The sequence below is a fragment of the Luteitalea sp. TBR-22 genome, assembly GCF_016865485.1.
Classification (GTDB): Bacteria; Acidobacteriota; Vicinamibacteria; order Vicinamibacterales; family Vicinamibacteraceae; genus Luteitalea.
Genome location: NZ_AP024452.1, coordinates 4,836,501 through 5,297,873, shown reverse-complemented (window position 1 = coordinate 5,297,873; position 461,373 = coordinate 4,836,501). Strand labels below are relative to the sequence as shown.

Annotated in this window: 341 protein-coding genes, 5 tRNA genes, 2 pseudogenes and 1 riboswitch (2 of these 349 running past the window's edge); of the genes and pseudogenes, 186 read left to right on the top strand and 162 right to left on the bottom strand. The window is 70.6% G+C overall.

The annotated features are described in order from the left end of the window. The 3 genes in view from TBR22_RS21980 to TBR22_RS21970 are tightly spaced (at most 43 nt apart) and all read left to right on the top strand, a layout consistent with a single transcriptional unit that may run on beyond the window. Nucleotides 1–3,073, top strand: the 3' portion of a protein-coding gene (locus TBR22_RS21980; protein ID WP_239489978.1) for a TonB-dependent receptor. Its footprint begins 125 nt before the window's first position; the window shows 3,073 of its 3,198 coding nt (coding positions 126–3,198); its start codon lies beyond the left edge, outside the window; the stop codon is at nt 3,071–3,073. Nucleotides 3,074–3,092: 19 nt separating this feature from the next. Continuing rightward, nucleotides 3,093–3,527, top strand: a complete 435-nt coding sequence (locus TBR22_RS21975; RefSeq protein WP_239489977.1) for an NIPSNAP family protein — start codon at nt 3,093–3,095, stop codon at nt 3,525–3,527. A gap of 43 nt (nt 3,528–3,570) precedes the next feature. Then, entirely contained in the window at nt 3,571–3,939 is a 369-nt protein-coding gene (locus TBR22_RS21970) for an HNH endonuclease (RefSeq protein ID WP_239489976.1), read from the top strand. A gap of 165 nt (nt 3,940–4,104) precedes the next feature. Here the strand turns inward: TBR22_RS21970 and TBR22_RS21965 are convergent, their stop codons facing one another. Beyond that, nucleotides 4,105–5,874: a hypothetical protein gene (locus TBR22_RS21965; RefSeq protein ID WP_239489975.1), complete on the bottom strand. Its 1,770-nt coding sequence runs from the start codon at nt 5,872–5,874 to the stop codon at nt 4,105–4,107. Between the two features lie 48 nt (nt 5,875–5,922). Between TBR22_RS21965 and TBR22_RS21960 the strand changes: the two genes are divergently transcribed. Next, on the top strand, nt 5,923–6,396 hold the full coding sequence (locus TBR22_RS21960) for a hypothetical protein (RefSeq protein ID WP_239489974.1): 474 nt from the start codon (nt 5,923–5,925) through the stop codon (nt 6,394–6,396). On the opposite strand, the gene TBR22_RS21955 is transcribed toward TBR22_RS21960, so the two are convergent. Continuing rightward, nucleotides 6,382–6,999: a type 1 glutamine amidotransferase domain-containing protein gene (locus TBR22_RS21955; RefSeq protein ID WP_239489973.1), complete on the bottom strand. Its 618-nt coding sequence runs from the start codon at nt 6,997–6,999 to the stop codon at nt 6,382–6,384. The two genes, TBR22_RS21960 and TBR22_RS21955, sit on opposite strands and share 15 nt — an antisense overlap. 189 nt (nt 7,000–7,188) lie before the next feature. Here TBR22_RS21955 and fumC point away from each other — a divergent pair, with 189 nt between their 5' ends. The 7 genes from fumC to TBR22_RS21920 all read left to right on the top strand — a co-directional run bounded on the left by fumC (nt 7,189) and on the right by TBR22_RS21920 (nt 13,915). After that, a complete protein-coding gene (gene fumC, locus TBR22_RS21950) occupies nt 7,189–8,592 on the top strand; it encodes a class II fumarate hydratase (protein ID WP_239489972.1) in 1,404 nt (467 codons plus the stop codon). Nucleotides 8,593–8,687: 95 nt separating this feature from the next. Continuing rightward, nucleotides 8,688–9,638, top strand: coding sequence for a hydroxypyruvate isomerase family protein (locus tag TBR22_RS21945; RefSeq protein WP_239489971.1), 951 nt, complete (start codon nt 8,688–8,690; stop codon nt 9,636–9,638). Between the two features lie 65 nt (nt 9,639–9,703). Beyond that, nucleotides 9,704–10,153, top strand: a complete 450-nt coding sequence (locus tag TBR22_RS21940) for a CoA-binding protein (protein WP_239489970.1) — start codon at nt 9,704–9,706, stop codon at nt 10,151–10,153. Nucleotides 10,154–10,462: 309 nt separating this feature from the next. Next, nucleotides 10,463–10,675, top strand: coding sequence for a cold shock domain-containing protein (locus TBR22_RS21935; protein ID WP_110174894.1), 213 nt, complete (start codon nt 10,463–10,465; stop codon nt 10,673–10,675). 165 nt (nt 10,676–10,840) lie between these two features. Continuing rightward, on the top strand, nt 10,841–11,908 hold the full coding sequence (locus TBR22_RS21930; RefSeq protein ID WP_239489969.1) for a DUF3500 domain-containing protein: 1,068 nt from the start codon (nt 10,841–10,843) through the stop codon (nt 11,906–11,908). A 167-nt stretch (nt 11,909–12,075) separates the two neighbouring features. Then, nucleotides 12,076–13,110 (top strand): low specificity L-threonine aldolase, encoded by a 1,035-nt coding sequence (locus tag TBR22_RS21925; RefSeq protein WP_239489968.1) that lies wholly within the window; start codon nt 12,076–12,078, stop codon nt 13,108–13,110. A gap of 16 nt (nt 13,111–13,126) precedes the next feature. Further along, nucleotides 13,127–13,915 carry a hypothetical protein gene (locus TBR22_RS21920; protein WP_239489967.1) on the top strand — a complete coding sequence of 263 codons (789 nt, stop codon included), beginning with the start codon at nt 13,127–13,129 and terminating at the stop codon, nt 13,913–13,915. Nucleotides 13,916–14,019: 104 nt separating this feature from the next. Here the strand turns inward: TBR22_RS21920 and TBR22_RS21915 are convergent, their stop codons facing one another. Beyond that, nucleotides 14,020–14,973, bottom strand: a complete 954-nt coding sequence (locus TBR22_RS21915; RefSeq protein ID WP_239489966.1) for a ring-cleaving dioxygenase — start codon at nt 14,971–14,973, stop codon at nt 14,020–14,022. 169 nt (nt 14,974–15,142) lie between these two features. Between TBR22_RS21915 and TBR22_RS21910 the strand changes: the two genes are divergently transcribed. After that, nucleotides 15,143–15,535, top strand: a complete 393-nt coding sequence (locus TBR22_RS21910) for a helix-turn-helix domain-containing protein (RefSeq protein ID WP_239489965.1) — start codon at nt 15,143–15,145, stop codon at nt 15,533–15,535. Between the two features lie 321 nt (nt 15,536–15,856). Beyond that, nucleotides 15,857–16,699 (top strand): neutral zinc metallopeptidase, encoded by an 843-nt coding sequence (locus tag TBR22_RS21905; protein ID WP_370651368.1) that lies wholly within the window; start codon nt 15,857–15,859, stop codon nt 16,697–16,699. A 40-nt stretch (nt 16,700–16,739) separates the two neighbouring features. Here the strand turns inward: TBR22_RS21905 and TBR22_RS21900 are convergent, their stop codons facing one another. After that, nucleotides 16,740–17,684: a COX15/CtaA family protein gene (locus TBR22_RS21900; protein WP_239489963.1), complete on the bottom strand. Its 945-nt coding sequence runs from the start codon at nt 17,682–17,684 to the stop codon at nt 16,740–16,742. A gap of 120 nt (nt 17,685–17,804) precedes the next feature. On the opposite strand from TBR22_RS21900, the gene TBR22_RS21895 reads away from it, so the two are divergent. Further along, nucleotides 17,805–19,037 carry a c-type cytochrome domain-containing protein gene (locus TBR22_RS21895; protein ID WP_239489962.1) on the top strand — a complete coding sequence of 411 codons (1,233 nt, stop codon included), beginning with the start codon at nt 17,805–17,807 and terminating at the stop codon, nt 19,035–19,037. A gap of 44 nt (nt 19,038–19,081) precedes the next feature. Here the strand turns inward: TBR22_RS21895 and TBR22_RS21890 are convergent, their stop codons facing one another. Then, a complete protein-coding gene (locus TBR22_RS21890) occupies nt 19,082–20,875 on the bottom strand; it encodes a hypothetical protein (RefSeq protein ID WP_239489961.1) in 1,794 nt (597 codons plus the stop codon). Nucleotides 20,876–20,932: 57 nt separating this feature from the next. Between TBR22_RS21890 and TBR22_RS21885 the strand changes: the two genes are divergently transcribed. The 4 genes from TBR22_RS21885 to TBR22_RS21870 all read left to right on the top strand — a co-directional run bounded on the left by TBR22_RS21885 (nt 20,933) and on the right by TBR22_RS21870 (nt 25,066). Further along, nucleotides 20,933–21,748, top strand: a complete 816-nt coding sequence (locus TBR22_RS21885) for an alpha/beta fold hydrolase (protein WP_239489960.1) — start codon at nt 20,933–20,935, stop codon at nt 21,746–21,748. 123 nt (nt 21,749–21,871) lie between these two features. Beyond that, nucleotides 21,872–22,750, top strand: a complete 879-nt coding sequence (locus TBR22_RS21880; protein ID WP_239489959.1) for a DUF547 domain-containing protein — start codon at nt 21,872–21,874, stop codon at nt 22,748–22,750. Continuing rightward, nucleotides 22,750–23,529: an SDR family NAD(P)-dependent oxidoreductase gene (locus tag TBR22_RS21875; RefSeq protein WP_239489958.1), complete on the top strand. Its 780-nt coding sequence runs from the start codon at nt 22,750–22,752 to the stop codon at nt 23,527–23,529. The genes TBR22_RS21880 and TBR22_RS21875 overlap by 1 nt, the downstream gene beginning before the upstream one ends. 178 nt (nt 23,530–23,707) lie before the next feature. Beyond that, complete coding sequence (locus TBR22_RS21870; RefSeq protein WP_239489957.1) at nt 23,708–25,066, top strand: sodium:alanine symporter family protein; 1,359 nt, start codon at nt 23,708–23,710, stop codon at nt 25,064–25,066. Here TBR22_RS21870 and TBR22_RS21865 read toward each other — a convergent pair whose 3' ends face one another. Beyond that, nucleotides 25,067–27,049, bottom strand: a complete 1,983-nt coding sequence (locus TBR22_RS21865; RefSeq protein WP_239489956.1) for a hypothetical protein — start codon at nt 27,047–27,049, stop codon at nt 25,067–25,069. Between the two features lie 162 nt (nt 27,050–27,211). On the opposite strand from TBR22_RS21865, the gene TBR22_RS21860 reads away from it, so the two are divergent. Both TBR22_RS21860 and TBR22_RS21855 read left to right on the top strand, forming a co-directional pair. Then, nucleotides 27,212–29,797, top strand: a complete 2,586-nt coding sequence (locus TBR22_RS21860; protein ID WP_239489955.1) for a DEAD/DEAH box helicase — start codon at nt 27,212–27,214, stop codon at nt 29,795–29,797. 6 nt (nt 29,798–29,803) lie between these two features. Then, on the top strand, nt 29,804–31,123 hold the full coding sequence (locus TBR22_RS21855; protein WP_239489954.1) for a ribonuclease H-like domain-containing protein: 1,320 nt from the start codon (nt 29,804–29,806) through the stop codon (nt 31,121–31,123). A 108-nt stretch (nt 31,124–31,231) separates the two neighbouring features. On the opposite strand, the gene rpmE is transcribed toward TBR22_RS21855, so the two are convergent. Then, complete coding sequence (gene rpmE, locus TBR22_RS21850) at nt 31,232–31,483, bottom strand: 50S ribosomal protein L31 (protein ID WP_239489953.1); 252 nt, start codon at nt 31,481–31,483, stop codon at nt 31,232–31,234. A 337-nt stretch (nt 31,484–31,820) separates the two neighbouring features. Here rpmE and TBR22_RS21845 point away from each other — a divergent pair, with 337 nt between their 5' ends. Further along, nucleotides 31,821–32,306 carry a PEP-CTERM sorting domain-containing protein gene (locus TBR22_RS21845; protein WP_239489952.1) on the top strand — a complete coding sequence of 162 codons (486 nt, stop codon included), beginning with the start codon at nt 31,821–31,823 and terminating at the stop codon, nt 32,304–32,306. Between the two features lie 153 nt (nt 32,307–32,459). Here TBR22_RS21845 and TBR22_RS21840 read toward each other — a convergent pair whose 3' ends face one another. The 8 genes from TBR22_RS21840 to TBR22_RS21805 all read right to left on the bottom strand — a co-directional run bounded on the left by TBR22_RS21840 (nt 32,460) and on the right by TBR22_RS21805 (nt 42,115). After that, the gene (locus TBR22_RS21840; RefSeq protein WP_239489951.1) at nt 32,460–33,425 is read right to left on the bottom strand and encodes an aldo/keto reductase; all 966 of its coding nucleotides are present in this window, start codon (nt 33,423–33,425) and stop codon (nt 32,460–32,462) included. Nucleotides 33,426–33,573: 148 nt separating this feature from the next. Further along, entirely contained in the window at nt 33,574–34,827 is a 1,254-nt protein-coding gene (rho, locus tag TBR22_RS21835; RefSeq protein WP_255665388.1) for a transcription termination factor Rho, read from the bottom strand. Nucleotides 34,828–35,180: 353 nt separating this feature from the next. After that, the gene (gene yihA / locus TBR22_RS21830; RefSeq protein ID WP_239489950.1) at nt 35,181–35,807 is read right to left on the bottom strand and encodes a ribosome biogenesis GTP-binding protein YihA/YsxC; all 627 of its coding nucleotides are present in this window, start codon (nt 35,805–35,807) and stop codon (nt 35,181–35,183) included. A gap of 114 nt (nt 35,808–35,921) precedes the next feature. Beyond that, on the bottom strand, nt 35,922–38,309 hold the full coding sequence (lon, locus tag TBR22_RS21825; RefSeq protein WP_239489949.1) for an endopeptidase La: 2,388 nt from the start codon (nt 38,307–38,309) through the stop codon (nt 35,922–35,924). A 225-nt stretch (nt 38,310–38,534) separates the two neighbouring features. Next, nucleotides 38,535–39,782: an ATP-dependent Clp protease ATP-binding subunit ClpX gene (gene clpX / locus TBR22_RS21820; protein WP_239489948.1), complete on the bottom strand. Its 1,248-nt coding sequence runs from the start codon at nt 39,780–39,782 to the stop codon at nt 38,535–38,537. Nucleotides 39,783–39,847: 65 nt separating this feature from the next. Next, nucleotides 39,848–40,453, bottom strand: a complete 606-nt coding sequence (clpP, locus tag TBR22_RS21815; protein WP_370651549.1) for an ATP-dependent Clp endopeptidase proteolytic subunit ClpP — start codon at nt 40,451–40,453, stop codon at nt 39,848–39,850. A gap of 114 nt (nt 40,454–40,567) precedes the next feature. Further along, nucleotides 40,568–41,869, bottom strand: a complete 1,302-nt coding sequence (gene tig, locus TBR22_RS21810; RefSeq protein ID WP_239489947.1) for a trigger factor — start codon at nt 41,867–41,869, stop codon at nt 40,568–40,570. A 159-nt stretch (nt 41,870–42,028) separates the two neighbouring features. Further along, nucleotides 42,029–42,115: transfer RNA gene (locus tag TBR22_RS21805), tRNA-Leu, on the bottom strand. Nucleotides 42,116–42,343: 228 nt separating this feature from the next. Between TBR22_RS21805 and TBR22_RS21800 the strand changes: the two genes are divergently transcribed. Together TBR22_RS21800 and TBR22_RS21795 are read left to right on the top strand one after the other, a co-directional pair. Beyond that, on the top strand, nt 42,344–42,817 hold the full coding sequence (locus TBR22_RS21800; protein WP_239489946.1) for a hypothetical protein: 474 nt from the start codon (nt 42,344–42,346) through the stop codon (nt 42,815–42,817). A 70-nt stretch (nt 42,818–42,887) separates the two neighbouring features. Next, nucleotides 42,888–44,537: a diguanylate cyclase domain-containing protein gene (locus tag TBR22_RS21795; RefSeq protein ID WP_239489945.1), complete on the top strand. Its 1,650-nt coding sequence runs from the start codon at nt 42,888–42,890 to the stop codon at nt 44,535–44,537. 202 nt (nt 44,538–44,739) lie between these two features. Here TBR22_RS21795 and TBR22_RS21790 read toward each other — a convergent pair whose 3' ends face one another. Further along, nucleotides 44,740–45,654 (bottom strand): SPFH domain-containing protein, encoded by a 915-nt coding sequence (locus tag TBR22_RS21790; RefSeq protein ID WP_239489944.1) that lies wholly within the window; start codon nt 45,652–45,654, stop codon nt 44,740–44,742. Between the two features lie 2 nt (nt 45,655–45,656). Then, entirely contained in the window at nt 45,657–46,100 is a 444-nt protein-coding gene (locus tag TBR22_RS21785) for an NfeD family protein (protein WP_239489943.1), read from the bottom strand. 271 nt (nt 46,101–46,371) lie between these two features. On the opposite strand from TBR22_RS21785, the gene TBR22_RS21780 reads away from it, so the two are divergent. Both TBR22_RS21780 and TBR22_RS21775 read left to right on the top strand, forming a co-directional pair. Further along, nucleotides 46,372–48,846: a sodium-translocating pyrophosphatase gene (locus TBR22_RS21780; protein ID WP_370651367.1), complete on the top strand. Its 2,475-nt coding sequence runs from the start codon at nt 46,372–46,374 to the stop codon at nt 48,844–48,846. Between the two features lie 159 nt (nt 48,847–49,005). Further along, complete coding sequence (locus TBR22_RS21775; RefSeq protein ID WP_239489941.1) at nt 49,006–50,223, top strand: cysteine desulfurase-like protein; 1,218 nt, start codon at nt 49,006–49,008, stop codon at nt 50,221–50,223. A 127-nt stretch (nt 50,224–50,350) separates the two neighbouring features. Here the strand turns inward: TBR22_RS21775 and TBR22_RS21770 are convergent, their stop codons facing one another. The 3 genes from TBR22_RS21770 to TBR22_RS21760 form a co-directional block, all read right to left on the bottom strand. After that, entirely contained in the window at nt 50,351–53,920 is a 3,570-nt protein-coding gene (locus TBR22_RS21770) for a response regulator (RefSeq protein WP_239489940.1), read from the bottom strand. Nucleotides 53,921–54,053: 133 nt separating this feature from the next. Further along, nucleotides 54,054–55,286 (bottom strand): argininosuccinate synthase, encoded by a 1,233-nt coding sequence (locus tag TBR22_RS21765; protein WP_239489939.1) that lies wholly within the window; start codon nt 55,284–55,286, stop codon nt 54,054–54,056. Nucleotides 55,287–55,402: 116 nt separating this feature from the next. After that, nucleotides 55,403–57,562, bottom strand: coding sequence for a TonB-dependent receptor (locus TBR22_RS21760; protein WP_239489938.1), 2,160 nt, complete (start codon nt 57,560–57,562; stop codon nt 55,403–55,405). A gap of 260 nt (nt 57,563–57,822) precedes the next feature. Between TBR22_RS21760 and TBR22_RS21755 the strand changes: the two genes are divergently transcribed. The 3 genes from TBR22_RS21755 to TBR22_RS21745 all read left to right on the top strand — a co-directional run bounded on the left by TBR22_RS21755 (nt 57,823) and on the right by TBR22_RS21745 (nt 61,926). Next, nucleotides 57,823–59,865, top strand: a complete 2,043-nt coding sequence (locus TBR22_RS21755) for a response regulator (RefSeq protein WP_239489937.1) — start codon at nt 57,823–57,825, stop codon at nt 59,863–59,865. Nucleotides 59,866–59,981: 116 nt separating this feature from the next. Then, on the top strand, nt 59,982–60,887 hold the full coding sequence (locus TBR22_RS21750) for a polyphosphate kinase 2 family protein (protein WP_239489936.1): 906 nt from the start codon (nt 59,982–59,984) through the stop codon (nt 60,885–60,887). A 1-nt stretch (nt 60,888) separates the two neighbouring features. Then, a complete protein-coding gene (locus TBR22_RS21745; RefSeq protein WP_239489935.1) occupies nt 60,889–61,926 on the top strand; it encodes a hypothetical protein in 1,038 nt (345 codons plus the stop codon). Nucleotides 61,927–62,017: 91 nt separating this feature from the next. Here TBR22_RS21745 and TBR22_RS21740 read toward each other — a convergent pair whose 3' ends face one another. From TBR22_RS21740 to TBR22_RS21730, 3 genes are all read right to left on the bottom strand, one after another. Beyond that, complete coding sequence (locus TBR22_RS21740; protein WP_239489934.1) at nt 62,018–63,385, bottom strand: NTP/NDP exchange transporter; 1,368 nt, start codon at nt 63,383–63,385, stop codon at nt 62,018–62,020. A gap of 160 nt (nt 63,386–63,545) precedes the next feature. Further along, nucleotides 63,546–65,687 (bottom strand): cation:dicarboxylate symporter family transporter, encoded by a 2,142-nt coding sequence (locus TBR22_RS21735; protein ID WP_239489933.1) that lies wholly within the window; start codon nt 65,685–65,687, stop codon nt 63,546–63,548. Between the two features lie 15 nt (nt 65,688–65,702). Further along, a complete protein-coding gene (locus TBR22_RS21730; RefSeq protein ID WP_239489932.1) occupies nt 65,703–66,554 on the bottom strand; it encodes a phosphatase PAP2 family protein in 852 nt (283 codons plus the stop codon). A gap of 137 nt (nt 66,555–66,691) precedes the next feature. On the opposite strand from TBR22_RS21730, the gene TBR22_RS21725 reads away from it, so the two are divergent. Then, nucleotides 66,692–67,153, top strand: a complete 462-nt coding sequence (locus TBR22_RS21725) for a thioredoxin family protein (protein ID WP_239489931.1) — start codon at nt 66,692–66,694, stop codon at nt 67,151–67,153. Between the two features lie 75 nt (nt 67,154–67,228). Here the strand turns inward: TBR22_RS21725 and TBR22_RS21720 are convergent, their stop codons facing one another. From TBR22_RS21720 to TBR22_RS21710, 3 genes are all read right to left on the bottom strand, one after another. Continuing rightward, on the bottom strand, nt 67,229–69,541 hold the full coding sequence (locus TBR22_RS21720; RefSeq protein WP_239489930.1) for a patatin-like phospholipase family protein: 2,313 nt from the start codon (nt 69,539–69,541) through the stop codon (nt 67,229–67,231). Nucleotides 69,542–69,615: 74 nt separating this feature from the next. Continuing rightward, nucleotides 69,616–70,143, bottom strand: coding sequence for a hypothetical protein (locus TBR22_RS21715; protein ID WP_239489929.1), 528 nt, complete (start codon nt 70,141–70,143; stop codon nt 69,616–69,618). Nucleotides 70,144–70,287: 144 nt separating this feature from the next. Beyond that, complete coding sequence (locus TBR22_RS21710; protein ID WP_239489928.1) at nt 70,288–72,399, bottom strand: S9 family peptidase; 2,112 nt, start codon at nt 72,397–72,399, stop codon at nt 70,288–70,290. Nucleotides 72,400–72,477: 78 nt separating this feature from the next. On the opposite strand from TBR22_RS21710, the gene TBR22_RS21705 reads away from it, so the two are divergent. Further along, nucleotides 72,478–74,763, top strand: a complete 2,286-nt coding sequence (locus TBR22_RS21705) for a CHASE domain-containing protein (RefSeq protein ID WP_239489927.1) — start codon at nt 72,478–72,480, stop codon at nt 74,761–74,763. Between the two features lie 56 nt (nt 74,764–74,819). On the opposite strand, the gene TBR22_RS21700 is transcribed toward TBR22_RS21705, so the two are convergent. Then, entirely contained in the window at nt 74,820–75,548 is a 729-nt protein-coding gene (locus tag TBR22_RS21700) for a hypothetical protein (RefSeq protein WP_239489926.1), read from the bottom strand. Nucleotides 75,549–75,628: 80 nt separating this feature from the next. On the opposite strand from TBR22_RS21700, the gene TBR22_RS21695 reads away from it, so the two are divergent. Beyond that, the gene (locus tag TBR22_RS21695; protein ID WP_239489925.1) at nt 75,629–77,404 is read left to right on the top strand and encodes a c-type cytochrome; all 1,776 of its coding nucleotides are present in this window, start codon (nt 75,629–75,631) and stop codon (nt 77,402–77,404) included. Beyond that, a complete protein-coding gene (locus tag TBR22_RS21690; protein WP_239489924.1) occupies nt 77,383–78,528 on the top strand; it encodes an acetylxylan esterase in 1,146 nt (381 codons plus the stop codon). Before TBR22_RS21695 ends, TBR22_RS21690 begins: the two co-directional genes overlap by 22 nt. Nucleotides 78,529–78,609: 81 nt before the next feature. On the opposite strand, the gene TBR22_RS21685 is transcribed toward TBR22_RS21690, so the two are convergent. The 3 genes from TBR22_RS21685 to TBR22_RS21675 form a co-directional block, all read right to left on the bottom strand. Beyond that, a complete protein-coding gene (locus tag TBR22_RS21685) occupies nt 78,610–79,344 on the bottom strand; it encodes a PEP-CTERM sorting domain-containing protein (protein WP_239489923.1) in 735 nt (244 codons plus the stop codon). Between the two features lie 144 nt (nt 79,345–79,488). Continuing rightward, entirely contained in the window at nt 79,489–80,979 is a 1,491-nt protein-coding gene (locus TBR22_RS21680; RefSeq protein WP_239489922.1) for a M28 family metallopeptidase, read from the bottom strand. 249 nt (nt 80,980–81,228) lie between these two features. After that, on the bottom strand, nt 81,229–81,921 hold the full coding sequence (locus TBR22_RS21675) for an SdpI family protein (protein ID WP_239489921.1): 693 nt from the start codon (nt 81,919–81,921) through the stop codon (nt 81,229–81,231). Between TBR22_RS21675 and TBR22_RS21670 the strand changes: the two genes are divergently transcribed. Beyond that, nucleotides 81,920–83,584: a M48 family metallopeptidase gene (locus TBR22_RS21670; RefSeq protein ID WP_239489920.1), complete on the top strand. Its 1,665-nt coding sequence runs from the start codon at nt 81,920–81,922 to the stop codon at nt 83,582–83,584. The two genes, TBR22_RS21675 and TBR22_RS21670, sit on opposite strands and share 2 nt — an antisense overlap. Nucleotides 83,585–83,785: 201 nt before the next feature. Further along, nucleotides 83,786–84,154 (top strand): DoxX family protein, encoded by a 369-nt coding sequence (locus TBR22_RS21665; protein WP_239489919.1) that lies wholly within the window; start codon nt 83,786–83,788, stop codon nt 84,152–84,154. Here the strand turns inward: TBR22_RS21665 and TBR22_RS21660 are convergent, their stop codons facing one another. Then, nucleotides 84,155–84,508: a DoxX family protein gene (locus TBR22_RS21660; protein WP_239489918.1), complete on the bottom strand. Its 354-nt coding sequence runs from the start codon at nt 84,506–84,508 to the stop codon at nt 84,155–84,157. 187 nt (nt 84,509–84,695) lie between these two features. On the opposite strand from TBR22_RS21660, the gene TBR22_RS21655 reads away from it, so the two are divergent. Genes TBR22_RS21655 through TBR22_RS21640 form a run of 4 tightly spaced genes read left to right on the top strand, consistent with a single transcriptional unit; the run spans nt 84,696 to nt 89,935 of the window. Further along, on the top strand, nt 84,696–86,804 hold the full coding sequence (locus TBR22_RS21655) for an adenylate/guanylate cyclase domain-containing protein (protein ID WP_239489917.1): 2,109 nt from the start codon (nt 84,696–84,698) through the stop codon (nt 86,802–86,804). Beyond that, entirely contained in the window at nt 86,801–88,237 is a 1,437-nt protein-coding gene (locus TBR22_RS21650; protein WP_239489916.1) for a mechanosensitive ion channel domain-containing protein, read from the top strand. The genes TBR22_RS21655 and TBR22_RS21650 overlap by 4 nt, the downstream gene beginning before the upstream one ends. 41 nt (nt 88,238–88,278) lie before the next feature. Next, nucleotides 88,279–88,431: a hypothetical protein gene (locus TBR22_RS21645; RefSeq protein WP_239489915.1), complete on the top strand. Its 153-nt coding sequence runs from the start codon at nt 88,279–88,281 to the stop codon at nt 88,429–88,431. A gap of 28 nt (nt 88,432–88,459) precedes the next feature. Next, complete coding sequence (locus tag TBR22_RS21640) at nt 88,460–89,935, top strand: aminopeptidase P N-terminal domain-containing protein (RefSeq protein ID WP_239489914.1); 1,476 nt, start codon at nt 88,460–88,462, stop codon at nt 89,933–89,935. 6 nt (nt 89,936–89,941) lie between these two features. On the opposite strand, the gene TBR22_RS21635 is transcribed toward TBR22_RS21640, so the two are convergent. Both TBR22_RS21635 and TBR22_RS21630 read right to left on the bottom strand, forming a co-directional pair. Beyond that, the gene (locus TBR22_RS21635) at nt 89,942–91,279 is read right to left on the bottom strand and encodes a Zn-dependent hydrolase (protein ID WP_239489913.1); all 1,338 of its coding nucleotides are present in this window, start codon (nt 91,277–91,279) and stop codon (nt 89,942–89,944) included. A 1-nt stretch (nt 91,280) separates the two neighbouring features. Then, entirely contained in the window at nt 91,281–92,072 is a 792-nt protein-coding gene (locus TBR22_RS21630; protein WP_239489912.1) for a PIG-L deacetylase family protein, read from the bottom strand. Between the two features lie 152 nt (nt 92,073–92,224). Here TBR22_RS21630 and TBR22_RS21625 point away from each other — a divergent pair, with 152 nt between their 5' ends. Genes TBR22_RS21625 through TBR22_RS21610 form a run of 4 tightly spaced genes read left to right on the top strand, consistent with a single transcriptional unit; the run spans nt 92,225 to nt 97,419 of the window. Then, nucleotides 92,225–94,102, top strand: a complete 1,878-nt coding sequence (locus TBR22_RS21625) for a peptidase S8 (RefSeq protein WP_239489911.1) — start codon at nt 92,225–92,227, stop codon at nt 94,100–94,102. Continuing rightward, the gene (locus TBR22_RS21620) at nt 94,092–95,129 is read left to right on the top strand and encodes a phosphotransferase family protein (RefSeq protein ID WP_239489910.1); all 1,038 of its coding nucleotides are present in this window, start codon (nt 94,092–94,094) and stop codon (nt 95,127–95,129) included. Before TBR22_RS21625 ends, TBR22_RS21620 begins: the two co-directional genes overlap by 11 nt. Further along, on the top strand, nt 95,114–96,073 hold the full coding sequence (locus tag TBR22_RS21615; protein ID WP_239489909.1) for a T3SS effector HopA1 family protein: 960 nt from the start codon (nt 95,114–95,116) through the stop codon (nt 96,071–96,073). Before TBR22_RS21620 ends, TBR22_RS21615 begins: the two co-directional genes overlap by 16 nt. Further along, nucleotides 96,052–97,419, top strand: coding sequence for a lanthionine synthetase LanC family protein (locus tag TBR22_RS21610; protein WP_239489908.1), 1,368 nt, complete (start codon nt 96,052–96,054; stop codon nt 97,417–97,419). Before TBR22_RS21615 ends, TBR22_RS21610 begins: the two co-directional genes overlap by 22 nt. Here the strand turns inward: TBR22_RS21610 and TBR22_RS21605 are convergent. The 3 genes from TBR22_RS21605 to TBR22_RS21595 form a co-directional block, all read right to left on the bottom strand. Further along, entirely contained in the window at nt 97,383–97,613 is a 231-nt protein-coding gene (locus TBR22_RS21605) for a hypothetical protein (RefSeq protein ID WP_239489907.1), read from the bottom strand. The genes TBR22_RS21610 and TBR22_RS21605 overlap by 37 nt on opposite strands. 120 nt (nt 97,614–97,733) lie before the next feature. Continuing rightward, on the bottom strand, nt 97,734–98,699 hold the full coding sequence (locus tag TBR22_RS21600) for a hypothetical protein (RefSeq protein WP_239489906.1): 966 nt from the start codon (nt 98,697–98,699) through the stop codon (nt 97,734–97,736). 283 nt (nt 98,700–98,982) lie between these two features. After that, the gene (locus TBR22_RS21595; protein WP_239489905.1) at nt 98,983–99,981 is read right to left on the bottom strand and encodes an aldo/keto reductase; all 999 of its coding nucleotides are present in this window, start codon (nt 99,979–99,981) and stop codon (nt 98,983–98,985) included. Between the two features lie 36 nt (nt 99,982–100,017). Between TBR22_RS21595 and TBR22_RS21590 the strand changes: the two genes are divergently transcribed. Both TBR22_RS21590 and TBR22_RS21585 read left to right on the top strand, forming a co-directional pair. Next, complete coding sequence (locus tag TBR22_RS21590; protein ID WP_239489904.1) at nt 100,018–102,168, top strand: cytochrome P450; 2,151 nt, start codon at nt 100,018–100,020, stop codon at nt 102,166–102,168. After that, nucleotides 102,165–103,196, top strand: coding sequence for an aldehyde reductase (locus TBR22_RS21585; protein ID WP_239489903.1), 1,032 nt, complete (start codon nt 102,165–102,167; stop codon nt 103,194–103,196). Before TBR22_RS21590 ends, TBR22_RS21585 begins: the two co-directional genes overlap by 4 nt. A gap of 126 nt (nt 103,197–103,322) precedes the next feature. Here the strand turns inward: TBR22_RS21585 and TBR22_RS21580 are convergent, their stop codons facing one another. From TBR22_RS21580 to TBR22_RS21540, 9 genes are all read right to left on the bottom strand, one after another. Continuing rightward, entirely contained in the window at nt 103,323–105,380 is a 2,058-nt protein-coding gene (locus tag TBR22_RS21580) for a M13 family metallopeptidase (protein WP_239489902.1), read from the bottom strand. A gap of 139 nt (nt 105,381–105,519) precedes the next feature. After that, nucleotides 105,520–106,539 carry a hypothetical protein gene (locus tag TBR22_RS21575; RefSeq protein ID WP_239489901.1) on the bottom strand — a complete coding sequence of 340 codons (1,020 nt, stop codon included), beginning with the start codon at nt 106,537–106,539 and terminating at the stop codon, nt 105,520–105,522. A gap of 11 nt (nt 106,540–106,550) precedes the next feature. After that, complete coding sequence (locus tag TBR22_RS21570; protein ID WP_239489900.1) at nt 106,551–108,275, bottom strand: hypothetical protein; 1,725 nt, start codon at nt 108,273–108,275, stop codon at nt 106,551–106,553. An 83-nt stretch (nt 108,276–108,358) separates the two neighbouring features. After that, on the bottom strand, nt 108,359–108,841 hold the full coding sequence (locus TBR22_RS21565; RefSeq protein WP_239489899.1) for a chemotaxis protein CheW: 483 nt from the start codon (nt 108,839–108,841) through the stop codon (nt 108,359–108,361). 26 nt (nt 108,842–108,867) lie between these two features. Continuing rightward, a complete protein-coding gene (locus tag TBR22_RS21560; RefSeq protein ID WP_239489898.1) occupies nt 108,868–110,823 on the bottom strand; it encodes a methyl-accepting chemotaxis protein in 1,956 nt (651 codons plus the stop codon). Nucleotides 110,824–111,066: 243 nt separating this feature from the next. After that, nucleotides 111,067–113,142: a chemotaxis protein CheA gene (locus tag TBR22_RS21555; protein ID WP_239489897.1), complete on the bottom strand. Its 2,076-nt coding sequence runs from the start codon at nt 113,140–113,142 to the stop codon at nt 111,067–111,069. A gap of 91 nt (nt 113,143–113,233) precedes the next feature. Further along, nucleotides 113,234–113,560 carry a response regulator gene (locus tag TBR22_RS21550; protein WP_370651547.1) on the bottom strand — a complete coding sequence of 109 codons (327 nt, stop codon included), beginning with the start codon at nt 113,558–113,560 and terminating at the stop codon, nt 113,234–113,236. Nucleotides 113,561–113,603: 43 nt separating this feature from the next. Continuing rightward, on the bottom strand, nt 113,604–113,936 hold the full coding sequence (locus TBR22_RS21545) for a lipid asymmetry maintenance protein MlaB (protein ID WP_239489895.1): 333 nt from the start codon (nt 113,934–113,936) through the stop codon (nt 113,604–113,606). 9 nt (nt 113,937–113,945) lie between these two features. Next, nucleotides 113,946–114,884 (bottom strand): methyl-accepting chemotaxis protein, encoded by a 939-nt coding sequence (locus tag TBR22_RS21540; RefSeq protein WP_239489894.1) that lies wholly within the window; start codon nt 114,882–114,884, stop codon nt 113,946–113,948. Between the two features lie 228 nt (nt 114,885–115,112). Here TBR22_RS21540 and TBR22_RS21535 point away from each other — a divergent pair, with 228 nt between their 5' ends. The 7 genes from TBR22_RS21535 (at nt 115,113) to TBR22_RS21505 (ending at nt 123,737) form a co-directional block, all read left to right on the top strand. Beyond that, on the top strand, nt 115,113–116,546 hold the full coding sequence (locus TBR22_RS21535) for a PAS domain S-box protein (protein ID WP_239489893.1): 1,434 nt from the start codon (nt 115,113–115,115) through the stop codon (nt 116,544–116,546). Further along, a complete protein-coding gene (locus tag TBR22_RS21530) occupies nt 116,543–116,980 on the top strand; it encodes a response regulator (protein ID WP_239489892.1) in 438 nt (145 codons plus the stop codon). Before TBR22_RS21535 ends, TBR22_RS21530 begins: the two co-directional genes overlap by 4 nt. Next, nucleotides 116,977–119,898, top strand: coding sequence for a response regulator (locus tag TBR22_RS21525; protein WP_239489891.1), 2,922 nt, complete (start codon nt 116,977–116,979; stop codon nt 119,896–119,898). The genes TBR22_RS21530 and TBR22_RS21525 overlap by 4 nt, the downstream gene beginning before the upstream one ends. Next, nucleotides 119,895–120,635 (top strand): sensor histidine kinase, encoded by a 741-nt coding sequence (locus TBR22_RS21520; protein ID WP_239489890.1) that lies wholly within the window; start codon nt 119,895–119,897, stop codon nt 120,633–120,635. The genes TBR22_RS21525 and TBR22_RS21520 overlap by 4 nt, the downstream gene beginning before the upstream one ends. After that, a complete protein-coding gene (locus TBR22_RS21515; protein WP_239489889.1) occupies nt 120,632–121,282 on the top strand; it encodes a response regulator transcription factor in 651 nt (216 codons plus the stop codon). Before TBR22_RS21520 ends, TBR22_RS21515 begins: the two co-directional genes overlap by 4 nt. A gap of 63 nt (nt 121,283–121,345) precedes the next feature. Then, nucleotides 121,346–122,491, top strand: a complete 1,146-nt coding sequence (locus TBR22_RS21510) for a VCBS repeat-containing protein (protein WP_239489888.1) — start codon at nt 121,346–121,348, stop codon at nt 122,489–122,491. Between the two features lie 49 nt (nt 122,492–122,540). Further along, the gene (locus TBR22_RS21505; protein ID WP_239489887.1) at nt 122,541–123,737 is read left to right on the top strand and encodes a cytochrome P450; all 1,197 of its coding nucleotides are present in this window, start codon (nt 122,541–122,543) and stop codon (nt 123,735–123,737) included. Between the two features lie 34 nt (nt 123,738–123,771). Here the strand turns inward: TBR22_RS21505 and TBR22_RS21500 are convergent, their stop codons facing one another. Continuing rightward, complete coding sequence (locus TBR22_RS21500) at nt 123,772–125,040, bottom strand: dienelactone hydrolase family protein (RefSeq protein ID WP_239489886.1); 1,269 nt, start codon at nt 125,038–125,040, stop codon at nt 123,772–123,774. Between the two features lie 304 nt (nt 125,041–125,344). After that, nucleotides 125,345–127,312 (bottom strand): PQQ-dependent sugar dehydrogenase, encoded by a 1,968-nt coding sequence (locus tag TBR22_RS21495; RefSeq protein WP_239489885.1) that lies wholly within the window; start codon nt 127,310–127,312, stop codon nt 125,345–125,347. A 155-nt stretch (nt 127,313–127,467) separates the two neighbouring features. Between TBR22_RS21495 and TBR22_RS21490 the strand changes: the two genes are divergently transcribed. Continuing rightward, nucleotides 127,468–127,995 (top strand): Fur family transcriptional regulator, encoded by a 528-nt coding sequence (locus tag TBR22_RS21490; RefSeq protein ID WP_305068748.1) that lies wholly within the window; start codon nt 127,468–127,470, stop codon nt 127,993–127,995. Between the two features lie 43 nt (nt 127,996–128,038). Then, complete coding sequence (gene katG, locus TBR22_RS21485; protein ID WP_370651366.1) at nt 128,039–130,213, top strand: catalase/peroxidase HPI; 2,175 nt, start codon at nt 128,039–128,041, stop codon at nt 130,211–130,213. Between the two features lie 194 nt (nt 130,214–130,407). Here the strand turns inward: katG and TBR22_RS21480 are convergent, their stop codons facing one another. Continuing rightward, the gene (locus TBR22_RS21480) at nt 130,408–131,103 is read right to left on the bottom strand and encodes a hypothetical protein (protein WP_239489884.1); all 696 of its coding nucleotides are present in this window, start codon (nt 131,101–131,103) and stop codon (nt 130,408–130,410) included. Between the two features lie 101 nt (nt 131,104–131,204). Here TBR22_RS21480 and TBR22_RS21475 point away from each other — a divergent pair, with 101 nt between their 5' ends. From TBR22_RS21475 to TBR22_RS21465, 3 genes are all read left to right on the top strand, one after another. Continuing rightward, nucleotides 131,205–131,759 (top strand): GNAT family N-acetyltransferase, encoded by a 555-nt coding sequence (locus TBR22_RS21475; RefSeq protein WP_239489883.1) that lies wholly within the window; start codon nt 131,205–131,207, stop codon nt 131,757–131,759. Between the two features lie 76 nt (nt 131,760–131,835). Further along, nucleotides 131,836–132,822: an aldo/keto reductase gene (locus TBR22_RS21470; RefSeq protein WP_239489882.1), complete on the top strand. Its 987-nt coding sequence runs from the start codon at nt 131,836–131,838 to the stop codon at nt 132,820–132,822. A gap of 176 nt (nt 132,823–132,998) precedes the next feature. Next, complete coding sequence (locus tag TBR22_RS21465; protein WP_239489881.1) at nt 132,999–133,853, top strand: hypothetical protein; 855 nt, start codon at nt 132,999–133,001, stop codon at nt 133,851–133,853. A gap of 284 nt (nt 133,854–134,137) precedes the next feature. On the opposite strand, the gene TBR22_RS21460 is transcribed toward TBR22_RS21465, so the two are convergent. Further along, nucleotides 134,138–135,487 carry a glycoside hydrolase family 55 protein gene (locus TBR22_RS21460; protein WP_239489880.1) on the bottom strand — a complete coding sequence of 450 codons (1,350 nt, stop codon included), beginning with the start codon at nt 135,485–135,487 and terminating at the stop codon, nt 134,138–134,140. 362 nt (nt 135,488–135,849) lie between these two features. Here TBR22_RS21460 and TBR22_RS21455 point away from each other — a divergent pair, with 362 nt between their 5' ends. Beyond that, a complete protein-coding gene (locus TBR22_RS21455; RefSeq protein ID WP_239489879.1) occupies nt 135,850–138,006 on the top strand; it encodes a DUF5916 domain-containing protein in 2,157 nt (718 codons plus the stop codon). 243 nt (nt 138,007–138,249) lie between these two features. Beyond that, entirely contained in the window at nt 138,250–139,119 is an 870-nt protein-coding gene (locus TBR22_RS21450; protein WP_239489878.1) for a hypothetical protein, read from the top strand. An 18-nt stretch (nt 139,120–139,137) separates the two neighbouring features. Here the strand turns inward: TBR22_RS21450 and TBR22_RS21445 are convergent, their stop codons facing one another. Further along, nucleotides 139,138–140,454, bottom strand: coding sequence for an amidohydrolase family protein (locus TBR22_RS21445; RefSeq protein WP_305068747.1), 1,317 nt, complete (start codon nt 140,452–140,454; stop codon nt 139,138–139,140). 197 nt (nt 140,455–140,651) lie between these two features. Further along, nucleotides 140,652–141,467, bottom strand: a complete 816-nt coding sequence (locus tag TBR22_RS21440) for a DUF1080 domain-containing protein (RefSeq protein WP_239489877.1) — start codon at nt 141,465–141,467, stop codon at nt 140,652–140,654. A gap of 157 nt (nt 141,468–141,624) precedes the next feature. On the opposite strand from TBR22_RS21440, the gene TBR22_RS21435 reads away from it, so the two are divergent. After that, nucleotides 141,625–142,527, top strand: a complete 903-nt coding sequence (locus tag TBR22_RS21435) for a S9 family peptidase (protein WP_239489876.1) — start codon at nt 141,625–141,627, stop codon at nt 142,525–142,527. 45 nt (nt 142,528–142,572) lie between these two features. Here TBR22_RS21435 and TBR22_RS21430 read toward each other — a convergent pair whose 3' ends face one another. The 3 genes from TBR22_RS21430 to TBR22_RS21420 are packed head-to-tail and all read right to left on the bottom strand — an operon-like array spanning nt 142,573 to nt 144,253. After that, nucleotides 142,573–142,977: a hypothetical protein gene (locus TBR22_RS21430; protein ID WP_239489875.1), complete on the bottom strand. Its 405-nt coding sequence runs from the start codon at nt 142,975–142,977 to the stop codon at nt 142,573–142,575. Next, the gene (locus TBR22_RS21425; protein ID WP_239489874.1) at nt 142,974–143,618 is read right to left on the bottom strand and encodes a DUF1990 family protein; all 645 of its coding nucleotides are present in this window, start codon (nt 143,616–143,618) and stop codon (nt 142,974–142,976) included. Before TBR22_RS21425 ends, TBR22_RS21430 begins: the two co-directional genes overlap by 4 nt. A gap of 41 nt (nt 143,619–143,659) precedes the next feature. Further along, nucleotides 143,660–144,253, bottom strand: a complete 594-nt coding sequence (locus TBR22_RS21420; protein WP_239489873.1) for a DUF1990 family protein — start codon at nt 144,251–144,253, stop codon at nt 143,660–143,662. 27 nt (nt 144,254–144,280) lie between these two features. Here TBR22_RS21420 and TBR22_RS21415 point away from each other — a divergent pair, with 27 nt between their 5' ends. The 3 genes from TBR22_RS21415 (at nt 144,281) to TBR22_RS21405 (ending at nt 147,317) form a co-directional block, all read left to right on the top strand. Then, nucleotides 144,281–144,586, top strand: coding sequence for a hypothetical protein (locus tag TBR22_RS21415; protein WP_239489872.1), 306 nt, complete (start codon nt 144,281–144,283; stop codon nt 144,584–144,586). A gap of 100 nt (nt 144,587–144,686) precedes the next feature. Then, a complete protein-coding gene (locus tag TBR22_RS21410) occupies nt 144,687–145,901 on the top strand; it encodes a dipeptidase (RefSeq protein WP_239489871.1) in 1,215 nt (404 codons plus the stop codon). Nucleotides 145,902–146,033: 132 nt separating this feature from the next. After that, complete coding sequence (locus tag TBR22_RS21405) at nt 146,034–147,317, top strand: hypothetical protein (protein ID WP_370651546.1); 1,284 nt, start codon at nt 146,034–146,036, stop codon at nt 147,315–147,317. Between the two features lie 55 nt (nt 147,318–147,372). Here TBR22_RS21405 and TBR22_RS21400 read toward each other — a convergent pair whose 3' ends face one another. The 6 genes from TBR22_RS21400 to TBR22_RS21375 form a co-directional block, all read right to left on the bottom strand. Continuing rightward, entirely contained in the window at nt 147,373–148,857 is a 1,485-nt protein-coding gene (locus TBR22_RS21400; RefSeq protein WP_370651545.1) for a tripartite tricarboxylate transporter permease, read from the bottom strand. Nucleotides 148,858–148,862: 5 nt separating this feature from the next. Then, on the bottom strand, nt 148,863–149,105 hold the full coding sequence (locus tag TBR22_RS21395; RefSeq protein WP_239489868.1) for a tripartite tricarboxylate transporter TctB family protein: 243 nt from the start codon (nt 149,103–149,105) through the stop codon (nt 148,863–148,865). Beyond that, the gene (locus TBR22_RS21390; RefSeq protein WP_239489867.1) at nt 149,105–149,866 is read right to left on the bottom strand and encodes a class I SAM-dependent methyltransferase; all 762 of its coding nucleotides are present in this window, start codon (nt 149,864–149,866) and stop codon (nt 149,105–149,107) included. The genes TBR22_RS21395 and TBR22_RS21390 overlap by 1 nt, the downstream gene beginning before the upstream one ends. Continuing rightward, the gene (locus TBR22_RS21385) at nt 149,863–150,852 is read right to left on the bottom strand and encodes a tripartite tricarboxylate transporter substrate binding protein (RefSeq protein ID WP_239489866.1); all 990 of its coding nucleotides are present in this window, start codon (nt 150,850–150,852) and stop codon (nt 149,863–149,865) included. Before TBR22_RS21385 ends, TBR22_RS21390 begins: the two co-directional genes overlap by 4 nt. A 9-nt stretch (nt 150,853–150,861) precedes the next feature. Continuing rightward, nucleotides 150,862–151,419, bottom strand: a complete 558-nt coding sequence (locus TBR22_RS21380) for a MarR family winged helix-turn-helix transcriptional regulator (protein ID WP_239489865.1) — start codon at nt 151,417–151,419, stop codon at nt 150,862–150,864. A 376-nt stretch (nt 151,420–151,795) separates the two neighbouring features. Beyond that, nucleotides 151,796–153,388: a Gfo/Idh/MocA family protein gene (locus TBR22_RS21375; RefSeq protein ID WP_239489864.1), complete on the bottom strand. Its 1,593-nt coding sequence runs from the start codon at nt 153,386–153,388 to the stop codon at nt 151,796–151,798. Nucleotides 153,389–153,511: 123 nt separating this feature from the next. Next, nucleotides 153,512–153,673: riboswitch (cyclic di-AMP (ydaO/yuaA leader) on the top strand. A gap of 1 nt (nt 153,674) precedes the next feature. On the opposite strand from TBR22_RS21375, the gene TBR22_RS21370 reads away from it, so the two are divergent. From TBR22_RS21370 to TBR22_RS21360, 3 genes are all read left to right on the top strand, one after another. Further along, nucleotides 153,675–154,643, top strand: a complete 969-nt coding sequence (locus tag TBR22_RS21370; protein WP_239489863.1) for an SPFH domain-containing protein — start codon at nt 153,675–153,677, stop codon at nt 154,641–154,643. Nucleotides 154,644–154,712: 69 nt separating this feature from the next. Then, nucleotides 154,713–156,485 (top strand): ABC transporter ATP-binding protein, encoded by a 1,773-nt coding sequence (locus TBR22_RS21365; RefSeq protein WP_239489862.1) that lies wholly within the window; start codon nt 154,713–154,715, stop codon nt 156,483–156,485. Then, entirely contained in the window at nt 156,439–158,223 is a 1,785-nt protein-coding gene (locus tag TBR22_RS21360; RefSeq protein ID WP_239489861.1) for an ABC transporter ATP-binding protein, read from the top strand. Before TBR22_RS21365 ends, TBR22_RS21360 begins: the two co-directional genes overlap by 47 nt. A gap of 143 nt (nt 158,224–158,366) precedes the next feature. On the opposite strand, the gene TBR22_RS21355 is transcribed toward TBR22_RS21360, so the two are convergent. The 11 genes from TBR22_RS21355 to TBR22_RS21305 all read right to left on the bottom strand — a co-directional run bounded on the left by TBR22_RS21355 (nt 158,367) and on the right by TBR22_RS21305 (nt 171,095). Next, a complete protein-coding gene (locus TBR22_RS21355) occupies nt 158,367–159,914 on the bottom strand; it encodes a M81 family metallopeptidase (RefSeq protein WP_239489860.1) in 1,548 nt (515 codons plus the stop codon). Nucleotides 159,915–160,135: 221 nt separating this feature from the next. Then, complete coding sequence (locus tag TBR22_RS21350) at nt 160,136–161,215, bottom strand: PP2C family protein-serine/threonine phosphatase (RefSeq protein ID WP_239493514.1); 1,080 nt, start codon at nt 161,213–161,215, stop codon at nt 160,136–160,138. A 2-nt stretch (nt 161,216–161,217) separates the two neighbouring features. Next, on the bottom strand, nt 161,218–163,770 hold the full coding sequence (gene mprF / locus TBR22_RS21345; RefSeq protein ID WP_239489859.1) for a bifunctional lysylphosphatidylglycerol flippase/synthetase MprF: 2,553 nt from the start codon (nt 163,768–163,770) through the stop codon (nt 161,218–161,220). A gap of 4 nt (nt 163,771–163,774) precedes the next feature. Next, the gene (locus tag TBR22_RS21340; RefSeq protein WP_239489858.1) at nt 163,775–164,563 is read right to left on the bottom strand and encodes an alpha/beta hydrolase; all 789 of its coding nucleotides are present in this window, start codon (nt 164,561–164,563) and stop codon (nt 163,775–163,777) included. After that, entirely contained in the window at nt 164,560–165,186 is a 627-nt protein-coding gene (locus TBR22_RS21335; protein WP_239489857.1) for a class D sortase, read from the bottom strand. The genes TBR22_RS21340 and TBR22_RS21335 overlap by 4 nt, the downstream gene beginning before the upstream one ends. A gap of 3 nt (nt 165,187–165,189) precedes the next feature. Next, nucleotides 165,190–165,864 (bottom strand): hypothetical protein, encoded by a 675-nt coding sequence (locus TBR22_RS21330; protein ID WP_239489856.1) that lies wholly within the window; start codon nt 165,862–165,864, stop codon nt 165,190–165,192. A gap of 29 nt (nt 165,865–165,893) precedes the next feature. Then, entirely contained in the window at nt 165,894–166,451 is a 558-nt protein-coding gene (locus TBR22_RS21325; protein ID WP_239489855.1) for a DUF4136 domain-containing protein, read from the bottom strand. Between the two features lie 325 nt (nt 166,452–166,776). Next, nucleotides 166,777–167,112, bottom strand: coding sequence for a DUF1634 domain-containing protein (locus tag TBR22_RS21320; RefSeq protein ID WP_239489854.1), 336 nt, complete (start codon nt 167,110–167,112; stop codon nt 166,777–166,779). A gap of 38 nt (nt 167,113–167,150) precedes the next feature. Then, nucleotides 167,151–167,984 (bottom strand): sulfite exporter TauE/SafE family protein, encoded by an 834-nt coding sequence (locus tag TBR22_RS21315; RefSeq protein ID WP_239489853.1) that lies wholly within the window; start codon nt 167,982–167,984, stop codon nt 167,151–167,153. Beyond that, complete coding sequence (mgtA, locus tag TBR22_RS21310) at nt 167,984–170,518, bottom strand: magnesium-translocating P-type ATPase (protein ID WP_239489852.1); 2,535 nt, start codon at nt 170,516–170,518, stop codon at nt 167,984–167,986. The genes TBR22_RS21315 and mgtA overlap by 1 nt, the downstream gene beginning before the upstream one ends. A 34-nt stretch (nt 170,519–170,552) precedes the next feature. Then, complete coding sequence (locus TBR22_RS21305) at nt 170,553–171,095, bottom strand: general stress protein (RefSeq protein ID WP_239489851.1); 543 nt, start codon at nt 171,093–171,095, stop codon at nt 170,553–170,555. Between the two features lie 416 nt (nt 171,096–171,511). Here TBR22_RS21305 and TBR22_RS21300 point away from each other — a divergent pair, with 416 nt between their 5' ends. Next, on the top strand, nt 171,512–172,900 hold the full coding sequence (locus TBR22_RS21300) for a sigma-54 dependent transcriptional regulator (RefSeq protein WP_239489850.1): 1,389 nt from the start codon (nt 171,512–171,514) through the stop codon (nt 172,898–172,900). A gap of 25 nt (nt 172,901–172,925) precedes the next feature. Here TBR22_RS21300 and TBR22_RS21295 read toward each other — a convergent pair whose 3' ends face one another. Genes TBR22_RS21295 through TBR22_RS21285 form a run of 3 tightly spaced genes read right to left on the bottom strand, consistent with a single transcriptional unit; the run spans nt 172,926 to nt 177,045 of the window. Then, the gene (locus TBR22_RS21295) at nt 172,926–174,470 is read right to left on the bottom strand and encodes a DHA2 family efflux MFS transporter permease subunit (protein ID WP_239489849.1); all 1,545 of its coding nucleotides are present in this window, start codon (nt 174,468–174,470) and stop codon (nt 172,926–172,928) included. After that, nucleotides 174,467–175,687 carry an HlyD family secretion protein gene (locus TBR22_RS21290; protein WP_239489848.1) on the bottom strand — a complete coding sequence of 407 codons (1,221 nt, stop codon included), beginning with the start codon at nt 175,685–175,687 and terminating at the stop codon, nt 174,467–174,469. Before TBR22_RS21290 ends, TBR22_RS21295 begins: the two co-directional genes overlap by 4 nt. A 17-nt stretch (nt 175,688–175,704) precedes the next feature. After that, the gene (locus TBR22_RS21285; protein ID WP_239489847.1) at nt 175,705–177,045 is read right to left on the bottom strand and encodes a TolC family protein; all 1,341 of its coding nucleotides are present in this window, start codon (nt 177,043–177,045) and stop codon (nt 175,705–175,707) included. A gap of 385 nt (nt 177,046–177,430) precedes the next feature. On the opposite strand from TBR22_RS21285, the gene TBR22_RS21280 reads away from it, so the two are divergent. The 8 genes from TBR22_RS21280 to TBR22_RS21245 all read left to right on the top strand — a co-directional run bounded on the left by TBR22_RS21280 (nt 177,431) and on the right by TBR22_RS21245 (nt 194,060). Beyond that, nucleotides 177,431–178,519, top strand: coding sequence for an efflux RND transporter periplasmic adaptor subunit (locus TBR22_RS21280; protein WP_239489846.1), 1,089 nt, complete (start codon nt 177,431–177,433; stop codon nt 178,517–178,519). Next, the gene (locus TBR22_RS21275) at nt 178,516–181,566 is read left to right on the top strand and encodes an efflux RND transporter permease subunit (protein WP_239489845.1); all 3,051 of its coding nucleotides are present in this window, start codon (nt 178,516–178,518) and stop codon (nt 181,564–181,566) included. Before TBR22_RS21280 ends, TBR22_RS21275 begins: the two co-directional genes overlap by 4 nt. A gap of 91 nt (nt 181,567–181,657) precedes the next feature. Further along, the gene (locus tag TBR22_RS21270) at nt 181,658–182,272 is read left to right on the top strand and encodes a response regulator transcription factor (protein WP_239489844.1); all 615 of its coding nucleotides are present in this window, start codon (nt 181,658–181,660) and stop codon (nt 182,270–182,272) included. 15 nt (nt 182,273–182,287) lie between these two features. Continuing rightward, nucleotides 182,288–185,230 (top strand): two-component regulator propeller domain-containing protein, encoded by a 2,943-nt coding sequence (locus TBR22_RS21265; protein WP_239489843.1) that lies wholly within the window; start codon nt 182,288–182,290, stop codon nt 185,228–185,230. 122 nt (nt 185,231–185,352) lie between these two features. Then, a complete protein-coding gene (locus tag TBR22_RS21260; RefSeq protein WP_239489842.1) occupies nt 185,353–185,730 on the top strand; it encodes a response regulator in 378 nt (125 codons plus the stop codon). A 356-nt stretch (nt 185,731–186,086) separates the two neighbouring features. Continuing rightward, nucleotides 186,087–188,633 carry a glucan 1,4-alpha-glucosidase gene (locus tag TBR22_RS21255; protein ID WP_239489841.1) on the top strand — a complete coding sequence of 849 codons (2,547 nt, stop codon included), beginning with the start codon at nt 186,087–186,089 and terminating at the stop codon, nt 188,631–188,633. A gap of 361 nt (nt 188,634–188,994) precedes the next feature. After that, nucleotides 188,995–190,224 (top strand): N-acetylglucosamine-6-phosphate deacetylase, encoded by a 1,230-nt coding sequence (locus TBR22_RS21250; RefSeq protein ID WP_239489840.1) that lies wholly within the window; start codon nt 188,995–188,997, stop codon nt 190,222–190,224. A 494-nt stretch (nt 190,225–190,718) separates the two neighbouring features. Then, on the top strand, nt 190,719–194,060 hold the full coding sequence (locus TBR22_RS21245) for a carboxypeptidase regulatory-like domain-containing protein (protein WP_239489839.1): 3,342 nt from the start codon (nt 190,719–190,721) through the stop codon (nt 194,058–194,060). 39 nt (nt 194,061–194,099) lie between these two features. Here TBR22_RS21245 and TBR22_RS21240 read toward each other — a convergent pair whose 3' ends face one another. Beyond that, nucleotides 194,100–196,694 carry an excinuclease ABC subunit UvrA gene (locus TBR22_RS21240; RefSeq protein WP_239489838.1) on the bottom strand — a complete coding sequence of 865 codons (2,595 nt, stop codon included), beginning with the start codon at nt 196,692–196,694 and terminating at the stop codon, nt 194,100–194,102. A gap of 218 nt (nt 196,695–196,912) precedes the next feature. On the opposite strand from TBR22_RS21240, the gene TBR22_RS21235 reads away from it, so the two are divergent. Beyond that, nucleotides 196,913–197,503 carry a hypothetical protein gene (locus TBR22_RS21235; protein WP_239489837.1) on the top strand — a complete coding sequence of 197 codons (591 nt, stop codon included), beginning with the start codon at nt 196,913–196,915 and terminating at the stop codon, nt 197,501–197,503. 90 nt (nt 197,504–197,593) lie between these two features. Here the strand turns inward: TBR22_RS21235 and TBR22_RS21230 are convergent, their stop codons facing one another. The 3 genes from TBR22_RS21230 to TBR22_RS21220 all read right to left on the bottom strand — a co-directional run bounded on the left by TBR22_RS21230 (nt 197,594) and on the right by TBR22_RS21220 (nt 199,952). After that, a complete protein-coding gene (locus tag TBR22_RS21230) occupies nt 197,594–197,941 on the bottom strand; it encodes a type II toxin-antitoxin system HicB family antitoxin (protein ID WP_239489836.1) in 348 nt (115 codons plus the stop codon). 225 nt (nt 197,942–198,166) lie between these two features. Then, on the bottom strand, nt 198,167–198,391 hold the full coding sequence (locus tag TBR22_RS21225; protein WP_239489835.1) for a DUF433 domain-containing protein: 225 nt from the start codon (nt 198,389–198,391) through the stop codon (nt 198,167–198,169). Between the two features lie 88 nt (nt 198,392–198,479). Then, entirely contained in the window at nt 198,480–199,952 is a 1,473-nt protein-coding gene (locus TBR22_RS21220) for a VWA domain-containing protein (protein ID WP_239489834.1), read from the bottom strand. A gap of 629 nt (nt 199,953–200,581) precedes the next feature. Between TBR22_RS21220 and TBR22_RS21215 the strand changes: the two genes are divergently transcribed. The 6 genes and pseudogenes from TBR22_RS21215 to TBR22_RS26980 all read left to right on the top strand — a co-directional run. Further along, entirely contained in the window at nt 200,582–201,112 is a 531-nt protein-coding gene (locus tag TBR22_RS21215; protein WP_239489833.1) for a hypothetical protein, read from the top strand. 7 nt (nt 201,113–201,119) lie between these two features. After that, nucleotides 201,120–202,220, top strand: coding sequence for a hypothetical protein (locus TBR22_RS21210; RefSeq protein WP_239489832.1), 1,101 nt, complete (start codon nt 201,120–201,122; stop codon nt 202,218–202,220). 402 nt (nt 202,221–202,622) lie between these two features. After that, complete coding sequence (locus tag TBR22_RS21205) at nt 202,623–203,492, top strand: hypothetical protein (RefSeq protein WP_239489831.1); 870 nt, start codon at nt 202,623–202,625, stop codon at nt 203,490–203,492. After that, the gene (locus TBR22_RS21200) at nt 203,489–204,646 is read left to right on the top strand and encodes a hypothetical protein (RefSeq protein WP_239489830.1); all 1,158 of its coding nucleotides are present in this window, start codon (nt 203,489–203,491) and stop codon (nt 204,644–204,646) included. The genes TBR22_RS21205 and TBR22_RS21200 overlap by 4 nt, the downstream gene beginning before the upstream one ends. 943 nt (nt 204,647–205,589) lie before the next feature. Beyond that, complete coding sequence (locus TBR22_RS21195) at nt 205,590–205,772, top strand: hypothetical protein (protein WP_239489829.1); 183 nt, start codon at nt 205,590–205,592, stop codon at nt 205,770–205,772. Nucleotides 205,773–205,777: 5 nt separating this feature from the next. Beyond that, nucleotides 205,778–206,770, top strand: a pseudogene (locus tag TBR22_RS26980) (recombinase family protein); the annotation flags it as partial. A gap of 538 nt (nt 206,771–207,308) precedes the next feature. On the opposite strand, the gene TBR22_RS21185 reads toward TBR22_RS26980, so the two are convergent. Then, a tRNA-Lys gene (locus TBR22_RS21185) sits at nt 207,309–207,384 on the bottom strand. 227 nt (nt 207,385–207,611) lie between these two features. Between TBR22_RS21185 and TBR22_RS21180 the strand changes: the two genes are divergently transcribed. Further along, complete coding sequence (locus TBR22_RS21180) at nt 207,612–208,067, top strand: YtxH domain-containing protein (RefSeq protein WP_239489827.1); 456 nt, start codon at nt 207,612–207,614, stop codon at nt 208,065–208,067. Nucleotides 208,068–208,165: 98 nt separating this feature from the next. Here the strand turns inward: TBR22_RS21180 and TBR22_RS21175 are convergent, their stop codons facing one another. Further along, a complete protein-coding gene (locus TBR22_RS21175; protein WP_239489826.1) occupies nt 208,166–208,405 on the bottom strand; it encodes a hypothetical protein in 240 nt (79 codons plus the stop codon). Between the two features lie 111 nt (nt 208,406–208,516). Here TBR22_RS21175 and TBR22_RS21170 point away from each other — a divergent pair, with 111 nt between their 5' ends. From TBR22_RS21170 to TBR22_RS21135, 8 genes are all read left to right on the top strand, one after another. Then, the gene (locus TBR22_RS21170; protein WP_239489825.1) at nt 208,517–210,316 is read left to right on the top strand and encodes an NAD(P)H-dependent oxidoreductase subunit E; all 1,800 of its coding nucleotides are present in this window, start codon (nt 208,517–208,519) and stop codon (nt 210,314–210,316) included. A 1-nt stretch (nt 210,317) separates the two neighbouring features. Further along, complete coding sequence (locus TBR22_RS21165) at nt 210,318–211,031, top strand: 2Fe-2S iron-sulfur cluster-binding protein (protein WP_239489824.1); 714 nt, start codon at nt 210,318–210,320, stop codon at nt 211,029–211,031. Then, nucleotides 211,028–211,570: a hypothetical protein gene (locus TBR22_RS21160; RefSeq protein WP_239489823.1), complete on the top strand. Its 543-nt coding sequence runs from the start codon at nt 211,028–211,030 to the stop codon at nt 211,568–211,570. The genes TBR22_RS21165 and TBR22_RS21160 overlap by 4 nt, the downstream gene beginning before the upstream one ends. A gap of 11 nt (nt 211,571–211,581) precedes the next feature. Next, nucleotides 211,582–213,051, top strand: a complete 1,470-nt coding sequence (locus tag TBR22_RS21155) for a Ni/Fe hydrogenase subunit alpha (RefSeq protein ID WP_239489822.1) — start codon at nt 211,582–211,584, stop codon at nt 213,049–213,051. Then, nucleotides 213,048–213,572, top strand: coding sequence for a hydrogenase maturation protease (locus TBR22_RS21150; RefSeq protein WP_239489821.1), 525 nt, complete (start codon nt 213,048–213,050; stop codon nt 213,570–213,572). The genes TBR22_RS21155 and TBR22_RS21150 overlap by 4 nt, the downstream gene beginning before the upstream one ends. Nucleotides 213,573–213,595: 23 nt before the next feature. Further along, nucleotides 213,596–214,288, top strand: coding sequence for a DUF429 domain-containing protein (locus TBR22_RS21145; protein WP_239489820.1), 693 nt, complete (start codon nt 213,596–213,598; stop codon nt 214,286–214,288). A 100-nt stretch (nt 214,289–214,388) separates the two neighbouring features. Next, on the top strand, nt 214,389–215,747 hold the full coding sequence (locus TBR22_RS21140) for an HD-GYP domain-containing protein (protein ID WP_239489819.1): 1,359 nt from the start codon (nt 214,389–214,391) through the stop codon (nt 215,745–215,747). Between the two features lie 45 nt (nt 215,748–215,792). Beyond that, on the top strand, nt 215,793–217,682 hold the full coding sequence (locus TBR22_RS21135; protein ID WP_239489818.1) for a pyrroloquinoline quinone-dependent dehydrogenase: 1,890 nt from the start codon (nt 215,793–215,795) through the stop codon (nt 217,680–217,682). 23 nt (nt 217,683–217,705) lie between these two features. Here the strand turns inward: TBR22_RS21135 and TBR22_RS21130 are convergent, their stop codons facing one another. Further along, nucleotides 217,706–218,617, bottom strand: a complete 912-nt coding sequence (locus TBR22_RS21130; protein ID WP_239489817.1) for a hypothetical protein — start codon at nt 218,615–218,617, stop codon at nt 217,706–217,708. A gap of 332 nt (nt 218,618–218,949) precedes the next feature. Between TBR22_RS21130 and TBR22_RS21125 the strand changes: the two genes are divergently transcribed. Together TBR22_RS21125 and TBR22_RS21120 are read left to right on the top strand one after the other, a co-directional pair. Then, a complete protein-coding gene (locus tag TBR22_RS21125) occupies nt 218,950–222,270 on the top strand; it encodes a S41 family peptidase (RefSeq protein ID WP_239489816.1) in 3,321 nt (1,106 codons plus the stop codon). A 42-nt stretch (nt 222,271–222,312) separates the two neighbouring features. After that, complete coding sequence (locus TBR22_RS21120; RefSeq protein WP_239489815.1) at nt 222,313–222,693, top strand: hypothetical protein; 381 nt, start codon at nt 222,313–222,315, stop codon at nt 222,691–222,693. Nucleotides 222,694–222,967: 274 nt separating this feature from the next. Here TBR22_RS21120 and TBR22_RS21115 read toward each other — a convergent pair. The 11 genes from TBR22_RS21115 to TBR22_RS21070 all read right to left on the bottom strand — a co-directional run bounded on the left by TBR22_RS21115 (nt 222,968) and on the right by TBR22_RS21070 (nt 233,333). Further along, nucleotides 222,968–223,044 (bottom strand) — tRNA-Arg (locus tag TBR22_RS21115). A 38-nt stretch (nt 223,045–223,082) separates the two neighbouring features. Continuing rightward, complete coding sequence (locus TBR22_RS21110; RefSeq protein ID WP_239489814.1) at nt 223,083–225,464, bottom strand: arylsulfatase; 2,382 nt, start codon at nt 225,462–225,464, stop codon at nt 223,083–223,085. A 143-nt stretch (nt 225,465–225,607) separates the two neighbouring features. Further along, nucleotides 225,608–226,759, bottom strand: coding sequence for an L-rhamnose/proton symporter RhaT (rhaT, locus tag TBR22_RS21105; RefSeq protein ID WP_239489813.1), 1,152 nt, complete (start codon nt 226,757–226,759; stop codon nt 225,608–225,610). A gap of 187 nt (nt 226,760–226,946) precedes the next feature. Then, the gene (locus tag TBR22_RS21100; RefSeq protein WP_239489812.1) at nt 226,947–227,192 is read right to left on the bottom strand and encodes a GlsB/YeaQ/YmgE family stress response membrane protein; all 246 of its coding nucleotides are present in this window, start codon (nt 227,190–227,192) and stop codon (nt 226,947–226,949) included. Nucleotides 227,193–227,251: 59 nt separating this feature from the next. Next, nucleotides 227,252–228,712 carry an AsmA-like C-terminal region-containing protein gene (locus TBR22_RS21095; RefSeq protein ID WP_239489811.1) on the bottom strand — a complete coding sequence of 487 codons (1,461 nt, stop codon included), beginning with the start codon at nt 228,710–228,712 and terminating at the stop codon, nt 227,252–227,254. Nucleotides 228,713–228,786: 74 nt separating this feature from the next. Continuing rightward, nucleotides 228,787–230,409, bottom strand: a complete 1,623-nt coding sequence (locus TBR22_RS21090) for a phospholipase D family protein (protein WP_239489810.1) — start codon at nt 230,407–230,409, stop codon at nt 228,787–228,789. A 35-nt stretch (nt 230,410–230,444) separates the two neighbouring features. After that, complete coding sequence (locus TBR22_RS21085) at nt 230,445–231,026, bottom strand: hypothetical protein (protein ID WP_239489809.1); 582 nt, start codon at nt 231,024–231,026, stop codon at nt 230,445–230,447. A gap of 153 nt (nt 231,027–231,179) precedes the next feature. Beyond that, nucleotides 231,180–231,557, bottom strand: a complete 378-nt coding sequence (locus TBR22_RS21080; RefSeq protein WP_239489808.1) for a hypothetical protein — start codon at nt 231,555–231,557, stop codon at nt 231,180–231,182. A gap of 11 nt (nt 231,558–231,568) precedes the next feature. Continuing rightward, nucleotides 231,569–231,997: a hypothetical protein gene (locus TBR22_RS21075; RefSeq protein ID WP_239489807.1), complete on the bottom strand. Its 429-nt coding sequence runs from the start codon at nt 231,995–231,997 to the stop codon at nt 231,569–231,571. Next, nucleotides 231,994–232,299: a DUF1214 domain-containing protein gene (locus tag TBR22_RS26975; RefSeq protein WP_370651544.1), complete on the bottom strand. Its 306-nt coding sequence runs from the start codon at nt 232,297–232,299 to the stop codon at nt 231,994–231,996. The genes TBR22_RS21075 and TBR22_RS26975 overlap by 4 nt, the downstream gene beginning before the upstream one ends. A 332-nt stretch (nt 232,300–232,631) precedes the next feature. Then, nucleotides 232,632–233,333 carry a PEP-CTERM sorting domain-containing protein gene (locus tag TBR22_RS21070; RefSeq protein WP_239489806.1) on the bottom strand — a complete coding sequence of 234 codons (702 nt, stop codon included), beginning with the start codon at nt 233,331–233,333 and terminating at the stop codon, nt 232,632–232,634. 399 nt (nt 233,334–233,732) lie between these two features. On the opposite strand from TBR22_RS21070, the gene TBR22_RS21065 reads away from it, so the two are divergent. From TBR22_RS21065 to TBR22_RS21045, 5 genes are all read left to right on the top strand, one after another. Then, nucleotides 233,733–236,234 (top strand): sigma 54-interacting transcriptional regulator, encoded by a 2,502-nt coding sequence (locus TBR22_RS21065; RefSeq protein ID WP_239493513.1) that lies wholly within the window; start codon nt 233,733–233,735, stop codon nt 236,232–236,234. An 88-nt stretch (nt 236,235–236,322) separates the two neighbouring features. Then, entirely contained in the window at nt 236,323–237,444 is a 1,122-nt protein-coding gene (locus tag TBR22_RS21060; RefSeq protein WP_239489805.1) for an ABC transporter permease, read from the top strand. A gap of 1 nt (nt 237,445) precedes the next feature. Further along, nucleotides 237,446–238,210, top strand: coding sequence for an ABC transporter ATP-binding protein (locus tag TBR22_RS21055; RefSeq protein ID WP_239489804.1), 765 nt, complete (start codon nt 237,446–237,448; stop codon nt 238,208–238,210). Between the two features lie 3 nt (nt 238,211–238,213). Then, a complete protein-coding gene (locus tag TBR22_RS21050) occupies nt 238,214–239,176 on the top strand; it encodes an MlaD family protein (RefSeq protein WP_239489803.1) in 963 nt (320 codons plus the stop codon). Beyond that, on the top strand, nt 239,173–239,763 hold the full coding sequence (locus TBR22_RS21045) for a hypothetical protein (RefSeq protein ID WP_239489802.1): 591 nt from the start codon (nt 239,173–239,175) through the stop codon (nt 239,761–239,763). The genes TBR22_RS21050 and TBR22_RS21045 overlap by 4 nt, the downstream gene beginning before the upstream one ends. Nucleotides 239,764–239,881: 118 nt before the next feature. On the opposite strand, the gene TBR22_RS21040 is transcribed toward TBR22_RS21045, so the two are convergent. The 5 genes from TBR22_RS21040 to TBR22_RS21020 form a co-directional block, all read right to left on the bottom strand. After that, the gene (locus TBR22_RS21040) at nt 239,882–241,114 is read right to left on the bottom strand and encodes an esterase (protein ID WP_239489801.1); all 1,233 of its coding nucleotides are present in this window, start codon (nt 241,112–241,114) and stop codon (nt 239,882–239,884) included. Between the two features lie 166 nt (nt 241,115–241,280). Next, nucleotides 241,281–242,723: a hypothetical protein gene (locus TBR22_RS21035; protein ID WP_239489800.1), complete on the bottom strand. Its 1,443-nt coding sequence runs from the start codon at nt 242,721–242,723 to the stop codon at nt 241,281–241,283. An 84-nt stretch (nt 242,724–242,807) separates the two neighbouring features. Further along, on the bottom strand, nt 242,808–244,712 hold the full coding sequence (locus TBR22_RS21030; protein ID WP_239489799.1) for a S9 family peptidase: 1,905 nt from the start codon (nt 244,710–244,712) through the stop codon (nt 242,808–242,810). 174 nt (nt 244,713–244,886) lie between these two features. Continuing rightward, nucleotides 244,887–247,571: a protein kinase gene (locus TBR22_RS21025; protein WP_239489798.1), complete on the bottom strand. Its 2,685-nt coding sequence runs from the start codon at nt 247,569–247,571 to the stop codon at nt 244,887–244,889. Between the two features lie 98 nt (nt 247,572–247,669). Next, nucleotides 247,670–249,076 carry a hypothetical protein gene (locus TBR22_RS21020; RefSeq protein WP_239489797.1) on the bottom strand — a complete coding sequence of 469 codons (1,407 nt, stop codon included), beginning with the start codon at nt 249,074–249,076 and terminating at the stop codon, nt 247,670–247,672. A 107-nt stretch (nt 249,077–249,183) separates the two neighbouring features. On the opposite strand from TBR22_RS21020, the gene TBR22_RS21015 reads away from it, so the two are divergent. After that, on the top strand, nt 249,184–249,786 hold the full coding sequence (locus TBR22_RS21015; RefSeq protein ID WP_239489796.1) for an acyloxyacyl hydrolase: 603 nt from the start codon (nt 249,184–249,186) through the stop codon (nt 249,784–249,786). Nucleotides 249,787–249,800: 14 nt separating this feature from the next. Here TBR22_RS21015 and TBR22_RS21010 read toward each other — a convergent pair whose 3' ends face one another. Beyond that, the gene (locus TBR22_RS21010; protein WP_239489795.1) at nt 249,801–251,333 is read right to left on the bottom strand and encodes a carboxylesterase; all 1,533 of its coding nucleotides are present in this window, start codon (nt 251,331–251,333) and stop codon (nt 249,801–249,803) included. Between the two features lie 95 nt (nt 251,334–251,428). On the opposite strand from TBR22_RS21010, the gene TBR22_RS21005 reads away from it, so the two are divergent. The 4 genes from TBR22_RS21005 (at nt 251,429) to TBR22_RS20990 (ending at nt 254,200) form a co-directional block, all read left to right on the top strand. Then, a complete protein-coding gene (locus TBR22_RS21005; protein ID WP_239489794.1) occupies nt 251,429–252,814 on the top strand; it encodes a sulfatase-like hydrolase/transferase in 1,386 nt (461 codons plus the stop codon). A gap of 87 nt (nt 252,815–252,901) precedes the next feature. Continuing rightward, nucleotides 252,902–252,978, top strand: a tRNA-Arg gene (locus TBR22_RS21000). A 541-nt stretch (nt 252,979–253,519) separates the two neighbouring features. After that, nucleotides 253,520–253,876 carry a type II toxin-antitoxin system RelE/ParE family toxin gene (locus tag TBR22_RS20995; RefSeq protein ID WP_239489793.1) on the top strand — a complete coding sequence of 119 codons (357 nt, stop codon included), beginning with the start codon at nt 253,520–253,522 and terminating at the stop codon, nt 253,874–253,876. A gap of 3 nt (nt 253,877–253,879) precedes the next feature. Beyond that, complete coding sequence (locus TBR22_RS20990; RefSeq protein ID WP_239489792.1) at nt 253,880–254,200, top strand: helix-turn-helix domain-containing protein; 321 nt, start codon at nt 253,880–253,882, stop codon at nt 254,198–254,200. Between the two features lie 81 nt (nt 254,201–254,281). On the opposite strand, the gene TBR22_RS20985 is transcribed toward TBR22_RS20990, so the two are convergent. Next, nucleotides 254,282–254,815, bottom strand: coding sequence for a hypothetical protein (locus tag TBR22_RS20985; RefSeq protein ID WP_239489791.1), 534 nt, complete (start codon nt 254,813–254,815; stop codon nt 254,282–254,284). 616 nt (nt 254,816–255,431) lie between these two features. Between TBR22_RS20985 and TBR22_RS20980 the strand changes: the two genes are divergently transcribed. Further along, on the top strand, nt 255,432–255,917 hold the full coding sequence (locus TBR22_RS20980; protein WP_239489790.1) for a YbaN family protein: 486 nt from the start codon (nt 255,432–255,434) through the stop codon (nt 255,915–255,917). A gap of 134 nt (nt 255,918–256,051) precedes the next feature. Next, entirely contained in the window at nt 256,052–257,269 is a 1,218-nt protein-coding gene (locus TBR22_RS20975; protein ID WP_239489789.1) for an acyltransferase, read from the top strand. Between the two features lie 69 nt (nt 257,270–257,338). Here TBR22_RS20975 and TBR22_RS20970 read toward each other — a convergent pair whose 3' ends face one another. The 4 genes from TBR22_RS20970 to TBR22_RS20955 all read right to left on the bottom strand — a co-directional run bounded on the left by TBR22_RS20970 (nt 257,339) and on the right by TBR22_RS20955 (nt 261,872). Beyond that, nucleotides 257,339–258,394 carry a fatty acid desaturase gene (locus tag TBR22_RS20970; protein WP_239489788.1) on the bottom strand — a complete coding sequence of 352 codons (1,056 nt, stop codon included), beginning with the start codon at nt 258,392–258,394 and terminating at the stop codon, nt 257,339–257,341. Between the two features lie 185 nt (nt 258,395–258,579). Further along, nucleotides 258,580–259,377 carry a cyclopropane-fatty-acyl-phospholipid synthase family protein gene (locus tag TBR22_RS20965; RefSeq protein ID WP_239489787.1) on the bottom strand — a complete coding sequence of 266 codons (798 nt, stop codon included), beginning with the start codon at nt 259,375–259,377 and terminating at the stop codon, nt 258,580–258,582. An 8-nt stretch (nt 259,378–259,385) separates the two neighbouring features. Continuing rightward, nucleotides 259,386–260,921, bottom strand: coding sequence for an amidohydrolase family protein (locus TBR22_RS20960; protein ID WP_239489786.1), 1,536 nt, complete (start codon nt 260,919–260,921; stop codon nt 259,386–259,388). Between the two features lie 54 nt (nt 260,922–260,975). Beyond that, entirely contained in the window at nt 260,976–261,872 is an 897-nt protein-coding gene (locus TBR22_RS20955; protein ID WP_239489785.1) for an SDR family oxidoreductase, read from the bottom strand. Nucleotides 261,873–262,232: 360 nt separating this feature from the next. On the opposite strand from TBR22_RS20955, the pseudogene TBR22_RS26970 reads away from it, so the two are divergent. The 3 genes and pseudogenes from TBR22_RS26970 to TBR22_RS26960 form a co-directional block, all read left to right on the top strand. Beyond that, a pseudogene (locus tag TBR22_RS26970) lies at nt 262,233–262,694 on the top strand (hypothetical protein); the annotation flags it as partial. Nucleotides 262,695–263,787: 1,093 nt separating this feature from the next. Continuing rightward, a complete protein-coding gene (locus tag TBR22_RS26965) occupies nt 263,788–264,030 on the top strand; it encodes a hypothetical protein (RefSeq protein WP_370651365.1) in 243 nt (80 codons plus the stop codon). A 39-nt stretch (nt 264,031–264,069) separates the two neighbouring features. Further along, on the top strand, nt 264,070–264,348 hold the full coding sequence (locus TBR22_RS26960; protein WP_370651364.1) for a hypothetical protein: 279 nt from the start codon (nt 264,070–264,072) through the stop codon (nt 264,346–264,348). A 640-nt stretch (nt 264,349–264,988) separates the two neighbouring features. On the opposite strand, the gene TBR22_RS20940 is transcribed toward TBR22_RS26960, so the two are convergent. Then, nucleotides 264,989–266,155 carry a sodium:proton antiporter gene (locus TBR22_RS20940; RefSeq protein ID WP_239489782.1) on the bottom strand — a complete coding sequence of 389 codons (1,167 nt, stop codon included), beginning with the start codon at nt 266,153–266,155 and terminating at the stop codon, nt 264,989–264,991. Nucleotides 266,156–266,341: 186 nt separating this feature from the next. On the opposite strand from TBR22_RS20940, the gene TBR22_RS20935 reads away from it, so the two are divergent. Continuing rightward, entirely contained in the window at nt 266,342–267,226 is an 885-nt protein-coding gene (locus TBR22_RS20935; RefSeq protein ID WP_239489781.1) for a DUF305 domain-containing protein, read from the top strand. 91 nt (nt 267,227–267,317) lie between these two features. On the opposite strand, the gene TBR22_RS20930 is transcribed toward TBR22_RS20935, so the two are convergent. The 4 genes from TBR22_RS20930 to TBR22_RS20915 all read right to left on the bottom strand — a co-directional run bounded on the left by TBR22_RS20930 (nt 267,318) and on the right by TBR22_RS20915 (nt 271,217). After that, nucleotides 267,318–269,105, bottom strand: a complete 1,788-nt coding sequence (locus tag TBR22_RS20930; RefSeq protein WP_239489780.1) for a glycoside hydrolase family 15 protein — start codon at nt 269,103–269,105, stop codon at nt 267,318–267,320. After that, nucleotides 269,102–270,157: a glucose 1-dehydrogenase gene (locus TBR22_RS20925; protein ID WP_370651543.1), complete on the bottom strand. Its 1,056-nt coding sequence runs from the start codon at nt 270,155–270,157 to the stop codon at nt 269,102–269,104. The genes TBR22_RS20930 and TBR22_RS20925 overlap by 4 nt, the downstream gene beginning before the upstream one ends. Nucleotides 270,158–270,222: 65 nt before the next feature. Next, complete coding sequence (locus TBR22_RS20920; RefSeq protein WP_239489778.1) at nt 270,223–270,873, bottom strand: class I SAM-dependent methyltransferase; 651 nt, start codon at nt 270,871–270,873, stop codon at nt 270,223–270,225. Next, nucleotides 270,846–271,217, bottom strand: a complete 372-nt coding sequence (locus TBR22_RS20915; protein ID WP_239489777.1) for a hypothetical protein — start codon at nt 271,215–271,217, stop codon at nt 270,846–270,848. The genes TBR22_RS20920 and TBR22_RS20915 overlap by 28 nt, the downstream gene beginning before the upstream one ends. A 169-nt stretch (nt 271,218–271,386) precedes the next feature. Here TBR22_RS20915 and TBR22_RS20910 point away from each other — a divergent pair, with 169 nt between their 5' ends. The 5 genes from TBR22_RS20910 to TBR22_RS20890 all read left to right on the top strand — a co-directional run bounded on the left by TBR22_RS20910 (nt 271,387) and on the right by TBR22_RS20890 (nt 277,526). Then, nucleotides 271,387–273,603, top strand: a complete 2,217-nt coding sequence (locus TBR22_RS20910; RefSeq protein ID WP_370651363.1) for a bifunctional alpha,alpha-trehalose-phosphate synthase (UDP-forming)/trehalose-phosphatase — start codon at nt 271,387–271,389, stop codon at nt 273,601–273,603. Between the two features lie 24 nt (nt 273,604–273,627). Further along, on the top strand, nt 273,628–274,086 hold the full coding sequence (locus TBR22_RS20905; protein ID WP_239489775.1) for a MarR family winged helix-turn-helix transcriptional regulator: 459 nt from the start codon (nt 273,628–273,630) through the stop codon (nt 274,084–274,086). A 51-nt stretch (nt 274,087–274,137) separates the two neighbouring features. Continuing rightward, a complete protein-coding gene (locus tag TBR22_RS20900; RefSeq protein WP_239489774.1) occupies nt 274,138–274,527 on the top strand; it encodes a two-component system response regulator in 390 nt (129 codons plus the stop codon). Between the two features lie 219 nt (nt 274,528–274,746). Then, on the top strand, nt 274,747–275,889 hold the full coding sequence (locus TBR22_RS20895) for a tetratricopeptide repeat protein (RefSeq protein ID WP_239489773.1): 1,143 nt from the start codon (nt 274,747–274,749) through the stop codon (nt 275,887–275,889). Then, on the top strand, nt 275,886–277,526 hold the full coding sequence (locus TBR22_RS20890; RefSeq protein ID WP_239489772.1) for a chloride channel protein: 1,641 nt from the start codon (nt 275,886–275,888) through the stop codon (nt 277,524–277,526). The genes TBR22_RS20895 and TBR22_RS20890 overlap by 4 nt, the downstream gene beginning before the upstream one ends. Nucleotides 277,527–277,960: 434 nt before the next feature. Here the strand turns inward: TBR22_RS20890 and TBR22_RS20885 are convergent, their stop codons facing one another. Together TBR22_RS20885 and TBR22_RS20880 are read right to left on the bottom strand one after the other, a co-directional pair. Beyond that, complete coding sequence (locus tag TBR22_RS20885; RefSeq protein ID WP_239489771.1) at nt 277,961–278,341, bottom strand: putative quinol monooxygenase; 381 nt, start codon at nt 278,339–278,341, stop codon at nt 277,961–277,963. Nucleotides 278,342–278,429: 88 nt separating this feature from the next. Further along, a complete protein-coding gene (locus tag TBR22_RS20880) occupies nt 278,430–279,434 on the bottom strand; it encodes a helix-turn-helix transcriptional regulator (RefSeq protein WP_239489770.1) in 1,005 nt (334 codons plus the stop codon). 310 nt (nt 279,435–279,744) lie between these two features. On the opposite strand from TBR22_RS20880, the gene TBR22_RS20875 reads away from it, so the two are divergent. From TBR22_RS20875 to TBR22_RS20860, 4 genes are all read left to right on the top strand, one after another. After that, nucleotides 279,745–280,554 (top strand): SDR family oxidoreductase, encoded by an 810-nt coding sequence (locus TBR22_RS20875; RefSeq protein ID WP_239489769.1) that lies wholly within the window; start codon nt 279,745–279,747, stop codon nt 280,552–280,554. A gap of 348 nt (nt 280,555–280,902) precedes the next feature. Further along, nucleotides 280,903–281,868: a PEP-CTERM sorting domain-containing protein gene (locus TBR22_RS20870; protein WP_239489768.1), complete on the top strand. Its 966-nt coding sequence runs from the start codon at nt 280,903–280,905 to the stop codon at nt 281,866–281,868. A 234-nt stretch (nt 281,869–282,102) separates the two neighbouring features. After that, nucleotides 282,103–282,840, top strand: coding sequence for a PEP-CTERM sorting domain-containing protein (locus tag TBR22_RS20865; protein ID WP_239489767.1), 738 nt, complete (start codon nt 282,103–282,105; stop codon nt 282,838–282,840). A gap of 114 nt (nt 282,841–282,954) precedes the next feature. Next, nucleotides 282,955–283,791 carry a sugar phosphate isomerase/epimerase gene (locus TBR22_RS20860; protein WP_239489766.1) on the top strand — a complete coding sequence of 279 codons (837 nt, stop codon included), beginning with the start codon at nt 282,955–282,957 and terminating at the stop codon, nt 283,789–283,791. Nucleotides 283,792–283,812: 21 nt separating this feature from the next. Here TBR22_RS20860 and TBR22_RS20855 read toward each other — a convergent pair whose 3' ends face one another. Then, nucleotides 283,813–288,159 carry a chemotaxis protein CheB gene (locus TBR22_RS20855; protein WP_239489765.1) on the bottom strand — a complete coding sequence of 1,449 codons (4,347 nt, stop codon included), beginning with the start codon at nt 288,157–288,159 and terminating at the stop codon, nt 283,813–283,815. 260 nt (nt 288,160–288,419) lie between these two features. Here TBR22_RS20855 and TBR22_RS20850 point away from each other — a divergent pair, with 260 nt between their 5' ends. Next, nucleotides 288,420–289,391 carry a hypothetical protein gene (locus tag TBR22_RS20850; protein ID WP_239489764.1) on the top strand — a complete coding sequence of 324 codons (972 nt, stop codon included), beginning with the start codon at nt 288,420–288,422 and terminating at the stop codon, nt 289,389–289,391. Nucleotides 289,392–289,400: 9 nt separating this feature from the next. On the opposite strand, the gene TBR22_RS20845 is transcribed toward TBR22_RS20850, so the two are convergent. The 3 genes from TBR22_RS20845 to TBR22_RS20835 all read right to left on the bottom strand — a co-directional run bounded on the left by TBR22_RS20845 (nt 289,401) and on the right by TBR22_RS20835 (nt 293,218). Next, nucleotides 289,401–291,254 carry a DUF885 family protein gene (locus TBR22_RS20845; RefSeq protein ID WP_239489763.1) on the bottom strand — a complete coding sequence of 618 codons (1,854 nt, stop codon included), beginning with the start codon at nt 291,252–291,254 and terminating at the stop codon, nt 289,401–289,403. Nucleotides 291,255–291,384: 130 nt separating this feature from the next. Further along, nucleotides 291,385–291,678 (bottom strand): hypothetical protein, encoded by a 294-nt coding sequence (locus TBR22_RS20840; protein ID WP_239489762.1) that lies wholly within the window; start codon nt 291,676–291,678, stop codon nt 291,385–291,387. A gap of 91 nt (nt 291,679–291,769) precedes the next feature. Further along, entirely contained in the window at nt 291,770–293,218 is a 1,449-nt protein-coding gene (locus TBR22_RS20835) for a sulfatase (protein WP_239489761.1), read from the bottom strand. A gap of 136 nt (nt 293,219–293,354) precedes the next feature. On the opposite strand from TBR22_RS20835, the gene TBR22_RS20830 reads away from it, so the two are divergent. Continuing rightward, nucleotides 293,355–294,041 (top strand): bifunctional 2-polyprenyl-6-hydroxyphenol methylase/3-demethylubiquinol 3-O-methyltransferase UbiG, encoded by a 687-nt coding sequence (locus TBR22_RS20830; RefSeq protein WP_239489760.1) that lies wholly within the window; start codon nt 293,355–293,357, stop codon nt 294,039–294,041. Between the two features lie 42 nt (nt 294,042–294,083). On the opposite strand, the gene cax is transcribed toward TBR22_RS20830, so the two are convergent. Together cax and TBR22_RS20820 are read right to left on the bottom strand one after the other, a co-directional pair. Continuing rightward, on the bottom strand, nt 294,084–295,199 hold the full coding sequence (gene cax, locus TBR22_RS20825) for a calcium/proton exchanger (RefSeq protein WP_239489759.1): 1,116 nt from the start codon (nt 295,197–295,199) through the stop codon (nt 294,084–294,086). A 54-nt stretch (nt 295,200–295,253) separates the two neighbouring features. Then, nucleotides 295,254–295,838: a DUF4136 domain-containing protein gene (locus tag TBR22_RS20820; protein ID WP_239489758.1), complete on the bottom strand. Its 585-nt coding sequence runs from the start codon at nt 295,836–295,838 to the stop codon at nt 295,254–295,256. 295 nt (nt 295,839–296,133) lie between these two features. On the opposite strand from TBR22_RS20820, the gene TBR22_RS20815 reads away from it, so the two are divergent. The 7 genes from TBR22_RS20815 (at nt 296,134) to TBR22_RS20785 (ending at nt 305,634) form a co-directional block, all read left to right on the top strand. After that, the gene (locus tag TBR22_RS20815; protein ID WP_239489757.1) at nt 296,134–297,342 is read left to right on the top strand and encodes an efflux RND transporter periplasmic adaptor subunit; all 1,209 of its coding nucleotides are present in this window, start codon (nt 296,134–296,136) and stop codon (nt 297,340–297,342) included. 3 nt (nt 297,343–297,345) lie between these two features. After that, nucleotides 297,346–300,519 (top strand): efflux RND transporter permease subunit, encoded by a 3,174-nt coding sequence (locus TBR22_RS20810; RefSeq protein WP_239489756.1) that lies wholly within the window; start codon nt 297,346–297,348, stop codon nt 300,517–300,519. Beyond that, nucleotides 300,516–301,979 (top strand): efflux transporter outer membrane subunit, encoded by a 1,464-nt coding sequence (locus tag TBR22_RS20805; RefSeq protein WP_239489755.1) that lies wholly within the window; start codon nt 300,516–300,518, stop codon nt 301,977–301,979. The genes TBR22_RS20810 and TBR22_RS20805 overlap by 4 nt, the downstream gene beginning before the upstream one ends. Before the next feature lie 26 nt (nt 301,980–302,005). Continuing rightward, nucleotides 302,006–303,193 (top strand): DUF3300 domain-containing protein, encoded by a 1,188-nt coding sequence (locus TBR22_RS20800; protein WP_239489754.1) that lies wholly within the window; start codon nt 302,006–302,008, stop codon nt 303,191–303,193. A gap of 23 nt (nt 303,194–303,216) precedes the next feature. After that, the gene (locus tag TBR22_RS20795) at nt 303,217–304,152 is read left to right on the top strand and encodes a DUF2950 family protein (protein ID WP_239489753.1); all 936 of its coding nucleotides are present in this window, start codon (nt 303,217–303,219) and stop codon (nt 304,150–304,152) included. Nucleotides 304,153–304,318: 166 nt separating this feature from the next. Next, a complete protein-coding gene (locus TBR22_RS20790) occupies nt 304,319–304,987 on the top strand; it encodes an outer membrane beta-barrel protein (RefSeq protein ID WP_239489752.1) in 669 nt (222 codons plus the stop codon). 161 nt (nt 304,988–305,148) lie between these two features. Then, nucleotides 305,149–305,634, top strand: a complete 486-nt coding sequence (locus TBR22_RS20785; RefSeq protein ID WP_239489751.1) for a hypothetical protein — start codon at nt 305,149–305,151, stop codon at nt 305,632–305,634. 37 nt (nt 305,635–305,671) lie between these two features. On the opposite strand, the gene TBR22_RS20780 is transcribed toward TBR22_RS20785, so the two are convergent. From TBR22_RS20780 to TBR22_RS20770, 3 genes are all read right to left on the bottom strand, one after another. Further along, nucleotides 305,672–306,808 carry a ribonuclease D gene (locus tag TBR22_RS20780; RefSeq protein WP_239489750.1) on the bottom strand — a complete coding sequence of 379 codons (1,137 nt, stop codon included), beginning with the start codon at nt 306,806–306,808 and terminating at the stop codon, nt 305,672–305,674. Next, complete coding sequence (locus TBR22_RS20775; RefSeq protein ID WP_239489749.1) at nt 306,805–307,872, bottom strand: beta-propeller fold lactonase family protein; 1,068 nt, start codon at nt 307,870–307,872, stop codon at nt 306,805–306,807. The genes TBR22_RS20780 and TBR22_RS20775 overlap by 4 nt, the downstream gene beginning before the upstream one ends. 267 nt (nt 307,873–308,139) lie before the next feature. Beyond that, nucleotides 308,140–308,955, bottom strand: coding sequence for a ferritin-like domain-containing protein (locus tag TBR22_RS20770; RefSeq protein WP_239489748.1), 816 nt, complete (start codon nt 308,953–308,955; stop codon nt 308,140–308,142). A 162-nt stretch (nt 308,956–309,117) separates the two neighbouring features. Between TBR22_RS20770 and TBR22_RS20765 the strand changes: the two genes are divergently transcribed. Beyond that, a complete protein-coding gene (locus tag TBR22_RS20765) occupies nt 309,118–309,717 on the top strand; it encodes a sigma-70 family RNA polymerase sigma factor (protein ID WP_239489747.1) in 600 nt (199 codons plus the stop codon). Next, nucleotides 309,714–310,532, top strand: a complete 819-nt coding sequence (locus tag TBR22_RS20760; protein WP_239489746.1) for an anti-sigma factor domain-containing protein — start codon at nt 309,714–309,716, stop codon at nt 310,530–310,532. The genes TBR22_RS20765 and TBR22_RS20760 overlap by 4 nt, the downstream gene beginning before the upstream one ends. A 202-nt stretch (nt 310,533–310,734) precedes the next feature. On the opposite strand, the gene TBR22_RS20755 is transcribed toward TBR22_RS20760, so the two are convergent. From TBR22_RS20755 to TBR22_RS20725, 7 genes are all read right to left on the bottom strand, one after another. Continuing rightward, a complete protein-coding gene (locus TBR22_RS20755) occupies nt 310,735–312,090 on the bottom strand; it encodes a tetratricopeptide repeat protein (RefSeq protein WP_239489745.1) in 1,356 nt (451 codons plus the stop codon). A gap of 125 nt (nt 312,091–312,215) precedes the next feature. Continuing rightward, a complete protein-coding gene (locus TBR22_RS20750) occupies nt 312,216–313,292 on the bottom strand; it encodes an alpha/beta hydrolase family protein (protein ID WP_239489744.1) in 1,077 nt (358 codons plus the stop codon). Continuing rightward, the gene (locus TBR22_RS20745; RefSeq protein ID WP_239489743.1) at nt 313,289–314,917 is read right to left on the bottom strand and encodes an alpha-N-arabinofuranosidase; all 1,629 of its coding nucleotides are present in this window, start codon (nt 314,915–314,917) and stop codon (nt 313,289–313,291) included. Before TBR22_RS20745 ends, TBR22_RS20750 begins: the two co-directional genes overlap by 4 nt. Nucleotides 314,918–315,048: 131 nt before the next feature. Then, entirely contained in the window at nt 315,049–316,965 is a 1,917-nt protein-coding gene (locus TBR22_RS20740) for an Ig domain-containing protein (RefSeq protein ID WP_239489742.1), read from the bottom strand. A 4-nt stretch (nt 316,966–316,969) separates the two neighbouring features. Next, on the bottom strand, nt 316,970–318,895 hold the full coding sequence (locus TBR22_RS20735; RefSeq protein ID WP_239489741.1) for a hypothetical protein: 1,926 nt from the start codon (nt 318,893–318,895) through the stop codon (nt 316,970–316,972). A 135-nt stretch (nt 318,896–319,030) separates the two neighbouring features. Further along, the gene (locus tag TBR22_RS20730) at nt 319,031–319,741 is read right to left on the bottom strand and encodes a YqjF family protein (protein WP_239489740.1); all 711 of its coding nucleotides are present in this window, start codon (nt 319,739–319,741) and stop codon (nt 319,031–319,033) included. Continuing rightward, entirely contained in the window at nt 319,729–320,574 is an 846-nt protein-coding gene (locus TBR22_RS20725; RefSeq protein WP_239489739.1) for a helix-turn-helix domain-containing protein, read from the bottom strand. Before TBR22_RS20725 ends, TBR22_RS20730 begins: the two co-directional genes overlap by 13 nt. A gap of 167 nt (nt 320,575–320,741) precedes the next feature. Here TBR22_RS20725 and TBR22_RS20720 point away from each other — a divergent pair, with 167 nt between their 5' ends. The 8 genes from TBR22_RS20720 (at nt 320,742) to TBR22_RS20685 (ending at nt 335,371) form a co-directional block, all read left to right on the top strand. Beyond that, on the top strand, nt 320,742–321,050 hold the full coding sequence (locus TBR22_RS20720; protein WP_239489738.1) for a hypothetical protein: 309 nt from the start codon (nt 320,742–320,744) through the stop codon (nt 321,048–321,050). Between the two features lie 125 nt (nt 321,051–321,175). Then, on the top strand, nt 321,176–324,520 hold the full coding sequence (locus TBR22_RS20715; protein WP_239489737.1) for a S41 family peptidase: 3,345 nt from the start codon (nt 321,176–321,178) through the stop codon (nt 324,518–324,520). 170 nt (nt 324,521–324,690) lie between these two features. Continuing rightward, a complete protein-coding gene (locus TBR22_RS20710; protein WP_239489736.1) occupies nt 324,691–328,653 on the top strand; it encodes a carboxypeptidase-like regulatory domain-containing protein in 3,963 nt (1,320 codons plus the stop codon). Nucleotides 328,654–328,655: 2 nt separating this feature from the next. After that, nucleotides 328,656–331,691, top strand: coding sequence for a sensor histidine kinase (locus TBR22_RS20705; protein ID WP_239489735.1), 3,036 nt, complete (start codon nt 328,656–328,658; stop codon nt 331,689–331,691). Continuing rightward, nucleotides 331,688–332,317 (top strand): response regulator transcription factor, encoded by a 630-nt coding sequence (locus TBR22_RS20700; protein ID WP_239489734.1) that lies wholly within the window; start codon nt 331,688–331,690, stop codon nt 332,315–332,317. Before TBR22_RS20705 ends, TBR22_RS20700 begins: the two co-directional genes overlap by 4 nt. Nucleotides 332,318–332,401: 84 nt before the next feature. Next, the gene (gene ydiK / locus TBR22_RS20695) at nt 332,402–333,448 is read left to right on the top strand and encodes an AI-2E family transporter YdiK (protein WP_239489733.1); all 1,047 of its coding nucleotides are present in this window, start codon (nt 332,402–332,404) and stop codon (nt 333,446–333,448) included. 108 nt (nt 333,449–333,556) lie between these two features. Then, the gene (locus TBR22_RS20690; RefSeq protein ID WP_239489732.1) at nt 333,557–334,462 is read left to right on the top strand and encodes a PP2C family serine/threonine-protein phosphatase; all 906 of its coding nucleotides are present in this window, start codon (nt 333,557–333,559) and stop codon (nt 334,460–334,462) included. 99 nt (nt 334,463–334,561) lie between these two features. Beyond that, complete coding sequence (locus TBR22_RS20685; protein ID WP_239489731.1) at nt 334,562–335,371, top strand: hypothetical protein; 810 nt, start codon at nt 334,562–334,564, stop codon at nt 335,369–335,371. Here the strand turns inward: TBR22_RS20685 and TBR22_RS20680 are convergent. Together TBR22_RS20680 and TBR22_RS20675 are read right to left on the bottom strand one after the other, a co-directional pair. Next, complete coding sequence (locus TBR22_RS20680) at nt 335,368–335,868, bottom strand: DUF6691 family protein (RefSeq protein WP_239489730.1); 501 nt, start codon at nt 335,866–335,868, stop codon at nt 335,368–335,370. The two genes, TBR22_RS20685 and TBR22_RS20680, sit on opposite strands and share 4 nt — an antisense overlap. Next, nucleotides 335,865–336,440, bottom strand: a complete 576-nt coding sequence (locus tag TBR22_RS20675; RefSeq protein WP_239489729.1) for a YeeE/YedE family protein — start codon at nt 336,438–336,440, stop codon at nt 335,865–335,867. Before TBR22_RS20675 ends, TBR22_RS20680 begins: the two co-directional genes overlap by 4 nt. 198 nt (nt 336,441–336,638) lie before the next feature. Here TBR22_RS20675 and TBR22_RS20670 point away from each other — a divergent pair, with 198 nt between their 5' ends. Beyond that, nucleotides 336,639–337,823 carry a rhomboid family intramembrane serine protease gene (locus tag TBR22_RS20670; RefSeq protein ID WP_239489728.1) on the top strand — a complete coding sequence of 395 codons (1,185 nt, stop codon included), beginning with the start codon at nt 336,639–336,641 and terminating at the stop codon, nt 337,821–337,823. A gap of 126 nt (nt 337,824–337,949) precedes the next feature. Here TBR22_RS20670 and TBR22_RS20665 read toward each other — a convergent pair whose 3' ends face one another. From TBR22_RS20665 to TBR22_RS20655, 3 genes are all read right to left on the bottom strand, one after another. Further along, a complete protein-coding gene (locus TBR22_RS20665) occupies nt 337,950–338,147 on the bottom strand; it encodes a hypothetical protein (RefSeq protein ID WP_239489727.1) in 198 nt (65 codons plus the stop codon). Nucleotides 338,148–338,157: 10 nt separating this feature from the next. Next, complete coding sequence (locus TBR22_RS20660; RefSeq protein WP_239493512.1) at nt 338,158–339,867, bottom strand: sodium:solute symporter family protein; 1,710 nt, start codon at nt 339,865–339,867, stop codon at nt 338,158–338,160. Nucleotides 339,868–340,074: 207 nt separating this feature from the next. After that, on the bottom strand, nt 340,075–341,742 hold the full coding sequence (locus TBR22_RS20655; RefSeq protein WP_239489726.1) for a hypothetical protein: 1,668 nt from the start codon (nt 341,740–341,742) through the stop codon (nt 340,075–340,077). A 250-nt stretch (nt 341,743–341,992) separates the two neighbouring features. Between TBR22_RS20655 and TBR22_RS20650 the strand changes: the two genes are divergently transcribed. After that, nucleotides 341,993–345,280, top strand: coding sequence for a carboxypeptidase regulatory-like domain-containing protein (locus TBR22_RS20650; protein WP_239489725.1), 3,288 nt, complete (start codon nt 341,993–341,995; stop codon nt 345,278–345,280). Nucleotides 345,281–345,582: 302 nt separating this feature from the next. Here TBR22_RS20650 and TBR22_RS20645 read toward each other — a convergent pair whose 3' ends face one another. From TBR22_RS20645 to TBR22_RS20630, 4 genes are all read right to left on the bottom strand, one after another. Beyond that, nucleotides 345,583–347,610, bottom strand: a complete 2,028-nt coding sequence (locus tag TBR22_RS20645) for a CehA/McbA family metallohydrolase (protein ID WP_239489724.1) — start codon at nt 347,608–347,610, stop codon at nt 345,583–345,585. Between the two features lie 182 nt (nt 347,611–347,792). Then, on the bottom strand, nt 347,793–351,407 hold the full coding sequence (locus tag TBR22_RS20640; protein ID WP_239489723.1) for a carboxypeptidase regulatory-like domain-containing protein: 3,615 nt from the start codon (nt 351,405–351,407) through the stop codon (nt 347,793–347,795). Nucleotides 351,408–351,537: 130 nt separating this feature from the next. Beyond that, nucleotides 351,538–355,332, bottom strand: coding sequence for an FG-GAP-like repeat-containing protein (locus TBR22_RS20635; RefSeq protein ID WP_239489722.1), 3,795 nt, complete (start codon nt 355,330–355,332; stop codon nt 351,538–351,540). After that, a complete protein-coding gene (locus TBR22_RS20630; RefSeq protein ID WP_239489721.1) occupies nt 355,329–357,533 on the bottom strand; it encodes an FG-GAP-like repeat-containing protein in 2,205 nt (734 codons plus the stop codon). Before TBR22_RS20630 ends, TBR22_RS20635 begins: the two co-directional genes overlap by 4 nt. A gap of 34 nt (nt 357,534–357,567) precedes the next feature. Here TBR22_RS20630 and TBR22_RS20625 point away from each other — a divergent pair, with 34 nt between their 5' ends. Beyond that, on the top strand, nt 357,568–358,785 hold the full coding sequence (locus TBR22_RS20625) for an ROK family transcriptional regulator (protein ID WP_239489720.1): 1,218 nt from the start codon (nt 357,568–357,570) through the stop codon (nt 358,783–358,785). A gap of 225 nt (nt 358,786–359,010) precedes the next feature. After that, a complete protein-coding gene (locus TBR22_RS20620) occupies nt 359,011–359,313 on the top strand; it encodes a helix-turn-helix transcriptional regulator (RefSeq protein WP_239489719.1) in 303 nt (100 codons plus the stop codon). A 15-nt stretch (nt 359,314–359,328) separates the two neighbouring features. Here TBR22_RS20620 and TBR22_RS20615 read toward each other — a convergent pair whose 3' ends face one another. After that, nucleotides 359,329–361,224 (bottom strand): PQQ-binding-like beta-propeller repeat protein, encoded by a 1,896-nt coding sequence (locus tag TBR22_RS20615; RefSeq protein ID WP_239489718.1) that lies wholly within the window; start codon nt 361,222–361,224, stop codon nt 359,329–359,331. A 199-nt stretch (nt 361,225–361,423) separates the two neighbouring features. Here TBR22_RS20615 and TBR22_RS20610 point away from each other — a divergent pair, with 199 nt between their 5' ends. Both TBR22_RS20610 and TBR22_RS20605 read left to right on the top strand, forming a co-directional pair. Then, nucleotides 361,424–365,464 (top strand): S8 family serine peptidase, encoded by a 4,041-nt coding sequence (locus TBR22_RS20610; protein WP_239489717.1) that lies wholly within the window; start codon nt 361,424–361,426, stop codon nt 365,462–365,464. 8 nt (nt 365,465–365,472) lie between these two features. Next, the gene (locus TBR22_RS20605; protein WP_239489716.1) at nt 365,473–367,320 is read left to right on the top strand and encodes a hypothetical protein; all 1,848 of its coding nucleotides are present in this window, start codon (nt 365,473–365,475) and stop codon (nt 367,318–367,320) included. A gap of 20 nt (nt 367,321–367,340) precedes the next feature. Here the strand turns inward: TBR22_RS20605 and TBR22_RS20600 are convergent, their stop codons facing one another. Beyond that, complete coding sequence (locus tag TBR22_RS20600) at nt 367,341–368,537, bottom strand: chromate transporter (protein WP_239489715.1); 1,197 nt, start codon at nt 368,535–368,537, stop codon at nt 367,341–367,343. A gap of 37 nt (nt 368,538–368,574) precedes the next feature. Next, nucleotides 368,575–371,274: a TonB-dependent receptor gene (locus TBR22_RS20595; RefSeq protein ID WP_239489714.1), complete on the bottom strand. Its 2,700-nt coding sequence runs from the start codon at nt 371,272–371,274 to the stop codon at nt 368,575–368,577. A gap of 141 nt (nt 371,275–371,415) precedes the next feature. On the opposite strand from TBR22_RS20595, the gene TBR22_RS20590 reads away from it, so the two are divergent. Continuing rightward, the gene (locus tag TBR22_RS20590; protein WP_239489713.1) at nt 371,416–372,399 is read left to right on the top strand and encodes a sigma-54-dependent Fis family transcriptional regulator; all 984 of its coding nucleotides are present in this window, start codon (nt 371,416–371,418) and stop codon (nt 372,397–372,399) included. Nucleotides 372,400–372,405: 6 nt separating this feature from the next. Here TBR22_RS20590 and TBR22_RS20585 read toward each other — a convergent pair whose 3' ends face one another. Both TBR22_RS20585 and TBR22_RS20580 read right to left on the bottom strand, forming a co-directional pair. Then, entirely contained in the window at nt 372,406–372,801 is a 396-nt protein-coding gene (locus TBR22_RS20585; RefSeq protein WP_239489712.1) for a hypothetical protein, read from the bottom strand. A gap of 186 nt (nt 372,802–372,987) precedes the next feature. Beyond that, the gene (locus TBR22_RS20580) at nt 372,988–373,254 is read right to left on the bottom strand and encodes a GlsB/YeaQ/YmgE family stress response membrane protein (protein WP_239489711.1); all 267 of its coding nucleotides are present in this window, start codon (nt 373,252–373,254) and stop codon (nt 372,988–372,990) included. Nucleotides 373,255–373,360: 106 nt separating this feature from the next. On the opposite strand from TBR22_RS20580, the gene TBR22_RS20575 reads away from it, so the two are divergent. Continuing rightward, the gene (locus TBR22_RS20575; RefSeq protein ID WP_239489710.1) at nt 373,361–374,038 is read left to right on the top strand and encodes a hypothetical protein; all 678 of its coding nucleotides are present in this window, start codon (nt 373,361–373,363) and stop codon (nt 374,036–374,038) included. 66 nt (nt 374,039–374,104) lie between these two features. Here TBR22_RS20575 and ligD read toward each other — a convergent pair whose 3' ends face one another. Continuing rightward, the gene (gene ligD / locus TBR22_RS20570; protein ID WP_239489709.1) at nt 374,105–376,243 is read right to left on the bottom strand and encodes a DNA ligase D; all 2,139 of its coding nucleotides are present in this window, start codon (nt 376,241–376,243) and stop codon (nt 374,105–374,107) included. Nucleotides 376,244–376,433: 190 nt separating this feature from the next. Between ligD and TBR22_RS20565 the strand changes: the two genes are divergently transcribed. From TBR22_RS20565 to TBR22_RS20555, 3 genes are all read left to right on the top strand, one after another. Then, nucleotides 376,434–377,297 carry a Ku protein gene (locus tag TBR22_RS20565; RefSeq protein ID WP_239489708.1) on the top strand — a complete coding sequence of 288 codons (864 nt, stop codon included), beginning with the start codon at nt 376,434–376,436 and terminating at the stop codon, nt 377,295–377,297. Nucleotides 377,298–377,513: 216 nt separating this feature from the next. Beyond that, entirely contained in the window at nt 377,514–378,245 is a 732-nt protein-coding gene (locus TBR22_RS20560) for a TerC family protein (RefSeq protein ID WP_370651542.1), read from the top strand. Next, the gene (locus TBR22_RS20555) at nt 378,242–378,667 is read left to right on the top strand and encodes a DUF6526 family protein (protein WP_239489706.1); all 426 of its coding nucleotides are present in this window, start codon (nt 378,242–378,244) and stop codon (nt 378,665–378,667) included. The genes TBR22_RS20560 and TBR22_RS20555 overlap by 4 nt, the downstream gene beginning before the upstream one ends. 127 nt (nt 378,668–378,794) lie before the next feature. Here TBR22_RS20555 and TBR22_RS20550 read toward each other — a convergent pair whose 3' ends face one another. Beyond that, complete coding sequence (locus TBR22_RS20550) at nt 378,795–379,745, bottom strand: hypothetical protein (RefSeq protein ID WP_239489705.1); 951 nt, start codon at nt 379,743–379,745, stop codon at nt 378,795–378,797. Nucleotides 379,746–379,815: 70 nt separating this feature from the next. Between TBR22_RS20550 and TBR22_RS20545 the strand changes: the two genes are divergently transcribed. Beyond that, nucleotides 379,816–382,551 carry a protein kinase gene (locus tag TBR22_RS20545; RefSeq protein WP_239489704.1) on the top strand — a complete coding sequence of 912 codons (2,736 nt, stop codon included), beginning with the start codon at nt 379,816–379,818 and terminating at the stop codon, nt 382,549–382,551. On the opposite strand, the gene TBR22_RS20540 is transcribed toward TBR22_RS20545, so the two are convergent. Together TBR22_RS20540 and TBR22_RS20535 are read right to left on the bottom strand one after the other, a co-directional pair. Next, nucleotides 382,533–383,840: a class I SAM-dependent methyltransferase gene (locus TBR22_RS20540; protein WP_239489703.1), complete on the bottom strand. Its 1,308-nt coding sequence runs from the start codon at nt 383,838–383,840 to the stop codon at nt 382,533–382,535. The genes TBR22_RS20545 and TBR22_RS20540 overlap by 19 nt on opposite strands. 140 nt (nt 383,841–383,980) lie before the next feature. Then, complete coding sequence (locus tag TBR22_RS20535) at nt 383,981–386,419, bottom strand: helicase HerA domain-containing protein (protein ID WP_239489702.1); 2,439 nt, start codon at nt 386,417–386,419, stop codon at nt 383,981–383,983. A gap of 76 nt (nt 386,420–386,495) precedes the next feature. On the opposite strand from TBR22_RS20535, the gene TBR22_RS20530 reads away from it, so the two are divergent. Continuing rightward, nucleotides 386,496–388,124 carry a hypothetical protein gene (locus TBR22_RS20530; protein ID WP_239489701.1) on the top strand — a complete coding sequence of 543 codons (1,629 nt, stop codon included), beginning with the start codon at nt 386,496–386,498 and terminating at the stop codon, nt 388,122–388,124. Nucleotides 388,125–388,206: 82 nt separating this feature from the next. Here TBR22_RS20530 and TBR22_RS20525 read toward each other — a convergent pair. After that, nucleotides 388,207–388,281 (bottom strand) — tRNA-His (locus TBR22_RS20525). Nucleotides 388,282–388,403: 122 nt separating this feature from the next. Between TBR22_RS20525 and TBR22_RS20520 the strand changes: the two genes are divergently transcribed. Together TBR22_RS20520 and TBR22_RS20515 are read left to right on the top strand one after the other, a co-directional pair. After that, nucleotides 388,404–388,859 (top strand): DUF2177 family protein, encoded by a 456-nt coding sequence (locus tag TBR22_RS20520; protein ID WP_239489700.1) that lies wholly within the window; start codon nt 388,404–388,406, stop codon nt 388,857–388,859. A gap of 96 nt (nt 388,860–388,955) precedes the next feature. After that, nucleotides 388,956–391,898: a response regulator gene (locus TBR22_RS20515; protein ID WP_239489699.1), complete on the top strand. Its 2,943-nt coding sequence runs from the start codon at nt 388,956–388,958 to the stop codon at nt 391,896–391,898. Nucleotides 391,899–392,004: 106 nt separating this feature from the next. Here the strand turns inward: TBR22_RS20515 and TBR22_RS20510 are convergent, their stop codons facing one another. The 4 genes from TBR22_RS20510 to TBR22_RS20495 all read right to left on the bottom strand — a co-directional run bounded on the left by TBR22_RS20510 (nt 392,005) and on the right by TBR22_RS20495 (nt 395,721). Continuing rightward, the gene (locus TBR22_RS20510; protein ID WP_239489698.1) at nt 392,005–393,714 is read right to left on the bottom strand and encodes a glutamine--tRNA ligase/YqeY domain fusion protein; all 1,710 of its coding nucleotides are present in this window, start codon (nt 393,712–393,714) and stop codon (nt 392,005–392,007) included. Between the two features lie 384 nt (nt 393,715–394,098). Beyond that, nucleotides 394,099–394,383 (bottom strand): hypothetical protein, encoded by a 285-nt coding sequence (locus tag TBR22_RS20505; protein ID WP_239489697.1) that lies wholly within the window; start codon nt 394,381–394,383, stop codon nt 394,099–394,101. Between the two features lie 11 nt (nt 394,384–394,394). Next, nucleotides 394,395–394,904 carry a universal stress protein gene (locus tag TBR22_RS20500; protein WP_239489696.1) on the bottom strand — a complete coding sequence of 170 codons (510 nt, stop codon included), beginning with the start codon at nt 394,902–394,904 and terminating at the stop codon, nt 394,395–394,397. 265 nt (nt 394,905–395,169) lie between these two features. Then, complete coding sequence (locus tag TBR22_RS20495) at nt 395,170–395,721, bottom strand: DJ-1/PfpI family protein (protein ID WP_239489695.1); 552 nt, start codon at nt 395,719–395,721, stop codon at nt 395,170–395,172. Between the two features lie 147 nt (nt 395,722–395,868). Here TBR22_RS20495 and TBR22_RS20490 point away from each other — a divergent pair, with 147 nt between their 5' ends. From TBR22_RS20490 to TBR22_RS20465, 6 genes are all read left to right on the top strand, one after another. After that, nucleotides 395,869–397,392, top strand: coding sequence for an ATP-binding protein (locus TBR22_RS20490; RefSeq protein ID WP_239489694.1), 1,524 nt, complete (start codon nt 395,869–395,871; stop codon nt 397,390–397,392). A 116-nt stretch (nt 397,393–397,508) separates the two neighbouring features. Then, nucleotides 397,509–397,712: a CsbD family protein gene (locus tag TBR22_RS20485; RefSeq protein WP_239489693.1), complete on the top strand. Its 204-nt coding sequence runs from the start codon at nt 397,509–397,511 to the stop codon at nt 397,710–397,712. Nucleotides 397,713–397,854: 142 nt separating this feature from the next. Continuing rightward, nucleotides 397,855–398,862 (top strand): ROK family protein, encoded by a 1,008-nt coding sequence (locus tag TBR22_RS20480; RefSeq protein WP_239489692.1) that lies wholly within the window; start codon nt 397,855–397,857, stop codon nt 398,860–398,862. 28 nt (nt 398,863–398,890) lie between these two features. Further along, on the top strand, nt 398,891–400,930 hold the full coding sequence (locus TBR22_RS20475; RefSeq protein WP_239489691.1) for a hypothetical protein: 2,040 nt from the start codon (nt 398,891–398,893) through the stop codon (nt 400,928–400,930). 91 nt (nt 400,931–401,021) lie between these two features. Beyond that, nucleotides 401,022–401,684 (top strand): trans-aconitate 2-methyltransferase, encoded by a 663-nt coding sequence (locus TBR22_RS20470; protein WP_239489690.1) that lies wholly within the window; start codon nt 401,022–401,024, stop codon nt 401,682–401,684. Nucleotides 401,685–401,754: 70 nt separating this feature from the next. Further along, nucleotides 401,755–402,306 carry a hypothetical protein gene (locus tag TBR22_RS20465; protein ID WP_239489689.1) on the top strand — a complete coding sequence of 184 codons (552 nt, stop codon included), beginning with the start codon at nt 401,755–401,757 and terminating at the stop codon, nt 402,304–402,306. 3 nt (nt 402,307–402,309) lie between these two features. Here the strand turns inward: TBR22_RS20465 and TBR22_RS20460 are convergent, their stop codons facing one another. Then, nucleotides 402,310–403,452, bottom strand: a complete 1,143-nt coding sequence (locus tag TBR22_RS20460) for a hypothetical protein (protein ID WP_239489688.1) — start codon at nt 403,450–403,452, stop codon at nt 402,310–402,312. 58 nt (nt 403,453–403,510) lie between these two features. Continuing rightward, the gene (locus TBR22_RS20455) at nt 403,511–404,752 is read right to left on the bottom strand and encodes an acyltransferase family protein (RefSeq protein ID WP_239489687.1); all 1,242 of its coding nucleotides are present in this window, start codon (nt 404,750–404,752) and stop codon (nt 403,511–403,513) included. 235 nt (nt 404,753–404,987) lie between these two features. Here TBR22_RS20455 and TBR22_RS20450 point away from each other — a divergent pair, with 235 nt between their 5' ends. Further along, complete coding sequence (locus TBR22_RS20450; protein WP_239489686.1) at nt 404,988–406,181, top strand: Gfo/Idh/MocA family protein; 1,194 nt, start codon at nt 404,988–404,990, stop codon at nt 406,179–406,181. A gap of 69 nt (nt 406,182–406,250) precedes the next feature. Here the strand turns inward: TBR22_RS20450 and TBR22_RS20445 are convergent, their stop codons facing one another. Together TBR22_RS20445 and TBR22_RS20440 are read right to left on the bottom strand one after the other, a co-directional pair. Beyond that, a complete protein-coding gene (locus TBR22_RS20445) occupies nt 406,251–406,430 on the bottom strand; it encodes a hypothetical protein (RefSeq protein WP_239489685.1) in 180 nt (59 codons plus the stop codon). A gap of 5 nt (nt 406,431–406,435) precedes the next feature. Further along, on the bottom strand, nt 406,436–407,893 hold the full coding sequence (locus TBR22_RS20440; RefSeq protein ID WP_239489684.1) for an NAD(P)/FAD-dependent oxidoreductase: 1,458 nt from the start codon (nt 407,891–407,893) through the stop codon (nt 406,436–406,438). Between the two features lie 224 nt (nt 407,894–408,117). Here TBR22_RS20440 and TBR22_RS20435 point away from each other — a divergent pair, with 224 nt between their 5' ends. From TBR22_RS20435 to TBR22_RS20380, 12 genes are all read left to right on the top strand, one after another. Further along, the gene (locus TBR22_RS20435) at nt 408,118–408,891 is read left to right on the top strand and encodes a nucleoside monophosphate kinase (RefSeq protein WP_239489683.1); all 774 of its coding nucleotides are present in this window, start codon (nt 408,118–408,120) and stop codon (nt 408,889–408,891) included. A 41-nt stretch (nt 408,892–408,932) separates the two neighbouring features. Further along, the gene (locus tag TBR22_RS20430) at nt 408,933–410,438 is read left to right on the top strand and encodes a methylmalonyl-CoA carboxytransferase subunit 5S (RefSeq protein WP_239489682.1); all 1,506 of its coding nucleotides are present in this window, start codon (nt 408,933–408,935) and stop codon (nt 410,436–410,438) included. Between the two features lie 208 nt (nt 410,439–410,646). Beyond that, nucleotides 410,647–412,188, top strand: a complete 1,542-nt coding sequence (locus TBR22_RS20425) for an acyl-CoA carboxylase subunit beta (RefSeq protein ID WP_370651541.1) — start codon at nt 410,647–410,649, stop codon at nt 412,186–412,188. Between the two features lie 156 nt (nt 412,189–412,344). Next, nucleotides 412,345–412,695 carry a hypothetical protein gene (locus TBR22_RS20420; RefSeq protein ID WP_239489680.1) on the top strand — a complete coding sequence of 117 codons (351 nt, stop codon included), beginning with the start codon at nt 412,345–412,347 and terminating at the stop codon, nt 412,693–412,695. 32 nt (nt 412,696–412,727) lie between these two features. Then, nucleotides 412,728–413,111: a biotin/lipoyl-containing protein gene (locus tag TBR22_RS20415; protein WP_239489679.1), complete on the top strand. Its 384-nt coding sequence runs from the start codon at nt 412,728–412,730 to the stop codon at nt 413,109–413,111. After that, complete coding sequence (locus tag TBR22_RS20410) at nt 413,111–413,584, top strand: VOC family protein (protein WP_239489678.1); 474 nt, start codon at nt 413,111–413,113, stop codon at nt 413,582–413,584. The genes TBR22_RS20415 and TBR22_RS20410 overlap by 1 nt, the downstream gene beginning before the upstream one ends. Beyond that, nucleotides 413,577–415,016, top strand: a complete 1,440-nt coding sequence (locus TBR22_RS20405) for a methylmalonyl-CoA mutase family protein (RefSeq protein ID WP_239489677.1) — start codon at nt 413,577–413,579, stop codon at nt 415,014–415,016. The genes TBR22_RS20410 and TBR22_RS20405 overlap by 8 nt, the downstream gene beginning before the upstream one ends. After that, entirely contained in the window at nt 415,013–417,169 is a 2,157-nt protein-coding gene (gene scpA, locus TBR22_RS20400; RefSeq protein WP_239489676.1) for a methylmalonyl-CoA mutase, read from the top strand. Before TBR22_RS20405 ends, scpA begins: the two co-directional genes overlap by 4 nt. Next, complete coding sequence (meaB, locus tag TBR22_RS20395; protein ID WP_239489675.1) at nt 417,166–418,164, top strand: methylmalonyl Co-A mutase-associated GTPase MeaB; 999 nt, start codon at nt 417,166–417,168, stop codon at nt 418,162–418,164. The genes scpA and meaB overlap by 4 nt, the downstream gene beginning before the upstream one ends. Nucleotides 418,165–418,177: 13 nt before the next feature. Continuing rightward, a complete protein-coding gene (locus TBR22_RS20390; protein WP_239489674.1) occupies nt 418,178–419,470 on the top strand; it encodes a serine hydrolase in 1,293 nt (430 codons plus the stop codon). A gap of 54 nt (nt 419,471–419,524) precedes the next feature. After that, a complete protein-coding gene (locus TBR22_RS20385; protein WP_239489673.1) occupies nt 419,525–420,562 on the top strand; it encodes a Gfo/Idh/MocA family protein in 1,038 nt (345 codons plus the stop codon). Between the two features lie 4 nt (nt 420,563–420,566). Next, nucleotides 420,567–421,364: a PIG-L deacetylase family protein gene (locus TBR22_RS20380; RefSeq protein ID WP_239489672.1), complete on the top strand. Its 798-nt coding sequence runs from the start codon at nt 420,567–420,569 to the stop codon at nt 421,362–421,364. Between the two features lie 112 nt (nt 421,365–421,476). Here TBR22_RS20380 and TBR22_RS20375 read toward each other — a convergent pair whose 3' ends face one another. Further along, nucleotides 421,477–422,325: a rhodanese-like domain-containing protein gene (locus TBR22_RS20375; RefSeq protein ID WP_239489671.1), complete on the bottom strand. Its 849-nt coding sequence runs from the start codon at nt 422,323–422,325 to the stop codon at nt 421,477–421,479. A 108-nt stretch (nt 422,326–422,433) separates the two neighbouring features. On the opposite strand from TBR22_RS20375, the gene TBR22_RS20370 reads away from it, so the two are divergent. Continuing rightward, nucleotides 422,434–423,117 carry a histidine phosphatase family protein gene (locus TBR22_RS20370; RefSeq protein WP_239489670.1) on the top strand — a complete coding sequence of 228 codons (684 nt, stop codon included), beginning with the start codon at nt 422,434–422,436 and terminating at the stop codon, nt 423,115–423,117. 108 nt (nt 423,118–423,225) lie between these two features. Here the strand turns inward: TBR22_RS20370 and TBR22_RS20365 are convergent, their stop codons facing one another. The 3 genes from TBR22_RS20365 to TBR22_RS20355 are packed head-to-tail and all read right to left on the bottom strand — an operon-like array spanning nt 423,226 to nt 426,120. Continuing rightward, a complete protein-coding gene (locus tag TBR22_RS20365) occupies nt 423,226–423,822 on the bottom strand; it encodes a response regulator transcription factor (protein WP_239489669.1) in 597 nt (198 codons plus the stop codon). Between the two features lie 10 nt (nt 423,823–423,832). Further along, nucleotides 423,833–424,834, bottom strand: a complete 1,002-nt coding sequence (locus tag TBR22_RS20360) for a sensor histidine kinase (RefSeq protein WP_239489668.1) — start codon at nt 424,832–424,834, stop codon at nt 423,833–423,835. A 23-nt stretch (nt 424,835–424,857) separates the two neighbouring features. After that, nucleotides 424,858–426,120: an alginate export family protein gene (locus tag TBR22_RS20355; RefSeq protein WP_239489667.1), complete on the bottom strand. Its 1,263-nt coding sequence runs from the start codon at nt 426,118–426,120 to the stop codon at nt 424,858–424,860. 115 nt (nt 426,121–426,235) lie between these two features. Between TBR22_RS20355 and TBR22_RS20350 the strand changes: the two genes are divergently transcribed. From TBR22_RS20350 to TBR22_RS20320, 7 genes are all read left to right on the top strand, one after another. Continuing rightward, nucleotides 426,236–427,825, top strand: a complete 1,590-nt coding sequence (locus TBR22_RS20350) for a SulP family inorganic anion transporter (RefSeq protein ID WP_239489666.1) — start codon at nt 426,236–426,238, stop codon at nt 427,823–427,825. Then, the gene (locus tag TBR22_RS20345) at nt 427,822–430,704 is read left to right on the top strand and encodes a DUF2309 domain-containing protein (protein WP_239489665.1); all 2,883 of its coding nucleotides are present in this window, start codon (nt 427,822–427,824) and stop codon (nt 430,702–430,704) included. Before TBR22_RS20350 ends, TBR22_RS20345 begins: the two co-directional genes overlap by 4 nt. Further along, a complete protein-coding gene (locus TBR22_RS20340) occupies nt 430,692–432,098 on the top strand; it encodes a proton-conducting transporter membrane subunit (RefSeq protein WP_239489664.1) in 1,407 nt (468 codons plus the stop codon). The genes TBR22_RS20345 and TBR22_RS20340 overlap by 13 nt, the downstream gene beginning before the upstream one ends. Beyond that, entirely contained in the window at nt 432,091–433,536 is a 1,446-nt protein-coding gene (locus tag TBR22_RS20335) for a proton-conducting transporter membrane subunit (RefSeq protein WP_239489663.1), read from the top strand. Before TBR22_RS20340 ends, TBR22_RS20335 begins: the two co-directional genes overlap by 8 nt. Before the next feature lie 166 nt (nt 433,537–433,702). Further along, the gene (locus TBR22_RS20330) at nt 433,703–436,087 is read left to right on the top strand and encodes an ATP-binding protein (RefSeq protein WP_239489662.1); all 2,385 of its coding nucleotides are present in this window, start codon (nt 433,703–433,705) and stop codon (nt 436,085–436,087) included. A 103-nt stretch (nt 436,088–436,190) separates the two neighbouring features. Beyond that, nucleotides 436,191–439,121, top strand: coding sequence for a serine/threonine-protein kinase (locus TBR22_RS20325; RefSeq protein ID WP_239489661.1), 2,931 nt, complete (start codon nt 436,191–436,193; stop codon nt 439,119–439,121). A gap of 19 nt (nt 439,122–439,140) precedes the next feature. Then, a complete protein-coding gene (locus TBR22_RS20320) occupies nt 439,141–441,981 on the top strand; it encodes a serine/threonine-protein kinase (protein WP_239489660.1) in 2,841 nt (946 codons plus the stop codon). A 27-nt stretch (nt 441,982–442,008) separates the two neighbouring features. On the opposite strand, the gene TBR22_RS20315 is transcribed toward TBR22_RS20320, so the two are convergent. Genes TBR22_RS20315 through TBR22_RS20305 form a run of 3 tightly spaced genes read right to left on the bottom strand, consistent with a single transcriptional unit; the run spans nt 442,009 to nt 448,976 of the window. Then, a complete protein-coding gene (locus TBR22_RS20315; RefSeq protein WP_239489659.1) occupies nt 442,009–443,475 on the bottom strand; it encodes a hypothetical protein in 1,467 nt (488 codons plus the stop codon). Next, nucleotides 443,472–447,026 carry a HEAT repeat domain-containing protein gene (locus TBR22_RS20310; RefSeq protein ID WP_239489658.1) on the bottom strand — a complete coding sequence of 1,185 codons (3,555 nt, stop codon included), beginning with the start codon at nt 447,024–447,026 and terminating at the stop codon, nt 443,472–443,474. The genes TBR22_RS20315 and TBR22_RS20310 overlap by 4 nt, the downstream gene beginning before the upstream one ends. Before the next feature lie 42 nt (nt 447,027–447,068). Beyond that, nucleotides 447,069–448,976, bottom strand: coding sequence for a PAS domain-containing sensor histidine kinase (locus tag TBR22_RS20305; RefSeq protein WP_239489657.1), 1,908 nt, complete (start codon nt 448,974–448,976; stop codon nt 447,069–447,071). Nucleotides 448,977–449,027: 51 nt separating this feature from the next. On the opposite strand from TBR22_RS20305, the gene TBR22_RS20300 reads away from it, so the two are divergent. The 6 genes from TBR22_RS20300 (at nt 449,028) to TBR22_RS20275 (ending at nt 456,318) form a co-directional block, all read left to right on the top strand. Next, nucleotides 449,028–449,975 carry a ThuA domain-containing protein gene (locus TBR22_RS20300; protein WP_239489656.1) on the top strand — a complete coding sequence of 316 codons (948 nt, stop codon included), beginning with the start codon at nt 449,028–449,030 and terminating at the stop codon, nt 449,973–449,975. Between the two features lie 278 nt (nt 449,976–450,253). Further along, entirely contained in the window at nt 450,254–450,964 is a 711-nt protein-coding gene (locus TBR22_RS20295; protein WP_239489655.1) for a hypothetical protein, read from the top strand. A 62-nt stretch (nt 450,965–451,026) separates the two neighbouring features. Then, nucleotides 451,027–451,989 carry a metallophosphoesterase gene (locus TBR22_RS20290; RefSeq protein WP_239489654.1) on the top strand — a complete coding sequence of 321 codons (963 nt, stop codon included), beginning with the start codon at nt 451,027–451,029 and terminating at the stop codon, nt 451,987–451,989. Nucleotides 451,990–452,078: 89 nt separating this feature from the next. Next, on the top strand, nt 452,079–452,645 hold the full coding sequence (locus TBR22_RS20285) for an RNA polymerase sigma factor (RefSeq protein ID WP_239489653.1): 567 nt from the start codon (nt 452,079–452,081) through the stop codon (nt 452,643–452,645). Nucleotides 452,646–452,648: 3 nt separating this feature from the next. After that, nucleotides 452,649–455,429 carry a protein kinase gene (locus TBR22_RS20280; RefSeq protein ID WP_239489652.1) on the top strand — a complete coding sequence of 927 codons (2,781 nt, stop codon included), beginning with the start codon at nt 452,649–452,651 and terminating at the stop codon, nt 455,427–455,429. Between the two features lie 91 nt (nt 455,430–455,520). Further along, nucleotides 455,521–456,318, top strand: coding sequence for a hypothetical protein (locus TBR22_RS20275; RefSeq protein WP_239489651.1), 798 nt, complete (start codon nt 455,521–455,523; stop codon nt 456,316–456,318). A gap of 131 nt (nt 456,319–456,449) precedes the next feature. Here the strand turns inward: TBR22_RS20275 and TBR22_RS20270 are convergent, their stop codons facing one another. Both TBR22_RS20270 and TBR22_RS20265 read right to left on the bottom strand, forming a co-directional pair. Then, nucleotides 456,450–457,298, bottom strand: a complete 849-nt coding sequence (locus TBR22_RS20270) for a class I SAM-dependent methyltransferase (RefSeq protein WP_239489650.1) — start codon at nt 457,296–457,298, stop codon at nt 456,450–456,452. A gap of 101 nt (nt 457,299–457,399) precedes the next feature. After that, nucleotides 457,400–458,692 carry an amidohydrolase family protein gene (locus TBR22_RS20265; RefSeq protein ID WP_239489649.1) on the bottom strand — a complete coding sequence of 431 codons (1,293 nt, stop codon included), beginning with the start codon at nt 458,690–458,692 and terminating at the stop codon, nt 457,400–457,402. A gap of 171 nt (nt 458,693–458,863) precedes the next feature. Here TBR22_RS20265 and TBR22_RS20260 point away from each other — a divergent pair, with 171 nt between their 5' ends. Together TBR22_RS20260 and TBR22_RS20255 are read left to right on the top strand one after the other, a co-directional pair. Next, nucleotides 458,864–460,252, top strand: a complete 1,389-nt coding sequence (locus TBR22_RS20260; protein WP_239489648.1) for a GDSL-type esterase/lipase family protein — start codon at nt 458,864–458,866, stop codon at nt 460,250–460,252. A gap of 86 nt (nt 460,253–460,338) precedes the next feature. Next, nucleotides 460,339–461,373, top strand: the 5' portion of a protein-coding gene (locus tag TBR22_RS20255) for a PAS domain-containing protein (RefSeq protein WP_239489647.1). 249 nt of this gene lie beyond the right edge of the window; 1,035 of the gene's 1,284 nt are visible here — the first part of the coding sequence; the start codon lies at nt 460,339–460,341; its stop codon lies beyond the right edge, outside the window.

Genomic DNA, 461,373 nt, shown 5'->3' with positions numbered 1-461,373 from the left:
TGCCCAGACGATGGCGGCCACCTTGTTCGTGGAGGTCCGCGACCAGGGCGGCGCCTCGGTGCCCGACGTCACGATCACGCTCACCGATCAGCAGACGCAGCTCATGCGCGAGGGCACCACGTCTTCGTCCGGACTGCTGGTGATCCCGCTACTGACGGCAGGCACCTACACGCTGCAGGCCGGTCGCGACGGCTTCAAGACGGAAGTGGTCCGCGACATCGCCGTGCAGGCGGGCGTGCGCGGCACGGTCGCCGTGGTGCTGCAGCCGGGGGCGGTGACCGAGCAGGTCGTCGTCAGTGCCGATCTCACCACGCTGCGCGCCGGCAGCGGTGCCGTGGGCGAGGTGTTCGAGGGCGAGACGCTGGTCACCGTGCCGGTCTCCGAGCGCGACGTGATCCAGTTCACGTTCCAGGCTCCCGGCGTGGCGCCGCCGGCGCCGGGTTCGCGGCTCTCCACGCAGGGCAACACCGGCCTCAACAACAGCGGCTCGCGCGAGGCCGCCAACAACTTCCTGCTCGACGGCGTCGACAACAACGACCTCTTCCTCAATCGCCTCGTCGTGAACCCCAGCCTCGACGCCGTGAAGGAGGTGTCGATGCTGCAGAGCACGTACGACGCCGAGCACGGCCGCAGCGCCGGCGCGCAGGTCAACGTCGTGATCAAGTCCGGCACGCGCACCGTGCGCGGGTCGGCCTACGAGTACTTCCGCGACGAGGCCCTCGATGCGCGGCCGGCCTTCCTGCCCGAGGGCACCGACAAGCCGTCGCTGGGCAAGCACCAGTTCGGCGGCACGATCGGCGGTCCCTTCGGGCGGCTGCCGTCCTTCTACTTCTTCAACGTCGAGGCGATCCAGGCCAACGAAGCCGACACGCGGCTCGCGCGCGTGCCCACCGACGCCGAGCGCGCCGGCGACTTCTCGGCGCTGTCGCGGCCGATCATCGACCCGTTCACGCAGCGCCCGTTCCCCGGCAACGTGATTCCCGCGTCGCGGATCAGCGCGGCGGGTCGGGCCGTCGCCGATCTGTACCCCCGGGCCAACACGAGCAACTACGGGTCGGCCAACCACGTCGACTCGCCCGAAGGCGCGCGCGACGCCATCCAGTTCACGATCAAGACCGATCACCACGGCTGGCAGGACAAGCCCTTCCACGTGCGCTACACGTTCGGGCGCGAGGACCGCGACCTGCCGTACCCGGCGCGGGCGCGGAACCTGCCCGGTTTCGGCACGTCGGTCCTCGATCAGGGGCACAACCTCGCCGCCGGCTTCAACCAGGCGATCTCGAGCCGGGTGGTCAACGAGTTCCGCGTCGGCGTCAACGCGCTGAAGCGCGACAGCCTGCCCACCAACGCGGGATACGACGCGTACGGCGCGCTCGGCATCACCGGACCGTCGCTGCCGGCCGTCGACATGGGCTACCCGGCCTTCGTCGTCAGCGGCTACGAGACGCTCGGCGACGACCCGAACCTGCCGGTGCTGCGCAGCACGCGCACCATCCACCTCGCCGACACGTTCACCGCGCAGGTCGGGCGGCACCACCTGAAGGCGGGCGGCGAGTTCCGCCACTACCAGTCGGACGGCCTCAACCACCTGTTCGCGCGCGGACAGGTGACCTTCGCCGGCGCCATCAGCGGCAACCCGATGGCCGACCTGCTGCTCGGGTACCCGACGCTGTCGCTGCTGGGCACCAACGACAACCCGCAGAAACTGCGCACCTGGTCGATCAACGGCTTCGTGCAGGACGACTGGCGGCTCTCGTCGCGGCTCACGGTCAACGCCGGCCTGCGATACGAGTTCAACGCGCCACCGGTCGATGCCGACGACCGCATGCGCATCTTCGACCAGGACACCCAGCAGATCGTCCAGGTGGGGACCAACGGGATTCCGCGCTCGGGCATCGCCTCCGACCTGAACAACTTCGCGCCGCGCATCGGCGTCAACTACGACCTGACAGGCATGGGTACCACCATGCTGCAGGGCGGCTACGGCATCTTCTACAACGTCGGCACGCTGATCGAGACCTCGGCGCTGTACTTCAACCCGCCGTACTTCGGCATCGGGCTCTACTTCCCGTCGCAGCAGCGGCTGCTCACGCTCGACAACCCGTTTCCCGGTCAGGCGATCGGCACGACGCCGACCTACAACTCGCTCGATCAGCACATGCGCACTGCGTACGCGCACCAGGCCAGCCTCGGCGTGGAGCACGCGTGGGCGAAGACCACCGTCGACGCGCGGTACGTGGGCTCGTTCGGGAACCAGTTGGTCCGCAAGCGGAACATCAATCAGGCCGCACCCGGCCCCGGCCCCTTCCCGCCGCGCCGCCCGCTGCCGCAGTACGGCGACATCCTCATGGTGGAGTCCGGCGCCACCTCCGATTACCACGCATTGCAGGTCGGGGCGGTGCGTCGCGCCGGCAGCCGCTTCACCTTCCGCGGCTCGTACACCTGGTCCAAGTCGATGGACGACCAGTCGGCGTTCCTGGCCACCGACGGCAACGACAACACACCGCAGGACAGCCGCAACCTCGCCGCCGAGTGGAGCCTGTCGGACTTCGACGTGCGGCATCGCGCCGTGTTCACCGGCTCGTGGCTGCTGCCCGACCTCGGCGCCGGCGCCCTCGGCCGCGGCTGGCTGCTGAGCGGCGTCGTCTCGGTGCAGTCCGGGCGGCCGTTCACGCCGCGCGTCAGCTACGACAACAGCAACAGCGGCAACACGGGCGGGGGCACGTTCGCCTACGACCGGCCCAACGAGGTGACCGGCACGACCCCGCCGGCCGGCGCGACCGTCGTGTCGTATCAGGGCCGATCGTTCGTCGTGGCGCCGCAGTACACCTACGGCAACGCCGGGCGCAACACCCTGATCGGGCCGGGCTACGCCAGCGTCGACGCGGTGCTCGCGCGGCGACTGTCGCTCGGCCTCACCCGCGTCCTCGAACTCCGGCTCGAGGCCTTCAACCTGCTCAACCGCACGAACCTCCAACTGCCCGACAGCTTCGTGGACCGGCCGACGTTCGGGCAGTCGCTGTCGGCATATGCGCGGCGCCAGTTCCAGCTCGCCGCACGATTCACGTTCTAGTTCCCAAGGAGTCGTCCCGATGCGTCACGTCCGCCCGCTGTTGGTCCTCGTCCTCATCTTCGCCGCCGGCTACGTCGCCGGGCAGTTCTCGCGCGCCGATCTCGCTGCGCAGGGTGGGGGACAGAAGGTCTTCGAGCTTCGCACGTACTACACGCACCCCGGCAAGCTGCCCGACCTGCAGGCACGCTTCCGCAACCACACCACGAAGCTGTTCGAGAAGCACGGGATGACCAACGTCGGCTACTGGGTGCCGCAGGACGAGCCGGCCCACAGCAACACGCTGATTTACGTGATCTCGCACGAGAGCCGCGAGCAGGCCAAGAAGAACTGGGCGGCGTTCGGCGCCGACCCGGTGTGGCAGAAGGTCCGCACCGAGTCGGAGGCCAACGGCAAGATCGTCGAGAAGGTCGACTCCGTGTTCATGGACGCCACCGACTACTCGGCGATCAAGTAGCACGCGCCGCAAGGGCGGCGGCCACCCGGCTGCCGCTCGCCCCATGTCCCGCCTCCACACGCTTCTCCTCCGCGTCGTCGAGAGCGACGCCCGTGCCACGCAGGCCGACGACGGGTCGTGGATCGTGCCGTGCCTGCACTGCCAGTCGAAGCTGGCGATCGCGCCAGGCGGCGCCCCCCTCGGAGAAGCGAGCCTCGAGCACATCGTCCCCCGCAGCTGGTTCGGGCGCGGTCCCGCCCGCGTGCTCGTGGCCGAGGTCGGCGACGTGGAGGCGCTGGCCAACCTTGCCGTCGCCTGCGCACGCTGCAACCGCCAGAAGGGGAAGACCCACGACGCCGACGGCCCCTCGAATCCCAGGGCCCGCGAGGTCATCGCGGCCCTGCTCGCGCGACGCGCGGCGCGGCAGAAGTAGGCGAGAGGACGCGTCTGACGCCTGACGCCAAATGTGGAAGGTCGAACGTGGAAGGTGGAACGCGGCACGGCCGTCGCGCCTCTCTCGCCGGGCGTAGCCGTCGCCCTTGGGCGACGGTCGCCACACGTCAGGGCGGAGGGAGCCCGACCGCTCGCCGCATGACGCCTATCGCGGCGTCGGCCCGTCGCTGATGTCCACGAGCACGTGCGCGCCTGGCGGCAGGAGGATCATCGTCGGGTCTGTCCCCGGCGCGGCAGTGGTCTCGCTGTGATGGCCATCCGGCGTGGTGACGCGGATCCCCACTGGCCGGGGATGGCGCACGGCCATCCTGGCCGCCTCGCCCACGTCCCGGACGTAGACGATCATCCGACCGTCGGCGGCAACCCACGACTGGCGCCACGCGGCGCCCCAGATCGCCCTGACCTGCGCGACTCCGCCGTCCTCGCCGGCGCGGCCACTCCTGACCGCGCGCTCCACCCAGCGGCTCGCGTCGTCGGCGCGCGGCCACGTGCGGTCGTGGACCACGAGATCGGATTGAGCCGGGCGCCCGAGCTCCTCGAACGTGTACGTCCCGTCGGCTCCCCTGTTGGCGTAACAGAGCACGCCCCCGTCGAGGCACCCGGCGGGCGCGTCGGCGCGCGGCGGGCACGATGCCGGCCATGCGCCGTTGGCCAGGAGCACCTTCTCGCAGCCGGGCGTGGACGTCGGCACCAGTCCCGGTTCGCGGTGTGACGTCCGTTCGGCGAACGCCTCGGGCAGCGGCGAGGACCAGCCGGGATGCGCGCGCCACACCCACGCCGCCAGTGGCGTCGGGTAGCGGTACGTCTCCGGACGATCCATCCGGAACGCCATCGTGCTCCACGCCAGGGCAGCGGCCAGCAGGCAGCTGCCGAGGAGGCGAGCGCCGCGCGTCGGCGAGGCATCCTGCGCCAGCAGGAAGGGGAACGCAAAGGGCCAGACCCACAGCCAGTACCGGGAGAAGTCCGGGTGGCCTCCGGTGTTGTGGCTGGGTTGCTGGCTCACCGCGAGCAGCAGCAGGAGCATCGTCACCGCCCCGGGTATCGCGCCGGGCACCCTCCACGCCGCCGGGGCCAGCATTGCCAGCCCCATCGCCAGGGCGCCCGGGAGGAAGCGAGGCACGAACCCGAGGTTCAGGTCGAGCACCGGGAAGGCAAAGGCCGCCCACGACGGCCACACGGCCGTATCGGTCCAGACGGTCAGCGGCGTGATGCGCCCGATCCGCACCAGGCAGTACGCGGCCGGCAGCGCCGCCAACAGGACGCCGACAAGGACCGCCACCTGCCAGGCGCGCGAGCGGAGCCTCGCAGGCTCGGCGGCCACCGCCGCCAGCGTGAAGGTGGCGGCCGCGACGCCCAACGCGGGGTTCTGGGCTGCGGCGAGGCCCAGCAGGACGATGGACAGCGGGGCCGGCCAGGCGAGCGCGGCGAGGGCGACCAGGCAGGCGATGAACAGGTCGGAGATGGGCTTGTCGATCCACCACGCCAGCGGACCGGCGAGCAGCGTGAGCGTCCACGGGCCGGCGCCGCGTCGCACCGCCAGCCACAGCACAGCCAGCACGAGCGCGACGTTCAGGAGGACCAGTCCCCACGGGTCACCGGCCCCGACCAGCCGCGCCAGCCACACGCCGGGGACGGCGATCAGCGGGTACACCCACGAGTGCGGCATGTCGTATCGCCCGTCGGTCCCGCGCAGCGGGTCCAACTGACGCGACTGCAGCTCGTACCCTGCGGTGGAACCGGCCCACGCTCGCGTGAAGGCGGCCATCTCCTCGGCGGTCATCGCGGGCGGCCGACCGCTGGCCAGTCGGCCCGCCATGGCGACGTACTCGCTGGCGTCCCCGACCTGATGGGGACGCGCGAGCAGGCACATGGCGGCCAGCCACACGGCCACGACCGCCGCGCTGAGGCGATGCACCCGCGCATTGTAGTCGCCGGTCGCTAGCGGGATTACCCTTGGCCCACGATGAGCGACCTGTTCAGGAAGCTGAACCTCAAGGACCACGCGACCATCGTCGTGCTCGACGCGCCCACCTCGCTCGAGCCGGCACTGGCGACGCTGGCCGGCGTGACGGTCATGCGCAAGGTGCCAGCGACGGGCGGCGTCGTCTTCGCGCTGGCGTTCGTCCGGACGCTCGCGGCGGTCGAGCGGGTGGCCCGGGACGTCGTGCCACGCCTCGAGGGTGACGCGATCCTGTGGTGTGCGTACCCGAAGGCCTCGTCGAAACGCTACGCCTGCGACTTCAATCGCGACACGGGGTGGGCGTCCCTCGGCGGCGCCGGTCTCGAGCCCGTGCGGGGCGTCGCCATCGACGAGGACTGGTCGGGGCTTCGGTTCCGCCGTGTCGAGTACATCGCCACGCTCCGCCGCGCCCCCGCGCGTGCGTTGAGTGCGGCGGGACGGGCGAAGGCCAGCCGGACATCGTCATCGCGCCCCTGATGCCCCGGCCTGCTCGATCGGCTCGCCGGCGGCCGTGGTGGTCCCGACGTCGCGCGGCACCTGGCTGCCGGCAATCGCCACGATCGTCGCCCGATTGAACGCCGGCAGGTCGTCAGGGTTGCGCGAGGTGATGATCCCGTCGTCCTCGACCACCTCCGCGTCCTGCCATTGTCCGCCCGCGTTGACGACATCGGTGCGGATCGACGGGTAGGACGTGAGACGCAGCCCGTCGACGAGCCCGGCTTCGACCAGCAACCATGGCCCATGGCAGATGGCGGCGATCGGCTTGCCGGCCTCGTGGAACTCCCGGATCAATTGCACGGCCTTGGCGTTGACGCGCAGGAGATCGGGGTTCATCTGGCCGCCGGGCAGCACCAGCGCGTCGTAGTCGGTGGCTTCGACGGCCACCACAGGGCGATCCACCGCAAACGTCTCGCCCCACTCGGTGTGCTGCCAGCCGCGCACGTGTCGATCCTGGGGCGACACGATCTCGACGAGCGCACCCGCCCGGATGAGGGCGTCGCGAGGGCTGGTCATCTCGACCTGCTCGAACCCGTCGGCCACCAGGATGGCCACCTTCTTCCCTGCCAGCGATGTGGTCATGCGTTCTTCCCCCTTGGAGCCGAAGCGTTGGTGTCCGGTCTACCCGGCAACCCATGCCTTGCAACTCCCGATCCGCGATCCCCAATCCCCGATCCTCGATCCTCGATTCGCCTCCCCGGCATATGCTTGAGTGATCACGACGCGGCCCGGGTCGTCCGGCGCCGTACGGCCTCATTTCCGCGAACGACCATGACCAAGACCCGCACCGAGAAGGATTCGATGGGCCCGATCGAGGTGCCCGCCGACGTGTACTGGGCCGCGCAGACGCAGCGGTCGATCCAGAACTTCCCGATTGGCGTGGATCGCTTCAAGTGGCAGCGTCCCGTCATCCGCGCCCTCGGCATCCTCAAGAAGGCCGCGGCGCAAGCCAATGCCGAGCTGGGCGAGCTGACGCAGGCGGTCGCCGACCCGATCGTCCGCGCCGCCGACGAGGTGATTGCCGGCGAGCTCGACAGCCAGTTCCCGCTCGTCGTCTTCCAGACCGGATCGGGCACGCAGTCGAACATGAACGCCAACGAGGTGATTGCCAATCGCGCCGTGGCGCTCACCGGCGGCACCGTCGGCGTCGACCGCACCATCCATCCCAACGACCACGTCAATCGCGGTCAATCGTCCAACGACACGTTTCCCACGGCGATGCACATCGCGGTGGTGGAGCAGTTGCAGCACCGCCTGTTCCCGTCGGTGGGCAAGCTGCGGGCGACGCTGGCGGCCAAGTCGGCGGCCTTCGAGGACCTCGTCAAGACGGGACGCACGCACCTGCAGGACGCCACGCCCATCACGCTGGGGCAGGAGATCGGCGCCTGGGTGGCCCAGATCGACTTCGGCCTGAAGGCGGTGGAGCAGTCGCTCGATGGCCTGTACGACCTGGCGATCGGCGGCACCGCCGTGGGCACCGGCCTGAATGCCCACCCGCAGTTCGGGGATCGCACCGCCCATTACATCTCGCAGGCTACCGGCTACCCGTTCCGCTCGGCCGCCAACAAGTTCTTCGCGCTCTCGGCGCACGACGCGCTGGTCGAGACGTCGGCAGCGCTGCGGACGCTGGCCGGCGGGCTGATGAAGATGGCCAACGACGTCCGCTGGCTCGCCAGCGGCCCGCGCTGTGGCATCGGCGAGCTGTTCATCCCCGAGAACGAGCCCGGCTCGTCGATCATGCCCGGCAAGGTGAATCCCACCCAGTCGGAAGCCATGACGATGGTGTGCGTGCAGGTGTTCGGCAACGATGCGGCGGTGGCGTTTGCCGGCACGCAGGGCAACTTCCAGCTGAACGTCTTCAAGCCGGTGATGGTGCACAACGTGCTCGAGAGCATCGCCTTGATCTCGGACGCGTGCCTGGCCTTCGAGGAGGGCTGCGCGAAGGGCATCGAGCCCAACCGCGAGAAGATCGCCGAGAACCTCGGCAAGAACCTGATGCTGGTGACGGCACTCAACCGTCACATCGGCTACGACAAGGCGGCGGCCATCGCCAAGACGGCGCAGAAGAAAGGCCTGACCTTGAGAGAGGCGGCCCTGGCGTCGGGCGACGTGACCGCCGAGCAGTACGAGCAGTGGATCGTCCCCGTGGAGATGACCCGGCCCAGCAAGGGCTGACGTACAATTCGCCGCACACCGAGAACGACTGACGGGTTCCGGGTATCGGGTAACGGGTACCCGGGCCCGGGACGTCCCTACGAAAGCGATCGCTCATGGATCGACGTGCCTTCCTGCAGAAGACGACCGCGATGACGGCCGCCCTCGGCCTGCCGATCGCGGCCGCGGCCCAACCGGCTCCCGCCGCGCCCGCGGCGCGGACGTTCGGCCCGGTCACGCCCGCCCGGAAGTTCAAGCTGAAGTACGCCCCGCACTTCGGCATGTTCGAGAACTCCGCCGGCAAGGACCTGTTCGACCAGTTGAAGTTCATGGCCGACCAGGGTTTCACGGCGATGGAGGACAACGGGATGATGGGCCGCGCGCCCGAGTTGCAGGCACAGCTCGGCGAGGCGATGACCAGGCTCGGCATCCAGATGGGGGTCTTCGTCATCCAGACGGGCGGCAACAACAGCGACAGGTTCACGACGGGCAAGCCCGAGAACCGCGACCTGTTCATCAAGGCGTGCGAGTCGGCCGTCGAGGTGGCCAAGCGCTGCAACGCGAAGTGGATGACGGTGGTGCCCGGCGGCTTCGAGCGGAAGCTGCCGATCGGCCTGCAGCACGCCCACGTGATCGACACGCTGCGGTACGGAGCCGACGTGCTCGCCAAGCACAATCTCGTGATGGTGCTCGAGCCGCTCAGCGACAACCCCGATCAGTTCCTGCGCACGTCAGACCAGACGTACATGATCTGCCGCGCCGTGAACTCGCCCGCCTGCAAGATCCTGTTCGACATGTACCACATGCAGCGCAACGAGGGGCACATCATCCCGCACATCGACTGGGCGTGGTCCGAGATCGGCTACTTCCAGATCGGCGACAACCCTGGCCGCAAGGAACCGACCACGGGTGAAGTCAACTACAAGAACATCTTCAAGCACATCCACGCCAAGGCGGCCGCCGAGGGGCGGGACTTCATCCTCGGCATGGAGCATGGCAACGCCTTCCCTGGCAAGGAAGGCGAGCAGAAGCTGATCGACGCGTACGTGTATTCCGACGCGTTCTGACCAGCCCGCCTTCGTCTCGCGCGGTCGAGTAGGCCGCGCGAGGCCTTCTGCCGTACGGTGAAGCCATGGCCGACGACTGGCGCCGCTGCCTGCTCACCACCCCGTCCGACATCCGCCAGCTCCTCCATGGCGTGAGCCGTGTCGCCGTCCTCGGCGCGCGCCCTGCCTCGTACGCCCACAAGGCGGCCTACTACGTCCCCGAGGCCCTGCAGGACATGGGCCTGACCATCGTGCCGGTCGTGGTGCACGACCATGTCGAGCCCCGGATCCTGGGCGAGCCCGTCTACCGGCGGCTCGTGGACGTCCCCGGACAACTCGATCTGGTGGACGTGTTCAGGCGGCCCGAGGACCTGCCGGGCCACGTCGACGACATCCTCGCGCGCGCCCCGCGCGCCGTCTGGTTCCAGTCGGGGATCCGCAACGACGCCGTGGCCGAGACACTCGCCCGCGCCGGCATCCAGGTGGTGCAGGACCGTTGCCTGATGATCGACTACCGGAACCACGGGCGGCGGTGAGCCCGCGGCCCTGCCGGGTAGTCGATGAACGACCTCCAGGAGCTCCCCTGACCTTCGGCAGGATCGGGGCCCTTGCGCCCGCTGCCGGGCCCGTGTATATTCACCTTGCGCGACACGTCCTGCATGGGGCGTGATAGTCCAAGGTTGTAGGAGGCCTGGGAAGTTCGCCAGGCCTTTTGCATTGAGTGCCCGCAATCGTTCCCGCGCAGCGATTGCCCCCGTCGTGGGGGAGTCTGCACGACAGAAAATCAGTAGTCGGTCGGTCCGTGTGGCATGGCGGTGCTCCGATTACCGAACGAGGAGTTCGACATGCGTACTACCGGTACCGTCAAGTGGTTCAACGAGAGCAAGGGCTTCGGCTTCATCACGCCCGAGGGCGGCCAGAAGGATTGCTTCGTGCACCACAGCGCCATCGCCGGCACGGGTTTCAAGACCCTTGTCGAGGGTGAGCGCGTCGAGTTCGACATCGTCCAGGGCGCCAAGGGACCGGCGGCCGAGAACGTTGTCCGCCAGGGCCGCTAGGTCCTAGCAACTCGCAGTACCGAGCGGCCGGATCGCGAAAGCGGTCCGGCCGTTTGCTTTTCATTCGCTGCGGCAGGTGCTGCCCCGCGTCCGACTTCCGATTCCCGACTCCCGACTCCCGACTCCCGATTCCCGTCCGGCCGCAGTAGAATCCGCGCCACCCCCATGCGCGCCATCCTCTTCTCCGCCTTCGTCCTCGGCGCGGCCGCCGCGGCTGTCGCCTCGCGTCCTTCCACCGCCCAACCGGCGTCGGACCGGAAGGCCGCCGCGCCGGCGGCCACCAGCAGCACCGCGGCGGCCACGGCGCTCGCCACGTCGCTGTCCGGACCCGCCCGCGACAAGGCCCTGCTGCCGCTCGAGCACGAAGCCCGCACCCAGTTGAACTACGTGCCGATGGTCCGCGCCGGCGTGCCGCTCGAGGAACTGGCAGAGCCGCAGCAGGCCCAGGCGTTCTCGCTGTTGCGTTCGGGCCTGAGCGAGAGCGGGTACGCGACGGCGCGCAAGATCATCGCCCACGAGGACATCCTCCGCGAGATCGAGAAGGGCCAGGGCGTGGCCAATTACATGCGCCGGCAGCCGGGCCTCTACTACACCGCCATCTTCGGCACGCCGTCGGCCGAGGGCGTGTGGGCCTGGCGCTTCGAGGGACACCACCTCTCGGTGAACGCCACGCATGCCGGCAAGGACGGTGACGTCGTCGCGCCCCTGTTCTTCGGCTCCAATCCCGCGAAGGTGCTGTCGGGGCCGAGCGCGGGCCTGCGCATTCTCGCCGCCGAGGAAGACGAGGCGCGTGCGCTGATGGCGCTCTTCACTGCCGACCAGAAGGCCAAGGCGGTCATCGCTCCCGAGACGACCAACGACATCGTCACCACCAACAAGCCGAAGGCCGAGATCGCGCAGTTCGACGGCGTGGCCGCCGCCACGCTCACGGCGCCGCAGAAGGCGCAGCTGCGCAAGCTCATCGACGTCTACGCCAACCGCTTCCCCGAGGCGCAGCGCAAGTCGCAACTCGCGCGCATCGAAAAGGCCGGTTTCGACAAGCTGCACTTCGCGTGGGCCGGTAGCCTCGAGGTGGGCAAGAAGCACTACTACCGCGTGCACGGCCCGACGATGTTGATCGAGTACGACAACAGCCAGAACGACGCCAACCACATCCACAGCATGTGGCGCGATCCCGAGCACGACTTCGGCGGCGACGTACTCCGCAAGCACCTCGCGGCGGTGAAGCACTAGGCTCACGGCTCACGGCTCAGGGCTCAGGGCTCACGGCTCACGGCTCAGGGCTCACGGCTCAGGGCTCACGGCTCAAGCCCCAAGCCCCAAGCCCCAAGCCCCAAGCCCCAAGCCCCAAGGCCCAAGGCCCAAGGCCCAAGGCCCAAGGCGCCCAAGGCCCATCCCCGATGATCGATCTCCGCTCCGACACAGTGACCAGGCCGACGCCCCAGATGCGCGCGGCCATCGCAGCGGCGCCGGTCGGCGACGACCAGTTCGGCGAGGACCCGTCGATCAACGCGCTGCAGGAGCAGGGCGCGGCGCTGCTCGGCAAGGAGGCGGCCCTCTGGTTGCCCACCGGGACGATGGCCAACCAGGTGGCGCTCCGCACGCTCACGCGCCCGGGCGACGATGTGATCGTGAGCCGGGAGAGTCACCTGGCCTGGCACGAGACCGGCGCAGCGGCAGCCAACGCCGGGGTGCAACTGACCGAGATCGGGCAGGCCGGCAGGTTCTCGGCCGACGAGTTCCTTGCGGCGGTCAAGCCGAAGGGCCACATGCTGTACCCGCCGACCACGCTCGTGGCGGTGGAGAACACCCACAACCGGGCGGGCGGCATCGTCGTGCCTCTGGCCGACGCAGAGGCGATCTGCGCGGCAGCGCGGGCGCACGGCATCGCATCGCTGCTCGACGGCGCCCGCCTCTGGAACGCCGCCGTCGCCCTCGGGGTGCCGCCGGCCGCCGTGGCCGCGCCCTTCGACGTCGTCTGGGCGGCCTTGAGCAAGGGGCTGGGCGCGCCGGCTGGGTCGCTGCTGGCCGGTCCACGCGACGTGATCGCCCGGGCCGTCCGCTACCGTCGGATGTTCGGTGGGGCGATGCGCCAGGTCGGCCTGCTGGCCGCGGCGGCGACCCACGCGCTTGCGCACCACTATGCCCGGCTCGTCGACGACCACGCGCACGCGCGGCTGATCGGCGAGCGGGTCGCGCAGTCGCCCGGCGTGCGGCTCGACCTGGCGACGGTCCAGACCAACATCGTCATGTTCCACCTCTCGCCCGGCGCGCCCGACGCCGCCACGGTCGTTGCGCGGGCCCGCGAGCGGGGCGTGCTCCTCATCGCGTTCGGCCCGCGCACGCTGCGCGTTGTCACTCATCTGGAGGTGACGCGTGACCAGTGCGCCCGGGCAGCCGACATTCTGGCGGAACTCTGTACGACCGACGCGTAGGGCGCTGATCGCGCTCGTGATCGCGATGGCGACGTGGCCGAAGGGCGCTGCGGCGGCCGACGACCCGAAGAAGATCGCCTTCGACGCCCTGTCGTCGATGGTGCTCGGGCGACGCGACGCGTTTGTCAGGGCCACGCTGCCGGTCGAGGGCATCGACGTCCTGATGCCGCCGGCGCCTCCTGCGGGGGAGGGCCTGCGCCGGATCGAGGAGCAACTGGAGCGGGTGCGCTTTTCGTCACAGCTCCCTCCGCTGTTCGAGGGCGAGCCCGTCGATGACGTCGCGGCGGCCCCTGTGGGCACGCGGATCGTGTACGTGACGCAGTACGGCAGCTCGCTGGTGCCGGTGCCGGTCGTGCGGACCCGCGACGGCTGGCGCGTCGATCCGCGCTATTGGGTGGCCGAGCGCCAGCAGGCCTCGGCGCCGCCACCCGACGACGCCCCGGTGATGCTGGTGAAGCGGTTCCTGTACCACGTGATGAACGACGAGACCGAACCACTGAAGGCGCTCAGCTACCTGCCGGAGCACGTCGAGGAACTGACACGGAACAACAACCTGCCGGGTGCCGATCGCGGCCACGTGGCGATGCTGGCCGTGGAGATGGGCCTGGCGCCGGCCCGGCCCGGCGAAGTGGTGCGCATGCCGAGCGGCACGCGCATCACCGCCGGATCCTCGCCCGACGAACTCGTCTTCGTCGGCATGATGGGCAGCATCGAGATCCCCTTCCGCGTACGCAAGGTCAAGGGCGAGTGGAAGGTCGTGCCCGAGCCCTACTTCGAGTACCTGAGGAGCATGGGGGCCATCTGACGTTTGACGTTTAACGTTTAACGTCTGACGTTGAGCGTCACGTCGGTCATGCGTCATGAGTCATGACTGACAGCCCCCCGGTGCCCGGTGCCCGGCGCCCGGCCTCAGACTTGCGGCGGGTACGTCAGCGCCGGGACGGCGCGCTCGATGGCGGCGCGCTGACCCTCGAGCCAGGGCGGCAGCACGAGCGTCTCGCCGAGGTGGCCCGCGTCCTCGTCAACGGCGAACCCGGGCCCGTCGGTCGCCAGCTCGAACAGCACGCCACCAGGTTCCTTGAAATACACGGACTTGAACCAGAACCGGTCGATGACCGGCGTCGGGCGCAGGCCCACCTCCTCGACCGCCTTGCGGACGATGAGCTCGTGCGCCTCGTCGGTGACCCGCCACGCCAGGTGATGGATGCTGCCCGTGCCCCAGGCACCGCGGCGCTCGTCGGGCGTCTCGCGGACGTCGAGCACCCGGCCGGGGCCGCCGTCGCCGATCACGTAGCGCGTCCATCCGCCCTCCGTCCCGCGTTCGGTGAACCCGAACACGTTGGTGAGGAACCACGCCGTCGGCGCCTTGTCGTGCTGCCACGTGCGGGCGCCGTGCAGGCCGCGCACCTGACGCTCGACGGGCACCGGGCTGTGGGCCCAGGGCTCGAAGCCGCGCGTGGTCGGGTCGGCAGACTCGACGAGCGCCACCTGCAGCCCGTGCGGGTCGACGGCTGGCAGCACGCGATCGCCGAAGCGCGTCTCGACACCGCCGACCTTCACGCCGTAGCGCGTCAGCCGCTCGCCCCAGTAGTCGAGCGAGCCGGTGGGCACCGTCAGCTGCACCTCGGTGGCCAGGCCATGCCCGGCGCGCGAGGGCGCCATGTGCGACCAGGGGAAGAAGGTCAGGTCCGTGCCGGGATGCCCGGCTGCGTCCGCGTAGAACAGGTGGTACGTGCCGGGGTCGTCCTGGTTGACGCTCTTCTTCACGAGCCGCATCCCGAGGATGCCGGCGTAGAAGTCGAGGTTCTGCTGCGCGGGGCCGGAGATGGCCGTGACGTGGTGCAAGCCGCTGATCGTCTGCATGGCTCGATGGCCGGCGACCCTCCCGGCGGTGGAAGGGCGGACCCGCGCGCCCGCGTCGTGGCGCGCCCGCAGCGCGGGTCGTTGGCCGGCACTCGCTAGTGTACGCGAAGCTGCTATGAAAATGCAAGTAGCTATGGAATTGCGACGTCTCCTCTGCTAGCCTGACGCCGTGGCCCGCGCCCGTGCCTCCGCCCCGTCCGATCGCTTCTGTCCCGTGCTCGACGCGATCGGCGTCCTGCAGGGGAAGTGGACGATGCAGATCGTGCATGCGCTGATGGACGGTCCGATGGGGTTCAACGAGCTGGCCCGCGCCATCGGCGGCTGCAATCCCTCGACGCTCGCCCAGCGTCTCGAGACGCTCGTCGGTCTCGACCTCCTCGCGCGGCGCGTCGAGGCCTCCTCGCCGCCCCGCACCCTGTACTCGCTCACCGCCGCCGGCGCCGCGCTGCAGCCCGTGGTGGCCGCCATCGACGACTGGGGACGCCGCCACCTGCGACGCGAGCGCGTGCAGGCCGTGCGTCGCGCCGCCACCCGCGCCAGGGAGTCCCGGACAGGACGGTAGCTCGAGCAGGCACAGGGCACCGGGATAGCAGGAACGGGGCGCCTCACGCGGGCGCCCTTTCTCTTGTCCACGAACTCGCCGACCTGGCCGGATGCCGGTGCCCCCGCCCACTGCCGAGCTCCTGACCCGGCTCGACAGCTCAGCCGACGGCCCCCTGCCGATCTGTCCTGCCTTGAGCGACACTAGACCGACAGCCAGCAAGTGGTGGCCCCCCGGGGGTTGCCATGATTCGGGACCCGGATCCGGCGCGCCTCGTGCAGGTGGTTCGGTGCCGGAGTGGACATGAATGGCCGACGAGGCCGTGGCGGAAGGAGCTGGAACGTGCGCTGGGACCCCAATGCAGGACCGAGCCGGAACATCGAGGATCGCCGCGCGACGAGCGTCGGCCGGGGGGCCGGGGTGGGCCTCGGAGGCATGCTGATCCTCCTCGTCCTCAGCTTGCTCTTCGGTCGCGACATGATCTCGCCGGTGCTGCAACAGCAGGCCTCCCAGCCGCAGGTGCAGGAGTCCGGTCCGCTGCAGACGACGCCGGCCGAGGAGAAGAAGGTCAGGGAGATCGGGCAGGGGCTCGATGATCTGCAGGCGACCTGGACCAGGCTGCTCGGCGATCGCTATCGGGAAGCGACGCTCGTGCTGTTCCGTGAGGCGACGCCGTCGGCCTGCGGCATGGGCGAGAGCGCGATGGGGCCCTTCTACTGCCCCGGTGACCAGAAGGTCTATCTCGACCTCGCGTTCTTCGACGAGCTCGACCGCCGGTTCGGAGCCCCGGGCGACTTCGCCGAGCAGTACGTGATCGCGCACGAGATCGGCCACCACGTGCAGAACCTGCTCGGCATCGAGCGGCAGGTGCGCGCCCTGCAGCAGCGCAATCCGCGCCAGCAGAACCAGCTGTCGGTGCTGATGGAACTGCAGGCCGATTGCTTTGCCGGCGTCTGGGGCCACTCGACGGCCCAGCGCGGCATCCTCGAGCCTGGCGACGCCGAGGAAGGCCTGCGCGCCGCGGCCTCGATCGGTGACGACAAGCTGCAGTCGCAAGCCACCGGCCGCGTGCGCCCGGAGAGCTTCACGCACGGCAGCTCGCAGCAGCGCGTGGAGTGGTTGACGCGCGGGCTGAAGACCGGCGACTACAAGGCCTGCGACACGTTCGCGTCCGCGGCCAGCTGAGGCGCATCCGTCTCGGGCAGACGCGATGCGGGCGTGCGCGTCAGGCGCGCTGGGTCGCCTCGACCCTGCGCGTCGCCGGCGCGGCGCTGCGACCCAGCACCACCGCCCCGAGCAGGACCAGGGTGATCCACAGCGCATCGGCCAGCAGCAGATGCACCAACTGCATCCAGACCGGCGCGAGCAGGGCGACGTTCACCACACCGGCCACCACCTGCAGCACGGCCAGCAGCGACACGCCACGCGCCAGCGTGGAGGCCAGCGGCACGGCCGACCGCCGGGCCAGCACGGGCGCGGCGACGATCAGTAGCACCGCCGTGGTGATCGCCAGCGCCGGGTGGAACATGCGCAGGCGGATCAGCAGGTGCGAGGTGGGGGAGAGGTCGGCGGCCAGCGCTTCGGCGAGCGTCTGGCTCGGGAACAGCGTGTCGCCGAGCGCCGCGATGGCGCCGCTCACGCCGACCACCGTGACCGCGGTGAGCAGCCCGCCGACGGCGGCCGCCCGGCCGGGCGCCGCGCTCACCTCGAGGTCCTCGCCTCCGGACAGCCACCAGGCCGTGAGCGTCATCCACGCCACCAGCACGAACGTGTTGGCCAGGTGGACGGCCATGAAGAGCGCGCGGGCCATGCTGGCGTTGTCGGCGACCAGTTCGAACAGCACCAGGCCGGCGCCCACGGCCGCCTCGGTGAGCATGAACAACACGGTCATCGCCGCGCCGCGGCGGGCCGGGTGCCCCGGGGGGCAGGCGCGCCGCACCCAGGCCAGCAGCACCACGACCGAGACGAGGGCCAGGCCGCTGGTGAGGCGATGCGAGTACTCGATCAGCGTGCTGGCCCCCAGGCTCCGCGGGATCAGGCGCCCGTCGCACAACGGCCAGTGGGCACCGCAGCCGGCGCCCGAGCCCGTGGCGCGGACGTAGGCGCCCCAGGCGATGACCAGGAGGTTGTAGGCGAGCACGAGCCAGGCGGTACGGGCGAGCGAGCGCACGATCGGATCCTATCAATCGCGGACGGGGCCGGCCCGACCATCTCCGCCGGTTGCCCGTCTGAAGGGGCACCACTAGACTGGGTAACGCTGGCTGCCCCGCCGCCGTCGACTAGAGGTCCCATGGACGTTCGCGCCCTCGGCGCACGCGTCGTCCTGCCATCGCTGATGCTGGCAGGCCTGCTCGTGTCCGCCAGTCCCCTGTCTGCCAGCGCATTGCCGGCCGAGCCCAGCCGGAGTACCTCGCTCGCCCGGACACTCGTCTCCACGCATCAGGTGCGCACCATGCCAGTGGCCAGGCCGAGCAGGCAGGCCGACCCCGCTGTGCCGGCGCCGCGGCCGCGCGCGTGGTGGGGGTGGCTCCTCCTGGGCCGCCTGCACCCCATCGTCGTGCACTTCCCGATTGCGTTGCTCACCGTGGCGGCAGTGATCGAGGGGCTGCACGTGCTGAGGCGTCGCCCGCTGCCGTCGGAGGCTGGGACATACTGTCTGGCGTTCGGCGTCGCGGGGGCGGTGGCGTCCGTCCTGCTCGGCACGTTGAATGCAGGGCACCAGACGGTGACCGGCGAAGCGGCCGTGGCGCTTGGGAGGCATCAGGTGATGGGCTGGATTTCGACGTTCGCGGCTGCGGCCGCGTTGGGCGCCGGGCAGATGGTCCGGCGTGCGGCAGGGGCGCGCCACGTGGTCGCGTACGTGGGCCTGGTGCTGGCGACCAGCGCAGTGGTCGGCGCCACCGGGCACATGGGCGGCGGGTTGGTGTACGGGGAGGACTACCTCACCGGGGTGCTGCCGTGGAACCAGAAGGCGGCACCCGTGAGCGCCGAGGTCCCGGCGCCGGTCAGCGCGCCCGCGGCGACGCCGACCGCCCCACCTGTGGCCGCCGCGGCAGCCATCGCTCCTGCCCACGCCGCCGCGCCCGTGGCCCCGACAGCTGCGGCGCCTCCCGCCCCCGCGCCGGCGCCTGCATCGCCAGTCGCCGGGCCTGCCGGAGTTCCGGTGCCGAGTGCCGCGGCTGCCGAGTCGACCGACGCCTCGACGACGCAGGCCGATACGCCGGACTTCACGCGTGAGGTCATGCCCATCATCAAGCGAACCTGCGTGGAGTGCCACGGCCCCGACAAGGTCAAGGCGCGACTGCGGATGGACTCGGTCGAGGCGCTGCAGAAGGGCGGCAAGAGCGGCGCGCTGCTCAAGCCGGGCGATCCGGAGAACAGCCTCATCATGCGACGCGTGCTCGGGCTCGACGGCGAGGACCAGATGCCGCTCGACAAGGATCCGCTCAGCGAGAAGCAGATCGACACGCTGCGTCGCTGGATTGCCGCGGGCGCTCCGTATCCGCCGGCGGGAAGTCAGTAAGCGTGGCTCGGACGGCGTGACGAGGCAGGGCGTGGCGCCCCGCCCTACCTCGGCTCGAACGTGATGGCGAGATCGGGCGTGGCGTCTGGCAGGGGGATCGACTCGGGGTTGATCGTGTTGGCCTCGATCGGGTACGTGGCGACCTCGACGGCGCGATTGAGGTCGATGACCCGGGCCAGTGCCCGCTGCCTGACGCGGACGCCGATGCGTGCGTCCGGACGGGTGTTCCGCACGTAGAACACCGATCGGTCGCGTCCGCTCCATTCCTGGATCCACGAGGCGTTCCAGAGGCCGCGCAGCGAGACCAGCGCCCCGGCCGGCTCACCAATGGCCAGGCCCTTCACCAACTGCCGCATGGTCGCCACGGCGGGCGTCTCGCGCGTCCACGTCTTCTCGGCAGGCGTCACGGGGAACCCCGGACGCAGGGGCTCCACCATGAAGAGGTAGCCCGCCCCGGTGGCGGTGCGATTCGCGTAACAGAAGCGTTGCGGATCGAGGCAGGCGTCGGGTGGCGTGTCCTGCGGCAGGCAGTGCACCGGCCACGCGCCCTCGTAGAGGAGCACCTTGGCGCAGTCGACCGTGCCTGTCGGCACCACGGCGGGCTCGGCGTGCGACAGCCGTTCGGCGAACACCTCCGGGCGGGGGTCGCTCCACATCGGGTGTTGCCGCCACAGCCAGTCGGCGAGCCGGGTCGGCTGCAGGTGTCCCTCTGGCCGTGAGAGCGGGAAGGCGACCAGCGTCCAGGCCGCCGACAGCACGGCCAGCCCGAGGCCGAGGCGGGCCGGCAGGGGATGCGTGCTCGTGCCTGCCTGTTGCAGGAGCGGCAGCGCCAGCGGCATCAGCCACAGGGCGTAGCGGCTGAGGTCGGGGCTGCCGCCGTGGTTCTGGCTCACCGGCTGTCCGACCGCCCACAGCAGGGCCAGCGCGGCCAGCACCGTCGTGGCGATGAAGGGATCACGCAGGCGCGACAGTTCTCGCCGCGCCAGCCACCCCGCGGCCACCGCCACGGCCAGCACGTACGGTGGATAGCGCACCATCAACCCCATCGTCACGTCGGTGATCGGGAAGAGTGCGTCGAAGATGCCCGGCCAGCGGGTCGCCGTCGATGCGGTGAGTGGCGACGGCAGTCCGAGTCGCCACAGGTAGTAGCCCGCCGGCATGAGAATCAGGGCGGCGGCGGTCAGCACCCCCGACTGCCAGCGGCGGCACATCAACCGCGCCGGTCGCTCGATGGAGCCCCAGGCCGCGAACAGGGCGGCCACCAGGATCAGGCCGGGGTTCTGGCTGGCGCCGGCGCCGAGCAGCACCATGGCCACGCCCGGACGCGTCGGCCACAGCAGCAGCGCGCCCGCGAGGCAGGTGACCAGCAGCAGGTCGGTCGACGGCTTGTCGATCCACCAGACGATCGGGCTGAGCAGGAGCAGCGACGTCCACACCGGCGCTGGTCGCGACAGGATCAGCCATCCGAGCGCGAGCAGCAGCACGACGTGCAGGCCGACGAAACCCCACAACGGCGACACCCCAACGGTCCGCGCCGTCCAGACGCCTGGTGTCGCCAGCAGCGGGTACAGCCAGAAATGGGGCACGTCCTGACGTCCGTCCCGGCCGACGAGGTCGGGATGGACCAGGGAGGCATTGGCGAACGAAGGACCGAGTGCCCGGAGCTCGCGCTCGAGGGAGGCCAGTTGGTCAGGCGCGAACGACGGCGCGTGCCCCCGCGAGAGGTTGAGCGCGACGGCCACGTGCTCGTGACCATCCCCCACGCGAACCGGATTGGCCTGCCACAGCGCCGCTCCGAGCCAGGCCACGAGGCAGAGCGCCCACACGTGCCGGCTCACGGACGCCATGATACAGGCTGCTGACGGCGGCATCCCGAATCCTCCGATAATGGCGACATGGCCCTGCGGGACGTGCGCGTCGGCGACACCATGCTCTCGGTCACCGAGGTCGGGGAAGGCTCGCCGATCGTCTTCCTGCACGCCTTTCCCCTGCACGCGCAGATGTGGGCCCCGCAACTCGACGCGTTGCCCGCCGGCTGGCGAGGCGTGGCGCCCGACCTGCGCGGCTTTCGCGCCTCCACGGGCGCGCCGGCGCGCTCGGTGGGCGATCACGCCGCCGACGTGCTCGCGCTGATCGCCTCGCTCGACGCGGGGCCGGTGGTCCTCGCCGGCCTCTCGATGGGTGGATACGTCGCCTTCGAGTGCTGGCGCCGGCACCCTGCGGCCATTCGCGGCCTCGTGCTGGCCGACACCAGGGCCGACGCCGACAGCGACGAGGCGCGTGCCAGGCGAGTGGCGATGCAGGGGCTGGCCCGGACGTCGGGCACCGGCGCCGTCATCGACGCGATGCTGCCCGGCCTGCTCGGCGCCACCACGCAGACCGACGAGCCTCACCTCGCGCACGAGGTACGCCGCTGGGCCACCGAGACGCCGGGCAGCGCCGTGGCCGATGCGCTGGAAGCGCTGCGCACGCGACCCGACAGCCGGCCGACGCTCGCGACGATCGCCGTGCCGACGCTCGTGCTCGTCGGCGCCGAGGACGTGCTCACGCCGCCCGCGGTGGCGCGGGTCATCGCCGACGGCATCGCCGGCGCCACGCTGGTGGAGATCCCGCGCGCCGGGCACCTGAGCAACGTGGAGCACCCGGCGGCGTTCAATGGGGCGCTCCAGCGTTGGCTGGCGACACTCCGACGAGGGGCGAGTACGCTATAGGAGACCGAGACTCGAGGCGTGGACCGCCCGAACGCTCCACGCGTGATGCGTGACGCGTCTCGGTGGGCAGGCGCGGTGGAGCCACCGCCTGCGCGCCGAACGCCGAAGACCGACTGTCAATCGATGCCCAGCACTTCTTCCCGCCCTCGCCTGTTCCACCTCGCCGTCGTCGCGATCGCGCTCGCAGGGACCCTGCTCCCTCGGGCGTGGGCGCCGGCGGCGGCCCAGACCGTGACGCCTCCGGACGTGGGCATGCATGCCTCCCTGGACGTGATCCTCGACACCTACGTGCGCGAGGGCCTGGTCTACTACCGGGCGCTGCGCGCCGAGCGTGGCCGCCTCGACGGGTACGTGAGCAATCTCGACGTGCCGCAGGCCGCCTTCGAGGGCTGGTCGAAGGCCGAGCGCGCCGCCTTCTGGCTGAACGCCTACAACGCGCTCGTGCTGCGCACGGTCGTCAACGCGTATCCGATCAAGGGCAGCGCCGCCCAGTACCCGCCCGACAGCATCATGCACGTGCCTGGCGCCTTCACGGCCAGGCGGCATCGCGTCGGTGGGCGCCTGCTGTCGCTCGAGGACATCGAGAAGCAGGTCCTGCCGACCTTCGACGACCCGCGGATGTACTTCGCGCTCGGGCGCGGCTCGCTCGGGGGCGGGCGCCTGCGCAGCGAGGCGTTCACCGCGCGGCGCCTCGAGGACCAGCTCGGCGCCGTGGCCGCCGAGTGCGTCCAGCGCAACGAATGCTTCCGCTACGATCCGGGCTCCGACCGCATCGAGATCTCGCCGATCTTCGGCTGGCGACAGGCCGAGTTCACCAGGGCCTGGACGGGCGACGCGGCGACCTTCTCCCGCCGCAGCCCGCTCGAACTGGCGGTGCTCCAGATGGTGGTGCCGCACGTGCTGCCCACCGAGCGTCGCGGCCTCACCCGTAACACGTTCACGCTCGCCTACTCGTCGTATGACTGGCGGCTCAACGACCTCACCGACGGGGGACCCCGCTGATGGATCTCGGACTGGCCGGCCAGGTGGCCATCGTCACCGGCGGCAGCAAGGGACTCGGCCTCGCCTCGGCACGCGCGCTGGCCGCCGAGGGCGCTCGCGTCGTGATCTGCGGGCGCACCCGGGACACGCTCGACGCAGCCGCGCGGGAACTGGCGGCGGTGGCCGGCACCGACGAGCACGTGCTGGCCGTGCAGGCTGACGTGTCGAAGGCCGACGATCTGCAGCGCCTCGTCGAGGCAACCGCCGGCCGCTTCGGCGGCGTCGACGTGCTGGTCAACAACGTCGGACTGGGCAAGGGCGGCGGGCTGCTCGACACCCCGGACGAGGTGTGGCAGCAGGCGTTCGACCAGACGCTCTACCCGGCCATCCGGGCGTCCCGCCTCGTGGTGCCGCACATGCAGGCGCGCGGCGGCGGGGTGATCCTGCTCATCGCCTCGATCTGGGGACGCGAGTCGGGCGGCCGCATGACCTACAACGCGGTCAAGGCGGCCGAGATCAGCCTCGGCAAGGCGCTCGCCCAGCAGCTGGCGCCGTCCAACATCCGCGTCAACTCGGTGGCACCCGGTTCCATCCTCTTCGAGGGCGGCTCGTGGCACCAACGCCAGCAGGCCGACCCCGTGGGGATCGCGCGCTTCATCGAGACCGACCTGCCCTTCGGGCGCTTCGGTCGCGCCGACGAAGTGGGCGACGTGGTCGCGTTCCTCGCCTCGCGCCGCGCCTCCTGGATCAGTGGCGCCTGCATCACCGTCGACGGGTGCCAGAGCCGGAGCAACATCTAGGGTCGGGAGTCGGGAGTCGGGAGTCGGGAGTCGGGAATCGGGAATCGGGGCTCGGGAGTCGGTAAGCCAAGCGGGTTGCCTCCTGGCCTTTCTCCTTCTCCCTTGCGCTGTTGGTGACTCATGAGCCATGCCGGCATTGCCGGCATTCGGCATCGCGGCATTAAGCTGTACCCCCGTCATGCTCACCACCCTCGCGGACCTGATCCAGCGCGCCGCCGACGCGCTGTTCGTGCCCTGGCTGCTCCTGCTGCTCTTCGGCACGGGCCTGTTCCTCACCATCCGCTACCGGTTCGTGCAGGTGCGCCGCGTCGGGGAGGCCTTCAGGGCCATGCTGTCAAGCGCCGAGAGTGGCGCGGCGGGCGCCCTGTCGCCGTTCCAGGCGTTCATGACCGCGCTGTCGGGCACCATCGGCACCGGCAACATCGCCGGCGTCGCCACGGCGATCGTCTCGGGCGGGCCAGGGGCGCTGTTCTGGATCTGGGCCTACGGGTTCGTCGCGACGACGATCAAGTTCACCGAGGCGGTGCTCGGCGTGACCTGGCGGGAGGCGTCGGGCACGACCATCCGATCCGGGCCGATGTACGCGCTGCGCGACGGACTGAAGCAGCCGTGGCTGGCGTCCACCTACGCGCTGGTCGCCGGCGTCGCCGCCATCACCACCACGCCGTTCACGCAGCCCAACTCGATCGCCGTCGTCCTCCAGAGCCAGCTCGCCATCCCGACGTGGGCCTCGGGTGTCGCCGTCGGCCTGCTCGTGTGGCTGGTGATCGTCGGCGGCATCGGCAGCATCGGCAAGGCCGCCGAGAAGCTCGCGCCCCTGAAGGTCGGCCTGTACCTCGGCGGCGGCCTCATCGTCATCGTCATGTTTGCCGGCAACATCCCCGCCGTGCTCGCGCTGGTCTTCCGCGAGGCCTTCTCGCTCAAGGCGACGGCCGGTGGCGCGCTGGGCATCGTCGTCGCCATGCGGTACGGCCTGGCGCGCGGGATGTACGCCAACGAGGCCGGCTACGGAACGGCGTCGGTCGCCTACGGCACCGCGCGCAGCCGGCGGCCGGAGCAGCAGGGGTTGCAGGCGGTGATGGAGGTGGCCATCGTCTCGTTCGTCACCTCGACGATCAGCGCCATGACGATCCTGCTGACGGGCGCGTGGCAGTCCGGGCTCACGAGTTCGGCGGCGGTCGCGTCGGCCTTCGAGGCGGCGATGCCAGGTGTCGGCGGATACGTGGTCGCCCTGTGCGCGTTCCTCTTCGGGTACACGACGCTGATCGGGTGGGCCTTCTACGGCGAGCAGTTCTTCGAGTACCTGCTCGACCGACCCGTGGCGCACTGGTATCGGTGGATCTACTGCGTGCTGATCCCGTTCGGGGCGATGAGCCGCGTCGAGGTCGTGTGGGCGTGGGGCGATCTGATGAACGCGCTCCAGATCTTCCCGAACATCGTCGGCGTGATCGGCCTGTCGGGGTACGCCGCGCGGGTCGCGCGTGGGCACCGGGTCGAGGCGGCCCCGGACGGGCCGCCCCCGGAGCGGACTCGCTAGCTAGCGTGCGGGTGTGGAGGCGGGGCCGGCCGGCGCCTTCGGCACGTACAGCGTGAAGCCGTCTGCCGACATCACCTTCTCGAGTCGCAACAGGTCCTCGGCGAAGGCGCGGAGTGCCGGCGTCGTCTGCGCGTCCTCGGTCACCACGTAGGCGAGGCGCAGCCCGCCGAGGAAACGGTCGCGCGCGGCGTACGCCAGCGACCGCTGCTGCTCGGTCAGTCGCGCCGCGGGGTCGGCGCTGAGCGTGAACAGGGCATCGAGCACCGGGAAGCGCCGGTGCCATTCCTTCTGCTGCGGTGTGAGGCGCGACAGGTACCCGCCCACCAGCCGCTTGCCGTGCGCGGTCTGGTAGTACTGCGTCAGGGGATTGAAGTTGCCGAGCGACGAGGTGCCGTCGCGGAGGCCGAACGGCAGCGAGAGCACGCGGATGTCGGTCTGCGGGTCGGCCGCGATGGTCGTGAACACCGAGGGAATCGCCGCCGAATACAGCGTGCGCGGCACCGGCGACAACTCGAACAGCAGCAGCGCGGTGACCACGCCGAGCAGCAGGCGGCGCCGTGCCGGCCACCGCGTGGTGAGCGCCGTCAGCGCGAGCGCGAAGAGCACCGCCACCAACAGCGAGACCAGCACCACGAAGCGTGACGGCGACCGTGCCAGGCCCACGATCGGCACGTAGCGGAGCAGCGCCCACGGGCCGGGGATGTAGGTGTTGATGCCGCCGACGTGCACGAACGGCCCGAGCGACAGCAGCGCGAAGAAGGCCGTGAAGCCGAGCCATCGTCGTCGCTCCGGACGCCAACCGAGCGCGGCGGCCAGAGCGATGCAACCGAGGGCCACCAGGGGCATCGCCCCCGTGAGCTCGGCGAACCCGTCGACGCGCTGCGCCTCGATCCAGGCCTTGAAGGGCGCGCCGAACAGCGCCGAACTCGGGTTCGGCATCACGAACGCGAGCAGGTCCACGCCAGGTGGGCTGCTGCGCCAATAGATGTCAGGGCTGGCGGACTCGCCCGACAACAGCCGCCCGCCGTACGCCACCAGGACGGGCGAGAGCAGCACGGCGGCCGTCACGACCATCAGCGCCGCCAGCCAGGGGTGCTGCGACACGAACCGGTAGCGCCATTCGATGCGCGGTCGCCAACGCAGCAGCGCCGCCACGATGGCCAGCACGGTCAGCACGAGCATGGGTGTGTAGAGCGAACGCATGCTGATGCGCAGCCCGGCGATCTCGACCAACCCGCCGTGCACGGCCACCAGCAGCACGAACGTCGCGGCGACGAGCACCAGGCCCCTCGACACGCGCTGGGCGAACGCGAGACGGCTGTCGTACGGCGCCCGCGAGATCGTGATCGCCGCCGCCAGGACGTAGGCGCCCACCAGCAGCGCGCCGTACACCGCGTAGTAGATGTCGCAGAAGGCCGCCCAGGCCAGCAGCGCCCCCAGAGCCACGGCATCGCGCGGCCGTCCCTTGCCCTCGCCCCTGACGAGCACGAGCAGCATCAGCGGCAGCGGCGCGGCGGCGACCAGCGAGAAGTGGCCCGTGCTCCGGGCCAGCATGACGGGCGAGAACCCGAACGCCACGCCAGCCAGCCACGCCTCCCAGGATCGACCGCAGAGTGTGTAGGCCAGGCGCGCCATCGCCCAGGCACTCAGCGCCATCATCGCGAGGTAGACGAGATTGAAGGTCCTGATCAGGCCCAGCGTCCCGATCAACGGGAAGGCCAGCGCGTCCATGAACAGCGTGTAGTTGTGCAGCGTGAGATCGACAGGCGGCGCCAGCGAGAGCACCGTGCCCGTCTGCAACGGGAGGTGTTGCTGCAGGACCTCGTGCCGGAACACCCACAGGTTCCAGACGTAGACCCCCGTGTCGCCAGAGGGGGCACCGGTGAGATGGGTGCCCAGATGCAGGGGCAGTGGCCACGAGAAGGCCACCGCCAGACCGCAGCAGAGGGCGAGCCACAGGAGGGATGTGGAGCGTGCCGGCACGACGAGAGGTTGAGGTTGGGAATGCTAGCACGACGGCCTAACATTCTTAACAACCCCTTGATGATCTTTACGTTCGGCAGCCGGCGCGTCGACATGAACCCCTCGGCCGCTGCCGTTTCGTCTCTTGATCGCCCCCGCCCGGCGGCGTAGCATCGACGAACCATGTCAGGCACGCTGGCGCGCCTCTCCGGGAACAAGGATCAGGCGCTGCAGGAGGCCCTCGGCCACCTCGCGCCCGACACCCGCGTCGCGCCGACACTGCCGGCCGAGTCGACCCCCGGCACACACGTGCAGGTGGGCGGCGACAAGGTCGTGACCGCGGTCCGGCACATCCCGGCGCAGCCGGCGCGATACGCGCCCTGGCCCGAGGGCGTCGCCCCGGCGTTGATCGAGGCCCTCGCGGCGCGCGGCATCGATGAGCCCTACACGCACCAGGCCGAGGCCATGGGCCACGCGCTGGCGGGCCGGCACGTGGTGGTGGTCACGCCGACCGCCTCCGGCAAGACCCTCTGCTACAACGGCGCGGTCCTCAGCACCGTGCTGCGCGAGCCGGGTGCGCGGGCCCTGTACCTGTTCCCGACCAAGGCCCTGGCCCAGGACCAGCTCGCCGAGTTGCAGGGCCTGGCGCAGATCGTCGGGGCGGCCGCGCAGCGCGACATCGGCGTCTTCACCTATGACGGCGACACGCCGGCCGACGCGCGTCGCGCCATCCGCGCCCGCGCCAACGTCGTCCTCAGCAATCCCGACATGCTGCACGCCGGCGTGCTCCCGCACCATCCCCGATGGGCGCGCCTGTTCGAGAACCTGCGCTACATCGTCGTCGACGAACTGCACGCCTATCGGGGCGTGTTCGGCAGCCACCTGGCCAACGTGCTGCGGCGGCTCCAGCGGATCTGCCGGCACTACGGCTCGAACCCGACGTTCATCTGCACGTCGGCGACGATCGCCAACCCCAAGGCGCTGGCCGAGCAACTCACCGAGCAGCCGTTCGAACTCGTGTCGGAGAGCGGCGCGCCACGCGGCGAGAAGTTCTTCGTCCTGCTCAACCCACCGGTGGTGAACCAGGCGCTCGGCATCCGGCGGTCGTACCTCTCCGAGGCGCGGCGGGTGGCGCTGGAGTTCCTGCGGCGCAACCTGCAGTTGATCGTCTTCGCGCAGAGCCGCCTGGCCACCGAGATCCTCACCACGTACCTCAAGGATGCGTTCCAGGGACCGCCCGGCGCGACCGAGGCGGTGCGTGGCTATCGCGGCGGCTACCTGCCGCTGCGCCGGCGCGAGATCGAGCGCGGGCTCCGCGAGGGCGACGTGCGCGCGGTCGTGTCCACCAACGCCCTCGAGCTCGGCATCGACATCGGCGCCCTCGACGTGTGCGTGATGGCGGGCTATCCCGGGACGATCGCGTCCACGTGGCAGCGGGCCGGCCGCGCCGGCCGGCGCTCCGGACGGTCGGCGGCGGTGATGGTGGCCTCGAGCGCGCCGCTCGACCAGTTCATCGTGCGCCACCCGACGTACTTCTTCGACGCCTCGCCCGAGCACGCGCTGATCAACCCCGAGAACCTCCACGTGCTGCTCAACCACGTCAAGTGCGCGGCGTTCGAGCTGCCGTTCCAGGACGGCGAGCGCTTCGGCCGCACCACCGTGAGCACCGACGAGGTGCTCCAGGTGCTGGGCGAGGAGGGGTTCGTGCACCTGGCCGACGGTCAGTGGAACTGGACCCACGAGTCCTATCCCGCCGACGCCATCAGCCTGCGCGCCATCACCTCGGACAACTTCGTGATCGTCGACATCACGGAAGGCTCGCGCGTGATCGGCGAGACCGACTACACCAGCGCGCTCTCGACGCTGCACGAGAAGGCGATCTACATCCTCGAAGGCGCGCTGTTCCAGGTCGAGAAGCTCGACATCGAAGGACGCAAGGCGTACGTGCGCAGCGTCGAGTGCGACTACTACACCGACGCGATCACCTACACGAAGGTCAACGTGCTCGAAGAGGCCGAGACCAGCCTCGGCGAGATCACGGGCGGCAGCCCGCAGTCGGCGGTCGGCAGCGAGCAGGCCCTGGCCGAGGGCGGCAGCGAGGGCGATCCGGCCGCAGCGGGCTCGCCGGCCGCCGCCGATGCCAGCGACGCACTCCTGCCGCAGCCCAATCGCGCCGGCCGATCGCACGGCGACGTGCACGTCGTCTCGCGCGTCGTCGGGTTCAAGAAGATCCGCTTCTACACCAACGAGAACGTCGGGTCGGGCGACCTCGACCTGCCCGAGCAGCAGATGCACACCACGTCGTACTGGCTCACCGTGCCGCGCGCGGTGCTGCTCGAGATGCCGTGGGCGCCCGACGACCGCCGCGACGGCGTGGCCGGCCTGGCGCACGCGATGAAGTCCATCGCCCAGTTGCTGCTGATGTGCGACCAGCGCGACATCGGTGTCTCGATCGACACCGGCACCGGCGAGGCCGGCGTGGGCGGACGGCCCTCGGCGCCGGCCACCGGAGACGCCGACGCCCACGTCTTCCTCTACGACAACTATCCCGGGGGGATCGGCTTCAGCGCGCCGCTGTTCCGCATGCACGACGCGCTGCTGGCGCAGGCGCAGCAGCTGATCGCCAGCTGCCCCTGCGAGGTCGGCTGCCCGTCGTGCGTCGGCCCCGTCGGCGACATCGGCCCGCGCGCCAAGCGCGTCGCGCTCGACCTCCTCGCGCGGCTGCAGTCACCCTCGGCAGGCCCGGCTGCCGACGAGGTGCCGTTCTAGCACGCGATGGCGTCCTCCTCGCTCTCACGGCTGCGCGAGATCGCCCGCGGGCACGTGGCGGGCAGCGCGGCGAGCCCGGCGCCGGTGCGCGAGCTCACCTACGCCCCCGTCGACGACGATGGCCTGCCCGTCGATCCGCGGCTCGCCCATCCTGACGGCCCCGACGTCGGCCTCGACGGTGCGCGTCTCGTCGAGACGGCGCACGGCCCGACCATCGTCGTGGAGCACCTCCACGAGGCCGATCGCAGCCACGGACGGCTGCGCGTCGAGGCCTGCGGCGAGGTCTGCAACGACGAGACCCTGACGTTGCTCGCCGGTCGCCCCCTCGGCGACCGCTCGCGCCTGGTGTACTTCGACCTCGAGACCACCGGACTCTCGGGCGGCGCCGGCATGCTGGCGTTCCTGGCCGGCGTCGGGGAGTGGACGCCGGACGGCTTCCGCACCACGCAGTTCCTGTTGCCGTCCTACGCCGCCGAGCGCGCGCTGCTGCACGCCCTGAACGCGTACCTGCGCGACGACGCGGTGCTGGTGACCTACAACGGCCGCACGTTCGACGTGCCGGTCATGGAACTGCGCGGCGAGATGCAGCGCGTGCCGCAGGTGGTGTGCGACATCCCGCACCTCGACATGCTGCACGCCGCGCGTCGCCTGTGGCGCGCCTCGGAGGAGGGCGACCGTTCGTGCCGCCTCACGCACCTCGAGGAATCGGTGCTCGGCGTCGGGCGGGTCGGCGACGTGGGAGGCTTCGAGATCCCGGCCCGGTACTTCCAGTTCGTCAGGGGCGGCCCGGCGGCGCTGCTCGAGCCCGTGCTGCTGCACAACCGGCTCGACCTGCTGTCGCTGGCCGCACTCACGGCCCACGCGCAGCGACTCGTGCGCGACGGGCGTGAGTCACCCCCGGCGGGCGCGACCGCCTTCGGCCTGGGCGCGCTGTACGAGCGCGGCGGCTGGAACGAGGCCGCCGTGGCCTGCTATCGAGCCGCGGCCGACGACCATTGGCAGACGCGCGACGTGCGTCGCGCCTCGGCTCGTGCACTGGCGCGGTTGCTGCGCCGTCTGAGGCGATACGAGGAGGCGGCAGGCGCCTGGCGGCTGGTCCTGCAGCTGGGCGGACGCCCACAGGTGCTGCGGGAGGCGCGGGAGGCGCTGGCCATCCACCACGAGCACCGGGCCGGCCAGCTCGAGGAGGCGCGGCGGCATGCCGTGGCGGGGATCGAAGAAGCGATCGGGAGGGGAGAGCGCGAGCAGTTCAGCCGGCGGCTCGAGCGGCTGGAGCGGAAGCTCGCCCGGGGCGTCCCTGCGACGACCCCGTTGTGGAACGACTGATACGGTGGACCAACTGGCTGCCCCGCCTTCGCGGGCCGCGCGGTGTGCTCCGCGATGCGGACAGCCTGCCTCGCCGAACCTCGGCGAAGGCGGGTCGGGCGTGCCTGCTTACGCCGGCGAGCCCTTCTTGGCCTTCTCGGCGGCCTTGCGGGCGGCGACGGTCGTCGCGCCGAACTTGCGGGTGAAACGCTCCACGCGCCCCTCGGTGTCGACAAGCTTCTGACGACCCGTGAAGAACGGGTGGCAGTTGTTGCAGATTTCGAGGTGCAGTTCCTTCTTCGTGGAGTGGGCCTTCCAGGTGGCGCCACAGGCGCACCGGGCTTCTACTTCGTGGTACTCCGGATGAATTCCTGGCTTCATGGTCTGGCTCCTTTGGCAGCGGCCAAACCGTGATGATACCACGGCGAGGCTGGCTTCGACCGTCCCTGGGGTCGCGCCTTGGCCGCTTTCACTTGTCACGTCGGCCACTTCGGGCAGATGATGAGGCCGGCGTCCGCCCCTGGCGGCATTCCCGGCCCCCGGCAACGCACCCTGTTGCTCACCGGCAGGGAACTTGCTTTGTCAGGTGGTCAGGACGGCCCGCTGCAATCGGACTTCCGCGGTTTTCCGCAGGAGTCCACGGGAGGGAGCTGCCGCACCGATCACGAAATCGTGTTCGACGCGACGGATCCGTCAGCGGGCGCCCCGGAGCTTGATGATGCGACGCCTGTTTCTTGCCGTAGTCCTCGTGCTGGTCGCCACCCGTCCCTCCTTCGGCGGCACCATCGGTCCGGGCAGCAATGTCCAGCCGCACGTCCCGACATATTCCGCGTCCTCGCTGCCGTTCGAGTCGTTCGAGTGGACACCGCTCGACCTGGCGGCTTTTGACGCCTACGGCGGTGACTTCGTGAACGTCCGCAAGCCGGTTGAGCCCCTCCGCCTGGTCGAGGACCCCTTCAAGCCGACCGAAGCGCGCGGACCGGAAGACGAGCAGGCCTTCCTCAGGGTCTTCGGGCCGGCCGGCAGCGTGCCGCAGCAGTTCTTCTTCGAGGAATTGCCGGCAGCCGGCGGCAGGGCCGCCTACGACGAATTGCCCGCGGCCGGGCTCGCTGCCGTGCCTGAGCCCGCCACGGCAATGCTGGTTGGTCTGGGCCTGCTCGGAATGTCGAGCCGCTTCCGCCGCGCCTGGCGCGCCCGACCGTAATCACCTCCGGGTCCGGCACGGCCCGTCACGCGGGCTCGTGAAGCGGCCAGCATGTTGTCCTCTCCCGGGCAACATCCTGGCCGTTGCCATTCCCGGTCGGCCTCGTCATTCGCCGACTCCCGCCTCCCGACCCCCGACCCCGACTCCCGGCCCCTACGGAATCACGTGCGTACGGTCCCACCGGTGCGCGCGAAGCGCCGCCATCAGGCCCTCGCCCAGCCGGCGCCCGTCCGATACCGCCGTGTTCTGGGCGACGTGCGGCGCCTTGCGCATGCCCGGGATGGCGGTCGACACCACCGGGTTCTCCAGGATGAAGCGCAGCGCCAGCTCGGGCAGGGTCATGCCGGCGGGCACGTCGGCGGCGATGCGGTCCACGCGGTCGAGCGTCTCGCGCAGGTTGTCGGGGGTGAAGTAGAGGCTGCGCCAGTCGGTCTTCGGGAACGTCATGTCGCGCGTCATCTTGCCGGTGAGGCTGCCCTCGTCGAAGGGCACCCGCGCGATGATCGCCACGTCGAGCCGTTGCGCGGCGGGGAAGAGCGCGTCCTCGGGATTCTGGTCGAACAGGTTGTAGACCACCTGCACGGCGTCCACCTTGCCGGTCTCGAGCGCCTGCAGCACGTTGGCCGGCTCCCAGCGGTTCACGCTGATGCCGAACCCCTCGATCTTGCCGGCCTTCTTCAGATCTTCCGCGGCCCGCTGCCACCCCTCGTCGGCCGCCCACGTGTCGTCCCACACGTGCAGCTGTTGCAGGTGGATCCGCTCCACGCCGAGGTTCTGCAGGCTCTTCTCCGTCATCTCGACGATGTAGTCGTACGGGAAGACCTCGGCCACGGGCGTGGCGGCGGTGCCCGGCCACTTGCGGTTCTTCGGCGGCACCTTGGTGGCCACGTACAGCGTGCGGTCGGCGTGCGCGCGGAGGGTCTGCGCGAGCAGTTGCTCGCTGTGACCGTCCCCGTAGGCATACGCGGTGTCGAAGAAGTTGACCCCCGCGGCCACCGACTGGTCCAGCGACGCGAGCGACTCGGCGTCGTCACTGCCGCTCCAGCCACCCATGCCCCACATGCCGTAGCCGATTTCCGAGACCTGCCACCCGAGCCGTCCGAAGCGTCGTGTTTGCATGGCGTGATCGTAGATCGGGCACCGGGCACCGGGATCCGGTCACCGGAGGCCAACGGCAGTTCGCCCACCAAAAAGGAAAGGCGCCCACGAGGGCGCCCAGCCTTCCCAACTCCGGTGCCCGGTATCCGGTGCCCGGTGCCCGCCCGAGCTACTTCCCGCCCGACATCGCTCCCAGGAACTCCGTGTTGCTCTTGGTCTTGCCCATCTTGCCGAGCAGCAGTTCCATCGCCTCGGTCGGCGACAGCGGGTTGATCACCTTGCGCAACACCCAGATGCGGTTGAGGTCCTCCTTCGGGATGAGGAGTTCCTCCTTGCGCGTGCCGCTCTTGGTGATGTCGATCGCGGGGAACACGCGGCGGTCCGCCAGCTTGCGATCGAGGTGGATCTCCATGTTGCCGGTGCCCTTGAACTCCTCGAAGATCACCTCGTCCATGCGCGAGCCCGTGTCGATGAGCGCGGTGGCGATGATCGTCAGCGAGCCGCCTTCCTCGATGTTGCGGGCCGCGCCGAAGAAGCGCTTCGGGCGCTGCAGGGCGTTGGAGTCGACGCCGCCCGACAGCACCTTGCCCGACGGCGGCACCACGGTGTTGTAGGCACGCGCCAGGCGGGTGATCGAGTCGAGCAGGATGACCACGTCCTTCTTGTGCTCGACAAGGCGCTTGGCCTTCTCGATCACCATCTCGGCCACCTGCACGTGCCGCTGCGCCGGCTCGTCGAACGTCGAGCTGATGACCTCGCCGCGCACCGAGCGCTGCATGTCGGTCACTTCCTCGGGGCGCTCGTCGATCAGCAGGACGATCAGGTAGACCTCGGGGTGGTTGGCCGTGATGCTGTTGGCGATGTTCTGCAGCAGCATCGTCTTGCCGGTGCGCGGCGGCGCGACGATCAGGCCGCGCTGCCCCTTGCCGATCGGCGTCATCAGGTCGAGCACGCGGGCCGACAGGTTGTCGGCGCCGCTCTCGAGCGTGATGCGCTCCTGCGGGTACAGCGGCGTGAGGTTCTCGAAGAAGATCTTCTCGCGTGTCCGTTCGGGCGGCTCGAAGTTGACCGCCTCCACCTTGATCAGCGCGAAGTACCGCTCGCCTTCCTTGGGCGGGCGGATCTGGCCGCTCACCGTGTCGCCGGTGTGCAGGTCGAACTTGCGGATCTGCGACGGCGACACGTACACGTCGTCGGGGCCGGCCAGGTAGTTGTAGTCGGGAGCCCGCAGGAAGCCGAAGCCGTCCGGCAGCACCTCGAGCACGCCCTCGCTGAAGAGCATCCCGCTCTTCTCGGCGCGGCCGCGCAGGATCTCGAAGATCAGGTCCTGCTTGCGCAGCCCGGTGGCGCCGGGGATGTCGAGGTCCTTGGCCACCTGCGTGAGCTGCTGCACGCTCATCTCCTTGAGCGTGGACAGGTTCACGACCTCGGCGTCCGAGCGGCCGGCGGCCTGCGCTTCGAGCGCCTCGACGTCCTCGTCGGGCATCGGCGGGGGCTGCTGGCGATGACGGCCGCCGCCGCGGTGCCGGTCGTCGCGGTTGCCGTCGCGATCCCGGTTGCCGTCGCGGTTGCCGCCGCCTCCACCACCGCCACGGCCGTGACGGCGACCTCCACCGCCACCGCCCTGGTTGCGGCCACCACCACCACCACCGCCGTCCTGCCGGTCGTGGTTCTGGCGTTGCTGCTGCTGTCGCGGCGGCGGGGCGGGAGCGTCAGGCGACGAGGCCTGGGGCGGCGGGGGAGCCTGGGTAGGAGCGGCCGGAGCGGGCGGTGCCGCTACGGCGTCAGCAGGCGGACGATTCTGGTCCACAGGTTTTCCAGTCCTTCGCCGGTGAGCGCCGACACTGGCGTCACCGGGGCGTTCAACGATGTTTCCCATGCACGTAGGTTGCGCACCCGCTCGGTGCGCGACAGCTTGTCGATCTTGGCGGCCACGACGGCAGTCGCCAGGTCCTGCGTGGAAAGCCACGCCCAGGCCCCGAGGTCCTGGGCGAGTCCCGGGTGGCGCGCGTCGACGATCAGCAGCGCGCCCGTCGGTCCGTAGCCCCCGCCGTCGGCCATCGTGCCGGCGACGTGCGGGGGGCGTCCGAAGTACATGGCGGTGAGCCCGGCGAACTGTTCCGCCGAGGCATCCCCGCCGCGCGCATACCCGTAGCCCGGCAGATCGACCAGGTACAGGCGGCGCAGGTCGCGGTGGCCGTACTCCACCGCGTACACGTTCAACTCCCGCGTCTTGCCGGCCGCAGCGCTCGTGCGCGCCACGCGCGTGCCGGTGATCGCGTTGATCAGCGTCGACTTGCCGACGTTCGAGCGGCCCACGAGGGCCAGCTGCGGCGAGGCGTCGCGCGGCAGGTCGGCGGCGCGCATCGCGCTGCGCACGAACTGGACCGGCAGGGCTTTCAAGGTGAGACGACCACAGGCGTGTGATGGAGGAGGGAACGACCGGCCTGCTGTCCGTGGGGGGCGGACGCCGGCGTCGCGGGGCAGCGTCGGTGCGCCGCCCCGCGCGTCCTCCGATCAGTGCGTGATGGCGTCGTCACTCACCACGGGCTCGACGGCCGCCTCGGTGGTGGCCGGGATGGCCGACGGCAGCGGCCCCTCCAGCGCAATCTTCAGCACCTCGTCCATCTGCTCGACCATGTAGACGTCGAGCGTGTCGAGGACGTTCTTCGGGATGTCGGCCAGGTCCTTTTCGTTGTCCTTCGGGAGGATGATGGTCTTGACCCCGGCGCGGTGCGCGCCGAGGACCTTCTCCTTCACGCCGCCGATCGGCAGCACCTTGCCGCGCAGCGTGATCTCGCCGGTCATCGCCACGTCCTTGCGGGCGGCGACCCGCGACAGCGCCGAGATCATCGCCGTCGCCATGGTGATGCCCGCCGACGGTCCGTCCTTCGGGATGGCGCCCTCCGGGACGTGGACGTGCACGTCCATCGTCTTCCAGAAGTCGGGCGGCAGCCCGTACTCGTTGACGCGCGAGCGCACGAAGCTCATCGCCGCCTGCGCCGACTCCTGCATCACGTCGCCGAGCTTGCCGGTCAGCGTGAGCTTGCCCTTGCCGGGCATCAGCGTCGCCTCGGTCACCAGGATCTCGCCGCCGACCTCGGTCCACGCCAGTCCGGTGGCGATGCCGATCTCGTTGGCCTCCTCGGCCATCGTCGCGCGGTACTTCGGCACGCCGAGGTGCTGGGTGACCTGCTCCGGCGTGATCTCCTCGTAGTACTCGGCGCCGTCGACCACCACCCGGCGGGCGACCTTGCGGCACACCGACGACACCTCGCGTTCGAGGTTGCGCACGCCGGCCTCGCGCGTGTAGCGCTGGATGATGGCGCGCAGCGCATCCTCGGTGAAGGTGATGTTCTTCTCCGACAGGCCCGCGTTCTCGATCGCCTTGGGCGCGAGGAAGCGCCGCGCGATCTCCACCTTCTCCTGCTCGGTGTAGCCGGCCAGTTGCAGCACCTCCATGCGGTCGCGGAGCGCCTGCGGGATGGTGTGCAGCACGTTGGCGGTGCAGATGAACATCACGTTCGACAGGTCGTACTCGACGTCGAGGTAGTGATCGAGGAACGCGTTGTTCTGCTCGGGGTCGAGGACCTCGAGGAGCGCCGCGGACGGATCGCCGCGGAAGTCCATCGACATCTTGTCGACCTCGTCGAGCAGGAAGACCGGGTTCATCGAGCCGGCCTTCTTCATCATCTGGATGACCTGGCCCGGGAACGCGCCGATGTAGGTGCGGCGGTGGCCGCGGATCTCGGCCTCGTCACGCACGCCGCCGAGCGAGAGCCGCACGAACTTGCGGTTGGTCGCCTTGGCGATCGACTTGGCCAGCGACGTCTTGCCGACCCCCGGAGGGCCCGCGAACGTCAGGATCGTGCTCTTGGGCTTCTTGACCAGGGTGCGCACCGCGAGGAACTCGAGGATGCGGTCCTTGATCTTCTCGAGGCCGTGGTGGTCCTGGTTGAGGATCTCCTCGGCGCGCTTGAGGTCGCGGCTCTCCTTGGTCTTCTTGTGCCAGGGAACGGCGATCAGCCAGTCGAGGTAGTTGCGCGAGACGGTCGCCTCGGCCGACATCGGCGGCATGGCCTCGAGGCGGCGAAGCTCCTGCATCGCCTTCTCCTCGACGTCCTTGGGCATCCGCGCGTCCTCGATCTTCTTCTTGAGGTCCTCGATCTCGTTGCCCTTGTCTTCCTTGCGACCCAGTTCCTTCTGGATCGCCTTCATCTTCTCGTTGAGGTAGTACTCCTTCTGCGCCTTCTCCATCTGCTTCTTCACGCGAGACTGGATGCGGCGATCCACCTGGAGCTTGTCCACCTCGACCTCGAGCACCGACGCGATGCGGTTCAGGCGCTCGAGCGGCGACACGATCTCGAGGAGGTTCTGCTTCTCCTCGATCCCCACCAGCATGTGGGCTGCGATCGTGTCGGCCAGCCGCGCCGGGTCGTCGACCCGCACGGCGGCAATCATCGCGTCGTAGTGCAGGTTGTTCGACAGCTTCACGTACTGCTCGAACAGCGACACCACCCGCGTCATCGTCGCTTCCACCTCGCCGGCCGTCTCGCGCTGCCGCGCGATCACCTTGACGACGACGCGGAAGAAGCCCTTGTCTTCCTTCCACTCGACCGCCCGGCCGCGGTCGACGCCCTCGACCAGCACCTTGATGTTGCCGTCGGGCAGCTTCAGGCTCTGGACGATGTTGGCCACGCAGCCCATCGTGTAGATGTCGGCCGGCTGCGGATCGTCGGTGGCCGCGTCGTGCTGCGCCGCCAGGAAGATGCGCTTGTCCTTGCCCAGGGCGTGCTCGAGCGCCCGGATCGACGACGGCCGCCCGATCACGAACGGCATCATCATGTGCGGGAACACGACGACATCGCGCAGCGGGACGATCGGGAGGGTTTCGAAGACTTCCATGAATCAGTTGTCGGGAATGCGCGGTGACTTGTCAAGGCGGCGGAGACGACTTCCTCCGCCATACGGGCAGGTCGCCGGGCCGTCGGGCGCTCCCCGCGGGAAGCGGCACCGGGCCGTGCCTGCCTGGACGGGCGTACGCCAGGCGCGCGGCCGGGCGTCCTGCCGGATTCCCGGCAGGCGGGCCCGCCGACGCCCCACCGGGAGCGTCGCGGGCGGACCGGACGGTTACCCGGCCTTCTCCATCACCGTGATCGGCTTCTCCTTCGACTCGACGACGTCCCGGGTGATGACGCACTCGCGGATCTTCTTCTGACCCGGCACGGTGTACATCACGTCGAGCATCAGCTCCTCGATGATCATCCGCAGCCCGCGCGCGCCGATCTTGCGCGTCAGCGCCAGCTCGGCGATCGCCTCGAGCGCGTCGTCGGTGAAGCGCAGCTTCACGTTCTCGTACTCGAGCAGCTTGACGTACTGCTTGGTGATCGCGTTGCGCGGCGTGGTCAGGATCTGCACCAGCGCCGGGCGATCGAGCTCGTGCAGCGTCGCCACCACCGGCAGGCGCCCGACGAACTCCGGGATCAGGCCGTAGCGGATCAGGTCCTGCGGCTCGATCTTCTCGAGCGTCGTGCCCACGTCCTTGGCGTCGAACTGCGACTTCTCGGCGCGGAACCCGAGCGTCTTCTTGCCGACGCGCCGCTCGATGACCTTCTCGAGGCCGACGAACGCGCCGCCGCAGATGAACAGGATGTTGGTCGTGTCGACCTGGAAGAACTCCTGGTGCGGGTGCTTGCGGCCGCCCTGGGGCGGCACGTTGGCCACCGTGCCCTCGAGGATCTTCAGCAGCGCCTGCTGCACGCCCTCGCCGCTCACGTCGCGCGTGATCGACGGGTTCTCGTCCTTGCGGCAGATCTTGTCGACCTCGTCGATGTAGATGATCCCCTGCTGCGCCTTCTCGATGTCGCCACCGGCGGCCTGCAGCAGCTTGAGGATGATGTTCTCGACGTCCTCGCCGACGTAGCCGGCCTCGGTCAGCGTCGTCGCATCGACGATCGTGAACGGCACCGAGAGCAGCCGCGCCAGCGTCTGCGCCAGCAGCGTCTTGCCCGTGCCGGTCGGCCCGATCAGCAGGATGTTCGACTTCTGGAGCTCGACCTCGTTGCGGCTCTTGGACTGCTTGCCGATCTCGATCCGCTTGTAGTGGTTGTAGACCGCGACCGCCAGCCGCTTCTTGGTCTGCTCCTGGCCGATCACGTACTCGTCCAGGAACTTCTTGATCTCCTGCGGCGTGGGCAGCGACGAGCGCGTGCCCTTGGCCTCGAACCGGTTGTCGTCCGCGATGATGTCGTTGCAGACCTCGACGCACTCGTCGCAGATGAAGACGGTGGGGCCGGCAATCAGCTTGCGGACGTCGTTCTGGTCCTTGTTGCAGAACGAGCACCGCAGCACTTCGTTCTCGCCGTTCTTCTTCACCATGGGATCGGACCCGTCTGCGTCACCGGCACCGGGGACACCGCGCGCACGCGGCAGTCACCGCGCCGTCAGCTGCGCTTGCGGAGGACATCGTCGATGATACCGTACTCGCGCGCCTGCTCGGCCGACATGATGTAGTCGCGCTCGGTATCGGCCTGCAGCCGTTCGATCGGCTGGCCGGAGTGCTCGGCCAGGATCTCGTTCAGCCGGTGACGCATCCGCAGGATTTCCTTGGCGTGGATGTCGATGTCGGTGGCCTGCCCGCCGACCCCACCCTGCACCCACGGCTGGTGGATCAGGATGCGCGAGTTGGGCAGCGCGTATCGCTTGCCCTTGGTCCCGCCGGCGAGCAGCACCGCCCCGAACGAGGCGCACTGCCCGAGGCAGTACGTCGACACGTCGGGCCGGATGTACTGCATCGTGTCGTAGATCGCCAGCCCCGCGGTGATCGACCCGCCAGGGCTGTTGATGTACAGCAGGATGTCCCGCTCCGGATCCTCGGCCTCCAGGAACAGCATCTGCGCAATCACCAGGCTCGCGACCGTGTCGTCGATCGGCGTGCCGATGAAGATGATGCTGTCCTTGAGCAGGCGAGAGAAGATGTCGTACGCGCGCTCCCCGCGGTTGGTCTGCTCGACCACCATCGGGACCAGCTGCAGGCGCGGATCAATCATGGGATGCATCGGCCTCATCGCCCCCCGGACCCGGCCGGGGGCAGTTGCACCTGCCCGGCACTACCGGGCAGTCACGTCGTCGTTGCACAGGGGAGAAGGACGCGAGGCGGACGCTCACGCCCCCGCGATCGTAGCACGCGACAGCGCGTGCGCCACCGCCTTCTCCCGCAGCAGGCCCACCCGGATCTGCACCAGCTGATCCTGCTGCGCCAACTGCGCCTTCACCTCGGCCAGCGAGCGACCCGCGCGGGTCGCATATCCGGAGATATCGGCATCGAGCTCCTCTTCCGATACCTCCAACCCCTCGCGCTCGGCCAGCTTGTCGAGCACGAGCACGCTCTTCACCGTCGCCACGGCCGGTTCCTGCTGCTGGGCCCGGAATTCCTCCCAGTTGATCGCCGCCTGCCGCGGGTCCACGCCCTGATCCATCAGCCGGCGCGCGAACTCCTCCACCCGGCGGTCGACCTCGCGGGCCACCATGCCCTCGGGGACCTCCCCGGTCATCCGCGCCGCCAGCTGCTCGAGCAACTGCTGGCGCATGCGCCGGGTCCGCTCCCGATCAGCATCCTGCTCCAGATCCTGCCGGATGCGCCCCCGCAGATCGGCCAGGGTCTGGAACTCGCCCAGGTCCTTGGCGAACTCGTCATCGAGGGTCGGCAGCACCCGGCGCCGCAGCCCGGTGACCTCCACGTCGTACTCGACGCGCGCCCCGGCCATCTCCTCGACCTCGTACTCAGACGGGAAGGTGACCTCGAAAGTCTTCTTCTGGCCAGCCGTCACTCCCACCAGCGCCTCGTCGAACCCCGGCGGGTTGGCCGCCGCACCGATCTCGGCCGACACGTTCTCGTGGCGTTCCGGCTCTTCCGGCGTGATCTCGGCGCCCTGCGGCCCCGTCAGGCGGCGACGCGCCAGGTGCATCACCACCGTGTCGCCCGGCTCGGCCGCGCGATCCTCCACCGGCTCCATCCGGGCCAGGCGGTCGCGCAGGCGCGACAAGGCCTGATCGACGTCGTCTTCGGTCACCGGCATCTCGGGACGGGTCACCGTGAGCGTGGTCAGGTCGCCCGGATCCACGAACGGGGCGGTCTCGATGGCAGCGGTGAAGGTCAGGGGCTTGCCTTCCTCGAGCTGCAGGTCGCGCACCTTCGGCGTGTCGACCGGATTGACGCCCTTGTCACGCAGCGCGTCGCCCACCACGCGCGGCACGAGGTCGTGCGCGACGTCGTGGAGGATCTCGTCCTTGAACTTGCGCCGCACCACCTGGATGGGCGCCTTCCCTGGGCGGAACCCGGGCAGCCGGGCGGCCCGGGCGTAGCGCTGGGTGATGCGGGAGATCTCGCTCTCGACCACGTCCTGCGGGACTTCCACGGTCAAGGTCTTCTTGGTTTCGCTGACGTCGGTGAGTTCGACCTTCATCTGGGGCTCGGGAATCGGGAGTCGGGAATCGGGAAACGGGAGTCGGACAGCGTCGGGTGCCGGGTTCCGGGGGCCGGGCACCGAAAAAATCGGGTCGCCGGGCGTCGCGCAGGCCTTGCCAGGCGCAGCGCACCAGCGTACGGGCTGCCAGACGACGTCTGGTGCGAAAGGCGGGACTCGAACCCGCACAGCCTTCCGGCCACCGGATCCTAAGTCCGGCGCGTCTGCCAGTTCCGCCACTTTCGCGCGGCGCCCGCCGAACACGCCACGCTACCACCCCCGTCTGGCCTCGTCAATCAGACGGGACCTGCAGTCATTCCGATCCGCGTGGCCATCCGCACGACCGCGCTCCGCTCCGAGCACCTGGCTGAGCCGGCCCGGCCAACTCGCTGCACACGGGCCACTTGGCTCGGCTTGACGGGTCCGGGCGGCGGGTGGCGCGCGTCGTGGATCCCACGACGGCGGAGGTCGAAAATGACAGGCATCCTGCAACCGCTCGCCGTGCTCACCCTGGCCGCCGTCATTCACGCGCAGCCGCCGACTCCAGCCACGCAGCCCGTCCGGCCGCCGGACCGTCCGCCCGCCGGCGAACCCCAGCCGCTCCCCACGCCCGAGCCCGATCTCGGGGGCGCGCGCGAACGGGGGATGCGCGACCGTCCCCGATCGACGCCCGAAGCCGGGGACCCCGAACTGGGGAGGCTCACCCTGACGGGATGCCTCGAGCGCGCCGGCTCGCGGGCCTGGCGGCTGAGGCCCATCGAGGGTGACGAGGCCACCGTCACCGAGGAGGTGCGGCTCGGCGGCGACGTGGAAAGCCTGAGGGCACACGTCGGCCAGCGAGTCGAGCTCCGCGGCACGTATGAGCAGGCCACGCCGGCCAGTCGGCCCGCGACCTTTGCCGTCGACCGCCTGACGGTCGTCGGCGGCGCCTGTCGCTCGCCCCGCTAATGCGCGCGGGTGCCGCGCCGGGGCGCGCCTCCGGCCGAGGTGGTACGATGGCGCCGGTCTGCGCGCTGACATGAGCACCTGGGATGAAGAGTTCCGCCAACTCCAGGCCGAGTTCCTGCGAGGGGGACCGGACAGGCTCGTCGACATCGACGAGACCCTCGACCGGCTCGATCGGGGCACCGCTGCCACCCTGGCCGACCTCAAGCGCCACTTCCACAAGCTCGCCGGTGCCGGTGCCACCTACCAGCGTCCCCAGATCAGCACCCTGGCGCGCGAGGCCGAGCGTCGCTGCGACGAACTGCTGAAGGGGCACGGCCAACCCTCCACCGACGATGTGGCGCGGTGGCGCGACATCCGCCTTCGCCTGGCGTCGCTGTTCGACGAGGGCATCGCCACCACCGTCCTCGCCGAGCCGACGCCCGCTGCGGCCACCGCCTCCACTCCCGTGCCCGAGGGCCCACGCGGCGAGCTCGACGTGCTGCTCGTCGACGAGAACCAGGAGACCCGGCGCCTCCTCGCCTCGGTCCTCCAGCACGAGGGCATCCCGGTGCGCGAGGCCGGCACCTGCCACGACGCCCGGGCGTTGATCGACGCGCGCGTGCCGGACGGCCTGATGGTCGACGTGCGGCTGCCCGACGGCTCGGGCTACAGCGTCGTCGAGTACGCCCGCCAGAAGCCGGATGGCGAGCAGACCGCCATCCTGATGCTCAGCGCCGTCGGCGACTTCCTCGACCTTGCCGAGGCCATCCACGCCGGCGCCGACGCCTGCTACACCAAGCCGGCCGAGATCGAGGCCGCCCACCGCAAGCTGCTGCAGATGCTGGAGCAGTCGCAGTCCGAGGTGCCGCGCATCCTCGTGGTGGAAGACGACGAGTTCCACGCCGCGTTCGCGCGCACGGTGCTCGAGTCGGCCGGCTACCAGGTGGACGTGTGCAGCGCGCCGCGGCATTTCTCCGAGCACATGGCGACGTTCCAGCCCGAACTCCTGCTGATGGACGTCAACCTGCCCGAGGTCTCCGGATACGACCTCGCGCGGCTCGTGCGCCAGCAGGAACAGCACGCGGCGCTGCCGATCATCTTCCTCACGTCGGAAGCCGAGATGGAGTCGCGCATCCGGGCCGCCAAGGCGGGTGGCGACGAGCACCTGACCAAGCCGGTCCATCCCGCGCTGCTGGCCTCGGCGGTCGGTGCGCGTCTCGAGCGGGCCCGCTTCCTCAAGAGCCTCCTGCATCGCGACGGCCTGACGCGGCTGCTCACGCACGCCTCGTTCATGGAGCAGGTGCAGCAGGTGATCGACAGGCGGGCGCGCGTCTCGCCCGGGCCGGCCTCGCTCGTGCTGCTCGACGTCGACCACTTCAAGCAGATCAACGACACCTACGGCCACCAGGCGGGCGACCGCGTGCTGGCCACCCTTGCCGGCTCGCTGCGCCAGCACCTGCGGCGCACCGACGTCATCGGCCGGTACGGCGGCGAGGAGTTCGGCGTGCTGCTCGATCAGCTGTCGGCCGAGGACGCACAGCGACTGATCACGCGCCTGCTGGGGGAGTTCGCCGCGCTCGATCACGCCGCCGGCGAGCACCAGCATTTCCGCGTGACCTTCAGCGCCGGCATCGCGCCGTGGCGCGAGGGCCTCGAGCGCCATGCCTGGATCGAGGCTGCGGACCAGGCCCTCTACGCCGCCAAGAAGGCCGGCCGCAACCAGGTCGTCGTCGCGCCGTAGCGGCCGTCGTCATTCGGCCTTCGGCCTTCGACGACACCAGGACGCTCGCTGAACGCCGAAGGGCGCGTCCGTGAACGCGCCCTTCGTGCCGAGCCAGGCTGCAGGCGAGAGGCGGCCGCTGCTCTGGTCGCCCGACTCCCGACTCCCGTCTCCCGATTCCCGATTCCCGATTCCCGACTCCCGATTCCCGACTCCCGTTCGCCTACGACGTCTTCTTCACCACCTGCATCGCGGTGGCGATCATGCCGCCGATGTCGCTCGTGGTGGCGGGAATGATCATGGTGTTGGTCTTCTGCGCCAGGTTGCCGAACTGCGTGATGTACTGCTCGGCGACGCGCAACTGCACGGCCTCGGCGCCGCCGGGCGACTGCATGGCGGCCGCCACCTCGCGGATGCCCTCGGCGGTGGCGCGGGCGACCGCCATGATCGCGGCGGCCTGACCCTCGGCCTCGTTGATCTGCTGCTGGCGCCGGGCTTCCGAGGCCTTGATCACTTCCTGCTTGGCGCCCTCGGCGGTGTTCACCGCCGCATCGCGCTGGCCTTCCGAGGTCAGGATCACCGCGCGCTTCTCGCGCTCGGCGCGCATCTGCTTCTCCATCGCGGCGAGCACGTCGGAGGGCGGCGTGATGTTCTTGATCTCGTAGCGCAGCACCTTCACGCCCCAGGGGTCGGTGGCCTTGTCGACCTCGCTGACCACCTGCGTGTTGATGTTGGTGCGCTCCTCGAAGGTCTTGTCGAGATCGATCTTGCCGACCTCGCTGCGCAGCGTCGTCTGGGCCAGCTGCGAGATCGCGAAGTGGTAGTCCGAGATGCCGTACGAGGCCCGTTCGGGGTTGAGCACCTTGAGGTAGAGCACGCCGTCGACACCCACCTGCACGTTGTCGCGGGTGATGCACACCTGCGCCGGGATGTCGATGGCGGTCTCCTTCAGCGAGTGCTTGTAGCGCACCACGTCGATGAAGGGCACCAGGATGTGGAAGCCGGCATCCAGCGTGCCGGCGTAGCGCCCGAGGCGCTCCACCACGTAGGCGCTCTGCTGCGGCACCACGATCGCCGTCTTGGCGACGATGATCAGGACCAGGATCGCGAAGATGATGAGGACAATCAGGCCTTCCACGTTCAGAGCGCTCCTTCGCGGCGGATCGAGATGGTGAGGCCGTCCACCGAGGTCACCAGGCACCGCTGGCCGGGGGTGATCGGGTCGGTCCCGAGGTTGCGCGCGGTCCAGACCGTGCCGCGCAGTTGCGCGCGACCCAGCCCGCCGGCGGGGATGCCGTCCATGGCGACCGCGACCTCGCCGCGAAGGGAGTCGACGTCGCCCGAGCCGGGAGTCCTTGCTTCCATCAAACGCAGCAGGGGGGTGCGGAAGAACACCAGGGCCGCGACCGACAGCACCGAGAAGAGCAGCCACTGCACCCAGGCCGGTCCGGCCAGGCCCAGCGTGACCAGCCCGCCGACCAGCAGCGCGCCGATCCCGAAGAACAGCAGGAAGAAGCCGCCCGGCGTCGCGAGCTCGAGCCCGGTGAGCAGCAGGCCGAGGACCACCCAGTACCACCAGATCATGCCGGACGCTCCGTCATTGGAAGGACCTCGGCATTATAGGGGCCTTTCCCCATCCAATCGCCGCGGGGTCCGCCCGGCGCACCGCCGCGCCGCCGGCGCACCGCCACGCCCGGCCGCCGGCGTCTAGGCGATGACCCCGCCTTATGACACAATCGCGCCCGGTTCTTGGCGGACCCGTACGCACGCACCATCGCGCCGAAGGAGGGGCAGGGGAGCCCCGCGGGCCCACGGGTGCCCGACATCCAGCCGCCAGCTCACGAGACACATCCCAATGCCTGTTGTGCGCAGACTGGTCACCCACGCCCTGACCCTCGCGTTCGGCCTCCTGGCCGCCGCGCCTGTCCTCGCCCAGGAGCATCGCCCCGGTGGCGAGGCCAACCTGGTGCTTCCCGACCTGAACTCGGCCAGTTTCCTCGGAGTCGGCGGGCACACGCTCCTGCTGGCCGGCCTGCTGGTCAGCGGCCTCGGCCTGCTGTTCGGCCTGTCGATCTACCAGCAGTTGAAGCGGATGCCGGTGCATCGCTCGATGCTGGAGGTCTCCGAGCTGATCTACGAGACCTGCAAGGCGTACCTGCAGCAGCAGGGCCGCTTCCTGATGATCCTCTGGCTGTTCATCGGCGCGATCGTCCTGCTGTACTTCGGCCGCCTCGCCCACACCATCGACCCGACCACCGGCGCCGACGTCTACGGATTCCCGCCGCTCAAGGTCGCCGTCATCCTGATGTTCTCGCTGGTCGGCATGGCGGGCTCCTACGGCGTGGCGTGGTTCGGCATCCGCGTCAACACCTTCGCCAACTCGCGCACCGCCTTCGCCGCGCTCGAGGGCAAGCCGTTCCCCTGCTACGCCATCCCGCTGAAGGCGGGCATGAGCATCGGCATGGCGCTCATCTCGGTCGAGCTGCTGCTGATGCTGATCATCCTGCTGTTCGTGCCGGCCGACTACGCGGGCTCCTGCTTCATCGGCTTCGCGATCGGGGAGTCGCTCGGCGCCGCCGCGCTGCGCATCGCCGGCGGCATCTTCACCAAGATCGCCGACATCGGCAGCGACCTGATGAAGATCGTCTTCAAGATCAAGGAAGACGACGCGCGCAACCCCGGGGTGATCGCCGACTGCGTCGGCGACAACGCCGGCGACTCGGTCGGCCCGAGCGCCGACGGCTTCGAGACCTACGGCGTCACCGGCGTGGCGCTCATCACCTTCATCATGCTGGCCGTGCGCGAGCCGCTGGTGCAGGTGCAGCTGCTGGTGTGGATCTTCATGATGCGCATCGTCATGGTCGTGGCCAGCGGCCTGTCCTACTTCATCAACGAGGGCATGGCCAAGGCGCGCTACGGCAACGCGAAGTCGATGAACTTCGAGCACCCGCTGACCAGCCTGGTGATGATCACGTCGGGCGTGTCGGTCGTCCTGACCTACATCTCGTCGTACCTGCTCATCCCCGACATCGGCGGCGACACCAGCCTGTGGTGGAAGCTGGCCAGCATCATCACCTGCGGCACGCTGGCCGGCGCCATCATCCCCGAGTTCGTCAAGATCTTCACGTCGGTGGACTCGGGCCACGTGCGCGAGGTGGTCAGCAGCTCGGAGGAGGGCGGCGCCAGCCTCAACATCCTGTCGGGCCTGGTGGCGGGCAACTTCTCGGCCTACTGGCTCGGCCTGACCATCGTGTTCCTGATGGGGGTCGGCTACTACATCAGCCTGATGGGCCTCGAGGGGCTGATGGTGGCCCCGGCCGTCTTCGCGTTCGGCCTGGTGGCGTTCGGCTTCCTCGGCATGGGCCCGGTGACGATCGCCGTCGACTCCTACGGGCCGGTCACCGACAACGCCCAGTCGGTGTTCGAGCTCTCGACGATCGAGGCGATCCCGGGCATCGGCGCCGAGATCAAGAAGGACTTCGGCTTCACGCCGAACTTCGAGGAAGCCAAGCAGTTCCTCGAGGAGAACGACGGCGCCGGCAACACCTTCAAGGCGACCGCCAAGCCGGTGCTGATCGGCACGGCCGTGGTCGGCGCCGCGACGATGATCTTCTCGATCGTCATGGTGCTCACCGAGGGCCTGCGCCCCGAGCTGGTGGCGCGCCTGTCGATCCTCCACCCGCCGTTCCTGCTCGGCCTGATCACCGGTGGCGCGATCATCTACTGGTTCACCGGCGCCTCGATGCAGGCGGTGACCACCGGCGCCTACCGCGCGGTGGAGTTCATCAAGGCCAACATCAAGCTGGACAGCGGCGCGGAGAAGGCGTCGGTCGAGGACAGCCGCAAGGTCGTGGCGATCTGCACGCAGTACGCGCAGAAGGGGATGTTCAACATCTTCCTCGGCGTGTTCTTCGGCACCCTGGCCTTCGCGTTCTACGAGCCGTTCTTCTTCATCGGCTACCTCGTGTCGATCGCGCTCTTCGGCCTCTACCAGGCGATCTTCATGGCCAACGCCGGCGGCGCGTGGGACAACGCCAAGAAGATCGTCGAGACCGAGCTGAAGGCCAAGGGCACCCCGCTGCACGACGCCACCGTCGTCGGCGACACGGTCGGCGACCCGTTCAAGGACACGTCGTCGGTGGCCATGAACCCGGTCATCAAGTTCACGACGCTCTTCGGCCTGCTGGCCGTGGAACTCGCCGTGAGCATGAAGGGCGCCGACTACGCCCACACCGGACTGACCATCGCGATGACCGTCGGCTTCCTCCTCGTCTCGATGTTCTTCGTCCATCGCTCCTTCTACGGCATGCGCATCTCGAACAAGGCGTAGAGAAGGCTCAGGGCCCAAGGCTCGAGGCTCAGGGCTCGAGCGGCACGGCTCACGACCCAGGGCTCGCGGCTCAAGGCTCGGACAGCATCCACCAGGTGTGCAGAATGCTCTCTGAGCCCTGAGCCCTGAGCCCTGAGCCATTCCTGTACGGTTCGCCCCATGGAATCGGTCCGCTCGCAGTTCCCCGCCCTCCGTCGCGTCCACGCCGGCCACCCGGTGGCCTATTTCGACGGGCCGGGCGGAACCCAGGTGCCGCAGTCGGTCGTCGACGCGATGGCCGACTACCTGCTGCACCACAACGCCAACACGCACTGGGTCTACCCGACCAGCCAGGAGACCGACGCGGCGCTGCTCGACGCGCGGCAGGTGTACGCGGCGTTCTTCAACGCCCCGGGCCCGGACTGGGTGAGCTTCGGGCAGAACATGACCACGATCACGTTCCATGTCGCGCGCGCGCTGGCGCGGCAGTGGGGCCCCGGCGACGAGATCGTGGTGACCGAGCTCGATCATCACGGCAACGTCGATCCGTGGCGGCACGCCGCCGCCGACGCGGGCGTGACCGTCCGCACCGTGCCGCTCACCGCCGACGGCACCTGCTTCGACATGGCGGCGCTCGAGGCGCTGCTGTCGTCGCGCACCCGCCTGCTGGCCGTCGGGGCGGCGTCCAACGCGATCGGCACGATGCCCGACGTCGCCGCGGCGGCTCGCCTGGCCAGGGCGGCCGGCGCGCTGGTGTACGTCGACGCCGTGCACTATGCGCCGCACACCCTGGTGGACGTGCAGGCGCTGGGCTGCGACATGCTCGCGTGCTCGTCGTACAAGTTCTACGGACCGCACCAGGGCATCCTCTGCGCACGCCCCGAGCTGATTGCGTCGTTGCGGCTGCCGAAGCTGCAGCCGGCGCCCGCCGCGCCGCCCGACTCGCTCGAGACCGGCACGCAGAGCCACGAGGGCATCGTCGGCGCCGCGGCTGCCGTGCGCTTCCTGGCCTCGATTGCCGGGCCGGTGGGCCCCTCGGCCGGCGACCTCCGCGCCGGCCTGGTGGCCAGCCACGCCCTGTTGCACGAGGATGCGGCGGCGCTCACGCGCCAGCTCTGGGACGGGCTCGGGCAGATCGCGGGCGTGACGCGCTACGGCCGTCCCGCAGGGCCCGGCCGGACGCCGACCGTGTCCTTCACGCTGGCCGGACACGCCAGCCACGACGTGGCGAGACGCCTGGTGGACGCGGGCCTGTTCGTGTCGTCGGGGGACTTCTACGCCCAGACGCTCGTGCAGCGCCTCGGGCACGCCGAGGACGGCCTCGTGCGCATCGGCTGTTCGTGCTACACGACGGCATCCGAGATCGATCGGCTGCTGGCCGCCCTCGCGGCAATGTGAAATTTGAAATTCGAAATTGGTCGGCGGCCGGCCTGTCGGCCTTGCCGCGCGATGCGTCGCGAGGGGCGGCGGCGAAGCCGCGCCCACGAGAATTTCGAATTTTCGAATTTCAAATTGCCAGCGCGGCTCAGTGCACGCGCGCGCCATCGGCGGGCGTGACCGCCGTCGGGGCAGGCTCCGGCGCGGGCAACAGCGCGGCGTACCTGTCGAGCACCGTCCGCAGATCGTCGAACCGGAGCGGCTTGGGCAGGTAGTCGTCCATGCCGGCGTCGAGGCACCGCTGGCGGTCGCCTTCCATCGCGTTGGCCGTCAGCGCCACGATGATCGTGCGGCTGGCGCCGCGTTCCTCGCGCTGCCGGACCAGTGCCGTGGCCTGGTAGCCGTCGCACTCGGGCATCTGGCAGTCCATCAACACGAGGTCGTACGGCAGACGGCCGAGTGCCTCGACTGCTTCCAGCCCGTTGCCCACCGCATCGACACGGTGCCCAAGCTTGTCGAGCATGCGCACGGCGACGCGCTGGTTCACCGGGTTGTCCTCGGCAAGCAGGATGCGCATGCGGCGCGCCGGCGCCGGCGTCGGCATCGCCACCGACGACGAGGGGATGGGCACGGGGACGCTGTCCAGGGCGAGGGCCTGTCGCAGCGCCTGCAGGAGGTACCGCTTCTTGACCGGCTTGGTCACCAGCCCGTCGAAGCCCCGCGCGGTCGCCTCGTCGAGGCCGCCCGGCTGCACCACCGACGAGGACAGCAGCAGCGGCAGCGCGGACGTGGTGGCGCGGCCCCGCATCAGCCCTCCCAGCGTGAAGCCGTCGATGCCCGGCATCTGCTGGTCGAGGATCGCGAAGTCGAAGCGCATCCCGGTCGCGTCGGCCGCGTCGAGCGCCGCCATCGCCTGCTGGGGCGTCGTCGCCAGCGTGACCTCGACGCCCCACCCCATGAGCAGGCTGCGGAACACGTGCAGGCTGATGTCGTGATCGTCGACGCACAAGGCGCGCTTGCCGCGCAGTTGGGCGCTGACGAGGGAGTCGCTGGCGAAGGCCAGGCGCTCGACACGCACGGTGAACCAGAAGGTGCTGCCCTGGCCGGGCACGCTGCGGACGCCGACCTCGCCGCCCATGGCCTCGGCCAGTTGCCGGCTGATCGCCAGGCCGAGCCCGGTGCCGCCGTACTTGCGCGTCGTCGAGGCATCGGCCTGCGTGAACGGCTGGAAGAGTCGCTGCTGCACGTGCGTCGGGATGCCGACGCCCGTGTCGCTGACCTCGAAGCGGATCGTGGCGCGCGCCCCCGGCATCTCGTCGACCGACACGCGCGCGCTGACCGAGCCCAGCGTCGTGAACTTGACGGCGTTGCTGAGCAGGTTCAGCAGGACCTGGCGGATGCGCCCGGGATCGCCCTTGACCATCTGCGGCACGTCGGGCGCCGCGAAGCCGCCGAACTCCAGTCCCTTCTTGCGGGCCGGCTCGGCCACCAGATCCAGCGCGTCCTCGAGGATGGCCCGGACGTCGAACTCCACGGTCTCGAGCGCGAGCTTGCCCGCTTCGATCTTCGAGAAGTCCAGGATGTCGTTGATGATGGTGAGCAGGTGCTCGGCCGAGCCGCGCACCGCGTCGGCGAACTCGCGCTGCTCGGTGCTCAGGGGCGTGTCGAGCAGCAGCCCCGTCATGCCGATGATGCCGTTCATCGGCGTGCGGATCTCGTGGCTCATCGTCGCGAGGAAACCGCTCTTGGCCGCCGTGGCCGCCAGCGCGGTGTCGCGGGCCTGTGCGAGCTCGACGGCCTGCTTCTCCAGTTCGGCGAGATAGCGGGCCCGATCGGCCTCGGCGACGGTCTCCACCGTGTTGTCCTGCACGAACGACCACACCATCGGCTCGCCCTGCGCGCTGCGCATCAGCGTGCCGGTGAGCAGGACCGGCACCTCGGTCCCGTCACGCCGGCGCAGGCGGGTGCGGTAGGGTCCGTAGGCACCGCGCGACTCGAGTTCCCGTGCCTGCCGGTCGACCAGCGTGGCGTCGATGAGCAGGTCGGCGGGGGTCACCTGCGACAGTGCCTCGGCGTCGTACCCCAGCATGTGCAGCAGCGCCGGGTTGGCGTGCTCGATCTGCCGCGCGCCGCGCGACAGCATGAGGCCCAGCGGCGAGGTCAGGAAGAGGCCGCGGAACTGCACCTCGGAGGCCATCAACTGGTCGCGGACCATCGCCAGCGCCTTGAAGGACGCCTGCAGCGACGCATTGCTGGTCGTGAGTGCCTCGGCGTGCTCGCGGCTCACGGCGTAGACGCGGGTGGCCACGCCGGCGACGCCGGCCAGCAGCAGGCCGAGGGCGAGCACGAGGCGGGGCAGCCCGCTCAACTGATCGGCGAGCAGCGACGCCGTCGGCGTCACGTGCACGCGGAGCCGCTGGGCGCCCGGCATGTCGACGTCCACCGCCTCGGTGAAGGTCGTGCCGAACCGACCCGCCGGTGCAGGCACCTGGTGGCGATGCAGATCCTGATCGCCGCCGGTCGCCACGCGCACCGCGTACGGCGAGGCATCGGTCACGCGCGGCACGAGCGCCTCGAGGCTGTAGGAGGCCAGCAGCAGGCGAGCCGGCGTCTCGCCGACCGCGCCGAGGGGCAGCGCGACACCATAACCGCGATGCGGTCCGTTGCGGTCCTCGGTGGGCGCCCAGGCGACGGGGCTGCTCGAGGCGGCCGCCCGGGCGAGCGCCGCGGTGAGCGTCCGCGACGAGGCGCTGTCGCGCTGGTGCCGCGACGGCGTGGTCGCTGCGACCCACGCGGGACGCCCGTCGGCGTCCGCCACGACGAGCGAGTCGAGCACGCCGGCATGGGCGCGGATGGCGGCAGTGGCATCGGCGTGCCATGCGTCGCGCGTGCTGACCGCGCCGCTCTCGTACCTGACGCGCATGCGCTCGAGGTCGGCGTCCATCGCCGCGACCCGCTCGACGAGCGCCTCGCGCAGGCGGCGCGCCTCGGCTGCCGCCTGTCGCCGCACGCCGGCCTGTTCCTGTGAGCTGAGGGCCTGCGCGAAGATGACCGCGCAGGCGCCCACGAAGACGGTGATGGCCGCGGGCAGCCAGCGCTGCCACGCGGTGTCGCCCCTGAGGACACGGTCGACCAGCACCCCGGCGGCCACGAGCAGGCAGCACACCGACAGGGGCGGCGACATGAGCAGGTAGCGCAGCCAGCTGTCCATCGCGCCGGACGAGGCCCAGGTCACCAGGCTGGTGGTGGCCAGGAACGCCAGCAGCAGGCTGCCCCACACCTGCACCAGGGCGTTGCGCGAGGGGACGCGCGCCAGTCGGCGGGGCAGCGGCAGCCCGATCAGGGCCGTGACCATGATGCAGAGGGTGGCCTGCCGGGTCGGCAGCAGCAGCGCGAGGCCGGCCAGGACCGACGAGGACGCCGGCACGAGGTCGAGCGCCGCCTGCAACGCCAGCAGGAGTCCGGCGCCGGCGAGCGCGACCGACGCCAGGCGGCTGGCCAGCCAGGCGCGGCCGCGCCACCCCGCCAGGATGCTCGCCACGGCGGCCGCCATCAACGAGGCGGCGAATCCGTGCACCCGGATGGCGAGCGGCCCGGGCGGCAGGCCGGCCAACGTCGCGAGGAAGCGCGCCAGGCCGAGCGCGCAGAGAACGAGGGCCGTCGTGAGCAGCACCGTGCTGCTCGTGCGACGGCCCGACGGGGCGGGAGCGTCTTGCATCGGTCGCGTCGGTCACCAGTTCGGCGACCTTCGACAACCATCGGCCCGGCGCTGCCTGCCTTTAACCAACGATAGGAAATGGGTCGGGCCCAGGATGCCTTCCGACCCCTGAGCCCTGAATCCTCGCTCCGCCCTACGACTGCTGCTTCAGGCCGCGCACCTTCATCGGCAGGCCGAAGAGGTCGATGAAGCCGCGCGCGGCGGTGACGTCGTAGTCGGCCATGGCGAAGCTGGCCAGGCGCGTGTCGTACAGCGACTGCGGCGAGGTGGCGCTGACGGCCGTCGCCCGGCCCTTGTACAGCTTCACCTTCACCTGGCCGGTGACCACCCGGTTGGCGTGATCGACGAAGGACTGCAGCGCCTCGCGCAGCGGGTGGAACCACTGCCCGTAGTACACCAGCTCGCCGTACTTGAGGGCGATGCGCTGCTTCTCGTGATAGAGCTCGCGCTCGAGGCAGATCTGCTCGAGGGCCTTGTGCGCCTCGTAGAGGATGGTGCCGCCCGGCGTCTCGTACACGCCGCGGCTCTTCATCCCGACCAGGCGGTTCTCGACGAGGGTGACCTGGCCGACGCCGTGGCGGCCGCCGATCTCGTTGAGGACGGCGATGAGGGCGTGGCCCTTGCCGTGGAACTTCTTCTTGTTCACGGCGACGGGCACGCCCGCCTCGAAGTCGATCGTCACGTACTCGGCGCGGTTGGGCGCCTTGGAGGGCGGCACCGTGATCGTGTACACGCGCTCGTTCGGTTCGGCGGCCGGATCCTCGATCTCGGCGCCCTCGTGGCTGATGTGCCACAGGTTGCGATCCTGCGAGTAGATCTTCTTCTTGGTCTGCGCGATCGGGATCCCGTGCTGGCGCGCGTAGTCGATCGCCGTCTCGCGGTCGGTGAGGCCGTCCTCGAGGAACTGCGGATCCTTCCACGGCGACACGATCTTCAGCGAGGGATCGAGGGCCTGGTAGGTCAGCTCGAAACGTACCTGGTCGTTGCCCTTGCCCGTGGCGCCGTGCGCGACCGCGTCGGCGCCGACCTTCTGCGCGTACAGCACCTGGTGCCTGGCGATGAGCGGCCGCGCGATCGAGGTGCCGAGCAGGTAGTCCTGCTCGTACGTGGCGTGGGCGCGGAGCATCGGGAAGCAGTACTCCTCGGCGAACTCCTTGCGCAGGTCCTTCACGAGCACCGCGTCGGCGCCGCTCTTCCTGGCCTTGGCCTCGATCTCGTGCAGCTCGTCGCCCTGGCCGAGTTCGGCGGCGAAGGCGTAGAGCTTGACGCCCGGATAGCGGGACTTCAGCCACGGCAGGATGACGGACGTGTCGAGCCCGCCGGAGTAGGCGAGCACGATCTTCTTTGGCGAGGACGGGGTACTCATGACCGACAAGTATAAACAGCCGGCAGTCGGCAGTCGGCAGTCGACAGAACCCAGAAAGCTCTCTGAGCCCTGAGCCCTGAGCCTTGAGCCCCTGTCAGCCGTGAGCCGTAAGCCCCTCAGAACTCGAACGCCGCGCCGACGGCGGGGATGATCGGCAGTTGCTTCTCCGAGAGGCGGCCCACCTGGTAGGTCCGCAGGTTCACGCTCGCGCTCACCTGGCGGTAATTGGTCGCGTTGGTGGCGTTGAGCGCCTCGGCGAACAGGAGCAGACGCCCGTGCGGCAGCGGCACGCGATACCGCACCCGCACGTCCAGCCGGCCGTACTCCGGAAGCCTCAGGCCGTTGCGCTCCGAGGAGAGGTAGATCCGGCCGTCGCTCCGCTCCTCGTACCAGCCCTCGTACGGCCAGTTGGTGGCGAGCCGCAGCGTGGTGCTGGCATCCCACCGGGAGCCGACCTGCGTGGTGGCCGAGATCGTCACGAGGTGGCGCTGCTCGAAGGCGCCAGGGAACGACGGGTCGAGCTCCCCCTCGTAGGTGGTGCGACCGTAGCTGTAGCCGATCCAGCCTGACCACCGGACACCCCTGGGGGTGGTCGATGGCTGGCGTCGCAGCAGCACCTCGGCGCCCCTCGCCCGCCCGCTCAACGCGTTGACCCACGGCGCGCGCGGGTCGCCCCCGGCCAGCTGGCCCGACGACGTGAGCCGGAACTGCCGGCCCGGCGTGTCGAGCCCGTCGGTCTCGCGACGTTGGTACAGGTTCACCGCGATCGTGTATGGCCCGCGCCGCCAGCCGATGCCGCCATCGACCAGCGTCGCCCGCTCGAAGCGCAGGTCGGCCGTGCCGGCCGGGCCGAACCGCTGCAGCACGTCGGGTGACTGTCCCTGTCGCGACACCGCGGCGGTCACCGCCAGGCTGGGCGAGAGCGCCACCTGCGCTTGCGCCCAGCCGCCGACGAAGGTCTCGAGATCGGGCACGTGATCGACGCGCGCGCCGCCGGCCAGCGTCATGGCCCGGTGCGGGGACCAGCGGGCGTGCACGTGCCCGCCGGCCAGCGTCTGCTCGCCGGCATGCGCCGTGTCCGACTGCGGCAGCCGGGTCGTCGGGTGATACACGACCGACGAGCCGCGACTCGTGAAGCGCTGCACCTGCGCGGCGCCGTCCAGCGAGATCGACGCCTGCGGCGCCCACTCGACGATCGAGCGCGACAGCCACTCGTGCTCGGTGCCGCTGTCGAGCGGCAGGGCGTCGGGGTTGGCGTTGCGATAGGTGCTGGAGATGCCCGCCACGCGCTGGCGCACCACCCAGTGCGACCCCAGTTGCGCCTGCCAGGCCAGCGTGCCCATCGTCGTCTGGTTCTTCCCGACGTCGAGGGCATTGGCGCCGCTGCGCCGGCCGCGCTCGTCGTAGGTCGAGGTGCCCGCGAGCACGCCCGCACTGAGGCTCTGGCGCGTCGAGAGCCGCGCGTCGAGCTTGGCCTGCGCGTCGGTGAACTCGAACGTGCCGCTGACGTCGGGATCGATGCGCCGCACGATCCACGACGCGTAGCTCTTGCGCGCGCCGGCGATGAACGTGACGCGGTCGGTGCCGATCGGCCCCTCGACGAACCCCGTCGCGGCGATCGCGCTGGCCATGCCGCGGCCATGCCATGCCGGTCGACCGGCGCGCGTCCGGATCGCGAGCTCGGCGCCGACCGTGTTGCCGAACCGCTGCGGCCCGGCCCCGGGCGTGAGGCTGGCCGCGTCGAGGAGATCGGCGTTGAGCAGCGCGACCGAGCCCGTGTTGTCGACGCCGCGCACGGTGTGCACGAGCAGGCGGCTCTTCACCTCGTCGAGCACGAGGCCCACCTGCCGGAAGGGGCTGCCGCGCACCGACAGCTCGGCGCGCAGTTCGTCGCTCGTCGCGACCCCGGGCAACTGCTGCAGGGTGCGCAGCGGGTCGTCGAAGGTCACGCCGCGCAGCATGGCGAGCTCGTCGCGCGTGATGGCGATCTGCGCCGGAACGGCAGCTTCGGCCTGTCCCGCGGCCGGGCCGACCACCGTCACGCTCTCGGCCGCCCGGCGCTCGGGGATCAGTCGCACCTCGACGTCGCCCTGCGCTGGCATCGGCAGCCGGGCCTCGACGTAGCCGTCGCGGGTGATCACCAGTCCGGTCGCGCACGACGACACGCTGGTCGTGCCGGAGGCGTCGGTGAGCGCCGGCGTCGACTGCCCGCACTGCACGATCGCGTCGGCAAGGCCCTCTCCCGTCGTGGCGTCGACCACGCGCACGCGTCGCACGTCGCCGACGCTTTCCTGCCACGCGACCGGGTCCGCCGCGGCTCGACCCGCCGCGGGAGCGAAGGCTTGGCAGGTGACCAGGAAACACCACATCGCGGCGACATTAGTCTGGCGAGGGAGGGTCATCTTCGGGCCCCGGAGGTGTCGCTGACGATTTTGTCCAACTCCCTTGCCATCATCTACTTAGCGGCCGCTCATCGAGCCCTTGCACTGCGGCGGAAACCCGTCAGAATGCATCAGCGACCAACCGTCGCTCCACGATGACGCGAGTCCTGATCGTCGACGACGAACCGGAGAGCCGGTCGCGCCTGCGGACCCTCCTGCAGGCGCACGGCCACGTCGTCGCCGAGGCCAGCAACGGCCTCGACGCGTTGGCGGTCGCGCGCCGCGAACCCGTCGACCTGATCGTCTCCGACATCCTGATGCCGCAGATGGACGGCTTCGCGCTCTGCCGCGCGTCCCGGTCCGAGCCGGCCCTGGCGCGCGCGCCCTTCGTGTTCTACACGGGCTCGTACGCCAGCGCCAAGGACATTGCCGAGGCCCGCCGCCTCGGCGTGACCCGCTTCCTGGTCAAGTCGATGGCCGCCGAGGAGGTCATCCGTGCCATCACGGAGGCCCTGGGCGACGAGCCCGGCCAGGCGACCGGCCCCGACGACCCGGGCGAGACCGAGTCGTGGCGCCTGTACAACGAGTCGCTGATCAAGAAGCTGGAGCACCGCAACCTCGAGCTCTCCAGCGAGGTGCGGACGCTTCGGGCGCTGACGCTCGCGCTCGAGCAACTGCCCGCGCTGGTGAGCCTCACCGACACGCGTGGCCGCATCGAGTACGTCAACGCCCGGTTCGAGGCGGTGACCGGCTTCGGGCGCGATCAGGTGCGCGGGCAGACGCACGCCCTGATGCGCACCAGCCACGCCGACGCCGGCCTCGGCTTCGAGATCCGCGCCGCGCTGCTGGCCGGCCAGGAATGGCGGGGTGATTTCGAGCAACGCCGTCGCGACGGCACCGTGTTCTGGGAACGGGCCGTCATCGCGCCGGTGCGCGACGAGCACGGCGCGGTCACGCATTTCCTGCGACTCTCGGAGGACATCACCGAGCAGAAGCGCGAGCAACTCGCGCGCGAGGCGCAGGAGGCGCAGCGGCGGCAGGCCGAGCGGATCGACTCGGTCGGCCGACTGGCCGGCGGCGTGGCGCACGACTTCAACAACCTGCTGACGATCGTGATCGGCCACGCCCACCTGGTGCTGCAGCAGCTCGGCCCCACCGATCCGCTGCGCGCCGATCTCGGCGCCGTGCTCGACGCGGCGTCGCGCGGCGCCACGATCACCCGGCAGCTCCTCACGTATGCGCGGCGCGACGTCGTGCACCCGCTCGTGCTCGACGTCGCGCACGCCATCGCCGCCCTGTCGCGCACCCTGCAGCGGCTGGCCGGCGACGAGATTCGCCTCGGCTTCTCGCTCGGTCCCGACATCTGGCCCGTCGAGATCGACCCGTCGCAGTTCGACCAGATGATCGTCAACCTGGTCGCCAACGGGCGCGATGCGATACGCGGCGCCGGCGCCATCGACATCTCATTGGCCAACCTCTCGCTGTCGGCCGCCACCGCCGCCTCGCACGGCCTGCCGGCCGGCGATTACGTCGCGATCCGCCTGACCGACAGCGGTCGCGGCATCGACCCGGCGGCGCTGCCGCGCATCTTCGAGCCCTTCTTCACCACGAAGGCCCCGGGCGAGGGCACCGGCCTCGGGCTGAGCAGCGTGATGGGCACCGTCGAGCAGGCCGGCGGGCGCATCGAGGTCGAGCGCACGGGACCTGGCGGCACGACGTTCCTGGTCCTGCTGCCGCGCGCCAGCTCGCGCATCGTCGGGGCGCCGCGTGGCGTGCCGTCCGACACGCTCGAGGGCAGCGAGCGGATCCTGCTTGTCGAGGACGAGCCCGCGGTGCTCGACCTGATGCGGCGCACCCTCGAGTCCTACGGCTACACGGTGCTGCACGCGAGCACGCCCGATCGCGCCATCAAGGCGCTGCAGGAGCAGGGCGATCGGGTCGACCTGCTCCTGACCGACGTGGTGATGCCGGTGATGAACGGGCGTGAGCTGGCCGCGCAACTGCGGCGTCGAGACCCCTCGATGCGCGTGCTCTACATGTCGGGCTACAGCAGCGACGTCGTCACCGAGCGAGGCCTGTTGCCAGCCGACGTGTCGCTGATCACCAAGCCGTTCAGCCCGACCGCCCTCGCCGCGCGCGTGCGCCAGGTCCTCGACGCACCGGGGCCTGCCGCCTCCGATCCCGCCTCCGCCACGTAACGCCACGGCTGACATGCCGGTTCGCGCCCTGCGGGCCGCGGCAACCTCGCGCTGCGCCGCGCCTCGAGCCTGAGTCCGAGCCCGGCTGCGTTACCATCGGGGCCGGAGACGACGGCATGCTCACCATGAAGGACATCACGCGGCGCTTCCGCGTGACCCCGGGAACGCGACTGCGGCTGAGGAAGCACGACACGGCGTGGGCCGGCGACAAGGATCTCCAGCGGCTGACGACCGACGCGCTGAAGGAGAAGGCTCGGGGCTTCGTCGAGCAGAACCTGGTGCGGCTCGCCGAGGCGCAGGATCGGCTGGCCTCCAACGACGTCTGGTCGGTGCTGGTGGTGCTGCAGGCGATCGATGCCGCCGGCAAGGACGGCATGATCAAGCACGTCATGTCTGGCCTCAATCCGCAGGGCTGCCAGGTGTTCAGCTTCAAGCGTCCGTCGGAGGAGGAACTCGACCACGACTTCCTGTGGCGCTACTGGCGCGCGTTGCCCGAGCGCGGCCGGATCGGCATCTTCAACCGCTCGTACTACGAAGAGACGCTGGTCGTCCGCGTCCACCCCGAGGTGCTCGAGCGCCAGCGCCTGCCGCCCGGTCCGCGCGACGACGAGTTCTGGCTGGCGCGCTACGAGGACATCAACGCGTTCGAAAAGCACCTGACGCGCAACGGCACGCTGATCCTGAAGTTCTTCCTGAACATCTCGAAGAAGGAACAGAAGAAGCGGTTCATGGACCGCCTCGACAATCCGGACAAGCACTGGAAGTTCGAGATGGGCGACCTGCACGAGCGTGCCTACTGGGACCAGTACCAGGAGGCGTTCGAGGACACGCTCACGCACACCAGCACCGATTTCGCGCCGTGGTGGGTGATCCCGTCCGACAACAAGTGGGTGTCGCGGGCGCTGGTCTCGGCCATCCTCACCGAGTCCATCCAGGGACTCGGCCTGAAGCCGCGCAAGATGACGCCGGCGCAGCTCGAAGTGATCGACGAAGGCCGTCGGCAGCTGCTCGCGGAGCCCTAGCGTGCGCGTGGCCATGGCCATGGCTGCGCTGGTCGTGGCCGGCTCGGTGCCGTGGCACGCGTCGACGACGATGCAGCCAGGTGCGGGCACGGTCGGTCGCCTGGCACGGCAGGTCGGGCTGAACGACACGCAACTGTCTGCGGTCCGCAACGGCGAGCCCGTCATCGCCGACGTCCGATCGTCCTCCGATCGCGAGATCGCCGTCGCCGGCGCCGTGCGCGTCGCTGCGCCTGCGGCGCGCATGATGGATCTGATGCGCCACGTGGAGCGCCTCGAGCGTGGCAACGGCTTCCTCGCCACCCACCGCTTCTCCACGCCGCCCACCGTCGAGGACATGGCCGCGCTCCGCCTGCCCGACCAGGACGTGGCCGACCTCCGCCGTTGCCGGCCCGGACGCTGCGGCGTCAAGCTGGGGACCGACGCCCTCGCCGCGGTCGCCCGCATCGACTGGCTCCGCCCCGATGCTGCCGAGCAGGCCAACGCGCTGGCGCGTCGCATGGCCGTCGACTACGTCGAGCGCTACCGCGCCGGCGGCAACCAGGCCCTCGCCATCTACCACGATGCCGAGCGGCCGACCTTCGTCGCCCGCGAGTTCGAGGACATGGTCCGCCGCTCGCCGCTTCTCACGTCGACGCTGCCCGAGGTGTCGGCCTACCTGCTCTCGTATCCGCTGGGCCGGCCTGCCGGTGTCGACGACTTCTTCTACTGGTCGCTCGCGCAGTTCGGGCTCAAGCCCGTGGTGCGCATCAACCACGCGGTGGTGCATCCCACCGCCACCTCGGGCGACCTGCGCGGTGTGGTCACCGTCAAGCAACTGTACGCGAGCCACTACTTCCACACGGCGCTCGAGGTCCGCGCGATCGTCGACGACACGGAGCGTCCGGGGCGGGGGCACTACCTGGTGGTGCTGAACCTGGCGCGGTCCGACGGGCTCACCGGGTTGCTCGGCGGGATGGTGAAACGGAAGGCCCGCGAGGGCGCGCGCGCCGGCCTGTCGGCCGCGCTCCGCACGATGAAGGCGAGGGCGGAAAGTCCTTGAGCCGGGCGCGGCACGCCGCTGGTTGCGCACCGGCCGCTGCCTGGCGCGGCAGGTGCGGCCCCGGCGTCGCGGTGGCGCGCCCTTGCGTTCTTCAGCGTGCGGCTCGTGGGTCGGGCTCGGTGCGCGAGGCGGCGACGAGCCGCGCGTGCTCGCTGCCGAGGGAGTGGACCACGGCCAGCCAGCCGAGCGTCAGGACGACGTTCACCGCGGCGAAGGCCGGGATGCCGAACGAGGCGGCATGGCCGGCCCAGACGACGCCGGCCTGCAGCACGTCGCCGGCGCGCACGAAGAAGGAGTCCACGGCCTGCTTGGCCTTGTACTTCGCCTCGCGGCTGGTCGGCAGCCAGAGCGCCTGCTTGGTCGTGTTGCCCAGCGAGTAGTCGATCGAGTTGTCGGCGATCTTGAACAGGCCCACCGTCTGCACCGAGGGCGTGCGCAGCATGAAGGTGTAGCCGAGCAGCGCGACGATCGGGTGGATGTAGAGCGACTTCTCCACGCCCAGCCACTTGAACAGCCGCGACACCACGAACAGCTGCAGGAACAGCCCCACGAAGTTCACGTACGAGAACAGGTTGCCGTACACGCCGCCGACGAACTTCTCGCGCGCCTCGTGCCCCGCCGCGTCGCTGCCGAACCTGGCGACGGCTTCCTCGGTGACGAGGCGGCCGAACAGGTACTCACCCGAGGTGTTGACCACGTTGAGCAGCACCATGAGCACGCCGATCAGCAGCAGGTACCGGTTGCCGAACACCAGCGAGAACGCCCCGTCCTTGCCGAGCGGCACGTCGTCGACCTTCTTCTGCGCCGCCGTCTGTGTGGCGCGATTGGCGCGATTGGCCCCGTACGCCAGCCCGATGCACACGCTCACCAGCACGCCGGCGATGCCCATGAGGGGCAGGGGCCCGAACGCCCGCGCGAGCGGTGCGGCCTGCACCGATCCCACGAACGCCCCCAGGCTGCTGCCGAGGCCGACCAGCGGGAACAGGCGCTTGCCCTGCTCCGGGGTGTAGAGGTCGTTGGCGAACGCCCAGAACTGAGCGATCACCATCGTGTTGAAGATCCCGACCCAGAGGAAGTAGGGGATGCCGATGCGCAGCCCGCCGGCGCTGGCCATGATGAACAGCCCGATCTGCACCACGAAGGCCAGCGTCACCCAGCGGATCAACTTCATGCGGTCGACGCGCGACGCCAGGGCGCTGAACATCGGCACCAGGCCGAGCAGCAGCAGCGCCTGGCCCGCCGACGAGTAGGCCTTCACCTCCGCGCCGCCGTCGGCCAGGATCAGCGCCTCGCGCGCCGTCTTCAGCATGTAGTACGCCCCGAGCAGCACGAACATCGTGCTGGTGAGCAGCAGCGCGGTGGCGGCCTCACCGGGGCGCACCTCCGCGATGGGGGCCAGCGCACGTTCGATCCAGCCGCGCGATGACTGGGAGGGCGGGGGGGCGGCGGGTGAGGTCATGCGGAAAGCTCGGCCATGAAAACGACAGTATGGACTCGAACGGACCCCGACCGGGCGCGCCGTGGCGGTGTCGGTCCTGTCATAGCGGCCATCGGTGTCGGCACGCGGACCGCCACGTGGGTTCGGGGGGCGCCGCGACCATCGCGTCGACGGTCGGCATTCAGTCCACCCAGTGCAGCACGTTGCGGACGATGGACCAACGGGGTTGATGCGGTGCGAAGGACCGCCCGAAGATCCAGTGGTCGATCAGCTGGGTCAGCGACCCATCACGGGAGTGCAGCTCGAGCCAGGCGTCGACGAAGGACTTCCACGCCGCGTCGCCCTGGGGCAGCCCGTACGCCACCGGCACCCGAATCAGGCCGGGCGTCGGCACGACGACCGAATACCCCGGGTAGAGCAGGGTGAGGAATGCACCTCGCTCCGCCGACAGCACCATGGCCTCGAACGTCCACCCCCCCGGCGCGAACACGCCCGCCGTCGCGGTCAGCGGCACCATCACGGCCTCGGGCAGACGCTGCTGCACCTGCCGCCTGAAATAGGGCAGGTCGGGCAGCGCGAGCCGCACTGCGCCCCGCGCCCGCACCGCGTCCCACGAGCCGTACGCCGCGCGAAGGTGGTCGGGGACCACGAAGGCCAGGCTCTCCTCCATGTACGGAGTGGAGAAGGCCAGCTGCGTCGCCCGGAGAGGCGTCGCGACGACGCCGCCCATCGCGATGTCGCACTCACCGGACGCCAGCCCCTCCGACAGGGCCTCTGCGTCGCGCGGCACCAGGTGCAGGCGCGCCTGCAGGTCGATCGCCAGCTGGTGGGCCATCTCGACGTCGAGGCCGACCAGTGAACCGTGCGCATTGTCGAACGCGTACGGCGGTCGTCCCTCGACGTAGCACACGCGGACCACCCCGGTCGTCCTGACGGCGTCCAGCACCGGTGCGCCGGCGGCGCGAGAGCCGCGGGCGTCCGCGTCGGCGACCTCGGCCCGGGGCAGGACCGGCGCCAGCGCGGCGACCACGGCCCCGCCGTCGAAATGCGGGCGCAGCGCCGTCTCGAACAGCAGGCGGAGCGACCCGAGCACCACCACCGTCAGCGTCGCCGTGATGACCAGGTACCTGGTCAGCCTCTTTGCGTCGAAGCGGATCAGCCCGGCGAGCGCCGCGCTGCCGAGCAGGCCGACGACCACCGTGTGCACCGCGGCCAGCAGCGAACCGAACCGCTGGTTGATCACGCCCGTGGCGAGGAACAGCTGGAAGGTGTCGGCCGGGATGCGGAACACGTCGAGCAGGAACGGCACCGCAGCGTTCAGGCTGCCGAAGAACGTCAGCAGCCCCGTGAGCGCCAGCGCCGGGTACGACGTGAACGGGATGGCCGCATTGGCGAACCACCCGGCGAAGAGCACGAAGCTGAGCGACAGCAGCTTGCCGGTGTGCGGAAAGTTGAACGACGCCGGGACGATCACGTCGGGCAGGCCGGTGGCGTGATCGCGGTCGGCCTCCGGCACGTGGCGCGACAGCAGTTCCTTGCAGGCGTCGGTCAGCGTCGGGAGCACGATGAACAGGTCGCCCGCGACGAACGCCGTGAGCAGTGCGGCGCGGGTCGGCCGCAGCAGCTCGAGGTAGCCGATCGGCGTCAGCGCCGACACCAGACCAGGCAGCACCCAGGCCGCCAGCAGCATGGCAATCGCCACGTACGCCACCAGGTACACCTGGATGCGGGCCAGCTGCTCGATCTGCAGCGTGCCGGCGGCGACGGCCGCGACCGCGAACATGCCGTAGGGCGTGAGCCGGACGACCAGCTTGGTGGCGCGGCCCACCATGTCGCTGGCCACCGAGAGCACGTCGAGCAGCACGTGCTTGCGCGGCACCGCGATCAGGGCCACGCCCAGCACGATCGAGAACAGCACCACCGCCGGCACGATGTTGTTGGCCAGCGAGTTGAACGGGTTGGACGGGATGTACAGGTCGACGAAATCGAAGTCGGGCGGCCGCTCGAGCATCGACGTGCTGAAGAACGCCCCCTGACGGACCACCGGGAAGACCGCCGGCATCAGCAGCGCGAACGCCAGTCCGGTGCTCCACAGCGCCAGCAGCACCAGGCCGGCGCGGACGCCGAGACGGCGCGCCTCGACCGCCGACAGGTGTCCCAGGCTGGCGACGATGGAGATCACCACGTAGGGGAGCACCGTCATCTGCAGCAGCTTGACGAACCCCGTGGCGATGACCCCGAGCGGCGCCACCAGGTCGCCCAGCAGCACGCCGGTCGCGGCGCCGGCCGCCAGCCAGAGGAGGATGCGGGTTGAGAAGGACATGGCGGAGGCGGATTCTTACGGGTCGACGACGAACTGCACCATGCCGCCGCCGTGGGTGATCGCCGGCACCACTCGCACCGGGTGCTGGCGCAGCCGGATGGTCACCGCCCGGCCGGCCGTCACCCCCACCGCCGCGCCCATCACCGTGTCGCTCAGCCAGTGCTTGCGATCGTGGATGCGCGAGGCCGCCGTGTAGACGCCGAGAGCGTAGAACGGCAGCCCCACCTTCCAGCCATAGTGCGTCTGCAGCACGGTGGCCGTCGCGAACGTCGCCGACGAGTGCCCCGACGGGAACGATCGCGCGTCGCCATTGGGACGCGTGCGACGCACGGCGTACTTGATGACATACGTCCACGACGCCGCGCTGATCTGCGCGCGCACCAGGTCACGGCCGGCCGCCGAGGCGCGCTTGCTGCCGACGGCATGGCCCACCACCCACCAGCCGACCGCCAGCGGCCCCTGGAACGAGACGTTGCCGTACTCCTGGCCGGCCCCCAGGCTGCTGCCGATCTGGTCGAAGCCGCGTTCGGTGATCTTCTCGTCGAATGGCCGCACGAACAGGGCCGTCGCGGTGCCCAGCGTGAGCGTGCCCGCCGTGTCCAGCGTGAACCACTGCGCGTAGTCGCGGCCGACGTCCTTGAAGAACCCGGAGAACCCCGGCGACCCGGCCAGGCGCGGGTCGGTGGCGGCCTCGGGCGCCGCGGCCCCGGGCTGTGGTGCCTCGGCTTCCGACTGCGGCGACTTGACCTCTGGCGTCACGGAGACGACCGGCGCGGGCGAGGCCGGTTGCGCCACCTGGCCCGCGCAGGGCGGCGCAGGGGCCAACACGAGGAGGAGGAACGCACTGCGAAGGTGGCTCATGCGCATGGTCTGGACCATTGTGTGGGCAACTCGGCGCCGAGCACCCGGCGAATCGGAGCGGCCCTGGGGACTCGCGGTTGGTGGCTCATCACCCGGCCGCATGCGACGCCCGCGAGCCCTGCCGCCCGTGCTAGCGTGCAAGGATGGCGGTCCGACGCGCCTCGCGCGAGACCATCGTGTGGGGGTTCGTCATCGCGCTGCTGCTCGTCGCGCAGTGGCCCATGATCAAGGGACGTTACTACCAGTGGCGCGGCGCGCCGGCACCGGCCAGCGCCATCGCCTGGCGGACCGACCATGCCGCCGCCCTGGCCGAGTCCCGCCGCACCGGCAAGCCCGTGCTCGCCGACTTCGCGGCGGGCTGGTGCCCGCCCTGCATCACGATGAACCACGAGGTGTGGCCCGACCCGGAGGTGGCCGCCCTCGTCACGCGCGACTACGTGCCGCTGAAGGTCGACATCGACAGGCACCCCGACCTCGCCGAGCGCTATGAGGTCGCTGGCATCCCGAGCGTGCTGGTGCTCGATCACGACGGTCGCGTCCTCCGCACCGCTTCGTTCCTCAGCCGCGGCGGCATGCAGGCCTTCCTGCGCGACGACGGGCCGTGATGGACACGGCCCGCTCCGACCATCGGGCCGACGGGGCCGGCGTGCGCATCGATCGCCCTCGGTGCCGACCGCAGGCTACCGGAAGAGCGGACCCAGCCCGATGTAGAACCGGAAGCGCCCGTCGAAGTCGAACGCCGTGCCGGCGTACAGCGGCCCGAACAGCGTCTCGACCACCGTGCCGAGCGACACGCTGCTGCGGTACCGCATGTCGCCCCATTCGTCGTGGGCGCTGCCCTGCTCGAACCAGCCCCCGAGGTAGATGTTGCCGCCAAGCACGTCGGCCAGCCGGCCCACCCGCTTCAGGTACCCGACGCCGCCCATCACGTAGTTGGCGGCGCGCAGTTCGTCGTTGTTGAACGCGCTCAGGCGCAACGGACCGCCGAGGGAGAAGTCGTTCACCAGCGGTGTCTCCCCGAACGACGTGCCGACGCCGTATGTGACGAACAGGCGGTCCTCCCGCTTGACGCGCGTGAACCAGTTGCCGGCGATCTCGCCCTGCCAGAATTCCTGCGGGTTTGTCAGGTCATCGCGGGGGACGAGCGTCTCGTACTCCGGCGCGTCGAAGAAGTAGCGCAGCTTGCTGCGCAGGTACAGGCCGCGGGTCGGCACCACCGGGCTCGTCTGGTTGTCCCAGATGAGGCCGGCCGAGCCGTACTTCTCGCTGCCGTTCACCTCGGGCAGGCCGGGCGAACCCACCCGGATGCGACCACGCACGTCGGCCGCGTCGATGCCGACGCGGAACTCGGCGCGCGGGCTGATCGCGTACCCGAGGTCCACACCGCCCCCGGCCCGCTTGAACCGGTACTCGGCGATGAAGTTCTCCTCGAAGTAGAAGTTGCGCGGGTTGCGCGCGAAGTAGGCGCGCGGCGCGATGAAGATCGGCGACCTGCCGAGCGGGCGCCAGACCTCGAAGCCGAGGCCCTGCCGCGTGCCGATCACGCCGTCGATGCGCACCTCCGAGCCGCGTCCCACCCAGTCGTAGGCCGTGACGCGTCCGGCGAGGTTGACCGAGAAGCTGCTCGAGTCGACGTTGCTCAACTCGGGGCTGATCTGCAGGAGCGGCGGGCCGTACGGCTTCTGGCGCGCCCTGATCTCGAGGCCGACCTTGCCGTCCTTCTCGATCGGGCGATAGGTGAGGTACTCGTACCGGTCGGTGCCGGTCACCGTCAGGATGCGGTCGGCGACCACCGCGTGCGTGAGCGGCTGGCCGACGAGGGGCGCCATCGTCTCGCGGATGAACGCCTCCTCGCGGGCATCGACGCCGACCACCGTGAGGAACTCGGCAGTCTTCGGCACGATGCGCTTCCTGGCCAGGCGGGCCTGCAGGTGCGCCTCGTAGGTGGCCTCGTCGACCGCCAGCGGCAGCAGCTTGTCCTTCATCGCCTCGGCCGCCGCGTAGCCACGGTCGGCGAGATCGCCGCTGGCGCGCCACGACATGCCCGTGAGGCCGACCAGGTCGGGGTCGATGATGACGTCGGCATCCTTGAGCGCCTGCCGGATGCTGGTGGTCATCATCGTGTCGATGGTGCGGCCGAGCAGGGACACCAGCGACGCGCGCGTCTGCGCCTCGGTGGCCGAGTCGGCGCCGACGTTGACGGCGATGACCTTGTCGGCGCCCATCTTCTTGGTGACGTCGGCGGGGATGTTGTTCAGCGCGCCGCCGTCGACGAGCAGCCAGTTCTCGTAGTTCACCGGCGTGAACACGCCGGGGATGGCCATCGTCGCGCGCATGGCCTGCGCCAGCGAACCCTTGCCGAGCACCACGGCCTCGGCGTTCTTCAGGTCGGTGGCCACGCAGCGGAACGGCGTCGGCAGGTCGTCGAAGCTGGCCACGTCGCCATAGGCGAGCGCGATGCGATCGAGCAGCAGCGCGACCTGCTGGCCGGGATTGAGGCCGCCCGGCAGCGTGAAGCCGCCCTTGAGGCCGAACTCGAGCTGCGACGGGTACGAGCGCTTGTCCTGCTTGCGGCGGAAGGTCTTGTACTTGTAGGGGGAGTCGGCGACGAACATCAGGTCCCAGTCGACTTCCTTCATCAGCTCGAGGATCTCCTCGGGCTCCATGCCGCTGGCGTAGGCACCGGCTACCAGGCCGCCCATGCTCGTGCCGCTGATGTAGTCCACCGGGATCCGGTGCTCCTTGAACCAGCGCAGCACGCCGATGTGTGCGAAGCCGCGGGCGCTGCCGCCGCCGAGTGCGAGGCCCACCTTCGGCCGCCCTGCCTGCGTGGCCGCCGCGGTCGTGGCGGGCGTGACGACGCCCTCACGATCGGAGGGTGAGGAGACGGCCGCGCGAAGCTCCTGGGCCGAAGCCCCGGTGGCCCCGAGCGCGAGAGCGGCCGCCGCCAGCGCGGCGGCGGCGAGGAAGCGGGGGGAGAACGTCGTCGTCATGGGTATCTGTCAGCGCCGTCCCGGCCATCGCGCCGCCAGCACGGGCGTGCCAGGGCGACCTCCGGGTTGCCGGGTCACTGGGCCTTCTTCCACACCGTCCGCGTGAGCACCCGGGTGCCGTCGCGAGTCTCGAGCGAGAGCGTGCCGCCCTCGAACGCGTAGTAGCGCACCTTGTCGGGCGTCAGCGTCGCCGGCAGCGTATCGACCGCGCCCTGCCCCATCACGTCGGCCATCACCAGGCGCTTGCCCGAGGTGTCGACCACGGCGCGCCCCTTCATCGCGAGCGCACCCGCCCCCGGACCCGCCGCTGCAGGGTCGGCCAGGCTGGCGGAGAGTTCGAGGTTGCCGTAGGCGTCGTACGTCAGTCGGCCCGTCGCCTGCAACGCCTTCGGGGCGCCCGCCGCATCGAAGGCCGTGAGGCTCACCAGCGTCCACGAGCCTTCGAGCTGCCTGCGCACGGCTTCCATCGAGGTCGTGCCCGTGTCGACGGCGGTCGTGCGGAGCGGCTTCTGGCGAGGGGCGGCGGCGCAGCCCGCCAACAGGCCGCCGGCCAGCAGGCAGGCGGCGGGCAGGGCCACGGCACGGTGACCGAGGCTACGCATACGTGGATTCCTCTCGATAGGGCAGCCGAGCGGATTCGCTCCGGCGCCTTCGCAGTCTACCCCAGCCCCTACCGTGGCAGGACGCTACGATCGACGCTTTGGATGCTGCTGCACGGGCGACGGTTCCGCCAGTCCTACCTAGTGCTAGTGGCCGCCCGGCGCCAGCCACCTGGCCAGCCACGCGTGGACCTCGCCGTAGAAGAACCGACTGTTCTCGGCCCGCAGGATCCAGTGGTTCTCCTCCGGGAACACGATCAGCCGGCTGGGCACCTGCTGGCGCTGGAGCGACACGAACAGCTGCAACGCGTTGTTGGCCGGGACGCGGTAGTCCCGCTCCCCGACGGTGACCAGCATCGGCGTCTTCAACGTGCCGGCACGGAACAGGGGCGACTGCTTCGCCCAGGTCGCCGGGGCTTCCCAGACCGGACCGCCCATGTTGCGCTCGCGGGAGTACGCGACGTCGCTCGTGCCCCACTGTGCGGCGAGGTCGAACAGGCCGGCGTGGCTCACCAGCGCCCGGTATCGGGTCGTCGACACGGCCAGCCAGTTGGCCAGGTGGCCGCCGTAGGACGCGCCGCCTGCGACCTGTCGCGTCCCGTCGACGAACGGGAACCTCCGGATCGCCTCGTCGGCGGCCTCGTTGATCTCGATCGCCGGTCCCTCGAGCGGATCCCCCTGGATGCGCTGCGCGTAGGCCTCGCCGAACCCCGTCGATCCCATGTAGTTGGTCAGCAACACCACGTAACCGGGCGCCCCGAGCAGGTGGTAGTTCCAGCGGAGCACCCACTCGTCGCGCCACGCGCCGTGCGGGCCGCCATGCATCACCACGAACAGCGGGTACTTCCTGGCCGGGTCGAAACCGGGCGGGCGGACCAGCAGGTTGTGCACGCGCGTGCCCCTGGAACTGGTGAACCAGAACGCCTCGGGCCGCGGCAGGTCGAGGGCGGCGACGCGCGTGTCGGTGAACCGCGTGATCGGCGTCCGGGCGCCCGTCGCGGGATCCACCCGCACGACTTCCGGTGGCCTCGTCGCGCTCTGCCAGAGGGCGACGATGGCAGGGGCGGCGGCGGTCCCGCCGACATCCACGCTCGTCAGCGTGCCTGCGTCGAGTGAGCCGATCTCGACCGGCGTGCCGCCCGCGGCGGGCACGGTGTAGAGCCGCTCCTGTCCCTGGTCTTCAGCAGTGAAGATCAGGCGGGCCCCGTCGGCGGTGACGCGGGTGGACGCGACGGGGCGATCGAACGACGCCGCCACCGCGCGGGGCGCGCCCATCGCCGGCCAGGCGAACCGCACCAGGCGGCTCATCACGTACACGCGGTCGGAGACGGGCTCCATCGTGGCGAAGAGCGTCTTGCCGTCGGGGCTGAAGGTCGGTGCGCCGAAGGAGTCGGCGCCCGGGGTGAGGCGGCGCGGCTCTCCACCCGCGGCGTCGACCCACCAGAGTGCCGTGACGACCTCGGCCCGCGCGGCCTCCGATCGGTTGCTCGAGGCCGCGAACACCACGCCAGAGCCGTCAGGGGCCCACGCAGCGGCGATGTTCTCGGCGCCGCTGCCGACCTGTCCGCTGAAGCCGGCCGACGTGACGAGCGCGGAGCCGGCCAGCAGGTCGCGCGCCGGCGCCCCCGGCGTGAGCGGCTGCACCAGCAGGCTGGCGTGCCGGTCGTCGAGCCAGCGATCGAAGTCACGCACCGGGAAGCTGTCGTAGACGCGGGCGTTGTACTTGCGCGCCTTGCGGTCGGCGGCCGCCGCCTTGTTCTCCGCGTCGGTGCGTGCGCCCGGGTAGACGTCGCTGGTGAACAGGATGGCGGTGCCGTCGGGGCGCCAACGCGGTGCGCGCGCGCCGGTCGATACCTGCGTCACGCGCTGCGCCTCGCCGCCGTTCGCCACGTCGATCACGTAGATCTGCGGCACCTCGTCGTCGCCGCGACGCGCGGAGAACGCGACGCGGGTGCCGTCCTCGCTCCAGGCCGCGCCGCTTTCGCTGCCCGGCGTGCCGGTCAGGCGGCGTGGCGGCGAGCTGCCGTCGGTCCGCAGCAGCCACAGGTCGCTGACCTGCTGCTTGTCGTCGTAGGCCGGTTCGAGCACGCTCACCACGACGCGCGTGCCGTCCGGACTGATGGCCGGCGCGCCGAACCGCGGCATCGTCCACAGATCCTCGTGGGTGATGGGTCGGCGGGGCGGTTGTGCCCAGGCGCTGGGCGGGACCGGGATGGCGAGGAGCAGGGCGAGACCGAGGCGACCCAGGGGCAATCGCATGTCCGTCAAGGTACTCCCGGCGACGGCCGTCGTCGACTACGGGCGGTTGGCGGTCCTGCCGATAATCAGAGAGTGACCGTGGGTAGGTCAGGACGCCGGCTGCGGTGGCACGTGACCGGGTGGCGGATCGCCACCACGGCGGTCGGCCTGTGCCTGCTCCTGACCCTGTCGGCCTGGCGCGTCGTCGCCGACCAGGTGCACCGGGCCGAGGCGGGCCTGTTCCAGCAGCGCACCGAGCGCGTCCTCACGACGATGCAGGCCCGGTTCGCGTCGGCCAAGCAGGCGGTGTACGCCGCCCGCGCGCTCGTCGAGGCGAGCGACGACGCCACGAGCGCCGACTGGCAGCGGTTCGTGACGGGGATCGCGCCGTTCATGAACGAGGGCGTGGTCGGGCTCGGGCGGGTCGAGCGGATCGCCCGCGCCGACATCGCCGCCCTCGAACGTCGGGTCCGGAGCGAGGGGCAGCCGTCCTTCACGGTGGAGCGCACCGGACAGAACCCGTTCCTCTACGTCGTCACGCGAATCGAACCTGCGGTCCGCAACGAAGGCGCGCTCGGCCTCGACGTCGGGTCGGGCACGACGCGCCGCCGGGCGGCGGAGCGATCGATGCGGACCGGGCAGGCAGCGCTGTCGCGGCGCATCCGCGTGATCGAGGGGGCCCGCGAGGTGCCGGGGTTCCTCCTGTTCCTGCCGGTGTACGCGCCGGGGCCACCTGTCGAGACGGTGGCCGCACGCGAGCGCGCCCTCACGGGGTGGGTCTACGCCTCGTTGCGGATCGACGAACTGACGCGCGGGCTCGTCGAGGCGGGAGGCAACGACATCGCCTTCGCGATCCGCGAGGAGGTCCAGGCCAACGGCGTGGCGCCGCTGTTCGACACCGGCCTCGCCGCGGCCGACGGCCCGTTCACGCGCCGCGTACCCCTCGACCTCGATGGCGAGCGCTGGATCTTCGAGTTCCGGGCCCGCCAGTCGACCGACCCGCTCGACGCCACGGTGCTGCCGACGATGGTGCTCACCGTGGGTCTCTTCGCCTCGTGCCTGGTGGGGTTGCTGAGCCTGGCGATGACCAACGCGCGGTCGCGCGCCGAGACGATCGCCGAGCAGATGACCGCCGAACTCGTGCGCACCAATGCCGACCTGGAACGGGCCGCCGAGGCCTCGCGCGACCTGGCCGCGCAGGCCACCCAGGCCAGCCAGGCCAAGAGCCAGTTCCTGGCGATGATGAGCCACGAGATCCGCACGCCGATGAACGGCGTGATCGGGATGACCAGCCTCCTGCTGCAGTCGGGGCTGTCCCCCGAGCAACGCGACTACGCCGACACGATCCGCACGAGCGGCGATGCGCTGCTGGCGATCATCGACGACATCCTCGACTTCTCGAAGATCGAGTCCGGGCGGTTCGAACTGGCCCCGGCTCCCTTCGATCTCCGCGCCTGCGTGCAGGGGACGGTCGCCATCCTGGCCGGTCGCGCCCGGGAGAAGGGCCTGGCCCTCACCTGCCACGTCGCCGAGGACGTGCCCGCCCATGTGATTGGCGACGGCAACCGCCTGCGGCAGGTGCTCATGAACCTGCTCGGCAACGCCGTGAAGTTCACCGACGCGGGCGAGGTGTCGCTGACGGTCCGGCGCGATCCCACGACCGGCCCCGACGCCATCGTCTGCGAGGTCCGCGACACGGGCATCGGTATTCCCGCGCCGTCGCTCGCCCGCCTCTTCCAGCCGTTCACCCAGGTCGACGCGTCGACGTCGCGCCGCTTCGGCGGCACCGGGCTCGGGCTGGCGATCAGCCGGCGGCTCGTCGAGTTGATGCAGGGGCGCATCGACGTCGAGAGCACCGAGGGCGCCGGATCGACGTTCCGGGTCTGCATCGACCTTCCGGGCGCACCGCCGGCCATGGTCACGCCGACGGCGCCCGACCCGCTCACGCTGACGCCGACCCGCACGGCCGGTGAACGGCGCCCGGTGGCGTTGCTGGCCGAGGACAATGCCGTCAACCGCAAGGTGGCGCTGGCGATGCTGCACCGCATGGGGTGGGAGGTCGATGCCGCCGGCGACGGGCAGGAGGCGCTCGACGCGCTGGAACAGCGTGCCTACGACGTGCTGTTGCTCGACGTGCAGATGCCGAGGGTCGACGGGTTGCAGGTGGCCCGGCGCGTCGTCGAGGCCCAGCCGGACCCGGCCCGCCGGCCCTGGATGATCGCCGTCACGGCCAACGCCATCGTCGGCGATCGCGAGGCCTGCCTGGCGGCCGGCATGGACGACTTCGTGGCCAAGCCGATGAAGCCGCGCGACCTCGAGGCGGCGCTGGCCCGCGCGCTCGACCAACCGGGGCGCGGCTCGCTCGTCGAACGGCGCGTCAGCTAGAGTCGTTCCCGCCGCGATCCGCGATCCGCGATTCTCCGCGCCCGCCCCGATCCGCCCTACCTGGCCGACGTGCAGGGGCGCGGCCGGAAGCCGGCGCGGGCGAACATGATCCGGGTGAACGACTCGCTGGTGTCCTCGATCAGCCTCACCTGGCCGTCGCTGTAGATCCTGCGGGTCGGCGACGCGTCGGCGCCGCCCGTCTCGCGCAGCACCGTCGACGTGCCGTCGTTCCACACCACGTACACCTTGCCCTCGTCCATGGCGACGCGGATGCGATCGGCACCGCACTGGTACGGGATGCCCATCGGCACCGGTGCCGCAGGCGCCGCTGCCGTCGTCGGCATGACGGGCTGCGGCGGGGGCGGGGGCGGCTTCACCGCGGCCACCAGCGTCACCTCGTTGGCGGCGCCCTTGGGCGGCATGATCCGGAGGCGCAGCGTCTCGGCGGTGAGTTCGAGGACCTCCACCTTCGACGTGACATTGCGCTCGGTGACGACCAGGCCGTTGACGTCCTCGGCCCAGGTGCCGACCCAGGGCGTGCGCGCCGCCGACGAGACCGCCAGCGTGTTGTCCGAGAGGAAGACGTAGAGGGCGCCCTTGGGCGGCGTCCCCGTCGATGCGTCGACGATCCACACGCGATCGACGAGGCGATCGATGCGCGGCGCGATGGCGGCGCTGCGGGCCGCGGCGGCCGGCGCCTGCGCTGGCGCCTGTCCCGCGGCCAGGGGGGCCACGACAGAGGCAGCGACGAACCACGGGACGAGGGCGCGCGTGAGCGACGGCATGATCCGATTGTGCACCGGCCTGCCGGGCTGGCGCACATCTCCTCGACACGCCCCGCCAGTTTGTGTACAAGTCTCGCCTTGTGCGTCATCCCCGCCTTGCGATCGTCGTCACCGCCCTGATGCTGGCGGTCGGCTGCCGGCCCGCCTCGCCGCCCGCCTCCCGGCCGGCCACGCCGAGCGACAACGGCGGGCTGTCGCTGCCCGGCGGGTTCTCGGCCACGGTCTTCCATGACGGGGTGGGGCGGGCGCGCCACCTCGCGGTCACCGGCGACGGCATCGTCTACGTCAAGCTGCGCGGCCCGTGGTGGGGCGACCCGGCTGCCGGCTTCAAGGGCATCGTCGCGCTGCGCGACACGGGCGGCGACGGGCGAGCCGATCTGGTCGAGCGCTTCGGGGCCTACGAGGACACCGGTGACTACGGGACCGCGATGCGCATCCACGAGGGGCACATCTACTTCTCGACGGCCGGGGAGGTCTACCGGCAGAAGCTGGTGCCCGGGCGCCTGGTCCCCGACACGCCCGTCGAGCTGATCCTCAAGCACAACTACAAGGCCGAGGGGCGGTCCTACGAGCACATCGCCAAGCCGATTGCCTTCGACGAGTCCGGCCACTTGTACGTGCCGTTCGGGGCGCCCGGCGACTCGTGCCAGGACAAGAACCGCCAGCCGGGAGCACCTGGAGCCGACCCGTGTGGTCAGCTCGAGTGGCACGGCGGCGTGTGGCAGTTCGACGCGCGCAAGCCGGGGCAGACCGAGAAGGACGGCGTGCGGTATGCCACCGGCATCCGCAGCATCGTGGCCATGGCGTGGAACCGGCACGCCCACGACCTGTATGCGCTGCAGCACGGGCGTGACGACCTGTACCGGTCGTGGTCGCAGTACTACTCGCGGTGGCAGAGCGCCGTGCTGCCGTCCGAGGAGTTCTTCCGCGTCACCCGCGGATTCGACGGTGGCTGGCCGTACTACTACTTCGACTGGATGCAGGGCAAGAAGCTGCTCAACCCGGAGTACGGCGGCGACGGCAAGAAGGAGGGCAAGGGCGCCGAACTGGCCCGGCCGCTGGTCGGCTTCCCCGGCCACTTCGCTCCGAACGACCTGCTGTTCTACGACGGCGACCAGTTCCCGGAGCGGTACCGCCACGGCGCCTTCATCGCCTTCCACGGCAGCACCATCCGCGTGCCCTACTCGCAGGCCGGCTACATCGTCGCGTTCGTGCCGATGAAGGATGGCATGCCCTCCGGCGACTGGGAAGTGTTCGCTGACGGCTTCTCCGGCATCGACCCGATCCCGAACACCACCGACGCGGTCGCGCGGCCGATGGGCCTGGCGCAGGGGCCCGACGGGTCTCTTTACGTGAGCGACAGCGTGAAGGGGAAGATCTGGAAGATCGCCTATCGCGGCAACCGTGGCGCCTTCGGCCCGGCGCAGCTGGCGGTCATGGCCGAGCGCAAGGCCACGCAGGCGCACATCCGGCAGCCCGACGAGCAGAAGGACGTCATCGGTGGCGCCGCCCTCGCCGAGGGCGCGCAGTTGTACCAGACGTTCTGCGTCGCCTGCCACCAGGCCGACGGCAAGGGCGACGGCAACCGCTTCCCGTCGCTGCATGCAACGCGGTGGGTGTCGGGCAACAAGCAGCGTGTCATCTCCGTGGTGCTGCACGGCCTGTCCGGCGAGATCGACGTCGAGGGGCGCACCTGGAACGGCGTGATGCCGGCGCACGGCTTCCTCACCGACGAGCAGGTGGCCAAGCTCCTGACGTACCTGCGACAGAGCTTCGGCAACCTCGGGCAGGGCGTCAGCGCCGAGGAAGTGGCGCAGCAGCGCGCGAAGGGACCATGGACGCCGCCGTCGCGGTGAGGCGCGCGCGGGCCGCTCTGGTTGCCAGCCTGCTGGCGCTGGCGCTGGCGCTGGCCGCGACACCGGCCGGCGGGCAGGCCGGCGCAGCGTGGCAGCTGATCGCACCGCTGTTCCGGGTGCCCGCGGTGTACGAGGGACAGCTGGGCGCATTCCGGTCGCCCTTGCAGTTCGACGATGGGACGCCGGTGCGCACCGCGGCGGACTGGCCCCGCCGGCGCGCGGAGATCCTGGCCAGGTGGCACGGCCTGATGGGCGCCTGGCCGGCCCCGCTCGCGTCGGTCCCGATGGAGGTGCTGTCGGAGGCGCATCGCGAGACGTTCACGCAGCGGCGCGTGCGCCTCGAGGTCGCGCCCGGACAGCGAACGGAGGGCTGGCTCCTGGTGCCCGATGGCGCGCCGGCGCGACGGCCAGCGGTGCTGGTCCCCTTCTACGAGCCCGAGACCAGTGTCGGCCTCGGTGAGCGCCCGCTGCGGGACTTCGCCCGGCAGCTCACGCGCGCCGGGTTCGTGACCCTCTCGATCGGCACGCCTGCCGGCGACGCACGGCTGCCCGATCGCGGCGGCGTGGACGTGCAGCCGCTGTCGTACTACGCCTACGTCGCGGCCAACGCCTGGACGGCGCTCGCGCAGCGGCCCGAGGTCGATCCGCAGCGGATCGGCGTGGTCGGGCACAGCTACGGGGGCAAGTGGGCGCTCTTCGCGGGGGCGCTGTGGGACCGCTTCGCGGCGGTGGCGGTGAGCGATCCGGGCATCGTGTTCGACGAGACGCGCCCGAACGTCAACTACTGGGAGCCGTGGTACCTCGGGCTCGATCCGGCGGTGCGACGCAAGCCGGGCGGGCTGCCGACGGTCGACAATCCGCGGACCGGGCCCTACAAGGTGATGCGCGAGCGCGGCCTCGACCTGCACGAACTCCACGCGCTCATCGCGCCGCGGCCGTTCTTCGTGAGCGGCGGTGCCGAGGATCCCCTGGAGCGGTGGGTGGCGCTGAACCACCGGGTCGCCGTCGATGCGCTCCTCGGCCACTCGCAGCGCGTCGGCATGTCGTCGCGGCCGACCCACGACCCCACGCCCGAGTCCAACGCGCAGATCGTGGCGTTCTTCCAGCACTTCCTGCAGCGCTGACGGCGCCGCGGTGGCAGGCCCGGTCGTGCATGGGCGCCTGCCAGGAAGTGAGGGCGGACGCCTCGATCGGCGACCCGGCGCTTACGGGCGCGGCGTGCGCCGCCGCCGCACCAGCGGCGCCCCGAGCGCGACGACGAGCATGGCGAGCGTGCCCGGCTCCGGAACCGGCGGCGCCTGTTCCAGGAGGTCGACGCGCCCCTGCCACGCAGCCATCGAGCCACCGCCGGTCTGCTGGTAGGTCAGCAGCGCCCGCATCCCGTCGAAGGCCGTCGGCGAGAAGGTGTTCGAGGTGGAGCCGTACGCGCAGGTGGTGGGAGCGTTGCCGGCCGCACTCGCGCAACTCGTGGTGCCGAGATCGACACCCAGGTTGGTGGGCGCGGCGCCGAGCGTGCCGTAGCCCGACAGGAACGTCGGGTAGGTGCCGGGCGAAGACACGACCGCGGCGGTGGTCGGCGTGCTGGACACCGTGGCCGACAGGCTGCTCACGGCGTACCGGTAGTTGGCCGGGACGATCGGCGTGCCGAACAGGATCGAGAAGGTGAGCGGGCTGGGCACGAAGTTGGTCGTCATGACGGTGAACGCGATGAACGGATCCCGGTCCACGAGGCCGCTGATGACGACCGTGCTGCCGGCCAGTTGCAGGCGTGTCTCGACGGTAGAGACCGAGTCGTTCACCGGCGCGAAGGCGTCGGGGACCTCGACGCACTCCGTGTTGGCGCACACCGTGAGGAATGGGCCCGGGACGATGGTGCTCGCCTGCGCCGGATGCGCAGTGCCGAGCACAGCGAGGGAGAGGAGCCACGACAGTCGACGCATGACGCTGACCTCCTGCGACATGGGCAGTTCCGGTAGGGATCGGTGTCCTTCAATCCGTGTGCCCCTTGGACGCGGTGATCGCCCCCGAGGATCCCGTCGCGACCCGCGGCGCACCCCTCCGTTCGCTGGACTCGAGTGCGGCGGTTACTGGAAGACTGGCGAGTGTTCGTCGGCCTGTGCCTGCGGCGGCAGCACGACGTGCGACGGCCCGCGCGCCCGCGGCCGCGCGCCGCGCGGGCCAGCCAACTGCAGGGTGGCGAAGGCGACCGCGTCGGCGTTGACCTCCAGCGCCGTCAGGTTGACGTTGTCGAAGGTGTCGCACGCCTGGTGGTAGCACGGGTCGTACGCGGCGCCGGCGGTGCCCCCCCACATTGCTGCCTCGGCGGCGGTCTTGATGCCTTCCGCGCCGGTGAGCACGCCGCCGGAAGGGATCCCGTAGTCGATGAACGGCGCGTAGTCCGAACGCCCGTTGAAGTCGGCGCCCTTGAACGGCAACCCGCGCGACTGGTAGAAGCCCTCGAAGATCTTCTCGATCTCGTCGGAGCCGTCGGGCCCGGGGCCGAAGCCCACCTGGTCGGAGTCGTCGCCGTCGTGGATGAAGAAGACATGATTGGGCGAGCCGATCATGTCGAAGTTGAGGTAGCTCGCGATGGTGCCCCGCTCCTCTGCCGACAGCGAGTTGAGGTAGAACCTCGACCCGATCAGGCCCGACTCCTCGGCGCCCCAGAGCGCGAACCGCACGCGGTTCTGGAGCGGCGTCCGTGCCAGCATGCGGGCCGTTTCGAGGACCGCGGCCACGCCCGACCCGTTGTCGTTGATGCCCGGACCGGCGTTCACCGAGTCCAGGTGGGCCCCCACCATGACCACCGACGAAGGATCGCCCGCGTTGGTCTCGGCCAGGACGTTGGTCGTCGTGGCGAGGCCGCGGAAGGTGTCGACCCTGAGCCGCATCACGAGTCCGGAGGTGCTGGCCAGTTGCAGTCCCACCGCCTGGGTCACCGACGTGAACGGGATGTCGAGCGAGAAGGTGTTGCCCAGGGTGCCGTAGATGGCGCCTGGCTGGTTGTTGTACATGACCACGCCGGCCGCGCCGGCATTGAAGGCGTTGATGCCCTTGATGGCGAACGTGCAGGCCCCGCGCGAGATCAGCGCGATGGATCCGACGGGAAAGCCGGCGAAGTCGGCCGCCTGACATCCGTTGACGCCCGACGGCGCGACGACTGCTGCCGTGACGTCGCCGCTGCCCGAGTAGGACAGGATCGTGTTGGCGACGGGGCCGGCTGGCGCCGGAGCGATCTGCTCCAGCAGCGACGGCGTGCGCTGGTAGAACGTCTGGAACTGGAACGTCTGCCGCGTGACCGTGTAGCCGGCGCGCTCGAGCACGGCCTGGGCGTAATCGGCCGACGCGTCGTCGCCGGCGGAGCCGCCCGTGCGATGGCCGTTGTTGGCGTCGGCGATGGCCTGCAGCGCGGACTGGTGCGCGCGCACGCCCTTCAGCGTCACGCAGGCCAGCAACTTCTCCGCGGTGTTGTTGGGACGGATCTCGCACGCGCGCGACTGCGCGGCGGGACGCGGGGCGTAAACGGCCGTGATGGCCAGGGCGATGGTCAGGGCAGCGAGGCGGCGTGGATGCATGCGGGACTCCCGGGCGACGCACCACGACACGCCGCGAGCGGGCCGGACGCAATCCGGTCGTGCCCGGCGAGAGGCCTGGGTGCGTGAAGGGTCGGACGATAGCACGAGCGTACCGGCCCGGAACATGTCATTCAGCGCTGACGCGTCATGGTCGCCGCGTGGGACGACTTCACGGCGGCAATCGTCATGTTCCGCAGACAAATGGCAGCGCCAGCGAGGAACACTGGCGCTCGGCGTCCCCTGTCGGCGTCAGCCCCGGCGGGTCGCCCACCAGGAGTACGCGACGGGCAGCAGGAGGCTCGCCGCGAGCACGGCCAGCGTCCACGCGCTGGTCACGCCCAGCAGGCCGAAGCCGATCAGCAGGGCGCCGCCGATCACCAGGACGGGGCCGGCGACACGATGGGTGGTATCCCACGCCGTGTCGCTGCGCATGCTCCAGGGCGTGCGGATGCCCATCACGTGGTTGCGCGGCACGCGCGGCAGCACGAACCCGAGCGGCACCAGCAGCACGCCCATCGCCACGCCGACCGGGTGCAGGCGCCGGGCGTCGAAGAGCGTCCACAGGTGCAGGGTGCTGACGGCGAAGATGACCGCGAGCACGCCGACCTGGTAGGCCGACATGTCGCGCAGTGGCAGGCCGGTACGTGGGTCGGTGGACCGCCGGGGCCCGAACGACAACAACCCCCACACCAGCGTGAGCAGGGCCGGCGACAGCAGCGCGCCCCAGGGCTTGGGCGTGAACCCGTCGGCCGTGCCGTTGATGTTCCAGTGCGTGGGCACCGGGTCCGGGATACGGTCGTACAGGCCGATCGTCAGGGCCCACGAGACCACGAGCAGGCCCACGGCGGTCCATCGGGCCGACGACCAGCCCGCGCGCGGCGCGCCGGGCGGAGGCAACGCGTCGTTCACGCGCGCCACGGTATCACCTAAGCTAGCGGCCATGCCCCACCTCCTCCGTCGTACCCGGCTGGCCGTCGCCTGCGCCCTGGCCTGCCTGCCCACAGCGCTCGGCGCGCAGGAACAGACGTCGCACGGCGCGCACCCGCCCGCGGCGACTGCCTCGACGCCAGCCAGGCCCTCGCCCGCGCCGGGCGAGCTGCCCGACCTGGTCAAGAAGCCCATTGCGCTGATGAGCAGGGCGCTCGGTCCCTACACGCGCCCGATCTCGACGAAGGTGCCCGAGGCACAGGCCTTCTTCACGCAGGGCATGCAGATGATGTTCGCCTTCGCCAAGGCCGACGCCATCCGTTCGTTCCGCGCCGCGTGGGCTGCCGATCCCGACTGCGCCATCTGCCATTGGGGCGAAGCGTGGGCCTGGGGCTCGTACCTGAACGAGAAGATGGATGCCGAGGACGCCCCGTTCGCCTACGCGGCGTCGCGGCGGGCCCTCGCGCTCAAGGCCAAGGCCAGTCCCGTCGAGCGCGACTACATCGAGGCGCTCGCCGTCCGGTACGTCAAGGACTTCGATCCCGACAAGCGCACCGATCAGGATCAGGCCTACGCGGAGGCGATGCGCCGCCTGTCGGAGAAATACCCCGACGACCTCGACGCCCGCACGCTCTACGCCGACGCGCTCTTCCTGCTCGAGCCGCGCCGTGGGCGACGCGACGTCGGCGCGCCGAGCATCGTCCGCCTGCACGGCGTGCTCGAGGGCATCCTCGCGCGCGACCCGAAGCACCCCGGCGCCTGCCATCTCTACGTGCACGCCACCGAGTCGACGATCCGGCCGGAGAAGGCCGAGGCCTGTGCCGAGTACCTCGGCAAGTCCATTCCGGGCGCCAGCCACATCAACCACATGCCCTCGCACACGTGGAACGAGGTGGGCCGCTGGGGCGACTCGGTACGGGCCAACCTCGACGCCGTGCACTCCGACCTCAAGGCCGACGTCGGCGAGGGCTTTGCCATCTACCCCTCGCACAACCTGCACATGCTGCTGTACGCCGCATCGATGGACGGGCAGGGCGCCATCGCCACCACCGCCGGTCGCGACTACGTCAAGCGCGCGCGGGGCGACACCATGTACCAGGTGCTCACGCTGATCCGCTTCGGTCGCTTCGACGAGGTGCTGGAGGTGAAGGCCCGCCCGGACCGTCCCGTGCCCGCGAGCATGTGGGACTTCGCGCAGGGCTATGCCTACCTGCGCACCGGGCAGGCCGACATGGCGAAGGTGTACCTCGGGCGGGTGCGCAAGGGCGCCGAGACGCCCAAGGCGGAGTTCAGGGATCACCCCGCCAGCCGGTTGCTGGGGCTGGTCGGCGATCTGCTCGAGGGCGAGATCCTGCGCGAGGAGAGGCAACTCGACGCGGCCATCGTCCGCTTCGAGTCGGCCGTGGCGCACGACGACGCGCTCGAGTACGACGAGCCGGAGCCGCTGCCGTTCCCGGCGCGGCACTGGCTGGGCGCCGCCCTCATCGAGGCGAAGCGCTTTGCCGACGCCGAGCGGGTGTACCGCAAGGACCTGGAGCAGCATCCGCGCAACGGCTGGTCCCTGCTCGGCCTGAAGCAGGCCATCGAGGGACAGGGCCGCACCGATGCCGAGGTCGATGCGGCGCTCGAGAAGGCGTGGGCCCGGTCCGACACCTGGATCCGCAGCTCGCGCTTCTGAGTCCCGGCGCGGGCGGGGAGGGATCGGGAGCGGCGAGCAGGGCGAGGGGGAGTGGCACGCGGAACGGTCGGACGCCCCGATGCCGTCGGAGGCTCGCAGACGAACCCGTCGGGCGGCGGCCCGCGTCATAGTGGGTACGCTCCGGACAATCCGTTCGCATGCGCTTGCGCGTCTATCCTGGGATAGGCGCGGGGACCCGGCATGACCCTGACGTTGACCCACGTGCTCCAGATCGTCGTCGGCCTCGGCCTGCTCAACGTGTGGCTGGTCCGGCGACAGTCGGCCACGGCCTACCGCGGTGGTCGATCACGGACGCTGCAGCAGGAGTTCGAGACGTACGGCCTGCCGTCGGCGGCCTTCTATGTCGTCGGCGCGCTGAAGATCACGGCAGCGATCGTCCTCCTCGCCGGCCTGTGGATGGCCGTGCCGGTGCGTGGCGCCGCCCTGGTGGTGCTGGGGCTGATGCTGGGCGCCATCGCGATGCACGTCAAGGTCGGCGATCCGCTCATGAAGTCGGTGCCGGCGGTACTGATGCTGGCCATGTGCGGCGGGATCGTCCTGCTGCCGTAGCTAGCGGCTGCTCGCCAGCGCGTACCAGGCCACCGCCGCGTTGAGGAGCAGCAGGACCAGGGCGGGCAGGGTCTGGGCCAGCGAGTCGAGCACCCGGACGCGCGTGGCAACCCCGGCGCCCATCAGCAGGGCGAGGCCTGCGGCGCTGGCCGCCACCAGCGCCGGCCAGCGCGCGTACCCCACCAGCAGCCCGAGCGCCCCGAGCACTTCGAGGGTGCCGGTGAGGACGCGGAGGTGGCCCATGCCGAACCGCTCGAAATCGCGCTTCATGCCGTCGAAGGCGAGGCACGCGATCCCGTAGGCCAGGAACGCCGCGGCGGAGAGGAGCAGGGCGACCTGGTAGGCGCGGGTCACTTGGGAGCACGCACCCAGCCATCCTACCGTGTCGGGCCGCACGCGCTCGCGCCGCCGCGCCGCCGCTGCCTCGTCCGCCGGCGCGCCCCCGACTCGCACGCCCTGTCCTTGGACTAGTTCGCAATCGCCGGCCGACGCGGCATGATCACGCTGCCCGACCTCCGGGTTCCGACCCGACCCCGCACCCATGTCACTCCGTTCCCTGAGCGTCCAGTCGAAGCTGCTCCTCGCCTTCACCCTGCTCACGCTCCTCGGCATCGCCCTGGTGTCGGCCACCGCCTACGCCACAGCGAGAGCGAGCCTGCTCACCTCCATCGAGCGGCAGCTCGTGGGGCTGCAGCGCTCCAAGGCGGGCATCGTCAAGACGATGCTGGCCGCGACGCGCAACGAGGTGCTGACGCTCTCGGGCAGCGACGACGTGAGTGCCATGTCGCGGCAGCTGATGGAGGAGTACCGCAAGCTCGCCGACGTGAAGGTGACGCCGGAGATGAAGGCGGCCGTGCGCGAGTTCTACGCCAGGGAGTTCGAGCCGGCGCTGGCGGCGCGCACCCGGCTCGCGCCCCAGCCCGGCGCCTTCCTGCCGACCACCGAGCGCGGGTGGTACCTGCACTACCACTACATCGTCAACGGCGGTCGTCCCTACGGCGAGCGGCGGCCGCTGGCCTCGAGCACGGACACGAGCGGGTATGCCACGGCACTGCGCGCCGCCCAGCAGCGGCTCGGGCCGGCGATCGAGCGCCTCGGCCTCCAGAACGTGGTGCTGGTCGATCCGGTCTCGCTCGAGGTGTTCTTCAGCGAGGAGCAGTCGACGATCTTCGGCACGCGGCTCGACGACGGCCCGTACTCGGGCAGCGGCGTCGCCGCGCTGTCGCGCGCCCTGCGCAACTCGCAGGACGAGGACGACTACAAGCTCGCGGACTTCGAAGCGTTCCGCCCGGCCCTCGGCGCGGCCAAGGCGTTCGTGGCCAGCCCCGTGTTCGACGGCCCGACGCGCCTCGCGGTCATGGTGGTGCGGTTCCCGATCGAGCCGATCGCCGACGCCCTCTCCAACAGGCGCGGCTGGGAGCTCGAGGGGCTGGGCAAGACCGGCGAGGTCTACCTCGTCGGCCCGGACCAGACGATGCGCGTCGAGTCGCGCTTCCTGGTCGAGGACAAGGCCGCGTTCCTCGAGGCGCTCGGCACGTCGCGCCTCACGGAGCGCTCCGTGGAGGAGGTGCGCCGCCTCGGCACGACCATCCTCACCGTGCCCGTCAAGCACGAGGGCGTGCGTGAGGGGTTCAACGGACACAGTGGGTTCGCCCGGGTGGAGGACTACCGTGGCGAGCCCGTGTTCTCGGCCTATGGCCCGGTGGACCTCGACTCGCTGCGCTGGGTGGTCGTCGCCGAGATGGACACCAGCGAGGCGCTGGCGCCGCTGCGGGCCCTCGGGACGCGCATCCTCGGGCTCGGCGCCGGGCTCGCGCTGCTGGCCTCGGTGCTCGCGCTCGGCCTGGCGTCGATCATGACGCGGCCGATCGCCGCCCTCGTGGAGGCCGCCAGGGAGGTGAGTGCGGGCAACCTCGAGACCCGGGTGCGGGTCAACGCGCACGACGAGTTCAGGGCGCTGGGCGAAGCGTTCAACGACATGGTGGCCAACCTCGCGGCCAGCCGCGCCGCCCTCGACACGCAGGTGCAGGCCAACGAGCGGCTCCTCCTCAGCCTGCTGCCGGCCTCCGGCGCCGCCCAGGTGCGGGGCGGGCACGACGGTCCGCAGTCCTTCGCCGACGTCACGGTGGCCTACGCGCAGCTCACGGGCTTCGAGCAGCTGTCCCGTCGCCTCGGCGAGGACCAGTCGATGTCGCTGCTCAGCGACGTCGTCGCCGCCTTCGACGAGGCCGCCGAGCACCACGGCGTGGAGAAGGTGCGCACCATCGGGTCGTCGTACCTGGCCGCGTCGGGCCTGTCGGTCGATCGCGCCGATCACACCGCGCGCGTCGTCGACTTCGCGCGCGAGGTGGTGCGCATCGTGCGCCGGTTCAACGCCGAGCGTGGCACGTCGCTCTCGATCGAGATCGCGATCAACGCCGGTCCGGTGGTCGGCGGGCTGGTGGGTCGCCGCAAGTTCATCTACGACCTGTGGGGCGACACCGTACGGCTCGCCCGCGAGATCGACCAGCAGGGCGCCGGCGCGATCGTCGTCACCCGGACGGTGTACGACCGCGTGCGCGATGCGGTGCCCTTCGGCGCGCCGCGGACGCACGAGTTCAGCGGCGTCGGGCCGATCGAGCTCTTTCCGGTCGCCGAGAGCGCGGCATGATGGAGGCGCTGGCGGACCTCGGGTCGGCCTGGCGCTGGGCGCTCGGGCTGGCCATCGCCTTTCCTGTCGCGCTGCTGGCGCTGAACGAGCTCGCGTTCGCGTGGATGCGCGCGGGCCGGCCGACGGTCTCCTCGGTGCGCTTCGTGCGCTCGTGGGTGCTGCCGGCGCTCGTGCTGGTGCTCTTCCTGCGCAACGTCAGCGGCCTGCCGCCGGCCGGCCTCTGGGTGCGGCTGTCGATGACCCTGTTCTGGGTCCTGGTGGTGATGGCCGTCCTGGGTGCCCTGAACACCATCATCTTCGAGCAGGCGGCGGCCGGCAGCTGGCAGGCGCGCGTGCCGAAGCTGCTGCGCGACCTGGTGCGGCTGCTGCTGGTGGCCACCGCCGGCGCCCTCGTCTACTCGTTCGTCTGGGACAAGGATCTCAGTGGCGCGCTCGCCGCGGTCGGCGTCACCTCGATCGTCGTCGGCCTGGCACTGCAGGAGCCGCTCGGCAACCTGTTCTCCGGGTTGATGTTGCTGATGGAGCGTCCCTTCGAGGTCGGCGACACGGTGGAGGTCGCCGGCGCGTCGGGCCAGGTCAAGGAAGTCAACTGGCGCTCGGCCCACATCAAGTCGGCGCGCGGCGTCGTGCAGATCGTGCCGAACTCGACGCTGAACAAGGAGATCATCCGGAACTACTCGCGCCCGCGCCCGATCCGCATGGAGGAGATCGACGTCGCGTTCGGCTTCGAGCACCCACCCAACGTGGTGCGAGAGGCGCTGCTGGAGGTGGCGCACGGGACGCCCGGCGTGCTGAGCCAGCCGGCGCCGATCGCGGCGACCCTCGATTACGGTGACTCGTCGATCAAGTACCGACTGATCTACCGCACCACCGAGGACGACCGCTGGCCGGTGCGCAACGAGGTGGTGACGCGCATCTGGTACGTGGCCAAGCGGCGCGGCCTGACGATGCCGTATCCCGTCGTCAGCCAGATCAACTTCGAGGGGGGCCGCCCGTTCGGGCCGCACGAGCCGACGGCCGTCGAGCGACTGCGCGAGCTGGCGGGCATGCCGGACCTGCCCTCGGAGGCCGGTGAGGTGCGCGCCCTCAGCTTTGCCCGCGACGAGGTCGTCTTCGAGGAGGGCACGGACCTGCAGGGCGTGTATCTGCTCGTGAAGGGCTCGGTGGGACTGCAGGTCCGCGTCCAGGGCGAAGGCCACCCGATCGGGGTGGTCTCGCCCGGTGAGTACTTCGGCGAGCAGGGCATGTACGGCGTGCAGCCCGCCGAGATGCGCGCAGTGGCGATGCGCGACTGCGAAGTGCTCTGGATGTCGTCGGAAACGGTACGCGGGCTCTTCGAGGCCAACCCGCGCCTCGCCCGCGAGTCGAGCCAGGTGCTCGAGGTGCGTCGCCGCGCCATGCAGGCGACCCGCCAGGCCGCCCGTCGGGAGTGAGTCGGCTGTCACCTCCGGGCTCCGCACGGTATCTTCGCGGCATGTGCCAGCGGGTCCAGTGCGAAAAGTGCGGCAAGCCGTCGTGGGTGGGATGCGGGAAGCACGTCGAGCAGGTGCTCGGCGACGTCCCGCCGAAGGACCGGTGCCAGTGCCCGCCGCCCAAGTCGCTGCTCGACCGCATCCTGGGACGCTGACCCTGGCAGCCGTGTACCATCACCCGCCATGAGCTTGCGCATGGCACGGGTGGTACCCGCGGGGCTGATGGCGGTCTTCGGCCTGGCGGCCCTCGCGGCGGCGGGTCCGCGGCAGGACGACCTGGCGGCGCGGCGCGCCCGCCTGATGGAGCGCCTGGGGCCCGATACGGTGGCGGTGGTGTGGAGCGCCCCGCCGCGGGTGTACTCGCTGGACGTCGACTACGAGTACCGCCAGGACAGCCACCTGCTGTACCTCACGGGCATCGCGCAGCCCGACACCATCCTGGTGCTCGTGCCCGGCGCGAAGACGACGCGCGAGGTGCTCTTCGTGCGCGAAGCCAACGCGCTGCGCGAGCACCGCGAAGGCCATACGCTCACCAGGGCCGAGGTGACCGAGCAGAGCGGCGTCAGGACCGTCTACCACACCGGCGAGTTCGAGGCATTCCTCACAGCCCTGTTCAATCGGCAGGCGTACGGGCGGCGGCGCGGCGAGGTCACCGACGACTTCGACGCCTTGTTCGACGCCGTCTCCGGCGGCCGCGCCAGGCTCGCCCTGCCGTTCGGGCCGCGCCCGGCGCCGTCGGCACCACTCTCCGCCCCCTACGAGTTCGCGGCGAAGGTGCGCGACCGCTTCCTCGGCGTCGGCTTCGTCGACAGCTTCCCGCTGATTGCCGACCTCCGGCAGGTCAAGACGCCCTTCGAGCAGGCCATCCTCACGCGCAGCGGCGCCATCTCGAGCGACGCGCACAAGGCGGGCATGAAGGCGGCGCGTCCCGGGCGGTTCGAGTACGAGGTCGAGGCCGCCATCGAGCAGGTGTACCTGGCCAACGGCGCGATGAACCCCGGGTATCCCTCGATCGTCGGCAGCGGTCCGAACGCCACCATCCTGCACTACGGCGCCTCGAGCCGGCAGATGCAGGCCGGCGAGATCCTGCTGGTCGACGCCGCCGGCAGCTTCGACGGCTACACGGTCGACATCACGCGCAGCTACCCGATCAGCGGCACGTACAGCGAGGCGCAGAAGGACATCTACCGGCTGGTGCTCGAGGCCCAGGAGGCGGGGATGCGGGCGGCGCGCGTCGGCAACACCACCGCCGACGTCGAGAAGGCGGCGCGGGAGGTCGTCAAGGCCGGCCTGCTGAAGCTCGGGCTGATCACCGACGCGACCGGCGATCAGTACCGCACGTGGTACACGCACGGCATCTGCCACTGGATCGGCATGGACGTGCACGACGTGGGCGACTACGCCCGCCCGCTCGCCGCCGGCATGGCCTTCGTCGTCGAGCCCGGGCTCTACATACGGCCGCAGGCGCTCGACGAGCTGCCCGACAGCCCCGAGAACCGCGCCTTCAAGGCCGCCGTGGCGCCAGCGGTGCAGAAGTACGCCCAGATCGGCATCCGCATCGAGGATTCGTTCCTGCTCACCGAGACGGGCCTGACCAGCCTGTCTGCGTCGGTGCCGCGCACGATCGAGGAGATCGAGCGCTTCATGAAGGCGCGGTGACGGGCGTCACGGGCGGGCGTCGGCGGCGAGCACGGCGCCGAGCAGCACGGCGGCGCCGCGGCTGACGTCCTCGGGACGCGAGAACTCCCGGGGCGAGTGACTGATCCCGCCGACGCTCGGGATGAAGATCATCCCCATCGGGCCGAGGCGCGCCATGGCCTGCGCGTCGTGTCCCGCGCCGCTCGGCATCACCTTCGTGGACAGCCCCAGCGCCGTCGCGGCCGCGCCGATGATCGCGCGCATCGCCGGGTCGCTGGGCGCCGGCACGGAACGGTGCAGGTCCGCATGGGCGAACGTCGTGCCGGTCGCCTCGCCGATGCGCCTGGCCTCGCGGGAGATCTCCTCGAAGAGCGCGGTCGTGACCGCCTCGTCGAGGTCGCGCAGTTCCAGCGAGCAGGTCACCTTGCCCGGAATGACGTTGGGGGCGCCGGGCCGGGCCTCGATGGTGCCCACCGTGCCGACCTGCCGGCCCGGGCGGGCTCGTACGACGCGGTTGACCATGTCGATGAAGCGCGCCGCCGCGAGCATCGCGTCCTGGCGGCGGTCCATCGGGGTCGTGCCGGCGTGGTTGGCCATCCCGGTGATCGTCACGTCCCACTGGCGGATGCCGACGATGCCCTCGACGACCCCGATGTCGACGCGCTCGGCCTCGAGGACGCCGCCCTGCTCGATGTGCAGCTCGAGATAGCCCGCGATGCTGCCCGGCGCGCGCCGCGCCTCGGCCAGCCGGCTCGGATCGCCGCCGAGGAACGAGATGCCCTGCGCGACGGTCTTCCCGCTGGTGGTCGTGTGCGAGAGCTCGCTCGCCTCGAACTGTCCACTGACGGCGCGACTGCCGAACAGCCCGCCCTCCTCGTTGGCCCAGAGCGTCACCTCGATCGGGTGGCGAAGCGCGCGGGACTGCAGCGCGTGCGCCACCTCGATCGCCGCGAGCAGACCGACGTTGCCGTCGTAGTTGCCGCCGTCGGGCACCGAGTCGATGTGCGAGCCGAACAACAGCGGCTTTGCCGTGGCGTCAGTGCCGGCGCGACGGCCGATCAGGTTGCCTGCCACGTCGGTGGCCGGCACGAGCCCGGCCTCGCGCATCCAGCCGGCGACCACGAGACGCGCCTGCCGGTCCTCCTCGCTGTAGCCGAGGCGCTGTGTGCCGCCGTCGGGCGTACCCCCGAACCGTCGCAGGTCGGCCAGGCGCGCGTTCAGGCGCGCGCCGTCGATGCCCGGCATGGTGGCCTGCCACGCTGCTGCGGAGCGCGCAGCCAGCGCGCTCGACAGGCCGGCGCCGAGCATCGCGGCCCCGAAGGCGCGACGGGAGGGGAGGTGGCAAGGGCGGGCGGTCGTCGTCACGTCAGAAGAGTACCTGCGGATAGGCGTTCACCGCCGCGAGCGCCTCGGCGTACGTGACGCCACACGTCGCACCGCGGTAGCGCGCGAGGCTCTCCTTGAGGCGTTGCGCCCCGTCGAGGGCGCCGGCAGCGTACGGCTCGTTGCGCGTCACGGCCATCAACCGCCCGAGCCATTCGATGGCGCGCGGCCATTCTCGGGTCACGTCGACGAAGGTGTCGGGCACGAAGCCGATGGTGTGGCGCGGACCGTTGTCGAACTGGTACGCACGGCGCGGTGTGGCATACGGCGCGAAGGGATCGGCGAGCACGCGGTCGCCCAAGTGCAGGGCCAGCTTGCTCAGCGTGGCGGCCGCCTCGTGGTCGGGGTGCTGGTCGCGGGGCCACAGCACGAACGCGACGTCGGGTCGGGTCTCGGCCACGACGTCGGCCACGGCCCGACGAGCCGCCTCGTCGTCGGCAATCCTGCCCGACGCGAACCCGAGGAAGCGTGACTCGATCCCGTAGTCGGCGTTGACGCGCCGGGTGCCGTCCACCAGGTCGGCGCCGCGGCCCCGCACGGGCTTCCAGTTCGAGTAGTCACCGATCAACGACAGGACGACCACGCGATTCCCGCGCGCCACCGCCTGCAGCAGGATCCCCGGAATCCCGAACGGGCAGTCGTCGTAGTGCGCGCCGATGGCGAGCACCGTCGGCCTGGCGGCGCCGCCAGCCGGCTGGGCGAGCGCGTCGCGCGCCGCGAGTGCGCCGACGCCGGCGGTCAGGAGGTGGCCGGCGAACTGTCGTCGAGTGGGCATGACCGGCAAGCCTACCTCCGTCAGCCGTCAGCCGTCAGCCTGAGCCCCGAGTCCGCGTCCCTGCTGTACGAACCGCTCCTCACGCGCGTTCCAGAGTGCACGGCCCACGAAACCGGTGGTGCGGGAGCGCTGCTGGTGGCCGGGGAGGACACATGGCCAAGAAGGCGAGCAAGACCCCGCGGCGCGCGGCGAAGGCCCCCGCGGCCCGCGTCCCGACGCGGCGGCGCACGCCACTACGGCGAGGGACCGCCACGACACGTGCGCAGGCCGACACCACGTCGATCTTCGCTGGTGGCGCGAGCGACGTCATCCCGGGTGAGGTGGTGATCCAGTTGCGCGAGGACACGGCCGCGCGCATCACCGAGAGCATCGGGCGCGGCCCGACCCGCGGCGCGCGGTCGGCCGACGGCGTGACGACGTTCGGCGTGGACGAGATCGACGCCGTACTGTCGCGCCTGGGCGTGCAGGGCATCGCCCGGCTGCACCCGCCGGCCCCGCCGACGGTCGGAGTGCGGGGGATGGGCGCATCCGCGGCGGCGGCGCGCGAGTTCGCCGTGCCGATGGCCTCGACGTTCCGCATCGCGTTCGATCGCGACACGTCGGTCCAGGAGGCGGTGTCGCAACTGGCTGACGTCGATGGCGTCGAGTACGTGGAGCCCAACCGCTATCGCGAGGCCTACGTCACCCCGAACGACCCGAGCTTCCCTGCCCAATGGGGCCTGGCGCACATCAACGCCCCGGCCGCCTGGGATCGCACCACCGGATCGGCCAACGTCACCGTGGCGGTCATCGACACGGGCATCGACCTCGACCATCCCGAACTGGCGCCCCTGCTCGTGCAGGGCTCCGACATGGTCGATCTCGGACCGAACCCGACGCCGCCGGCCGGTTGGCGCTTCGAAGGCGACTTCCAGGGGCGCGACAACGTGCCGCAGGACGAGGTCGGCCACGGCACGCACGTCGCCGGCACGATCGCCTGCCTGAGCAACAACGGCAACGGCGTCGCCGGCGTCACCTGGCAGTGCCGGTTGATGCCGGTCAAGGTGCTCACGCGGATCGTCCGCCTCAGCGACGGTCGCGTGTCGGGCACGGGGTCGGCGGCCGACATCGCCGCCGGCATCCGGTGGGCGGTCGACAACGGCGCCCGCGTGCTCAACCTGAGCCTGGGGGGCACCACCGACACGCAGGTGGAACGCGACGCGATCGCCTACGCCGTCGCGCGGGGCGCGGTGGTGGTGGCCGCGATGGGCAACTCGTTCCAGGACGGCAACCCCACGAGCTTCCCGGCGGCCTATCCCGACGTGATTGCCGTCGGCGCCATCAACGCGTCGAACCAGCGCGCGCCGTTCTCGCAGACCGGCCCCCACATCGACGTCGCGGCGCCCGGCGTCGGCATCCTGAGCACGACGTGGGACAACGGCTTTGCGACGATGCAGGGCACGTCGATGGCCTCGCCGCACGTGGCCGGCCTGGCCGCGCTGATCCTGTCGTGCAACGGCAGCCTCTCGGCGGCGCAGGTCGGCGACATCCTGCGCCAGACCGCGCGTCCGCTGCGCGACCAGCCGACCGACCCGATCCCGAACGACGCATACGGCTTCGGCTGCATCGACGCCGCGGCGGCGATCGCCCGCGCCTGCCCGCAGCGCTCGCGGCCGATCACCACCTGCCCCGCCGAGTCGACGATCGTGGTGTGCAACCAGATCTCCCGCGTGGTCTCCTGCGTGTCGCGGCAGGTCGCGTGCGAGAGCCTGCTGACGTGCCCGCCGCCCTCGCGGCCAGCGGCCTGTGTCTCCACCGTGGTCCGTTGCCCATCGACGCTGGCAGGCTGTCAGTCGACGACGATCAGGTGTGCCTCCGGCGTCGTGCTCTGTCAGCAGCCGTCGGCCACGGTGCGCTGTCCGTCGGTGGCGTGCGTGCCTGATCCCGGACGACCGCCCATCAACCCCGGACAGGCCGAACAGGCCGGTGACGGCTGGAACGACGACGATCCGTACGGTGGCGGATATGGCGAGGACGAGGGTGGCGCCTGAGCTCCAGACGGCACCCGTGGCGGCAGGGGCGCGCGCGGTCGCGCCCCTGCGCGCCCTGACCGCGTGCGGGTGGCTCGCCGCCGCCGACGCCGCACGCGCCACCGTCGTGTCGCGATCGAGCGCGCACGAGGTCAGTCTCGTCGCTGCCCCCGACGGCCGCGCGGCCATCGTGAAGCAGTGGCCGGCCGGCGCCCCCACGGGTCGCGACCTGCGGCAGGAACTGTTCGTGTACAGGCTGGGGCGAACGGTGCCGGCCCTCGCCGCGGTGTTGCCCGCGGCCTGGCACCTCGACGAGGGGCGCCAGTTGCTGGTGCTCGAGGCGATCGCCGGGGGGAGCGCGCCACCGCCACACCTGGCCGACGCGGGCGTCGCAGACGCGCTCGGTCGTGCGCTCGCGGCGTGGCATGCAGCCACCACGGAGACCGGTCTGTGGCCGTCGCCGGCGATGGGCATCCTCGACATGCCCGCCGCGCCCGATGTCGCCATGACGGGGCGGGCGCTTGCCACCCGTCGACTGATGCAGGCCATCGTCGAGGACGCGCGCCTGGCAGGCGTGCTGCGCGATGCGCGGGCCGCCTGGCGCGATCGGTGCCTCATCCACGGCGACCTGCGGCGGGAGAACTGGTTCGCGCTGCCTGGCGAGTCGGCGCCGCGCGTGCGCGTCATCGACTGGGAACTCTCCGGCTCCGGTGATCCCGCGTGGGACCTGGCGACCGTGATCGTCGAGGCGGCGATCGACGGGCTGCGGACGACGGGCGTCGTCGGCGTCGGCGCGGCGATGTCGGCGCTGCCGCGCCTGCTCCGTGCGTACGTGGCCGCCGATGGCCTGCTCGAGCCCACGCACGAGGCGTGGCGCCACCTGTGGACCTGCGCGATTGCGCGGGTGCTGCACGTCGCCACGGAGTGGACGGAGCGGCAGCCCGGCAACGACACCAGCGTCGTCGAACCGCTGGTGGCACAGGCGGTGGCATGGACGGGCGACATCGACCGACTCGCCGGGGAGGGCAGCGCATGGGCCGCGGCATGACGGCGCCGGGCGTGCGTCTTCCGCTCGAGGTGCGGGCGGCGCTGGCCCGCCTCGTGGAGCGCCTCCAGTCCGATGCCGCGCACGTCTCTGGCCTGGCGCAGGCAGGCGACGCGCCGGTGGGCGGCCACGCCGACGCACTCTCGGCGTGGCTCTACGCGTCGTGGTACCTCGCCCTCCCACAGCCCGATCCCGTCGAACCGAGCGGCCGCTGGCGCACCGACCTGTCCTCGGCGCTGCGCGCAGCGTTGCCGTCGGGGGCGCGCTGGCTCGATGGCTGGGTCGTCCTCGAGCGTCGCCACGACGGGCAGTGTGTCGTCGCGCGGCGTGGCGCGGCGCGCGTCGTGCGTCCGGGTGAGTACGTCAACCGGGCGCGCCCGGGCGTCCCGGCGATGCCAGGCGATGCGGTCGCCGTCACGTCGTGCCTGGACGGCGTCGACAAGGCGTCCGGCTTCTGGACCACGCGATCGGACGCCGACCTGGCGGCGCCACTCGTCCGCGTGCACTGGTCGGTGCCGCCCTCGTCGCTGCCACTCGTGGTGGCGCGCGTCGCCGTCCTGCTCGATGCGCTGGCGATCGCCTACAGCCTCAAGACTCCGGCGACGGTGGACGGGTGCGCGCGCATCGACACGCTGGTGGTCTACGTGTCCGCGACCGACTGGCCGAGGCTCGATGCCCCGGTGACGACGCTGGCGCGCGCTCTTGGTCCGCACCTGCGCCCGTGGCACCCGCCGCTGGCGCGGCCCCTCGCGCCCGGCGCCGCCTTCGCCGAGGATCCCGGTGAGGAGTCCTTCGGCCAGCGTCGGTGTCGCATCCTCGCCGGAGGGGTGCGGGAACTGCTCGCAGGCGCGCCCGTGGGCGCCGGTGACGCCATCGACCACCTCGCGCGGTGCCTGCAGGCCGCGCGCATCGACCCGGAGCGGCCATGGCTGAACGACGCCGGCTGACCGTGAAGGCGCGGACCCGGGTGGCCCGCCCGTCTCCCGCCGCGACGTCGCCATGGCTGGCCGCGGCGCGCGAGGTGGCACTGGAACTGCTCGACACCGCGATCGTTCGCGGACCCCACGTCACGTGGGTCGGCGACGACATCGTCGGCGACACCGCATCGGCGCACGTCGTCCGTGGCGAGGTCGGCGCGGATCTCTACGCCGGGACGGCCGGCATCGGCTGGAGTCTCGTGCACCTCGGGGCCGCGACCGCTGATGCGCGCTGCGTGCAGGTCGGCGTGGCCGCGCTACGCAGTGCGGTGTCGCAGGTGCGGAAGGCGGAGCTCGCCCCCCTGGGCTTGTGTTCCGGTGCGGCGGGCATCGCGTGGGCGGCCGTCGATGCCTCGCAGGCGGCAGCCGACGCGACGCTGCGCCGGTCGGCGCTGTCGCTCGCACAGGACGTGGCGCGGCGCGTGCGCGACCGGCCGACGGCTCACGAGGAGTTCGACCTCATCGGAGGGCTCGCGGGTGTGGTCATCGCCCTGCTCGCGACGCACCACGCCACGGGGGACGCGCTGATCCTGGAGGGCGCCACGGCCGCGGCGCACCGCCTGGCCGCCAGGGCCGTGCGCGACGGGTTCGGCGCCTCGTGGCCCACGGCCACTTCTGAACCCGGGTTGTGCGGTCTCGGGCACGGCGCATCGGGCGCGGCGTGGGCGCTCGCGGAAGCTGGCCGGATGACGGGTGTGGAGGCGTGGCAGCCGCTGGTGAGCGAGGCGCTGCGCTACGAGGCCGGGTGGTACTCGCCCGACCGCCTCGCGTGGGCGGATCTGCGCGAGCCGCCGTCAGGCGGCGCTGATGCGAGCTGGCCAGGCTGGATGGCGGCGTGGTGCCACGGCGCGTTCGGCATCGGCGCGGTGCGGTGGCGGCTGTACGAGGTCAGCGGCGACCTGTCGGCGTTGGCTGACGCGAGCCGGGCGGTCGAGGCCGCGCGCCAGGCGGTGACGATGGCCGGGCGGGCGCGTCGCAACGGACTTGCGTCCGACGTGACGCTCTGCCACGGGCTGGGCGGTGCCCTTGATCTGTTGCTGCTGGCTCACGAGGTGACCGGCGAGCGCGATCACCTGCTCGCGGCACGCCGGGTGGCCGACCTGTGCCTCGCGATCCGCGCCGCCAATGGCGGGCGATGGACGGTCGGGTTACGGGGCGCCGAAGTGATCCCCGGGCTGTTCACCGGCCTGGCGGGCATCGCGGTGCTGCTGCTCCGCGCGCACGATCCGGGCGCGGTCTCGTCGCCGATGCTGCCGGGCCGATGGGTGGGGCGCTCACGTCAGGACGTCCAGCCGAGCGCGTCGGCCTCGACGTAGCGCACCCCGTCGAGCCGCTTCACCGCTGCGGTGAACACCTCGTCGTCGTGGTCGTCCGGGATGGCGACCACGAGCACGTCGGGCAGCGCGGCCCTCGGCTCCCCGACCCACGTCGCGCCATGTGCCGTTACCGCGCGCGTGACGGCCGCGAGGTCCTGGCCGGGGTGCAATCCGACGATGAAGCGCTTGGCCATGGGCACACCATATCAATGCGGCGATGCCGCGCGTCGACCTGAAGGTCGACGCCTACGTGTTCACCGCGTTCAGGCCGTGGCCGTCGACCTTCAGGTCGACGGTCAGTGGTGCCTCCGGGTTCACACCAGGCGGTACCCCAGGTCGAACCCCGGCGTCTCCCCGTCCTGGTGCACGAGGATCTCGTGGATGTCGTGCGGATGCGTGCCGCCCGTGCGCTTGTGCTTGAACAGGTCGAGGAAGTGCCCGAGCAGGTCGCCGCTCTCGTCGATGTCGGCATCGAGCAGCACGTCGTCCATGCCGCGCAGGCGCGTCAGCGTCAGCTGGAAGTTGCCCTTCCGGTGCGTCGACTTGAGGCTCACCATGTCGACGATGTCGGGCTGCAGGGCTGGCGGCACGTTGGGCCGATGATTGCCGGCCGGTGTCGCCTCGTAGTCGGTCGCGAAGTGATCGAGGTGCTCGCGCACGTGGTTCACCAGGCGGAGCATCTCCGGGTCGACCATGGCGAGCATCCGCTCGCGCCCGATCGCGACGATGCGCCTGACGAACGAGAACCACGACCGCTCGCGGCCGATCGGCTCCTGGATGCTGTCGAGACGGTAGAACAGGTTCAGCAACGACGTCTTCGCGAGCGTCGCCTCATCGCCGGCCAGACCGTTCCACGTCTCCTTGACCAGGAGCGGGGCAACGATCCGTCCCGGCCGCGCCCGGTCGAAGAACGTGACGTCGGGCGAGGCACGGAGCGCCTTCTGGAGGGTCGCGAACGAGCGTGGCAGGTCATCCCACGCGGTGAAGCGCGGTGCCCACGCGAGCGGCTCGCGCCACAGGCGCAGCGTCTCGTCGACGCTCGTGCCCGGCGTCGCGAAGAACACGGGGGACCGCGCGAAGCGGAACCGCGCCGGATCGATCTCGCACACCAGGACGTCGGGCGAGCCGGGCAGGGTGAACTGCACCGGGCGCCCGTCGAGCGCGACCTGCATCTGGTCGCCCACCTGGCGGTTGTCGGCCACCTTGCGGAACGTGAAGAAGGTGGCGGGATCGCGGATCGGGGTGCCCGACACGTCGGCGAGGCGGAACCGCACGGCCACCGTGTCCACCGCTCGCGCCGCGCGAGCGGTCGCCCGCGGAGCCGCCGATCGCCGGGACCGCGCGGGCCCTGCTGCCGTGACGTGCCGCGTCGACACGCGCCGCCGAGGCGCGGGCTTCTTGCGTGTGGTCGTCGCCTTGCGAGTCTTCGCCATGACGACAAGAACGCTGCGCGGGCCGAGTCAGCACAAGCGGATCCTCCACGCCTGCCTGCGCAACGCCGAACACGGGCCGGGGGCGAGCACCGACCGCGCAGTCCGGGTCCCCAGCCTCCAGCGCCCAGCCTCAGCCCACCACCGTCTTCATCCACGGCGCGGTGTTGTGGAAGTTCACCACCGCGCTGCCGGGTGGGTTGATCGCGTCGCACGCCGCGCGCGTGTCGGCGTCGAGCGTCATCTCCAGCACCGGCAGCAGGCTCTCGAGCTGCGCGAGCGTCCGGGGGCCGACGATCGGCGCGGTCACGCCGGGCTGATCCTTGCACCAGGCGAGCGCCAACTGCCCGGGCGGCAGGCCACGCTCGGCCGCCAGGGCGGAGAACTTCGCGCCCGCCTCGATCCCGCGTGCCGTGACACGGTCGGCGTAGATGCTGCCGGGCTGGCGTGCCGCCCGCGAGTCGTCAGGCAAGGTGGTGCCCGCCGGATAGCGGCCCGCGAGCACGCCCTGCGCCAGCGGCGCCCACGGGATCAGTCCCAGGCCGTGGCGCAGCGCCAGGGGCACCAGCTCGTTCTCGATGCGCCGGTCCAGCAGGTTGTACGGCGGCTGCTCGGTCACCATGCGCGGCAGCCCGCTGCGCTCCGCCGCGGCAATCGCTTCCATCACCATCCAGGCCGGATGCGTGGAGCAGCCGACGTAGCGCACCTTGCCTGCCCGCACGAGATCGCCGAGCGCGCCCAGCGTCTCCTCGATGGGGATCTCGGGGCTCGGCCGGTGCAACTGGTACAGGTCGATCCAGTCGGTCTTGAGGCGGCGCAGCGAGTCGTCGCAGGCCCGCAGGATGTGCAGGCGGGAGTTGCCCGCGTCGTTGGGGCCGGGGCCGGTCCGGTAGTGCACCTTGGTGGCGAGCACGACCTGGTCGCGACGTCCCGCGAGGGCCTTGCCGAGCAGCGCCTCGCTGCCACCGTCGTTGTAGATGTTCGCCGTGTCGACGAAGTTGATGCCGGCGTCGAGGGCGGCGTGCACGATGCGGATGGCTTCCTCGTCCGGCGTGGGGCCTCCGAAGTTCATGGCCCCGAGGCAGAGGGGGGAGACGCGGACGCCGCTGCGCCCGAGGAGTCGGTAGTCCATGCTGGAGATATATCAGCTCTGGTATCGTTCGCCCACATGGCCGAACCACCGCCGATGTGCCCGGGGAGCTGGCTGCTCGGCAACGCGCGTGCGCTGCTCGACGACACGGCCGGCGCAATCACCGAGGGCTATCGCCGGTGCGGGCCCGTGTTCCGGGTGCGCGCCGCCTGGCGCACCTACACGATCGTCGCTGGCGCCGAGGCGTCGGAGTTCATGGCGATGGGGCTCGGGCCGGCGCACCTGTCGCGGGAACGCCTGTTTGGCCCCATCGCGCACGAGTTCGGTCGCGCCGACCTCATCCTGAAGGAGATCGGTCCTTCACACGCCCGCTTGCGTCCCGCGCTGGTGGTGCCGTACTCGCGGCAGGTCGCCTCCTTGCACGTGCCCGCGTTGATGGACGTCGTCGGCCGACTGGTGCGCGCCTGGCCGGAGGGGACCACCGGGCCCGCCGTGCGCGAGACCAAGCGCCTGGCCTTCGAGATGTACCGCGTGCTGCTCGGCCGCCCGGAGATCGCGTTCCACGACTGCCTGCGCATGACCGACTACCTGATGAACGTCGCGGCGCGGCAGCTTCCGCCCGTCGTGCTGCGGCTGCCGTGGTATCGGGCCTCGCATCGGCGCACGTACGGCGCCATCACCGACCTCGTCCGCGCCCGTCGCAACCGCCCCGCCAGCGACAGCGATGTTCCGCCCACCATCATCGACGCCCTGTGGTCGGCGCGCGACGCCTCGGGCGCGCCTTTCACCGAGGACGAGGTCGTCGGCTACGCGGCATACGGCATCGGCGCCAGCATCGGCTACGTCGGGCGCCTCACGGCGTTCATGCTGTACGAGATCCTGCGCGACCCCGACCTGCTCGAGGCCGTGCGGCGCGAGGTGCGCGACGCCGTGGCCCGCGGCATCGACGACGCCGCGGCCGTGCGGTCGCTGACGCTGCTGCGGTCGGTCTACGACGAGACGCTGCGGCTGCATTCGCTCGCCATCGGCCTGCCGTTCGACGTCGTCGAGGACATCGACTTCCTCGGCCGCCGCATCCGCCGTGGCGACTCGCTCGTGGTGTCGCCGGTGCCCACCAGCTACGACCCTGCGTTGTTCCCGGAGCCCGGGCGTTTCGATCCCGCGAGATGTCGGCCGCCGCGGCAGGAGCACCGACGGCCCGGCGCCTGCATGCCGTTCGGTCTCGGAGATCGCCGATGTGCCGCGATGGGCCTCGTCGAGCTGATGTCGATGCTGCTCGTGGGCACCGTGCTGCACGAGCGCGGCGTGGCCATGGCCCCGGCCGACTACCGCCTGCGTCGCAGCACCCATCCGCTGCCGTCACCGGACCGCCGCTTCCGGCTCCGGGTGTCGGGGGGCGAGCGTTCCGAGGCCGGCCAGGCGGCGCCGGTCGTCGCGCCCGAGGAGGCCCTGCTGTCGGCCTTCCCCGGGCACGAGGAGCCGACGGTGCAGGCGACGCTGGCCGCCGCCCGCCGCTGCACCTACGCGCCGGGAGAGGTCATCCTCCGCCAGGGCGACCAGGCCGACACGTTCCACGTGATCGAGCAGGGCGCGGTGGTGGTCTCGCGCACCGATGACCGTGGGCCTCGCGAGGTGGCACGGCTCGGATCGGGACAGTGGTTCGGCGAGGCCGGCTTGCTCCAGCGCGCACCGCGCAACGCGACAGTGACGGCCGCCGAGGCCGGAGCCGTGACCCGCGCCATCGACGGCGAGTCCTTTCTCGCCATGGTGGCCGCCTCCGATCTCGTGGCCTCCGAGATCGGGCAGCTGTTGCGGCGGCGGGCGGCGACGGCGCGGCTCATGGACGGCCTGCCGCTCCTGACGCCGGCCATGCTGGCCGCCGTCCTGCCCGAGTTCGCCCCGCGCCATCACGTCTCCGGCGACGTGGTGATCGCCGAGGGCGATCCGGCCGACGAGTTCTTCGTGATCATCGAGGGACAGGTCGAGGTGACGCGTCTCGATCGCGAGGCTCGGCCCGTGCTGCTCGCCAGCCTCGGTCCCGGCGACTACTTCGGGGAGATGGGCCTGCTGCGTGGCGCGCCGAGGAATGCGACCGTGCGCGCCTCGACGCCCCTCGAGGTGCTCGTCACGGGTCGCTCCGGCTTCGACAGGCTGCTGGCCGAGGGCGGCGGCACGGCGGGTGCGCTCGCGCAGGCCATGCTGTCGCGCACCCATCGCCTCGCATCATGAGCAGCACCGAAGCCCCACTCGTCACCGTGACCGGCGCATCCGGTTTCATCGCGCTCCACTGCATCCGGGCGCTGCTCGACGGAGGCTGGCGGGTGCGCGGCACGATCCGGTCCCTCGACAAGGCCGCCGGCGTGCGTGCCGCCCTGGCCGACGTGCCGGACCTCGACGATCGGCTCACGCTCGTGGCCGCCGAGCTGATGCACGACGATGGCTGGCCGGAGGCGGTCGAGGGCAGTACGTACGTCCTCCACACCGCCTCGCCCGTGCTCGCCCGTCGTCCCCGCGACCCGCAGGAGGTGATCGCGCCCGCGCAGCAGGGCACGCGCCGCGTGCTCGAGGCCTCCGCGGCGGCGGGCGTCCGACGCGTGGTGTTCACCTCGTCGGTGGCGGCCGTGCTGTCGGGGCGATCGCGCGGGCCGCACGTCTTCACCGAGGACGACTGGAGCGACCTCGACGGCGAGATGCCGGCGTACAGCCGCGGCAAGACGCTCGCCGAGCGCGACGCGTGGGCATTGGTCCGCGGGTTGCCGGCCGGCCGGTCGATGGAGTTGGTCACGGTCAATCCGACCTACGTCCTGGGGCCGTCGCTGTCGGTGGGCGGCAACGCCTCCAATGAGCTCGTCCGGAAGCTGCTGGATCGCGAAGTGCCTGGCGTGCCGCGGCTGATGCTGCCGGTGGTCGACGTGCGCGACGTCGCCGCGCTCCACGTGCTGGCGATGACGCGCCCCGAGGCGGCGGGGCAGCGGTTCATCGCGTCGGAGGGGGATTACTGGTACGCCGAGGTGGCGCGCATGCTCGCCGATTCCGGCCAGCGGGTGCCGACGCGGGTGGTGCCGGACTGGCTGGTGCGGGTGCTCGGCTGGTTCGACCCGACCGTGCGCCTCGTGGTGGGCGAACTCGGCATCGAGTGCCATGTCTCGTCGGACAAGGCGCGGCGGATGCTGGGCTGGACGACGCGACCGGTGGAGGAGACCCTCCGCGACACGGCCGCGGACATGCTGGCGAGACGTTTGACGTTTGACGTTTGACGTTTGACGTTTGACGTTGAACGCCGATCCGAAGGCCCAAGGCCCAAGGCCCAAGGCCCAAGGCCCAAGGCCCAAGGCCCAAGCCGATAGCGGGGGCGCGTGCGAAGAACGCGCCCCCCGTCCCACCTACCAGATCTTCACGCGCTGGTCGGGCGGCAGGTACAGCTTGTCGCCTTCCTTCACGTTGAAGGCGGCGTACCACTCGTCCATGTTGCGGACGACGCCGTTGCAGCGGAACTCGGGCATCGAGTGCGGATCGGTGACGAGGCGCTGGCGCGTGTCGTCCTCGCGCGCCAGGGCGCGCCATACCTGCGCCCAGGCGAGGAAGAACCGCTGATCACCCGTGAGGCCGTCGATGACCGGCGCCTCCTTGCCGTTCAAGGAAAGCTTGTAGGCGGTGTAGGCCATCGTCAGGCCGCCGAGGTCGCCGATGTTCTCGCCCATCGTGAGGTCGCCGTTGATGCAGCCGTTGGGCACGGGGCAGTACTTCGCGTACTGCGCGCCGAGCTGCCTGGTGGCGGCCTTGAACTTGGCGTCGGTCTCCGGCGTCCACCAGTTGCGCGTCCGGCCGGCCTCGTCGAAGGCGCGGCCCTGGTCGTCGAAGCCGTGGCCGATCTCGTGGCCGATCACGCCGCCGATGGCGCCGTAGTTGACCGCCGGGTCGGCGTTGACGTCGAAGAAGGGCGGCTGCAGGATGGCCGCCGGGAACGTGATCTGGTTCATCAGCGGGTTGTAGTAGGCGTTGACCTCCTGCGGGTTCATGCCCCACTCCTCGCGGTCCACCGGCTTGCCAAGGCGCGCGACCTGCCGCTTCCACTCGAAGGCGCGTGCGTTGACCACGTTCTCGAACAGCGTGCCCTTGTCGATGGTGAGCGCCGAGTAGTCGCGCCACTTGGACGGGTAGCCGACCCGCGGCTCGAACGTCGCGAGCTTCTTCAGCGCCTCGGCGCGCGTCGCCTCGTCCATCCACGGCAGCGTCTTCAGGCGTCCCTCGAGGGCCTTGCGCAGGTTGGCCACCAGCGCATCCATCTTGGCCTTGTGATCGGGCGGGAAGAACTTCGCCACGTAGGCCTCGCCGACGCCCTCGCCGATGTTCTGGTCGAGCAGCGTGACGCCGCGCTTCCATCGCTCGCGCTTGGCCTCGAGGCCGCGCAGCGTCTTGCCGAAGAACTCGAAACTCGCGTCGTCGAAGGCCTTCGGCAGGTTCGTCGCGTTGTCGGACGCCAGGTGGAACGCCAGGTACTTCTTCCACGCCGCCACCGGCTGGCTGCCGACCAGCGCCGCGCCGTTCTTCACCGCCGTGTCGCCATAGGCCACCACCTTCGCCGGGTTGGGGGGCAGGCCCAGGCCGGCCATGAACGCATCCCAGTCGACCGTCGGCGCGAACGTCTTGAACTGCGCGAACGGCATCGGCTTGATCGCCCTGGCCACGTCGCGCAACTCGGCCTGCTTCCAGTGGCCGCGCGCGATGGTCGTCTCGAGCGCGATCACCTGGTCGGCCGAGGCGGCCGGCGTCGCGTCGCCGAGCAGCTCGAAGATCTTCGTGACGTACGCCTTGTACGCGGTGCGGTACTTGTCGAACGACGCACCCTTCTCGAGGTAGTAGTCGCGGTCGGGCATGCCGAGGCCGTCCTGGCCGGCCCAGATCGCGTACTGCTTCGGATCCTGCGGGTCGGCCTCGATGCCGATGCTGAACGGCGCCGCGAACTCGGGCGTCGCCATGAGCGCGAGCACGCCCTTCGTGTCGGTGACGGCCTCGATCTTGGCCAGGTACGGCTTGAGCGGCGCGGTGCCGCGCGCCTCGATGGCGGCCTCGTCCATCCAGCTGGCGTACATGTCGCCGACCTTGGCCGGCGTGGTGCCGGGCGCCGGCTTCTTCGCGGCCAGCTCCTCGAGCACGGCCTTCACGTCGGCCTCCGACTTGTCGCCCAGCGCGTCGAAGGCGCCGTACCGGGCCTTGTCGGCCGGCATCTTGAACGTCGCCAGCCACTTGCCGTTGGCGTGGCGGAAGAAGTCGTCGCCGGGCTTCACCGTCGTGTCCATGTTGGACAGGTCGACGCCGAAGGTGCCCAGCGCGGGCTTGGCAGGCGCCGGGGCGGCAGTCTCGGCCTTCGGGGCCGGAGGCTGGGAGGAGCAGCCGGCAACCAGGCAGGTTGCGGCGGCCGCAAGCAGGGCACGTCTCATCGAATCACCTCAGGGATGTGGCGGCTCGCGGCCGGTCGCGGCGAGCGCCTCCCGACGATGGTACATCTCGACACTGGTGGGGCGACGAGCCAGCTCATCCTGAGGTGACGAACCGGTGGCCCACGGGGACGGGACGTCGTCAGCGGGGGGCCTGGCGCTGCAGATACCCGAACACGCGATCGGCGGCCGCGAGCGCCTCGGCGTCCTGGTGCACGAGGCCGTACAGGGTGAGCGCCTGCATCACCTCGGTGTAGTTCACGTTTTTCGGCTCGCCCCCGTAGGAGACCTCCGCGCCCACGCCCGTGCGCGTGTTGCCGCGCACGTCGACCTCCCCGGTCGGCAGGATCCGCGACACCTGCCAGGCGATCGCCTTGCCGAAGGCGGCCTCCGCCTCGGGCATCGGCACGTGCAGCGTCAGCACCTGCCCGAACAGCACCGAGACGACGTTGTAGCTGGAGTCGCGGCCGCCCTTCTCGACGAACACGCCGCCCTCGTCCCGCAGCGTGAGCGCGTGCGTCATCAGTCGCCGCGACTGCGCCACGAGCGCCGGATCGCCGATCGCCAGGCCGCCGAGGCCGAGCGCCTTGGCGCCGATGATGATGCGATTGGGCGCATGGCTGGTCTCGCGGATGATCGTGTCCACGCCGCCGCTGATGAAGGTGAGCGCCTTGCGCAGCTTCGGCTCGAGCGCCGCGATGCGCGCGGCGAAATGTGCCGCGTGCGGCGACTGCCGGATCACGAGCACGGCCCGCGCGTACTCCTGGACGAAGAAGAACGCCGTCTCGACGGCGGCGCCGTACGGACGCGCGCTCTGGCCGTTGGGGCGCGTGGCGGCCTCGAAGCGCCCGTCCTCGAGCTGGTGCGCGAACGCCACGTCGATGCCTCGCCACGCGTCGTCGGCGGCCTTCAGGTCGTCCTGGACGACGGCGTAGATCACGCTGCGGCAGCTGCCGCGCTGCGGTCCGGCCTCGATCCAGTGTCCGTGCACGCGATTGGTGCCCGAGAGGCCCTGAGCGTCAGGCGGCTCGACGACGAGCCGGCCCGGCGGGAAGCGGCGGAGCACGTCGTACTCGCGCAGGGGCGGGCGCTCGGCGCGAGTGCCCATGGGCCACGCGAGCAGGAACACGAGGGCGAGGAGCCCGAGGCGGCAGTGGCGCATCGATCGCATGGTCACGACAGGGTGAGGGTCGCGTGGAAGGGCGTCAGCCCGGTGAGGTACACGCTCTGGCCGTCCCATTTCGGGAGCGCGCCGCGCAGTTGCGTCCAGGTGTGGTCGACCCGACCCGGGCCGAACGTGATCGTGTCGGCGCCGAGCCGGTAGCGACCGGTGCCGGCGCGCAGCAGGAACGCGTCGGCGATGCCCTTCACCGGCTCGACGCCCTCGAGGGTGCCGCCGTGACGGAAGCCGAGCTCGACGGCCACGGGCACGTCGTCGGTACCGGTGATGTCGATGGCGAGCGTCACGACTCCGCCGCGCTCGGAGACGCCGACGTGCGTGTCCAGCACCTGGACGTTGCTCTGCGCACGAAGCGCCCGGCTCTCGCTCGCGAGCGTGCCGTTGGCCGTCATGCGCACGTGGTCGCCGCCGGCGACCTGCGCGGCCGTGAGCGGCTGGTAGTACGGTCCCTCCAGGTGCTGCCGCAGGTGGTACGTGTCGCCCTCGACCTCGAGCGCGGTGCCCGTGAACTGGCCCTTGCCGAAGAACGCCGACGCGACGCGCACGGCCTCGAGCGCCGCCTGGCCGCGGCGCAACGACAGCACCGTGGTGTTGTCGGCCAGCACCGTCGCGCTCATCGCTCCGCGCCGGATGCGCGCCAGCTTCGAGTAGGCGAACACCTTCACGTAGTCGGTCGGCAGGGGAGCCTCGGCGGGCAGTGGCTGCTGCAGCTCCGGCCACTCCAGGAAGGCGGGCAGTTCGCCGCCCAGCTGCGGCCGCGCCGTCCGTTCGATCTGCCGCGCCATCGCCGCGAACCGACCGTTGCCGTCGCGCAGTGCCAGCGCGCGGTAGCTCACGTAGTACCGGGCCATGCTGCCGCGCTGGTAGCGGTCCTGTCGACGGGAGGCCTCGGTGGCGACCTCGCCGTCCGGATGCACGTAGTACAGCGTCATCTCCAGGTTGCGTCGCACCGGGTCGAGCAGGGCCGGCCGCTCGAGCAGCGTCGCCACCGTCAGCAGCGCGCGATCGACGACGGGGGAGTACACGGCGGTGCTGCGCTCGGTGTACTGGCCGTCGGGATCGATGTCGATCGTCTCGGCCAGCCACTGGTCGACGCGCGCGACGTAGTGCGGGTCGGGCCGCAGCGCGTGCAGGCGGGCCAGCGCGGCGCACACCACCCAGCGGTGATTGGGCGTGTGGATCCCGCCGCTGACCAGGGCGTCGCCGGCGCGACGCATGAACGTGTCCAGGGCCTCGCGCACCGGTTGCAGCGGCGCCCAGGCCTGGCGGCGCAGGATGGTCGCGGCCGCCGTCACCGGCTCGAGCACGAACGCCGTGTCGGGCGGCGAGTGGAAGTTGGTGGCGAGCAGGTCGATGGTCCCGTCGTCGTGTTGCGCGCGCAGCAGTGCCTCGGCAGCACGCGCCAGCGGCGTCACCAGGGAGGGGGCCTGGTGGAACGCCGACGCGGGCGACGCACCGGCGGCGACCAGCCCGGCGAGCATCTGCGCCGTGCCGCCCACGGAGGGAAGTCCGTAGTCGTCGAGCAGGCTCCCGTGCCAGCGCGCATCGGGACGACGGTCCTGTTTCGTCAGCCAGATCCGCACGCGCTCGTCGTTGTCGCGGACGAGGGAGTCGACCAGCGGCTCGACGGCCTGGCCCCGTGTCCCCGCCTGGCACATCGCGGCGCCGATGACGCCGGCGCCGATCCGGCCGAACTCCCGTCGAGTGAGCACGCGCATCGCCGATACTGTGCCACCGAACGTGCCGAACGCCGACCCTGTGGTCGGCGTTGCACGCCAGGGACAGCACGAACCCGGAGCGGTCAGGCGGCCTCGGCGCGGGCCGGCTCCTCGCTGCCGACGACACGATCGATGTCGAGCAGGCTGATGAGGCCATCACCGGCCTTGGCCAGGGCGGTGATGAACGACGTGTCCACCGACGCGTCCAACGCCGGCGGCGCCACGACGTCGCTGGCCGCCAGGGTGAGCACGTCGGAGACGGCGTCGACCACCAGGCCGACCATCTTGCCGTTCACCGTCACCAGCACGATGACCGTGAACTTGGTGTACTCCACTTCGGGCATCCCGAACTTGAGCCGAAGGTCCACCACCGGGACCACGGCGCCGCGCAGGTTCATCACGCCCTTGACGTGCGCGGGGGTGTTGGGAATGGCGGTGACCGCCGTGTATCCCTTGATCTCCTGCACCCTCAGTATCTCCAGTCCGAACTGCTCGCTGCCGAGCCGGAACGTCAGGAACTGCCCGCCGGCAACGAGCGCCGGCTCCACTGTCTCGTGTGCTGTCATGGTCCACGTCCTCCGCGCAGGGTGGATCAGAACTCCTGGAACTCGTTGTCGAGGGCCAGCGCCGCGGTCCCGACGGTGGGCACCGTCGGCCGACGGGTCGTGCGGGTGGCCATCGCCACCGGCCGTCGTGCCGCCGCGCGCTGCGGGCCCGGCTCCGCGCTCGCGTCGTCGCCCAGGCGGAAGCGGCGCACCAGGCCCTGCAGCTTGCCGGCCTCGCCCGACAGCGACTCGGACGTGCCCGACATCTCCTCGGTCTGCGAGGCGTTGGCCTGCGTCACCTGGTCCATCTGTGTGACCGCCTTGTTGACCTGTTCGATGCCTGTCGCCTGCTCGCGGCTGGCCGCGGCGATCTCGGCGACGATGTCGGTGACCCGCTTGACCGACGCGACGATGTCGGTCAGGGTCCTGCCCGACGCGTTGACCAGCGCCGAGCCGGCCTCGACCTTGCGCGTCGAGTCGGAGATCAGGTCCTTGATCTCCTTGGCCGCGGTCGCGCTGCGCTGCGCGAGGTTGCGGACCTCGGCCGCCACCACCGCGAAGCCGCGGCCCTGCTCGCCGGCCCGTGCCGCTTCGACCGCCGCGTTGAGGGCCAGGAGGTTCGTCTGGAAGGCGATCTCGTCGATCGTCGTGATGATATCGGCGATCTTGCGCGACGAGTCGTTGATCGCGCTCATCGCCTCGACGGCCTCGCTCACCACCTGGCCACCGTCCTCCGCGGTGCTGCGTGCCCCACCGGCGAGCTGGCTGGCCTGCTGCGCGTTGTCGGCGTTCTGCTTGATGGTCGCGGTCATCTCCTCGAGGCTGGCTGCCGTCTCCTCGAGGCTGCTGGCCTGCTCCTGGGCGCCACTCGAGATCTCCTGCGACGCCGACGCGAGCTGGTCGGCCGACGAGGCCACCGCATTGGCGGTCTCCCGCACGTCGGTCATCGCCTGGCGCAGCCTGGTCACCGCCTCGTTCAGGGCCGCGGCCATCACGCCGAGTTCGCCGGGCAGGTCCGTCCGCACGGCGACCGTCAGGTTGCCGTCGGCCAGCTGCTGTGACGCCTCGCGGACGTTGGCGACCGCGCCGCGCAGCGACGTGAGCCCGGAACCGAGCGCGGTGGCCATGACGCCGAGCTCGCCCGGCAGGTCCTGTCGCACCTGCACGCTGAAGTCGCCCCTGGCCATGCCCTCGGCCGCGCCACGGACGTTGCCGAGCGCCTCCTTGATCTGGGTGATCGCGGCGTTGGTGGCGCGTGCCAGGTCGCCGATCTCGTCGCGCGTGTCGAGGGCGATCTGCTGGCTGAAATCGGCCCTGGCCACGTGCTGCAGCACGGTGACCGTCTCGCCGAGCGGCCGCGTGACCAGCCGGGCGATCGTCCACACGAGCACCACCGTCAGCACCATGCAGGCGCCGACGACGGCCAGCATCGTCACGCGCGTCGATGCGTACGTCGCGTCGATCTCGGCGTTGGCGGCCCGCAGGCGCTCCATCTTGTCCTTCTCGATCGCGTCGATCAGCGTGTCGATCGCGTCGGCCTTCGCGCGCAGGTCCTTCAGCATCGCCTTGGCCGCCTCGTCACGCCCGGCGACGGTCAACCCGAACGCCGTGTCCTGCCCCTCGGCAACCGTGGCCATCTGCCGCTGGACGTCGGCGCTCTGTCGGCGCACCTGGTCGGACACGATCGTCTTGTCGAACGCCGCCATCGCCGTCGCGAACTCCTCGCGAAAGCGCCTGGCGTCGGACCAGCGCTTCTCCTTCTCGGCGGTCGTGTCGTCCAGGATGGCATTGCGCAGCGCCCGCGACGCCCGCACGACGCTGAGGTTGGCCTCCTTGATGTGCGCGATGCCCAGGGCGTGGCGCTCGTACATCAGTGTGTTGAGCTCCTTGACGACGGCGAGGCTGCGCAGCCCCATGACGCCGACCGCGAGCGTGAGCATGAAGCTCACCCCGAAGCCGAGCGCGAGCTTGCTGGCCATCCGCTGGTGCATGAACCACTTCACGATGTGTGCTCCTCGAGGGGACGCCCTCGGTGCGAGGGCGGCGCACGGCCCGTGAGCCGCGCAGGGTGACGTCAGTTGGGGCGGCGGCGCAGGACGAGGCCAGCCGCGACGAGTGGGACATCGGCGACGACGTGGCCGCCTTGAGGTGTCGGCGCCTCGGGAAATTCCCGAGGCGTCGCGCGGCGGCCGTCGCATTGGATGGCGATCTCGTCGATCGTCGCGATGATGTCGGCGATCCTGCGCTCACGCGGCGTCGCGGTCCCGGGAGCGATGGCTGGCGAGTCGCAGCAGGCCGGGGACGTCGAGGATCAGCGCGACGCTGCCATCGCCCATGATCGTCGCGCCCATGACGCCATCGGTCCGTCGGTAGTGGGTGTCGAGGCTCTTGACGACGACCTGCTGCTGGCCGAGCAACTCCTCGCCGAGCAGCGCCACCCGCTGGCCGTCGTGTTCCACGAGCACGACGATGCCGGTGCTCGGGTCGGTGCGGTCGGTCGCGACACCGAACAGCCGGTGCAGCCGCACGAGTGGCATCGCCTCGCCGCGGACGAGGACGACCTCGCCGCGCCCGACGATCGCCTGCACGTCCTGCGGACGCGGTCGCAGCGACTCGACGATCGAGGTGATCGGCAGCACGTAGTGCGTGTCGCCGACCGTGAGGGACTGCCCGTCGAGGATCGCCAGCGTCAGCGGCAGCGTGATGCGACAGACCGAGCCGGCGCCCTTGCGGCTCTCGACGGCGACCGTGCCGTTGATCGCCTGCACGTTGCGGCGCACCACGTCCATCCCGACGCCGCGACCCGACAGGCTGCTGACCTGCTCGGCGGTCGAGAACCCAGGCGCGAAGATCAGCGCCTGGATTTGCTCCTCGGTCAGCACCTCGTGCTCGTGGATCAGGCCCTGGGTGACGGCCTTGGCACGGATGCGTGCCGTGTCGAGCCCCTTGCCGTCGTCGGCGACCTCGATCACGACGTTGCCGCCGCGCGTGAAGGCGCTGAGGCGAATCGTGCCGTGCGCAGGCTTGCCCGCAGCGACGCGGTCGGCCGGCAGTTCGATGCCGTGATCGGCCGCGTTGCGCACCATGTGGGTGAGCGGGTCGCCGATGGCCTCGACCACGCCCTTGTCGAGCTCGGTGTCCTCGCCCTCGAACACCACCTGGATCTGCTTGCCGAGGGCGCCCGAGATGTCGTGCACCACGCGCGGGAAGCGTGCGAACACGCCGCCCACCGGCATCATGCGGATGCCCATGATGCGCTCCTGCAGCTCGCGCGTGTTGCGCGCCAGGACGCCGATGGCGTCGCGGAGTGCCGACAGCGAGTCGGCCGTGAACGTGTCGATGAGCGTGGCCACCATCGACTGCGAGATCACCACCTCGCCGACGAGATCGATCAGGCGGTCTACCTTCTCGGTGGCGACGCGGATGGAGGCGTTCTCGGTGCCGGCGCGGCGTTCCGCACCGACGCGCCGGTCCCCGCCTCGACGTTGCCGGGCCTCGTGGGGTGGGTCGGCTGCCGTGCTGCCGGGCGTGGCGCCGCATGCGGGATCGGGGTCGGGCGTGCGTGTGGCCGACGGCGGGTCGCACCGTTCGATCACCAGCTGCGCGCCGTCCTCGGCAAACAGGAACACGTCGCGCAGGGCGTCGGCGCCGCGGGGCGTCTCGATGTGGAACGTCCAGCCGACGTAGCACGTCTCGGGGTCGAAGGCCGAGGCCTCCGGGATGGCCGCGTCGTGCAGCTGCACGGCGACGATGCGACCCTGACTGGCCAGATCGCGCAACAGCACCAGGGGGTCCAGGCCCTGCCTGAAGATGTCGGCGCACGGCCTGAACTCCACCCGCCAGCGTGCGCCGGCGCCCGTGCCTGCCGTTTCCGGACTGGCCGTCGCGAGCGCCTGCGCGACGCCGGTCACCTCGGCGGTCGCCTCGGAAGCGGTCGCACCGAGGAGCACCTGCTCGAGCGAACGCTCGACCGCGGCGCGCTCGCCCGGCTCCGGGTCACCGGTCCGCGCCGACGCCAGCAGTCCACGCAACACGTCGTTGGCCTGCAGCAGCAGGTCGGCGAGATCGCGAGTGCACGGCAGGCGGCCCTCACGCAACCGGTCGAGCACGTTCTCGAGGACGTGCGTGAACTCGCCGACGGCCGTCAGCCCGAACACGCCGCTGCCGCCCTTGATGGAGTGGGCGGCCCGGAAGATGGCGTCGAGGACTTCGCGGTCGGCGCCACCGTCAGCGAGGCCGAGCAGTGCGGCCTCCATGGCGGCCACGTGCTCGGTGGCCTCCTCGAAGTAGGTGTCCTTGAAGCGGGACAGGTCGATGGACATGACGGCGGTGCGGGAATCGGGAGTCGGGAGTCGGGAGTGGGGAGTCGGGAGTCGGGAGTCGGGGATTGGGCCAGTGGCCGCCACGCGTACGTCAGGGCACGAGCTTGTCGACCACGGCCAGCAGCTTCTCGGGGTTGAACGGCTTGACGATCCAGCCGGTGGCCCCCGCCGCCTTGCCCTCGGCCTTCTTGCCGTCTTGCGACTCGGTGGTCAGCATCAGCACGGGCGTGAACTTCGCGTTGGCCCGCGTGCGCAACTCGCGGATGAACGTGAGTCCGTCCATCTCGGGCATGTTCAGGTCGGTGATCACGAGGTCCACGCGATCGGTGCCGAGTACTTGCAGGCCTTCCCTGCCGTTGCCCCCCTCGCGGATCGAGAACCCGCGTTGTTGCAGGGTGAAGGAGACCATCTGGCGCATCGAGGCGGAGTCGTCGACGACGAGTGCAGTCCTGGGCACTGGTTCAGCCTTTCTCGCCGGCGCGCGGGGCCGGAGTCGTTGCGGTCGTCACGACGACGACGTCGCTGGTGATGCCGAGCAGGGCCGCGGCGCCGCCAGGCAGCGTCGCGGCATGGACGTGGAAGTGGCGGCCGGCCTCGCGGGCGACGCGTCGTGCCGCGATCAGGAGCTGCACGCCGGCGGTGTCGACGCGGGTGACTGCGGAGAGGTCGGCGCGCACGTCCTCGGCCAGCCGCGGGCACAGGTCACCCCAGTGGTCCGCGACGGTGTCGATCGTCAGGGTGCCGGTCGGCGCCCAGACGCTCTGGTGCGCCATCGTCATGTCGGTGTCGGTCATGGGTCGTCTTCAGAAGAGTTCGATGTCGCCGGAGTCGGGCGCCCCGTCGGCGCGCTCCTCCCACATCGTGTAACTGCGCTCGAGGCGCGCCTCGACTTCCGCCAGGCGCTGCCGCGCCGCGTCGTCGTCGCCGGCGGGCAGTGCCTGGCCGAGCGTGTCGCGCATGTGCGTGAGCGCCTCGCTGACGTGCAGCAACCGCTGATTCACCCGGTCCTGGAACTGGAGGCCGACGATGGCTGCCGAAACGTCTTCCGCCAGGGCGCGACTGAGGTCGGTGCCTTCGCGGATGCTGTCGCGGAGCATGGCGTGGTTGCGGGCCATCGCCTCGCTGGCGATCGCGAACGCCTCGCGCGATTGCTCGATGCTGGCGAGATCCTCTTGCGCGCCTTCGCGAAGCAGGGTCGAGAGCTCGGCGGCCTCGCCGGTCATCTGCGCCACGCCCTCGCGGATGTGCTCGGCGAGTTCCCGCGACTCCTTGCCGGCGCGCTGCATCTCGTCGGCGACGACCGCGAAGCCGGAACCGCGCTCGCCCGATCGCACCGCTTCGATCTTGGCGTTGATGGCCAGCAACCGCAGGCCGGCCGCGAGTTCCTCGATGTGATCGAGGGTCTTGTGCACGCCGCGCAGTGACTGCTCCACCTGTTGCAGCCGTTCGATCGCCCGCAGCGACCGGGCGGCCGTCGCCGCGAGTCGAGCGTCGGCGGCAGCGACGGTGTCCTGCATGCGGTCGAGCAGCACCGTGAAGCCGTCGTGTCCGTCGGTGCTGTCGACGATGGCGATGGTCGCCTCGACGCCGCGTCGGGCCTTGTCGGCGATGCCGCTGAAGTTGGCGCAGATGTCGAGGACGGCCGACTCGACCTGGCGCGACGTCTCGGCGAGCTGCTCGTTGAGCCTGGGGATGATCGCCAGGTGTGCGGCGACTTCCAGGCTCAAGGGGTTGACGGTCACCGTGTGCGGACTCCGTGATGAAGGGAAGGGGCGCGGTGCAACGCCGTGCCCCGCGGACCGCGGCAGCATGCCGTGGCGTTGGGGACATCGGCGGTCCCGGTGGGCCGCTTGAGGTCCCGGGCCCTCAGGAAGTTCCGTAGGGGTACGCCTGACCTGACGCGCATGGACCGCAGGCCTCGGGAATTTCCCGAGCTGTCGCCGTCGCGCGTTCCGCCGATACTCATCGCCGTGAACGCAGACGGCGGCGACGCTCACGTGGAGGGCAGCGCGAGGACGCCAGGGGAGCCGGCGGGCCCTCCCGACGTGCTCGGGTTCTTCGAGGCCCTGCGGCTGGTGATGGAGCAGCGCGACTGCGAGTGCCAGGCCTTCGCCCGCGACGCGCGCTACCGTGGCCTGATCGACGGATCGAGCATCGGCGTGCTGATCCACGTCGACGGGGTGATCCGCCTGGCCAACCAGGCGGTGGCCGACCTGGCCGGCTACGGCGATCCTGAGCAACTGCGCGGGATCGATGCCTGGGGGTTGGTCGCCCCCGACGATCGTGCCGCGACGCTCGCGCATCTGCGCGATCCGCACCTTGTCGGCCCCTTGCGGCAGTACGAGTGCCGGGGAGTGCGCCGCGATGGGCGGCAACTGTGGATCGGCTGCGTGTCGACGGCGGTGGAGTGGGACGGCGAGCCGGCGCGGCTCGTCACGGTGGTCGACGTCACCAGGCAGCGGGCGGCGCGGGAGGCGCGCCGGGTGGCCGAGGAGCGCGCCCGGCAGGTCGAAGCCATCGGCAAGCTCGCCGGCGGCATCGCCCACGAGTTCAACAACCGCCTGCAGGCCATCATCGGGCACGCCGAACTGGTGCTGATCACCTGTGGCGACGACGAGCGGGTCGCCGGGCCACTGCGCGCCATCACGCGCACGGCGCAGGAGTCGGCGGGGCTCACCCAACGACTGCTGGCCTTCGGTCGCCGGCAGTTGCTCCGGCCGAGCAGCACCGACCTGAACGAACTGGTCGGGCGGCTGCTGCCGAAGCTGCACGGCCTGCTCGGTCCGCGGGTCGGCGTGACGCTGACGCTGGCCCCGGGCCTGGCGCGCGTCAGCATCGACGTGGCGCAGTTCGAGCGGGCCTTCGTGGCGCTGGCGACGCGCGCCCGCGCGCACATGCCCGACGGCGGCGCCCTGCACCTCGAGACCTCCATGACCGATGTCGACGCCGACCTGGCCAGCCGACACGAGGGCGGCGCCACCGGACGACAGGTGTGCGTGCGGATGGTGGACACCGGGCAGGTGCCCGACGATACGCGCCTTCGCCTGTTCGAGCCGTTCCCGCTCGTGGTGCCGTCGGAAGACGCACAGCTCGACATGGCGGGCGTGCTGGGACTCGTCCACCAGAGCGGCGGGTGGATCGCCGTCGAGCCCGCGGCCGGACAGGGCGTCTCGATCGCCATCTACCTGCCCGCGGAGTTGCCGCCGGCCTCCATCGAGGAGGGCTGGAACGATTCGTCGTCCTGCGTCGACAAGGCAGCGGGGACACCGCGCACCCGGGCCGCGGCTCGCACCGACGGACGCGCCGACGAGCCGATGCCGGTGCGCCGCGGGTGGCGATGGCCGGCGCTCGGCGCCGCCGCGGCGTCGGGCCTGGTCGCCTGCGTGCGGGCGGCGACGCCATGACCAGCGAACCGGCTCGCGCCGACCTTGCCGGCGCCGGCTCTCCTCCCGGGGCCGTGATTCTCGTCGTCGACGACGATCCGGGCGTGCGCGACACCCTTTCGAGCCTGCTGCGTGCGGACGGTTTCCAGGTGCGGTTGGCCGCCAACGGCGACGAGGCGCTCGCCATGGTCGACTGTTGCAGGGACATCGCGCTGGTGCTGACCGACATCGTGATGCCCGAGCGGGAGGGCCTCGAGACCATTCGGGCGCTGCGCACTCGCGTCGATTGCCCTCGCATTGTCGCCATGTCGGGCTACGACGTCGGCCCCTACCTCGAGATCGCGCACCTGCTCGGCGCCGACGCGACGCTGGCCAAGCCAGTCACGACCGATACCCTGCGCTCAGCCCTGGCGGAGGCGAGGCTGAGCCGCGGTTCTGCTAACCTCGACCGATGATGGGGTTGCAGTTCGAGCTGGGCACCGGTGCGGCCGCCGGTGAGGTGGCGTCAGCCATCGTCCTGGGCGCTGCCGTGGCCGCGTGGTGGCGCCGCCTGTGGCAGCCGGGTGGTCGCCGGGCCGGGGATCTGGATCTCGAGCTGCTCCTGCAGCACTACGACGGGCTGTTGGGCATGGCCCACGACGTCATGCTGGTCCTCGACGAGCACGGTGGCGTCGTCCAGGTGAACGACCGCGCCACGGAGTTGTACGGCTACAGTCGCGAGGAGCTGCTGCGTCTCAACATCCGCGACCTCAGGGCGCCCCACACCATCGACCAGTTCCTCGAGACCTGGGCCCTGTTGCAGCAGGACGGCCGCGCCCGGTTCGAGACGGTCCATCGCCACAGGGATGGGCGGCAGTTCGCCGTTGAAGTGAACGTCCGCGTGATTCGGCTGAGCGGACGGCGGTACTTCCACGGCATCATCAGTGACCTGACGGCGCGACGGCAGGCCGAGGCGCGGGTGATCAGGCTCGATCGCCTGCACGCCCTCCTGAGTCACTGTGGTCGCGTGCTGGCGCACCCGGCCGACGAGGTGGCGCTCTGCCAGCGCATCTGCGAGGTGGCCGCCGAGCACGGGCGCTTCCGAATCGCATCGGTGGCGATTGCCGACGCGGTGTCCGGAGTGCTGCAGACCGTGGCCAGCGCCGGCCCCGGCGCCGGGTATCTCGATCACGTCTCGATCAAGTCGACCGACGAGCCGCTCGGTCATGGGCCGGCTGGCACCTGCCTGCGGACCGGCACGTCGGTGATCTGCCAGGACATCCAGCGCGATCCGCGCATGGAGCCATGGCGCCAGGCGGCCTCGACCTTCCACCTGTCCTCGTCGATCGCACTGCCGCTGCGTCGCGAGGGCCGCACCGTCGGCGTGTTGTCGTTCTACGCCGAGGAGCCGGAGTTCTTCGACTCCGAGGAGCTCCAGCTGGCCGAGGAACTGGCCGCCAGCCTGTCGTTCGCCCTCGACAGCGTCGCGCACCGGGAGCGCATCGAGCGGGTGCTCGACGCCATGAACGAAGGCTACTGGGACTACGACACGGCGACCGGCGAGACGCACATCAGTCCCAGGGTCGCGCAGCTGCTCGGGTACGAACGCGACGCACTCGCGTCGGCAGCCGAGGCGTGGCCCGACCTGATCCACGAGGCGGACCGCTCGCTCGTCGTCGCCCGCATCCAGGAACTCCTCGGGTCGGCCTCCTCGGCGCTGCTGTCGGTGGAGTTCCGCGTCCGGCGCAAGGCCGGCGGCTTCGTCTGGGTGCTGGGGCGGGCACGCGCCGTTGCCGCCGACGCGCAGTTCGGCCATGTGCGCCTGGTGGGCACGCTGACCGACATCACCGAGCGCAAGGCGCTCGAGGACCAGTTCCTGCAGTCGCAGAAGCTCGAGACCGTCGGCCGCCTGGCCGGCGGCGTGGCGCACGACTTCAACAACGTGCTGACCGTGGTCAACGGCTACAGCGACCTGCTGCTCGGCCGCATGGCGGCCGACGATCCCTGCCGCCAGGGGCTGGAGGCGATCCGGCAGGCCGGCGAGCGCGCCGGCGGCATCACCCGCCAGTTGCTCACGTTCAGCCGCAAGCATGCCAGCCAGCCCTCCGTGGTGTCGCTGGCCGACGCGGTGCGCGAGATCGAGCCGCTCGCGCGGGGCGTGCTCAGCGAAGCCGTCAAGCTCACCACACGCGTCCTCGCCACCGACGATCGCGTCTTCGTCGATCCGGGGCACCTGCACCAGGTGTTCATGAACCTGGTGGTCAACGCGCGCGACGCGATGCCGCGCGGCGGGGCGCTGGTCATCGAGACGAGCGAGGAGGACGTCCCGGCGTCCGCGAGCCGACCCGAGATCGCTGCCGGCCGCTACCTGTGCGTGACCGTCTCGGACACGGGTGAGGGCATGGACGCGGCGACACGCCACCGGATCTTCGAGCCGTTCTTCACCACCAAGGAGCTGGGACGCGGGACGGGCCTCGGGCTGTCGACCGTCTACGGTATCGTCCGGCAGAGTGGCGGCTTCATCGACGTCCAGAGCGAGCCCGGCGCCGGGACCAGCTTCCGCGTGTACCTGCCGCCCGCCACCCCCGCCGGCGCGTCCAGCGGACCGGCCGACGCCAGGCCCGCGCCGATCGCCCGCGGCACCGAGACCATTCTCGTCGTGGAGGACCAGCGCGACGTGCGCGAGGTGACGGTGGCGGCGCTCAGGGCGTGGGGCTACACCGTGCTGCCGGCCGCCAGCGGCGACGAGGCGATGAAGGTGGCCGAGCGCCACGAAGGCCGGATCGACCTGCTGTTGACCGACGTGATCATGCCCGGGATGCACGGGCACGCCCTGGCGCAACGCCTCACGGCGGCCCGACCGTCGATGCGCACGATCTACATGTCCGGCTACCCGGACGACGTGCTCGGGCCGAACCACATCCTGGGGGCGGACGTGCACTACCTGCCCAAGCCCTTCACGCCGGAGCGTCTGGTGGCCTCCGTGCGCGAGGCGCTCGGTCCGGCAGCGCCCCGCCCCACCGTGCTGGTGGTCGATGACGACCCGGACGTGCGGCGGCTCTTCGCCGACGCGCTGGGCGATCGCTACGGCGTGCTGCTGGCGGGCGACGGCCTCGAGTGCATGGAGCTGATCCGAGGTGGCGCGCTCGTCGACCTGGTGATCATCGACCTGTTCATGCCACGGCAGGACGGCACGCAGACCATCCAGGCCATCCGCGCGGTGTTGCCCACCGTGCCCGTGGTGGCGATCTCCGGGGTGTTCGGCGGGCAGTTCCTCGGTTCGGTCGAGCGCGCAGGCGTCGCCGCGACGCTGACCAAACCGATCAGCGTCGACGTGCTCCGCGCCACCGTGGCGCGCCACTGCCGCGCCCTGCGCGTCGCCACGCCGCAATGATCGTCGCCGCGCTCGTCGTCACGTGCGTGGCGCTGTGTGGCGGGCTGGTGGGCGTGGCGCTGGTCGCCCGTCGCCGTGCGCACGCCGTGCGTGTCCTGTCCTCCGAGATCGCCCGGTCACAGGAGCAGGAGCGCCAGAGACTCGCCCAGGACCTGCACGACGACGTCGGCCAGAAGCTGGCGCTCCTCAAGCTGCAACTCCAGATGGCCATCAAGGCCGACGAGGCCTCGGACCCGGCGCTGAAGGGCTGCGTCGATCTCGTCGACACGGTGATTGCCGACATCCGGACGATCTCCGGGGCGCTCAAGCCGGTGCCGTTCGACCCCGGGTTGCTCCTGCCGGCGCTGCGCGTGCTCGCGCAGCGCGAAGGCACGCGCGCCGGCCTGGCCGTCCTCGTCGATGCGCCGGGCGACACCACCGGCTTGCCGCGCGAGGTCGAGCTGGCGTGCTACCGCATCGTCCGGGAGGCGCTCGCCAACGTGGTCAAGCACGCCGAGGCGCGCCACGTCGCCGTCACGATCACCACGACACCGCACGCGCTGACCCTGCGCGTCGCCGACGATGGGCGCGGCTTCGACGTGAAGGCCGGCCGGCGTGCCGCCACCGCCGGCGGCCACCTCGGCCTGCGCAGCGTCGAGGAACGCCTGACCGTGCTCGGTGGCGCCCTGCGCATCACCTCGGAGCCTGGCGTCGGCACGACGCTCGAGTGCACCGTGCCCCTGCGGACCCCCTCATGAGCCTCCGTCTCCTCATCGCCGACGACCACACGCTGCTTCGGGCCGGCATCCGCTCGTTGCTGGAGCGCACGTTCCCCGACATCGACGTGCAGGAGGCCTCCGACGGCACGGAGATGCTGGCGATGGCCGCAGCCACGCCTCCCGACATCGCGCTCGTCGACATCACCATGCCCGGGCTGAACGGCATAGACGCCGCACAGCGCCTGCGCGACTCGTGCCCCGACTGCAAGGTCGTGATGCTGTCGATGCACCAGGACGACATGCAGGTGGTTCGCGCCATGCGGGCCGGCGCGCACGGGTACCTCCTCAAGGATGCCGCGGTCGCCGAGCTCGGGTTGGCGCTCGACGCCGTGCGGCGCGGGCAGGTCTACCTCAGTCGCGACCTGTCCGCTGCGGTGCGCGACATGGTGGTCACAGGGCAGCCCGCCGAGCCCGACCCGCTGGCGCGCCTCAGCCCGCGGCAGCGGGAGGTGTTGCAGCTGATCGCCGAGGGGCAGGGCACCAAGGAGATCGCCTACCGGCTCGGCCTCAGTGCCAAGACCGTCGAGACGCATCGCAAGGACCTGATGGCCCGCCTCGACATCCACGACGTCGCCGGGTTGACGCGGTTCGCCGTACGCCACGGCCTGACGACGGTAGACACGTAGCGACAGGGGACGACCGGACCGCCGCCGCGGCGACCGGCCCGTGCCACAGGTAGACTGGCGACGATGGTCACGGGCCTTTTCCTGTTCCTGCTCGCGGCGACCGCGCAGCCGGCCTCGTCGCCGGCCCCGCCGGCGTTCCGCGCGGCGACGATCGTGTCGGGCCTCGGCATGGGCTACCAGTTGGTCGTCGCCGACCTGAATCGCGACCGCCGGCCCGACGTCGTGGTGGTCGACGAGCGATCGACAGAACTGGCCTGGTACGAGAACCCCACGTGGACGCGCCACGTGCTGATCACCGGCGTCCCGCGCGTGATCAACCTCGACACGCACGATCTCGACGGCGACGGCATCCCGGAGATCGCGATGGCGCACCAGTTCGAGACCGACCCGTCGCGAAGCGTGGGACAAGTGCTGCTGCTCACCCATGGCGACGACCCGACGCAGCCGTGGACCAGCAAGCCGATCGACACGGTGCCGACGGCGCACCGCGTGCGCTGGATGCGCGTCGAGGCCGGCAAGTCGCCCTGGCTGCTCGTGGCGCCGTTCGCGGGCGCCGGCGTCGTCGCGCCGAAGTACGCGGGACGCACGCCGATCTACGCCTACGTCCCCGGCACATGGACGCGCCAGCGCATCTCGTCGACCCTCACCGGCATCGTCCACAGCATCCACCCGGTCGAGTGGGCGCCCGGACGCTGGCAATTGCTCACGGCCAGCTTCGACGGCGTGCAGCGCGTGGTGCCCAGGGAAGGCGAGTGGACGCACGTGCCGATCACGTCGGGCAACCTCGAGCCATGCCCCCGGTGTGGCACCAGCGAGATCAAGCTCGGGCGCCTCGGCGCGCGTCGGTTCCTGGCCACCATCGAGCCATTCCACGGCAACATCGTCGCGGTGTACCTGGATCGCGCGACGGGCTGGGAGCGGTTGGTGATCGAGGACGGCATGACCAACGGACATGCGCTCGCCGTCGCCGACCTCGACGGCGACGGGCAGGACGAGATCGTCGCCAGCCATCGCGGCAAGGACGTCCGCGTGAGCGTGTACCGCGCCGCCGACGCGACGGGCACGCGCTGGTCACGAACCGTGCTCGACCAGGGCGGCGTCGCCGGCGCCGACTGCAAGGTCGCCGACCTTACGGGCGACGGCAAGCTCGACATCGTCTGCTCCGGGGCCTCGACCGGGAACGTCGTGCTCTTCGAGCAGCAGAAGTAGGTCGCCTGTCCGACCCGCGCCTCCGCAACGTTCTCCGTGCGAGGCACATGTGGGCGACACCCTGACCGATCTCCGCGCTGACGCGCTCTTCGTCCGCCTGCGAACCTGCGCCCCCACGCTCGTGCTGGGCGACCTGGCGTTCGTGACGCGCCACGCCGACGTGCGCGAGGTGCTCTCGCGACCCGGCGACTTCAGCGTCGACCCGTATGGCGAGGCGATTGCGCGCGTGACGCCAGAGTCCGACTTCCTGCTCGGGCAGGCCGACGGCGAGTCGTATCGGCGACAGCTCGGGTGGCTTCGCGCGGCGTTCCCACCGGACGCCGTGCCACAGGCCACCGCCGCGGCCACGCGCCACGCCGCCGCGGCAACGGCCACGGCCGGTACGAGCCTCGACCTGCTCGATGGGTTCGCCCGGCCGGTCGCGGCCCTCGTGTGCGATGAACTGTTCGGGTTGGCGCTCGGGCATGCGGACACGACGGCGCGGTGGGCTCGCGACATCTTCACGGAGGGCTTCGTCAACGTGCTCCGGTTGCCGTTGCTCACGCGCCGCGCCAGGCGTTCCGCCGGGGCGTTCGGCGCCGCCCTCGACGCGCGCATCGCAGCAGTCCACCGGGAGCGGCAGGGAGGTGTCAGCAGCGACGATGGGCTCGGGCGGTTGCTGGCGATGCAGGAAGCGGGCGATGCAGGCCTCACCGACGCCCGCATCGCCGACCTGCTCCTGTGGACCGTTGCCGGCACGGTGGACAACGTGGCTACCGCGACGTGTCGTGTGGTGCACGAATGGCTGGACCGACCTGCGGTGCTGGCGCAGGCACGCGCCGCGGTGGCGCGAGCTGATGACGATGAGGTCTGGCGGCTCGCCCGCGAGGCGCTGCGCTTCGGGACTCCCACGCCGATGGTGGTTCGCCGTTGCCGCGCCACCTGCGCGATCGCACGGGGCACGTCACATGAGGCGCACGTCCCCGCCGGCGCGCTCGTGCTGGTCGGTGTCGGCGCCGCAATGATGGACCCCGACGTCCTGGAGGCGCCTGCCGAGTTCCAGCCGGGGCGGCCCGCGGAGCACTACCTGCACTTCGGCGTCGGCATGCATCGATGCCTGGGCGCGCATCTGGCCAGCGCGATCGTCGCCGCGATGGTGTCGGCCGTCGTGTCTCGCGCCGGCCTGCGGCGCGGCTCCGGCCTTGCCGGCCGGCTCCGCATGGCCGGCCCCTTTCCGAAACGGTTCACGGTGCGATTCGACGCGTGATGCGCCTCGAGTCCTGAGCCCTGAACCCGGTAGGTCACACGTGCCGCCCCAGCCACTCCCACGCCTGGGCCTGCATCTCGGCGTTGAACTGGTGCGGGCTGTCGTACATCTGCGTGCGGCAGCGATCCGGCACGCCGGCCTTGGCGTAGCACGCCTCCAGCTTCGTGAAGCTGGCCTTGATGCCCTCGACGTCGAACAGCGCGTCGCGCGAGCCGCTCATGAACAGCATCGGCCTGGGCATCGCGAGGGACGCCACGTCGGGATAGTCGAGCAGCCGGTGCAGGCCTGGCACGACCTTGGTGTGGCCGATGGTGTTCTTGACGTGCTTCCGCAGCTGCTTCGGAAACGACGTCATCCAGCACACGACCACGCCCGCCTTCACGCGGTCGTCGAGCGCCGCGAGGTGCGCGGCGCGGACGGCGCCCACCGACAGGCCGACGCAGCCAATCCGCTCGGGGTGCACGTCTGGACGCGAGCGCAGGTAGTCCACCGTCCGGATGTCGTCCCAGAACATCACGCCGGGCCAGGTGAACCCCGCGCTGAAGATCGTGCGCCCGACGAGTTGCTCGTTCTGGCTGGCGCGGGTGTTGAACGCCTGGATACGCTCGGGCGTCATCGTCGACGGGCGCTCACGCCAGTCGGCCGGATCGTCGTCGAGCAGCATCCGGCGGTCGCCCCAATAGAACATGTCGATGACGATCACCACGTAGCCGCGGCGCGCGAGGTCCTCGGCAATGGCACGGCCGCCGTAGTAGCGCTCGCGGAACTCCCGGAAGATCGCATGCTCGCCCTGCACGGGCACCAGCTTCTCCTTGCCCCAGAGGTAGAAGCCGCCGTGATCGTGCAGCGCGACGATGGCCGGGGCGGGCTTTGACGCGGAGGCGCCCTTCGGCACCAGCACATAGGCGGGCACGCGGATGTCGGGTGTCGTGCTGAACGTGATGCGCTCGCGGACGTAGTCGCCGCAGTCGACCGATTCGTGCTTCTCCGCCGCCGGCGGGCACGGCGCCGGGGCGTAATGGAGGAGGTCGAGGACCTTCGCCAGCGTGTCGCGTCGCCAGGCGCGCACGTCCGTGAATCGCGACTGCAGGAACGACAGCGGGAACTCACCCGCGACCGCCTGCGACCTGATGAAGGGAAACAGCGAACCGACATCCGGCGTCGAGGCCGGCGCCGCGGCTTGCGCGGTGTGTGCCGCGCCCGCTGCAGGGGCGGAGGCCAGCGAGGGCAAGGCTCCGATCGCGGCCGTAGCCTGCAGGAAGCGACGACGGTCGAGGCGCGCGGGAGAGGTCGGCTCGGGCATGCGGCATCCTGCCTGAACCGCGTCCCGCGCGCAATCGCACCGCTTTGGTAGGGACCGCTTTGGTAGGGACCGCTCTCCGAGCGGTCCATGTCCGCACCCATCGTCGTCGACGAACGGCCAAGGCCCGTCGACATGAATGTCGACGGCTACGGACTGCGAACCGCGACTGACCGTCGACCAAGGTCGACGGCTACGACCACCGGAGGGCGACGGCTACGAACCGTGACTACATCACGCGATGGACGTAGGCGTCGGCCCTGGCCGACGCGGAGGATCGTCGAACGGCGGGGTGGGACACCCCGCCCTACCTCTGTGCCGCGACGCTCGTGAGCGTGCGGATCACGCCGTCGCTCTTGGTGATCACGTAGATCGTGCCGGCCTCGTCCTGCGCGAGCCGCATGTCCACCCGGCCGCGTCCGGAGATCGCCGCGGCGCCCGGCAACGTGTCGCCGCGTCCGCCGCGTGCCCTGAACGTCGCCTCGACGAGCGGACGCACGCCCGCGTCGAGTTCCTGCAGCGGTGCCAGCGTGTCGGCCCTGCCATCGTCGGCGGCGAGCACGTCGGTCAGTCTCGCGTACCAGAGCTTGCCCGTCGTGATGTCGCCGAGCAGCACCGAGTCCTTCAGGAGCGGAATCGCGTTGCCGCGAACCACGAACCCGCCGGCGATCGCGTCGCCACCGAGCGCGGTGTGCGGGTAGGCAATCACCGGGTAGGTCGGCCTCACGGTGCCTCGCGTCATCGTCGCGGTCACCTGCACGGGGATCGTGTCGTCGGCGGGCGGCGGCGCCATGCCCTTGGGCGTCATCGCAAGCGGGCCCTCGCGCAGCGGGTACCCGTAGTTGGCGCCCTTCTCGACGATCAGGACCGTCTCCCACCCGGTGAGCCCGATGTTGAAGGCGAAGAGCCGTGGCGCGGTCGGGTGGGCGGGATCGACGTCCCACACGAGGCGGTGCGGGTTGCGGATCCCGAGCGCCCAGATCTCCTTGCGCGCCCCGGCGATCGAGGCAAACGGGTTGTCGTTCGGGATGCGGTACCGCCGGTTGGCGCTCACCGTGCTGGTGGCGACGTGCTCGCGCAGGTCGGGCACGATGCGCAGGATCTTGCCGCCCAGCGTGTCGAGTCGCTGCGGCACGAGGCGGCGGCCGTCCTGCCGCTCGCCGGTGCCGGCATCGCCGACGCCGACGTACATGACGCGCCACTCGGGATCGCCGCGCCTCGCCACCGGGTTGAACGTCATCTCGCCGAGCGGGTGGATTGGCGTGTCGAGCGGCATGCGGAGGATCTCGCGCGCGGTGCCCTCGAACGTCGCATTGGTGACGTCGCGGTCGGTCCACTCGACGATCACGCCGACACGGTCGACGGGCACGTCCGGACGCACCGGCGGCATCACCAGGTCGGTGAGCGCATAGCCCTGGAGATCGAGGCCCGTCACCGCGCCGGCGCGCGGCGTTGCGGGGGCGGCGATCGTCGGGTCCTCGGTGTGGATCGTGTAGAAAACCCCGTTGCGGGCGTAGTCGGGGTCGAGCACGACGTTGATGAGGCCCATCGCGAAGTTGCGCTGGTAGGTGAAGCGCGGGAACAGGCCCGGCCGACCCTCGAGCCCGTTGAAGTCGAGGTATGTCGTCACCTGTTTCGTCCGGCGGTCGAGCAGGTAGAGGGGGCCGTTCAGGTCGGGCACGAAGAAGCGACGGCCGCCGGGCTCCTCGCGCATGAAGTTCACGCGCGACAACTGCGCGCGCGTGAGATCGCCCGTGGGGTCGCCGGTGATGGGCATGCGCACGTACTCGGCAAGGTCGGCCTTCGGCAAGGTCGCCGTCTTCGTGGCGATCGCCGTCGCGCCGGCCAGCGCCCCGGGTTCGCCGCGCGCCAGCGCCCGGAGATACGCCACCACACCCTTCACCTGCGCCTCGGTCAGCATCGCCCCGAACCCGGGCATCATCGTCGTCGGCACGCCCTGCGTGATGACGGTGGCGATGGCCTCGTCGGTCGCGCCGTGATCCCACGTGGCGTCGGTCAGGTCGGGCGGCTGCTTGCCGCCCCGTTCCTGGATGATGGTGATCAGCACGCCGGCCTTCTCGGCGCCCTGGGCTCGTGGGCCATGGCACGACGCGCAGTAGATGGCGTAGGCCTGCTGGCCGACGGCGACCGGGTCCTGCGCCGCGGCTGGGGCAGCGACGGGCGGTGCCTGCCGCCCACGCGCGACCAGTCCCGTCCCGAGCAGCAGGGCAGACCCGGCCAACGCCGCCGCCGCGATCGCTGACATCCTGAACATGTCCTGACTCCTGGAGAGTGGCGACAGGATAACGCTCGCCGATGGACGCCACACCGGTAGGGCTCCGCCCTGCCTCTGAAGTCCTGGCCCCAGCCTCGACGTTGGGAGTCTCGAATTTTGGAGTCACTCCAAACCTGAGCTACACTGCCGAGGTTGTGACGTCCCCTGCCGACCTCCTTCGTGGCCGTGGCATCCAGGTCACCGCGCAGCGCCTCGCCGTCCTGCGGGCCGTCTCGAGTGCGCCGCACATCACCGCCGATGCCGTGGCCGACGTCGTGCGACGGGAGATCGGCAGCATCTCGCTGCAGTCGGTGTACGACACGCTCGGGCTGCTGGCGGCCGAGGGGCTGATTCGGCGCATCCAGCCGTCGGGGTCGCCCGCGCGGTTCGAGACGCGGGTCGGCGACAACCACCACCACCTGATCTGCCGGAGCTGCGGCCGGCTGGTCGACGTCGATTGCGCGGTGCACGCCGCGCCCTGCCTGACGCCGGCCGACGGCCAGGGCTACGAGATCGAAGAGGCCGAGGTCGCGTACTGGGGGCGCTGTCCCGACTGCGTCGCCGACGCGCGCGCCGCCGACACCGCCTCATCAGCCACCCGACGCATCCGCCCGCGTCCCGTCGGGCGCGCGGCCCGCGTCACGTCCCGCGCCCGGCGGCGCGATGACACGCCCACGGCCTGATTACCGGCCGTCCACCACCACCAACCAACCGAGGTCTATCGACATGGAGATGGAGAGCAAGTGCCCGTTCTCGGGCAAGGCGCACGCCGGCACGTCCAACAAGGACTGGTGGCCGAACCAGCTCGATCTGAAGGTCCTGCACCAGAACCCGCCGGCCCGCGACCCGATGGGCCGCGACTTCAACTACCGCGAGGCGTTCAAGGCCCTCGACCTCGATGCGCTCAAGAAGGACATCGAGCAGGTGATGACGCAGTCGCAGGACTGGTGGCCGGCCGACTTCGGGCACTACGGCCCGCTCTTCATCCGCATGGCGTGGCACAGCGCCGGCACGTACCGCATCCACGACGGCCGCGGCGGCGCCGGCTCCGGTGAGCAGCGCTTCGCGCCGCTCAACAGCTGGCCCGACAACGCCAATCTCGACAAGGCGCGGCGCCTCCTCTGGCCGGTGAAGAAGAAGTACGGCAAGCACATCTCGTGGGCCGACCTGATGGTGCTGGCCGGCAACGTCGCGCTCGAGTCGATGGGGTTCAGGACGTTCGGCTTCGGCGGCGGTCGCGAGGACGTGTGGGAGCCGACGCAGATCAACTGGGGCAACGAGACGACGTGGCTCGGTGACGAGCGCTACAGCGGCGACCGCAACCTCGCCAACCCGCTCGCGGCTGTGCAGATGGGCCTCATCTACGTCAACCCCGAGGGCCCCAACGGCAACCCAGACCCGGCCGCCGCGGCGCGCGACATCCGCGAGACGTTCGGCCGCATGGCGATGAACGACGAGGAGACGGTGGCCCTGATTGCCGGCGGCCACACCTTCGGCAAGACGCACGGCGCCGGGCCGGCGACGCACGTCGGCCGCGAGCCCGAGGCGACCGCGCTCGAGACGCAGGGCCTCGGCTGGCTCAGCACCTACGGCAGCGGCAAGGGCGGCGACACGATCACCAGCGGCCTCGAGGTGACCTGGACCACCACCCCGACGAAGTGGAGCAACAACTACTTCGAGAACCTGTTCGGCTACGAGTGGGAGCTCACCAAGAGCCCGGCCGGCGCGCACCAGTGGAAGCCGAAGGGCGACGCAGGCGCCGGCACGGTGCCCGACGCGCATGACCCGTCGAAGCGGCACCAGCCGATGATGCTCACCACCGACATCGCGCTGCGCGTCGATCCGGCCTACGAGAAGATCTCGCGCCACTTCCTCGAGAACCCGCAGGCGTTCGCTGACGCGTTCGCGCGCGCGTGGTTCAAGCTCACGCATCGCGACATGGGCCCGATCGCCCGCTACCTGGGCAAGGAAGTGCCCAAGGAAGCCCTGATCTGGCAGGACCCGGTGCCGCCGGTCACCCACGCCCTCGTGAACGCCGAGCAGGTGGCGGCGCTCAAGCAGGCGATTCTCGCCTCGGGCCTCACCGCGGCGCAGCTGGTGCGCACCGCGTGGGCCTCGGCCTCGACCTTCCGCGGCACCGACAAGCGCGGCGGCGCCAACGGCGCGCGCATCCGCCTCGCCCCGCAGAAGGACTGGGCGGTCAACGAGCCGGCGGAACTGGCCAGGGTGCTCGGCGTGCTCGAGGGCATCCAGAAGGACTTCAACGCCAGGGGCGGCGCGACGCAGGTGTCGCTGGCCGACCTCATCGTGCTCGGCGGCTGCGCGGCCGTGGAACAGGCGGCCAGGGCGGCGGGCGTCGACGTGCAGGTGCCGTTCACGCCTGGCCGCACCGACGCGACGCAGGAGCAGACCGACGTCGAGTCGTTCGCGGTGCTCGAGCCGACCACCGACGGCTTCCGCAACTACGTCGGCCAGGTGAGCGCGGTGCCGGCCGAGGTCCTGCTCGTCGAGAAGGCCGAGATGCTGACGCTCACCGCGCCCGAGCTCACGGTGCTGGTCGGCGGCCTGCGCGTGCTCGACGCCAACACGGCCGGGGCGCAGCACGGCGTGTTCACGACCCGCAAGGGGGCGCTGACCACCGACTTCTTCGTCAACCTCCTCGACATGGGCGTCGAGTGGAAGCCGACGAGCGATGCCGCCGAGACCTTCGAGGGTCGCGTCCGCGGCACCGGTGAGCTGAAGTGGACCGGCACCCGCGTCGATCTCCTGTTCGGCTCGAACTCCGAGCTCCGCGCCCTCGCCGAGGTGTACGCCTGCGACGATGCGAAGGAGAAGTTCGTGCACGACTTCGTGGCGGCGTGGACGAAGGTGATGAACCTGGACCGGTTCGACCTGCAGTAACGAGGTAGGGCGCGGTCTCCGACCGCGCCGTTGGTCTCCTCATCCTCCAGCGGCGCGGTGAGGACACCGCGCCCTACCTCTGGCACGGGAACGGCGCGGTGAAGACACCGCGCCCTACCTCGGTGGCAGGGCCGCGCGACCATCGCGCCCTGCCTCTGACAAAGGTAGGGCGCGGTCTCCGACCGCGCCGTTCGTCAACGCGCGACCGTGAGGTTGCGGAAGTGCGCGTCGGTGCTGACGTCGATCCACAGCGCGACGCCGCCCTGCGCGCCGGCGCCGCTCTTCAGGTCGTTCACGATCAGGGTCGGCTGCGCCTGCCCGTGCACGAACAGTCGCGCCTGCGCACCGCGCACCTCGATCCGCATGCGCGTCCACGCGCCGGGCACGAGGTCCACGTAGCTCTCGTACTTCTCCGGCGTTTCCTTCCGCAGGCGTTGCCACGGCCAGTCGGGATGCGCGATGTACTGCGCCGAGTGGTTGCGGCGGACCTGGTCGTCGGCCCGGCCGTTGGTCGGGCGCAGGTAGAACGCGTCGTACGTGCGCAGGTCGGGCTGCACGCGGAACGCCACGCCGACGAACCCACGTGCGTCCTTGAACACGTCGGTGCGCGGCGAGCCTGCCACCTCCAGCTCGATCACGCCGTCGCCGAACGTGAGCCCCTCGACGACCGCGAGCGTCTCGGCCTGCAGTTGTCCCCGCACCGCCTCGTCGGAACGCACGCGCACGCCCGCCTTGCCGTCGAGCGTCGCAGGGACGGCCGTCACGTTGTGCAGCCGGAGCCCGGCCGGGGTGTCGAGGGCGAACTGGCGCGGGCCGGCCTGGGCCCGGAGGTCGGCGTGGGCGGCGGCCAGGCCGGCGGCAGTGGCGGTCAGGAACGTGCGTCGATTCATGTCAGTCCTGTACGTGCGACGAGGCGGCCCGGTTGCGTCGCCACGGGCTGCTTCCAGTCACGGCGTTCCGAATGGCACCAGCGCCGCGATACCGTGTCCAGGTGTCCGTGCCAGATCTCATCACGACCGGTCGCCTGCGCCTGCGTCCCTGGCGCGCCGCCGACGCGGCAGGGTTGCTGCCGCTGCTCGAGGCCAACCAGGCGCACATCGCACCGTGGATTCCGCGGCATGTCTCGGAGATCGTTCCGCTTCAGGAGCTTGCGACCCGCCTCGAGGAGCGCGCCGCAGCCTTCGTGGCCGGCACGGCCTGGCGGTACGCCTCCTTCCTGGCGGCAGACGGTCGTCTGCTCGGCGAGGTGTCGCTGTTCCCGCGTGACGCGACGGGCCGCGTGCCACTGGCCGACGCGGACCGCGTCGAGATCGGCTACTGGCTTCGCCGCGACATGACGGGACTGGGCCTGGCCACCGAGGCCGCGCGGGCGATGCTCGACGTCGCCACGGCGCTGCCACAGGGGAGACTGGTCGAGATCCGGTGCGACCCGCGCAATGCGGCGAGCGGCGCCGTGGCGCAGCGGCTGGGGTTCGTCCTTGCGGCGCCCGAGACGGGCGCCGGGCCCACGCAGGTGTGGCGCCTCGATCGCGCCGCCATGCGGTGATTCCTGAAGTCGGCTCACAAGGCCTTGGCCCCGGGCCCGTCTGGTGGGCGTGCAGGCGTTGCGCTACGCTCACCGCATGCAGACACGCACCCTCGGTGCCAGCGGCCTTCACGTCTCCTCCCTCGGGTTCGGCTGCATGGGCCTCAGCTACGGATACGGCGAGGCGACCAGCCGCGAGCACGCCGTCTCGCTGATCAGGGCAGCCGCCGGTCGGGGCGTGACCTTCTTCGACACGGCGGAGGTCTACGGACCCTACCTCAACGAGGAGGTCGTGGGGGAAGCGCTCGCCCCCGTGCGTGACCGCGTCGTCATCGCGACCAAGTTCGGCTTCCGCATCCAGGATGGGAAGATGAACGGACTCGACAGCCGACCGGCCCACATCCGCGAGGTGGCCGAGGCCGCGTTGCGACGCCTGCGCACCGACCGCATCGACCTGTTCTACCAGCATCGGGTCGATCCGGACGTGCCGATCGAGGACGTCGCCGGCACGGTGCAGGACCTGATCCGCGAGGGCAAGGTGCTGCATTTCGGCATGTCGGAAGCGGGCGTGCAGACCATCCGCCGCGCCCACGCGGTGCAGCCGGTCGCCGCGCTGCAGAGCGAGTACTCGCTGTGGTGGCGCGAACCCGAGCGCGAGGTGCTGCCGGTGCTCGAGGAACTCGGCATCGGCTTCGTGCCGTTCAGCCCGCTCGGCAAGGGGTTCCTGACGGGAGCCATCGACGACAAGACGACGTTCGGGCCGACTGACTTCCGCAACGTCGTGCCGCGCTTCACCGAGGAGAACCGCAAGGCGAACCTCGCGTTCGTCGACTGGCTCAAGAGCTTCGCGGCGCGCAAGCAGGCGACGCCCGCGCAGGTGGCCCTCGCCTGGCTGCTCGCCCAGCGGCCCTGGATCGTGCCCATCCCCGGCACGACGAAGCTGACGCGCCTCGACGAGAACCTCGGCGCGCTGCAGGTCGAGCTGACCGCCGACGACCTGCGCGACATCGAGCAGGCCGTGGCGGCCATCGAGGTGCACGGCGAGCGCTACCCGGAGTCGGCGCAGCGCATGGTGGGACGCTGACGACCGGGCGTTCCGCCGTCACGCCACGCCTGCGGCGCGGTGACGAAGAACTTCGGTCTTCTCGTGGGGTGACTGGCGCGGCGCGGGCGTGTGTCGCTGCCCAGAGGGCCTGAGAGACGCAGTGGCGCTGGATGTGCATCCGGGCCCGGGCACACCCGTGTCCCCGGAGGATGTACATGACTCGCCTGTCAGTCGCGGCGTCGCTCATCGTGGCGCTGGCCCTTGCCGCGCCGGCCACCGCCGGCCCCATCTCGTACACGCTGCGAGACGCGCACTTCTTCGGCGGCGTACCGGGTCCCACCCGGGAGATCGTCGAGGCGGGAACACTCGGGCCTGGCGCGAGTGAGAGCCTGCCGTATACCTTCTCGACGGGCGGGCCAACGCCCGTGGTCTTCACCGCCCTGGCGACCAACCGCCGATCCCCCTTCGAGCTCACCGTGTCGCAGCGGATCGAGGCGGCGTCCTCGACGGCGCTCCAGTTCAACATCGCGCCGCACGATCCGACCAGCATCGTCTCGATCGTGCAGTCGCGTGTCCAGGAAGACGGCCTGCTGGTCACCGGGGGCTCGGGGCAGGCGTATCTGCTGCCGACGTTCGGCGTCGACGGCGCCTTCGACGACGCACATGCCACCGCAGCGAGCACGCTCTCGATCTGCGCCGGCATCCCGTCGTGCCCGCTCACCGGATTGGGCTTCTCGCAGGGCGGCGTCCAGCCCATCGACGTGCTGTACACGCCGACGGTCGGCCTCTCGACCAGGTTCACGTTCGACCAGCCGTTCAACCTGTTCTTCTTCATCAACCTGGGTGTCTCGGCCTTGCCGGGCGTGCTCGAGGCCGGCGGTCCGGTCGGGGGCGACATCCGCCTTCGGCTTGCGGGCTACCGGATCGTCGATGCCAACGGCGACGACATCGACGGCGCGTCGCTCACGTCCGACCTCCTGAACCCGGTGCCCGAACCGGCCGGCCTCGCGCTGGCGGCCGTGGGTCTCGCGACCGCCCTGCGTCGTCGCGCGCGACGCCGCACGAACTGATCCCGGGAAGCGGCGGTCAGGGTACGCCGACCGGTGCCCCGACGCGCGGCCGTGCCCGACGCGGTGCAGGACGTGATCCGCGAGGGCACGGTCGGCCACATCGGATGCCGGAGGCCGGCGCGCAGAGCATCCGCCGGGCCTACGCCGTGCAGCCGGTGGCGAGGCCCGAGCGAGAAATCCTCCGCGCGACGACCTGCGCGACATCGAGCAGGCCGTGGCGGCCATCGAGGTGCACGGCGAGCGCTACCCGGAGTCGGCGCAGCGCATGGTGGGCCGCTGAACCCCTACTTCGCGGTGCGGCGGACGACGTTGTTCGTGCCGGCGTCGATCACCGTGGCGGAGATGGGCACCGTCACCGCGACGCAGTCCGAGGTGTGCGGCCCGAAGACGAGGTGAGCGATAGGCGCACCGGCGGGGCCTCCCGGGGTGAAGGCCGAGAAGGCCGTCGACTGGATGCGGACGCCCAGCGCGTAGTCGAGGAACACGCCGGCCCAGCCCGTGCCGGCGATGCTGTTGTTGATCACCTGCGCGCCTTCCGAGGCGATCAGCCGGATGCCGAACCGCATGGCCGTCGGGCCGGTCGCCTCGATGCGGTTGTTGGCGATCCACGCCTCGAGGCGTCGTCCTCCCGGTGAGCCCGCGAAGTCGTCGACCGCCCGGATGCCCGCGGTCACCAGCGGCATGTTCTGCGCGACACGAAGGACGTTGCCGGCGATCGCGAATCGGGACGGCTTCGACGGAATCCAGCCCTCCGGGTCCAGCGTGGCCGGTTGCGAGACGTCGACGCCGAACTGCCAGGCATCGACCGAGTTCCGCTCATAGCGGATCTCGCTGGCGCTGGCGAGGAAGCCGCTCAGCCCCGTCACCGCGGCCGTGATCACCGAATCGGTCAGGGTGATGCGCGAGTCCTCGACGCGCAGGATGTGGAATCCCGCGATGGCGCGGTGCAGGCGCACGTCCCGCGCCTCGAACGTGCCGCCGGTGACCACCGGGTTGAAGAGCAACCCGCCGAAGCCGAGCAGCGTGTTCACGTTCACGCCCTGCCCGACCGGGAGCGGCTTGCCGTAGAACAGACCCGCGTCGCCATCGGATCCGGTGAGTTCCACCCGCTCGACGCGCGCGTGCGGAGCCGTGCCTCCCTCCTTCTGCGAGAACCAGAGCAAGGTGTTCAGGAAGTACGTCGTGGGTAACCCGGGGAGCCAGGCGTAGCCCTGCATCGGGTGGTACTCCTCGGCCCTGATGCTCATGTCCGCCACCCTGACCCGGCCGCCAAGGAAGCCGATCAGGTTGGGCACCCTGTTGTCCTTGCCGTATGGCAGGAGCAAGGAGAAGTTGGCGGGTATGTCCGGCATCGCCTTCACGATGGTGACGTCCATGCCTGCGCCGACGAACGCGCCATTGAATTCCTCGGCGACGATCAGGCCGACATGGAACGTGCCTGGCCCCAGGCGCACGGTGCAGGCCGGCGCCGGCGACGAACAGGCATCGAGAGCCGCCTCGATGCGAGCGGTGTCGTCGAGGCTGCCGGGGATCGCCTCGAGATAGATGTCGGCGCGGGCGGGTGATGCGGACAGGAACAGACCCGAGCACAGAGCGGCGAGAGCGACGAGCGGTCTTCGAACGTGGACGCGCATGAGACCTCCCTTGCGAGACGTGCCTGGCCATGCCGGCCCCCGTCGCCGGCGGGAGACGCCGACCTGGGAGGGACTCGCTTGCGGGGATGCCGTGGCCATCGCGGGGATGTGCAACAGGCTTGCCACCAACAGGCGAGCCCTTCGCCTCGTGTCGTCAGGCCGCCGCCGGAATCGGTGCGCCCACGGCGAGATACTTCGCGGATGCTGCGGACAAATCCGCGATACTACGGCAGGCCCGTCCGGCCGTGAATCGCGGCGTCGAGCCACGCGCCCCTTGGCATGGGCGCCAATTGCCGCTATGTTCCGGAGCCTTGGCTTCGGATCGTGTCGCCGGGCGCCCTCGCCCATTCCTACTCGCGCTGGTGTTCGCGGCGTCGCTGTGGCCCGCGATCGCCCGGGCACAGGAGGATCGGCCCGACCTGCCGACGCCCGACCAACTCAACGTCCAGATCATCCCCGGCGGCGAGACCATCAGGCTCGATGGCGTGTTCGACGAGGCGGTCTGGACGCAGGCCGTGCCGGCCACGCGCTTCTGGCAGTACGCCCCGCTCGATCGCGGCGTCGCGACGGAGAACACCGAGGTGCGCGTGGTGCAGGACGAGCGCGCCCTCTACTTCGGCATCACCTGCCACGACTCGAACCCGAAGGGCATCATCACGCTCGACATGCGGCGCGACGCGCCGCTGTCCAACGACGACTACGTCGGGATCTACCTCGACACCTACCACGACCATCGCAACTTCTACTACTTCTCGACCAACTCGCTCGGCACCCGGCGCGACGGCATCGTCACCGATGCGCGGTCCTACAACACCGCGTGGAACGGCATCTGGGAGGTCAAGACGCGGGTCACTGCTACCGGCTGGACCGCCGAGTTCCGCATCCCGTTCTCCACGCTGCGCTTCGGCGGTGACCAGCCGATGACGTGGGGGCTGCAGCTCAGTCGCGCCATCCGGCGCAAGCAGGAATCGGTGTACTGGGCGCCCATTCCGCGGTGGCTGGGCGGGCGCGCGACCTGGCGTGCCGAGCGGTTCGGGCAACTCGTGGGCATCCGCACCGACGCCGCGTACGCCAGGTGGGAGGCCGAGCCCTACGTGCTCGGCGGCGCGCAGCACGGCTGGCGTCCCCCGTCCTCGGACCCGCGGTTCAACGCCGGCGGCGACATCCTGTACGACTTCACGCCGAACCTGCGAGGCACCGTCTCGATCCGCACCGACTTCGCGCAGGTCGAAGCCGACCAGGAGGTGATCAACTTCACGCGCTTCCCGCTGTTCTTCCCGGAGCGCCGCGACTTCTTCCTCGAGGACGCGGGCCTGTTCAGCGCCGGGCTCGAGCAGGAACTGATGCCGTTCTACAGCCGCCGCATCGGCCTGGTGAACGGCCAGCAGGTGCCGATCCTCGCGGCGGGGAAGGTGTCGGGACGCGCCGGTCCCTATTCGATCGGCGTGATGAACGTGCAGACGCAGGAGGCCGACGTCTCGCTGCCCGGCGGCCCGCGCGTGACGACGCCCGCGACCAACTACACCGTGCTTCGCGTCAAGCGCAACCTGTTCAGCAACAGCAGCGTTGGCGCCATCGTCACCAGCAAGCAGACCTCGTCGAGCTTCAGCCGGCTCGCGGGTGTGGACGGCAACCTCTGGTTCAACCCGGCGCTGAAGAGCGAGGTGCTGTTCGCGCGCACCTTCAACCCGGACGGTGCCCGCGACGACGTGGTCGGCATGGGACGGCTGATGTACTCCAAGCGCAATGTCGTGGCCGACGTCCGCTACACGGCGGTCGGCAGGACGTTCGTGCCGGAGATGGGGTTCGTGACGCAGAACGACCTCCGGCGATCGTCGGCCGACCTGTCCTACACGCAGTGGATCAACCAGTCGCGGGTGCGCAACGTGGTGTACTCCGGGTCGTATGCCTACGACGCCTTCTGGGATCACGGCTTCCTGGGGCGGCGAGGCAAGGCCGCCGCCGACGTCCTGTTCGAGTCCAACGACAAGGTCGGCTACGCGTGGAGCCCGGCGCGCGAGCGCATCGTCGTCCCTTTCGCCGTCGGGCCGATCACGATCCGGCCCGGTGACTACGACAACCGCACGCACGACATCACCTACACGAGCAACGCCAGCCGCCGCGTCTCGGCGACCGTCGGCCTCGGCCTGATGGACTACTGGGGAGGCGACCGTCGGCAGCTGGCCCTCTCCACCAACGTGCACCCCACGCCGAACCTGTCGATTGATCTGATCTACACGCACAACACGGTCGACCACCCGGCCGGAGCGTTCGACACGACCACCATCAGCAATCGCGTGCTGTACGCCTTCACCACCGACCTGTTCGTGAAGACGTTCGTGCAATGGAACGACCTCGACGACAAGCTCTCGGGCAACCTGCTGATCGGGTGGGAATATCGTCCCGGCAGCGAGATCTTCCTCGTGTACGACGAGGTGCGCGATCGTTTCGCGTCGCCGACGCTCGCGCCGCGCAACCGGTTGCTGCTGGTGAAGTGGACCTACAAGTTCAGGTTCTGAGTCGACTCACCGAACCGCGAGCAGGCAGCCGCCCTGGCCTGTCTCCGGCGTTCGGCGTCCGGCGTCCGGCGTTAAGCGTTACGCGATCGCGTCGGCTGCCATCTCTTCCGTAAGCGCATCGCAACCACTCTGTGGGCCCTCGCGTCCTACGGGCATTACACCGGTCGTACGCTGGCGCCGGCCGAGGCTCGTCGGTCTCCCGGCTGAAGAGGGGCTGGCGTTCGGTGGAGAAGGAGACAGGTCGTGGTAGAACGACACGCCCGTCGCGGACACCTGCCGCGGACCGCCCGCCGCGCCGCGCTGCTCGGCCACCTGTTCCTGTGTGCGGTGCTCTGGGCGGCGCCGGCTCGCGCGCAGGGGGACTGGCCGCGTGTCGAACTGAGCGGGGGCGGCCTCGTCGCGGCCTTCGACACCTCCGTCCGACTCGACGACGTGCGCGGGATCGAGGGGACGACGGTGGACTTCGAGGACGACCTGGGCCTCGATACCCGATCCGGCACGTGGTTCGTCCAGGGGCTCTGGCGCATCTCGCGCCGCAACCAGCTCTCGGCCAGCTACCAGGGCTTCTCGCGCGAACTCTCGCGCACCATCCTCGATCGCGAGATCCGCTTCGGCGATCGCACCTTCGGCGTTGGCGCCGAGGTCGGCGCGATTGTCGAGGCGCAGTACGTCTCGATCGACTACGGCTTCGCGTTCGTCGCCACGCCACGGGTCGAGTTCGGCGCGTCGATCGGCGTCACCGCCGTGCGGCTCCAGAGTGGGATCGAGGCGACGGCTGGCGTCTCGGGCAGCAGCTCGTCGGGCCGGACGGTGAGCTCCCAGCTCGACTACGACCTGCCGATTCCTCTCCCGGGCCTCTTCGTCAATGCCCGCGTGCACCCGCGGGTCACCGTCAGGGCGTCGACCCGCGGACTGAAGGGCGCCATCGACGAGTATTCCGCGGCGCTGGCCGAGGCGCGGGCCGGCCTCGACGTCCGGCTCGCGGGTCCCCTGTCGGTCGGCGGCGCCTACTACTTCAATCGCGCCCGCGTCACGCGCCGGGAGACCAGGACCGACGGCCAGATCGTGTACCGCTTCCAGGGGCCCATCGTGTACGGGAACCTGGCCTGGTAGCGCGCCATCCGGGGGCCCTCAGCGGTTCTTCACGATCTGCCCGTCCTTCATGATCACCACGAAGCTCGTGTCCGGGGTGGTCAGTAGCTCGAGGCGCGCGAGCGGGTCGCCGTCGACGAGGATCAGGTCGGCCAGTGCGCCCGGTTTCACGACACCCAGGATGCCGGTGTAGGGACTGCGCGGACCGGAGAGCGCGAGCAGTTGCGCGTTGTCGTGGGTCACCAGCTTCAGGATCTCGGCCGGCGTGAACCACGGGCGCAGCCGGAGGATGTAGGCGTTCTGCTCCTTGTTCATCCCGGGCTCGAACAGGAAGTCGGTGCCCCACGCCAGCTTCACCCCGAGCTGCCTGGCCATCGGCCAGATGCGGGCCTGCCCTTCGAGCACGGGCTGGCGCTTGCGGCGACGCGCCTCTTCCATGTTCGGCGAGTCTTCCATCAGGTTCTGCAGCGACAGCCAGACGCCCTTCGCGGCCATCAGCCGCAGCGTGTCCTCGTCGAGCAACTGGCCATGCTCGACGCACTTGACGCCCGCCTCGATCGCGCGGCGGACGGCCCGGGGGTGGTACGCGTGCACCGTCACGTAGGTGTTCCAGTCCTCGGCGGCCTCGACGGCGGCTTTCATCTCGTCGAGGGTGTACTGCGTGACGTCGAGCGGGTCGTACGCGGAGCTCGTGCCGCCGCCGGCCATCACCTTGATCTGACTGGCGCCGCGACGCAGGTTCTCTCGTACCGCCGTCAGCACCTCGTCACGGCCGTCGGCGATGATCCCCGCGCCCAACTGCTCGAAGCGTGGCACCTTGCCCGTGAAGCGGCGCGACGGCTCGTCGGGCAGCCGCATGTCGCCGTGGCCGGAAGTCTGGCTGAGGGCCGGACCCGACGGCCAGATGCGTGGACCTCGATGCCGTCCCGCGTCGATGCCGGCCTTCAGCTCGAACACGGGGCCGCCGACGTCGCGCACCGACGTGAAGCCACGCAGCAGCATCGCTTCGGCGCCAGCGGCCGCCGCGGCTTCGACGCTGGCGGGCGTCAGGTCCGGCGCCAACAACTGCGGCAGCGCCAGGGACGAGAACGTCATGTGGACGTGCACGTCGATCAGGCCCGGCATGAGCGTCCTGCCGGCGCCGTCGATCACCGTGGCGCCAGCATCGGTGACGCCCGGACCGATGGCCGCGATCGTGTTGCCGCGCACCAGCACGTTGGTGGTCGGCGAGAGCCTCGGCTCCACACCGTCGAAGATGCGAACGTTGCGGAAGAGGGTGGTGGGCGGGGCCGGCGCCTGGGCCGCGACCAGCGTGGCCAGCAGCGGCGTCAGGGCGGCGACGAGCATTGCGCGCATCAGGGTCCTCGCGTCTGTCAGGGAGAGGACAGCGGCCGCGCGGAACGTCGCGCGAGGCGCTCTCCGTGCCTCGATCAGACGCGTGGGAGGGCTGACGCGGTGCTACGGTCGAGCGAATGATGACCGAGGAGAGGGCGCAGTCGTCGACCGCGCCGCCCCACGGTGCGTCAAGGGAGACGTGTGCTGGCCGTCTCGGGCTACTGCGCTTCGGCGAGTGGCCGGATCCAGATGTTGCGGAACCGCACCGGGTTGCCGTGGTCCTGCAGGCCGATGTAGCCCTTGGCGTGCGCCGGCGCGTACTTGCCGATCTGCTTGTGGCCGGTCGGTCCCAGGTACGCCTGCGCCGCATGCACGGCCACGCCGTTGTGCAGCACGGTGACGATCGCCGGCTGCTTCAGCGTCTCGCCCTCGAACTTCGGCCCCTTGAAGATGATGTCGTACGACTGCCACTCGCCGGGCTTGCGCGAGGCGTTGACCATCGGCGGGTACTGCCCGTACATCGCCGACGCCTGGCCGTCGGGGTACGTGATGTTCTCGTAGCTGTCGAGCACCTGGATCTCGAACACGCCGTTGAGGAAGACACCGCTGTTGCCGCGGCCCTGGCTGTTGCCCTTGACTTCCGACGGCGTCGCGAACTCGAGGTGCAGCTGGTAGTCGGTGAAGTCGTCCTGCCTGGTGCGGATCATTCCCTTGCCACTCGACATCACGCCGTCGGCGATCGGCCAGCCGACCGGCCCCCCACCCTGCGTCATCTGCCACTTGCTCAGGTCCTGACCGGGCCCGAGCAGCACGATGGCGTCCGACGGCGGCGCGAGAGGTGCCAGCGGTCCGGGCGTCACCACGCGCGGCTGTGGCCGCGTGCCGTCGTGGATGTGCCACTTGCCGTTGGGCTGCATCGGCGTGTCCTGGTAGCCGGTCGGCGATGGCGGCGGCGTCGCGGGGGGAGTCTGGGCTTGCTGGGCGCTGACGACGGCGCCAGCCAGCAGGCAGGCGACAACGACGGTGTACTTCATGCGGCTCCTCGTGTGTTCGAGCGTTCCGGACGGAACGCCAACCGGTGGGGATGATAGCCGTCAAGCGCGCGGGCGAGAAGGGCGTGCGGTCGAGACGCCCGGCACGGGATATCCGATGGTATCGGACTCGGTCCGGCGTGCCGTGGTTCAATGCCTCATGGCGCGCATGCTCCGGGCCGCCCTGGTCCTGTCGCTGCTGGGCATGCTGCCGGCCTGCCATCGTCATGCGATCTCGACGGTGCCCGGGGCGCCGGGTGACCCGGTCCTCTCGATCATCGGCGATCCGGAATCGGAGTCGGGCGCCACCTGGACGCTCGTGGGCAGGCTGGGCGGCAGGCGTGTCGATCTCGAAGGCATCCTGCTGAAGCCGCGCGGGCGCGGCCCCTTTCCGGCCGTCGTGCTCAGCCACGGGGCGGGCGGCAACGCCGCGAGGTATGGCGGCGGGCTCGGTGGCGTGATGCGGACGTGGGGACTGGTCTGCATTGCCGTCAACTACACGCACGCCAGTGGCGTGCCCATCGGCGCGCCCGGCGGGTCCCTGCAGCAGGGGGCGAGTCCGGCCAACGTCCTGCGCGCCCACGCGGCCGTCACCGTGCTGGCACGCTTGCGCTACGTCGACACCCGGCGTGTCGCGGCTCACGGTCACAGCATGGGCGCGTTCGTCACCACCGCCTTCGCGTCGGCGTACCCGGACGACGTGCGAGTGGCGTCGCACACCTCCGGCGGTGTCCTGCTCGACGCCCTGCACAAGGAGGAGATGCCGCTGCCGAGCGTCGAGGAAGCCCGTCGCATCCGGGCTCCCTACCAGTGGCACCACGGCCTGCTGGACTATGCCGTGCCATTCCTGCTGGATCGGCGGCTCGACGCCGTCCTCACGGCCCCCCACGAGGGCTACCTGTACCCGCGATTCCGGCACGCCGAGGTCGCTGCCGACCCGCTGGTGCTGTCGCGCATCCGGGCGTGGTACACGACCCACGGCCTGTTCGATGCCGTGGTCGCAGCGACCAGCGGGTCCATGCCGCCCGCAGCGAGGGCGCGTGAGGACGCGCCGGTGCCCTGAGGTCCACTGTCCCGACGGTCCGGCACTGGCCCGTCGCCCGGCGGTTCACGCCAATCGACTGGACAGGGCGACGATCAGCGCGTCTTCGACAAGTCCACCGGCGACGCCGTCCGGCGCCCACCGCGTGCGTGCCAGGTACGCCAGGTGGGCGGCGGCCACCGCGGTGGTCGCGCCGAGCACCCCGCCCAGGAGTGCATCCTGGTCGTGCTGACGCGCCACCACGGCGCCCACGACCGCGCCGATGGCTGCCCGTCCGGCCAGCGGCAGGGGGGCGATGCGATCGCCGATCAGTCCCGACTTGTCGGCGATCATCTCGCCCGCCGTCGCCATCAGCAGTGCCGCTCCGATCGCGCCGCCGCGTGGGGCCAGCAGCGTCGTGAGTCCCGACATGCTCCGGGTACCGGTGAGCGCGCCCAGGGCGATGATGCGGCCGATCGTCTCTCGTCTCATTGGAACCACTGCCGTTTCGTCAAGTAGGTGAAGGTCACGTCGACCCCCTGGTGCGTGAGGCCGCTGGCGTCGCGCGGCGGGCGACGGGTCGACCCGTAGTGGGCGAGCAGGGACAGGCGCTGGTGCGCCAGTCGGTGCCACTTGCGCTGGTAGTACCCGGACAGCAGGCTGAAGCCCAGGCGGCTCCACCAGTTGGGGAACTCCCCCTCCTTCCAGCGAGCCTCGATGCGGAACCTGATGTCGCCTCGTGCGTCCTGGGTGAGCACGAACCATTCCACGCCCCGTTCGATGTGACCCTCCAGGGTGTCGTAACGGAAGCCGAACTCGTCGGGCCGGTCGCGGACGCGGCTCACCAGGGCCGGGCAGAGGTAACGCAGGCCGAGCACGCGAATCTCCAGCAGGATGCAGCGCCGGAGCAACGGTTCTGCCGGATCGAAGTGGGCCATGACGATGCGCGGCTCCGAGAACTGGTAGTGCTCGAGCGCATTCCGGGCGCGCTCGAAGCGCTCGGTGCCTTCGCTGTCGCGGGCGATCACGGCTTCGGAGTAGTAGTGATGCCAGCCCTGCTCGGCCGTCATCTCCTCTTCCGCGGCGTCGACGTTGGTCGGCAACGCCCTCGCGGCGTCGAGTCGGGACCGCACGGTACTCGCCGGCCACGAGCGCCACAGTCGCCAGTCGGCCATCAGTCGCCCGCCGCGACATAGGTCGGGGCCTGCAGCGGCGGCCCGTCGTCGGGCTGTTCCTGCACCTCCTCCACGTCGGCACGGATGGCGTCACGCACCTGCGAGCCCACCAGCACGGCCGTGTTGTTGATGAAGTCGGTCCACGTATTGGTTTGCATCGCATCACCGATGGCCAGGAACCCCAACCGTGTGGCCGTCGACGACGAACGGGCGCGACTCCGGATGTGGAAGACGACCTCGCCGTCGGTGTTCCGGTAGGCGCCGAACGTGATGCGGCCGGCTTCGGGGTGACCTTCGAGCGTGCCGAGCGTGATGCTGTTCCGGTCCTGGTGCACCACGCGGACGCGGCAGGACTGCGCGGGCCTGATGCGGATGTCCAGTTCTGCGTCCGTGGACAGGCCGTCGGGTGCGTCGAATCGCACCAGCGCGTCGGGCGGCAATTCACAGAAGTGGGCCTTGACCGCCGCGATCACGTCAGGCGGGCTGAGCGCACCGCCACTCAACACCGCCCAGTAATCGCGTTGCAGGAGCGGTCCGGCCCCGTCGCTCGCCGGCTGCCATCCATCCACCATGCCGTTGTGTCTAGCAAGCATGGTGCCTTGTTTGCATCTCGGGACGACATGTCCACACGCGACGTCTCCACACTCGACGTCAATCCCGCCGCCGAAGCCTCGGCACTCGGGCCGCCCGCGCCGGTCCTGCGTGCCGAACACGCCGAGGGCGACATCGCCCGCGTCATCGAACAACAGTCGGCCAAGCTGCCCTCGCACTGGTTCCTCATGGCGGCCCTGGGCGCGATGGGGACGTCACTCGTGCTCGAGCTGACCGGACGCCGACGGGCCAGCCGCTTCGTCGGGCAGTGGCCGACGCCGCTGCTGGTCATGGGCATCTACAACAAGCTGGTGAAGACGCTCGGCACACGCTAGCGACACGGCCGTGCCCGGCGGGTGGGAAGCCGCCGGACTCAGCGATATGCTTGGGCGGCGCGGGGCGGGGCGACCGGCCCCTGGCGCCGGAGCCCTGTCGATGAGAGCCCAGATTCTTGCCGCGGTCGTCCCCTTCGCGCTCCTGTTGTCGATGCACGCACAGGAGGCGCCGCGCGTGTCCGACCAGGCCCGGCGCGTGCACGACTCGGCCTTCGTCTTCGACGGCCACCTCCACATGATCAACCGCCAGTTGCACCTCGGCGGGAACATCGGGGATCGCCTGCCGGACGGCCAGGTGGACCTCCCACGCATGAAGGAGGGCGGGCTCGACGCCTTCATGATGACGCTGTACGTCATGGAGCAGTACTACCCGGCGCGCTACGAGACCAAGCAGACGCTGCGCCTGGTGAACATGGCGATCGATCAGCTCGAGCAGAACAGGCACCTGGTCGAACTCGCGCGCGACGCCGACGACATCGACCGGATCAACGCATCCGGCCGGATGGCCGCCGTGCTCGACCTCGAGGGCAGCTTCGATCTGGAGGGCGACCTCGACGTGCTTCGCGCGCTGTACCGGCTCGGTCTGCGCGTCGTGCAGCTACCCGCGCACAACTGGTCCAACGAATACGCCGACTCCTGCTGCGCGCCGGCACGCTGGCACGGCCTGACCGAGCACGGCCGCGCCGTGGTGCGCGAGATGAACCGGCTCGGGATCGTCATCAACGTGTCGCACGCCTCCGACGAGACGATCGCGCAGGCCCTCGAGGTGAGCACCGATCCGATCGTCGCCACGCACCACGGCCTGCGCAGCCTCAACGACATCCCGCGCACCATGCCCGACGACCTGCTGCGCAAGCTGGCCGCGAAGGGCGGCGTCATCGGCTTCCACATCGGCAATGCGTTCCACAATCGCGCCCAGTTCGACTGGCTCACCAGGCACGCCGGCAAGCCGTTCTGGGACACGACGGAGGTCGCGGCCGACCGGGCCCGGCTGTCCATGGCCGAGATCGACAAGCGCCTCATCCCGCAGTTCCCGATGGTGGAGGCCCGCGCGCCCGAAGAACTCCTCATGTCGGTGGACCAGTGGGTGGGCGTGGTGGACCGCGCGATCCAGCTGGTCGGCGAGGACCACGTGGCGCTCGGGTCGGACTTCGACGGCGGCCCGACGCCACCCAGGGGCATGCGCGACGTGCGCGACATCGCGATGATCACCGACGCGATGCTCCGTCGCGGATACTCGGAGGCACGCATCAGGAAGTTCCTCGGCGGCAACCTGCTCCGCGTGTTCCGCCAGGTCACCAATCGCCAGAGGTAGCGCGTTCTCCGACCGCGCCGTCCGAATACGTAGGGCGCGTTCTCCGACCGCGCCGTTCGAATAGGTAGGGCGCGGTGTCCCACCGCGCCGTTGGCATGTCGCAGTACCCATCGAGGAATCCACGTGGCCCACATGCTTACTCGCCGTGAACTGCTCGCGTCGACTGCGATGGCCGGCGTATCCGCCCTCACCGGCCCCTCCGCTGTTGCACAAACACCGCCTCGCCGCCCGCGCATCGCCTGCCTCGTCAGCTACTGGGGCGCGACACGCTCGCACGCCGACTGGATCATCACCAAGCTCATCGACGGCTACTGGTGGCAGGGCGCCCACACGCCCTCACGGATCGAGGTCGCGTCGGTCTACCTGCACCAGCGCGAGACGAGCACCCTCGGCCAGAAGGTGTGCAAGGCCAAGGGCATCCCCATCTTCGACACCGTCGGCGACGCCCTCACCCTCGGCGGCAAGGCCCTCGACGTCGACGGCGTGGTCATCGTCGGCGAGCACGGCCAGTATCCGGTGGACCTCAAGGGACACTGGCTGCTGCCGCGCTGGTGGATGTACCAGCAGATGGTGAAGGCGTTCGAGCAGAGCGGACGGTCGGTGCCGGTGTTCAACGACAAGCACCTCTCGTACGACTGGGACGAAGCGAAGTGGATGTTCGACAAGTCCCGCGAGCTGAAGTTCGCGTTGACGGGCGGTTCGTCGATCCCGACCTACTACCGCACGCCGGAGATCGAGCTGGCCAACGACACGCCGATCACCGCGTCGATCTCGCTGGGGGGCGCTCCGGACGAAGGTGGCTTCTTTCACACCGTCGACGTGCTGCAGTCCTTCGTCGAGCGGCGCAAGGGCGGCGAGACGGGCGTCGCCTCGGTGCAGTACATCCGTGGACCCGAGACGTGGGCCTGGACCGAGCGCACCCCGTGGGCGGGCCGACTGCTCGAGGCCGCACGCACCCGGCTGTCGCTGAAGCCGGGGCATTTCCAGGCCATCAACGCGCCGAACGTCTGCGTGATCGAGTACCGCGACGGCACGAAGGCCGCCATCTACAACGCGCGTGAGGTGGGCTGGACGTGGGCGGGTGAGATCGCCGGCCAGCCGGATCCGACCGTGGTGTCCATGCTCGGATTCCCGGGACCGTTCGATCAGTACCACGCTTCCAACGGGCAGCCGCACTGGATCGTGGAGACGATGGTCACCCGCAGGGAGCCGTTCGACGCGCAGCGGTTGCTGCTGTCGACGGGCATCGTCAACTTCGCGCTGGAGTCGCACTGGCAGAACGGTCGCTACTCTGCGGTGGGGCGCCGCGTCGAGACGCCGTTCCTCGACATGACGTATCGCCCGACGCACAGCGCGCAGTTCAGCACCGGCGCGCGGCCGCCGGGCCTCCCGTACATCCGCGGTTTCGACATGTAGCGGCGAACGCACCGGTTGCCGGAGCGCACACGTGGCGCGACTTAGAGCCCGGGCCTCACTCTTCGCTTTCCGCCAGTGGCCGTGGGCGGCGCACCGCCATCAGCGTCAGTGCCGCCGCCACGCCCAGCAGCGCCGCACTCAGGGGCCGCCGAAGGAAGATGGTCGCATCGCCGGCGGAGAACGCCAGCGCGCGTCCCAGGTTCTCCTCGAGCGGGCGGCTCAGGATGAACCCCAGCAGCAGCGGCGACGGGTCGCATCTCCATCGTCGGAGCAACCACCCCACGACGCCGAAGACGGCGGCAATCCACAGATCGATGACGTTGCGCCCGACGGCGTAGGCGCCGGCACAGGAGAGGACGATGGTGGCCGGGTAGAGATAGTCGTACGGCAGCTGCGCGACCCGCGCCCAGAGCGATGCCAACGGCAGATTGAGCACGAGCAGCATCGCGTTGCCGACCCACATGCTCGCGACCAGCCCCCAGAACAGCGTGGGCTCCTGGGCGATGATGCCGGGCCCGGGTTGCACACCGTGCACGATCAGTGCGCCGAGTAGCAGGGCGACGGCCGGGTTCGAGGGCAACCCCAGCGTGAGCAGCGGCACGAACGAGGTCTGGGCCGCGGCGTTGTTGGCCGCCTCCGGACCGGCCACGCCCTCGACCGCGCCTCGTCCCAGCATGTGCGGGTGCCGGGCCCAGGCGCGTTCCACGCCGTACGAGGCAAACGACGCGAGCACCGGGCCACCGCCCGGTAGCATCCCGAGCACCGCGCCGGTCGCCGTTCCCCGGAGTGTTGCGGCCGCGGCTCGCCAGCGCTCGTCGGCGGTGGCGGCGCGGCCGCTGAGGGGCAGCACGTCGAGCCGGGCGGGCCGCCCACTCGCCAGTGTCCGGATGATCTCGGCCAGGCCGAACAGGCCGATGGCGACCGGCACGAACCCGATGCCGTCGTACAACGCGGGGATGCCCAGGGTCCACCGTTCCTCGCCGCTAGCGACGTCGGTACCAACGGCACCGAGGATCACGCCGACCACGGTCAGCAGCAACGACTTCCAGATGGCGCCGCGGCCCATCAGCACGGCGGCCACCAGGCCGAAGACCATCAGGGATGCGTAATCGGCGGCCTGCACGTAGGAGGCCAGGCGCGACAGCGGCTGGGCTGCGACGGCCACCAGCAACGTGCCGACCGTTCCTCCCACGAAGGAGCTGATCGCCGCCACCGAGAGCGCGAACCTGGCGCGTCCCTGCCGCGCCATCGCATGCCCGTCGACGCAGGTGATGGCCGACGACGCCTCGCCCGGCACGTTGACGAGGATGGCGGTGATCGATCCCCCGTACTGCGCGCCGTAGTAGATGCCGGCCAGCATGATCACGGCGGCGGTCGGCGACACTGCGAAGATGAAGGGCAGCAGCAACGCGATGGTGGTGATCGGGCCGAGGCCGGGCAGCACACCGACCGCGGTGCCGAGCAAGGCGCCGATGAGACAGGCGAGGAGCTGCGGCGTGGCCAGCGCCGTCGCAAAGCCCGCGGCTAGCGGCTGCAGCATGCCGGTCACGGCCACGGCATCAGCGGGATCGGCAGCGACAGCCCACCGACGAACAGCAGCCCTACGGCAATGGCCAGGGCTGCCGCATACGGCAAGGCGACTCGCACCGGCAGGCGACCGGCGCCGACCGAGGCCAGCAGCGTGGTGGCGATGACCGCCGCCAGCAGCCCGACACGCTCGACCGTCAGCGCGAAGGCGACCACACTCCCGGTCACCGCGAGCAGGCTGCGCAGTTCCTGTTGCCGCATCAGGCCGCTCGGCGGCCCCAGGCCGTCCACATGGTCGGGGCACGCATCTCGAAGCGGGGATCATCGAGCTCGGCATGGTCAGCGGCGAACTGCTCGGCCGACAAGCCGGTGGCGAGCAACCGGGGGCGCAGCTGCTCGAAGTTGGCCTGCATCAGCCGAGCACCGAGGGTGGCGCCGCGCACCAGGCGAGCCCGGCCCTCGATCTCGACGTCCTCCAGGCCTGCGTGCACCAGCCGACGCGCCAACGTGCGACCGAGCCTGTGGTCGCTGGCCGCGGAGGTGAGTCCGCGCATCGCCAGCGCCGTCGCCGAGAGTGCGTCGTCGCCGTCGCCCGGCGGTGGTACCTCGAAGTCCTCGACCACCAGCCATCCGCCTGGCTTCAACGCCGACACCATGCGGAAGAGCGCCAGGTCGGGTCGAGCGAGATGCGACAACACCAGCCGGGCATGAACGAGGTCGAAAGCGTCAGCTGGAAGCGGGTCGCTCTCGATGTCATGGTGGCGAATTTCGAGGTTCTTGGCGCTGACCGTCGACATCAGCTGTGGGTCGATGTCGGTGACGAGCACCGACCCGGTCGGGCCGACGCGCGAGGCCAGCCACGCCGCGATCGTGCCTGTCCCACCGCCGACCTCGAGGCATCGCCATCCGTCCTGCACACCTCGTGCGGCAAGGCACTGCCTGGTCGTCTCGTCGAAGATGTCCGCGAGGACGCCCAACCGCATGCCTGCCTGGGGTGCGGCGTTTTCGAAGATGTAGGTCATCGCGTTGGCTCCTCGGGTCGTGACAGGCCGACGAGACGGGCCAGGCCGTCCACCTGGCGCCGCTGTGCGGCGAGGGCTGCCTCGAATGCCTCCGGCGTGCTGGCCTCGATGGCGAAACCGGCCCTCGTCAAGCGGGCCGTCAATTCGGGATCTGTGCTCGCTGCGCGGACGTCCGCGGCGATTCGCTGCCGCAGGGCTGCCGGCATGCCCCGGCCGCCGAAGAGGCCGAACGGTCCCTCGACCGTCAGTGCGGGATAGCCGGCTTCGCCGGTCGTGGGGACGTCGGGCCACGACCGCGCCCGTGTGCTCGTCGTCACTGCCAGCAAGCGCGCGCCACCCGAGGTCAGGGCCGGCGTCAGCGTCGGGATGGCCGCCACCAGCAGGTGCAACCGTCCGGCGTCGAGGTCGCGCACCGCCGGGGCGATGTCGCGGTACGCGACGTGCCGCATGGCGAGCGCTTCGACCTTGAGGAAGCCGCGGAACACGAGCGTCGGCAGGCCGGGCGTTGCGCTCCACACGTAGTCATCCGCGTGGTCCCGCACGAGCGCGACAAGCGCCGACAGCGACGATGCGCCGAGCGACGAGGCGGCGGCGATCGCGATGTTCGGCCGTACGGCAGCAGCGATCGGCACGAGATCCGCGTCCGGATCGAAGGGAAGTCGCCCGTGCAGCCAGGCGCTGGTGGTGACGATGCCCATCGGCGAGAAGAAGAGGGCGTTCGGGTCCCGCGCCTCGACGAAGGTCTGCGCGCCGGCGACGCCGTCGCCGCCGGGGCGGTTGTCCACCACCACCGACTGCTGCCAGCGTGACGCCAGGCGCGGCGCGAACACCCTGGCCGCCAGGTCGGCACTCGTGCCGGCGCCGAACGGCACCACGAGTCGCACGGGTCCGGTCGGCCAGGCGGCCTGGCCTGCCTGGCGCGCACAGCCTGCGAGGGTAGTCAGGCCGACCGTCTGCAGCACGAACCGACGTCGCGTCCAGGACATGTCTCCTCCTCACTTCGCGCGTGTCGACTCCAGGCTGGCCGGGCGCCGCGCGTTGCGCGGTCGACGCCCGGCACCGGGGCGGACGTAGGCCTGGTTCGCTTCGACGACGCGCGCCAGCATGTCGATGAGCGAGGCGCGCTCGGCGGGACTCAGCACCTCGAGCATCCTGAGCTGCGCGGCGACCGCCGCAGGGCGCTGTCGATCGTGCAGTGCCCGGCCGGCCGGACTCAGGCGGAGCACACGGGCCCGCCGATCGCGACCGTTGACCGTACGCTCGACCAGCCCGAGTTCCTCGAGGTGCTGCACCATCGCCCCCGCCGTCGTGCGGTCGAGCGCCATGCGTTCGGCAAGGGAGTTCTGGTCGAGCCCGGGTGTGTCGTGCAGGCGCACGAGCACGCCGAACTCCAGCGGCCGCAGGCCATGCGGCTCGTTCACTTCTGCCGTTCGCGCGACGGCGATCTGATAGAAGCGTCGACCGAGTGCGATCGGCGAGAGCGCGGCATCTGCTCCCACCTTCGGCGTGGAGGCCTTCCGGGCGCGTGTCATGATGTTCAGAAGTCTGATCATCATAATACTGATCGATTTCGCGCTGTCAAGCTGACGGCTCGGCACCCGGGGCGGCACGGGACGTGGCAACTCGTCCTGGATGTGCAGGCCTGGCGTCTCCTCGAGGTAATCGCTCGAGCGCTGGAACGGGAAGCGCCGGCAGCGAGGCGCATTGGGCCCGAGGCGGGGGCGTCAGGCGAAGACGGCGGCCAGCAGGTTGAGCAGCGGGAGCGGCACGGCTGCCGCGACGTCGCGGTGTGGGTCGAGATGGCGACCGTCCCCGGCAGGCGTATGTTCGAGAAGACGCCAAAGACGTCCAGAGGACGTCACGGGGGACCCAAGGCGCGAATCTCCGCGCACCCGGCCCTGCAGCGCGCGGCCGTGACGCGTTCGACTCCTAAGCCAGCCGCCAGGGCGCGCGGTACTCGCGCCGCAGGAACTCGTTCGGATCGGTCACGATCCCGTTCGGGCCCTTGATGGTGTTGGTCACGCGCATGTTGGCCGCGTCGTAGTGGATCCTGCTGTCGCCGGGCGTCTTCTGGCCGGCGCGCAGCGAGACGACGCCGAGCAGCATCACCTCGGTGAGGCGCGCCGCGTACTCGAACGGGCACGAGATCTGGGCCTTGCCCTGGATCGCCTCGACCCAGTTCATCTCGTGCTCGTCCTGCCCGTGCGCGACGCGCGGCAGCAGCGCCTTCGGCTCGCCGGTCTTCTCGTGCAACGACTTCGGCAGCAGTCGCGGCTCGTGGCCGTAGGTGAGCTGGATCATCTTGCCCTTCGTGCCGACGTAGATGATGCCGCCCTCGCCGTTCAGCATCTCGTCGCCGAGTTCCTCCGGGCGCCGCGGCGTGAGGCCGCCGTCGTACCAGGTGAGCTTCACGGCCGGCATGCTGCCACGCGCCGCGAACTGGTAGTGGGTCATCGAGGCCGTGGGATAGCAGGCGCCGTTGAACGGCGTCGACACCGTCTCGATCACGGTCGGCATGCCGAGGTCCAGCGATCGGAATGGGTGATCGATCAGGTGCGCGCCCATGTCGCCGATCGCGCCCTGACCCCAGTCGACCCAGCCCCGCCAGTTGCGCGGGTGGTAGAGCGGGTTGTACTCCACCATCGGCGCGCCCCCGAGGAACAGGTCCCACGAGAGCGTCGACGGCACCGGCCCCGCCTCGCGGTAGAGCGCGTCGGCCGTCAGGGCGGTGGCGCGTGCGGAGGGGTAGCGCAGCGGTCGCGGACCGGTCTCGGGCTGGATGGGCGCGGGGCGCGGGATGCCCTGCGGCCAGTAGCCATACGGACGGTTCGTCCACACGTGCACCTCGCGCACGTCGCCGATCGCCCCGCCGCGGATGTACTCGTAACCGGTGCGCGATCCGTCGCTGGAGTGGCCCTGGTTGCCCATCTGCGTCACGACGCGGGGCATCGCCTTCGCCTTGCGGGCCAGGGCGCGTGCCTCCTCGACCGACCAGCACAGGGGCTTCTGTACGTACACGTGCTTGCCGAGGTCCATTGCCGCCAGCGCGATCAGCGCGTGCATGTGGTCGGGCGTGGCGACGACGATGGCGTCGAGGTCCTTCTGCCTGTCGAGCAGCTCGCGGTAGTCGCGGTACCGCTTCAGGCGCGGGAGCTGCTCGCTCGTGAAGCGTCGCAGGGCAGCCTGGTTGTCGACCGGTGGCCGCCGTGCGTTCGCAGCCGCCTGGGCTTTCGAGATCGGCTGTGGCGTCGACGCAGCCGGCGTTGCACTGGCGGCGTCCTCGGTCATGCGCTTCAGCTGGGCATCCACGAGCACGTCGTCGACGTCGCAGATCGCGACGATGTTCTGGGTCATGAGGCGGCGGGTATTGCCGCCGCCCATACCGCCGAAGCCGACGGTCGCGATGTTGACGGTGTCGCTCGGGGCCTGGAAGCCGCGACCCAGCACGCGCCGCGGCACGATGGTGAGGCCGGCGCCGGCGGCGGTGGTGGAGAGGAACGTGCGTCTCGAGACCTGGCTCATGAAGGCTCCTTGTCGAGCCGGGATTCTATCGCCGCACGGGCGAGCAGAGGCGGCAGCCGGTGCGGCATCGGTCCGCGCCGGCGCGCCGCCGGGCATTTGACGGCCGTATCGGCGAGGCGTATGTTCGGGAAAACGCCAAAGACGTCCAGTGGACGTCACGGGGGACCCAAGGCGCGAATTCCCGCGCACCGGGGCGAATTCCGCGGAGCTCTTCGGAGCGATGCGGATAGAGCAACTCCAGGCTCGAGCCCGTCAGCTAACCTCGTCGGCGTGTGGAGTCACCGTGTTGCATCGCCTGCACGGGGAGCGCGTCGTCGCGTCTCTCCGCACCCTCGCGTCCTCGACCATTCCCCTCGTCGGCGTCGCCATCGCGCTCCTCGTCGGCGTGTGGCTCGCCGGCTCGAACAACCCGTACACGCCTGCCGGGTACGTCGGCTACCTCACGAAGGGTGCGGTGTTCGGACAGTCGCGCTTCTACGGCGTGCAGCGTGGGCCGACGTCGCCCGGGCGCCAGTGGCTGCTCGACGTCACCAACGTCAGCGTGACGCCCTACACGTACACCGAGACGTTCGCGGGAGACGACTCCGTCCTCAGTCGCGACAACCTGAAGATCTCGTTTGCCGTGCACACGGTGTGGCGTGTCGACCAGGCGCGCGTGCCGCTCTTCATGGAGCGGTTCAGCACCACCGTCGCCGACGGCGCGATGGAACGGTCGCCTGACGCGATCGTGAAGGTCGCGTACGGGCATTTCGTGCGCGAGCCGCTGCGGACCTTCGCGCGCGACGAGGTGCAGCGGCGCGAGGGCCTGCGCGTCAAGGACGACCTCATCCCGATCGGCGAGGCGGTGCTGCAGCGCATCCGGGCCTATGCCGCGACCAGCCCCTTCATCATCAGCAGCGTCGTCGTCGGCAACGTGCAGTACCCGGCCGAAGTGGCTGATGCGGTGGCGCGCAAGCTGGCCGCCACGCAGGAGCTCGAGCGGAAGGACACCGAGATCGCCATCGAGCGCAAGGAGCGGACCAAGCGGGAGATCCAGGCAACGGGCATCGCCGCGTCGATGCAGATCATCCGCGGCCAGCTCACGTCGCTGTACGTACAGCACGAGGCGATCGAGGCGCAGAAGCTGATGGTCAACTCGCCGAACCACACGACCGTGTACATCCCGGTCGGCGCGATGGGCGTGCCGCTCACGGGGACGATGGATGCGGCGCGGCCCACGGCGGGGAAGGCCTCGAGCGCCACGGCGCCTCGCTGATCGTGCCTGGCGTGGAGTGGGTGATGCCCGCTCCACGCCCATCGGCCGGTATGAGAAACTAGCCAGCCCGTGGCCGACACGACCCGCGCGGCCGCCGACGCCGGGACGATCTCCGCCCGGCCGGCCGGACCGACGCTCACCTCGCTGCTCACGCCGTATCGCCCCCTGGTCGCGGGGATCGTGTGCCTGACGATCGCCGGCAACGCGCTCAGCCTGGCGGTCCCGACGCTGCTGTCGCGCGCCATCGACACCTTCGCGGCCAGTCGCCACGTGCCGAATGCGCTCCTCCTCGAGTTCGCCCTCGTCGCGATCGGCGTGTTCGTCTTTTCGTACCTGCAGAACATCGCCCAGACCGTGGCCGCCGAGCGGGTCGCGCGCGACCTGCGCACGAAGATCGCGTCCACGCTTGCGAAGCAGTCACTCGGCTACATCCAGCAGGTGACCACCGCAACGCTGCTGACCAACCTGACCTCCGACGTCGACGCGGTCAAGCTGTTCGTCGCCCAGGCGGTGGGCACGATCGTCGCCTCGGTGTTCCTCATCCTCGGCGCGAGCGCGCTGCTCCTTTCGATCAACTGGAAGCTCGGCCTCGTGGTGCTGGCGGTGCTGCCGGTGATCGGCATCACCTTCCAGGCGGTACTCAAGCGGGTCCGGGCGCTCTTCACGCGGGCGCAGGGCGCCGTCGACGTGCTCAACAAGGTCATCAACGAGAGCATCCTCGGCGCGGCGCTGGTCCGGCTGCTCGACTCGCAGCAGTACGAGTACGATCGGTTCCTCGCCGCCAACACCGACGCGCGCGACATCAGCCTGCGCATCCTGCGCCTGTTCGCCTGGCTGATTCCGATGATCATGTTCTGCACCAACTTCGCGACGCTGGCCATCCTGATCATCGGCGGACGGTTCGTGATCGGCGGATCGATGACGCTGGGCGAGTTCACCGCCTTCAACAGCTACCTCGCGATCCTGATCTTCCCCGTCATCATGATCGGCTTCATGAGCAACGTGATCGCGCAATCGAGCGCGTCGTACGGCCGGATCGGCGCGGTGCTCGCGGCGCCGCCGCCGGCGGCCCGGGGTGGGGTGGTCGCGAACCTGCGCGGCGATATCGCGCTGGACCGGGTGACGCTGATGTTCGGCGAGAAGCCGGCGCTGAGGGACGTGTCCCTGCGCGTGCAGCCCGGCACACGCACCGCCATCATCGGCCCGACGGCGGCAGGCAAGACGCAGTTGCTCTACCTGCTCACGGGACTGATCGCGCCCTCCGCCGGCACCGTGACCTACGACGGCCGGAACATCGAGGAGTACGACAGGAGGACGCTGCACCAGCAGGTGGCGCTGGTCTTCCAGGACACCACGATGTTCAACCTGACGCTGCGCGAGAACATCGGCTTCAGCAAGACCGTCAGCGACACCGACCTCGAGCAGGCGATCGCCGCGGCCGAGCTCAGCGAGTTCGTCCGCTCCCTGCCGGACGGCCTCGACACGGTCGTCGCCGAGCGTGGCAGCAGCCTGTCTGGCGGACAGCAGCAGCGCATCATGCTGGCGCGGGCGCTGGCGCTGAACCCGCGCGTGCTGCTGCTCGACGACTTCACGGCGCGGGTGGACGTCAGGACCGAGCGCATGATTCTCGACAACGTGCGCCGGCTGTACCCCGGCCTGACGCTCGTGTCGGTGACGCAGAAGATCGCGCCGGTCGAGGACTACGAGCAGATCGTGCTGCTGATGGAAGGGGAAGTGCTCGCCACGGGGACGCACCAGGAACTGCTGGCGAGCTGTCCGGAGTACGTGCAGATTCATGAGTCCCAGCGAAGCACCAGCCATTACGAATCCGTACAGGCTTAGCACCGCGCAGGCGATCGCCAGCCCGTCGATTCTCGGCGCGCTGGCTCGCCTCGCGCCGGTGCTCGCCGATCAGCATCGTCGTCTCGTCGTCGCCTTCGCCGCGACGGTCGTCGGCGCGATCATGGGTCTGCTCGGGCCGATGATCATCGGCCGCACCGTCGACCGGTCGATCAGGAGCGGCGACTTCCACGGGGTGCTGACCTCGGCGGCGCTGCTGCTGGTGGCCTACCTGACGGGCCTGGTCGCCACCTACGTCCAGGCGCAGCAGATGGGGCGCGTCGGGCGGTTCGTGCTGTTCAACCTGCGGAACACGCTGTTCACGAAGCTCCAGAGCCTGCCGCTCGAGTTCTTCAACGAGAACAAGGCCGGCGACCTGATCTCGCGGATCAACAACGACACCGACAAGCTGAACCAGTTCTTCTCGCAGGCGCTCGTCCAGTTCGCGGCCAACGTGATCGTGATGATCGGCGCCGGACTGTTCCTGCTGTCACTCAATCCGCGGCTGGGACTGGCGGCGCTTGCGCCGGCCGCGGCGGTCCTGGCGATCACCCGCCTCACGGCCGGCTGGATGCAGCGAAAGAACCTCGGCAGCCTGCAGGCCCTCGGTGCGCTGAGCGGCGAGGTGCAGGAGAGCGTCAGCAACTTCCGCGTCATCCTCGCGTTCAACCGCGTCGACTACTTCGAGCAGCAGTTCGCGGTCGCCAACGACCGCAACTTCAGGGCGTCGGTGGCCGCGGGCATCGCCAACACCGTGCTCCTGCCGCTCTACGGTCTCGCGCTGCACGTGGCGCAGATCGTGGTCATCGCGTACGGGTTTCACCTGATCTCCGCCGGACGGTTCACCGTCGGCCTGCTGATCGGGTTCCTGCTGTACGTGAACAGCTTCTACATGCCGCTACGCCAGCTGGCGGCGCTCTGGTCGTCGTTCCAGCTCGCGCTCGCCAGCCTCGACCGGATCTCCGCCGTCCTCTCGCTGGACAGCAACATGCCGCAGGCGCCGGCAGTCGAGGCGGTGTCCGGCCCCCTGCTCGCGTTCGAGCACGTGACGTTCGGCTACGGCGGGGGCGCTCCGGTCCTGCGCGACGTGAGCTTCGAGTTCCAGCGTGGACGGACGTACGCCCTGGTGGGACCGACCGGGGGCGGCAAGACCACGACCGCCCTCCTGATGGCCCGCCTGTACGACCCGACCGGCGGTCGTGTCCTGCTCGATGGACGCGACATTCGCAGCGTGAGTGCCGCCGAGCGCGCGGCGCGCATCGGCTTCATCCTGCAGGAGCCGTTCCTCTTCACGGGGACGGTGCGAGACAACCTCGTGTATGGCCACGAGGGACTGCTGAAGCTCTCGGACGAGGATCTCGCGGCACGCATCGGCGCGACGCACCTCGACGCACTGCTCGAGCGCTTTCCCGAGGGGCTGGCGACACCGGTCACGTCGGCCGGGCAGGGCCTGAGCCTCGGGCAGAAGCAGATCGTCGCGTTCATGCGCGCCGTGCTGCGCGAGCCGGATCTGCTGATTCTGGACGAGGCGACCGCCAACATCGACACGGTCACCGAGCAGCTGCTCGAGCGCATCCTGCGTGACCTGCCGTCGTCGACGACACGGGTGATCATCGCGCATCGCCTGAACACCATCGCCAACGCCGACGAGATCCTGTTCATCAACGCCGGCGAGGTCACGCGCGCCGGCTCGATGCAGGACGCGCTCGACCTGCTGCTGCACCACACGCGGGAGAGCTGAGGGCGGAACGCAGTCCGTCGCCCAAGGGCGACGGCTACACCCAACGTCGCAGAGGTGTAGGCGTCGGCCTTGGCCGACGCGCAGGGGACGGACCGTTGACCGTCGCCCAAGGGCGACGGCTACGCCCTCGAGTGGCCGACGCGTCACTTGTAACGGTCAGAGGTCGGCACCCACCTGGCCGACAGGTCCGGCTCCTTCATGTCCTTGTCGAGCGGATACATGGGCCGCGTGATGCGCTTGTAGGGCAGGCGCTCGAGGTCCTGGTCGACGCCGCCGGGCGTGAGGGCCATCACCCAGTCCGCCTGCATGTCGTACAGCTCGGGCTGCAGGTAGCCGATCTTCACCACGACGATGTCGGCCTTGCGCGGGGCGAGCCCGAGCTGCGTGAAGTCGGCTTCGTAGTGATACGGCTTCCGCAGCGCGGTCACGATCACGCTGACACTGCCGGTCCTGATCACCACCTCGGTCTTGGCGTCCTTGTCGCCCTGGCGGATGGCGGTCACGGTTCCCTCGATGCGTACGGGCGGCGCATAGCGACTGTCGACGGCCGCCCCAGCGGTGCCCGACACCTTGCCGCCGATGCCGGCCTTGACGGCCTGCGCCACCAGTTCCGGCCCGGGAAGCGAGGCGTAGATCAGGGAGGGACCGTCGGGCCGCTGGAACTCGGGGCGCTCGAGGATGCGCGTCAGCGTCCAGGTGACGTCGCCGGCGCCGCCCGCCGTCGGGTTGTCGCCCATGTCGCTGAGGAAGAAGGGATGCTTGTCGCTCTTCAGCGCGCGGTCCATCGCGGCCTCGTACGACAGCGTCGGCGCGACGAACTCGAACTTCGTGCGCGCTTGCCAGAAGCTGGCGGCGAGGCTCTCCGCCGCCGTCTTGACCGCGGCCTCGTCGTCGCCGGTCACCATCACGGCGGCATGGTTGCGGGGTTCGTCGGCCCAGGCGTAGCCGATCCAGATCGCGGCGTCGATGATGCCGGGGCGCGCCGTGATGGCCGGGATGGCGGCGTAGATGCTCTTGGCCGGCTCGATCCGCGTGCTGGTCTTCTCGCCCGGCAGGAGCACGGGGATCGCGATGTACGCCTTGTACGCGGGCCGACCCTTGCCGCTCTCGAGGCGCGTGAGCAGGTTCTCGATGGCGCGCTGCTTGGAGGCCACCTCGTCCTCGTGCGGCGCCATGCGGAAGCAGGTGATCAGGTCGGACTCGGCCGCCAGTCGCCACGACACGTTGCCGTGCAGGTCCATCGACGTCGAGATGAGCGTCTTCGGGCCCACCACCTCCCGGATCCTCGCGATCATGTCGCCTTCGGGGTCGTCGAGGCCGACGACGCTCATGGCGCCGTGGATGTCGAAGAACAGCCCGTCGAGCGGCAGCTGCGCGCGCAAGCCGTCGAGCGTCTTGCGCATCAGGGATTCATAGGCCTCGCGGGTCACCGCGCCGCCTGGCAGCGCGTGTCCCTGCACCGTGCCCAGCCACACCGCGCGGTCGCGCAGCGATGCCGGCCCAGAGAAGAAGGGGTAGGTGTCGAGGATGGCCTGCCCGGTGCTGGCGTGGAAGGCCGCTTCGTCGGTCGTCGCCGGGGAGAAGGTGCTCGACTCGATCGCCAGGCCGGCGATGGCGATGCGCGGCTTCTCCGCCGCGCGACAGGAAACGAGGGTGAGGGTTCCGAGCAGCAGGAGCAGCGTCTTGGTCACGGCTCATTCTTCCACCGTTCACGGCGTCGTGCCCGGGCCGACCGTGATCGGCTCGCGGTGGCCCGCTGCGGTTCGTGTCGCTTCGAGTGGTCAGGGCTTGTGCCGCCGCGACCGTCGCGCGCGAGTGTCGTGTCGCGAGCCGCCGGGGTGGTCGGTGTCCACATGCTGGGCATGTCGCCTGCGACGCGGTGCGGCGGCGCGGCTTGGCGCGGCGCAGGCCGTCACGCGGTCAGCGGTGCCCCAGAGGGAGACACCGATGTGTCCTCCTTCATCGTCGAACCCGTTGCATGCGCCGTCGGCCCTGGTGTCACCCGCACGACGACCACCGTCCGGTCGTCGTTCCAGTCCTCGACTTCGGCAGGGCCGCTGCCGTGCGCGGCGAGGGTGGCCACCGCAGCGCAGACGGCTGCTGCAGGCTGGGCCGTGTCGCTTCCGAGCACGTCGAGGATCGCGGCGCTCCAGGGGCGGCCGGGCTCCTCGAGCGCCTCCGAGACGCCATCGGTCACGAGGACGAACAGGTCGTCCGGTGCGATCGCGAGACGCTGCTGAGCGAACGCCGCGTCGCGAAGCAGGCCGAGAGGAGGTCCGCCGTGCGAGAGCCTGCTGGCGTGGTGCCCACGCACGAGGAGCGCCGGCGGGTGGCCGGCATTGGTGTAGGTCACGCTGCGCGACACGAGATCGAACCGGGCCACGATGGCCGTAACGTACGGCGTGCCATGCCACTCGTCGTGCAGAGCGGCGGAGAACCTCTCGGCAAGCTGCGCCGGGTCGTGCGCTTCTTTGGCGAGGCGCCGGAACGTCGAGCGCACCAGCGTGAGGGCCATGGCTGCGGCGATCCCCTTCCCCGAGACGTCCGCGACGAGCAGCAGGCGCACATGCGGGTCGAGTTCGATGACGTCGTAGAAATCGCCGCCGATCGTGTTGGCCGACGTAAGGGTGACCGCCCACTCCAGTCCGTCGTCCGGCTCGGGAACCGGGGACAGCAACCGGCGCTGCATCTCCGCGGCCAGCGCCAACTGCGTATCCACCACCAACTGGGCACGCTCCCGATCCGTCAGGGCGACTCGGGTGGCGCGGAGGTGCAACCAGAGATGGACCGACAGGCCGAGCGCCGCCGACGGCAGGACATCGCTGATCCAATCGAGCTCCAGCGCCGTTGGTCGGAGGATCCGGATGGCCATCGCCTCGAGCAGTCCCGTCACGACGTAGCACGTGAGGGCCGCGCCAGTCGCCCACCCGACGGCGGCCGGGACGATGGCCACGCGGGCCAATCCGGATGCGGTGTCGGTCCACGCCTGCATGGTCACTTGCCGAAGATGTGCCGGTATCCGCCGGCGATCAGCGCGGACACGTCCGCGAGGATGCGCGCCAGCCGGAAGCCGCCGGGGTAGGCGAGGTACCGTGGCTCCCATACCGGATCGAACTTCTCCTTGTAGGCGCGCAGACCCTGGAAGTGGTAGGCCGCCTCCCCGTGCTCGTACACGAAGGCCCCGAATCGGTGCCACAACGGCCCGATGGGCGAGGCCTCGACGCCGGAGAGCGGAGCCATCCCCAGCATGAAGCGACGGTAGCCATGCGCGCGCCCCCACACCAGGAGGTGCACCAACAGCGCCTCCATCACGCCGGTCGGTGCATCCCGGTGGTAGCGCATGAGATCGATCGACAGCTCCTGCCGATCGGCGCCCGGCAGCAGGTTGGCGAAGGCGAGGATGCGGCCGTCGCGCTCGACCACGGCGATCGGGAAGCGACGCAGGTAGCGGGGATCGAAGAAGCCCAGCGAGAATCCCTTCTCGGCGCCCGCCTTCGCGGCCAGCCAATCGTCGGAGACCGCGCGTAGCTGGTCGATCACCGAAGCGACGTCCGGCGACTCCACGATGCGGAAGGCGGCACCTGCCTTCTCGAGCCGGCGCAGCGCCTGCCGGTGTTTCGCAGCACGGCCGCCTTCGAGCGAGAACCGCGCGAGGTCGACGCAGCCTTCTTCTCCGAGTTTCACGAAGCCGAGCCCGAGGTCGACGTACATGTGCAGGCGCGTCTTGCCGATCTCGTAGAAGACGGGCACGCCCCCGAAGTCGGCGCATCGATCGAGGAACCGGTGGATGAGCGCCGGGGCCTCCGACGGCGGGCCTACGGGGTCGCCGAAAGCCACCCAGGTGCGCCCCTGCACCGCGTACATGATGAAGGCGCTCCGCGTGTCGTTGAACATCAGCGACTTGTCTCCCAGGAGCGCGAGGAAGGCCGAGGTTGCCGACTGCGCGGCGATGACCCGGTCGGCGTCGATCAGATCGGCATCGGTAGCCGGCGGGGCCGCGTACGGCGCCCGCGACGTGAGGTGCCGCAGGGCGACCAGCGCAATCACGACCGCGGCGCCGACCGACGCGCGCAGGAATCTCGGCGCGCCGCCCTGCAGTTCGAACTGCCACCAGAGTTCGTGCGAGTAATCCACGTGGTCGAACGCAAAGAGGCCCAACCACACGGACGCACCGACGGCACCGACCACGGCGGCGATCCAGGGCGGAGAGAAGCGCGTGTCGAAGAACGAGGCCGGGCGGTCGAAGGCCGGGCGAGCCACCCGCAGCAGCGCCAGCACGAGCAGCAGCAGCGCCGCCTCCTCGTAGCCGAACCCCTTGAGGAGCGACGTCACCATGCCCGTGACGATCGCCAGCGCCACCGCGTAATACGCCGCGTCGAGGCGTCGCGCCACGCCCTGCGCCAGAACGACCAGACCGGCGCCCACGAGACTGCCGACGAAGTGGGAGGCCTCGATGATCGACAGAGGCAGGTACTGGTGGAGCAGTTGCAGCCGTCCCGGAGCGGTGGGCGTCGCCCCGGAAAGGAGCAGCATCAGCCCGGCGGCGAAGGTGAACACCGCCAGGACCGCCGGGGTGAGCCGGACCGTCACGCGTCCCGCCGCCTTGCCGAGCCGGGCCACCTGGCCCCGCCGCTGCCGGGCCTCGTCGACCACCAGGCCGACCAGAGCAATCGACAGCGGCAGCAGGTAGTAGACAGCCCGGAACGCCACGAGCGACGGCAGCAGCGCTGCGGATGGCAGGTACGGCCGGGTCAGCAACACCATCAGTCCCTCGAACACGCCGAGGCCGCCCGGGACGTGGCTCACCATCCCGACCAGGACGGCCGCCAGGAACAGGCCGAGAAACGGAAGGAACGGGATGCTTCCCGCGGGCAGCAGGACGTACAGCACGGTCCCGGCCAGCGTCCACTCGAGCATCGAGAGTCCGAGCTGCGCAAGCGCCAGACGCGGCGACGGCAGGGTCACCTGCAGCCGCCACACCCTCAGTGGCCTGCGTCGACGCACCGCCGCGATCACGTACGACACCGGCAGCAGGGCCAGCACGCAGCCCACCGGTGCCAAGGCATGCCCTCCTACCCACGGCACCTCGGCCGGGAGTCGCGTCGCGATGAGGCTGACGCCTCCCATCGCCAGCAGCCCGAGCCAGAACGTCACCGAGTACGAGAAGACGATGCGACCGAGTTCTTCGGCGGTCACTCCCCACCGGGTGTAGAAGCGGTACCGCACCGAGGCACCGGACAGCATCGCGAGACCGAGGCTGTTCGACACTGCGTAGGCCAGGAACGAGACCGCTGCGATGTGTCGTGTGGGTCGCCTCTTCCCGATGTACGCAAACGCCAGCACGTCGTACCCCGTGAGCGCCAGGTAGTTCAGGGCTGTGAGCAGCACGGCGAGCCCGAGTCGCGACGGAGGCACGTTGCGCACGGCGGCCGACACGTCGTGCCAGGCCAGCATGCGCAGCTCGAGCCGCAGCACGTCCAGCGCAGCCAGGAGGAGCACCAGGCTGACGGCGATCGGCGCCGCGCGGCGCATTCTGTCGGACACCATCGGGTCACTTCGGGGCATGGATCCGCACCCACTCGATCGCCTCGACGAGCCGGCGCTCGAACTCGGGCCGATTGTCGCTGAAGCGGTGGTCCGATGCCGTCACCACCCAGAAGCGCTTGGGCTCCGCGGCCGCCCCGACGATCCGTTGCGCTTCGGCCAGGGGCACGAACTCGTCACGCGTCGAATGGATCACCGCCACAGGAAGAGGGCTGACCCGGGCGATCACGCTGGTCGCGCTGAAGGTCGGCTCGTTGGGCGTCGTGTGCGTGAGGTAGATCAGGCTGTCACGCCAACGCCAGCCGAGTTCGCTCAGGTCGGGCAGCCCCAGGCCGATCACGCCGCCGATGACTGCCTTGGTCGCCGGGTCGGTCGCTGCCAGAACGGAGAGACCTGCACCTTCCGAGACACCGACGAGAATCGGCCGCTCGCTGGCGCCCCGTGCCGCATGCTGGGCCAGGACCCTGTAGTCGCCGGGTTCGTCCTCGGGGCGCAGGGTCGCCTCGCCGGTGGTGAAGCTCTCGAGGTACGCCTTGACGTCGACGCCGATGACGAAGAAGCCCCGGCTGGCAAGGAACTCCGCCACCTGCGGTCCCAGGTGGATCCATCCCCCGTCGCCGCTCGACACGATGACCGGTGGGGCGCCGCGCCGGCCGTAGAGATGCAGCGTCTGGGCGCGGCCGCGCAACATGATGGTCTCGGTCGCCTGCGCCCCGACCTCCGGCCCGCCCGACGTCGCGAGCCAGGCGATCGTCATGGCGATGCAGCAGCGACTCGTGGTGACGCGCATGTTCATCGTTCCTCCGGGCGAAGGCCTGGTGCCGGCGGCCGTACCGGTGACTCGACGCGTCGGGCGAACACCACGAAGCGGTGGGGCGCCGCACCGACGAACCAGAACGGGTAACAGGTGACCAGGACCACGCGTTCCTCGGAGCTCGACGCGAGGACCCGCGTGTCTCCGGGGGCGACGACCGTGGTGCTGGTGACAACGTAGCCGAAACGACGTCCGGCCGTCCGGATCTCCAGCGCATCCCCGGCGCGAATCCGTCGCAGCGGCCGGAAGAGCGTGTCCCGGTGGGCGGCGATGCCGGTGGTCCCGGGTGACCCCGGACGCGCCGTGCCGAGGATGTGACCGGCGGCCACCTGCAGTGTCTCCGGCGCCGTGCCCTCGAGGACGCTGACCGACAGGTCGAGCCGAGGGACGGACAGGATCCACGGGAACCCGATGTGCCCCGCGGTTGCCTCTTCGCCCGCCGACGTCGACGCCCGGTGTTCCCTGGCGACGACCTGGCGCATCGCCTGCTGGAACGCCCACATGTCCCAGTAGGTGGCGCCAGCCGTCGCCGTCAGGCAGACACCGATCGCCACGAGCGTCCACCCGAGGCTGGCGGCGTGCCCGTGCCGATCGGTGCGCTCCATGACTTACGCGCCGATCGTGACGCGTCGCTGGCCGACGACGACGAACCCGAGGCCCATCAGTGCGATCCCGACGAGAAGGCGCAGTGGCAGCGTGCTCGCCGTCCTGGGCAGCTCGACGAGCGCCATCTCCACGATCTCGACATCGTCACCCTGTGGTCGTGCAACCTGAATCGGCGCAGCCTTCAGGGCGGCCACCGCCTGCTGCTGCGCGGCCGGCTCCTCGGCGCTCATGTGCGGCGCCATCGCGTCGGTCGTCACCTTGACCGGCTGCTGCGCGGCCTTGGCGATCGCCACCGCATGGCGCTTGGGGTACACGAACTCCTGCCCGACGGTATCGCCCGGGTAGAACCACGCACGAATCGCCAGCGGCGACCCGGCGACGGGCTTCTCGAACGTGACGAACGACTTGTCGGGCGTCTTCAGGGTGTCGGTCGGCACCGTGAGGTACGTGCCGATGACCCGGTTGCCGCTGCGGATCTGCACGATGTCGCGGCTCGACTCGTCGTCGACGAGGCGGAACTCGTACTTGCCCGCCGGCAGCACGCGCCCGGGCACTTCGACAGGGCCGCTGAACGTGAGGAAGGTCTGGCGATCGCTGGGCTGCGCCTGGGCGCCGGCGCAGACGGTCAGCGCCACGACGGCAGTGGCGATGGAACATGCGAGGTCTCGACGTGTCATGGTGATTCTCCTTCGATGCGGATGGATGGTTACGACGACTGACGGCTGTCCCGGTAGAAGCGCTTCAGGACGCTCTCGACGGCCTTGCCGAAGTCCTTCTCGGTCTTCTTGAGGTCGATCGCGTCCTTGTCATAGCCGCGCCACACCAACTGGTTGGTGCGGGCGTCGATGACGTCGATGATCAGCGTCGACTGGGTGTAGGGCACCGCCCACGTGTCGTAGGCGGGCGGCCATCCCCACGCCCCGCGCAGGCCTCGGTGCCACAGCGGGAAGCCGTAGTCGACGTAGCGGACGTCGTAGCGATCCTTGAGGCCGACATAGAACGCCACGAAGAAGTCCGGGTTCCCTCCGCTGACCTCCTTGATGCCGTGCGCGGCGAAGTCGCTGCGGATGGCCATGCGCAGTTGGTCGGCCCAGATCGGGTTGTCGGCCACCGGGTCCTTCGAGAACCGTCGCTGCGCCTTGAACTCGAACGTCTTCATCGAGGACAGGTCGACTTGCTTGTTGAAATCGGAGTGCGTCTCGGCGTGCGCGACCCCCGACAGGGTCAGTACAGCCAGAGCGGTCAACAGGAATCGAGTGGACATGTGCGTGATACCTCCGACGCCCTGTGGTGCACCCGCCGTGCCGCGTCACGGGAGATGCATTCGCTCCGGAAACGCGCCGCGCGCCGGAGGTGCCGCCGGTGCGCGGTGTGGTGGCACGCCACGACCGGTGCATTCGGGTCTCAGTGCGTCCAGGGACGCACGCCGGTTGGTCGGTGGCCGCGCGTCGGCACGGCGCCCTGCGAGAGGTCAAGGGCGAGCGAGCCTCCTGCGGTGTGTGGACTGCCGGGCCCGGTCGGCGGGGCCCGACCCTCGCGGCTCGAGCGCCGCTTCGTGCGGGTGGCCCTGGCAGGGTCCGGCAGCCCGCCTAGCCGATGAGGCCGACCAGGAGGACGCCGAGCACCGCGAGCGTCGTTCCGATGAAGACGGGGTCTCGCTCGGCCACGAACAACGCGACCGACGCCGCCACGCGCACGACGGGCGTGGCAATCAGGACGAGCACGCCGAGCATCATCATGCTCGGCCCCTCGCCTTGCGACGCGCCCGCGAGAACGGCGCTCACCGATCGCAGGGCCCGCGGCTGGCCGCGGAACACGTGGTCCAGCACGGGACTGTGGAACTGGCCGGCGTGCAGCGTCAGCGTGCCTCCGACGAGGGCCAGGGTCGCGGCCACCAGGACGCCCGCCCGGAGCAGCGCAGCCATCGCCTGCTCGGCACGACGTGTCGACCCACCCGACGCCGTCACGGGATGACCCCCGCGGCGCCGAGGATCATCTGCAGTCCCAGGAGCACGAGGACGACGCGGAACACCGACCGCAGTCGGGCGGGTCGCGCCTTCGTGAGGATCTGCGCTCCGGCCCATGCGCCAGCGAGCACGCCGACCAGAACGGGAGCGGCGATGAACGGGTCGATGTAGCCACGTCGCAGGTAGACGCCGGCGCTGGCCGCGGCGGTGACCCCGATCATGAAGTTGCTCGTGGTCGTGGACACCTTGAAGGGCAACCCCATGAGTCGATCCAGGGCCAGCACCTTCAGTGCCCCGGAGCCGATGCCGAGGAGGCCCGACAGCGCGCCTGCGATCGCCATGACGAGGAACCCGGCCGGAATGCGTCGGACGCGGTAATGCACGGACCCGGCCGCCGAGGGGTAGGAGCCGTCGAGGCGCAGGAGCCTGGACAGCTTGTCCGACGGGCCGTCGACGATCGTGGCCGGTGCAGGGTCGAACGGCAGCGCGGAGAGCAGCGGCACGACGCCGAAGAGCGTAGCCACGAGCGAAGGCGCCAGCAGGAGCGCGAGAGTCGCCCCGGCCATGGCGCCGGTCGTCGTCGCGAGCTCGAGCACCATCGCCACCCGGATGTTGCTGTATCCCTCCTTGACGTACGTGGCTGCAGCACCAGACGACGTCGCGATCACCGAGACCAGCGACGCCCCGGCGGCGTAGCGGATGTCGACGCCGAATCCGAGCGTGAGCATCGGGACGAGCAGCACGCCACCGCCGAGCCCGGTCAACGAGCCCAGCGCGCCGGCCAGCACCGACCCGCCGACGAGCAGCAGCAAGGCAGGTTCGAGCGTCATCACGACCTCGCGAACCGCCGGTAGAACGCCCGCTTGACGACCTCGGCCGCCGCGGCGTACGCGGCGACGATCGCGGCCATCGACAACATGAAGGAAGCGGGGAGCGGCACGAAGCCGAACAGGCCTGCGACCGGCGAGAACGGCAGGACCAGCGACAGGCCGAGGACCGCGAGAGTCGAGAGCAACAGCGGCTGCGACGGAAGGCGGGTGAGCACGGGGTGTCTGGTGCGCACGATCAGCACGATCAGCGTCGCCGAGGCCAGCGATTCGACGAACCAGCCGGTCCTGAACTCGTCGGCGTTGGCGTGCATGCCCCAGACGAGCACCGCGAAGGTCGCGTAGTCGAAGACCGAGCTCAGGATGCCGAACACGATCATGAAGCGACGGATCGCCTCGACGTCCCAGCGGTGAGGACGGGCAATCCACTCGTCGTCCACACGATCGGTCGCGATCGTCAGCTCGGGGACGTCGGTCAGCAGGTTCGCGAGCAGGATCTGCTTCGGGAGGAGGGGCAGGAACGGCAGCCACAAGGCTGCACCTGCCATGCTGAACATGTTGCCGAAGTTCGCGCTGGTCGCCATCAGGACGTACTTGATGGTGTTGGCGAACGTCCGTCGACCCTCGCGCACGCCGTCTTCGAGCGTGCGCAGGCTGTGTTCGAGGAGCACGATGTCGGCAGCGCCCTTGGCGACGTCGGCCGCCCCCTGCACGGAGATGCCGACGTCGGCAGCGTGGAGCGCCGGCCCGTCGTTGATGCCATCGCCGATGTAGCCGACGACATGACCGCTGGCCCGCAGCGCTCGGATCAGCCGCTCCTTCTGGTTCGGCTCGATCTCGGCGAACACCTCCACGTCCGCGACCCTCAGCGCGAGGGCGTCGTCGTTCAGGCCGTGCACCTGTGCGCCCGTGAGGAGCGCTCGCGGGTCCATGCCGAGCTGTCGGGCGATCTCGGCGGCGACCAGCTGGTTGTCGCCCGTGATGATCTTCAGCGACACGCCGAGCGCCGCCAGCGACGCGACGGTGGTCGCGGCATCGGCCTTCAGCGGGTCATCGAGCACCAGCAGGCCCAGTAACGTCAGATCGCGTTCGTCACCGGGTTGCAGCATGGCCGCGGACGTCGGACGGCGCGCCACGGCCAGGGTGCGGAAGCCCTGCGCGCTGACCGATGCATAGACGGCTCGCACGCGATCGATCACGGGCTGGAGCGGAACCTCGGAGCCATCGGCGCCCAGGGCGAGCGTGCACACCGACAGCACCGACTCCACGGCCCCCTTGGTCACGATGACCGTCGCGTCCCCGTTCTGGAGGAGCACGCTGAGGCGCTTGCGCGTGAAGTCGTACGGCAGCTCGTCGACGCGGCGCCACGCGGAGACGTCGAGTGGACGTCCCTCGCGGATGGCTGCGTCGATCGGGTTGGCATAGCCGGTCTGGAACGACGCATTCAGGAAGGCGTGGAACAGGACCGCCTCGCTGTCCACCCCGCCGATGTCGAGAGCGGCCCTGACCCTGACGCGGCCCTCGGTCAAGGTGCCCGTCTTGTCCGAGCACAATACGTCCATGCTGCCGAAGTTCTCGATCGAGGCGAGGCGCTTCACGATGACGCGCCGCTCGGCCATCCGCCGGGCGCCGCGCGCCAGGGTCACGGTGACGATCGCGGGCAGCAGCTGGGGCGTCAGTCCGACGGCGAGCGCGAGCGCAAACAGGAACGCGTCGACCACCGGTCTGGCCAGGTAGACGTTCACGGCGAAGATGGCCAGGACGAACACCACGGTCAGGTCCATCAGGAACGCGCCGAAACGTCTGATGCCGCGCTCGAACTCGGTCGCCGCCGCACGCGACTGGGTGAGCTGCGACAGGTGACCGAGCTCGGTGGCGCCACCGGTGCGGGTGATCAGCACCGCGGCGGTACCGCTGACCACGCTCGTGCCCATGAACACGCAGTTCCATCGCTGGCCCAGTGGCGTCGCGGACGGCACTGCTCCGGGGCGCTTCTCCACCGGGAACGTCTCCCCGGTCAGCGTCGCCTCGTTGACCTGCAGGTCGCGCGACTCGAGCACCCGTCCGTCGCCCGGGATGCTCGATCCTGCCTGCAGGAGCACGATGTCGCCGGGGACGAGCCGATCGACAGGCAGTCGCACCTGCTGCCCGGCGCGTACGACCGTCGTCGAGACCTCGACGACGGCGAGAAGCTTCGCGATGGTCGTCGAGGCGCCCTGTTCCTGCCAGAAGCCCAGGACGCCACTGGCCAGCACGATGCAGAGGATGATGGCGGCATCGGTCGAGTCGTGGAGTGCCCACGACAGGGTGGCCGCCACGACCAGCAGCAGCTCGATCGGCGACGTGAACTGATGCAGCAGGAGTCGCAGCGGCCCGAACCGCGTCGTCGCGCGAAGCGTGTTCGGGCCGTGGATGCGCAGGCGCGTGGCGGCGACGTCCTCCGGGAGGCCGGTCTCACGGGACGTGTGCAGGTCCCGCAGCAGATCCGCGACGGGTACATCCCAGAAGGAGGCCTGGGCCTCCGCGGTCGATGACACGGGCCGCCGTCCTTTCTCCGCTCGCGCGGCGGTGTCAGGCGGGAGAACCCAGGAGTTGACGGGCCCGTTCGACTTCGCCGGGCGTTCCGTGCGCGACCAGCAGGTACTTGCCCGCCTTGATGGCCGTCTCGAGGTCGAGGACGCTGTTGCGCGGTACGCCCAGGCTGATCAGGGCGGCACTGACCGCACTGAGGCCGCCGACGACCACGGCGCCCTCGATGGCCCCCACGATGGCGGCGACCAGCGGCCCGGCGACGAGCACCGGGCCGATCCCGGGGATGACGAAGAACGCGGCGCCGAACAGCATGCCCCAGACGCTGCCCCAGAAGGCCCCGACACCGCCCCACGTCCGGACGCGGTCACCCGTCGAGTAGAACCCGACGACGTGCGAGTCCGTGCGGTAGTCGGTCCCGACGATGGACAGCTTCGTCATGTCGAAGCCGGCGGCCTGCAGTGACCGCACCGCGGCCTCGGCGTCGGCCTGGCTCTGGAACATGGAGACGGTGATGTCGCCGATCATCCGGTCGGGCGGGGCCGTGCCCGCAGCGACCGTCGCGGTGGTGGTGGATGGATTCATGTCGATCTCCTTACGATTCGATGTGCAGCTGTGTGGCGTACCGAATGTTCCCGACAACGGCCGGTCCCGCGTCTCGGCGCGGGCGCGATCCATCTGGGCTGCCGACGTTGCCGCGGAGGGGCATGTGCCTGCCTCCTGCCGATCCGAGGAGCAACCCTGGTGCCGTCGTGGGCGTCGGCACTCTCGTGCGCGAAGCCGTGGAGGTCTCGTGGAAGTGGTGTGACGTCGCGCCGCGTCGCCGTGGCCGCACGCCACGCCGACCCGCGGCGTCCGCCGCGGCCGCGTCAGGTGCGTACCCCATACGGTCTAGAGAGGTGCTCCCCTCATTGAGGGTGCGGTCGGTGCTGCGAGCGGGGGATACCGGCGTCCGTGTTTCGCACGATCCTCGTGTGCGTCCCTTTCCCGAGGAGTTCGTCGTGAAACTGAAGATTCTGCTCGCTCATGCCGACGGTGACGAAGGGCAGGTCGTCGCTCGCGGCTTTGCCGATCGCGACCACGACGTCACCCACGTTCGCGATCACGCCGGGTGCGTCCACCAGCTCCTCCACCGACGGTGGGACGCCGTGGCCATCTACGACTGCCCTGGCGGCGAGCCGGTCGGAGACCTGCTGGGGCGCATCAGGCGCATCGCACCCGACGTCCCGTCCGTGGTGGTGACCACCGACGCCTCCCTCCGCTCGACCGCGAGACTGTTGACCAGCGGCGCCTTCGACCTGCTGGTGCGGCCCGTCGGCCACGAGCGGGTCCTCGAGGCGCTCGAGCGCGGCTGCGCCTCGAGCGCTCTGCGTTCGCCCGCGGGCATACCGCTCGACGCGACCGAGGGGCGCATCATCGGGCGCAGCCCGGCCATGGTCGAGGTCTACAAGACCATCGTCCGAGCCGCCTCCACCAGGGCCACCGTGCTGATCACCGGCGAGAGCGGCACGGGCAAGGAACTCGTCGCCCGGGCGCTGCATGACCTCAGCCCCCGCGCCAGCAAGCGCTGCATGGTCATCGACTGCACCGCCATCCCGAAGTCGCTCATGGAAAGCGAGCTGTTCGGGCACGTGCGCGGCGCCTTCACCGGTGCCGTGACGGACAAGCGCGGGCTGCTCGAACAGGCGCACGGGTCCACGTGCATGCTCGACGAGATCGGGGAACTCGAGCCCGACCTCCAGGCCAAGCTCCTGCGGGTGCTGCAGGAAGGCGAGGTGCGCAGGGTGGGAGCGCACATGTGGACACCCGTCGACGTGCGGATCGTCGCGGCCACCAACCGCGACCTGCCGGGCATGGTACGCGACGGCACGTTCCGCGAGGACCTCTTCTACCGCCTGAACGTCGTGACCGTCCAGCTGCCGCCCCTGCGCGAACGCGTGGAGGACATCCCGGCCATGGCCGAGCAGTTCCTGCTCGATGCCGCCACCCGGCATGGTCGCGCCGCCGAAGCGTTCTCGCGCGGGGCGCTGCGCCGGCTCTGTGAGTACCAGTGGCCCGGGAACGTCCGCCAGCTGCAGAACACGATCGAGCGGGTGGTGGCCCTCTCGAGCGGGCGCACCATCGTCGAAGCGGATCTGCCTCGTGACGTGCTGCAGCCGACGGGCGCGTCCCCGTCGCGCCGCGACGGGGATACGGCCGCCGCGCTGTTCGCCGCCGGCGACACGCTCGAGGACATGAAGCGCCGGTACATCCTGCACGTCGTGGCCCGCACGCGAGGGAACATCGCGAGGGCCGCCGTGCAGCTGAACGTGGATCGCCGGTCGCTCTATCGCATGCTCGAGCGCTACAACGTCGAGGGTATCCCGGGGAGGACCGCCGCTTCGGCCTAGGCCGGCGTCGCACCGGCCGACGCCGTCAGTCGATGCCAACGGCGCCGTGCGGGCGGCCGCGCAGCGTCAGCGCAAGGGGAATCAGCACGACGAAGATGCTGGCGAGGAGCAGGAAGGCATCCAGGAAGGCCAGCTGTGCGGCCTGGCGCTGCAACGCGGCCTGCAGCAGCGCGTCGGCCTGCCGGACCGCGTCGGCCGCGCTGGCGCCAGCCTCGACCAGGCGAGCCTCGAGGCCTTCCAGGCGCGCGCGGACCACCGGATCCACGAGGCTGACGTGCTCGGCGAGGCGGGCATGATGTTCCTGCGAGCGTCGTGCGATGAAGGTGGTGATCAGGGCGATCCCGCTGCTGCCGCCGATGTTGCGCATCAGGTTGATGAGGCCGCTGGCGTGATTGTTGTCGGCCGGCGCCACGGCGATGAACGCTGCGGTGTTGATCGGCACGAAGAGGAAGGCCATGCCCAGGCTCTGGATCATCCGGCCGATGACGATCGCCTGCGTGTCGGCCTGGAGGTCGAGCCCGGAGAGGTGCACCATACCGGCCGCCCCGCACATCAGTCCACAGGTCGTCAGAATGCGCGGCGACACGCGCGAGAGCAACGCGCCCACCACCGGCATCGACAACAGCACGACCACCCCGCCCGGCGACATCACCAGGCCGCTCAGGGTTGCCGAGTAGCCCAGGAGGGTCTGGACGAAGAGCGGCAGGATCAGTGTCGAGCCGTAGAGCACGAAGCCCAGCGCGAACATCATCACGCAGGCGACCGCGAAGTTCGGCTGCGCGAGCAAGCGCAGGTGCAGCACCGGCGACGGTGCGCGCAGTTCCCAGACCACCAGTGTCGCCAGGCCCACGGCCGCCAGCACCGCGAAGGTGAGGATGAACTGCGAGGAGAACCAATCGAGGCGCTGACCCTCGTCGAGGAAGATCTCGAGGGACCCGATGCCGATGACCAGCAACGACACGCCGAGGATGTCCCCGCCGATGCGTCCCCGGCGTGCGCGCCCGTCCGAGCCATCGTCGACGACGAGGGCGGTCAGGATGATGGCCAGCAGGCCGGCAGGGACGTTGATGTAGAAGATCCAGCGCCACGAGTAGTTGTCGGTGAGCCAGCCACCGAGCAGGGGGCCGACGATGGGCGCCAGCACCACCCCCATGCCGAAGATGGCCATGCCCATGCCCTGCCGCTCGGGCGGGAAGGCGTCGCGCACCATCGCCTGCGACAACGGCTGCAGGGCCCCGCCGCCGATGCCCTGGCACACACGGCAGAGGATCAGGGCGTCCAGGCTCTGCGCCATGCCGCACAGCGCCGAGCTCGCGGTGAAGAGAGCGATGCAGGCCTGGTAGAGACGCTTCCGGCCGAACACCTGTGCCAGCCAGCCGCTGAGCGGCAGCACGATGGCATTGGACACGAGATACGAAGTCAGGACCCATGTCGACTCGTCGGTGTCAGCCCCCAGGGCACCCGCAATGTGGGGCAGCGCGACGTTGGCGACACTGGTGTCGAGCACCTCCATGAACGGCGCGACCATGACCGCCAGGGCGGTGACGAGGGCGGCACGATGGCGGATCATCGCGTGTGGACCGTCACTTCCGCGCTGACGCCGGGCCGCAAGGCGGAGGCGGGCGCGTGGCCGCGGTCCAGACGGATCCGGACCGGGACGCGCTGCACGACCTTGACGTAGTTGCCCGTGGCGTTCTCCGGAGGCAGGAGCGACAGCTTCTCGCCCGAGACCGCGCCGATCGACTCCACGCGGGCGGGATAGTCCTCACCGGTGACGTCGAGGCGAACGGTCGCGCGTTGGCCGGGCCGCAGGCGACCGAGCTGCGTTTCCTTGAAGTTGGCAGTAATCCACAAGTCGTCCTCCGGCGCGATGGTCAGCAGGCCTTGACCGGGTCCCACGACCTGTCCGCGCTCGACGGTGCGCCCGGTCACGTATCCGCTCACCGGTGCCGTGATCGTCGTGTAACTCGCCTGGAGTTCCGCCGCCAGCAAGGCGGCTCTCGCCTGTGAGACGTTGGCGCGTGCCGCGGCCGCAGCGGCGGCGCTGATGTCGACCTGCCGGCCGCTGGCCTCTGCCTGCCGCTGCGCGGCTGAGGCTGCGCTGACGTGCGCCTCCGCCGCGGCAACCGCGGCACGTCGTGCCTGGGCCACCTGCTCGGCCGCCAGCACTTCCTGTCGGCCGGCGTCGAGCGCCGCGGCGGCCTCGCTGGCGCCGGCCTGGTACGCGTCGAACTCCTGGCGTGAGATCTCTGCCTTCTCGGCGAGCGGCTGCATGCGCGCCAGGTCGTTGCGTGCCTTGTCGGCGGCCGCAGCCAGTTGCGCGACGCGGGCGCGCGCCGCCGCGAGCTCCGACGTCGAGGCCTGCTCGAACCATGCGCCGGCCTGCGACAACTCCCCACGAGACGCAGCCACGACGGCGCCGGCACTGGCGATGGCGGCCGTCGTCGCCGCGGCGGTCAGGGGGACGTTGATGACGGCGCCGCGGGCCTGCTGCTCGGCTGCCCCGAGGGCGGCCCGCGCCTGCTCGACGCGGGCGTCGTACTCGCGCGGGTCGATGCGCGCCAGGACGTCACCCGCCCTGACGCGGTGGCCATCGTCGACGCGCACCTCGATGATCGTCCCGCTGATGCGGGCCGCCACCGGGCTGACGTGGCCGTCCACCTGGGCATCGTCGGTGGAGACCTCACCGCGGTGCGCGGCGGCATAGATCCCGATCACCGAAAGCACCAGCGCGGCCGCCGCTCCCGATGCGATGACCCTCGGACCGATGTAACGCCCATGCGGCATGGTTCTCATCCCCCGACTCAGCGCCGGTCCGCGACCGACGCGCTCACGTACTCGAGTTCCGCTCGCCCGCGTGCGTGGGCGAGCCACAATCGCGCGCGGCGCACGCTCGCGTAGGCGGCAATCCGGTTGGCCTGCGCGCGCGCCAGCGCGGTCTGGGCGGCGATGACCTCGACGTTGCCGGCGACCCCGGCCGCGAAGCGATCGCGGGCCTGTTCGACCTCGGCGGCAGCGAGCCGAGCGGCGTCGTCGGCGAGGGGCGCTCGCGCCTCGGCCGCCGCAAGGCGGGCTGCGGCGGCTGCCTCCTCGAGCGAGACCGCGTTCTGGACCTCCTCGGCGATCACCTCGGCGCGCTCACGGCCGATGCGCGCCAGGGCCTCGCGTGCGCGGAGCTCACCGCCGGTGAACAGCGGCATCTGCACTGAGGCGACGACCTGGTAGGTGCCGAGCCACGGGTTGGACTGGAGGGCCGCCGCTCCCGCCGTGCCGGTCACCGACACGCGGGGCAAGCGGAGATCGAGGGCGCGGCGCACGCCGAGGCGCGCGATGTCGACGTTCGTCCAGGCGACCAGCAGCTCGGGCCGGAGGCTGGTCGCGGGGCTCGGCGCCAGGGTCACCGGCGCGAAGAAGATCTCCGCATCGCTGCACTCGATCGGACGCCCCTGCGGCAGGTTGAGGACGTTGGCCAGCCGCAGCGTCGCGACGCGTGCATCGGCGTCCGCCTCGATCAGTGCCTGACGCTCGGCATGCCATTGCACGTCCGCCCGGAGCGCATCGAGTCCCGTGCCGCTCCCACGGCGCTGGAGATCGGAGGCCAGATCGCGCAGCGCCTGCGCGAGACGGAGTCGCTCCCGCGCCGCCTCGCGGGTGGCCAACGCCTCGAGCAGGTCCAGATAGGCGCCGGCCGCGGCGAGCACGTTGGCCTCGCGAACCACCCGCTCCCCGGCGCGAGCCGCCACTGCCTGCTGCCGCGTGATCGCGTGAGCGCGCACCGCCGCGACGTCGACGATGGGCACCGAGACGACGCCGACGGCGGCCATCGTCGAGAACGGCCCGATGGTCGGCGTGGCCAGCGCCGTGCCGAACATCGTCTCGGCATTGAGGCGTGTCACGTCCCGCCCGGCCCGCAAGCCGACGCTCGGGAGCAGCGTGGCCCTGGTGAGGGCGCGCGCCACTTCGGCTGCGGCGCCGTCCAGCGCCGCCGCGCGCACCGACGGGTTCGCCTCGAGCGCACGCCTGACGGCTTCCGACAGCGTCAGTCGCAGGGGCGCTGGACCGGCGTCCTGCGCGGCGAGATCGGGCGTCGCCGCACCAACGGAGATCGCCGCCGCCAGCGCGCCCACGCGACGCAGCCATCCCACACGTACAGCACGTCGTTCGACAGCCATCGCCGGTCGTGCAGTGCAATCCCGATGCCCCGCTCGCACGGGGCTGTCACGCCGCCGCGTGCCACGTGCCGAGACCCGCCTTCAGACATCGACGTGCCAGGGCCGTGTGGCCGAAGCGCATCGCCGTGTGGCCGATGGCCTCAGCGATCGGCTACCACGACGTGCGACGACGCTCGTACCAGGCCCGACCGCGACGTGGTCAGGGGTTTGCTCGCATGGTCGATCGAGCACGTGTGGTCGTGGCGTCGACCTCGATTGCCCGTGCGGTCATCAGCGGCCAGTGAGGGCCTCGTCAGCCAGCGTGATGGGTCCAGGCCCGCTGAACACGGCAACTCGCGCATCGAAGAAGGGATCGACCGTGAGCACGCACCGACGCCTGGACATCGCGATCCTCCTCACGGCGACGCTTGCCGGGTGCTCGCGCCGCGAGCCCACACACACCGTGTCTCCACCCGTCACCGTGCGCACCGCCCGCGTGAGCGTACAGGCGATGCCCGACGACGTCACGGCGGTCGGGACGAGCGAAGCCTCCTCGACGGTCGACGTACGCGCGCAAGTCACGGGGACCCTGCGGGCCATCCACTTCGCGGAGGGCGCCGACGTGCAGGCGGGACAACTGCTGTTCACGATCGATCCCGGCCCCTTCGAGGCGGCGCTTGCGGCCGCTCAGGGCACGCTCGCCCGCGACGCGGCGACCCTGGACAATGCCACGAGTGAACAGGCCCGGTACGAGGCGCTCGCCCGCGACCTGGTCGTGGCGACCGAGCAGCTCGAGGCGGCGCGCACCGCGGCTCGCACCGCCGCCGCCGCCGTCGCGGCTGACCGCGCCAACGTCACAGCGGCACGGCTGCAGCTGGACAAGACGCGGATCCAGGCCCCTGTCGCCGGCCGGACCGGCCACGTCCCCGTCGACGTCGGCGACCTGATCGACGCCGAGTCGCCGACGGCGATGGTGTCGATCGCGCAGATCGCCCCGATGCACGTCAGCCTGGCCGTGCCGGGGGCCATGCTCGATCGGATCCGCGAGGCGCTCCGGACGGACACGGTGCGTGCCGACGCCGCGGTCGACGGTACGGGCACCGTGGCGACCGACGGACGCATCGTGTTCCTCGACAACGCGATCGACCCGGCGACCGGCACGATCCGCGTGAAGGTCGCATACCCGAACCGGGACGGTCGCCTGTGGCCGGGTCAGTTCGTCAGTGTGGTGCTGCACCTCGGTCTGGCCGAGCGTGCGATCGTCGTCCCCACGGAGGCGGTGCAGCAGGGACAGGCGGGAGACTACGTCTTCGTGGTCGGCGTCGATCACACCGTCGAGGCTCGCCCGGTTCGCACGATTGCCACAGGCGGGGGACTGACCCGCGTGTCGTCGGGCCTCCGCGACGGGGAACTCGTGGTCACCGACGGACAGGTGCGGCTGGCCGCCGGGATGAGGGTGGTCCCATGACGGCCCCGGAGTGGTGCATCCGCCGTCCCGTCGCCGCGACGCTGCTGACTGCCGCCCTGGCCATCTTCGGTGGCCTGGCGTATCCACAACTGCCGGTGAGCGATCTCCCGGTCGTCGATTTCCCCACGATCAGCGTCGCCGCGACGCTGCCCGGCGCCAGCCCGGACACGATGGCCTCGACGGTGGCGATGCCGCTCGAGCGGCAGTTCGCCACCGTCGCCGGCGTGTCGTCGATCAGCTCGACGAGCACGCGCGGCTCGACGTCGATCACCCTGCAGTTCGACCTCGAGCGCGACATCGACGCAGCGGCGCAGGACGTCGAGGCGATGATCGCGCGGGCGGCGCGCGCGCTGCCTCCGGACCTGCCGGCGCCGCCCACGTACCAGAAGGTCAATCCAGCGGCCTCGCCGGTCCTGCTGCTGACGCTCACCTCGCCGACGCGGCTGATGACCGAAGTCGACGAAGCTGCCGAGACGAAGGTCGGGCAGCAGATGTCGATGATCGAGGGCGTCGCCGAGGTGACCGTCTACGGAGCCCAGAAGTATGCCGTGCGCGTCGATGCCGATCCGAACGCGCTGTCGGCCCACGGGCTGTCGATCGATGACCTGACCACCGCCATCTCGTCGGCCAGCGTGAACCGGCCGACGGGCGCCATCCAGACGCCGACCAGGAACCTCGATATCGAGGTCGACGGCCAGCTGCACGACGCCGCCGCGTTCCGCCGGGTCGTCGTCGCGTGGCGCAATGGCTCGCCGATCCGGCTGGAGCAGGTGGCGCGGGTGACCGACGGCGTCGAGAACGATCAGACCAGGACCACCGTCGACGACACCCGCGCCATCCTGCTGGCCGTGCAGCGGCAGCCCGACGCGAACACCGTCGCGGTGGTCGATCGCATCCGTGACGCGCTTCCCCGCATCCAGCAGGAGCTGCCCGCGGACGTGCAGATGAACGTCATGTGGGATCGATCGCAGGCGATCAGGGACGCGTCCCGTGACGTGACCGTCACCATCCTGCTGACCATGGCGCTGGTCGTCCTGGTGATCTTCCTCTTCCTGGTGAATACCTCGGCGACACTCATTCCGGCGCTGGCCCTGCCGACGTGCCTGCTCGGGACGTTCGTCGTCATGGCCGCACTCGGCTACTCGCTGGACGCGCTGTCGATGATGGCGCTCACCCTCTCCATGGGCTTCGTCGTCGACGATGCGGTCGTGATGCTCGAGAACGTGGTGAGACACATGGAAGCCGGTGCCGATCGCCTGCGCGCCGCCCTCGAGGGGGCTCGCGAGATCACCTTCACCATCGTCTCCATGACGCTGTCGCTCGCGGCGGTCTTCATCCCCGTCCTGTTCATGGGAGGTGTCGTCGGTCGTCTGCTGAGGGAGTTCTCCGTCACGATCGCCGCCGCCATCCTCGTATCGGGCGCGGTGTCGCTGACCCTGACGCCGATGCTGTGCAGCCGGTTCCTGAGGCCGACGCCCGCCGTCGCGAGCCGGCCGCGCTGGATCCGCCGGCTGGACGCGGTCGTCGAGTCGTCCCTGCGCGGGTACGCGCGCACGCTGCGCCTCGCACTCGCCCACCGTGGCCTCGTGCTGGCTGCCTCCATCCTCATGCTCGTCGGCACGGTGTGGCTGTTCGCGCGGATCCCGAAGGGGTTCATTCCCGACCAGGATGTCGACATGCTCGTCGGACAGACCCAGGCCATCCAGGGCATCGGCTTCGACGCGATGATGGCCGAGCAGAACGCCGCCGTCCGGGCGATCCGCCGCCACCCCGACGTCGTGTCGGTCACCTCGGTCGTCGGCAGTTCGGCGCTCAACACGGGTCGATTGTTCGTCAGGCTGCGCCCACGGGCGCAGCGACGCCTCGGCGCCGGCGAGATCGCCCAGGCGCTGCGCCGCTCGCTGGACGAGGTCTCCGGCCTGCGGGTCTTCCTGCAAAGCCCACCGGCGATAGCCGTGGGCGGCAACCAGACGAAGAGCCAGTATCAGCTGACGCTTCAGGGCACCGACACCAGGGTGCTCTACGCGGCATCGGATCGACTCCTGGCGAGGCTGGCGAAGCTGCCAGAGCTGCAGGACGTGACCACCGATCTCGAGATTGCCGATCCCCAGCTCTCGGTCAAGGTGGACCGGGATCAGCTCGCCTCATTCGGCCTGACCCTCGATCAATTCGAGAGTGCCCTCTACAGCGCCTACGGCGAGCGCGAGGTGTCGACGATCTACGGCCCGGACGACCAGTTCCAGGTCGTGCTCCGGGTGGCGCCGGAGTTCCAGCGGGACGAGACGGCGCTGTCGTTGCTGAACCTCAAGACCAGTGCCGGCGGTGAGGTCCCGCTGGCGCAGGTGGCCCGGGTGTCCAGACAGGCGGGCCCATCGGCCATCAATCACACCGGGCAGCTGCCATCGGTGACGCTGTCGTTCAACCTGGCGCCGGGTGTCGCCCTCGGTGATGCCCTGCAGGCGGTGTCGCGCGAGGCCGGGGCACTGGTGCCGGCCTCCATCGCCCGGTCGTTCCAGGGCGTCGCCCAGCAGTTCCAGGGATCGCTGCAGGGACTCGCCGTCACGCTGGTGCTGGCCGTCGTCGTGATCTACCTCGTGCTCGGTGTCCTGTACGAGAGCTTCGTCCATCCGGTCACGATCCTGTCAGGGCTGCCCTCCGCAGCGGCCGGGGCGTTGGTCACTCTCTGGCTCGCGGGACTGCCGCTGGATCTCTTTGCGTTCGTCGGCGTCGTGCTGCTCGTCGGGTTGGTGAAGAAGAACGGCATCATGATGGTCGACGTCGCCTTGGCGGCCGTCCGCCGCGGCGCGCCCGCCGACGCCGCCATCCTCGAAGCGAGCCTGGTCCGGTTCCGCCCGATCATGATGACAACGGTGGCGGCGCTGGCCGGAGCCCTCCCGATTGCTCTGGGACTCGGTGCGGGGGCCGAGACGCGTCAACCCCTCGGCCTGGCCGTCGTCGGAGGGCTGCTCGTGTCGCAGGCGCTGACCTTGTACGTGACGCCTGTCTACTTCCTCTACCTCGACCGCATCGCCCGGAAGGTGGGCTGAGTGCCACGGCAGTGGCACGCCGGTGGCAGCGGCTCGCGGAGTCGATCAGGTACAATCAGGCCTTCCCCGCGAGTCACGCAACTACACGACCATGATCCGGATCGTGACGATCGACGACCACCCGTTGATTCGAGAGGGCATCGCGGCAGTCGTGCGCACGCAGGCCGACATGACCGTGGTCGGCGAGGCGGAGCGAGGCGAGGACGCGGTCGAGCTGGTCGACACGCACCGTCCTGACGTCATCCTGCTGGATCTCAGGTTGCCCGGCATCGACGGCATCGAGACGATCGGCCTGATTCGACGCGAGTTTCCCCGTGCGCTGGTCATCGTGCTGTCCTCGTTTGCCGGCGACACCGAGATCACGCGGGCGATGGAAGCGGGGGCTCGCGCCTACCTCCTCAAGAGCATGCTGCGTACCGAGCTCATCGAGACGATCCGGCAGGTGCACGCCGGGCGCACCCGCGTGCCCGCCGTCGTCGCCGAGCGCATAGCGGAGCACCTGGGCCGGGGGACGCTGACGCCGCGTGAGATAGAGGTGCTGCGCCTGGTGGCCGAGGGTCGCAAGAACAAGCAGATCGCCGCGGCGCTGTCGATTGCCGAGGAGACGGTGAAGGCGCACACGCGCAACATCCTGGGGAAGCTGGCCGCCGACGACAGGACGCATGCGGTGACCATCGCCGTCAGGCGCGGGATCCTCCACTTGTAGCGTGGCATCGATGTGATGCTCCGGCTGGTCCGCGTCTGCTCGGCGCCAACGCTGCTGGGGCTCGCAATCCTGCTGGGCGAGCCACGTCCGACCGCGGCGCTCGATCGGGACAAGCGCCTCTCGCAGTTCATCGTCACGACGTGGACACGCGCCGAGGGCCTGCGGTCGTCGCGCATCACCGCGCTCGCGCAGACGCGTGACGGCTTCATCTGGGTGGGCACCGACGCGGGGCTCGTCCGATTCGATGGGGTCCGGTTCGAGCGGGTGGACCAGGGCATACCCACCGTCAACATCTCTGCCCTCGGAGCGGCATCCGACGGCGCACTGTGGATCGGCACGACGACCGGTCACGTCATTCGCCTCGCGGATGGCGCGTCCTCTCGCGTCGACGCCGCGGCGGGGGCGCCCCGCGGGTATGTCGAGACCATCGTCGAAGGCCCGGACGGACGTGTCTGGGTGGGCACGGCGGCGGGACTCGCTGTGTACGAGAGCGGCGTGTGGCATCCGGCGGCCCTGACGTCGGCGTCGGCCTCGGCGCGGGTGTTGTCGGTCGCACCGGATGCGCACGCCGCCTGGGTGGGGACCAACGAGGGACTCGTGCGCTGGCCGGCGCCTACCGCCCGCCTGGCTCCGCCGGCCGACGGGTGCCGGGGCATCATCCGAAGTGTCGTCACCCTGGGCTCCGGTGCGATCTGGGTTGCCGACATGGCGGGCAGCGTCCGGTCGATCGACACGAGGTGCCGGTCGACGGCGACCTTGCAGGAAGGGCCGACCCGCCCGTGGCGGCTCCTGCAGGATCGGGACGGCGCGCTGTGGGTCGGCACGCTCGGGCAGGGGTTGTGGAGGATTGCGCAGCCGGCGCAGGCCTCGAGTCCGGAAGCGTTCGACGCCGGCGTGTTCCCCGACGATCGCATCACCGCGCTCCTCGAGGATCGTGAAGGCAATCTCTGGGTCGGCACCGATGCGGGTCTCGCCCGGGTGACCGATGGACCGGCGACGACGTTCGGCCCGCCCGAAGGGCTGTCGTCGAGTTTCATCAACTCGGTCGTCGCTGCTCCCGACGGGTCGATCTTGGTGGGGTCGCCCGGAGGCGTCGATCGGATTCGTGACGGGCGTGTCCGGCAGCTGATGTCCGGCGAGGCCATGGGGCTTGCGCTCGACGCGACCGGTCGGCTCTGGATCGGGAGACGAGAAGGCGTGTCGGTGCTCGACACGGCACGGGCCAGCGCGCCGTCGATCGTCAGCCGCGATGCCACGAGGGCGATCGTCCTCACCGGTGACGGGGCAAGCGGCGTCTGGATCGGGGATTGGGGGCTCGGTGCCCTGCACTGGACGACCGCCGGACTGCGGCGGATCGCCCTCGGGCCGGCCGGCACTCGGGTCTCGGCCGCCGAGCTCGACAGGCACGGTCGCCTGTGGCTGGGCCTGACCGAGGGTGGCATCGTGCGCGTGGATGGCGCCGGCGCTTCGCCCGTGTCCATCGACGATCCGCTCCCGGGCGGTGGGATCACCGACATCCACGAGGATCGCGAGGGGGCTCTGTGGGTGGCGGCGGTGACCGGTGTGATCCGCATCGACCCCTCGGGTGCCGTGCGTGCATTCGACAGGCGCCACGGCCTGCCCGACGGGCCGATCGTCTCGATCGTCGATGATCGCCACGGCGACCTGTGGCTCACCGGCGTCTTCGGCGTCGCGCGTGTCCAGCGGGGGCCGCTGATCGCGAGGTCACCGGCAGGCATCGAGCCGCATGCCGTGACGGTGTTCGACGTCGACGGCTTTCGTGCGTCCCCGACCGCCGGGGCATCACCGCGCGCCGTGATCGACGGCCGTGGCGACCTCTGGGTGGCCACGACACGCGGCGTGGTCCGGGTCGATCTCGATCGACTGCGCGAGGCGCGAGCCGGACCGCCGGTGAGGCTCCTGACCTTGCAGCACGACGGCACGCTCGTGAACCTGGCGACAGCCCCGGAGCCGCGGCTGCCGTCGAGCGTCAAGGCCATCCGGATCGCCTACACGGCCCTGAGCTTCAGCGCGCCGCAGCGAGTTCGCTTCCGCTACCGCCTCGACGGCGACCGGGGTTCGTGGGTCGGGGTGGGGACGACGCGCGAGATCGTGTTCGACGGCCTGTCGCCGGGCGCTCATCGGCTCGAGATTGCTGCGGCGCACGGCGGAGGGGCCTGGGCCGACCCGCCAGCGGTTCTGACCTTCACGATCGCTCCGGCGTTCTATCAGACGACGTGGTTCGCGACGCTCGCGATCTCCGGCCTCGGCGCGGCGCTGTGGGGGCTGCACAGGCTGCGCGTCGCTCGTGTCTCGGCGACGCTGACGCGCCGCCTCGAGGACCGCGCCGCCGAACGCCTGCGCATCGCCCACGAGTTGCACGACACGCTCCTGCAGAGTGCCACGGCCGTCGGCATGCACCTGCAGGTGATTCGCGACGCTCCGCCGCAGACGACGACCGACCTGCAGCGGGAGCTGGACGGCATACTGCGACGGGTCGATCAGATGTCCGACGAGGCTCGGGCCACGGTGGCCGAGATCCGCAGCGCCAGTGCCATGCCGGTCACGCTCGTCAGCTCCCTGGAGCAGCTCGTGCAGCAGCTCCAGGCCCACACCGCCGCCGCGATCCGGATGCGGGTGAGTGGGCAGGGCCGGTCCCTGTCACCGCCGGTTCACGGCGCCGCCTACCGGATCACCCGTGAGGCGCTCCTCAATGCCGGTCGCCATGCGCGAGCGTCACGCATCACGCTCGATCTCGAGTTCGCGACGCGACACATCCGGATTGCGGTGCGCGACGATGGCATCGGAGTCGACCCGGAAGTGCTGGAACACGGCAAGGTCGGGCACTTCGGGCTGGTCGGCATGCAGGAACGCGCCCGGTCGGTCGGGGCCACCGTGCGCATCACCTCGATGGCCTCACGCGGCACGACCGTCGAGCTGACGATACCAATCACGTGAGCGAACGCACCGGCCACGACCGAGCCCACGCCTCCACTGGCGGCCCGTACCCCGGAATGGGTACGCGACCCACGTCCGTGCGGAGTACAACGACGTCCCGCCGGCGGTGCGATAGTGCAGGCGTGGAGACGCCGACGCGGATCATGGTGGTCGAAGCTCACGCGCCGATGCGCGAGGGCGTGGCGCAGCTGATCTGCAGCCAGACCGACATGGTCTTGGTCGGCCGTGCGGCGTCGGTCGAGGCGGCGCTCTTCGCCTACGCTGGCTGCCTGCCGGACATCACCATCCTCGACAGTCGACTGGCCAACGGCGAGGGTCTGCTGGGACTGCGATTGCTCCTCGACGAGCACCCCGACGCCCGCGTGATCGTGATGACCACCTACGATCACGATCTGAACGTCGACGCCATCCTCGACGCCGGTGCGCGCGCCGTCCTGCTCAAGGCGACCCTCCGCCACGAGCTGCTTCCATTGATTCGGCGCGTCCGCGCCGGCGAGTGACCAGCCGCGGCGACATCCGCGCACGCGGCGGCGATTCACACAGGTGACGTGGGGCCGGACGCCGCACGACTGCGCCTGCACGCCTCACGTGCCGCGCCGTCGGTCGGCCATCGGCCGGCGCGCGGGCCGCGCGTCGACCTGGCACCACTCGTGCCCTGCATCGAGGGGGGCCGCACGCGGCAGGTCGGAGACTGCGGCGCCGCCACGACATGCAGCCGGCTGGCGGTCGGCGTGGAGGGCATCGTGAATCGTGAGAGTTCAGGGCACGTGGACCGGCCTCGTGTGCCGCGCAGCAGTGTCCCGGAGCGACGAGCGTGTCGGCCGGTCACCCGGCGTTGCCGACTGGCGGTGCGATCATGAGCACCGTTCCACGCCACGCGCCGGGCTGGCCCGGGATCCAGCCGCGGTGGACTACCAGCGCCAAGTCGGCTGTCGGTACGGCATTGCGGGCCGGCAGCAAGGTCTGGTTCACGTTGAGCCACGGCATTCTCAACGAGGTGTACTACCCGCGGGTCGACCAGGCGTGCCTGCGCGACCTCGGCCTCATCGTCACCGACGGCAGCGCAGGGTTCTCGGAGGAGAAGCGGGACACCACGAACGTCACACGGTGGTGCGACGCCGGCATCCCTGCGTTTCGGCTGGTGAACACGTGCCGCGACGGGCGGTTCCGCATCGAGAAGGCGATCGTCACCGACCCTCGACGCGACGTCCTGCTGCAGCGGGTCCGGTTCGTCCCTCTCGTGGGCGCCATCACCGACTATCGCGTCCACGTGCTGCTCGCGCCGCACCTCGCCAATCGCGGCACGGGGAACACGGGCGTCGTCGGGGAGTTCAAGGGTGTGCGGATGCTCACGGCGGAACGCGACGGCGCGGCCCTCGCCGTCGCGTGTTCGAAGGGTTGGCTGAGAGTCTCGGCAGGCTTCGTCGGACGGTCTGACGGGTGGCTCGACCTGGCGACCCATCGCCATCTCGCCTGGGAGTACGACCGAGCCGAAAACGGCAACGTGGCGCTGGTCGGTGAGGTGGACCTCGTGGGGAGCGATGGACAGTTCGTGATCGCCCTTGCCTTCGGCTCGACGGTCAGCGAAGCCGCCCATGGTGCCCGGGCGAGCTTGTTCAGCTCGTTCGACGACGCGTGGGACGGCTATGTCGCCGAATGGCGCGAGTGGCAGCATCACATCGCCCCACCACAGGTCGAGAGGTCGCCGACGTGCCGCTTGACTCGCATCAGCGCCACCGTGCTTCGCTGCCACGAGGAGAAGCGCCTTCCCGGAGCCATGATTGCCAGCCTGTCGATTCCGTGGGGGGCCGACAAGGGCGATGACGACCTCGGCGGCTATCACCTGGTCTGGCCGCGCGATCTCGTGGAGGCCGCGGGAGGCCTGCTGGCGGCCGGTGCGCGCACCGATGCGCTGCGAGCGCTGCAGTACCTCCGGGTGGTGCAGAACCCGGACGGGTCATGGCCCCAGAACATGTGGGTCGATGGCACGCCGTACTGGCGCGGGATCCAGCTGGACGAGACGGCGTTGCCGATCCTGCTCGTCGACCTCCTCCAGAGGCACGGGGACGCTCAGGATCTGGTGGCGACGTTCTGGCCGATGATTCGCCAGGCCGTCAGCTACATCGTCACGCAGGGGCCCGTCACCGAGCAGGACCGATGGGAAGAGGAGCCGGGCTTCGCACCATTCACGGTCGCGGTCCAGATCGCCGCGCTCATCGTCGCCGCTGACATCGCCGGCCAGCTCGGAGAACCCGAGACGGCCACGTATCTCTGCGAGATCGCCGACGGCTGGAACGACACCATCGACGAGGCGCTCTACGTGGAGGGCACGGCCCTGGCCGCGGCCATCGGCGTCGCCGGGTACTACGTCAAGATCGCCCCACCGGAGCCCCTCGACACTGCATCGCAGGCGGGCCAATCCGGGCCCGACGACGATGGGCACGCACGCCCGCGTGAACGTCGCCGGGAGACCGTCAGCCCCGACGCGCTGGCGCTCGTGCGCTTCGGCCTTCGGGCCGCCGACGATCCGAGGATCGTGGACACGATTCGCGCGATCGACAGCCTCCTCAAGGTGGACACGCCGCATGGCCCGGTGTGGCGGCGGTACAACGGCGACCGCTACGGCGAGCAGGAGGATGGCACTGCGTACAGCGGCACCGGCATCGGGCGCGGCTGGCCGCTGCTCACCGGGGAGCGTGCGCACTACGAGATTGCGGCAGGCCGATTCGACGAGGCCGCCGCGTTGATGTCCTCGATCGAACGGTTCGCTGGAGACACCGGCCTGATTCCCGAGCAGGTGTGGGACGAGGCGGATGTACCGGAGCGCGAGCTTCGCTTCGGTGGGCCGACCGGCAGCGCCATGCCCCTCGTCTGGGCCCACGCCGAGTACCTCAAGCTGCAGCGGTCGATCAACGACCAACGAATCTTCGACATGCCGTCGCGAGTGCGGGAACGGTACGTGACCAACCGCACGCGGTCGCGTCGTGCGTGCTGGCGCTTCAATCACAGGCGCCGCAGGCTGGCGCAGGGCCTCGACCTGCGCATCGAGACGCTTGCCGCGACGACCGTCCACTGGAGCACCGACGGCTGGGCCACGGTGCACGACACGCCGTCGCGAGACACCCTGCTCGGCGTGCACGTGACCGACCTGCCGGCTGCCGATCTGCCGGCTGGCGCCGAGATCCTGTTCACGTTCTTCTGGACGACCGCCGATCGCTGGGAGCAGCGTGACTTCCAGGTGACCGTGAGTCCGTCCGCGCAATGTCGTCCCGATCAGCGAGACGGGCTGGAGACGCCTTCATCGACGGCCGCTGGGGAAGTGTGCCGCCCGCCCCTGGTGCCCACTGGTGCCGCTGATGCAACCGACCGCGCCGCGACGCGCGCACGGCCTGGTCGCCATTGACGGCCGGACCATCAGGCGTCCGTGTCGGCGGCGCAGAAAGCTGATCGTCAACTCGCCGAACCACACCACTGTCTACACCCCGGTCGGCGCGATGGGTGTCGCTCTCACCGGGGGGATGGGTACGGCAAGGCCGACGGCAGGGAAAGGCGCGGGTGCGCCGGCGCCGCGGTGAGCCGGGGCGCTGGCTCTGCCATCCAGAGGTGGCGTGCTCGTTCGGCGCGGCAGCCACGTGGCCGGCGCCCGATCACGGGGCCACGTCGGCCCAGAGGGTCTCCATTCGCGTCCGCATCGCCGCATCCGGCAAGCGGCCGCGGCTCGTCCGGAGAGCCGGGCACGTCGGCGGAGGTACGATGCGCATCGCATGCCTGCTGCCGACTGCCTGGTCATCGAGAACGCCACGGCCATCCTCCCGGACCGTCTCCTGCCGCGCGCGCGCGTGGTGATCGAGGACGGCCGCATCGCCCGTGTGGGAGGGGCGGCGACGCGCGTGCCCCGCGGCGCCCGCACCCTCGACGCCCGCGGCGGTTACGCGGCGCCAGGATTCGTGGACGTGCACGTCCACGGTGGGGGCGGCGCGGACTTCATGGACGGCACCGCCGATGCCGTGCGCACCGCGTGCGCCACCCACGCGCGCCACGGCACCACCACGATCTTTCCGACGACGACGACGGGATCGCCGCAGGAGATCGCGCGGATGATCGCCGCGTGCCGCGCGGTGCGCGACCAGGACGGCGCCTCGGCGGGTCCGCCGCGGGGCGCGCGCATCGCGGGCATCCACCTGTACGGCCCGTTCTTCGCGCCCGACAAGGTGGGGTGCCACTCGGAGGCAGGGCGTCGCGACCCCACACGCGCGGAGTTCGCGCGCTACTTCGCGACCGGGATGGTGCGGATCGCAACCTGTGCCGCGGAACTCCCCGGCGCCGACAGGTTCTTCCGCCAGGCGGCGCGGGAAGGCTGCCTGGTGACGTGCGGGCACTCGAACGCCTCGTGGGCGGAGATGGCGCGCGCGTTCGCGGCAGGCATGCGCCACGTGGATCACTTCTGGTGCGCGATGAGCAGCGTCGCGTCGGTCCGTGCGCGGCTCGGCACGCCGATGCAGGGCAGCATGGAGCAGTACGTGCTCGTGAACGAGGACATGAGCACCGAGGTGATCGCCGACGGGCAGCACCTCGCGCCGGAACTCCTTCGCTTTGCCCATCGGATGCTCGGCCCGCGCCGCCTGCTGCTGGTCACCGATGCAAGCCGTGCGGTGGACATGCCGCCTGGGCGCTACCGGTTCGGGCATGCGGGGACGGGCACCGACTTCGAGCACGACGGCCGGGTCGGTCGGGCGCCAGGTGGCGGACTCGCGAGTTCCTCGATGGGGATGGACCACATGGTGCGGACGATGGCGGCGGCGACGAAGGCGCCGCTGTGGGACGTCGTCCGCATGGCGAGCCTCACGCCCGCCGAGCGCACGGGCCTGGCCGACGAGATCGGCAGCCTCGCGCCGGGCAAGCGCGCCGACGTCCTCGTGCTGAGCCCGCGCCTGAAGGTGCGGCAGGTCGTCATCGGCGGCGGCGTGCTGTCACCCGTCGCAGCGGGAGCCTGACCCGCCGCGACACGTCCGACTCCTGGGCCAGCCTGCACGCCGCACGGTATTCGCGTCGCAGGAACTCGTTGGGATCGGTGACCGTCCCGTGCGGACCCTAGATGGTGTTGGTGACGCGCATGTTCGCCGCGTCGTAGTGAATCCTGCTGTCGCCGTACCCGCGACCCACACGTGCCGGGGCCTATCGTCAGGCCGGCGCCAGCGGCGGTGGTGGTGAGGAACGTGCGTCTCGAGACGTGGCTCATCAAAGGCTCCTTGCGCAGCCAGATTCCACGCAATCACGGCGGCAGTCAGGATGCGGGGTGCACCATCTCGGCATGATGCTACGATGCGTCGGCACCCTCGCTCGTAACTAAGTCACGCGTCATGACTCCGATAAGTCCGGATAACAACGCGGCAACCATGGCCGAAGGACGGATGATGCGGATGAGGTAGTCGGGCGGCCAGCAGGAGTGTCCTCGCCGCTCCGTGGAGATATCAGGCACATGACACTGGTGAGCACACTGGACGGCAGGCGCGGCGTGTGGCGACGTGTGGGGCTGGCCATCGCCGCTTGGGTGGCGAGCGGTGCGGTTGCCGCCGCGGCGACGTTCGTCGTGACGTCGGCGGCCGACAGCGGGCCGGGCTCCTTCCGGCAAGCCCTCCTGGACGCGGCGGCCAATGGCGCCGGCCCGTACGACTACATCCTCTTCTCGCTTCCCGGCCCCGGCCCTCACGTGATCCAGTTGGCCACGGAACTGCCACCGATTCCCGGCCCCGTGTTCATCGACGGGTACTCACAGACAGGTGCGCAGGCCAATACACGTGAGATCGGCAACGACGCAGCCATCGTCGTCCAGATCGACGGTGGCGGGGTGCTTCCTGTCGGCCTGCGGGTGTCGAGCTCGGGAGTCACCGTGAGCGGCCTGTCGGTCACGCGTTTCACCACGGCTGGCGTCATGCTCACCGGCGGAGGCAGCAGCTCCGTGTCGATCGCCGGCAACTTCATCGGCCTGACCCCCGCCGGCGGGCCCTCCGGCAACGGCGCGGGCGTCGTGATTGGCAATGCCGGCGGAGCGTTCGGTGGCGGCGTCATCGGTGGACCCTCCGTGCGGGATCGGAACGTCATCTCCGCCAACGTGCAGGAGGGCATCGTCGTGGCCAACGACGCGCGTTCTCTGCGGATCGTCAACAACTACATCGGCACCAATCCGGCAGGAACGTTCGCACTGGGAAACGCCGTCGGCATCCGTTTCCACGGACCTGGAGGGGAAACGGCAGGGGCAACGGCCGGTAACAACCAGATCGGATCCCCGATGTCCTTCGGCAATGTCGTCTCCGGCAATCTCGGACACGGCATCGTGCTCAGTGGAGCGGCGCCGACCTACGTGGCTGCCAACCTCATCGGTGCTGCCGCGGACAGGGTCTCTTTGGTCGGCACAGCTCATTACAGCGGATGGGCCTCGGGCGGCCATGGGATCCTGATCGAGGCTGCCAACGGCGTGTCATCGTCCGGCCACGAGATCGTCGGCAACCTGGTTCGCAACAACCGGCTCGACGGCATTCGTGTCATGGACGGCACCGGCACCCGCCTGCAGCGGAACACGGTGTTCTGGAACGGCGGTCTCGACATCGACCTGTCGGGCGATGGACCGACCGCCAACGACCCGGGCGACGGCGACACCGGCCCCAACGGGAAGCAGAACTTCCCGGTGCTCACGCACGTCGTTGCCGTCGCTCTGGACAGGCTACGCGTGAGCGGCACGCTCGAAAGCACGCCGAACACGAGCGTCCGCCTCGAGTTCTTCAACGCTCGCGGCTGTCGCACATCGTCGCACGGCGGCGGCGAGGTCTATGCCGGGTCCTTCGAGATCATGACCGACAGTGCTGGCCTGGCCGAGTTCAGCGGGTCCATCACCACACCGGGGGACGAGTACCAGCTGGTCTCGGCCACGGCGACGTCTTCCTCCGGGGATTCTTCGGAGTACTCGGAGTGCGGCTTCGTGCAGCCACTTCTGGTCGAACTCACCGGAATGGTCACGTTCAACGGGCAGCCACAGGCCGGCGTGGATGTCGTGCTCGGCGGCTACTCGTGGGGCACAAGGACGACAGGGAGTGATGGCCGGTACGCGTTCGGCAATCTGACGGCCGGGAAGAGCTATACGATCACGCCGACGCTGGCCGGATACCTCTTCACGCCGACATCGACGACGCTGACGCCGTCAGGCAACGCGGCGGCCGGCTTCGCCGCGACGCGCGCGATGCAGGTGACGGGGCGGGTACGCGATCTCAACGGGTCGCCGTTGGCGGGGGTCACCGTGACGCTCAGCGGCGACCGAGCCGAGACGACGATGAGTGACGCCGAGGGCCGCTACACGTTCGACGCCCTCGCCCCGGGTGCGACCTACGATGTTGGCGTGGCCAGGTCCGGCTTCACGTTCGCACCGGCCAGTCGCCGGTTTGCCAACCTGCAGGCCGACGTCACCGAGTCGGCGGCATCGTTCACCGCGACACTCGGCGCGTTCAAGCGGTACTTCGCCGAGGGCGCGACGGGATTCTTCGACACGTCGTTGGCACTGCTCAATGCGACCGAGGCGCCGGCCAACGTCACGATGCGGTTCCTCAAGGGCACGGGCTCGACCGTCACGCACACGCTGACGATGCTGCCGCAGTCGCGGCAGACCGTCGCCCCGCGAACGCTGGCCGGGCTGGAATCGACGGAGTTCTCGACCGTCGTCGAGTCCGACGTCCCCGTGGTGGCCGACCGGACGATGTACTGGGGAGCGACCGCGTATGGCAGTCACGCCGAGACCAGTACCGTCGACCCAGCGTTGACGTGGTACCTCGCCGAGGGCGCCACGATCGGCGGCTTCAGTCTCTTCTACTTGCTGCAGAATCCCTCGGCATCTGCGTCGATGGTCAAGATCACCTACCTGCGCCCAGCGCCTGCCGTGGCGATCGAGCGTCAATACGTCGTCCCGCCGGCCAGCCGCTTCAACGTGTGGGTCAACGTCGAGGACGCGGCGCTGGCGGCGGCCGAAGTCTCGGCGGTCGTCGAGGTGCAGAACGGCGTGCCAATCATCGCGGAGCGGGCGATGTATCGGGACGGGACGGGCCAGACGTTTGCCGCGGGCCACGCCAGCGCCGGCATCACGGCGCCCTCGCCGACGTGGTTCCTTGCCGAAGGGAGCACCGGGCCCTACTTCGATCTCTTCGTGCTGATTGCCAACCCCGGCGCGGTCGATGCCGACGTCACGGCGACGTTCCTGCTCCCCGATGGGACCACGCGACTGAAGTCGTTCGTGGTCCCGGCCCGCAGTCGCTTCACGATCTGGGTCGACGAAGAGGAACTGCCCGCGGGGTCCGGCCAGCGGCCGCTGGCCAACACCGCCGTGTCGACGACGATCGCTTCGACCAATGGCGTACCGCTGATCGTCGAGCGATCGATGTGGTGGCCGGGGAGCGCCCTCACCTGGCACGAGGGACACAACAGTGCTGGCGCACCGTCGACCGGGACCCGTTGGGCGCTGGCTGAAGGCGCACTCGGGGGAGCGACCGATACCAGCACGTACATCCTCGTGGCCAACACCTCGCCGACGCCGGGACTGGCGCGGGTCACCCTCTACTTCGAGGACGGCACCACCGCCGATCGCTCGTTCCCGCTCGCGCCCACCAGCCGGCTCAACGTCGACGTCTTCACGGACTTCCCGGTCGCGCGTGGCCGGCGGTTCGGAGCCGTGATCGAGAGCATCGGGGCCACCCCCGCGCAACTGGTCGTCGAACGAGCCATGTACTCGAATGCCGAGGGTGTCACCTGGGCGGCGGGGACGGACGCGCTCGCCACAAGGCTGCGGTGACGCGACACCTCGGCGTTGAGGTCCCGTCAGGGCAGGTCCCTACCTCCCGCTCGATCTCTCGGCCTGGTGCGTGCCGCGGTGCGTCGCCGACGGCGCCAGTGTCCGCGCCAGGTAAGGAGCGGTGCGGCTGTCGCTCGATCTGGCCACGTCAGCCGGCACGCCTGCCGCGACAACGCGGCCGCCCTCGGCGCCAGCACCAGGGCCGATGTCGATGACCCAGTCGCTGGCGGCGATGACCTGCATGTCATGCTCGACGACCACGACCGTGTGGCCGGCCTCGACGAGGCCTTCGAGCTGCAACAGGAGGCGCTCGACGTCGGCCGGATGCAGGCCCGTGGTCGGCTCGTCCAGCACGTAGAGCGTCTCGCCACGGCCGCTGCGCTGGAGCTCGGTGGCCAGCTTGATCCGTTGCGCCTCGCCGCCGGAGAGCTCGGTGGCCGATTGGCCAAGCCGCAGGTAGCCCACGCCCACGCGGCGCAGCACCTCGAGGGAGCTCCGCAGCGCGGCGTGGTCGGTGAAGAATGCGGCCGCCTCATCGACGGTCATCTCGAGCACGTCGGCGATCGTCTTGTCACGCAGGCGTATCTCCAGGGTCTTCGCGTTGTAGCGCGCGCCATGGCACGTCGGACACGGCGTGTACACGCTGGGCAGGAACAGCAGCTCGACCATCACGAAGCCTTCGCCCGCGCATTGTGCACACCGGCCTGCGGCGACATTGAAGGAGAAGCGGCCGGGGCCGTACTTGCGCGCCCGCGCCGGTCGCGTCGCCGCAAACAGCTTGCGCACGTGGTCGAACAGGCCGGTGTAGGTCGCCAGGTTCGATCGTGGGGTCCGACCAATCGGTTTCTGGTCGACGCAGACGAGCCGCTTGATGCGCTCGCCACCCTCGACGATGCGGCCGGCGGTGGGCTGGTCTGGAGTTCGCTCGAGGTCGAGCCGGTCGTCGGCCTCCTCGCCCATCGTCGCTGCCGCCTCGCCTTCGCCCAGGCGGTCCGTCATCAACTCCAGCAGGGCCTGGCTCACCAGGCTCGATTTGCCCGACCCTGACACGCCGGTCACCGCCGTCATCACGCCGAGCGGAAAGGCCGCCTCGAGATCGCGGAGGTTGTTGCGCGTGACGCCGGCCAGCCTGAGCCATCCGTTCGGCGTCCGCGACGGTCGGGCCTGCACGCGCGCCGGCTCCAGATACCGCCGTGTGTGCGACGCGGTCACCGTCGTCAGTCCGTCGAGCGGACCGCTGTAGAGCACGTGCCCACCGCCGGTCCCGGCGTCGGGGCCGACGTCGACGATCCAGTCGGCGTGACGGATCACGTCGAGCTCGTGCTCGATGACGAACAGCGAGTTGCCCGCCTCGCGCAGGCGATCGAGGGCACGCAGCAACGCTTCGGTGTCTGCCGGATGCAGGCCCGCCGACGGCTCGTCGAGCACGTAGACGACGCCGAACAGGTTGGAACGGACCTGCGTCGCGAGCCGCAGGCGCTGCAACTCGCCTGGAGACAACGTCGGCGTGCTGCGCTCCAGCGTCAGGTAGCCGAGACCGAGATCGAGCAGCACCTCGAGGCGCGCGACGGCGTCCTCGGCGATGCGCTGGGCGACGATCGCCTTCTCGGGATGCTCCACCGCGAGCACGGCCGCTGAGGGATCGCCCGTCGCGTATGGACGCAGCGTCTGCAGGAGCGACGCCAGGGGCAGGCGCGAGATCTCCGCGATGTCGAAGCCGGCGAACGTGACCGCCAGGGCCTCCGGCCGCAGGCGCCGCCCACCACAGGCCGGGCAGTCGGCCCCGATCAGGTAGCGGGCGACCCGCCGCTTCATCGCCGCGCTTTCGGTGGTCGCCAGCGTCTGCAGGAGATAACGACGCGCGCCCGAGAACGTGCCCATGTAGCTGGGCTCGTCCTTGCGCTTGATGGCCCGCCGCGTCTCGGCCGGCGTGAAGCCGGCATACACGGGCACCGTCGGCGTCTCGTCGGTGAACAGCAGCCAGTCGCGATCGGCGCGCGGCAGGTCGCGCCAGGGCGTGTCGACGTCGTAGCCGAGCGTCACCGCGATGTCGCGGAGGTTCTGGCCGTGCCAGGCCGGCGGCCAGGCGGCGATCGCGCGCTCCCGAATCGTGAGCCGATCGTCGGGCACCATCGACGCCTCGGTGGCGTCGTAGATGCGCCCGAGGCCATGGCACTCCGGACACGCGCCCTGCGGCGTGTTGGGCGAGAAGTCCTCGGCGTGTCGCATCGGCGCGCCGGCCGGATACCTGCCGGCGCGCGAGAACAGCATCCGCAGCAGGTTGGACAGGGTCGTCACGCTGCCCACCGACGATCGCGTCGTCGGCGCGCCCCGTTGCTGCTGCAGCGCGACGGCGGGCGGCAGGCCGTCGATCTCGTCGACGTCCGGGACGCCCAGTTGGTGAAACAGCCGGCGCGCGTAAGGCGACACCGACTCGAGGTAGCGACGCTGCGCCTCGGCGTAGAGCGTGCCGAAGGCAAGAGAGGACTTGCCCGATCCGGAGACGCCGGTGAACACGACCAGCGCGTCGCGCGGGATGTCGACGTCGACGCTGCGGAGGTTGTGGGTGCGTGCGCCGCGGACGCGGACGACCCCGGAGCGAGCAACGTGGACAACGGGCGCGGGCGATCGCATGCATCCACGGTTGCATCGCAGCGGAGCCGTCGCAAGCGCGGCCATCGGCGTGGCCGCGTGGTCGGGTCGCGTCAGGACGCCGTCACGCTGTGATGGACGGACGTGGTTGCATCGTCGAGCTGGCCGCGGCGGGCGCTCGCCCCCGAACTGGAGCGTCGATCGAGACTCAGCGGCGCGCGCCGATAGCCAGATGCCGGGTGCGCGGTGTCCAAGGTCGCATGGGCCTGGTCAATCTGCCGGCAGTGGCTCTGCTTGCTGGGCTTGCGATGCTGCCGATGCCGGCATCAGCGCAAGGTGTGTCCGCACCCGCGTGGGGCGCCTCAGTGGAGGGCCTTCGGCTCGGACTGTCGCTCGTCGACGACGTGAAGCCCGCGCCGGTCATCGAGGTCACGTTCGAGAACGGCGGCCAACGCGATGCCCTGCTCAATCTCGGGTTCATGCTCGGGAATGGCCCAATGATGGTGCCTCAAGCCATACGACTCAGCGTGCGTGGCGCATCGTTCGGCACGTGCGAGCTCGAGTACGCCGATCGTCGTTTCTCGCATGTCGGAGGACGGATAGACGATCTGGTCGTCGGCCTTCCGCGGGCGGCTCGGTACGTCGTCAGACTGCCGGTCCGGGATTTCTCGTGCGCGGCTCGCAAGCAGTACCCGATGCCATGGCCAGTCGAGACGCTGGAGGTGGTCGCGCGTTTCCGCGGAGGTCCTGCTCTCTCCACCAATCTGGACATGCAGGGGATGCGGCTGATGCCCTTCTGGCGCGGCACACTCGAGTCCGGCGCCGTGAGCCTCCCACCGGCGCCACGCTGACCGCGCGCGTGCCGACGCCCTTTACGGACTGAGCCGCCGCCCGCGGTGGTCGGTTCACGACCGCCATCAAGGCGATGCGTTCTCTCGGCCTCAGGCCTTCTTCGGAGTCGTCGTCGCGCCGACCACCTTGCGCGGTCGTCCGCCGAGACGGCCATTGGCGCGTGCGGCCTTCGCTTTCGCGGCCGTGCGCTTGGCACCGACCAGGGCGGCCACCCCGACGATCTCCACGCGCCTCGCGCCACCATCTGAACGACGAGCCACACGCACGCGGGCTCCGGGCTTGGTCGACGGGTGTTCCTGGAGGTAGGCCTCGAGCAAGGCACGAATCGCCCGCTCGGCCTTGGCATGCGAATCGGCGGCCGCATACACGGGCAAACCCGGGACATAGGCGCTGACCGCGCCGTCGTCTTCGGTCTCGAGCACGATCGGATAGAGCATGGTCATGAAACACCTGCCTCGCGCAGGCTGCGCGCGCCGAGGCGACCGGCATCCTTCTTGGTGTGCACCGCCACCCATACTTCCTTGCCTGTGACGGGGTGCTTGAGCAGGTCCTAGGCGCGCTGCAGCGCAAGTTCGGGGACGCTGGTGCACTCGAGACCCAGATGCTCGCGCACCCACGAGCCGAGCGCGGGCGGGAGCTGGTTGTCGAGCCAGATGGTCACATCACGCGGCGACGATAGGATGCGCCAGGCGACGGCTGGCGAACCGGAGGCAGGCGGTGACGTCCTCGAGCTCGAGGTCGGGCAGTTCCTCGATGACCTGAGCGGCACTCAAGCCCGAGGCGAGCAGGTCGAGCACGTCGGTGACCCGGATGCGCAAGCCACGCACACAGGGGCGTCCGCCACACTGCGCGGGATCGACGGTGATGCGCTCAGCCAGCGTCGTCATAACCGTCCGTTCAGCGTACCACCATCAGGTGGCACAGGCACCGCCCGCCGTTCCGCTCGAGCACCCGGAAGCAACACTCAGGATCCTGTCATCGCTGCGGCTGTTCGTCGGACGGGACCGCGACCGCCCAGTACCCGGTACGCGCGGTCGGTCGCGCGCCCTTGCGCTTCACCTTCACGCTGACCTTTCGATACGTACCGTCCAGTGCTGGCTTGCTCGACGTGTAGGCCAGAACGTACTGCGCTCGTTGGTCCTGCTCGAGGCGTGCGGCCATCGCGTCCACGGCATTGGAGTTCTCCAGCAAGAAGCCCCCGGTATCCTTGGCGAGTCGCCCCAGTGTGGACGTGCCGTCGGACCGCAGGAGATCACTCTGGCGCTCGAGGTCCTTCGTCCAGGCGCCGTCATTGCGACGCACGTCTCCCAGCCCCTCACGGCCAGCGACTTCCAACTCACGGCCCGTGGAGGCCAGCGTGCTGTGGGCCCGTAGCCCGGCCGCATCGACCGCGTAGAACGTCACGCCAGCGCGGTTGGCCGTGGCGATGAGCGTGTCCAGCATCGCGCGAGCCTGGTCGGAGGTCTGCAGGCCTTCGGAGAACAGCACGAGCGACTTGCGCGCCGTACCACGCGCCATCGCCGACACCAGGGCCCGCAAGCCGTCGACCGCGGTCCGACCCTGCTGATCGCGCAGAGCCCGATCGTAGTTGGCGACCATCCGCGCCTCCATCCTCGCGAGCCAATACTCCGGGCCCTGTTGCGGCGCGTCGTCTAGTCGTCTCGTGCGCTGCGCGACCGTCGCCACGCCGCCCTCGGACTCAGCGGCGGCCGTCGGCGACACACCAGCGCGGAGGTCACCCCTACCAGAGGAGGTGGCTATGCCGCTCGTCGGTTCGCGACTCGCGGCCGGGCGGAGTGCCAAGGAGCGTAGCCCTTCCAAGGCCGCCTGCTTGCTCGTCGTGAATGGCTGCGCCACCACAAGCGACTGCTCGAGGCCGAACACGCCCAGCCACGTGCCGTCCTGCAGGCGAGGCACGAGTGCGTCGGCCACCCGTGCGGCAAGTGCGCGAGCCTCTGGTGAGAGTTCATGAAACACCAGCGCCACGGCCGCCGGGTCGTCGATCGGAAGCGTGACGCCCGCTCCCGCAGCACTGCCGGGCGAGGCGCCCCCGGGTGCCGAGGAACTGCCTGCCGGCGCCGGAGCGCCACGCTGGAACAGCACCTTCAAGGCTTGAGGCGCGCCGTCCTCGCGCAGCTCGAAGTCGTTCAGGGTCAAGTCGCGGATCGGCTCACCTCGGCCATCGCGAACGACGACGTCGAAGAGCACGGTGGTGGTCGATGTTCGCAGATCCGCTTGCTGGGCAATCGCGTCGTCGGTCAGGGCAAGGCCCGCGGCGAGAACCAGGGACGGCAGAAGCGCTCGGGGCATCAGAGTTCCCCGTTTCCGGATACCGAAGGGACGGCAGGCGCTACCGGCCGGACCGACCTGGCCGAGAGGCGCCGGGACCGCACTGCAGCACTCACCACAGTAGGCGGACAGATGCGTCGAGGGTCGATCGCCGCTCAACGGCCGTCAAGGTCAGCCGCATCCAGGCGGTGACATGCTCGGCGACCGTCCCGCCGGCAACCGGGAAGGAACCGTACATTCGCGGTTGCCCACGTGTGCGGGAATGCGCCCGAATCTGCGGGTTCACGAGCATGAACACACGCTACGAGGCGCTTACGCGTGGAGATATTGTTGAGACGACGGGCGCCGAGCCCCTCGAGGTGGCCCTAAGTTGTTGAACAGGAAGGATGTGTGGTGGTGAGCCGGGAAGGAATCGACCACGAGGCGAGGTCGAAGACCGGAGCCGAGTGGCTGATGATTTCCGGGCGAATCACCCGAACGGAGTGAGGGTGGTGAGCCTAACTTGCGCGAGTTGGAACCAGCTCGAGAGTTGCCTGCGCCAGGTGAACGGTCTGCGGCACGTTGCCTGACGTGTGTCGCGACGATGATTGCTCACGAACCGGGCTGACCGAGGTGCGATTGCGGCCGGTATGCTCCAGAACGCACTGCCGCATCGTGTGAATGTTCGTTTCCTGCTACTCCATCGTTATCCTGGATTGCACACCCAACGAGAGCCCTGCTTGTGGCGCTGCGGTAACGCAAGCCGCCACGACTTGGTCTGTCTCATCACGCGCGTGAGGAGGAGAGGCATGTGGAAGTACGCTTCGGTAACCGCGCTCGTACTGAGCGTCGTGGTGCTCGGGAATGCAACAAGCCCATCCATAGGGCAGGATCCTGAATACATCACTATCGACGGGAAGAAGAATCCGGAAAAGATCCCTGTTCACATCGCGTGGGAGCACTTCTTCCGAAATGTGGTGCTGGTTGCCTATCCCGAAGGGGCGCATGAAGCGGACCCGGTCAAGGTCAAGGCACTTGCCGATCTGAACCTTCATGTGACCGAGGACGACATGCGCCAGATCCTCACGATTGGGCAGCGCGCAATCGCCGAATCAGATGCTATGCGCGCACCACTCAACGATGAGCACGAAGGTAAACGGCAACTTGATTGGTCGCTGAGCAAGCGCCTAGCCCAAGTGAAGGCTTCGCAGGATGTGTTCCTACGAGCCAGATCTGATTGCGCGGACCGCTTATCGCCCAGTGCATTTCAGGCGGTCAGCACTTATGTGCAGAAGCACGTCGTGCCTGGCGTGTCGTACCACCATCGGCCGAATCAGTGAGGTGGTCATGCGAGAGTTCATTGTTTCCCTTACCATTCTTGTGTGCTGCTTGGGCGTCAGGATCTATGCTGCCAAAGGCTGCCCGGGTGACACGGCGTGGTCCGCCGCCGTTGGCATCACGCGCGACAGTTCGTCGTCAGTCACCATGACCGCATCAACAAGCATCGTGCACGTCACGACACATAATGGTTGTGACGGGAATTGCGCCGCGTCCGTCGACTTGGCCGGTGTGAACGGAAATGGGCCGCCGAATGGGTGTAGCCACAGCGTCACTGGTTTTCACTCGTTCGCCAATGTCTCGAAGAGCTGCAGCAATCTGTCTGATGGTGGGTGGTATACGAATTCCACGCACTCGTTTGGTGGAACGGTTGAAGAGAGCAAGAGTTCGTCGAGCGTCTCGACTGGCGATCATGATGGCGATGGCTACGCTATTGCGGATGGCGATTGCGCCGATGGCGACTACAACATCCATCCTAATGCTGCTCACAACTGCGATACCGGCTCCGCTGACTACGACTGCGACGGGATGAACGACGCGACCGAATGTGGCTTGGGGTCGCCGATTCTAATCGACCTCGATGGTGCTGGCTTTAAGTTGACCGCTCACGATGAGGGCGTTCTCTTCGACGTCCGCGCATCAGGCACACCTGAGCAAGTAGCGTGGACGTCCGCCAGTTCTGGTGACGGCTGGCTGGCACTCGACCGCAACGGCAACGGGATCATCGATGACGGGCGCGAACTGTTTGGCAATGCGACACCACAAAGCGCGTCCGCCGAACCGAATGGCTACTTGGCGTTGGCCGAGTACGACCGGACTCAGGCCGGAGGGAACGCTGACCGCTGGATCGACTCGGCTGATGCCGTTTACCCAAAGTTGCGGATATGGGTCGACTGGAACCATGACGGAGCCGCGGAGCCCACTGAACTGATGACCCTCACGCAAGCTGGTGTCACACGCATATCGCTGGATTTCGAGGAGTCGCAGAAGCGCGATCGACATGGCAATCTGTTCCGCTACCGTGCGAGGGTGCGCTACCAGGATGACATGAGGGGGCAGCGCGCTCCCTTCACTTATGACGTCTACATCGCCCTAGCTCACGAGCACTAAAGATCAGGTTGGACGGGCGGCATTGGACAGTGCCGCCCGTTTGTGACGAAAGCTCAGGCAAAGGGATAGTCGGAGCCCCGGAGCCGCATTCGCCTGCTCTCGCGAGAAGCCTCTTGACGGCGTAGGCGCCAGGCCTCAGGGCTGCAACGGCTCTTGCTCGATGCGTTCATTGCTGGGTACCAGCAGTGTCGCCACGCCTCGTTTCGTGTGCCCAAGAGGCAGTGAGTTCCCCAGCGACCGAGCCCTGACCGTCCCTGCGGCACACCGCCCCGGACGGTCAGCGCCTTCCTGAAGCGCCCTCGCGGCATTTGCCCGGGCGCCTTCACGAACACCCCAACGCAACCCCTTGCTGGCTTGCCTGGCCGTAGCGCGGCGAGGCCGAGCCAAGGCTGGAGGACAGTCATGTTCGATCGGCGAGATGACGCACGTGATCGTGAGCGCACCGGTGATGACCGCGCCCGCGTGTACGACATCGGCGACCGCGACGACCTGGACCCGCGGGACGGGTTGGGGCGCGACCTTGACCTGCCACGCGGCGAGGAGCGCGAACTGGTGGTCGACCGCGACCGGATGTACGAACTGAACGGCGAGGACAGCCGCACGCTGGCGGCCGTCGGCGCGTTCAGAGTCGTGCCCGAGCACGACCTGGACGCCGACCGCGACACCCTCGCGCACCTGCGCGACGAAGGTCTGGTCGCCAGCGTCGACCTCGGCGACGATGAGCGTGGGCTGACGCTGACGCGCGACGGCCGCGAGCTGCTCGACGCGCACGCCCCGGAGCGTGATGACGGCCCGTCTCAGACCTTCTACGCCGGCGTCAGCCGGGAGCGGGAGCTGGAGCACGACTCGCAGCTGTACGCGACGTACCGCCAGGAGGAGGAGCGGCTCCGCGACCAGCAGGGTGGGCTCGAGGTGCGGCGCGTCGTACTCGAGCAGGACCTCAAGCGCGAGTACCAGGAGTTCCTCCAGGCCCCCAATCGTGGACGTGCCGACAGCGATGGGCGGCCCGACCGTGACGAGCACGAGATCCGGGGCTGGGCCCGCGACCACGACCTGCCGTACTTCGACGGCCAGGTGCACTTCCCGGACTATCGGATCGAGTACGAGGTCGACGGGCGCGCACTGCACCAGGACGTCGAGCTGTTCACGCCGCACTACCGCGGCGCACACGCCGCGAGCCATAGCAAGGCCGGGTTCCGGGTGTACGTCACCGGCGGCCGCGGCGGGGGACGATCCGCACCACGCGCGCGCGGCATGGAGGAGTTCCTGTGACGCCCGCGTATCCGCCCAGCGACACGTGGGACAGCGTGACCAGAGCGCGCGTGCAGGCCGTCTCGGCCTTCGGCTTCACCGAGCGGCAATGCCGATTCCTGGTGACCGTGATGGTGCACGCCGGGTGCTTCCTCGAACGGCAGTACTGCACGTTCACCGGCACCGTGCGCGGCCACAACAGCCGCGAGTTCATCGGGCGGCTGGTGGCCCGCGGATTCATCCGTGTCATCGAGCCGGGACCCGCGCGCCGCGGACGCCTGTACCACGTCCACCACAAGCCCCTCTACGAGGCGATAGGCCAGTCCGACAACCGGAACCGTCGACTCCACACCCTCGGCCGCATTGTCGAGCGCGTGATGATCCTCGACGCCCTCCTGGAGGACCGTCGGTGCTGGTGGCTGAGCCCGGCCGATGACAAGCTGCAGTTCTTCTCGCAGATGCGTGACAACCGCATGCAGCGGGAGGACTACCCTCACATTGCGTTCGGGGCCGGTCGCCAGCGGACCCTCCGGTGCTTCCCCGACAAGCTGCCCATCGGCATCGAGAAGGACAGCATGGAGCACCTGGTGTTCCTGTACCTGGTGAACCGGCGCGTGCCGGTGGACTTCCGCCAGTTCCTCCTCCGCCACGTCGGCCTGCTTCGGATGGTCCATCGGTGGACGCTTCGGCTGCTCGTGCCGCGTCGATTCCGCACCGCCGTCGCCCTGTACAGGGCCGCCGTCCGCGAGGAGCTCTGGACGCCGATGAACCCGAGCGTGAGCAGGTCACTCGAGACGTACTTCGCTGACTGCCACACACGGGGAGCACACGTCGGCGAGCCCGATGATCCGTACCTCCGACGCGAGTTCACCAGGCAGGGCAGCGCGAAGATCCAGGCGCTGTATCGGGCCTGGCGCGTGCGGGGGGATCGGGTGCTCTGGGAAGCACCGTCGCCGGTCCTCGCCGACGATCGGATACACGGCTGCGCGCGCGTGGAGGTGGTCGTGCTCGACCGCCAGTACTTGCAGCTCACCCCTGCCATGGACCGCGATGCGTGGGCCAGGCGAGGGGCCAAGCGAAAATCGCGTCAGGTTGGCCCCCCGGTTCCGGAGGCCTCACCCAGCCCTCTCTCTCCCTTGGAAAGCCACGCCGATAGTGCATCCGCAAACGCTTGACGCAGCGACGATTGGCGCACAAGGCAAGGGCAGGCGGCGCTGTCTGCCGCCTCGCCGGAACATGCCGCTGTGCATGCCCCAACAGAGACGATGGCGTGAACGACCCCACCCTCGTGCCTGGCCTCCGACCCCAGCGCGCCAACAGAGGGTCGTTCACGCCATCGACTGCCCGTGCCGCACCCAGCGGCATGCGTGCCCAGATGCTGCAGGACAACAGCGCCACACCCGCGCCCAAATCGGAGCCCTGGTCGTGGTCCCGCGCGCGTGTCACGCTTGCGTGCGAACAAGACCACCGGCGTGGCAGCAGGATGCGGAAGCAGGCGCAGGGTGCGTGCGTCCAGATCGCTCCGCAGGGACCATCGCGTCTTCGATCCTGGCGCCGTGCTCGTCGTCGTCAATGCTCTCCGCTCCGCGTCGACCCGGCCGGTGGCCGGGCCTGCGGGCATGACGACGCCTGCGCGCGGCACAGCTCGCCGGTACGCGATGGTCGCGGGGGTGACGAGCGTCCGAGAGGGTATTGACGCGGCGATCGCGCAGGCGTAACGTGGCCCCATCGTCCAAGTTCCGCACGGCACTCCTCCGGTTCGCCACAACGGCCTCCGGAGCGCGCAACCGGCCCTGCTGCCAGCAGCACGGTGCGGACGCACCCTCAGCAACGCGATAGACGGTTCGGCGGTGTCTCGCGGTGCGTGTTCCCAGGAGCACGTATCGCATCACAGCCGCGCGAACGCCAACGACTCGGAGAGTCTGCAGGACTGAAACACGCCACCAGACGGTCGCCGCCTCAGGCCTGACCGTCGCCGCGCGGACCTATCGTCCCGCGGGGGATGCCGGCGCAACGCCGCATCCGCGCTCCTGACCAATGGCGCGTCGACTGCCACATCGACGCGCCGGAGCGCGCCACCCATTCAACACGCACGCTCGTGCACCTGGGGGGACCGCGATGGATGCCGCTGAACGTCTCGAGTCCGCGCCGGAACCGATCGCAATCGCGCGTTGCCGCCAACTGCTCGGCGACGAGGCCACGACGCTGTCTGACGACGACGTGCGCGAACTCGTCCGTCACGCCGATGCCATGGCGCGCATCCTGATGGCCCTCGCGACGCGGGACCGCCGCGTCCACTGACGGTCATGCCACGAGGACGCGGCTTGCCAGCGACCTGTGACGGGGCTACGCTGACCGACATGGTCGGCGCGGTGATCTACGTACGCGTCAGCACGAAGGAGCAGACGGAGAACCTGAGTCTCCCGACGCAGGTGCGCGCCTGTGAGGACTACTGTCGCCGGCAAGGCTACGAGGTCCTCGAACGGTTTCACGAGGAAGGCGAGAGCGCCAAGACCACCGACCGCACGCAGCTCCAGGCCCTGCTGACGTTCTGCCGCACGCACAAGGGCAAGGTGCATTTCGTCGTGGTCTACAACCTCACGCGTTTCGCGCGGGAGAAGTACGACCACTTTGCGCTGCGGGCACACCTGAAGTCCCTGGGCATCTCGTTGCGGTCGGTCACCGAGCCGATCGACGACACGTCCACCGGGAAACTGATGGAAGGCGTGCTGGCCGCGTTCGCGCAGTTCGACAACGACGTGCGCTCAGAACGCACTCGCGCCGGCATGCGTGCGGCGCTGGAGCTCGGGCGCTGGACATTCCCGGCGCCGCTCGGATACTTGAACGCGCCGAAGTGGTCGACAACGAGCCTGGTTCACGATCCAGACCGCGGTCCGCTCGTCCGCCGGGCGTTCGAGGAACTGGCGACTGGGCAGTACACGAAGCAGGAAGTGATCGCCCGCGCGACCGAGGCCGGGCTTCGCAGTAGGAAGGGGCTCCGGATCTCGCCTCAGAGCTTCGGCCAGATGGTGCGGAACCCGATCTACGCCGGTAAGGTCGAGAGCCCGGACTACGGCGTATCCACTCGCGGCGACTTCGAACCGCTCGTGGAGGAGGCCACGTTCTACCGCGCCCAGGCGGTGCTCGATGGCCGGGTCGTCGTGGCCGGCCCACGGCAGCGCAACCATCCTGACTTCCCGCTGCGCGGCTTCGTGCGTTGCGAGACCTGTGGACGACCGCTGACCGGCAGCTGGTCGAAGGGCAGGAACGGCTACTACGCGTACTACCACTGCCAGCGCCAGTGCCGGGCCGTCAACATCAGCAAGGCTGCACTCGAGGGCGCCTTCGCGGACGAACTCGCGCTCCTGCAACCTTCCGCCGGCTACATGCGCCTGGTCGCAGACCGGATTCTCTACGTGTGGGAGCAGCGGCGGGCGGAGGCGAAGGACAGAACGGCGGAGCAGGACCGGCGGGTGAAGGCCATCCAGCAGAAGCTCGATCGGCTTGACGATGCGTTCCTGTTCGCGCAGTCCATCGACCGCACCAGCTACGAGCGGCAGCGCGACCGGCTGCGCGAGGAGCTCACGCTGGGGCAGATCGACCACCACGCCGACGCCACCGACGAACTCGACGTACAGGGCATCCTGGCGTTCGCAGAACGCATTCTGCCGCGCGCGTCAGACCTGTGGGTGCAGGCGTCGCTCGACTACAAGCAGCGGCTGCAGGCGCTGTTCTTTCCGGAAGGGATCGCGTACGACGGGAATCGATTCAATCGAACCGCCGTAACCGCACCGCTTTTCAGCTACTTGGCGAGATCTGAAGGTGCTGAAGAAAAGGTGGTGAGCCGGGAAGGAATCGAACCTTCAACCCGCAGATTAAGAGTCTGCTGCTCTGCCAATTGAGCTACCGGCCCACACAACGTGCGCCGAGAGCGCAACGCCGACCCAGAACGATACCACAGGTCGCCCGTCGTGCAAATCGCGACGACGTGTCGCGGGAATGGTCACCCGCCGACCCACCCCGGGGGGCCTCGGTCGGCCCGCCGCGCGTCAGGGCGAACTGGCCCGCCGGCACGGGGTTCGCAGTCTCCACGCTGATTCGGGCGCGTCCTTGCGCCCACTTTCCCGGAGAACTCACGCCATGACCCTGTCGACTCTCGACACCCGCAGCCCGCGCCCCGACGGCGGGTTCCTGCTCGGCCTCCTCGCCGGCGCCGCCGTCGGTGGCGGCCTCGCGCTCCTCTTCGCCCCGCAGGAGGGCGCCGACACACGCCAGGCCCTCGCCACGCGCGGCCAGCAGGCCGGCCGCCGCATCAGCGACGCCTACAGCTCCGTAGCCGCCCAGGCCCGCCGCGGCGCCCGCAACCTCGCCTCCCGCCCCGCCGCGCCCCGTCACGACCCCTCGGGACGCAACGGCGAACCGGGACACGCGACGCTGGTTGCCGGCCACACCCACGAGCGATCCGCAGATCCCTCGCGCGTCATCAGCGATGTCGTCGGCGAGGCCACGTACACGCCGGCACCCGTCGCGCCCGCCGAGTCGGGCCCGGGGGCGACCTCGCCCGCCCCGTCCAACACCACCTGGCCCGTGGTGTGACGCAAGAGCCGCTCACGCGCGGCGCGCACAGGACGCGTCGCACGTGAGCCTGCCGTGTCCGACAGTCGCCACATTCCGGGCGTCGCCGCCTCCCGGCCTCACATGCGCCGGTCCGGGATGATGTCCCCCCGCGCCATCTCGTACACCGCCTTGGCCGTGCCCACCACCGGCGTCGCGTCCAGCGCGGTGTCGACCACCCCTCGCCGCATGCCCTTCCGCCTGATCGCGGACCGCAACGTGAACAGGGCGACCAGCGCGCCGAGCACCGGCACAGCCTTCCCGAGCCGACGCGCCAGCCGCGCCCCGCCGTACTGCACCACCTGTCGTGTGATTGCCATGCGGTCATCCCTGCGACACGCATGCCACCCGCGATCGCCGGTCCTACGCATGTGGATGTGGTGACGCCGCGTTGCGTGCACCGCCAGGGGCCCGGACGTACGATCCAGCCCATGCGCGGCGCGATCCGGGCCATTGTCGACAAGCACAAGGGCGAACGGCGACAACTCCTCGCCATGTTGCGGGAGGTGCAGGCGACCTTCCGACACATCCCTGCCGACGCGATCACCTTCCTTGCCGAGGATCTCGACCTGCCCCGCGTCCAGGTCGAGGGCACCGCGACCTTCTACCACTTCTTCTCGCGCGAGCATCGCGGCGACGTCACCGTCTACCTCAACACCAGCGCGATGTCCGAGCTCTCGGGCGGCCCCGAGGTGGCGGCCGCCTTCGAGCAGGAGGTCGGCACCCGGTTCGGCACCACGACTGCCGATCGCTCGATCGGGCTCTACACCACGTCGTGCATCGGGATGTCGGACCAGGAGCCGGCCGCGCTCATCAACGACGTGCCCTTCACGCGCCTCACCCCGGCGCGGGTGCGCGAGATCGTCGCCGGCCTCAGGGCCGGCAAGGCCGTGCGCGACCTGGTGGGGCCGCTCGGCGACGGCCGGAACGCGACGCCGCTCATCCACGCCGAGGTCCACAACAACATCCGCCACACCGGGTCGGTGTTCTTCGCGCCGTTCACGCCGGGCGCGGCGCTGTCGCAGGCGCTCGAGATGGCCTCCCTCGAGGTGATCGACGGCGTGAAGAAGTCGGGGCTGCGCGGCCGCGGCGGCGCAGGATTCTCGACGGGGCAGAAGTGGGCGTCGTGCCGCGCCACCGAGGGCGAGTCGCGCTACGTGATCTGCAACGCCGACGAGGGCGAGCCCGGCACCTTCAAGGACCGCGTCATCCTCACCGAGTGCGCCGAGTTGATGTTCGAGGGCATGGCCGTCGCCGGCTACGCCGTCGAGGCCAAGCGCGGGCTGCTGTACCTGCGCGGCGAGTACGCGTACCTCGTGCCGCACCTCGAGGCGGTGCTGCAGCGGATGCGCGATCGCCACCTGCTCGGCAAGCGCATCCTCGGCACGCATTTCAGCTTCGACATCGCCCTGCGCGTCGGCGCCGGCGCCTACATCTGCGGCGAGGAGTCGGCGCTGATCGAGTCGGCCGAGGGCAAGCGCGGCACGCCCCGCAACCGCCCGCCGTTCCCCACCGTGTCCGGCTACCGGCACCGCCCGACCATCGTCAACAACGTCGAGACGTTCGGTTGCGCGGCGCGCATTGCCGAGCACGGGTGGCAGTGGTTCCGCGCGATGGGGACGGCCGCCTCCGCCGGCGTGAAGCTGCTCAGCGTCTCGGGCGACTGCGAGCGCCCGGGCGTCTACGAGGTGCCGTGGGGCACCACGGTCAACGACGTGCTCGAGCGCTGCGGCGCCGGCGCCACCATGTGCGTCCAGGTGGGCGGACCGTCGCGCGCCTACGTGCCGCCGTCGCAGTTCGGAAGGCGCATCGCCTACGAGGACCTCGACACGGGCGGCGCGGTGACCGTGTTCGGCCAGCACCGCGACCTGCTGCAGATCGTCCGCAACCACATGCAGTTCTTCGCCAACGAGAGCTGCGGGTTCTGCGTGCCGTGCCGCGCCGGCAACACGCTGCTGCTCAAGGCTCTCGACAAGATCCGCGCCGGCCTCGGCACGACCGCCGATCTCGACGCCATCGAGCACCTCGGCGCCATGGTGATCAAGACGTCGCGCTGCGGCCTCGGGCAGACGTCGCCCAACCCGCTGCTCAGCACCCTCACGCACTTCCGCGACACGTACCTGCAGGTGGTGCGCAGCGACGTCGACTTCATCTCGCAGTTCAACCTGGAGGCCGCCACGGCGGAATCCATTGCCGTCTCCGGCCACGCGCCGGTCACCGAGCAGGCGTGACATGGAACAGGGCCTCGTCGAACTCACGCTGAACGGCACCATCGTCCGCGCCAAGGACGGGCAGAGCATCGTCGAGGCGGCGCGCGACAACGGCATCTACATTCCCACGCTGTGCGACTACAAGAGCCTGCCGCCGGCCGGCACCTGCCGCATGTGCATGGTGAAGGTGGGCAACCGCATCATCTCCGGCTGCACGACGCCGGTGGCCAACGGCATGGTGGTGGAGAGCGAGAGCCCCGAGCTCAGCGACCTCCGCAAGGGCATCATCGAGATGCTGTTCGTGGAGGGCAACCACATGTGCCCGAGCTGCGAGAAGAGCGGCGACTGCGAGTTGCAGGCGCTCGCCTACCGCTACCGCATGGACGTGCCGAGGTTCCCGTTCTCGTTCACCAACCGCAGCATCGACGCCTCGCTGCCGCACCTGATCCTCGAGCACAACCGCTGCATCCAGTGCCTGCGCTGCGTCCGTGGCGTCAAGGCGCGCGGCGGGCAGGACATCTTCGGCTTCACCGACCGCGGCCGCGAGATCCGCATCACCGTCGACACCACGCACCCCGAGTCGATGTCCGACGAGGTCGCGAGGAAGGCCGAGGCGATCTGCCCGGTGGGCGCCCTGATCCGCAAGGGGCCGCACTACACGACGCCGGTCGGCCAGCGGCGCTTCGACCTCACGCCAATCGGCACCGACGTCGAGAAGGGCGGGGAAGACGCATGAAGAAGCTCACCCTCGCGACGACGTCGCTGGCCGGCTGCTTCGGCTGCCACATGTCGTTCCTCGACATCGACGAGAAGATCCTCGAACTCGTGCAGCTCTACGACTTCCGCGCCTCGCCGATCGACGACTTCAAGAAGCTCACCGAACCCTGCGACGTCGGGCTGGTCGAGGGCGGCTGCTGCAACACCCACAACGTCCACGTGCTGCGCGAGTTCCGCAAGCACTGCCGCATCCTGGTGTCGGTGGGGCAGTGCGCCATCACCGGCGGCCTGCCGGCGATGCGCAACGGCATCCCGATGGCGGAGCTGTTCACCGAGTCGTACCTGAAGGGCCCGACCTGCGACTCGCAGATCATCCCGCACGACGAGGACATCCCCGCCATCCTCGATCGCATCTACCCGTGCCACGAGGTGGTGAAGGTCGACGCCTTCCTCCCCGGCTGCCCGCCGCATCCCGAGATCATCTGGGAGACGCTGAGCGCCATCGCCAGGGGCAAGCCGCTCACCGCCATCCCGTACGAGCACTTCAAGTTCGACTGACGAGGCGCCCGATGTCCCGCAAGATCACCATCGAGCCGGTCACCCGCGTCGAGGGCCACGGCAAGGTCACCATCCGCATCGACGACGACAACCGCGTCACCGACACGCGGCTGCACATCGTCGAGTTCCGCGGCTTCGAGCGCTTTGTCCAGGGCCGTCCGCTGTGGGAGGTGGTGGTCCTGGTGCAGCGGCTGTGCGGCATCTGTCCCGTGAGCCACCACCTGTGCGCCGCCAAGGCCATGGACGTGGTGAGCGGCGTGCGATCCGACCAGCTCACGCCCACCGCCGAGAAGATGCGGCGGCTGATGCACTACGGGCAGATGTTCCAGTCGCACGTCCTGCACTTCTTCCACCTGGCCTCGCCCGACCTCCTGTTCGGGATGGACTCCGATCCCGCGCAGCGCAACATCGTCGGCGTGCTCGGCGCCTACCCCGAGCTGGCGCGCAAGGCCGTGCTGATGCGCAAGTTCGGCCAGGAAGTGATCCGCGTCACCGCCGGCAAGAAGATCCACGGCACCGGCGCGCTGCCGGGCGGCATCAACAAGCACCTGTCGGCCGAGGAGCGCGACGCGTTGCTGGTGGGCACCTTCGAGTTCAACGCCGACCGCATGGTGGAGTGGGCGCAGGAAGGCCTCGAGCTGTTCAAGGCCCACCAGAAGGCCCACAAGGACCTGATCGACGGCTTCGCGGCGTTCCCGTCCAACTACCTGAGCCTGGTCCGCAAGGACGGCGCGCTCGACCTGTACCACGGCGGGCTGCGCGCGGTCGACGAGTTCGGCCAGAAGATCTTCGATCACGTCGACTACGAGGAGTACGCCAGCTACATCGCCGAGGAGACGCGCAGCTGGACCTACATGAAGTTCCCGTTCATCCGCAGCCTCGGGCGCGAGAAGGGCTGGTATCGCGTCGGCCCGCTCGCGCGCCTGAACACCTGCGACTTCATCCCGAGCCCGCTTGCGCAGGCCGAGTTCGAGATCTACAAGGCCTACACGATGGGACGCCCCAACGGCATGTCGATGCACATGCACTGGGCGCGCCTCATCGAGGCGCTCCACGCCGCCGAGGTGATCCGCGACCTGCTGAAGGACCCCGACCTGCTCTCCGGCGAGTTGATGACCACGGGCGTGCGCCGGGGCGAGGGCGTCGGCGTGATCGAGGCGCCGCGCGGCACGCTGTTCCATCACTACCAGGTGGACGAGCACGACCTCGTGACGATGTGCAACCTGATCGTCTCGACCACGAGCAACAACGAGGCGATGAACCGTGCAGTGCACTGGGTGGCCGACCACGTGATCAGCGGCCACGAGGACGTCACCGAGGGCATGCTCAACCAGGTGGAGGTGGCAATCCGCGCCTACGATCCGTGCCTCAGTTGCGCCACCCACGCGCTCGGCCAGATGCCGCTCAGGCTGCGCGTCGAGAACACGAAGGGCGAACTGCTGCGTGAGTTCGTCCGCGACTCCTCGACTCGCCCGGCATGACCATGCCGGCTGAGCTCACGGCTCGCGCGCTGCCTCGCCTCGCGGCCGGGACACGTGTGCTCGTGTTCGGCATCGGCAACCCCGGGCGCGGCGACGACGCGCTCGGGTGCCGGTTGGTGGAGGCGCTCGAGGACGCAGGCCTGCCGCCGGGCGTGACCCTCGACGCCAACTACCAGCTCACCCCGGAAGACGCATTGACGATCGCCGAACACGACGTCGTGGTGTTCGCGGATGCGACCGTGGCGCCCGATGCGCCGACGCCCTACACGCTGACGCTGGCCGACACCGCGGACACGCCGACGTTCTCGACGCACGCGATGAGCATCGGCTCGGTGCTCGCGCTCGCCAGGCAACTCAGCGGCCGCGTGCCGCAGGCCTGGACGATGGCGATCCCGGCATACGGCTTCGAGATCAACGACGTCCTCACCTCGCAGGCCGCCGCCAACCTCGCCTGCGCGTGCGACGATGTCCGCACCTGGCTCATGAGCCTGGAGCCGCACGTCGTGGGTTCTGAGCCCTGAGCCCCGAGCCCTGAACCCTGCTCATGAGCCTCATCGGCATCGACGGCTGCCGCGGCGGCTGGTTGTGCGTCGCCGACACCGATGGCGTGCTCGGGGCGGCGATCGTGCCGACGCTCGCCGCGATCCTCGACGCGCATCGTCCACGGGTCGTCGTGATCGACATCCCGATCGGGCTGGCCGAGCGCGGGCCACGGCGGTGCGATGCGCTCGCGCGCCGCGCGCTCGCCCCGACACGCGCGAGCAGCGTCTTTCCGGCGCCGGTGCGTGGCGCGCTGGGACACCCGACATACGAGGCGACATGCGCGGCGCACCGGGCGATCGATGGCCGCGCCCTGAGCAAGCAGGCCTGGTGCATCCTGCCGAAGATTGCCGAGGTCGACGCCCTGCTGCAGCGTCGTCCGGAGTGGCGGGGGCCGGTGCACGAGGGCCATCCCGAGCTGTCGTTCGCGACCTGGAACCACGGTGTGCCGTTGCGCCACGGCAAGCGCACCCCCGAGGGACGGGTCGAGCGTCGCGCGCTGATCGAGGCGCGGTGGCCCGGCGCCGTGGATCGGCTCACGCCTGCGCTCCCGCCAGGAGCCTGGGCAGCCGACGACCTGCTCGACGCCTTCGCCGTCCTCTGGACGGCGCACCGCATCGCTGCCGGGGAGGCCGTGCGCCGGCCCGAGCCGCCCGATCTTGACGGGACGGGCCTCAGGATGGCCATCACGGCGTAGGAAGGCTGAACGGCCACCCAGACCGAGTGCCGACCGAAGCGTTTCGCTACAGTGTGGCGCCCTGCCTCAAGTTGGCCGGCGCGCTGCCGACTGCGTGCCCATGACGCTGCGAGTCGCCCAGACCTCGTACTCCCTGACGGCGATCTATGCCGGCCTGTCGCACGCCCTCGACCTCACCGAGGGCCACCCGCGCGGCCACGCCGAGCGGGCATGCCGCATCGCCCTCGGCCTGGCAGCGGTGATCGGCCTGGACGAGGACCTGCGTCGCGACCTGGTTCACGCGACCCTGCTCAAGGACGCCGGGTGCTCGAGCAACGCGCTGCGCGTGTACGAGCTGTTCGGCGGTCCCGAGCACGGCGTGAAGCGCGCCGTGTGGGAGCGCGACTGGCGCCGCTTCGGCCAGCGGTTGCGGTACGCACTGGCGTGGACCGAACGCGGCGGCTCGCCCGTGGCACGCTTCCGCAAGCTGGCGCAGCTGGCCACCGACCCCGGCGGCGCTCGCGAGATCTTCCAGATCCGGTGCTCGCGAGGCGCCGAGATTGCCCGCCGGATCGGGTGCGCGCCACACGTGGCGCAGGCCGTCCACGACATGGACGAGCACTGGGACGGTGGCGGACACCCGCGCGGCCTGCGCGGCGAGGACATCCCGCTGCTGGCCCGCATCATGGGGCTCGCGCAGGTGATGGAGATCTTCTGGGGCCTCGGCGGGCCGATCGCCGCCATCGACGTGGCGCGGACGCGGCGCGGCACGTGGTTCTCTCCCGACCTGGTGAGCGCCGCCGAGGCGCTCGCCGCCGAGACCTCCGTGTGGGAGGACATGTTCGCCCCCGACCTCGTGGGCCGCCTCCTCGCGCAGATGCCCGCCGACGAGCGCGTGCACGTCGACGCGCCGCGGCTCGACCAGGTCTCGGAGGCCTTCGCGCTCGTCATCGACGGCAAGTCGCCGTACACCCACGATCATTCGGCGCGAGTGGCCGCCTACGCCGTGGAAATCGGCACGCGCCTCGGGCTCGACCACGAGGAACTCCGCCGCCTGCATCGCGCCGGACTCGTGCACGACCTCGGCAAGCTCACCGTGCCCAACAGCATCCTCGAGCATCCCGGCAAGCTCGACGATGATCAGTGGAAGGTGGTGCGGCAGCACCCGTCGTACACATTCGACGTCCTCGCCCGCGTGCCGATCCTCGAGGAGCTGGCGCTCGACGCCGCCAGCCACCACGAACGGGTCGACGGTCGCGGCTACCATCGCGGCCTCCCCGGCGAGCGCCTCTCGACCACGGCGCGCATCCTGGCCGTGTCCGACGTGATGGATGCCCTGGCGGCCGACCGCCCCTACCGGGCCGGCATGCCGCCGGAACGCGTCCTCGAGATCCTGCGGACCGATGCCGGGAGCCACTTCTGCTCCCGGTGTGTCGATGCGTGCAGCGTCGACCTCATCGCCGCGCCGCGGGCAGCGTAGGGGCCGATCTTCGGCATTCGGCATCGCGGCAGTACCATGGCCCCCGTGCGCGCCTCCGCCTGGCATCTCCTCGCCGCGACCCTCGTCGTCGCGGGCGTCCTCTCCACCCACGTCTCGACGCAGGCGCCCTCGTCGGTCCACGACAGCGCACGGTTCGCTCCCCTGGCCGACATCACGCGCCAGAACGTGACCACGCTGGTGCCAGCCTGGACCTTCCACTCGGGCGACTTCGCCGGCGGTCAGGGCCCCGAGCCGAAGGGCGCGGTGCCCGGCCTGCAGTCGCGACCCGTCTACTCGCGCGGCACCCTCTACGTCACCACGCCCTCCAGCATCGTCATCGCGCTCGACGCCGAGACGGGCAAGGAGCGCTGGCGGCACGACCCGCAGCAGGGCGCGACGAAGCGGTGCCACCAGCCGCATCGTGGCGTCGCGTTGTGGCCCGTCGATCACGAGCAGGCCAGCTCGCGCACCGTGCTGTCGGGGACGTGCGACGGCCGGTTGATCGCCCTCGACGCCGACACCGGCCGCCCGCGCAAGGGGTTCGGCGCCAATGGCGCCATCGACCTGCGCCCGGGCGCCGACGTGCAGCCCGGCGACGACTTCGCCGTCACCTCCGCGCCCGCCATCTTCAAGGACCTCGTGATCACGGGGGCGTTGGTGCCGGAGGGAAAGCCGCGCGGACCTGCCGGCGACGTGCGCGCCTTCGACGTGCGCACCGGCCGGGAGGCGTGGCGGTTCCACACGGTGCCCCGACCTGGCGAGCACGGGCACGAGACGTGGCCGCGCGACGGCTGGCAACGCCGCACCGGCGCCAACGTGTGGTCGTCGATGACGGTGGACCACGAGCGCGGGCTCGTGTTCCTGCCGATCGGGTCGCCGTCCTATGACTTCTACGGCGGCGATCGCAAGGGCCGCAACCTGTTCGGCAATTCGCTCGTGGCGCTCGACGCGGCGACCGGGACGCGCCGCTGGCACCAGCAACTGGTGCATCACGACGTGTGGGACTACGACCCGCCGTCGCAGCCGATCCTGGCCGACATCCCGCGCAACGGGCGGACCGTGCCGGTGGTCATCCAGCTCACGAAGATGGGCCTGGTGTTCGTCTTCGAGCGCGCCACCGGCCTGCCCGTGTTCGGGATCGAGGAACGCAGGGTGCCGGTGAGCGAAGTGCCGGGCGAGGAGACGTCGCCGACGCAGCCGATCCCGATCGCGCCCGCGCCGCTCGCGCGCACCACGCCGGTGACGCGCGACCAGCTCACCAGCGTCACGCCGCAGTCGCGCGCCGAGTGCGAGGCCCTGTTCGCCAGGGTGACCGCAGGCGGCCTCTACACGCCGCCGGGGCTGTCGCCGACGCTGCTGTTCCCGGGCACCATGGGCGGCGCCACGTGGTCGGGCGGGGCCGTCGATCCGGTGTCGTCCTACCTGGTCGTGAACACCAACGAGATCGGCGCGATCGCCCAGATGGTGCCGGCGCCGGCCGGGGCGCCGCTGCCGTGGGTCCGTGGGGGCGCGCTCGGCGCCTACGGGCGCTTCTGGGACAGCCAGCAGTTGCCCTGCCAGGCGCCGCCCTGGGGCAAGCTCAACGCCATCGATCTGTCGACGGGGAAGATCGCCTGGCAGGTGCCCCTCGGCAACGTGCCCGTGCTCGAGGCGCAGGGGATCACGGGAACGGGATCGTTGAACCTCGGTGGCCCGATGGTCACGGCGGGCGGCCTGGTGTTCATCGGCGGCGCCATCGACAGCCGCCTGCGGGCCTTCGACATCCGCACCGGCCAGGAGGTCTGGCGGGCGCAGCTGCCGGCCAGCGGCCACGGCGCGCCGGTCAGCTACCGTGGCCCGAAGACAGGGAAGCAGTACGTGGTGATCGCCGCCGGCGGCGGTGGCAAGTTCTCGAAGGCGATCTCGGATGCCTTCGTGGCCTTCGCGTTGCCGTGAACGGCGCGGTGGGACACCGCGCCCTACCTTTCCGGAATGACGAGGCCTTCGGGCGCCGGCGCGCCGATGGCCACGGCGGTGCCGCGGGGGGCGACCGGCTCGGCCTGCGTGGTGATGAACTCGTTGCGCGGGCGCCGGCCCAGCTCACCGAGTGGACGGCCCTCGCGATGCCACGGCCAGCGGCCGCTCGCCAGGTTGGCCATCGAGCGGTTGGGGGTGGCAAACGATCGGACGATCGCCCGCAACGGCTTCTGGCGCGTGCGCCGTTCGAGCCACACCAGGAAGTGCTGGTCGATGGCGTCTTCGGCGATGATCATCGCGAAGCCGCCGAGCGGCGTCGCCACGTAGTCGGTCCACCCCGTGGTCTTCGGGTCGAGTCCGACGTTGCCGATCGACGCCTCGCTGTAGGGACCGATCTCGAACTGCGTGCTGTAGGCGGCGCTCCAGGCGAGCGCCCGGGCGCGGCTCGTCCAGTAGCGCCTGGAGAGGCCCAGCGTGGCCTGCTCGGCGCCGGGATCGTTGTTGATCCACACCCAGCCGGAGGTCGCGCCCTGCGCCGGGTGGCCCAGGTAGTTCACCACCCACCCGTCGCCATCGCCCCAGGTGTGGGGCACGCGGACGGAGTTCGCGTAGTCCTTGAAGAACGGGCCGTCGAGCTCGCGGCGGGTCTTCTCCTGGAACCCGATGCGAATGGCGTGCTGCATGGTGAGCAACCGGAAGGAGTCGCCCACCGCGCCGAGCACGTTGGCGCCGCGCCGCGGCGCCGGGTTGGTGAACTGATCGCGGGACGGCTGGGCGCCGTCCATGTGCTCGGCCATCGCTTCTGCGAGCGTGCCCGTCGACTCCTGGCCGTGGACCTCGCCCGACGCCACCAGGCACGACACGACCAACGCCCCGACCCACCTGACCCACCTGCCACGGTTCGACCCAGTCACTCCGCCGTGAGCATCCGTCATGGCACCGGACCTGTACAGCTAGCCGTTGGGCTGTGGTGACCCGAATCGCGTGATACGGCTGAGCCAACTGGCCGACACCCGCGACGAACGGCCGGCACCCCGCTCACATCCCTGGCCGCTCCGGCGAGGCGTCCACCCACCCCAGCCATGAGTGGCGAATCGACGTCCAATCGTGACTTCTTGAAGCGAATCAAAGGCTTTTTTGCAGCCGCGCTCGGCTCGCGGCCGGCGCTGTGCTCCCTGGCGTCTGGCCCGCCGCTCCCGCCGGCCGGCCTGCGCCCATCCTTGCAATGGCCTGTCGCGCAGGCGTCATGCGTCGACATCCCTCCTTCGGCCCCGCCCTCCTCCTTGCCCTGCTGCTGGCCCGGGCAGGCGTGGCCGCGGCGGTCGACGAGCGCACCTACGCCCGGTTCCCAACGCTGTCCGACGATGGGGTGCTGTTCACGGCGGAGGGGGACGTGTGGCGCGTGCCACTGCGCGGCGGCGACGCCGTCAAGGTGACCAGCGCGCCCGGCGAGGAATCGCACCCCGCCGTGTCGCCCGATGGCACGCGCGTGGCGTACTCGGCGACCGTCGACGGGCCAACTGAAGTGTACGTCATGGGCCTCGAATCCGGCGCCACCCCCCGGCGCCTGACCTACGAGGGCGAGCAGGCGCTGGTCGTCGGCTGGACGGCCGACGGCGACGTGCTCTACGCGACGCGTCGGCACTCGGCCCTGCCCGGCGTGCAGTTGATGCGCATCGACCCCGAGTCGCGGGCCGTCGCGCCCGTGCCGCTCGCCCTGGCCAGCGACGGCGAGTGGGACCTCGGCGGCACCTTCTACTTCACGCGATACGCCTTCCAGGGCAGCTTCACCAAGCGGTACGAGGGCGGCGGCGCGCAGTCCATCTGGCGCCTGCGTCCCGGCGATCCGGAAGCCACGCCGCTCACCGCCGACCACGCCGGCACGAGCCGCGCGCCGATGCCGTGGCGCGGACGCGTGTACTTCGTGAGCGACCGCGACGGCACCATGAACGTCTGGTCGATGCGCCCCGACGGCACCGACCCTCGCCAGCACACCCACCACCTCGACTTCGATGTGCTGTCGCCGTCGATGCGCAACGGCCGCGTCGTCTACCAGCTCGGCGCCGACCTGCGGGTCCTCGACGTCACCAACGGCGAGGACGTGCTCGTGCCGGTGCGCCTGCCCGGCGCCCGGGCTCGCGACCGCGTCAGGACCATCGCGGCCCCGGCCGAGTGGATCTCGTCGACGCACCTGTCGCCCAGCGGCGACCGCCTCGTCATCACGGCCCGCGGACAGGTGTTCACCGCGCCGGTGAAGAAGGGGGCCGTGACGAGCGTTGCCCGGGAGCCCGGCGTGCGCTACCGCGACGCGCGGCTGCTGCCCGACGGCAAGACGCTGATCGCCGCCGCCGACCGCGCCGGCGAGGTGGAGGTGTGGACGTGGAGCGTGCCTCGCCTCCACTCGGGACCCGCCGCGACGTCATCGGCGGGGGCCGCCGCCGCGTCCACCGCCGCCCAGCCCACGTTCACGGCCGTGACCCGCGAGGGTGCCACGACGCGACGCGACGTCACCCCGTCGCCGGACGGACGGTTCGTGGCCCACCAGGACGCCGACCAGCAGCTGTGGGTCCACGAGATTGCCACCGGTGCCGGTCGGCTGGTGGCCACGGGCACGATGGGCGCGTTCCGCGACCTGCGGTGGTCGGCCGACGGCCGCTGGCTGGCGTACGTGCAGCCCGGCGCCAACGGCATGAGCCGCATCTGGATCTACGGCGTCGCCGACGGGCGCGCGCACGTGGTCACCACCGATCGCTTCGACAGCTACAGCCCGGCGTGGAGTCCCGACGGCGCGTGGCTCTACTTCCTCTCGGACCGCACGTTCGACAGCCTGGTCGTCTCGCCCTGGGGACCGCGGCAGCCGGAGCCGTTCTTCGACCGGCAGACGCGCGTCTACCAGCTGGCGCTGCGCCGTGACGCCCGCTCGCGCTTCGCGACGCGCGAGGAGCGCGCCGTGCCCGGCCGTGATCCGCTGGCCATCGCCGGCCCGAACGACGGGCGCATCGACCTGGAGGGCCTGGCGACGCGCGTCTCGGACGTGCCGCTGGTGCCCGGCAACTACGCGAGCCTCGACACCGACGGGCAGCGCCTCTACTTCCTCTCCTGGGAGGCAGGCGCGAGCGCGCGCAAGTCGCTGCGGATGATGCCGATCGACGACCGCCGCACGCTCGAGACAATCGCGACCGGCGTCGATCGATTCGAGCTGTCGCTCGATCGCTCGACGCTGCTGGTGGTCAAGGGCGACGAGCACTGCGTGGTGCCGGCCGACGGCTCGATCCCGGCCGACCTGCCGCGCGCGGCCGTGTCGCTGGCCGACTGGACGATGACGGTCGAGCCGCGCGCCGAGTGGCGGCAGATCTTCGTCGACGCGTGGCGGCAGCAGCGGGATGGCTTCTACGATCGCCGGATGCACGGCGTCGACTGGGCGGGCATGCGCGAGCGCTACGAGCCGCTGGTGGCGCGCGTGACCGACCGCGCCGAGCTCGGCGACGTCATCGGGCAGATGGTCGGCGAACTCTCGGCCCTGCACATGTTCGTGCGTGGCGGCGACCTGCCCAAGGCCGCCGACGTGACCTTCGCGTCGCTCGGGGCCGTCCTCGAGCGCGACGAGGCCCGCGGCGGCTACCGTGTGACGCGCCTCCACGTGGGCGACCCCGATCTGCCCGGCGAGCGCAGCCCGCTCGCGCTGCCGCAGGCCGACGTCCGCGAGGGCGACGTGATCACCGCGGTGGACGGCGTCAGCGTCCTCGTGCCCGACGACATCACGTTGCTCCTGCGGGACGCGGTCGACAAGGACGTCCGCCTCCGCGTCGTCGCCGGCGACACCGGCCTGGTGCGCGACGTGGTGGTACGCCCGATCTCCCTCAAGCGCGAGGCCGAACTCCGCTATCGCGCCTGGGAGCTCGAGCGTCGCCATCGCGTCGAGGAGGCGTCAGGCGACCGCATCGGGTACGTGCACCTGCGCGCGATGAGCGCGGCCGACATGGCCGAGTGGCAGCGGGCGTTCTACCCGGTGCACGGCCGCGAGGGACTCGTGATCGACCTGCGACGCAACACGGGGGGCAACATCGACAGCTGGATCCTGTCGCGATTGCTGCGACAGGCGTGGTTCTACTGGCAGCCGCGGGTCGGCGCGCCCCAGGCCAACATGCCGTATGCGTACCGGGGGCACATCGCGGTGCTGGTGGATCAGGAGACCGCCTCCGATGGCGAGGCCTTCGCCGAGGGCGTGCGTCGACTCGGGCTGGGCGTGGTGATCGGCACGCGCACCTGGGGCGGCGAGATCTGGGGCTCCGGTGGCAGCGGCCTGCTCGATCGCGGCATCGCGTCGGTGCCCGACACCGGCGTGTTCGGCGCCGACGGCAACTGGCTGATCGAGGGGCACGGCGTCGAACCGGACGTGGTCGTCGACAACCTGCCGCGGGCGACGTGGAACGGCGCGGATGCGCAGCTCGACGCCGCCATCGCCTGGCTGCGCGATCGCATGGCCGCCGCGCCGGTGCCACCGGTGGTCGTGCCGCCGTATCCCGACAAGCGCGCGCCGGTGGTGTCGAAGAGCACGTCACGTTGACGCCGCGATGCGGGCCGTGAACCTTCGTCTACAATCGCGCGCATGCCCGCCCGGCCCCGCCTCCTCGTCGGTCTCGTCGGCTCGATCGTGATGCTGCTGAGCGCCATCCCCCACACGCTGCTCGGGTGGCCGGCGCAACGGCAGGTGCTCGAGCAGGCGCACGTCCCGGCCCAGACGATCCGCGGCCTGCAGATCGGGTGGCAGTTCGGCGGCGTGGCGATCGTCACGTTCGGCCTCATCGCCGCGATCGCGTTCGTGCAGGTGCTGCGCGGCCATGCGCCGCACATGCGTGCGGCACGGCTGGTGGGGCTGGCCTACACGTTGTTCGGCGTGTGGGCCTGGTTCCTGTCGCGCGAGCCGTTCGCGCTGGTCTTCATCGTGCCCGGACTGATGGTGCTGACGGGCGCCACGGGCAAGGGATGAGGGACGAGTACGCAAGTGACAAGGGCGGCCAGGGACAAGGGACCGGGCGCACAGGGACAAGGAACGAGCCCGCACACGCCAGCCGGTCGGGCCCAGCCGAAGATGCTCACTTCAGGACCCGGACGACCCCGGAGGCAGTCGAGCACGATGGCGAAGTGGCAGACCCGGAGCAGAGGGCCTGACGCGCCCGGAGGGAGTCGAGCACGACGGCGAGGTCGCAGACCGGAGCCGAGTGCCTGACGTGCTCCGGGCGCGGCCAACTCGCGTGGCGAGTTGGCGCGCCCGGAGGGAGTCGAACCCCCGACCTACGGCTTCGAAGGCCGACGCTCTATCCAGCTGAGCTACGGGCGCGCGCGGATCGGGATCGTAGCACGCGTCACCCCGTCGCTCTACTTCACCTCGACGACGATCTTGCGCAGCGTGCCGGTGAACCGGTTGGTGATCGGCTTGTAGTCGTCGGTCACCACCGTCTCGTCGTCGACGCCGACGGTCGCGCCTTCGTCCGGCGAGAACGTGTTCGGGATCGTCTTCTCGATGCGTCCTTCGCCGACCTTCTTGCCGTTGACGGTCAGCGTGCCCGTGCCGCCCTTGCCGCGGCCGCCGCCGTCGTACGCGAAGTCGTAGCGGATCGTCGCCGGTCCGGCCGGCAGTCGCTCGGTGCCCGCCACGCGGTAGATCTCGCGTCCCAGCCAGTTGTAGGCGTACATCGGGCGGCCGTCCTTCACGTACAGGCTCCAGCCCGAGAAGCGGCCTCCCTGCGCGAGGATGACGCCGTCGCCCTTGCCGCCGGCCACGTCGATGGTGGCCGTGATCGAGTGCGACCGGTTCTTCACGTTGATGAACGCGTTCTCGGCCATCGCCACCGCGCCCGGATACAGCGTCAGCGACGTGCGGCCACCCATCAGGTCGGGCCGGCCGGCGACGGCCGGATCCATGCGCTCGACGCTGCGGTCGTCGATGGGCAGCACCTGATACTTCGCGGCCTCGGTCAAGAAGAGGGCCTGCAGTTCCTTCAGCCTGGCCGGGTTGCTCGCGGCGAGATCGCGCGAGGCGCTGAAGTCCTCGGTCACGCGATAGAGCTCCCACTTGTCGTCGGCCAGCGGCGCCCGCGGCTTCTGCTCCCAGGGGGCGCGATGCACCGTGCCGGCGAACCAGCCATCGTGGTAGATGCCGCGGTTGCCGCCGATCTCGAAGTACTGCGTCGTGTGCGTGCTCGGCGCCTTCGCGTCGGCGAACGTGTACAGCAGGCTCGTGCCTTCCATCGGGCGCTGCGCGATGCCGTTGACGCGCGTCGGCTGCGGCAGGCCGGCCGCCTCGAGGATGGTCGGGGCGATGTCGATCACGTGGTGGAACTGCGAGCGCACGCCGCCCTTGTCCGTGATCCGCTTCGGCCACTTGATGACCATCGGGTTCTGGTTGCCACCGAACGTCGACGCCACCTGCTTGCCGTACTGGAACGGCGTGTTGCCGGCGATGGCCCAGCCGGCCGCATAGTGTGCGTAGGTGTTCGGCCCACCGAGCTGGTCGATCATCTTCAGCTGCTCGCCGAGCGTCTCGGGCACGGCATTGAAGAACGCCATCTCGTTGACCACGCCGCCGAGGCCGCCCTCGGGGCTGGCGCCGTTGTCGCCGACGATGTAGACGACCAGCGTGTTGTCGGTCTCGCCGAGTTCGTCGATGGCCGCGATCAGCCTCCCGATCTCCGCGTCGGTCTGTTCGCCGAAGCCGGCGAACACTTCCATCTGCCGCGCGAACAGGCGCTGCTCGTCGGGCGTCAGCGCATTCCAGTCCTTGATGGCCGCGGGCTTGGGCGCCAGTTGCGTGTTCTCGGGCACGACGCCCAGCTTCTTCTGCCGCGCCAGCGTCTCCTCGCGGTAGGCATCCCAGCCCTTGTCGAAGCGACCCTTGTACTTCCTGATGTACGAGGCGGGCACGTGGTGCGGCGCGTGCGTGGCGCCCGGCGCGAAGTACAGGAAGAACGGCCGATCCGGCGTGAGGCCCTGCTGCTGGCGCACCCAGGAGATGGCCTGGGTGGTCATGTCGGTCATGAAGTGGTAGTTCGGATCGGCCGGCGCCTCGATGCGCGTGAGGCCGTCGTAGAGCGTCGGCGCCCACTGGTTGGTCTCGCCGCCGATGAACCCGTAGAACTTGTCGAACCCGGAGCGCGTCGGCCACCGGTCGGTCGGCCCGGACGGGCTGACCTCCCACGGCGCCGTCTCGTGGTACTTGCCGAAGGCGCCGGTGCTGTAGCCGTTCAGGCGCAGGATCTCGGCCAGCGGCGTGATGCTGTTCGGGCGGTTGCCGGTGTTGCCGGGGAACGCCGTCGCGATGTCCATCACCGCGCCGGCATTGGCCGAGTGGTGGTTGCGTCCGGTCTGCAGCGCGACGCGGGTCGGCGAGCAGAGCGCCGCCACATGGAAGTTGTTGTACCGGAGGCCGTCACCGGCGAGGCGATCGAGGTTCGGCATCTCGATGGCGCCGCCGAACGTGCTCGACTGCCCGAAGCCGAAGTCGTCGAGCAGCACCACGACCACGTTGGGCGCGTCCTTCGGGGCCTTCACCTCGAACCGCGCCGGCGGCGTGGCCTTGCTGGCCTCGAGGACGCTGCTCGCGGGATATGCCGGGTCCGCGATCGGCAGGGTCGTGCGATCCAGCGCGCTGCCGGCGGCCGGCGTGGACGAGGCCGCCGGTCCTTGCGGCGCGGGTGGGGCGGCGCAGGCGCTCACGGCGCACAGCGCGAGGCCCAGGTACCACCGTGTCGAGCGCGTCACGTCTCCACTCCTCCTGCAGGCCCGGTCCGTCCCGTCGCGACGACGGGGTGGCCACGCGGACCTGGCGTTCCGGTGACGAGGCTAGCGGGAGCGAGACAGGGGCACTACTGGCAGAAATGACAGTGCGTGTCGCCGGCCGGCAGCTACGGGGTGGCGCCGAGGTAGTTGCCGTAGCCGACGATGATGGTGGAGAGCAGGAGGGTGGCGACCCCGAGCCGCAGCAGGCGCATCGCCTTCGGGCTCGCGCCGCGCCATTCCTTCAGCAGCACGCCCCAGATGGTGGCGAAGATGATGATGCTCGCCATGTGCAGCGTCCAGCTCGAGAACTTGTACGCGCCCATCTGCGTCTCGCCCATCGAGTAGAAGAAGAACTGCAGGTACCACAGGATCCCGGCCGCCGCGCTGAACACGTAGTTCCAGACCAGCGGCACCGGCGTCGGGTCCTTGCGTCCGTCGGCGGGCACGTGCGCCACCGGGCCGCCCTCGCCGAAGCCGGCCGACAGCGCCGCGGGTGGCGAGGCTTGGCGGATCTCGCTGCTGGCGTACTGGAAGCCCGTCCCGTTCCTCACGTTCAGGTACAGGCACCAGGCCGCGTTGGTGACGAAGCCGCCGGCCAGCACCACGACCAGCACCGGCAGGCCCTGCCAGATCGTGTCGGTGCCGTGCTGCAACGTGATCGCCTTGATCGGGTTGCCGCTCGCCAGGCCGAACGCGAAGCACGCGCTGAACACGCCCGACACGGCAGCGACCATCACGCCCTTGCGGAAGTCGAACTCCACCACCTGCCCGAGCTTCTGGTCGGCTGGCAGCTCGAGCTCCTTGGTGCGACCCGCCAGCCCGGTGATGAAGACGCCGGCGAGGCAGGCGGCCACTCCCAGCAGGATGATGTTGCCGTGGAAGGGCACGATCAGCTTCTCGCTGAACTCGCCCAGGTACCACGGCTCGGCGAGCGTGCCCACCACCGCACACCACCCGAGCACCATCGCCATGCCGAGGCCGACGCCGAGGTATCGCACCGAGAGGCCGAACGTCAGGTTGCCGACGCCCCACAGCATGCCGAAGAACGCGCAGTAGAACAGGGTGGAGGAGGGCGTCTCGCCGAGCACGGCGAGCAGGTCGTGCGTGTTCAGCAGCGCCATCACCCACGGCATGATGATCCAGCTGAAGAAGCCGCCGGCCAGCCAGTAGGTCTCCCAGGACCAGCGCCGCACGAACCGGTAAGGGACGACGAAGCTGCCGGAGGCCAGGCCTCCGAGCCAATGGAGGAACACGCCGAGGAACGGGTTCGGGGTCATCGAGTTCGCATCGCCTGCGCGAGGGGACTACCGGCCGGACACCTGTCGGAAACGAGCGACATCATGCCACGGCCGGCCGACAGCCGCTCGACCTCGCGCGCATCACCGCGCGCGGCGACCCGGACTCGGCTGGGTAGCCTTCGGCCTCGAACGGCCTGGTCCGTGTTCCCCGAAGCGCACCGTTCGACTAGCTGAACACGCCCAGCACCTTCAGGAGGCCGATGAAGATCATCGCCCCGACCACCGCGACCACCCAGCCGCCGACGCCGGCCGTGACCAGCCCGAGCTGCGCCGCCAGCCAGTTGCCGATCGCTGCCCCAACGATGCCCACCACGATGTTGGCGATGAGGCCCATCTGCGCGTTCGTCTTCATGACGATGCTGCCGAGCCAGCCGACGATGGCGCCGATGACGAGGGTGATGAGCAGGCCCATGTGCGTGTCTCCTTCGAGGATGGTGCGTGGGTTGTTGCCCGGTCGCCGTGGGAACCGGGTCAGCGTCGGAACAGGCGTCCCAGTCCCTTCTTCACTTCATCGCGTGCCGCGTTGCTGACCGCGCGACCGGCAGCTGCGCCCAGGTCGATGGAGACCTTCGGTGACCTGATCGGCCCGGTGATCTTGGCTGGCAGGACGATGCGCGACCCCTCACGGGCGAACTTGCGAAGGTCGCTGCCGGCCTGGGCCGAGAGGCTCTCCGAAAGGACGAGGTCCGCCTTCATGTTGATCGCGGCCTGCGTGAGGCGGAATTCGCGAGCCGCGACGTCGAGGTCGCGGGACGTCAGCGAGAGCTCCTCGGAGTGAAGTACCCCGTCGGCAAACGCGAATGTCCCACCCAGCGTCTTGAATGCATTGCTGCGATCCCACGCCGTGTGGGCCGTCGAGGTACCGAACGCCACGATTACGGGGCCGATCAGATCGAGGTACGGCAGCGTGCCGTTGTCGATCGTGAGCGTCGCCCGTCCGCGCGCCGTGCCGAAGACGACGTCCGGGGCGCCGGCCTCCGCGGTGGCCTCCACCTGCGCCCCGAGCCGGCCGGTGATCAGTCCTGGCGATCCCGCGAGACTGGCGGCCTTCGCCGCGTCAACGGCCTCGACGCGCATCGACAGCGTCATGGCCGCCGTTGCACGCGTGGTGTCGACGACGGCACGCCCAGTCAGCGTGCCCCCGAGCAGGCTCATCCCGAGCGGTTCCAGGGAGACGCCGCGCGGCGTGACCTGCAGCGTCGCCTGGAGCCGGGTGAAGTCGATGCCCAGCAGGCGTCCTTTCGGGGCGGTGACGGTCGTGCGCAGGTCGATCGCAGCCGGCGTGCGTTGGGGCGCGTCGTTCGTGCTGGGCGCCGATCCGGTGAGGCCAGACGCGATCGCGAGCAGTTCGTCGAGGTCGAGCGGATCGGCCGTCACGGTGAATTGGCCCGTCGGTGCCGAGAGGCCCGTCACGTTGCCTGTCCCCTCGAGGGTCGTTCGAGCCGATCGCAGGCGCAGGCGCGACACGGTCAGTCGCTCGCCCGAGAGTGACGACTCGAGATCCAGCGCCACCTGCGCGCTGCCGACGGAGAGGACGACGTCTCGGAGCGAGATCCGATCGATGGACGCGATCGTCAGGCCTCCGGCGTCGCCACTGGCTGGGGGCGCCTTCGTCGTGTCGGCGCCGAGCGTGAAAGGCAACGGGAGCACGATCCGACTGCCGGAGATCTCGAGTCCTCCACCCTCGACACGCCTGGACAGCAGCGCTCGCAGCCCGGTCGTCACCTCCACCCGATGCAGCGTCACTGCCGCGGGCGCGCCGATCTGCACGTCGGTCAGCACGACCCGAGGGCGCGCTGACAGTGCCCAGGCCACGGCGCCCACCCTCACTGGCTGGCCGAGGGCTGCCGACGCCTGCTGCTCGATGGCGGCGCGGACGGTCTCCGGGTCGATGAGGTGCCTGACCAACCAGCCCGGAAGGGCCAGCGCCATGAGGACGAGCGCCGCAACGATCACGAGGCGGCGAGTCGGGCGCAGCCCGGTCGGTGACGTCCCTGCGGCCCCGCTCACAATTGCCTCTCGATCGGCAGCAACCCGAAGAACCACGCCTTGACGCGGAGCCAGCGCGAACTGTGGGGTTCTCGCGTCAACCGGTGTTCCTTTCCTTCGTCGAGTCCGATCCACTCGAGGCGCGACGAGCCGGTGTCGCCGTCCTCGAGCACCAGGCGATAGGCGCCCCGCGTGAGCGACTCGTCGAGACCCGAGCACAACGTGGTCGCCACCGGTGGCGCATCCACGACGAACCCGACCTCCGTGTTGATGCTTGCCGAGCGCGGGTCGAGGTTCATGGACCCGACGAAGAACTCGCGGCAGTCGAACACGAGGAGCTTGCCGTGCAGCGCCACCGATGGCGGGCGCCCGCCAGGCGCCGCCGGCCGGCCGGTCGTCTGCAGGACGGCTCCGGGGTCGTGCGGGCCCTGGGGGTTCACCTCATAGAGCTCGACGCCGGCCTCCAGCAGGGCGCGGCGGTACTTCCGGTACTTCGCGAACACCGGCAACTCGTCGGTCGAGGCGATGCCGTTGGTGAGGACCTTTACCGCCACGCCGCGCGCTCGCAGTTCGGCGAGTGTGCGCACGCCGCCCTTGCCGGGCACGAAGTACGGTGAGACGAGCACCAGTGCCTCGCGCGCCCGTGTGATTTCCGGGAGCAGTTGCGGCAGGAGGTTGGCCTCGGGCGCCTCTCCCGGGCGCTCCACCTTGGCGATGTCGTCGGCCATCACGCGGATGTCGGCGGACGTGAAGCTCACCGCGCCCTGCCGGAGTTCCTGCGCGAGCGGGCTGTCGCGCACGTCCTGCGCGTAGGCGTTGTCGCGATGCGCCGCGAGGAATGCGTCCAGCGATGCGCGCAGGCGCGCCGCGTCGGCGGGGCCGGCCCGGTGGCGGTGCAGTTCGCCGATGCCGTAGACGACCGGGCTGTTCCAGTAACGATCGAACCGCGACGAGACCTCGGGCACGGCGGCGCCGATCGCGATGGCGTCCATGTCGCCGTAGTTGAGCGAGGAGGCCGCCTCGAAGTACGCGTCGCCGATGTTGCGTCCGCCGACGATGGTCATCCGGTTGTCCACCGTGAAGGACTTGTTGTGCATGCGGCGGTTGACGCGGGCGAAGTCGGTCACCATCCACATCCCGCGTGCCGAGCGCGTCGAGGCGGGATTGAACAGGCGGACGTCGATGTTCGGGTGTGCGTCGATGACCAGCAGCGTCTGGTCGTCGGGCAGCGAGCCGATGTCGTCGATCAGCAGGCGGACGCGCACGCCCCGGTCGGCGGCCCTCACGAGCGCGCCCATCAGGGCCTTGCCGACCGTGTCGTCCTCCCAGATGTAGTACTGCGCGTCGATGCTGCGCTGCGCGGCCTCGGCGAGCACCAGGCGCGCGAGGAAGGCGCCCGGTCCGCGGGGCAGCAGGTGGATGCCCGAGGGACCGGCCAATGCCCCGAGCGATCGCGCGGCGCTGCGCGCCACCGCCGTGTCTTCCGTGTCCTCGATGACGAACGACGGCTCGATGGTGCGCACCGTCGGCAGCGACGCGCAGGCGGTGACCGACGCGGACAGGGCGAGCAGCGCGAGCGCGCGCATCGCCCGGAGGGCGGCGGCAGGGCGAGTCGATCCTGGTGGTGCAGGTCGTGACATGGTCGGTCTTCCGTTCTCGGCTCGCCCCGCGTGCCCTACTTCTTCGTGGTGCCGGTGACGACCGAGTCCTGGGTGAAGACCGTCTCGGGGACCTCCACGATCTTGGTGGCGGTGACGATCATGCCGGGCCTGAGCTCCATCGCCTGCTTCATCTGCCCGTCGACGTTGAACTTGAGGCCGTTGGGCACCTCGTACTGCTTGTTGTGTCCGTTCTCCAGCGTGAGGATGACCGTCGTGGGAGAGGCATGCCACACCGTCCCCTTGAGCGTCGTCACCGTCCGCTGGACCATGGGCACCTCCGCCGTGTACACGTCGGCGGTCAGCACCGTCCCGGGCTTGACGCTGACGAGGGGCATGACGACCCCGTCGACCGTGGCCGTCTTGCCAGGCTTGATGCTGAAGAGCCGATACGCGCCCCCCGGGATCATGCTGGCCACCATCTGGTTGCCCTTGATGGCGACCACCTCGCCCTTCAACATCTGCTTGGTGACCTTCGCCGGGCCGGTCACCACCTTCTGCGTGGTCTGGCTGGGCTGCGCGGCGGCCCCGGCCGCGACTCCCAGGACGAGAATCGCGGCGCCGAACACCCGGGTCGTTCCTTCGATCAGTCGATACACGTCTTCAACTCCCTGCCCTCCATCGGATTGCCAGGACCGTCGCCTGGAGGGGAGCTGGCCGACGGTCCCGGACGTCAGTTCACGGCGACCGCTGCACGTCCGGGAGCACCTCTCGCGCATGTGCTCCGGCACCATGGAACCGCGCCTGTCGTGCTACTTCGACGGCGAAGGCTTCCCCAGCCGCCGCACCTGACGGTCGACGACGGAGAAGAGCAGCGCGTCGGGATCGGCGGCACAGTCGGCGGCGATCCCGCGCCCCGCCTCGTCGCCGACCTCGTGGAGGTCCGGAAGCGTGAGGCGGCGGTTCTCGAGTGACACGCTTCCGAGCACCAACAGGAGTTCGACGAACACCTTCTCGCTCCTGCCGGCTACCACCCACGCCTGCACGCAACTGAGCGGAAGGACGTCGGCGGCCTTCCACTCGCGTGCCGCGGGCGTTGGCCGCGCCTGCTGCCCTGTCGACCCGTCGGTGAATCCAGCCGGGGTTGCGATGGCCAGGGCGAACAGCACCGCGGTGACACTGGGTTTCATGGGACTCTCCGCTAGCGCTTGATGACCTTCACGGCCTTGTTGATCTGGTGGGCGCGATCGGCCACGTTGGCCGCCGCGCCCAAGGTGGCGCCGATGCCTGCACCGTCGATCGCGTCGTCGAGCCCGCCGCCGGCGGCTGCGCCGATCGCGGCGCCGGTGATCACCCCCACCCGCGAGTAGTCGGGGCGATCGCCGAGCCAGTCGGGGTCGAACGTCCCCTTCAGTGCCCGTGTCGTGGCGCGGCCGACCGCGTCCTCGGCGACCTCCTCGACGGCCTCCTCGATGCCCTCCTCGATCGCCTCCTGCATGGCCTTCTCGGCCATCTCGCTCATCACCTTCCTCGCCGCCCTGTCCTTCCAGCGCTGTGCGTGGAGGTCACCTGCCGCCAGCGCCAGCGTGATGGCCGTCAGCCCGGCCAGCGTTCGTCTTCCGTGTGTCATCGCACTCCACCTTCCGCGTGAGTTGAGCGAGGCCTACTTCTTCGGCGTCGCGGATGGGGCAGGAGGGATGAGGCCGGCCTCCTCCTGGAACGCTTCGATACCAACGGGGCACCGCGACATCCTGACCATGGCTGCTGCCACTTGCCTGTGAGGATGCCGCCTTCGGGCCCGAAGACCCGCATGACGACGAAGCAGGCATCGCGCGGTGTCGGCAGCCAGTTGTCTTCCTTGCCTGAGCCCGGGCTGCCTGGCTGCAGATAGACCACCAGCGAGCCATCGGCGCTCAGCGTTTGGCCGCTCATGCGGTTGCGCACGTGCCGGCCCATGGGCAGGCCCCGCGGGAGGAAGAAGGACTTGTCGTGGAGTGGAAAGCAATGGTGTGTTTGCCGGCAGGAACGAATTCAGTCCGAACAGGCCGCGCAAGCCGAGTCGTTCAAGTGACTGCCCTGATTCGACTTGGCGAACTGTCTCCGACCGATGTCGGCAGGAGAGGGGGCAGTCGACACGACGGGAAGCGTCGGCGTCATCCTTCGCGTCCATTGGCTCGTCACGCGGGTCGCCGAGTAGAGCGGCGGGTCGGTCCTCCACATCCCCGAAGGACGACCCGCCGCCACTTCATCAGCGCGAACGCCGCTCAGGCGCGCGCCCGCCTCACGACGAGGCCGACGAGGCTCAGCGCCAGCAGCGTCACCGACGTCGGCTCCGGCACGGCGGTGCTGCCGGCCCTGGCGATGCTGACGTCGGTCATCCGATAGCTCGAGGCGACCGCAGTCGCCGGTTGCGCCGCGCCCGGAACCGGCGCCAGCGCGGACACGCGCACGCCACCAAAGCGCTCCGTGCTCGTCAGGCCCAGGAAGCCATCCAGCGACTGCCCCGCGAGGACGGTCGTGGCGTCGACCCAGCCCAGGCTCTCGCTGCCTTCAGGCAGGTCGAGGACCTGAATGGCCAGCCCGTTGTTCGGCGCCATCCGGAATGTACCGCCCCAGCCGTTCTGGCCGGTCGCGAAGGTCCACTCCAGGTACCCGCCGGGGCCGAGGTTGTTGAGCAGACCGCCGTCGAAGGAGGCCGAGCCCGGTCCGTTCTGCGTCAAGCCGACTCCAGCCAGGCCGTTGACGGTCACGCCCGGGCAGGCGACACCGGGAGCGCAGCCCACGCCGACGAAGGTGCCGGTGCCGAACGTGGTTGGCCCCATCGCTTGCACACTCGCCAGCCACGGCGCCTGGCTGTTGAAGATCGTGTACGACGCGGCCTGCGCGCTCGCGGCCGAGCAGAGGAACACCGCTCCAGCCAGTACCGACGTGACCAACTTCGACGAACCCATCGCGAACTTCCTCATGAATACCTCTTCCCCTTTGGTGGCCAAGTGCCACGGCCACAGTGAGCAAGGGCTAGGCCTGGGCGGGTTCGAGGGCGGCCTTCCCGCGCCGGTTCGTCTCAAGGTCTTCGCCCTCAATGTCTTGTGGGGAACCGAGAGGGCCGTCGCCTCTCAAGTGACTCAGGGCGAGACGCGATTGGTCGCGGCGGACGCGAAATGTCGCGTCAAGGGCAGGAGCCAGACGGGGCCGTTCGGGTAGTGGTACCCTGCTACCCAAGCTCAGGAATACCCGCTGTGATTCGCGCGCTCTCCAGAGAGATCCCGTTTCGATACGGGCATGCCATCGCTTTCGCCCTGCTGGCCCTTCTGTGGCCGGTGGCAAGCGGTGCCCAGAGTCCAGGTCGGCGGCCGGTGGTCCTGATGGTCTTCTCCGGGGGCGCGTCCACCCCCGGAGTGCAGGCCAGCTTCGAGCGCACGCTCGCGCAACAGCTGGCGCGACCGGTCGATTTCATGTCCGCCCACCTGGACCTGCTCGGCAGCGTCGCCGGCCCCCAGGAAGAGGCGCTCACCACCGTGCTCGCCGGGAAGTACGCGGGCACGCGCATCGACCTCGTGTTCGTGCAGCGGAAGGAGGCGCTCGACTTCCTGCTTCGCCACCGAGCCGCGCTGTTTCCGGGTGTCCCTATCGTGTTCACCGAGCTCCGGACCGACGAACTCGCGCAGGTCCAGCTGCCCAGCGACGTCACCGGCGCGGTGATCTCCGGGGTTCCGGCGACCGTGCCGATCGCGCTCGATCTGCTGCCGGAGACGCGTCGGGTCGTCATCGTCGCCGGAGGCACGGCGGTCGACCGGCTCTACGCCGACGCCGCCGAGCAGCACGTCCATGCGGGGTGGCCGAAGCTCGAGATCGTGCGGCTCGACGGCAAGTCGCTCGACGACCAGCGCGCCCGCCTCGCGACCCTGCCGCCCCACAGCCTCATCCTGTTCACGACGTATCGGGGCGACTCCTCCAGACGGTCGATGCCGACGGTCGAGGCGCTCGAAGCGCTCTCGCAGTCGGCCAACGCCCCCATGTTCGGATTTCAGGCGCATCACCTCGGTTTCGGCATCGTGGGTGGCGACCTCGTCCGGCTCGACGTGGTCGCCGCTCGCGCGGCCACATTGGCCGCCCGCATCCTGAACGGGGAAGCGCCGTCGGCCGTCAGGCCGCAGAGTGAACCCTCGACCGAGGTGGCCTTCGACGCCCGACAACTGGCCCGATGGAACATCGCCGAGCGGCGCCTGCCCGCCAACAGCATCATTCGCTTCCGGCAACCCACGCTGTGGACCACGTATCGGTGGCAGGCCCTCGGCGGGCTCGGAATCCTCGGGGTGCAGGCGCTCCTGATCGGCGGCCTGGTGATGCAGCGTCGTCACCGTCAACGGACGATGGCCCGTCTGGTGGAGGCAGAGCACCGGTACCGGACGGTGGCCGAGTTCGGTGCGGATTGGGACTATTGGGCACTTCCGGATGGATCGCTGCGGTACGTGTCGCCTGCCTGCGAGGTGGTCACGGGCTACGCGGCGGCGGACTTCATCGGTCGGCCTCACCTCATGGACGACATCATCCATGAAGAGGACCGGGCGGCCTGGCGCCAACACTGCCGGGCCGCGTCCACACCCGGCGACCGCCGGTCCATCGAGTTCCGGATTCGCAGGCGGGACGGTGAGGTCCGCTGGGTGGAGCACATTTGCGCACCGGTGAGCGGGGCAAACGGCGCCGACCTGGGCATACGCGGCTCGAACCGGGACGTGACGTCGCGCAAGCAGGCCGAGGAGGACCGCCGACGGGCCGAGACCCAACTGCGCCAGGCGCTCCGCGAGATCGAGGACCTGCGCGAGCGCCTGGAGATCGACAACAGCTACATGCGCGAGCAACTCATGGCTCCCGACGACATCGAGGGCATCCTCGGCGCCAGCGACGCCATGAGGCAGGTGGCAGCCCGCGTGCGACAGGTGGCCCCCACGAGCAGTTCCGTTCTGCTGCTCGGCGAGACGGGAGTAGGCAAGAGTCTGCTCGCGCAGGCGATCCACGACCTCAGTTCCCGCCGAGCTCGTCCGCTCATCACGCTCGACTGCGCGGTCCTGCCGCCGTCGCTTGTGGAGAGCGAGCTGTTCGGGCACGAGAAGGGCGCCTTCACCGGGGCACAGGCGACGCGCCTCGGGCGCTTCGAGATTGCCCATGGCGGCACCCTGTTCCTCGACGAGGTCGGAGAACTGCCCATCGAACTGCAGGGCAAGTTGTTGCGCGCCGTTCAGATGGGCGAGTTCGAACGCGTGGGTTCCAACGTCACGCGCAAGACCGACGTTCGCCTCATCGCAGCGACCAACCGCAGGCTGGACGACGACGTGCGGGCGGGGCGCTTCCGGCAGGACCTGCTGTACCGGCTCAACGTGTTCCCGATCACGGTGCCTCCGCTGCGACAGCGCCCGGAGGACATCCCCCTGCTCGTCACCCATTTCATCCAGAAGCACTGCCGGAAGCTCGCGGTGCCGCCCCCGCAGGTCTCGCGCGCGACGATGCGCGCCTTGCAGTCGCAGCCCTGGCCGGGCAACATCCGCGAACTCGAGAACGTCGTCGAGCGGGCGCTGATTGCGACCAGGGGGGCGCAATTCGACCTGGTGGACGTGGGCGGGCCGCCGTTGCCGCTGCCGGCCGACCCGGTTGCCGATCCAGGCACACGCACGCTGGAGCAACTGGAACGCGATTACATCCTGGCGACACTGGAAAGGAAGCACTGGCAGATTGCCGGTCAGGGTGGCGCGGCCGAGGCCCTGGGGATCAACGCCAGCACGTTGCGCAGTCGCATGCAGAAGCTCGGCATCAGGCGTCCCACCCCTGGAGCCTCGTCGGCCGCGGCCTTCACGGATCTGCGGCCATGAGGCGCGCTGGTGACAGCCGCGGAGCCTCGACGAGGTCGCCGCATGCCCACGCCATCGTGATGGCCGGAGAGCCCTGGCCGGCGAGCGCATGAACATCGACATTCGCCTCGATCTCGACGGCCCTCGGGCACGGGTGGCGCCCATCGGTGCCTTCGACCTGCCGCGCGCGGCCGAGATCGCGCGAACGATTGCCGACGTCGCTACGCCGCTCTCGGGCGCCCGACACGTCGACGTCGACCTGTCCGGCCTCACGCGCGTCGATGGCAGCGGCGCCGCCTTTTTGGCGCGCTGGCTCGACGACCTGGAGGCCACGGGGGCGCACACCGTTGCGGTGTCGGGAGCGGCGCCCGATGCCGCCCGGCTGATCGCGCTGAACCGCCGCCGGCGCTCGTCGTCGTCACAGCCGCGACCCGTGCCTGGAGCGCTCTCCCGGATCGGGGCCGCCGCGGCGTCGCTGCCAGGGGAGGCCGTCGTGGCGCTCCACTTCCTCGGCAGCGTCGCCGCGGCGCTGCCGAAGGTGGTCGTCGCCCCGCGGTCGATCGACTGGCGCTCGCTTCCGCGCCTGGTGCAGGAGGTCGGCGCGGACGCCCTGCCGGTCACCAGTGCCGCCAACCTCCTGGTCGGCGTCATCATCGGGTTCCTGGGCGTGTCGCAGCTGGGTCGCTTCGGGGCCCTGGCGTACGTGCCGGAACTGGTCGTCGTCGCGCACTTCCGCGAGCTCGGGCCGCTGGTCACGGCGATCGTGGTCGCCGGTCGTTCTGGCGCCGGCCTGGCATCCGAACTGGCGACCATGAAGGTGTCCGAGGAGGTGGACGCGCTGCGCTCGATGGGATTCGCTCCGGTGGCCTGGCTGGTGGTGCCGAGGTGCCTGGCGCTGGTCCTCACGCTGCCGCTGCTGGCGTGGATTGGCGACGTGCTCGCCCTGGCCGGGGGGCTCGCTGCCACGACCGTCGTCACGGACATGACCGGCCGGGCCTATGTGCTCGCCACCGCCGGGGCGATCACGGCGACCGATTTCCTGGCGGGCCTGGTGAAGACGCCGGCGCTCGCCCTGGCGATCGGACTGGTCGCCTGCGGTCAGGGGCTGGCCGCGCGCGGGGGAGCAGCTGCCGTCGGCGCCAGGACGACTTCGGCGGTCGTCCTGGCCATCTTCGGCGTGATCGTCGTCAGCGCCGTCTTCACCGTGGTCTACGCCCTGGCCGGGATCTGAGATGTCGACGGGATCGCCGCACGTGACGGTCGAGGGCCTGCGCATTGCGTGGGGCACGCATGTCCTCATGGAGCATGTGGCCTTCACCGTCGATCGTGGCTCGACGTTCTGCATCCTCGGTGGGTCGGGCTGTGGCAAGAGCACCCTGCTGCGCTACCTGATCGGTCTCGAGGTCCCCCAGGCCGGGCGCATCGACATCGCCGGTGTCGGGGAGCCGCATCGGCATGAAGGGGCGCCGCCATTCGGGGTGCTGTTCCAGTCTGGCGCGCTGTTCGGCTCGATGACACTGGCCGAGAACCTGGCCTTGCCGCTCACCATGTGGACGTCGCTCCGTGGAGCCGTGGCGCGCGACCTCGTGCAGGCCAAGCTCGAACTTGTCGGGCTCGGTGCGTTCGCCGATCATCTGCCTGGCGAAATCTCCGGGGGGATGAAGAAGCGCGCCGGGATCGCGCGCGCGCTGATGCTGGAGCCGGACCTGCTCTTCTTCGACGAGCCCTCGGCGGGACTGGACCCCATCATGGCTGCCGATCTCGATCAGTTGATGCTGACCCTCAGCCGGGACCTCGGCATCACCATCGTGATCGTGACCCACGAACTGCCCAGCATCTTCCTCGTGGCCGACAGTTGCATCGTGCTGGATCGGGAAGCGAAGGGCATCGTCGCCGCGGGCAATCCTCGCGACCTTCGCGACACGTCGGCCGTGCCGTTCGTGCGCAACTTCTTCTCGCGGGCGCCGTCAGGGCCGCCCGCATCCCCTGGAGCGTGAGCAATGGCCGTCGAGAAGAACTACGCGCGGCTCGGAGCCTTCCTCGTCATCATGCTCGTCGTGGCGGTCGCGACCACGGCGTTCTTCGTGCAGCGCATGAGGAGCCGGAAGGCCATCGAGTTGGTGACCTACACCACCGAGAACGTCAGCGGCCTGGACGTGTCGAGCGCGGTGCGCTACCGCGGCGTGCCCGTGGGGCAGGTGACGGCCATTCGCGTCGACCCGGCGGGCAACACGGTGGAGATCGACTTCGACCTCTATTACGACAGGCTCAGCCAGATTGGCGCCGACCTGGATCGCATCCGGCAGGTGGAACAGCATTCCCTGATTCCGAAGCTGCGCGCCCAGGTCGTGGGCAACCCGGTGACCGGCGAGGCCTACCTCCTGCTCGACCGGCCGGCGAATCCGCCGCCGCCCCTCGCGTTGAAGTTCACGCCCACGCGTGGGTACGTGCCCTCCGTGCCCTCGCCTCTCACCACGGTACAGGACCGGCTGCCCGAAGTCCTCGCGCGCGCAGAGGCCACGCTCCAGACCATCAGGGAGATCATCGAGAGGATCCCGACGAGCCTCGATCGCAGCGATGCCTTCTTCACCAGCGTGGAGCGCGTGGTCCGGGAAAGCCAGCTCCCGCAACTGAGCGAAGACACGCGCACGTTCTTCGGGACGACGAGCGCCCAGATCGCGCAGATCACCGAGAACATGGATCGCCTCATCGGGACAGGCGGTACGCTCGTGCAGTTCGCGGAGGAAGCTCGCGCGTCCATCGATGCCGCCGACCTCCCCGGCTCCTCGAAGGCGGCCCGCGATGCGATGGAACGAACCAGCCTGGCGGCCGACGACCTGCGCCGCGCACTTCCGGCGATGCGTGAGTCCCTCGATCGCCTCAAGGAGTTGGCGCGCAGGCTCGACGACGAGCCCGAGTCGGTGATCTACGGGCCGCGACCCGTCGAAGGGAAGAAGCCATGACGCAGGGAGCCCGCGTGACCGGCTGCCTTCTGGCAGTCCTGGTAGCCGCCGCCTCCATCGGTTGCCAGCTTCCTCGGCCCCGCACGACGGCTGTCCGCGCCCTCGAGCCCGAGCTCGTGACCCCGCCGCCAACGTCCGGGACCAGCGCGGAGGCGATCCCGATACGGCTGCTGCAGACCGAGTCCCGCGGGCACATCGCCCGACGGCTCATTCGCCAGCGGCCGGAGGGAGAACTGACGGAAGATCCCGTCTGGCGGTGGGCCAACTCGCCGCATGGCTACCTGGACACGGCACTGCGGATGGCACTGTCGTCGACTCCCGGCGTTCGGCTGGTGGATGCCGCCGCCGCGACGGAACTGTCGGTGACGCTCCTGGCCTGGCACCTGGCCGGTTCCGAGACCCAGCCGGTGCTGGTCGGCACGGTCGAAGTGATCGTGGTCGACAGGGACAGGGTGGTGCGAACCCACGTGAACACCGACCGGGAGCCGATCTCCACCGACCTGCCCAGGACGCTGGCGGCCGCCTCAGGCCGCCTGTTGCAGCGGCTCGCGGCCGCGAGCGTGGCCTTCGCCACCACGGCCCGCTGACGGCCGTCAGGGCGCGCCCAGCGAGGGGGAGCCGCGCCCTCGCTCGGTTCGGCAGCAGCCCTCGAGGATCAGCCAGCGACACATCGCGCAGTCGCGCGCGCCATGGCTCCGGTGTCGTTCACCGCGACGACGTGGCTCGCGCCGCGGGCTGGAACAACTGCGGCGTGAACTCGGTGAGGTAGTGACGCCAGTTGAGCCACGTGTGCCCGCCGTCGGTCTCGCGGTACACCACCGCGAAGCCGTGCTTCTCGAGCAGCGCCACGGTCGCCTTGGTCGTGCCGAGCAGGAAGTCGTCCTTGCCCGTCGCGAACCAGAGCAGCCGCAGGTCCTTCTTCAGCGAGGCATCCGACAGCCTGGCGGCATGGGTGGCTGACCATTCCTCGGCGGTCGGCCCCATGCGCTGCGCCGGCGCGGTGGCGCCCTGGGGCCGCGGCATCAGGTCGGGGAACGCGCCGATCAGCCCCGAGCTGTACACGCCGATGTAGGCGAACTGCTCGAGGTTCGGGATCGCGGCGTTGAGCGTCTGGTGGCCGCCCATCGAGAGCCCCGCCATCGCGGTGTTCGCACGCCCCTTCTTCACCCGGTAGTGCGACTCGATGTACGGCTTGATGTCCTTCATGATGTCGTCCACCACGGCCTGCGTGGCCATCATGCCCTGCGCCCCGCCGCGGATGTGCCCGGCCGGCATCACGACGATCATCGGCACCGCCTTGTCGTTGGCGATCAGCGAGTCGAGGATGAAGTTGGCCCGGCCCACCGACGTCCACGCATCGTCGCTGTCGCCGGCGCCGTGCAGCAGGTAGAACACCGGGTAGCTCGCGGTGCTCGTCTCGTAGCCGGGAGGCGTGTACACGTGCATGCGCCGGAACTGCCCGAGCGACGCCGACTTGTACGTGACCCGCGCCAGCGCGCCGTGCGGCACGTCGGCCACATCCCACGGCTGCGACCCGGGCACGGTGACGACGCTCCACGTGTTCTGGAAGGACTCGCTCGTCGCGTGGTTGCGCGGATCGATCGTCGCCACGCCGTCGACGTTGAAGTTGTAGCGGTAGGCGCCGGGCTCGGGCGTCGGCACGGTCACCTCCCAGATCCCGTTCTCGCCCCTGGTCATCTGCGCAGCCTGCGGCGTGAGGCCGACGATGTCGCCCGCCGACACGCGGACGGCCTGCGCGTTCGGCGCGTGGATGCGGAAGGTGACCCGTCCATCGGCGTGGACCTCGGGCGACACGTACTGCGGCGGTCGCGGCTGGGCAGCCGGCGCGGCAGGCGCTGCGGGTGCCTGCGCGCGGGCGAACGGCACGATCGCCAGGCCGGCGACCAACACGAGAGCGGCGACCCGGTGGGAACTCATCACGGCCTCCTGATGTGCGATGTCGAGGTGAGGCCGGATGTTAACAGGGCCGGGGGCTGCAGGCTACAGGCAGCCTGCAGGCTGCCGTTCCGGCAACCGCCGACCTGAAGGTCGGCGGCTACGTGTCGAGCGGTCGTAGGCGTCGACCTTCAGGTCGACGCGCCGACTACGAGTACACGAACTGCGCCGTCACGGTCGCGCCCTCGTCCACCGTGAGGCGCACCCAGTGCGCGGAGAACCCCGCGGGGAACTCGTGGTGCGCATAGCCGTCGGCAGGCACCACCACGCGGCCGTACGTCTGCCAGCGCCCGTTGCCCTGGAAGTCGATCTCGACCGTCACCGTGAGCGGCGTGCCGCCCTTCTGCGACAGGTGCAGCACCTTCTTGTCGAACCCCGTCATGAGGAACGGGTCCGACATCGCGCCCGCGGCCACCGAGTCCTCCCACCACGGCCCGCCCCAGCCCTGCGGCTTGCCCCACTGCCACAGGTCGTCGTGGTGCCCGAACCACAGGCCCGACTGCGGTTGCCCGAGGCTGCGATCGGTCTGGTCGCCGCCGAGCACGAGCAGGCCGCGATACGTGGTGAAGTCGGGCACCATGCGCAGGTGCCGGGCGATCGGCAGGATGCCCCACACCTGGCCCTCGTACGACAGCGACGGCAACTCGTAGAACAGGCCGTGCAGGTCCATGAGGAAGCGCTCGGTCTGCGCCTCCCGGATGCGCATCCACTCGGTGTTCCACGCGTGATCGAACGTCTGCCCGCCCTTCGGCAGCCGGTACGTGCGCCAGGCGCCCTTGAGGAACACCTTCAGGATGGCTGACGCGCGATCCCATCCGGCGGCGTAGATTGGCCGCCCGTACTCGTCGGGGGCCCATGCCTTGCCCGACACCTCCACGAACGGCTTGCGCTCGAGGATGGTCCACGCACTGCCGTCCCACTCGGCCAGGCGACCGCCCGCGAGCTTCCCCGTGAAGTCGCGCTCGTCGTAGCTGTTGTTGGCGACGACGACGCGGCCGGCCTCGGTGAAGGCGCTCTTGAAGTGCGGACGGACGCCGGTGGGCAGCTCGAGCGTCTTCACGAGGTCGAAGAGCTGGCGCGACTGCAGCGTCTTCACGTCGGCCTCGAACAGCAGGCCTTCCATGGTCAGGAAGTACACCTGGTTGGCCTTGTCGGTCAGGTGCTCCATCGTCGCCGCGAGGCGATGCTTCGCCATCTCGGGGAAGACGCGGACGTGGCCAGCCGGGTCGATGGCGTAGGGGCCGATGATCGCCTGGTTCGACTCGTTGTGAATCATCCGGTTGGCGAACGTGCCCGTGACGCTCGCCGGATGCTTCTTCATCTGCAGGTCGGCGCCGATCTCGTACAACCCGAGCCCCGCGCCGGTGATGTGCGCGACGTACCCGACCATCCAGAGGCGATCGGCCCACGGCACCAGCGCCCCGATGCCGGCCTCGGAGCGGGGCACATGCTCGGACACGACGGACAGATGCGGGAAGACGCCCCCGACCTGTGGTTGCTGCGCGCGCAGCGGCGTGTCGCCGAGACTGCCGAGGAATGTCGCAGCGAGTGCGATGGAGGCGACGCTCGTGCGAGTGCGGTTGAGAACCATGGCGACTCCAATGGACGGCCGACCTGAAGGTCGGCCGCTACGATACGTAGGCGTCGACCTTCAGGTCGACGCGCGCGGACCGCCCTACCGGCCCTCGACCTTCCGCGGCGCGACGAGCGCCTTGATCTGCGCCACGTCGAACTCCGCGAGCAGCCCGAACGCGAACATCTCGGGCATGTCCTTTGCGGTGATGTCGCGATCCAGCACCTCGCGCAGGGTCGACCAGCTCTCGTGCAGCTGCACGCCGGCAATCGCCTCGGGCTCGAGCGCTGCTGCGACCAGCGCGATCAGGCTCGTGCGCGGCCCGCGCGCGGTGATGGTCACCGGCCGGCCGTCGCGCGCCTTCAGCCACTTCGCCGTGGCGATCACCTGACCGGTCTCGAGGCCGAGCGGGCGCTCGCCGACGCCAGCCATCAACAGGCCGTACAGGAAGTCGATGCGGCCGAGGCTCGACTCGCCGAAGTACCAGGGGTCCATGGCCGCCACGCGCGTCCCCTCACCGAGGAGCCGCTTCGCGTCGCCTGCCGCCTTCGCCCGGCCGCCGTCCGACAGCAGGATCGTGGTGGAAGGGGACGGCTCTCCGGGCCGTCCGTTGACCGACGCAGGCGACAGCTCGGTCACCGGCACGGTCCAGTTGTCGAGGTGCAGCTGCCAGAACTCGGCGCCGTCGGCCTTGCCGATCGACTGCGCCCTGGCGGTCAGCGTCGGCGCCTTCACCAGCTGCTGCAAGCGGGCCCGCGTCGGCGCCGTCGGGGCGGGCAGCGAGGCAAGGATGCCGCGGGCCAGCGAGGTGAACGTCGCGTTGTCGGCCGGCACCGGCACGCGCAGGCCCTCGACGTCGCGCAGGTCCTTCGTCACGTCGACCTCTCGCGGGTCGAAGTCGGCGCGGTTGCCGAGCAGGTTCTTGTGGAGGAAGCGGTAGAAGGCCTCGCGGTTGTCCTGCTCGTAGTTGTGGCCCTTGTCGTAGTTGACGTGGAAGGCGAGCCGGTCCCGCACGCCGAGCAGCGAGAACACCTGGCCCGCCTGCTGCAGGAGCGGGCCGACGGCGTAGTCGGCGCGGTAACAGCAGCTGTCGAGGGCGTTGTGCGTGAGCTGCAGCGGCCGCGGCGCCACCAGCGCGGCCAGGTGCGTGTAGTCGGCCACCGAGGCCAGGTCCGACGGCGTCTGCTCCGAGTCGCCGAGGTCCTTGTCGGGCCACTGCGTGCGTGTGACGTAGCTGGAGAAGCCGGCGACCGGGTTGGCCAGCGTCACCCTCGTGTCGAGCGCGCTCAGCATGATGGTCTGCCACCCGCCGCCCGACAGGCCGGTGACGGCGACCTTCGTCGCGTCGACCCGCGGCAGCGCGAGGCCGATGTCCAGTGTGCGCCGCAGCGACTCGTAGAACACGGCCAGCCCAGGCGTGCCGACGAGATCGAGCTGGTTCATCCGGTAGTGCTGCAGGCCTGGCACCGCGAGCTGCGTCTGGCCGATCCACTCGACGTTGATCGCGTACAGCCCCTTCTTCGCCAGGTTGATGCAGCGCGCCTGGTGATAGCTGTTGGCCATCCCGGTGCCTTCGTGCCCGTTGAAGTTCAGGACCAGCGGGATCTTCTGGTCCAGCGCCCTGGCGGGCTCGTAGATCAGGGCCGGCACGTGCAGCCCCGGCACCGCCTCGAACCGGATCTTGCGCACGCGGTAGCCGTCGGCCTCGATGACGCCGAACTCCTCGACCTTCGCCTTCTGCGTGCGCCACGCCTTTGCCTGCCCGCGATAGACGACCTCGTCGAGCACGCGCTGCCGCAGCTCACGCGCCTTGGCGTCCCACGCGGCGCGCGTCGCCGGTACCTGCAGGACGGGCACCTGCGACGCGAGCCACACCTGCGTGTCGATGCGCGTCTGGTCGGCGGCCAGAATCGGGCGCGCCAGCGCCTCGTCGACCTGGGTGGACGACTGCTGCGCGGCCACGGTGACGGCCGAGAGCAGCAGGAGGGGGAGTACGGTGAGCCTCATGGGGGCTCACTGTAATTCGAAATTGGAAATCTGAAATTCTCGCGGGGCGCGGCTGCGCCGGCGCCCGTCGGGATGCCTCGAGCGGCAAGGCCGGCCTTCGACTGCCGCTCAGGCCGTCCCGAGCGAAGTCGAGGGACGAAGGGCCGGCCGCCGATCAATCTCGAATTTCGAATTTCAAGTTGCCGGGTCGAAGCCGGTGATCATCTGCGCGTCGCGCAGCCGCGACCCGCGGACGATGACCAGCGTCGCGCCGTCGCGCGACACGGCGAAGCGGAAGATCTCCTGTTCGGCGAAGGGCGTGAGCTTTCGGGCCGGGCTGCCATCGAGCGGACGCAGCCACACGTTGCCCCGGTCGCCCGGCATCACCGCGGTCAGCACGCCGTCGCCGGTGAGGGCCAGCGTGCTGAACCCGGAGGGCGGTGGCTCGCTCGGCAGATCGGAGAGCACATCGCCCGTGTCGAGTGACGCCACCTTGATCCGGAACCCGCCATTGCCAGTGCCGAAGTAGGCGACCGTCCTGCCGTCGGGACCGATGGCCGGCGTGCTCGCCCAGCCCGACGAGATCTGGCGGCGGTCCGATCCATCGGTGGCGCAGCGGAACAGGCGCGGCTCGCCCTTGATCGAGGCGCTGAACACCAGGGTGCGCCCGTCGGGCGACACGGCGATGCCGTCGGCCAGCAGATCGCGCGTCACCACGCGGGCCCGTGATGCGCCGGCCGGCAGCCACCGCAGCTCGAGCTGGGCGTTCGCCATGGCCACGAACGCCAGCCCGCCGTCGTCGCTCGCCGCTGGAAACGAGAGGAACTCGCCGGCCCGCGCATCGACCAGCACGCTCCGCGTCGCGCCGTCCGGCGTGGTCGTCCAGATGGAGGAGGCCTGGTCGATGAGGGAGGCGAACGCCAGGCGCCCATCGGGCAGGCAGGCGAGCCCACCGCCGCCCTCGAGGCTCGTTCTCCCGAGGCGCCGGAGGGCGCCGCCGGCCATCGGCATCGTGCTCATCGTCGACACGATGGTGGACTGCACCGATACCAGCGTGCGCCCGTCGGCCGTGAGGGACACGATGCGGAACTCGTCGGTGCCCGTTGTGACGCGGCGCGTCGCCCCGGTCGAGGCATCGATGCTCCACACCTGCGACCACGGGTCGCTGGGGGGCCGCGCGATCGCGAGCAGGGAGCGCCCGTCCGGCAGCCACGCACACTGGCCCACGTGCAGCCAGTCGACCGGACCGAGCGTGCGCATCGCGCCGCTCGTCGCATCCACGAGGGCGAGCCGCGCACCGCGCACGGCGAGGGCGCGTGAGCTGAGGCCGGTGCCGACCGCCACGGCGATGGTGGTCCCGTCCGGCGACCAGGACGGCGCCCCGAAGAACACGTCGGCCATCGACTCCGGGAGCTTCACCGCCGCCAGGACCCGTTCAGCGCTGCCATCGCGATTGCACACCATCAGCGCCGAGTGCTCCGGGTCGGGCGTGCGCGCCCGCACGAACGCCATGCGGGCTCCATCGGGAGAGAAGGTCGGGGGCGTGTCCATCCCCTCGACGAGCAGCCGTGGCGTGCCGCCGAGCGGCGAGATGGAGAAGAGTGCGCCGGTGGGCTGCGTCCGGGACTTCTGGCCGAAGACGATCGCGTTGCCGTCGGGCGTGAAGGTGTGGCTCCAGTACGCGACCGAGTCCTCGGGCATGAGGCGCAACGTCTGCCCAGTGGCCACCTGGCGCACCCACAGGCTCTGCTGCCCGTGCTCGGACTCCACATACGCGAGGTAGCGGCCGTCGGGCGAGATCGACGCGCTGATCACCAGGCCCGACGCGGTCAGTGGACGCACGAGCAGTGGCGCCACCGGCTCAGAGCCGCGCCGCGGCACGATGAGGCCCGCGGCCAGGCCGCCGCCGAACAGTGCGGTGCCGCCCGCGGCCATGGCGATCAGTTCGCGACGCGTGTAGCTGCGCGACGGGGCGGCTGGCGCACTCGTCGGCTGCGGAGCGCGGACGAGTGGCCCGTTCGACGGCGCGGGCGCCGCCAGCGCCACCCGCGCCTCGCCGATGTCGCGCAGGCGGACCTGCGGATCGCGCTCGAGGCAGCGCGCGATCAGTGCGGTCACGCTGGCCGGCACGGTCTCCGGGATCGCGCCGAGGTCCACCTCCTTTGTGAGCACCGCGGCGAGCGTGGCGGCGACCGAGTCCTCGCGGAACGGGCACACGCCCGTCAGCATCTCGTAGAGGACGACGCCGAAGGCCCAGATGTCGGCGCGCTTGTCGACGGCGCGACCGCGCGCCTGTTCGGGGGCCATGTACGCCGGCGTGCCGAGCAGGAGGCCCTGCGCCGTGAGCGTCGGCGAGGTGAGCGTGGCGGCGAGCCCGTCGCGGCCGGGCGCGGAGCCCGGGGCCTGCGCCTTCGCGAGGCCGAAGTCGAGCACCTTCGCGGAGCCGTCGGCGCGCACCTTGATGTTGCCGGGCTTGAGGTCGCGATGGACGACGCCCTGCTCGTGCGCGGCCTCGAGGGCGGCGGCCACCTGCCGCGCGATGGGCAGCGCGTCCTCGGGGGCGAGCGGGCCGCGTTCGAGGAGCGTCGCGAGGTCGTCGCCGGCGACCAACTCCATCACCAGGGCGTGCGTGCCGCGGAACGACTCGATGCCGTAGATGCCGGCGATGCCAGGATGATTCAGCGACGCCAGCACCTGCGCCTCGCGCAGCACGCGCGCGACGCGGTCGTTGTCGTTGGCAAAGGCGTCCGGCAGGAGCTTGATCGCGACGTCGCGGTGCAGTGTGGCATCGTGGGCGCGATACACCTCACCCATGCCGCCCGTGCCGAGCGGGGCGACGATCGTGTACGGGCCGATGGCGGTGCCGGCAGGGAGCGACATGCGGTCGAGTCGCCCCGGAGTCTAGCGTCAGTGGTGGCGATTCGAAACTGGAGATTTGCAGGCGTCGGCGGGCGCCGCTGCGCCGCTGCCCGTGGTGGTCACCGCTGATTGATGCGCCACGTGATGAACGCCAGGATGTTGCCGCCTCCTTGCGAGATGACGCGCTGGGGCACCGGCGCGATGTTGCGCCACGCGTCGAACGCCGGGTTGTCGGTGGAGAGCACCTTCGAGCTGTTGGGCGAGAACGTCGCGCCGCGGCTGGCGAGATAGGCCTGGACTTCCGACGAGAGCTCGCCGTCGACGAGCTCGCTGAAGTTCACGTCGCCACCGGCATCGCCGCGGAGGAAGGTGGTGCGCAGGTCGCCGTCGCCGCCATCGTTGAACAGCAGCTGCCACGCCGCGCCGAGCGACAGGGCCTTGTACCACGGCAGGTCCCACTGCAGGCCGAGGCGCATCTCCGCCGGGTGCACGAGGCGCTCCACCGGGGTGCCACCACCGACGTAGCGCAGGTAGCTGAACTCGCTCACCATCCACACCTGCCCACGCTGGATCGCGAACAGCGGAATCGCCGCGCCGGCGCCGACTTCGAGCCGATCGTGCAGGTCGAGGGCGATCTCGACTGGCGAGCCCACCAGGAAGCCCGCCCCCGCCGATTTCGACGAGTCGATGTACTGCAGCCGGATGCCCCGGTCCGGGTCGCCGACCCGGCGATAGCCGACGTTGACCATCAGCTCGGTGAGCGCGAATCGCTTGGCGGCGAGCACGTCGAGCCCCACGTCCACCTTCCCGGACACACCGTTCAGGCGACCCCACCGTGGCGAGTTGTATTCGGGCGTCTCGGTGGGGATGTCCACGTACCCGCGCACGCCGAGGCCCAGCCACGCCCCGCGATCCTCCGACGCCAGGTTCACCTTGGCGCCCAGGACGACCGATCCCGATGAGGACGCGAAGGCACCATGTCCGGGCGGATCGATGACCTCGGTCGCCGCATCGTAGGACTTGTAGGGAACCTCCTGCGCCAGCAGGAAGAGGGGCCCTGGTCGCAGCGCGTTGGTCGGGTAGGTATCCACGAACAGGTCGAGCGGCGGCACGGGGAAGCCCACCGGATCCTGGCCCACGCTGTTGGTGCGCACCACCGGCGACGCGCGCACGAACAGCTCGGTGCGTGCGCCCACCCCCACCGCGAACTGCGCGCCGTAGTCGAAGAAGTCCACGTCGCCGGGATTGCGATCGCAGTTCATGACGGTCGCCCCGACCGCGATGTTTCCAGCCTTCAACGGGTAGGGTGAGCCCAGGCGAATCAACCCGGTTCCGCCGGTCGTGGCGAGGGTGGACGCTTCCGGGACGTGGATCCTGGGGTCGCGTGCGGCCGCTACGGCAGGAGGCGTCGAGAGTGGGGGCGGGTCGGCGCCCGTCGGCTGGCCGAAGGCCTGGGCCGGCGTGCAGGTGGCGATGAGGAGTGCCGCCAGGACGTCAAGCGGAGCGACAGTGGAGCCGCGGGACATGGGCTCGCCTCCGGGCGCCGGCGAGCCGCGCGAAATCACGCGACAGCTCGACCGGACAGCGTTATCATACGCCTGCGGAGCGTCGTATGCGACTTACGCAACGTGCCTTGTCGATCGCGGTCATCGTCACGGCCATGACGATGGGGGGGCTGGTGCCCTCGGCCGCCGGGGAGGAGTCGGATCGGCCGACCGGCGACGCCTTCCGCAAGGGCAACAGCGAGTTCGGACTGCTGCTCGGCGCCGGCGCCGCGATGGACGTCTGGGGTGGCCTTCCCGACAGCGAGTTCATCGCGTTCGGCGTTCGCCTGAGCCATGTCCTGACCGATCCGGTGGCGCCGGGCATCCTGCGCGGCAACTTCGTCATCTCCGCCGAACTGAGTCCCCTGTACCTGTTCCACGATGCCGCCAGCACCCGCTATGCAGGGTCGGCGGCGCTCGTGTTCCGCCACTACTTCTCGCCTGGATCGACGGTGCGGCCCTTCCTGTCGGCGGGCGCCGGGGTCGTGTACTCGAGCGGGCGGATCCCGCGCGACATCTCCAACATCAACTTCACCCCGCAGGGCGGGGGCGGCATCGCGGTGTCGATTCACAGCCGCGGTGTCTTCTCGGTCGAGTACCGCATCCACCACATGTCCGACGGCGTGCTGACCGAGTACAACCCGGGCGCGAATTCCAACGCGCTGGTTGCCGCGCTGACCTGGATCCACTGACGACGAGTACGCCCTCAGTGGGTCGTGTCGGCCGCCGCCAGCATCTCCACCTGCTGCTGCAGCACCAGCCAGAACGGGTTGGCGCGGATGCGACCCAGCGCGCCGAGTGGCAGCACGATCGCGCCCTCCTCGCCGCGCACGCGCCAGCTGCCGATCGACGGGATGCCGTTGGCGCCGGACCCTTCCTCATAGCCGTACAGCGGGTCCTTCGGCGGGAAGGGCACCGACACGTGGCCCACCGACACGAGGTGCAGGGGCCAGCTCAGGCCGGGCGTCGTGACGACGGGATCGCGGCGTCCGGGAGCGTACTCGCGGACTTCGACCTCCTCGGTCTCGCGCGAGCGATTGGTCACGAGGAGCAGCGTGTGCTGGCGCGTGCCGTTGGCGTAGCCGTCCACCACCGACGTCACGAGCGTGCCCGGCGAAGGCTGGCGGACGATGTCGTACTTGGCGTGGCGATTGACGTCGAACAGCACCAGGCGATGCTGCGCGCCCTTCAATCGCCCGAACACGGTCGTCGACACGCCGTTCGCGCCGGTGGTGGAGTCGACGGCCGACTGGAAGGCGACCACCGACGGCAGTTGGCCGAGGCGCCCCGCCTGCTCGGCCTCGAGCAGCTGGCGCTGCAGCTTGCGCGTGGCCTTGTAGACCTGGCGCGACGCGTTGACCGGGAAGGACACGAACTTGTACGGGTCGTACTCGGGGCCGATCGACTGCCAGTTCACCTTCTCGAAGGCCTGCACGGGCAGGCGCGCGAACAGGTCGAGGATTGGCGTCAGTGCGGCGGCGGGCGTCAGCTCGATGGCGGCCGAGAAGAGCAGCACGCGGGTCGGCGTGCGTAGCGACGGATCGGCGCCGGGCGTGATGCGGTCGAGCGCGTAGGTCATCGCCAGCGAGCCGCCGGTGGAGTAGCCCGCCAGGTAGAAGGGCAGATCCTTCGGCAGGCGGCTGCTGATGTCGCGCGCGGCGATGGTCATCGCGGCGACCCAGTCGTCGTATTCCATGTGCACCATCGCGCTCGGCAGCGTGCCGTGGCCGGGCAGGCGCAGGATGGTCACCTCGAAGCCCTGGGCGAGCAGTACGTCGCCGAGGTTCTGCATCGAGTAGGGGCCGTCGGACAGGCCGTGTATGAGGAGTGCGGCGCCCTTGAGCGGGCCGGCCGGCGTGCGACGCGTGGTGCGGTTGTACGGCTGGCCGCCGGCGAGCCGGCGGCCGAGGCCGTTGGGGTCGTAGCGGCTGCCGGCGAAGTAGGCCGCGTCCCTCGGCATCGCGGCGACGGCCTCCGCCATTTCCTCGAAGAGCCTCGCTTCCCTGGCCTGGTAGCCGGCAAAGTCCATGCCCGGCGCGTCGAACTCGGTGAACTCGCCGCGCAGCCGTGTGGTGTGCCAGGGCTCCACGTCGGGCAGCATCAGCACCGCGTAGGCGGCGAAGCCGGCGGTGACCGCGAGGAGCAGTCCCGCGGCGAGCAGCAGCGCGCGGACGACCCATCGACCGGTGAATCGGGAAGCTCCGACGAGGATGCGCGTGGCGAGGTGGGGCTGGGGCATGTCAGCGAGCGTAGACAGGGGCTGAGGGTTCGGGAGTCGCTCGGCAGTATGCCCCGTCGCATAGACTGGGCGCGACTGGCCGAAGGGGAGTGGGCATGACCTGGCAAACGAGGCTGCTGTTCGCGTGTGCGTGCTGGAGCGTCGGCGGGGGCGTGTCGCCGGCCCAGGAGGCAGGAAGAGGGGCGCTGCCCAACGTGGTGCTCATCATCACCGACGACATGGGGAGCGCCGATCTCTCGAGTTACGGCGCCACCGACATCCGCACGCCGCGCATCGACAGCCTGGCGCGCGACGGGGTCCGGATGACGGCGTTCTACGCCAATGCGCCGGTGTGCACGCCGACGCGGGCGGGCCTCATCTCGGGCCGGTACCAGCAACGCTACGGGCTCGAGGAGCCGATGCCATCGGCGGGGCGCCCGGGTGGTGACGTCGGGCTGCCCGGCAGTCCGTACTCCTTGCCGAACCTGCTGGCGCAGCGCGGATACGTGACCGCGCTGGTGGGGAAGTGGCACCTCGGGTATCGCGCGGAGTTCAGCCCACGCGCGCACGGGTTCGGCTCGTTCTTCGGGCTCAAGAGCGGGTATCACGACTTCTACGCGCACACGGGAGGCGATGGGAAGCCGGATCTCTGGGAGGACGACCGCCCCGTCGTGATGGAGGGCTACACCACCGACCTGATCACCGATCGCGCGGTGCGGTTCCTCGAGGATCACGCGTCGCGCCGGTTCTTCCTCGAGATTGCGTACAACGCGCCGCACTGGCCGTACCAGCCGCCCGGCAGGCCGTCGGTGGCGATCGACAACGCGCGGCACGTGCGTCCGTGGGACGAGGCCACCGGCACGCGGGCCGACTACGTGGCGATGGTGGAGCAGGTGGACCGCGGTGTCGGCCGTGTGCTGGACACCCTCGAACGCCTGAGGCTCGCGCCGGACACGATCGTCATCTTCACCAACGACAACGGCGGCGAGTGGCTTGCCGACAACCGCCCGTTCTTCAACCGCAAGTCGTCGGTGTGGGAGGGAGGGATTCGCGTGCCGGCCCTGATCCGGTGGCCCGGACGGATTCCGGCAGGCACGGTGTCGCCGCAGGTGGGGATCACCATGGACCTCAGCGCGACCATCGTGGCGGCCACCGGCGGCGCCGCGCCGGCCGAGGCGCGATACGAGGGCCTCGACCTGTTGCCGATGCTCCGGGGCACGGTGGCCCCGGTGACGCGGACGCTCTTCTGGCGCACCGCCGTGGGTGGGCGGTCGCAGGTGGCGGTCCGGAGCGGCGACTGGAAGTTGATGCTCGACGGCAACAACGCGTTCGTGTTCGACGTGCGGGCCGACCCGGGGGAGCGTCAGGACCTCACGCGTCAGCGCCAGGACGTGGCCCGGCGGCTGCGGGCGCTGGTGGCGGCGTGGGAGGCCGACGTGGACGCGGAGTGGAAGGCCAGCGGCGTCAACCCGCGCGGGGCAGCGGGGGCGGTGGTACACTGACCGACGGTCGTGACCCCGTCCGCCGAAGCCTTGGCGTAGGCGGATCGCTCTCCGGGCCCCCGGAGTGCTGGCGTCGCAGCCATCAGTGCGCCCGTAGCTCAGCTGGATAGAGCGTTGGCCTCCGGAGCCAAAGGTCAGAGGTTCGAATCCTCTCGGGCGTACCACCTCGCTTCGCGGGTGGTACGGCCACGAGAGCCTTCAGGCCCGTGGCTCCGCCTCCGGCTCGCCACCGGGCTCGAATCCTCTCGGGCGTACCACCTCGCTTCGCGGGGTGGTACGGCCACGAGAGCCTTCAGGCCAGTGACTCCGCCTCCGGGCTCGCCACCGGGCTCAAATCCTCTCGGGCGTACCAACTCCATTAAAATCAGGCACTTGCAAGGCAGTGTTGGCAGCTGCGACCGTTGTCCCCGTCGAACACGCGTTCGACTGGGTCGACGCTGGCGGCTTGCTCACGCCACATGGCTCCAAGTGCCTGGAGTTCAAGGTGTTGGCGCGTATCTACACGGTGCGAAAGCTTCGGAGCGACATGTCGTCGAAGTGGCTTGCTGCGGCTGATTGACAATTTTTGGACAATCCATATCGGCTGGAGGGCCCTCCGGCGTCGGTATCGGTTTCGGCACTACCAGCCATCATCGAGTGCTCCCCCATGCCAGTAGTGTCAGTCGCGGCATCGGTATGCCAGATATGGCATGATGGGCCGTCCCGATGCCTCCGCCGCTGAAGCCTGTGATCTGGCTCGGAGATTCTCTCCGCGAGCTGAAGACGTTCCCAGCGGCGGTGCAGGACGAGATGGGCTTCGCGATCTACCTGGCGCAGTGTCGGCAGAAGCACGTGTCGGCCAAGCCGTTGAAGGGCCTGGGCGCTGGCGTGCTGGAGGTCGTCTCCGATCATCGGGCGGGGACGTTCCGGGCCGTGTACACGGTCCGGTTCGCCGATCGTGTGTACGTGCTGCACGCGTTTCAGAAGAAGTCCGAGACGGGCGTGGCGACACCGAAGGCAGACATCGACCTGATCGCGCAGCGACTGAAGCAGGCGGCTGCGCTGAACGCGCAGAAGGGATAAGGCATGGCGCACAAGGACCACGTGATCGGGAGCGGCAACGTGTTCGAGGATCTCGGGCGCCCGAGGCCGGCGGAGGCGCTCGCCAAGGCGGAACTCGCTCGCAAGATTGCGGAACTGATCGCCGAGCAACGATTGACGCAGGCGGCCGCGGCCGAGTTGCTGGACATCGATCAACCGAAGGTCTCGGCCCTCGTGCGAGGTCGGCTCGCCGGGTTCTCGCTCGACCGCCTCGTGCGTTTTCTCGTGCTGCTCGGCCGCGATGTGGAGATCGTCGTCAAGCCCCGCACCCGTGCCGCAGGGCAGGGACGCGTTCTGGTGGCATGACGAAGCGGGGGCAGGAGCGTGGCCATCCTGGATCGGCGTTCCCGCACCTTCTCGGCGAAGCTGTTGACTAGCGCCTTGGTGTCAGCGGCGCAGGGGAGTCGTTGGCGGCACTTCCAGTAAGTGGCCCCCGAGGCAATCGATCCCTTCGAGCAGCGGTTGGCCGGCGACCACGAGTCCAATGCCGCACTGGCCTCGTCCGTTCTCCGCCGCCACCCAGGCCACACCACCTGCCTGCGCCACGATCTGATCGAGCGCGTCCAGGTAGGTAGGCCCGCTGCCGACCACCGTGTGCCGATGCAGGCGTTCCGGTGCCCTGCAGACGCCACTGCCGACGGTGCCGAAGACAGGGGGGCGGCCCAGCGCGTTCGCCGACGTGGCGATGAAGACATGGTGGAACGACCCGACGTACACGCGCCGCACGGGCTGCCGCAGGAGCGCCAGGCAGCGCGTGGCACGCTGATCGACCAATCGCGGCCCCGGTCCCTCCAGGTGGCGAGAGCCGCCTTCATGGAGTGCGAGCAGCGCACGCACCGGTGCGCCGACCGCCGGGAGTCGGACGTACCAGCGAGGCGAAGTGAAGATCGCGCTGACGGGGTACATGGTCTCGAGGCCCACGACCGACTCGAGCTTGACGACGATGCCGGCGTGACCACCTTCGTGAACGATGGCGTCGACCGTCGACGCGAGGGCGCGAGTGTGCGTCTGCGCTGACTCGCGATCCGCAGAGGAACCGCTACCCCGACGGGCAGGCGCGGAATCAGGCGCCGGCGACTGCCCCGATGCACTGGCGGCAAGGACGAGAGATGCCATACAGGCAATCAGGGCCGTCCGATTGCACATGGTGCTTTGGACACCAAGGGGCATTGTCGCGGCTCATCCTTGCCGTCTGCAGCGCACCGTGAACCGGCGTGCGGCGCGCAGAGCACCGCGAGCCATTGCAGCAGAAGCAGGTCGAGCGCGCGCGCGACGATCGAGCAGGGCTGGCAGGAATGCGACCGTGTGCACGCGACCGCGCAGATTCACGCGGCCACCGTGCGACGCCGATAGGACCTGTGCGTCCACGGCCGAGCAGGCCGCCAGGGGGGCGGCCGCGCCCGCTTCGGCCCTGGCCCGCAAGCGGGTGGAGCAGGCCGCGCGGCGACCCGGCGTCGGGACGGGCGTCGAATGCTTTCGGGAAGCCGGTCCAGCGCGCGTCGGTGCCGAGCCGACCTGGAGGCGCGATGTGAAGAGCGTGAAGGTATCGGACCCAACGGCAGCATCGACACGGGCGACGTCCCCGACCGAGTCTCCCGCCACGCGCTTCCGGTGGGTGGTGGCGGCCGCCGGGGTGACGTGTGTCGGACTCGGCCTCGTGGGCGCCTTCGTGCCCGGGCTTCCCACCACCGTGTTCGTGTTGAGCGGTTCCTGCCTGCTGGCACGCAGCTCGCCCACACTGGAGCGGCGACTGCGATCGAACCGGCGGTTGTCTCCCTACCTGAAGTACGCCGACCCCACCACGCCGATGCCGCGCCGCGCGAAAGTGGCGGCGCTCGTGAGCATGTGGACCTCGATCGGCCTGTCGGCCCTCGCGCTGAAGATGGGGCACGTGAACGACCTGGTCACCACTGCGGTGCTGCTGGCAGGGGTCGTCGGAACCGGCGCGATCGTCCTGTTCCGCCGCGACGCCGGACGCCGTGCCGGCCGACTGCGGTCCGCCGCACCGACGTACTCGCGCTGAACCGCGTCGCCCCTCGACTCCGCCGTCTCTGATCAGGACCGTCACGCGGAACCAGCCAGGGCCGGGCGCGATGCCCGGTCGCGACAGCGAAGGTTTGACAGGCCCGACAGCGCTCGGCAGAATGCGCGGGACTCATGCCGTCGCTACGAGTGCGTCACCGTCTCCACGGGATCTTCGTGAGACGAGAGGGCCGGTTCGAGCAGATCGACGGACTGCGGGCCATCGCCATCCTGTGGGTCTTCGCCTCCCACGTGCTCTTCCTCCTCAGCGAGTTCCTCCAGCCATCGGCGATCGCGGAGCTCGTCAGCAGGCCCGGGCTGCAGTGGATGTGGCACGGACACTTCGGCGTCGACATCTTCTTCGTGATCAGCGGCTTCCTGATCGGCAACCTGCTCATCACCGAGGTGGAGCGGACCCGGGCGCTCGACCTGCGTCGCTTCTACGTCCGACGGCTCCTGCGGCTCTTCCCCGTGTATCTCGTGGTGATCGCGTTCGTCGCGGTGTTCGGGTTGCTGACCGGCGACCCGAAGGTGCCCCTGCGATACGTCTGGACGAACCTGCTGTACGTGAACAACTTCGTCACCGTCTTCTCGCAGTTCATGAGCTGGACGTGGTCACTCGCGATCGAGGAGCAGTTCTACCTGCTCTGTCCGCTGTTCGTGTTGGCGTTGTCACGCACCACGCGTTCTCCCCTGGCCGTGGTGTGCTGGTGCGTCCTTGCCGGTTACGTCCTGAACCTGGTGATCGGCCACGTGTGGGCCGCACCGATCCACTACGTGATCCACCCGGCGCTGAACCCGCCCGAGTTCGCCCGCTATTTCGACCTGCTGTACGACAAGCTGCACACGCGGTATGCGTGCCTGCTGATGGGCGTGGGCGTGGCGTACCTGCTGCGGCACGAACGCGCCCTCGCCTGGCTCGGCAAGCCCGTGCACGGGCATGCCACGCTGGTCCTCGCCCTCCTGCTGCTCGTCGGCACGCCACTCTGGATCGACCACGGCTCGTGGGATCGGCCCTCGGGCACGGCGTTCATGTCGACGTACCGCTATACGTTCTCGCTGGGCGTCGCGCTGCTGCTGGCGCTCACCTTCACGCCTCACGCGGTCGGCCGCTGGCTCGTCCGGGCGCTCTCCGCGCGGCCCTGGTACCCGATCGCCCAGGTGTCGTACTCGACCTACCTCATTCACCCGGTCGTCCTGTTCATGGTGATTCGCGCCCAGTACGGGGGCGGCAGTGTCACGGCGCTCGACATCCTGCGCTACGGCATCACGGGCGCGATCGTCACGTTCGCGATCGCGTCGGCGTTGTTCGTGTTCATCGAGAAGCCGCTACTGGATCGCCGGCCGGGCTGATCACCGGCGCTGCCGGCGGCCGTGCCGACATGCACGAACGGCGTCGACCGCGACCAGGTCTCCGCCCGCTCAGTGGCCCGCGCGGGAACGTGCCCAGCCGGTGGCGAGCAGCCGGCGCAGCGAGTTCGGCAGGCTGGGACTGAAGGTCCGTCGGAACGTGGCGTCGGCGGGCAACACCGCCACGAGTCGTCGATGCGCCTCGGGGAGGTGATGATACGGAATGCCCGGGAAGTAGTGATGCAGGGCGTGGTATCGGAGCCCCACCGGTGCCCATACTTCCGTCCACCACGCTCCGGGCGTCTCGATGCTGTCGAGCAGCTGAGCAGCGCGATCCATCGAGGCCCCGTCGCCTTCGTAATGGTGCGCGCCGAGCGTCCGCAGCACGTTCACGACGCTGACGATGGCCATCGTCGCATACCAGAACGCGAAGACGCGCCACGGCAGCGCCCCCTGGACCGCCAGCACCATCACGCCAGCCCACAGGGCCATGATGTACGCCTGCCACCAGTACGCCCTGCGAAGGAGACCCGGCGTCGCCGTGCGCACGAAGTTCGGGTGCATCGCCAGCGCCGAGGCGCGCTCGACGAGCACGCGATGCAGTCGCGGCACCAGCAACGCGAGGGGACCGAGCAGCACGAAGCGGACCACCAGCGCCAGTGGAATGAGCACGCTGTGGATGGCGAACACGGTCGTCATGACGTGAGACGAGGCAAACGGCAGGTACTCGGGATCCTGGCTGGTGCCGTACGTCGACAGCGTGTGATGGTTCTGGTGCACGCCCGGGGTGTACACGAACGACGGCATGAGCAGGGGCGCGCCGATCAGGACGTTCCACGCCGTCTCGAAGCCGGGGACCGATCCGGGGCGGAGGTGTGCGATCTCGTGCATGAAGCAGAGCGCGCGATACAACGTCAGCGCGCCAGCCAGCCAGGCCAGCAACGTGACCACCATATCGAAACGCCCCCTCATGGCGACCAACAGCAAGGCGTACCCGCTCGTCGCCGTCGAGAGGAGGTCGGCCCAGAAGATCGCCGGACTCGGCTCGTGCAGGTTGCGTACGGCCTGATGCGCAAGCTTGTCCCAGCGCTGGACGTCGGGTCCCGGGGAGGTGTCGCCCACTGCCATGAGGTACTCCCGCACGCGCCTCGACGAGCACCGCGGTGTGCGGAGAGGACGGTGACGCGTGACGCGGCGACCGGATCATGGCACAAGTCCAGCGTCGACGCGCCGAGGCCCCTCAGGCGAAGACCCTGAACAGCAGCGCGTGGACCTGGCGGGCCTCGGTGTGTCGTCGGAGCTCGCCCTGGCGGTCACTCGCTGCGAAGCACTGGACGCGCGACGTACTCCGTCGCGACGGTCACGATTGGCGCGTCTGCAGGCACGTGCGTCCGTCTTGCGATGACGCGCACATAGGCGAGGTGGCGATCCTGGTCGGCCTCCACTGCCGCGATTTCCACACCGTTGTCTGGCGCGACGAGGCGATGCCAGTCCGCCCACGCCCGCGTGCTGTCGGCCAGGGTGTCTGCGACCGTGACGTCGACCAGTCCCGTGCGCTGCCAATGCCTGCGCCACCACGCTGGCGCGTGCAGGAATCCTTCCAGGTCCGGTGTCCACCAGTCGCGCAGGTGGTCCGGCACGTCACCTGACATCTCCTGCGCGAGTCCGGCGCCGGCGATCGCCAGGAACCCGCCGGGCTTGAGGAACCGGGCCAGCATGCCCAGGAACCGTGCATCGGTGCCGTAGTAGGGGAAGGAGTCGATCGAGACGACGGCGTCGAAGAAGTCGTCGGCAAACGGCAGGGCGCGGGCGTCGGCGCGCAGCGGGAACACGCCGTCCGCGACGCCGGCATCGGCGATGCGCCGCTGGTTCTCCGATGCGCTGAACCACAGGTCGGTGGCCCAGACCTGCACGCCGAACTCGCGATGCAGGAAGATCGAGGACAGCGCACGCCCGCATCCGAGATCGAGCACGCGCATCCCCGGCTGGAGCAACAGCGACTCGCAGACCCACTCGGTGAGCCAGAGGGGATTGGCGCCGCCGCTGGCCCCCGCGACCAGCCACGCGGGGTTGTACGCGGAACTGCGGGGAAAGCGTCGGTGGGCGAGCATGACGGCCCTCACCGCGTCGGTGACGCGCCCCGGACCAGCGGGCGCCCGCCCTGCGCGCCCGTCGGCACGCCGTCGCGCAACGCGACGTGACCGTTGACGAGCACCACGCGCACGCCCTCGGACGGTTGCGTGGGCTTGTCGAACGTCGCGTGATCGATCACGGTGCGCGGATCGAACACGGTGACGTCGGCCGCCTTGCCCGCGTCGAGCACGCCGCGGTCCCGCATGCCGATGGTTGTCGCCGGGAGGCCGGTCATCTTGCGGACGGCGTCCTCCCACGTCAGCGCCTGCTGCTCGCGCACGTAACGCCCGAGCACGCGAGGGAACGACCCGTGGTACCGCGGGTGCGTCGCGCCGCCGTCCACGGCGCCACAGTCGCAGGCGATCGACGTCGACGGGTACTGCAGGATCTTCACGAGGTCGGCCTCGATGCCGAACCGCGCGATGATGCCGCGCTCCCGTTCCTCGAGCAGTCGCACCACGGCTTCGCCCGCCCGCACCTGCATGGCCTGCATCACGTCCGGCAGCGTTCGCGCCTCCTGTGGGAACGCCACGGAGGCCGGGCCGCCGAAGCGCTTGTCCATGGCGTCCTCGGCTTCCCGCACGATGCGCTCGCGAAGTACGGGATCGGCCAGGCGTCGCAGGAGCGCCTCACGTCCACCGTCCTGCGCCCAGCCGGGGATGATCAGGGCCGAGAGGCTCGTCTGGCCCGCGAGGTACGGATACGCGTCGGCAGCGACCGGCGTGCCTCGTGCCTCGGACTCCCGCATCCGGCCGAGGATCACGTCGGCCGACCCCTGCTCGTGTCCCTGCACCTTCATGTGCGTGATGATCGGCAGCACGCCGGCCCGCGCGCCGATGGCGATCGTCTCCTCCATGCCGGCGCGGGAGCTGAAGCCCGACTCCGGCGTCACGCGATCGTGGTTGATGAAATTGGTGCGCCAGGGGCGCGCGGCCTCGAGCACCTGCACGACCTCGTCGGTCCGCGCGAAGTACGCCGGCTTGTAGTCGAGGCCGCCCGACACGCCCCACGCGCCCGCCTGGAGGCACGCAACCAACAGGGCGCGCATGCGCGCGATGTCCTCGGCCGTCGGGCGCCGGTCCGATTCGCCCATCACGCTCGCCCAGATGCTGTTGAAGCCGGCCTGCGCGCCGACGTTGACGGCCAGGCCCGCGGCGCCGAGGCCAGCGAGCTGGCCCGTGATGTCGAGCGGCCCTCGCCCGTCGGCGTTGACGATCTCGGTCGTGACGCCCTGCGTGAGCATGTTGACGGCCGTGCGCAGGCCGACCGGCGTGGCGTGGCTGTGGATGTTGATGAAGCCTGGGGCGACATACAGCCCGGTGGCGTCGATGTCGGTGCTCGCGCGCGCCCCCGACAGGTCGCCGACCCGCGTGATGCGATCGCCGGTGATGCCGACGTCGGCGCGCCGCCGGGGCGCCCCGGTGCCGTCGATCACGGTGCCGCCGCGCACGATGACGTCGAAGGCCGGCGGCGCCTGCGCGAACACGAGCGCCAGGGTCGCCAACAGCAGGGCAGGCTTCATGCGAGCGGATGGTACTCCGTTGTCGTCATGGAAACCGGAACGCTCCGGTCGGCGTCACCCGCCGACGGCCGGCTCCACGGCTGCCACTCCCGCGTGCGGCGCCTGCGGGCGTGCGTTCATCCCGAAATCACGTTCGAGCTGCTCATACCAGCTCTCGTCGTCCTGGGCACTCCAGGCGATCCACTGCTCGTCGGTCATGTTGGCGCGCCACGCCAGGAATGCCGCCGCATCAGGTCCGGAGGTGTGACGGAACTGCCACGTGCCCGACTCGATGATCTGCCGCACCACCTGCGCCGTCACGACGGGCGGCACGGGATTGGCGAGCGCGGCGCGGAACAGGCCGGAGAAGCGCACCACCTGCGGGTAGATCGACGTCACCTCGTGCTCGATCGTGCGCGCCATCTTCGTGTCCTGGATCCCGGGCTCGACGATGGCGACCCGGATGTTGAACGGCTTGACCTCACCGGCCAGCGCTTCGCTCATCGCCTCCAGCGCGAACTTGCTCGCGGCGTACGCGCCGAGTGGCGGATTGGAGATGCGCCCGGCCACCGAGCTGATGTTGATGATGCACCCGCTGCGCGCCTCGCGCATCCGTGGCAGGACGGCCTTGATGCAGCGGACCGCCCCGAAGTAGTTGGTGTTCATCGTGCCGATGATGCGGTCCATCGGCATCTCCTCGATGGAGCCGTGGCACTCGACGCCCGCGTTGTTGACGAGCACGTCGATCGGCCCGTCAACTGCGGCCACGCAGGCGCGGACCGATTCGTCGTCGTCGACGTCGAGCGTGCGGACCTGCAGGGGCAGGCCTTCGCGCGCGGCGATCTCGGCGAGCTCGGGTGAGGCCGCCGGGTTGCGCATCGTCGCGATGACGGAGTGCCCTGCACGCGCCAGTTCCAGCGCGGTCGACAAGCCGATACCCGAGCTGGTCCCGGTAATCAGTACCGTTGCCATCGTGTTCCTCCCCTGGTGTGCTTCGTGTGGCGGAGCTTAGCACGAGGCGGCTACGCGTCGGCGCCCCAGCATTCGGCGGCCCGCCGTTGGTCAACAGGTTCAACGAGGACGCCGGCAGGCACGCCACGGTTTGTCGCCAACGTGACGACCTGTCGTGACTGTCGCGACGCCTGGGGCCCGCCATCGCATGAAACGCTTGCCATCCCCACCGGCACGGTGTTTGGTGTCTGCATCCCCGTCCAGGAGGGCGACGTGGCGCGGAGGGCACTGGTGGCCGGGTTTGCAGCAGCGAGCATCTCGTGGGCAGCACTGGCTGAGGCCGAGGTGGAAGTTCGTCACCTCGACCGCCTGCGGTCGCTCATGGCCACGCTCAGGGCCGACAGCGTCGCGGATGCCGCCCGGATCACCGAGGCCTACGAAGGCCAGCCCGACCTCGAGTTCGCCGATCGCGAGGCCTTGAGCGCAGCGATCGCCGACGACACGCTCGTGACGGTGCCGGCAGGCGCCCGCGAGCTGAATCTGTCGCTGCGGACCGCCGGGGCCCACCAGATCGGCGAACTCGATCCGACACACCAGGCGCTCTACCTCTCTGCGCGTCCCGAAGTGATCGGCATGCTGTTCGACATCGCCTCCCGCGTCCGCTCCGCGCCCATCGACGTGACCAGTCTGGTGCGGCACGGCGAGTACCAGCGCCGGCTGTCGCGCAACAACCCCAACGCACGAACCAACGTGCCCATGCACGTCATGGGCCTGGCGGCCGACATCTCGGTGCTGCACCGGCCACTCGCCCACGCCCTCGAACTGCGTGACGTCCTGCGCGCCATGGCCGCCGCCGGCGAGATCCACGTGGTAGCCGAGCAACGACACGTCGTGTTCCATGTGGTGCCTGCCGCGCGCCGGAGAGACCATTACGCGGGCGTCGCTCGGGCCCTGTTGTCTGCACGCAGCCTGGGAGGCGTGCATGCATGGCGCCGGCAGGTCAGGGCGCTGCCGCCGCTGGGGATTCGTCATCCCCGGGTGGCGACGGACCTGCCTGCGCCCGCATTGTCCGAGGTGCCCCAGGTGGCGCGGCTGTTTGTTGGCCGGACCAGGCCAGTCGCGGCGCGCACCGCGGCGCTCGGCTCGTTGGGGCTGGTGCTCGTGGCGACCCTCACCGTTGCACGGTGCACCCGTCGCCGTCGTACGGAACGGCCGCAGGCGCGTCTACCTGGGCGCCGATCGCCCTGCGTGGCGCGCCATGTCGCGACCGTGGTGGTGCTCGGCCTGGCGACGACCACGGTTCGAGGCCGCCCGTCCCCCCCTGCCGTCCCCCTTCCGTTACCTGTGGCCGTCAATCCGTTCGCCAGCTTCTCCGATGCCACGCCGCTCACCGTGACGGTCACCGCCGGAACCGAGCGGCTGCGCACGCGCGTCACGGCTGATGACGTGCGAGGGAACGCCGCGCTGTGGCGCCGCATGCATCTGGCGGACTGGAATGACGTGCCTGCGCCGCTCCGGCGGGTCGGTCTGGACGCCATGGTCGCTCGCTACGAGGCGCTCCTGGTCAACCCCGCGATGTGGAGCAGCATGGGGCCGACCGACTGGGACCGCGTTCCGCAACCGATTCGGACGGCCGCGTATCGGCAGATGGTGCGCTATTGGACGGCGTACTACGGCGTGGGGGTCGAGTGGGGGCATGACGAGCAGGTGGTCGCCACGAAGAAGCCCTGACCCGGGACGATGTTGGTCACGCGCACGCCGTCCAGATCCACCGGCCGTCCGACCGCGTCCGCGCTGATGTCGTTCAGGCGCAGCAACGACGGCGAGGAGATGCCGGCGCGATCCGGCGCCTTCTGTCGTGATCAGGAGGGCCCGATCATCGTCGCCACCGACCACGCGCGTCGCCACGAGCACCGGCCGACGAGCCCACCCGGACATGGCCTCACTGGGTGAGTCGTACCAGCGCCACTCGCGATCGAACTCGGTGATCGGGTACGAGCGCAGCGTGCCCGTGATGGTCACCCGATCGTCGGGCCGCACCAGCGCCGCCAGGGCCGTCGGCACGTGCACGAGGATCTCGCCGTCGAGATCGGCCCAGTCCGGCTCGTCAATCGTGAAGAGCCGCGGGCCGAGCACCTTCTCGACCTCGGCATCGACCGAGATCGTCTTGCCGGTGTAGTCGCGCGGCCGCGACTCGAGGTCGTCGAGCCGCACCCGCATGGCCGTCCCGGCCGAGTCGACCAGGGACGTGGTCGCGCTCTTCGTCTCGCGGCTGCCGGCGGCATCGGTGGCCGTGCGGGCGCGCGCCACGGCGTCACGCGACCACGTGGTCCATTCGCGGATCACGGCGTCGTCTGCCCGCCAGTTCGTTGCCTTGCCCGTGGCGTCGTACTGGCGCACCGTGCCGGCGGCGTCGGCATCACCCGATGCCCGGTCTTCGGACAGCACGATGGTCTTGTCGCGCTGCGCGATCATCCGCGCTTCGTTCTCGGAATAGATGAATTCATGCCCGTAGATCGATCCCGGGTAGTACCACGCCTTGAGGGCGGGAGGCGCACCGGCCACCGTCGGGTTGAAGGTCAGGGTCGTCGTGCCTTCGGGCTCCTGGCGCTTGATCGGAACCGCACTGGCCACGGCCATGACTTCCGACCCCTCCGCGTTCCTGATGCGGACCATGTGCCGGTTCGCCTTCAGGTCCATGAGTTCGAACACGTACTCGCCCGCAGGGAGTGTCGCCCCCGGCACCATCACCGGCCCGGAGAAGCGCAGCCGCGTGCGGTCGTTCCAGCTATCGGCCAGGCTCGTGCCGGTCCAGGTCGACACGAACAGTACGGTCAGCGCTGCCATTCGAGCCCACCATGGGCTCCACCTCATTGTCGGTGTCTTCATGTTTCACCTCCGTCCCGATGCAGGGGCAAGGAGCGGGCCACGTCCGGCCGTCGACACCTCGCGAGGTGTCGCCACTCGAGCGAGGCGTGCGGTCACCACATTTCGTGACTGCCACGCGCCCTGACGACCACTCGTCAGCCGAGGACCTCGACATCTGGCGACGTCACGTCGCCGCGAATCCTCAGCCGCGACCGCCCCCCACACTGCCGGCCTGACATCCGGGATGCGATCGGTGATGGCGCCAGTCGTCACGTGTCCTCGCGCGTGCCCCGGAAGCCCCGGGCGACCAGCACGTCGGTGGAGCTGTGCGCCACGATCGACAGCGCGATCACCAGCGCCAGCAGCTGGAACACCTGCGCCGCCTGCGGGACGCCTGCCTCGAGGATCAGGAACCCGAAGAAGACCGACGCAAAGCCCTTCGGACCGAACCACGCGACGGCGACGATCTCGCGGCGCTCGAGACGGGAGCCCAGCAGCGAGACGACCATCGCCGCAGGGCGGGCCACCACGAGCACGAGTCCGGCGAAGACGTAGTCCTGCATGCGCAGTGTGGCGAACAACGACGGCGTGAGGACGGCGCCGAAGATCAGCAGGGCGCCCAGCTTCAGCACTTCCGACACCAGCTCACCGACCGGCGCGAACGCCAGCCGTGCGCGCTCCGAGCTGGAGGCGATGGTGACGCCGGCGGCAAACGCCGCCAGGAACTCGTTGGCGTGCAGCAGCGACGTCGTCCCGAGTACCACGAGTCCGATCGCCAGCACCCCGAGCGGGGCATAGGGCCCTGACACCTCGAACCATCGCGCGCGTGCCAGGCGCACGGCACACCAGGCGATGGCTACCCCCAGCGCCACGCCCATCGCCGCGCCGCCGAGGGCCAGGCCGAAGGAGGCCTGCGCGGCGCCGTTCACGGCGAGCAGAGTGGCGATGATCGGGAGCGCGAGCCCGTCGTTGGCCCCGCTCTCGATGTTCAGCAGCTCGCGCACGCGACGAGGCACGTGGTCGGCGCCGACGAGCGCGGCCGCGAAGACCGGGTCGGTCGGACTCAGCGCCGCGCCGACCAGCCAGGCCGCCGGCCAGGGGAGCCCGACCACCCAGTGAGCGAGCGCCGCGATCATCACGAGTGTCAGCGGCATGCCGATGAACAGGGCGCGGCCGGGCAGGCGCCAGGCGCTTCTCAGCTGCGTGAGGGTGAGGTGCATGCCGTCGGTGAACAGCACCGCGAACAGCGCGACCTCGGCGACCAGCGATGGGACGCGCCGGCTCGGTGTGGTCGACAGCAGATCCAGCAGGCCCGGCCCGGCCACGACGCCCGCCATCAGGAACAACACGGCCGTGGAGAGGATGCCGCGTTGCGCCCGGGCCGAGATCAGGGCGGCGATCAGCAGGACGACACCGAACACCAGGACGGTGGACATGGCGAGCATCAGCTGCAAGGCCGTCGCCATGGCGGGCCACCACGGGACTGCCTCGATCGGGACGGCACGGTCCCGACCGGGCGGACGTCTTGCATGCGCCGTGCGTGCGCGCCGGAGCGTGGCGCCGCTCACTCCCCTGGCCCGCGGGCGACGAGCGAGTCACGCAACGCGGGCACGGAGGACGCGATGCACATGAGCTACTGGCGCTTTGCCGCGATGATCGCAACGTCGACGATCGTCATGTTCGGGTTGATGTACATCCATACGTACACCTGGGATCACGCATACATGAGCGAGACTCGCGGATGGATGGCGCTGCTGATGGGCGCGGTGATGGCGATCATCATGCTCGGCTTCATGCTGGGCATGTATCGGAACCGGATCGCCAACCTGGCCATCTTCATCGGCAGTGCACTCGTGGTCGTCATCGCGGCGTGGCTGATCCGCTCCCAGGCGACGGTCAGTGGGCTCGAATACATGCGGGCCATGGTGCCCCATCATTCGATCGCGTTGCTGACGAGCGAGCGTGCGCGCATCCGGGATGCGCGCGTCAGGAAGCTGGCCGACGAGATCATCGAAGCGCAGCGCAAGGAGATCGCGGAGATGGCCTACCTCATCGACGCGTTGCAGCGCGGCGATGCCCCGGTGACGACCGTGAGCCCCGCTGCGTCACCGGAACTGCTGTCGCCAGGAGATGCGGCCCGTCGAGCCGAGCTGGCCGAAACCGACCTGGAGTCGCTCACCGATGCCGAACTCCGGCAGGCCCTGGGCGACGTCGCGGTCTGCCGGTTCGCCTATGCACCGGATGCCGCCATTGTGGCCGCCGCCACGGCGCGCCGCACGGGGCTCGGGCGGGGCGTCATCAAGCTGCATGGACGCCTGGCTCGCATGGAAGTCTCGTATCCTGCCGCGGCGGGCGGCGGGTTCACGCTGGCTGGCGACGACGTGAAGGTCGACGTGTTCGCGCCGGATGCCGCGGCGACCGATGAGTCGCGCAGGGCTCACGCCAGGTTGACGGTGGGGACGGATCTCGAGGCCGGCTATGCCGGCTACTTCTCGTGCACGCGCTGAACCAGCATCCGCGCGTCCCGCTCACGCCGACCGCAGCGGCAGGGCACGCTGTGCCAGGCGTGCCTCACCGTGCGTGAACGGCCTGCGCGCCTCATGAGGCGCGCTGTCGGGCGGGCTTGGTGGCCCGTGCGAGGTTGTGCGCCGTGTTGACCAGGGCGATGTGGGAGAACGCCTGCGGGAAGTTGCCGACCAGGCGCCCGAGTGCGGGGTCGTACTCCTCGGCCAGCAACCCGACATCGTTGGCGATGCCGACCACCCGCTCGAACAGCAGGCGCGCCTCGTCGATCCGTCCCTGCAGGGTGTAGGCGTCAGCCAGCCACAAGCTGCAGGCGAGGAATGCGCCCTCCCCCGGAGGCAGGCCGTCCTCGGTTCCGCTGGTGTCGTATCGCAGCACGAACCCGTCGCGCAGCAGGTGCCGCTCCACGGCAGCGATCGTGCCCCCCACCCGAGGATCGGTCGCCGGGAGGAAGCCCATCGTCGGCAGCAGCAGGAGACTGGCGTCGAGCCAGGGTTCGCCGTAGGCCTGTACGAAGGTTCCGAGCGCGCGATTGAAGCCCTTCGCGCAGACGTCATCGTGGATGGCCTGCCGGACCTGTCGCCACGTCGGCAGGTCGCCGGGCAATCCGAACCGCTCCGCAGACTTGATGCCGCGATCGAGCGCCACCCACGCCATCACGCGCGAATGCGTGAAGTGGCGCCTGGGGCCGCGTACTTCCCAGATCCCCTCGTCGGGCTGATCCCAGATCGTGGTCACGTGGTCGACGAGCGCGCGCTCGAGCGCCCAGGCCGCAGGCGTGCTTTCGAGACCGCCAAGGCGCGCCTGGTGAAGGGCATCGAGCACTTCGCCGAAGACGTCCAGTTGCAGTTGGTCATGGGCCGCGTTGCCCAGCCGCACCGGGCGCGAGTCGGCGTAGCCGGGCAGCCACGACAGTTCTGCCTCGGTGAGACGGCGCTCGCCCGCGAGCCCATACATGATCTGGACCTGCGACGGGGCGCCAGCCGCTGCCCGGAGCAACCAGGCCCGCCACGCCGCGGCTTCCTCCATGTGCCCCGCGTTCATCAGGGCGAGCAGCGTGAGCGTGGCGTCTCGCAGCCAGCAGTACCGGTAGTCCCAGTTGCGTGAGCCACCGAGCTGCTCGGGCAAGGACGTGGTCGGCGCGGCCACGATGCCCCCGGTGGGGGCGTAGGTGAGCGCCTTCAGCGTGATCAAGGAGCGAGAGACCAGGTCGGCCCAGTCACCACCCGTGCGATGCGGCGCCACCCACTTGTGCCAGAAGGCCAGTGACGCCTGCCGCACGTGCGCGACGTCGACGGGCGGTGGCAGGGGAAGATGCGACGCACCGTAGACGAGCGCCAGGGCGACCTCGTCGCCGGCGCCGACGTCGAAGTACCCGACCGTGCGCAGCCCCTCGCCATGCACCACGGCCGGCGCCTGCAGCACCACCATGTGAGGCCCCGCGACGGCCCGGGTGCGGCCGTCGGGCAGGCGGCTCACCCACGGGACGGTCCGGCCGTAGTCGAAGCGCAGGACCAGTTCGGTGCGCATGCGCACGCGGCCACGGACGCCGCGCACCTGCCGCACCAGATCGGGATGGCGCCCCCTCGGGGGCATGAAGTCGAGCACGACCACCGTACCCTCGGCGGTCTCGTGCGTCGTCTCCAGCATCAACGTATCAGGCAGGTAGCGGCGGGTCGTGGCGACGTCACCCTCCGGCGCGAGGAGCCAGCGCCCGTGCTCCTCCGTGCCGAGCAGCGCAGCGAAACAGGCGTCGGAATCGAAGCGCGGCCAGCAGAGCCAGTCGATCGAGCCGTCGCGCGACACCAGCGCCGCACTCTCGCAGTCACCGATCAGCGCGTAGTCCTCCAGCGGCCGGCTCACGCCTCCTCCATCCTCAGCACCACCTTCACGTCGTCCTCATGGCGTTCGAACGCATCGGCCCATCGATCGAGGGGTACCTGCCGGGTGATGAGTCGCCCCAGCCAGGCGTGGTCGGCGCGTGCCAGGGCCCCGGCTGCCTGTTCGTAGTGGCGACGGTTGGCGTTGACCGACCCGAAGACGACGTCGTTCTCCAGGACCATCCGCCGATTGAGATCGCCCAGGTCGAGGGGCACGGTACGGCCACCCGACGAGACGCCGGCGAGACACACGATGCCCGACGGCGCGCTGCGCGTGAGGACGTCGGCGACGACGGCAGGTGCACCGGTGCACTCGAAGATCATGTCCGGGGCCAGTCGTTCGACACTCGGCAGCGTGGCCGCGTGGTACGTCGCCCCCAGCTCGGCGACCAGCATCGGCTTGGGGCCGCGCGTCACCCGATCGAAGACGTGGACGTCCAGGCCGCGCAGGCGTCCCAGCAATGCGGCGAGCAATCCGATGGGGCCGGCCCCGGTGATCAGTACCGATCGGGGACGCCAGGCATCGGATCGCTGCCCGATCCGCTCGGCGTGTTCCCAGGCCTTGGCGACGACACTGGTCGGCTCCAGCAGCACGCCGAGAGTCCCGAGCGCGTTCTCGACCCGCACGGCATAGGCCGGCTCGAGCCTGAAACGCTCGGACGCGTAACCATCGAGCGACTTGATGCCCCGCTCGGTGTATGCGCCATTGCGACACATGTCCCATTCGCCCTGCGCGCAGTAGGCGCAGGGCAAGGGATCGGGGCGACGTACGATGCCGACGACGAGATCGCCAGGGGCGAATCCGGAATCCGGAGGGGCTTCGAGGACGCGGCCGATCGATTCGTGGCCGAGTATGAGGCGTTGGCGTCCGTCCGGGGCCCACCCGTACTCGCCACGCACGATGTCCACGTCGGTGCCACAGATGCCGACGGCGATCGCCTGCACCAGCAGCGCGCCATCGGTCAGGGCAGGTTCTGCCACCTGCTCGAGCCTGGCCGAGCCGGAGACGCCGGGTTGGACGGTGAGCGCTCTCATGAGCGGTGCGCGCGGGGAGAACGGTTCGTCATGGGCGTCGCTCATGCAAGATGTGGGGCAACCCGTCACCGCTGCCACACGTCGGCCCGCACGAGCCCCCACGAGTACTCGCGGCGGTCGCGGAGCACGAACCCCCGCGCGGCGAGCAGCGGGTCCGGCGGCGTCAGCCGGGTGGCCTGCAGTGTCGTGAGCCTGCGAAAGGCCGAGTACATCACCCGGTGCATGGCCGCGGCGCGCACGCGGGCGAGCCCCGCGGGCGGCACGGCGAAGTCGGTGACGAGCCACAACGATCGCGGCCGGGCCGCCGTGGCCAACAGGTCGATCACGCGATCGAGGGACGCGGCGTCGAAACAGTCGAGGAAGAAGTGCGTCGCGATCACGTCGTAGCTGGCCGGTTCAGGCCTCCAGGCGGTGGCGTCGGCATGTACCCACCTGGCGAGGCGGGCATGTCGGGCGAGTCGCCGTTGGGCCACACGGCGCATGCCGGGGCTGGCATCGAGACAGGTCAGTTCGACCGCCGGCCGGCGCTGGAGCAGTGCGTCCGCGAAGCGTCCGTGGCCTTCACCCGCACTGAGCACTCGCGCATCGACGGCGACGGCATCGATCCACGTCGTGCGAGCGCGCTGCAGCAGCGTGCCTGCCAGCAGCGTCTCGGCGCCGTCGTACCAGGGCGCGATGGCGTCGAAGCTCATCCACGACCCCAGACGAGCAGGCACGCGATGCCGCCGAGCACGTAGGCGACCACGTCGAGGGGGTCCGACACCGGGCCGTGCACGAGCGCGGGAGCCAGCACTTCCGCGGCGACACTCCACGCGCCGAGCAGGAGGCCGACCTCGGCCAACGTCGGTGGCCGGTCGTCGGCCCGCCATCCGACACGCCGCTCCAGCCACAGCCAGGGCGGCAGGCCGACTGGCAGCAGGAGCACGTCCACCTGCTGGCCGGTGGCCCAGCCGACGGGGTGCCCGACGACGCGCGTTGCCGCGCGGATGAGCACGTACGAGCCGACGGCCGCCAGGAAGAGGGGCTCGCGGACGTAGCGGAACGGCCTCGAGGGACTCACAGGAGGACAGCCGTGGCGACTCCGATGCCAAGCGCCACGACGAGCCGTGTCAGGAGACGGAGCATGCCGTCATTGTAGCGGGCCAGGCGTGAATCGGTTTGTCCTCCAACTAATCGCTGCTATGCTCGCCTGCGGGTGGCCGATGTCGCCCCGACTCGACAGGAGGTGGATGGTGAGTGCAGGCGAGACGCGCTTGCTCGTCGTCGCAAACCGCCTGCCGGTGACAGCGCGCGCACACAAGGACGGGGTGCGGCTCGCGATGTCCAGCGGCGGCCTCGCGACCGGGCTGCGCAACTGGCAGGAGCGGGCCGGAGCGATCTGGATTGGCTGGCCGGGCGACGTGTCGCGGTTCTCGCCTGCCCAACTGGCCGACCTCGATCGTCAACTGGACCGCAGCGGGGTCGTCCCGGTGCACCTGACCGCCGACGAAATCGCCACGTACTACGAGGGCTTCGCCAACCAGGTGCTCTGGCCGCTGTGCCACTACCTGGTGGATCGGGTGCCTGTAGACGCGACGGGCTGGCGCACGTACTGCGACGTGAATGCGAGGTTTGCCGACGCGGTCTGTCAGGCGTGGCGGCCGGGCGACCTCGTGTGGGTACACGACTACCAGCTGATGCTGGTGCCGTCGCTGATCCGAGAGCGACTGCCCGAGGCACGGATCGGCTACTTCCACCACATCCCGTTCCCCTCGTCCGAGGTGCTGCGGATACTGCCGTGGCGGCAGGAGGTGCTCCGTGGACTGCTCGGGGCCGACGTGATCGGGTTCCACACGTTCGCCTACCGCCGGCATTTCCTGACGTCCTTGCTGGACACCGAGGGGCTCGAGGCGGAGGTCGACACCCTGGAGGTGGGCGGCCGGACGGTGCACACCGGCGTGTTCCCGATGGGGATCGATGCGGCACACTTCGAGGCCCTCGCTCGTGAGCCCGAGACGCAGGCCGTCGTCGCTCGGCTGCGTGAAGAGGCGGCCGGCCGCCACATCGTGCTCGGGGTGGACCGCCTCGACTACACCAAGGGCATCCCGCGTCGCCTCCTCGCCTTCGAGCGCCTGCTCGAGCGCCGCCCCGACCTGCGTGACCGCGTGCGATACGTCCAGGTGGCCGTGCCCTCACGGGAGGGCGTGGACGCCTATCGGTCCTTCCGGCGACAGGTCGACGAGCTCGTCGGGCGTGTGAACGGCCGCTTCACCACGCTCGGTGCCGTGCCGGTCCACTACCTCCACCGCTCGGTGACCCAGCGGGAACTCGTCGGGCTCTTCGGGGCGGCGGACGTGATGCTCGTCACGCCCCTGCGGGACGGCATGAACCTCGTCGCCAAGGAGTTCGTCGCCGCGCGGCCCGACGGCGACGGCGTGCTCGTGCTGAGTGAATTCGCCGGGGCGGCCGCTGAACTGGGCGACGCCCTGATCGTCAATCCGTACGACGTCGATGCGCTGTCGGACTGCATCGAGCGAGCGCTGACGATGCCCGACACGGAGCGGCGACTCCGGATGGCGAACCTGCGGGCGCGCGTCCGTCGCCACGACGTGCACGCCTGGGCCTCTGGTTACCTCGGTGCGCTCACGCAGGCCACTGCGGTGGCGACCGACGCCGGCGACCGGCCTGTGGATGGGGAAGCCGCGCTCCTGGCCGCGGTGACCGTCGCGGAGCCGCAACGCTGGTGCCTGCTGCTCGATTACGATGGCACGCTCACGCCGATCGTCGAGCGACCGGAACTCGCGACGCCGAACGACGACCTCCTTGACCTGCTGCGTGAACTGGCGGGTGCCGCCGAGGTCGACGTGCATCTCGTGAGTGGCCGACCTCGCGACACGCTCGAGCGATGGCTGGGCAGCCTGCCCGTCGACCTCTGGGCCGAGCACGGCTTCTGGCACCGCCCGGCGCGGCAATCGCGTTGGGAGTCCGCGACGGCCGTGCCCGAGGATTGGTGGGTGAAGGTCCTGCCCATCCTCGAGTCGTTCGCGGCGACCACGCCCGGGACGCGGGTCGAGCAGAAGAGTGCCGCACTGGCGTGGCATTACCGTGGCGCCGACCCGGCGTTCGGTGAGCGGCAGGCGCACGAGCTGCGGCTGGTCCTCGGTGACGCCCTGAGCAACCAGCCCCTGGAAGTGGTCGAGGGCAAGAAGGTGGTGGAGATCCGGCTCCGTGGGGTGAGCAAGGCGGCGGCAGCGCGACACGTGCGGCGGCGTCACGGCCCGACGCGGCAGGTGATCGCCGTCGGCGATGACCGGACCGACGAGGACCTCTTCCAGGCGCTGCCCGACGGCATCACCGTCAAGGTCGGCCCCGGCGCGACCGCGGCCCGTTACCGCCTCGACGACGTGCCGGCCGTGCACCGCGTCCTGCGGAGCCTGCTCACCACGTGGGCGCGGGCCGTCCCCTGACGATCGTGGCGTATCATCCCGGCCATGCCGCGCACGACGCGCTCTTCCGACCTGCCCGACGTTCTCGCCTTCATGGAAGGACTCTGGGCCGTCGTGCACCGGATGGAGCGCCTGTCGAAACAGATGGCAGCCCATGGCGGGGTCACCGGTCCGCAACGCCTGGTGTTGCGCCTCATCGGCCTGTTCCCCGGCATCTCCGCCGGTGACCTCGCGGCCACCCTCCACCTGCATCCGAGCACGTTGACGGGCGTGCTCCGCCGCCTCGAGGCGCAGCAGTTGCTGACGCGCCAGCCGGCCGCCGAGGACCGGCGACGGACCACGCTCACTCTGACGCGACAGGGGCAGCGTGTCAGTCGCAACGTCCGCCAGACGGTCGAGGGCGCCGTTGCCGCCGCGCTCGCGCAGTCCCCGAGGGCACACCGGATCGCTACGCGCCGCTTCCTCGCTCGACTGGCCGCGTGTCTGGATCAGGAACTGAGCTGATCGAGGGCCGCGCGGTGTGGACTCGGCGCGGGATGTGCACCGCTCCCGTGCATGCCTCGGGCCCGGCTCCTCCTCCTTTCCGCCGATCACGACGCGCGCCACCTGTACGTGCAGTGGTTCGCGCGCACGTCCGACCTCGTCACTTCCTGCTCCGGATCACCCACCGAGGCGCGTGCCCGCCTCGAGGCGCAGGGAGCCGATGTGATTCTCGTCGACCTGACGCCGGCCACGCACTGGGACGACTGGTTGCGTCTCGTTCCGGACGGCCCACATCCCCCGGTGGTCGTGCTGACCGGCTGGGTCGCGCACGACGGACGATTCCGGCATCGGGCCTTCGGGCTCGGGTGCGCCGCCTTCGTCGCCAAGCCCTGTCATCCCCGAGTCCTGGCGGCGGTGCTCGGACGCGTGCTGCGCGGCGAGCGCGACATCTCCATCACCTGAATGAAGGGTCGAGGTGGAGCCCGCAGGCATGTCGACGGCGGCTTGCCCCCGTCACGATATCGTCAGATTGGCGTCGCGGCGTCGCCTGCGCGTCACGCGCCTGGCGCAGGCGTCGGGTGCCCGGGGCCATGGCGGTCTCATTCGTTGCTGCTCAAAGCAAGTCACTGGTATCCTGACCCACACGCGAGCGGCGAACGCAGCCGCCGCGCGTGTCCGTCCATGGTGGTCCACGACTCACCCGACCACGGGGCCGATGTGGCCGATGCCGCGCCGGTCCGCGGCGCACCGATCGACGTCCGGGCGTATGCCGGGCTTGCCGCGATTCTGGTCGGGCTGTGGCTCGCGGCCGGCGCGCTCTCCGGCGCTGCCCACCAGCAGCGTCATCGTCGCAGTACCCAGCTCGGCGCCGAGGGATCGATCGCGCTCGAGCAGGGGCGGCATGGCGAGGCGGCGTACCTGCTGCGACAGGCCGTGGCTCTGGAACCCGACGACCCGGCACTCCGGTTGACCCTGGGCAAGGCGCTGGCCGGACTCGATCGGCCGCAGGAGGCGCTGCCCTACGTGAAGGATGTCCTGGCCGCCGATCCCGTGAACGGCGAGGCCAACCTCGTGCTCGCGCGCCTGCTCCGTCGCACGGGCGATGACGATGGCGCGGAAGCGGCCTACTACCGGGCCATCTACGGGCGCTGGCGCAGTGGCCAGCAGGGCCTGCGCGTGCAACCCCGGCTCGAACTGGTCTCGCTGTTCCGCGACGCAGGCCGACGCGAGCGACTCCGTGCGGCGTTGCTCGAACTGTCAGGCGCCTTCCCGGGCGACCGGGCCCTGCAGCTGCAGGCTGGCCGAGAACTGCTCGAGGCCGGCTTCGCCGACGATGCCGCCCGGCTGCTCAGGACGCTGGTCGAGCGGTTTGCCGACCCCGGAGCCGGCGTGAGCCTGCTCGCTGAAGCGGAGTTTGCGCGCGGACATCTCATCGACGCCTACGCCGCGGCGGGGCGCGCCCTCGCGCGTGACCCCGGCGATCGAGCGGCGGCCAGGCTCCATCGCCTGAGTGCCCGAATCCTGTCGCTCGACCCCGATCAACCACGCATCTCCTCGTCTGCCCGGCGTGACCGCATCCGGCACCTGCTGATCGAAGCCCGCAGCCGGCTCGTCGCGTGCGCGCCACCCTCGGCCACCGCCGCATCACCGACCATCCTGCCGGCCGTTGACCGGTGGGTCACCAGGCGTTCGGCAGACGTGGAGGTCGGCCGGGCCTTGCTCGCCGCGGCGGCCTCGAGCGTGGCACAGCAGTGTCCGGCGCCAGCGAAGGACGACGCCGCCGGCCTCCTGCTGCAGCAGCTCGGAGCGGGGCTCGCGTCGTGAGAGATGCGCGTCCAGACGTCGGGCGCGGGGCCCTGCTCACCGAGGCTCAGCGCTTCCTGGTGCTGGCGGTCCTGATCGGGATCTGTACAGGCCTCGTGGTCGTGTGCTTCCACGCCGCGATCGAACTGCTGGCGCTGGCGGCCAGCCGCCTGGCGCAGCGACCCGGCCTCGCGGTCCTCCTTCCAGCACTCGGCGCCGCCGTAGCTGCCCTCGTGGTCCACTGGAGCCCGGTGAGCGGCGGGAGTGGCATCGTCCAGACGAAGTCCGCGCTGTACGTCTCCGACGGCGCCATCCCCTTCGGCGCGGTTCCCGGCAAGTTCGCCGCGTGCGTGTTGTCGCTCGGCAGTGGCACGCCACTCGGTCCCGAGGATCCGGCACTGCTGATGGGCGCCGGCATCGCGTCGCGCCTCGGACGCTTGTTCGGGCTGACGCGGCGGTCCATGCGGCTGATTGCGCCGACGGGCGCGGCGGCAGGCATCGCGGCCGCCTTCAACACCCCCATCACCGGCGTCCTCTTCGTGCTCGAGGAAGTGGTGTCGGGCTTCGACACGGCCGTGCTCGGGTCGATCGTGCTCGCAGCCGTGTCCTCGGTGGTGACCACGCAACTGTTCCTCGGGGAGAATCCGCTGTTCTCGGTCCCGGTGGTGCCGTCGGTCCGGTCGGCGCCGGAATTGACGGCGCTCGTGGTCCTGGGGCTGGCGTCGGGGCTGTTTGCGACCGTCTACATCCGCGGCATGGAACTGGTGCGGTATCGCCTCGGCGCCGTTCACCTCCCCCCAGCCGTCGGTCCGTTCTGCGCGGGGATCGTCGTCGGGGTGGTCGGCCTGGCCATCCCCGATGTTCTCGGCACGGGGTATCTCGCCATGGACGGCGCCCTCCACAGCCAGTACACGTGGCAGACCATGGGCCTGTTGGCCTTGCTGAAAGTGGCGGTCGCGGCCGTGGCCTTCGGCACCGGCACGCCCGGTGGGCTGTTCGCGCCGACCTTGTTCGTGGGCGTGATGCTCGGCGGGGCCACCGGAGGCCTGCTCACCACGTTCCTGCTGCCGGCGTCCGAGGCACAGCCCACGTTCCTCCTGGCGGGCATGGCCGGCGTGTTCGCCGGCGTGTTCCGTGCGCCCATGACGGCCGTCTTCATGACCTTCGAGCTGAGTGGTACGGCAGCCGCGATCCTGCCGGCCATGATCACCTCGACCGTCGGGTTCCTGGTGGCTCGGCAGTTCCACCGCCAGTCGATCCTCGACCTGGTGGCGAGCCACGAGGGGGCTGCCTTTCCGTCGGCGCGACTGGCCCGGCCCCACGGCCCGCTCCGCGTCGAGGATGCGATGGATGCCGCATCGACCGCGGCCGGCGCTGGCGTGACGGTCCGGCACGTGCCGGGGCAGGGATGGCACGTCGTCGAGGTGGGCCTCGACGGAGTGGGCGTCACGCTGCGGCAACGGGTCGAGCCCGTGTACCCCGATGAACTGCTGGATGTGCCAATGCGCTCGTTGCCCGGTGCGCCGATCATCCCGGTGATCTCGCGTCTGGATGCCACGCAGTTGCTCGGGGTCATCACCGATGACAGCATCCGACGAGCCTACGGTTTCAACGCATCAGGTCAGCTGCAGGCTCGCGACGATGATCCTGCGGCGTGAGTCCGGGAGGGCAGGGCACCTCGGCGTCCGGTTGCACGAGACCGTGTGTTGTCAGAACGCCCAGCCACGCACCGCGCGATGCTGAGCAAGGGCCTAGGCGCCGGCGGCCTCACCGTCGGTCGCCGCGGCGACCGCGTGTCGTGGTCTCTGGATGCCGAGAGGCCCGCTCCACGACGTTCTGCAGTTCCCGGACGTTGCCCGGCCATTCGTGCGCGCCGAGCAGATCGAGCGCCCCGGGGGAGCACCCCTCGAGGTGCCGGCCGACCTGCTCTGCACAGCGATTGGCGAAGAACGTCGCCAGCAGGGGGATGTCGCCGCGCCGTTCACGCAGCGGAGGCAGGCGAATGGGGAAGACACTCAGTCGTGTGCCGCGGAGCGAACCACGAGGCGGCCTCCGCGCCGGCGCCCCCAGCGCGTGGCGCGTCGGCCGTTAGTCACAGGCTGAGGAATGGCGCGTACACCCGTGGGGCGAATGGCGCGGTGGCGGCGCGCAGTTCAGTCGAGGGCGTCCCGCAAATCTCCAGCGTCAGGTCACACACCTCGAACAGCGCCATGAGCGCCGGCCCAAGATTGGCCAGGTGCTCCAGTGCCGCCGCCGAGTCGCGATACGCCTCCCTGACGACGCACTCGGTGCCCTCATCATCCAGAAACCAGTCGTACTGTCGGGTGCCGGTGTCGCGCTCCCGCACCAGGCGCACACACTCGGCAGCGCGTGCCTCGAACTGCTCCCGCTTGCCCGAATGAATGGCCAGCCGTGCCGTCACCTGCAATGTGTCCATGTGATCGCTCCTGCGGCCGAGGTCGCCGCGTTTCACCGGGGTGCCTGCGAGTCACGCCCCGCGTGCCCGCGGCCATCCTTGCCAGGCGCTCACAGTAGGGGCCGCCGGCAGTGACACCAAGCCCCTAAAAGATTCCCGGCGCGCCGCGGCCACGCTCACTCGCCGTTGCGGTACGTGTCGCGAAGCGCCGGAGCCCCTCGTCCATCGTGGATGAGCGCTCGTAGGGCGTCAGCTCCGACGGGTTGCTGCGCACGAAGTCGAGGACCACATGGCGCACCTGCGACCCGCGCGCCATGTCGTCGACGTCGCGTACCGGCAGCAGGCCGGGGAGCCGCACCTGCACACGCTCGTAGGCGCGCGTCAGTCGCGACTTCACGGCCGCCACGCTGAGGCCGAGTCGTGCCGCGATCAATGCGTCGGTGGCGCCCTCGAGCGCCTCGCGCAGCACGTCCTGCTCAGGCTCGGTGAACTGCACGCGAGGCGGGAAGTACGTGAACATCGGCAGCAGCGCGCTGTACCCGTTGGTCGCCTGAGCGTGCGTCAGGCTGAACATCGCGGAGGCCGCCGGCGTCCCGCCGGGCGTCGTGCCGCTCCAGACGCGAACATCAGGATAGGCACCGCTGCGCTGCACGATGTGTGCTCCAAGGGTCCCGAACGCGACGCCGACGATGCGCCGCAGCCGGAAGCCGCGATGGATGTCGAAGAAGTTCTGGAGCAGCGTGCCGACGACGACGGCGAACTCGGTGTCGCTGGCGTCGGCGAGCTCGTAGCCCTGCGCGCACACCACCAGGTCGAGGCCGTTGCCGGCATTGCCTCGGCCGATGCCGCTCAGATCCAGGACGTCCCCGCGGCCAGCCTCCGACAGGAACGTGCGGGCAATTCCTTCGGGCGGTCCGGCGAACACCTGGTCCACGGCAGACGTTCGTGCAAACAGCGTGAAGCCGAAGAACCGCGCCGCGCCCGTCTCGTCGAGCACAAGGCTCCCGCGTGCGTGCCTGCTCGCAAGGAGATCCGCCGCGGTGCGGACCATCGCCTCGAACTCGTCATCGGTGTGGAACGAACGGCCGCCCCAGAGTGGCCGGCACAGGGCCAGCCGCTCGGGCGTCAACGTCACGGATCGCAACCGCATGCACGTGCCTCCCCCAGGCCGATACATCCCCTGCCGGGAACCGCCGAATGGTGATGTGACTGCAACTTGGCAGAGCTGCGCGAACCCCCCTGGTGTGACGAGATCTACTCATGCTGCTCGGTCTTCACGCGCTCCCCCCGACTTGCTGCTTCATCAGCCACCGCGGAGCTTTCAGCTTCTCGTCGGGGAGGCGCCGTTCGCGTACGGTTCCGAGACCTGTTCACGCCCATAACGGTCGACGCGGCTGTTCCGTACAGCTGTGGTCGCCAGAGGTATCGCTGAAGGCTCAGGCCCAGGAGACGACCCGCACATGCACAAGACACTCGAAGGCAAGTCCGTACTGGTCACGGGGAGCTCGCGCGGCATCGGGCGGGGGATCGCCGTCCGCCTGGCCGAGCGCGGTGCGAGGGTCTGCGTGAACTACCGGCAGGACGAGGACGCCGCTCGTCACACGCTGGCCGCCGTCGAGCGGGCCGGCAGCACCGGCTTCATCGTGCAGGCCGACGTGTCACGCCGGGAGGACGTGGCGATGCTTGCCACGCGCGTACAGGAGCAGTTCGGCACGCTCGACGTGTACGTGAGCAACGCGCTCGGCAACCTCCTCGGGTTCCTGAGCCCGCCGTTCATCGTGTCGCTGGCGCAGTTCGACGAGGCCTTCGCCTGCCAGGCGCGCGCCTTCTTCATGGGGGTGCAGGCGCTGAACGGGCTGATGCGCGACGCCGGGCGGATCATCGCGCTGAGTTACTGGCCCGGGAGTCACCTCGGAGGCTTCCAGCCGTACTTCGCGATGGGGGCCAACAAGGCCGCGGTGGAAGCGATGTGCCGCTACTACGCCGTGGCACTGGCGCGGCGAGGCATCACGGTGAATGCCGTGTGCGCCGGGTTGACCGACGACAGCATCGTGAACCAGTTGCCGCCACCCGCCCGCGACGCACTGCTCGGCAGGCTGCGGGACGGATGGACGCCGATGGGACGCCCCGGGACGCCTGCCGACATCGGCGGCGCCGTCGCGGCGCTCTGCGGCGACGACGCGGCCTGGATCACGGGACAGACGATCGTGGCCGACGGCGGGGCGTCGTTGATGAGCCCCGAGGCGCCGCTCGACTTCCAGCGCGCCTGACGTGTCGTGAACACGTGCGCCGCGATCGCGTCGGCGACCGTGCCGCCGTAGTGGTTCAGCAGGGGCGCAGGGTCGGCGGCCACGTGCTTCACCCTCCGCGAGGGTGCCGACTGCCGACGGCGCGCCTGCCCACTCCGCCGTGAACCGGCTCACGGCCGGCGGGAGTGCGCGGGGAGGTCTTTCAGGGACACGGCCAGATGCGGCCTTGCTCGAAAGGGTAGGCAGGGTGAAAATGCCGAGCTGGATCCCGTTCAGGTGCCGGCATGTCCGGCCTGCAAGTCCCCTTACCGTCCCGCCCCGTGCGGGATGAGGTGGCTCTCCATGAGTTCTCGAGTGGCGTCCTGTGTGATGTCCCTGGTCCTGCTCGCCGGCGTGCCGTTGCCGGCCAGTGCCGCGCTGCTGCTCAATTCGTACGCCCAGTATCGGACCGGCGACGATCAGTTCCACCCGGAGGGAGAGCAGGCCTTCGGAACGAGGGGCGAGGCGTTCGGCACCGATGCGGTCTCGCTTGCCTACACGGGCGGCGGCCCCCTGGGCGGGCAGTTCTCGTTCACCGGGTCGGCGTCCTCCGCGGCGCTCGCGCTCAGGGCCGCGGCGGCGCTCAGCCTCTCCGACTACCGGCTCGGCTCGTACTACATGATCGACGGGCAACCGTACGATTACCTTCCGCAGAGCGGCTTCGCGCAGGCCCTGTCGATCGACCAGACGATCATCAACGGCCCCGACGCGACTTACTCCCTCCAGTTCAGCTACCGATTGACCGGGACCGCCCAGCGAGCGCCGGATCAGTTCGACTCGTTCTTCCGCCCCGGTGTCGGCACCGGGCTGGCCCTGCGCACGCTGGGCACCGACACGCTGGTCGGCTCCGAGGGCGTGTTCTTCTATCCGGGGGCGTCCGACGACCGCCTGCTGGTCTGGACGATCGCCGGGGTGCCCTCGAACACCGCGCTGTCACTGACCCAGTACCTGAGGCTCATCCTCTACTCGGCCGACACCATGTACCTGGGCAGCGAGCCCTGCGACAGCGGCATCATGCTGCCGCCGGGCACCGACCCGAGCCCCAGGCCGTGCATGACCGGGCTGATTGGCGCCGACCCCTACTCGGTCGGACTGAGCGCCGATTTCGGCCACACCCTGCAACTGCAGCACGTGGCGGTCCTCGGGGCGGGCGGCGGCGTCGCCCCGGGAGCCGCACTGGTCTCCCTCAACGGCGTGCGGTACCCCGGTCAGGCCGACGTGCCGGCGCCAGCGACGATCAGCCTGCTGGTCGCCGGATTGGCCGCGGTTGCCGGTCGTCGCCGCTGGCGGCGCTGAGGCCCCGCCCGGTCGGCCCCGCTCGCCGACCGCACACGAGGGCGGCACACGCCGCGGCGGCCGGATGCCGTCGCGGGGTGTCCCGCCAGGAACGCCTGATCCTCTCCGCTCGAGCTTGACGCCCGCATTGCAGCCGCCGATCATCCACGACGCATTCACGAGGCGTCATGCGCACGCGCGCCGCGTCATCAGGGAGCGCCGCCCGCTTCGCATGTCCTGGAAGGAGAGCCGCACATGCGTCCTGGTTCGCGAATCTGCATCGGTCTGTGCATCGTGGGTCTGTTCTGTGGCGCTGGCCGCAACGCCGAGGCCGCCGTCATCACGGGCATCGGTCAGTTCATCCTTCCCGGTGCCAGCACCGGCTCCTTGTCGTTCTCGCCGGCCGTCGCCCCCAACAACGACAACGCCACGGCTGCGAGCCCGAACACCATCTCGACGGGCCTGGGTCCGTTCCTGAACGCCGGCGGGTTCGGCATCCTCGACTACGAGTTCGTCGTCGCGGAGTCGGGGGGCACCACCGAGTACGCGTTCACCACCAACGTGATCAACAACACCGGTGTCGCGTGGAACGACTTCCACTTCGAGCTGGGCTTCGGCACCGGCGACAGCTTCGTGGCCGTGGCCTCGGGCGCCGCGCTCGACTTCGACACGCCGGACCGCGATCCCGCGCCGGCCTCGTCGGTGTTCCCGACGCTGGACGCCAGCTCGAACCGCCTCGACTGGTCAGGGGCCACGGTCAACTACCTGGGAGGCGGTGCGGGGCCGTTCTCGTCGGCCTTCACGCTGTCGTTCGACGTCCCCGACGGCATCGCGGCCCTCAACCCACAGGGCCTGAACCGCTTCACCCTGCGGTCGTATCCCACCGCGACGCCCGTCCCGGAGCCGACCACGTCGGCGCTCTTGGTGGCAGGACTGGCGATCCTCGCGTCGCGTCGCCGTGCCCGGAACGCGCGCCGGCCCGGCGACCGCTAGCCGCGGGCCGGACGCCGCGCACCCCGCGCGCTATCATGTCCGCACTTGCCGCGCGACCGCGTCCACGCGACGCGGCGCGCGTGATCAGGCCCGTCCCGGGCCGAGGTACGAGACGTGATCCAACCCTATGCCATCGGTGTGTGCAGCTGGTCGCTGCAGGTGAAGAGCGTGCCCGAACTGCGCGCCTTCCTCGACCAGCTCGGCGTCAACGTGATCCAGATCGCATGCGGCGACCCGCACCATGCCTCGTGGAACGAGGGCGACGACATGCCTGCCGCGGCCCTGGCCGCCGGCTTCGACATCCACGCCGCGATGATCGGCTTCCCCGGCGAGGACTACACGACGCCGCAGACGATCAAGGAGACCGGCGGTTTCGGTAACCCGGCGACCCGAGCGGCGCGGCTCGAGACGTTGAAGTGGGCCCTGGCCCGCACCAAGGAGCTCGGCGTCGATCGCCTGATGATGCACGGCGGCTTCATCCCCGAGCCCGGCGACGAGGGCCGCACGGCCTTCCTCGACACGCTCGGCGAGGCGTCGGCCCTGGCGCGGGCGCATGGCGTGACGCTCGGCCTCGAGACGGGGCAGGAGACGGCCGACCTGCTGCGTCGGACGCTCGACGACCTGCAGTGCGACAACGTGAAGGTGAACTTCGACCCCGCCAACATGCTGCTGTACGACATGGGCGACCCGATCCGCGCCATCGAGATCCTCGGCCCCGACATCGCGACCGTGCACTGCAAGGACGCCTTCCGGCCGACGACGCCCGGCACGTGGGGCCAGGAAGTGCCGCTCGGTCAGGGCGCCGTCAACATGCCCCTGTTCATCGAGACGCTGAAGAAGGTGGGCTACACCGGGCCGCTCGTCATCGAGCGGGAGGTCGGCAACCAGCAGGAGCGGCTGGCCGACTGCGCGCACGGCATCACCGTGCTGCGCGACATCCTGAAGGGCTGACGCCGGTGGCGCCGGCCCCGCTCAGTCCGGCGCCCCTTCTGGCGCAACGCTGCTGCGCACCAGGTCGAGGATCGTCTCGAGCGACACGGGCTTGACCACATGGTGGTCGAAGCCCGCGGCCGTCGCCCGCTCGACGTCCTCCGGCTGGCCGTATCCCGTCAACGCGATGAGCAACGCCTTCGACGTCGCGCGGCTGGCGCGCAGGTGGCGGGCCACCTCGTAGCCGGACATGCCGGGCAGGCCGATGTCCAGCATCACGATGTCCGGATGGAAGTCCGCCGCCGCCTCGAGCGCGCTCGTCCCGTCCTGCGCGGTCCGCACGGCGTGCCCCTCGTGCCCGAGCACGAATGCCAGGCTCTCGGCGCCATCGGCGTTGTCGTCGACCACGAGGATGCGGCGGGCGCCGCGTGGCACGGACGCCTGGTCGGTCGGCTCCGCCGCCGGGCGCTCCTGCCGTGGCAGCCTGGGAAGGCGGACGATGAACTCGCTGCCGCACCCGCGGCCGGCGCTGCGCGCCTCGACCGACCCGCCGTGCGCGCCCACGAGCCGGGCCACGAGGCAGAGCCCGATGCCCAGGCCGCCCTTGGCGCGATCGAGCGTCTTGTCCTCCTGGGAGAAGAGGTCGAACACCCTCGGCAGCATCTCCGCCGAGATGCCGGCCCCCTGATCGGTCACGCTGAAGACGACATCGCCCGGCGTGGTCGTGACCGCCAGACGGATGTCGGTGCCCTCGTCGGAGTACTTGCAGGCGTTGTCGAGGAGGTTGCCGAGCACCTGGGTGAGCCGCACGAGATCGCCCTCGACATGGCACGTCTCGCCCGGAAGCGTCACGGTGAGCCGCTGGTGGCGTGCGGCGATCGACGGCTGGCTCAGGTCCTGTGCGCGCTGCACCAGCACCGTCACGTCGATGGGCTCGCGCGTCAGTGCGACCTTGCCGCTGGTGATGCGCGCCACGTCCATCAACTCGTCGACGAGGCGTGCGAGTTGCTGGGTCTGCCTGGCGATGACGGCGCTGGCCCATGCGATCGTCGGATCGGTGGGATGGCACCGATCGATCACCGCCACGGCATTGGCGACCGGGAACAGCGGGTTGCGCAGTTCGTGCGCCAGCATGGCGAGGAACTCGTCCTTGCGCTCGCTCTCGCGCGCAATCGCCTGCTCGGCGCGCTTCCGATCCTCGATGTCCACCGAGATGCTCACATAGCCGATCGGCTCGCCGGCCTCGTCGCGACGGGTGGCCGCCGTGGTGCGGATCCAGCGGTAGGCCCCGTCGTGACGACGCAGGCGCATGTCGCCTTCGTAGCGTGTCCGGGCGTTCCGCGCCTCGGCCATGCGTTGCAGGTACCCCGGCAGGTCGTCGGGATGGATGTAGCGGAACCAGCCGTCGGCCAGCAGCGATTCGGCAGCGCTCTCCCCGGTGTACGCGAGCCAGGCGCGGTTGAGGAACTCCGCCTGGCCGGCGCCGTCCTCGATCCGCATCAACATCGGCACGTCATCGGCCATCGAGCGGAACCGCAGTTCGCTCTCGTGCCGCAGCGCGTCGGTGATGTCGCGTTCCGTGCTGACCACCGCGTAGGGCACGCCCGCGTCGTCGCGCAGGGCGGAGGCGGTCACCGAGATGTTCCGCAGCCGCCCGTCGCGCCGCATCCGGCGGGCCGTGACGGGTCCCTCCGAGCCGGCGGTGCGCACGCGTTCGGCGCGGGCCAGCGCGCCTCCGCTCGCGTCGGTGGGTTCGAGCTCGCCGACGTGCATGTCGAGGGCCGCTTGCCGCGGGTATCCGTACGCCCGTTCCGCGCCGTCATTCCAGAAGAGGATGCGGCCCGCGAAATCGTGCACGAGGATGGCGTCGTTGGAGTCGCGCAGCACGGTGGCCAGGTGCCGCGCGTCCTGCGCGGCCCTGCGCAGCGCCGTGATCTCGACATACGTGATCACGACGCCCTCGATCCGATCGTCGCGCGTCCGGTATGGCAGCACCCGGCGCAGGAACCAGGCGCCATCGCTGGTCGCGACCTCGGCCTCCCGCGGCTGGAGGTCGCCGAGCACGCCGGCCGCTGCCGTGAGCAGCTCCGGATCGCTGACGATGCCGGCGATGTCGGCAAGGGGGCGGCCTTCGTCGGTGGGAAGCACCCGGAACAGCCGTGCCGTCTCCCGTGTGAATCGCCGGATGCGGAAGTCGCGATCCAGGAACAGCGTGGCGACGTGGCTGCTGTCCATGAAGTTGCGCAGGTCGCCGAGTGCGAGCTCCAGCTGCGCGACCTTGTCCTCGAGCTCGCCGTTGACGCTGGAGAGCTCCTCGTTCATCGACTGCAGTTCTTCCTTCGAGGTCTGCAGTTCCTCGTTGGAGGACTGCAGTTCCTCGTTCAGCGACATCGCCTCCTCGTTGGCCACCCGCAGTTCCGCGTTGGTCGCCTCGCTCTCGACCTCCGAGGCCGCGAGCTCGCCGCGCAGTCGCTGCACCTCCGCCTCCAGGGCAGAGTTCTCGTGGGGCGCGCTTTCGGGCGAGGCACCGTCGTGCGGCGTGTCCTCGAAGCCCACGACCAGCAGCCCGGTGTGGGCGACGTCGCTCACCGGCGTCACGCTGACCTGCATCGGCTGCATGCTGCCGTCACGCTTCACGTATGCATCGACCCGGACCGGCTGCCCCGAGGTGATCGCCTGCTGCAACGCGCCGCGCACGCGTGAGCGCAGGCCCTCGCGGAGCAGCGACAGCAGGTCCCACGCGGGCTTCCCGGAGGGCTGCAACATCCGCGACGTCTCGCCGTGGAAGTACAGCGCCCGATAGTCGCGATTGACGAGGATTGCCGCGGTACTCTTCCCAAGGTGCTCGCGTACCACGGCGGCACCATCGATCTCGTCGCCGGCGACCGGCCGTGTCACCGGTGTGAGGAAGCCGCCGGGCCCGCTCCAGTGGCCCTCGAAGGGGCGCGGCAGTCGCGTTGTGGTGCCGATGCGCCTGAAGATGCGGTGCGTGCGGGAGGCGACCTCGAACATCTCCGCCTGCTGGCCGAGGCTCTCGCTCTTGCCGAGGAACAGCAGGCCGGTGGGGTTCAGCGCGAAGTGGAAGACCTCGAGGATCCGCCCCTGCTGGGCGGGTTCGAAGTAGATCAGGACGTTACGACAGACGATCAGATCGAGCTTCGAGAAGGGTGGGTCACGCACGAGGTCCTGCGGCGAGAACAGCACCGACTCGCGCAGTGCCTTGCGCACCACGTAGCGATCACCCTGCTTGTCGAAGAAGCGCGCCAGGCGCTGCGGCCCGACCTCGTCGGCGATCGAAGCCGGGTACGATCCGATGCGCGCGAAGGCCAGCGCCTCCGTGTCGACGTCGCTGGCAAACACGTTGACGGTCGCGGCGTTGCCGTCATCGCCCATGAGCTCGAGCAGCAGCATGGCGACCGAGTAGCTCTCCTCGCCGGTGGCGCAGCCGGGCGTCCACACGCGGACGCCCGTGCCGGCGGCCCGGCGCTCCGCGGCCAGGCGGGCCAGCCCGCTCTCGGCCAACGCCTCCCAGGCCTCGGGCTGGCGGAAGAACTCGGTGACGTTGATCAGGAAGTCCTTCACCAACGCGCGCAGTTCCTCGTCGGACTCGCTCAGCAGCGAGACGTACGCGTCGGCGTCGGGGACGGCCGTCACGCCCATCCGTCGCCGCAGCCGGCGCAACAGCATGGCGGGCCGATACCAGCGGAAGTCCCTGCCGGTGCGATCGCGCACGAGGGCGAGGACCTGCGGCAACCGCGCCGACACGTTCGCGTCGTCGTCGGGGGGCACCCGTTCTGCGGCCGACTCCGGCGCCACGGGCTCGGGGACGTGCTCGATGTAGTCGATCAGCGCCTGACCCATCCGCTCGACGGGCAGGATGGCATCGGGACGCGCCGACTCGATGGCGCTGCTCGGCATCCCCGGGAACTGCGCCGTGGCGGGTTCCTGCACGAGGGCGAGTCCACCTGCCGCCTTGATCTCCCGGAGTCCGGCCGTGCCGTCGTGATCGGCGCCACTCAGCACGATGCCCGCGGAGCGTTCCTGCTGATCCTCGGCAAGCGCGCGCATGAAGTGGTCGATCGGGTGCGGCACCGTCGGGCGTGGCTGCGCCTGCGCGAGCGTCAGGTGCCCGCGGTCAATCCCCATCAGCCGGTTCGGCGGAATGACGTAGACGTGTCCGGGCGCAATCAGCTCCGCGTCCTGGACCTCGGTGACCGGCATGCCGGTCGCGCGCTGCAGGACCTCCGCCATCCGACTCTCGTGCTGTGGCGCGAGGTGCGTCACGACGACGAAGGCGAAGCGCGGGTCGGGTGGCATGCCCGCGAAGAAGCCCTGCAGCGCTTCCAGGCCACCGGCCGACGCACCGAGCGCCACGATCGTGAGAGACACTGACGTTGGCTCCTGTGCCCCGCAGGGCCCGGCACGGGCAACGGACATCGCTGGAGCCGGCTGCGTCATTGTGCGCCCAAACCGTTGCCGCCGCCGCTCCGGCAGCGATCCGCCCGAATTGGTTGCTCCTCAACTCATGTGTGAAGGCGTGACCCTGTCAGGGCTTGTAGGCTTCCATCTCGCTCGCCGCGACAGCACCGGGTGGTCCTGGCGGAGGCGACGGCTTGTCGTTGCCGTTGGTGCCTGCCAGACTGCCCCGCATGCTCCTCTCGACACGCGCCACGTGCGCCTTCCTGCTGGCCGTCGGCCTGCTGGCGCCCGGGCCTGCATCGCCCCTCGCGGGACGATCTGCGGCGCAGAATCGCGCCCGATCCGAGTCCGGCCCGTTCCTCGGCCAGCCGCTCCCCGGCGACACGCCCGTGGTGTTCGCCCCGGGTGAGGTGTCCACCGAGGCACGCGAGCTCGGGGTCGTCTTCGCGCCGGATGGTCGCGAGATCTACTACACGCGCGTCGTCGAGAAGCTGCCGATGCTGTTCCGCCGTCGCCTCCTGGATGGACGGTGGTCCGCCGAGGAGCGACTGGCGCTGGTCGCCGGTCAGCCCGACGCCGACCACTCCGATCCGGCGATCTCGCCCGACGGCCAGCGTCTCTACTTCGTCAGCGGGGCGCGTACCGACGCCTTCGCCCCGGGCGGCAACATCTGGATGGCCCGGCGACAGGGGGCAGGATGGGGGGCCGCGGAACTGCTGCCGGCGCCGGTGAACTCGGATGGCGGCGAGCTGTACCCGATCGCGGTGGCCGACGGGAGCCTCTATTTCGCGTCCAACCGCTCCGGCGGCCTCGGCGAGCAGGACATCTACCGCGCGCAGTACCGCGACGGCGCGTTCGTCGAGGCGGTGAACCTCGGTGCGCCGATCAACACGGCGATGACCGAGGTCGATCCGTACGTGTCTCCGGACGAACGGACGCTGGTCGTCGCGGCCCGGCGCGAGGGCAACCGCGGCGCCCTCGACCTGTACGCCTCGGTCCGCACGGCCTCTGGCGGCTGGACACCCCTGACGCCACTCGGCGCCGCAGTGAACACCGAGCTGACCGACTACTGCCCGATGCTGTCACCCGATGGCCAGTACTTCTTCTTCTCGCGCCGCACGGCGCAGGGCGGCGACATCTACTGGATGCGCGCCAGCGGGCTGGTGCCGCCCGTCACCCCCGGTCGCCCGCCCGGCAAGTGACGCGCGCGATCAGGGCCGCTTGGTGGTGCGGACGTACTGCTCGACGTTGCGCTTCAGCACGTCGAGCGGCACGTTGCCACCGCGCACCACCGTGTCGTTGAAGCCCCGCACGTCGAAGGCGCCGCCCAGTGCTGCCTTCGCGGCGTCGCGCTGGCGGTTGATCTCGCCGTGGCCGACCTTGTAGCCGCACGCCTGTCCCGGCCATGCACAGTACCGATCCACCTCGCTGGCGACCTCGAGCGGGTTGGAGCCGTTGACGTCGACGAAGAACTGCACGCCCTGCTCGCGCGTCCACCGCTTGGCGTGGAGCCCGGTGTCCACCACCAGCCGGCAGGCACGGAACGCCAGTGACTGCAGGTAGCCGAGGCGCCCGACCTCGTCGCCGTCGTAGGCGCCGAGTTCGTCGGCGAGCTGCTCGGCGTACAGTGCCCAGCCTTCCGAGTAGGCGTTGAAGGCGAGCATCTGACGGATCAGCGGCATGTCGTGCGTGTACTCGCCCTGCCAGATGTGTCCCGGAATCGCCTCGTGGAAGGTCAGGTCCGCGAGGCTGTACTTGCTGTGCAGATCGGTGGTCCGCAGGTTGATCCAGAAGCGGCCCGGGATGGTGCCGTCCACAGAGCCTGCGCCGCCGTACGCGGCCGGCGCGCCCGGTTCCTCCTCGGGCGGCAGGCGTCGCACCTCCATGTTGGGATTCACGAGGGTGTTGAAGGCGCGGGGCATCTGCGCGCGGATCCACGCGAGGCGGTCGTCGATGAACCTGCGGATCTCGGCGCGCCCGGCGTCGCCCTCGGCGAACTTGTAGCGCTCGTCCTTCGCCAGCGCCTGCATGCGCGCGCCGACGCTGCCGTCGGTGTACCCGACGCGCTTCAGGATCTCGTCCATCCGCGCGTGCAACGCCTTCAGCTCCCGCTGTCCCGTCTCATGCACTTCCTCCGGCGACATCGTCGTGGTGGTCGACGCGCGAAGCGCCCAGCGGTAGTAGTCCTCGCCCTTCGGCCGTGCCCACATGCCGGCGTCGGAGGTGGCCAGGCCTCGCTGGGTCCGCAGCTCGGCGAGCTGTCGCTCGAGGGCCGGGGCAATCTCCGTCGTCGCGATGGCCCGCGCGCGGGTCGCCCAGTCGCCGGGGATGTCCCTGGTGCGTCGCGCGATGGACTCGACGAGCGCGCCGCCCTCGCGCGTGCCGGCGAGCGAAAGCCCCAGCTGGGCGATGGCCTTGTCGAGCAGGAACGCGGGCGGCACCAGGCCCATGGCGCGAGCCGCCTTGATCCGGGCCAGCTCGCCGTCGGCCTGCCGGGCGTACGACTGCAGCCGCGCCAGGTACGCCTCGGCGTCAGCAGCCCGTTCGATGCGATGGTCGGCGTCGAGGAATCGCGGCACGTCGAGGTAGGCGCCGACGTTCTGCACCACGACGTAGGGCGTGATGCGCCAGCCGCCGACCGGCACGTCGCCGTACGGCAGCGCGAAGCCCTCGAGCGTGGTCGCGTAGGCGCTGCGCACCACGTCCAGGCTCGTGCGCGTCGCCGGGGAGAGCGCCGACGCATCCACCCTGGTCACGCGATCCAGGTCGCGCCGCAGCTGTGCGGCGATCCGCTGCTGGCCCTCGGCCGAGCGATCCATCAACCGCCCACGCAGGCCAGCGCGCGCGCCGGTGTCGAGCCCCAGCGAGGTCGCCGTCTCGGGCACGAGTTGGAGCAGGGCGTTGCCGATGTCGTCGAGCAGCCCACGCGCCTCGGCCTCGGTGGTCGCACCAGGTGCGCCCGCGGGAGCGGAAGGCTCGCGACGGCAGCCGCCGATCAGCGGCCAGGTGGCGCCGCACGCCAGCGCGGTGATCGCACCTCGACGAGTCCACAGGGCATCAGGCACAGGACGTCTCCGCCTCGGTCATGGCCGCGACCGTGAGCGGGCGCGGCTGGATCGGGAGCATGCCATAGCTGCGGCGAAGGGGCGCCCCGGTGCGGTCCTCCTGAAGGGGGCACGACCTGGCGACGCATGGTCACTGCGCGCCGCCGGGGATGGCCGCCAGGCGGAAGACCAGGATGAGAGGCAGCGCGAACAGCATGATGACGGCCGGCACCGCGAAGACCAGCATCAGGACCAGCGCTGCGTCTTCCAGCCAGCCAAGGGCGAGCTGGCGGAACGTCGGCGCCGGGGCGGGCGCGGCGGCGACCATCACCGGCCCGCTCGACGCGCCCGCGCCCAGGGCGGTGCCGGTGGGCAGGCGGACGTGGGGCGGCGTGGAGCCGGGGGCACTCGGCGCCAGGGCAATCGCGATCGGAGGCAGGGCCATGCTGCCAGACTACGACCTCGAGGCGCGAGTGTCTGTGCACAAGTGCACGCCGGCCGCGGTGCGGACCTGCCTCGGCCGCGTCTCGGCCGCGTCACGGCCGCGGCGGCTCGCCCTGCGCCATCAGGGCGCGAAGGCGTTGCTGCAGGTCGGTCACCGTGTCGCGGTGCGTCGGATCGGCCGCCAGGTTGCGCAGCTCGTCGGGGTCGGCCTCGACGTCGTAGAGCTCCGTGCCCCGGCCTCCCTCCCACTCGCTGTAGCGCCAGCGCTCGGTGCGGACGCTGTAGCCCATGAACCCGTCGGTGGCGTTGCCGCGCCGCACCTGCGACAGCGCCGCGTGGTCCCACGGCGCGCCCGGGTCGACCAGCAGCGGCGCGAGCGATCGGCCGTGCAGGCCCGCGGGCGCCGCCAGTCCGGCCAGCCCGGTGATCGTCGGGTAGATGTCGAGGAACTCCACCACCCGCGCGCTGCTCGCCCCGCGTGCCGTCACGCCAGCGCCCGCCACGATGACCGGGGCGCGCGTCGCGCGCTCGAACAGCGTCTGCTTCATCCACTGCCCGCGGTCACCGAGGTGATAGCCGTGGTCGCTCACGAACACCACGATCGTGTCGTCGGCCAGGCCGAGGCGTTCGAGCGCGTCGAGCACGCGGCCGACGTTGGCGTCGAGGAACGAGATCGACGCGTAGTACGCCCGCAGCACCAGGCGCTGTTGCTGCTCGTCGAGGCCCCAGTGCGGCGGGTTGGTGAACCACGCCGGCCGCGGGATGTCCGGCGCGCGCGGGTGGGCCGGCGGCAGGCGCACCTGGTCGAGCGGATACATGTCGAAATATCTCGTCGGGGCGATGAACGGGCAGTGCGGACGATAGAACCCCGCGGCGAGGAAGAACGGCCTGTCGCGGTACTGCTCGAGGAGGGCGATCGTCTCTGTGGCGACCTTGCCGTCGGTGTGGGCCTCGTCCGGGGCAGGCGACGCGTAGTAGGCCAGCGAACTGCCGAAGCCCTGGCGTCCCGGCGTGAAGTTGGTGAGCATCGGCTCCTCGTCCTTGTCGACGCCGCGCGGGTTCACCGTGTGATCCCAGGAGGCGGGGTCGTCGAGGCCAGGCGTGCCGATCTGCCCGGGGTTGCCGTAGTGATAGATCTTGCCGACGCGTGCCGACACGTACCCGGCGCGCCTGAACACCTGCGGCAACGTGATGACATCCGGGTGGATCGTCCGGAAGTCGGTCTGCAGGTCGTGGATGCGCGTCGTGTCGGGCCGCAGCCCCGTCAGCATCGAGACGCGGCTGGGACTGCAGAGCGGGAACTGCGTGTACGCGCGCGTGAACCGCACGCCGCGCGCCGCCAGGCGATCGAGGTTCGGCGTCCTGACCACGGGGTGCCCGAAGGTCCCGACGTCGTCGCTGAGGTCGTCGGCCATGATCAGCAGCACGTTGGGGCGTCGCGCCGCCGTCGACTGCACGCTGGCCGTCCCGGTTGCGCCGGAAAGCAGGCAGATCACCCACGCGAGCGCCGCCACGGCGCCCTGGACCGCACGTGAACTCATCGGATTCCTCCCGTGCGCGTATCCTGCACCGTCGGCGCCCCACCGTCCAGAGCAGGCGGCCCGCCCGCCGTGGCATCACATCCCGGCATTGCGCTGGCGCAACGCACGCGCCGGGGCGCCGGGGCACGATGGGGCCATGAGCGACCCGCTCGCCGGTTCACCCTGGAGCGCGCCTGCCACCGTGCAGGGGTTCGTGCAGTCGCCGCCGAACGCGACGCTGATCGACTTCGCGCGCCGCGAACTGGTGCGAGCGGCGCAGGGCCGCGCCCTGGACATCGGCTGCGGTGCGGCACGCAACGCGCTGCCGCTGGCCGACCTGGGCTGGGACGTGCTCGGCGTGGACCTCTCGCGGCCGATGGTCGAAGCCGCGCGGGCGCGGGCCGCCGCCGGCGCGCGCCATCAGGGTCGCCTCGACGTGGTCCTCGCGGCCATGGACGCCCTGCCGGCGGGCTCGGGCCGGTTCGACCTGATCGTGGCGCAGGGGATCTGGAACCTCGCGCGTTCGTCGGTGGAGTTCCGCGCCGGGGTCCGCGAGGCCGCTCGCGTCGCGGCCCGGGGCGCGGCGTTGTTCGTCTTCACGTTCTCGCGCCGCACGCTGCCGGCCGACGCGCAGCCGCTCGCCGGCGAGGCCTTCGTGTTCACCCAGTTCTCGGGACAGCCCCAGTGCTTCCTCACGCGCGAGCAACTGGTCGACCAACTGGGGCGGGTCGGGTTCGAGCCCGACCACGGCGTGCCGTGGGTCGAGCACAACGCGCCGCCACACGGCACCGCGCACGTGCTGCGGGCGCCAGTGATCCACGAAGCGGCGTTCCGCGTCAGGTGAGTGCGGCACCGGCCGGCGCGCCGCGGCGCCGGCCAGCCGGGGTCACACGGGGCCCGTCGCCGTGTTCGAGGGCGGCAGCAGGTACAGCGTGATCGCGAACACCAGGTACACCATCAGCACCAGCACGCCCACGAACCATGCCGAGCGGCCCGTGGTGGTCACCAGCGTGATCGTCAGTGTCGACACCAGGATCATCACCACCGCACCGGGCCAGAAGCTCAGGTCGATGGGCGTCGGACCGACGACGTAGCTCAGGAGAACCAGCACGGGAGCGACGAACAGGGCGATCTGTGAGGCCGCGCCGAGCGCGATCCCCATGCTCAGGTCGAGGCGATCCTTGCGCGCGCCGGCGAACGCCGAGGCCATCTCCGCGGCGCCGCCCACCAGGGCCACCACGACGAAGCCGACGAACGCACGGCTCATCCCCATGGTCTCGGCGGCCGACTGCGCCGAGGCCACGAAGATCTCGCTCACCAGCGCGACGATCACGGTCACGACGACCAGGGTGGCCAGCGCGAGGCCGATCGGCCAGGGGGCCTCGTCCTCGTCGTGATGGCCGCCGCTGGCGAAGAACTCGCGGTGCGTGCCCAGCGTGAACAGCAGCCCCAGCGCGTAGCCGACGATCAGCAGCACCGACAGGCCGACGCTGAGCTGACCGGTGAACTGCGGCGCGGCCTCGGCCACCGCGTCCACCCGGTGCAGCAGGGACGGCACCATCAGCGCAATCGTCGCCAGGAACAGCAGCGACGCCTGCACGCGGGCGGTCGCGTGGTTGAACTCCTGCACGTGGTACTTCAGCCCGCCGAGCAGGAACGACATCCCCGGCACGAACATGGCGTTGGTGACGATCGCGCCGGCCACCGAGGCCTTCACCAGCATGTACTCGCCGGCACGCAGGGCGGCAATCGCGATCACCAGCTCGGTGAGGTTGCCGAGCGTGGCGTTGAGCAGCCCGCCGACGGCGTCGCCCGTCTTGGCGGCCACCGACTCGGTGGCCAGGCTCAGCATCGCCGCCAGTGGCACGATCGCCAGCACCGACAGCACGAACAGCAGGGTGGGGGAGTGTCCGGCGAAGTGCTCGGCGGCGAACACCACGGGGACGAACGCCAGCAGCCAGAGCAGCGGCGTCTCCCGGACGGCCTTCAGGATGTGGGACATGGGCGGATGCCCGGCGGCTGGCGCCGCCGGGGCCTGGGCTGGAGGGCGGTGCCGCTACTTCTGCTTCGGCGGGTAGTTCTTCATCATCTTCGCCATCGCCTTGTTCAGGTTCTTCACGCGCTTCTCCGGTTTGGCGTTGGTGTCGATGGTCTTGGAGGCGGTGCCGCGCCAGACCAACTGCTTGGCGGTCGGGTCGTACATGTCGACGCTGAGGGTCCCCACCGTGATCGTCGTCGTCGTGGCCGTGGTCATGCCGCCGGCGTAGCCGTAGCCACGGTACGGGCCGCCCCATCCCCAGCCGCCGTAGCCGCCGGACGTGTAGGCGTTCAACTGCTTCTCCTGATCGAGGGCGACGCGGTACCCGACGTACAGCGTGGCGTCCTTGTCGTCGGTCTTGGTGAGGCCCTTGGTGGCCAACTGCGTGTCGATCGCCTGCCTGATCTGGGCGTCGGTGATGTCGTCGGGATACTTGACGCCATCGATGGTCACCCACCGGTAGGTCTTGTACCTGGCGAAGTCCGTTCCCGGCATGAAGTTGTAGCCCACATCCTGCGCGCGGGCCGACGACGGGGCGGCCGCCAGCACCAGGGCGCCGACCAGGAACGTCCGCGCGAGCAGGCGGATCACGTGCATCGACATGTCTCTTTCTCCTCCGGACTCGAGTCCGGCGGTTATGACACCACGAAGGTGTGTCGCGCGCAATCACGCCAAGGACTAACTTCGGTTCGCATCGGGCCGTGCTGAGGGCCGTCGCTCCTCGACCGCCGGCGACACGCCACTAGCCCTTGGGATGGTCCGTTCTGCCCCGGCTCATGCGGTAGCATTCGTGCGCCGCTGCGCAGGGGCCTGGACGGGCGCACGGTCTTCGACAGCAATGGCAGCTGCACGTGACATGGGGGCGACGCGCCGTTCGTCCCTGATCGAGGAGCACATGATGGGTCGTACCACCCGAGCGCACGTCGGTGGCGCATGGGCGCGCCGGGCGATGGCCGTGGCGGTTCTTGGCGTGGGCGTGATGGCCGCGGCGTGCGAGGACAAGGCGCCGCCACCCGCGCCGCCGCCGCCGGAGGTCCTGGTGACGTCGATCGTGCGCCGCGACGTGCCGATCCCGATGGAACTGGTGGGGCAGACCCGCGGCTTCCAGGACGTCGAGATCCGGGCGCGCGTCGAGGGCTTCCTCGACATCGTCGGGTTCCTCGAGGGCTCGATCGTGCACCGCGGCCAGGTGCTGTACCGCATCGACCGCAAGCCGCTCGAGGCGTCGCTGGCCAACGTCACCGCGGAACTGGCGACGGCGCAGGCCCGCTACGAGAAGACGCAGAACGACGTCAAGCGCCTGCAGCCGCTCGCGGCGAGGCAGGCCGTGAGCGCCCAGGAGCTGGACAACGCGCTGGCGGCCGCAGAGGCGGCGCGCACGCAGGTGGAGGCGCGGCGCGCCGACGTCCAGCGGGTGTCGCTCGACCTGGGGTACACCAACGTGACCTCGCCGATCGACGGTCTGGCGGGCACGACGCTGGTCAAGGCCGGCAGCCTGGTGGGACGCGGCGAGAGCACGCTGCTCACCACCGTGTCGCAGATCGACCCGATCCTGTTCCGGGCCGGGATCAGCGAGGCCGAGTACCTCCGGCTCTCGCGCCGCGCCGAAGAACTGCGGGCGGCCCGCCACGGCGAGAAGGTGCCGATCGACCTCGTGCTCGCCGACGGCAGCGTGCACCCGCACAAGGGCTATCTGGACGCCATCGAGCGGGCCATCGACGCGACCACCGGCACGCTGAGCCTGCAGTTCCGGTTCCCCAACCCCGGTGGCCTGATCCGGCCCGGTCAGTACGGGCGCGCGCAGTTCGTGATCGAGTCGCGTCAGGGCGCGATGCTGGTGCCGCAGCAGGCCGTGCAGCAGTTGCAGAACCAGTACAACGTGGTGACGGTGGGCAGCGACAACAAGGTCGCGTTCAAGACCGTCACCGTCGGCCCGAAGTTCGAGAACCTCTGGATCGTCGAGAGCGGCCTCACCGGCAGCGAGCAGGTGGTGGTGGCGGGGCTGCAGCGGCTGCGTGACGGCATGGTGGTCAGGACCAAGCCCGCGCCTGCCGCGGCCCCGGCTGGCGCGGCGCCGTCGGCCCCGGCGCCGGCAGGGGGGCGGTAGCCCATGGCCAAGTTCTTCGTGAACCGGCCCATCGTGGCGATGGTGTTGTCCATCGTCATGGTGATGCTGGGCCTGGTGGCGATGCAGGGGCTGCCGATCGCGCAGTACCCCGAGATCGTGCCGCCGATGGTGCAGATCACCACGACGTTCGTCGGCGCCAGCGCCACCGACGTCGAGGCCGCGGTGGCCACGCCCCTCGAGCAGAAGATCAACGGCGTCGAGAAGGGCATCTACATGAAGAGCACCAACGCCAACGACGGCACGTTGACGTTGAAGGTCTCGTTCGAGGTCGGCAGCAACCTCGACATGGACAACGTGCTCACGCAGAACCGCGTGTCGGAAGCGACGCCGCAGCTGCCGCAGTCGGTCAAGAACTACGGCGTGTCGGTCAAGAAGGCGCTGGCGTTCCCGCTCATGGTGGTGTCGATCAAGTCGCCGAACGGGACCTACGACAACAACTTCCTGTCCAACTACGCGACCATCAACATCAACGACAACATCGCGCGCATCTCGGGCGTCGGCCAGATCAACCTGTTCGGCGGCAGCGACTACGCGATGCGCGTCTGGCTGCGGCCCGACCGCATCGCCAAGCTCGGGATCACCGTCGCCGACATCGTCAACGCGATCAACCAGCAGAACCAGCTCAGTCCGGCCGGCCAGATCGGCGGTCCGCCCGCCGTGCCCGGCACCGAGTACACCTACACCGTGCGCACGCAGGGGCGCCTCCTCAACGAGGAGGAGTTCGGCGCGGTGATCGTCCGCACCAACCCCGACGGCTCGGAGGTCCGCTTGCGCGACGTCGCGCGGATCGAGCTCGGCACGCAGTTGTACAACGCGGTGGGCCGGCACAACGGCAAGCCGTCGGCCGTCATCGCCATCTTCCAGATCCCGGGCACCAACGCCCTCGACGTCGCCAACCGCGTCAAGGCGACCCTCGAGGACCTCAAGACGCGCTTCCCGCGCGACATGGACTACGAGGTCTCGCTCGACACCACCCTGCCGGTCACCGAGGGCATCAACGAGATCGTCCACACGCTCTTCGAGGCGGTCGTGCTGGTGATCGTCGTGGTGTTCATCTTCCTGCAGAACTGGCGCGCGACGCTGATTCCGCTGCTGACCGTGCCGGTCTCGCTGATCGGCGCGTTCATGTTCTTCCCGCTGCTCGGGTTCTCGATCAACGTGCTGTCGCTGCTCGGCCTCGTGCTGGCCATCGGCATCGTCGTCGACGATGCGATCGTCGTCGTCGAGGCGGTGATGCACCACCTCGAGCACGGCATGGAGCCGAAGGAAGCCACGCTCAAGGCGATGGAAGAGGTGTCGGGGCCGGTCGTCGCGATCGCGCTCATCCTGATCGCGGTCTTCGTGCCGGTGGGCTTCATGGGCGGCATCACCGGCGCGCTCTACCAGCAGTTCGCGATCACCATCGCGCTGTCGGTGGCGCTCTCGGCGGTCAACGCGCTGACGTTGTCGCCGGCCCTGGCGGCGATGCTGCTGAAGAAGCCGACGGGCAAGCGGACGCTGCTGACGCCGTTCTACAACGGCTTCAACAAGGTGTTCGGCGTCGCCACCAACGGCTACATCTCGTTCACGTCGGTGCTGGTGCGCAAGTTCGTGATCGGCATCGTGCTGGTCGGCGCGCTGTCGTACCTGACGATGGGCCTGGTGAACCGCATCCCCGGCGGGTTCGTGCCCGAGGAGGACCAGGGCTACCTGCTGGTCAGCGCGCAGCTGCCCGACGGCGCCTCCCTGGAGCGGACCGACGCGGTGATGAAGAAGGCCGAGCGCGTCCTGGCGGCCAACCACTCGGTGCAGGGCTACAACACGATCTCGGGCTTCAGCCTGCTGACCGGCGCGTACTCCTCGAACATGGGCTTCTTCTTCGTGGCGCTCAAGCCGTGGGAAGAGCGCCATGCGGCCGAGGAGGTCGCCAACGGGGTGACCGCGGCGCTGAACAGGGCGTTCGCGCAGGAGATCCCGGAAGCGGTGGTCGTGGCCTTCGGCCCGCCGGCCATCCCGGGCCTGGGTACCGGCGCCGGCTTCACGATGCAGTTGCAGGACCGCGTCGGCCAGCCGCCCGAGTATCTGGGCGAGCAGGCCGAGCGCTTCATCGACGCGGCCCGCAAGCGCCCGGAGATCGGCCGCATCTCGACGCTCTACCGCGCCTCGGTGCCGCAGATCTACGCCGACATCGACCGTTCCAAGGTCCTGAAGGTGGGCGTGCCCATCCTCGACGTCAACAACACGCTCGGCGCGCTGCTCGGCAGCACCTACGTCAACGACTTCAACCGGTTCGGGCGCGTGTACAAGGTGTACGTGCAGGCCGAGCCGGAGTACCGGCGCGACCCGCGGCAGTTCGGGCTCTTCTTCGTGCGGGGCAAGGACGGGCAGATGGTGCCGCTCGACACGCTGGTCACCACCAGGACGACGAGCGGACCCGAGTTCACCAACCGCTTCAACCTGTACCGGTCGGCGGAGGTCACCGGCGTGCCGGCGCCGGGGTACAGCTCTGCGCAGGCGCTGACGGCGCTGGAGGAAGTGGCCAAGGAGGTGCTGCCCGCTGAGATGGGCTACGACTGGGCCGACATGTCGTACCAGGAGAAGCGCGCGCCCAACCCGGCGGTCACCTTCGCCATTGCGATCTTCCTGGTGTTCCTGGTGCTGGCGGCGCAGTACGAGAGCTGGGCGCTGCCGTTCAGCGTGCTGCTCGGGACGCCCTTTGCGGCCTTCGGCGCCTACTTCGGCCTGTGGTGGGCGCGGCGATCGTCGGAGAGCTACGTGAACAACGTCTTTGCGCAGATCGGGCTGATCATGCTGATCGGCCTGGCGGCGAAGAACGCGATCCTGATCGTCGAGTTCGCCAAGATGCTGCGTGACCAGGGCAAGGATCCGGTGTCGGCGGCGCTCGAGGCGGCGCGCCTGCGCTTCCGGCCGATCCTGATGACCGCCTTCGCGTTCATCCTCGGCGTGGTGCCGCTGCTCACCGCCACCGGCGCCGGCGCCGAGTCGCGCAAGGTCATGGGCGTGACGGTGTTCGCGGGCATGCTGATCGCCACGTTCCTGGCCGTCCTGCTGATCCCCGTGCTCTACGTCACGGTGGAGAAGCTCACGGGCGGCAAGTCGACGCCCCCGCCCGCGGCACCGCCCGCGGCCGCCAGCCATCACGGAGCCGACGCATGATCCTCAACACGACCTCGTCACGCGCCTGCGTGACGGCCGTGGCGCTGACGACGATGCTGGTCGGCGGGTGCGCACCGGTCGGGCCCAACTACAAGCGGCCGGAGCTCGCGCCGCCGTCGACGTATCGCGGCGCGCCGGCCGCGTCGGGCGTCGAGTCCATCGCCGACATGCCGTGGTGGCAGGTGTTCCAGGACGCCGAGCTGCAGGGGCTGCTGCGCGAGGCCGTCGTCAACAGCCCCGACCTGCGGCTCGCCGTCGCCCGCGTGCAGGAAGCGCGCGCCACTGCCGGCGTGGTCCGGTCGTACCTGTACCCGGACATCAGCCTGTCGGCCGGCTACACCGGCAACCAGGCGTCGCGCAACTCGCAGCCGCCCGGCGCGACCAGGGACGGCGACCGCACGTACAACAACACGTCGGTGGCCGCCAACCTGTCGTGGGAAGCCGACCTGTTCGGGCGCCTGCGCCGGAACAACGAGGCGGCGTTCGCGCGCTACCTCGCCACCGAGGAAGGCCGCCGCGCAGTGCTCGTCACGCTCGTGAGCGACGTGGCCTCGTCGTACTTCCTGCTGCAGGAGCTGGACCTGCAGCTCGAGACGGCGCGGCGCACCCTGTCGCTCAACGACCAGACGGTGCAGTACTACACCGATCGACTCAACGGCGGGGTGTCCAACCGCCTCGAACTCGATCAGGCCAAGGCCAACCGCGCGCTCACGGCCGCGGCGATCCCCGATCTGGAGCGACAGATCGCGGTGGTCGAGCACGCGGTGAGCGTGCTGGTCGGGCGGGCGCCCGGCGCCATCGGGCGCGGCCCGACGCTGGCCGATCGCCAGGGGCCGCCGGTGGTGCCGGTCGGCGTGCCGGCGTCGCTGCTCGAGCGGCGTCCCGACGTCATGCAGGCCGAGCGACAGCTCGTGGCGGCCAACGCCGACATCGGCGCGGCCCGGGCGTTGTTCTACCCGACGATCAGCCTGACGGGCGCGCTCGGGACGGTCAGCGGCGACCTCGGCGACTTCCTGAAGGGCGACTCGCTGATCTGGTCGGTGGGCGCGGGCCTGTTCCAGCCGCTGTTCAACGCCGGCCGCAACAAGCGGAACCTCGAAGCGGCGGAGGCGCGCTTCGAGCAGGCGATGGTGATCTACCAGCGGTCGGCACTCAACGCCTATCGCGAGGTCGCCGACGCGCTCGTCACTTCGCAGAAGCTCGCCGAGGTGCGCACGCAGCAGGAAACGGGCGTGGCCGCGCTGCGCGATGCGGCGGAGCTCTCGCGCCTGCGCTACGAGCAGGGCCTGTCGACGTACCTCGAGGTCCTGTACGCGGATCAGGAGCTGTTCCGGCAGGAGATCCAGCTGGCCCGCACGCGCGGCGGGCAGTTGCGCGTGCTGGTTCAGCTCTACCGCGCCCTCGGCGGTGGCTGGCAGCAGCCGGCGGCGACCTCGCCGGCGCCGGCCGCCGTGCCCTAGTGACGGATGCACACCGGGAGACAGCCATGAGAGCACTCGCACGCGTCGTCGTCATCCTGGTGATCGCCGGAAGCCTGTCGTGGGAGGGCATGGCCATCGCCGCGCCCCTGCAGGCGCCTTCCGCCGCGGCGGCGCCGGCCACCCGGCCGGCCACTCCCCAGGAACTGGACGGCCTGCTGGCGCCCGTCGCCCTCTATCCGGACCAGCTGCTCGCGCAGATGCTGCTGTGCGCGCAGACGCCGCCGAAGGTGCAGGAGTTCAGCGGCTGGCTGGTGCGCAACGCGGCGCTCGAGGGCACGGCCCTGCAGGACAAGGCCAAGGCGGACGGCTTTGCGCCGAGTTTCGTCGTGCTGGCGATCTTTCCCCAGGTCATCAACTTCATGGCCGACAACATCGCCTGGACGCGGCAGCTCGGCGCGGCGTTCACCGCCGACAAGGCGGCCGTGTTTGCGAGCATCCAGCGGCTGCGCGCGGCGAGCCAGAAGGCCGGCACGCTCACCTCGACGCCACAGCAGAAGGTCGAGACCACGACCACCAAGGCCGGCGAACAGGTGATCGTCATCGAGCCGGCCAACCCGCAGATCGTCTACGTGCCGCAGTACAACCCGCAGGTCGTCTACGGGCAGCCCGTGGCCACGACCACCACCGTCGTCGTCAAGGAGGACAACAGCACGACGGCGGCCGTGACCGGGGCGGTCGTCGGCTTCGCGGCGGGCATCGCCATCGGCGCGGCCATCGACAACGACTACTACTACGGGCCGTACGGCTGGCACGGCGGCGCGCACATGTACAACGACGCCTGGGACGACTTCTACGACGACCGCGAGGACGCGCGGGAGGACTGGTACGAGAACCGGGAGGACGCGCGCGAGGACATCTCCGAGAACCGCGAGGACGCCCGCGAGAACGCCAACGAGCGCCGCGAGAGCACCGCGAACCAACGCACGGAGCGGCAGGCGCAGCGGCAGACGCCGGAGGCGCAGGCGCAGCGGCAGGAGCGCGCCGACACGGCGCGCACCAACGCGCAGTCGGCAGGCGCCACCACCGCGTCACGTGGCACCACGTCGTCGCAGCGGAGCACGGTCGACCGGAGCGGGATGAAGTCCGACGCGTTCTCCGGATACTCGAGTGGCCGGTCGGAACGGGCGGCGTCGGCGCGCGGCAGCCGGAGCCGGGCATCGAGCCGATCGGGTGGCGGCGGCCGTCGGCGCTGACCCTCTCGCCAGGAACGAACGACATGACCCCCAACGCCTTGATGCGCGTCGCCTGCGCGCTTGCCGTGATCCTCCCGGCTGCGGCCGGTGCACAGCCGCCGCGTGCCTTCCCGACGCCGGAGGAGGCGGTGGCCGCTTTGGCCGTTGCGGCCCGGGCCGACGACATCACGCCGCTCCTCGGCCTGCTCGGCGGCGCCGGGCGCGACCTGGCGGCCTCGAGCGATGCCGCGACGGCGCGGCAGAACCGCGACGTGTTCCTCGCCGCGATGGCGGAGGGTTGGCGGCTCGAGCGGCCGGCAGACGACCGCCGGGAGCTGGTGGTCGGCCGGGAGGCCTGGCCGTTCCCCGTGCCGATCGTGAAGACCGGGGCCGGGTGGGTATTCGATGCCGAGGCGGGCAAGGAGGAGGTGCTGACGCGCCGCATCGGCCGCAACGAACTGGCCGCCATCAGGATCGTGCACGCGTACGTGACGGCGCAGCGTGCCTACGCGCGACGCGGGCACGACGGCCGGCCGGCCGGGCTCTACGCGCGGCGCGTCGCCAGCAGCCGCGGCATGCAGGACGGGTTGTACTGGCCCGCCGCCCCGGGACAGCCGCGCAGTCCGCTCGGTGAACTGGCGGCCGCCGCGGCGGCCGAGGGACGGCCGGTGGGCAACGCCGAAACGGGTCCGGTGCCGTTCTACGGCTATCACTTCCGCATCCTCGAGAAGCAGGGGCCGAAGGCGTCCGGCGGCGCGAAGTCGTACGTGGTGGACGGCGTGATGTCGGGCGGCTTTGCGCTCGTGGCGTGGCCGGCGCGGTACGGCGAGACCGGCATCACCACGTTCATCGTCAACCAGGACGGCGTGGTGTACGAGAAGGACCTCGGACTGGACACGGCCGCCGCGGCGCCGGCCATCACGGCCTTCGACCCGGATGCGACCTGGCAGCGCGTTGTCGCTGCCGACAGCGCGCGCTGACCACCATGGGCGCGCGCCGCCTTTCGGTGGCGCGCGATTCTCGTGCGGTCGTGGAGTCGGCGGCCGCTATAATGCTGAGTTGGCGGCGGCCTTTCCTTCCCGCCGACGCCAGGGCGTTCAGCCCACCGCGGCACTACGCTGCCTCATTCATCTCCGGAGATTTGACATGTCACGCACCCTCATCCTTTCCACCGTGATCGCGCTCGCGATCCCCTTCGCCGCGCAGGCGCAGGACAAGCCCGTCCAGATCAACTTCGGGGGCGGCGTCTCGTTCCCCGTGGGCGACGTCGGCAACTCGTTCGACACCGGCTGGAACTTCGCGGCCGGCCTGACCTTCAACACCAACGAGGTCGTGGGGCTGCAGGCCGAGTACCAGTTCCACCGGTTCAACGGTCCCGAGCGCGTGTTCAACAACGTGGCCCCCTCGCCCGGCACCGATCGCATCCTGATCGAGAGCAACCAGCAGATGAACGTGGTCGACTTCAACGTGGTGCTGCGGGCCGGCGGCACCAGCGGCGTGCGCGGCTACCTGCTCGCGGGCCCCGGCATCTACTGGCGCAAGGTGCAGCTCACCACGCCCTCGACCGGCATCATCACGGTCTGCGATCCCTACTGGTACGTGTGCTACCCGACGCCGGTCGCCACCGACGCCATCGTCGGCGATCGCACGGCCACCGACTTCGGCGTGAACGTCGGCGGCGGCGTGAACTTCGGCGCGTTCTACGTCGAGGCCCGCTACCACTACGTGTTCGGCGAGGACATCCAGGCGCCCGGCGGCCAGACCTACTCGACCAAGGCGTCGTACTTCCCGATCACCGTCGGCTTCCGCTTCTGATACCTGTCCGGGACCGTGGGGCGGCCTCGCCGTGCACAACGGGCCCGGGTTGCCATCCGCCCTGCGGCCGCACCAGTGCGGCGCAGGGCGTTGTCGTCGCGGCGTCGGGGGGCTCGCGCCCCCTGCATGCTGCCGTTTCCAATCGAAGGAGCAGATCCCACATGCGAATGACGTGGCTGGTGCTTGGAATGCTGGTGACCGCGGCCGGCGCGGCGGGTGCGCAGACGACGCCTCAGGCGGCGCCGAAGAACATCGACGAATACGTGCAGCTCGTGCGGTCCGGCGTGCAGCAGCAGAAGGTGCAGATCATCGGCGCGGCCCTCGAACTCGACGCCACGCAGGCGGCGGCGTTCTGGCCCGTCTACAAGCAGTACGAGGCCGAGCTCGGCAAGATCGGCGAGCAGCGCTTCGCCGGCATCAAGGATTACGCGGCCAATTACGGCTCGCTCACCGATGCCAAGGCCATCGAGCTCACCGACCGGGCCCTGGCCCTCGAGGAACAGCGTCTCGCGCTGGTGAAGAAGTACATCGGCGAGTTCCGCAAGATCCTGCCGCCGGTCAAGGTGGGGCGGTGGTACCAGGCGGAGATGTCGCTCAACAAGATCGTCGACCTGCGGATCGCCGCGGAAGTGCCGCTGGCCAGGTAGGTCGCCGTTCCCGTCGGCGGTGCTCCGGCCAGCGCCTCTACGGCTGCTCGGCGCGGAGCACGCCGACGATCGCCTCGCCGAGGGCCTCGGACTGCCAGCGGCGCAGCCCGGGGATCGCGGCCAGGTCGTCGAGCGACGCGGGGTCCAGGCGCGCGATGTCGTCGAGCGCGGCACGCGAGGCCAGGAACCCCGGGTCGACGTCCAGCGCCGCGGCGACGCGATTGCGCGCCTCGCGCAGCCGCTCGCCGCGGGCCTCGAGCACGGGGTCGCGTTCCCAGCGCTCCTGCCGCGGGTAGCGCGGGAGATCGGCGTCCGGCACCGCGAGCCCCCTGGCGATCGCCGCCAGCATCGCCGCGCCGCGCCGGTCCACCAGCCCCGGCGAGAGGCCCCGGATGCCGCGCAACGCCGCTGTCGTCGTCGGCGCGTCGCGTGCGATCTGCAGCAGCACCTCGTTGCCGACGACCCGTGCCGGCGGCTGGTCCCGCTCGGCCGCCACCGACTCCCGCCACGCATGCACCTCGCGCAGGACGGCCAGCGCCCGGCGCGTGAGCGCGTGCGCTCCCTTGACGCGCAGGAACGCGTCGGTGGTGTCGGGAGGCGTCCACCGCGTCTGCGCGCGCCGCTCGAACTCCTCCTCGGCCCAGGCGAGCCGACCGGCCTCGACGAGCCGCTCGCGGAGCGCGTCGCGCAGTGCCGGCAGGTGCGCCGTGTCGGCGGCCGCATAGGCCTTCATGCCCTCGCTGAGCGGCCGCTCCGCCCAGTCGGCGCGCTGGAAGGCCTTCTCCAGTTCGATGCCCAGGCAGGCCTGGAGCACCGCGCCGAGTCCCAGCGCGCGCATGCCCAGGCACATCGCGGCAATCTGCGTGTCGAACAGCCGATCGATGGACAGCCCCGGATCGCGATCGAGGATGCGGAGGTCGAAGTCCGCGTCGTGGAACACCTTCTCGATCGCGCCGTTGGAGAACAACGCCGCGAGTGGCGCGAGGTCGGGCACCGCGAGCGGGTCGATGAGCACCGTCTCCTCGCGCGAGGAGATCTGCACCAGCGAGAGCGAATCGCGATACCGGTGGTAGCCGGCCGCCTCCGTGTCCACGCCCAGGATCGGCGAGGCGGCAAGGCGCCGGACGGCGGCCTCGAGCAGGGCGGGTGTGTCCACGTAGGTGTAGGCGGTCATGCGGTCAGGACCCTGATGCGGTGTGCTTCGCTGTCGCCGACGTACAGCCGACCCTGCCCGTCGGCGAGCAGGCCATGCGGACGATTGAGCGCACACCGGTGCGGCTCCGGTCCGGGTCCGTCGCCGGCCCGCCCGGTGCCGAGTGCAGTGCGGATGGTGCCAGACGCCAGGTCGATGGCGCGCACCACGTGATTCTCCGTGTCGGCCACGTACAGCACGCCGCGTGACAAGGCCAGGCCCTTGGGGCCGCCGAGCGTCGCGCGCCGCGCCGGCCCGCCGTCGCCGGTGTACCCCTGCGCGCCGGTGCCTGCCACGTGGTGCACCGTCGACGATTGCGCATCGACGCGATAGATCGCGTTGCCCTCGCGCAGCGCCAGGTACAGGTCGCCACGTGGGTCGAAGGCCATCGCCCGGGGCCCGTTCAGCGGCGTGCCGCGCAGTGGCGCGCCGTCGGGCGTGGGCGCCTTGTCGCCAGTGCCGCCGATCGTGTCGATGCGCCCGGTGGCGAACTCGACGCGCCGGATCCGGTGGTTGCCGATGTCGCACACGAGCAGGCTGCGCCCGTCCGGATGGACGACGATGCTGTGCGGCGCGCGCAAGTGGGCGGCGCTCGCCGGTCCGCCATCGCCGGAGAAACCCGGAACCCCCGTCCCGGCCACGGTCGAGATGATGCCGGAGCGTGCGTCCACCTTCCGCACGACGTGGTTGTCGCGCTCGACGATGTACAGGTCGCCTTGCGCGTCGAACTGGATCTCGTGCGGCATGTTCAGGGCCGCGGCGGTCGCCGCGCCGCCGTCGCCCGCGTACCCTCGGGATCCGTTGCCCGCCACCGTCGTCGTGCGGCCGGTGCGCAGGTCGAGCCGGCGGATGCGCTGGTTGTCGAGGTCGCAGAAGTGGAGAGCGCCGTCGGGGCCGATGGCGAGGCCATAGGGATTGGCGACCTGGCGATCGGAGAGCCCCGGCGTGCCCGTGCCGATGACCGTCGACACCGATGGGGCCGCCCCGACCCGTGTCGCGACCAGCGCCAACCACAGCGCCCCGCATGCCTCGCGTCTGCCCAGCATGCCGCTACTAGAACACGCGGTCGCAGGCTGGCGCCAGCAATGACGCGTCGGCCCCGGCCCTCGCCCAGGAAGGCGCGCGCAACTGACCAAAGGCGGTCCTGCGCCGCTGTGCCGTGATGTCGGTGACGTGAGGGTCCGGCATGCCCTGCTCCCGCAGGGCCGCCGGCCCGACTCACGTCGCCGCTTCAGGGTTGGCGTCGGTGCGCATGGCCCGACGTCGACCTCCGCACTCGTCGCCGTCGCCCGACACCTCGTGCAGGCCGCACGCTAGACGCTGGCGATCACGCCGTTGACGCCGTCCGGGAAGAAGGCGCCCGCCCGCGTGCCCGCCGTCGCCGAGCCGTAGGCCACGGCCAGTACCTGCCCGGCAGTCCGGATCGTCGACCGCCCCTGGCCATCGACCTGGAACAATCGGCCGCTCGGCGACATCAGCGTCGGCACGTCGAACTGATCGACCATCGCCGGCATCAGGCCGAGGTCGCTCACCAACAACCGGATCACGCCGGCGTGCTGCGCCTCGGTCAGGCCGATCTGGGCGGCGGCCTGGAGGATGCTGCGGTCGCGGATCAGGTTGGCGGCGCCCCCGTACGCGCTGACCCCGAGATCCTCGAAGGCACGTGCGACGGTGAAGAACTCCTTGACGTCGTTGAACCCGACGCCGAGGGCGTTCAGGTTGATGGCCGGCTTGGCGACCGCAGCGCTGCCAAGGGCCTCGCGCAGGAAGGCGACGTGCACCTGCTCGTCGAGCGCAATCTGCTGGGCTACCGTCATGAGCCGGTCGGGCATGGCGACGCGACTGCCGCCGACCGTGTCGCCGCCACGACCGCGTCCGCTGACCCCCAGGCCGATGTCGGCGATGCGCCGCCCGGTCACGGCCACCGTGTAGAACTCCGCCTCGAGGTACTCGAGGTTCAGCGCGAAGTTCAGGATGTCCACGTCGGTCAGGCCCTGGGCCGCGGCCTCCTCTGCGCTACCGAGCGCCAGTACGCCGCCCACGCCTGCGGCGCCCCGCATCATCGTGCGTGCGAAGGCCCGCCGGCTCACGCCATCGTCGACGAGTCGCTCGAGGTGCTCCAGCTTCATGTCTGCATGCTCCAGTCCGGTGGATGACACTGGCGTCATCAATCGGGACTACGCAGGCGGACGGCGCCTGGATGTGTGGGGGCTACGCCTGAGGTACGCTGGGGCGACGACGCGATTGCATCTACACTCGACCCTCGTGCGTAGAAACAGGAGGGTCGGCTGATGTGGCTCCTCGCCATGGCAGCGGTGGCTGTCGACGCGGTGGCCCAGCACGCCGACCTCGCGGCGTTGCGGCGCATCGCCGAGGGTGATGGCGCCGGGCTGGCCGAGTTGTACGACCGGCATGGGCGCGCGTCGTTCTCGCTGGCCCTGCGCATCGTGCGCGATCAGTCCGAGGCCGAGGAGGTGGTACAGGACGTGTTCGTGCAGGCGTGGCGGCAGGCGGCACGCTACGAGTCGACCCGCGGGCCGGTGGTCGCGTGGCTGCTGATGATGACCCGGAGCCGGTCGATCGACCGGCTGCGCCACCGGCGCGGGCTGCCGCCGCTCGACGGCGACGGCGAGTCGGTGGTGCGCAACCTGCCGGACGCGACGATCCCCTTCGATTGGCAGTTGCTCGGTGCCGAGCAGGTGCAGGCAGTGCGCACGGCCCTCGACGACCTGCCCCTCGTGCAGCGCACGGCAATCGAGCTCGCGTTCTACGAGGGGCTCACGCACGCCGAGGTGGCGGCTCGACTCGAGCAGCCGCTCGGCACGGTGAAGACCCGCATCAGGCTCGGTCTCCTGCGCCTGCGTGCAGCGATCGGCGAGGCCCTCGCATGACGACACCCGCATCGTCGGATCCGCGATACGAGGCGCTCGCGGCATACGCGCTCGGGACATTGCCGGCCGAGGAGCGGGACGCCGTGCGCGCCTGGATTGCCGAGAGCGCCGACGCGCGCCAGGAGTTCGAGGCGTTGCAGGAGGCAGTTGGCGCGCTGGCGCTGGCCGCGCCGCAGATCGAGCCGCCGCCGGCGCTGCGCGCGCGCGTCCTGGCCATCGCCGACGCCGGCAGCAGGCCGGGCGCCAGACCCGCCCCCGCCGTGTCGACGCGTTGGACCGTCTGGCCGGCCCTTGCCGCCGCGGCGATCGTGGCGGCGCTCGGCCTCGGCGCCTACGCGACGCACCTGCGTACGCGCGTCGCCGCACTCGAAGCGCGCCTCGGCGACGCGCAGGCGCGACTGGTGCGGGCAGAGGCGGAAGCCCGGCGGACACAGGCGCTGCTCGCGCGGGCCGAGGTCGGCAGGTCGGTGCTCGGCGCGCCCGACCTGCGGCGGGTCGACCTGGCGGGGCAAGCACCGGCGCCAGCCGCCCGCGCCCGGGCGTTCTGGAGCCGCGCCCGCGGACTCGTGCTCAACGCCACCGGTTTGCCCGGGTTGCCGCGCGGCCGCACGTACCAGCTCTGGTTGCTCGCCGAGGGCGCGCCAGTGAGCGCGGGCGTGTTCACGGTGGACGCGTCTGGCGGTGCGACCGTGGTCATCGACTCGCCGCCGGGCGTGCCGAGCCCGAAGGGCATGGCGGTCTCGGTCGAGCCCGATGGCGGGTCGCCGGCACCAACCGGGGCGATCGTGCTCGCCGGCACCAGCCTCGGCGAGTGACCTCGCAGGCGCGGGCCCGGACGGCGAGGCCGTCGGGCAGCCGTGTGAGCCAGCGTGCGAAGGGGCCCGCGAGATCGCGCGGGAGCGCCGCGAGGCCCGCCGCGAGGTACGCCGGGAGATCCGCGAGCGGGCGTGGTGACGGCCTCGCCCCGCGCCCTTGCGCGAGCGGACTGCTGCGTCGGCGGGTCGCACCCGCGGCGACTCAGTCGGCTCCCCTGGTGCGAGCGGCGCGGATGGCCTGCGCGCGCGCCATCGCCGCGTCGGCCTGCGACTGCAGGGCCTTCTTGCGCGCCGGGTCGGTCTCCCTCGTCGACTGCGCCTTGAGCACGAGGGCGCGATAGACGTGCGCTTCCATGTAGGCATCGTCGAGCGCCAGTGCGGCATCCACGGCCTTCAGGCTCTCGGTGAGGTGTCGCGCCTGGTCAGCCGGCGGCAGGGCCTTGTTCCGGGTCGCGGCATCGAAGTGGGCGGTCGCGAGCGCGTGGTGCCGCTCGGGATTGCGTGGCTCGAGGCCCACGGCCTTCACGAGGACGCCGATGGCCCGGTCGATGTCGCCGGCGGCGTGGTAGGCGCCGCTCACCGCGAGCCAGAACTCCGTGTTGGCGCCATAAATGCGCGTGCCCTGGTCGACCAGCGCCGTCGCTTCCGTCGTACGTCCGGCCGCGAGATGGCCGCGCAGCGCGTCGCCGAGCGTCATGATGGCGGTGAGGCGCGCCTCACGCGCGGCGGCTGACGCCGTGGCCGGATCGCCATCGCCCGTGCGTGCCGGGGCGAGGGCGTGGAACTCGTCGAACGCGGCATCGCCCTTCTGCTTGTAGGCGGCGCGTTCGGCGTCGGTCGTGGCCACGCGCTCGGCCAGCAGGAGGTACGCCCCGGCCTTCGCCTGAAGCGCGTCGCGCTTCCTGTCGCCATTGAGCGCAATCTCCTTGTCGGCCAGCGCCGCCACCATCTCGAGCAGGCGCCGTTGGTCGGCGCGACCGAATATGGGCGTCTGCGCCACCAGGTCAGCCGTCGTCATCGCCAGCAACATGCCGTCGGCGTCGGCGACCTGCTTCCCGGCGGCGGCGAGCACGTTGGCGCACGCCCCGAGGCGCTGCTGATCCTTCAGCGCCCGCGCCAGCATCACGTGGTACAGCGCCATCGATGGCTCCCGGGCGATCTGTGCACGGAGGAGCGGCTCGGCGTCGCGGGGGCGCGCGAGGCGGTCGCCGTCGTACAGCAGCAGCAATCGCATGTCGACGAGCTCCTTCATCCCCGGAGACAGCAGCGCGACCTGCTTGAAGTGCCCCTCGGCGGCCTGCCAGTGCCGGATGGCGCCGGCCTTGTCGCCGCTGGCGGCGGCCGCGGCCCCGGCGCTGTAGAGCGCTTCGGCCAGCTCCATGCGCAGGTCGGCCGCGTCCGGGCGTGCAGCGACCGCCCGTTCGAGCAAGGGCACCGCCCTGGCCGGAGAACCGTCGGCCATGAACGTGGCCGCCTGCTGGCGCAGGCGAGTGAGCTCGTCGGCAGGCTGGGCGAGCGCAAGCAGGGCCATCAGGCCGATGGCTGGCATCACGGGCATGTGCACCTCCGGAGGGCGCGCATCGGATTGTGCAAGCCCTCCCTGCAGAAACGGCGGGCCGCGTCCGACCGCACGTCCGCTCCGACCAGGGTCCCCCCGCCGGAGGTCGGGATCGAGTCAGCCGGTCAGCGGCACCGGTCGGCGTTGCACAGCGTGCGGCTGAAGAACGGCAGCACGTGCTGTTGGAAGCGCACGGCGACGCCGCTGGTGTGCGTGCCCGGGTAGATCTCGAACGTGTTCGCGATGCCGTACCTGTCGAGCGCGTCGTGCAGGGCGGTCGCGTCCGTCTTGAGTCCATCCTTGTCGCCGACGTCGATGGCGATGCCGGCGTGGCGCTTCAGGTTGCCGGTCCACTGGTCCACGAAAGCCAGGGGCGCGTTGGCGGCGAACCTGGCGAGCACGTCGGGGCGGGGCACGCCGTCCTTCGTGGGCAGGTCGAGGTAGAACGGCGGGTTCTTCGGGTTCGGCGCCCACGCGGCGGCCGCGGCCAACTGCGCCCGCATCGGGAAGGGAAGCGTCGCGACATCCTCGAAGCCCTTCGCGGCAGCCACCGTCTTCTCGAGGTCGCTGTTGGGCTGTCCCGGCCCGCGAGGTGACAGGCAGCACGGGCTCATGATGTAGAGGCTGCCGAACACGTCTGCATGCTTCATCCCGATGCGCGTCGCGCCGTAGCCGCCCATCGAGTGGCCGACCAGGCCGCGGCTCCTCCGATCGACTCGCGTCCGGTAGTGGGCGTCCACGTAGGCGACCAGGTCCTTCGCGACGAAGCGCTCGAAGTCGCCCACGGTGACCGAGCTCGAGTACATCGAGCCGTTGTGTCGCGTCTTCGAATCGGGCACCACCACGATCATCTCCGCGGCGCCCTGCGCGAAGGCGCCCTCGATGGTCTGCGGCGCGTGGATCTCGCCAATCCACTGCTCGGCGCCGATCGAGTAGCCGTGCAGCGCGTAGACGGTGGCGTACCGGCGCGTCCGTTCCTTCGCGTAGCTCGGAGGCAGGAACACCAGCACGTCGCGGTCGGCGGCGTTGCCCTCGAGGTTGCCCTCGAGCGACGCGCCATGCACCTTGATGCGCTCGACGATGGCGGGCCTGGCGCCCGCGACGGGTGGCGGCACCTCGGTCTGCACCTGGGCGGCGGCGACGGTCGCCGTGACGGCGACAGCCGCGGCGCCGAGCAGGCGCGTGCACGCCGGTCGCCTCACGGGCGCACCGCCACCACGGTGAGGGACTTCGGCGGCAGCGTGACCGACAGCCGGTTGCCCTGCAATCGCACGGCGATCGGCTTCGGCGTCACCGCCTGCGGCGCCTCGAAGGTGTTGACGCTGTCGATGGCCGGGCCGGTCAGCACCTCGCCGGACGCCGAGCGCGCCGCGAGCCCGTTCACGGTGGTGTCGATCTCGGCCGGCTGGTTGGGATCCACGTTGGTGAGCGAGATCCACAGCGTGCCAGACGCGTCCTTCGCGGCCATGGCATCGACGCGTGGCAGTGAGATGCTGCCCTTCACGTAGCGGCCCGCGTCGAAGGTCATCGGCACCACGGAGGCGCCCTGGAAGGGCACGTACATGCGGAACGCGTGGTAGGTCGGCGTCAACACCATCTTCGGGCCGTCGGTGAGGATCATCGCCTGCAGCACGTTGATCATCTGCGCGATGTTGGCCATCCGCACGCGGTCGGCATAGCGGGCGAACGTGTTGATGTTGAGGGCCACGATGATCGCGTCGCGCACGCTGTTCTGCTGCGCCAGGAAGCCCGGCGTCGTGCCCGGGAGCTGGGCGTACCACGCGCCCCACTCGTCGACCACGAGGGCCACCTTCTTCTCGGGATCGTACTTGTCCATGATCGCCGAGTGCTCGCGGATGAGGCGGTCCATCTTCAGCGTGTCCTGGAGGATCTCGGCGTACTCCTGCTCGCCGAAGCCCACGGACTTGTACGACGCGGGGAAGCGCACCACGGTGTAGTTGTGCAGCGAGAGGCCGTCCATGTGGTCCCAGCTCCACTGGCGGCCCTTCCATGACTTCATCACCGTCTCGGTCCACTCGGCGAACCGCGGCTCGCCACCGCCCGGGCCGACGGCGATCTTCAGCATCCGGTCGTCGCCCTGCTGCTTCGGGTTGAAGTTGCGCACGAAGCGGCTGAACACGCGCAGCTGGCTCGTGTAGTACTCGGGCGACATGTTGCCGCCGCAATCCCAGCTCTCGTTGCCGATGCCCAGAATCGGAATGCGGTAGGGCGCCGGGTGGCCGTTGGCGGCGCGCTCCCTGGCCAGCGCCGTCTGCTGGTCGGTGGTGAGGTACTCGAGCCAGTCGGCGGCCTCGGCGGGGGTGCCGGACCCGACGTTGACCGACAGGTAGGGATCGGCGCCGATCTGTTCCACGAAGTCGAGGAACTCGTGGGTGCCGAACGTGTTCGGCTCGGTGACGCCGCCCCAGTTCGGGTTCAGCGTCACCGGACGATCCTTCAGCGGACCGATGCCCTTGCGCCAGTGGTACTCGTCGGCGAAGCAGCCGCCCGGCCAGCGCACGTTGGGCACCTTCAGTGCCTTCAACGCCGCCACCACGTCGTTGCGGATGCCGCGCGTGTTCGGGATCGAGGAGTCGGGGCCGACCCAGATGCCTTCGTAGATGCCCTTGCCGAGGTGCTCGGCGAACTGCCCGAACAAGTGCCGGTTCAGCGTCGGCCCTGGCCTGGCGGCATCGAGCGTGATCGCGATGGGCGCCTGCTGGGCGCGCGTCGTGATGCCGACGAGTGCCACGACCGCGGCCGTCAGGACGATGGAGGACGCACGGGCGAGCCGACGAGGGCCGCGAGGCGAGAAGAGTGCGGACATGCAGGGTCTCCGGGGCACAAGGCCGCGACTGACGGCGTGGCGCGTGTTGTGGAGGCGAGGCTATGCCTCGCGTCGTCGCGCGTCAACTGGCCGATGGCGACCACTGGTGGACGGCGCCGGGGCCGGCACGGCTAGCGGAGTCGCGTGGCCAGCGCGTTGGTGCCGGCCGCCCACGTCACGCCGCCCGCGTTGCTGTACATCGCGCGCTCGACGACGATCTGCGCCGGCGTGTCGCCGATGCTCTCGACGAGCATGCTGAAGCGCTTGCCGGCGGTGGCCGGGAAGTGCACGGCGGGCACCACGTCGGTGCGACTCCGCGGCGCCAGAGGGAAGTTCCCCGTGACCGCAGGTGTGCCGTCCTCGAACAGCACGGTGACGCGCGCCGTGCCTGCCGTGGCCGACGTGTTGGCGACCAGCACGTACGTCTCGGTGGCGTTGGGGCCACCGGTCTCGCCCTCGGCCAGTGCCCACAGCGTACCCGTGTGGACGGCCCCGCTCGAGTTGTGCGCCTCCTGCCACGACGTGGAGTCGCCGGGCCACCACATCGCCCGCTCCACCACCAGCGGAACACCGTTGGTCGACGCCACTGTCGTCGACACGGCGACGTTGCCCAGGGGCGTGCCCGGGATGCCGGGGAACGTCTCGTTGTCGACCCACACGGTGGTCCGCGCATTGGCCGGCGCCGTGATGGTCTTGCCGTAGCTCTGGCCCGTGTCGAGCAGGTACGTGAGTTCGACGGTGGCGTCGATGCTCGTCGGGTTGGCGATCAGCACGAACTCATCGAAGTACGGGCCGGTGGCGCCCTCGGCCAGGAACCAGCGCGTGGCGGGCGCGGGCACGGCCATCGACTCGTGCCCGGCGTCGAAGGTACGCTCGGGCGTGGACCGGTACATCGCCCGCTCGACGATGAACGGCGTGGCGTCGAGCGACTCGATTACCGCGCTGACCTCTGCGGCGGCCAGGGCCTTGCCGAGTCCCGGGAACTCCTCCACGTTGACCCAGATGTTGGTACGGGAGCGCGCCGGCAGCGGGTACACCTTCTCGAGTGGACCTCCGGCAGCGCGCAGGTAGCGCACGCGGACAGACGTGGCGGCGTCCGACGGGTTCTGGAGCAGGTAGAACAGCGCGAAGCCGTTGTGCGTGGCGCCTTCGGCCAGGTACCACACCGCCGAGGGCGACGACGTTGCCGTTTCGGCGTGGGCGCCGTAGTTGCCGGCTCCCCACGTCATCGTCCGATCGACCACCAGCGGCACGTCGGAGGTGACCACCGTCGAGAACTCCGCCTCGGCCAGGGCCGGCAGCGTCTTTGGCCAGATCGTCACCCGTGTCCTCGCCGGCACGGCCACGCCGAGCGGCACGGGCGGCTGACCGTTCCTCAGGAACGAGAGCGACGCCATCGTGTCCGCGTCGCCGGGGTTGAGGATGGCCAGGCGCGTGTCGAAGAACGACGACGTGGCGCCCTCGGCGAGAAACGACGTGTAGGTCGGCGGCGCGGCGACGTCGAGCGTGAAGGTCGTGCTCGCCTTCAGGCCGTCGCCGTCGGTCACCGTCACGGTGATGCGCGTGCTGCCTGACTGCCCCGCAAGCGGCGTGATGGTGAGCGTGCGGCTCGTCCCCGTGCCGGTCAGGGCCAGTCCGGTGGGAGGGACCAGCGCGGGGGCGTCCGCGCTCGCCTGGAGCGTGAGGGCGGTGGGGGGTGTCTCGGCGTCGCCGATGATGAACGTCACCTGCACCGCGACGCTGGCCGTCGTCTGCTGCGGAAGGATGGTCGTGATGGTGGGCGGCGCCAGGACGATGGCCGGGTCGGTGAGCGGTCCGCCCTCGACCGTGAAGCCGCCACCCGACGACGCGTTCGACGCGGTCGGGGCCAGCGCGCCGTACGCAGTGAAGCCGCCGCCGCTGGAGGTGCCGCCGCCACCCGTGACCGAGCCTTCGCGCACGGCGTAGGGCTGCGCCTGTGCCGCGCCGGCGCCCGCGGCCACGCACACTGCGGCGGCAAGCCAGGTCCGGAGGGTGGTGCCGCGCGTCCCCATGGTGGTGGATGACACGGGATCAGCGGCAGGTGTCGGTGGTGCACGAGGCCGTCTTGACGTGACCGGTCGCCATGTCCGGGTAGGTCACCACGGGCAGGCTCCCGTTCAGCACGAGGCCGGGGCGACTGGGCAGCGCCAGTCCCTCCAACTGGAAGGACAGGAGGTCCGACGTATCGGTCCGCGCGGCGTCGATCGTCGTCTGCACGTTCCCGCTCGTGCACGTCGCGTTGCCGCAGCTGATCAGGTTGATCGTGAAGTCCTTCAGGTAGGCGATGACGGGCCGCCCGTCGGCGGTCACGGCGACGGCCGACGTCACTTCGGGTCCCGTGGCGGTCGCGTCGAGCACCACGGGCGCATCCGACCGGTTACACACGGCGTCGCGGCAGCGCGCGAGCTTCAGCCCGCCGTCGCTGCCGAAGGCCACGACCGGACGCCCGTTGGCGCCGACGGCCATGGACGGAAACCGCGCCGATCGCTCCTCGAAGGTCACGTCGCTCGTGACCAGGGAGGCGCAGTCCGCCGCCGCGCAGGAGAACGCGCGCACCTCCATGCCATCGATGAACACGCCCACCGGCACGCCGCCGGAGATGACCAGCGCGAACTCTGGCCGTGCGACGCCCACCGGCGTGATCGACGTGGTGGTGAAGGCGTTGCACGTGTTGTTCGTGCAGCGGCCGAGTCTCAGCCCTTCGAATGCCAGGGGGATGTTGCCGTTGTGCAGCGAATAGAGCACCACGGGGAGCCCATCGGCCCCGGACACCAGCGCCGAGAACAGGCCGACCCGATTGCTCGGACTCGATCGAATCACGTCTCCTTCGATGCCAGTGCAGGTCGGTTCGAAACAGCGCTCGAGCACCAGCGTGCTCTCCAACGGGGTGCTGCTGAGGAACGTACTGTAGGCCACCATCGGCAGCCCCGACTGTGTCATCGCCAGGGAGAAGTGCTGTGGGGTGCCGCTCGGGCCGCCGGATATGGCGGTGAATCCCGACACCACACCTTGACAGGGCGTGTTCAGGCAGCGCTTCACGCTCGGGCGCCAGCTGTTGGGGCCGGCCTGGGCGACCCACGTCGCCGTGCCGTCGTTGCGCGCGATGGTCGCGACGCGCCCCTCGGCGGCAATCACGACGCCGGTCTTCGGCGGCGTCGGCAGGGCGGCGCAGTCGGGCGTGCCGTTGGCGGCGATGGCACGGAGGAAGGTGCCATTGGCGCAACTCGCGGCGACGCGGGCCTGTACCTGCGACGCATCGATCTGCGCGAGGCCGATGGCGCCCGACGCGACCATCGCGCCGGTGATTCCGCCGGGCGCGATGCCAATCGTGCCAGCCGTGGTGATCGTGCCGCCGGTGAGGCCGGCGCCGGCCGTGACGGCCGACACGGTGCCGCCGCCCACGAGATCGGACTGGCACACGACGCTGCCGTCGGCGTTGACCTGACGGATGCTGCTGCCCGCGGCGCACTGGCCGGTGATGCGCGCCTGCACGGTCGCCGGGTCGATGGCCGCGGCGCCGACGGCGCCGGCTGCGACCGTGTTGGCCCGGGTGGCGACGAGCGCGGTCGGTGTGGGGGTGAGCTCCTGTCGCGGCGTGAGCGGCGTGAACGTTCCCGTGCTGGCGCCCGGCCGGACGGCCATCTGCAGCCAGCGGCGATCGGTCCCGAACGGCGCACTCCCGAAATCCAGCTGCACCGTAAAGGCCCCGGCGGCCACGGCGACGTCGTCGAGCGTCAGCGTCGGACCGACCTGCACGCCCTCTGTCGGCGAACCGAACAGCCGCATCTCGAAGTCGTAGCTGCCCGTGGCAGGCGCGCCGGCATCGGTGAGGCGCCCCTGGTAGGTGAAGGCGGTCCCGAGCGGCTGCTGGGCGGAGGTGCCCTGGACGACGCCAAGCGCCATGAGGAAGGCCGCTCCCAGCTGAGCGACGAACCGAAACCTGAGCGAGAACGACACGACGACTCCTGTGCCCGAGACGACGGGCGGACACGACCTGCCTTGGAGGGCCGTCGAAGTCTAATCGCCGCGCTCGAGCTTGGCAAGGAGGTCGCGACCAGAGAGCCCGCCGGGTGAGCGAGCCGGCCAGGCCCCTCAGGGGAGGAGGCGGCCCCTGTGGACTTCAATGGCGGAGCCGACGGCAATGAAGGCCGAACGCGGGGGCTGCGCGAGCACACCGGCGAAGGCCGGGCCGTACAGTGACCCGGCCGGGCCTGTGAACCAGCTGCGCTCGGCGGTCCAGACGCGCCACGAGGGATGCTCCACCTGGTACTCCAGCGTGCGGCCATCGCGCTGCCGCGTGTAGCCCCAGTAATGCTCGGTGATGAACTCGGCCTCCGAGCCAGGCACGAGCGGCGCCGCCGCGCCACTCGCCGTCGCGCCGATCTCGAAGTCGGCCCCGCCGTGGCGCCAGCCGTACCGCACCGTGCCGCCCGTGTCCGGGGCGAGGGCGACGTCGTGCCGCATCGGCACCGCCAGGTAGGGCTCGTTGTACACGACGCGGGCGACCGTCGCGATCGCGGCACGCGGCACGAGCTCCCGCACGAATACCACCGCGCGACGGACCTCCCGCCCTTCGCGGCGCACGTAGAACCGGAGGTTGACCTCCTCGAACGTGCGATGGAAGGGCACGGGCAGGCCGAGCAGGCGAGTGTCGGCGAACATGAACCCGACCAGGCTGACGAGCGCCTCGCCGTCCAAGGTGTCGAGGATCGTCCCGCGAGGCACGAGCGGCGCGAGGAGCGAGGCCGGGCAGCGGTAGTTGAGGAGCACGAGGCTCTCCCAGCGTGCGGTCAGGAACGCCATGCGTCCGTGTGCGCCGTCGAGGCGAGACTCCTGAGCGCGCCGGCGGTCGGCTCGTCGGCCGGGAACAGGCTCTCGACCCGCAGTTCGTCGGTCGTCACGTCCTGCGGCGTGCCGAAGGTCGCGATGACCGTGAAGAGGGACAGGCGGACGCCGTCGCGCTCGAGCACGAGCGGCAGCACGGGCAGCAGCGACGAGTCCTCGGATGCCGTCCGGGTCTCCGCGTCGACGTGCGGCGCCAGCTCCGCGAGCACTGCCTGCATGTCGGCGCCATCGGCGGCGGCCGCTTCCCGCTGGGCGCGTTGCCAGAGGAGCGGCGCGATCTCGCGCCAGTTCGCGACAAAGGGCCGCAGGCCCTCGCGATGGAAGAACAGCCGCATCAGGTTGCGTGAGGGACCACCGACGCGTTCCCAGAGTCCGGGGCCGACCAGATCGACCAGGCGGTCGAACGACGCATTGGACAGGCGGATGGTCCAGGTGCGGTCGATGGCGACGGCAGGAAACGGCTCGTGGTTGGCCAGCATCAACCGGACGGCGGTGTGCACCTGCCGCATCTGCGGATCGTCGAGCGTGCGGGCACGGTAGATCGGCGCGAAGCCGGCCGCGACGAGCCACTCGTTGCGGACCCGCAGGGGCACGTCCAGGGCCTCGCCCAGTTGCAGCACCATGGCGCGACTCGGCGCGGCACGTCCCGACTCGAGGAAGCTCAGGTGCCGCTGCGAGACGCCCGTCTCGAGCGCCAGGGCCAGCTGCGACAGGCGACGCCGCTGCCGCCAGGTGCGGAGCAGCGCGCGGAACGGCACCGGCTCGACGTTCGGGGCAACAGGCGACACCACGGACACCCGACTTCCTCCAGTTCGCGATGATTGTGGGCTGCCTGCCGCGGGCTGGCAATGACCTCCGACGTAATTGCGGCGCGGCCGCGCCGCATCGACACTCCGGCGCGAGACGCGACGCACGTCCCGCATGCCGCGGGTGGCGCGTCCCCTGTCCGGAGGTCCTCATGTCCGCACGCCTCGTCGTCCTGCTCGTCGTGCTCCTGCTCTTCGGTGCCCTTACCGGCGTGGCGCTCCTCGACGTCGGCTACCTCGGCCTCATCGCGCCGCATTTCCAGAGCTGGGGCGCTGGACAGGTGCTCGCCGACCTGGTGATCCTGGCGCTGCTGTCGTGCCTGTGGATGCTCGGCGACGCGCGCGGCCGCGGCCTGTCGGCCTGGCCCTTCATCGCGCTGACGCTCGTGGGCGGCTCGTTCGGACCGCTCACGTACCTGCTGGTCAGGGAAAGCAAGAAGGGTAGAAGGGTAGAAGGGTAGAAGGCAGGGCGGGAAGGGGGAAGGGTGAAGGGGGAAGGGGGAAGGGGTGAAGGGGGTGAAGGACCTGTATGCTCGGCAGTGGCTCCCGCCGGGACGGCCGGAGCGTTGGCCCTGATGGAGGTCCAGTGACCCACGTGTATCGAACGTTCCGCGCGGCGCTGACGGGCGGCGTGCTTCTGGCGGCGCTGTCGACGTGCAGCGCGCCGGCCCACGCGCAGACTCGCCTGCTCCGCTTCCCGGCCATCCATGGCGACCGGGTCGCCTTCACGTACGCCGGCGACCTCTGGGTGGCGCCGGTGGCGGGCGGCACGGCCACGCGACTCACCGCCCATCCGGGCATGGAGGTGTTCGCGCGGTTCTCGCCCGACGGCAAGTGGATCGCCTTCACCGGCCAGTACGACGGCGACGAGCAGGTCTACGTGGTGCCGTCCACGGGCGGCGAGCCGAGGCAGCTCACCTACTACCCGGCGCGTGGCCCGCTCACGCCACGCTGGGGCTGGGACAACCAGGTCTACGGCTGGACGCCCGACGGCAAGAACATCCTCTTCCGCTCCATGCGCGACTCGTGGACGCTCGGGCTCAACCGGCTGTACACCGTGCCCGCAGCAGGTGGCCCCGCCGAGCCCTTGCCGATGCCCGAGTCGGGCGCCGGTGACTACTCGCCCGACGGCACCCGCGTCGTCTACTCGCCGTTGTTCCGGGACTTCCGGCCCGAGAAGCGGTACGGCGGCGGCATGGCCAACGACCTGTTCGTCTTCGACCTGAAGTCCAACGACGCGAAGCGCATCCTCGACCACCCGCGCGCCGACCGTGACCCGATGTGGATCGACGGCACGATCTACTTCACCTCCGACCGCGACGGCACCTTCAACCTCTACGCCTACGACGTGGCCTCCGCGAAGGTGGCGCCGCTCACGACCAGCCGCACCTGGGACGTCCGCTGGCCCAGCTCCGACAAGCGCCAGCGCATCGTCTACGAACTGAACGGCGAGTTGCAGGTGATCGACGTGAAGACGGGACGGAGCACGCCGATCGCGATCACGGTGCCGACCGACGGCACGTGGAAACGCCCCTCACGCGTCCCGGCGGCCGGGCAGATCGAGGACTTCGAGCTGTCGCCGAAGGGAGAGCGGGCCCTGTTCGTCGCGCGCGGCGACGTGTTCACCGTGCCGATCGAGAAGGGGCCGACGCGCAACCTGACGATGTCGTCGGGGGCGCACGACAAGTGGGCGCGATGGTCGCCCGACGGGTCGCGCATCGCGTTCATCTCCGATCGCAGCGGCGAGGACGAGCTGTACGCGGTCGCGCAGGACGGCTCCGGGCAGCCGGAGCAGCTCACGAGCAACGGCGCGACGATGCGCTACCAGCCGGAGTGGGCTCCCGACGGCAAGCGGATCGCGTTCAGCGACCGCGACGGGAAGGTGTTCGTCTACGCGTTCGACACCAGGGCCGTGACCGAGGTGGCCGACGCGCCGCGCGGGCAGGTGCGTGACTACACGTGGTCGCCGCGCGGCAACCACCTCGCCTTCAGCATGACCGGCGCCAACGGCGTGAGCGCCGTGCACGTGTGGAGCGCCGGCGACGGGCAGCGCCGCCAGGTGACCGACGGCCTGTTCAACGCCGAGAACCCGGCCTGGGATCCCGACGGCGACTACCTGTTCTACCTGAGCGATCGCGACTACGCGCCGTTCATCTCGTCGGTGGAGTTCAACTTCGCGACCAACCGCACCACCGGCATCTTCGCGCTGGCCCTCCGCAAGGGCGTCAAGCATCCGTTCCCGCCGGAGAGCGACGAGGTCACCCTGTCGAAGCTGGAGGCCGCCGCCGTGACGCCGAAGGCCGAGGTCGCCGGGGCGGGCGCGACGTCGGCCGCGGCTCCGTCCCCGATGCCCGGGGCGCCCCCGTCGCCGACGCTGGCCATCGATTTCGAGGGCCTCGGTTCACGTGTGGCGCGCGTGCCGCTCGACGGCGACAACTACGTCGGGCTCACCGCGAAGAAGGGCCACCTGATCTACGTCGTCGGCGCGGGCTTCTACTACGGGCGGCAGAGCGAGCGGAAGCCGTCGGTGCGCCTGTACTCGCTCAAGGACCGGAAGGAGACCACGCTGGTCGACGACGCGCAGGGCTATGCGCTCTCGTCGGACGGGTCCAAGGTCCTCGTGCGCGGCCCGGGAGGCTACACCTTGCACGACGCCACGCCGGCAGGCGCCAACGCGCGCAAGCCCGTGTCGACGGCCGGACTCGTGGTCGATCGCGTGCCCACCGAGGAGTGGCGGCAGATCTTCCACGAGGTGTGGCGGCAGTATCGCGACTGGTTCTACGTGCCCAACATGCACGGGTTCGACTGGGTGGCCATCCGCAAGCAGTACGAGCCGTGGCTCGCGCACGTCGCGCACCGGTCCGACCTCAACTACCTGATCAGCGAGATGGTGTCGGAGCTCACCGTGCAGCACGCCTACATCGAGGGCGGTGACTTCACGATGCCGCCTCGCCCGGGCGTGGCGTTGCCGGGCGCGAGGCTGGCACTCGACAAGGCCTCGGGACGCTACCGTCTCGCGAAGATCTTCGCGGGCCAGAACGAGGAGCCCACCTACCGGGCGCCGCTCACCGAGATCGGCGTCGACGTGAAGGTCGGCGACTACGTGCTGGCGATTGACGGAGAGGCGCTCCGCGCCGACGAGGATCCGTACCGGCTGCTCCGCAACAAGGCGGGTCGGCCCGTCGAGCTCACGGTCAACACGTCAGCCTCCCTCGAGGGCGCGAGGAAGGTCACCTTCAACCCGATCGCTTCCGAGAGTGACCTCATCTACCTGGACTGGGTGCAGGGCAACCGGGCGCGCGTCGACCGGCTGTCGAATGGTCGCATCGGGTACCTCCACATCCCCGACATGGGAGCGCCCGGGCTGCGCGAGTTCATCAAGTGGTACTACCCGCAGCTCCGCAAGGAAGGCCTGATCGTCGACGTGCGTGCCAACGGCGGCGGCAACGTCTCGCGGATGCTCATCGAGCGCCTGCGGCGGACGCTGCTCGGCGTCAATTACGGGCGGGTGGACGAGGAAGGCAGTCCGTATCCCGACGGCGTGTTCATCGGGCCGAAGGCGGCGATCCTCAACGAGAACTCGTCGAGCGACGGCGACATCTTCCCGTACATGTTCCGCGAGGCCGGGCTCGGGCCGCTCATCGGCCGCCGGTCGTGGGGCGGCGTCGTCGGCATCTCGCCGCGCGGGCCGCTGATCGACGGCGGCGTGGTGTCGGTGCCGCTGTCGGGCCTGGCCAGCGCCAAGGGCGCCTGGGTGATCGAGGGCTACGGCGTCGATCCGGACATCGACGTCGAGAACGACCCGAAGTCGGTGATCGAAGGCAAGGACCCGCAACTCGAACGGGCAGTCGCCGAGGTCATGAAGAAGCTGCAGACGCCCGTGGCGCTGCCGAAGAAGCCGGCGCCGCCAGTGAAGGTCGAGCGGCGCTGAGGAGCGAACGCCGAACGAAGCACGTTCCACCACCGGACGTCGCCGCCGGACTTGTCCGGCGGTCTGCGTCAGGGCGGGGGAGGGAGCGACGATCTCCCTCCCGATAGCTCGATCGAGCGATTGTGCCTGGCCCCACGTGCCCCCGATGCTGTCGGGCACTGGAGGCTCCGATGGCAACTGCGGGATGGCCCGGGCGGGCATGCGCGCGGGTGGCGGCGTGGTGCGTGGCCGTGGTGCTGGTCACGGTCACGGCCGCGTCGGGACAATCGAACTTCGGCTCGATCCGCGGCGTGGTGAAGGACAGCGACGGGCTGGTGCTGCCCGGGGTGACCGTCACGGTCACCGACGAGGGCACGGCGCAGCAGGTCGTGGCCGTCACCGACGAGGCCGGCGCGTACGTGGTGCCGGCGCTGCGTCCGGTCTACTACAGCGTGAAGGGCGAGTTGCCCGGGTTCCGCGCGGCGGCGACGACCGGCGTGAAGGTCGACACGGCGCGTGACGCCCGGGTCGACCTCGTGCTCGCCCCCGGTGGCGTGCAGGAGTCGGTGGAGGTGGTGGCTGCCGCCCCGACCCTGCGCACCGAGTCGGGCGCCGTCACGCTGACGGTCGACCAGCGGACGATCCAGAACCTGCCGCTCAACGGCCGCAACACCCTCGAACTCGCGCTCACGCTGCCGGGCACCACGGGCAGCGCCGGGTCGGAGCTGTCGGAACTGGGCACGAACCTGCCGCTGCCCGGCCGCGAGCTGATCGTCAACGGCGGACGTCCCGGATCCACGCAGTTCTTCGCCGACGGCGCCAACACCACGAGCGTGGGCCTGGCCCGCACCAGCGTCTCGTTCTCGCCCGATGCCATCCAGGAGTTCTCGGTCCAGCAGTCCAACTATTCGGCGCAGTACGCGCAGGCCGGCGGCGGCATCATCAACCAGACGACGCGCAGCGGCACCAACGAGTGGCGCGGCTCGGGCTACTGGTTCTATCGCGAGAAGGCGCTCACCGCGACGCCGTTCAACGCGCAGCGCCTGCCGCAGCTCGGCAACGACGCGCGTCCGCCGCTCGAGCGGCACCAGGCGGGCGTGACGCTCGGCGGCCCCGTGCGCCGCAATCGCACCTTCTTCTTCGCCTCCTACGAGCCGACGCGCGAGGAGCGCTCCAACCCGAGCGGCGCGAGCTTCGCGCGCGTCCCGACCGACGAGGAGATCGCCGGCGACTTCCGCAACTCCGTCGTGTACCTCCAGAACGGCACGACGGTGCCGTACCCGCAGATGTACGCCCAGTTCGACCGCCTGCCCGACGGCACCCTGACGTACAGGCCCAATCCCGCCTTCAACGCGGCGCTGCCCGAGAGCGCGACCAACCCGCGCTTCCAGTACGACAACTTCCCGATGTTCGACGGCAACGGGCGCCTGCTCTCGCTCAACGGCGTGAGCTGGGTGAACCCGGCGGCCCAGCGGATCCTGCGCGAGCTGATGCCGCGGCCCAACATCGACCGCATCACCTCGGGGCCGAACGCCGACGCGAACTACCTGTACTTCCGCCGCACCGAGAACCGCGACGACCGCTACTCGCTGCGCGTCGATCACCGTCTCGGCAACGCGCAGAACGTGTACGGGCGCTTCACGTACACGCCGAGCGACGGCGACCGCTACATGATCGATCCCATCCGCCAGGGCCTGGTCAGCGACACGACCCGCGCCAGCCAGAGCCTGCTGGCCTGGAACGCCACCCTCGGGTCGAAGATCGTCAACGAGCTGCGCCTCAGCTACGTGTACGGCAACTTCTCGCGCAACTTCCCGTCGCCGCTGCTCGAGAAGGACTACACCACGCCGCTGCTCGATCTCGGCGGCCCCGGCCTCGGGACGCCGAACTACCTCGGGTACGGCCTGGCCGATTTCCGCGACCTCCAGCGCCCCAACGGCGGCAACGGCGCCCAGTTCCCGTCGATGGGGCTCAACGGGCCGCAGAACGTCGGCAAGGAGAAGAACCACATCTACTCGCTGATCGACGACCTGACGCTGGTGCGCGGGCGGCACACGTTCAAGGCGGGCGTCGCGGCGTACCTCCGGATGTTCAACGTCGCGGCCAATGGCTACGGCTACCAGGCCGGCGGGCGCTGGAACTTCAGCCCCAACCAGACCCGCAACGCCTACTGCAGCGCCAACCCGCTCGGCGGGACGATCCCGGGCTGCGCGCAGAACAACGCCACCGGTGACGCCTACGGCAGCTTCCTGCTCGGCGTGCCGAACACGCTCTTCGCGTACGAGAACATCGCGCAGCCGTACTACTACCGCTGGCGCGACGTCGGCGCCTACCTGCAGGACGACTGGAAGGTGCGCGAGAACCTCACGCTGAACCTGGGCGTCCGCTACCAGTACCAGTCGCCGCGCTGGGAGAAGTTCGACAGGCAGGGCGCGTTGGACCTCGCCACGCTCGAGACCAACCCGTACTCGTCGTCGCGCGCCGGCATTCCGGCGAACCTGCCCTCGCCGGTGTTCGAGTTCGCCGGGGTTGACGGCCGATCGCGGTACCTCGTGGAACCGCAGTACCTCGACTTCGAGCCGCGGCTCGGCTTCTCCTGGCTGCCGGCGCAACGCTGGGTGGTCAGCGGCGGCTACGGGCTGGCGCACGTCCCGCTCTACGGCAACAACAAGGCGCCCTTCCCCAACCTCGGGAGCCGCGCCGACGACTTCCGCCGCTTCAACGTCCTCTACGGCACGTCGCCGCGCTTCGACCCGTCCAACGTCTTCTTCAACGGCGCGGCGCGTCCCGAGGCCAACATCCCGCTGCAGTTCGGCTACAACAACGTCCTCTACCGGCCCGACCCCGGCCTGTTCGACATCCCCGCCGGCGGCGTCATCCGCCCCGGCGACGTCAATGCCGCCGGCCGGCAGGACGCGCGGTACGCGCAGACCGGCTACGCGCGCAACACCGACTTCACCACGCCGTACGTCCAGAGCTACAGCGTGCAGGTGCAGCGCGACCTCGGTGGCCACACCACCGTGACCGCCGGCTACCAGGGCAGCCGTGGCACCAACCTCTCCATCGGCACGATCAACGTCAACCAGATCGACGTGTTCAACGCCAACGCGCTCACCGCGCAGCCCTACCCCGGCTTCAACGGGCCGGGCGACGGGCGCATCGCCATGCTCGACGTGACCCGTGGCACGTCGCAGTACCACGCGCTGATCACCTCGGTCGACCGCCGGTTCTCCCGCGGGCTCGCGTTCAAGTTCAATTACACGTTCAGCCGATCCGAGGACGATACCAGCGGCGGCATCGACTACGACATCGCCAACCTCTCGGGCCAGGACCAGGGCGCGATCCTCATCCAGCGCATCCAGAATCCCAACGACCTGGCGAGCGAGTGGGCCGTCTCCAGCTTCGACACGCCGCACGTGTTCAACCTCAGCGGCATCTGGGAGCTTCCGTTCGGCAGTGGCCGACGCTTCCTCGACCGCGAGGGCGTGCTGGACTGGATCGTCGGCGGCTGGCAGGTGAGCGCCCTCGGTCGCCTCTACTCGGGCTACCCGGTGACCGTGGCCCTCGGCAACGCCAACCAGGTGCGCGACGGCGGCATCGGCGCTGCCATCCGCCCGAACCTCGTCCCCGGCGTGCCCGTCGTCAACCCCGCCTGGACCCCCCAGAACGCCGCGACGACGCCCTACGTCAACCCGCGCGCCTTCGTCATCCCCGACCCCGGCACGTACGGTAGCGCCCCCCGCAACTTCTCCGACGCGCGCCTGCCGTGGGTGAAGGTGTTGGACATGAGCCTCACCAAGACGGTGCCCTTCGGGGGCGGGCGCTCGCTGCAGTTCCGGGCCGACGTCTTCAACGTGTTCAACATGAAGGCCCTCACGACCAACTTCAACACGTCGCTGTTCGGCAGCCTGGCGCAGAACCTGCCCGGCCAGCCCAATCGGTACGCCAACCTCACGCCCGAGGTGTGGGACGCGATCCTCGCCAACGACCCGACGGGCCTGCCCGGCGCCCCGACGGCGCCGGCCGGCGAGTCGCTCAGTCCGCGCGGCGTCTACACGGATCTGGTGGGACGGCTCAACGGCGGCTTCTACCGGTTGAACCAGAACAGCATCCTGTCGCGCACGATCCAGCTCGCCGTTCGCGTACAGTTCTGACCATGCGTGGACGGGTGCGGCTCCTCCGGGCGTGGCTCGCGGCCTTGCTGGCCGTCGGCCTGCCCGGGGCCGGCATCGCCTCGAGGCCGGCGTCGGCCGCCTCGTCGTCGGAGGCGTCGTACGGCCTGCGCCTCTGGCAGACCGACGATGGGCTGCCGCGCAACTCGGTGCAGGCCGTCGCGCAGGACGCCGACGGCTTCCTGTGGGTCGGCACCCAACGTGGCCTCGTGCGGTTCGACGGCGTCCGATTCGTGCCCGTGGCCGCCCAGGGCGACTTCCACGAGGCGCTGGCGCGGCATCCGGTGCGCGCGCTGCAGGTGACGCGTGATGGGCACTTGCTGGTGGCGCTCGACGGCGGCGGGCTCTGGCAACGACGCGCGGCTGGCGCCTTCGTGCGGCTGGCGCTGGCGGCAGACCCGGAGGCCGCCTTCGTGCGCACCGTGCTCGAGACGCGTGACGGCACCATGTGGGCGGGAACCGCGGCGGGCCTCTTCCGTCGCACCGCGGCGGGCTGGCGCCGGATCCGCATGCACGACGGCGGTCGGCCGTCCGTCTTTGCGATAGGCACCGATGGCGCCGACCGGGTGTGGGTGGGCCTGCAGGCTGGACTGGCGCGCGTCGCCGAGGACGGCGAGTCGCTGCAGATCGTCGTCGGCAGCGCCGCGCACGGGCCGGTCACCTCGGTCGCCGAGGATCCGGCGGGGCGCCTGTGGGCGGCCAGTCGGGACGGCTTGCTGCGGGTCGACCGCGCCGGCGAGGTGCCGCGCGTGATTGCGGTAGGACCGCGCGAGCGCGTGCGCCTGCTGCACGTCGGCGCCGACGGCCAGGTCTGGCTGGGTACCGATACCGGCATCCGCCAACTGCGCGACGACGAGCGCTGGGTCACGCCGACCGGGCTGGCCGGCGTCGAGGCGATCGCGCTGGCGCTCGGCGAGGATCGCGAGCAGAACCTGTGGGTCGGCACCAACGCCGGCTTGTACCGCGTGCGGGCCGGCCAGTTCCGGACGGTCGCCACGGCCGACGGCCTGCCACGCGGCGTGGCGCTGGCGGTGCGCGAGGATCGCGCCGGTGCCATGTGGGTGGGGACGTGGGGCGGCGGGTTGGTGCGCCTCGGCGAGGGCGCACCCCGCACGTTCTCGACGGCCGACGGGCTGCCGGACGCTCGCGTCTTCGCGCTGCTGGAGGATCGCCGTGGGACGCTCTGGGCGGGCACCGACGCGGGGCTGGCGCGGCTCGACGCCGGCCGCGTCCGCCTCGTCCCGGCGCCGGGGACGCCTGCGCCGCTCCGCGTGCGCCTCGTCGCCGAGGATCGCGTCGGGACGCTCTGGGTGGGGACGATGCAGGGCCTGTTCCGGCGCGACGAGGATCGCCTCGTGCCGGTGCCGCTGCCGGGCGTGGCGCCGGGCACGCCGGTGCGCGCGGTGGTCGAGGACAGGCGCCGGCGGCTCTGGGTGTGCGCCGGCGAGTCGGTGTTCCGCGCCGACGATCGCGAACGCCGGCAGGTGCGCCGGCTGCACGCCGTCGGCTCGACCATCCACGCCGCCTGGCTCGATCACCGCGACGTACTCTGGCTCGGCACCGCGGCCGGGTTGGTGCGCATCGACGACACGGGTGCGTTCGCCTTCACGCCGGCGCACGGCCTCGCCATCGAGGAGGTCGTGGCACTGGCCGGTGACGACGCCGATCGGCTGTGGCTGTCGACCAAGCGCGGCCTCGTGCGGACGTCACGCAGCGGCCTCGACGCGGTCGCGTCGGGGCGTGGCGCGCCGCTGGTCCTGGCCACCTACGGCGCTCGCGACGGCATGCTCAGCACGGAAGGCACCAGCGAGGCCTCTCCGGGGGCATGGCGGCGGGGCAACGGCGAACTGTGGTTCGCGACGACGCGCGGCGTGGTGGTGGTGCCGCCCTCGACCGGCGAGCCGGCGCGCGTGCCGCCGCCCATCGTGCTCGAGGAAGTGCTCGTCGACGGCCGCGCGGTCGCGGTCGCAGGCGAGGTGCGGATCCCGCCCGGGAGCCGCACCCTGGAGGTCCGGTATACCGCGCCGAGTTTCGCGGCCCCGGAGAAGGTGCGCTTCCGCCACCGCCTCGACGACTTCGCGCCGACCTGGGCCGATGCCGGCGATCGCCGCGTCGCCACCTACACCAACGTGCCGCCGGGGCGTTACACGTTCCAGGTGATGGCCCGCAACGAAGAAGGCGTGTGGAGCGAGTCGCCCGCCGGCCTGCGCGTCGCCGTGGCGCCCCGCTTCGTCCAGACGCCGCTGTTCGCGGGCCTCTGCCTGCTCGGGCTGGCCGGCGCGGCCTGGGGCACCTATGCGGTGCGCATGCGCCAGATGCTGGCGCGGCTGCGCGCGGTGAAGGCCGAGCGCAACCGGATGGCCCGCGAGATCCACGACACGCTCCTGCAGGGCGTCGCCGGCATCGGGTTCCAGCTCGAGGCGGCCCGCCATCGGCTCCACCGCGACCCCGACGGGGCGGCGCAGGTGCTCGACCGCGTCTCGGCGCACGTGGACTCGTGCCTCGGCGACGCCCGTCGCTCAGTGCGCAACATGCGGTCGGCCTGGCTCGACGGCCAGCCGCTCGCGGCGGCGCTCGCCGAGTCGGGCCGCCTGCTGGCCACCGGCAAGGTGCACCTCGAGGTCCACGAGCACGACTGGCCGGCCGCGCTCGAGCGGGACCTGGAGGACCAGATCTTCCGCGTCGCGCAGCAGGCCATCGCCAACGCGATCTCGCACGCCAATGCATCACGCATCGACGTGACGCTGATCGGCGCGCCCCGTGCCCTGCGCGTCGCCGTGGCCGACGATGGATGTGGCATGGCCGAGGCCGCCGGCGGGGACGACCGGCCACGCTTCGGGTTCATCGGCATGCGCGAGCGGGCGCGGCAGCTGGCGGCGCGGTTGCACGTCGACTCCACGCCCGGCCGCGGTACCCGTGTCGAGCTCATCGTCCCGTTGGGCCTGGCCGGGAGGGTGCGACGCGCGTGGCATCGCCGGCACCCGGCCATCGAGCCCGCGGCGACGCGGATGGGCGCATGACGACACCGATCCGCATTCTCGTCGTCGATGACCATCCGATCCTGAGGGAAGGGCTCGCGGCGCTGATCGCGACGCAGCCGGACCTGGCCGTGGTCGGCGAGGCAGCCGATGGCCCGCAGGCGGTGACGGCCTACCACGAGCTCACGCCCGACATCGTCGTGATGGACCTGCGACTGCCGGGCATGAGCGGGCCCGAGACGATTGCGGCGATTCGCCAGCGCGATCCCGGCGCGCGCGTTCTCGTGCTGTCCAGCTTCGACAGTGAGGAGGACATCCACCGGGCGTTGCAGGCCGGTGCGCGCGGATACCTGCTCAAGGACATGCGGCGCGCCGACCTGCTCGAGGCGATTCGCGCCGTGGCCGGCGGCGGCGACGCCGTGCCGGCCGAGATCGCCGCGCGGATGCAGGCCCGGCTCGGCCACGCGCCGCTGTCGCCGCGCGAGATCGAGGTGTTGCGGCTCGTGGTGCGCGGGCTGACCAACCGCGAGATCGGCAAGGTGCTCGACATCAGCGAGCACACCGTGAAGATTCACGTGCGCAGCATCATCGGCAAGCTCGAGGCCAACGACCGCACGCACGCCGTGACCACGGCGCTGCAGCAGGGCATCATCCACCTCGACGACTGACGGAGCCGCGGGGGGTGGCCGGGCACGCCGGTTTGTGCCATCTCATGCAGGGGCCGGCGTGAGACCATCCCACGGGAGTCACCCATGCAGGCGGCACAGCCCTCCGACATCACCCGCGTCGTCCTCCTCGTGCTCGTCATCGGGGTGCTGCTCGCGGGCAGCGCCTGGACGCTGCGGCCGTTCCTGAGCGCGATCGTCTGGGCGACGACCATCGCCATCGCGACCTGGCCGGTGCTGCTGCGCCTGGAGCGTCTCCTCTGGGGGCGGCGCAACCTGGCCGTGCTCCTGATGATGGCACTGGTGCTGACGGTGGTGATCGTGCCGTTCACGCTGGCGATCGGCGCGCTGATCGAGGCGGCCGGCCGGAGCCCCGCGCTGCTCCGAGATTTCACGACGCACGGGCTCGGCAATCCGCCGACGTGGCTCGGCGACCTGCCGCTCGTCGGGCCGGCGGCGTTGCAGCGTTGGCTGGCCATCCAGGCTGGCGGGCCCGATGCGCTCGCCGCGGCGCTGCAACCGCACACGCGGGCCGCCGCAGCCTGGGCGCTGGCCGCGACCGGTGGGATCGGCAGCGTGATGATGCTGATCCTGCTGACCGTGATTCTGCTCGGCATCCTCTACGCGCAGGGCGAGACGGCCGCCGCCGGGGTGTTGGCGCTGGCGGACCGGCTCGGGGGCGAGACCAGCCAGCGCACGGTGGTGCTTGCCGCGCAAGCCGTGCGCAGCGTCGCGCTCGGCGTCGTCGTCACGGCACTCGTGCAGTCGCTGCTGGCGGGCCTCGGACTGTGGGTCGCGGGCGTGCCGCATGCCGGCGTGCTCACCGCCCTCGCCTTCATCCTCGGTGTCGCCCAGATCGGCCCGATGCTGGTGCTCGCGCCGGCGGTGGGGTGGCTGTTCTGGAGCGGCCTGTCGGGGTGGGGCTCCGCGCTCCTGATCTGGAGCCTGCCCGTGGCGGCCCTCGACAACGTGGTGCGGCCGATCCTCATCCGGCGGGGCGTGCAACTGCCGATGCTGCTGATCATCGCCGGGGTGATCGGCGGCCTGATCGGCTTCGGGGTAGTGGGACTGTTCGTGGGGCCGGTGATCCTCGCGGCGACGTACACGCTGGCGAAGGACTGGGTGACACGCTAGCACTCGCCGCGTCCAGCTCGTCAAGTGGCGCCGCGCTGTTCGACGCCCGCTCCGCGGTCGACGCCGGGCGATGCGCGTATCATCGGAGGCATCGACCACGAGGCCCCGATGTCCGACTCCCTGCATGACGCGGCGTCCCCGGCGCTGCCGGGCCTCGCCTTCGATGCTCCGGTCCTTGTCGACGCGTTCGGCCTGTCCGACGTGGGGCACCGGCGCCCCACCAACGAGGATCACTTCCTCATCGCGCGGATCGGCCGCTACTTCGAGACGCAGTCCACCAGCCTGCCCGACGGCGACATGCCGGCGCGGGCCGACGAGGCGGGGTACGCCCTGGTGGTGGCCGACGGGATGGGCGGGCACGCGGCCGGCGAGTTCGCCAGCCGTCTGGCCATCCGAGAGCTGGTGCGGATGGCGCTCTCGCTGCCCGACTGGATCGTCCGCCTCGACGAGCGCACGCTCGACATCGCCGCGCAACGATCCGAGGACCGCATCGTGAAGGCGCACGAGGCCATCCTGGCCGAAAGCCGCCGCGAGCCCGAGCTGTCGGGCATGGGCAGCACCGTCACCGCGGTGCGCAACCTCGGGCGCATGCTGCAGATCGCGCACGTCGGCGATTCGCGCGCCTACCTGCTGCGCCAGGGCCGCCTGACTCGGCTCACCCGTGATCACACGTACGTGCAGATGCTGGTCGATTGCGGCGCCATGACCCTCGAACAGGCAGCGCGGTCGCGAACGCGCCACGTGCTGGTCAACGCGGTCGGCGGCGTCAACGAGGACGTCCGCGTCGACGTGCAGCACGTGCCGCTCGAGGATGGCGACCGGCTGTTGCTGTGCAGCGACGGGCTCAGCGATCTCGTGGACGACGAGGCCATCCGGCACGCGATGACCGAGGCGACGACCTCGGAGGAGGCCTGCCGCACGCTGGTCGCCCTGGCGCTCGACGCCGGTGGGCGCGACAACGTGACGGCCGTCGTCGCGACGTATCGCTTTGCCACCTCGTCCCCGGGCGCCTGAGCCGGCCGCCGGGCGACCGGCCACCGGCGTGTCCGTCGCGCGCGTTCCCGACGTTCTTTCCGAAGTCGGCCCCGAACCACGGGGCCCGAGGAGAGCGCCATGTCGCGACCGGACCAGTCGATCACGTTCCTCCGCAACGTCGGCTACAGCGTGTTCCGCGTGCCGCGCCCGGGTGCGCAGCCGCTCGACGTGCTGCACCGCACTGGCAAGGACCTCACGCGGCTCGGCGGGGTGGCCGACCTGGTCGAGCCTGGCGCGGTCGCCGTCCCGGAGATCAGGCGCGACGACACGCCCGGGGTGAACATCGAGGGCACCGAGAGCAGCAAGGTCAACGTCGCCATCGGCGTGACCATCCTGGGCTCGTTCATCGGCGCGCTCGGCGGCGGCAACCTCGGCGTGACCACGGGGTTCTCGCGAGCGCGCACCGTCACCTTCACGTACGCGGCGGTGGTCGAGGACCGCGTCGACGTGCTGGCCCTCGAGCGCTTCGTGAAGGCCGGGCGGATCAGCCCCCTCATCCCGTCAGGCACGGTCGACAAGCTGATCGACGATGAGGTCTACGTGATCACCTCGGTGCTCAAGACGCGCAAGATCATCGTCAGGGGGCACGCGGAGGGCGGCAACTCGGTCGCGCTCGACGTGCCGGTCATCCAGCAGGCGGTCGGGGCCAACATCAAGGTGGGGATCGAGGGCGCATCGCAGGTCGATGTGACCTTCGAGGGGCCGATCGCGATCCCGTTCGCGTTCCAGGCGGTACAACTGGTGTTCGACAGCTCGGGCGAGTTCCTGACCACCGAGGCGCTGAAGGCGGGGGAGGCGGCGGCGCGCGCGATGGCCACGCCCGCCGTGTCGCCGGGCCAGCAGCGCTACCTCACCGCGCCGGGCGCATTCGTGCGGATGGCCGGCTAGGGCAGGCGCGACTGCAGGTGGCCGTACGCCCACGTGCCTGCGGTAGCGGCCGCCAGCGCCACGACGTACTCGGTGCGGCCGGCGCCGATCAACGTGAAGATCGGACCCGGGCACGCGCCGAGCAGTGCCCAGCCGAGCCCGAACACGATCCCGCCGAGCAGGTGCCTGGCCATCGGGGGCGCCTCGACGGCGGCGTCGTTGGCGATCGCCTGCGCGGCCGCGCTGCGCGGCGCCAGGCGCGTGAGGGTCCACCGTCCGGCGACCGCCACGGCAATCGCGACGCCGATGATGCCGAACATGTGCAGGCTCTGGAACCGGAACATCTCCTGGATGCGGAACCAGGAGAGGACCTGCGCCTGCATGAACAGGATGCCCAGGGCCGTGCCCGCCAGCACGTAGCCGACGTACTCGCGCACGCCGTCGCGTCGAGCCTGCCCCGCCTGCGCCGTGGCGCCGCGGCCATCGGAGGCCTGCCGCGAGTCGAGGGGCGCGTTCATCGCCCGGCTCCCTGGAGCAGCCACGGCAGCAGGACGTGCGTCATCAGCAGGCCGCCGGCGAAGAAGCCGACGACGGCCAGGAGCGACGAGGCGCGGAAGGCGGCCAGGCCCGAGATGGCGTGACCCGACGTGCAGCCGCCGGCCCATCGTGCGCCGAAGCCCACGAGGAAGCCGCCCAGCCCGAGCGTGAGCCAGCCCTGCGCCGTCCGCAGGGCCTGCCAGCTTGCGAGTTCACGCGGCGCCACCCCGCCGAGGTCGGTGAGGCCCAGGGCCCGCAGGTCGGCGGCGGTCGCTGCGGAGATGGCGATGTCGGGCGTGGACGTCAGGAAGGTCACCGCCAGCCAGCCGCCGAGGACCAGGCCGGCAGCGAAGGCGAGGTTCCACGCGCCCTCGCGCCACCAGTCGTAGCGGAACAGCGGCGCACGCGCGCCTGCCATGGCGCACAGGTGTCGCAGGTTCGACGAGATGGCGAACCGCCTGCCGCCGATGAGGAAGAGGGCCGGGACGACCAGGCCGATGAGCAGGCCGGACACGGGCCACGGCCACGGCGTGGTGGACAACAGATCTCGCATCGGCGGGTGTGCCTCCTCTGCCATCGTAGCCGCTCGACTGCAGCGCCGCCGGTGGCCATGACGCACCTCGGGCCGCCATGACACGGCATCCGCGCTGGTCCTCCCCCCTTCGACCCTGAGCCCTGAGCCCTGAGTCTCGAGCCCTGAGCCGACCAAGGGCTGCTTGCGTCGCGGGCGGCGACCCCATGTAATGGCGTGGTGTTCCCCCTGAGCGACCGCCCCAACCCGGCAGGGACGCCAATCGTCACGTACGCGCTGATCGCGCTCAACGTGCTGATCTTCGTCCTCTACACGTTCCCGCTCTCCGGTCAGGCGCCCTCGCCCGGCGATCCGCGACTGGCGGCCTACGTGCAGGTGCTGCGCGAGTCAGTGCCGGCCGGCGTCTCGATGCGCGAGATCCTGGGGTCGATCAGCGAGTACGACCTGTTCACGTTCGAGCACGGCTACAAGCCGGCGGCGCCGCAAATTTCCGACCTGTTGGCGGCGATGTTCCTGCACGGCGGCTTCATGCACCTGTTCGGGAACATGCTGTTCCTCTGGATCTACGGCGACAACGTCGAGCACCGACTGGGGCACTTCTGGTACCTGGTCGCGTACCTGGCGACCGGCGTGGCGGCGACGCTCTTCTTCGCGGTGCTGGCGCCCGGCTCGATGGTGCCGATGGTGGGCGCATCGGGCGCGATCTCCGGGGTCCTCGGCTTCTACTTCTGGTGGTTCCCGAAGAACGTCGTCCGCCTCCTGCTGCTGTTCTTCCCGTTCCTCGTGCGCGTCGTCGAGGTCCCGGCGCGCATCGTCCTCGGGCTGTACCTGGTGATGGACAACCTGCTGCCGATGCTGCTCGCCGGCGGCGACGGCGGTGGCGGCGTCGCGCACGGGGCGCACATCGGCGGGTTCGTGGCGGGCCTGGGGTGGGCCTGGCTGTTGGACCGGCGCGCTGTCGACGGCACGCCCCGGGAGTACCGGACGGAGGTGCGCGGGCTGGCCGTGCCTGGCAGCGCGGTTTCGCAGGCCTTGCGCGCGGGCGACATGCCGACCGCGGCTCGCGCGTACTTCGCCCTGCCGCCGCGAGAGGCCGACGCGGCGCTGGCCCCGGCGGAGGCGATGGCCCTCGGCACGTGGCTCGCCGAGAGCGGGCACGCGCAGGCCGCCGTCACGGTGTTCCAGCGCGTGGTGCGTCGCGAGCCCACCGGGGAGACGGCGGCCGCGGCGCACGTCGGTGCCGGGATGGTCCTGCTGCGGCAACTCGGCCAGCCGGCGGTGGCGTACCAGCACTTCGTGGATGCGCTCGAGGCCTCACCCGACCCGCACACGGCTGCGGCGGCCCGCGCCGGGCTGCAGGCCGTCGGCGCGATGCAGAAGTTCCCGGCACGCCGCTTCTCGTAGTTGGAAATGTGAAATTCGAAATTCTCGAGGCGACGGCCTTCGGCCTGTCGCCTCGTGATGCCGCGAGCGGCAAGGCCGAAGGCCGAGCCGCCCTGAATTTCACATTTCACATTTCAAATTGCCACCTCAGCGGGGCGTGGCCCGCCGCGCCAGCGCCACCATCACGCCGCCGCAGACGATCATCACCAGGCCCCACCACAGGTTCACGTTGATGCCGAGCGAGCGCGCGTAGATCGCCGGGTCGGAGCCCAGGCCGTACCCGGCCAGGATCGCGCCGAGCGCGAAGAGGAGCAGGCCCATCGGCCACCGGATGTCGAGTCCCATCGGCGTGTCCTTACCAGAAGATGACGTTGAGCACGGCCACGGCAGCGATCACCACCACGCCCAGGCCCTCCGGCGTCTGCCACCATGGCAGATTCTCCTTCGGCTGCTTGGGCGTGAGTGAGTAGACCAGTCCGCGGAGCTCCTCGTCGGTGCGCTGCCGGCGCGTCAGCAGCGAGATCGCGATGGTCAGGCCGAAGCACACCGACCAGGCCCAGATCGCGGTCCAGAAGTTCTGCGCCATCTCGCTCGGGTAGGCGTGCAGCATCCCGAGCCAGCCGCCCTTGATGCCGACCGGCGCGTTGGCCGGCAGCGTCAGCCCGTGGTGGAGGGCCGCGGCGACGGTGCCCGAGAGCAGGCCCCAGAACGCGCCATGGCCGGTGGCCCGCTTCCAGAACATGCCGAGCAGGAAGGTGGCAAACAGCGGCGCGTTCACGAACGCGAACACGAGCTGCAGGAAGTCCATGATGTTGTTGAACTGCGCCGCCAGGTACGCCGTGGCGATGCTCAGCGCGATGCCGACGACGGTGATGACGCGGCCGACCATGAGGTAATGCGCGTCGCTCGCCTTCGGCTTCACGTAGCCCTGGTACAGGTCGTAGGTGAACACGGTGTTGAACGCCGTGACGTTGCCGGCCATGCCCGACATGAACGACGCCATCAGCGCCGTCAGCCCGAGGCCCAGCAGGCCCGAGGGGTAGTAGTGCCCCAGCATCATCGGGATCACGAGGTCGTAGTCGAGCGAGCCATCCGGCTTGGGAGGCAGGGCGAAGTCGCCGGGGCCCGACGCGCCGGCCGTCAGGCCCATCGCGATCATGCCGGGGAGGATCACCAGGAAGGGGAACAGCATCTTGGGCAGGGCGGCGATGAGCGGCGTCTTGCGCGCCGCGGCCATCGAGTCGGCCGCCATGGCGCGCTGCACGACCAGGAAGTCCGTGCACCAGTAGCCGAACGACAGCACGAAGCCGAGGCCCATGGCCATGCCGAACCACTCGACGCCCATCGGGTTGGACTGCGGGCTGCCCAGGTGCGCCCACGACTGCGTCCACGCCCCCGCCTCGAAGCCCCGGGCCGTCGACACGCTCGCCAGGCGGGCCACCAGGCCGTCCCAGCCGCCGATGTCGCGCAGGCCGAGGAACACGAGCGGCGCAAAGCCGAGCACGATCAGGAAGAACTGCAGCACTTCGTTGTAGATGGCCGAGGTCAGGCCGCCGAGCAGGATGTAGGCGAGCACGATGCCGCCCGAGACGAGGATGCTGACGTTGAAGTCCCATCCGAGGATGGCCTCGAACAGGCGGGCCAGCGCGTACATCGAGATGCCCGAGGAGAACAGCGTCATCGCCGCGAACGAGATGGCGTTGAAGGCGCGGGTCTTCTCGTCGAAGCGCAGCTTCAGGTACTCGGGCACCGAGCGGGCCCGCGAGCCGTAATAGAACGGCATCATGAACACGCCCACGAAGACCATGGCGGGGATGGCGCCCACCCAGTAGAAGTGGCTCGTGGCGATCCCGTACTTGGCGCCCGAGGCCGCCATGCCGATCATCTCCTGCGCACCGAGGTTGGCCGACAGGAAGGCGAGTCCGGCAATCCACGCCGGGATGGAGCGCCCGGAGAGGAAGAAGTCCTCGCTGGTGTGCTGGTGGCGCTTCAGCACCCAGCCGATGCCGAGCACGAACGCGAAGTAGACGACCAGGATCAGGTAATCGACCGGCGCCAGTTGCATTCCTTGCACGCGTGTCCCTCCGAGGGAGGCATCATACTCGCCGAACGCCGAACGCCGAACGGCATCAGGCCCAAGGCCCAATGCCCAAGGCCCAAGGCCCAAGGCCCAAGGCCCAAGGCCCAGGGCTCAAGCCTGAAGGCTCAGAAACCATGCGCCCTCTTTCGGGATGCTTTCTGAGCCCTGAGCCCTGAGCCCGTAGCCGTACGCCTACTTCCCGTACGGCGCCGCCCCGCCGTCGACGACGGTGAGGCGGATCGTCTCGCCGGCGGCGAGCGACACCGGGAGGCCCTGTACCAGTTCTGCGCCGAGGCGCTCGACGGGCGGGGCCGAGCCGATCGTCACGCGGTAGCGGCGGTCGTGCTCCACGGTGAACCACTCGGGCCATTCGTTCAGCCGCGGGTAGTTGATCGGCAGGTGCAGGTGATCGCGATGGCGCGGGTGGTCGAGGCGCACCACGCCCTGCCACGGCGCGCCGGCCGTCACCGTGAAGACGGCCTGCGTCTCGTCGCGGGCCGCACCGAGGTGCACGCGCGCATTCCACGGCTCGAGGCGCGCCCCCTGCGACTTCCACAAGGCGTACATCAGCGCCGTCCGGATCACGTTGCCGTCGCCGTGCCAGTCCTCGACGATGCCGTCGGGACGCACCCGGTCGAGCATCTTCGTCGTCGCGGCGTCGACCTGCGCGGCCAGTCCGGGGTGCGGCAGGCGGTTCATCAACACGAGGGCCGACTCGATGGCGTCCGAGTACGAATCGGCGCTCCACCACGCGACGGGCGGCGTTTCGTCGAACAGGTAGTCCGGCGTCCGGGTCACCGTCGCGAGCGCCCGCTCGACGGCGGCCCGGAAGCGCGGCTCGCCCGTCACCATGTACGCCGTGTACACCGCGTTGAACATGTAGCCCCAGCAGTGCGCATGGCGCGGCTCGATCGGCCGCCCCGTGACGATGTCGATGTCGTGATGCCAGAGGCCGTCGCCGTTCAGGCCGACGGCCAGCAGCCGGTCGATCATGCCGACGAAGGCGGGTCGGTACTGTGCCGCCTTGTCGGGGCGCACGTGCGAGGCGAGGACGAACGCCTCGGCGAGTCCGCCGACGATCTCGTTGCCGTGGTCCGACAGCACGAAGCGGGTCGTCAGCGGCTTGCGAGCCGCCACGTCCCACCGGTCGGCGGGCAGCCCGCCGGTGGTCGGCAGCATGTCGAGGAAGTAGAAGTCGGCGATCGCCAGCACCTGCTCCAGGTACGCGCGGTCGCCGGTGCGGTGGTACAGCCGCGAGAGCACCTGCAGCATGTTGCCGTTGATCTCGGTGGTCCTGGCCGGCAGCCGCCCGCGCGACGTCTCGTAGGGCGCGTTTGCGACGATGTCTGTCGCGATGCCCTGCATGCGGTGGTACCAGGGCGTGTCGCCGAACAGCTCGGTGAGCGGGATCAGGCCGTCCTTCATGTACTCGCTCGAGCCGAAGATGACGGCGTCCATGTCGACGGTTGGCCTGGTGAACCCGCCATTGCCCGCCTTCACGTCGTCGGACAGGCGACCGACCCGCGTGGTGCGCAGCGTCTCCTGGCGGAGGATGTCGAGCATGGCGCCGTGGTAGGTGGCCGGCTCGGTCAGGCGCGCGGCCATCACCATGAACGGGTAGAGGTCGGCGGCGGTGTTGGCCACGACCCAGCCCGGGTCGGGGCGGCTGCCCTGGAAGACGCCGCGATGGGGGAGCAGGCCGCTCACCGTGTCGCGGCGCGCGAGCCAGGCGTGCATCACCCGCTGGCTCTGGACGAGGGCACGCGTCGCGAGCCGGCCGTTGCGCGTCGCCTCCCCCGCCAGGTCGCCGGATTCGGCAAGGACGAAGGCGGTGGCGAGCAGCGCGAGGCAGCTCGTCATCAGGTGCAGTCGCAGGCGCGCGACGTTTGCTCCGGCGTGGGGCAAAGTACCCTCCTCCTGCTCGGTCCTTATGGGGACAGAAGTGCGGCTTTTGGGCCAGCAGTTGCCTCTTGACTCGTGGCGATTCTCCTTCATGCTATGCGGCATCCGGCGAGCTGCGAAAGCCCCACCGATGGTCCTGATGACGACTCGGCGAGGCCCCTGCTTCACGAGTCGCGCGCTCGTCGGCCACCTTTAGCGGAGGCCCCCCTTGAAGCTCGCTCGCAGGCTGCACGTCGCGCTCACCCTGGCCTTGATGGCCTGTACCTGGCTGGTCCTCGCGCCGGCGGCCGGCGCGCAAACCCTCTATGGCACCCTGACGGGCTCGGTCACCGACAAGACGGGCGCCGCCATCCCCGGGGCGACGGTGACCGCCACCAACGAGGGCACCGGGCTCACGGTCGATGCGGTCTCCGACGCGGAAGGGGCCTACACCATCCGCAACCTCGCGCCGGGCTCCTACAAGCTCACCGCGTCGCTCCAGGGCTTCAAGACCTTCACGCAGACGGCGATCCCGCTGACCGCGGGCAACATCCTGCGCGTCAACGCGGAACTGGAGATCGGCGCCCTGACCGAGTCGATCACGGTGACCACCGAGGCGGCACTGCTCAAGACCGACAAGGCGGACGTGAGCGTGCAGCTGCAGCCCAAGGAGATCACCGACCTGCCGCTGAACCAGTTCCGGAACTACCAGGCGCTGATCAACCTGGTGCCCGGTGCGACGCCGGGTGCGTTCCAGAACTCGCAGGGCTCGACGCCGCAGCGGTCGCTGAGCGTCAACGTCAACGGCGTCAACCGCAACAACAACAGCACCCGCATCGACGGCGCGGCCAGCATCAACATCTGGCTGCCGCACCACGCCGGCATGGTGGCCTCGGCCGAGACGGTGGACACGGTCAACATCGTGACCAACAACTTCGACGCCGACACGGGCATGGCCGGCGGCGCCGCCGTGGCGGTCGTCACCAAGTCGGGCACCAACAACCTGCGGGGCTCGGCGTTCTTCTTCAACAACCGCGACGACTGGAACGCCAACACGTTCTTCAACAACGCCAACAAGCTGGCCAAGCCGCAGGTGACCAACTCGATCTGGGGCGGCACGCTCGGCGGCCCGATCGTGAAGAACCGGCTGTTCTACTTCGGGTCGTACGAGAAGTTCTACGAGGAGCGCGGCTTCCAGGAGACCTTCTCGGTGCCGACGGCGCGGATGCGCAACGGCGACTTCAGCGAGATCCTGGCGGCCTACCCGAACTTCCGCCTCTACGATCCGCTCACCGGCGATGCCAGCGGCAACGGCCGCGCGCTCTTCCCGGGCGCGGTCATCCCGGCCAACCGCATCAGCTCGATCGCCCGGAAGATCCAGGACGTCTACCCGCTGCCCAACGCCGGCGACCTGAACGGCAACCGCATCGCCGACGACTACGTGATCACCCGCGCGCCGACGTTCGACCGCAACAACTACGACCTGAAGGTCTCGTTCAACCGCTCGAGCGCGCACCAGATCTGGGCCAAGTACTCCTACCTCGACGCCGACGTGCAGGACCGCTTCCAGATCGGCTTCGACCAGGTCGCCCCGGCGCCCACCAAGGTGAACGCGCCGGTCGTCGGGCACACCTGGACGCTGTCGCCGACGCTCATCCTCGACGGCAACTTCGGCGTGACCTACAACGAGCAGGAGGGCCTGTCGCCCGACTACGGCACCAACTGGGGCACCGACGTGTGGGGCATCCCGGGCACCAACGGTCCCGACATCCGCCAGTCCGGTCAGCCGCAGATCAACACGGGCCTCAGCACGATCGGCAACTTCTCGTCGTGGAATCCCTACTTCTACACGACGTCGGTCTACTCGTTCTCGCAGGCCCTCACCAAGGTCGCCGGACGCCATGAAGTGCGCGTCGGGTACGACTTCAACAAGCTCGAGATGAACCACTGGCAGCCGGAGATCGGCATCGGCCCGCGTGGTGGCTTCACCTTCGGCGGCAACGTGACGGGCGCGCCGGGCTACCAGCCGATCGGTGGCTTCAACAGCTACGGCAGCTTCCTGCTCGGCCTCCCCAGTTCGATCGGCAAGAGCCTGCAGGCCGAGGAGATGACGACGCGCGAGTGGCAGCACGGCCTCTACGTCCGTGACCGCTGGCAGGTCAACGACAAGCTCACCCTCAACGGCGGTCTGCGCTTCGAGATGTACCCGACGATGACCCGCGCCGACCGCGGCATCGAGCGCCTCGACTTCTCGACGTGGAACGTGCTGATCGGCGGCCGTGGTGGCAACCCGAACGACGTCGGCGTCAAGGGCAAGCCGGTCTACGTGGCGCCGCGCCTCGGCCTCGCGTACCGCATCGACGACAACACCGTGTTCCGCTCCGGCTATGGCATCACCATCAACCCGATGCCGTGGTCGCGGCCGCTGCGCGGCTTCTACCCGGCCACCGTGGCCTACAGCAACACGGCCGCGGGCTTCAACTTCATCGGCACGCTCGAGCAGGGCATCCCGCCCATCGCCCAGCCGGACCTGAGCACGGGCAGCACCCGCCTCCCGAGCGGCGTCGACATGCGCACGCCGAACCCCGGCAACGTCGACCGCGCCACGCTGCACCAGTGGAACGTCACGCTGGAGCGCCGCCTGCCGCTCGACATCGTGACCAGCGTCGCGTACGTCGGCACGCAGAACAACGGCGGGTACGCCGACATCAACCTGAACTACGCCGAGCCCGGCACGGGCAACGCCGGCCGTCAGTTCTTCACGCAGGCCGGCAACGCCAACATCCTCGACTGGGGCGCGTGGACGACCAGCAAGTACCACTCGCTGCAGGTCGCGGTGAACCGTCCCTTCAAGAACGGCCTCCTGCTCAAGGGCGCGTACACCTGGAGCAAGGCGATGAACGAGACCGACGACGATGGGTGGACGGGCATGACCTGGAACATCCCGAGCCAGTACGCGCGCAACTACGCGCGCGCCGGCTACGACCGCACCCACATCCTGCAGATGGCGTTCGTCTACGAGCTGCCCTTCATGCGCGACAGCAGCAACATCCTCGCGTACATCGTCAAGGACTGGCAGATCAACGGCATCTTCTCGGCCTTCTCGGGCACGCCGTTCACCATCGGCGGCAACAACCCGCAGCTGCTCGCGCCGGGCGCCGGCGCCATCACCGCGAACCAGAGCGGCGACATCTCCTACATCAACGATCCGAGCCGCGACGTGAAGTGGATCGACACGTCGGTGCTCAGCAACCCGACGGGCCTGCAGTGGGGCAACTCCGGTCGCAACGCCTTCCGCGCGCCCGGCGTCTGGAACCTCGACTTCTCGCTGTTCAAGAACATCCCGATCGGCCGCTACCGGCTCGAGTTCCGCGCCCAGGCCGCCAACGTCCTGAACCACACGCGGTACCTCAACCCGGACACGAACATCAACAGCCCGACGTTCATGCAGTGGGTGGGCGCCGGCTCGTACGACGCGCCGCGCACCGTGCAGCTCGGCCTGCGGTTCGCCTTCTAGACTGCTCGCTCGGCCAGAAGAGCCCGGCTCTCCACGTGAGGGCCGGGCTTTTTTCGTGGGCACTGGTGATGCCGCGGATGATCACGGCTCACGGCGCAAGGCGCAGGGCTCAGGACTCAGGGCTCAGGGCTCAGGGCAGAAGGCAGAAGGTGGAAGGTAGAAGGCGGAAGGCGGAAGGCGGAGGTAGAAGGTAGAAGGGCAGAAGGGCAGGTGAAGGGGGGGCGGGGCAGGTGCAGGTGTAGGCGTCGCCCTTGGGCGACGCTCACGAAGGCCGACGGCCCAACGACGCAGGCCGCCCCGATTCACTTCGCCGCGAGGTACGCCGCCACACCGGCTCGCACCGGCACGGCCGCGACCCTCAGCGCACGCCGCACGTCCTCACCCGCGAGGTCCACGCCGCGCGCTTCGAGCAGTTCCGCGGCATGCGAGGACACCACGGCATCGTGGCTGGCGAGCGCCCTGAAGAGCGCCGGCAGCGATGCACCGTGGGCCTCGACGAGCCGGCCCGCGTAGTCGCGGGCCGACGAGAACACGCCGTCGCCATCGGCGTCGACGTAGATCGGCGCCGTCAGGGCGAACACCACCGGGCTCCACGTCGGTGCGGTGGGCTGGTAGGGCGTCGGGATCGCCCAGGATGGATCGGTGACGCCCGGCCCGCGCGCGATCACCACCACGTGGTAGTCGTGCCGCCGTGACGGCAGTGGCCAGCGAACGTCGGCCTTGCGCACCCGCCCGGCGAGGACGCCGCCGATGGGCGCGTGGGCTGCCTCGACGCCGTTCACGAACAGCGTCACGCGGTCGGCGCGCACCCACGTGGCGCCCGACACCGTCCCCTCCACCACCGTGGCGGCGCGCGCATCGACGAGGTCGCCGGGGCCGGCCGTACCGATCCGCGCCTCCGCGAACAGCCCCAGGCTCACCATCACGCGCCCCGCTCGAAGGCTCTCCACCGCGGTCGATACCGCGATGCGTCTGGCGTCCCCGTCCGGCGCGCGCACGTAGGTGCGCCCCTGACCGACGATGAAGCGACTCACATCGTGGGAGTCGCTGGCGCCGATGGGGGTGATGCGCAGGCCGCGATTGAGCAGCGCGAACCAGCTGCGGACGGGCTCCATCCAGTCCGACCGCATCGCGCCCGAGTTGACCACCTCCATCGCGGTGAAGGCGCGCGGCAGGTCGCGGCTCGCGCCGGTCGCGGCGTTGAAGTGGCTTCCGTCGAACGGCGTGAAGCCCGCGTGCGTGTCGTGCGGGTGGTTCAGCACGGTGACGGGGCCTTCCACGCCCCTGTGGCCGGCGATGGCGGGGAACACGTTGAAGTGCCCGGTCTTGGTGGTCACTTCCGTGCCGACCACGGGCGTCACCGATCCCGACGCGCCCGTCGCGTGCAGGGTGGGGGCATAGTCGGCCTGCACGTCGTGCTCGGTGGCGATGGCCAGTTCCACGCCCTCACCGGCCAGCGTGAGCGCCCGCTCGGCCAGCGAGGCGTCGCCGTGGCCGCTCACCTCGAGGGTGTGGATGTGCGTGTCGGCGGCGACCCAGCCGTCGGTGCGCACCTCCCTCGACAGGCGCAGGTCCAGTTCCCGCGCGTCACCGGCGCGGAGGGTGACGGTCGCCCGGTGCCGCCCGTACTCGGGTCCGCGCGTCGCGCTGATCTGGTAGGTGCCGGGTCGCAGGCCGACGATCGCCGGATCGGTGGCGACGTATGCGACGCCCGGTCGCACTGCCTGCCGCGGTCCGGGCAGCGGCCGCAGCGCGGCCAGCGATCCGGACTCGTCCACCACCGTCACCCGCGCCGGCAGCGGCTCCCCGTCGTCGCCGAGGACGCGGACGCGGAGCGACGCGGCGGTGAGAAGCGTCTCCTGCGGCACGGGCTCGAGGCGGACGTCGTGCAGGAGGATGTCGTCGCCGGGCGTGCGGCAGGCGATGCGCAGCGTGTTGGCGCCCTCGCGCAGCGCGCCGGCCGGCACCGGGAGCGCATGCACGAGGCTGGCCTCCATGCGCACCAGCGTGCCCAGCGGTCGGCCGTTCAGCTCGACGGCCCACCCTTCCTTGACGTCCTGCTGGCGCACGATCAGCGTGTACTCGCCGGAGTTCGGGCGCGAATCGAAGGTCAGCGTGAGGGACTCGCCGACCGGCGTCCGTCCCCTGAACCAGTCCCACTCGGGCCGCCCGGCGATGCCCAGGTGCGTGGGCTGCGCCAACAGGTCCTGTCCGGTGGCCGGTGGCCCGACCGCGGTGCCCGGCGGCTGCGACGCCGCAAGCGCGGCAGACACGGCCAACAGGGGCGCAGCCGCACCGAGGCGCGGCAGGACGCGGAGACGGGTGGGCACGGCGCCGAGTCTACCTGCGTCCTCCGGCCTTCGTCATTCGCCCTTCGGCCTCGGGTTCAGCATTCGGCATTTCAGGCTCCGGAACATGGCTGCCGGAACGAAACGAGCCCGGCCCCCCAGGTGGAGGGCCGGGCTCGGCCGTGAACGTTGTCAGCCCAGGGCGCCTTGCGCCCGGAGGCTGACTAGAAGGTGAAGCGCGTCATCACCTGCAGGTTGCGGGCCGGCGCGACCCCGTTGATGGCGCCGAAGCCCTGCGGCCGTACCAGGTTGCCGTTGTTGTCGTACGGCAGGTTGGTGATGGTCGGGTCGGTCAGGCTCGCGAAGTTCGCCGTCGCGTTGACGCCGGTGAACTGCGTGTGGTTCAGGGCGTTGAACATGTCGACGCGGAGCTCGAACCGCATGTTCCTCGGCAGCGCGAACGTCTTCGAGAGCGAGAGGTCGAGGTTGTTGATTGGCGGCGCGCGCACGAAGAAGCGTGCCGACTCGGCGCCGTCGCTGCCGGGCTTCGGCGGCGCGAAGCACGCGGTGTTGAACTGACGATACGGGTCGTCGCTCCAGCCGTTGCCCGGGTCGCAGGTCAGCACGATGCGTGCGTTCGGGGTGTCGGTGCCGGTCAGGTTGGTGGCGCCGATGCCGGGGATGTTGAAGCCGACGCCGTACGGACGCCCGCTCGTCCAGAAGTAGACACCCGAAATCTGCCAGTTGTTGGTGAACAGGCCCAGCAGCTTGGACTGGCTCAGTTCCGGCGTCTGATAGACGAAGTTGGTGGAGAAGTTGTGCGGGCGATCGTAGTCGGTCAGCGAGTAGTCGAGACGACGGGTCTCCGCTTCGCTCAGGTTCGGCACGCCGGCCGAGCCATCGGTGCTGTTGATGGCCAGGGCCTTCGACCAGACGTAGAAGAACGAGAACATGAACCCGTTGTCGTAGCGACGGTTGATGCCGGTCTGCAGCGAGTGGTAGTTGCCGTAGCCGGTGTAGTCCCACATCCGGATGTTGCCGTAGCCCGGGTAGGGCCGCAGCAGGTCGGCCGGCAGGGCCGTCGCCCCCGGCGTCGCGCTCGGGGCGCGCGTCGGATCCTGGTTGGCCGCCTGGAAGGTCGCGCCGAACGGCAGGGCGTTGATCTGCTGCTGGCGCAGCAGGTTGTCCGACGTGTTGCCGACGTACGCCAGGTCGAACATGAAGTTCTTGAACAGCTTGCGCTGCATGCCGATGTTCCACTGCGTCGTCTTCGGCGGGTTGAATCCGTAGACCGTCGGGTTCATCGCCAGCACCGGGTTCGGGTCGCTGCCGCCGGAGGTGAGGCTCTGCAGCGTTCCCCACTGGACCGTGGAGTTCAGCACGCCCGGGGCGTTGGCAATCATGTCGAACACCATGTTGCCCTGCGGCCGGTCGTAGAAGATGCCCCAGCCGCCGCGCAGAATCGTCACCGCTTCGCCCGTCAGGTCGTAGACGAAGCCGACGCGCGGCGAGATCTGGAACGCCGTGCCGTCCTGCAGCTCGGGGTTGATGCCCTGGCCGGCCTGGAAGGCGCCGTTGAAGCGGTTGGAATCAGGCGTCAGCCGGCCGATGAAGCGGCCCTCGACCGTGTTGGCGGCCGTCGGGGCGACACCCTGGGCGATGAGGCGCGGATCCATGCCGCGGCGATCGGCGCCCGAGCACGGATAGGCATTGAGACAGACCGGACGGAACAGCCGCGCCGCCTGCGACGCGTTGAACTGGTCGGGCAGGAAGTTGGAGGCCTGTTCGGTGTGGTCCCACTGCGGCGACAAGTGGTAGAAGCGCACGCCGTAGTCGAGCGTGAACTTCCTGCCGGCGCGCCAGTTGTCCTGCACGTAGTACTCGAAGTTCGTGTACCGCCACTCCGGGATGGCGAACTTGTTGGCCTGCGTGTAGGTGTTGAAGACGCCGGTCGCGGCATTGGCATACCCGTAACCGGTGTCGAACGGGTTGTTGGCGTCGTCGGCGAAGTTGATGGCGCCGTTGAAGCTCGCGAAGATGCTCTGCGGCTTGTAGCTGTTCTGGTAGTAGACGCCGGCCTTGGAGTTGTGCGAGCCCCACACCTTCGTGATGTTGGCGATGACGTCGTGGGTGATGTTCTCGTTGGTGAACGGCCCGCGGTCGGTCTGGTACTGGCCGGCGTTGGCGGTGCGGCCGCCACGGAACTGGAACCACGGCACGTAGTCACCCTGCACCGCATCCGGGAACAGGTAGGGCAGGCCGGCGGTACCGGAATTGGCGCGGTACAGCTTGTCCAGCTTCATGTCGTAGTTCAACGAGTTGGCAGCCCGACCCCAGCTGGCTTCGAGGGATGTCGAGTTGTTGAGGACCATCGTCGTCGACAGCATGTAGTTCTTGCCCGGCAGGCTGTGCTGCACCGGAAGCGGCAGCTGGTCGCTGCCGTTGCCAGCCCAGGTCGTACCGTAGGCCTGGAGCGGGGTGAAGTTGGTGTTCATGTAGCGGCCGGTCACGCGCCACTTGTCGGTGATCTGGTAATCCATCCGCAACAGGTCTTCACGCCGCGGCGAGCTGGTGGCGTCCTGGCTGGTGAAGTTCATGCCGGCGCCGAGGCCTGAAGCGTTGGGGTCGGGGTAGATGTTCAGAATCGCCAGGCCGGGCTGATACAGGCGATTGGCTGGAATCTTCCCGAGCACGCCGCCGTCCTGGAAGCAGCCACGCGTGTCGGCGGCAGTGCAGGGCAGCCCTGTGGTGTAGTCCCGGATCAGGTTGAAGCGGTTGCCGCTGGCGTCCACGCTCTGCGAGAAATCGCCCTGACGTTCGAGGGCCGTCGGCACGCGGGTCTCGCGCGCGCTGGCGAGCGGGTCGGTGCGGCGCTGGTACTCCTGGCTGAAGAAGAAGAACAGCTTCTTCTTCTCCTCGTTGAAGCCGGGGAAGAACACCGGGCCGCCGATGGTGTAGCCGCCGTCGTTACGATTGGCCTTGACCTTGGGAATCTCGGGAGTGACGCGCTTGTTGGTCCACGAGTTGGCATTCCAGTCGGAGCGGCGGCCATACCAGTAGCCCGACCCGTGGAATTCTCGCGACCCGCTCTTGGTGACCACCTGGACCTGGGCGCCGGTGGCGCGGCCGTACTCGGCGGCGTACGAGTTGGTGAGCACCTTGAACTCGGCGACCGAGTCGATGTTGGTGGTCGCCATGTTGCCGCCGTTGTCGCCGGTGTCGATGTTGGCGACACCGTCGATGGTCATGTTGTTCGAGTTCGGGCGCATGCCGTTGACGGTGAAGCCGCTGACCGAGCCGACTTCCGTGCCTGACGTGCCCTGGGGCAACGCGCCCGGCACGAGCCTGGCGAAGTTGAACAACTGACGGCCGTTGTTGGCGATGCTGGTGAGCGCCTTGTTCTCGAGCGCGAACGAGCGCTCGCCGTTGGTCGTCTGCAACTCGCTCACGCGACTGGAAACGGTGACTTCCTCCGACATCTGCCCGACCTCGAGCCCCATCGTCGGGACCGTGATGCGGTCGTTGGCGTTGACGACGAAGTTGGTCTGCTCGAGGGTCTTGAACCCCTGAAGCGCGGCGCTGAGCGTGTAGGTGTCGGGACGGACGATGGCGAAGGTGAAGCGGCCATTCTCGTCGGTGACGGCGGTCAGGGCGTTGCCCTGGGTCCTGCTGGTGAGAGTGACGGTGACGCCCGGGAGCATGCCGCCTTGCTGGTCGCTGACGCTGCCGGTGACGGAGGCGCTCGTGGTCTGGGCCCGAGTGCCCGTCGCTCCCGCCAGCACCAGGAGACCCGCGAGCGCAACGCGCACGAGGCCTTGGAGCCTTCGGTGGAAGGACATGGTTCCTCCTCGCATCGCGCACGCAAATGGCGATGCCGGTTTGACTCACAGTGAGACGAAGCGCGCCGACGATATCGACGTTGGATGGCAGTTGTCAAGCCACTGTTTGCGGGCGTGCCGAAGTGTCCTGTCAGCGCGGTCCGTACTCGCGCAGCAGGGCCACGCCCACCGGGTGCGTGGGGTTGCGCTGCAGCAGGCGCTGCACCGCCGCCAGGCCCTCGGCGGTGCGCCCGGCCGAGAGGTGCAACTTGGCGAGGGTGACCCAGGCGTCCTCGAAGGCAGGCACCCGTGCGACCAGATCCTCGAGCAGCGTCACCGCATCGGCCGCCCGCCCCTGCGCGACGAGCGCCAGCGCCAGGTTGTTGGCCGCCTCGCCGTACGCCGGCCGTCGCGCGAGCGCCTCGCGAAAGCGCCGTTCGGCCGTGACCAGGTCGCCGGCACGCCCGGCGATCAACCCGAGGTTGTTGAGCGCCTCGGGGAAGTCGGGTTGCAACTGCAGCGCCCGCTCGTACAGCGCCCGGGCCTGCTCCGGTTGGCCGCCGAGCAGCAACGCGTACCCGAGGTTGTTCAGCGCGTCCGGGTAGTCGGGTGTCGCGGCGAGGGCCTGCTTGAATCGCGCCACCGCGGCAGGGAGGTCGCCGTCCTGCGCCAGCAGCGTTCCCAGATCGTTGTGGGCTTCGGCCAGCTTCGGGTCGAGCGCCAACGCCGACTCGAACGCCTGCCGCGCCCGGGCCCGCTGCCCATGCCTGGCCAGCAGCGTCCCGAGGCGATACAGGATCGACGCGCTCGGACTCGATTGGGACGCCCGCTCGAAGGCCGCGATGGCCTCCGTCTCGAGGCCTTCGTCGAGCAACGCGCTGCCGTAGGGCAGCCAGTTGCGCATCGGCACCTTCGCATGGAACGTGCCGCCGAAGGGCAGCGCCCGCGCCAGCCGCGCCTCGTCGGGCGCCTCGATCGCGGCGGCGTCCCGCAGCACCGCGTCGGCGTCGATCGTGTCGCGCCACGCGCGCACGATGGCGCCGGACCCGTCGAGCAGCAGCGCTGCCGGCAGCGGCACCGGTGGCCGGTTCATGAACAGATGCCGCCACGTGATCGCCCACGTGTACGCCAGCTCGCGCGACGCATGGACGACCGGCAGGCCGGCAGGGGCCGCGGCACGCACACGGGCCCCCGCGTCGGGCGGATCGAGCGCGATGGCGATCGCCGTGATGCCTCCCGCCTCGAGGCGGCGCTGCGCGCTCGCCACCTCCGCGACCGCGCGCACCGACGCGGCTGCATCGGCCCGCCAGAGCACGAGCAGCGCCGGACGCCCCTGCAGGGCGGCGAGCGATCGCGTCGTGCCGGTCAGATCGGTTGCCGTGAAGGCAGGCGCGGGCACCGGGCGGTAGAACCACGTGGTCGTGGGTGGCGCGGCTGGCGCGGCACTCACGGGCGACGGTGGCGCCATGCTCGCGCCGCGCGTCATCGGCGTGGATTCGAGGGCTCCGCCTTCCACCAGGCGATACCGCGCGTCGATCGCGACGTCGGTGAACTCCTGCCGCAGGCCCGACGGCCACGTGACGACGACCTTCCTGATGGCACGGCTCGCGCCGAGCCCGACCAGCACCTCGCGCGAGTGCTGCGACAGGAAGCCGGACCCCGCCTGCACGAGGCGGGTCACGTGCACCGCGTCGGCCTCGACGTCCACCCGCGCGCCGATTGCGTCGCGGTTGCTCCTGGTGCCCACCAGTCGCAGGGCGATGGCCGGACGCGCCGGGTGATCGTTGCGGACGATCCGCAGGTGCGGCGCCTGCCGGGCCGCCATGATCGCCAGGTCGGGATCCCCGTCGCGATCGAGATCGAGGCTGGCAAACGATCGGCCGTCCTGGTCGAGGTCGAGGCCGGTCACGCCGGACACGTCGTCGAACCTCCCGGCGCGGTCGTTGCGGTAGAGCACGTTGCGTTGCCGGCTCGCGATCGACCCGTGCACCAGGCGCATGTTGATCGCCCGCCACGCGTCGTCGTACGGCGCGCCGGTGATGCGCGTGAGCGGCGAGCGGGCCACGACCTGGCGCCAGAAGTAGCTCTCGAGATCGCGGTCACCATCGCCGCGCGACAGCATGCCGTTGGCGACGTAGAGGTCCTGCCAGCCGTCGCCGTCCACGTCGAGCGCGTCGGAGGCCCAGGCCCAGCGGCCCATGGTGACGCCGGCCTCGACGGATCGATCGTCGAAGGTGCCGTCGCCGCGATTGCGGAACAGCCCGTTGCCGCGGGCGTGGCGCCGATAGGCCTCGCGCACGTCGGCCGGCGCGTCGGGCATGAAGGTCGGCGCCGCCGTCACGCGTTGCCCGGGGGCGGCCCACATGTTGCCGGTGTAGATGTCGAGGCGCCCGTCGTTGTCGTAGTCGAGGAAGGCGGCGCTCATGCCGGCGCCGTGGTCGAGCACGCCGGCGCGCGCCGCCACGTCCTCGAACCGCACGCGGCCGCCCTGTCGCCCGAGGTTGCGATAGAGGTTCTTGGTGCCGAAGTCGTTGGCCACCAGCAGGTCGGGCCAGCCGTCCTCGTCGAAGTCGGCCCACGCGCCGGCGAAGTGGTAGCGGTCGTTGCCGACGTCGAGCCCCGCCTCCGCCGTGGCGTCGACGAAGCGGCCGGTGCCGTCGTTGCGGAACAACACGCCGGGCGGGCCGTTGCGCGCATCGTGGTACGGCATCGGCGTGCCGGCCTTGTCCTCGCCGGCTCCGAAGAAGTACGAGTAGACGCACAGGTACGCGTCGAGGTGGCCGTCGCGGTCGTAGTCGGCCATCGTCACGCCGGTCAGCACGCCCTGCAGCGGCGACGCGAAGGTGAACGCGCCGTCGACCACCACGAACCGGCCCCGACCCTCGTTGCGCAGCAGCAGCGGTCGCAGGCTCGTCGCGAGCACGAGGTCCTGGTCGCCGTCGCTGTCGACGTCGGCGAAGAGCGACTGCGCGGTGTCGTCGAGCAGCCCCGCGCCGGACGCGTCGGTGACGTCCTCGAAGGTGCCGTCGCCCTTGTTGCGCAGCAGCCGGTTGGGCAATCCCGACGGCTGCGCGACGTACAGGTCCTCGAAGCCGTCGCCGTCGGCGTCGCCGACCGACACGCCGTGGTGCCCGTTGGAGTCGCGCGTCAGCACCGAGTCGAGGCGCGACATCCACGTGTCGAGCGGCACGGCGAACTGCCGCGCCGCCGCCGAGGCCTGGTCGATGGCGTGGGTCGTGACGTCGGCAAACAGCGGCCGCGCGCTGCGCGTCACCGTGTGCGCGGTCGCCACCCACTGCACCAGCTGCGACGCGTCATCGCCGGCCGTGGCACCCGTTGGGCTCGCGATCCGCGATCCCCGATCCGCGTTCCCCGCCGCCTGCCGTCGCCACAACATCCGCCAGGTGCCCACGTGGGCCCGACGCGCGCCGCCGGCGGCCTCGGTCACGATCTCGAAGCGGACGTCGGCGCGGAGGTCGGAGCCGCCCTCGACGGGCGCGATGGCCGTCACGATGAACTCCGCGACCGTGACGCGCGTGGCGCCGCCGACGAGGCTGCGCAGGTCGGCCAGGGTCGCCGTCGCGTCCTGCCGCGGCGTGGCATCCACCGTCGCGCGATGGATGGCGAGCGGCTCGGCGTCGGAGGGCGTGGCGTCGGCGTCGGGGCGGAGCCGCCCGCCGCGGAACTCCGGCGCGAACAGGCCCGGTGGCGGCGTGGCGCGGCCGGCCGGCGCGCGCAGCCATTGGCCAAGCTGCGCAAGCCGCGCCTCGATCCGCTCGGCGTCGCGTTCGAGCGGGAACGCATCCTTGCCGGCCTCGAGGTGCTCGAGGAATGGCACGAGCGATTCCGGTGTCGTCAGGGCCGGCTGGTAGACGGCCGGGCCCTGTTGCGCGGCGACCGGGGCGATGGCAAGCGCGAGGGCCAGCGCGAGGTGACGTGGTCTCATCGCGCCGCCCCCGGCGCCAGCCGCGCCTCGGGCGTGAGCGTGAGCCGGTGCAGCCGGTCGACCGGCAGGCCGGACCAGCGCCAGCGCGCCCCGCCGGGCATCCGGACGTCCACCTGAACGGGCGCACTGTGCGTCCCGAGGCCGACCAGCACCCGCAGGTCGCCCTGCGACATGAAGCTGCCGCCCGACCGCACCTCCCGCACGTACGACCGCGGGCCCGCCGTCACGGTGACCGTTGCGCCGATCGCCAGCCGGTTGCCGGTGGGCGCGTCGAGTCGCAGCGCGACCCAATGATGCCCGGTAGCCTGACGGTTCTCGAGCAGCGTCGGCGTGTCGTCCATGTTGCTCACCACCACGTCGGGGTCGCCGTCGTTGTCGAGGTCGCCGACGGCCATGCCGCGCGACACCCTGGCGACCTGCAGGCCCGGGCCGGCACTTGCCGACACGTCGCTGAAGGCGATCCCGCCGCGGTTCAACAGCAGCTGGTTCTTCTGCGCGTACTGCTCGTCCAGGTCGGGGAAGGCGGCGACGTCCGGGAAGATGTGGCCGTTGGCGACGAACAGGTCCTGACGGCCGTCGAGGTCGGCATCGAGGAAGGCGACACCCCAGCCCATGCGCGTGAACGTCGAGGTCGCCAGGCCGGCCGCCAGCGACGCATCCTCGAACAGTCCGTCACCCAGGTTGCGATACAGCGTGTTCCGGTCGTGCGCGAACGCCGTGAGCACGAGGTCCATGCGGCCATCGCCATCCGCGTCGCCAGCGTCCACGCCCATGCCGGCCTGTGCCCGCGCCTCGGCGTTGACGCCGACGCCGGCCAGCATGCCGGCGCTCTCGAAGGTGCCGCGGCCGGTGTTGCGATACAGGAAGTTCGGGTTCGAGTCGTTGGCCACGAACAGGTCGACGTCGCCATCGTCGTCGACGTCGGTCGGCACGACGCCGAAGCCGTACGCTTTCGTGTCGTCGACCAGGCCGAAGGCCGCCGTCGCCTCGCGGAACCGCCCCTCGCCGAGGTTCTCGAAGAAGAGGTCGGCCTCGCCGGGCAGGCCGGCGGGGCCCACCATGATGGCGGGACCGTTGCGCCAGCGGAGCGTCTTCCTCGCGCGCAGCACCTCTTCCCAGGAGGTGCGCACGTACCGCGCCACGTAGAGATCCAGGTCGCCGTCGGCATCGGCGTCGAGGAAGGCACACCCGGTGCTCCAGCCGTCGACCGCGACACCGGCGCGCGCCCCGATCTCCTCGAACGTGCCGTCGCCGCGGTTGCGATAGAGCAGGTTGGGCCCCCAGTTGGTGACGTACATGTCGATGCGTGCGTCGCCATCCACGTCGCCGGCACACACGCCGTTGCCCCAGGACGCGGCATCGACGCCGGCCCGTGCCGAGACGTCCTCGAAGGTCCAGTCGCCGCGGTTGCGGTACAGCGCATTGCGGTGCGCGACGCGCTCGCGCGTCGCGGTCAACTGCGCGCCCGTCACGAGGTAGATGTCGAGCCACCCGTCGTTGTCCACGTCGACGAGGGCCAGGCCGTTGCCCGGCGACTCGAGCACGTGATCCTTGGTGGGGCCACCGTCGAAGGTGCGCGTGGGCAACGGACCCCGCTCGACGAAGGTGACCGGGGAGGCTGGCCCGTCGGCCGACGGTGCGGCCGGCGCCGGGGCGGGCCCCATGGCCGACGCATGCCCCCCGTAGGCCTGCTCCTTCACCTTGCTCTGGCTGTAGCTGCCCTGGAAGGCGAGGCCGAGCGCCACCGTGCCGTCGACGGCGCGACGCACCCGCGCCAGCAGCGCGCGCAGCGATGCCTCGTCGACGCCGGTGGCACGACGCTGCGCCGGCAGGTCGGGGCCGGGGGCTGCGACGATCGCCCGCAGGGCGGCGACGGCGCGATCGAGGTCGGCGACCACGTCGGCGTGCAGCGTAGTGCCGCGGAGATCCGAACCGAGCGAGCCGAGCGCCGAGGCGAGGCGGTCCAGCGCGGACACCCCGGAGGTGGGCGCGTCGAGGCCGGCGACGATCGCGTCGGCCTCGCCGAGCAGGCGTGCGTGCCGCGTGTCGGGCGCCTGACCCGCGGGCGACTGCAGCGGCGCGACGACGGGGCCACGCGCGTCGGCCTGCGCGCAGAGGGCGGCGCACAACGCGCCCAGGAGCACTGCGCGCAGCCCGCCGGGGCCGCGCCTCGACCGAGGCGGGATGTCCACGACTGTCACCGTGGCCCATTCTGGACCATAATCTCGTCGTCGCATGTCTCCGATGCGCCAGATCAGCCCGACGGACTTCCGCATCGCTCATCGCGGAACGTCGCGCGAGATCAACCGGCAGATCGTGCTGAACCTGGTCCGGACCAACCAGCCGATCTCGCGTGCCGAACTGGCGCGGCTGATGGGCGTGCGCCGTGGCGTCATCAGCCGCCTGGTGCAGGACCTGCTCGACACCGGCCAGATCTTCGAGGGCGCGAAGGGCGACAGCCAGGGCGGTCGCAAGCCGCAGCACCTCTTCATCGAGACGCGCCGCCGCTGCGCGGTCGCCATCGACATCAGCGCCAGCCGCACGCTCCTGCAGGTGACCGATCCGCTCGGCCATCCGCTGCAGGAGATCGAGGAGTTCCAGACCACCGAAGACGCGGGCGAGCTGCTGCAGCACCTCGCGCAGCGCATCGTGGCGCTGCTGGCTCATCCCGGCGTGGGCGAGTGCCAGGGCATCGGCGTCGTGGTGGCCGGCCTGGTCGACACCGAGCGCGGCCGCCTGCTGCGTGCCCCGACGCTCGGCTGGCAGGACGTCGACCTGCGTGCGCCGCTCGAGGCCGCCACCGGCCACGCCGTCGTCGTCGAGAACTCCACCAAGGCCTGCGCGCTCGCGCAGCTCTGGGAGGTGCGTGACACGCCGCTCCCGGAAGGTCCGCTGGTCTTCGTCAACGCCTCCGACGGCGTCGGCGTGGGCATCGCCCTCGACGGCCAACTGGTGCGGGGTGCCCGCAACGGCGCCGGCGAGTTCGGTCACGTCCCCATCGACATCGATGGTCCGGTGTGCGCCTGCGGCTCGCGTGGCTGCTGGGAGGCCTATGCCTCGGTGCGCGCCACGGTGGCACGCTACCTCGGCACGAGCCTGTCGTGGCCGGCGTGCAGCAAGCCGGCGCTCACCGTACCGACGATCGTCGAGCGGGCGCGGGCCGGCGAGGCCCGTGCCTGCCAGGTGCTCGACGAGACGGGCGAGTACCTGGGACGCGGCCTGGCGATGGTCATCAAGGCGGTCCAGCCGAGCTGCATCTACATGAGCGGCGAGATCACGGAGGGCTGGGAACTTGTCGAGCCAGGTGTCCGGCGCGTGCTGCGTGAGCTCGCGCTGACGCCCGACGACGCCGAGATCGAGATCGCCATCGTGCCGCTCGGCGATCAGCCCCGACTGCGCGGCGCGGCGGCGCTGGTCACCTCACCGGCCTTTGCCGCGCCCGTGGTCGCGTAGGGAACCGAACAGGGCGTCGGCAACCGACGCCGAGGTCGAGGAAGGTCGAGTCCGCCCCGGCTCGGCGGGTACTGCCGGGGCAGGTCTTCAGAACGGCCGCACCCGGGCCGATAGAACGGGTGACAACAACGCGCGCTCACGCCGCCGGTGTCAGATGCCGGTCCCTCCAATCGTGAGCGCCATCGACGCGCGTCCCGCGGGTGGGCACGCGCGGGCCGCGCAGGTGTGATCGGCGCCCTGGTGAGCAACCCTACTCACGACAGACAGGTGACGCCGTTGCTACGCTCTGCGGATCGAAGGGCGCGCGACATCTTGTGTGTGTACAGACTTACCCAACGGCAATACGAGATCGTTTCCCGCGTCGCACGCGGGCGCACGGATCAGCAGATTGCTGACGAGCTCGGCATCAGTCCCCGGACGGTCAGCAACAGCCTGGCCCGCATCTACGATCGGGTCGGCGTGTCCGGCCGCGTGCACCTCGCGGTGCTGCACGCGACCGGGAAAATCCTCATGAAGCCGGAAGCCTGACCGGCTCCCCGTCGGTCACCGGGGCAACGCCCAGGCCACCAGGCCGGTGGGACCCGTATGGGGCGTCGGCACCGCGCCGGGGCCGGTCGGCTGAGTCGCCGATGCCGTCACCAGCAGGTACTGCCGCCCACCGTGTTCGTACATCGACGGCCCGCCGCTGGTCGGTCCTCCGAGCGGGAAGGTGGCCAGCTCCTTGCCGTCGGCGCTGTCGTACACGTGGACCTTGCGGTCGGCAGCCGTGGCGAACACCAGCCCCGACCCGGTCACGATCAGCCCACCCTTGACCGTGGCGGCAGAGCCGGTGCCAGTGATGCCGAGAGGCAGCAGGCGCAGGTCGTCGCCCAGTCCCTTCTGCCAGGCGATGGCGCCGGTGTTGAGGTCATACGCCGTCAGCGTGGTGTACGGCGGCTTGACGATCGTCGGGTACAACCCGAACCCGTCGGTGGTCGGGTAGCCCTCCTTGACGATCTCCTCGGCGTTGTTGGCGCGCGCCGGGCGCACCTCGCCGGGCTTGAGCAGCCGGATGATCGTCGGCACGTTGAAGCCGATCACGTACACCCGGCCGTCGGTCGGGTGCCCCGCCGTGCTGCCCCAGTTCGACCCGCCCTGGTTGCCTGGCATGTGCACGACTTCCTCGAAGCCGATCGGGGTGAACGGCCCCTCGTTGCGGGCCTTGAGGATGCGCTGGCGGAACGCCTCGCGTTCTTCGGGCGTGAGGATGTACGGGTTGAGGTCGTCCACCGTGAACGACTGGCGCGAGAACGGCTCCGGCTTGGTGGGGAAGGGCTGGGTCGGCGAGAGGTACTGCCCCGGCACCGTCGTCTTGGTCGGGACGGGGCGCTCCACGATGGGCCAGATCGGCGCGCCGGTGACACGGTCGAACACGTAGAGGTAGCCGGTCTTGCTGGCCATCGCGACGATGTCGACGCGCTTGCCGTCGTGCGTGATGGTCGTCAGCTGCGGCGCGGAGTTGTTGTCGAGGTCCCAGATGTCGTGGTGCACCGTCTGGAAGTGCCAGAGGCGCTTGCCGGTGCGGGCGTCGAGGGCGACGAGGCTGTCGGAGAACAGGTTGTCGCCGCGGCGATAGCCGCCGAAGAAGTTGAACTTGCCGCTGCCGGTCGGCACGTACACGATGCCGCGGGCCTCGTCGATCGAGAGCTCGCCCCAGTTGTTGGCGCCGCCCACCGTGGCGCGCGCGTTCTCGGGCCACGTGTCGGCGCCGAACTCGCCGGTGCGCGGGATCGTCCGGAAGCTCCACACGAGCGCGCCGGTGCGGACGTCGAAGGCACGCACGTCGCCGGGGGCCGAGGTGTACTCGGTGTTGGTCGCCGAGCCGACGATGATCAGGTTGCCGAAGACGCGCCCGGGCAATCGGCTCTGCTGCTGGACCGTCGCCGGATCGCGGTCGAGGCCCTCGCGCAGGTCCACCTTGCCGTCCTTGCCGAACGTCGTGACCAGTTGCCCGGTGGCCGCATCGACCGCCTGCAGCTGGTTCAGCGCGGAGAAGAAGAGGCGGCGTTGTTTGCCGTCGCCGCTCTCCCAGTAGTTCAGGCCGCGAATCGCGAACCCCTTGATCTCGGGCGACCGCCACTTGAGGGTGCCCGTCGCGGCGTCGAGCGCCACGATCGTCCCGCCGCGGGCCCGCGTGTAGACCACGTCGCGAACCACCAGCGGGTTGAAGTCCGTGTCGCCCTCGGCAAACGTCCAGGCGACCTTCAACTGCGTCACGTTGGTCTTGTCGATCTGCGTGGCTGCGACGAACCGTGAACTGTCGGGGCCGCCGGCGTAATCGCGCCACTCGCGGGGCGCCTGCTTCGCTCCGTGCACCACCGCGAGCCCCGCTGCCGTTGCCAGCGCCAGGCCCATCCCGAGTCCTCGTACCGTCCGCCCCTTCACTGTCCGACCGTGCATCGACGCGTTCTCCCGGGGCGGCTGTCGCCCGAGGGGGATAGTACCTGCGGATCGGGGATCGGGGATCGCGGACCGGGGGATCGGGAGCGTCCGACCTTGTTCGACGGCCCTGGGCCTTGCCCGCCGACTGTGCGAATGCACCGCCGCGCCGATTGTCGAGGTAAGGCGACGTGTCTCCCCGTCGGCCGACCGCTCCCGAATGCGCCGCGCCCGCCTGCTCCGTGCCCTTACGCTCGCCCTGCTCGTAGTCGCGGGGGCTGCACCGGCGTCAGCGCAGGCGCCGGCCATTCGTCTTGCCAGCGGGCAGCCGGCTGATGGGGCCAGTGGGGCCCGCCTCGGGCAACTGCGGGCCCGCGTCGTGCTGGGCACTTCCGTGCGGCTGCTCGTGGGGATGCGTCTCCCTGCCGGCGTCACCGCTGCGACCTCGCGGTCCTCGTTGCGGCCCGCCGTCGGTCGCGCCCGGAATGCCGTCCTGGCGCGTATCGGCAGCCGCGGGCGGAGCGTTCGCGCCGCCACCACGCTGCCGGTGCTCGTCGTGACCGTCGACCTCGACGGCCTCGACGCGCTGGTGGCCGATCCCGACGTCGCCACCCTCGAGGAGGACTTCGCCGCCGCATCCCGACTGACCGAGAGCGTGCCGCTCGTGCAGGCCGACCAGTTGTGGAGCGAGGGCTACCGGGGCACTGGCTGGGCGGTTGCCGTGCTCGACGATGGCGTGGAGGCGTCGCATCCGGCATTCGGTGGCCGGGTGGTGCAGGAGGCCTGCTTTTCCGGCGCCACGGTGGTGGCCAACAGCCAGTGTCCCAACGGCGCCACCTCGCAGGTCGGCCTCGGCGCCGCCGCGCCGTGCGCCACCTGCACGCACGGCACGCACGTGGCCGGCATCGCGGCGGGCAACTCCGGCGTCGCCCCCGACGCGCCGATCGTCGCGGTGCAGGTCTTCTCGAAGGACGCGCTGGCGTACTACAGCGACATCCTCCTCGCGATCGACCACGTGCTGACGCTCGCCGACACGATGGGCATCGCCGCCCTCAACCTGAGCATCGGCAGCGGGTCGGGCCTGCCGACGCCCTGCGATGCCACCTCCTCCTCGATGTACGCGGCGTTCGCCGCTTTGAGGGCGGCCGGCATCGCCCCGGTCGTCGCCGCCGGCAACTCCGGCGCCACCACCAACGGCCTCGAGTTCCCGGGCTGCCTCTCCAACGCGGTGAGCGTCGGCGCCACCGACGACGCCGACGCGGTGGCCAGCTTCGGCAACACGGCGAGCGGCATGCAGCTGTTCGCCCCAGGCGTGGGCATCGTCGCGCCGGTCCCCGGTGGCGGCACGGCCGCCCGGAGCGGGACGTCGATGGCAACGCCCCACGTGGCCGGGGCCTGGGCCCTGCTGAAGCAGCGCCTGCCCACGGCGTCGGTCACCGCCGTCCTCACGGCGCTCAGGTCCACGGGACTGTCGATCTTCGACTCGGGCACCGGGGTCTCGTTCCCCCGGATCCGCATCGCTCTTGCTGCGGAGGCGATGGCGGCCTTCACGGTCACACCGGCGAGCTGGAGCGCAGCTCCCGCCGGCGGGACCGAGAGCGTCGCGCTCACCAGCGCCGCCGACGGCGCCACGTGGAGCGCATCGTCGAACGCGTCGTGGCTCGGCGTGTCGCCGGCCAGCGGCGTGGGCAGCGCCACCGTCACGCTGACCGCGTCGGCCAACGCTGCCTCCGCGCTCTCGCGCACCGCCACGGCCACCGTTGCCGGCCACCAGGTCACCGTCACGCAGGCCGGCAGCACCGCCACGTTCACCCTGTCGTCATCGGCGTGGATGCCCGCGGCGGCGGGCGGGACGCACCTGGTCACGGTGACCAGTTCGCTTGCCGACGCGCCCTGGACGGCGACCACGAGCCAGCCATGGCTCACGGCCAGTGCGTCGAGCGGCACCGGCAACGGCTCGGTCACCCTCACCGCTTCGGTGCACGCATCGTCGGCCCAGCCACGCACGGCGACGGCGACAATCGCGGGCCGCACCGTGTCGGTGACGCAGGATGGCTACTCGATCTCGCTCAGCCCCGCGTCGGCGGCCTTGCCGGCGGCCGGCGGCGTGGTGTCGCTCTCGGCAAGCGTCACCCCGCCGAGCGTGGCGTGGACGGCCTCGAGCGACGTCGGATGGGCCACCGTGAGTCCCACCAGCGGCACCGGCAGCGGCCACGCGGCGATCACCGTCGCGGCGAACCCGTCGGTGTCGCCCAGGACGGGGCAACTGCTGATCGGCGGGCACGTGGTCACCGTGTCGCAGGATGGCGCCATCGCCACCTTCTCGGTGTCGCCCGGCGCCATCAGCGAGCCCGCGCAAGGCGGCAGCCACAGCGTGATCGTCACGTCGACCATCGTCGATGCGCCGTGGACGGCCACCAGCCCGGCGCCCTGGATCTCGGTGACCCCTGCCTCGGGCGTCGGCACTGGCGCGGTGTCGGTGACGGTGGCACCGCACGGTGGCTCCGACGCGCGCAGCGCGACCCTCACTGTCGCCGGTCGGGCGATTGCGGTCTCGCAGGCCCCGCACCCGCCCACGGCGAGGACCGCCGAGGACGCGTGGATCGCACCTGCGGCCGGCGGGGTCCACGAGCTGACGCTCGACGTGCCGGCGGCACTGCCCGCATGGCGCGCGTGGACCGACGCGGCGTGGATTACCGTGAGTCCGCTGCAGGGGCAGGGCGACGCCCGAGTGTCGATCGCCGCACTGCCGGCGAGCAGCGATGGCGCCGGCCTGGCCGTCATGGGGGTGCCGTCGCCACTGCCCTCCGGCTCGGCCACCGTGATGGTCACGCAGGCCCATGCCGACGGCGTGCGCACGGCGACGGTGGTCTTCGTGCCGGCGGCCGCGCCGTCGACGTACACGCGCTACCTGGCCGAGGGCGCGACGTCCAGCTTCTTCGACACGCGCCTGGCGTTGCTCAACCCTGGCGACACCGACACGATTGCCTCGCTGCAGTACCTGCGCGCCGGGAGGTCGGTCGTCGAGCAGACCGTGCCGCTGCCGGCGCACGCACGCCGCACGGTGTGGCCGCGCGACGCCGACGGCCTCGACCAGGCCGAGTTCTCGACGGTGGTCACTGCGTCCGTGCCCATCGTGGTCGATCGGACGATGACGTGGGATGGCGCCGGCTACGGTGCCCACGCCGAGACGGCGGCGGCTGACGCGTCGTCGCGGTGGTACTTCGCGGAGGGTGCGACCCACAGCGGGTTCTCGCTCTTCTACCTGTTGCAGAATCCCGGCGACGACACCATCACGGTGCAGGCCCGCTTCCTGCGCGCGGCTGGCCCGCCGCTGGAGAAGACGTACGACCTCGCGCCGCGATCGCGGACCACCGTCTGGGCCAACGTCGAGGACTTCGCCGGGCTCGGGCGCGCGCTCGCCTCCGACGAGTTCAGCGCCGTACTCGAATCGGTCGACGGCGCACCCTTCATCGCGGAGCGGGCGATGTACCGCTCCACGCGGGCCCACGTGTTCGACGCCGGTCATGAGGTGATGGGCGTGGCTGCGCCCACGCCTCGCTGGTTCCTGGCGGAGGGACGGACCGGCGCCTACTTCGACATGTTCGTGCTGGTGGCCAACCCGAGTGACGTCGCCGCCGACGTGCGCCTGACGTACCTGCTCGAGACCGGCCAGACGCTGCAGCGCTCCTTCATCGCGCCGGCCACCTCGCGTTCCACCATCTGGGTCGATCAGGAGCGCTTCGCGGGCACGGTCGGCCTGCCGCTCGCCGATGCGGCGGTGTCGACGACGGTCGAGTCGCTGAACGGCGTGCCGCTGGTCGTCGAGCGGGCGATGTGGTGGCCGGGCGACGGCTCGTCATGGTACGAGGCGCACGCCTCGGCTGGCGCCACGCAAGCGGGCACCGCGTGGGCGCTGGCCGAGGGTGAGGCCGGCGGCCCCGCCGAGGTCGAGACCTACGTGCTCATCGCCAACACGTCGACGACGCCGGGACGGGCGCGCGTGACCGTCGTGCTCGAGGACGGCACGACCCACGATCGGGTCGTTGCGCTCGCGCCGTCGTCGCGCACCAGTGTCGCCATCCAGTCCGAGTTCGCCGACGTCGTGCGCGACACCCGCTTCGGCGTCATCGTCGAGGCGCTCGGCCTGCTGGACGGCGATCCGCTGCCCTCGATCGTCGTCGAGCGCGCCATGTATGGCGACGCCGATAGCGTGCACTGGGCGGCTGGCACCAATGCCCTGGCGACGCGGCTGCGGTAACGTGGGGTGTGCCTCTCGCCTCCGCGTCCCCGTCGTTCACCTCACCAGCCGAGGCGTACGAGACCAGGCTCAGGCAGTTCGGCGCGGTCGCGGCGCAGGAGGACGCGCGCTCGCGGGTGTACTCGCGGCTGCGACTGCTGGTCGCGGCGATCGTCGTGGCGGCGATCGTCGGCATGGTGCGGTCCGGCGCGCCCGCGTGGGCGGCCCTGCTCACTGCTGGTGTCGTCGCCTTCGCGTGGCTGGTCGTGCGGCACGATCGTGTCGAGCGTCGTCGGGACGCCGCGCAGGCGATGGCTGCGCTCAATCGCGACGCGCTCGCGCGACTCGCGCGGCGTTGGAGTGACCTGCCCGCCGCGTGGACGCCGACCATCCCCGACGAGCATCCGTTCGCCGTCGATCTCGACGTGTTCGGGCATGCCTCGGTCGCGCAGGTACTCGGCCCCGTGCGCACTCCGACCGGCCGGCAGGCGCTGGCCGGATGGCTCCTGCACGGCGCCGACGACCCTGTCGAGGTGATTGCCGCGCGGCAGGCGGCCGTGCAGGAACTGGCGCCCCTGCTCGACGTCCGGCAGCACCTCACGGCGCTCGCCCGGGCGCTCCCGGACGTGCCCGGCGACGACGCGCGAAGCCTGCCGCACGCGGTGCGGTGGGCCGAGCAACCCGACGGCGTGGCCGGACGGGCCTGGGTGCCGCTCGTGGCCGTCGTGTTGACGGCGTGCACGCTCGCCGGGGCGGTCGGCACGCTGGTCGGCGTGGTGACGGGATCCTGGTGGCTGCTCACGGGCCTGCTCGGGTGGGTGTTGCGCTGGTGGGTGCACGAGCCGATCGAGCACGCGATCGGCGGCGCGGCCGGCGAGCACGGCCTGCGGCCCTGGGCGACCGCGATCGACCACGTGCAGTCGCGGACGTTCGCGGCGCCGCTGCTGCAGGCGGCGCAACGGGATCTGTCCTCCGCTCCGCCGGCGCTGCGGGCGCTGGAGCAACTGGTCGCGCTCTCCGACGTGCGGCACTCCGCCTGGCTGTTCGCGCCGCTGCAGACCCTGACCCTCTGGGACCTGCACGTGTGGTGGGCCATCGAGCGCTGGCGGCGCCGTCACGGCGGCGGCGTGCGCAAGTGGCTCGAGGCGGTGGGCCGCGTCGAGGCGTTGGGCGGCCTCGCCTCACTGGCGTTCGACCACGCCTCGTGGACGTTCCCCGACCTCTCGGCGGCGCACGACCGGTTGTCGGCCGAGGGCCTCGGGCATCCCCTGCTGGCCGACGCCGTCCGCGTGACCAACGACGTCACCGTCGGCCCGACGGGCCGCTTCCTGCTCGTGACCGGTTCCAACATGTCGGGCAAGAGCACGTTGCTGCGGGCGATCGGCGTGAACGTGGTGCTCGCGCATGCCGGTGGCCCGGTGTGTGCCTCGCGGCTCTCGTTGCCGCCTCTCGCGCTGCACACGAGCATGCGCATCTCTGATTCGCTGGAACTCGGGCTCTCGCTCTTCATGGCGTCGCTGGTGCGCCTGAAGGGCATCGTGACGGCGGCGCGCGAGGCCCGGGCCTCGCGCCGGGTCTGCTACCTGCTCGACGAGGTGTTGCAGGGCACCAACAGCGGCGAGCGCCAGGTGGCCGTCCGCACGGTCGTCGAGCATCTGCTGGGGTGCCAGGCCGTCGGGGTGGTGACCACGCACGACCTGGAACTGGCCGCCGATCCTGCGTTCACCGCCCGCGCCGAGAGCGTGCACCTGCAGGAGACGCTGCACGGCGAGGGCGACGCGGTGACGATGACCTTCGACTACCGTCTGCGACCGGGACCGGCACATGCCGGCAACGCGCTGCGATTGCTGCGCGTGCTGGGCTTCGACGAAGGCTGAGGGGGCTGGCGCGACGCGCCTCAGGACCGCGCGGCACCTGCCACGAGCAGGCCGACCAGCGCGCCACCGGCGATGAGCCACAACTCGGAGACCTTCCAGCGCCACAGCACGACGAAGGCGGTCACCGCGAGCAGCACGGTCCACGCGTCGACCAGCGCCCGTGTCGCGAGCACCCAGGCGGCGCCGGCGATCGCCCCGGTGGCCGCAGCCGACACGCCGTCGACGAAGCCCTTGATCTGCGGCTGTGACCGGTGCTTCCGGAAGTAGGGCGCAGGGAGCACCACGAACACGTACACCGGCAGGAAGACGCCCACCGCCGCCGCGGTCATGCCCCACGTGCCGGCCGCGAGGTAGCCGATGAAGGCCACCGTGATCACCACGGGGCCGGGCGTGATCATCGCCACCGCCACCGCGTCGAGGAACTGCCGATCGGTCAGCCAGCCCTGCACCTGCACGATCTCGCCGTACAGGAAGGGGACGATCGCCAGGCCGCTGCCGAACACGAACGCGCCGGCCTTGACGAACACCCAGAACACCGTGGTGAGGGTCGGGGGCACGGCAGCCGTGGCCAGGGGAGCCGACGCGAGCGCGAACAGGCCGGCGCCCGAGGCGTCCAACTGCCGCTCCTCCCGGGCCATGCGCCAGGTCGCGATCAGCGTGGTGAGGACGCCTGCCGCGATGAACATCCAGGCGATCTCCCGCTCCGTCCATGCCGTGGTGATTGCCATCACCCCGAAGATCGCCCAGAGCAGCGGGCTGCGTCCCAGCGTCAGCGCGGTCAGCTTCTGGGCCGACCGTGCGATCACGCCGATCACCACGGCGCCGATGCCGTAGAACAGCGCCTGCATCCACGGGAGGCCGCCGAACCTGACGTAGGCGACCGACAGGGCCCAGACCATCAGGAAGGACGGCAGGATGAAGCACGCCGCGACGATGGTCGCGCCGACCCTGCCGCCGCGCACGTAGCCGAGGTAGATGGCCAACTGCGCGGCCAGCGGGCCGGGCGCCAGCTGCGCGAGCGCCAGGCCGTCGGTGTAGTCCTCGCGCGAGATCCAGCGCTTCTGCTCCACCAGATCCCGCTGCATGAAGCCCGCAAGGGCGATCGGGCCGCCGAAGCCGGTGGCGCCGAGCCGGAGGAAGTACAGGTAGAACTGCCACGCCGGGACGTGGATCGCGTCAGCGGTCGCGGGCGTGGCCGGGGACGTGTGTGCCTGCATGTCAGGATGCCTCGTGGTGACTCGTCAGGCGAGCGCCCTATGGACGCCCCGGCGAGCGGAGGGCCATGCGCAGCGTGACGCCCCAGGTGCGGGGCTCGCCCGGCATGCCCACGTAGAGTCCCGAGTTGCCCGGGGCCGCCGAGAGCAGTTCCAGGTAATCGGTGTCGAACGCATTGCGGCACCACACCGAGACCATCCAGCCGTTGCCCCAGCGGTAGCCCGCCCGCAGGTTGGCCAGCGCGTACGCCGGCACGTTGAGGTAGAGGGACGGCGTGGCGCTCGACGAGAACTCGGTGCGGTAGCTGGTGTCGCCGGCGACGAACAACTCACCGGACTGCGAGAACAGGGTCGCGCCGCGACGGGCCTCGACGCCGAAGGTGAGCGCCCACTCGGGCACGCCGGGCAGGCGGCTGCCCGAGATGTCCTTGGCCAGCGGCCCACCCGTCTCCTCGAGCGGGGCGGGCGCGTCGGTGAACCGGGCGTACCGCGCGTCGGTCCAGGCGGCCGCGCCGAACACCGATACGGCACTGGTGATCTCGGCGGCGCCGTCGAATTCCACGCCCCGCACCCGCACCAGGTCGGCGTTGGCCAGGTACCCGCGCAGCACGCCGACGTCGGCATTGACCACGTTGGCCTGGAAATCGTGCACGTCGGTGTTGAACACCGAGAGGTTGAGGCGCACGCCGCGCCAGGGCTCGGTCTTGATGCCGCCCTCCGCGTGGCGCACGCGTTCGGGCAGCACCGTGGCCGCGCTGACGATCGGCGCGCCGGTGCTGTCGACCGGGACGCCGTTCATGTTCAGGCCGATCGGCTTGACGGCCGTCGACACCGTGCCGAAGACGTGCGTCGTGCCCGCAAGCAGGTACCGCGCGGTGAACTGCCCGGTGACGTTGGTGTCGCGGACGTCTGCCGCGTACTGCTGGGGAGCGAGCACCGAGCGCTGCAGCGCGATCAGCACCGGATCGGTGGTCTGCAGGCCGCCGTACACCTGGCTGTCGTAGTCGAGCGACTTGCGGTCGTGATTGAGGCGGATGCCGGGGATCAGCGTGAGCCGGTCGGTGACCGACCATTCGGCCTGGCCGAAGAGCGCGGCCGCCGTCGACGAGGACTGGATGTCGGCGACCTGACCGTAGCCGTCGAGCAGGCCGGGCGTGAGGGCGGCCTGGGTCGGCGGCAGCAGGAAGCGCGCGGCGGCCGAGCCGTGCTCCTGGCGGCCGTCGGAGTCGATCGACTGGTGGAAGGCGAACACGCCGCCCGAGAAGGCGATCTTGCTCGTCAACGGCGTCGTGTAGCGGACCTCCTGGGTGAACTGCCGCTGCTTCGACGGGTTGGCCGAGACCGTCGTCACGGGCAGGCCGAGGAAGTCGCGGTCGTTGGACGGGTCCCAGTTCCAGTAGCGCCACGCGGTGATCGAAGTGAGCTTGGCCGACCCGAGTCGCTTCTCCATCGTCAGCGACGTGCCGCCGAGGTCCTGGTTCGAGCGATGCGGCGTGTCGGCGTCGGTCAGGCGATCGAAGGCGTTGTAGGACGGCGGCGTGTAGTTCAGGTCGGCGATGATCTGCGGGAACTGGCGATTGGCCGGACGCAGCGTCGGCGCGACACCGGCGACCACCTGGGCGAAGCCCTGCGGACGCTGGCGCGTGTGATCGGCGGCCAGCACCATCGCGAAGCCGTCGGTCGGCGCGTACAGCACCTGCCCGCGCCCGCCGACGTTGTTCATCTCGTTCAGCCCGCTGCGCGTCGTCGTGTTGTAGAGCAGGCCGTCACGGCTGGTGCCCGAGAAGGCGAACCGGGTCGACAGCCGGGCGCCGAGCGGGACGTTGACGCTGGACTTGACCTGCGCGAAGCCCAGCGACCCGGCGGTCACCTCGGCGTCGAACTCGCGCGTGAAGCTCGGACGACGACTGACCACGCTGATCGCTCCGGCCGTCGTGTTGCGGCCGAAACCGGCGCCCTGCGGACCTCGCAACACCTCGATCCGCTCGACGTCCACGAGGTCGAGCGTGGCCGCCGCCGACCGCGCGAAGAACACGCCGTCGACGTACATGCCCACCGCCGGCTCGATGCCGTCGTTGGTCAATCCGAACGGCAGGCCGAGGCCGCGGATGCTCACCGAGGAGTTGCGGGGATTGGTGGAGAAGAACTGCACCGTCGGCACGAGCTCGCGCAGACGGTTGACGTTGAAGGCGCCAGCGTCGTTGAGCTGCTCGCCCTCGACCACCGACCCGGTCATCGGCGCGGCCTGCAGCGCCTCGTCCATGCGTCGCGCGGCGACCACCACCATCTCCGACATCCGCGGCTCGAGGGCGACGTCCACCGAGACGATGCCGCCCATCGAGGCGTCCACGGGGCGGGTCACCGGCTCGAACCCCTCGAGGGTGACCTGCACCTGGTAGCGGCCGGCCCGACGCACGTCGATCCGGAACACGCCGTTCTCGTCGCTGATGGCCTCGCCGACGCCCTGGCCGCCCTCGGTCAGCACGCGCGCCACGACGCCGGGCATCGGCAGCCCGGCGGTGTCGCGCACGACGCCCGTGATGCTCGGGAGGGTCGCGCCCGCGATGGCCTGTGATGCCTGCGGGGCTGCCGAACCGCCGTCAGTGTTCGCCACTTGTGCGCCCACCTCGCTGCCGACCAGTGTCGATATGCCGACGATGAGGACCGAGAGGACGTGGAAGGCGGCCCGATGGCGCCGCGAGGTCGCCTGAACAAAGGGGAAATAAGGTGTCTGTACCATGCCGGCCCTTCTATGTGCAGCCGCCGGGCCAAGTCTGGGATGTCGGTTTTTCGGTCATTTCAGGATGTGTTCACGGTTGACCCATCACATGTCACGGCATTGCCGTCAAATGTGATGGCTGAAGCCGTGATATAAGACGGCGTGGTCACAGAGCGAATTGTCGGGAGCACGACGGGCCTGGCCAGCGTGCTCGAGCGGGTCGGCATGGTGTCGCGCAGCAACGCTCCCGTGTTGCTGTTTGGCGAGACCGGCACCGGCAAGGAAGTGGTGGCGCGCCTCATCCACCAGGAGTCGTCCTTCAGGCTCGGGCCCTTTCGCCGCGTGAACTGTGGTGCGATCCCGCCCGAGCTGATCGACTCGGAACTCTTCGGGCATGAAAAGGGCGCCTTCACGGGGGCCCTCACCCAGCGGCAGGGCTGGTTCGAGCAGGCTGACGGCGGCACCCTGTTCCTCGACGAGGTGGGGGAGTTGTCGCTTCCGGCGCAGGTGCGTCTGCTCCGGGTCGTGCAGGACGGCGAGGTGGTGCGTGTCGGCGGTGACCGGCCCGTCCGCGTGAAGGTGCGCCTGATCGCCGCGACCCACCGCGATCTCCCCGAGATGGTCGAGGCTCACGCCTTCCGCGACGACCTCTACTACCGCCTCGCGGTCTTCCCGGTGGTGATCCCGCCGCTGCGCGATCGCCCCGACGACATCCGCGAGTTCGCCGAGTACTTCGCGCGTCGCGCCTCGGATCGCTTCGGCGTGCGTCCGGTGCCCGTGACCGACGAACACGAACGACTCCTGCGCGAGTATCGCTGGCCGGGCAACGTGCGCGAGATGTCGGCCGTGATGGATCGCGCCGTGCTGCTCGGGCAGGGGCGCTCGCTCGAGATCGCGGCGGCGCTCGGCCGAGGCGGCCCGTCGAGGAGCGTGTCGCCCGAAGTCGCGGCCGCACTCGCGCCGGCCGGCCGCATCGTCCCGCTCGACGAGGCCATTCGTCGCCACATCGAGGCGGCGCTGGCCGAGACACGTGGTCGCATCGAAGGCCCGGACGGTGCCGCCCGGTTGCTCAAGGTCAACCCCCACACGCTGCGAGCCCGCATGCGCAAGCTCGGCATCGCCTGGTCGACTTACAGGGAACGCTGACGACGCTCAGCGGCCGGGACGGGCACGCGTCGCTTCCTTGATGGCGAGGATCAGCGGCCCGAGGTCCTCGTGTTGCCCGACGATCTCGATGAGCCGACCGGCGTGATCGAGCGAGGCCGCGACGAACGCGGGGTCGGGCGCCGTGACGACCAACTGTCGGCCCTGGGCGGCCGGCAACCGACTGATGACCTGTAGTCGTTCGAGCGCCACCGGATACGGCGGCGCGAGGTCGATGACGACGACGACGGGGTCGTGCTGGCGGAGGAACGCCTCGGCATCGAAGTGACCGGCGTCGAGGTCGTGCAGGTGTGCCGCAGAGACCACGAGCCCTGCCGCCGCGCAGGCGCTCCGCAATCCATCGGCGAGGCCGGGCGTGACGTGGAGGAGAGCGACGGTGCCCATCGCTCATTTACAGGAATTGGGCCAATGCCGGATGGCGATTCCGGCACGACCATCGGCACTGTCGTGTTCACTTGTGCATCAGCGGCAAGACAGGGTGGCAATTCCTACACCCCTGGCCGCCGGGAACAGGTTGCAGGCGGCCGATTGCCTGCAACCTGTAGCGTGTCGCATCAGTCCTGCACTGAATCAGGTCGTGATGGTGTGGCGACCGCGTCCCATCGCCATGCGGTAGATGGCCAGGACGACCACCGCACCGAGCAGCGACATGAAGAAGCCTGCCGCGTCGTTGGGCCCGTACAGGCCGAGTGCCTGACCGAGGAAACCGCCCAGCAACGACCCGACGATGCCGAGCAGCATCGTCACGATGATGCCGCCGGGGTCTCGCCCGGGCATCACGAGCTTTGCCAGCGCACCGATCACCAAACCGAACACAATCCAGCCAAGAATACCCATCGCGCGTCCTCCACCTGTGGTCAGGGCGACGATGTGCCGCCCGACGTTGCATGTGACTGGGCGATGTCATTGCACGGATGATGCCGAAAGGCCGAGAATGCAGGCCATGCGGAACGTGGCAACTTGCGGAGGGCGTGCACGCCTGGTGGCGCTGGGGGCGGTACTGGCCGGCGGTGTGCTCGCCGCGCAGGGCCCGACGACGGTCCGTCCGACGCTCTCGGCCGACGCGTTGGCGCGCGAGTTCACGCTCGACGGCAACGGCAGCTGGAGCGTGCGGCAGGGCCTGCTGGCCCTGGTCACGGCCGGCAAGCCCGGTGGCGCCATCCGCCGCCCCTCGGCGCTCGCTCTGGTCAACGGCCCGGAGATGACGGCGACGACGCTCGCCGTCGAGGTGCGGTCGACCGCCGCGCTGCCCGACGTCACGCCCCGACGCGACGCGCTCCTGGTCGTCGGCTACCAATCGCCGACGCGCTTCTATTACGTGCATCTCTCCGCGGCGCGAGACGACGTGCACAACGGCATCTTCCTGGTGAACGACGCCGACCGTAAACGCATCGACACGCTGTCGCAGGTGACGCCGCTCACCGATCAGCAGTGGCACGCCGCCCGCGTCGTGCGCACGCCGTCCACCGGGCGCATCGAGGTGTTCGTCGACGACATGACCACGCCGATCATGCTGGCCACCGACGCGACGCTCGCGTGGGGGCGCGCCGGCGTGGGCTCGTTCGACGACACCGCCGAGTTCCGCAATGTCGTCGTGACGGGCACTCGGAAGATGCCTTAGGCTCGAGGCATAAGGCTCAAGGCTCAGAGACCGTGCTGAATGAGCCCTGAGCCCTGAGTCCTGAGCCTACCTTCCCAGCTTCTCCAGCACGGCGTGCAGGTCGGCGGCCCGGCCCTGCATCACCGGGTTCCACAGGTCGCCGGTCTCCTCGAAGCGATCCAGCGCCGTCTGGAGCGTGAAGTCCTCCGGGCGCACGTCCTGGTCGAGTTCGCTCCACTGCAGCGGCGTGGACACGCCGGCGAACTGGCTGGCGCGGGCGCTGTAGGCGCAGGCCAGCGTCTTGCCCTCGATGTTCTGCAGGTAGTCCACGTAGACCGTGCGGCCCCGCCTGGCGACCATCCGCTCCACCGTGGCCGCTCTGGGGTGCTGCGAGGCCACCGCCGACGCGATGATCTGGCAGAGCAGCTGGCCCGATTCGTACGACGTGCCCGGCGCGAGCGGGATGTGGATGTGCAGGCCCGACGAGCCCGACGTCTTGAGTGCCGCCGGGATGTCGAGCATCACCAGCGCCTCGTGCACCCACCGCGCCACGTCCTTGACCTGCGTGAAGGGGACCCCCGGCATCGGATCGAGGTCGATGGCCACGAAGTCGGCCTGCGCAGGCGTCGCAGCCCGCGAGAACCACGGGTCGAGCGAGATCGCCCCGAGTTGCGCCACGTAGAGCAGCGTGATGAGCGAGCCGCCGATCAGCCGCGGCGTCGGCCCGTCGTCGCTCTCGTCGCCCTCCACCGTCTCCACCCGGACGCCAGGCGGCACCGCGTCGGGCGCCCGCTGCTGGTAGAACGCCTTGCCCAGCACGCCGTTCGGGTAGCGCTTCATCACGAGCGGTCGGTCCGCGATCACCGGCAGCAGCCAGGGCGCGATGCGGACGTAGTACCGCAGCAGGTCGCCCTTGGTGAGGCCGCTGGCGGGCCAGAAGACCTTGCGCAGGTTCGTGACGTCGAGCGGCCCCTCCGGGAGCGCCAGCGTGCCGTCGCGGCCGGCGTCCTCGAGCGCCTGCAACTGCTCGACGAGCGGGGTGGCGGGGAGCGATGACAGCCGGTCCGCCGATCGTATGTGTGCTCGGTGACGAGTGCCGGTCGAGGCCGAGGGGCCGGACTGGTGGCCCTCGAGGCTCGATGTCCGTCGTTCGGTGGTCGTCGGCTCGCGACGCGGTCCGCACGGATCGACCGCTTCGGGCCCCACGTCGTCACGCAGGCCGAGGAAGACCGGGTGGCGGAGGCGGTTGTCTGGCGTCCACTCGCTGAAGCGCACCTCGCACAGCAGCGACGGGGTGACCCAGTGCTGCCCGCGGGCCCGCGGCGCATCGACGAACGGCGACGTCGGGCGGGCCAGGGGCCGCAGGCGCGCCAGGACGTCGGTGATCGTCGCGTCGCTGAAGCCCGTGCCGACGTTGCCGGCGTAGCAGAGGGTCGCCTCGCTGTCCCTGGACGGCGTGGCGGGCTTGCCGCGCGCATCGACGGGGCTGCCGACCATCAACGCGCCGAATCCCCCACGCGTGCCCTTCGGGTCGGTCCAGCCGCCGATCAGCAGCGTGGCGCGCTTGTGCAGCTTCACCTTGCGCCAGGTGCGCGAACGGACGCCCGAGAGATACGGCGCGTCGGCGTCCTTGACGATGAGGCCTTCCCATCCCTCGCGCTCGGCCTGCGCCAGCACGCGGTGGCCATCGCCTGCCGTGAATGCGCCTTCGCGGAGGCGCTCGCTGGTGCGCACGTGGAGGAGGTGTTCGAGCCGCGCGCGTCGGGCGGCCAGCGTCAACGGGCGCAGGTCGTCGCGGCCCTCGCGCAGCAGGTCGAACACGATCAGGGCGGTGGGCACGGTCGCGCTCCGTGCCTCGATGTCGCGCGTGCCCTTCAGGTGCATGCGGGACTGCAGGGCCGTGAACGAGGCCGGGCGGCCGCGCCCGTCGAGGGCGACGATCTCGCCGTCGAGGACGACCGGACCGGTCAGCGAGGCCGCCAGCTCACGCAGGGCCTTCACGATGTCGGGAAACTGGGCGGCCTTGTCGTTGCCGTTGCGCGAGTACAGGGCCACCCGGGCCGCCGGGTGGGCGGGCTCGACGACCACGATGGCGCGGATGCCATCGAACTTCTGCTCGTAGACGAGCGATGAACTCGACAGCGGCAGCGCGTCCAACTCGCAGGGCGTGGCGAGCATCGGCGCCGGGGGCGCCGTGTCCTGCCAGGGCTGGACCGTGCGGGCCATGAGGCGTAATCATCGGGGTCTCATCGGCCGATAGCAAGGTTTCGGGGATTGCGGATCGGGGACGGGCACCGGTCACCGGTCACCGGGCACCGGGCGCCGGACACCCGGACACCGTGGGTTGCCCCGCAGGTCGGGCGTCGCTCATCAGGTCAGCGCGCCGTCGGGCGCAGCGTTTGCAAAGGGGCACACCATGGCAGCACGTGCGACGTGGAAGGGACATCTGAAGCTGAGCCTGGTGACCATCCCGATTCGGGTGTTCCCGGCCACCGACGCGCACGCCACGGTGAGCTTCAACCAGCTCCACGAGGAGTGTCAGACGCGCATCCAGCAGAAGAAGTGGTGCCCGCACTGCGAGCGCGAGGTGGCCAACACCGAGATCGTGAAGGGCTACGAGTTCTCCAAGGGCCGGTACGTGACGGTGAGCGAGGAGGACCTGTCGAAGGTCCGCCCGGAGTCCACGCGGCTGATCAACCTCACCCAGTTCACCACCGTCGACCAGATCGACCCGATCTACTTCGAGCGGCCCTATTACCTCGCCCCCGACGGCAACGTCGCGGCGGAGGCCTTCGCGGTGATCCGCGAGGGCATGCAGGGCAAGGCCGGCATCGGCAAGCTGGCCCTCTACGGACGCGAGTACATCGTCGCCGTCCAGCCGCGCGAGAAGGGGCTGGTCATGTACACGCTGCGGTCGGCCGACGAGGTCCGCAGCATGTCGCAGATCGAGGAACTCGAGGGCGTTCCCGCCACGCTCAAGCCGGCAGAGGTCAAGCTGGCGCAGCAGGTGATCGGCACGTTCGAGGGCGACCTCGACATCAAGAGCTTCCACGACAACTACCAGGAAGCGCTCCGCAAGCTCATCGACGCGAAGGTCGCCGGCGAGGAGATCGTCGAGACCGAGGAAGAGGCGCCGGCCAAGGTCGTCGACCTCATGGAAGCGCTGCGCCGCAGCCTCGAGTCGGTGAGCGCCGGCAAGAAGACTCCTGCCAAGGCCACGCTCGCCGCCAGCAAGGGCGCCGACGCGACCAGGAAGCCCCGCAAGCGCGCCAGCGCGTAGGCAAGGCCGCCGACCGGCGGCCTCACCGGCCGGGCGGGCGAGAGGCCGCCGCCTGTTCTGTACAATCGAACCTTCGGCGCCCCGACCCTGCGCCCTCTGAAAGGACGTGTCGTGATCGAGACGTTGATCGGCCTGTGGCCCGGCCTGCTCGCGCTGGCCGAGACGGCCCCGGCCGCTGCCACCGACCCGGCGGCTCCCCTCTGGAGCGTCGCAAGCCTGATCTCGCTGGCCACGCTGGCCTCGCTCGAGATCGTGCTCGGCATCGACAACGTGATCTTCATCGCGATCCTGTCGAGCCGGTTGCCGAAGGACCAGCAGCCACGTGCCCGGCGGCTCGGCATCTCGATGGCGGTGTTCTCGCGTCTCGCGCTGCTGCTCGGCATCTCCTGGGTGATGGGGCTCACGCGTCCGCTGTTCGCCCTGATGGGCCAGGGCATCTCCGGCAAGCAGCTGATCCTGCTGCTCGGTGGCCTCTTCCTCATCGGCAAGGCGACCTACGAGATCCACGACAAGCTCGAGGGCGAGGACGAGAACGAGCACGCCCCCGGCGGCGGCCGCGCCGGGGCGACGATGACCGGCGTGGTCGCGCAGATCATGCTGATCGACATCGTGTTCTCGCTCGACTCGGTGATCACCGCCGTCGGCATGACGCCGCACGTGCCGATCATGATGGTGGCCGTCGTCCTGGCCGCCGCCGTGATGCTCGTCTTCGCCGGTCCGATCAGCAGCTTCGTGCAGCAGCACCCGACGATGAAGATGCTGGCGCTGGCGTTCCTCATCCTGATCGGCGTGATGCTGGTGGGCGAGGCGTTCGGCCAGCACATCGACAAGGGCTACATCTACTTCGCGATGGCGTTCTCGCTGCTCGTCGAGTTGCTCAACATGCGGTTGCGGAAGAAGCGCGCCCCCGTGGCCCTCCACCACTCGTCCATGCCGACCCAATCATGAGCACGCAGACGTACGCCAATCACGGCCATCGGCCCGTCTACACGCTGGTGGCCACGGCCTTCTGGGTCGTCGCGGTCATCGGTCTCGTCGGCATGCGGCGGGGCGAGGCGTGGGGCGACGAGGCCGCCGCCCTGGGGCTGCTCGGCGCGATCTTCTGCCTGATCTCGATCAGCCGCCTCTACATCACGCGGCTGCAGGACCGGATCATCGTGCTCGAGGAGCAGATCCGCGCCGAGCGCTTGCTGTCGCCGGCGTCGCTGGCGCAGTGGAGGGGCCTGGGCGTGAAGCAGATCGTCGCGTTGCGCTTCGCGTCCGACGAGGAGTTGGCGGCGCTCACGGCCCGCGCGGCGGGCGAGTCGCTCAAGCCTGACGCCATCAAGCGCGCCGTGCAGCACTGGCGCGCCGATCACCGGCGGACGTAGTCTTCAACGCCGAACGCCGAACGCCGGCTTGTCCGCCGAAGCCTTGGCGAAGGCGGAACGTAGCCGTCGACCTTGGTCGACGGTCGCGGGCACGTAGGGGGAGGCTGACGCAGAATGCCCGGCGCGGTCACTTCACCGCGCCCGTCACCTCTTCGCTCGTGCTGACGCCGAACTTCTTGTAGTCGGAGAAGACGGTGGTCGACTCGAGGGCGAACTTGCGGAAGACGAGCGTCTTGCCGACGACCTTGTACTGGGCCTCGGCGGGCAGCCAGATCTCGCCGTTGACCAGCGTGCGGCGGAACATGATCGTGCTGCCCTTCTGCATGCGGGCCAGCAGGCCGAGACCGAAGGTGATGTCCTCGACGGCCTCGAGTTCCGTCCGGATCACCTGCCGGTCGGCCTCGTTGATCCACGCCCGCCCCTTGATCTTCTTCAGGAACTTGCCGGCATCGCTCCGGGTGCGCGCGTTCTTGCGCGGGGTGAGCGTGGCGACGATCGTCTGCCGGCCGTCGCGCACCTCGCGGCCGACCAGCGCCACCTCGTAGACGGCGAACACGTCGTCGATGACGTCCTGTTCCTCGCGCGCGTCCCTGGCCTTCCTGGCCAGGCGCTTGTCGCGCTGCGCCGGCGTCTCGACCCGGATCTGCTCGAGCTGGTCGAGCACGCGCTGGCGGTGTGCGGCGTCGCGCTTCTCGAGCTCGGCGGCCGACAGGGGCACGTCGTTGACGCTGACCAGCCGTTTGTAGGTCTCGCCCGGCACGTCCGAGGGATACACCTCGAACTCGCGCCATGGGCCGAGCTGCACCTTGCCGAGCTTCGACACATTCACGTCGCGGCGACGTTCCTTGAACGTGTACTGCCTCAGCAATTGCTCGTCCGTGCGGAGGCCGGCCCTGACTTCCTTGATCAGCTGGGCCAGGTCCGGTAGGGGAGTTCCCGATGAGCCCGAGGGCTGTCGGTGCATGCCGACTGTCGTCAGCGGGACCGCAGGCACGGCCGTCCACCCCGACAGGACCGTGCTGGCGAGGACGAGCAGCGCGGCGCCGAGGCGGGCGCGTGGAAGAACGGAGAGCAACACCACTCGATTCTAGGACGGTCGGCGTCACCGACCGGCCGAGGGACCTGTGCGACAATAGGCCACTTTCCGCATGCGCACAGACCGCGGGCTCACGGACCTGGCCGCCACGCTCGCAGACGGCGCGGCGGTGGACTGGGCCGCCCTGGAAGCCGAGCTCGGCACCGACGCCGAGCGCGCGATCTTCCGGCAGCTGCGCGTCATCGCTGACATCGCCGAGCTGCATCGCAGCCTGCCCGACGAAGGGCCGGACGAGCTGTCGCTCGCGGCAACACCGCCCGCGCCGAACGAGCCCGAGCTCCACCCACCTCCACCCCCCGATCGCGTCGTCGATCCCGACGAGCCGGATCTCGGCATGTGGGGGCCCTATCGACTGCTCCGATCGCTCGGCCCGGGGACGCTGGGCCGCGTGGTCCGCGCCACCGACCACCTCCATCGCGACGTGGTCATCCGCTTCCTTCCCGACCAGTCTCCACCGGAGGTCGCCGTCGCCTTCCTGGCGACGGGCCAGGCGCTCGCCAAGGTGCGGCATCCCAACGCCGTCGAGGTGTACGGCGCCGAGCAGCACGGCGATCAGACCGGCCTGGTGATGGAGTACGTCGACGGCCGCAGCCTCGACCAGGTCGTGGTGTCGCAGGGCACCTTCAGCGCCCGGGAAGCCGCGTTGGTGGGCTGGGAACTCTGCCGCGCCGTCGCGGCGCTGCACCGCGAGGGCCTCGCGCACGGGCTGCTGTCGCCCGACAACATCGTGCGCGAAGCCGGTGGGCGGCTCGTCCTGATGGACGTGTGGCCGCGGGGAGTGCCGCTCGAAGCCCTGGACCTGCAGCCCGCGACGCTGCCGTTCCTCGCCCCCGAGGTGGCGGCCGGGGCCCCGCCTTCGCAACGCAGCGACATCTACAGCCTCGGCGTCGTCCTCTATTACCTCGTGTCGGGTGCGTACCCGGTGCGGGCGGTCTCGCTGGCCGACCTCGCCGCCCGGTACGAGCGGGCCGAACGTATCCCGCTGGCCGACCTGCGCCCCGACCTGCCCGACGACTTCATCCGGATCGTCGAGCGCGCCTGCGATCCCGACGCCGACCGGCGGTACAGCAGCATCGCCGCGGTCAAGGAAGCGCTGTCGCGCACGCTGGGGTGGGATACCTGGACCCGCAAGCAGCCGGTGCTGCCGCCACCCGGACAGGCTCCGGTGGTCGAGACGAGTCCTCCGCCGGCCACGCCGCTCCCGCCGCCGCCCGCGCCGGTGGTGCCGTGGGGCCTCATCGCCATCGCGGCGGGTGCCGTGGTGGTCGGGGGCATCGTCGCCTGGTCGATGCTGCCGCGCGACCTCGCGTGGCGCGGCCACTCGACGTCGCTGGCCACCTCGGGAACGCGCGCCGGCGGTGACGGGCGCACCGTTGCGCCTCGCGACGACGTGCGCCTGGCGATCGGCAGCGCCGCGGGCGCCGATCCGTCGCTCACGCCGCTGGTGATCGCGCAACTGGCGCAGGATCTGAGCTCGTCGCCGCCGTTCCGGGTGATCGCGCCGGTGGCCGTGGAGGCGATGCTGGGCCAGCCGGTCGCCGCGATCATGCACGCCGTCGATGCCGACGTGTACGTCGAGGTGGCCGCTTCCCGGCAGGATGCCGGGTTCGAGGCGCAGCTCAACATCGTGAGGGCCGGTGGCCCGACCCGCGCGGTGCGGCAGTCGATGACCGCCAACACGCCGGTCCGCGAGTTCACGGCGTCGCTGACCCAACTGGTCGTCGCCGAGCTCGCCGCGCCCGAGGGCGAGCGCCCGTCGCTGCGCACCGCGCTGCCCCTGGACAACCCCGAGGCGATGCAGGCCTACACGCTCGGCACGAGCCGGCTCGGCCGCGGCGGCCGCAAGGAGGTGGAGGAGGCGGCCGAATCGTTCCGGCGGGCCACCGAGGTGGCGCCCGATTTCGTGCTCGCCTACGCCAAGTGGGCCGAGGCGCTGCTCTCGCTCTATCGGCACAACGCCCTGCGCGCCGACGAGGCGCTGCCGCTGGCGCAGAACGTCATCTCGAAGGCCCTGAGCCTCGACGACCGCAGCGCGGAGGCGTACGCGGCGCTCGGCGACCTGTACGCGGAGCGCCACAACGCCGAGCAGGCCGAGCGCCACTTCACGCGGTCGCTGGCGCTCAACCCCAGCGGCGAGTACGCGCGCATCAGGTACGCGATGCTGCTGGCCGGGCGCGGGCGCGTCGACGAGGCCGTCGAGCAGGTGTCGCAGGCGCAGAAGCTGAACCAGCGATCCTCGCTGTTGCGCGGCTACCTCGGTGCGACGTTGCACTACGCCAAGCGCTTCGACGAGGCGGCGCGCACCTACGAGACGCTGCTGCGCCTCGACTCGCAGTACTCGGCGGCCTACATCGGGTTGTGCAAGGCCTACACGGAACTGCGGCGCACCGCCGACGCGCTGCAGGCCTGCCAGGCGGTCGGCGCGCAGCACGCCGCCGAGGATCCGTTCGTCCTCTCGCAACTGGTGAAGATCCACCACGACGCCGGCAAGTCGCGCGAGGCGCAGCAGGCGCTGGCGCGGCTGCGGGCCATGTACGACACGCGCCCGACCGGCGACGGCGCCTTCTGGATCGCCCTGGCGTACGTCAGCCTCGGCGACGCCACGCGGGCCCTCGAGTGGCTCGACCGGGCCATCGACGCCAATTCGTCGCGCCTGGCTTACGCACGCGTCGACTCGCGCCTCGATCCCCTGCGGCGCGACCCGCGCTTCCTCGCGCGGATGGCCCGCATCGACGGGCACGCCTCGTCGGTCGTCGGCGCCCAGGTCGCTCAGGACAACAACCGGTGAACGCCTGCCAGGTCGTGCTCGACGCGACCTGACGCGTCGGGCGCGGTGAAGGCCACGCTGCGCGCCTGCACCACCGGCATCCCGGCATCGACGGCGGCCGCTTCCATCGCCGGTCGGGGCTCGTTGTGCACGAGGAACCCGCCCGGACGCAGCGCGCGCGCCAGCGCGCCGCACGCCGCGACGAGAGCGGCCTCGCCGAGGTAGGTCAGCACGTTGGTGGCGACGATGAGGTCGTAGGGGCCGGGCGCGACGTCGAGCGCGACGTGCCCGGCGTGGGGTGTCAGGCGTTGCCACGCGCCGGCCGGCACGCGCACGTGTCGCGTCGGGCGGCCATCGGCGTCGGGCGTCAGCGCCGATGCTGGCGCGCCGAGCGCGCGGCCCCAGGTCTGCAGGTAGTCCAGGTACGAGGGCAGCAGCCGGTGCCGTCGCGTCGACAGCGACGAACGCAGCACCAGTGAGGCGTCGGCGTTGGCGCGTGCCAGCGTGCCGATCACCTCGCCGACGACCGGGTTGACGTCGAGGGTGTCGACCAGGACCGCGGGCGCCGCCCTGCCGAGCGCGCGCAGGGCGTCGACCACCGCGAAGGGCTGCGTCGTCTGGCCCAGGGTGTCGTCGTGCAGGCTGGTGCGCGGACCGAGGTCGAGGCCGGGGCCGACGATGAGGAGTCGGCCGACGGGGCGGTCGATCGGCAGCGTCCCGAGCGCCTCGGACACGGCGTAGCCGCCGTCGACGCCGGTGTCGGTGCTCAGGCCCCGATCCTGGTACAGGCGCGCCACCTCGTCGGCGTTGCGTGCCTCGAATTCCTTGGCGTAGAGGAACCGCATGGTGCGCGCGTAGTCGTCGAGCAGGCGGCCCCGCAGCGCGGCGCGGTCGAGCCCCCGGGGACGCAAGGCCCGCAGCATGTCGAGTCGCCCATCGGTGCCCGCCAGGGCCTCGGCAAACGACGACAGCCGGCGCGCCGCGTCCTGCGGCACGCGGCGGTGCTCGATGAACTCGCGCGCGCTCAGCGCCGGCTCGATCGGGGCGTCCGATGTCCAGAGGCGCGACTGCAGCGCCACGGCGACGCGGTGCTCGCCGAGTCCGTCCTCGACGCGCCGGACGGTGTCGGCGCGCTCGGCTGTCGCCCAGGCATCGAAGTCGGCGACGCCGAGGGCCCGCAAGCGTCGTTGCAGGGCGGGGGACAGATCGGTCCAGCGCAAGGCGGCCGGTGCGGCAGCGGCGCCCCATGCCGCCGACCCGGGAACGGCGGTGGCCACGGCGAGCGCCAGCACCTGGCGGCGTGTCAGCACGGCATCACGGTAAACCGGAATTGGCAGCTGGCCTTCGTCATGCGGCCGTCGGCCTTCGTGCCGGCGGGGGCGCGGCCGCCCTTTGCCTGCGCCCAATTCCCATTCCTTGAGCCTTGAGCCTTGAGTCCTGAGCCCTGAGCCTACCGTGCCACCCACGTCAGCGACACGGTGGTGAGCGTCACGTCGGTCTTCTTCGGGCGCAGCACCAGGGGCGTCACCGTGCCGGCGTCGGTGGCCGCGATCTCCTGCGCCTCCGATTCCACGGCGGCGCGCAGGTCCGCGAGCTTCTGGTGCTCGGCCGCGAGGTTCTCCTCGGCGCGCGCCACGTCCTGCTTCTCCTTCATCACCTTGCTGGCCCCCCGTGCGGCGCTGCCGATCCGCCCCGCGTTGGTGGCGCTGAGCGCCTTGCGGCCGAAGAGCGCGCCGAACACACCGGTGGCGGCTGTGAGCAGCGCCGAGCCCGTGGAGGCCGAGACCTCCTGCTGCTGCTTGCCCAGCGCCTGCTCGGCCCGGCGGATCCGCTCCTCCTGCGCCTGCAGGCGCGCGGCGTACCGGGCGCGCAGGGCATCCACCTTCGCGTCACGCGCCACGCGCAGCGCCTCGGACAGGCGCGCGTGAAAGTCCGCCTCGGTCTCGCCCGGCGTGGAGTGCAGTCCGCTCTCCCGGTGCTCGAGCAGGGTCAGCGTGCGCGTGTCGTACAGCCATGTGGCGACGGCGCGCTTCCACGCGTCGAGGTTCTTCGGCGTGGTCGCGCCCGCGGGGAGGTCGGCGTAGGTGGCCGGCCCGCGCGGGGAGGACTCGAGGTCCTCGGGCGTCACGTCGGTGTCCTCGGCGCGGTCGAGGGCGAGCGGAGTCGCCCCGGCCTGCAGCGGCACGAGCAACTGCACAGGGATGGTCTCGGCGATGCGCCGCTTCGTGTCGGCGACGCGGACGGCGCCGGCCACGTACACCGCCGGCACGTAGGCGAGCGGTGCGCCCGGCGCCACGCCACGCGCCGGCACGAACAGGGCCGTCACGCCAGGGGGCAGCACCGGTGGCGCCGACACCGGCGCCGCGCCTCCCTCCTGCGCTGTCACCGTCGAGGGCGCGGCGGCAGCTCCCGTCAGGGGCTGCCCGGTCGCTGATGCTGCCGGGCCGGCGCCCGTCGCCTCGCTGGCGATCGCCGCCGGCCGACTGCCGTCGCGCAGCGCCTTGATGTGCGTCCGCGTCAACGGCCCGCGCAGGTACGAGAGCGTCCAGCGCGTCTCGAAGGTGAGAGGGCCCGACGTCTCGTGCACGTTGTGCATCAGGAACACGCGCGCGCCGAGGCCCGAGAGCGTCTCGCTCATCGCGGCGCGGTCGAACCGCTCGCCACCGGCGGCACCGGCCAGGCCCTCGAGCACGCGCGCCTTGTCGCGCTCGGTCTGCAGGCGCCCGATGAACCACGTGCCGGTGTTGGAGAGGCCCTTGTAGTCGAGGTCGACCGGGTTCTGCGTGGCCAGCACCACGCCGAGGCCGAAGGCCCGCGCCTGCTTGAGGAGCAGCATCAGCGGCTCCTTGGACGGCGGGTTGGCCACCGGCGGCATGTACCCGAAGATCTCGTCCATGTAGAGCAGCGCGCGCAGGCTCGTGGTGCCCGACTGCATGCGCACCCACCCGAGCAGCTCGTTGAGCAGCAGCGAGACGAAGAACATCCGCTCGGCATCGCTCAGGTGGGCGATCGAGAAGATGGCCGCGCGCGGACGTCCGTCCTCGGTGCGCAGGAACGACGCGACGTCGAGGGGCGCGCCGGTGAGCCACTGATCGAAGCCGGGGGCCGCGAGCAGGTTGTTGAGCGCCATCGCCAGGCCGAAGCGCTCCTTGGCCGGGTAGAAGGCGTCGAGTTCCAGCGCGCCGATGCGCGTGAAGGGCGGCGACTGGATCTGCTGGATGATGCCGACCAGGTCGAGGTCCGTGCCGGCCAGCCACGCCGTCTCGAGGATCTTCGCCAGCAGGATGTGCTCGCGCGACTGCAAGGGGTCGGCATCGATGCCTGCCAGCCCCAGCAGGCTCGCCACCGTCGTCTGCAACCGCTCGCGCAGCAGATCGCGATCCTCGAGCACGGCCGCCGGCGGCACCGCGAAGGACTTCAGGATCGACACGGGCACGCCCGCCGAACTCCCCGGCGTGTAGATCGTCACGCCCGCGGCGTCCTTCAGGCGCTGGATGCGCGCGCCGTCCTGGCCCCAGCCTTCGAGCCCCTTCCGCCAGCGCTCGGCCTGCGCCGCGGCGAACGTCGGCACGTCCTGGCCGGCGCGCTGCGCCTCGTCCTCGTTGACCCACGGCGCGAACGCCTCGCCCGACAGGGACGGGAACGTCAGCGCGAGGTTGGCCAGGTCGCCCTTGGGGTCGATCACGATGGCGGGAATGCCGTCGATCAGCGCCTCCTCGAGCAGGCCGATGCACAGGCCCGTCTTGCCGCTGCCGGTCATGCCGATGCAGACCGCGTGCGTGAGCAGGTCGCGCGAGTCGTACATCAGCGGCGCCGGCGTCGCCGTCCTGGTCGCGAGATCGTAGGGACGGCCGAGGTAGAACGCGCCGAGCGTTTCGAAGTCCTGCATGGCGGCTGATTCTAGCGGCTCCCGTGCCACCGACGAGCTGTCTTTTGGCCAACGTCCGCAGTACGCTGCCAGCTTCATGCGCCGCGCCCGCCGCGTCCTGCTCGGCATCCTCGTGGCCGGCATGGTCGCCGCCGGGGCGGTGTGGTTCACGGCGCGCCCACGCCTGGAGCACTGGCTCCGTACCACCGTGATCGCCGCCCTCGAGCGCGAACTTGACAGCGACGTCGAGTTGCACGCGCTGCAGATCACGCTCGGGCCCGTCACCCGCATCAGCGGCGGCCCGCTGACGATTCGTCACCGCCGCCGGCTCGACGTCGCGCCGCTCGTGCATCTCGAGCGCTTCGAGACGACGATGACCTGGCGGGAGATGCTGCGCAAGCCGCGACGGGTGGATACGGTGACCCTCACCGGCCTGGCGATCGCGATTCCGCCCTCGCCCGGCGACGGGCAGCCGCGGTTCCCCGAGTTGGGCGCCGAGCCGGCGGCGGCCGCGGCGCCGGCGCCGGCCCCAGCCGCCGTCCCGGCCGAGCAGGCACGCCCGCCGCGGCCCCGCGCCACGCCGGCAGTCATCGTCGGCCAGGTCGTGGCCGACGCCGCGACGCTCACGATCCTGCCGCGCGACATCCGCAAGCTGCCGCGGCGCTTCGTCCTGCATCGGCTCACGGTGCGCGACATCACCACCGACCGGCCGATGCGGTTCGACAGCGTCATCGAGAACCCGCAGCCGCGCGGCCGCATCACCACCAGCGGCCAGTTCGGGCCGTGGCAGGTCGACGCGCCGGCGCGCACCCCGATCGAGGCGTCGTACCGCTTCGTGGACGCCGACCTGTCGACGATCCGCGGCCTGGCCGGCGTGCTGCAGTCGGCCGGCCGCTACTCGGGCGTCCTCGAGCGCATCGAGGCGCACGGCACGGCCACCACGCCAGGCTTCGACCTGAGGGTCGGCGGCAGGCCACTGCCGCTCGAGACGCGCTTCACCGTCGTGGTGGACGGCACCAACGGCAACACCTACATCCAGCCTGCCGAGGCGCGCCTGGGGGCGGCCACGCCGATCCGCGTCACCGGAGGCGTGGTCAAGGCCGAGGATCGCCGCGGCAGGACCGTCGACCTGGCGACCAGGATTCGCGACGGACGCCTCGAGGACGTCCTGGCGCTGGTCGTCGACGGCCCGCCGGCGATGCGCGGACGGCTGGGCGTCGATGCCGCGCTGCTGATCCCGCCGGGCCCCGAACCGGTCGCCAGGCGCCTCCAGCTCGATGGCCGCTTCACGCTGACACAGGCGACCTTCCGCAGCGCCGTGGTGCAGGCGCGCCTCGACGAGTTGAGCCGCCGCGCCCAGGGCAAGCCCGGGGCGACCGACGTCACTCGCGTCGTGTCCAGCTTCGCGGGGCGGTTCTACATGTCCGAGGGCGTGATTCGCTTCCCCCGGCTGCAATTCGAGATCGACGGTGCCCGCGTCGACCTCGCCGGCCGCTACGTCCTCGACGGCCAGCGGCTCGACTTCGATGGCCGCGTCCGACTGCAGGCCGGCGTCTCGCAGATGGTGCGCGGCCGCAAGGGGTGGCTCCTTCGTCCGTTCGACGGCCTCTTCCGGCGCGATGGGGCCACCGAGTTCCCGATCCACATCCGCGGCTCGGTCAAGCAGCCGGAGTTCGGCGTGGACGTGAAGGAAACGCTCAAGCGCGCGCTGCTGCCGGGCCGCTGACGAAGGGATCGTCACAGCCAGAGCCAAGGACCCTGTCCTTCTGCCCTTCTGTCCTTCTACTCTTCTACTCTTTGCGTAAGCTTGGGGTGGGTGAGGGGATTCGAACCCCCAACATCCGGAGCCACAGTCCGGCGCTCTGCCCTTGAGCTACACCCACCGTCCCGGGGACAGCGCCAGCAGGCGCCATGGGAACAGCCAAGTATACACCGAGGCCGGCGACCGGATGGAACCTCTGCCGCGCGAGCCGGCGTCATACGCGCTGTGGTGGAAACAACGTCCGTGAGCCGCGTGGTCCGGCAGGCCGTCCTGACCACGGCGACCTTCGCCGCGCTCGACTTCCTCTGGCTGGCCGTCTTCATGAACGGCTTCTACAAGACCGAACTCGGCACCCTCGCGCGGCTGTCGGGGACCGACTTCTCGCCCGTCTGGTGGGCCGCCTTCGCCGTCTACGGCGTGCTGGTCCTCGGCCTGGTGGTGTTCGTGCTGCCTCGGGCCGAAGGGCATCCGGGTCGCGCCCTGGCCTTCGGCGCGCTCATGGGAGTGGTCTCCTACGGCACGTACGACCTGACGGCCTACTCGGTGCTGGCGGGCTGGTCGCTGCGCATGACGCTGGTGGACATCGCCTGGGGCGCGACCATCTGCGGCCTGACGTCGGCCGTCGTGACGGCCGTCGAGCCGCGCCTGGCGCGGTCTCCCCAACCCCGGCCCGCCACCCGACAGCAGTCACTCGTATAGTCGCCGCCGCGGCCGTGCCGCCTCACGTTCCGTCCCCCCCGGCCGAATATCGGAAGGGCCGGGCGTCCCTCGGCCGGGATGCCGTCTGGAGACCGCGTGACGAGGTGGCTGCGCAAGGGTCGGGTCGTGGCAGGGCTGGCTGGCGCCTGGGTCGCCCTGGCGGCCGCGACGCCGGCGCGCGCCTCTGACCAGGTCGATGCCGGACCCGGATCGCCGGCCGTCAAGGCAACCCAGCCGGCCCCGCCGGCGCCACGGCCGTTGATCTACGGCGGATCCTCCAACTTCGGCCCCTGGGAGGGCCTCGACGACCGCGGGCAGCCCGACGGCTTCAACATCGCCCTCGTGCGCGCCTTGTCGCGCCATACCGGCCGTCCGATCAGCGTGCGGCTCTCCCTGTGGTCGGAGGTCGGGCGCGGCCTCGAGGCCGGCACGGTCGACCTCGCGGCGTTCGGCGCCTCCGATTCCCGGCGCACCCGGTACGACTTCCTCTCCCTCATCTGGACGCTGCAGCAGTCGGTGATCGGCAGGGCCGACCGCGCGACCAGGTTGCCCGATCGCCTCACCGACATGGCGCGGGAAGTCGTGGTCGTGGAGCAGGGCTCGTTGATGCACGAGCTGATGATGGAGATGCCCGAGGTCGACCGGCCGCTGCTCCTGCTGGCGCCCAACCAGGCCGACGGCCTGCGGCAGTTGATCGAGGGGGATGCGACGCTGATGCTCGGCAACGCCCTCGTGCTGCGCCGCTCGGCGCGTGCGCTCGGCGCGCCGGACCTGCCCTCGCGCGAGATCAAGGCTGCCGGGTACCACTTCGTGACCGGACGCGGGCGCGCCGGCGAGTTCGCCTGGCTCGAGCCCGCCCTGGCGCACCTGAAGGAGAACGGCACCTTCGCGCGGCTCTTCGAGCGGTACCTCACGACGGGCGCGCCTCCGGCCCGCATCTCGCCGTGGACGGTCGTCCTGCTCGTCGCCGTGGCGCTGGCCGGGCTGGTCGGCGCCCTGGCGTGGTATCGCCGCGTGCGGCGTGTCCTGGCCGCCAAGGTGCAGGCCGAGGAACTGTCGGCGCGACGGCGCCGCGAGGCCGAAGAGGCGCTGCGTGCCACCGAGCGCCAGATGCAGCAACTGGTGCACTCGGTGAAGGCGATCGTCTGGCGCCGCGACGTCGCCACCGGCCGGTACTCCTTCGTCAGCCAGGAGGCCGAGCAGCTGCTCGGGTACCCGGCGTCGCGCTGGACCGCCGAGCCCGGCTTCGTGTCGGGGATCATGCACTCCGACGACGCCGAGTGGGTGGGGCGCTACAGCCAGCGGGCCACCGGCGATCGGCGCGACCACACGATGGAATACCGCGTGTACGCGCAGGACGGCCGGCTCGTGTGGTTGCGCGACATCGTGTCGGTGATCGTCGAGCACGGCGAGCCGCGCGAGCTGATTGGCGTGATGGTCGACATCTCCGAATACAAGGCCGCCGAGGAAGCCCTCGAGGCCGCGCACGCCCAGGCGCTGGCCGCCACGCGCGCCAAGTCGGAGTTCCTCGCGTCGATGAGCCACGAGATCCGCACGCCGATGAACGCCGTCATCGGCATCACCGATCTCCTGCTCGACACGCCGCTCTCGCAGGAACAGCGCGCCCTCGTGGAAACCGTCCGTTCGTCGGGCGACGTGCTGCTGAACGTCATCAACGACATCCTCGACTTCTCGAAGGTGGAGTCGGGCAAGCTGGAGTTCGAGCGCATCGCGTTCGACCCCGAGGCGCTGGCCGACGACGTGGCCCGGTTGATGGGCGAGCGCGCCACGGCCAAGGGCCTCGACCTCACCTGTCGCATCGCCCCCGGCGTGCCGCGCAACCTGGTGGGCGATCCCGGTCGGCTGCGCCAGGTGCTGCTCAACCTCGTGGGCAACGCGATCAAGTTCACCGAGAGCGGCGACGTCGCCATCCGCGTGACCGCGCCGGCCGTCTCGGAGGGCCTGGCGCAGTTGCGCGTCGAGGTGAGCGACACCGGCATCGGCATCGCGCCCGAGGCGCAGGCGCGCCTGTTCGACGCCTTCACCCAGGCCGATGCGTCGACGACGCGCCGGTTCGGCGGCACCGGCCTGGGCCTGGCGATCTCCAAGCGCATCATCGAGCTGCTCGGCGGCGCCATCGGCGTGGAGAGCCAGGTGGGCGCGGGCACGACCTTCTGGTTCACCATTCCCTGCGTGCGATCGGGCCAGTTGCCCGAGCCGGCCGACACCGCGGCGCTCGGCGGCCTGCGCGTGCTCGTGGTCGACGACAGCCAGGCGTCGCGCGTGATGCTGGAGCAGACGCTGATGGACGCCGGCCTGCGCGTGCAGGTGGCCCGCGGGCCCGACGAGGCGCTGGCGTCGGTGGGCGACGGGACGTGGCCCCACGTGGCGCTGATCGACGAGGGACTCACCGATGGCGGCGGCACGCGGCTGGCCGAGCGGCTGCGCGCGCGGGCGCCACACCCGCCGGCGATCGTCCTGCTCTCGTCGCGGCCGACCGGGGCGCCGGTCGGCCTCGAGCGGAGCGCGCGCCTCATGAAGCCGGTGCGCCGCAGCGAACTGCTCGCCACGCTGGAACGCCTCGGCAGGCCGGTGGCCGCCGAAGTCGTGCCGCCCCTGCCGGCGCCGCGTCCGGCGGCGGTGGCCGGCGCCTCACCGCAGCATCTCCGGGTGCTCGTGGCCGAGGACAACCTGGTCAACCAGAAGGTGGCGCGCCTGATGCTGGAGAAGTGCGGGTGCCTCGTCGAGGTGGTCGACAACGGCGAGCAGGCGGTGGCGGCCGTGCGGACCGGCGAGTTCGACCTCGTGCTGATGGACTGCCAGATGCCGGTGTGCGACGGCTTCGAGGCCACCCGTCGCATCCGGGCGCTGCCGGCGCCGCACAACGGCGTGGTCATCGTGGCGCTGACCGCCAACGCGCTGGCCGGCGACCGCGAGCACTGTCTCGCCGCCGGCATGAACGACTACCTGGCCAAGCCGGTGCGGCGCGAGGCGCTGGCCGAGATGCTGGCGCGCTACGCCTCGGGCGCCGCGGCTTGATGACGTCTGACGTTTGACGTTGAACAGCTGACGACACGCACCTGGTGGCGGAGGACGAGGCAACTCGTCGTCCCAATGTCAAACGTCAAACGTCAAACGCTAAACGTCAACCGTTCGCCTTCTCGATCTTCGCCCACGAGTCCCGCAGCGTGACCGTCCGGTTGAACACGGGACGGTCCGGGGTCCCGTCGGGGTCGGCGCAGAAGTAGCCGAGGCGCTCGAACTGGCAGGTGACGCCCGCGGTCAGGGTGGCCAGCGACGGCTCCACAAGCGCGTCGGACAGGACCTCCAGCGCGTTCGGGTTCAATTCCTCGGTGAAGTGACGCGCGTCGTCGGTCCCCGGCTGCTCGGTCGTGAAGAGACGGTCGTACAGCCGCACCTCCGCGCGCACCGCGTGCGGGGCCGACACCCAGTGCAGCGTGCCCTTCACGCGGCGCTGCTCGCCGGCGGCGCCGCCGCGGGTGTCCGGGTCGTAGGTGCACCGCAACTCCACCACCTCGCCGGCCTCGTTCTTGAGCACCGAGACGCACTTGATGATGTAGGCGTAGCGGAGCCGCACCTCGTTGCCCGGGAACAGCCGGAAGAACTTCTTCGGCGGCACCTCGCGGAAGTCGTCCTGCTCGATGTAGATCTCGCGCGAGAACGGCACCTGCCGGGTGCCGGCCGACTCGTCCTCCGGGTTGTTGATGGCCTCGAGCATCTCGACCTGCCCCTCGGGGTAGTTCTCGATGACCACCTTCAGCGGCTTGAGCACGGCCATCGCGCGAGGCGCCACGCGGTTGAGGTCCTCGCGGACGCTGTGTTCGAGCAGCGCGACGTCGATCAGGCTCTCGTTCTTGGCCACGCCGATGCGCGCGCAGAAGTCGCGGATGGCGCGCGGCGTGTAGCCACGCCGGCGCATGCCCGAGATGGTGGGCATCCGCGGGTCGTCCCACCCCGAGACGAAGCCCTTCTCGACAAGTTCGAGCAGCTTGCGCTTGCTCATCACGGTGTAGGTGAGGTTCAGGCGCGCGAACTCGATCTGCTGCGGGTCGCCCGGCAGGTCGGGGAACTGCTCGATGATCCAGTTGTACAGCGGCCGGTGATCCTCGAACTCCAGCGTGCACAGCGAGTGCGTGATTCCCTCGATCGCGTCCGACAGCGCATGCGCGAAGTCGTACATCGGGTAGATGCACCAGCGGTCGCCCGTGCGGTGGTGGTGCGCGTGGCGGATGCGGAACAGCGTCGGGTCGCGCATGTTCATGTTCGGCGACGCCATGTCGATCCTGGCGCGCAACACGTGCGATCCGTCGGGGAACTCGCCAGCCCGCATCCGCTCGAACAGCGACACGTTCTCCTCGACGGGACGGTCGCGGAACGGGGAGTTCCGCCCGGGCTGGGTCAGCGTGCCGCGGTACTCGCGGATCTGCTCGGCCGTGAGGTCGTCGACGTAGGCCAGGCCCCGTCGGATCAGCGCCAGCGCGCACTCGTAGATCTGCTCGAAGTAGTCCGACGCGTAGAACTCGCGCGTGTCCCAGTCGAAACCGAGCCAGCGCACGTCGGTCCGGATCGAGTCGACGTACTCGACGTCCTCCTTCGTGGGGTTGGTGTCGTCGAGGCGCAGGTTGCAGAGGCCGCCGAACTCGGAGGCGACGCCGAAGTTGAGGCAGATCGACTTGGCGTGCCCGATGTGCAGGTAGCCGTTGGGTTCGGGCGGGAAGCGCGTGTGGACGCGACGGCCGTGGCGGCCGGCCTTGAGGTCCTCGCTGACGATCTGGCGGATGAAGTCCAGCGGCGCGGCTGGCTCCGGGGCGGGCGTGCTCGTGACGTCGGACATCGAAGGTTCGGGGCGATCGGAAGCGCGCCGGCAACGTGCCGGCAGATCAGACAGTGTACCTGCGGAGCCAGTGGCAGGACGGCCCGCGGGCCGGGAGGGGGGCTCCCGGACCTGGGCGTCGGCCTTGACCGAGGCTGAGGCCACGGCAGGGGAGAGAGCGGGCGGGCTGCACGGGAAGAGCCCGAAGTCCGACGCGACCCCGCCGGGCTTCGGGCTCGTGTCGCGATGCCGGGTCCCGCCGGTAGGGGGTGCCGGCGGGGTAGGGAGGCGCCGGAGGCGGCGATTCCGCCATCGCGGCACTCTGGCGCACCGCCGTGGCTGCCTGCCGCCTCGCCCGATGCGACAGCGGTCACGGCCCCTGCGGCGGCCGGCATCGCGACCTGTTCACATCGTGAACACCGGGTCGATCGGACGCAGCGCGTCGGCCCGGCAGTACTGCCCGGTCGACGTGCAGATGAGCATGCCGGCATCGACGAGGCTGTCGAGCACGTATCCGCAGGTCGGCGCGTCCATGCCCCACAGGCGCTGGCCCTGCGGCCGGGTCAGGCTGAGCGACGGCAGCGTGGCGTACGCATCCATCACGATCGATCGCCATTCCGGAACGCTCCGCCGCAGCGGAGTCACCGGCTCGTCCTGCCACCACGCGGCGGACATCGACGTCACGGGCATGCCGTCGGCTCTCATATCGTCGTCAGCTCCTGTTCGTGGGATGGCGTCCAGGCCGGGGTCGTGGCACGGAGGGTGTGATGCGGCACCGTGAGCACCGGACACGGCGCGAGGCGCACGACGCGATCGGCCACGCTGCCGAGCACCAGACGCCGCACCGGACCGTAGCCGTGCGTGCCGACGACGATGAGGTCGGCGCCGTGGCTGGCCGCGTACTGGCCGATCTCGCGCGCCGCGGGCAGACCCGCGACCACGGTGCGGACGACGCGTGGGATGCCCACGGTGACCGGCAGGGGGCGCGAGGCGAGCAGGCGCTCGGCGTCGGCGATGCTCTCCTGCTGGAGGGCCGAGAAGTCGAGCCCGGGAGCTTCGACGCTCCAGGCCTGCTGGCGGGCGTCGGGAATGACGTGCAGCAGGTGCAATTCGCTGCCGTGCGTCGCGGCGAGCTCGCACGCGACCCGGAGCGCGTCATCCGAGGTTTCGCTGAAGTCGATGGCGGCGACTATGGTGCGGAAGACCGACATACGCACCCCCCTGAATCGCACGGGGATCCGACACCCGTGACTACCAAAGGGGGATGCATGGCGTGTGCCGGATCGGCACAGGCGAGATCACCGCTGAATTGGCAATCGGCCGCCCTCGTGCCACCTGCAGTGTGGAATTCCACCCGCGACGCTGCGGAGGTTTCCACCCTGACGGGAATCCGCAAGGCCGGCGATCAGCAGGGCCTGCGCCGGCAGGCGCGAGGTTGGCGGCCGGGAAGCGCCAGGGGCGCGCTGCCGAGGACGGCTACCCCAGACAGGTGAACACCTCCCGATAGAAGTCGGGGTGCGACTCCCAGGTCTGGCCCGTCACGAGACGGCCGTCGCGCACCGCCTGCTCGGTGTCGACGTACGTCGCGCCGGCCGCCTCGAGCTCCCAGCGGCAGTTGACGTAGGCCGTCACCCGCTTGCCGGCGATCAGGCCCGCCGCGGCCAGCACCTGCACGCCGTGACAGATGGCGAACACCCACTTGCCCGCCGCGTCGAAGGCGCGCACCAGGCGGAGCACCCGCGGGTCGTGACGCAGGTACTCAGGCGCCCGGCCCCCCAGCACCAGGACGGCTTCGTAGTCGGCCGGGTCGGCCTCGTCGAAGGTCAGGTCCGACTCCGCGCCGTACCCAGGCTTCTCGATGTAGGTGTCCCATCCGGGTTCGAAGTCGTGGATCACCAGGTGCAACCGCCGGCGGCTCGGCGCCGCGAGGTCGGCCTTCCAGCCGGCCTCCTCGAACCGCTGCTTGGCGTAGAGGCATTCGAAGCTCTCGCCGGCGTCGCCGGTGATGACCAGGATTCGTCGTGGCATGGGCCTGTCCTCGCGGTGGGAAGTCATGTCCGTGGGTGTCGCTCAGCCACTTGGGTGTGGCTGGCTGCCCCGGCCGATAGTGATGGTACGCTCGACGACAAACCCAGGCACCGACCGCGTCGCGGCCCGCCTTCGAGGACCGTCTGCATGACTTCGTCGTCACCTGACCTCTTTCGCCTCGCTTTCGAGTCGTCGCCCAGCGGGAAGCTCGTGACCGACCACACCGGCACCATCCTGCTGGTCAACCACGAGACTGAGCGACTGTTCGGGTACGACCCGGGCGAGATGATCGGCATGTCGGTGGAGGCACTGGTTCCCGAACGCCTGCGCACCCGCCACGCGAGCGACCGCGGCGCCTTCCATGGCGCGCCGCAGGCCCGGCGCATGGGGGCCGGGCGCGACCTGTACGGGCTCCGCAAGGACGGCACCGAAATCCCGATCGAGATCGGGTTGAATCCGGTGCAGACGCCAGAGGGCCTGCTGATCCTCACCTCGATCGTCGACATCAGTGCCCGCCGCGCGCTCGAAGCGCAACTCAGGCAGGCGCAGAAGCTCGAAGCGGTCGGCACGCTGGCAGGCGGCATCGCCCACGACTTCAACAACCTGCTGCGGAGCATCATCGGCTACACGGAACTGGCCGAGGAGGCGGTGAGCGATCCCGCGGTCCGTGCCGACCTCGAGCAGGTCAGGCGGGCTGCGGCGCGCGGCCAGGAACTGGTGATGCGGATGCTGGCCTTCAGCCGGCCGAGCGAGGCGCAGCGCGTGCCGATCAGCCTGGCCCCGCCGGTGCGTGAAGCGGTGGATCTGCTGCGGGCCACGATTCCGTCGCTCATCGAGATCCGCTGGCACGGCGACGACGAGGCGCCGCCGGTGCGCGCCGACAGCACGCAGATGCAGCAGGTGTTGATGAACCTGGTCACCAACGCCGCGCAGGCGATCGGCGAGGCCAGCGGCCGCATCGACGTGTCACTTTCGCTGTTCCGCGCCGACGAGGCGTTCGCCGCCTCGCACCCCGGCGCGTCGCGTGGCCTGTACGCGCGCCTGTCGGTGGCCGACACCGGGCCCGGCATGAGCGAGGAGACCCGCCAGCACGCCTTCGAGCCCTTCTTCACGACCAAGCCCGTCGGCAAGGGCACCGGGCTCGGCCTGTCGATGGTGCACGGCATCGTCCAGGCGGCCGGCGGGGTCGTGGACATCGACAGCCGGCCCGGCGCGGGGACCACGGTGCACGTCTACCTGCCGGCGGTGGAGTCGCCGGCCGTGGTGGCATCGCCGCCACCTGCCGCCGTCCCGACGGGACCGCACATCCTCTTCGTCGACGACGAGGAGGCCATCAAGGAACTCAGCCGCCGGCAGCTCGAGAACGCCGGGTTCCGGGTCACCGCGTTCTCCTCGAGCCTCAAGGCGCTCGAGGAGTTCCGCCGGCGCCCCGACGACTTCGCGCTCGTGGTCACCGACAACACGATGCCGAGGATGTCGGGCCTGCAACTCGCGCAGGAGGTGCTCGCGTTGCGGCCCGGCATGCGCGTGCTGTTGGTGTCGGGACTGGTGGACACCCTGGCTCCCGAGGTGATCTACCAGCGTGGCATCGCCGGCCTGCTCCGCAAGCCCCACACCGGCGCTCAGTTGGTGGCGGTGGCGCGCGCGCTCACCGACACGCCCAACTCGTAACGCCCCCGATTGCGCGTGGCAGACCCGCCGCCGGCGTGCAGGGGCACGTCCCTTGCACTTCTCGGGGCCATGCACGGCAGGTGCGTGATGCCTGCCGAACCCGAGGAGGCACACGGATGCACCACGATGAAATCAAGGGCAAGGTCGAGCAGGGTCAAGGCAAGCTGAAGCAGGTGATCGGCCGCGCCACTGCAGACCAGCGCCTGAGGGACGAAGGCGTCGCCGACGAGGTCGCCGGCGAGGCACGCGAGGATGTGGGCCGCGCCAAGCGGAAGATCGGCGAAGCGATCGAGGACGTCGGCGAGCGCATCAAGCGGTAGCGCGACCCGGTTGCCGGCGATGGCGTGACCGTCGCCTGTAGCCTCTGCCTCGACCCCGTACCGAATCGGTACGTTCGGGTGCCGTTGCTTCAGGGGCCGGGGGTGCTCGACACTCCCGGCCTTTTCTGCTTGGATGATGCCCATGCAGCTCATCGCGGGCATCGACCTCGGCGGCACGGCCGTCAACTACACGCTCATCGACCTCGACGGTCGCTTCCTCATCGAGGACCTCTGCGAGCACCCCGCGCGCAGCGTCGAGGGGCCTGACGTCTGCCTGCAGCAGATCGAGGACGGGCTGGCCATCGCCGTCGCTCGCGTCGGCGCATCGATGCACGACGTGATCTCGGTGGGCCTCGACACTCCGGGGCCGGCCAGCGCCACCGGCGTGCTCAGCGCGAAGGGTTCCACCAACTTCGTCCATCCGGCCTGGGCCGGCTTCGACCTGCCCGGCAACCTCACGCTGCGCCTCGGCAAGCCGGTGTGCTACCTGAACGACGGCAACGCCGGCGCGCTGTGGGGCCACTACAACATCTTCGGCAGGAGTCCCGCGACGTCGATCTCGGCCATCGTCGGCACCGGCCTGGGCGGTGGCGTCATCGTCGAGGGCAAGGTGGTCACCGGTCGGGCGGGCTTCGGCGGCGAATGTGGCCACGTGTTGATCCCCACGCAGCGCATCGCCGGCCTCGAACAGGCCACCCCGCGCTGCAACTGCGGGCGGGTCGGCGATCTCGAGTCGGTCTGCTCGCTGACGGCGATCCGCAACACGCTGCTGCCGACGTTCCTCGCGCAGTACCCGGGGCACGAACTCGCGTCGATGGACGTCAAGGACGCGGCCAAGAAGGTGCGCGGGCTGGCCGAGCGTGGCGACCCGATGTGTCGCGCCATCTTCCGCGCCCAGGCCCACGCGCTGGGGCTGTTCTTCGACCAGATGATCAACACGTTCGACCCCGACGCCCTGATCGTCGGAGGCGGCGCGATCGAGGCCTCGCACGACTTCCAGGCGTGGTTCCTCTCGGAGATTCGCGCCGGCATGCCCGTCCAGCGCGAGGAGCAGGCCGACATCCCGATCCGCATCATGCCCAACGGCGACACGGCCGGGGCGCGAGGGGCAGCGATCGAGGCACTGCGCCTCGCCAGGGCGGCGTCCTGACCGGCGCGATGCGCTAGCATCGGCGGCCATGTCCACCCCTGCAGGACGGGCCCGCCGGGCGGGCGCTCGTCTCGCCGCCGCCCTCGCCCTTGCCCTCACGTGGCTGCCCGCGCCGGGAGGCGCGCAGCCGGTCGCCGATCGCCCATTCCCGCAGCAGCGCGCCGTGGCCGGCACGGCGCTGCCGGCGCCGCCGGCCCCCGCGGCCTCGGCACCTGCCGTGCCCACCAGCACCCTGCACGTCGCCCACGGCCCCGGTGACCGTCACGCCGTCGTTGTCGGCACCGAGGTGCGCGAGTGGCGTGGCGGCACGTGGGTGCGGGTCCGTCTGGGCGACGACCGCGAGGGCTGGGATCCCGCGGCCGTTCCGGCCATCGCGTGGGACGGCGCCGGACGCCTGTGGGTGGCGACGTCGCAGGGTGTGGCGGCGCGCGAGGCCGACGGTGGCTGGCGCTTCGTCGATCCGGCGCGCGGCCTGCCGGTGCTCGGCATCACCTCGATGGCCGGCATCCCCGAGGGCGGCGTGTGGGTCGGCACTGCGACCGGCGCCATCCGCCTCGGTGCAGATGGCGTGATCGAGTACCGGCAGGGCCGTCGATGGCTCCCGCACGACGAGATCAGGGCCGTGGTCGTCGATGCGGCCGGCACGGCCTGGTTCGAGACGCCGGCCGGCGTCGGCGGCATCGCCGCCGCTCCCGCGACCCTGGCGCAGAAGGCGGCCGCTTACGACGCCGACATCGACCGCTACCACCGGCGCACGCCGTACGGCTACGTGGTCGAGGCCCACCTGCGCACGCCGGGCGATCGCAGCACGGCGTACACGGTCGACAACGACAACGACGGCCTGTGGACCGGCATGTACGGAGCCGCGCAGGCCTTCGCGTGGGCGGCCACCCGGAACGAGGCTGCGCGCCAGCGCGCGCGTCGCGCCTTCGAGGCGCTGCGCTTCCTGGTCGACGTCACGCGTGGTGGCACGCCCGCCCCTGATGATGGGTTCCCGGCGCGCAGCATCCTGCCGACCAGCGGCCCCGACCCCAACCGGACCACGTACACGCCGGAGGCCGATCGCCGGCATCGCGAGCGCGATGCGCACTGGAAGGTGCTGACGCCCCGCTGGCCGCGCAGCGCGGACGGGCAGTGGTTCTGGAAGGCCGACACCAGCTCGGACGAACTGGACGGCCATTACTTCTTCTACGCGCTCTACCACGACCTGGTGGCGCGCGACGAGGCCGAGCGGGCGGAAGTCGCGGCGGTGGTGCGCCGCATCACCGATCACCTGCTCGCGCACGACTTCACCCTCACCGATCACGACGGCACGCCGACCCGCTGGGCCCAGTTCGGCCCGGCGGCGCTCAATCTCAGTCCCCGCTGGGTCGAGGAACGCGGGCTCAACAGCCTCTCGATGCTGACGTACCTGCGGGTGGCGCATCACGTGACCGGCGACGCGCGCTACGACGCGGCCGCTCGCGAGCTCGTGTCACGGCACGGGTACGCGATGAACCTGGTGTTCCCCAAGTACACGGCCGGCGTCGGCGGCGGCAACCAGTCCGACGACGAGATGGCGTTCATGAACTACTACCATCTGCTGAAGTACGAGCCGGACCCGGCCGTGCGCGCCGTCGCTGCCCGGTCGCTGCGCGACTACTGGCGGCTCGAGCGCCCGGAGCGCAACCCGTTGTTCGCGATCGTCGCCGCGGTCAGCCTCCGTGGCCGCGAGCACACCGATGCGTTCGGCACCGAGTCGCTGGCGCTGTCCGACGACGAGTGGGTGCCCGACACGATCGACACGCTTCGCCGTTTCCCCGTCGACCTGGTGGACCACGGGTTGCGCAACTCGCACAGGCTCGACGTGCAGCCGTTGCCGGCGCACGTGCGTCCGGAGGGGGGCCGCGCGGTCGGTCTCCGTGCACGCGACGGGAAGGTGCTGCCCGTCGACGAGCGGATGGTGTTCCACTGGAACGTCGATCCCTATGCGCTCGATCACACGGGCCGCGGCGCGCGCCTTGCCGACGGCACCTCGTACCTGTTGCCGTACTACATGGCGCTGCACCACGGGGTCATCGCGCGCTAGGGGCAGGGCCATGGCCGGCCCTGACCTGTCGAAGGACAGTGTCGCGTCCTGGCCCCTTCATGACGTACGGGCGGAGAGGCATACTGCCCGTATGGCCGAGTCGCCTCGCGTCGGGGACTCCTCCCTGACCGCCCACTGGGACCGCATCTACAGTTCGAAGACCGCCGACGAGTGCAGCTGGCACGAGCCCGCGCCAATCCGGTCGCTCGAGGCGATCCTGGAGGTGGCCGAGTGGGTGGACTCACCGGTTGTCGACGTCGGTGGCGGCGAGTCGCGGCTGGTCGACCTGTTGATCGAGCGGGGCTACCGCAACGTGACGGTCGTGGACATCAGCGAGCAGGCGCTGCAGCGGGCCCGGGCGCGGCTCGGCGAGGCGGAAGGGCTCGTCGACTGGGTGACCGCCGACGTCGGAGCGCCGGTGACACCCGGCGAGGCGCTGTGGCCGCGCGCGCCCTTTGCCGTGTGGCACGACCGGGCGGTGTTCCACTTCCTCGTCGAGCCGGAGCGGCAGGCCGGGTACCTGTCGCGGCTGGCGGCCTCGGTGGCCTACGGTGGCCACGTGGTGCTGGCCACGTTCGACGAGACGGGGCCGCAGACCTGCAGCGGCCTGCCCGTCCTGCGGCGCAGTCTCGAGTCGCTCTCGCACGTGCTGCCCGAAGCGTTCGAGTTGCGGTCGGCGGCGCGCTTCACGCATCTCACGCCGTGGGGGACGCCGCAGCCGTTCGTGCGCTGCACCTGGCAGCGCGTGCGGTGAGTCACGCGATCACCGGCCGAGGTGCACCCGTCGTGCTGGCCTGACGGGCACCCAGGCGGTACGCTGGGCAATGCCGTTGCTCCTGGTGGGACTCGTCGGCGCCGTGATGCTGCTGGCGCTCGTGCTGGTCCCCGTCTCGATCCTGCAGCGCTACCGTGTCGGCACCCGTCGGCGGCCCGCCAGGGCCTGGCTCGCGTCCCTGCAGGTGGCGGGCTTTGCGGGCTCGGCCTGCCTGGTGGTGGTAGGCGCCGCTGCCGCGAGCTTCTGGGTGCCGGGTGCCCTGCCCGCCACCACGGCGGCCGTGGCCGGCGGCGTGCTGCTCGGGGTCGTCGGCGCCGCGTCCAGCCGATGGGATTGCCACGAGGGTGTCACCCACTTCACACCCAATCGCTGGCTCGCACTCCTGCTCACCCTGCTCGTCGTCGCGCGACTGGGGCACGGCGTGTGGCGGGCGTGGCACGCCTGGACGATGGACGGGACGTCGTGGTGGCTCGGCACGGCCGGTGTCGCCGGTTCGATGGCCGCCGGGGCGCTGCTGGTGGGGTATGGGCTCGGTTTCTGGGCCGGCGTGCGCTGGCGCATCGCGCAGAGGCAGGCCGGGAGACTGCGCTCGGCCTGCTGAGGGTCACCGGGCCGCGCGGTCGAGGTCGCGATCGAGCGCGTCGAGTTCGTCGGCGACCATCCGGGCAGTGCCAGGATCCATGGCCCTGGCGAGCGCCCGGCGAGCCGCCGCGCTCGACGCGCGCGCCTCGTCGTGGCGTCCTTCGAGCCACGCGAGTCCCGCCGACGCGAGCGGGCGCTGGTAAGCGTCCACGAACCCGCCCGACGAACGCGCCAGCCACGCCCCTGCGGCGGCCGCGTCGCGCGCGTACCGCGCCCAGCACCAGGCGAGATCGAGCGTGATCATCTGCCGCATGCCGTCGGGGAAGGCGTCGACCCGCGCGCCGGCCTGGTGGGCGGCGCGCATCGCCGCGTCGACCTCGCCCCGATCGAGCGACACGCGCATCGACTGCAGCCACAGCGCGACCCGATCACGCTCGAGGGTCGTTTCGGCGAGCGCTGCCTCGATCTCGGCCGGGTCGGTGTCGCGTGGCCGCATGCCGGCCATCCCGCGCATCAGCAGCGCCACCAGGCGTGCCCGACGCGCCGGGGTCTCGCCGCCGCGCAGCAGGTCGAGCGCCTGGGCGCCGTCGCTCTGGAAGCCGCCGGTGGCGATCGGGATCAGCGTGGCCACGGCGATGAGCAGGCTCGTCACGCCGAGCACGAGGCCGGTCGGCATCAGCGCGCCGCCACCACGCGCCAGTTGCAGGCCGACGACGCCCAGCGCGAGGCTCGCCACCGGGCCGCCGAGGACCACCACGAGCATCTCCCGGCGGAAGTCGGCGCCTTCGCGCGGCAGCGCCGCCGCCAGGCCGCCCCAGGTCGCCCACGCGCGGTTGAACGACCACTCGAGACCAGCGCCCCCGCGCACGACCCGGAGCGGGCCGGCCAGCAGGATCAGGAAGCGCCATCCGACGAGGCGCCCGCCGAGCACGTGACCCGCTTCGTGCACCAGGATGACGAGCCAGACCGTGAAGGGGAGGCCGAGGAGCAGTGCGGGGAGGCCGACCCGATCGATGGCCGCAGCGAACGCCGCGCTGCGGCCGACCGTGCGTCCCACCAGCAGGCCGAGGCCCAGTGCCCCGACCATGAAGGCCGCCAGCAGCACCAGCCGCGCGGCGTTGCCGGAGCGAGGCGCGGCGCCCTCGGCGCCCGGAGTCTGCGGCATGCCGGAGTGGACGCGCCGCGGTGACGCCGCGTTCCCGGCACCCGGCGCCTCCCGCCGATCAGATCCGGAGGAACAGCTTGCGTCGATACATCCAGAGCAGCGTGAGCCAGTACACGCCGAGCACGGCCATGCCTTCCACCAGCGGCGCCAGCCCCGTGCCGAACGACTCGAAGATGCCCTGGCCCAGGTGCGTCTTGAACGACGACGCGATGAAGCCCTCCCAGAGGTGCGCGATCAGGTAGGCCGCGATCGAGTTGAGGCCGATCACGATCAACGGGAACGCCCACCGCTTGTAGCCGCGCATGTCGATGACCCACGAGAAGCCGGCCAGCAGCAGGTAGCACAGCCCGCCGCTGAAGAGGGTCCACGCCGGCGTCCACACCTTCTTCACGATCGGGTTGATGCCGAGCACGTGCAGCACGACGCCGCCGGCCACCAGGGCCGTGCCGGTGACCAGCAGCCAGCGCAGGGGAATGGCAGGCGACGCCTCACGCAGGCGTCGCCCGGCGATCAGTCCGAGGATCATCGTGCCGAGCGTCGGGATGAAGCTCAGGGTCAGGTAGCCGCCGCGGTTGGCGACGAAGGGCGTCTCGCGCGGGAACAGGTTCAGGAACCAGGTGTCGAAGGCGTGCCCGAGGTTGGCGTTCTTGTTCCAGTGCGCCATGAAGCCCGAGTAGTGGTGCGACCAGTCGGCCGGCACGCCGACGGCAGCGTAGTCGTAGCCCGGGCCCGGCACCGGGTACAGCGCCCAGGCGAGCCAGTAGCCGGTCAGGATGACGGCGAGCGCGGCCCACAGCGTCCGCGTCGATCGCGTGGCGAGCAGGAACAGGAAGGGGTAACCGAGGCCGATCTGCGACAGCGTGTCCTCGAACGTGAAGTTGGTGTGCGTGCGCCCGACCGAGCGGAGGAAGACACCGAGGGCGATCAGCAGCAGCGACCGCCACAGCGCGTGCGCGAACGCCTTCGGGAAGCCGTCGGCCGCCAGGCGCCGCGCGAACGAGTAGGGCAGCGCGACGCCCACCAGCAGCGAGAACGAAGGCTGGATGAGGTCGTGCAGCGAGGCGCCGGCCCACGCGACGTGCGACTGGTGGTAGGCCAGGACCCCGAGCAGCCAGTTGCCCGGATACGCCGCCGAGACCGCGGCGAGCCGCAGCACCTCCGCCATCATCAGGAACATCACGAAGCCGCGATAGGCGTCGACGGCGACGTTGCGGACGGCGGGGGCGACCGTCGCAGCCCCCACGGGAGCGTTGGCAGGCACGGCGGTGCCCTGCGCGGGACGGGAGGGAAGGTCGTGCATGCCGCACAGCGTACAACCAGAATGCCGGGAATGCCGAGAATGCCGAGAATGCCGTGAACGTCGAAGGCCGGTGCCATCGACCCCTCCAGTCCTCGGATTCGAGGTTCAGGGCTCAGGACTCAAGGCTCAGGGCTCAAGGCTCAGGGCTCAGGGCTCAAGGCTCAAGGCTCAAGGCCCAAGGCCCAAGGCCCACGGCCCACGGCCCACGGCCCACGGCCCGTATAGTCTGTCCCCCATGCGCAGTCACTCCATCACGATGCTGGGCACGGGGCTCATCGGCGACTTCTACACCCGCACGTTGCACGCGCAGCGCAGCCGCGACCGCGTCGACGTCATCTACTCACGGCAGCAGGCCCGCGCCGAGGCGTTCGCGACGCGCTGGGGCGTGCCCCACGCGATGACCGACATGGCCGCGGCGATTGCCCACCCGCAGACCGACGTCGTGGTGGTGGCATTGCCGAACCACCTCCACGAGGAGGCGGTGACGCTGGCCGCCAGGGCGGGCAAGGCCGTGCTGTGCACCAAGCCGCTCGGGCGCTCGGCCGAGGAGGCCTGGCGGATGCTGCAGGTGGTGGAGCAGGCCGGCGTGTTCGCCGGCTACCTCGAGGACCTGTGCTACACGCCCAAGACGCTCAAGGCCATCACCTCGGTGCGAGAGGGCGCGGTGGGGGACGTCACGTGGGTACGGGCCCGCGAGGCGCATCCCGGGCCGCACGCGGCGTGGTTCTGGGACGATCGGCTCACCGGCGGCGGGGCCATCATCGACCTCGGGTGCCACTGCATCGAGATCATCAGGAACTTCGTCGGCAAGGGGAACCGGCCGCTCGAGGTGATGTGCTGGGCCGACACGCTCGTGCATCCGGTCGACGCCGAGGACAACGCGGTGGCCTTGATCCGGTTCGCCTCCGGCGCACTCGGGCAATTCGAGGTGAGCTGGACGTTCCGCGGCGGCATGGATCTGCGCGACGAGATCGCCGGCACGCACGGCACGATCTGGCTGAATCACTTCCTGCGGACCGGCTACGAGATGTTCACCGCAGCGCGCCGCAGCGGGTACGTGGCCGAGAAGGCCGAGACGGCAGAGGGCTGGTTGTTCCCGGTGGGCGACGAGGTCGCGGAACTGGGCTACGTCGACATGTTCACCGACATGTTCGATGCCCTGGAGGCAGGTCGCGCGCCGCAGGAGACCTTCCACGACGGCTGCGTCGTCAACGCCGTGATGGACGCGGCGTACAGGTCGGCGCGGAGCCGGCAGTGGGAACCGGTGCTCCTGCGCGACTGGCGGGGGGGCGACACGCCCCGCCTGCACATCGAGCCCGAGCGCTTCGAGGGGCACCTGGTCATCAAGCGCGAACTGCTCCCCGACGGCCGCGCGAAGCTGATTCTGCGCGACCCCGCGACCGGTGACTTCAGCGAGCGGGTGCGGTGAGCGTGCCCGCGGGAGGGTCGCCTGTCCTGCGCGGCTGCTCCCTGCGGCGGCACGGTCGGAGGCCGCGCCCTACCTGGGTGCGTGCTGCGCGTGGTGGTTGCGCCAGAGGACCCGCAGCATCTTCAGGTTGATGGCCGCGAATCGTAGCAGCTGCCACGGCAGGAACGTGCGCAGCGCCACGGTGCGGGGCGTCGGCCGCGTCGCTGCCGCGAACGCCGGATCGACATGGGCCTGGGAACGCGTCGTCATGGGCATCACTCCGGGATGAGCCGCCAGCCGGGACGGAGCCGCGCCTTGTGCAGGAAGAGGTGGTGCAGGAGCACCTTGATCCAGTGTCCGGCCAGGCCGATCTCGCCGAAGGTCAGGCGGAGGTCGCGACCGTACTCGGGGTAGCGTTCGTAGTCCGGCACGATGGGGAACACGGTCATCGACGCGGCCGTGCCGCTGACCAGGCTGGCACCGGCAGAGGCGACGCACGCCGCGCCCATCTCGGCCATCGACGCGCGCTGCGTCGGGCCCGGGGCGCCGCCCAGCATGTCGACGATGCTCCGCGCCACGGCCTTGCCGATCGTCGCCGACGGCATGCCCGTGCGCGGCGGCGCCGGCGCGATCGGCGCGCCGCTCGGCGCCTGGTAGGGCCGCGAGATCGCGTGCGGCGGCGCGAAGGCGATGCCGGCCGCGAACAGGTTGGCATAGGCTGGCGACTGGTAGGTCTGCGGCCAGTCGCTCGCCGCCCATTCCTCGAACGGCCTGGCGTCGTACTGCGCGTCCACCTTCATGAATCCGTTCGGCTGGAAGACGCACGACGTGATGTCGGTGCCGGCGCGATCGACGGCCTGCAGGCCGACGCCCGAGAACGGCGGCAGCAGCATGGCGAAGTCGAACTCGAACGTGCGCTGCTCGCCGTCCAGCGTCTCGTAGTGCGCCCGCCCCGCCTCGACCTGCCGCACGTGCGCCCGGCGGATCCAGTGCAGGCCCCGCTCCGCGAAGAGCGACTCGGTGAAGATCCGGCTCGGCGTCACGTAACCGCCTTGCGACAGGTGCATGCCGCCCATGCCGAAGTCACCCAGCTCGTACTCGTTGGAGAGCCACCAGATGTCGGCCTTGTCGCGCACGCCCCGCTGTCGCAGCTCGAACTCCAGGTTGACGATGTACTCGAACGCCGCCCCCTCGCAGGTGCAGGCCCCGTGGCCGGTGCCGACCAGGAACCGCTTGCGATCCCCCTTGCGCATCGCCTCCACGAGCCGGTCGAGGTGGCCGGCCGTCTCGTGGGCGTGCACCTCGGTGCAGACCGACAGGCTGTGGCCGGCGTCGGGTCCGAGGCCGGGCGTGGCGCCGAAGTTCAGCCTGGGGCCGGTGGCGTTGACGAGGAAGTCGTAGCGGATCGCCTCGCGCTCGCCTTCGTGGCCGGGGCGCGTCGACTCGACGACGACATACGGGGTGCCGTCCTCGGCATCGCCCTCGGGGTGCAGGGCGACCGCCCGCGCCTGCCTGAACTCGATGCCGTGCCGCTCGTAGACGGGGGCGAGCGGGAACGTGACGTCGGCGGGCTGCATCAGCCCGACGCCGACCCAGATGTTGGAGGGAATCCAGTTGTAGGTGGGCTTGGGCGACACCACCACCACGGAGTCCTGGCGACCCAGCCACGCGCGCAGGAACGACGCGGCCGTATGGCCCGCCACCCCCGCTCCGAGGACGACGATGCGACTCATCGGGGCTTCCTCCGTCACCTTCCGGCGGCCGCGGGGCCGTCGCACGTCGGCGGGGTGTACCCCGGCCGCAGTGGAGAGATGTCGGCCCGGACCGGAAGGTGACAGGCATGCCGTCGCCCTCGAGCGGTGGCGACCCGGGAGGTCGCCGACCATGCCAGTCGTCCATGAGTGGAATGTATGAGTTGGCTGCGCTTCATCGGGGTAGGCTTATGGACGGAGGGATGATGCCGTCGCGAGGACTTCGATTGGGGTGGCAGACCGGCGATGCGGTGGCGTGTCACAACCCCGCGCCGGTGCCGCTGCGGGCCCGGCGGTTGGTGTTCCTCGGTCCCCCCGGGGTCGGCAAGGGCACCCAGGGCGTGCGCCTCGGCCCGGAGGTCGGCGCCTGCCACCTCTCGACCGGTGACCTGTTCCGCTCCGCCGCCCTGCCCGGCGGCGTCCCGCCCTCACCGGCCATGCAACTGGCCATCGAAGCCATCGCCCGGGGCGAGTACGCCTCCGACGCCCTGGCCATCGACCTGGTGCGCGAGCGCTTCCAGTGCGTTCGGTGCGTCCACGGCTTCCTGCTCGATGGCTTCCCGCGCACGGTGCCGCAGGCCGAGGTCCTGGAGGGGTGGCTCCACGAGGCAGGCCTGACGCTGGACGCGGCCATCAACCTGCTGGCGCCCGACGCGGTCATCGTCGACCGCCTGTCCGGACGCCGCGTGTGCCGCGACTGCCGACGCAGTTGCCACGCGACCCACGACGCCCCACGTGTCGCCGGCACCTGCGATGCCTGCGGCGGCGCCCTCGTGCAGCGCGAGGACGACCGCCCCGAGGCGATTGCGGTCCGCCTGCAGGCGTATGCGCGCAGCTCCGGCCCGCTGATCGACTTCTACCGTCAGCGGGGTCTGCTCGTGGACGTCGACGGGACCGGCAGCCCCGCCGAGGTGTACGCGCGCCTGCGGGTCGCCGTCGGCTCGCCGTTCGCGACGCTGGTCGACATGCGAGGCAACTGACGTCACCAACCCGTCACGTCCGGGTGACCTGATTGAAGACGATGGCCAAGACGATCGACATCACCGAACTGATCCTGCGCGACGCACACCAGAGCCTGATGGCGACGCGCATGTCGCTCGAGGACATGGTCCCGGCGTGCGAGGACCTCGACAAGGCCGGCTTCTGGTCGGTCGAGTGCTGGGGCGGCGCCACCTACGACGCCTGCATCCGCTTCCTGAACGAGGACCCCTGGGAGCGGCTCCGCACGTTCCGGGCGCTGATGCCGAACTCGCGCCTGCAGATGCTGCTGCGCGGGCAGAACCTCCTGGGCTATCGCCACTACGAGGACACCGTCGTCGACCGCTTCGTCGAGAAGTCGGCCGACAACGGCATGGACGTGTTCCGGGTGTTCGACGCGCTGAACGACATCCGGAACCTGAAGCGTCCCATCGAGGCGGTGCGGCGCACCGGCAAGCACGCGCAGGGGACGATCTGCTATACGACCAGCCCGCTGCACGACACCGCGCACTTCGTCGACATGGCCAAGCAGCTCGTCGAGCTCGGCTGCGACTCGCTGTGCATCAAGGACATGGCGGCGCTGCTCAAGCCCCAGCCGGCCTACGACATCGTCAAGGGCATCAAGGCCGCCTGCGGGCAGGACGTGCGCGTGCACGTGCACGTCCACGCGACGACCGGCGTGACGATGGTCAGCCTGATGAAGGCGATCGAGGCAGGTGCCGACTGCGTCGACACGGCAATCAGCTCGATCAGCCTCGGTCCCGGGCACAACCCGACCGAGAGCCTCGTCGAGATGCTCGACGGCACCGGCTTCGACACGCGCGTCGACAAGGCCTGCCTGCTGCGCCTGAAGAAGTACTTCGCGACCGTGCGCCCGCGCTACGCCGAGTTCCTCTCGAACATCACCGGCGTGGAGACCGAGATCTTCGACAGCCAGATCCCGGGCGGGATGATCTCGAACATGGAGAGCCAGCTGAAACAGCAGGGCGCTGCCGACAGGATGGAGGAGGTGCTTGCCGAGGTGCCGCGCGTGCGCAAGGACGCGGGGTATCCGCCTCTGGTCACGCCGTCGAGCCAGATCGTCGGCACGCAGGCCGTGTTCAACGTGATGATGGGCCGGTACAAGGTGCTCACCGGCGAGTTCGCCGACCTGATGCTCGGCTACTACGGCCGGACGATCGCCGAGCGCGATCCCGAGGTGACGGCGCAGGCCGCCGCGCAGGCGAAGAAACCCGTGATCACCGAGCGCCCCGCCGACCTGCTGCAACCCGAGTGGCAGCAACTGCGCGACAAGGCGCTCGAGCTCAAGGGCTGCAACGGCACCGACGAGGACGTGCTGACCTACGCGATGTTCCCGCAGGTGGCGCCGAAGTTCTTCGGCACCCGCGACCAGGGCCCGAAGAACCTCGGGCGCACCCCGAAGGTGGTGACGGTGCCCGAGAACGCACCGCCGCCGCCCGATCCGGGCACCGGCCCGGTGCGCGAGCGGATCGAGTACGAGGTGACGGTCAACGGCACGACCCACAAGGTCACTGTGGCGCCCGCGTGATGGCGGCACGCGGGAATGCCGCGATGCCGGGGATGCCGGGAATGCCGACGCACGGAGGTAGGGCGCGGTGTCCCACCGCGCCGCTCCCGGTGTGAGGGTGAGGAGAAGGCACGACGGTAGAAGGCGGAATTGCCAGCCCCGCAGCTCCCACTGCCGACTGCCGACTGCCGACTGCCGACTGCCGACGAGAGACACAGAAATGGACACCATGAAGGCGAAGGTCGAGGAACTCCAGCGTCGCCGGGCGCAGGTCATGCTCGGGGGCGGCGCCGACAAGCTCGAGAAGCATCGCGCCGCCGGCAAGCTCACCGCGCGCGAGCGCATCGAGACACTCGTCGACAAGGACAGCTTCCAGGAGACGGGGCTCTTTGCGAGGCACCGCGCGACGCTGTTCGGCATGGAGGGGAAGGACATGCCAGCCGACGGCGTGGTGACCGGCGCCGCGTCGATCGGCGGCCGGCTCGTGCATGTGGCGAGCCAGGACTTCACCGTGGCCGGCGGCTCGGCCGGCGAGGTGCACTCGATCAAGGTCGCCGAGAGCATGGAGCACGCCCTGCGCGCCGGCTCGCCGTTCGTGTTCATCAACGACTCGGGCGGGGCACGCGTGCAGGAGGGCATCGACTCGCTCTCGGGCTACGGCAAGGTCTTCTACACCAACGTGATGCTCTCGGGGGCCGTGCCGCAGGTGTCGATCATCTGCGGCCCGTGCGCGGGCGGGGCGGCCTACAGCCCGGCGCTCACCGACTTCATCATCCAGACGCGCCAGGCGCAGATGTTCATCACCGGCCCGTCGGTGATCAAGCAGGTGACCGGCGAGGACGTGACGCCCGACCAGCTCGGCGGCCCCGAGACGCATATGGTCAACTCGGGCGTCACCCACTTCATCGCGGAAGACGACACGCACGCGATGCTGCTGTGCCAGAAGCTCCTGAGCTACCTGCCGTCGAACAACCTGGAGGATCCGCCGGTCGTCGAGGGCGACCAGCGCGTCGATCCGGACCCCGGGCTGCTCGACGTCGTGCCGGTGGACGGCAAGCAGGGCTACGACGTGCGTGCGGTCATCGCCCGTGTCGTCGATGCCGGCGACTTCTTCGAGGTCCAGTCCGGCTACGCCCAGAACATCGTCGTCGGCTTCGCGCGGATCACCGGGCGACCGGTCGGCGTGATCGCCAACCAGCCTGCCGTGATGGCGGGCGTGCTCGACATCAACGCCTCGAACAAGGCGTCGCGCTTCATCCGCTTCTGCAACGCGTTCAACCTCCCGATCGTGACCTTCGTCGACGTGCCGGGCTTCCTGCCCGGCGTCGAGCAGGAGTACGGCGGCATCATCAGGCACGGCGCCAAGATGCTGTTCGCGTACTCGGCGGCGACCGTGCCGAAGGTCACCATCGTGCTCCGCAAGTCGTACGGGGGCGCGTACCTGGCGATGTGCAGCAAGGACCTCGGTGCCGACCGCGTGTTCGCGTGGCCGACCGCCGAGATCGCCGTGATGGGCGCCGAGGGCGCCGCCGAGATCGTGTTCCGCAAGGAGATCGCCGAGGCCGGCGCCGACAAGGCCGAGAAGCGCAAGGCGATGATCGCCGAGTACCGCGAGGCGTTCTCCAACCCGTACGTCGCCGCCGGCCGCCGGCTGGTCGACGACGTGATCGACCCGACGCAGACCCGCCGCCACATCGCGCAGTCGCTGGAGTACCTGTCGACCAAGCGCGAATTGCGGCCGCCCAAGAAGCACGGGCTCATGCCTCTCTGACGCGTGAGATGCCGCGATGCCGGGAATGCTGGGAATGCCGAAAGACGAACGCCGACGGCCCAGGGTCGGAGACCGTGACTGCCGATTGCCGACTGCCGACCGCCGTTCTCCGAAGGCCGAATGACGAAGGCCGTGCTCATGATGAAGGCCGAGTGAATGGACGCTGAACTGAAACAAACGCTCGAGGCGATGCAGCAGACGCTGGCGGCGCTCGCGGCACGTGTGGCGTCACTCGAGGCGGCGCTTGCCGAGGAGGCACCGCGGGCATCCCAGGCGACGATGGCGGCGGCCCCCGAGCTCGCAACACCGTCCACGGCCGGCGCGGGCACGCCGCACCGGCGCGCCGACGACGAGATCGCGCCCGAGATCCTGCTGGCGATCTCTGCCGCGGTCGCGGCTTTCCTCGGCGAGCGCGCGCACGTCCGACAGATCCGGCTGATCAGCTCGCAGGCGTGGGGACAGCAGGGCCGCGTCAACGTGCAGGCCTCGCACACGCTGTACAGGTAGGCTGCAGCGGCAGCCGGTTCGAGGACGAGAACGTGAAACTGAAGATCACCGTCGACGGCAAGACGTACGAGGTCGAGGTGGAGGTGGCCGAGGAGCCCGTCCGCCATCCGCAGGCGTTCATGGTGCTGCCGTCGCAGGCACGCGTGCCTGCCGCGCCGGCCGTCGCGCCGGCCGCTGCACCCGATGCGGGTCCAGTGAACGAAGCCAAGGTCTGCCGCAGCCCGATCACCGGGACGGTCGTCCGCGTGGTCGCGCAGGCTGGCCAGAGCATCCAGCCGGGTGACATCCTGCTGGTGCTCGAGGCGATGAAGATGGAGACCAACATCACCGCGCCCGTCGAGGGCAAGGTGAAGACGATCACGGTCGGCGCCGGCGACGGCGTGAAGGCCAACCAGGTCGTGGTGGAGCTCGAGTGATGAACGACGGCGCAGCGCAGGTCCCCGGCTTCCTCTGCTTCGACCACGTGGCGATCGCGGTGCCGCCCGGCGAGCTCGAGGCGCACGTGGCCGCCTACACCTCCCTGGGATTCACCGTGATCCACCGCGAGGACGTGCTCGGCACCGACCAGGTGCGCGAGGTGCTCCTGCAGGTAGGTGACGGTCCCAACCTGGTGCAACTACTCGAGCCGCTGACGCCGGCCTCGCCGGTCGCGAAGCAGATCGAGAAGAACGGTGGCCGCGGCGGCATGGCGCACGTCGCCCTGCGCGTGCGCGACATCCAGGCTGCGTACGACGACCTGAAGGCCAAGGGCTTCCGCATCATCGATGCCGCGCCACGCAAGGGGTCGCGCGGCACCACGGTGTTCTTCGTCCATCCGAAGACGACCGACACGGCGGCCTTCGGCTACATCCTCGAGATCGTGCAGGAGGGGGAGGGCAGCCATGCCTGACGCGCCGAACGGCCAGTCGTCGTCTGGCGCTGTCGCGCCGCTGCGCCTGCGCGAGGCGTTCCCACCGGTCGCGACCAGCGAGTGGGACGCGCTCGCCCGCGCCGACCTCAAGGGCCAGGACTACGAGAAGCGCCTGCTCTGGCGCACCGACGATGGCCTCACCGTCAAGCCGTTCTACCGCAGCGACGACCTGGCGCCGCAGGAGTCGCTGGCGTCGCTGCGTGGCGACACTGCGGGCTGGGAGGCTGTCGAGTCGCCGACGTGGCCGTCCACCGCCATCCGCGCCGACCTGCTGCACGACGCCGGCGCCACCGCCGTGCAGGAAGTCGCGTGGGCCATTGCCGAAGGCGTCGACCGCCTGGCCGCCGCTGCGGCCGCCGGCACGCGGGTCGACGACGCGGCCGCCGGCGTCGAGTTCGTGTTCGCCGTCGGGTCGACGTACTTCATCGAGATCGCCAAGCTGCGCGCGGCCCGGCTGCTGTGGGCCACAGCGGTGGAGGCCTTCGCGCCCGCCGATCCGGCGCGCGCGCCGACGATGCGGCTGCACGTGCGGACGGCGCGGGCCAACAAGGGCACGTACGACCCGTACAGCAACCTGCTGCGCGTGACGACCGAGGCGATGTCGGCCGCGATCGGCGGCGCCGACACGCTGCTGGTGGAGCCCCACGGCTTCGACCCGCACCTGGCGATCAACGTGCAGCGCATCCTGGCCGAGGAGGCGCACCTCGACGCCGTCGTCGATCCTGCGGCGGGCTCCTATTTCGTCGAGTCGCTCACCGATGCGCTCGCGCGCGAGGCGTGGGCGGTATTCCAGCAGATCGAGGCGGCCGGCGGGCACGCGGCCGCCGTGGCGGCGGGGCTGCGGGATACGCACCTGCACGCTTCGCGCGCCGCGCGCGAGAAGGCAGTGTCATCGCGCCGGCGCACGCTGGTCGGCATCAACAACTACCCGGACCTCACCGAGCACGCGCCTGCCGCCGGGCCGTATCCGCCTGCAGAGGCCGCGGCTGGCCTGCCGTTCCTGCGGCTCGCCGCGCCCTTCGAGGCGATGCGGGCCAGGACGGAGCGGCATGCCGCGGCGACCGGCCGCACCCCCGTCGTCCACCTCCTGACGCGCGGCGACGTGAAGATGCGCATGGCCCGCGCCAACTTCTGCCAGAACTTCTTCGGCTGCGCCGGCTTCGCGATCGCGCAGGGGCCTGACGTGCCGCCCGACGCCGACCTCGTGGTGCTCTGCAGCGCCGACGCCGAGTACCTCGCGCTCGCGCAGGCAGTCGTGCCCGCGACGAGCGCGCCGGTCATCGTGGCCGGCAACCCGAAGGATCGGATCGATGCGCTGACGGCCGCGGGCGTGCAGGGCTTCGTGCACGTCCAGAGCGACGCGGTCCAGACCCTCACGCAGTGGCAGGACCGATTGGGGATGCCGCGATGAGCCGGCCTGATTTCTCGAAGATCGCGTATGCGCGTCGACCTGAAGGTCGACGCCCACGCAACGAGTTCGTAGCCGCCGACCTTCAGGTCGGCGGGCGCGCCCCCTGGATCACCGCCGAACACATCGCGGTGAAGCCGTACTACACGGCCGACGACCTCGAAGGGCTCGAGCACCTCGAGTACGCCGCGGGCATCCCGCCGTTCCTCCGCGGGCCGTACTCGACGATGTACGCGCTGCAGCCGTGGACGATCCGGCAGTACGCCGGCTTCTCGACGGCGGAGGAGTCCAACGCCTTCTACCGGCGCAACCTGGCGGCCGGACAGAAGGGGCTGTCGGTGGCCTTCGACCTCGCCACGCATCGCGGCTACGACTCCGACAACGCGCGCGTCGTCGGCGACGTCGGCAAGGCCGGCGTGGCGATCGACTCGGTCGAGGACATGAAGATCCTCTTCGACCAGATCCCGCTCGATCAGATGTCGGTCTCGATGACCATGAACGGGGCCGTGCTCCCCGTGATGGCGTTCTACATCGTGGCGGCCGAGGAGCAGGGCGTCGCGCCCGGGCAACTCACCGGGACGATCCAGAACGACATCCTCAAGGAGTTCATGGTCCGCAACACGTACATCTACGGCCCGGCGCCGTCGATGCGGATCATCGGCGACATCTTCCGGTACTGCTCCGAGCGGATGCCCCACTTCAATTGCATCTCGATCAGCGGCTACCACATGCAGGAGGCGGGAGCGACCGCCGACATCGAGCTGGGGTACACGCTGGCCGACGGCCTCGAGTACATCCGCACCGGCATCGCGGCGGGCCTGGACATCGACAGCTTCGCGCCGCGCCTCAGCTTCTTCTGGGCGATCGGCATGAACCACTTCATGGAGATCGCCAAGCTGCGCGCGGCGCGTGCGCTGTGGGCGACGCTCGTGAAGGGCTTCGGCGCGAAGAACCCGAAGTCGATGGCGTTGCGCACCCACTCGCAGACCTCGGGCTGGAGCCTCACCGCGCAGGACGTGTTCAACAACGTCGCGCGGACGTGCGTCGAGGCGATGGCGGCGGCGCTCGGGCACACGCAGTCGCTGCACACCAACGCGCTCGACGAGGCGATTGCGCTGCCGAGCGACTTCTCGGCGCGCATCGCCCGCAACACGCAGATCTATCTCCAGGAGGAGACCGGCATCACCAGGGTCGTCGACCCGTGGGCCGGCAGCTACTACGTCGAGCGCCTGACGCACGAGCTGATGCACAAGGCGTGGCACCACATCCAGGAGGTCGAGGCGCTCGGGGGCATGGCGAAGGCCATCGAGACCGGCCTGCCGAAGATGCGCATCGAGGAAGCGGCGGCGCGTCGCCAGGCCCGCATCGACTCGGGGCGCGAGGTGATCGTCGGCATCAACAAGTACCGGCTCGATCAGGAGGCGCCGCTCGAGGTGCTCGAGGTCGACAACCAGGCGGTGCGCGAGTCGCAGTTGCGCCGGCTGGCGCAGGTGAAGGCGTCGCGTGACGCGGCGCGGGTGCGCCAAGCGCTCGTGGCGCTGACGCGCGCCGCGGAGACGAAGGAGGGCAACCTCCTCGCGCTGGCGGTGGACGCGGCCCGGGCGCGCGCCACGCTGGGCGAGATCTCGGATGCCCTCGAGGCCGTCTTCGGGCGCTACCAGGCGGTCAGTCGTACGATCTCGGGCGTGTACTCGTCGGAGAGCGAGGGCGACCCCGAGTTCCGGAAGGCGCGCGAGATGGCCGAGCGCTTCGCGGCCGCCGAGGGCCGTCGTCCGCGCATCCTCGTCGCCAAGCTGGGGCAGGACGGCCACGACCGGGGCGCGAAGGTGATCGCCACCGCGTTTGCCGACCTCGGGTTCGACGTCGACGTCGGTCCGCTGTTCCAGACGCCGGCCGAGGCGGCGCGCATGGCCGTCGAGAACGACGTGCACGTGCTCGGCGTGTCGAGCCTGGCCGGCGGCCACAAGACGCTCGTGCCGGCGGTCATCGCCGAACTCGCCCGCCTCGGTCGCGAGGACATCCTGGTCGTCGTCGGCGGCGTCATCCCGCCGCAGGACCACCGATTCCTGCAGGAGGCTGGCGTCACCGCCGTCTTCGGCCCCGGCAGCGTCATCCCGGTATGCGCGCAGCAGATCCTCGACGCGCTGGCGTCGTGACCGCTCGACCCGGCAGGCTGTCGGTCGACGCCTACGTCGAGGGCGTGCTGCGCGGCGACCGCGCGGTACTCGCGCGGGCGATCACGCTGGTCGAGAGCGAGCGTCCCGAGGACGCGCCCGACGCCGCGGCGGTGCTCGATGCGGTGCTCCCGCACGCAGGGCATTCGCATCGCGTCGGGATCACGGGCGTGCCTGGTGTCGGCAAGAGCACCTTCATCGACGCCCTCGGCATGCACCTGGTGCGCGACCGGGGCGAGCGGGTCGCGGTGCTCAGCGTCGATCCCTCCAGTCCGCTCTCGGGCGGCAGCATCCTGGGCGACAAGACGCGCATGGAGCGGCTCGCGCTCGAGGACGCGGCATACATCCGGCCGTCGCCGTCGCGCGGCGTGCTCGGCGGCGTCGCGCGCCGGACGCGCGAGACCATCCTGCTGTGCGAGGCGGCCGGCTTCGGCACCATCCTGGTCGAGACGGTGGGCGTGGGGCAGTCGGAGACGGCGGTCCGCTCGATGACCGACTTCTTCCTGCTGCTGATGCTGCCTGGCGCCGGCGACGAGTTGCAGGGCATCAAGCGCGGCATCATCGAGATGGTGGACGCGATCGCCATCAACAAGGCCGACGGCGACATGCGCGCGCGTGCCGATCGCGCCCGCGTCGAGTACCGTGCCGCGCTGCACCTGTTCCCGGCCGCCGCCGACGGCTGGGCCCCGCCCGTGCTCACCTGTTCCGCGCTGGCCGGCGACGGGATCGCGGCGCTGTGGGACGTGGTCGGGCAGCACCGCGCCCACGTCGAAGCCAACGGCTTCTTCGCGCGCCGCCGCTCCGCGCAATCGCTGGCCTGGATGCGCGAGCTGGTCGGCAGTGGCCTCGAGGCGGCGTTCCGCACCCACCCCGGCGTGGCCGAGGCGCTGCCCGGTCTCGAGGCGGCCGTCGCGGCGGGCCGGACCACCGCCTTCGCTGCGGCGCGCGACCTGCTGGCGCGTTTTCGCGCGACGTAGTATCCCTGTTCGCATGCTCGCACCCGTGCTGCGCCTCGTCGGCGCGGTGGCCATCGCCACCGTGCTCGCCACGCCCACGTCCGCGCAGGTCGCCCCTGCCGCTGCCGGGCTGCCGACCGGCAGTCCCGCGGAGGCCGGCCTGTCGCCCGAGCGCCTCGCGCGCCTCCACGGGCGCCTCGACCGCTTCGTCGCCGACGGCGAGATCGCCGGCGCCGTGTCGATCGTTGCGCGCCGCGGCCGCGTCGTCGACGTGCACGTCACCGGCCTGCGCGATCGCGAGCAGCACCTGCCGATGACGCGCGACACCATCGTCCGGGTCTACTCCATGAGCAAGATCGTGACGACGGTCGCGGCCCTGATCCTGGTGGAGGAGGGGCGGCTGCGCCTCGACGACCCCATCGCGAGATACCTGCCGGCGTTGAAGTCGCCGAAGGTGTTCGCCGGCGGCACGGCCGCGCGGCCCCGGCTGGTGCCAGCGACACGGCCCATCACGATCCGCCACCTGCTCACCCATACGTCGGGTTTCGCCTACGGGCTTGCCGAGTCGCCCGTCGACGACATGTACCGCGCGAAGTCGCTGTTGACCTCGCCGACCAGCGACGCGTTCATCGAGAAGGTGGCCGCGCTGCCGCTCATCGCCCAGCCCGGCCAGCGCTTCTACTACGGCGTCAACACCGATGTGCTCGGCGTCATCGTCGAGAAGGTGAGTGGGCAGCGCCTCGGCGAGTTCATGCAGGCGCGCATCTTCGGACCGCTGGGCATGGTGGACACCGCGTTCGTGGTGCCACCGGAGAAGCGGTCGCGGCTGGCGAATCTGTACCAGCGGGATGGCACCGCCCCGCTGGCCGTCGCCGGCGTGTCGCCCGGCTCGGCGGGCCGGACGTCCGTGCCGTATCCCGATGCCGAGGGACGCCTGTTCCACTCGGGCGGCGGCGGGCTGTTCTCGACGGCCGACGACTACCTGCGGTTCGCACAGATGCTCCTCGAGGGCGGCGCGCTGGGTGGCGCTCGCATCCTCGGGCGCAAGACGGTCGAGACGATGGCCGCCGACCAGAACGGCCGGCTGCCCGAGCGCACGCCCTCGCACCTGGGGTTCGGCTTCGGCGTCGCGATGCGTCTCGACCACGCCGGCGGCGCGCCCGCCGGGTCGATCGGCGAGTACGGCTGGAGTGGCGCCGCCACCACGCTGGTCGACATCGATCCGCAGGAGCGCCTGGTGGCGGTGCTCCTCACCCAGGTGCTGCCCTACGACCAGCCGCAGATCTTCGCGGTCTACCGGGCGATGCTCAACGCGGCGATCGAGTGAGATAGGCTTGACGCGCGCAGGCCGGAGCCTGCGGTCGCATCGGAGCGTTCGGACATGAGTGAGATGAGAATCGGGATCGTCGGCCTCGGCTGGGTGGCCGGCGCGCACATCGAGACGTTCAAGCACGTGAAGGGCGCCGCGGTCACCGCCGTGTGCTCGCGCCGCAGCCTCGAGCCCGGCGCGCTGCAGGCCCGGTACGGCATCCCCCTGAAGGCCTACACCGACTACCAGCAGATGCTGGCCGACCCCGACATCGACGCGATCGACATCTGCACGCCGCATCCGTACCACGCCGAGCAGGCCATCGCCGCCGCCAACGCCGGCAAGCACCTGATCATCGAGAAGCCGATCGCGCTGTCGTGGGAGGACGCCGTGCGGGTGCGCGACGCCATCCGCGCCAACGGCGTCAAGGCGATGGTGTGCTTCGAGGTGCGCTACAGCGCCCAGTTCACGCTCACGCGGTCGATCGTCGAGCAGGGACTCCTCGGTCACCTCCACTATGGCGAGGTGGACTACTTTCACGGCATCGGGCCCTGGTACGGCCAGTATCCCTGGAACATCAAGAAGGACATGGGCGCCTCGAGCCTGCTCACCGCCGGCTGCCACGCGATGGACATCCTGCTGATGCTCATGCAGGCGCCGGTGGCCGAGGTGACGGCGCTCGGCACGACGTCGACCAGCGAGTACTTCACGCCCTACGAGTACCCGACCACGACCGTGAGCCTGCTCAAGTTCGCCGACGGTCGCGTCGGCAAGGTCACTTCCTGCATCGACTGCCTGCAGCCCTACTACTTCCACTCGCACCTGGTCGGCAGCCACGGCACGCTGCTCGACACGAAGCTGCACACGACGAAGCTGCCCGGGATGATCAAGACGAAGTGGAGCGAGCTGGCCACCCATCCGATCGACTCGGGCGACGTCAGCGATCATCCGTACCAGCCGCAGTTCCAGGCCTTCGTCGACGCCACCGCGGCCGGCACGTCGATGCCGCTCACCGACTTCGACACGGCCCTCGAGAGCCATCGCGTCGCGTACGCGGCCGACCTGTCGATCGAGCTCGGGCGCACCGTCAAGCTCGCGGAGCTGGCCTAGCGCCATGCCTCGCGTCCTCGCGCTCATGGCGCATCCCGACGACATCGAGATCACCTGTGCCGGGACGCTCATCCTGCTCAAGGAGGCCGGGTGGGACGTCCACATGGCCACCATGACGGCGGGCGACCTCGGGTCGTCGACGATGTCGGCGGCGGCGATCTCGCGCATCCGCCGCAGGGAGGCCGCGGCCTCCGCGGCGTTGCTCGGCGCCGGCTACACCTGCCTCGGCATCGAGGACCTCACCATCGCCCACGACGCGCGGCAGAAGCGCATCGTGACGGGCCTGCTGCGCGACGTGCGGCCCGACCTGGTGATCACGCACCCGCCGGTCGACTACATGGCCGACCACGAGCAGACGTCGTACCTGGCGCGCGACGCGGCGTTCGGCTCGACGATCCCGAACTGGAAGGCGCTCCCACCGGTCGGCGTGCGCGCGCGCAGGGCGGCGCCGCCCTGCGAGCACCTGCCGGCACTGCTCTTCGCCGACCCGATCGATCTCGGCACGCCGTCGGGCGCTCGGGCCGCGGCGCGCTACCTGGTGGACATCTCGGACGTGCTCGAGCGGAAGGCCGCGATGCTGGCCGCGCACGCCTCGCAGCGCGCCTGGCTGCACGAGCAGCACGGCGAGGACGAGTACCTGCACTGGATGCGGCGGATCGGCGTCGATCGGGCGCGCGACTTCGCGCGCCGCGGCGTGACGCACGCCGAGGGTTTCGTGCCGTACCTCGGGCACGCCTTCCCGAAGGACGACGTCCTCACCGCGGCGCTGGGGAAGCCCCGGGTGAAGACCCTGGCAATTTGAAATTTGAAATTCTCGTGGGCGACGGCCTCCGGCCTGTCGCCCTCGGAGCGTTGCGAGCGGCGAGGGGCGAAGCCCCGGCCGCCTTGAATTTCAAATTTCACATTTCAAATTGCTAACGTCGGGCGGCGATGGCGGCAATCCACTGGCCGTCGAACTCGCCCTCGAACTCCCGCAGGATCTCGAGCGGCGCCACCAGCTGACGCAACTCGCCGGGCTGGAGCAGGAAGTCGGGATTCTTCGGGTGTCCCACCTCGGCCTGCTGCGCGAGGAACGTCTCGTACAGCAGCAGCCCGCCGGGTGCGAGCGACAGCAGCAGCTGCGGCACCAGCGGCCGGTGCAGGTAGCGCGTGACGACGACCAGGTCGTAGCCGTCGTCGCCGAGGTCGGGCGTTCCCGTCTCGAGGTCCACGACGCGCGTGGTGACGGGCAGTTCCAGCCGGTCGGCCTGCGCCTGCAGGCGTGCGAGCGCCTCGGCGTCGCGATCGACGGCGGTCACCTGCAGGCCTGTCGATGCCAGGAGCAGCGCGTGGCGCCCGCGGCCGGAGGCGACGTCGAGCGCCCGGCCGCTGCGCGGGATGAGGTCGCCGCACTCGAACAGCCAGGGCGAGGGGCCGACCATCGGCTGTGGCTCGTAGGCGCGCTCGCCCTCCCAGCCGGCCATGCCCGTCGCAAGCTCGTGCACCTGCGTGAAGCCGGCCTGTGCGAGCAGCCGCGTCGCGACCTTGCTGCGCACGGCGTGTTCGCACGTCACCAGCACCGGGGCCGTGGGATCCTCGAGGATGGCGGGGGCGCTGGCGATGATCTGCACCGGCAGCAGCGTGGCGCCCGGGATGTGGCCGAGCCCGCTGTACTCCTGCGGCGTCCGCACGTCGAGCACGCGTGCCCCGGCGGCCACCAGGGCTGCCGCGTCCTCGGGCGAGACCTGCCGCACCTGCCTGTCGTATGACGGGTCGAGTTGCATCCCCCGATCGTACCGCCTGACCCGGCCGCGTTGGCGGGCTCAGGCGTCGAGCGTCAACCGTCAACCGTCAAACGTCAAACGTCAAGCGTCAAGCGTTAAGATGCCCCCGTGCCGACCACCCGCCTCTTCCTCGTGCGCCATGGCGCAACGCAACTGACCGCCGAGAACCGCTTCTCGGGCGCCGTCGGCGTGGACCTCTCCGACGAGGGGCGCTGGCAGGCGGCGCGGCTGGGCGAGCGGCTCCGCCACGATCCGGTCACCGCCGTCTACAGCAGCCCGCTGTCGCGCACGATGGAGACGGCGACCATCATCGGCAGCGTGTTCGGCCTCACGCCGCAGCCACGCGAAGGCCTGGCCGAGATCAGTCACGGACGATGGGAAGGCCTGACTCGCGCCGAGGTGGAGGAGCGCTACGGCGACGAGTACGCGGCGTGGGAAGAGGATCCTTTCACCTTTGCGCCGGAGGGCGGCGAGTCGGGGGTTGCGGTGCTGGCGCGGGCGCTGCCGGTCATCCGCGAACTCGTCACGCGACATCAGGGCGAGAACGTGCTGGTGGTGTCGCACAAGGCGACCATCCGCATCCTGCTCAGCAGCCTGCTCGGCTTCGACGCTCGCGGCTACCGCGATCGGCTGGATCAGGCGCCGGCCTGCCTGAACGTGCTCGACTTCAAGGACGCGGTGCGGGCGCGCCTGATGCTGTTCAACGACACGTCGCACTACGCCCATCACCAGCGGCCCGCGCACGGCAACCTCTCGCGCTGGTGGGACGGGGCGCCGACGCGTCACCCGTGAGTGTCGTGTGACGCCGAACGCCGAACGCCGAACGTCGTGCGTTGTCCGCCCCGCCGACTCCCGACTCCCGACTCCCGACTCCCGACTCCCGACTGCCGACTGCCGTTGCTAGGCGATCAGGCCGTTCCTGATCGCGAAGCGCACCAGTTCGCCGCTGGAGTTGAGGTTCAGCTTCTCCATCAGGCGGCTGCGGTGCGAGTCCACCGTGTAGACGCTGAGCGAGAGCAGGGTGGCGATTTCCTTGTTGGTGCGCCCTTCGGCCACCAGCTGCAGGACCTCGCGCTCGCGCGGGGTGAGCAGGTCCAGCGGGTTGGTGACGTGCCGTCGGTAGTCGGCCAGTACCGTGTCGGCCACTGACGGACTCAGGTACGCATCGCCACGCGCCACCGCGCGCACCGCGTCGATGAGCGACTCGTCGTCGGCGTCCTTCACCAGGTAGCCCTTCGCGCCGGCGCGCAGCATCTCCCGCACGTACACGGCGTCGCGGTGCATGCTCAGGGCGAGGATGCGCGCCCGCGGCACAGCGTCGAGGATCCGGCGCGTGCCGTCGATGCCGTTCAGCTCCGGCATGGAGACGTCCATGATCACCACGTCGGGCTCGGTCTCGACGGCGCGCTCGAGCGCCTCGCGGCCGTTGTGTGCCTCGGCCACGACCTCCAGGTCGGGCTGCGCCGAGAGGATCAGCCCGAAACCGCGTCGCACCACCGTGTGATCGTCAGCCAGCAGGATTCGTGTCTTCCTGGTCATTGTCCTCCGGCACCACGGGACGGGCGGGCGCGCTCACCGAGAGCAGCAGGCCGCCCTCCGGCCGCGCCGTCACCTCGAACTCGCCGCCGATGTGCCTGGCCCGGGCGCGCATGCCGACCATGCCCAGGCTGGGCTTGCGGATGGCGATGGGGAGCCCGCGCCCATTGTCGGCGATCGTGAGCGTCACGACATCATCGGACACCCGCAGACGGACGTCGGCCTCGGTGGCCCTGGCATGGCGCGCGACGTTGGTGAGTGCTTCCTGCGCGATCCGGAACAGGTGCGTCTCGTCCTCCTCGACGAGTCGCCCCTCGAAGTTGGACTCGTAGCGCACCAGGATGCCCGTCCGCTCGGCGAACCGGTGCACGAGCCAGCGCAACCCGGCGTCGAGGCCGAAGTCGTCGAGGATGACCGGGCGGAGCAGCTGCGACAGCTCGCGCACGCCGGTCAGCGCCTCGTCGAGGATGCCGACGCACTCCTGTCGGCGCGCCTCGAACGCCTCGGGCGAGAGCTGCTTCAGCATGCCGCGCAGGCCGGTGAGCGTCTGCCCGAGCTCGTCGTGCATCTCGTGCGAGAAGCGCCGGGCGGTCATCTCCTGGTCCTGCAGCATGTGCCAGGACACGCGACTGAGCTCGGCGGCGTGCCACTCGAGACGCTGGAACGCGCGCTGGGTGGTCCAGATGGCCGCGGCGGCCGACGTCATCGCGATGACGAGGCACAGGCCGAGCACCATCTCCAGGTCGTCGAGCAGCGACTTGGATCGCTGCTCGATCGATCGCTCGAGCTCGGCGCCACGGCCTGACGTGAGCAGGTGCTCCCGCACCAGCTCGCGCGCGTCGTCGTGGATCGACCGTGACCCCTGGTAGCCCACGTACACGGCGGCGACCAGCAACAGCACGACGAGCGCGAACCCGGTCGTCAGCCCGCGCAGCACGCGGCGTGGCGAGAAGAACGCGGCGGGTGTCGTCACCCCGTCAGTCTACCTGCGCCGCGTCACAGCTGGACGTTGACGAACGCGCAGTAGAAGGTGTGGTGCACGGCCGTGTCGTAGGTGTCGAGGAAGGCGCCGGGGAACAGGTGGCCGACTTGGGCGCCGACGTCGTAGTGCCGCGACAGCCGATAGTCGGCGATGACGTCGAGCTCGTGGCCCACGAACGAGGAGATCGCCCCGCCCGGCACCGCCTTCACGGCGACGGCGCCGCTGGCCGCGTACAGCGCGTCGTGGCTGTCGGCCAGCCAGAAGGCGTTGCCCTCCACCTTGAGCGTGAACGCGCTGGAGGGCCGGAGCGCGAGGCCGGCGCGCCCGTTGCGCGTGTTCCGTCGGCCGACCCGGTCGGCCACGCCGTAGATCGCGTGATTGGTGGGGTAGAGCTGGTCGAAGGTCCCGACCTCGCCGTCGGCCCGGTCGTGGTCGCCCGACGCGTAGTTGGCCTCGAGGAGCACCGAGGGCGACCAGCGCGCGTCGGCGAAGCGTCGCTGGACCTGCGCCAGCCCGGCCCATGTCCGCAGGTCGCTGCTGGCCACGTGGCCTCGCTGCACGAGGACCTCGCCCTCGTAGCTCCAGGCAGCGCCGAGCGCCCCGATCATCCGGGTGCCCAGGGTGTCGCTGCGTGCCGACCCGCGTGAGCCGAGCTCGCCGGTGGCGGTCGGCAGGTGCCTGATCAGGACGTACGGTTCGACGGTCGCGTGCGGGACCAGCGTGGTGATCGACCCGTAAGCGCCGAGGAGCGTGTGCCCCTGCTGCCGATGGTCGGGGCTCTCCGGCTCATTGGTGACCACGGCAGCCGCGAGCAGGTCGACGCGCGCCCCGCCGTGGTGCACCGCCAGGCGCGCCGCGTCGAACACCCGTCCGGTGTTGCCCCACTCCGCGCCGCCGATCACCCGCTCGCTGCCGAAGGCGAGCTTCTGCCGCCCGACCTTCAGGTCCGCCCAGCCCTGTTCCCGGCCGACGCCCACCCAGGCCTGCCGGACGTCGAGCACGTCGCGCACGCTGCCGTCGGTCCGGTCGTAGCCGAAGGCGCGCGCATCCTGCACTTCGGCCACCAACTGCACCTGCCGCCACGGGGTGAGCCGCACGCCCAGGCGGGCTCGTTCGAGGAGGTGGTCGCTGTCCAGGCGCACGCGGGTCGAGGCCGTCACGCGGGCCCACGCGGGCAGGCGGGCGTTCAGCGGATCGGGTGGCGGGACGTCCTGCGCAGCCACCGGCGCGACGACGGTTCCCAGGAGCAACAGCAGCAGGGGGAGAATCTTCGACATCACAGCTACCCTACGGGGCCGCCTCGGCGCCGCCGCCGCCCTCCCGGAAAATCGCCAGCTGAAGTCCCGGTCGGCCGGGATGGGCAGCGTCGGGACGGACGGGCATGCTGCTGACATGTCCTCGTCCCAGCCCTGGAAGGCGGATCTCGCGTCCGGCTTCCTCGTCTTCCTCATCGCGCTTCCCCTCTGCCTCGGCATCTCGATGGCCAGTGGCGTGCCCCCGACCTCCGGCCTGGTCACGGCCATCGTCGGCGGCCTGCTGGCATCGTTCCTGGGCAGTGCCCGCCTCACCATCAAGGGCCCGGCCGCGGGGCTGATCGTCATCGCGCTCGGCGCCGTGACCGAGCTCGGCGCGGGCGACCCGGTGGCCGGCTACCACCGCATGCTCGCCGTCGGCGTGGTCGCCGCGGTGATCCAGATCGTCTTCGCGCTGACCAAGGCCGGCGTGGTCGGCGACCTGATGCCGTCGGCCGTCGTGCACGGCATGCTCGCCGCCATCGGCGTGATCATCGTCTCCAAGCAGGCGCACGTGCTGCTCGGCGTGGTGCCCGAGGGCAAGGAACCGCTGCACCTGCTGGCAGAGGTGCCCCACAGCCTGCTGAACCTCAACCCGGAGGTGTTCCTGATCGGGGCCGTCGGCCTGCTGATCCTGTTCGGGCTGCCCCTCCTCCGCGCGAAGTGGGTGCGGATGGTGCCGGCGCAGATGGTGGTCCTGGTGGTCGCCGTGCCGATGGCGCTGCTGTTCGACCTGCAGCACCCCCACAGCTACGCGGTGGCCGATCACACCTACAGCATCGGCCCCAACTTCCTGATCCGCCTCCCGGCCTCGCTGCTCAGTGCCATCGCGCTGCCCGACTTCTCCCAGGTGTTCTCGGGGACGTCGCTGAAGTACATCGTGATGTTCGCGCTGGTGGGCACCATCGAGTCGCTGCTCAGCGTGACCGCCGTCGACTCGCTGGACCCGGAGAAGCGCACCAGCGACCTGAACAAGGACCTGCTCGCCACCGGGGTGGCCAACCTGGTGGCCGCCTCGCTCGGCGGGCTGCCGATGATCTCGGAAATCGTCCGCAGCAAGGCCAACATCGACAACGGCGCGAAGTCGCACCTGTCGAACTTCTTCCACGGCGCGTTCCTGCTCGCCTCGCTGGCGCTGGTGCCCGCGCTGCTGCAGATGATCCCGCTGACCGCCCTGGCCGCGATGCTGATCTACACGGGCCTCCGGCTCGCCTCGCCGAAGGAGTTCATGCACGTCTACCACATCGGCGCCGAGCAGCTGCTGATCTTCGTGGTGACGATGCTGGTGACGCTGACGACCGACCTGCTGGTGGGTGTCGGCGCGGGGCTGGTGCTGAAGGCGGCGTTGCACGTCAAGAACGGCGCGCCCCTGTCGCGGTTCTTCAACGCCGTGGTCCACGAGGAGCGCGACGGCGACACCGTCACGCTGTCGGTCCACGACGCGGCAATCTTCACCAACTACCTCGGCCTCAAGCGTCGCATCGCCACCCTCGAGCCCGACGTCCGCCGGGTGGTGGTCGACTTCGACAACGCCTGGGTGGTCGATCACACCGTGCTCGCCAAGCTCGATGGCCTGTCGCGCACCTGGAACGACCGTACACTGGAACTCGTGGGACTCGACGATCACGAGGCCTCGTCGCACCACCCGCTCGCTGCGCGCCGCAAGGACCGCCGGCTGGTGACCGCATGAGCCACGACTCGCACGGGGCCGGCGACGCGCCGGCCCATCCGCCGGACGGCAGCCCGCGCGCGCGGCTGCACCACGTGCTCGCGCATGCGGCGCACCTGCTGCCGGCGCAGGGGCCGATCGGCGTCTTCGTCCACCACAACACGCTGCACGCCTTCGAGGACCGCCCCTTCCATCAGGCCGTCCTCGACGCCTCGCGGCTGTACGGCACCGAGCCGTACATGACCGAGAGCGCCTACCGCGCCGACCACCAGCGCGGCCGCATCCGCGACGAGGACCTCGACGCGGTGCTCGCCGACGAGCCCGACGCCCCGATCGTCGCCGGGGTCTCGCGGCGGCGGCTGCGCCGCGCGCTCCTGCATCCCGGCGTGCCGCCGGTCGATGCCGCCACCATCCGCTGGCGGCTCGAGGAAGGCGACCTCGCCGAGTCGTTCGGTCGCGATGGCGAGGCGCGCGCCGCCTTCGAGGTGTGCCTGTCCCGGACGCCGGTGCCGGCGGTCGGGGCCGTTGCGCCGGTCGAGGCGCGCACCGACGACGCCATCCACGGGTGGCTGATCAGGCTGTGCGCCGTGTTCCTCGACCAGGGACTCGCGTACTGGCCGATGCCCGGCCGCGAGGACGGGTTCTATCGCGCCGTGCGTCGGCTCCTGGCCAGTCGCGGCGTGGTCATGTCGTCGGCGCTCGCGGGCGCCGACCGCGCCTTCGCGAGCCAGGCGGGCCTCGGCCTGGACGCCGCCGACGTGATCCTGCGGTGGCTCGAGCGCGCCGGTGTGCCCGACGATCAGTGGGAGGCGACGCTGCAGCGCGAGCTGCTCGCGCTGCCCGGATGGGCGGGGCTCTTCTCGGTGCTGGAGCAGCAGCCCGGCCTCGCGCCGCACGTCCGCGTGCCGTGCCGGCTCGACGACTTCCTGGCGGTGCGCCTCACGCTCGACGAGGTCGCGCGCCGCAACGGCCACGCGGTCGCCCGGCGCACGCCGCTCGCCCCTGCCCAGGATCGGCACGCCGCGCGGGCCGCGGCGCTGGCCGCGGCGGCGGCCCTCGTGGGCCTGCGCGCCACCGATCTTGCAGCGCTGGACGCGACGGCCTGGTCGGGGCTCGTCGACGAGATCGAGGGGTTCGACGAGGTCGCCAGACGGCGGCTGTGGCACCTGGCCTACGAACGCTGGCACGAGCAGGACGTGCTGCGCGCGGTGGCGAGCCATCGCCGCGCCTCGCCGCCGGAATCGCGGCCGCGGACCTACGTGTCGGCGCAGGTGTTCTTCTGCATCGACGAGCGCGAGGAGTCGATGCGGCGCGCCGTGGAGGAGGTCGACGCCACGGTCGAGACGCTGAGCGCCGCCGGCTTCTTCGGCGTCGCCGTCAACTACCAGGGCCTCGACGACCCCCACGGCGTTCCGCTGTGCCCGGTGGTGGTGACCCCGCAGCACGCGGTCTCGGAACGGCCACGCGCCGAGGACGCCGGCTTGCACGAGACGCGCGCCGCGCGCCGGCGGCTGCTCGGTCGGGTCACGCACGTGTTCGGCGTGTCGTCGCGCACGATGCTGCGCGGCTGGATAAGCACGGCCACCCTCGGCGTGCTGACCGCCGTCCCGCTGATCGGCCGGGTGCTCGCGCCGCGCGCCTTCGGTCGCCTGCGCAGCGCCCTCAACGACGCCTTCCTGCCCGAGCCGCGCACCGAGCTGACGCTGATGCGCGACGACGCCGCGTCGTCGGAGCGGGTGCACGGGCTGCTCCTCGGGTTCTCGGTGATCGAGAAGGCCGAGCGCGTGGCGAGCGTGCTCGCGCCGGCCGGCCTGACGCGCGGCTTCGCGCGCCTCGTCGTGGTGCTCGGGCACGGGTCGACGAGCCTCAACAACCCGCACGAGTCGGCGCACGACTGCGGCGCCTGCGGCGGCCGGCGCGGCGGGCCGAACGCGCGTCTCTTCGCGGCGATGGCCAACCATCCGGGCGTCCGGGCCGCGCTCCGCCTGCAGGGCATCGACATCCCGGACACCACGTGGTTCGTCGGCGGCTATCACGACACCTGCTCCGACGACGTGCAGCTGTTCGACACCGACGGTGTGCCGGCCTCGCATGCCGAGGACCTGCAGCGGGTGCGCAGCGTGCTCGATCGGGCTCGCGCGAGGAACGCGCACGAGCGGGCCCGGCGCTTCGAGTCGTGCCGGCTCGATGCCTCCGACGCCGGCGCGCTGGTGCACGTGGAGGAGCGCGCGGAGCACCTCGCGCAGCCCCGGCCCGAGTACGGCCACGGCACCAACGCCGCCTGCATCGTCGGCCGGCGCGCCGTCACCGAGGGGCTGTTCCTGGACCGGCGGTCGTTCCTGGTCTCGTACGACCCGTACGAGGACCCCGACGACACGCGGCTCGGCCGCCTGCTCGCCGCGGCGATGCCCGTGTGTGCCGGCATCAGCCTCGAGTACTACTTCTCGTTCGTCGACAACGAACGGTACGGCTGTGGCACCAAGCTGCCGCACAACGTCACCGGGCTGGTCGGGGTGATGAACGGGCAGGGCAGCGACCTGCGCACGGGGCTGCCGTGGCAGATGGTGGAGATCCACGAACCCGTGCGGATCCTCTTCCTCATCGAGACGACGCCGACGCGCCTGTCGCGGGTCCTGGCCGGCAACCCGGCGCTCGACAACCTCGTGCGCAACGGCTGGATCCGTGTCGCCACCCTCGATCCGGACAGCGGCGTCATCGACGTGTGGCGTGGCCACCGATGGGAGCGCCTCGAGGGCCCCCTGCCGACGCTGCCGCAGGTGCGGTCGTCGCGTGAGTGGTACGCCGGTCGGCGCGAGCACCTCGGCGCCGCCTGGGTGCGGGCCGACGATCGGCCGGCCACGACGGCGACCGCCAGCAAGGAGGCCGCATGGACGCGCTGACCTCACTGGCGCCCTGGCTGCTCGCCGGCGTGGTGGTGGCGCCTGGCGCGCTCTTCGTGGTCATGGGCCTGCTGTGGCTCGCGGGCGGGACGTTGAGCGAACGCGCCATCGGCTGGCTGGGCGCGCTCATGTCGGGCGCCATGCTCCTGGCGCTCGCCGCGGTCTGGTGGGTCGCCCTGGCGGCCGGGTGGGCCGGGTTGCACGTCGATCTCGGGCACTGGTTCGCGGTCGGCGCCTACGAGTTCCCGGTCCGCCTGGTGGCCGACGGCCTGTCGCTGCCGCTGGTCACCCTGACGGTGCTGCTGGCCGGCGTCATCGGCCACTTCTCCCACACCTACCTGCATCGGGAGAAGGGCTTCTACCGGTTCTTCACGTTGCTGCACCTGTTCACGTGCGGCGCGCTGGTCGTCTTCACGGCCGGGTCCCTCGACCTTCTGGTGGCGGGCTGGGAACTGGTGGGCCTCACCTCGGTGCTGCTCATCGCGTTCTTCCACGAGCGGCCCGAACCGGTGGAAGGCGGCCTGCGCGTGTTCGGCGTCTACCGCGCGAGCGATCTGGGGCTGCTCGTCGCCGTGTTCCTCTTGCACCACTGGGCCGGCACCTCGATGATCGGCGACACGGCGCCCGCCCTGACCGCCGCCCAGGCGACGCTGGTGAGCCTCCTGCTGTTGCTGGCGGCGGCCGGCAAGTCGGCGCAAGTGCCCTTCTCCGGCTGGCTCCCGCGCGCCATGGAGGGGCCGACCCCGTCGAGCGCCATCTTCTACGGCGCCATCTCGGTGCAACTCGGTGCGTACCTGCTGCTGCGGCTCCAGCCGCTGCTGGCCACGTCGCGCATCGCCACGGTGGCGACCGTGATCGTCGGGCTGCTGACGGCCGTGCACGGAACCCTGGCGGGGCGCGCCGCGGCCGACGCCAAGACCTCGCTGGCCCATGCCGCGCTCACGCAGGTCGGCCTGGTGTTCGTCGAGATCGGCCTCGGGTTCACCGGGTTCGCCGTCCTGCACATGACCGGCCACGCTCTGGTGCGCACGCTGCAGTTCCTGCGCGCGCCGTCGATGCTGCACGACCACCACCAGATGCACGCCGCCGTCGGCGGTCACCTCACCGCCACCGGTGGGCATTTCGAGCGCCTGCTGCCCGAGCCCGTGCAATGGTGGGCCTACCGGCTGGCCGTCGACCGGAGCCACCTGGACACGCTGATCGACAGGTTGGTGATCGAACCGCTGCACGCGCTCTCGGTGTGGCTCGGACGCATCGACGAGTGGACCAGCCGGCCGCCCGGCGTGCCCGCCGACCTGCGAGCCGCGTCCTATCGGCCACCCGGCGCCGCCACCGCCGGCGGTCGCGCCGACCTCACCGCGCGGTTGACGACGAGGGAGGGCCTCGATGGCTGATCCGAACCTGCTGCTCGTGCTGGGCAGCCTGCTTGTCCCGGCGGTCGCGGCCCTCACGCTGCCCACGCACGCACGCATCCTCCGGCGTGTGGCCGTCACGGCGTGTGCCGTCGCGGCACTGCTGGCAGCGGCGGCTGCCGGGGCATCCACGGTCCTCGTCCAGGGCGACTCCGCGGTGGGCGCGTGGCTCGACGGCGGCCGTGTGCCGGCCCTCGGCGCGGCCATCTACGCTCTGACGGCGATGCTGGCGTTCCTGCTCGCACCGGCACGCGACCTCACGCGCGCCCGCGTCGCCGCCCTGCTGGTCACCGTGTCGGGTACGGTGACCGCCTGCGTCGCCGGCAATCCCGTGACGCTGCTGGTGGGATGGACCGTCGGCGCGGCGCCGTTCGTGGTCGGGCCGTTCGCGTCCGGCGCGGCGTGGCGTCCGCGCGCGGCGCTGGCGGCCTCGTGCCTCGCGCTCGGGGCCGGCGTGGCGCTGATGCTGACGAGCCCCGGGGGGCACGGCATCGCGGCGTTCGCACGCCTGGCCGGCACGCATGCCGGCGGCCCGGCGGCCTTCGCCCTGGTGATGCTGGCCATCGTGCTGCGCAAGGGGATCTTCCCGGCGCACGCCTGGGTGGCCGACCTGGCCGAGCAGGGCGGATTGCCGATCTCCCTGCTGGTCAACGGTCACCTCGGCGCCGTGGTGCTCGCGCGCGTGCTGATCCCGGTGTTCCCCGACACGGTCGGCTCCGCGTTCGTGCTGCTGTCGGACCTGGCGTTGTTCACGGCCTTGTATGCCGCCGTGCGCGCGGTGGCCGAGCCGCGGCCGGCGCGCATCCTCGCGCTGCTGGTCCTGAGCCAGTCGGCGTGCATCCTGGCCGGCCTCGAGAGCGGCACGGCCGAAGGCACCACCGGCGCCTTCGTGCACCTCGCGGTGGTGGCGCTGTCGACGACGGCGTTGTTCGGCGTGCTGCGGGCCGTCGAGGCGCGTGGCGGCCATCTCGACCTGTCGCACCATCAGGGCCTCGCGCAGGCGATGCCTCGGCTCGCCGTCGGCTTTGCGATCGCCGGGCTCGCGCTCGTCGGGATTCCGGGCACGCTCGGCTTCGCGGCCGAGGACCTGCTCGTGCACGGCTCGCTGGCGTCGCATCCGCAGGTGGGCCTGCTGCTGCCGATTGCGACGGCGCTCAACGCCGTGTGCCTGTTCCGCCTCTTCAGCCGGCTGTTCCTCGGAACGGCGCGCCCGGCGGTGACGGGGCTGGTCGACGCGTTGCCGCGGGAGCGATGGGCGCTCACCGCCATCATCGTGCTGCTCGTCGCCGGCGGTGTGGCGCCCGGCCTGGTGCTGGGATGGACCGTCGAACCGGCGGCCGCACGCGCGCACAGGACCTCGGCCCCCGACGCGCCGTCGGTCCGCACCGTCTCCCTCCAGCAGGGCCGCGCCTTCGAGTAAGACCGTCGGCGCTTTCGCGCGGGCCGTCCACCCTCGGCGGTCCGCGCGCTTTTTCCCCGTCCCTGCTCGTCGCGGCTCGCGACTACCCAACGATAGACTTCCGCGGCGCGCCCCGAAACAATCTGCGTCGACGGCCCTCCCGAGGATGTACAGTCGGGCTGGCTCGATGGCTTCCATCCCACGCGTCGCGACGCTGGCGTGTCTCCTTGCCTGGGCACTGGCCGGCAGTGTCATCGCCCAGACCGCGCGCGTCGGGGCACCACCCGCGCTCGTCGTGCTCCTGCAGTCCTACGACCCGAGCTCCGAGTGGGAGCACGACGTCTCGGAGGGGCTCTTCGACCGGCTGACGGAGGGCGGCATCAGCGTCGATCTCCGCGAGGAATACCTCGACGCGCGGCGGCACGGGGGGGCGGCGTATCTCGGCCTGATGCGTGACGTCCTCGCGGCCAAGTACGCCAACGCGCCGCCGCGCCTGGTGGTCACCTGCGACGATGCGGCGCTCGAGTTCGTGCTCACGCACCCCGAGGTCTTCACCGGCATCCCCGTCGTCTTCGGCGGCGTGCAGGCCCGCGGCCTCGTCGACCGCGTGCCGCGCGCCCGGGTGACGGGACTGCGCGAGGAGTTCCGCATCGACAGCATCGTGGCGACGGTGCTGGCCGCGCGGCCCGGGACGCGACGGGTGTTCGTGGTCACCTCGGCCGACGCCGGCGGCGAGGGGTTCCAGGCGCAGTTCGCGCAGGTGGCGCCCCGTCACCCTGGGGTCGCCTTCGAGTCGCTCTCGGCGGCATCCACGACCTTCGAGGCGCTCCTCGACCGCCTGCGCACCGACGTGGCCCCCGAAGACGTCGTGCTCGCCTCGCCCGTGATCGCCGATGTCACCGACCGGGCCCTCGACGCCCGCGACACGATGCCGGCCATCGTCGGTGCCTCGCGTGCGCCGGTGGTGGCCATCGCCTACGACACGCGCGAGCAGGGATTGCTGGCAGTCACGTCCGGGACCGGCGTGTCGCACGGCCGGCTGATCGGCGCCAGGGCGCTGCAGGTGCTGGCCGGCAGGTCGCCGGCCTCGATCCCGATCGAGGTGGACACCGAGACGCCGCTCGAGTTCGACGCGCGCGTCTTCGGCCGCTACGGCATCGTGGAGGAGAACCTCCCGCCGGGCACGATCGTGGTGCACCGGACGCCGCCGACGTTCTACCAGGCGAACTGGCGGGCCATCTGGTCGGCGGCAGGCTTCATCGGCCTGCAGTCGGCAATCATCGTCGGCTTCGTGCTCAACGTGATCCGCCGCCGGCGCGCCGAGGCCGTGCGCGACGACCAGGCGCGGGCGCTCATCTCGGCCAACCGCGCGCTCGAGGAGAGCAACCGGTCGCTGTTGCGGGAGCAGGACGAGCGGGCGCGCGCCGAGCAGGAACTGCGGCACGCCCAGAAGATGGAGGCGGTCGGCCGGCTGGCCGGCGGCGTCGCGCACGACTTCAACAACCTGCTCACCGTGACGCTCGGCTACTGCGAGCTCCTGCGCGCCGGGATGCGCCAAGGCACGACGGAGTTCGAGGCCCTCGAGCAGATTCGCAAGGCGAGCGAGCAGGCCGCGACGCTGACCCACAACCTGCTCGCCTTCAGCCGCAAGCAGGTGGCGCGGCCGACCCGCATCGAGGTGACGCCGGTGGTCCGCGGCCTCGAGCCGATGCTGCGCCGCTTCTGCGGCGAGCGGGTGTCCCTCGCGCTGCACCTGTCGGCCGAGGCCGGTTGCGTCGAGCTCGGCGCCGGCCAGCTCGAACAGGTGGTGATGAATCTGGTCATCAACGCCGCCGACGCCATGCCTCAGGGCGGGGCCCTGACAATCGCCACGCGTGCCGACGCGGTCGAGGCCGACGGCCCGGCACCGGCCGGCCTGCGGCCGGGCAGGCACGTCGTGCTGACGGTGGCCGACACCGGGACCGGCATGGACGCCGCGACGCGCGCGCGCATCTTCGAGCCCTTCTTCACGACCAAGGAGATCGGCCGCGGCACGGGGCTCGGGCTGGCCACCGTCTACGCGATCGTCACGCAGCAGGGCGGGCGCATCGCGGTGGACAGCGAGATCGGCCAGGGCACCACGTTCACCGTCTGGCTGCCGGCCGTGCCCTGCGGCGACACCCCGAGCGGCGGCGCGACCGAGGTCGCGCGGGCCCGCAGCGCCTCCGTCGTGCTCGTGGTCGATGACGAGGCGGAGCTCCGGACGCTGGTCTGCCTGTTGCTGCGCAATGCCGGGTACACGGTGCTCGAGGCGTCTGGCGGCGAGGCCGCGTACGAGGTCGCGTCACGGCACGAGGGACCGATCGACCTGCTGCTCACCGACCTGGTGATGCCCGAGCAGGATGGCTTCACGGTCGCCCGGCGCCTGCGCGAGATGCGCCCGGACATCGCGGTGGCGTACATGTCCGGCTACACGGATCATCTCGAGACGACCGCCGACGACGCGATGCTGCTGCTCGGCAAGCCGTTCCTGCCGCAGGCACTCCTGACGCACGTGCGTCGCGCGCTCGAGGAAGGCCGGCGGCCGCGCTGATGCCGTCGTGGCCGCCCGGCAGAAGCCACCCATGGTGCGTGGCGGTCTGCTACAATCGGCGGTCGTTCCCGGCTGCGCACGCCTCGCGTGCGACTCCCCTGTGATGGCGGCAGCGTTCCTCTCGCACTATCGCCTTCTCGGCCTGCTGGGTGTCGGCGGCATGGGCGAGGTCCATCGTGCCGAGGACACTCGCCTCCGCCGCGAGGTGGCGATCAAGATCCTCCATCCGGAGGTCGCGACGTCCCGCGAATGGCTGAGTCGGTTCAGGCGCGAGGCGCGCCTCGCCTCGTCGCTGCAACATCCGCACATCTGCACGATCCACGAGCTCGGGGAACACGAGGGCCAGGCCTTCATCGTGATGGAGCGGCTCGATGGCGTGACGGTCCGCGAGCTCATCGAGGACGGACCGATGCCCGCCGGGCGCCTGATCGGCATCGCGCGGCAGGTGGCCGACGCGCTCGACGCCGCGCACCGGCGCGGCATCATCCATCGCGACATCAAGCCCGCCAACCTGTTCGTCACCGACGGCGATCACGTCAAGGTGCTCGACTTCGGCCTGGCGCGGCTGGCGTCTGACGAAGCCGTCGCGACGACGCACTCCGGCGCAATCCCCACCGCCGATCCCTCGTCGGCCGCCCAGGGGCCGGGCTCGGGCTCCCGGCCGCTGCACCTCACGCAGACCGGCATGGCGATGGGGACCGTGTTCTACATGTCGCCGGAGCAGGCGCGTGGCGAGCCGCTCGACCCGCGGACCGACCTGTTCTCGCTGGGCAGCGTGCTCTACGAGATGGCAACGGGCCGCCGCGCCTTCGAGGGCGACGAGGTGGCGCAGGTGCTCGGCCGCATCACGCAGGGCGTGTTCGTGCCGCCGCGCTCGCTCAATCCCGCCGTGCCGCGCGCCCTCGAGGCCATCATCGTCAAGCTGCTGGCGGCCGACCCGGCGCAGCGCTACCAGCGCGCCAGCGACCTGGCGACCGACCTGGCCCGCGCCGACGCGCCGAGCGGCGCCGCGCCACGGGTGGGGCCGGCCGGCGTGCCGGCTGCGAACGCGGCGCGCCCGGCCTGGGCGCAGGTCGCGCTGGCGGCCTCGGTGCTGGCGGTGGCCGGCAGTCTCGGGTATGCGTGGTACGCCCGTCGCACGCCGGCGCTCACCGACCGCGACAGCATCGTCATCGGCAGCGTGGAGAACGCGACCGGCAACCAGGTGTTCGACGACACGCTGGTCACGGCGCTGAAGGTGCAGCTGGGCCAGTCGCCGTTCCTCGACGTCGTGTCCGACCAGCGCGTCGGCGAGACGCTGCGCCTGATGGGGCGCGACGCGGCGACCCGCCTGACGCACGACGTGGCGCGCGAGGTCTGCCAGCGGCTCGGCGTCAAGGCCATGATCGACGGCCGGCTCGCGCCCTTCGGCAGCCACTACCTGCTCACCCTGGCGGCCACCGACTGTCGCACCGGCGAGACGCTCGGGCGGATGCAGGCCGACGCGTCGGGCAGCGAGGCCGTGCTGACCGAGCTCGGCACGCTGGCCTCGCAGCTGCGCACCACGCTCGGCGAGTCGCTCCCGTCGCTGGCCCGCTTCGACGTCCCGGTGGCGCAGGCGACGACGCCGTCGCTGCCGGCCCTGAAGGCCTATGCGCTCGGGCTCGAGGAGCGCCGGCGGGGCCGCGAGCTCGAGTCGCTGGCCTTCTTCAAGCAGGCGATTGCCCTCGACCCGAACTTCGCGCAGGCGCACGCGACGCTCTCGACGGTCTATGGCGTCATCGGCGAGCTCGAGCGGAGCGAGCGGCACGCGCGCGAGGCGTTCGCGCACCAGGAACGCGTCAGCGAACGCGAACGCTTGTTCATCCGCTACCAGTACCACGACCGCGTCACCGGCAACCAGGACGCGGTCGTCGAGACCCTCCTCGCGTGGCAGGCCGCGTACCCGCGCGACTTCGTGCCCGCCAACGCGCTGTCGGTGGTCTACAACCGCCTCGGCCAGTACGAGAAGGCGGTCGCCGCCGCGCAGGAGGCGCTGCGTCGCAGCCCGGCCCACCCGTTCGCGGTGTCCAACCTCGCCGTCGCCCAGCGCGGCCTCGGGCGCTACGACGAGGCACGCCGCATCGCGCAGGAAGGGGTGGCGCAGGACTCGGCGACGATGCCGACACGCCGATTGCTGTACCAGCTCGCCGTGATGGCCGGCGACCCGTCGGCGGCGCAGCAGCTGACGTGGGCCAGGGGGCGCCCGCGCGAGTTCGACCTGGTGGCCGCGCAGGGGCAGATCGCGATGTTCGAGGGGCGCTGGCGCGAGGGCGAGGCGCTGTACCGCCGCGCCGTCGACCTCGCCGTGGCGCGCGGCCTGCCCGGCAACGCCGCAGGCCAGATTGCGCACCTGGCCTGGCTGGAAGCCGTGTATCGCCCGGGGCCCGACCTCGGCGCCCGCGTGACCCGCGTCCTCGCCCTGGTCCGACCCGCCGACGAGGCGGGCGGCGTCGGCCGGTTCCGGGCGGCCGCCGCGCTCGGACTGGCGGGCCGCGAGGCCCAGGCCCGACAGATGGTCGAGGAGGGGGAGCGGCGATCGCCCGAGTCGACCTACGTGCGCACCGTGCTCGCGCCCGTGGCGCGCGGGGCGATCGCCATCCACGCCGGACGTCCCGCCGACGCCGTCGCCGCGCTCGAGCCCGCCCGTGCCACCGAGGCCGGTGGGCTCGGTGCCCTCGTGCCGCTGTACCTGCGCGCCGAGGCATTGCGTCTGCAGCGGGCCTGGCCGGACGCCGCCCGCGAGTACGAGTCGCTGGTACGCCACCGCGGCACCGACCCGTACGCGCCGATGGTGCCGCTGGCCTGGCTCGGCCTGGCGCGGGTGCGCGCCGCCGCCGGCGAGACCGCGGCGAGCCGTACCGCCTACGAGATGGCCTTGGCGTTCTGGCGGGCCGCCGACGACGACTTCCCGCCGCGACGGGTGGCGCAAGCGGAGTACGATGGCCTCACGCGCGTGCCGTCGACGACTGCCGGGGCCCCGCCCACGGCAACGTCGGCGCGCCGGGCGCCCTGACCGCCGGAACCCGCTGCCCGTGACCGTCGATTCCCCCGCGCCGCGCCAGATCGCGCACTATCAACTGCTCGAGCTCATCGGGCAGGACGGGGCGATCGAGACCTGGCGGGCCCGCGACGCCCGCCTGCAGCGCACCGTCGCCGTGCAGGTGCTGCGCCGCACCGCGGACACCACCCCCGAGGCCGTCGAGCGCTTCCGTCGGCAGGCGCACGTGGCCTCGTTGGTCACCCATCCGCACATCTGCGCCGTGCACAACTGGGGTGAGGAGCAGGGCGAGCCCTACGTCGTGCGCGAACTGCTGTCGGGACAGCGGCTCGACGAGATGCTCGCCGACGGGCCCCTGCCGATCGAACGCGCGCTCGACCTCGGGATCCAGCTGACCGGAGCCCTGTGTGCCGTGCATCGTCGCGGCCTGGTCCACGGCCACGTGCGACCGTCGCAGATCCGGGTCACGCTCGACGGGCACGTGAAGCTGCTCGGCCTCGGCGCCGCGGTCGCCGACCCGTCGGCCGCAGGCCCGGACCTCGGCGCCTTCGCCACCACTGCCGTCGACATCGAGCCCCCGGTCCCGGCGGCGCTCGACGAAGGAGACCCGTACCTGTCGCCGGAGCAGGTCGCCGGCCACCCACCAATCGCGGCCAGCGACGTGTTCTCGACAGGCGCCTTGCTCTACGAGATGGTGACCGGCGTGCGCGCCTTCGCGGGCGCGACCGCTGCCGACGTGTCGCGCGCCATCGTGACGGCGGTGCCGGCGCCGCCGCGCCGCCTGAACCGGCGTGTGCCGTCCGTCCTCGCGGGCGCGATCATGCGAGCGCTCGAGAAGGATCCGCACCGCCGGTACGCGTCCTCGCAGGACCTGCTCGACGCCTTGCGCGAGGCGCGCCGGCGCCGTGGCCCGCGGGCCCGGCTGGCGGCGATGGGGCGGTGGCCGCTCGCGGCGGCGGGGCTCGTCGTGGGGCTCGCGGCGGCGGGCGCGGCCGCGTGGCATCAGGGCTGGCTGCCGGGCGCTGCCGGCTCGCCCCGTCCCCGCAACACGGTGCTGCTCACCGATATCACCAACGGCACGGCAGACCCGGACTTCCAGGGCACCCTCCGGCAGGCCGTCGGCGTGTACCTGGGCCAGTCGCCGTACCTCGACGTCGTGTCCGACGAGCGGATGCGCGACGGGCTGAAGATGATGGGACGGCCGGCCGATGCCGCCCTCACGCACGGCGCCGCCGCGGAGCTGTGCCAGCGCCTCGGCGTGCAGGCGATGCTGGAGGGCAGCGTCTCGGCGGCCGGCCGCAACACGCTCATCGTCCTGGTGGCGACCGATTGCGAGACCGGCGCTGCCATCGCGCGCGAGCAGGCCGAGGTGCCGAAGAAGGACGACGTGCTGCGCGTGCTCGGCGAGCTGACGGCCTCGGTGCGCACGGCGCTCGGCGAGCCGCGCACGTCGTTGTCGGCGCACAACGTGCCCATCGAGGACGCCACGACGCCCTCGCTCGAGGCGCTCAAGGCCTACACCGAAGCCGCGGCGCGCCGGGCCGCCGGCCAGGAGATGGACGGCATCCGCTGGCTCGAGAAGGCGATCGCCGCCGACCCGGGCTTCGCGCTGGCGTACACGACGCTGTCGTCGGCGTACGGCGGCCTCGGCGAGACGGGCCGCAGCGAGACCTACGCGCGACTGGCCTACGAGAAGCGCGAACGCGTCAGCGAGCGCGAACGCCTCTTCATCACGTACCAGTACCACGACCGCGTCACGGGCGACCAGGTGCAGGCGCGCGAGGCGCTGGAGGTGTGGAGCCGCACCTACCCGCGCGACTATCGCGCGCCGAACGCGCTGGCCGTGCTGCTCAACCGGCTCGGGGAGTTCACCGCCGCGGCGGCCGAGGCCGAGGAGGCGATGCGACGCAACCCGGCGCACGCGTTCCCGTACTCCAACCTCGCGCACGCGCGCCGCGGCCAGAACCAGTTCGCCAGCGCCCGCGCCGTGGCCGAGCGCGCCATCGCGCAGAACCTCGAGACCGTGCCGATGCGCCGGTTGTTGTACCAGGTGACGCGGTTGCTGGGCGACGATGCCGCGGCGCAGCAACACGTGACGTGGGCCGCCTCGCGACAGCGCGGGTTCGACATCGTCGGCGCGCAGGCGCAGGATGCCGCCTTCCACGGCCGGCTCGCGGAGGCGCGGGCCCTCTTTGCGAAGGTGATCGAGGCCGCGGAGGCCCAGAAGTTCACGCAGGTGTCCTCCGGGTACACCGCGTGGGCGGCGCTCACCGAGGTGCTCTACGGCGATCGCGGGCGCGGCATCGCGCAGGCGCGTGAGGTGGCACGCACGTCCACGGCGCCCGAGCCGGCGCTGCGCGCGGCGCTGGCGCTGGCGCTGGCCGGGCTCCCCGACGAGGCCGAGGGCATTGTCGCCACGCGTCAGCGCGCACGGCCCGCCGACACGTTCCTCCAGTCGGTGTACGTGCCCGTGGCCCGTGGCGCGATCGCACTGGCCCGGCACCGTTCGGCCGAGGCGCTCGAGGCCCTGCGTCCCGCCTCGCCGTCGCAGTTCGGCTTCATCGCGGCGCTCGCGCCGACCTACCTCGAGGCGCGCGCATACGCCGAGGCCGGTGCGCCCGACCAGGCGGCGCGCATCTATCGCCAGATCGTCGAGCATCGCGGTACCGATCCGTTCTCGCCACTCGTCCCGATGGCGCAACTCGGCCTGGCCGAGTCGCTGCTCGCCGCCGGCGACCGCGCCGGCAGCCGACAGGCGTTCGACGTCCTGCTCCAATGGTGGCGTGCTGCCGACGACGTGCCGGGGTCGGTCATCTCGGCCGCGCTGGCCGCCGAGCGTGAGCGTCGCGTCGCCGAAGCTGCGGCGACGCGATAGGAACGCCGAACGCCGAGCACCGAACAGCTAGGCGTGGCTCCCGCGGGCTGGCCGGAGCGCGTGCCAGGTGAGGACGCACGCGCACGCGAAGAACACCAGCGCGTGGATCGTGCGCGTGGTCCAGGGCGCCCAGGGCCAGGGCACGTCGAAGAACGCGAAGTTCAGCCAGAAGTAGAGCCACGCGCTCGCCAGCAGCGTGACGCGCAGGCCGTGGCCGTCGTCGCGCCGGCCGGCCGCGCCTCGCACCAGCCACCAGGCGAGGCCACACGCCAGCCCCAGCGGCAGCACCACGTAGAGGAACACGCCGATGGGTGGCGCCAGCTGGTGCTGCTCGAACACCAGGCGGCCCGCGGTCTTGCCGGCGATGGGCAGGAGCGTCACCGGGAGGGCGATGGCGGCCGGCGACCAGCGTCCGGTCGTGACCAGCGCCAGCGGCAGCACGCCCATCAGCAGTGACACGTCGGCGTAGCGCCCGAGTCCGGGCAGATCGGTGAACTCGGCGATCGTGAGCAGGGCGACGTGCACCGCGAGCCCGGTCCACTCGATCCACGGCGACAGCCATCCGCCCGGCGCGTGGACGTCGGCCGCGTCCGCGAGGGGAGCCCACGAGGCCGGCGCGGCGACCAGGGCGCGGTGTCGCCACGCACCGAGCGCGACGCACAGCCCCATCACGCCGCCGAACGTCGTCTCCATGGCGTTCCACCAGTTCACGAACGGGTCGAAGGCCGCCCACAGGCCGCGGCTGAACGTGTCGGGATGCCAGGCGTGGTACGCCTGCAGGCACTGGCCGAGCGGGAACCCGAGTGCACCGCCGAGCAGGCCCCATCCGAGCAGGCGTGGCGCCAGGCGATCTCCCCGCCACCGCGTGTAGATGCCGAGTGCGGCGAGGGCGAGCAGCAGGCCGCCCCACACTTCGCGCCTCGGCTTCAGGTCGACGACATCGGGCCGCCAGTACCAGCTCGCCGAGAAGTAGAGCCGTGGCAGCAGGCGCTCGGCCGGCACGTACGGCTCGTTCAGCAGCCACACGCCCGCCATCGCCACGGCGACCAGCGCCAGCATCAGCAGGGCGAGCTCGCGCGAGCGGTACCGCGTCGTCCCGAGCCCCATGCCGAGGCACGCGCCGAAGAAGCCGATCCACACCGCGCCCTTGACGGCCAGCCCGGTCAGGCCCCACCGCAACGCCGCGAGGTTGCCGACCAGCGCCGCGTCCTGCGTGAGGCCGATCGTCTGGCCGTAGGTCATCGCGCCGCCGAAGCCGACGCCGATCGTGCCGAAGGCGACGGCGCGCATCGCCCACGCCGACGAGGCACGCGGGCGCAACCCGAGCACGATTGCGAGCGACACGAGCAGGCCCGCGATCATCGCGCCCGTCTCGTGGCCGTACTGCCCGCGGATGCCCCACCCCATCGCGCCGGCCGCGGCACCGGCGAGCAGCAACGGGTAGGGCCCGGCCTCCGACCGGGCCGTTCCTGGCGCACGCCGCGCGTCGCTCACCGCAGGCCGCTGACGAACTCGATGAGGTCGCGCACCTCGCGGGGCTTGAGCACCAGGCCGAGCGGTGGCATCGCCGACACCGGGTCGGTGCGCTCGGCGATGTCGGCCTTCCTGATGCGGCGTGTCTCGGCGGGGGTGCCGGTGAGCACGACGACCTCGGCTTCGGTCTCCTCCTTCAGCGTCCCGTCGATGCGCGAGCCGTCCTTCAAGGTCAGGCCCACGGTGCCGAAGCCTGGCGCGATGCGCTTGTTCGGCTCGGTCAGCGCCTCGAAGATCTGCTCGCGGGTGAGCGTGGCGCCGATGCGCGTGAGGTCGGGCCCGACGTCGGCCCCGCGACCGCGCAGCGCGTGGCAGCGCGTGCACTCGGCCAGCGGGTTGTTGTTGAAGACCTGCTGTCCCTTGCGCGCGTCGCCGCCGGTGAGCGAGGCGGCGCGAAATGCCTTGATGAGCGCGTCGGCCTGCTGCTTGCGCTGGTAGGCCTCGAGCCGCTGCTGCAGCGCCTCGCTGCCGTCCACCTGCACCGCATCGACGAGATCGATCTGCAGGCCCGGCGCCAGGCGGCCGGCGTCGAGATCGTCGAGGTAGGTGGCCAGCAACGCGCGCGCCTCCGGCGACTTCAGCGTGCCCAGCACCTCGATCGCGCCCTGTTGCTCGGCCAGCCCGCCGGTCCTGACCACCGAGCCGAGGTGCTCGGCCTTGGCCGCCGCGGGGATCGGGAGGCCTGGCAGGAGCGCCAGCGCGGCACGTCGCACGGTGGCATCCTTGTCGGCGAGGGCCGTCTGCATCAGCGCGCTCATGTCGCCGGCCTTCATCGCCTGCAGGCCGCGCAGCGCGGCCGTGCGCACGAGCACCGACGGATCGCCGGCGAGCTGTGCCTGCAGCACGGGCGCCGCCGCCTTCGCGCCGATCCGACCCGCGGACTCGGCGAGCGCCACCTTCACGTCGACGTCGACCTTGGGCTGCCCCTGGGCGTCCTGCACGAGGCGCTCGACGGCGGCACGCGCTGCCGCCGCGTCGCGCGGCGGCGCCGTCGGCCTGACGGGACGGGCCCCCGGCCGGCGCGCGGGCGCCTGCGTCGACGCGAGCACCGGGCGCGGGAACGTGGCCTCGGCGACCGGGTCGGCGCCGGCACGCCGCGGTGCGGCAATGGTCACCTGCGCGTGGTAGAAGCCGTCGACGCGGTCCATGGGGGAGGGGTCGCTCCAGGCGCCGAGCGCGGCAATCGCCTCGACCCGCAGCTCCGTGGCTGCCTCGGCACGCCGAGCGAAGGCCTCGATGCGGGCCACGGCGTCGGCCGTGCCGAGCCGGACGTTGGCGTTGATGGCCCGGCGCACGAGTGGCTCGTTGGTGACCGGCACGTCGGGCAGCAACGCTGCGAGGGCCGGCACCGCTCCCGCAATCCCGTCATCGTCGTTGATGGCCCGGGCCGCGTCGGTGACCACGGCCGCATCGGCGTCCTGCAGGAAGCGCGCGACGCCCGCATGCCGCAGGCGCCTCAGCGCCACCACGGCCGCCAGCCGCACGCCCCGCGATCCGTGCGTCGACAGCGCCTCGAGGGCCGCCGCGTCGCCGATCGAGGCGAGGGCGCCGGCACCGGTGTGCTGCAGCCACTGGTCGCGGCCGTCGTTGGCTGCCAGCATCGCGATGATGGGGGCGACGGCGGGGCGGTAGCCGAGCCGACCGAGGGCCTCGGTGGCGAAGAACCTGGCGCGCGGCTCGGCGTCCGAGAGCAGGGGCAGCAATCGCTCGGCCGCGGCGGCGTGGCGGACGTCGCCGAGCAGCCGGGCAGCCTGGGCGCGGATCTCGCCGTCGGCGTCGGACAGGAACGGCACGAGCTCGGCGGCGTGGGCGGGCACCTTTCGCGCCAGCTGCGCGACGCCCCACATGCCGTGCAGCCGCGCATGCAGGCTGTCGCGGTCGCGCGCGGCCCCGAGCAGGGCCTGCACGTCGCCGCGGCGCACGAGATCGAACTGTGCCTTCTGCCGCACGCGCATGTCGGCGTGTCGGAGCAGGGCCACGACGCCGGCCACCGGCCGCTGTGCGAGGTCGGCGCCGAGCAGCGCCTGCACCTCCTTGCGGATCGGGCTTCCGGCCGTCGCCGGCGTGTCGACGCGCCAGAGGCGGCCGTTGTCCTTGGAGTCCCAGCCGGTGATCCAGTCGGTGAGGTAGAGCGCGCCGTCGGGGCCGAACTTCATGCCCACGACGAGGATGCCCCGCGTCAGCAGCGTCTCCTTGTCCTTGCGGAAGCCGGCGCCGTCGGGCGCGAGCGTGAAGCCGTACACGCGGCCGCCGGGCGCGGCGCCCTGGAAGCTCGAGACGAAGAAGTGGTTCTTCCAGGCGTCGGAGAGCGCGGTGCCGGGGTTGTAGGCCATGCCCGACGGGCCCGCGTACCAGTTCTCGATCGGCGGCAGGATGTGCGTGGCCTGGCCGTCGTGCCGCGGCTTGAACAGGCCCTCGCGCATCCAGACGTTGTAGCGGTTGTTGCGCGGATCGGTGTACTTGCCGTACTGCCAGTTCGAGCGCCAGCCGCTGTCGGACCCGTAAGGCAGGTAGACGAGCCGCTCCTTCTCGCCGGCGTGGTCGCCGTCGTTGTCGATGCTGATCAGGTTGCCACGGTCGTCGAACGAGAACTCCTGCAGGTTGCGGATGCCGGTGGCGAACACCTCGAAGTTCGAGCCGTCGGGTTCCGATCGCAGGACGGCGCCCTGGTTGGGCAGGCTCCACGTGCGCCCCGCCTTGTCGACCATGTGGAAGCCGATGTCGCCCACCTCCCAGTACAGCCGCCCGTCGGGGCCCATCGTGACGCCAGACACCCCGTGCCCGCCGAAGGCCGGGTGCGTGTTGAAGCCTTCCGCGATCGGGGTCCGCTGCTCGTACACGCCGTCGCCGTCGACGTCACGCAGCCGGTACACGCCGGGAGGGCCGCCGACGATCAGCGAGCCGCCCTGCGACAGGACCCCGCCGAGGATGTCGAACGCGGGGTCGTCGTTGAAGCCCTCGAAGACGAGCCGCGACTGGTCGGCGCGCCCGTCGCCGTCGGTGTCGCGGATGCGGTAGATCCGCTCCTTCATCTCGCGCATGTCGCGGATGTCGCGCGACCCGTCCTTGTTGAGATCGGGAATCCAGCCGTTCTTCTCGCTGTTGGCCGGCGCCATCACCTTCCGGTAGAAGGCGCGCAGGTCGGCCGTACTGCGCAGCGTGTGCACGGTGGCCATCCAGTCCTGGTGGCCCCGGATGTCCAGCGGCATGTTGTTGCGGGTCGTGCTGGTCACATACAGCGTGCCGTCGGGATCGATGTCGATGGCGACGGGGTCCACCAGCAGCGACTCGGGCGCCCACAGCGAGAGCTCGACCCCCTCGGCCACGTCCACCGACACTCTGGCGCGCGCCTCGGCGGCCACTCGCGCGGCGTCGGCGGCCGGCAGCGTGACGACCGCACCCGGCGTCGCCGGCGGGCGCGGCGTGGCGGGGGCCTGCGCGCCGCGGAGCATGACACTCGAGGCCAGCGACAACCCGGCCAGGACGAGGAGGGACGACCTGCGACGATTCATGGGAACCTGCAGATCTATCACGATCTGCAGCCCCGTGGACGCTCAGGCGAGGCGCGTCGCGCGGACCAGCTCCTGGAGCGCGATCGCCAGCTCCCGGGCGGTGAACGGCTTGGCCAGGAAGGCCGTCCGGGGCGGGAGCGCCCGCACGTCGAAGTCGGGCGTGAAGCCGGAGACGAGCAGGACCTTGAGGCGCGCGTGCCGGTCCAGCACCTGGCGCACCATCGTCAGTCCATCCATGCCAGGCATGACGATGTCGGCCACGAGGACGTCGACGTCGCTGTGTGCGTCGAGCAGCGCGAGCGCCTCGTCGGCCCTCGACGCGGCATGGACGCCGTAGCCCTTGTGGCGCAGCGCCTGCTCCATCAGGCGGAGGATCGCCTCGTCATCGTCCACGAGCACGACGCGTTCGCTGCCCGACCATGCATCGGCGCGGGCGACGGTCGAGGTGAGCGCCCCGGGCAGGCTCCGGAACCACAGCGTGACGGTGGTGCCGACGTCGGGAACGCTGTCGATGGTCATGCGCCCGTCGAGTCGATCGACGAGGTCGCGGACCGAGGACAGACCGAGTCCCGTCCCCCGGCCTTCCGGCTTGGTGGTGAAGAACGGTTCACAGGCCCGCGCGATCACCTCGGGCGTCATGCCCGTGCCGGTGTCCTGCACCATCAAGGCCATCCATCGTCCCTCGTCGGGCGCTCCCTCGACGCCGCCCTCGGCGACACGCGTGGACAGCGTCAACGTGCCGCCGTCGGGCATCGCATCACGCGCGTTGACGACCAGGTTGAGCAACGCCTGTTCCAGGGCCGGCACGTCGGCGCGGATCGACTCGCCCTCGGCCGCGAGGTCCAACTGCACCGCCACGTCCCGCCCGACCAGGCGCCGCATGCTGGCCTCGAGGCGACCGACGATGGCGGCCGGGTCGACGTCCTCGATGGCCGCCTCGCGGGGGCGCGCCAGCGCGAGCAGTTGCTGGGTGAGCGCGGTGCCGCGCTGCGTCGCCTCGACGATCTCGCGCACCAGATCGCGCGCCGGCGGCGCGGTCACGAGGGGCTCCAGCAGGGCGCTGGCCGCCGTCATGATCGTGAGGACGTTGTTGAAGTCGTGCGACACGCTGGCGACGAGCCGCCCGACCACCTCCATCTTCTGCGCGTGGCGCAGCTGTGCCTCGAGCTGCTGCCGGGTGCGGAGGTCGTGCAGCATGCCCGTGAAGACACGCCGCCCGAACAGGGTCGTCTCGCTCACCGACAGCCGGACGGCGATCGCGCGCCCGTCGCGGTGCCTGGCGATGACGTCGCGGCTGGTGCCGATCACGTGGGGTTCGCCGGTCTCCGAGTACCGGTGCAACCAGCCGGCGTGCTCGCGAGCCTCGGGCTCCGGCATCAGGATCTCGATGGCCTCGCCGGCGAGTTCAGTGGGCGTCCAGCCGAGGAGCGCCTCGCATGCGTCGTTGGCGAGCGTGATGCGCCCGTCCTCGCCGATCACGATCACCGCGTCCGGTGCGGCCGCGAGAATGCCGGTCAGCCGCGCCTCGCTCTCCAGCGTGCGGCGGAAGCGGTCGCTCGCGTCGCGCAGCACCCAGAGGAGCAGGTCGTCGCCGACCCGCGTCGCCGCCCAGTCGTAGTAGCCGCCAGCGTAGGTGGTGCGCTCCGTCCAGTCGAACTCGCCGCGCTCGGCCTGCCCGGAATCGAGGACGCGCATGCAGGCGCCGAACGAACCGTTCTCGACCATCTGTGGCCACAGCTCGGTGCAGCATCGACCGAGGGCGGCTTCGGGGGCCGGCTGGCCGGCCCGCGCCTGCCGGTTCATCCAGACCAGGGTCATGTCGACGGCGCGCCCGTCGGCGTCGCGCACCGCCCGACTCAGGGTGCAGGCATCGGGCAGGGACTCGAGGACGTCGACGAGCGTGTAGAGGCCGAGTGCGTGCAGGTCGGCGTTTTCCGGGTTACCGGACATGGGCGGCTCGACTACCATACACCTCCCGGACCTACTCGATCAGGAGTGCGGATGCGACAGTTCCTACTCGGCCTGGCGGCGATCGTCGCCCTGGGCGTCGGCGTGGTGGCGCAAGGCCCCGCGCGCGTGAAGGTGATGCTGCTCGACGGCGAGAGCGGCGGCCCGTACCACAAGTGGCAGCTGACGACGCCGCTGATGAAGAAGGCCCTCGAGGAGACCGGTCGCTTCGACGTCACCGTCGTGACCGCTCCGGCCGCCACCGGCGTGCTGGACGGCTGGGTCCCCGACTTCAAGGCGTACGGCGCGGTGCTCCTCAACTACGACGCGCCCGACGAGCGCTGGCCCGCCCCCCTGCGGGCCGCGTTCGAGCAGTACGTGTCCGGCGGCGGTGGCGCCGTGTTCGTGCACGCGGCCGACAACGCGTTCCCGACGTGGAAGGCCTGGAACGACATGATCGGCGTCGGCGGCTGGCGTGGGCGCACGGTCGCGTCAGGGCCCTACTGGTACTACAAGGACGACAAGCTGGTGAGCGATCCCGCCGACGGACCCGGGGCGTCGCACGGGCGGCGTACGCCGTACGTGATCCGCACCCGCGTCGCCGACCACCCGATCACCCGCGGGCTGCCGGCGGCGTGGATGCACCAGGGCGACGAACTCTACGCCCACCTGCGCGGCCCGGGCACCGCCATGACCATCCTCGCCACCGCCTACGCCGACCCATCCAACAACGGCACCGGGCGCGACGAGCCGATCCTCATGGTGAGCCGCTTCGGCAAGGGCCGGACGTTCCACACGGTGCTCGGCCACGACGTGGTGGCAATGAGCTGCGTCGGCTTCGTGACGACGCTCCAGCGGGCCACCGAGTGGGTGGCGACCGGCGCGGTCACGCAGAAGGTGCCGTCGACGTTCCCGACCGCGTCGGTGGTGAGCTACCGCGCCGACCTGAACGCCATCGACCCCAACTTCGCGCGCGGCCTCAACGGACTCGATGCCAAGTGACGGCTGACGTCTGACGGCGAACAGCGAACGGCGAACAGCGAACGCCGAACGCCGAACGCCGGCTTGTCCGCCGAGGCCTTGGCGAAGGCGGAACGTGGCCGTCGCCCTTGGGCGACGGTGAGGCCCCGCCCAGGGACGCCGCGGCGAGGGCGCCCAACGTCTCGCCTCGCCGGCCGCTCCGGTTGGTAGTACTGTAGGGGTTGGACGGTTCCGCCGCTGGGACGGGGCCGGGCCAGTGGCACACCAGAGGAGACGCCCGCACACCCGGGCGCGCTGTCATGACCGACGGGTCCGCCCCACTCGACGACATCGAGCACGTCGACGTGCAGGGGCCCGCCGACCTCGAAAGTCACGACGCGGCCCCCCAGCCGTCCGACCTCGACAGGCTCCATGCCCGCAAGAAGCGCGACAAGGTCCGCGCAGCCTGGATTTCCTTCGTCGGACGCATCCTGGCCCAGTTGATCGGCGCCATCGCGACCATCGTGCTCGGCGTGTACGTGGTGCGCACGTACGGCGTCGGCACGCCCGACGAGGTGGGGCCCGGACGCCCGGGCGGCGCGGCCGTCACCGCCCCCGCATCACCCCACGACCACCGCTCGATCGCCGTCCTGCCACTCGTGTCGCACATGCCCGGCCAGGCCGACCAGGACCTGTGCGCGGGGCTCACCGAGGCCCTGATCGCGCAGTTGGCCAGGGACCGCGGGTGGCGGGTCGTGTCGCGGACCTCCTCGATGGCCTACCGCGGCTCGGACAAGAAGCTGCCGGCGATCGCGGCCGAACTCGGCGTGGACCTGGTGCTCGAAGGCTCGGTGACCAGGGTCGGCGAGCGCGTGCGGGTGACCGCGCAACTGGTCGACGCCACCACCGACACGCACCTCTGGGCCGACACCTTCGACCGCTCCTCCGCGGACCTGCTCCAACTCGAGGAAGAACTGCCGCGGCTCATCGTCGACGCGGTCCGCGCCGCCGTCGAGGGCACCCGCCCATGATGTCGCGGTTTGACAACGGCCGAGGTGGTCGTATGCTGACCGGCACAGCCGAACGCTCCCGGATGCTCGCCACGTCCTTCCGTCGCCCGGTGGTCCGGTCCGCGGCCTTTCCGAAGCCGCGCGGCTGGGCCTGCGTACTCGCTCTTGGCCTGGCGCTGCTGGTCGGGTGCGACAAGGGCGCCTCGTCGCCGAGCACGCCGGTGTCGCCGACGCCGCCGACCTCGCCGATCGGGGCCTCGTCGGAGGCGTTCTTCATCGGCGCCGGCGACATCGGGTACTGCGAGCCCTCGGGGGCCACGCCCGGCGCGACCGCGACGGCCGCGATCATCGAGCGGATGAGCGGCGTGGTGTTCACGGCCGGCGACAACGCCTACATGCACGGTCGGCTCACCGACTTCCAGCAGTGCTACGACAAGTCCTGGGGGCGCTTCAAGTCACGGACCTGGGCGACCCCGGGCAACCACGAGTACGAGACGCCGGGCGCGAGTGGCTACTTCGACTACTACGGGGAACGCGCCGGGCCGTACGGCGTCGGGTACTACTCGTACGACGTCGGACCGTGGCACGTCGTGTCGCTGAACAGCGAGATCCCGATGTCGCCCGGCTCGGCGCAGGCGGCGTGGCTGCGCGCCGACCTGCAGGCCAGGCGCACGGCGTGCACGGCGGCGATCATCCACCGGCCGCTCCTGAGTTCGGGCCCGAACGGCGACAACCCGGGGGTCCGCGATCTGTGGCAGATCCTGGCGGAGGCCGGCGCCGACCTGGTGATCTCCGGGCACGATCATCACTACGAACGGCATGCGGCCATCGACCCCAACGGCGTGCCGTCGTCGCGCGGCATGCGGCTCTTCACGGTCGGGACCGGCGGCGCGCCCATCTACCGCTCCGGCGGACTCAGGCCGACGTCGGAGGCCAAGGTGATGGAGTACGGCGTCATCCGCTTCACCTTCCAGCCGACCGGCTACCGCTGGGAGTTCCACACCTCGTCGGGCATCGTCGACTCCGGCGTCGACGTCTGCCACTAGAGGCTCACGGCTCGCGGCTCGGAACGCTCTCTGAGCCTGGAGCCCTCAGCCGGCCCGTCGAACCCGCGTAGAATATCGGCCTCGATCACATGTCGTCCCACGCGGAGTCGTCGGTCGACCTCCTGCACCGCGTGCAGGCGGGCGATGCTGCGGCGCTCGAGGCCCTGATCGCGCGGTACAGGCCCCGGCTCGTCCGCTGGGCGAGCGGACGACTGCCTGCGTACGCGCGCCACCTGGCCGAAACCCAAGACCTCGTGCAGGACACCCTCGTCCAGGCATTCAGGAAGATCGGGGCGATCGAGATCCGGGGCGAGGGTTCGCTCCAGGCGTACCTGCGGCAGGTGCTGCTCAATGCGATCCGTCAGGAGATTCGCCGGGTGCGCATTCGTCCGCCCGGTGAGGCGTTCGAGCTGGATGTCGAGGCGCCTGACGCCTCGCCGCTCGAGGAGGCCATCGGTGGCCAACTCCTGTCGCGGTACGACGATGCGCTCGAGCGGTTGCGGCCGGCCGACCGCGAGCTGGTGGTGGCGCACGTGGAGTTCGGCATGTCGCACGCGGAGCTTGCCGACGCATTCGGCAAGCCGTCGGGCAACGCCGCCCGCATGGCCCTGCAGCGCGCCTTGCTGCGCCTCGCCGAGGAGATGAAGTCGGTGTGACCGATGACGGACCACGTTCGTGAGCCGCGCCCTCCCGTGCGGCAGGCGCTGGACGCGCTCGCCGACCACACGCCCTTCGACTGGGACGCGGTGTCGTCGCCTGGCACGGTGACCGATCCGGACCTGCAGCGCACACTCGCGGCCCTTCGAGACATCGCGCAGGTCGCGCGCGCCCACGTGCCGGTCGGCGACGTCCTGCCCCTGCCGACGCGCTGGGGACCACTGGACGTGATCGCACACCTTGCGCGAGGCGCGCACGGCGACGTCTACCTGGCTCGCGACCGCAGCCTCCAGCGCGACGTGGCACTCAAGCTGCTGCGCGATCCGGCACGGCACGACGCCGATCAGTCCTCCCACTCTGAAGGCATCCGCCTGGCCCGCGTGCGTCACCCGAACGTCGTCACCGTCCACGGGGCCGACCGCATCGACGGGCGTACCGGCCTCTGGATGGAACTGGTCGACGGCGAGACGCTCCATCATCGTCTTGCGGCAGGCGGGCCCCTGCCGGCGTCCGACGTCGTCGCCACGGGCGTGGCCGTCTGTGCCGGACTCTCCGCCATCCATGCAGCCGGTCTCGTCCACGGCGACGTCAAGGCGCAGAACGTCATGCGCGATCGCACGGGGCGCATCATCCTGATGGACCTCGGTGCCGGCCGGCGGTCGACCGAGTCACCGTCGGCCCTCCAGGGAACGCCGCTCTACCTCGCGCCGGAGGTTCTCCAGGGCGCGTCGCCCACGGCCGCCTCCGACATCTACGCGGTCGGCGTGTTGCTGCACGTCCTCGCGACGGGCACCTATCCGATCGAGGGGGACTCGCTCGAGGCGCTGCAGTCCGCGCACCGCCGGCGCGAACGCAGCGCGGTCGCCGACGAACGCTTGCCGGGGGGCCTTGCTTCCGTGATCGACCGCGCGATGGCCCTGCGTCCGGCCGAGCGCTACGCCTCTGCCAGCTCGATGCAGGCGGCCCTGGAGCGCACCGTCTCGAGCAGGCCGCGGACGGCACGCGCTTCCTTCGGGCTGGTCAGCGGCCTTGTCGTCGCGATCACGGCCGCGCTGGCAAGTCTCGCCCTCGAGCGCGCGCCCCGGCCGGCGATTCTCGCGCCTGCCGACGACGGCAGTCCGCGGAGGATCGTGTTGCCGGCCCAACCCATCGGGCCTCTGTCGGGCGACGGCTGCTGCGTGCCTTATGTGGACGGGCCGGGCAACATCCGTCGGTACCGCATCGCCACACGTGAGGACGAGGTCCTCGTGCCCGCCGACGAGGCGGCGGGGAGCCCAGGCTCGGCGATCCTCGCGCGCGACGGGTCGCGTGCCGCGTATGCGTGGCGCAGGCCGGACGCGGGATGGGAAGTTCGGACCAGTACCCCCGGCGGCGAACCGCGCGTCCTCCTCTCCGCGCAGTGGCAGTCGGTGCCCACGCCGCTGGCCTGGTCTGCCGACGGCCGGACCCTCCTCGTCGCGCTCAGGGCGTTCGGCGGCTCACAGGACGTCGTCGCGCTGGCCGATGGAGCGGGCACGCCCCCGCGTCCGCTGCTGGCGGTGACCGCCGGCCTCGTGACGGCGACCGTATCGGCTGACGGCAACCAGGCCGCCATAGCCGTGAACGGCACCGAGGCCGAGTCGGGCGTGTCCCTGGTGAACGTCGCCTCAGGCGTCGTGCGCCGCGTGCACGACGGCCCGGCCGTGCTCCCCCGATTGGCCGGCGCCCCGACCCGGCTCTTCTTCGTCCGGCGGGAGCCTTCCGGGGACGAGCTGTGGACGTTGCCGATCGAGGGTGCCGGGGCTGCCGCAGTGGCGTCGCTGGTGGAGCCGGCGCTCGGCGGCCTCTTCGACTTGCGCGTGACCGACGATGGAGTGCTTTGGCGACTCGCGTCGCTGGCGTCCGCGGAGGTCTACACGGCGCCGTTCGACGTTCACCGCAGCCCCGCGATCGGCGGGGCCGCGCATGTGGATCCTGCCGAGATCGGCAACCACGTCAGCCCCTCGTGGTCACCCGACGGACGTCATCTGGCCTACTTCACCATCCGCCAGGCCGTGCCAGGCATGACGCCCGAGCGCACGCTCACCGTGCAGGACGTACGGACCGGCCGCACGCGTCGCGTGCAGGTGCCGCTGTCATTTCTCGGGGGCTACACGCCTCGCTGGACGATCGACGGTCGCCATGTGGCCGTATGGGGCCGCGACACGGCCGAGGCCTCCTCGTGGGGCTACTACCGCGTGGAGGTCATCACAGGCGAGACCACGCCACTCGTGCGGCTCGGCGTCAACGCGCCGGCGTTCGCGCAGTTCTCGCCGGATGGCCGATCGTTTCTCTACACCGACCCCAGGCGCGGCATCGTGTCGCGCGACCTCGGCTCGGGCCGTGAGGGCATCGTGGTGAAGGTGGAGCCCGGTTCGAGGCCAGGGCGATTCGCATTGTCTCCCGACGGCGGTGCCATCGCCTTCATGCGGCATTCGGGCCCGCCGGACGCGGAAGTGATGGCGATCGAGGTTCAACGGCGGGGCAGCGCGCCGGTCGTCCGCGTGCAGTCGACATGGCCGAAGTGGCTCTCGCTCCACGCGTGGACTCCAGATGGTGCGCATCTTCTCTATGCCCGCGGCCTCGGCGACGACCTCGGGCAGTTGTGGAGCATCGGGGCAGTCGACGGCCTGCCGCACGACCTGAAGTTCCGGGGCTTCGGAGGGCCCAGCACCCTGAGTGTGCACCCCGGCGGACGGCGCATCGCGTTTCCGGAGCGCGTGCTGTCGCCTGAACTCGTCATCTCCCGCCTTCCGACCCGCTGAAGCTGGGGCCTGCCTGCCCCTGTGCGTCTCACGCGCTCGACGCATTTAGGGAGGTGCCGCCACGAGTCGCGGCGGGTTGGGAGGCCCATCGATGTCCAGAATCCAGCACCTCGTCGCCGCGCTCGTGTTGTACGTGGCGTTGCCGGCTACTTCCGAGGCCCAGAAGTCCACGACCATCAACATCGCCACCACGATCAGCGGCGTGGCGCCCGCAGCAGGCTCGGAACCCGACCCGGGATTCCTGGTGCGGAGCGACGATGGGCGCGAGTATGTGCCGCTCACGGAAGGCAAGGTGAAGACGGTCACCAACCTGCTGATCGTGAACCAGCAGGCGGCCACGGACTGGAGCCTGACGCTCTACAGCCTCTCGCCCACGAAGCTCGTGAAATCCAGCCGTACGGTGTTCTTCGACTTGCGCTACAAGGAAGCGTCCGATGGCGTCGTGTCGCCGGAGTACTCGCGGTTCTTCACGACGCCGGCGCTCAGCGAAGCCGCAGGGCAGCGGTTGCCGTACGGCCGCGTGACGGCGCACCTCACCGCGAAGTGCTCGGAGGCCTTGCCAGCCGTGGACTTCCGGACGATGGTCAAGGACCAGGTCGCGCATTGCCCGGGCAGCCTGCGCTTCCTCGACGTCGACGGACAGTGGTACCGGTTCTCGTTCCAGCCGGAGAACTTCCAGGGTGTCGATCGCTTCAAGGTTACCTGCACGGCCACCAGCGCCAGCCTGGGCTGCATCAACTGGGTGATCACGCCGGAGTCGGCCACCGTGGCTGGCGACTTCTCGCAGCAGGGGATCAACCGCCTGCTGAAGATCGACAGCGGCGGCGCCATCCAGGCGGTAGGTCCGCTGTATCGCGTGTCGTTCACGATCACGCTGCGGCGGCTGTAGGTCGGCTCCGGCTCCGACGCCACGCCGTCATGACAGCGGCGGGGTGGGACACCCCGCCCTACCTGGGTACGGCTCAAGGCTCGAGGCTCAGAGCGCTCTCTGAGCCTGAAGCCGTGAGCCCTGAGCCATGCCTACCGTGTCGCGATGCGCGTGGCGGTCCACGACGTCACGCGTCCGCGCTCGTCGCGCGTGCCCACCAGGCGGTCGCCTTCCAGCCTGGCCTGCCACGACTCGTCACCGATCGTGAACGTGATCTCGGCCCCGCGAATCGTCCCGCCCTGTATCGGCGAGCTTCCCACGGGACCCGCGAGCCGCCCGGTCACCTTCTGGAAGTGCTGGTCGAACTCGAGGCGCGGTCCGTTGGCGATCTGCCAGGCGCCGTGGACCTGCGCCGGCACGATCCACAGCAGCGCCGTGCACCACGCGGAGCAGTCCGGCCGCGTGATGCGCTCGTCGGCCGGCCATTCGGGGATGCCGAACGTGTTGGACACGATGCGCGTGCCCGGCCGCAGCGCCAGGAACGTCGGCTGCAGGCGCTTCATGTTCTCGGTGAGCAGGAACAGCGCGAGCACCGTCGCGTCCGACACGTCGGCCGCGAACATGTCGCCTTCGACGAACGTCGCGCGATCCTTCACACCGGCCTCGATGGCCCGTCGCCGTGCAAGCTGCACCATGTCGGGGTTGAACTCGACGCCGCGCGCCCTCGCCCCCCGCTTGGCCGCCGCGATCACCAGCCGCCCGTCACCCGACCCGAGGTCCACCACCAGGTCGCCGGCTGTCACCTTCGCCATGTCGAGCATCAGCGCCACCATCGGCTCCGGCGTCGGCACCCACACCACGTCCTTGCCCGGCTGCGCGAACAGCGGCTCGTAGGTCTGAGTCGCCTGGGCGCGGGTCGCTGCCGGCGAGAGGCAGGTGAACACGGCCGCGAGTACGCCCGCGGACAGGGGACGGGTGGCAATCCAGCGTGGGGCGGTCACGCCCGCAGTATCGCAGTCCGACGCGCGCCGCCGATAGCTGTGCCCGGACGACGACCAGCCCCAGCCGCCAGCCCCCGCCTCCGGTCCCCGGTGCCCGGTGCCTACTTCGACCCCTTCACCACCCGGCCCGCGGCCATCACGAACCTGACGTCCTGGAACGCCGCCACGTCGCGCAGGGGATCGCCGCCCACCGCGATGAGATCGGCAAGGCGCCCGGCCTCGATCGCACCCCGATCGCTGACCCCCAGCACCTCCGCCGCGACGGTCGTGGCGCTGCGGATGGCCTCGATCGGCGTCATGCCGAGCTGCACGTAGACGGACAGTTCGCGCGCGTTGTGGCCGTGCGGGTACACGGCCGCGTCGGTGCCGAACGCGATCTTCACGCCCGCCGCGATCGCCTTGCGCAGGTTCTGCCTGGCGAGGGGCAGCACGTACTCGGCCTTGGCGCGGATCGGCGGCGGCAGCGCCGACAGATCGATCGCGCCCACCAGGTAGGTCGTCGGTACGAGGTACGTCCCGCGCGCCTTCATCAGCGCGATCGCCTCGTCGTCGAGCAACGACCCGTGCTCGATGGAGGCGACGCCGGCCCGTACGGCAGCCTTGATGCCCTCGGTCCCGTGCGCGTGCGCCGCGACGCGCAGCCCGTGCCGCGTCGCTTCCTCCACGACGGCCCGCATCTCGGTCTCGCTCAGCTGCTGGGCGCCGACCGTCGCGTCGAACGACAGCACGCCCGCCGTCGCGCAGATCTTGATCACCTGCGCGCCGTGCTTGGCCTGGTAGCGGACGGCCTTGATCAACTCGTCGGGCCCGTCGGCAACACCCGTGCGCCAGTCCTGCTCGAGCACGCCCGGCGCGAAGCCGGTGGTGTCGCAGTGTCCGCCCGTGATCCCGATCGAATTGCCGGCACTCACGATGCGTGGGCCTGGCACGAAGCCCGCCCTGATGGCGCGGTCCAGCGCGATGTCGGCGAAGTTGCCGCTGCCAAGGTTGCGCACCGTCGTGAACCCGGCCTCGACGGTGGCGCGCGCGTTGCGGGCGCCGCGCAGCGCTTCGTCGGCCGTGCCTTCGGTCACCGCGCGCAGCACCCAGTTGCCCTCGATGTCCATCGTGATGTGGGTGTGCAGGTCGATGAGCCCCGGCGCGAGCGTGACGTCGCCGAGATCGATCACCCGCGCACCGGCCGGCACCGCGCCACCGACGGCGGTGATGGTGCCGCCCTGCACCGTGATCACCGGCGCATCGACGACGCGGCCCGCCCGCACGTCGAGCATGCGGGCCGCCTTGATCACCGTCAGCGGCGCTTCGGCCGACTGCGCGCGAAGGGGAGTGGGGGACAGCGCAGACAGGGCAGCGGCGCAGGCCGCCACCGCGGCGAGCGCGACACGTCGGTTCACAGGGCCTCCATGGATGAGCCGCCATCATACCCGTCGCGGCGCGCCCGGCGCCGGGCAGGCCTGGTGCTCCGCGAGATGCGCCGTCGCCTGAAGATGTACCCGTCGCCAGAAGATGTACCCGTCGCCAGAAGATGTACCCGTCGCCCTTGGGCGACGGTATGCTCTGCGGCCATGACCCGACCGACTGGCCGCTGGATCGCGAGGGCCGCCCTGTGCGCGGCCCTCGGCGTCGTGCCCGCCCTCGCCCCGTCCGTCATGGCACAGGCCGCGACGCCTGTCCCGGCACAGGGCGCCGGTCGCTTCGAGATTCCCGACAACGACGACGGCCTGCCCGGCGTGGGGCCACTGCGTCGCTATGGGTGGTTCCGGACCTTGTGGCGAGACAAGCGGACGAAGTGGGCGTCAGAGGTCCAGCAGGATCAGGGCGCCGTCGTGCTGCTCGGCGACTCGATCACCCAGGGCTGGAACGACCGTCTGCCGGCCGCGTTCCCGGGCATGAAGATCGCCAACCGCGGGATCAGCGGCGACACGTCCCGCGGCGTGCTCCTTCGACTGCAGGACGACGTGCTGGCGTTGCACCCGAAGGCGGTGGTGCTGCTGATCGGCACCAACGACCTCGAGGAGGGCGCGCGACCGGACGTCGTCGAGAGCAACGTCCGCACGATCCTCTCGGCCTTCCGCGCGTACGACCCCGCAATGCCGGTCGTGCTCTGCCAGGTCTTCCCGAGTTCGGCGAAGATGAAGCGGCCCAGTCCCCTCATCAAGGAGACCAATGCGCGCCTGATGGGCCTGGTGCGCAACGACCCGCAGGTCACCGCTATCGAGACGTGGCGGCTGTGGGCCGACGCCGATGGCGACGCTCCGGTCGGCGAGTTCCCCGACCTCCTGCACCTCAACGACGCCGGCTACGCACGCTGGGCGGCGGCGCTGCGCCCCGTGTTCGAGTCGCTCGGGCTGATGCCCGCGGCAACCGAGCCCTTCGCGCCCGAGCCGGGCTTCGAGCTGCTCTTCAACGGCCGTGACCTCACGGGCTGGGGCTATCGCGCCACCACGGACGAGGAGAAGGCGGCCGCGGCCAGATGGCAGGCGTCGGACCCGAACGCGGCTCTGTGGCCGATCGTGGCCACGCCGGTGACCTTCGACGGTCGGACGTCCAGCCCCGACGGGCGCTGGCGCGTCGTCGCCGACCGCATCGTCACCGCCACGCCGTCCGAGTACCGCAAGGTACAGCAGCTGTGGACGACCCGAACGTTCGAGGGCGACTTCGTCCTCAAGCTGGAGTTCAGGGGGACGCCGTTCGCCGACGGCGGCCTCTTCCTGCGCGGGCCGCAAGTGCAGGTGCGCGATTACCGGTTGTCGGGGCCGTACACGGGACTGGCGAAGTACCGGCCCCAGGAGTGGAACGAACTCGTCGTCACCGTCCGCGGCGGCGTGGCGGAGATCACGTGCAACGGCGAGGTGCTCGAGGCCGCCTTCAAGGTGCCGCCGTCGGGCGCGATCGGCCTCGAGGGTGATCGCGGGCAGATGGAATACCGGCGCATCCGCGTGGCGCGTCGCTGACACGGCGGCCAGGCAGGGTTGCGACCTGCTATCGTGCCACCTGCAGGCTCCGCCCCGTGACAGGCGCGGGGCGAGGAGGGCTGGTGATGCCGACGTACCTGCCTGACGAGGGGAGCAGGCCCGGAGGGCTCTCGAGCGCCGTTGAACAGGCGGGGGAGTCGGCACCTGCCGGCGCGGCGTTGCCGCTGGACATCGCGCCCGACACGTTGCTCGAGGCCCTCTTGAGTCGGTCGCCCTGTGGTCTCGTGCTCATCTCGAGCGACGGTACGTGCCTGGCGCTCAACGAACGCGCCGAGCGGCAGGTGCTCGGTACCGCGACCGCCGTCTCGAACGGCGCGGCAGGCCTGCAGCCAATCGTGAGCGACGAGGGCGAATCACTGGGAGCGTTTGCGGCCAGGGTCCTGCAGGACGGGGCCGGGACGCTCACCGCCAGCATCCCGAGTGCCGACGCACCGGAGCGCGCCATCGAACTGCAGGCCGTGCCGTGGCGGCACGACGACGGCGCCACCATCGTCGCCTCCATTCGGGACGTCTCGGCACAGCGGGCGCGTGAACGCGTGCTGCGCGAGAGCGAGGAGCGGCTTCGCCTGGCGCTGCAGGCGGCGAGGATGGGCACCTACGACTGGGACATCCCCCGCGGGCGCCTCACCTGGTCGCGCGAGCACGAAGAGCTGTGGGGGCTCGCGCCGGGCGAGTTCGACGGCACCTACGAGATGTTCGCCAGTCGGGTGCATCCCGACGACCTGCCGGCGGTTGACCACGGAGTCGCACGGTGCATCGAAGCCCGCGAGCCGTTCGCGGGCGAGTTCCGGGTCGTGTGGCCTGACGGGACGGTGCGCTGGATTGCCGGGACCGGTGAGTTCGAGTTCGGGCCGACCGGCGCCCCGCTCAAGATGCGGGGAGTGGTCCGGGAGATCACCGAGCAGAAGGTCGCGGAAGCACGCCTGCAGGCCAGCGACCGGCGCTTTCGCTCGGTGGTCGAGCACGCCTGGGACGGGATCAGCATCTCGCGGGAGGACGGGACCCTGGAGTACGTCTCGCCGTCGGCGGCGCGGATGCTCGGCGAGGAGGTGGACCGGCTGGTCGCGCACGACCTCGCCGAACGCGTGCACCCCGCCGAC

Coding starts and splice junctions, on each gene's coding strand:
- TBR22_RS21975 (WP_239489977.1), top strand. CDS start 3,093: ATGCGTCACGTCCGCCCGCTGTTGGTCCTCGTCCTCATCTTCGCCGCC.
- TBR22_RS21970 (WP_239489976.1), top strand. CDS start 3,571: ATGTCCCGCCTCCACACGCTTCTCCTCCGCGTCGTCGAGAGCGACGCC.
- TBR22_RS21960 (WP_239489974.1), top strand. CDS start 5,923: ATGAGCGACCTGTTCAGGAAGCTGAACCTCAAGGACCACGCGACCATC.
- TBR22_RS21955 (WP_239489973.1), bottom strand. CDS start 6,999: ATGACCACATCGCTGGCAGGGAAGAAGGTGGCCATCCTGGTGGCCGAC.
- fumC (WP_239489972.1), top strand. CDS start 7,189: ATGACCAAGACCCGCACCGAGAAGGATTCGATGGGCCCGATCGAGGTG.
- TBR22_RS21945 (WP_239489971.1), top strand. CDS start 8,688: ATGGATCGACGTGCCTTCCTGCAGAAGACGACCGCGATGACGGCCGCC.
- TBR22_RS21940 (WP_239489970.1), top strand. CDS start 9,704: ATGGCCGACGACTGGCGCCGCTGCCTGCTCACCACCCCGTCCGACATC.
- TBR22_RS21935 (WP_110174894.1), top strand. CDS start 10,463: ATGCGTACTACCGGTACCGTCAAGTGGTTCAACGAGAGCAAGGGCTTC.
- TBR22_RS21930 (WP_239489969.1), top strand. CDS start 10,841: ATGCGCGCCATCCTCTTCTCCGCCTTCGTCCTCGGCGCGGCCGCCGCG.
- TBR22_RS21925 (WP_239489968.1), top strand. CDS start 12,076: ATGATCGATCTCCGCTCCGACACAGTGACCAGGCCGACGCCCCAGATG.
- TBR22_RS21915 (WP_239489966.1), bottom strand. CDS start 14,973: ATGCAGACGATCAGCGGCTTGCACCACGTCACGGCCATCTCCGGCCCC.
- TBR22_RS21895 (WP_239489962.1), top strand. CDS start 17,805: ATGGACGTTCGCGCCCTCGGCGCACGCGTCGTCCTGCCATCGCTGATG.
- TBR22_RS21885 (WP_239489960.1), top strand. CDS start 20,933: ATGGCCCTGCGGGACGTGCGCGTCGGCGACACCATGCTCTCGGTCACC.
- TBR22_RS21880 (WP_239489959.1), top strand. CDS start 21,872: ATGCCCAGCACTTCTTCCCGCCCTCGCCTGTTCCACCTCGCCGTCGTC.
- TBR22_RS21875 (WP_239489958.1), top strand. CDS start 22,750: ATGGATCTCGGACTGGCCGGCCAGGTGGCCATCGTCACCGGCGGCAGC.
- TBR22_RS21870 (WP_239489957.1), top strand. CDS start 23,708: ATGCTCACCACCCTCGCGGACCTGATCCAGCGCGCCGCCGACGCGCTG.
- TBR22_RS21860 (WP_239489955.1), top strand. CDS start 27,212: ATGTCAGGCACGCTGGCGCGCCTCTCCGGGAACAAGGATCAGGCGCTG.
- TBR22_RS21855 (WP_239489954.1), top strand. CDS start 29,804: ATGGCGTCCTCCTCGCTCTCACGGCTGCGCGAGATCGCCCGCGGGCAC.
- rpmE (WP_239489953.1), bottom strand. CDS start 31,483: ATGAAGCCAGGAATTCATCCGGAGTACCACGAAGTAGAAGCCCGGTGC.
- TBR22_RS21845 (WP_239489952.1), top strand. CDS start 31,821: ATGCGACGCCTGTTTCTTGCCGTAGTCCTCGTGCTGGTCGCCACCCGT.
- TBR22_RS21840 (WP_239489951.1), bottom strand. CDS start 33,425: ATGCAAACACGACGCTTCGGACGGCTCGGGTGGCAGGTCTCGGAAATC.
- lon (WP_239489949.1), bottom strand. CDS start 38,309: ATGGAAGTCTTCGAAACCCTCCCGATCGTCCCGCTGCGCGATGTCGTC.
- clpX (WP_239489948.1), bottom strand. CDS start 39,782: ATGGTGAAGAAGAACGGCGAGAACGAAGTGCTGCGGTGCTCGTTCTGC.
- clpP (WP_370651549.1), bottom strand. CDS start 40,453: ATGATTGATCCGCGCCTGCAGCTGGTCCCGATGGTGGTCGAGCAGACC.
- tig (WP_239489947.1), bottom strand. CDS start 41,869: ATGAAGGTCGAACTCACCGACGTCAGCGAAACCAAGAAGACCTTGACC.
- TBR22_RS21800 (WP_239489946.1), top strand. CDS start 42,344: ATGACAGGCATCCTGCAACCGCTCGCCGTGCTCACCCTGGCCGCCGTC.
- TBR22_RS21795 (WP_239489945.1), top strand. CDS start 42,888: ATGAGCACCTGGGATGAAGAGTTCCGCCAACTCCAGGCCGAGTTCCTG.
- TBR22_RS21785 (WP_239489943.1), bottom strand. CDS start 46,100: ATGATCTGGTGGTACTGGGTGGTCCTCGGCCTGCTGCTCACCGGGCTC.
- TBR22_RS21780 (WP_370651367.1), top strand. CDS start 46,372: ATGCCTGTTGTGCGCAGACTGGTCACCCACGCCCTGACCCTCGCGTTC.
- TBR22_RS21775 (WP_239489941.1), top strand. CDS start 49,006: ATGGAATCGGTCCGCTCGCAGTTCCCCGCCCTCCGTCGCGTCCACGCC.
- TBR22_RS21770 (WP_239489940.1), bottom strand. CDS start 53,920: ATGCAAGACGCTCCCGCCCCGTCGGGCCGTCGCACGAGCAGCACGGTG.
- TBR22_RS21765 (WP_239489939.1), bottom strand. CDS start 55,286: ATGAGTACCCCGTCCTCGCCAAAGAAGATCGTGCTCGCCTACTCCGGC.
- TBR22_RS21755 (WP_239489937.1), top strand. CDS start 57,823: ATGACGCGAGTCCTGATCGTCGACGACGAACCGGAGAGCCGGTCGCGC.
- TBR22_RS21750 (WP_239489936.1), top strand. CDS start 59,982: ATGCTCACCATGAAGGACATCACGCGGCGCTTCCGCGTGACCCCGGGA.
- TBR22_RS21740 (WP_239489934.1), bottom strand. CDS start 63,385: ATGACCTCACCCGCCGCCCCCCCGCCCTCCCAGTCATCGCGCGGCTGG.
- TBR22_RS21735 (WP_239489933.1), bottom strand. CDS start 65,687: ATGTCCTTCTCAACCCGCATCCTCCTCTGGCTGGCGGCCGGCGCCGCG.
- TBR22_RS21730 (WP_239489932.1), bottom strand. CDS start 66,554: ATGCGCATGAGCCACCTTCGCAGTGCGTTCCTCCTCCTCGTGTTGGCC.
- TBR22_RS21725 (WP_239489931.1), top strand. CDS start 66,692: ATGGCGGTCCGACGCGCCTCGCGCGAGACCATCGTGTGGGGGTTCGTC.
- TBR22_RS21720 (WP_239489930.1), bottom strand. CDS start 69,541: ATGACGACGACGTTCTCCCCCCGCTTCCTCGCCGCCGCCGCGCTGGCG.
- TBR22_RS21715 (WP_239489929.1), bottom strand. CDS start 70,143: ATGCGTAGCCTCGGTCACCGTGCCGTGGCCCTGCCCGCCGCCTGCCTG.
- TBR22_RS21710 (WP_239489928.1), bottom strand. CDS start 72,399: ATGCGATTGCCCCTGGGTCGCCTCGGTCTCGCCCTGCTCCTCGCCATC.
- TBR22_RS21700 (WP_239489926.1), bottom strand. CDS start 75,548: ATGCCGTCGCTCACGCGCGCCCTCGTCCCGTGGTTCGTCGCTGCCTCT.
- TBR22_RS21690 (WP_239489924.1), top strand. CDS start 77,383: ATGGACGCCGCCGTCGCGGTGAGGCGCGCGCGGGCCGCTCTGGTTGCC.
- TBR22_RS21685 (WP_239489923.1), bottom strand. CDS start 79,344: ATGCGTCGACTGTCGTGGCTCCTCTCCCTCGCTGTGCTCGGCACTGCG.
- TBR22_RS21680 (WP_239489922.1), bottom strand. CDS start 80,979: ATGCATCCACGCCGCCTCGCTGCCCTGACCATCGCCCTGGCCATCACG.
- TBR22_RS21670 (WP_239489920.1), top strand. CDS start 81,920: ATGCCCCACCTCCTCCGTCGTACCCGGCTGGCCGTCGCCTGCGCCCTG.
- TBR22_RS21675 (WP_239489921.1), bottom strand. CDS start 81,921: ATGGCCGCTAGCTTAGGTGATACCGTGGCGCGCGTGAACGACGCGTTG.
- TBR22_RS21665 (WP_239489919.1), top strand. CDS start 83,786: ATGACCCTGACGTTGACCCACGTGCTCCAGATCGTCGTCGGCCTCGGC.
- TBR22_RS21655 (WP_239489917.1), top strand. CDS start 84,696: ATGTCACTCCGTTCCCTGAGCGTCCAGTCGAAGCTGCTCCTCGCCTTC.
- TBR22_RS21650 (WP_239489916.1), top strand. CDS start 86,801: ATGATGGAGGCGCTGGCGGACCTCGGGTCGGCCTGGCGCTGGGCGCTC.
- TBR22_RS21645 (WP_239489915.1), top strand. CDS start 88,279: ATGTGCCAGCGGGTCCAGTGCGAAAAGTGCGGCAAGCCGTCGTGGGTG.
- TBR22_RS21640 (WP_239489914.1), top strand. CDS start 88,460: ATGAGCTTGCGCATGGCACGGGTGGTACCCGCGGGGCTGATGGCGGTC.
- TBR22_RS21630 (WP_239489912.1), bottom strand. CDS start 92,072: ATGCCCACTCGACGACAGTTCGCCGGCCACCTCCTGACCGCCGGCGTC.
- TBR22_RS21625 (WP_239489911.1), top strand. CDS start 92,225: ATGGCCAAGAAGGCGAGCAAGACCCCGCGGCGCGCGGCGAAGGCCCCC.
- TBR22_RS21615 (WP_239489909.1), top strand. CDS start 95,114: ATGGGCCGCGGCATGACGGCGCCGGGCGTGCGTCTTCCGCTCGAGGTG.
- TBR22_RS21610 (WP_239489908.1), top strand. CDS start 96,052: ATGGCTGAACGACGCCGGCTGACCGTGAAGGCGCGGACCCGGGTGGCC.
- TBR22_RS21605 (WP_239489907.1), bottom strand. CDS start 97,613: ATGGCCAAGCGCTTCATCGTCGGATTGCACCCCGGCCAGGACCTCGCG.
- TBR22_RS21595 (WP_239489905.1), bottom strand. CDS start 99,981: ATGGACTACCGACTCCTCGGGCGCAGCGGCGTCCGCGTCTCCCCCCTC.
- TBR22_RS21590 (WP_239489904.1), top strand. CDS start 100,018: ATGGCCGAACCACCGCCGATGTGCCCGGGGAGCTGGCTGCTCGGCAAC.
- TBR22_RS21585 (WP_239489903.1), top strand. CDS start 102,165: ATGAGCAGCACCGAAGCCCCACTCGTCACCGTGACCGGCGCATCCGGT.
- TBR22_RS21580 (WP_239489902.1), bottom strand. CDS start 105,380: ATGAGACGTGCCCTGCTTGCGGCCGCCGCAACCTGCCTGGTTGCCGGC.
- TBR22_RS21575 (WP_239489901.1), bottom strand. CDS start 106,539: ATGCGCCACTGCCGCCTCGGGCTCCTCGCCCTCGTGTTCCTGCTCGCG.
- TBR22_RS21570 (WP_239489900.1), bottom strand. CDS start 108,275: ATGCGCGTGCTCACTCGACGGGAGTTCGGCCGGATCGGCGCCGGCGTC.
- TBR22_RS21565 (WP_239489899.1), bottom strand. CDS start 108,841: ATGACAGCACACGAGACAGTGGAGCCGGCGCTCGTTGCCGGCGGGCAG.
- TBR22_RS21555 (WP_239489897.1), bottom strand. CDS start 113,142: ATGTCCATCGACCTGTCCCGCTTCAAGGACACCTACTTCGAGGAGGCC.
- TBR22_RS21550 (WP_370651547.1), bottom strand. CDS start 113,560: ATGCGCCAGATGGTCTCCTTCACCCTGCAACAACGCGGGTTCTCGATC.
- TBR22_RS21545 (WP_239489895.1), bottom strand. CDS start 113,936: ATGACCGACACCGACATGACGATGGCGCACCAGAGCGTCTGGGCGCCG.
- TBR22_RS21530 (WP_239489892.1), top strand. CDS start 116,543: ATGACCAGCGAACCGGCTCGCGCCGACCTTGCCGGCGCCGGCTCTCCT.
- TBR22_RS21525 (WP_239489891.1), top strand. CDS start 116,977: ATGATGGGGTTGCAGTTCGAGCTGGGCACCGGTGCGGCCGCCGGTGAG.
- TBR22_RS21520 (WP_239489890.1), top strand. CDS start 119,895: ATGATCGTCGCCGCGCTCGTCGTCACGTGCGTGGCGCTGTGTGGCGGG.
- TBR22_RS21515 (WP_239489889.1), top strand. CDS start 120,632: ATGAGCCTCCGTCTCCTCATCGCCGACGACCACACGCTGCTTCGGGCC.
- TBR22_RS21510 (WP_239489888.1), top strand. CDS start 121,346: ATGGTCACGGGCCTTTTCCTGTTCCTGCTCGCGGCGACCGCGCAGCCG.
- TBR22_RS21500 (WP_239489886.1), bottom strand. CDS start 125,040: ATGCCCGAGCCGACCTCTCCCGCGCGCCTCGACCGTCGTCGCTTCCTG.
- TBR22_RS21495 (WP_239489885.1), bottom strand. CDS start 127,312: ATGTTCAGGATGTCAGCGATCGCGGCGGCGGCGTTGGCCGGGTCTGCC.
- katG (WP_370651366.1), top strand. CDS start 128,039: ATGGAGATGGAGAGCAAGTGCCCGTTCTCGGGCAAGGCGCACGCCGGC.
- TBR22_RS21480 (WP_239489884.1), bottom strand. CDS start 131,103: ATGAATCGACGCACGTTCCTGACCGCCACTGCCGCCGGCCTGGCCGCC.
- TBR22_RS21470 (WP_239489882.1), top strand. CDS start 131,836: ATGCAGACACGCACCCTCGGTGCCAGCGGCCTTCACGTCTCCTCCCTC.
- TBR22_RS21465 (WP_239489881.1), top strand. CDS start 132,999: ATGACTCGCCTGTCAGTCGCGGCGTCGCTCATCGTGGCGCTGGCCCTT.
- TBR22_RS21460 (WP_239489880.1), bottom strand. CDS start 135,487: ATGCGCGTCCACGTTCGAAGACCGCTCGTCGCTCTCGCCGCTCTGTGC.
- TBR22_RS21445 (WP_305068747.1), bottom strand. CDS start 140,454: ATGCGCGCAATGCTCGTCGCCGCCCTGACGCCGCTGCTGGCCACGCTG.
- TBR22_RS21440 (WP_239489877.1), bottom strand. CDS start 141,467: ATGAAGTACACCGTCGTTGTCGCCTGCCTGCTGGCTGGCGCCGTCGTC.
- TBR22_RS21435 (WP_239489876.1), top strand. CDS start 141,625: ATGGCGCGCATGCTCCGGGCCGCCCTGGTCCTGTCGCTGCTGGGCATG.
- TBR22_RS21430 (WP_239489875.1), bottom strand. CDS start 142,977: ATGAGACGAGAGACGATCGGCCGCATCATCGCCCTGGGCGCGCTCACC.
- TBR22_RS21420 (WP_239489873.1), bottom strand. CDS start 144,253: ATGCTTGCTAGACACAACGGCATGGTGGATGGATGGCAGCCGGCGAGC.
- TBR22_RS21415 (WP_239489872.1), top strand. CDS start 144,281: ATGTCCACACGCGACGTCTCCACACTCGACGTCAATCCCGCCGCCGAA.
- TBR22_RS21410 (WP_239489871.1), top strand. CDS start 144,687: ATGAGAGCCCAGATTCTTGCCGCGGTCGTCCCCTTCGCGCTCCTGTTG.
- TBR22_RS21405 (WP_370651546.1), top strand. CDS start 146,034: ATGCTTACTCGCCGTGAACTGCTCGCGTCGACTGCGATGGCCGGCGTA.
- TBR22_RS21400 (WP_370651545.1), bottom strand. CDS start 148,857: ATGCTGCAGCCGCTAGCCGCGGGCTTTGCGACGGCGCTGGCCACGCCG.
- TBR22_RS21395 (WP_239489868.1), bottom strand. CDS start 149,105: ATGCGGCAACAGGAACTGCGCAGCCTGCTCGCGGTGACCGGGAGTGTG.
- TBR22_RS21390 (WP_239489867.1), bottom strand. CDS start 149,866: ATGACCTACATCTTCGAAAACGCCGCACCCCAGGCAGGCATGCGGTTG.
- TBR22_RS21385 (WP_239489866.1), bottom strand. CDS start 150,852: ATGTCCTGGACGCGACGTCGGTTCGTGCTGCAGACGGTCGGCCTGACT.
- TBR22_RS21380 (WP_239489865.1), bottom strand. CDS start 151,419: ATGATCAGACTTCTGAACATCATGACACGCGCCCGGAAGGCCTCCACG.
- TBR22_RS21375 (WP_239489864.1), bottom strand. CDS start 153,388: ATGAGCCAGGTCTCGAGACGCACGTTCCTCTCCACCACCGCCGCCGGC.
- TBR22_RS21360 (WP_239489861.1), top strand. CDS start 156,439: ATGAGTCCCAGCGAAGCACCAGCCATTACGAATCCGTACAGGCTTAGC.
- TBR22_RS21350 (WP_239493514.1), bottom strand. CDS start 161,215: ATGCAGGCGTGGACCGACACCGCATCCGGATTGGCCCGCGTGGCCATC.
- mprF (WP_239489859.1), bottom strand. CDS start 163,770: ATGGTGTCCGACAGAATGCGCCGCGCGGCGCCGATCGCCGTCAGCCTG.
- TBR22_RS21340 (WP_239489858.1), bottom strand. CDS start 164,563: ATGAACATGCGCGTCACCACGAGTCGCTGCTGCATCGCCATGACGATC.
- TBR22_RS21335 (WP_239489857.1), bottom strand. CDS start 165,186: ATGGAGCGCACCGATCGGCACGGGCACGCCGCCAGCCTCGGGTGGACG.
- TBR22_RS21330 (WP_239489856.1), bottom strand. CDS start 165,864: ATGACACGTCGAGACCTCGCATGTTCCATCGCCACTGCCGTCGTGGCG.
- TBR22_RS21325 (WP_239489855.1), bottom strand. CDS start 166,451: ATGTCCACTCGATTCCTGTTGACCGCTCTGGCTGTACTGACCCTGTCG.
- TBR22_RS21320 (WP_239489854.1), bottom strand. CDS start 167,112: ATGGCTGCGCTGCTCCGGGCGGGCGTCCTGGTGGCCGCGACCCTGGCC.
- TBR22_RS21315 (WP_239489853.1), bottom strand. CDS start 167,984: ATGACGCTCGAACCTGCCTTGCTGCTGCTCGTCGGCGGGTCGGTGCTG.
- TBR22_RS21305 (WP_239489851.1), bottom strand. CDS start 171,095: ATGAATCCATCCACCACCACCGCGACGGTCGCTGCGGGCACGGCCCCG.
- TBR22_RS21295 (WP_239489849.1), bottom strand. CDS start 174,470: ATGATCCGCCATCGTGCCGCCCTCGTCACCGCCCTGGCGGTCATGGTC.
- TBR22_RS21290 (WP_239489848.1), bottom strand. CDS start 175,687: ATGCCGCATGGGCGTTACATCGGTCCGAGGGTCATCGCATCGGGAGCG.
- TBR22_RS21275 (WP_239489845.1), top strand. CDS start 178,516: ATGACGGCCCCGGAGTGGTGCATCCGCCGTCCCGTCGCCGCGACGCTG.
- TBR22_RS21270 (WP_239489844.1), top strand. CDS start 181,658: ATGATCCGGATCGTGACGATCGACGACCACCCGTTGATTCGAGAGGGC.
- TBR22_RS21265 (WP_239489843.1), top strand. CDS start 182,288: ATGCTCCGGCTGGTCCGCGTCTGCTCGGCGCCAACGCTGCTGGGGCTC.
- TBR22_RS21255 (WP_239489841.1), top strand. CDS start 186,087: ATGAGCACCGTTCCACGCCACGCGCCGGGCTGGCCCGGGATCCAGCCG.
- TBR22_RS21250 (WP_239489840.1), top strand. CDS start 188,995: ATGCCTGCTGCCGACTGCCTGGTCATCGAGAACGCCACGGCCATCCTC.
- TBR22_RS21240 (WP_239489838.1), bottom strand. CDS start 196,694: ATGCGATCGCCCGCGCCCGTTGTCCACGTTGCTCGCTCCGGGGTCGTC.
- TBR22_RS21235 (WP_239489837.1), top strand. CDS start 196,913: ATGGGCCTGGTCAATCTGCCGGCAGTGGCTCTGCTTGCTGGGCTTGCG.
- TBR22_RS21230 (WP_239489836.1), bottom strand. CDS start 197,941: ATGCTCTATCCGATCGTGCTCGAGACCGAAGACGACGGCGCGGTCAGC.
- TBR22_RS21225 (WP_239489835.1), bottom strand. CDS start 198,391: ATGACGACGCTGGCTGAGCGCATCACCGTCGATCCCGCGCAGTGTGGC.
- TBR22_RS21215 (WP_239489833.1), top strand. CDS start 200,582: ATGTGGAAGTACGCTTCGGTAACCGCGCTCGTACTGAGCGTCGTGGTG.
- TBR22_RS21210 (WP_239489832.1), top strand. CDS start 201,120: ATGCGAGAGTTCATTGTTTCCCTTACCATTCTTGTGTGCTGCTTGGGC.
- TBR22_RS21205 (WP_239489831.1), top strand. CDS start 202,623: ATGTTCGATCGGCGAGATGACGCACGTGATCGTGAGCGCACCGGTGAT.
- TBR22_RS21195 (WP_239489829.1), top strand. CDS start 205,590: ATGGATGCCGCTGAACGTCTCGAGTCCGCGCCGGAACCGATCGCAATC.
- TBR22_RS21180 (WP_239489827.1), top strand. CDS start 207,612: ATGACCCTGTCGACTCTCGACACCCGCAGCCCGCGCCCCGACGGCGGG.
- TBR22_RS21175 (WP_239489826.1), bottom strand. CDS start 208,405: ATGGCAATCACACGACAGGTGGTGCAGTACGGCGGGGCGCGGCTGGCG.
- TBR22_RS21170 (WP_239489825.1), top strand. CDS start 208,517: ATGCGCGGCGCGATCCGGGCCATTGTCGACAAGCACAAGGGCGAACGG.
- TBR22_RS21165 (WP_239489824.1), top strand. CDS start 210,318: ATGGAACAGGGCCTCGTCGAACTCACGCTGAACGGCACCATCGTCCGC.
- TBR22_RS21160 (WP_239489823.1), top strand. CDS start 211,028: ATGAAGAAGCTCACCCTCGCGACGACGTCGCTGGCCGGCTGCTTCGGC.
- TBR22_RS21155 (WP_239489822.1), top strand. CDS start 211,582: ATGTCCCGCAAGATCACCATCGAGCCGGTCACCCGCGTCGAGGGCCAC.
- TBR22_RS21150 (WP_239489821.1), top strand. CDS start 213,048: ATGACCATGCCGGCTGAGCTCACGGCTCGCGCGCTGCCTCGCCTCGCG.
- TBR22_RS21145 (WP_239489820.1), top strand. CDS start 213,596: ATGAGCCTCATCGGCATCGACGGCTGCCGCGGCGGCTGGTTGTGCGTC.
- TBR22_RS21140 (WP_239489819.1), top strand. CDS start 214,389: ATGACGCTGCGAGTCGCCCAGACCTCGTACTCCCTGACGGCGATCTAT.
- TBR22_RS21125 (WP_239489816.1), top strand. CDS start 218,950: ATGCGTCGACATCCCTCCTTCGGCCCCGCCCTCCTCCTTGCCCTGCTG.
- TBR22_RS21120 (WP_239489815.1), top strand. CDS start 222,313: ATGCCCGCCCGGCCCCGCCTCCTCGTCGGTCTCGTCGGCTCGATCGTG.
- rhaT (WP_239489813.1), bottom strand. CDS start 226,759: ATGACCCCGAACCCGTTCCTCGGCGTGTTCCTCCATTGGCTCGGAGGC.
- TBR22_RS21100 (WP_239489812.1), bottom strand. CDS start 227,192: ATGGGCCTGCTCATCACCCTCGTCATCGGCGCCATCGTCGGCTGGCTC.
- TBR22_RS21095 (WP_239489811.1), bottom strand. CDS start 228,712: ATGGCGCTGGCCCTTCCGGGCTGGTTGGTCAGGCACCTCATCGACCCG.
- TBR22_RS21090 (WP_239489810.1), bottom strand. CDS start 230,409: ATGTCACGACCTGCACCACCAGGATCGACTCGCCCTGCCGCCGCCCTC.
- TBR22_RS21080 (WP_239489808.1), bottom strand. CDS start 231,557: ATGAAACCCAGTGTCACCGCGGTGCTGTTCGCCCTGGCCATCGCAACC.
- TBR22_RS21075 (WP_239489807.1), bottom strand. CDS start 231,997: ATGACACACGGAAGACGAACGCTGGCCGGGCTGACGGCCATCACGCTG.
- TBR22_RS26975 (WP_370651544.1), bottom strand. CDS start 232,299: ATGAGCGGCCAAACGCTGAGCGCCGATGGCTCGCTGGTGGTCTATCTG.
- TBR22_RS21070 (WP_239489806.1), bottom strand. CDS start 233,333: ATGAGGAAGTTCGCGATGGGTTCGTCGAAGTTGGTCACGTCGGTACTG.
- TBR22_RS21065 (WP_239493513.1), top strand. CDS start 233,733: ATGGTCTTCTCCGGGGGCGCGTCCACCCCCGGAGTGCAGGCCAGCTTC.
- TBR22_RS21060 (WP_239489805.1), top strand. CDS start 236,323: ATGAACATCGACATTCGCCTCGATCTCGACGGCCCTCGGGCACGGGTG.
- TBR22_RS21055 (WP_239489804.1), top strand. CDS start 237,446: ATGTCGACGGGATCGCCGCACGTGACGGTCGAGGGCCTGCGCATTGCG.
- TBR22_RS21050 (WP_239489803.1), top strand. CDS start 238,214: ATGGCCGTCGAGAAGAACTACGCGCGGCTCGGAGCCTTCCTCGTCATC.
- TBR22_RS21045 (WP_239489802.1), top strand. CDS start 239,173: ATGACGCAGGGAGCCCGCGTGACCGGCTGCCTTCTGGCAGTCCTGGTA.
- TBR22_RS21040 (WP_239489801.1), bottom strand. CDS start 241,114: ATGAGTTCCCACCGGGTCGCCGCTCTCGTGTTGGTCGCCGGCCTGGCG.
- TBR22_RS21035 (WP_239489800.1), bottom strand. CDS start 242,723: ATGGTTCTCAACCGCACTCGCACGAGCGTCGCCTCCATCGCACTCGCT.
- TBR22_RS21030 (WP_239489799.1), bottom strand. CDS start 244,712: ATGAGGCTCACCGTACTCCCCCTCCTGCTGCTCTCGGCCGTCACCGTG.
- TBR22_RS21025 (WP_239489798.1), bottom strand. CDS start 247,571: ATGTCGCTCCCTGCCGGCACCGCCATCGGCCCGTACACGATCGTCGCC.
- TBR22_RS21020 (WP_239489797.1), bottom strand. CDS start 249,076: ATGTCCCGCGGCTCCACTGTCGCTCCGCTTGACGTCCTGGCGGCACTC.
- TBR22_RS21010 (WP_239489795.1), bottom strand. CDS start 251,333: ATGCCCCAGCCCCACCTCGCCACGCGCATCCTCGTCGGAGCTTCCCGA.
- TBR22_RS21005 (WP_239489794.1), top strand. CDS start 251,429: ATGACCTGGCAAACGAGGCTGCTGTTCGCGTGTGCGTGCTGGAGCGTC.
- TBR22_RS20995 (WP_239489793.1), top strand. CDS start 253,520: ATGCCTCCGCCGCTGAAGCCTGTGATCTGGCTCGGAGATTCTCTCCGC.
- TBR22_RS20990 (WP_239489792.1), top strand. CDS start 253,880: ATGGCGCACAAGGACCACGTGATCGGGAGCGGCAACGTGTTCGAGGAT.
- TBR22_RS20975 (WP_239489789.1), top strand. CDS start 256,052: ATGCCGTCGCTACGAGTGCGTCACCGTCTCCACGGGATCTTCGTGAGA.
- TBR22_RS20970 (WP_239489788.1), bottom strand. CDS start 258,394: ATGGCAGTGGGCGACACCTCCCCGGGACCCGACGTCCAGCGCTGGGAC.
- TBR22_RS20965 (WP_239489787.1), bottom strand. CDS start 259,377: ATGCTCGCCCACCGACGCTTTCCCCGCAGTTCCGCGTACAACCCCGCG.
- TBR22_RS20960 (WP_239489786.1), bottom strand. CDS start 260,921: ATGAAGCCTGCCCTGCTGTTGGCGACCCTGGCGCTCGTGTTCGCGCAG.
- TBR22_RS20955 (WP_239489785.1), bottom strand. CDS start 261,872: ATGGCAACGGTACTGATTACCGGGACCAGCTCGGGTATCGGCTTGTCG.
- TBR22_RS26965 (WP_370651365.1), top strand. CDS start 263,788: ATGGCCTCACTGGGTGAGTCGTACCAGCGCCACTCGCGATCGAACTCG.
- TBR22_RS26960 (WP_370651364.1), top strand. CDS start 264,070: ATGGCCGTCCCGGCCGAGTCGACCAGGGACGTGGTCGCGCTCTTCGTC.
- TBR22_RS20940 (WP_239489782.1), bottom strand. CDS start 266,155: ATGTCCACCGTCCTGGTGTTCGGTGTCGTCCTGCTGATCGCCGCCCTG.
- TBR22_RS20935 (WP_239489781.1), top strand. CDS start 266,342: ATGCACATGAGCTACTGGCGCTTTGCCGCGATGATCGCAACGTCGACG.
- TBR22_RS20925 (WP_370651543.1), bottom strand. CDS start 270,157: ATGAGAGCGCTCACCGTCCAACCCGGCGTCTCCGGCTCGGCCAGGCTC.
- TBR22_RS20910 (WP_370651363.1), top strand. CDS start 271,387: ATGGTGAGTGCAGGCGAGACGCGCTTGCTCGTCGTCGCAAACCGCCTG.
- TBR22_RS20905 (WP_239489775.1), top strand. CDS start 273,628: ATGCCGCGCACGACGCGCTCTTCCGACCTGCCCGACGTTCTCGCCTTC.
- TBR22_RS20900 (WP_239489774.1), top strand. CDS start 274,138: ATGCCTCGGGCCCGGCTCCTCCTCCTTTCCGCCGATCACGACGCGCGC.
- TBR22_RS20895 (WP_239489773.1), top strand. CDS start 274,747: ATGGTGGTCCACGACTCACCCGACCACGGGGCCGATGTGGCCGATGCC.
- TBR22_RS20880 (WP_239489770.1), bottom strand. CDS start 279,434: ATGCGGTTGCGATCCGTGACGTTGACGCCCGAGCGGCTGGCCCTGTGC.
- TBR22_RS20875 (WP_239489769.1), top strand. CDS start 279,745: ATGCACAAGACACTCGAAGGCAAGTCCGTACTGGTCACGGGGAGCTCG.
- TBR22_RS20870 (WP_239489768.1), top strand. CDS start 280,903: ATGTCCCTGGTCCTGCTCGCCGGCGTGCCGTTGCCGGCCAGTGCCGCG.
- TBR22_RS20865 (WP_239489767.1), top strand. CDS start 282,103: ATGCGTCCTGGTTCGCGAATCTGCATCGGTCTGTGCATCGTGGGTCTG.
- TBR22_RS20850 (WP_239489764.1), top strand. CDS start 288,420: ATGCTCCTCTCGACACGCGCCACGTGCGCCTTCCTGCTGGCCGTCGGC.
- TBR22_RS20840 (WP_239489762.1), bottom strand. CDS start 291,678: ATGGCCCTGCCTCCGATCGCGATTGCCCTGGCGCCGAGTGCCCCCGGC.
- TBR22_RS20835 (WP_239489761.1), bottom strand. CDS start 293,218: ATGAGTTCACGTGCGGTCCAGGGCGCCGTGGCGGCGCTCGCGTGGGTG.
- TBR22_RS20830 (WP_239489760.1), top strand. CDS start 293,355: ATGAGCGACCCGCTCGCCGGTTCACCCTGGAGCGCGCCTGCCACCGTG.
- cax (WP_239489759.1), bottom strand. CDS start 295,199: ATGTCCCACATCCTGAAGGCCGTCCGGGAGACGCCGCTGCTCTGGCTG.
- TBR22_RS20820 (WP_239489758.1), bottom strand. CDS start 295,838: ATGTCGATGCACGTGATCCGCCTGCTCGCGCGGACGTTCCTGGTCGGC.
- TBR22_RS20815 (WP_239489757.1), top strand. CDS start 296,134: ATGGGTCGTACCACCCGAGCGCACGTCGGTGGCGCATGGGCGCGCCGG.
- TBR22_RS20810 (WP_239489756.1), top strand. CDS start 297,346: ATGGCCAAGTTCTTCGTGAACCGGCCCATCGTGGCGATGGTGTTGTCC.
- TBR22_RS20805 (WP_239489755.1), top strand. CDS start 300,516: ATGATCCTCAACACGACCTCGTCACGCGCCTGCGTGACGGCCGTGGCG.
- TBR22_RS20800 (WP_239489754.1), top strand. CDS start 302,006: ATGAGAGCACTCGCACGCGTCGTCGTCATCCTGGTGATCGCCGGAAGC.
- TBR22_RS20795 (WP_239489753.1), top strand. CDS start 303,217: ATGACCCCCAACGCCTTGATGCGCGTCGCCTGCGCGCTTGCCGTGATC.
- TBR22_RS20790 (WP_239489752.1), top strand. CDS start 304,319: ATGTCACGCACCCTCATCCTTTCCACCGTGATCGCGCTCGCGATCCCC.
- TBR22_RS20785 (WP_239489751.1), top strand. CDS start 305,149: ATGCGAATGACGTGGCTGGTGCTTGGAATGCTGGTGACCGCGGCCGGC.
- TBR22_RS20780 (WP_239489750.1), bottom strand. CDS start 306,808: ATGACCGCCTACACCTACGTGGACACACCCGCCCTGCTCGAGGCCGCC.
- TBR22_RS20775 (WP_239489749.1), bottom strand. CDS start 307,872: ATGCTGGGCAGACGCGAGGCATGCGGGGCGCTGTGGTTGGCGCTGGTC.
- TBR22_RS20770 (WP_239489748.1), bottom strand. CDS start 308,955: ATGAAGCTGGAGCACCTCGAGCGACTCGTCGACGATGGCGTGAGCCGG.
- TBR22_RS20765 (WP_239489747.1), top strand. CDS start 309,118: ATGTGGCTCCTCGCCATGGCAGCGGTGGCTGTCGACGCGGTGGCCCAG.
- TBR22_RS20760 (WP_239489746.1), top strand. CDS start 309,714: ATGACGACACCCGCATCGTCGGATCCGCGATACGAGGCGCTCGCGGCA.
- TBR22_RS20755 (WP_239489745.1), bottom strand. CDS start 312,090: ATGCCCGTGATGCCAGCCATCGGCCTGATGGCCCTGCTTGCGCTCGCC.
- TBR22_RS20745 (WP_239489743.1), bottom strand. CDS start 314,917: ATGTCCGCACTCTTCTCGCCTCGCGGCCCTCGTCGGCTCGCCCGTGCG.
- TBR22_RS20730 (WP_239489740.1), bottom strand. CDS start 319,741: ATGGCGTTCCTGACCGCACGCTGGGAGAGCCTCGTGCTCCTCAACTAC.
- TBR22_RS20720 (WP_239489738.1), top strand. CDS start 320,742: ATGTCCGCACGCCTCGTCGTCCTGCTCGTCGTGCTCCTGCTCTTCGGT.
- TBR22_RS20710 (WP_239489736.1), top strand. CDS start 324,691: ATGGCAACTGCGGGATGGCCCGGGCGGGCATGCGCGCGGGTGGCGGCG.
- TBR22_RS20705 (WP_239489735.1), top strand. CDS start 328,656: ATGCGTGGACGGGTGCGGCTCCTCCGGGCGTGGCTCGCGGCCTTGCTG.
- TBR22_RS20700 (WP_239489734.1), top strand. CDS start 331,688: ATGACGACACCGATCCGCATTCTCGTCGTCGATGACCATCCGATCCTG.
- ydiK (WP_239489733.1), top strand. CDS start 332,402: ATGCAGGCGGCACAGCCCTCCGACATCACCCGCGTCGTCCTCCTCGTG.
- TBR22_RS20690 (WP_239489732.1), top strand. CDS start 333,557: ATGTCCGACTCCCTGCATGACGCGGCGTCCCCGGCGCTGCCGGGCCTC.
- TBR22_RS20685 (WP_239489731.1), top strand. CDS start 334,562: ATGTCGCGACCGGACCAGTCGATCACGTTCCTCCGCAACGTCGGCTAC.
- TBR22_RS20680 (WP_239489730.1), bottom strand. CDS start 335,868: ATGAACGCGCCCCTCGACTCGCGGCAGGCCTCCGATGGCCGCGGCGCC.
- TBR22_RS20675 (WP_239489729.1), bottom strand. CDS start 336,440: ATGCGAGATCTGTTGTCCACCACGCCGTGGCCGTGGCCCGTGTCCGGC.
- TBR22_RS20665 (WP_239489727.1), bottom strand. CDS start 338,147: ATGGGACTCGACATCCGGTGGCCGATGGGCCTGCTCCTCTTCGCGCTC.
- TBR22_RS20660 (WP_239493512.1), bottom strand. CDS start 339,867: ATGCAACTGGCGCCGGTCGATTACCTGATCCTGGTCGTCTACTTCGCG.
- TBR22_RS20655 (WP_239489726.1), bottom strand. CDS start 341,742: ATGACGAGCTGCCTCGCGCTGCTCGCCACCGCCTTCGTCCTTGCCGAA.
- TBR22_RS20640 (WP_239489723.1), bottom strand. CDS start 351,407: ATGTCCTTCCACCGAAGGCTCCAAGGCCTCGTGCGCGTTGCGCTCGCG.
- TBR22_RS20635 (WP_239489722.1), bottom strand. CDS start 355,332: ATGAGACCACGTCACCTCGCGCTGGCCCTCGCGCTTGCCATCGCCCCG.
- TBR22_RS20625 (WP_239489720.1), top strand. CDS start 357,568: ATGTCTCCGATGCGCCAGATCAGCCCGACGGACTTCCGCATCGCTCAT.
- TBR22_RS20615 (WP_239489718.1), bottom strand. CDS start 361,224: ATGCACGGTCGGACAGTGAAGGGGCGGACGGTACGAGGACTCGGGATG.
- TBR22_RS20610 (WP_239489717.1), top strand. CDS start 361,424: ATGCGCCGCGCCCGCCTGCTCCGTGCCCTTACGCTCGCCCTGCTCGTA.
- TBR22_RS20600 (WP_239489715.1), bottom strand. CDS start 368,537: ATGCAGGCACACACGTCCCCGGCCACGCCCGCGACCGCTGACGCGATC.
- TBR22_RS20595 (WP_239489714.1), bottom strand. CDS start 371,274: ATGGTACAGACACCTTATTTCCCCTTTGTTCAGGCGACCTCGCGGCGC.
- TBR22_RS20585 (WP_239489712.1), bottom strand. CDS start 372,801: ATGGGCACCGTCGCTCTCCTCCACGTCACGCCCGGCCTCGCCGATGGA.
- TBR22_RS20580 (WP_239489711.1), bottom strand. CDS start 373,254: ATGGGTATTCTTGGCTGGATTGTGTTCGGTTTGGTGATCGGTGCGCTG.
- TBR22_RS20575 (WP_239489710.1), top strand. CDS start 373,361: ATGCGGAACGTGGCAACTTGCGGAGGGCGTGCACGCCTGGTGGCGCTG.
- ligD (WP_239489709.1), bottom strand. CDS start 376,243: ATGGCCCGCACGGTCCAGCCCTGGCAGGACACGGCGCCCCCGGCGCCG.
- TBR22_RS20565 (WP_239489708.1), top strand. CDS start 376,434: ATGGCAGCACGTGCGACGTGGAAGGGACATCTGAAGCTGAGCCTGGTG.
- TBR22_RS20555 (WP_239489706.1), top strand. CDS start 378,242: ATGAGCACGCAGACGTACGCCAATCACGGCCATCGGCCCGTCTACACG.
- TBR22_RS20545 (WP_239489704.1), top strand. CDS start 379,816: ATGCGCACAGACCGCGGGCTCACGGACCTGGCCGCCACGCTCGCAGAC.
- TBR22_RS20535 (WP_239489702.1), bottom strand. CDS start 386,419: ATGCAGGACTTCGAAACGCTCGGCGCGTTCTACCTCGGCCGTCCCTAC.
- TBR22_RS20530 (WP_239489701.1), top strand. CDS start 386,496: ATGCGCCGCGCCCGCCGCGTCCTGCTCGGCATCCTCGTGGCCGGCATG.
- TBR22_RS20510 (WP_239489698.1), bottom strand. CDS start 393,714: ATGTCCGACGTCACGAGCACGCCCGCCCCGGAGCCAGCCGCGCCGCTG.
- TBR22_RS20505 (WP_239489697.1), bottom strand. CDS start 394,383: ATGCCCGTGACGTCGATGTCCGCCGCGTGGTGGCAGGACGAGCCGGTG.
- TBR22_RS20500 (WP_239489696.1), bottom strand. CDS start 394,904: ATGTCGGTCTTCCGCACCATAGTCGCCGCCATCGACTTCAGCGAAACC.
- TBR22_RS20495 (WP_239489695.1), bottom strand. CDS start 395,721: ATGCCACGACGAATCCTGGTCATCACCGGCGACGCCGGCGAGAGCTTC.
- TBR22_RS20490 (WP_239489694.1), top strand. CDS start 395,869: ATGACTTCGTCGTCACCTGACCTCTTTCGCCTCGCTTTCGAGTCGTCG.
- TBR22_RS20485 (WP_239489693.1), top strand. CDS start 397,509: ATGCACCACGATGAAATCAAGGGCAAGGTCGAGCAGGGTCAAGGCAAG.
- TBR22_RS20480 (WP_239489692.1), top strand. CDS start 397,855: ATGCAGCTCATCGCGGGCATCGACCTCGGCGGCACGGCCGTCAACTAC.
- TBR22_RS20475 (WP_239489691.1), top strand. CDS start 398,891: ATGTCCACCCCTGCAGGACGGGCCCGCCGGGCGGGCGCTCGTCTCGCC.
- TBR22_RS20470 (WP_239489690.1), top strand. CDS start 401,022: ATGGCCGAGTCGCCTCGCGTCGGGGACTCCTCCCTGACCGCCCACTGG.
- TBR22_RS20465 (WP_239489689.1), top strand. CDS start 401,755: ATGCCGTTGCTCCTGGTGGGACTCGTCGGCGCCGTGATGCTGCTGGCG.
- TBR22_RS20460 (WP_239489688.1), bottom strand. CDS start 403,452: ATGCCGCAGACTCCGGGCGCCGAGGGCGCCGCGCCTCGCTCCGGCAAC.
- TBR22_RS20455 (WP_239489687.1), bottom strand. CDS start 404,752: ATGCACGACCTTCCCTCCCGTCCCGCGCAGGGCACCGCCGTGCCTGCC.
- TBR22_RS20450 (WP_239489686.1), top strand. CDS start 404,988: ATGCGCAGTCACTCCATCACGATGCTGGGCACGGGGCTCATCGGCGAC.
- TBR22_RS20445 (WP_239489685.1), bottom strand. CDS start 406,430: ATGACGACGCGTTCCCAGGCCCATGTCGATCCGGCGTTCGCGGCAGCG.
- TBR22_RS20440 (WP_239489684.1), bottom strand. CDS start 407,893: ATGAGTCGCATCGTCGTCCTCGGAGCGGGGGTGGCGGGCCATACGGCC.
- TBR22_RS20435 (WP_239489683.1), top strand. CDS start 408,118: ATGCCGTCGCGAGGACTTCGATTGGGGTGGCAGACCGGCGATGCGGTG.
- TBR22_RS20430 (WP_239489682.1), top strand. CDS start 408,933: ATGGCCAAGACGATCGACATCACCGAACTGATCCTGCGCGACGCACAC.
- TBR22_RS20425 (WP_370651541.1), top strand. CDS start 410,647: ATGAAGGCGAAGGTCGAGGAACTCCAGCGTCGCCGGGCGCAGGTCATG.
- TBR22_RS20420 (WP_239489680.1), top strand. CDS start 412,345: ATGGACGCTGAACTGAAACAAACGCTCGAGGCGATGCAGCAGACGCTG.
- TBR22_RS20410 (WP_239489678.1), top strand. CDS start 413,111: ATGAACGACGGCGCAGCGCAGGTCCCCGGCTTCCTCTGCTTCGACCAC.
- TBR22_RS20405 (WP_239489677.1), top strand. CDS start 413,577: ATGCCTGACGCGCCGAACGGCCAGTCGTCGTCTGGCGCTGTCGCGCCG.
- scpA (WP_239489676.1), top strand. CDS start 415,013: ATGAGCCGGCCTGATTTCTCGAAGATCGCGTATGCGCGTCGACCTGAA.
- TBR22_RS20390 (WP_239489674.1), top strand. CDS start 418,178: ATGCTCGCACCCGTGCTGCGCCTCGTCGGCGCGGTGGCCATCGCCACC.
- TBR22_RS20385 (WP_239489673.1), top strand. CDS start 419,525: ATGAGTGAGATGAGAATCGGGATCGTCGGCCTCGGCTGGGTGGCCGGC.
- TBR22_RS20380 (WP_239489672.1), top strand. CDS start 420,567: ATGCCTCGCGTCCTCGCGCTCATGGCGCATCCCGACGACATCGAGATC.
- TBR22_RS20375 (WP_239489671.1), bottom strand. CDS start 422,325: ATGCAACTCGACCCGTCATACGACAGGCAGGTGCGGCAGGTCTCGCCC.
- TBR22_RS20355 (WP_239489667.1), bottom strand. CDS start 426,120: ATGTCGAAGATTCTCCCCCTGCTGCTGTTGCTCCTGGGAACCGTCGTC.
- TBR22_RS20350 (WP_239489666.1), top strand. CDS start 426,236: ATGTCCTCGTCCCAGCCCTGGAAGGCGGATCTCGCGTCCGGCTTCCTC.
- TBR22_RS20345 (WP_239489665.1), top strand. CDS start 427,822: ATGAGCCACGACTCGCACGGGGCCGGCGACGCGCCGGCCCATCCGCCG.
- TBR22_RS20340 (WP_239489664.1), top strand. CDS start 430,692: ATGGACGCGCTGACCTCACTGGCGCCCTGGCTGCTCGCCGGCGTGGTG.
- TBR22_RS20335 (WP_239489663.1), top strand. CDS start 432,091: ATGGCTGATCCGAACCTGCTGCTCGTGCTGGGCAGCCTGCTTGTCCCG.
- TBR22_RS20330 (WP_239489662.1), top strand. CDS start 433,703: ATGGCTTCCATCCCACGCGTCGCGACGCTGGCGTGTCTCCTTGCCTGG.
- TBR22_RS20325 (WP_239489661.1), top strand. CDS start 436,191: ATGGCGGCAGCGTTCCTCTCGCACTATCGCCTTCTCGGCCTGCTGGGT.
- TBR22_RS20310 (WP_239489658.1), bottom strand. CDS start 447,026: ATGAATCGTCGCAGGTCGTCCCTCCTCGTCCTGGCCGGGTTGTCGCTG.
- TBR22_RS20305 (WP_239489657.1), bottom strand. CDS start 448,976: ATGTCCGGTAACCCGGAAAACGCCGACCTGCACGCACTCGGCCTCTAC.
- TBR22_RS20300 (WP_239489656.1), top strand. CDS start 449,028: ATGCGACAGTTCCTACTCGGCCTGGCGGCGATCGTCGCCCTGGGCGTC.
- TBR22_RS20295 (WP_239489655.1), top strand. CDS start 450,254: ATGACCGACGGGTCCGCCCCACTCGACGACATCGAGCACGTCGACGTG.
- TBR22_RS20290 (WP_239489654.1), top strand. CDS start 451,027: ATGCTCGCCACGTCCTTCCGTCGCCCGGTGGTCCGGTCCGCGGCCTTT.
- TBR22_RS20285 (WP_239489653.1), top strand. CDS start 452,079: ATGTCGTCCCACGCGGAGTCGTCGGTCGACCTCCTGCACCGCGTGCAG.
- TBR22_RS20280 (WP_239489652.1), top strand. CDS start 452,649: ATGACGGACCACGTTCGTGAGCCGCGCCCTCCCGTGCGGCAGGCGCTG.
- TBR22_RS20275 (WP_239489651.1), top strand. CDS start 455,521: ATGTCCAGAATCCAGCACCTCGTCGCCGCGCTCGTGTTGTACGTGGCG.
- TBR22_RS20260 (WP_239489648.1), top strand. CDS start 458,864: ATGACCCGACCGACTGGCCGCTGGATCGCGAGGGCCGCCCTGTGCGCG.